Genomic DNA, 461,373 nt, shown 5'->3' on the forward strand with positions numbered 1-461,373 from the left:
ATAGTACCGAAGTTCCTGATTCCACACTGCCAAGAAAAGCCTCTAGTGAGGATTAGGTGCCCGTACCGCAAACCGACACAGGTAGGCGAGGAGAGAATCCTAAGGTGAGCGAGAGAACTCTCGTTAAGGAACTCGGCAAAATGACCCCGTAACTTCGGGAGAAGGGGTGCTTTTTAGGGTGAATAGCCCTGAAAAGCCGCAGTGAATAGGCCCAGGCGACTGTTTAGCAAAAACACAGGTCTCTGCGAAGCCGCAAGGCGAAGTATAGGGGCTGACGCCTGCCCGGTGCTGGAAGGTTAAGAGGAGAGGTTAGCGTAAGCGAAGCTTTGAATTGAAGCCCCAGTAAACGGCGGCCGTAACTATAACGGTCCTAAGGTAGCGAAATTCCTTGTCGGGTAAGTTCCGACCCGCACGAAAGGCGTAACGATCTGGGCACTGTCTCAACGAGAGACTCGGTGAAATTATAGTACCTGTGAAGATGCAGGTTACCCGCGACAGGACGGAAAGACCCCGTGGAGCTTTACTGTAGCCTGATATTGAATTTTGGTACAGCTTGTACAGGATAGGTAGGAGCCTGAGAAGCCGGAGCGCCAGCTTCGGTGGAGGCGTCGGTGGGATACTACCCTGGCTGTATTGACATTCTAACCCGCACCCCTGATCGGGGTGGGAGACAGTGTCAGGTGGGCAGTTTGACTGGGGCGGTCGCCTCCTAAAAAGTAACGGAGGCGCCCAAAGGTTCCCTCAGAATGGTTGGAAATCATTCGTAGAGTGTAAAGGCACAAGGGAGCTTGACTGCGAGACCTACAAGTCGAGCAGGGACGAAAGTCGGGCTTAGTGATCCGGTGGTTCCGCATGGAAGGGCCATCGCTCAACGGATAAAAGCTACCCCGGGGATAACAGGCTTATCTCCCCCAAGAGTCCACATCGACGGGGAGGTTTGGCACCTCGATGTCGGCTCATCGCATCCTGGGGCTGTAGTCGGTCCCAAGGGTTGGGCTGTTCGCCCATTAAAGCGGTACGCGAGCTGGGTTCAGAACGTCGTGAGACAGTTCGGTCCCTATCCGTCGTGGGCGCAGGAAATTTGAGAGGAGCTGTCCTTAGTACGAGAGGACCGGGATGGACGCACCGCTGGTGTACCAGTTGTTCTGCCAAGAGCATCGCTGGGTAGCTATGTGCGGAAGGGATAAGTGCTGAAAGCATCTAAGCATGAAGCCCCCTCGAGATGAGATTTCCCATAGCGTTAAGCTAGTAAGACCCCTGAAAGATGATCAGGTTGATAGGTTTGGGGTGGAAGCGTGGTGACACGTGGAGCTGACAAATACTAATCGGTCGAGGACTTAACCTAATTGAAATGCGGAGGCGCCTTGCCCAGGAGCGACAAGCTTAAGACGGGGCGGCGAGAAGGTTAACCTTCTTGACTGCACGGCTTAAGACTCGAGCTCCTAGGCGCCGCAGCTGGACAGAACAATGTTTATTACTCAGCTTTTTCTTCAGCATTATCTAGTTTTGAGGGAACAATTCTTCAAACCAAATAGTTTGGTGACGATAGCGAGAAGGTCACACCCGTTCCCATCCCGAACACGGAAGTTAAGCTTCTCAGCGCCGATGGTAGTTGGGGCCTTGCCCCTGTGAGAGTAGGACGTCGCCAAGCAAAAAAAGAGTATCCGATAAGGATACTCTTTTTTTTGCCGTCTAAACTAAGGAAACTCCAATAACCCGAATCAAATTTCAAAGTCGTTGGCCCATTATGGTAAAGTTGGTAGAGGGTGGTGCATGAAAATGACAATAAAATGGGAAGAAATTACTAAAGACAGTAGGATCCATTTAGAAGAGGTTTTAAAATTATACGACGAGGCCTTTCCGATCGATATTAGGGAACCTCATCATATATTTGATAAGGCTCTTGAAAGCTTCGGTCAAAATCCTCCAAATACGTTCCGGTTTTTAGTGGGATTAAAAAATGGGAGACCGGTTTCGTTTACAACAGGACATTATTTAGCCAAGGCTAATTGCGGGTTTATCGTCTATTTAGGTACAGATCATCATGAAAGAAGTAAAGGTCTCGGATCTCAAGCATTAAGAGTCATTGAAGAATATCTTAATAGGGATGCTGTGTTAGCTGGTAACGATTCAATAAAAGCATTTGTTCTGGAAACTGAAAAGCTAGAAGCAGCTGAAACAGAAGCTGAAAGGGAAGCATGCTTGAAAAGAGATCATTTTTATAAAATGAATGGATATCAGATATATAAAGATATCGACTACGTACAGCCGCCGCTTAACGGAGGAAATGAAATCATACCGTTAAAGCTCCTAATAAAGAAAAGACAGCAAAGTGAAATAACTGCAGCTGAAGTACAAAAACTAATTTATGCAATGTATGTTCAGAAATATCTTTTAGTAAATAATATCTCTATCAAGGAATTAAATGGTTGTCTAAAAGCAATGTCAATTCCAGCTGCGATAAAGACTGATTCTACAATTGGGAAATGCTGAAATGTCCTGATTTTTCTTATGGTTAAAATAGGCTTGCATGTAATATATATAAGGAGCAAATAATGAGGAAAATACTAAACTTCTGCTAATATTGTGAAAAAATGCACGTTATTAGTATTAGAAAGGATTATTACATAATGGGAAAAAAGCAACAGAAGAAGGTAATCTATGAGGTGCAGGAAAATGAAACGGTTTCCGATTGTCTGGACCGAATCCAAAAGGACGGATATACACCAATAAGAAAAACGGAGGTACCGATTTTTCAAGAAAAAACAGAAGGGATAGAGGTTTCTTATGAACCGATAGGGAGGCAAATAATATTTGAGGTAAGAAAAGTGGAATCGCCATAAATCCGAACAATGGAATATATTACGAATAAATTGTTCGGTGTTTTCTGTTGACAATTGTCGAAATTCATTGTTAAATGGGAATAGCGATAAAATAAAATATCTAGCCCTCATATAATAATAGGAATATGGCCTATGAGTCTCTACCCAATTACCGAAAATAATTGGACTATGGGGGAAAGTAAATTGCCCGGCAAACCAACGGAATAGACAAGGTCTATTTTTCAAATGTCAGCATACTAACTTTGTAGCCCGGACAGATTGCTTTCCCATAGGGAGGCTTCTGTCTGGGCTTTTTTCATAATAAATAGTAAAGGCAGAGTTTGTCTTATATTAAAGTTCATTTTGATAAATACTTAATTTAAATAGATCTGCGGGGGGATTTGATGAAGGCTCAAGTAGGAGTCATTATGGGTAGTAAATCAGATTGGGATACAATGAGTCATGCCTGTGAGATACTTGAAACATTTGACATACCTTATGAAAAGAAAGTGGTATCGGCACATCGCACGCCTGACCTGATGTTTGAATATGCAGAAGGAGCAAGAAACAGGGGGATTAAGGTGATCATTGCCGGCGCAGGCGGAGCTGCTCATTTACCAGGTATGGTGGCGGCAAAGACAACCTTGCCTGTAATTGGTGTTCCTGTTCAATCAAGGGCTTTAAATGGACTCGACTCCCTTTTATCCATTGTTCAAATGCCTGGGGGCATCCCGGTAGCAACAGTGGCAATCGGAACAGCAGGAGCAAAAAACGCAGGGCTGTTAGCGGTACAAATTCTCTCTGCATTTGATGATGGAATTGCAGAAAAGTTAAAAGAATACAGATTGGAAATGAAGGCACAAGCCATAGAAAGTAGTGATCAGCTTGTCTAATAAAGTGATATTACCGGGCCAGACAATTGGTATTATCGGCGGCGGTCAACTAGGAAGAATGATGGCACTGGCGGCAAAAGCAAAGGGCTTTCGAATCGCTGTTCTTGATCCAACTGAAGATTGCCCGTGCGGTCAAGTTGCGGATATCACCATTAATGGTGAGTACTGTGATCTTCATGCGATTAAAAGATTAGCTGATGTGAGTGATGTCATCACATATGAGTTTGAAAATATTGATGCAGAATGTTTACAGTGGCTGAATGAACACGCTTATGTTCCTCAAGGTGTAAAGCTGCTGGAAATCACACAGGACCGGACGAAAGAAAAAGCAGCCATTCAACATGCAGGTGTAGAGGTTGCTCCTTACGCAGTGATTGAAACAAAAGAAGATATCCTGAAAAGCCTTAAGGAATTAGGGCTTCCGGCTGTATTAAAAACAGCTAGAGGAGGATATGACGGAAAAGGACAGTTTGTCATTCGCAGCGAAGAGCAGGTGAGTGAGGCAGCAGAGCTTTTACAAGCTGGAACCTGCGTACTTGAAAAATGGATCCCGTTTGAAAAAGAAATCTCTGTCATTATTTGTCGAAACAGCAAGGGAGAACATGCTGTTTTTCCAGTTGGAGAAAATATCCATCGTGATAATATTCTGCATGAGACAATTGTCCCGGCAAGAATAAATGAGCAGGAAAAGGAATCAGCCGTACAAAAAGCGATTCAGCTTGCAGAAAGCTTTCAGCTTGTAGGAACCTTGGCTGTTGAAATGTTCTTAACGCGTGAAGGTATTTATGTGAATGAATTAGCACCAAGGCCTCATAATTCTGGTCATTACTCCATTGAGGCATGTGAAACTTCCCAATTTGAACAGCATGTTCTTGCTGTATGTAATTGGCCTCTCGGAACGACTGAGCTGTTAAAGCCTGCAGTAATGGTAAATATCTTAGGTGAACATCAAGCAGCTGTGATTGAAAAAATTCCTGAGGTCAAGGACTGGAAAATTCATTTATACGGTAAAAAAGAGGCAAAATATAAAAGAAAGATGGGCCATGTGACGATTCTGCGTCATTCCATCGAAGCGGCTTTAACTGAAATTGAAGAAAGTGGAATTTGGCAGAACGCTGCAGAAATAGATCGGAGGCTAAAACATGATTGATCGTTATACAAGACCAGAAATGGGAGCTATTTGGACAGAGGAAAACAAATTTAAGGCATGGTTGGAAGTTGAAATTTTAGCGGATGAAGCGTGGGCGGAACTTGGCGTTATTCCTAAGGAAGATGTAGCTAAAATTCGTGAAAATGCTTCATTTGATATTAATCGTATTTATGAAATTGAAAAGGAAACAAGACATGATGTTGTCGCTTTTACCCGTGCCGTTTCTGAAACATTAGGTGAAGAAAGAAAATGGGTTCATTATGGATTAACATCAACAGACGTTGTAGATACAGCTTGGTCTTATTTAATCAAACAGGCCAATACGATTCTTTTAAAGGATATTGAAAACTTCATTGAAATTTTAAAAAATAAAGCCCAAGAACATAAATATACAGTCATGATGGGCCGTACACATGGGGTTCATGCTGAACCAACAACGTTTGGCTTGAAAATGGCTCTTTGGTATGAAGAAATGAAACGCAACCTAGAGAGATTTAAACAAGCTGCAGCGGGCATTGAATATGGAAAAATTTCTGGAGCAGTTGGAACATATGCTAATATTGATCCGTTTGTTGAAAAGTATGTATGTGAGAAGCTTGGTACAAAGCCAGCTCCAATTTCAACTCAAACTTTACAGCGTGACCGTCATGCACATTACATGTCTACTATCGCTTTGATTGCGACTTCTATTGAAAAATTTGCAGTTGAAATCCGCGGCTTACAAAAAAGCGAAACACGTGAAGTAGAAGAAGCTTTTGCAAAAGGGCAAAAAGGGTCATCAGCAATGCCGCATAAGCGTAACCCAATCGGCTCTGAGAACATGACTGGAATGGCACGTGTTATCCGCGGCTATATGTTAACTGCTTACGAAAATGTTCCACTTTGGCATGAACGAGATATCAGTCATTCATCAGCAGAAAGAATTATTATTCCGGATGCAACGATCGCCTTAAACTACATGCTGAATCGTTTCGGAAATATCGTGAAAAACTTAACCGTATTCCCTGAAAATATGAAACGTAATATGGATCGCACACTTGGATTAATCTATTCTCAACGTGTTCTATTAGCCCTTATTGATAAAGGGTTAGCAAGGGAAGAAGCGTATGATACGGTACAGCCAAAAGCCATGGAGGCTTGGGAAACACAAGTACCATTCCGCACTTTAATAGAAGCAGATGAAAAAATTACCTCTAAGTTATCTGCAGAAGAAATTGCCGACTGCTTTGACTATAACTACCATCTTAAAAATGTAGATTTTATTTTCGACCGTTTAGGTTTATAAGAGATAAAAAACAGCGAGGCTGGCAGGGAACATACTTGAATCGGCCTCGCTTATAAAGAGGGGGCTTTCCAATGGAAAAAGGTGCACTGCTTTATGAAGGTAAGGCGAAAAGAGTCTATGCGACAAATGATGAACAAATTGTCTGGATTGAATATAAGGATTCAGCAACTGCTTTTAATGGAGAGAAAAAAGCTGAAATCAGCGGCAAAGGCCGTTTGAATAACGAAATTACAAGCATAATTTTTGAAAAATTAAAAGAAAAAGGAATAGAGTCTCATTTTATTAAACGTCTTTCTGAAACTGAGCAGCTTGTCAAAAAGGTCACAATTATCCCTCTTGAGACAGTTGTCCGTAATACAGCAGCTGGCAGCTTTTCAGCAAGATTAGGAATAGAAGAAGGAAAGCCTTTAAGAAAGCCAATTGTTGAATTTTACTACAAAGACGATGCTCTAGGTGATCCGCTTATTACAGATGACCATATTGAAGAGCTGCAGCTTGCAAGCGAGGCGGAACGGGAAGAAATAAAAGAGAAAGCCTTACAAGTAAATGCAGTGCTTACAGAATTATTTGCCGAGCTTGGTATTCGTCTTATCGACTTTAAGCTTGAATTCGGTAAAGATGCTTCTGGAAATATTGTGTTAGCGGACGAAGTATCGCCTGATACTTGCCGCCTTTGGGATGCAAAAACAAATGCAAAGCTGGATAAAGATGTTTTTCGAAGAGATCTTGGCAGTTTAACTGAAGTATATGAAATCATTTTAACGAAACTAGGAGGCGGCCAGCATGTTTAAAGTAAAAGTATATGTAACATTAAGAGAAAGTGTATTAGATCCACAGGGTACAGCGGTGATGCATTCATTACACGCAATGAATTATAAGGAAGTTACTGATGTACGTATTGGTAAATATATGGAGCTAATGGTAGAAAAATCAGATCGTCCGGTAGAGGAAGTTGTCAAGGAAGTTTGTGATCGTCTCCTTGCGAATCCAGTTATTGAAGACTATCGATTCGAAATTGAGGAGGCTGTTGCTCAGTGAAGTTTGCAGTCATCGTTTTTCCAGGATCCAATTGTGATATAGATATGTATCATGCGATTAAAGATGAATTAGGCGAAGAAGTAGAGTACGTGTGGCACACGGAAGAAAGCCTTGATGAATTTGACGGTATCCTTCTTCCTGGAGGATTCTCTTATGGTGACTATTTACGTACTGGTGCTATTGCCCGTTTCAGTAATGTCATGAAAGAAGTTAGAAAAGCGGCCGAAGCTGGAAAACCAATTTTAGGTGTTTGCAACGGATTTCAAATCCTGCTTGAAGCCGGCTTACTGCCAGGTGCTATGAAGAGAAATGAAAGCTTAAAGTTTATTTGCCGCCCGGTCAAGTTAAAGGTTGAAAACAATGAAACCATTTTTAGTAATGTGTATAACAAAGATGAAGTCATCACAATTCCGGTTGCCCATGGTGAGGGGAATTATTACTGTGATGACGAAACACTTGCAAAGTTAAAGGAAAATAATCAAATCGTGTTCACATATGAAGGAACAAATCCGAACGGAAGTCTTGAAAATATTGCTGGAATCATGAATGAAAAAGGGAATGTATTAGGCATGATGCCACACCCGGAAAGAGCGGTTGATGAATTGCTAGGTGGTGCTGATGGTCTGAAATTATTCCAATCAATCGTCAAACAATGGAGGGAATCACATGTCGTTAATGCTTGAACCAAGTCCGCAGCAAATTAAGGAAGAAGAAATCTACAAAACAATGGGCTTATCCTCTGAAGAGTTTGCGATGGCGGAAAAGATCCTCGGTCGTACTCCTAATTATACAGAAACAGGACTTTTTGCCGTAATGTGGTCAGAGCATTGCAGCTATAAAAATTCAAAGCCTGTATTAAAGAAATTCCCAGTAACTGGACCGCAAGTCCTTCAAGGACCTGGGGAAGGCGCAGGCATCGTTGATATTGGGGATGAACAGGCTGTTGTATTCAAAATTGAAAGTCATAATCATCCATCAGCTATCGAACCATATCAAGGGGCTGCAACAGGGGTAGGCGGAATCATCCGTGATGTTTTTTCTATGGGTGCAAGACCAATTGCCATGTTAAATTCTCTTCGTTTCGGGGAGCTTGATTCATCTGCACGTGTTCGTTACCTTTTTAAAGAAGTCGTTGCTGGAATTGCAGGTTATGGTAACTGTATCGGTATTCCAACAGTTGGCGGTGAAATTCAATTTGAGTCTAGCTATGAAGGAAATCCGCTTGTCAATGCTATGTGTGTTGGGTTAATTGATCATAAAGATATCCAAAAGGGTCAGGCAAAAGGAATCGGCAATACAGTCATGTATGTTGGAGCTAAAACTGGACGTGATGGTATTCACGGAGCTACGTTTGCTTCAGAAGAATTAACAGATGAGTCGGAAAAAGATCGTCCAGCTGTTCAAGTTGGGGATCCATTCATGGAAAAGTTATTGCTTGAGGCATGTCTTGAAGTGGTAAAATCGGATGCGCTTGTGGGGATTCAAGATATGGGAGCTGCAGGTCTTGCCAGCTCATCATCTGAAATGGCAAGTAAAGCAGGAACGGGCATTGAAATGAATCTTGATTTAGTTCCTCAGCGTGAAACGGGAATGACTGCCTACGAAATGATGCTATCTGAATCCCAAGAACGTATGCTATTAGTCGTAAAAGCGGGCCGTGAAGCAGAAATTCAAGAAATCTTTAAAAAATATGATCTAGACTGTGTGGCAATTGGAAAAGTAACGGATGATAAAATGCTTCGTCTTCTTCACAAAGGGGAAGTAGTAGCAGAAATAGCAGCTGATGCATTGGCAGAAGATGCGCCGGTTTACCATAAGCCATCTAGCGAGCCTGCCTATTATCGTGAATATCAGGCAATGAATCTTGAGGTTCCACAAGTGGAAAACTTAGAAGAAACATTGATCAAACTTTTACAGCAGCCAACCATTGCAAGCAAAGAGTGGGTATATGACCAATATGATTACATGGTTCGTACGAATACAGTTGTTTCACCTGGCTCAGATGCTGCTGTTGTCCGTGTCCGCGGTACAAGAAAGGCGCTTGCAATGACAACAGATTGTAATTCACGTTACCTGTATTTAGATCCAGAAACAGGCGGGAAAATTGCTGTGGCGGAAGCAGCAAGAAATATTGTTTGTTCCGGTGCAGAACCGCTTGCAATTACGGATAATTTGAATTTTGGAAATCCTGAGAAACCTGAAATTTTCTGGCAAATTGAAAAATCAACAGACGGCATGAGTGAAGCATGTTCTGTTCTTAATACGCCTGTTATCGGCGGAAACGTTTCTCTTTATAATGAAACAAATGGTGAAGCCATTTACCCAACTCCTGTTGTTGGAATGGTCGGCCTTGTGAAAGATGTTGATCATATTACAACACAATCATTTAAAGAAGCTGGAGATTTAGTCTATCTTCTTGGGGAAACTAAGGATGAGTTTGGCGGAAGTGAATTGCAAAAATTATTGAACGGTAAGATTTTCGGCCAAGCGCCAACTATTGATTTAGAAGTAGAAAAGAAATATCAAAAGGCAGTTCTTGAAGCAATTCAAGCTGGTCTTGTTTCGTCTGCCCATGACCTAGCTGAAGGAGGTCTTTCAGTTGCGATAGCAGAAAGTGTTATCGGCTCTAATGGATTAGGAGCGAAAATTCATACAGAAGGTAATGTTGTTTCTGCTTTATTCAGTGAAACACAGTCACGCTTCTTGCTTACAGTGAAGAAAGAAAATCAAGCTGAATTTGAAAAAATAACAGGTGCCGTTTTAATTGGTGAAGTAACAGAAGAGCCAACACTGCAGATCGTGCATAACGGCGAAACTGTTATCAATACTCCAGTTGAAACGTTAGAATCTGCTTGGAGAGGAGCTATTCCATGCCTGCTAAGTTAATCGGAAATCCTAACTTGAAGGGGTTACCTGAATTAAAAAGGTTAGGTGAACTAAAAGGACTTAATGAGGAATGTGGGATTTTTGGAATTTGGGGTCATCCGGATGCAGCACAGATTACGTATTATGGTCTTCATGCTCTTCAACACCGAGGCCAAGAGGGTACAGGAATAGTTGTAACTGATGGAGAGATCGTAAAAGGTGTCAAAGGTGAAGGCCTTGTAACAGAAATCTTTCATTCTGACGCTATGAAGGAACTTTCATTTGGAAAAGCTGCCATTGGCCATGTTCGCTATGCAACAGCAGGCGGAAGCGGGTATGAAAATGTTCAGCCGCTTGTTTTCCATTTTCAAACAGGAAGCCTGGCGCTTGCCCACAATGGGAATTTGGTTAATGCGATACAGTTAAAAAGTCAACTTGAAGGACAAGGCAGTATTTTCCAAACAAGTTCGGATACAGAAGTACTAGCACACTTAATTAGACGCGGCGGGAACACTTCATTTAAAGATCGAGTTAAAAATGCATTAGGTATGCTTAAAGGGGCTTATGCGTTTCTTATTATGACAGAAGATCATCTAATGGTTGCACTTGATCCTAATGGAATGCGCCCATTATCATTAGGTAAAATCGGAGATGCCTATGTGGTTGCATCAGAAACATGTGCTTTTGATGTAGTAGGAGCAGAGTTTATCCGAGATATTTTACCTGGTGAATTATTAATTATTGATGATGAAGGTTTTCGCTCTGAAATGTATGCCCGCGCATCGCATCAAGCAATGTGTATGATGGAATATGTATACTTCGCCCGTCCAGATAGTAATATTAACGGAATCAATGTTCATTCAGCACGTAAAAGACTAGGGAAGAAATTGGCTGAAGAAGTAAAAATTGAGGCTGATGTCGTAACCGGTGTCCCTGATTCAAGTATTTCTGCAGCGATTGGTTTTGCTGAAGCATCTGGGATTCCTTATGAATTAGGATTAATCAAAAATCGCTATGTAGGACGTACCTTTATTCAACCATCTCAAGCATTAAGGGAACAAGGGGTAAAAATGAAGCTTTCCCCGGTTCGTGGAGTAGTAGAAGGTAAAAGAGTCATTATGGTTGATGATTCAATTGTGCGTGGAACGACTAGTAGACGAATTGTCAGAATGCTTCGTGATGCAGGTGCTACGGAAGTTCATGTAGTCATTAGTTCGCCGCCAATTAAAAATCCATGTTTCTATGGGATTGATACTTCAAGAAGAGAAGAACTTATTGCAAATGACAAATCAATTGAAGAAATCAGAAAAATTATTGAAGCTGATACATTAACGTTCTTAAGTGCAGAGGGAATGGTAGAAGCCGTAGGTGGAAATGGTGAAGGTGAAACCCGCGGCCATTGTATGGCATGCTTTACTGGCAATTATCCAACTGAAATTTATGATGATCTCGAACAACAAGAGATTAAAGAAAAACTATTAAAGAAATAATTTAAGCGATAAAAGACGGAAGTCTCAAAGGTGATGAGGTCTGGCATCATTTTACAATATTCGGTGCTTAATGTTTAGGCACTGAATATTGTATTTTCCATGTTGCCGTCTCAAGTGGGACAGTCTCTATGATAAATGGGGGATCTCAATATGGCAAAAGCATATGAACAAGCAGGTGTAAATATCGAAGCAGGGTATGAGGCCGTTGCAAGAATGAAAAAGCATGTGCAAAAGACAGTGAGACCCGGCGTCCTTGGCGGGTTAGGCGGATTTGGCGGAATGTTTGATTTATCCACATTAAATTTGAAAGAGCCAGTATTAGTATCAGGGACAGATGGTGTCGGGACAAAGCTAATGCTTGCGTTCATGATGGATCGCCATGACACAATCGGTATCGATGCTGTTGCAATGTGTGTGAACGATATTGTGGTACAAGGGGCAGAGCCAATTTATTTCCTTGATTATATTGCTTGTGGCAAAGCAGACCCGGCGAGGATTGAAGCAATTGTTAAAGGAATTGCTGATGGCTGTGAACAAGCAGGCTGTGCACTTGTTGGCGGTGAAACAGCAGAAATGCCTGGTATGTACAGTGAAGAGGAATATGACCTTGCTGGATTTGCAGTTGGGGCATGTGAAAAAAGCAAGATTATTACTGGTGAAGAAATCAAGCAAGGTGATATCCTAATTGGTTTAGCTTCGAGCGGTATTCATAGTAATGGATACTCCCTTGTCCGCAAGCTATTTATACAACAGGCAGGAATGAGCCTAACTGATCATGTAGAGGAGCTTGGCTGCACATTAGGTGAAGAGCTGCTTCGTCCGACAAGAATTTATGTAAAGCCAATCCTAGAGGCACTAAAGAAATTTAATTTAAAAGGCCTTGCCCATATTACCGGCGGCGGCTTTATTGAAAATATTCCTCGGATGCTTCCCGAAGGATGCGGTGCGGAGTTAAATGAAGAAAATTGGCAGGTTCCGACAGTGTTTAAACTGATGGAATCAATCGGTGAGTTGGACAGAAACGAAATGTACAATATTTTTAACATGGGAACTGGAATGGTAATTGCTGTTGATGAAAAAGACGCTAGTGACGTGGTGGAGTTTTTCAATCAAGCAGGTGAAAAGGCTTATCCTATTGGGGTTGTTTCAAATGAACCGGGAATTCATATTACATTGAAATAAGCTTTCATATTCAAAAATAGCCTGTTCATTCGGAAAAACGGAGGAAAGTTCATGAAAAAAATTGCTGTGTTTGCTTCTGGGAGCGGTACGAACTTTCAAGCAATTAATGATGCAATAAAAACGGGTACATTAGATGCACAAATTGCCCTGCTTGTCTGCGACCGTAAAGGTGCAATGTGTATTGAGCGGGCAGAAGCAGAAAACATTCCAACCTTTGTCTTTACTGCAAAGGACTATAATGACAAAGCCGGTTATGAAGAAAAAATTCTGTTGAAGCTGAAAGAGCAGGAGATTGAATTTATTGTCCTAGCAGGATATATGAGAATAATTGGACATACTTTATTGAATGCATTCCAAGGAAAAATCGTGAATATTCATCCTTCGCTTCTTCCTGCTTTCCAAGGGAAAGACGCAATTGGTCAGGCTTTAGCTGCAAACGTAACAAAGACCGGGGTAACCGTTCACTTTGTAGATGAAGGCATGGATACAGGACCTGTCATTGAACAACGCGAAGTTGCTATTGATCCGGGTGATACAAAGGAAATATTGGAAGAGAAAATTCATGCGGTTGAACATAAACTTTACCCTGCTGTCTTACAAAAAATATTTAAAGGTGTATGAGGGTAGGTTGCTTTATTAGAAGCAAATGATTGTTGTTCAAAACAATGAAATGTATTAAATCACCGAGGGGGGACTTTATCATGAAAAAACGCGCATTATTAAGCGTTTCAGATAAAACAGGCGTAACAGATTTTGCTAAGCAATTGGTAGAGCTTGGGTTTGAATTAATTTCAACTGGCGGTACAAAAAAAGCAATCGAGGATGCAGGAATTCCAGTTATTAGTGTCAGTGATGTAACCGGATTTCCAGAAATTTTAGACGGACGGGTAAAAACATTGAATCCGCTGATTCATGGCGGTTTGCTTGCAAAATTTGACGAACCAAGTCACATGGAGCAAATGAAAGAACATCAAATCGACCCGATTCAAATCGTATGCGTAAACCTATACCCATTCCAGCAGACAATTGAAAAGCCTAATGTGACAGTAGATGACGCCATTGAAAACATCGATATCGGCGGCCCTACAATGCTTCGTTCTGCCGCAAAAAATCATCAATATGTTGCTGTGGTTGTTGACCCATCAGATTATGAAAAAGTAATCAGTGATTTGAAGGAAGCTGGCGAGGTTACCTTTGAAACACGCCGTGCGCTTGCTGCAAAGGTATTCCGTCATACAGCAGCATATGATGCGATCATTGCTAATTATATGACCGAACTTACAGGTCTTGAAACACCGGAAAAATTAACCGTTACGTATGAATTAAAACAAGGATTACGTTATGGCGAAAATCCACACCAAAAAGCAGCATTCTATAGTAAGCCGCTTGGTTCTAAGTTTTCGATTGCTTATGCTCAGCAATTACATGGAAAAGAACTCTCTTATAATAATATTCATGATGCAGATGCAGCATTACAGATCGTAAAAGAGTTTTCTGAGCCTGCTGCGGTAGCTGTTAAGCATATGAATCCATGTGGAGTAGGTACAGGAAGCGATATCTTCACAGCTTTTGAAAAGGCATTTGAAGCAGATCCAATTTCTATCTTTGGCGGAATTATTGCCTTGAATCGTGAAGTAGACAAACAATTAGCTGAGAAGCTTCATGAGATTTTCCTTGAAATTATTATTGCCCCTTCCTTTACAGCGGAAGCACTAGCTGTTCTGACTTCAAAGAAAAATCTTCGTTTATTAACGATTGCATTTGACCAGCAGGGAACAAATGAAATGACTTTGACTTCTGTTGAGGGCGGCCTGCTTACACAGGATCAAGACAATTATTCCTTAGATAACGCAACAATCACCATTCCAACAGATCGAAAGCCTACTGATGATGAGTGGGAGGCATTAAAGCTTGGCTGGAAAGTTGTGAAACATGTAAAGTCTAATGCCATCGTTGTCACAGATAAACAGATGACACTTGGCGTTGGAGCAGGACAAATGAACCGCGTTGGATCAGCAAAAATTGCACTGGAACAGGCAGGAGAAAAAGCAAAAGGAGCTGCAATGGCATCTGATGCATTCTTCCCAATGGATGATACGGTAGAAGCGGCAGCAAAAGCAGGAATTACCGCTATTATTCAACCTGGCGGATCAATCCGTGACGAAGATTCCATCAAAAAGGCAAATGAGTACGGAATTGCGATGGTCTTTACTGCAGTGCGCCATTTTAAACATTAACTTTATTCAGCAGAAGTAGAACGCTTCTGCTGAATAAAGTTAAGCCTCCGGCGGATGTCTCGGATTTTTTAGGGGAGTTTATCGAGCAAGCTCGATAAAAATCCGGACGCAAATTCGACGGGCGAATTTGATTTTATCCTATTAACATTACGGGGAGCTGAACGGAATGAATATATTGGTTATCGGCCGGGGCGGTCGTGAGCATGCCATTTGCCGTAAAGTGTCAGAAAGTCCAAAAGTCGAAAAAGTATATGTGGCACCAGGCAACGCAGGGATGACAGATGTTGCTGAATTAATACAAATCGATGAAAGTAACCAGGAGAAGCTGGTTGAGTTCGCTAAGGCCAATGAGATCGGCCTTACGATCATAGGACCTGAAGTGCCTTTATTAGAAGGTCTTGCTGATCGTTTTGAGGAAGCTGGCTTAAAGGTCTTCGGTCCAAAACAAAAGGCGGCTGAAATCGAAGGAAGTAAGGCTTTTGCTAAGGAATTAATGCAGAAATATAATATCCCGACAGCCGAGTATGCTGTGTTTACAGATTACGAACAGGCAGTGGCCTACATTAAGGAAAAAGGCGCACCGATTGTTATCAAGGCTGACGGTCTTGCTGCCGGTAAAGGGGTAACGGTTGCGTTAACATTAGAGGATGCTTTAGCTAGCATTAAAGAAATGATGGTCGATGCAAAATTCGGAACTGCTTCAGCAACAGTTGTGGTCGAGGAATTTTTAAGCGGCGAAGAATTTTCACTTATGGCTTTAGTGAACGGTGAAAAGGTAACTCCGCTTGAAATTGCACAAGATCATAAACGTGCCTTTGATGGCGACCAGGGACCGAACACTGGAGGTATGGGGGCTTATTCTCCTGTTGAACATATCGGCCAGGATACAGTGGATATTGCCATTGAGACAGTGTTAAAACCTGCTGCAAAAGCAATGGTACAAGAAGGCCGTAGTTTTTGCGGTGTTCTGTACGCCGGCTTGATTAAAACGGAAAAAGGTCCAAAGGTCATTGAGTTTAATGCTCGTTTTGGCGATCCGGAAACACAGGTTGTTTTACCAAGAATGACCTCTGACCTTGTAGAAGTGATTGAAAAAGTAATTGCAGGTGAAGACGTAGAAATCAGCTGGGACGAGCAGGCAATGCTCGGAGTGGTCGTGGCTTCAAACGGATATCCTGAGCAATATGAAAAAGGTGCCGTGCTGCATGGCTTAGAAAAGGTAAGCAAGGAGTTATTTGTCTTTCATGCCGGTACGAAGCTAGGCGAATCTGGTGAATTTGAAACAAACGGCGGCCGTGTTCTATTAGCCGGCGCAAAAGCAAATTCACTAAAAGAGGCACAAGAGTCGGTTTATAAAGGACTGGAACACCTTCAATGTGATGGAGTATTTTACCGTAAGGATATTGGATATAAAGCTATTGCATTTATGAACAAATAAGGAAATGTCAGGTGTACAAAAAAAGGATGGCAGGCCTTTTGGCTAACCATCCTTTCTATTTTTATACGAATAAATCTGCTTCATGATGGTACTGTTTCATCAAAAGATTCTCTTGCTTCAGTATAATCCGATTCCTTCTGAAACAGGTTAGAACCCTGTCCGTTCTGAATAAGCGCTGTTATTGGACAATAGCGAACAATCCCTTCAGCCACTTTCATTGCACCGCATATTGACATCAATAAATAGGAGTTGCAGTAAGGTCTTTTAGAAAGCTTTGCTGTACACCAAGATAAAAGAGAGAGACCAATTGTAATTCTAATCAATGCATTTAGAATCCCGATATTCTTTTCTACTTTTATCATGTCATCAACCCTTTCTAAACATAAATTTTACAAATATTTTAAGCAAAACTTTAGTGCGCTAAATCGTGAAATATGTTACTATTGATATTAAACACCATGTAAGGGTTTACAATTTATTAATTAAAGGAGGGGCGTAACATGCTTGAACAACGCTACCGATGGAAAAATAAACATTTACGAGAACATGTTGCAGTCATAGATGGTAAACTAGCCCCGACCATGCTATTAAAAAATGCTCGTTATTTAAACCAAATATTTCAGAAATGGATAACGGCCAACATTTGGATCTATGATGATCGAATTGTTTATGTTGGAAACAATTTGCCGCAAAACATGAGCGGCTGTGAAGTGGTTGATTGTACAAATCTAACACTTGTTCCAGGCTATATTGAACCACATGCACATCCATTTCGTTTATATAATCCCCTATCACTGGCTGCATATGCATCCCAATTTGGAACAACAACGATGATCAATGATAATCTTTGGTTATTTTTACATCTTGATAAAAAGAAAGCGTTTTCTTTTTTGAGGGAAATGAGGCAAATTCCTTCCACTATGTATTGGTGGAGCCGTTTTGATTCTGAAACGGAAATAAAGGATGAAGAAGTTACTTTTTCCCATAGTCACGTAAAGTCTTGGCTGGAACATGATGCAGTCCTGCAGGGAGGAGAACTAACAGGCTGGCCTAAGCTGCTTGATGGCGATGATATGATGCTTCATTGGATTCAGGAAGCCAAAAGAATGAGAAAGAAAATTGAAGGGCATTTTCCAGGAGCTTCTGAAAAAACGCTGGCAAAAATGACTCTGTTAGGTGCTGATAGTGATCATGAGGCCATTAATGGAGAAGAAGTGTATAACAGGCTCATGCAGGGATATACAGTCCCATTAAGATATTCTAGCATTCGTCCTGATCTGTCGAATCTATTAGATGAAATCCATGAACTTGGCATTGATAGGTATGATAAATTTATACTAACAACAGATGGTTCTTCAGCAGAGTTTTATGAACAGGGAATCATTGACAATATGATTAAAATTGCGATCGAAAAAGGGGTTCCCGTGATTGACGCTTATAATATGGCGACAATCAATGTAGCAAGACACTATAACATCGAGTATTTACATGGGAATATCGCTACAGGCCGGATTGCTAATATTAACTTTTTAACAGATGAACACAATCCTACTCCTGTATCAGTTTTAGCAAAAGGGAAATGGGTTAAACGTGATGGAGTAATTAATAGGGATGGTTATAAGCTATCATCTGCTGATGAATTTGATATGCATCCATTACAAATTGATTGGGAACTATCGTTAGAAGATCTGCAGTTCTCCATGCCTGTCGGGATTGTAATGGAAAATGCAGTTATTACGAAGCCTTATTCACTTTCCATTGATGTATCTGGTGATCAATTAAATAGTAAGGATGAATGCTTCTTTATGTTTGTTGATCGGTACGGCAAATGGAGAATCAATACGATTATAAAAGGCTTTGCCGAAAATCTTTCCGGATTAGCAAGCAGTTTTACTCATACGGGGGATATTGTCTTAATCGGGAAGGATAAACATGATATGCTTAAAGCTTTTGAACGCATGAAGGAAATTGGCGGCGGAATTGTGATGGCTGAAGATGGTGAAATTGTAAAAGAAATTTCCCTGACATTAAGAGGGCTGGTATCTAAAAAGCCTGTCGAAGAGCTAATTGACGAGCAAAAGGATTTTGTTTCCTATATGCAAGAAAAGGGCTATCGATATGCCGATCCTTTTCAGACCTTGTTATTTTTCTCAGCTACCCATTTGCCATATATCCGGATTACTCCAGTAGGGATGTACGAAGTCAAAAAGAAAATGGTACTCTTTCCAACTATAATGCGTTAAAATATAAAAGGATAATGTGTAAAATAGAACAATGAATGAGGTGTGTTCTATATGTGGAATAAGTGGTTAGTCATTACAGCTGCTACCTTCTTCATTCTAGCTGGCTGCAGCCCGAAAGAAAAGGTTGTAAAAGAGAATGGAGAAGTGTCAGAGCAGAATCAGGAAGAGGTTAATGATGAAGGAGCACAGCAAAATAGTGAACTTCCTTTTCATTTTCCATTAACGGGAATAGGAAGCTCTGAGGAAGTTGATGGAAGAGCGGTTGCTGTTATGATCAATAATCATCCGAAATCCAGACCACAGTCAGGATTATCTAAAGCGGATATCGTTTATGAAATTCTGGCAGAGGGGAATGTGACAAGATTTCTTGCCATTTTCCAAAGTGAACACCCTGACCTCATTGGTTCTGTTAGAAGTGCACGTGAATACTATATCGAGTTAGCTAGAGGATACGATAGTCTGTATATCTCTCATGGAAACAGCTCCGGTGCTAAAGAATTGCTTGACAGCGGATATATCGATTATCTAAATGGTCTATACTATGATGGAACCTTATTTGAACGAGTGAGCTTCCGGCAAGCTCCCCATAATTCTTATATCTCATTTAAGAACATTTTAAAAGGGGCCGAGCAAAACAACTACGAGATGGATAAAGCTCCTGAATCACTGGTATTTTTAACTGAGGATGAAGTAAAAGGTTTAAATGGGGAAAAAGCTGAAAAGTTTTCAATTTCCTACTATGATAAAACCTTCAGTTCATCGTTTGAGTATGATACTAAGTTGGAGAAATATAAACGTTTTTCAAATGGAGAGCAGACCGTTGATTATGACACGGAAGATCCCGTATTAGTTGATAATGTTTTTATTGTTGAGATGAATCATAGAATTATTGACAGCAATGCAGGTTTGCGTGACATTGATCTAACTAGTGGCGGAAGAGCTTATCTATTACAAAAAGGGCAGAAGATAGAAGTGGAATGGAGAAATGTTGACGGCAGGATTTTACCATATGCAAATGGTGAGGCAGTTGGTCTTGTACCGGGAAAAACCTGGATTAATATTATTCCTGCTGATCCTGGCCTTGAGCAGCTTGTATCATTCGATTAACATGAGCGGCCAATATCCTTTTTCATTTTCTAATCATATATCAGGATAAAAGGACAGAGAATCATCATAAATAGTCATTTTTGTAGTGAATATAAAGGAGTAGTCTTAATGCAAATCGAAAAGTTAAGAGGAAAAGAACTAGATCAGTTATTTAATGCTGTTTTGTCTTTGAATGATTTAGAAGAATGTTATCGATTTTTTGATGACCTTTGCACTGTAAATGAAATTCAGTCATTGGCGCAGCGTTTGGAAGTTGCGAGAATGCTTCGAGAAGGCAAAACCTATCATACGATCGAAACGGAAACAGGTGCAAGTACAGCGACCATCTCCCGTGTCAAACGCTGTTTAAATTATGGTAACGATGCGTATGAAATGGCGTTGGAACGAATCAAAAAAGAGGATCAACCTGCTGCGGCTGAAGAATAATACACACAAAAAAACCGATGGAAAACCCATCGGTTTTTTTGTGACTGTCATGTCGTATAATAGAAGGCCTATTTTCTTTTTTCATTTAATTTCTCTAATGCTATAATGATGTAATGTAAACATGAAATGGAGGAAGTTTGCATGTATGATGTGTGTGAATGGAGGCATGTTTTTAAACTTGATCCTAATAAACCGATTTCAGATGAGCAGCTCGAAAAGATATGTGAATCCGGAACAGATGCTATCATTGTTGGCGGCACCGATGGAGTCACACTCGAAAATGTGTTAGACCTGATGGCTCGAGTCCGCCGTTACACAGTTCCTTGTGTATTGGAAATTTCTTCACTTGAAACAATTACACCTGGATTTGATCTTTATTTTATCCCGACTGTGTTAAACAGCCGTAACCCTAAATGGATAACAGGTCTCCATCAACAGGCAATTAAAGAATACGGAGAAATTATGAATTGGGATGAATTTTCCTTCTTAGGATATTGCATTTTAAATAAGGACTGTAAAGCGGCCCAGTTGACGGAGGCAGATACTGAATTATCTAAAGAGGATGCTGCCGCCTATGCCATGATGGCTGAGAGGATGTTCCATCTGCCTGTATTTTATTTAGAATATAGCGGGACTTATGGTGATCTAGAAGTGGTTAAAGAGGTAAAGAATGCATTAGAAAATACGCTTCTATTTTATGGTGGAGGCGTTTCTAACTGTGAACAGGCAAGTGAAATGGCTGCTTTTGCTGATGTTGTCGTTGTAGGAAACAGTCTGTATGAAAATATTGATGAAGCTTTGCAAACTGTTACAGCAGTTAAAGGAAAATGATTGAATAATAACAGAATGGAGCGTAAAATAAAAATAAGAACATATGTTTGGATGGCGGTGAAAATTTAAAATGAATTTTTTAACAGATAAACTGTTAAATGGCCTGAACCCGCAGCAGCAGGAAGCGGTGAAAACGACAGACGGGCCGTTATTAATTATGGCAGGAGCAGGAAGTGGAAAGACAAGAGTACTGACTCATCGAATTGCCTATTTAATGGTGGAAAAGCAAATCAACCCCTATAACATCTTAGCGATTACCTTCACAAACAAGGCAGCGCGCGAAATGAGGGAACGTATCTATAGATTGATGGGCGGAGCAGCTGATGAGGTATGGATTTCGACCTTTCACTCCATGTGTGTAAGGATTTTAAGAAGAGATATTGACCGAATCGGCTATAACCGGAATTTTTCGATTCTAGATTCCGGAGATCAGCTTTCCGTTATTAAGCAGATATTAAAGGATAAAAACCTCGACCCGAAAAAGCATGACGCGCGGGCAATTTTAGGTGCAATCAGCTCGGCAAAAAATGAATTGATTGATACTGAGGCGTTTGCAAAGAATGTTGGTGACTATATTGAACAAATTGTAAGTGATGTCTATACCGAATATCAAAAGCGTCTGCGTAAAAACCAAGCCCTAGATTTCGACGACCTCATTATGGTGACAATCAACTTATTCAAACGGGTTCCTGAGGTACTTGAATATTACCAAAGAAAATTTCAATATATTCACGTTGATGAATATCAGGATAGTGCGACACGTTGCTAATTGAAAAGATTAGCCACTAGCGTAAAGCTAGGAGAACTGATGATTTGAAGAGTCGAATGAAGGAGTAACGTCCTGAAAGGCTCTCCCTAATCCTCCGAATAGCGTCAAGATGAGTAAGTATCTTGGGGTTATAAGCTCGGTGAAGTCGGCTGAATGCTGCCGTACCAAGTAATGTTGACGAAAGCTTTCCAGAGGTGGAAGGTGCAGCAGATAAGCCGGGGGTCTATAAAACAATCATGGTGAGAATGTTGGTGCGAAAAAGCCAACTGACGAAAATCCGAATGTACGGCTCTAGAGGTATAGGTACCAGAAATGGTATTACCACGATGTGTGGTGCTAGTGAGGTGGAGTAAGATTTGTCTTTATGAAACACCTTGTCGTGTTACAGGCACGTCTAAGCTAGCAGGGCTAGAGGATTCACCTAAAAGTGTATGTACAGATAAAATCATCGGAACGTGGGAAGCTGACAACGTGGAGGTCTTACCTACCGATGAAGCGGTGATAAGAAAAGGCGAAGCTATAACTTATCTTTATGTCAGTGATAGTGGTGGCACAGTACCGTTGAAGTGATGGAAACATCATGGAGGGATAGCCACTAGTCAATTTGTTAAAGCAACTACATTTATCGTCTATCAGGTTCGAGTATGACTAAGAGAAACAAAAGCCTCCGTAATGGGTGGTGATCAGTTGACTGATAACAACCAAAAGCTAAAGAAGAAACAAAAATTGCGTAATAATGAATACTACAATATGCAAGCAGAGTTAGATACACTTTACGCTCAAAGCAAAAGTGGCTATACACTCGAAAGTTATATGATCTTATCATTGATGAAAGAAATATTAAGTTGGCCTTCCGAAATATCAAAAAGAATCACGGAAGCAAAACAAGTGGGACGAATGGTAATACCATTCTTGATATTGGGGAAAAAGATCCTGCAGCTCTTATAAAGTATATAAGATCAAGGATGGCTGATTTTAAACCGCACTCTGTTCGAAGGGTAGAAATACCTAAACAGAACGGTACCATGAGACCTTTAGGAATACCAACTATTGAAGATCGTATTATTCAACAATGCGTGAAACAAATTCTTGAACCTATCTGCGAAGCGAAGTTTTATCATCATAGTTATGGTTTTCGGCCAAATCGGGGCGCAAATCATGCCTTATCAAGGGCAGTAACTCTGGTGAATAAAAATAAACTTCATTATGTGGTGGACGTTGACATCAAAGGATACTTTGACAATGTCAATCATGGGAAGCTGCTAAAACAGATATGGTCATTAGGTATTCAGGATAAGAGGATTATAAGTGTCTTATCCAAAATGCTTAAAGCGGAAATCAAAGGTATTGGCGTACCAAATAAAGGTACACCACAGGGCGGAATTCTTCACCATTACTATCTAACATTGCTTTAAACGAGTTAGACTGGTGGGTCAGCAGTCAATGGGAAACTTTCAAGACGAAAAAGAACTACAATCGGGAACGAATGATTGGAAAAAGATTAGTATTTGATCAAAGCGCAAAATATCGGGCAATAAAGCAGACTGGACTAAAGGAAATGTTTATTGTTCGTTATGCAGATGATTTTAAAATCTTTTGCCGTAATCATAAGGATGCTTTCATTATTTTTGAAGCCGTAAAGAAATGGCTAAAAGAAAGATTAGGATTGGAAATTAGTCCTGAAAAATCTAAAGTAATTAATTTACGGAAGAAACATTCTGAGTTTCTTGGATTTAAAATGAAAGCTGTACCGAAAGAGAAAAAATTTGTAGCCAAAACGAATATGAGCGAGAAAGCTAAAAAGAAGGCTGTGTCAAAATTACGTGAACAAATTAAACATGTTGAGAACAGCCCGCAAGAGGTATCTAAGCTTAATGCAATGATTGTAGGTATTCAAAATTATTATCGATATGCGACACATATCACTGTTGATTTTAGTAAAATTGGTTTCTCTGTCAGAAAGACCTTATACAACCGAACTAAAGCCATTCTAAGTCAGAAAGGTACTAAGTCTAACACATTTAAAAAGCTATATCCAAAATTTACGGGAAAAGTGGTATTTATACACGGTATTAATGTTTTTCCAATCGATCATATAAGAACAAAACATCCAACAAATTTTAGTCAGGATATTTGTCTCTATACTGTATTGGGAAGACAGAAAGTACATGATCAGTTAAAGGATTATAATCAAGCAATTATTTATCACCTTATGAAGCATCCAATACCTGATCAAAGCATGGAATACAATGATAATCGAATTTCTCTTTATGTTGGACAGCTTGGACAATGTGGAGTAACAAAGATACCTTTAGAAATTGGAGATATGGAAGTTCATCACAAAATACCAAGAAGTCAAGGTGGAAGTGATGAGTACAAAAACCTTATATTTATAAGGCTAGATGTACACAGGTTGATTCATTCAACACAAGAAGCAACTGTTAAGAAATATCTTCAAAAACTGAACTTAGATAGTGATGCCCTAGATAAAATCAATAAGCTTCGCAAGTTGGTTGGAAACGATAAAATAGTAGCTTGATGATAACAGATTGATGGAACGCCGTATGCGGGGAAACTCGCACGTACGGTGTGAATGGGGGGAAAAGCTGGAGATGATTTCAAAGGTTTACCTATCCATATCCAATAAATCCCAATATCTGCTAGTTAAGTTACTAGCCTCTAGATTTCAGAATTTATGTGTTGTTGGTGATTCTGATCAATCGATATATCGCTGGCGGGGGGCTGATATTGCCAATATCCTTTCCTTTGAAAAGGATTATCCAAGAGCACGGGTGATTTTGCTGGAACAAAATTACCGCTCTACGAAAAATATTTTGCAGGCAGCCAATAAGGTGATTGCTAACAATATGAACCGGAAAGAAAAGAATCTGTGGACGGATAATCCAGAGGGTAATAAAATCCACTATTATCGTGCAGACAGTGAGCAGGGAGAAGCCCAATTTGTTGTTGGTAAAATGAAGGAACTGGCGCAAAAAGAAAATCGTAAATGGTCCGAAATCGCAATTCTTTATCGAACGAATGCGCAGTCACGTGTAATGGAGGAAGCATTACTCAAATCGAATATTGAGTATACAATCGTAGGTGGTACAAAGTTCTATGATCGTAAGGAAATTAAAGATATTCTTGCGTATCTTCGCTTGATTGCAAACCCGAATGATGATATCAGCCTGCAAAGAATTATCAATGTTCCAAAAAGGGGCATTGGTTCAAGTTCTTTCGATAAAATGGCTAACTTTGCCGGAAATCATGATATCTCTATTCATCAAGCACTAGATTCGGTTGAATTAATGGGTTTAAGCCCTAAAATTACAAAAGCGGCAGCGCAATTCAGAGACTTAATTAGCAATTTTACTAATATGCAGGAGTATTTATCAGTAACAGAACTCGTAGAAGAAGTACTAGAGAAAATAGGATACCGTGAAATGCTGGAGGCTGAGAAATCGATCGAGGCCCAAAGCCGATTGGAAAACATAGACGAATTCCTTTCTGTTACGAAAAATTTCGAGGAAAGTAATGATGATAAAAGCTTAGTAGGCTTTTTAACTGACCTTGCTTTAGTAGCAGATATTGATAAGCTTGATGATGATGGAGAACAGAGTGATGCTGTTGTGTTAATGACCCTTCACTCAGCTAAAGGTTTGGAATTCCCGGTTGTGTTTTTAATTGGACTTGAAGAAGGTGTGTTTCCGCACAGCCGCTCCTTAATGGAAGAAGTTGAAATGGAAGAGGAACGTCGGTTGATGTATGTTGGGGTAACTCGGGCAGAAGAGCAGTTATTTATTACAAATGCAAAAATGAGAACCTTATTTGGTCGTACCAACATGAATCCTCCATCCCGTTTTATTAAGGAAATTCCAGTGGAATTATTAGAAGGATTGGAGCCGGCTAAAAAGCAAACGACATTCTCACCAAGTACAGGAGCGGGAGGGACGAGATTTCAATCGCAGCGCAAAGCTGTCATGAGGTCTGCCGTAACGAATACAGGCGGAGATGACGTTCAATGGAAGGTTGGGGATAAGGCCCAGCATGGAAAATGGGGAACCGGTACTGTCGTTAGTGTGAAAGGCAGCGGAGATGGAATAGAGCTTGATATTGCTTTTCCAAGTCCAACGGGTATTAAACGGTTATTGGCCAAATTTGCCCCGATTAAGAAAGTATAAGACTATTTAAGTTTGGAGGAATGAACGCTTATATGGATCTTCAAACAGCTGAAATAAGGATAACTGATTTACGTAATCAGTTAAATCAATATAATTACGAATATTATGTTCTTGATAAGCCTTCTGTCCCAGATGCAGAGTACGATCAATTATTGAAGGAATTGGGGAAGCTTGAAGAAGAATTTCCTGAGCTTATTACCCCTGACTCGCCAACGCAGCGTGTCGGGGGACAAGTTCTGGAGATGTTTAATAAAGTGACGCACGACAGTCCAATGTTAAGTCTTGGGAATGCCTTTAATGAAGATGATTTGCGCGACTTTGACCGCAAGGTACGCCAGGCTGTCGGTGATCAATTTTCATATGTATGCGAGTTGAAGATTGATGGTTTAGCGGTATCCTTAAAGTATGAGAATGGTCTTTTCGTACAAGGATCAACCCGCGGTGATGGAACCGTTGGAGAAGACATTACAGCAAATTTAAAAACGATCCGCTCCATTCCGCTTCGGCTTAAAGATCCGATTACAATGGAAGTACGCGGTGAAGCTTTTATGCCGAAGCGTTCTTTTCTGAGATTGAATGAGTTAAAAGAAGAAAATGGGGAAGAACCATTTGCCAACCCAAGAAATGCTGCGGCAGGATCATTACGTCAGCTGGATCCAAAGATTGCGGCATCACGAAATTTAGATATCTTTTTATATTCGATTGCTAATTTGGAAGGTACGAGAATTACTGCTCATAGTGAGGGTCTTGATTGGCTGGATCAGCTTGGACTTAAGACCAATAAAGAACGGAGAACATGCGCGAATATTGAGGAAGTTTTACAGTATATAGAGGGCTGGGGCGAAAAACGTCCTCATCTCCCCTATGAAATCGATGGCATTGTTATAAAAGTCGACTCGCTTTCACAGCAGGAGGAGCTTGGTTCCACTGCAAAAAGCCCGCGCTGGGCAATTGCTTATAAGTTTCCGGCCGAGGAAGTCGTAACGACCTTGCTTGATATTGAACTTAATGTTGGCCGGACCGGGGTTATTACACCGACTGCGATTTTAAGTCCGGTGAAGGTTGCTGGTACGACCGTGCAAAGAGCATCGCTGCATAACGAAGATTTGATTCGTGAAAAGGATATTAAGCTTGGGGATCAGGTCGTAGTGAAAAAAGCCGGCGATATCATACCGGAAGTGGTGAATGTGCTCCCGGAAAGAAGAACAGGCGAAGAAAAGGAATTTCTCATGCCGACACATTGCCCTGAGTGTAACAGCGAGCTTGTTCGTATCGAGGGAGAAGTCGCACTCCGCTGTATCAACCCAAAATGTCCGGCCCAAATCCGTGAGGGATTAATTCACTTTGTTTCTCGAAATGCAATGAATATTGACGGCCTTGGTGAAAGAGTGATCAGTCAGTTATTTGCTGAAAAATTAATTGAGGATGTTGCTGATTTATATAAATTAACTAGGGAGCAATTGCTTGGGTTGGAGCGAATGGGAGAAAAGTCTGTCACGAATTTACTGGCAGCAGTGGAAGCTTCAAAATCCAACTCTTTGGAAAAACTTTTATTTGGCTTAGGGATCCGCCATGTTGGAGCCAAAGCAGCAAAAACGTTAGCACAGCAGTTTGAAGACATGGACAGTCTTTCAAAAGCAACTCTGGAAGAATTAACGGCTATAAATGAAATCGGAGAAAAGATGGCTGATTCTATTGTTACTTTTTTTGAACAGGAAGAGGTCCAAGAGCTCCTTCAAGAGTTAAAAGAATTGGGTATCAATATGAAATATACGGGTACAAAACCGCTGACAAGTGAGCAATCTGATTCATTCTTCTTTGGCAAGACGATTGTGTTAACCGGTAAATTAGTAGAAATGACAAGAAATGAAGCAAAAGAAAAAATCGAAGCACTTGGCGGAAACGTAGCCGGAAGTGTAAGTAAAAAGACCGATTTGGTTATTGCAGGTGAAGATGCCGGCTCGAAGCTAAAGAAAGCAGAGGACTTAGGCATCGCTGTATGGAATGAGGAGAGACTGGTTGAAGAATTATCGAAATAAGAGGTGTTGTACGTGAGGAAAGTCTTAAGTATAGCTCTCTTTTCAGTCTTATTATTATCAGGCTGTGCACCAAACTTCCAAAAGCAGGAGGAGGTTGTACAGGATCACAAGGAATCGGATGAGAAAGCGATTATTCCAAAATACAACATTTCTGATGAATATTATCGAACCATTTTACCTTTTAAACCATCAGAAGCACGTGGATTGGTCGTTAATAATTTGAATTCAAAATATGATCTTAATGAGTTTGAAATGGGATTGATGAGAGTAGCTCAGAATTCGTTTGATCCTGATAAGTATTTGTTCCAAGAAGGACAATACCTAAAGGCAAAAACGGTAGGGTTATGGTTGAATCGTAAGTTTACTCCAGCGCAATTAGAAGCAAGGAAAATGAAGGAGTCAGAAAATATTGGCTTGAACCCGCTTGATGATGAGCAGGGAAGTATTGAAGAAAGAAATGAAAAAAGCCCGATTTATTTAGCCCATATTTTAGAGCATGATTACTTAGTAAAAGGGGATAATGGCAAGGTTAGTCTTGGAGGAGTTGTCATTGGACTAGCTCTAAATTCCGTACACTACTATCAAAAGGAACAGTATGGGGCAACGTTTGAAACAAAAATTCCGCACGAAACCTTAGAAAGTGAAGGGAAGGAAATGGCGGAAGAGGTTATTAAACGATTACGAAAGATTGATGGACTTAAAGAGGTTCCGATTACAATCGCTTTGTTTCAACAAGAGAGCAGAACATCGGTAGTGCCCGGCAGCTTTTTTACTTATTCAAATGTAGGTAAAGGCAGCTCAGAATTAGGGGACTGGAAGGAAATTGATGAAAAGTACATTTTATTTCCTTCCAGTGAAGCAACGGAGCAGCACAGAGATGATGCTACATCCTTCTCTAACTTTAAACAGGATGTCGAGAAATACTTTCCAAACTTTAACGGCGTAGTGGGAAGAGCGTTTTATGCGGGTGGTCACCTACAGGATTTAAATATTGATATCCCGATTCAATTTTATGGGAAAACTGAAGGAATTGGCTTTACACAGTTCGTGACTGGGAAAGTAATGGAGCATTTTCCGGATTATATTTCCGTTCAAGTGAATATCTCCTCCGTAAATGGACCTGAAGCGTTGATTGTGAAAGACGTCGATCAAAAAGAACCATTTGTTCATATTTATCAATAAAGCGTAATAAGATAGAGAGACAAGCGTTTCTCTATCTTTTTTCATTGTCTAGCGCAAGCAGCCAGCCCCTCTTGGGTCTAGCCACGCCTGAATTGAAGGCAAAGAACGCCTTCTATTCAGGCGCGTCTTATGCTATGCCTGAGGCTGTGCAGGCGCTTGCGCTTTTCCTTTTCCAGGGAAAAAGTGAGTCAGCGTTCATCAGAGGCGATTGGCTTCCTCTAGTATGGAACTTTGTCGAAAAGTATATTTGTAAATATTTAAAAAAGTTATACATTTTCGAAAGTTCTGTTATATAATACTGTACAGAGGATGATGAATGTTTTATAACAGGGAGGGGATTTATTAATATGTCCACACAAAAGGTTGGTATTCAAATTGTCGGAAAGTTATTGCAGGGCTATGAGACGATCTTAACTCCAGAGGCATTAAGTTTTATTGAACAGTTAGAAGAGAGGTTTGGTAAACGGCGTAAGGAGCTGCTTAAGCAAAGACAAGTAAGGCAAAAAGAAATTGATCAAGGAAAACTACCGGATTTCCTGCCTGAAACTGCTCATATCCGAAGTGGAGATTGGACGATTCGGCCGCTTCCGAAGGATCTTCAAGACCGACGTGTGGAAATTACCGGACCAACGGATCGAAAAATGATTATCAATGCCCTAAATTCCGGTGCCAAAGTATTCATGGCTGATTGTGAGGATGCCACGGCACCGACCTGGAGAAATATTATTGAAGGGCAGATTAACTTACGGGATGCAGTAAGGAGAACAATTTCTTTTCATAATCCTGCGGGAAAGGAATACAAATTAAAGGAACATACCGCCGTGCTCCTTGTGCGTCCAAGAGGATTCCATTTAGAGGAAAAAAATATTTTCTTAGACGGCCAGCCTATTTCCGGAAGCTTTGTTGATTTTGGTTTATATTTCTTCCATAATGCGAAGCAGTTGATAGAGCAGGAAACTGGACCTTACTTTTATCTGCCAAAGCTTGAAAGCCACCATGAAGCAAGACTATGGAACGACGTCTTTGTTTTTGCACAGGATTATCTGAAAATCCCGCAGGGTACGATTAAGGCAACGGTGTTAATTGAAACGATCATGGCAGCCTTTGAAATGGATGAAATTCTTTATGAACTGAGGGACCACTCAGCAGGATTGAATTGCGGCAGATGGGATTATATTTTTAGCTATTTGAAAAAGCTGCGCAATCAAGATCATGTCATTTTACCTGATCGCTCCCAAGTTACGATGACTGTTCCATTTATGCGATCCTATTCCTTATTAACGATTCAAACCTGTCATCGCAGAAAGGCACCGGCAATCGGGGGAATGGCGGCGCAAATTCCGGTCAGCGGGAATCCAAAAGCGAATGATGAAGCATTTGCTAAGGTACGTGCAGATAAGGAACGAGAAGCACGTGATGGGCATGATGGAACATGGGTAGCACATCCTGGCTTAGTACCGGTAGCAATGGAAGTATTCGATAGAGAAATGCCTGAAGCAAATCAAATAAACTCCTCCAAGCAGCAATCAATTAAAGTGAATGCAAGACATCTATTAGAAGTACCAAAGGGAACGATCACCGAGGCCGGGGTTCGAATGAATATCAACGTCGGTATTCAATATATTGCTTCTTGGTTATGTGGAAGAGGTGCAGCACCACTCCATCATTTAATGGAGGATGCAGCAACCGCTGAAATCAGCAGAGCTCAGGTATGGCAGTGGATTCGTCATCCTAAAGGGGTATTAGATGACGGAAGAAAAGTAACAGTGGAGATGTATGAAAGGCTAAAAACAGAAGAGCTCGAGACTATTAAACAAGAAATGGGAGCAGAGGCCTATCAAAATGGCCGTTTCTCAGAAGCCGTACAATTATTTGACAGGTTAATACTAAAGGAAGAATTTGTTGATTTTCTAACCTTACCAGGATATGAAATATTAGAATAGTTTTTTTACACTTAGTTGTTCGTTATATAGTTAATATTTTCACTAAATCATTCTTTGGATCGTTCTATCTTGACGAATAGAATGATAGATCCGTTTATGGAAAAATTTACTCGCCGTTCTCGTAGGGGTGAAATTTGAATCTATTCTGTATGATAAAGGAGATGTTTGTATATGGTACAAAATCGAATTGAACAATTAAAAGAAAGCTGGAGAAATGAGGAAAGATGGAAAGGGATTAAAAGACCATATTCGGCTGAAGAAGTGATTAAACTTAGAGGTTCCCTTGATATTGAGCATACGCTTGCAAGAAGAGGCGCAGAGAAGCTGTGGAAAATGATCAATGAAGAGGACTATGTTGCGGCACTTGGTGCATTAACAGGGAACCAGGCTGTCCAGCAGGTTAAGGCAGGTCTTAAGGCGATTTATTTAAGCGGCTGGCAGGTTGCGGCAGATGCCAATCTCGCCGGTCAAATGTATCCAGACCAGAGCTTGTATCCGGCAAACAGTGTACCACATGTAGTAAAACGCATTAATCAGGCTCTCCAGCGTGCAGATCAAATTCATCATATCGAAGGCGATAGAACCATTGATTGGTTTGCCCCAATCATGGCCGATGCTGAAGCAGGCTTTGGCGGTCAGTTAAATTGTTTTGAACTTATGAAAAGTATGATTGAAGCTGGTGCCGCAGGGGTCCACTTTGAAGATCAGCTTTCATCGGAAAAGAAATGCGGCCATCTTGGAGGAAAAGTCCTTCTCCCAACTCAAACCGCTGTACGAAATTTAATTGCTGCCCGGCTAGCTGCAGATGTCATGGGCGTTCCAACGATCCTCGTTGCCCGTACGGATGCGAATGCAGCTGATTTAATTACAAGTGATGTAGATCCATATGATGCTCCGTTCATTACAGGGGAAAGAACGTCCGAAGGATTTTTCCGTACAAGAGCTGGATTAGAACAGGCCATCGCCCGCGGGCTAGCCTATGCACCGTATGCAGATTTAGTTTGGTGTGAGACATCAGAACCAAACCTAGAAGAAGCAAGACGTTTTGCTGCTGCGATTCATGAGAGATATCCGGGTAAACCGTTAGCTTATAATTGCTCACCTTCCTTTAACTGGGAGCAAAAGCTTGATAAGCATACCATTGCAGAGTTTCAACAGGAACTTGGAAAAATGGGTTATAAATTCCAATTCGTTACACTTGCAGGTTTCCATGCATTGAATCACAGTATGTTTGAATTGGCGCGCGGCTACCGTGATCGCGGTATGGCAGCCTATTCAGAACTGCAGCAGGCTGAATTTGGCAGCGAGCAATATGGCTATACAGCAACAAGACATCAAAGAGAAGTGGGAACAGGTTATTTCGATCAAGTATCAATGGTTGTCACAGGCGGACAGTCATCTACTACAGCACTAAAAGGATCAACGGAAGCAGAGCAATTCAACTCTAAATAAAGGAATTAATAAAGGTCCCCTCTTTTATAGGAAGAGGGGATTTTTTACTTTTTGGATGGAAAAACTGATAGTATTCACTAGTCGAGACTAGAATACATACATAATAATAAGTTTATAAGCTTAGGAGGTGCGTTATGGCAAAACCAGATATTGAAGAGTATCTTCAGCAAGGCATTCATGGTGCAAAGGAAACAAACCCGGATGAAAGAAGAAAGTATTTAGGAACTTTACGAGAAAGAATTGAAGTGGCTCTGACACAAGCGCAAGTGATGGAGGATGAGATATATAGCGATGTGGAAAAGGAGATGAAGGAACATCCGCAAACACATCTCTATTTAAATGGTCACATTGATTATAGTTTTCTTTCGAAATATATCCAAAAGGCCAATCAAAATCATATTGAGTTCACGATTGTGACGAACAAGGAGCATAATACAGATATTGGTTTAATTCTAGCCCATTCCGACGCAGTTAATAAAGAGAATATTTTCGTGACAAGAAAACTGTTTGTTCCTGAGCAGAAGGAAGAGAAAAAAGGCGTATTATCCTTTTTTAAAAAATTAATGGAGTAATGTTTTTGTAATAAAAAAAAGTGTCAGGTATTGTTTCAGATGCATACCTGACACTCTTGTTTAGCGTATTAAAGTTTGATATTATCAAATTATTGTGTGATTGTTCGAATCCTGTAGGAGGTGACTAATAATGACAAAAATTACAATCGATGAAGTAAAACATGTGGCGAATTTAGCAAGACTTGCGATAACGGAGGAAGAGGCTGAAAAGTTTGCCCAGCAATTAGGTTCAATTATTACTTTTGCTGAACAGCTGAATGAGCTTGATACTGAAAATGTAGAGCCTACTTCACACGTGTTAGATATGAAAAATGTTATGCGTGAGGATATTGCGAAGCCTGGGCTGCCGGTTGAAGAAGTATTAAAAAATGCGCCAGCACATGAATACGGACAGATTAAAGTACCAGCGATTATTGAGTAAGGAGGAGAGGCCCTGTGAGTTTGTTTGATCATAAAGTATCAGATCTTCATGAGCTGTTACATAAAAAAGAAATTACAGTGTCTGATCTTGTCGATGAATCATATAAACGGATTCAAGAAGTAGATGACAAGGTACAGGCTTTTTTAACGTTAGATGAGGAAAGAGCCCGCGAAACAGCTAAAAATTTAGATGCGAAAATAGGGACTGACGTATCCAAAGGCTTATTATTTGGTATGCCAATCGGCGTGAAGGATAATATTGTCACAAAAGAATTACGTACGACTTGCGCAAGTAAAATACTTGAAAACTTTGATCCTATTTATAATGCAACTGTAGTTGATCATTTACATAAAGCAGAAACGATTACAATTGGCAAATTAAATATGGATGAATTTGCCATGGGTTCTTCCAATGAAAACTCAGGTTTTCAAAAAACTCATAATCCATGGAATTTAGAAAAGGTTCCAGGCGGTTCCTCCGGCGGTTCAGCTGCAGCTGTGGCGGCAGGAGAGGTGCCTTTTTCATTAGGATCTGACACTGGCGGTTCTATTAGACAGCCAGCTTCTTTCTGTGGTGTAGTAGGCCTAAAACCAACATATGGCCGTGTATCCCGATTTGGTTTAGTAGCATTTGCATCATCATTAGACCAAATTGGTCCGATTACAAGAAATGTTGAAGATAATGCTTACCTGCTTCAGGCGATTTCAGGTCTGGATCCAATGGATTCTACTTCGGCAAACGTTGAAGTACCGAATTTTGTTCAAGCATTAACGGGAGATGTAAAAGGCTTAAAAATTGCCGTACCGAAGGAATACCTTGGTGAGGGCGTTGATGAGGAAGTACGTCAATCTGTATTAGACTCATTAAAGGTGTTAGAGAGTCTTGGTGCTGTTTGGGAAGAGGTTTCGCTGCCGCACTCTAAGTATGCTTTATCTACTTATTATTTACTTTCATCTTCTGAAGCATCTGCTAACCTGGCTCGCTTTGATGGTGTCCGTTATGGTTACCGCTCACCAAACTCTGAAACATTGATGGACTTGTATAAGAATACAAGAGCAGAAGGATTTGGCGATGAGGTTAAGCGTAGAATCATGCTTGGTACCTTTGCTTTAAGCTCCGGTTATTATGATGCTTATTATAAAAAGGCACAGAAAGCCCGTACGCTTATTAAAAAGGATTTTGAAGATGTGTTTGAAAAATATGATGTCATTGTTGGACCAACGACACCAACACCTGCATTTACAATTGGTGAAAAGATCTCTGATCCATTAACCATGTATATTAATGATATCTTAACGATTCCGGTAAATCTGGCAGGTGTGCCAGGGATTTCTGTTCCATGCGGCTTTAGTAACGGCTTGCCGTTAGGATTGCAGATCATTGGAAAACACTTTGATGAAAGTACAGTTTACCGCGTTGCCCATGCGTTTGAGCAGGCAACAGATTATCATAAGCAAAAGCCTGCACTGTAAGGGGGGAGAACATTGGAATTTGAAACGATAATTGGACTAGAAGTTCACGTTGAATTAAAAACAGATTCGAAGATTTTTTCAGCAAGCCCAAACCAATTCGGAGCAGAGCCTAATACGAATACATCTGTAATCGAACTTGGCTATCCCGGTGTGCTGCCTGTTTTAAATAAAAAGGTAGTCGATTATGGAATGAAGGCTTGTATGGCATTAAACTGCCAAGTAGCAACAGAAACAAAATTTGACCGTAAAAACTACTTTTATCCTGATAATCCAAAAGCCTATCAAATCTCACAATTTGATAAACCGATTGGTGAGCACGGATGGATTGAAATTGAAGTGGACGGCTATAAAAAGAAAATTGGTATTACCCGTATCCATATGGAAGAAGATGCTGGTAAATTAAATCACGGTCCTGGTTATTCACTTTGTGATTATAACCGCCAAGGAACACCGTTAATCGAAATTGTATCAGAGCCGGATATTCGTACGCCAAATGAAGCTTATGCTTACTTGGAAAAATTAAAGTCAATCATTCAATATACTGGTGTATCTGATTGTAAAATGGAAGAAGGTTCCCTTCGCTGTGATGCCAATATCTCACTTCGTCCGGTCGGTCAGAAAGAGTTTGGCACAAAAACGGAGCTAAAGAATTTGAACTCCTTTAACTTTGTCCGTAAAGGTCTTGAGTACGAAGAAAAAAGACAGGCTCAGGTATTGCGTGCCGGCGGTGTCATTGAGCAGGAGACACGCCGCTATGATGAAGCAACCAATACGACAATTTTAATGCGTGTAAAAGAAGGTTCTGACGACTATCGTTATTTCCCAGAACCTGATCTATTGGATATTTATATTGACGAAGACTGGAAGGCCCGTGTTCGTGCTGAAATTCCAGAACTGCCGGATGAACGCAAAAAGCGTTATGTGGAAGAACTGGGATTGCCTGCCTATGATGCGGCTGTATTAACAGTGACGAAAGAAATGTCTGATTTCTTTGAAGCGACTGTTCAAGCTGGTGCAGATGCAAAGCTTGCCTCTAACTGGATGATGGGCGATGTATCAGCCTACTTAAATGCGGAGCAAAAGGAATTACATGACATGGCTCTAACGCCGGAATCTCTTGCCGGAATGATTAAATTAATCCAGGATGGCACGATTTCATCTAAAATCGCGAAGACTGTTTTTAAAGAGCTAATTGAAAATGGCGGCGATGCGGCAACGGTTGTAAAAGAAAAAGGTCTTGTACAGGTTTCTGATGAGGGTGCACTTCTAAAGTGGGTAACGGAAGCCATTGATGCGAATCCAAAATCTGTTGAAGACTTTAAAAATGGTAAGGCAAAGGCGATTGGTTCTCTGGTTGGACAGGTTATGAAAGCATCAAAAGGACAAGCAAATCCACAAATGGTTAATAAGCTTTTGATGGAAGAATTGCAAAAGAGATAATGAGTAAAAGCTGATGGAATGATTCCATCAGCTTTTTTGCTTGATACTGAATCGATTACCATTTTTTTATAGATAAAATAGAATAAAGTCCGACAAATTGATAGAGAATTTCCCGGGAAAAGATAGGATATGACAAAAAAGGACGGCAGCAATGACCGTCCTTTAAGCTATTATTTATCGTGCTTAAGAAAAGCAACACTTTCATCAAATGTCTGTTCAATTTTTTCATTATGTTTATAAGTGATTAAGCTGACAACAATGGAGAAGAGTAAGTTAATGATAAATCCAGGGACAATTTCATATAACTGAAATGGAATGATGCCTGCCTTTGTTAAGTTTGCCCAAAGGATAACCGTAACAGCTCCAGATACCATGCCGGCAAGTGCGCCCCAATTTGTCATCTTTCTCCAGAATAAGCTTAAGATAATGACAGGACCAAATGAACCGCCAAATCCTGCCCAGGCATACGCTACTAGATTTAGAATAGTATTATCCTGTTCGAATGCAAGGATTGCAGCAATCACAGATACTAGAAGAACAGCCATTCTGCCTAAAAAGATATATTCACGGTCACTTCCATCTTTTCGCAATAATACTTTATACAAATCCTCTACGAGAGCACTCGAAGTAACGATTAATTGGGAAGATACGGTACTCATGATTGCAGCGAGAACGGCTGCTAATAAGAAGCCTGCTACTAGCGGGTGAAATAGGATTTGCCCTAAAGTAAGGAATACAGTTTCAGGATTACTTAAGGTATATTCTGTATGTTTTTCAAAAAAGGCGATACCAATAAGGGCGGTTGAAATAGTTCCAAGCAAGGAAAAAATCATCCAGCTCATTCCGATTCTGCGAGCACTTTTTATTTCTTTTACGGTTGTAATCGCCATAAAACGTACAATGATATGTGGCTGCCCGAAATAGCCAAGCCCCCATGCCACAGCTGAAACGATACCCAGGAGGGTGGTTCCTTTAAAAAGGTCAAGATGCGTTGGGTCTATTTCTTGGATTGTGTGAATGGTTTCTGCGGGCCCTCCAGTTTGAAATATGGCAAGAGCAGGAACGAGTAATAGAGCGATTAACATCATTAGTCCTTGTAAAAAATCAGTATAGCTTACGGCTAAAAAACCTCCAAACAATGTATAAGCAACTGTAACTCCGCCAACGATCAATAATCCTGTATGATAACTCATATCAAAGGAGCTCTCGAAGAAAACACCGCCAGAAACAATTCCTGAGGAGACATAAAAGGTAAAAAAGACAAGGATAACGAGGCCGGAAACAATCCTAAGCAGCTTTGTCGTATCTTGAAAACGATTTTCTAGATAACTTGGAATAGTAATAGAGTCATTAGCTACCTGTGTATAAGAGCGCAGCCGCGGGGCAACGAAGAACCAGTTTGCATAGGCACCAAGTGTCAGACCTATCGCAATCCAAGCATCCGCCATCCCTGTTACGTAGATTCCACCAGGCAAGCCCATTAAGAGCCATCCGCTCATATCTGCTGCCCCAGCACTTAACGCTGTTACTGCTGGTCCAAGTGAGCGTCCACCGAGCATATAGTCGGTTAAGTTTTGTGTTTTTTTGTAGGCATACCAACCAATCCACAGCATAGCCACCAAATAAAATACAATAGCGATAAGCTGATATGTTTCGTTAGACATAAAAAATTCTCCTTTAGTTAGTCATTATATTACTATCATTTATTAGCATATTCCTATAATAGGTTATATTCGTTATTTTGTACAAGTCTACATAATAGAGAATAATAAAATAATTGGTACTTTTTATAAGGTTGTTAGAATGCTCAAGATTTATTATGTCATTTTTAAGTCAAAAACCTTGATAAAGGCGACAAAATTATGGGTAAAATAGATATGATAGTTGAGAAAAGGTGATAGGTTTTGAAAGAGGTGAAAGAGAATGGAACTATTAGATTGGTTTAATAAAGGGCTGACAACAGAAGAATATACAGCTGGAATGAAAGTGAATAAGGAAGAGATGAATAAAATTTACTCCGAATATTCATTGAGCAATGAAGAAAAGGAAAAAATCCAAGTTATAAAAAATAAGGGGCTAAAGGTTATAGTCATATCAGAGGATTGGTGCGGCGATGCCATGTTGAATAACCCAATTTTATTAAACCTTGCCGATGAAGCTGGTATTGAGGTTCGATTTATTTTACGTGACCAAAATCTTGAGTTAATAGACCAGTATTTAACAAACGGAACATCAAGATCGATTCCTATTTTTATCTTTATCGACCAGAATGGAAAGGAAAAAGCAGTCTGGGGACCGAGAGCAGAAATGCTGCAGGAGCTTGTAACAAGTGAACGAAGCAAGCTGCCTGATCAGGAAAGTCCTGATTTTAAAGACAAGCAAATGGAAATGTACATGCAGTTAAGGCAACGATATCAGCAGGAGGAAGAGCTCTGGCATACCGTTGCAGGAAGTATCTTAGCAGTATTATCAAAAATTGAATAAACGGAGTGTCGGGCACCGTAAAAAGACAAAATGGCTTCATTTGTCTTTTGATGGTGCCTGACATCTTTTCTGTTATTGGATTTTTTTTGATTTGATGCGGTCTTTGGCTAAGTTTTTATCGTTAATTTTCGGCTCTTGGTGGTTGATAAAGTTGCGAATGTTTGTCCGATGAAGAAAAATGAGTAGCAACAGGAAAATGATAAAGAGGATATCATTTTCGGAACCAGCCTCCATAATGGAATAAAGAAGCAAGACGATCCCGACTGAAATAGAGCCAAAAAAGACGTATTTGGTAATCATAATAACGAGAATAAAGGTTATATAAGTTATAAAAAATAGCCAAATATTCGTGACAAGCAGTGCACCTGCAGTAGTTGCGATGGCCTTCCCACCCCTAAATCCAGCAAAGACAGGAAAACAATGGCCGATTACAGCAATTAGACCGGGGTAAAGCGGATTCATATCGATGTGAAACAGGAATGGTAATGAAGCTGCTAATGCGCCTTTTCCGACATCAACGAGTAGGACAAAGATGGCCGCCCTTTTTCCCAGTACTCTGAGTGTATTGGTTGCACCCGGATTATTACTTCCATGCTCGCGAATATCAATGTTAAAGAAAACCCGTCCTACGATTAATGCAGTCGGAAATGAGCCAATTACATAAGCCAGAATAGAAATAAATAATGTCATAGGATCATCCTTTAATATAGCTTATCTTATATATTCAAATGTAATAAAAAGAATTAAAAAATAGAAGTTATTTTTTTCAATTTCTTCATAAAATAGAAAAGAGTTTGGAAACAACAGTCTAGCAATTTGTTCTATAATGTTAATATGGAATAAGTAGGAAATAATAAAATTGGATTGGAGATGGAGAGATGTTTAAGAAAGTAGCAGCCGATGTACTTGGATTAAGTGATATTGGAAGTGTCATTAAACCGGTAGATTATGATAAAGTAGATGCTGACGATTATGTGATGCATGAAGAGAATGAAAAGATCTATTTTTTGATTAAATCAAAGACAGATGAGTATTGTTTTACCAATAGAGCTCTTATCCATCTGGACGGCACAAGTGCTGTAAGTAAAAAAAGATCCTTACGCCGCTATAGTTATGCTGAACACAGCATTTCAGCTGTGGTGCTTGAAACAGCAGGTACGGTTGATTTAGATGTTGAAATTAAATTCACAATTGGTTCTATTCCTTTCTCCATCGATGTACATAAAAAGCATATCGAAGAGTTAAAGGACCTCTATAAGGCGTTAATCTCCATAGCTGAAATATGCCGGGAGAATGCACTATCACTGCAATATGCAGAACAAAGTTTAAATCTCGCTTCCAACACTTTAGGCCGTTCTGCGGTTGACGGTGAAAATATGGTTGATAATTTCAAGCAAATAAATGACACAGCCTTTAATTGGCTGATGGAAAGCAGAAAAAAATACAAAGTAAAAGACTTTGGCTATGTGTTTGAGAAATTTATTAATAACTAATAACTTTAAAGGGGTCTGATTTTCAGACCCCTTTTGTAATGTGAAGATAATAATCAGTTGACTATTTTTTTATCTACATATCAAATATTCATCATGCAGTGAAACTTTTATCCATTTGGTTCGTAAAAATTGATAAACGGTATGCATGTATATATAATCCATTATAAAACTATCACGTTATGGTTTAGAATTTTATTTGGAGGTCTATCTATTGACGGTCGCAATCCTAACACTTATTGTACTAATTTTACTAAATGCATTTTTCGCTGCATCTGAGATGGCATTGGTTGGATTAAATGATAACAAAGTCAGACGAATGGCTGCAGATGGGGATAGAAAAGCACAAATGCTGCTCAATCTCATTTCAGAACCTAGCCGATTTCTTAGTACCATTCAAATTGGTATTACACTTGCAGGATTTTTGGCGAGTGCTTTTGCGGCTGATTTCTTCGCGGGTCCATTAGCACAGTTTTTATATGAGGTAGGAACACCGCTGGAGTTAAAGGTGCTTGATACAGCTTCCGTTGTAGTCATAACCATATTTCTTTCTTTCATTACACTAGTTTTTGGTGAGCTGGTACCAAAGCAGCTTGCACTGCAAAAGGCTGAACCCATTGCAAATTTTGCTGTAAGACCACTTACTTTTTTATTCAAAATTTGCCTTCCCTTAGTAAAACTATTAACCTTTACGACCAATACGGTTATTCGTCTGTTTGGTGTTGATCCAAATGCAAAAAACGAAGAGGCAACGGAAGAAGAAATAAGAATGATGGTGGATGTAGGCAGTGAACGCGGTACCATTCAAGAAGAAGAAAAATTAATGATTAATAATATCTTTGAATTTAACGATAAAATGGTTTCTGACATTGTTACACACCGGACTGATATGGTTGCGCTTCCCGTGGATGCAAGTTTGCAAGAAACAGTGGAAAGAGTAAATTTGGAGAAGTATACGAGATTCCCAGTTTATGAAGGTGATTTTGATAATATTATTGGAATATTTCATGTGAAGTACTTATTTCAATTTATGGACCAGGGGAATGAAAAAGCATTCGACTTAAGAAATTTAATCCGTAAACCATATTTTGTCCTAGAAACACAAAGTGTAGATACGTTATTTTCAGATATGAAGAAGAATAATGTCCATATTGCCATTGTTCTGGACGAATACGGTGGTACAGAAGGACTTGTCACCATTGAGGATGTGATTGAAGAGATTGTAGGGGAAATCTCAAGTGAAATGGATGGTCCTGAGGAGGATGAAATTAAACAATTAGCTGAGAATAAATATTCTGTTGAAGGCATTACAAACATTAGTAAGCTAGAGAAAATATTAAACGTTGACCTGTCTGTAGAAAATTTTGATACGCTGAATGGCTTTTTAATTAGTGAGATCGGATATTTTCCTGCTCTTGAAGAACGGCCGGCGATATACTATAAAAATCTTTTATTTGAGGTATCAGAGGTTTCGGAAAACCGAATCGAGAAGGTTGTCATAACGATTAACGAAGTTGAATTTAACAATAGTAATAGTGAAAGAAAAGAGGAAAAAGAACTTATCATTTAGATATTTGCAAAATCTGAGGCATTTTCCTAAATGAAAAAGCCTCAGATTTAGGGAAATGGAGCCAATCGTAAAAAGTTTGAAACCTTTTATAGGTTCCTTACGTAGTAATGGATAAGAAAAATGTTTCAACGTATTTTTCTGTCATAACCATCACGTTATAGTTTGGAGGTTTTAAAATGGGGCTGAGAAGCTGAAAATCGGAGAGCTAGCAGACATGGCGAATGTGACGAAAAGAACGATTGACCACTATACTAATCTTGGTTTATTAGAAGCAGAACGTTCCGCTTCAAATTATCGTTATTATGACAAATCTGCTATTGAACGATTACACTTTATTGAGCAATGTAAAAAGGACGGTTCGTCATTAGATGAAATTAAGAAAAGGATTTTAGAGAAGGATACAGAAGAAATCGATGTACTCGAATTGAGACTGAAAATAAAAGGCCTAGAAAAGGATGTAGCTGATGTTTTAGCTCATATGGATAAAAGTGATATAAAGAATATTGAATTCGTTAAAAAGAATATCACTCACGAAAGTTTGTCCTTAATACAGACATTACTTATATTACTTAATTAAGCATTTATTTTAGGAGGTGTAGGTCTTACTCAAGTAAGACTGCTTATTGATAACGATTAACTTAATTTTAATTGCATTATTGATTGTTTTAACAGCGTTTTTTGTGGCAACGGAATTTGCTATGGTAAAGGTACGTGTATCAAGAATTGACCAACTTATAGGTGAAGGAAAAAAAGGAGCGCTTTCTGCAAAGAAGGTAATCTCCCATTTAGATGAATATTTATCTGCTTGTCAGTTGGGCATTACCGTTACTGCATTAGGGTTAGGTTGGTTAGGTGAACCAACAGTAGAAAAGATTTTACACCCAGTATTTGCCGCAATGCATTTAAATGAATCGATTACACATATTTTATCATTTGGTATTGCCTTTGCTTTAGTTACTTTTTTACATGTTGTAATAGGAGAACTAGCACCAAAAACGGTGGCTATTCAAAAGGCTGAGGCTGTTACTCTTTTATTTGCTGCCCCGATTATTTTGTTTTATAAATTGATGTACCCTTTCATCTGGTTATTAAATGGTTCTGCACGTCTGATCGTTGGAATCTTTGGACTAAAACCGGCGTCAGAGCATGAGGCAGCCCACTCTGAAGAAGAACTTCGTATATTACTATCTGAAAGCTATAAAAGTGGAGAAATTAATAAAAGTGAACTAAAGTATGTGAATAACATCTTTGAGTTTGACGAAAGAACGGCTAGAGAAATCATGGTGCCTCGTACAGAGATTGTTAGCATCTCGTTTGAAGATACATTTAGTGATGTTTTGAATACTATCAAGCAGGAAAACTATACACGCTATCCGGTCGTAAATGGCGATAAAGATAATGTCCTTGGCTTTATCAATGCGAAAGAATTATTAACGGCTAAAATTATGAAGAAAAACAGCAATGAAGACTTTAAAGTAGAGTCATATATTAATCCAGTTATCAGAGTGATAGAAAGCATCCCTATCCATGATTTATTAGTTAAAATGCAAAAAGAAAGAAAACACATTGCCATTTTAATAGATGAGTATGGAGGAACATCTGGTTTAGTTACGGTTGAAGATATTCTTGAGGAAATTGTAGGAGAAATTAGAGATGAATTTGATGAAGATGAAGTTCCCGAAATTCGTAAAGTAAGGGAAAATCATTTTATTATAGACGGTAAACTTCTTATTGAGGATGCAAACCATTTATTAGGAACGAATTTATCTGATGAAGATATGGATACAATGGGCGGTTGGTTTTTAGCAAAAAACTTCGATGTGCAAATTGGAGCAGAAATAGAAACCGAGGGTTATTTATTTAAAGTACACGAAATTGATGGCCATCATATTCACTATTTGGAAGTGAAAAAAGTATCATAAGGTTCCGAAAGGTTCATAACATCCTTATGAAGTAATAATAATACGAAATGGAGAATCTGATTTCAGGTTCTTCATTTTTGTTTTCCTTTTTCTTTAAAAATACACGAACATACATATCAAACAAATGATTGATTAAATAGATAAAATTATCTTTTGCCTTTTGCTTAACCATTTTGGTCAGTACAGGCGAAGTTGGTAAAATTTGATAAGTTGATGTCTTTTAGTTATTATGGTAAATGGAAAACTTGTATTAAGTACTTATATTAGGATGATGGGTATGAAAAGAGCAAGAATTATTTATAATCCAACTTCTGGGCGTGAGGCATTTCGCAAGCATCTTCCTGATGTATTGGAAACGCTTGAAAAGGCTGGATACGAGACATCAACCCATGCAACAACCGGCCCCGGGGATGGTATAAATGCAGCACGGATTGCCGTTGAACGCCGCTATGATCTTGTAGTGGCAGCGGGTGGAGATGGAACTATTAATGAAGTTGTAAACGGGCTGGCTGAGCAGGAATACCGCCCGAAGCTGGGGATCATTCCAGTGGGAACGACCAATGATTTTGCAAGGGCGTTACATATCCCCCGGGATATTGTGGCGGCCGCTGAGATTATTGCAAGGGGTGAGACAATCCCCGTTGATATTGGTCGAATGAATGATAAATATTTCATCAATATAGGAGGCGGCGGCCGTTTAACGGAGCTTACTTATGATGTTCCTAGTAAATTGAAAACGATGCTAGGCCAGCTTGCATATTATTTAAAGGGCATGGAAATGCTGCCATCCATTAAGGCGACACAGGTCAGCATTGAATATGATGGAAAAATATTTGAAGGAGAGGTCATGCTATTTCTCGTCGGATTAACGAATTCTGTCGGCGGCTTTGAAAAGCTGGCTCCTAATTCATCGATAAATGATGGATTGTTCTCCTTGCTCATTTTGACAAAGACAAATTTGGCAGATTTTATTAGGATCGCGACTCTTGCCCTTCGCGGTGAGCATATCAATGACCCAAAGGTTATTTATACGCAGGCAAACAGAATTAAGGTTTTATCAGAAGAAACGGTGCAATTAAATCTCGATGGTGAATACGGAGGTCTGCTTCCGGCAGAGTTCGTCAATCTCTATCGTCACTTAGAAGTTTTTGTTCCTCTTGATCAAATCAGAGAGGAAGACCGCCCAACTTAACTAGGTGCAGTGATAAACGCCGAATATGGCGGAATAAAAGGAAACTCGTTCTTGTTAAGAGCGGGTTTCTTCTAATGCCTCAGTCTGTATTTTTATCAAAATTATTGAGTGTAATAAAAAGAACTAGTGAGAAATTCTCCCTAGTCCTATATAGTATAGTTTACTTTTACATAAGAGTAGTAAAAGCCAGTTTTATCAATGATTATTTTACGGATTTAGCAGCTTCCACCAATGCTGAAACATAACCGTGTGTATCTACTAATGTTGCACCACTTACAACGTCAAGCATTTTTTCGCCTTCGTTCGCCTTCAGTGTTTCTTCTAATTCAGCAACGGTTTTTCCTATAACATAATCTTCAATCGCACCATAGTTTTCTTCAACCGTTTTAGTAGATCCAGCTGCCTCTGCCATATGTGAGCTGTAATATTTAGAACTGTCTAGTTTGGAAGCAAGTGGTTTGTTAGCATCTTTAAACCCCTCAGCAAACGCGCCATCAGCATTAGGTACTGGAGTGACACCATCTGCTGTTTTATCCATGAATTGGAATTCGTCTAATGAAGCTCCAACAATCTTATCGCCTTCCATTGCAACTACTGCTACAGCAAATGATTTATCTCCGTGTGCAGCATAATTCACTCTTCCCATTTTAATGTCGCCAGTGGACGTAGTAGCAGTTTCAGTTTTAGTAGTGTCTGTGTCTTTAGCGGTATCTCCTGAAGCTGCGTCATTTGAACATCCTGCAAATAATCCAACAAGACCTAAAGCTAAAGCAAGTGATAAGAATTTTTTCATGTGTGACCTCTCCTTTTGTTGTAAGAATATGTTTGTAAATACTTACACATAAAATTATATAATTTTAATAGTTTTAATCAATCAATTTCCAAATGATGTCATTAATTTCTCGAAAATGAGCAATCACAAGATAGACAAAAAGTTGGTAAAACCCTTACCAGCTAAGGTTTCGGAAGGGTTCGAAACTCAGTAAAAAAATAAAGCGCTATCATAGTTTGTGATGAAACTCACATGTGATATAGTTGTAATATAATAATTTGATGACTATTCATAGGCAGCCTATATAGTTAAGGAAGATGATATGATAATGAAGAAAAAATTTGCCTTTATAATATTGGTTGTTTTCGTTCTATGTTTATTAGGCTGGAGTTACACATTCCAAGGGGCAAAAGGTGAGAAAGAAGCAAAAACGAATAAGGGACCAATTTAATCGGGCCAAGATATCAGCATGTACATAACGACAGATATTCATTACTTATCTAAGAAGCGAACTGATAATGGGAAAGCCTTTGAGGACTAGGTGATGGCAAACAACTAAATGATATTGAGGAAATCACCAATGCCTTTTCATATGAGGTTGAAAAAAGGAAGCCTGATGTTCTTATTGTCAGTGGAGATCTCACGAATAATGGAAGAAAAAGAAAGTCATATCGATTTGGCAAAAAAGTAAAGAGAATAGAAGAGAGTGGGACTTCTGTCTATGTGATTCCTGGAAACCATGATATATCAAATCCTTGGGCTCGAAGCTTTAAAGGAGATAATCAATATACTACAGATATCATCGATGAAAATGAATTTCGAAACATCTATGCCGATTTTGGTTATGATGAGGCTATTTCAAATGATGATGAGAAGACACTAGGCTATTTGGCAGTTCCATCTGAAGATGTTTGGTTATTGATGTTGGATACAAGTCAATACAAAAATAATTATATGATTGGATTTCCCCAGACAGATGGTAAATTGAGCCCGGATACGCTGGAATGGATTAAGGCATTCAGCGATTTGGCAGAGGCAAAAGAGGCTAAAATCATTCCGGTGATGCACCATAATATAATTAATCATAGTGAAATGATTCGAAAGGGCTTCACATTAAATAATAATGAGGAGGCGCTGAGTTTATTTCAAGAAAGACATTTAAATCTTGTCTTAAGCGGTCATATTCATACGCAGGATATTAGCTCGTACAATAACGGCAGCGATACATTGTATGATATTGTTACAGGGTCACTTGCAGTTAATCCGCATCAATACGGTGTTTTGACCTACTCTGCCAAAGATCAGGCGATGGACTACCATACAGCAAAAGTGGATGTGGAAAAATGGGCAAAGGTGAACGGAATCAAGGTTAAACATTTGAATCATTTTGAAACAAACTCCTCGGAAACGGACATTACTTCCATGTCTGCGGTTATGGAAATATTAAATGTCAGATACTTTGCCGGAACCGAAAATAAAAAATCACAAGATGTTATGAAAAGCGCAGGTTATCAATTATGGTCCGAAGCACCTGATAGTTTTCAAAAGCAATATATTATGAGTATGTCCAGTGATAACGATATAGATGACAATCAGTTGCATATTAAATATGGTAAGTAATAAACATTAGGGGCTGTCCGAAAGTGTCAGGCACCACAAGAAGACAAAATAAGCTAATTTGTCTTTTTGTGTGCCTGACACCTTTTAATATGAAATTTCCTTATTCATAATGATTTATGATACAATTTTGCTAGTCAAAATCGTGCAAAGGAAGAAAAAAATGATAAAAACAATTCCAGTTAAAAAAAATGATTACATAGATGTAGTCTTTGAGGATTTAACCCATGATGGGGCAGGGGTTGCGAAGGTAGACGGCTATCCGTTGTTCGTCCCTAACGGACTGCCAGGTGAAAAGGCAAAAATTAAGGTAATAAAGGTGAATAAAGGTTACGGCTTTGGACGATTAATGGAACTTTATGACAAAAGTCCGGATCGAATAGAGATTCCCAAAAGTGAGCTGCATAAATATGGCGGCTGCCAGCTTGAGCATATCAGCTATGAGGGACAATTGAAGTACAAGGAAAATCAGGTCCGGCAGGTGCTCACACGAATCGGGAAGCTTGACGATGTTAAGGTTCATCCGATATTAGGAATGGACCATCCGTGGCATTATCGAAACAAAGCACAGGTACCTGTAGGCGAAAAAGAGGGCAAGCTGATTGCCGGCTTTTTTAAGCCAAGAAGTCATGAAATCGTCGACACGGATGAAAGTTTAATTCAACTGTCAGAAATAAATGAGGCCGTGCAAACTGTGAAGGAAATTTGCAATGAACTAAGGATTCCTGCTTACCATGAGGAGTCACATAAAGGCGATCTCCGCCACATCATGGCTCGCTTCGGTAAGCAAACGGGTGAGCTCATGGTTGTTATCGTTACAAGAACATCAGATATTCCACATAAAAATAAGTTAGTCGAGGAAATTGTGGCACGGCTTCCTAAGGTAAAGTCAATCGTACAGAATGTTAATTCAAAACGGACAAATGTGATTCTTGGAGAGAAAACAAAGGTGCTTTGGGGAAATGAAGTCATATATGACTATATTGGTGATGTGAAGTTCGCCATTTCTGCCTTGTCTTTTTACCAAGTAAATCCTGACCAGACAAAGGTGCTTTATAACAAAGCTCTAGAATATGCCGATTTAAGTGGAGAAGAAACGGTCATCGACGCGTATTGTGGCATCGGAACGATCTCGTTATTTTTAGCTCAAAAGGCTAAGAAGGTGTTTGGAGTAGAAGTTGTTCCTGAAGCGATTGAAGACGCAAAGCGGAATGCTGCATTAAATGGTATAACGAACGCAGAATTTGCGGCTGGAGAAGCGGAGGTCGTCATACCGAAGTGGTATGAAGAAGGAAATGTCGCCGACGTCCTTGTAGTCGACCCGCCGCGCAAAGGCTGTGACGAGGCATTGCTGCAAACTATTATTCAAATGAAACCAAAAAAAGTAGTTTATGTCTCCTGCAACCCAGCAACACTTGCACGTGATTTGAGAATTCTAGAAGACGGCGGGTATAAGACTGTTGAAGTGCAGCCGGTGGATATGTTTCCGCAGACGACACATGTGGAGTGCTGTTCACTACTTGTAAGAAAAGATTAATTATAGATGTAACAGTGAGTAAAAGAGCCTTTCCTGAGTGAGGAGGCTCTTTTAATTTTTAAAAATATGTAGATGAAAAAGCAGCACCTGATCTCTAGGCTGCGAGCGAGATAGGACAGCTTGGATATGTGTCTCTAAGTAGTCCCCTAGATTAGAATATACATTCTTACAACGGAATTGAAAATAACATGACGTGAAAATTTGGGATAAGCTTATTCTCGAAGGGGTTGCTAGCGAGTGGTTAGAGGAGATCCACAATAAATTTATCTACAAGTATTCACCATTTAAGGTGCTCTCTTCAAATCAAATAAAAGTTTGTCAAGACATCTTAGAAGCGATGCTTACTAGATCTGAAAGCAGACACTTAATTACTGGAGATCCAGGTACAGGGAAAACAATAGTCTTGACGAACATTCTATATGTGCTCGTTTATGACCAAGCAACTGGTAAAGATCGTGAAGGTTTTGATCGTGAAGATGTGGCACTTGTTATTCCGCAAAACCATTCATTAAGTTCATATAAAGACTTAATTCGAAAAGTTGATTTACAAGGCATTACGGTAATTATCACCTTCGCCATTTATTAAAAAGGCAAAGGGTAAAGGTGATAAATTTAAATATGTCTTTGTTGATGAAGCGCACCGTTTAAAGCAGTATTTTGGGAAGCAAGCTAGGGATTTAAAACATTTGATCACTGCTGATGGTCATACAACTGAGTTAGAATTGATTTCAGATTATGCATATCATTTAACGGTTGTGTATGATCAGTATCAAACTATTCGCCCAGCGGATATAGATACCGCTCGCTTTAAACAACTGACAGCGGATTATAAAACGCAAATTTTACGTAAACAGTTTCGTTTGAAGTCTGGGGACCAATATTTAGCATGGTTACGAAATTATTTACAGATTGCAAACGATGTTGCTGTCTATGAAAAAGGATTACTAAAAGGCTATGATTTTAAAGTCAGACCATTTTAATGCGAGCATTTCGCCTTGAAAATCATGTTTCCAGTGGTATGGATGCTGTCGATATAGTTATGGCTGAACTCCTTACTTAATTCATCTATACGGGACTGGTACATGTGCTTTGTAATCTTTTTTAAAGGAAAATTAGTTATTGCCCTTTTTTATGGTTGAATATTAAGAAGTTTAAATACAATAAAGATATTAAAGAACGCCTCCATTAAAAGGCGATATTTTTGAATAACACCTTTAAAGGAAGTAAGTTTTGATGGAACCATGATGAATACTTTAACCTTTTATACCAATTTTATTAGTCCTTTTGCAGATATCTCTGCATTATATGACCCGATTTCTAATTGAATGTGTATCGCTTATTTTTGTTTAAACACTAGAAACAACTGAACCATCATACCCTGGTAGAATACCAAGTCGTGATGGCTGCATAGTCTTTTAAGGCTGCCTACTTTATAGGGTTGTCCATTTTACCTATTTGCGAGAACATACATATTGATTTTTAGCTGCACCGAGACCAACTATAAAGAGCAGAACCGATACACCAACCAATATCAAAAGTGGAATCGTCCAGCTATTGGTTATATCATGTAGATAGCCGAAGAACATTGGACCAATAGCAGCAAGTAAATATCCGACTGATTGAGCCATGCCGGACAATTCTGCTGCTTGCCCGGCATTCTTTGTGCGTAAGCTGAAAAACATCATCGCTAGACTAAAGGAAAATCCTCCCCCTATTCCTAGCATAACAATCCATAAAACAATAAAATTCAAACTTCCATAAATTAACCCAACGTTTCCAATTAAAAGAGAAATAGATGTAATGGTCACTAATAGACGTTGATTGGACATACGTCCCGCGATGATAGGAACGATAAAAGTAAATGGAAGTACGACTAACTGCATAATAGAAAGTAACCAGCCTGATTGATCCGAACTTACTCCTTGTTGCTTTAAGATTTCAGGTAGCCATGCTACAAGCACATAAAACACTGTAGATTGCAGCCCCATAAACAAAGTTACTTGCCAAGCAAGTTTGGAACGCCATAAATTCACATTATTGTAAGCTGTTTGATGATTAGCGGTAGATGTTTTCATATCACGACGTTTCAGTTTAGGTAACCAGAATAAAATGGATACGAAACTCAGAATCCCCCAAATTCCTAATGCACCCTGCCATCCATATCCTAATCCAATGGCAATGGGAACACTGATACCAGCAGCTATTGCACCAAAAAGGTTCATAGAAATGGCATAAACACCTGTCATCAAGCCAATTCGTTCGGGAAATTCTCGTTTAATAAGGCTTGGCAACAATACATTACAAACAGCAATTGCCAATCCAAGGACAGCCGTACCAATATATAAATTAGCAATTCCTGACAGGGAGCGAATAATAATTCCAATGGTTAGAAAGATGATAGCAATCAGAAGTATTAATTCAACTCCAAACTTTCGTCCTAATTTAGGAGCAAAAGGAGAAAAAAATGCAAAAGCGAGTAAGGGTAGTGTAGTGATCATACCAGCTAATGTATTCGATATCTGCATATTATCCCGAATGAGATCTACTAGAGGTCCTACAGAGATTAAAGGAGCACGTAAATTAACGGCAATAAAAATAATGCCCAGAGTAATTATCCAAGAAGCTGATTGCTTGCGAATCTTTGAATGGGATTCTATTTTCTGTTTTTTATCCAATTGGTTTAATGAATTCATAATGCTACCTCTCTTTGTTATCCATAGTAAAATACAAGGTTTAATGTAATGGGTGGTTTTATTGAATAAAAGATACAAGGAGAATATATATTAATCTTCTATAATATGGATTCTCTAGCTTGAATCCTTCCTTCTAAAAAAGGCTTTTTATTTCACGGAAGGAGGTCAGAAACATGTTGATATGGTCCACATGCATAATCAGAATATAAATAATCTTTAAGAGTTTGATCTACTAGTTAGACCATTTCAAGCAGTTTCTTCTTTTGAGTCCTTCGCTCTTTCCACCTTTGTTCTCGATGTAAAATGGTCCTTTTCAACAAGGAACGAGACAAACAAGCTTCCAACAATTGCCCAAAGTGGCGCACTGATATTAAAGAAGTTCACACCTGACATGCTAATAATGAAGGCAAAAAAAGCACCCATTTGAAATTTACTATTTAAAAAAGCCGTCTTGAGCGAATTGATTAATACTCCAAGCATAGCAAGTCCGGCATTCACACTAATGATCACAGTCAACATGGCCACAATAAAGGGAACAACGATTAGAGCAAATAGTCCAAATAGTGAGAAGAACACTCCATTCGCAACCGATGCTGCATACCGGCTTTCTTTTTTGCCTACTTCTTTTGCTGCACAGATAGCTGTCATCGGTCCTGCGATATAAATTGCATGTCCACCGAATAATGAAGCCATCAGGCCAACAATAGAACCGTAAATCGCCATCCCGGTATTTGGAGGTTTATATCCTTGATTCATTAATACGCCAGTTGCTCGAGCATTTTCCGAACAAAGGATGAGTAAGGCAAGCGGAATCCCAATCGACACAATGGCATCAAAGATTAAATGCGGCACCATTAATTGTGGGAGAATGACTGTATCATGAATATTCTCAACCTTAAATTCACTCGTAAAGAAAGCCAATAAAACAGTTACGACTAATGCAGATAAAACAGGTGGAACTTTTTTCGAGAATCGTGATGAAAGCAAAAATACTAAAATAGCTGAAGCTGCTAGTAATGGTGAAATGGTAACAGATGTGATAATTTCTGTTGTAAAACGGATCATTACTCCAACAATCATCCCCATCACAATCGGAACCAGTATCAACTTCATGAGTTTGTAGATTAAGCCTGACAAACCAAGAAGAATGACAGATATGGACTACTAAATATGCGCCTATCGCTTCATTAATTGAAAAATGTATTAAGGCACCCGTCACTAATATAGCACCCGTCACTAATATAGCACCCGCAATGATGCAGGCACCTGAAATGGGCTGGCGATACTTTAATGCCAAAAAGATCCCAAGTAATCCGCCAAAGAAATCAACTGCGAATAGCCAACTGATCGTTTCAGCATAAGTTAACCCCCCGTTTGTACCGCCATTAATAATAATTAATGCAGGGCCAGTACCCCCCAATATAGCTGCTACTAAACCTGCACTGATCGTGTTTACTTTTATATTCTGTTTCAAATCTTAAAAATTTGTCCAAAAATTATTTTCTTTCATGACAATTTATCTTCCACATTTTATTTACTACTTATAAATATGAATCTATCTATTTTTATGAATATTCAGAATAGAAAACATACTACTATCGTACTTAAAGAACCAATTATTGCACTTCCACATGTCGATAGAACCAATTTTTACTTTTATTATGATAATTTTAAAAAATGCTTTTGTACCCATCCAATAAATTATTCTGAACTAATCCAATTATTAAACAATCTAAGCTTAGCCTTGGCTAATAATATTGTCTTGTTCTAGAATCCAAAATAAAAAAGCTGTCAGAAAAGACCCCCTCTTTCTCAAAGCCTGAAAAAACTATGGTAGAAATAAAGCAAAATTATTGAGAAAAAAATAATATTGTGCACAATCCTTGGACTTTTGGTATAAGCCAAGGTTAGAAAAGGAGGGGGAAGCAATGAAAAAGGGGCTGTCCAGAAGATCACTCAATCTGACTTTCTGGACAGCCCCTTAGCGATATTAAGAATACAAAGATTGATTTTTTTCAGTGCTTTCTGAGTGCTCCTGTAGAGCATTTTTTTCATTTTCAAAGGGGTCGTACATTTTTTCTCGAATAAACAGAGCAGGAAGGACCCCACTAAGTGCATAAGATATGCCCAGCAAAGCGAAGCCAAATCCAATTGAATAGCTTTCCGCTATAATTCCGATTAAGATGGGTGCTATGGCTGCCCCGAATCGTCCTATATTATATGAACTGCCCACAGCTGTACCCCGAATTTGGGTTGGAAAGCTTTCGTTCATGTATGTGGCAATGACCGCGTATGGAACACCGTAAAGGAATCCTAATATTGTAAGCAATACAATAATATTACCCGGTGAATTATAATAATTAATAACTGGCAAGGCAATAGCGGTTGATAAACCTCCAAAAACAAACATAGCACGACGGCCATATTTATCAGCCAACCAACCCGTAATAACCTTACCTAAGATCATTGCTGAGTACGCTCCAACAAGATATCCTGTCATCTTCGTATAGTTAAAACCTAATTCACTTACTAGATAAGTAGGCAGCCAGACACCAACACCAAAATAACCGAACTGCAAAAAGATTGAGGTTATTGTCCATAAAAGGAAAGTATTTCTCGTTTTTGGATCTTTGAACAAGGTGGCCCATTCATTTTTCTTGACTGTTTTTGCCTTAGGTTCTTTTTCTTTCCATCCTTTAGGTTCTGGAATCTTATATGCTATAAAGATTGCAAGAAAGATAGGGAGAATATTTACTAAGTAAAGTGATCGCCAGCCGAAACTCGGCAAAAACAACCCGGCCAATAAGGTTATGATTAAAAATCCTACTGAATAGGCTGCTTGGAGGGAGCCAAGGATTGTCGTTCGTTTTTTGGTTGGTACATACTCAGCCATAAGCATGGTAATGACTGTATATTCCGCTCCAATCCCTATAGCCGAAATGGTCCGAATTACTAGAAACTGTTCGTATGTTTGTACAAAGGCTAGTAAAGTCGTACCAACAGAGAAAACGACCATCATCACAGCTGCGATACGGACCCGGCCATATCGATCTGATAACCACCCGCCAGAAATGCCGCCAATGGCCATGCCCACTAAAGACCAAGTTCCTAGTAAACCTGCTGCCGCTTTGCTAATATGAAATTCCTCCATGAGACTTGGAATTGATAAGGAAAGAATTTGCATATCCATCCCATCAAAAATGAGGCTCACAAAACATGTGACGAATACGATAAGCCAATTCCGATTTGAATTACTCTTTTCCACTAAATCACCCGCTTTTTTATTTGCTTATTTAACTTAATTGTCTTTTATAAGTAGTAATTATTTATATACTTACAGAAAATTGTGATAAAGTAAAAAGTTTAGAATATAAAACGCTTTCAGAATGAATGTGATTTCTTTGTTTTTTTCGGTGCTTACTTTCAAGTATCTTTACTATCTATTCAATTTCATTTTTACTCACCTTGATAAAGCGTAAGATGGAATAAAAAAAGCAGAACAAAAAGACACATGAAGAGTAAAAAAGGAAGAAGTGGAAATAAATCCACTTCGAGCCCTTCTTATTTTAAATTGGGGTTACAAGTAAAGTAGGGATAACCAATGAATCATATACTGCCTTTTTTTCCTTGAACTTCGCCTGTCCACCTTCGAAAACAACGGTATCAATATATCTCCCCACATTATATACTTCAGAATATCCATCGAGTCGAGTTTGGAAAATGGCATAATTGGTATGAACCGTATAGGCGTCTTCTTCCTGATTAATAATCCGGATATTGCTTACAAGGTGGCGGTATACGTGTTTTTCAAAAATGTTGGCCTGACGGTGCGCCGTGACTCGGTCCTTGAGCATCCCTTTGCTATCACAATAGATAATCGAGGCTGGCATATTTCGTTCATAATTCTCCCGTGAAATAATTTGATAGAGACAATCTTCTGTAAAAAACTCCGGCCATTCTTCTAGACGGTTATCGTCAATGCATTGCACATAGGCATGAATGAGTTCTTCAATTTCATCCTTCACTGCACTTAACTCTTTCAATTGTAATTCTTTCATCCCATTTCATCCTTTCCTATTTTAATAACCCATGAATTGTCTATAATTCTTCCAAAAACCGCGGATGGAGCTTTCTGTTGCTCGGAATGACTGGCTTTCCACCCCTGTTCCTCCCATTTCGATAAAAGAAAGTTCTTGATCTGCACCTACAATTCCTTTTTGCACTAACTCTCCAACTCCGCCATCCTCTAAGGATACAAAGCCTGCAGGTCCTACCAAATTGGATTGCTTTAAGCGAATTTTTGTCATTTCCTCACTATCGTCAGCAAAACCAAGGTATGTCCAAACTAATTCACAGGAATCTGTTCCTTTCGGGAGAAGTTGACGAATAGCCAAAGCATTATGAATTTGCTGCACCACCATGTTTGGAAACAATGATTGAATCGCTAAAGTAATCCCGTCAGTAAATTCATTACGACCTACTAGGAGGGAAGGATCCTCCAGTTGATACTTGGAAGAATAAGAACGCAAATCAGAGTTTTTGTAAACGTCCGTGTCTTCATTAAGACTTCCATATGTATAACTTACATGATGGCGGCCAGTTGGATCCAAATCAATCCCACCCTTCTGTGACAAACGATTTACACCGAAGGTAGAGAAAAAGAGATGCAACAGGCTGGCATGATAAGAATCCTTCACATTTTCAAAATAAAGCTTCCAATTATTTTTCATGTCCTGGCGTTGATAACCAAGAACTTTTACAGGACGGCTAAAGATTCGAGACAAATAGCCGCACATTTTTTCTCCTAAATAATCTTGTACTGGTTCGATTTGGTGATCAAAAGAACCGAAGATTATACCCAAATGGGTATCTACTTTAACTTTTTGCAAAGAATGTTTGCCTGTATCAAATCCTTCCGGCATTCCGCCCTGCCCATTCACTCCATTTTTGAAAGGGACACCTTTTAAATCGCCTTTCATATCATAGACCCATGCATGATAAACACAAGTCAATGTTTTGGCATTCCCGCATGTATCCATACAAACCGTAGCGCCTCGATGTGCACAGCGATTGACGAAAGCATGAATGGAACCGTCACTATTTCGGGTTACAACAACGGGTGTATTTCCGATAAAAGTCGTTTTATAATCACCCTTATTTGGAATTTCTACCTCTAAGCCTAAATAGTTCCATGTTGATCCTCTAAAAATGTTGTCCATTTCTTTTTTGTAAATTCCGGGATCATTATAAACCTGATAAGGTACTCTGCTTTCGCCTTCCTCAGGCCAGATTAAAGCATCTTTTTTTGGTTCGTTTGCAGTTGTCATAAGTATCAAGTTCCTTTCATTGTTTATTTATAGTAACTATCGGATTTCTTGGATTGTACATTACAAAGCAGTTGAATAGTTTTCAATAAACCGGATGGATCTGCTATTCCTTTACCGGCAATATCCGGTGCGCTTCCATGACCAATGGATGAAAAAAGGATCGGTGTACCAATTGTAAGGGCAGAGATTTGCTTAAACGCTTTCATTTTCATGGGAATATGGGCTTGATCATGATACATGGCCAGATAAATATCGTAATGCCCCATTTCAGCAAACAGAATATCACTGCCAAAAGGCCCCTTAACATCCATTCCAGCCTCTTTAGCCTGGGTAATAGCAGGAATAATTTCAAATTGTTCCTCTTGTCCATATAACCCGCCTTCACTAGCGTGAGGATTTAGACCCGCTACAGCTATTTTTGGATCATGAATCCCCAACATTCTTCCTGCATAATGGGAAGCCTGAATCGCCTTGAAGACAAGTGGATGCTTGATCAGTTCTAATACTCTTTGCAATGGAACATGGAGGGTAACATTCACAACTCGAAAATGGTCACTGACCAACATCAAAAACGTTTCCTCTTCCTTTGTGTTGGTTAGTTGGGCAATTAAACTTGGATAACCGTCAAAGAAAATTCCTGCTTTTTCAACAGCTGATTTGGTATGTGGTCCGCCTATTACAGCATCTACATCACCCTTTAATGCTAAATCGACAGCTAGTTTTGTATAATCCACCATGGCCTTCCCTGTCATGGAGTTCCCTTCTCCGAATTGAAATCGGTTCATATCAATCGTATCCAAATGGAAAAGATCAATTACTCCTGGGGTAAATTTGGCATTGCTTATCTTCGTGATTGGGTTTAATTGAAATGGGAGTTTAAGCCTTTCTACATAAAAGGAAAGAATATTGAGATCCCCAATCAATACAGGTTTACAAGATCTATATACCGATTCGTCTTGTAAAGCCTTCAAGCAAATTTCCGGCCCAATCCCGGAAGCATCTCCAATAGTAATGGCTAGAACTGGTTTTAAATCCATTTGACACCTCCTTGCGACAAATTGTGAATAATCATAATTTATTGAATTATTCATATTCGCATTATAAAATTAATTCATACATTAAAAACACAGGTTTTTTCGCTATCCGAAAAACAGTGAATTTTTTTTGAGATTTTTTTTGTGGAGGAAAGAAAAATGGGACAACCTGAATTGCTAGCTTCCGTTCAGAATGCAATAAGAATTATGAGAGAGTTTTCCTTTAACGAACCCATGCTAGGGATTACGGATTTAAGTAATCGGTTAGGATTATCAAAGAGTGCGGTATACCGGATTTTACAAACTTTATGTGCAGAGGGCGTCCTTCAACAAAACCCGAAAACGCGTAAATACTATCTGGGTATCACAGCTTTTGAGATTGGGTGTGTCGTATATCACGATATTGAAGTGTGTAATGTGGCATTTCCTTTACTGAACAAACTGATGACCTCCGTTCGCGGTGTGATCCAGCTAGTGATGTATGACCGCGGTAGTGTTGTTTACTTGCTTAAACTACCTGAGGACCGTGAAACACAAATTTTTAACCGAATGGGCAAGCGTGTTCCTGCTTATACTACGGCTTCTGGTAAAGTCTTATTAGCCTTTCAGTATGAAAAAGAGCGGAATAGGGTTTGTTCCGGGAAACTCCAATCTTTCACATCCAATACCATCACCGATCAGAAAGGGCTTGAAAAAGAATTAGAAATGATCAAAGAAAAGGGTTATGCCTTATCTAAAGAAGAATACAGGCTGGGTATGTACTCTGTAGCAGTGCCTATATTTGATGAAGTGACCAAACAAATTATTGCAGCAATTAGTATCACGGGACCAGAAAAATGGTTCTCCTTTTCTGAAATACAGGATAATGTAAAAAAGATGAAATTTTATAGTCGCTTAATCTCCGAACAGCTTAGCCCTAGAGAAGGAGGAATATATTCAGTTCAATGGGATTTAAAAGAATATTGATAAACGTAGTTCTGGTTATAAGCGCCGATTAGAAACATTAGAATCAGCACCGTCTCTCATCCCAAGTATGATTGAGCATGCATTGAAAGAAGGTATATCAGCTGACTATGTTTTAATGGATACTTGATTTATCCAACAACCTCTCATCCAATCGATTGTAGAAATCGGGTTGGATGTGATTGGTATGGTCAAGAATACCAATCAACGATATTTGGTTGATAACCAAAGATTGTCATTAAAAGAGCTCTATTCATTTGCGAAACCGCTTCAAGGTAAACATGGAATTTTTGTTTGAAAGAAGATAGGAGGGTTAAGTGCCTCTTGGTATATACAATTTGGAGGTGCTCCATAAACATGGCTATCAACTGATCAACTGATCAACTGATCAAAGGATATTGAAGTTGTTATAAATCGAGCTAGTACAAGTGGCTAATATGTAAGGGAAGATGATTTCCATATGCACTTTTGATTGTAGGAGTGTTTATTTGTTGGTCGTAATGATCCTTCCAGAATAGATTGGAGGGAATATATACTTTTAGGTTATGCGGGTTACTGACTATGAAAATACCCCACCCCTGTAGGTTAAAAAATATCGAAATACTGATATTCTTTACAGGGGAAGTGGTATTTATCAAAAGGGTATACACTATAGTGCAAAGCTGGGAACCCGGAAGATGCTGCTGTTTAATACCTGAATGTCTTCATCTTGTCATTTGCTTAAAAGCATATGCAGTTTCGCCCGCATATATCGTGACAAGCACCATTGGCCGTAACCAATCGAAACTCCACCGAAACCGTTACTTGCAAGGAGCCGTTCCCGCTCCTTCTCCAGCAATCCGGTCCAAACAGCAGAAAGACCTTGACTAATGATTGCTAGTGCTGATTTTCTTTGTCGCATTGGCTCAGCTCACCTGACCTCTTATTTTTCGTGACTTAAGGGCAATTCCCACGGTTATTCTGTTCGTAGTTCTTCCATGTCGAACACTACCTAAACGACAGCTTTTTGGCAGAGGGTGGCATCTCTGACCCTTTGGGCTTTCTTTTTTATTGTGACTTTAATACAACCTTTTCAGAAAAAGTATGCAACATTTTATTATTATAAATTTACTTTAGAGGAAGTTTTAACCTAGAATGGTTGAATTGTTTAAATGAGGAATTTGCGAATATATCCATAAAATGGCTATAATAAAATAACATAAAGTCAGTGGCTTATATAAGCTACCAAGTAAGAAACCCTTCAAACTGGTTGGTGTGAAGAGCATCTTTTTTGTTTGAGATAATTAGCTATGGTTGCATTTAGGTTGAGGATAAATCTGATTCGGCCGCAATTGTTAAAAAAATAATAACTCATATTATTCATATGTATGCATAGATATTAGCCGTTATTGTGGGCCACTTATTAAAGTAACTGGCAGGTTTGTTGAAGAAGGGATTCTTGCCTTGGCTATGGATAACAGATGTTATTAAACTATGCAGGACCCGAAGGAACAAAAACGGAGGCGCGTAGATGGGAGGCGTGAGTCTAGACAAGCTGGCGAGAAGGTTTGCTCTTTAGTCTTCTTGACGGATTGGCTTATAACCGCGCCGGAGCTGGACATCTCATAAAATATAGAAAAATAAGCACAGGGACAGCTCTACTTCGTCAAAGAGGAAAGAATCCGTCCCTTTGATTAAAAACTTATTTTCTTTTGAGAAGCCAGTCTTGAAAATCGGTGGCAACTATTCTTTCACCTGTGATTCCCTCTGCAGCAGTTGAGGCTAAAAAAACAATCGGCTCGGCCATAACCCTTGGTTCTAATAGCTGGAATTTTGATTCAATCTCTTTTCGAACTTCGTCCGGAATCATCCCGGTAGTAGTGGCACCACCCGGTAAAAGCATATTCACCATAATTCCATATTCCTTTAAATCTTCGGCCATTATATATGAGAGTGATTCAGTTGCTGCCCTCGATGGTCCATAAGGTACAAAACCCTTTCTTTTCATAGTCTCATGATTCATAGAAATATTAATGATTCGCCCATGACCTTGTTCCATCATTAAAGGTGCAAACCCTCGAGCTACTAAAAAATATCCTGTGAGATTGGTATCAATTAAATCTCGAAACCCCTCTGGTGTTACTTTGAAAAATGGCTGAGGCTCGACTAAAAAACGCGGGTTTACTGTCCTCATCCCAATTCCCGCATTATTGACGAGAACATCCAGCTTCCCCCATTCTCTTTTCACCCATTCGACCGCCTGATTGACGGATTGTTCTGATCGAACATCCAAAGGAATTCCAACAGCAGGATAACCCTCGCGCTTTAACTTCTCTACTACTTGATCCAATTTAGTTCCAACTCTAGAAGCTAACGCCACCGTGGCTCCAGCGCGAAGCAAAGCCTCCGCCATGGAAAATCCTAGGCCGCTTGAAGCACCTGTTACGAGGGCAGGATATTTCTTAACTCTTTTGTATTCATATTCATTTTTCCTTCGAAATGTTATGATACCACTGACTAATACAGTATTCTATCTAATCATCACTTTTATACTTTGCCAAAAAAGTAAGCTAGAGGGTTTTCGGGCGCAGTAAAAAAGAGGCAGAATAGGGGAAAATCCATTTTAAAGCGAGGCGGATCAATTTGTATTTAACCTCACTAGAAATAGTTCGGCTATTAGCGAAAGTAACTTAAACTTCCAAAGGGAACTGCATGTTAAAAAGATTTAGACATTAACTTCCACAATAAGCCGTTCCGTTTTAAGCTCAAAATGGTAAATAGGTTATCATCACATGCTCATCAAGAGAACATTTTTGAATGAGTATGATTTCATCCTTTTAAAACAATTTCTATTCTTGGGGTCCTGATGTCAAAACGCGTTTACTATACCCTAAGAAATTTTTGTAAAAAATTTTTTCTACCTAAGCTGTAAAAATCAGGGCTTTTTATCATTAACCACCGTTTTTGCTAAATATCCAGTTGGATATTTATGTTAATACGGTGGAGGTATTTTCCAATAAATACACTTAAAGTAACGGATAAAAAATAGTTTAAAAGGTGAGAAACCAAAAAATGTTTAAGTGATTGTGATGAGCTAAGGATTATAAACACCTTATAGATGACAGAATAACAAACAAAAAAGAGGGTGTTTGTTATCTTTATTCTATTTTTTCTAACAGTGATAATTGTCGTAATAGTAGCTTTTTGTGTGAAAAGGAGAAAGACCAGGCATGAATTGTTTGCGAGTATATTATTTGCTTTAATGATGAATTTTGTTACGGATTTATATCTTGATATTAAATACCATCTTTATTGGTATTTTGATAAAAAGGAGGTTGATTGGGCGTATTTATTTGTTGCCATGGGGCAGGTAGGTGTATTATACATTATTGTTAATTACTTTCCCAATAACGCTGCTACAATTAGAAAATTAATATATGCCATGGTCTGGACAGGAATCCTTGTTTTGCTTGAGTTATATACTGTAAAAATTGAGGTATTACATTATGGTAAATGGAATCCTTGGTATTCTGCAGCAGTGTATTTTGTGTCATTACAGTTTCTTTATTTTGTATTAAAATACATTCAGGATAGTAGAGAAGTTAGTGAAAAAACGAAATGATTTAGCAAAATTCCTATGAGAAACAGAGTAAGAAAAGCTATGTATAAAATTATATCTCAAGCAAAATGTGGGACGACGTTCAAAGAACACATTGTAATTTTAGTTTGTTCAAAAAAATGTGAAGAAATACACTTAAAGTAACTGGCAGGTTAGTGAATAAAGAAATGGTAAAAGGATGTAAAAAGAGGCAAAGTAAAGGTAATAAAGTTTAATATGTTAAAGTGAAAGTAGGAGATGGTGATATGTCAGAAGATGAATTTTTCTCAAATAATGCATCTAATGTTTATGAAATATATTCAAAAATACTCGATTTATTGAAAGAAATTGGACCTTTTGAAATTGAGTTTAAAAAGACTTCTATACATCTTTTGAATAAATCTTCCTTCGGAGGAGTTCATCCAAAAAAGAAATGGTTAGATTTTAATTTAGTAACAAACCATCAAATTGAACACGCGAAGATTACTAAAATTGAACAAGTTTCAAAAAACAGATTTCACAATAACTTTAGATTTCATAGTGAAGACGAACTAAATCAAGAGTTTTTAGTTCTTTTAAAAGAATCATATCAATTAATGAGTTAGTTAGAGAAAGGATATTTATTACCAATGAACAGCATTTTCTTGGGAATTATATCTGGTATAATATTTGGTTTATTCTCTGTACTATTAATGCTCCCGATGAAATTTGAAGATAAACGTATTGCTATTATTGGTTCATTTATTAATCGTTTTACGATTGGTTTCTTAATATCAGTAACTGTTCTTCCTATGTATGGTTGGACAGGAGACCTTGAAATTAAAATGTTTCCTTTCTTCTGACAGACTTATTAATTTCGAAAACAATCCATTCAATCATCTTTTCGTATAGAAAAACTTATTAAGAAACATGCACTAGAAAAAATATAAATCATATATAGGTAATATCCCGTTTGAATGCTTGAGGAGGATATTATGAAACCTATGTTACCTAGTGAAAAATATTTCGGTAATTTAGAACTAGTTTATGCATTTTATGGGGCTATGCCTACTGGTGTTACTGTTTCAGAAACCGGTCGTATTTTCATTTGCTTTCCGAAATGGGGAGACGATGTTAAATTTACGGTGGGGGAAATTGTTGAGGATAAATTGCAGCCTTATCCTAATTTACAAACCAATTTGGTTAATCCCGAGAATATCACAATGACTTTCATCAGTGTCCAAAGTGTAGTTGCTGATGGAAGGGGAACGCTTTGGATATTAGATACAGCGGCACCCAATTTTTCTGAACCTATTAAAGGGGGGGCAAAATTAGTCGCTGTTGATTTAGAAACCAATACAATAAGAAAAGTATATACCTTTACAGAAGATGTTGTCCTGCCTACAACTTATCTGAATGATGTCCGTTTTGATTTTCGTGTAGGAAAAGCAGGTTATGCCTATATAACGGATTCTTCTTCAAGAGGACCAGGAGCTATTATCGTCGTAGATTTATCAAATGGAAACGCGTTTAGACGGTTAAATGGGGTAAATTCAACTTCACCCGATCCCTATTTTTTACCGAAAGTAGAAGGTCAAATTTTAATGAATCGAAACAAAGACGGTTCAACTTCTCCATTTAGATTGGCGTCTGATAGTCTTGCGATTTCTCCCGATGGAAAGATATTATTTTTTGCTCCACTAACCAGTCGTCATTTGTTCTCGATCTCAACAGAAGCCCTAAGAGACAGATGGATACCGGACATGGATTTACCTTATCATGTGAAGTATTGGGGAGAAAAAGGTGCGTCTGATGGAATGATCACCGATGCAAAGGGAACTGTTTATGCTGGAGATTATGAAAACAACAGTATCCGTAAGATATTGCCAAATGGAGCAATGGAAACCATTGCACATGATCCAAGAATACTATGGCCTGATACTTTTTCAATTGGCCCTGATGGATACTTATATGTCATTGTAAACCAATTACATCGGCAGGCCAGATTTCATTATGGAAGAGATTTACGAGAAAAACCTTATAGTTTACTTCGTATGAAAATTGGCGAATTACCTGCTCCAGCCTTTTAATAATGATGGTCTACTTCCTTCACAGCAGTAGGCCTTTTAGATGTTATTCAGCTCTTCTTGCCTTATTATGGATAGATTGCGGCTCCCCTGAAAGATCATAAGCCCAGGTTTCATTCTCTTTCTTAAATGAGTTTTTTATTCTTTACAAATAGCATGAATGACACAGGGCGTCTCCGCATTGGCGGGGGCGCGCTTTTTCCACGTGGACATGGATATGAAAAGACGGAATGAGCATAATTAACCTGGAAAGATAGGGAGTTTTTACAGAACTTATTAAGGATTTCAGGTGAGAAAATATATGTTTGGGAAAAAGAAAAGCAAACCAATCCGTCATGAAAATAAGGACGGCAACCAGCTTTTTCAAAAAAATAATGATTTATCTATAGCTGCTGTCAAGGGCCTGATTTCAAATATGGATGATGGAGAATTGATAGAACACAGGATTAATAAAGACCGGAATATAACTCTTATTTTCATCCGAACATTAATTGACCTGGAAAGGTTAAATGAGTCCATCATTCAGCCGTTAAAAAATTGTTCTGAAGATATGATACATACCTGCATTGCCTCAGTAAAAGCGGCTGCTCTGACCAGCCTTGATGAAGCACAGCAGCTGATGATGTTGGAATATGTGCTCCTTGATGACGGCAAGGGACGCTGGTGGGCTGTTCCATTTAAAAATCCATTAGGGAGAAGCATTGAACAATCGGAAACAGAAACCATTTTATACGGTCCTAAGGACAGCTTCACCGAACAGATTGACCAAAATATCACTTTGCTACGAAGAAGGCTTCCGGTGACTGAACTTAAAACGGAGAAGTTTTCTGCTGGTTACCTGACTAAAGCGAAGGTTGTATTACTGTATGTAGAGGGAATCGCCAATCCAGATATTGTAGATATAGCCCGCAAAAAAATTTCCAAAATAAATTTTGATATGGTGATTGAACAGTCGAATCTGGCAGCGTTTATGGAGGATCACATCCATTCGGTCTTTCCGCAGTTTCAGCAGACAGATCGTCCGGATCAATGTGCCTATTCTCTTGGACTTGGAAAAATCGTCATTCTTGTGGCAAATACACCGTTTGCGTTAGTTGCTCCTATCACCTTTTTTCATTTCTTTCAATCATCAGAGGACTATATCCACAAATGAATGGTTGCCAGTTTCTTGCGATGCCTTCGGTATGTAAGCTACTTGACGTCTATTACATTAATCCCTCTGTATGTTGCGTTAACCACCCATCACTATCATGTCATACCGCTGCAGATTCTGTTTGTTTTATTAGAATCCAGGAGTAAATTGCCATTTAGCCCCTTCTGGGAAGCGCTATTAATGCTTCTGATTCTGGAAATTATTAAAGAAGCCAGTTTGAGGATGCCAACAAAAACAAGCACAACTCTGGGTACAATCGGTGGTATTGTTATTGGCCAGGCATCAGTGGAAGCAGGGTTTGTAAGCAAGGTGTTAATTGTTTTAGTGGGTGTAGCCGCAATTGCTTCTTTTTTAGTTCCGAATTATCTGTTAAGTAAGACTAACACACTCATTCAATTTGTATTTTTAATTTTAGCATCGTTACTGGGAATTCCGGGAATTGTGCTTGGAATGATCTATATGCTCGCACACCTTAATGGACTTACAAGCTTGAAACAGCCATATTTTGCTCCGGTTGCGCCCCTCTATTGGAGAGATTGGATGGATTTCTTCATTCGGGCTCCTATTCCATGGATGAAAAAGCGTCCAGCACATGTACATCCTCTCTTTAGATGGAGATATAACCGAGGAGATGATCACTAGATGGGGGATTTTATATTATTTGATAAGACTGCTCAGCTTGGAAAGGGATATATTATTGCATTCGCTAGCCGTTCACAAATGCTCTATTATATATTATTTTTGCCAAAGTTTTTAGAGATGCCGTATTTATTATTAGGGATACTGGCAGTAGGAATCCTATCTCAGATTAACCTATTTATTTTATCAAAGTGCCTGTCTTCTAAATATACGCAGCATGGGTATCATGGATTCGCTGATCTTTTAGGCCGGAGGACGCTTCGTATAATAGTCTTTGCAGGGATTGCGATCATTTTTATAAAGATGAGTATGATTATTCTGGGGTATGCTGAAATCGTCCATCAATTTATTTTTCCTGCTATGCAGCCGCCGTGGATGATCCTGTTTATTATGCTGATAAGCACCTATATTGCCAGTCAGGGGATGGAAAAAACACTGCGATTTGGCATTATTGCTTTCCTATGTACCTTTTGGATCATCCTGCTTTATATTCCGTATTTCTTTCCTCCTGTAGCTGAGCTGCATGATCTATATCCTTTGATCTCAACAGATTGGTCACATAAACCCTGGAAAGGCATATTAATGGTCTGGTCCTCTTTATCAGGACCGGAGTACTTAATTCTGGTGCTGCCTTGGATAAATTCCAAGCAAAAGACGCTGAGATATTTATCCATTGCAAATGCGATTTCTATTTTAGAGTATTTGTTGCTTTTCTTGGCATGCCTGTTCTTTTTCGGAACCACTTACCTGGGAAAAATAGGTTTTCCGGTAGTTAATATGATCAGATACCTTCAGTCTCCTGTTTTTGAGAGAGTGGAAATTATCATGATTTCCCTGCAAATGTTTAACTATGTTTTCTTTATATCCGTTTTGCTGCTTTGTTTTTATGGAGCCATACGCATTTTTGCAGGAACTCAGTATAAAGAAACTACACGTAAAGGTTTTTACGCTGTGTGCTTGCTTGTCCTGGCAGGTGTGTTTTTAATTCAGCTGTTCTATTGGAGAGAAGGAAAAGAACTAAACCGCTGGGCAAACGTGCAATTATGGTCTGGTGCCTTTACTTATTTATTAATTCCATCTCTCCTCCTGGCTGCCACTAAAATAAAGGGGAGGCGTTCCAGTCTATGAGGGCACTCACTTCATTTATGCTTATATTAAGCAGTATAGGTCTTTTAACTGGCTGTTCTCCTTTTGCAAATGACAATACAGTTGAAGAAATTGCGCCTGTGACATTTTTGTCCGTTGAAGCGGGAGAAGAAAAAGGTAAATTAAAAGTCTCTACATTGGTTCCTCCTATCATGAAGGAAGATAAACAATTTTTTTCCACCGATGTCACATTGTTAGATCAGGGAAGAAGGAGATTTAATTTGAAATATTACCGGGAAATTAAGCTCGGGCAGCTCCGTATGCTGTTTATTGATGAAAAGGTTGCCAGAAATGGAATTGTATCATTGATTGACACGCTATTAACCGATCCAGATGTATCTCCGCGGCTTTATCTCGTTGTATTGAAAGGTGATTTCGAAGCATTTATCAAGAATCGTATGCAGCAACAAAAAGATCTGGATTACTATCTATACAGGATGTTTAAGCATTACGAAAAGGGGCAACAGGGAGAAATTACAGTTACAAATATTCATGAGTTTATGGAAAAAGTGTATTCTCCTTATTCAGATCCGTTCATTCCGATATTCAAGGTGGATAAAGACCATTTTAGCTATGAGGGCACTGGATTTTTTGGGAATGGAAAGTTAAAAGGTGGTTCTGATAAGAATCAAGACCAATTTTTTCAGCTTCTTAACAACTATCATTTTCTTAATAACATGATCATTACACCATTGGACGTCTCTCTGGGGGAAGTTCGTTCACGTGCTACGACACATGTAAATCTACATGAACATACCGTTTCATTTAAGATTCATTATAGTGGCAGAATCGATGAATACCGAGGCAATAAAGACCTGGACAGGCAGGCCAGCATTTACGAATTAGTCGACGAGCTCGAGGGCTATATGGAAGAGGGCACCGTTTCACTGCTGAAAAAATTTCAGGAATTGAAAGTGGATCCCCTTGAAATAGGCGGACAGACGATGAGACCCGCTTCAAAGCCCATGTCAGAAGAAGACTGGATAAAGTTCTGGCAGAGTGCAAAAATAAAAGTTGACTGTTATTTTGAACTTGAACCTTTATCCATTTAATATAGAGTACAAGTAGCTGCGATACATTTCGCAGCCTGTTTTTTTATACCTTGACAATCATTCTGCTGTCGGTGAAGGTAGTAATAAGCTATTGCGGATACCTACGGTATTATAAATTCCTCACAAGTAAAAGCTTGGGTCAAAAAATTGTATGAAGCAGGAAGTACTGAGGCCTTTAAACGATTGGCATCACCGGGTTCAGGGGCTAAGGGGGGGTAGCAAATCCTTTAAAGGGGAAACGTATTGACTTTAGGACAAAATATAGTAAATAATTCCGCTATATATAATCATCTTATGTTATACATATCAACTTACAATAAAAGGGGTGGCGTTTATGAAGTTATTGTTTTTGTACCACTCAGTAGTAAAAAATATCTCGAGGGGAGGAATCATTATGAGGAATGAATGTAAATGGTGTGACGAAGAAAAAGATTTCCTGGTTTATATGAAGTATGAATACAAAGAAGGAATGTATTGTCAAGATTGTAGAGAAAAAATCGCTAATGGTGATTTGGACGAATATTACGAGAGTTTAGAAAATGACGATTATTTTCTAGATCAAGATATACCTGAGCAACCACTGAACAATTAACTATCTGGTGGCGCCTAAAGGTCAGTTCAATAAAGAAAAAAGGTGTCTCTTTTGAGGAAGAATATGCTTCTGTGTCGTAAGTAAACAACTTTTTTCACACCTTTTTTTACTATATTTGTATTGAACAACATAAACATTCTATAGAAGAAAATTATTTCTATAGGAGGTTTCTATGGATCAAAAGGATCAAAGTCGTCAATTAGACCAAATAAAGCAAATGCAACAAATGTTTAAAGCGAACATGAAACCTCAACCTTATCCCATGTACCCTAACTATGGGAAAATCACACGTTACCAAGAAATTCCGATAAGTTTACCTGAACAGCGCCAGCTGCGCCATCCCGGAGTGGAAAAATTAATGGTACCCCTTCCAATTATTGAAAATCCGAACTATAAAGGGAGTGGAAAGTTATCAGGAAAAGTAGCACTTATTACAGGGGGTGACAGTGGTATTGGTGCAGCAGTAGCAATTGCGTTTGCTAAAGAAGGCGCAGATGTTGCTATTTCATACTTAGATGAACATGAGGATGCAAATAGAACAAAAACGAGGATTGAACAACTCGGACAACGTTGTTTTCTAATGCCTGGTGACTTGCGGGACAAACAACAGTGTGTCTCCATTGTAGAACAAACAGTAAATACGTTTGGACGTCTCGATATTCTTTGTAACCACGTTGGTATCCAATTCCAACAACTAAGTCTGCTTGACATTACAGATGAGCAATTCGATGACACCTTCAAAGTTAATATATACTCTCATTTTTACACAACAAGAGCAGCGCTTCCTCATTTAAAACCGGGCAGCTCAATCATTGGCACATCTTCAGTGGTGACGTATGTAGGTGAGCAGCAAATGATTGATTATACGGCAACAAAAGGCGCAATAGTTGGTTGGACACGTGCCTTGGCTAAAAATGTCGTGAAACAAGGGATCCGTGTCAATGCCGTCGCCCCCGGCCGAATTTGGACCCCGCTTATTTCAGCAAGTTTCTCGTCAGACCAAGTCGCTGTATATGGAGCATTTAATCCAATGGAACGAGTTGCCCATCCATTTGAACTCGCACCAACCTTTGTCTATCTTGGTTCTGATGATTCTCGTTTTGTTACTGGTCAAGTTCTTCATGTTGATGGGGGAGAATCCACACATTCCTAATGGAAGGGGGTTACCATTTTGAGATATGAATTTAATCCAGAAGTAAAGTTATTGCTAGTAAACCAATCAAATGAAAAAGTAAAGATGGTCTATATGGAGGATTCCTGGCCAATGTCTAAAATTGCACTTAGACCACCATACTATTGCTACCCAAGTTACGAGCTGAATTATCCAATAATCTAAATAATAACACTTGACACTTGCATTTTTTAGAGGTGATATTAAAAAATGCAAGTGTCAACAAGTGTATAAAAATATTTTTTTTGTATTTTGAACTATTATCAGAACTCAAAAAGGTACAAGCGGCATCAAGGGAAGAGGCAGGTTGTATAAAGTATGACTTGCACCAATCTGAAGACCAAACTTTTGTTTTATATGAAGTGTGGAAGGATGAGGAAGCGCTGGAACACCATATTCAGTCTGCTCATTATCAGGAATACAGGAACAATATTGCAGACCTTGTATCAACTAGAGAAGTGTATAAGCTAAAAATAATGGAATAAGTTCAAAGATGGAGTGGCGGAACCGTCGGAAAAACCTGTTATATGCAGGTTTTTTAGTTGTCTCTTTTAAGATGGGAGCTTTTCGCCGTATCTCCTTCGAAACAAATCTTTTGATTTGGACAGACCAGATGGCTAATATATTAATATCGCGAATTACCGATTTGGCGTGATGCTTTCAGATCATCTATCCAGCTTCCATTGGGATAGTGATAATCGATATAGAAAGAGGCAAATGACATTGAAGCAGGAATTGGAACGCTTAAATGATGAACAAGCCGTTGAAATTTTTAAGGCATTGTCGAACCAGACGAGGGTGAGCATTCTTCAAATGTTAAAAGATCCCGACAGTCATTTTTCACCGCAAGCCCATATTATTGCTGATGAAGGATTTGAAGGCGGGGTTTGCGTAGGGGATATCCGAAGCAAGGTCGGGATTTCGCAATCCACTACTTCACAGTATTTATCGATTCTGTTGCAAAGCGGACTGGTTGAAATGAAGCGAATCGGACAATGGACGTATTATCGCCGTAATGAGGAGACGATTAAAAAGTTCGAAAAATACATTGGTACAAAAATTTAAGGAGAATTGAAGTGAGTTTATTACAGCATCGAGCATTTAACAGGTTGTACCAACAGGATAAAATGACGCTTGGTTTCGCGATTCCGACGGCAAGGATGTCCAAATATCCGATTATGGAAAATCAGCTGTCGCTTGCCCGCAAAATTGAAGACCATGGTTTCGCGGCATTGTGGCTTCGGGACGTTACGATTCAGAATTTGAATATTGATGATAATGGTCAAATGTATGATGTATGGATTTATTTGACCTATCTTGCGGCCCATACCAAGGATATTGCACTTGGGACGGCGAGTGTGGTCCTCCCGCTGCGCCATCCTGTCCGAGTGGCAAAGGAAGCATCATCTATTGACCGGTTGTTTCCCGAACGCCTGATCATGGGAGTGGCTTCAGGAGACCGGGATAAAGATTTTACAGCTTTGGGAATATCCATGCTCGAAAGTGGAGGGCTGTTTAAAAAGAATTATGCATTCCTTGAACGGCTGTTAAAGGAGGACAATCCGACAATCAACAGCGATTTAGGCATCATCGATGGAACGGATATGAGAATGATCCCCAAACCTTTTTCTTCGATTCCGACCATGGTGACAGGATTCAGCAATCAATCGATTGAATGGATCGCCCAGAATGGGGACGGCTGGGATCCAGTACCCGAGGATTATCCCACAACAAACTCAATTGATTAACGAGTATCGCGAGTTGTCGGAAATTCACGCCCCAGGAGTGTTTAAACCTTTCACTCAGACTTTATTTATCGATTTATCGGAAAATCTCGATTCGTTTCCTGTTCCGATTCAGATTAGTTTTTAAAAAAATTAGATAAGGGAAGAAGATGAACTTATGTCTAAACATGCAAATAAACTAAACGAAATTCCATTCTCGGTGCTTGATCTTTCACCGATAACAGCCGGAAGTACTCCTGCTGACTCTTTCCGCCATACATTGGAACTCGCACAGCTTGCTGAAAAACTTGGTTACAACCGTTTTTGGCTCGCAGAACATCATAATATGCCGTTTATCGCCAGTTCCGCCACTTCTGTGGTGATGTCCCATGTGGCAGCCGGTACATCAAAAATCAGGATTGGTTCAGGAGGAATCATGCTGCCGAATCACGCACCGCTCGTCATCGCTGAGCAGTTTGGCACTCTTGAATCATTATATCCTGGGCGAATTGACCTTGGTCTGGGGCGGGCACCCGGTACAGATCAGGGGACCGCTCGTGCATTGAGACGCGACTTGGGAAGTACCGGAAATGACTTTCCTGAGCAATTAGCGGAACTCCGCGGTTATTTTGATCCATCCCTGGCACAAGGGAACCCTATAAAAGCGATTCCAGGTGAAGGTTTGAATATTCCAGTCTGGCTGCTGGGTTCAAGCGGCTTCAGTGCGCAGCTGGCCGGAGAACTGGGTTTGCCATTCGCGTTTGCCGCCCATTTCTCGCCACTTAACACTCTGGGTGCTCTACAGATCTATCGCAAGGCGTTTAAGCCTTCGAATGTTCTCGATAAGCCGTATGCGATGGTGGCATTGAATATCATTACAGCAGAAACGGATAAAGAGGCAAAGCGCCTTTTTACAACAATACAGCAGCAATTTTTGAATCTGATGAGTGGCAACCTTACACCGCTTCAACCACCGGTAGATGACATATCCAAAGTGGCCAGCAGCTACCAATTAAAGGCTCTCGAGCAGCAATTAGGCTCATCGATTGTTGGCAGCCAGCAGACGGTAAAGGACAAGCTGCATACATTTTTGGAGGAGAGCCAGGCAGATGAAATCATGGCCATTGCCCAAGTTTACGACCACAAAGCTCGCCTGCATTCATACGAGCTTCTGGCAGAAATTACAAAAAGCGAAAGGTAAAAAGGAGGACATCAGCAAGGAAACCTTTTTGATTTTTCTAGGGCATTGAATATGGATGAAACCGTGAAATCAGGTTATGAGGTTGTTTACAGGATTCCTTAATTAAAAAGATAAAAGTTGTTATTTCTATGTGCCGCAAGCAGGATTTGACATCACGAATTCTTCCAAAGGGCATCACCATCATTAAACACGTGACAGAGCGATACTAACTGTTTTTATACCCTCATATATCTAGCAGAAACATATACTAAACACGGTGGATTACTTGTATTAATTGTATAATGAGAATAATACCAACGATGTTTTATAATTTTAAATTAATACTTCAAAATGAATTTTCAATACAAAAAATGTTTTAAGAAGGAAGGGTTTTTACTATGTCATTAAATGGTAAACGAGTAGTTGTTTTAGGGGGTACTTCTGGTATTGGTTTAGCAACTGCCAAAGCGTTTCTCGATCAATCTGCTCAAGTGATCATTGCCAGCCGTTCTGTTTCCAAATTAAATGAAGCAAAACAAGTTCTTGGTGGCAATGTGGAAGGAATTGAAATCGATTTTCGAAGCGAAGAAAAAGTGGCAGAATTTTTCAGTGTGGTTGGAAAATTTGACCACCTTGTGGTAACCGCAGGAGAAGGAGCAATGGGGCACTTTAGTGAATTGCCTGTTGCAAGTGCTAAAGAGGCATTTGATAGTAAGTTCTGGGGGCAATATATTACCGTCCGTTCAGCACTTCCGTATTTAAACAAGGAGAGCTCAATCACCTTAACCTCTGGTGTATATGGCGTTCGTCCTCCTCAAGGCGCTACTACGTTAGCGGCAATCAATTCAGCCATTGAAGGATTGGTTCGAGGACTTTCCGTAGACTTAGCCCCTATTAGGGTAAACGTGGTTTCACCTGGAATTGTAGACACTCCAATTTATGCTGGAATGCCAGATGATCAAAGGCAAGCACTGTTCAACGGCATTGCACAACAGCTCCCTGTTGGACGTATTGCAAAGCCGGAAGACATAGCTGAAACCTATGTATACCTTGCTAAAAATGGTTTTACTACTGGTACGGCTGTTCTTATTGATGGTGGAGCCCGCCTAGTATAATGGCCTAAATGGATGTTGAACGGAAGCTTATCATCCTGCCAAGCAGCTGTTCTAACTAAAGCAGAAATAAGGTAAGAATTAAGTAATATACTGGTGGCAATACTGCAAAAGAGTAATGCCACCTTTTTTGTTAATAGGTATAAAAAAACAAAAGGAAGTGTTGATTTTTAATGAGTCTACATGACAAAAATAAATTAACAAAAATAAAAAATTCCCTTGAAAGTCGTGTAGTAACATTGCCTGATGGAACTTCTCTGCCAAGAATAGGACAAGGAACCTGGTATATGGGAGAAAATCCTCAAATGAGAGAAAGGGAAATCAAAGCTTTACAACTCGGAATTGAATTAGGCATGAAACTAATAGATACAGCGGAAATGTATGGTGATGGCGATTCTGAACGGTTAGTAGGTGAAGCTATTAAAGGACGAAGAGATGAAGTCTTTTTAGTATCAAAGGTTTATCCTCATCATGCAGGATTAGATATGATTGCCAAGGCGTGTGAAAACAGTCTAAAAAGGCTGGGAACCGATCATCTTGATTTGTACCTTTTACACTGGCGAGGACGTGTGCCATTAGCAGAAACCATTGAAGGAATGGAAAAGTTACGCAAGGAAGGAAAAATAGTAAGGTGGGGAGTCTCCAATTTTGATTCCGATGATATGAAAGAGTTATGGAACACCACTAACGGAAAAAATTGTATGATTAATCAAGTATTATATCATCTTGGTTCAAGGGGTATAGAGTATGATCTCTTACCATGGCAGCGAGAACATCACATGCCTATTATGGCGTATAGCCCGCTAGCTCAAGGAGGTACTTTAAGAAGACAACTGTTAACGGATCCAACCATTTTAGAGATTGCAGAAAAGTACGCTGTACAACCCTTACAAATCGCTCTCGCTTGGACAATCCGGTCTAACAATTGTCTAGCTATTCCAAAAGCTGTACAAGAAGAGCATGTACTAGAAAATGCGGAAGCTGCTATTATTGAATTAACAAAAGAGGATTTAAATAGACTTGATGAAGTATTTCTGCAACCGACTAGAAAAATGCCTTTGGACATTTTATAGAAATTTTGAGGATAGACAGGAGAGAAGGGATTGAATTTGTATGTCAACAGAGGTATCGGGAAAATATACTCCATGCAGCGCAGAGGAGGCTCCCGGCCTAGGATTCTGAAGTAAGTAAATACACTGACTAGGCCGATGGGTAATAACAAATAACAGAAAAAGACCTTCTCCCGATACTTCTTTTGTGTTAACAAGAATACGACTACCACAGGGTGGTCGCTGCTCTCCTAGCAACTACTGGATTACATTTTAGGTAACACATTCGCCCTATTGTCAGTTAGGAAGTCCTGCTGACTTAACTAAGACGAGTTTTTAATTAATCATTCCGGGATACTCCCACAGACCAAGCTGCCCTTTTGCAGGAATAGACTCCTTTAATGTGCGCATCCCTTCCACTTCCCAGGCGTAACCGCCTACCCGATAATCACCTAACAAAAATTCAATACCGGAAACAACTCGCCCATCTTCCAGTACCGCCCAAGTTTCATTGTTTTCAACCACTCTTATGCAATTTTTCAGTTCACAGACGCCAATGATCACACCTGTCGGGAGGTCTTCTCCTGAATATCCGTGTTTTTGGAGCAGCTCCTGGACCCTCGGGTAGCTGCAGGCGGCCTTGTCCGGTTTTTTGCTCGTATGAATCGCTAATGGACCTCGATAGTTGGTTCTCCATGTCCTCGTTTCATATTTGGACTCGCCAAGGACAAACAAACTAGCCCAGGGCTGAATCATTGATAGAATTTTCATTTAGCACGTCCCCAATCAGAAAAATGTATGACTAGGGTTCCCTTAACGAAGGAAAGTATATACTTGCTTCGTTACATCATTTAAATTTGTAACGGTCAAACTGTAACTTCTTCGAAAAGTATCTATAATTTTAGGAAGATAGGATAAAAGAGGCTTTTACATAAAAACAGAGCAAAGAAAAAGGGTATGGGATCTTCATATTTGAAAAAATCGGGGGACGAATGTTTCGATTAAGCAATCATTACCAAACAGATGAATTTATGATCATCAACATTGTTTATGACTACAGCTCAAAAGTTAAAACGTATACTTTTTTAGCGGAAAAGTTTCTGTAAAATGTCCCTTATTAAGGCTTAGGCTTCCGGGACTCTAGCATCATCATTAGCGGCTATAGAGTAGGGAATCCACGATTTAGAACCCACATACCCTGCTTCATAAAGCCGATGAAGCAGGGTATTCCCGCAAATGCATCGTTTAACCTACTCATAACCCGTTGAAGTAGGGAATCGACGATTTAGTACCACTTACCCGGCTTCATAGACAAATACACAATTCTTTTATCGCTAAATCAAGTGATGGTTTATTTGTAGGATTCAAATATGTACGGAGTACTATTAGATGTTATTCAGCTACTTCTAGCCTTTTCCGTTCAACCAAGATGAAGCTTTTGTCCTAGTCATAATTAAATTTGCAGTTGACTTTCTGAACTGTAAATATTATAGTTACAGTATAGTTGCTTGCATAATATATTTGGTATTGTTTTTTTGCAAAGTACTAATCGTTTTTTTTGGTGAAACTGTAATTTTTTATTTTACATTTCAGTCTGGTCAAACCAAACGGTTTAATCACATAGACTACATGCTGGGCTGATCGGTAAAGCAATTACTAAAAATATAATCAAGGGAGTGGAAAAAATGGTGAGGCTTTATGTAACATCAAGTTGTTCTTCCTGCCGTAAAGCAAAAGCTTGGCTTGAGGAACATCAAATTGATTATATTGAAAGAAATATCTTAACAGAACCCATTACACTCGACGAGATTAAATCCATTCTTCGCATGACAGAAAATGGCACGGATGAGATTATCTCAACTAATTCAAATGCATATCAGGAATTAGACGTAAATATTGAATCGCTTCCGCTGAAAGAATTATATAAATTGATTATGGATAATCCCAAGATGCTGAAAAGGCCAATTATCCAGGATGAAAAAAGATTACAGGTTGGATTTAATGCAGAAGAAATTACAAGTTTTCTTCCGCGTAAACTACGTAAATTCACCTATATGCAATCGTATAATGTAGCCAATTAACAGAGAATTTTGAAGTACTTTGCTTGACAATGAAATCTGTAATGCTTATTATTACAGTACTTCTTGCTTTATTGAAAGAAATTCCTTAACGGCTTAGGAGGCTGCTTATGAATAGTGATTTTACTCTAGCCATTCATAGTTTAACTTATCTTGCTCTGCAGCCGGATCGGATGTCTACAAGCGATGCTATATCGGAAAGTGCTGGAGTACATCCAGTACGGATTCGCAAAGTCCTTAGTTTGTTAAAAAAACATGGATTCATAAAATCCAAAGAAGGAACAGGCGGAGGATTTATTTTTGTCCTTGATTTAAGTGAAGTAAATCTGTGGGATATATATAAAATCACATCTGAAGGCGCATTGCAGCCTAAATGTCCTAATTCAAACGAAAATTGTATTGTGGGCGCAAATATGAAAAAGGTACTCTTTAACATTTTCTTTGGTGCAGAAGAACATCTCGGGGAATATTTAAAGCACTATACCATTAAAGACGTTGTCGACCTTATCAATCACGCGGAATAACCAGTCTGACGGAGGGCCGAGCCTTCTCTTTATTATAAATGTAATAAAATAAATTACAGTTACTTCGCGGTTTAGCCAAAAAATTTAGAGAGGTGAATAAAGAATGATTGCAAATAAAGACTCAATTTTAAAAGCAGGGGATTGGGTAAAGGGAAAGTCAATCGATGGGGAGCTGCTAATAGGTTATATAGAATCTCTTGCTATCCAGGGTGGGGCTCTGAAAGTAACGGTCGTTACATCTGATAATGAGATGACTGTTGGGAAAACTATTCTAATGCAGAGCAAAGATGTGAAGAAATTGCCGGAATCGAAAGTATCAAACAAAGAGCAGATTCGTTTTCTGATTGACTTGGCGCTTTCTACAGGAGATGAGGAATGGTTTATTGAATTGTCTTCTCAGATAAACTCCATGAGGCAGCTTGTTGATTCCATTAGATAACGTAAAAGAAGAAATGTCGAATCGGTAGGATCTGTGCCTGGTGTGATAGATAATATTGTCGAAAGGTTTTCCTTTCGGAAAAACAAAAAGACCCCAGTTTACTTCATGTTGTAAGATAGAGATACCTGACAGGGAACCTCAGCTTACATTCCAACAAGAGGAGATGAAGTAAATGGGGTATTACTTTAATAATATACAAGGAAAGAAAGGTAGTCAATTCAGTTCACAATTAAGAGGAGTCAATTTGGAGAAGGTATTAATTGTTTCGATAGATGCTGCAAAGTACTTTCAAAAGGCGTTGATATGTAATTACTTTGGGGATGTTCTAGAGAAGCCTTTTTTCTTTGGACTAGATCAGCTAGGGATTGATTTAATCTGTTCTAAGATAGAAAGATCTCAAAAGGAGATTGAGGCAGAAAGAATCTTTGTTGGTATTGAAGCTACTGGACATTATTATGAGGATATTGTTCGTGAGTTAGGAAAAAGAGGTTATAAAGTAACCATCATTAATGCGGCAACAACTTATGAGGAAAGATTCAGTGCACTAAACTGGAGTAAAACGGATGATTTAGATCTATATGCCATTGCCCATGAACTTATCCAAAACAAAGGAATGGAAAATAGGCTGCCAGAAGGTCATTATCGTAAACTTATGACATTGACCCGTGCACGAAGAAGCGAGGTACGAAAACGTGCTTTATTAAGAGTACACATCAGAACACTCATGGATCATATTTGGAGGGACTTTCAAGGTTACATAGAAGTGGAAAACAACAAGCCGAAGAAAAAGCTGATATTTAGTGATTTCTGGGGACAATCATCCTTATTCTTCCTTGAGTTCTATCCTCATCCTTCGGATGTACTAGAACTAGGAATCGAAAAGCTAACCTCAATAATAAAGGAGAAGAAACTAAGAATACGTACATCTACTATTCAAACTCTTTATCAAGTGGCGCAAACCTCAATTGTAAAAGAGAAAGAGGAAGTATCCGTGGAACTCTTATTATTAAGTATGGCGATTCAGGATATAAAAAGGTTGTCTGAGAATATAAAAACGCTAGAAAAGGAAATAGAAACAGCGCTACTTCAAACAGATGGACGACTGCTTCTAACTGTGCCTGGAATTGGTGTTATTACAGCGGCCGAATTTTATAGTGAGCTAGGAGATATATCAAATTATGAAAATGCTGGACAGTTAATCAAGAAAGCCGGTACAAATCCGATTATTATCCAATCTGGAGGAACTAGTGGATTCTATGGCAAGATATCTAAACAAGGGAATAAGAACTTACGTTTTATGGTGTACACAGTTGGCAAATGTCTAGCCCAGCATAATAAGGACTTGCTTCCATATTACTTAAAGTTAAAAGAACGTGGGAAGCACGCTAGAAAGGCCTATATAGCTCTTGGGAACAAGTTCATCCGAATTGCCTTTTCAATGTTAACACATAAAAAACCTTTTGATTCAAAGCAGAATGGCTACAGTATATTTGAAGAAATCAAGAAAAAGCTAAATTTTACTAAAATAAATACTTACTTGAATATCGCTTTAGCTGCCTAATGTAAATAAAAAATAATGAATCTCTCTTCTGGGACCAAGGGAAAATCGGTATGGTGCCGGAGGCAGTAAGACCTCGAGTGACAGCATGATTTACCTTGTCCTGTAAATGCGAATTGTACGTTAATATTTCCGGTTTGAACTAACCAGGTTGCATCAATGCAGAATTGAAGCAAGGTAGTATTCTCTATTCAGGTCCGAGAAGAGATGATTCATTTATAGTGTTTTCTGTCAGTTGCTTATGGTAATTTTTGTAAAATGATCGTAAGTTGTGTTACCTATGCACAAAAATCTAAAATTCTTACTTGACATAGTACGCTGTCACTTCCCGAAGTTCCTTGCAAGGTTCGGGGAGCGACAGGCACTTTTTTCACCTATCCAGCCAATCACCCATAACTGAGTGAGGGGTGATTCAAGTGTTGGACCGTAATCAAATGGACAAAGCTGCTTATCATCAACAGTTTTTTCGGCCATCTTGCTTGCCGGTAAAGCAGGTGATCAGATGATAAAGGTTCAAAATACAGTATATCGTTGTCCGATCACTTTGACCAATAAGGCAAAGGATAAAATGCGAGAGCTCGTGATGTGTGAGAGGCCGGGGGTTAGTCACCCCTCCAGCTCTATTATTTAATTCATTAAACGCCGGAAAAAATTAAAAGACATTCTATATGAATGCCCTTTATATTAACAGTCGATATTTGATTTTTTACCAATATCCTTAACAACATCCTCGAGCGTCACGTTACCCAATACTCTCTCCATTGCTAACTGTGCAGCTGAAAATATCGGCTCAATTGTGTTTTGGATGTGCCTTCCCACCGGACAGTCGGGGTTAGGATTTTCATGCATTCCAAACAACTCATTATCTTGTACAACATTAACAGCCTTGTATACGTCAAGGAGTGTAATTTCCGACATTTTCTTGGCAAGCTTGGCTCCTGCGATTCCTGGATGCACTTCGACCAATCCTGCTTTCTTTAACATCCCCATAAGTTTCCTGATTACAGCGGGGTTCGTGTTGACGCTTGAAGCCAGAAAATCGGAAGAGCTAATCCCTTCCTTATTAAACTCAATCAACGACAATATATGAATTCCTACAGAAAATCGACTGCTGATGGACATAAAGCATCCCTTCCGTTTGTAATTAATTCGATTACAGGTTTATTATACCTTAAAATCATGAAGAATAACAAAGGACAAACCGTTTTTTTGTTGACTTGACATATAGTTGTAATTATAATGATTACAGGTAATTAAATAAGTTACAACCTTAAGTGAATCTAGGAGGGACTTTTTTATGAAATTGTTAGTTACAGGCGCCACTGGAAAACTTGGAACAAAAATCGTTGATACCTTATTAAACACTGTCCCAGCTGAGCAAGTGGCTGTCAGTGTCCGTAACCCTGAAAAAGCTGCAGGATTAGAAGCCCGCGGAGTAGACGTCCGGCAGGGTGATTTTGACAGCCCGGAAACATTGGATACAGCATTTGCCGGCATCGACCGCTTGTTAATCATTTCTGCTGATGGGGACAATGAAACAAGAATCCGCCAGCATACAAACGCGGTCGCTGCTGCGGAGCGCGCCGGTGTTAAATTTATTGCTTATACAAGTATTGCTAATGCTCCAGAAAGCACTAATCTAATGGCTCAGCCTCATGTTGCTACTGAAGCAGCCATCAAGAAAACAGGTATCCCTTATTCATTTCTTCGCAATAACTGGTACCTCGAGAATGAAATTCCAACCATCCAGGCTGCCATGGCAGGGGCACCATGGGTTACATCAGCAGGTAATGGCAGGGTAGGCTGGGCAACGCAGCAGGATTATGCAGAAGCTGCTGCTGCAGTCCTTTCCGGTAATGGCCACGAAAACACAATCTACGAACTGTCAGGGAAGTTATTGACCCAGGAAGAACTTGTATCCGAACTGGGCAATGTCCTGGGTAAAGATGTCAATGTGCAGCAGGTGGATGACACTGCCTATGCTGCTATCATGAAAGATGCAGGTCTCCCTGATTTCATCATCCCGCTCCTAGTCGGCATTCAGGAAAGCATTCGGAACGGCTCTCTGGAAGTTGAAAGCAATGATTTCGAAAAGGTTCTGGGACGTCCAGCTACACCGGTCAAAGAGGCATTAACTGAAATTGTTAATGAAATTTCCCAGACAAAATAAACAAACAAAATTCAACCGGCCTTTCTTAAATAGAAATGGCCGGTTTTTATGTTAATGTATGTTTTAAAAGTGGGAAGGCTTCTTCTTTAGATACCCTTATGATGACACCAGGCAAATGTTTTCTAAAATATTTGGCCACACTTTGATGTATATCGTTACGGTACCATTTGGACAAACCCTGTTCTTCAAATAGTTCCGGCATACCAAGCCTCTCTGAACGTTTTCCAAAAGAACCATCGCCAGTCGAAAGTGTATCAATCCAGATTGCATCTGTAATTCCACTTAGTCTTTCGGGAAAATCAGGCGTAAACGGCAAAACGGGCGAAATAGCTGCCTGGGTAAAAATACCCGCATCATGGAGTTGTTTAAGAGCTTTTAACCGCAGTTTTATGCCTGGTGCAAGGGGGGCGAATAAACGCTTGATTTCTTCTCTATCTGTTTCGACAGTCATCGATACAAGAAGCCCGCATTTATCTTTTAACTTAACTAGCAGATCGATATCTCTTGTAATTAACGGCCCGCGTGTTTGGATTTGCACAAAATCCGGGGGATGTTGAACCATTTCCTCCAGAATAGACCTGGTTATAGCTGTTTTCCGTTCAATTGGCTGATAGGGGTCGGTTGCAGAAGACATAAAGATGTTACTGGGCTTGCCTTTCTTTCGAAGTTTCAACAGTTCTTCCCGATAATTTTCTGCGGCATTCTTTTTAATGTCCAACCACTCTCCCCAGGGAACATCCCTGAATTTTTGAATAGGCATTTCCCTGACATAACAGTATCGGCACGAAAAACTGCATCCGCTATATGGATTTAAGGAATGGGTAAAACCTACATCTAAATACCCGGTAGCTTCAGTTAGGATTTTCTTGGCACTAATTTCTCTTTGCTGAATTTGCATATGGTTAACTCCTTTAATATAGTGTAACTTATTTCTGCAAAAACGAGGAGAAATCAGTACTTTTCCGGTAATAAAAGAAAAAACCCAGTCTTAAACTCACTGGGCTGTCTGTTTTTATGGTTTTAATACAACTTTAATGCAATCTTCTGTTTTTGTGTCGAAAACCTCATATCCATGTTTAGCCTGATCGAGGGGGAGAACGTGTGTAATAACATCGCTAGGATCTACTTTTCCGGAATTGAACAGGTCATATAGGAAAGGCATATACGGAATAACTGGTGCCTAGTGTAGTAAATAGATAAAAGACCATAAAAAAGACCACCATTTTCATTGTAAAATAGAAGTACCTATCGCAGAACTTCCAATTACAAACCCCTCACCACAAGGAGATGAAAATGATGGCTTATCAATCATTGAACCACATTCAAGGAAAAAACGGAAGTCGATGGGCACAATTTGTTAGAGAAACAGGATCAGAGAATATGTTGATGGTGGCGATTGACGCTGCGAAGTATACACATAAAGCAATGATTTGTACTTTTTATGGGGATGTTTTAGTAAATCCTTTTGAGTTTGATTCTTCATTGACTGGTTTTGAAAAAGTAAAGGAACAAATCTTAGTCACAAAAGAACTCTATGGAATAAAGGCTGTTGTAGTTGGTGTTGAAACAACGGGGCATTACTAAGAGGATTTAGTTAGATGAAGCCATTCAGTAGGATACCATGTCAGAATTCTAAATGCAGCTACGACTACCCAGGAACGACAAGCTCTTTTAAATTGGTCAAAGACAGATAACTTGGACTTGATGGCGATTGTTCAATCCATGATTCATGGGAGGGGCACTTCTATTGAGTTATCTACTGGATCTGTACACAACCATCAGAAATTAACTCGTGCCCGTCGCGAATTGGTTGATGAAAGAACAGCTACACAAAACCTCATAAGAGTACATTTGGACCATATCTTTCGAGAGTTTCAGGGGAAAAGTGTATGGGTAAATGGCAAGCGTAAACACGTACAACCATTTTCTAAATTATTTGGGAAGGCTCCTCGTTATTTAATGAGGCATCATCTCCATCCCAGTGATGTTCTTTCTCTTGGAGAACAAGGTCTACGTAGCTTTCCATTCGTGAAAACCTTAAAATTCGAGATACAAGCATTGAAATATTATTAGACTTTGCCCAAAACTCAATTTCCCAGCCAAAGGAGTTCGTAGAGGCGAATCAATTTCTTTTTAATCAAGGTTTGGATTGTTTGGACTTATTGGATGACCAAATTAAGTTACTAGAAAGAAAAATAGAGGATTTATTCGTTCAAACTGAGGGCGCTGTTATCCTTAGTGTTCAAGGAATAGGTGTAGTCACAGGTGCTGAATTATACGCTGAAATGGGGGATATTTCTGATTTCGATCATGCAGGTCAATTAATTAAAATGGCAGGGACAAATCCAATTGTAAAGCAATCCGGAGTATTAAGGTGTTTCTAAACAAGGAAGAAAAAGCTTTAGAAATATTACTTACCAGGTTGGAAAATCCTTAGCTGTAAATAACCCTGAAATGAAAGAGAAATATCAGGCCCTAAAAGATCGAGGGAAGCACCCTCGGCAAGCGTATATTGCACTTGGAGATTCGTCTAGCCTTTTCGATGATACGGCATCAGACACTATTCCGCACAAACCAACCAAACTATGTCCTATTTGATGAAATAAGTAAAAAGCCGCATAGGCCAAATGTAAAACAGTTCTTTGAAAAATTCGTAAGGCCAGTGATTCCCCAACAGTCTGCTTAGGAAGAGTGCACAAAGTTAGTTAACAGTCAGACCTAGGGTCTGAAGATAATGTTTCTCTACAATTCGCCTAATAATCTAGATAATTTTTGAAATACTGTTAGTTAGTATGTCTCACAAGTGAAGTTACTTTTAACAAAAATGGGGCCCCTCTAGGACGTTAGATCACATTGAACTTCGTGCCTGAGGCTCCAGACCTCGCGGGTCAGCGTTATGGATCTTGTCCTACAAGTACGAATAATACGTGAAAAGCTAAGTTTATACTTTAGGCTGTATCCTCTGTAGGATGAAAACGCAAGATCCTTTCACGTTCTAGAGGGGTCCTAAAAAATACTGTGATAGTTGAACCTTCAAAAAAAATCGAAATATGGGGTTTTACTTAAGGTCGGTCTTTATTTATGAATATTTATCCCTTGACCTATTTAGCATTATACACTGTCCCATTTTTAAATCGATATTTCTCTGGAACAAGTCTCCAAGCGGAAAAGCATTGTATCGTCCTCCATAAACGCCTGTTATTTGGATGGTAACGCCTTTTCTAACCGCCTGGCTGGCAATTACGATCGCCTCCATCGCTCCGCCCTGAAGCTTCAGTCCGCTTGCAAGAAATTCCATTTCGGTCCACTTTCCATCCATACCGACAGCATCGATGACTATATCTGCTCCGCCCTTTGTAATTTCCTTTAGGTACTGACCGGTGTTTTCATGCTGTTCAAAGTTCACAATCTCAACCTTGTTGTGTCTCTTGGCATGCTGCAGCCGGTAGTCAATGTAATCTGCAGCAATAACCCTTTTTGCTCCTTTGTACCAGGCAAATTTTTTGGGCAAGCAGTCCAACCGGGCCGCAACCAAGCACTATGACTGTATCTCCCTCTTTGACGCCGGCATGGTCTACCGACCAATAGGCGGTTGAAGCTGCATCGGCAAGTAAACAAAGCTTTTCATCTTCAACTTCGCAAGCTTCAGGAATTTTAAAAGGCGTAAAGTTTCCGTAAGGGACACGCATTTGCTCAGCTTGCCTGCCAGCATAGCCGCCAGTAAGTTCAGAGTGTATGTCATTGTGAACCAATTACATCGGCAGGCCAGATTTCATTATGGAAGAGATTTACGAGAAAAACCTTATAGTTTACTTCATATGAAAATTGGCGAATTACCTGCTCCGACCTTTTCATAATAAAAATAGTCAATTAATTTTCTTTATATAGTGGAAAACAAACACGAGTAAGCAAAAAGTATTAACTGTATTTACTTCTGCAAAAACAACTCAAAATGGTTTAATAGGAACAGTTTAATTGGTGAGTGTTAAACTGTTCTAGAAATTTTTTATAATGTCGGTAAATTCAATGCTGTATTGATATTATTTAAATCCAAACTGATCTGTTCGTTTGTATCCCAAGCATGGTACCATCCTTTTTCTACCATATATGCGGATATTTGTTCATGCATATCAAGAGCTTCCACTAAATGGCGAGTGAGCATTTCTTTAATTTCCGGTGTTCCTGCCTCCGTAGCTGCCATGGCATAATTTCTAACTCCACTTTTAGCTGAAATGAGTAGGTCCATTGCAACGACTTGATCCGATAGTCCGTCCATGCCAGTTAAAGTTTCAATGATTGGATTCATGTTCATTCATCTCCTAATTTACTGCTTAGCGTTGGAAAGGATAGAAGCATATTCTTGTAATTGTCTCGTAGATACATCAATGTCTTGCTGCATAATATCTTTTAATAGCTGATCTGTAACTAACGCTTTCATCGTTTTGGACTTAGTCAAACATGTGGTCTTAAATGCAGCCATCTCATGGACCTCAAGAACTTCATGTAAGGCGTAGTTCATTTTTCATACCTCCTTCCTTAAGGTTTCAACACGACTTTTATACATTCATCCATTTTTGTGTCAAAAATCTCATAGCCACGCTTTGCTTCACTAAGTGGAAGTACATGACTCACGACATCTCCAGGATCAATTTTTCCTGTCGAAACTAATTCAAACATATATGGCATATAGTGGATGACAGGTGCTTGCCCAGAGCGGATATTGATATTTCGCTGCATAATATCTCCAAGAGGGAAACCATTATATCTGCCGCCGTAAACGCCAGTAACTTGAATTGTCCCGCCTTTACGCACTGCTTGTGAAGCCATGATAAACGCACTTAATGCTCCGCCTTGAAGCTTCATTCCGCTCGCAAGGAACTCCATATCAGTCATTTTACCGTCCATACCAACTGCATCAATGACAACATCAGCGCCGCCCTTCGTCATTTCTTTCAAATGCATTCCCACATTTTCAAACTTTTCGAAATTTACAATTTCAACTTTGTTGGTACGTTTAGCGTGTTGCAAACGATAGTCTACATAATCTACGGCAATGACACGCTTAGCTCCTTTTAGCCAACAGAATTTTTGAGCAAAAAGACCAACCGGACCACAGCCAAGAACAATAACGGTATCTCCATCCTTTACGCCTGCATTGTCAACACTCCAAAAACCAGTAGTCATCGCATCGGCAATAACTGCTAACTTTTCATCTGGTTCTTCACAAGTCTCTGGAATTTTAAAATGAGTAAAGTTGGCAAACGGCACTCTTAAATATTCAGCTTGCCCACCTGGATAGCCCCCCGTCGTACCAGAATATCCGAAATAGGCACCCATATCACCATTATCATTAGAATTATCACATTGGCTTTCCAAATGGTTTTTACAAAAAAAGCATTCACCGCATGCTATATTAAAGGGAATAATTACTCGATCCCCCTTTTTTAGTTTAGTCACACCTGGACCTACTTCTTCGACGATTCCCATCGGTTCATGGCCAATAACATAGTTTTCTTGCAGGTTAGGAATCATGCCATGAATTAAATGTAAATCAGAACCACATATAGCTGTACTCGTTACTTTAATAATCATGTCATCTGGTTTTTCAATCTTTGGATCTGGAACTTCTTTGACTACAACATTTTTAATACCTTGATACGTTACCGCCTTCATTGGTTACAGCCTCCAGTGTTAGTGTTCATCAGGTGTCCGGTCAAACATACCTTTTCTATTGGTCTCAACAGGAAATAGATTCATTTTGCCAATCATCAAAGTATTGTTGGCAGAGAGTTGGTCTAATTGATATTGTTCACTTAATTCGTATGGATGGAACCATTTTTTACTAATCATTAATTCTGTAATTTCTTGGTGCATGGCAATCCCTTGCATTAACTGGTTTCGTAAGAGGGTTCTAACATCAGGTGATGCGGACTCCGTTAATGCAACCGCAATATTGCGCACACCTTCTTTGGCACGAAGAAGTAAATCCATCGCAAATGTGGTATCTGCTAGCTCTGGTACGTGTAGCGAGTTTATAGGGTCTAAATAGTCATTGTTCAATGAATTTGCCTTCCTTTCAATTTATTATTGGTGTTGGCCGGTTTTGAGGAACAGGCGCTTCAAAAGGTGCGCGTTGATAAATTGCCTGTAATTCTCCAAGCGCTTGCATGGATTGTTCAACATCTTTTTGCATTAATGCTCTTAAATCATGATCAAATACCAGTCCTTGCATTAGTTTTGATTTCGCTAAGCAAAGGGTTTTAAAATTAATAACTTCGTGTAGATCCAATGACTCATGATCGGCTAATTTTTGAATATCCATTTCTAATTACCCTCCTTTTTACTACAATGGTATTATTCCAAGTATAGGAGGAAACATTCTAAAATATTTTAAGGTAAGGTATTTTGAATGTTTGGAATATTTGTGAGGTGGAGAAAATTCATTCAGCACAAAAACACTATTTCAGCAATATGTACTTGCTTGGATAATTGATAAGAACACGAGTTAAAACCCCTTCAGTCTCAAGGGGTTTTGTGTACTTCTTAAAATCGCAGTTATGGTGAAGTTTCACTAAGATAATTCTCGTCGATCAACGGAACTTGGAGGTTCCTCAAACCATCCATTGGCAATCAGGATATTTGCGTAGTCTTCCGCAAGCTTGACATCCCTTGCGATGGCAGACGAATATTTGAGCCCGAGGTCGCGCCTCATGGAGCCGGATAAGGCGGTTCCATAATAAGCCATGGCAGCTTGAATTAAAAATGCACAATGGAACATCATCAATTTATCCGAAAATGGCGCAATCTGAGAATCTGTAACATGGGTGTCCCATGTGATGGCAGAACTGATGAAGTCTTCATGAAGGATGGTAGTAAAAATTTCAATATGTTCAGCTGCCACTTGTACCACTTCCTCCATGAATCGGCGAATCTCTTTTAATTTGGCGGTTTGGCTGAAACCGAGAGCCAAGTCTTTAGTCAATATGGTTTTCTGCAAATTAAAATAAAGACTGGAGATTTCTATTGTATTCAATGGGCGTTGGTGCCCAAACCAGCCGGCTAAAAAGTTTTGTTTTTCCGCAAATTCGATTTTTTCCGGAAGCGCTATAGTGGGGGAACGTTCCATGAAACCTTTCGATTGCAGCACGCCCAACGTAGTTTCGTACAATTCATAAGATTCGTTGTATGTTTCGAAATAGAATTGACGAACGTCCCGCCTGCGGGAAGCGGTGATTCCAAGTGAATAAGCGGTCAATCCGTGTATCGACATTTGGTGCAGATAGAACAGCCAGAGTTCATCTGAAAACAATCGTGGTGCGTTTAAATGGACATCTTCCTCTGTAAATCCTTTGGGAATCGGAAAATGTTCCTGATTGAAAATGGCGGCGATTTTTTGAACAATGTTCTCTGCTATATTCAAAGCATTGCAAAAAGCAGCGTTAATTTCTGGATCTTGAATAGTTTGCAATGCATATTTGTTTACGCATAGAGCCATCGTGTTATTCATATAGGGAGTCCATAAATTCGATACATCGAGTGCAACTATTTTTTTCTCCATTGCAATCCTCCACAATTTTTTAAATCTAATTCATGCTAATAACCAACGCAGTTTTACAGAAATGTACTTTAAATGTTAGGCTTCTATTTTTTATTGGTTTTTATGTATTTTAGTCACAAAGTTTCCATCCAACCAAAGTCAGTCGGCATGGTGTTTCTCCGCTGGCACATCAATTTCATCCGGATGCAACATCTTAGGTAATAGAACTAAATCAAGGAAATAAATTTGTAAGAAGGTAATTCAACTTTTTTCAAATGAAAAAAAGATAGTGAAGAAATGTACTTAAGCCATTTTACTTTGGTAAGCACTACAGAAAACTATCTCTCACTGGGTTCCAATTCCAAAGATCGATAGTGAAAAGCCTGAAGATCAAGAGCTGATTAAAGTCCTAACAAATGGCCGCCAAGAAATTGAGCAGCTTGACGAATATTTGAACACGCGCAAAACACGTGTGACAAGTTTGAAATCAGGACCGGTTAATGAGAGTGGGATCGTGAATTTTTACGATTGATTATAGAAAAAGACTATCAGGCACTAAAACAATGGGGCCCTGATTTTATCGAGGAAAATGGCGGCAATGGCGGTCAGGAAATTCATAACTGGCTTGTGCTGCTAGGAATTCTCAATGGATTTGAGCCAGAGGTTGCTTGTTATGAGCCTATTCCAGAATGGGTAACAGGAATGGGTGTTGTGAAGTTTCATAGAGTATAAGATATTTTTCAAATAAACGAGGAGGATGTTGTATGTCAATTTGGACAGGTTTAGCGGATATAGCATTTAAAAACTATTTTGTGGATGCAAATGGAATCAAAACGAGAGTATTAGAAGCAGGAACTGGGGAGCCGCTTATTTTGCTTCATGGAACTGGCGGTCATATTGAGGCTTATGCTCGAAATATCAGAGGCTTGAGTGAAACATTTCCGTGTGATCTGCATTGATATGGTCGGTCATGGTTACACAGATAAGCCTGATCGCCCTTATGGAATTGATTTCTATAGCGACCATTTATTATGGGTTATTCAAGCTTTAAATCTGAAGGAAGTCTATCTTTCTGGAGAATCTTTAGGAGGCTGGGTCGCAGCCTGGTTTGCAGCCCATCATCCTGGAATTGCCAAAGCACTCGTTTTGAATACCCCTGGGAACGTCAACAACAATCCTGAAGTGATGGCGAATCTAAAACGGTTAAGGCTGTTCTTGAAGCAAACTATGAAAATGTGAAAACAAGACTTGAATGGTTAATGTATGATAAAAGCCAAGTTACTGACGAGCTAATTGAAACAAGGTACAACATCTATACACAGTCATCTTACCAAAAAGCGGTTCATCAGATTGTTTATCTTCAGGACATTGAAGTTAGAAAACAATACAGTTGGGACCCCTCTTGGTGCGGAAAGATTAATGTTCCAACATTATTAGCATGGACAGATCATGACCCAACCTCTACAGTCGAGGAAGCAAAACCCATTCAAGAGATGATTCCAGGCAGTGAATTAACCGTCATTAACGAAGCCGGGCACTGGCCGCAATGGGAAAAAGTTAAAGAATTTAACAGAGTCATTATTGTCTTTTTTAGTAAAATTCCCGTGAAATAAGTTTTGATATTTTCACCCAACTTTGTTTGATAGTACAAGTGTAGAACCCTGTACTATCAAAGTTCTTTTTACCATTTAGAAGAAAGAGGTTTTTGAACATCTTTGTTCAAATTGAGGGTTAAATAAAAACCAAAGCAAAAAGAGATGACCACCAAATGGTAGTCACCTCTTTTTGTTTAAAAAAATCTCTTTTTATTTCGCTAAGCCTAAAATTAACTCTTTATAGATATCGAAGAATGCAAAGTAGTAATCTTTGTAGACATATTCATCTATTTTGTGTGCCATTTTTGTTTCGCCTGGACCAAACATCATGAATGGAAAGTCTTCATCTTTACCTCGTAATAAGTTTGATGCATCCGTCACCCCTGGCGAGCCTTTAACAGAAATTTCTAAACCTAAGTGTTTTTTACCAAGTTCTTTAGCAAGATCAACCATTTCAGACTGTCCTAAAGTGAAAACACTTGGTAATGACATTGTCACTTCAACATTAATATCAGAGCCTTCTTTATTATAATTGTTAGCTGTTGTGTTGAATAAGTCAATCACTTCATCGTTATCAAATTCTGGAATAGTACGCACGTTTATTTCAGCTACTGCTTTTGCTGGAACTGAGTTTATTTGGTTCCCTGCATTAAAAATAGTTGTACTCATAACCAATTTATCTAGAACTTCATTTTTACGATCATCGCCATTCAATTTTTTGTCTAGTTCTAATAGATATTCCATCAATGGATTAATCGCGTTATAACCTTGGTCAGGCATAGAACTGTGTGCTGCTTCACCAATAGACGTTACACGCAAGTTGAGTGATCCTTTGTGAGAGTAAATAATTGTGTCATGAGAAGGTTCGGCTACCCATAGATAATTTACATCATCCATATAGCCTTCTTCGTATAATTTTTTAGAACCTGCACCGCCGACTTCTTCACCAGTAGTTGCCATAAAACGGACAGTACCATTTTTCAGTTCATTATTTTCTTTGAGTTCAATCATCACTAAAGCAAGGTTTACTAAACCTGCTTTCATGTCATTTGTTCCACGTCCGTATAATTTTCCGTCTCTTTCTGTCAATGTGAACGGATCTGAAGTCCACTCGTTTTCATCACCAGGAGAAACGACATCCATATGACCAGAAACGCCAATGACTGGGCCACCGCTTCCAATTTCAGCTACTAAGTTAACACGAGTGTCTGTAACTGGAACAATTTTAGATTCAATGCCGTATTCAGCAAATAAATCTTTCAAGTAATTTGCCACTTCAATTTCGTTTTCATTTATAGACCTAATCGCTATAATGTCAGATAAAATCTTTACCTTTTCTTCTTCTGTAAAATGTTTCATTCTAAAGCCCTCCAAAACTTTTGCTGTCTATCCAATACAACTTTATTTTACCCAAAAGTCCATTAATAAGAAGGTAATGGAGCATCAAAAGCAGGTTCAGCATTAACCACTAAGCAGGATTAGGTTTCAAAAGTTTTGAACTAGGATTTATCGAATATTTTCTTTCAACTGGAAATGTAGGAAATAGGGAGGGGGATTTTTATAAGAATATTGCAAAATTAATATTGATATAGATAGAAGCTCATTTCTAACTTCAGTTTGGTTTTATTAATAATTTTAGATGGCTTATAAAAAGGGGTACCCAAGTTCAGTGGGTACCCCTTAATCTTTATTTAAAACACTTTCGTTGTCCAATCCTCACAATTCCAAATATCGGTCGCAATTTCACGATAGAAATCAGGTTCGTGGGATACCATCAAGATACTTCCGCGATATGCCTTTAAAGCACGCTTCAATTCTTCTTTTGCGTCAACATCCAAGTGATTGGTAGGTTCGTCTAGTATTAATAAATTCGTTTCTGTGTTAATAATTTTACACAATCGAACTTTAGCTTTTTCGCCACCAGAAAGGACTTCGATTTTACTTTCAATATGTTTCGTCGTTAATCCACATTTTGCAAGAGCAGCACGGACTTCAGCCTGATTCATACTTGGGAACTCGCTCCAAATCTCTTCAATACAAGTATTGTAGTTGGACTGTTTAACTTCCTGCTCGAAGTAACCGATGTATTGATACTCACCACGTTCCACTTTACCCGAAATTGGATTAATCAACCCAAGAATACTTTTTAATAGAGTAGACTTACCAATACCGTTTGCACCGACGAATGCAATTTTTTGTCCACGTTCCATTTTCAAGTTCAGAGGTCGAGAAAGTGGTTCATTGTAACCAATAACAAGATCTTCAGTTTCGAAAATCCAACGACTAGATGCACGAGCTTCTTTGAAATTAAACTCTGGTTTCGGTTTCTCTTTCCCCAATTCAATAATTTCCATTTTGTCGAGCTTCTTTTGACGAGACATCGCCATATTACGAGTCGCAACACTTGCCTTGTTACGAGCAACGAAATCTTTCAACTCAGCAATTTCTTGTTGTTGGCGCTTGTAAGCAGACTCTAGCTGTTGCTTCTTCATTTCATATATTTTTAAGAAGTTATCATAGTCACCAGCATAGCGATTCAACTCTTGGTTTTCCATGTGATAGATCAAGTTTACAACATTGTTCAAGAATGGAATATCATGTGAAATCAAGATAAATGCATTCTCATATTCCTGTAAATAGCGCTTCAACCATTCGATATGCTGTTCATCCAAATAGTTCGTAGGCTCGTCTAGTAATAGGATTTCAGGCTTTTCTAGCAAAAGCTTAGCTAGCAGAACTTTCGTACGTTGCCCACCGCTAAGATCATCTACATCTCGATCGAGTCCAACATCGTCTAATCCTAGACCACGAGCAACTTCTTCAACTTTTGAATTAATTTGATAGAAATCATTACTATCTAAAGTTTCTTGTAGCTCTCCAACTTCAGCAAGCATAGCATCGATATCAGCACCTTCATCACCCATTTTTGCATAAAGCTCATTAATCTCTGCTTCAGCATCAAATAGATATTGAAAAGCCGTACTCAAAGCTTCACGCATCGTAGTACCTTTTTGAAGTACAGCATGCTGATCTAAATAGCCAACACGAACCTTTCTTGACCACTCAACTTTCCCCTCGTCGGGTTGCAACTTCCCAGTAACAATATTCATGAAGGTTGACTTACCCTCACCATTTGCTCCAATTAGTCCAACGTGCTCTCCTTTTAAAAGTCGAAAAGACACATTATTAAAAATCGCACGATCACCGAAACCGTGACTTAAACTTTGTACGTTTAATACGCTCATTTTTTTAACTCCTTATCTAATGTCACATGAGGTTATCTTACTAGATTATGGCTGTTTTTTCTATCTTGAAGTTATTTTTGTGAAAAATGTAATTTGATTTTTGGGCAGATATTAAGCTGCCGTTTCTTAATTAAATGAGGTTATGGAATAATATTTACTTGAGGTTATCGCAATAGGTCAGAGTCTATTATACAACCGAACTAGGAGGTAAGATATGAAGTTTTCCTATGTGGGAATAGTTCTACAAAAAATGAAAGAATTGGTAGAGTTCTAAACTAATATTTTTTAAAAGCAAGTAGTTAGTTTTGCGAAAAGGTCTTAGTGTTTCCAGATCATAACAAATCACTAACAATGACAAAGGCTAAATCACTTGAGATTTTTGATATGGACTTATTTTTAAAACTAGTTGAAAAAATGACGGTGTTTAAAGACAAAAAAGTAGTTGTAACTCTACTTGATTGCACAGAAGTTGAGTGCCAAATTGAATAAAGGCTTGGAATTCTAATCTCCAAGCCTATTAATATCTAATAGATACACTACAATCCTTTTAAGCTTACCATGGTAGATTATCATCAAAATCAATAACCTCGGGCGGTTGTACAAATTAATCTGTTATAAATGAATTTTCTACTGGTGCTGGTCCACCATCACCACAACTTGGACAAATAACGTACCATTTTCTTCGACTTTCGACTTTAGATGGTAGTTGTTCATATGTTTAATGAGTTTATGATGATTAGAGCTATTATTGGAACGGCAGCCAATAGTCAATAATTGGCATGCCGTCCAATTGAATTAATTTTAATGAAAAGCTTAACAACATCTACTAACTTTTCCACCTTTAGCATTATAGCGCTCGTCTTGAGCTTGGCAGAAAAATTCTTTTCTAGACTTAATCGGTCCACCTGGATGATGTTTTTTCATATGTTCAACATAGGTTTCGTAACAAGGTACACCTACTAACAGGCTAAAAAACTGTTTACGGTAACTGAGTACTTTCTTGAGCCATTCCATTCAGCTATGCCTCCTTATGAATACTTTCTCTAGAAATATAAGGACTTTCATGTAGATCCATTTTTTGTTTTTTCAATATTTTAATCCATATCCGGATGGCTGAAATTAATACTGTAATAACGACTGCCATAAAGATTGCACAGAGTGTTGCATCAATATAATCATTAAACATTATTTGACGCATTTCACCCATATCCTTTGCAGGTGCTAAAACTTCCCCGTTATTATACGCGTCTCGGAATTTCATGGCGTGGGATAAAAATCCGATTGCTGGATTGGAATGGAAAAGCTTCTGCCAGCCTGCTGTTAATGTGACAATAAGCAGCCAAGCTGTTGGAATAAGTGTAATCCACGAATATTTGATTTTTCCCATTTTAAATAGAATCGTGGTACCGAAAATTAATGCAATGCCAGCAAGCATTTGGTTCGAGATACCAAATAGCGGCCATAACGTGTTGATTCCGCCTAATGGGTCCACAACCCCTTGATATAAGAAATATCCCCAAGCACAAACACTTAGTGCAGTTGCAATAATATTCGGTAACCATGCTTCTGTATTTGCAAACGGTTTGTATGCTGTTCCGATAATTTCTTGAATCATGAAGCGGCAAACCCGTGTCCCGGCGTCAATTGTGGTTAAGATGAATAAGGCTTCAAAAAGAATTGCAAAATGATACCAGAATGCCATTAGTGCTTTTCCGCCAATCACTTGAGAAAAAATCGTTGCCATCCCAATAGCAAAGGTCGGAGCGCCGCCTGTACGAGATAGAATGGTTTCTTCCTCAATATCACTACTTATTTCTGTTAGCATATCTGGTGTTATGGTGTAACCCCATTGGGAAATTGTATTTGCAGCGCTCGTAACATCAGTTCCAATGACAGCTGCGGGGCTATTGATGGCAAAATAAACGCCAGGTGTTAATACACAAGCAGCAATCAGGGCCATAATTGCAACGAATGATTCTGTTAACATGGCACCGTAACCAATTGGCCGTGCATGGGTTTCACGTTCAATCATTTTAGGTGTAGTTCCTGATGAAATCAATGCGTGGAAACCGGAAACAGCACCACAAGCAATGGTAATAAATAAAAATGGAAACAAATTTCCTGAGAAAACCGGGCCTGTACCGTTGACAAATTCCGTAACGGCAGGCATTTCAAGGCTTGGCATCGTAATGAAAATTCCAATTGCCAAACCTGCAATCGTCCCAATTTTTAAAAATGTACTTAAGTAATCGCGAGGAGCAAGTAATAACCAAACCGGTAATACAGCTGCAACGAAACCGTAAATAATCATTAAGATGGCAATAGTTTCACCACTTAAATTAAAGATTGCCGACAGTCCTGGATGTTGGCCGATATATCTTCCAAAAATCAGTGAAAATAGTAATAAAATAATACCTAAAATAGTAGCTTCACCGATACGACCAGGACGGATAAACCGCATATAGATTCCCATTAAAATTGCAATTGGAATGGTAGATGCAACAGTAAATAATCCCCATGGACTACCTATTAAAGCTTTAACCACAACAAGACCTAGAACGGCAAGCAAGATGACCATGATTCCTAAAATACCAATCATGGCAATCACCCCGGTTACTTTCCCCATTTCATCCTTAATCATTTCACCAAGGGATTTCCCATTGCGTCGCATAGAAGCAAAAAGAATGATAAAGTCCTGAACCGCTCCTGCAAGAACGACTCCAACAACAATCCATAATGTTCCGGGCAAATATCCCATTTGTGCAGCAAGAATCGGCCCTACAAGAGGCCCTGCACCTGCAATGGCTGCAAAGTGATGACCGAACAAAACTATTTTATTTGTTGGCACATAGTCTTTTCCATCATTATTAATTTCACTTGGCGTTTTACGATTATCTTCTAGTTCAAAGACACGTTTGGCCATGAATTTGCTATAAAACCGATATCCAATCGCATAAACGCAAATCGCAGCAGTTATCAACCAAATGGAATTGATAGATTCACCCTTGTTTAAAGCTAAGATCCCAAAGCTCACAGCCCCCATTGCTGAAATTAATCCCCAAATGACAAATGATTTAAACGGCTTCAATACATCCACCTACCTTATAAATGGATTAAATATTAAATATTTTCTGATAATATTTAATATTTCCCAAATTATACCACCATCAAAAATATATTTGCAATATGCTGTTCATATTAATTCATAATATTTACAGAGCGGATGGTACAGACGTATTGCAATCAAGAGCATTGTTGAAAACAGAGAGTGTACCGGTGAATTCTTTTCTAGACAGTATCCCGAAATGTTAAAATTATAAGCCGAACATTTAATAGGAATTAAAACTAAGAAACAATGAACATTTAAACGTATTAAGTAGAAAATACTTCAAGCAAGTTTTTTTCTCGCCACCAAATGGACAATTGATTTTAATTATATGGAGGACGGTATACTTTAATAAAATAAACACCACTACATCTCATTTTGTTATTTTTGTATTTTTACTACCGCCAGCACTCTACCCATGTTGAGTGCGTTGCGCAACTCATGTTAAAGTTGTAATTAAAAATAAACATTATAAATTTAAGGAATTAACTCCATATCCATAATGAATTAGCCGAGAGAAGTTCTCGGCTAATTCATTATGGATATGGAAGGAACAAACTAAATGACCATTTGAGCGATACGCATTGATTTTTGATTGATTAGGAAGTTATAAATAATGTTCGAAAAGTAAAGGGGGTCATCCCTACATTTTTTTTAAAACATTCAATAAAATGAGATGGTGTAGAAAAACCGCAACTAAAAGCAATATTTTCAATTGATTCTGTAGTATCTATCAAACTTTGCTTGGCAAATTTTAAACGTAAACTAATGATATATTGATGTGGACTTACAGTTAATTATCTATATGACATTATTACATCCAGAGAACACATTTTATTGTCCTATCGAACCATAAAATCCAATAAAGGGTCGAAGACTCCAGGAACATACGGAAAGACCATCAATGATATTGAAAAACTGTCAGAGTTGGAATTAGTAACAGAGATTCAAAACAAACTAAAAAACTATCGCCCGCAGAAAGTCAGACGAAAACTTATTGAGAAAGATAACGGGAAATTGAGACCCCTTGGGATTCCCTGTATTCTTGACCGAATTATACAACAAAGTTTTAAACAAGTACTCGAACCCATAGTAGAAGCTCAACTCTATAACCATAGTTATGGATTTAGACCTCTTCGGTCTACTCATCATGCAATGGCAGGAGTTCAATCCCTTATTAATAAGGCATCACTTCATTATGTCGTCGATATTGATATTAAAGGATTCTTCGATAATATTAACCATACATTGCTTATCAAACAACTATGGAATTTGGGTATTCAAGACAAAAAAGTCTTAGCGTGTATATCCAAAATGTTAAAAGCTGAAATAGATGGTGAGGGACTGTTGTCTCCGTTACTTTCAAATGTCGTACTCAATGACTTAGACCAGTGGGTAGCCAATCAGTGGGAATTCTTCCCTTTGAACAAACCCTTTAAATCTAGGGTAGGCGAACTTCTAGCTAAGAAACGCACCAATCTAAAAGAGGATTACTTGGTACGTTATGCAGATGACTTCAAAATTCTCTGCCGAGACTGGAGAACTGCTCAGAAGTGGTATCATGACGTAAGGCAATATTTAAAAGAACATCTGAAATTAGAAATCTCACTGGAAAAATCACGGATTATCAATTTACGAAAACATCAATCAGAATTCCTAGGATTTACAATTCGTGCGAATAAAAAAAGAAACAAGAGAGTAGCGCATACGGGAATAAAAACTAACAAAAAGCAAAAAATCAAGGCTGAGGCCAAAAAGCATATTCTAAAGCTGAATGCCTCACCGTCGTCACAAAACGCACTACTTTTTAATAGTTTTGTTTTAGGAATCCACAACTATTTCAATCGAGCAACGCATGTCAATATTGAGTTCTCACGTTTAGCCTACGATCTGCGAACCTTTATGTACAATCGTCTTAAATCTGTCGGGAAATATGAACATCCCTCTAACCCACCACCAACTTACAAAAAATTTTACAGTTTGGGTTTCAAAACCTTTAAAATAGCCAATGTATATCCGAAACATCTTGGTGGAAATGATAAATTTAACAATTTGCGTATTCTCCACAAAGAGGTACATAAATTAATCCATCAAACAGATAAACAGACGATTGATAAACTCATAAATAAACTCGGCATTACTATGCCAATGGTTAAAAAGATTAATATATACCGTGAACAATGCGGACTGGAATTAATCTAATAACTCCTAATTATACGAGGAACATGGAACTTATAATCTAGTAGATATCGTTAGATGGAGCGCGGAATGCAGGGAAACTTGCACGTTCCGTGTGGAGCAAGGGAAAAGCCGGAGATTACATCAAACGCTTACCTATTGCTGACACTTTAGTGGAACAACTTTATTATCTGTTTTAATTTAAGAAGTAAAGCTGAACTTAATTTTTAAAGAACTTTAAAGGAAGGTACTGCAATTTAGTAGTGCCTCTTTTACGTTTTAAAAATTAAATTTAAATGACCATTATTATTTCTATTCAAATGGGTTATCCAAGCTGAACATCAATGAATATATTGTTAAGATCTACAGGTAGGTCTATCCATAATGGTAAAGAAAATTGAAGGGTATCATACCCCCATTTTTGTTATCATTAACAAAAAGTAGGGGTGATGGAAACTTTATCTTTGTTCAATTATTAAGAATAGGGACCGTAACAATCACTCTAGTTCCTTCATCTGGTTTGCTACGAACCTCAATTATTCCTTTATGTGCTTCTACAATCCATTTACATAAAGATAATCCTAATCCTGTCCCTCCTTGACTTCTTGATCGGGAATCATCCACCCGATAAAATCGCTGAAAGATAAAAGGCAAGTGTTCCGCAGGAATCCCGATCCCCTGATCAGTCACTTCAATATGGATAAATTTATCTTCAGTGTATACCTTAATTTCCACTGCTCGACCTTCTGGGGTATATTTAATCGCGTTTTCCATGAGATTAATGAATAACCTTCTCAAAAGATCTTCATCCCCGTATAGAATAAATGGTTGCGGTATCTGAAAAGACAACTCAATCTGTTTCTTTGCGATCATGGACGATAAATGTTTGTTAACAGATTGGAATAAGAGGGTTCCATCTATTAGATTTCGCTGTATCTGATTTTCATTTGAAGTATTTCTTGATAAAAATAGGAATTTTTCCACCATCTCAGATAAGTAGATAACCTCTTCTAGAACGGTAAGAAGGACACGTTTATATTCCTCTTCAGAGCGGGATCTAATCAAAGCCACATCCAGTTCTCCGCGAATAATTGTTAAGGAAGTGCGAAGTTCATGGGAAACGTCCGAAGTGAACTGTTGGATTTGAGTAAAAGAGTCCTCTAGTCTGTCAATCATGCCATTAAGCGTTTTAGATAACTTCTGCAATTCATCTTCTGGCCCTTCAATAGGCAGCCGTTCGTGTAAATTGGTTGCCGTAATGGTATTAGTCGTTCTGATGATTTGATGAATCGGCTTCAAAGTTTTTTGCGAAATCAACAATCCCATCACGATTGATATTCCTAGGAATGCAAAATTACCAATGATAATAATGTTCTGCAACTGATCAATGGCAAAATGCCGTATCCTGTCGTTTGTAGCCACTGTAATTCTGTATGTCAATTCATTTTGTGATAGTAGTTGCATGGACATCGCACGAAGCGGTATTCCATTTAGCTCGGGATCCCAGCTGAAGGTATTCTCGTCTATCTTCTTTAAACTGTCTGAATCGTTGATATGTTGACCGTACAAATTGCTAGATTCTGCAATGATTTGCCCTCGTTCATTTTCAATTTGCCAATAGATCTCTTCTTGGTTTACCTTTTCAAAACCTGACAATCGGTTGATGTGTTGTTCGATTTTAGAATACGAATCCCCTTCCTCCAAATAATAGGCAATCATACCAAGTTCTCGGCTAAGCATCGAATCGACTTCTTTGGTAAGCATATCAGAAAATGTCGTATATAAAAATCCACTAAATAGGAATAAAATGAACATCAGCATCATCGAATGCCAAATCGCAATTCTCCACCCGATACTTTTTAAAAACTTCATGATGGTTATTCTTCTCCTTTGATCATATAACCTACACTATAAATCGTTTGAATTAGTTTTAAATCAAAGTTCTTATCGATTTTATTCCTTAAGTGATTAATATAAACATCAACCACATTCGTTCCTATATTATAAGCATCCATCCAAACACGTTCTAGAATCAAAGTTCGGGACAAAATCCTACCAGCATTTCTCATCATAAATTCCAAAATGGCATATTCCTTATTGGAAAGGGAAATACAGATTCCCCCTCGGGTCACATCTCTCGTGGAAGGATTCAATGTAAGGTCAGCTAATTGTAAAAGAGGTGATACCTTCTCTTGATTACGTCTTAGCAGACTACGTATCCTGGCTAAAAATTCTGAAAACGCAAAAGGCTTTGTCATATAATCATCCGCTCCTAAATCAAGTCCCTTTACCTTATCTTCTATAGAATCTTTGGCACTGAGGATGAGAATAGGAACAGTTATTCCATTTAACCTTAACTCCTTAATTAATCGAATCCCATTTTTCATTGGAATCATAAGGTCGACAATGAGCAGATCATAATCTTCCATATAAACCAGTTCAGAAGCCATTTCACCATCATTCGCCACATCTACAATATAATTGTTTTCTTTTAGCCCTTGTGATATAAAACGAGCTACTTTTATCTCATCTTCGACCAATAGCAATCGCATTTGATTTCCTCCAAGAATTCCCTTACATCAAAATATGATAATGATTATCATTATCGATAAATATATCCTAGAATAATAGGTTTGGTCAATACAGTAATCGTTTCCATATAAGATAAAAAACAGTCTCTCTAAATAAGCAGCATTGTTATTTCTTCGTGAATTTTATTATATAAATTGAAAAATAATCTATTAATAGAAGGATTAAGATCAATTAAATAGATAATCACTATCAAATTGATGATTTGACTTGAATATGATGATTTATACCTAGATTAATGAAGTTAAAAACAAAGTCATATGGTGGGCATACTGTAAAGGTCGGGTAAAAAATTAAATTTTTTTAATTATTATTTAAAGTTTTTTTAATTACTTTTTTGTAGTATAACAACAACGCAAATAAATGATAATGATTATCATTATTATTTATTCTATCTATACTAAATGGGAGGAATGTAAGATGAATCAGGAAGTAGTTATTATAAATAAAGTATATTCATAGATAAAAATATTCTTGTTAAACAAGAAAATAATGAGAGTCATTACTCTTTCAAGAATGACATCATCTTTAATACACATTAGTTCATTTACGGAGGTAAACCCATGAAAAAGTTAATATTATTATTTTTTGTATCATTAGTAATTTTATTATTATCGACTGCATGCACCAATCAGGGCGATAAGGGTTCTGAACAACAGGAAAAACATGAACAACATGAAGAAGTTGGAGAAGATGTAACGATTGGTCAGGTAAATAAAAATGGAATGGAGATTAATGCTGTTTACATGCCTCATTCAGTTAAAGTAGAACCTGTAGAACATGGAGGGAAAGAAGGTAATATTCACTTAGAAGCAGATATTCATGCAACGGAGGATAATACTTTTGGCTTTCATAAAGGTGAATGGATTCCATATCTAACCATTAAGTATGGAATACGCAATATAGATACAAATAAGGTGGTAGAAGAAGGGCAACTTTATCAAATGGTGGCTGGTGATCCCCATTATGCCTCAAATGTTTATATTCCTGAATCAGGTAATTACGAATTAACATATGAGATTAGCGCACCTGATTTAGCTCGTCACGCTGAAGATGTTAAAGGTTTCTATGAACCTATGAAATTTAACTGGAAATTCAAGTTTGAGGAATCTAAAGAATAGTCAAATCATTAACATTAAAGTACAAATCCAAACTTAACACGAAAAAGTAAATTTAGTAAGAGGTGACAATATGAAAAAATTAGTCCTAAAATCTTTAGTAGTACTCATGAGGGTATTATTTGGACTAGGTTGGTTGTTAGCAGGATTTACAAAAATTACAGGTAAAACTGGGGAAGTATCATGGTTTGACCAACCCAAGGTGTTCCTTACTGAATATTTGACAAAAGCATTGGATAAGCCTAATGTACCAGAATTTTATAAGAATTTTATTGATGGAATAGCTTTAAGTCATGTACCGTTTTTAAATTACACAATACCCATTACACAAATCATTATGGGTCTATGCTTAATAATTGGCTTTATGACATTACCTGCTATTTTTATCTGCTTATTTATGCAAATTAATTTCATCCTTTCCGGTAATATGAATTTGATTAGCTTAACTCTTTATACGTCTGCATTTGGATTGTTATTCTTTAGGAAAGATGCTTTGATTTTAAGTTTAGACCGATATTTAAAAATTGAAGATTTCTTCAAAGAAAAGAAATTTAAAGATGTAAGATGGAATGGAACAGAGGAAACCTTGCTTCAAAAATAAGAAAATTATGTTTTTGGATCACAACAATATGAAAAACAGGTTTAACTTTACTTTTGCTTAATCAAATGGGGTAGCGCCAGAGTTTTGACAAATTACAAGTTAAAGTCAGAAATCTTCTATAAAATAGGGTTTACTTTATTGATAATACATTGATTGATGTTTTTCAATGGTTTTAAATGTTTCATATACATGTAAAAAAAGTAAAATCCTTAGCTTCTTTGTTAAAATTTCAGTATTTATTAATTTAAATTGCTTAGTGTTGTAAATCCGCATTTTTCTATATCTACCCAAAAAACAATTTAATAGATATGTTGAAGGTAATCTATTAGTAATACTCCACGAGGCAAGCCCGTGGGGTTTTTTGAAACAAATTCTATAACCAGGTGAATAGAAATTTTTAAACTTCAATTAGGCTTATTTTTATGTCAGTTCTTTCAAGAAGGAAGAACTTATAAAATCAATAATCTTTAGTAAGGTGATGAAAAATGGCTATTATCTTATTTGATGGTGAATGTCATGTTTGCGATAAAAGTGTTGAATTTATCATTAAAAGAGACCCAGACGGTTATTTTCATTTTGCATCACTACAAAGCGAGGTAGGGCAAAATATTTTATATTATTACAGAGTAGAAAGGAACATCGATAGTTTAGTATTGATTGATCATAATCAATATTATCAGAAGTCGACTGCTGCCCTAAAAATTTGTAGGAATTTAAAGGGATTATCAAAATTTTTTTATATCTTACTAATAATACCCTTACCAATCAGAGATTTTTTCTACAAAATTATCGCTAAGAACCGTTACAAATGGTTCGGTAAAAAAGATATTTGCATGCTTCCGTTACCAAATGTTAAAAAAAGATTTTTAGACTAACAACGACTTTTATTCTATATGGATTTTTATGAAACTAAATAAACTTACTAATTTAAACTTACAACCATTCTTGATGTTTTATATTACTTACTCGTTTCTGTTATTTGGACTGGATATAGGGTTGGAAAGAAGATACTGGAATCCGCATTGCCAAAGTGAATGGAGAAAAACTAGGCATAGGTGCGATGCTGATGCGTACTCTTTTAGCCGGAATTATTTATGTTGTAACTCTTTGTATTCACTCATGTTAAATATGTTACAGAGTAGTGGAAATATGGGCGGCATGATGTAATAAGATACGGTCAAAATCGTCTTGTTTTTCTTTTTGTATTAAATTGTGATTAATCAGTCTCAGGGGATCGCGATTCAATACAGCCTATTATACCTTCTTTTTCCAAACAGAACTGTACAATAGATTACTTGTTTAACTTGACGGGGCAAGGCTAAAAATATTTGTCCATAAAAAAACCTATATATAGGGTTAAATTAGGTGATACCTTATACTAGCTGATAATCGAATTCTTATCCTTTAAAGACCAGGGAGAAATTAAACGGGGGACGTCCCTAATCTTATTTTTGCATTAGCTTAATTAAAAATAGGATAGGGACGTATTTTCTTTCTAAAATGAATAGTGTTCTTAATAAGTGCCGCGAATCTAATCTATTACCTTTTCATTGTAAAACTTATTGAGTTTTTCTTGTTCTTCCTTCGAAAAGGATGAAGCATCTAATGCTTGCAAATTGCTGTCGATTTACTGCACATTTTTGAAACCTGGAATTACAGAGGATACTTCCTTTTGATCTAAAATCCATCGCAGTGCAGCACTAGCCATTGATGGTCTTCCTTCTGCTATCCATTTTAGTTGATCTGCCAGTTCAACTCCATTTTTAAATGCTAGGCCTGCAAATGTTTCTCCTACATTATAAGCTTCCCCATTTTCATTGAAACGGCGATGGTCGTTTTCTTCAAAAATGTGTTCTGGGAAATCCCCATACCACAGTTACTTATACTATTAATAATGCAAATGAGTTAGTAGTAATTATAAAGCTGCTTCTGATAAAAAAACGATTGTAAATTTAACCAACCATTCTTATTTTAATTTAAGTGGAGATTATAAAAAAACATTTTAAAAAGTGATCAGTTTTTAGAACTTGACTCAGACCTTAACCCGACTGGATGGGTATTATCTGTGCAAGGAACCGTTTTTGATTTTCGCTTTGGTCAGAAAATATCAGAGGGAATTGAATCAGGTCATCCACAAACGAAACTAGTAGGTTTGGGATATGACCATCCATTTCTTCTTAATCTAAATCATGATAAGGAAATTGTAGTGTTGGATAGAGAGAGTGGACGGAAATTAGAAGTGGAAACAGACGAACCAAGTGTGGTTGTTTATACAGGAAATATGTTAACAAATGATTTTTCAAATAAGAGGGAAACAGTCTGAAAAATATATAGGACTTTGTCTTTAGACACAAAAACCTCCTAGTATGATGAACAATCCACTGTTTTCTTTCTTCATATATTATAGAGCCAAACAATATCTATCGTTCAAGAACCAAATACAGTTTTAAAATGATGGAGTAATAAGTATTGTTCAAAAGAAGAGCGGTAAAAATAGTTAAGTAGAAGCAGGAATCAAATTTGGTTTCTTCTTTATTTAATTATTGCAAAGACTCCATTCTCTATATGATTATCATAGAAATTTATCTTGAATTAACAGGCAGTATGACTCCCATTTAAATTCCGTAAGAACATTACAGTCTAGCAGTTACATCAGTTTGATAAAAAGTGCTTAAGCATGGTATAAGTGTAAAGGAAGCAGAGACATTTTGCTTTTTAATTTTGGGATAAGGGGTTGCCTAGTATCCCATAATGAAAGGATTTGAGTTTGAATTGATAGATAATTTTTGGCGTGATTTACCACGACCTTTTTTTATACTAGCACCAATGGAAGAGGTGACGGATGTTGTTTTCCGCCACGTAGTGAGTGAAGCAGCAAGACCGGATGTGTTTTTTACAGAGTTTACAAACAGTGAGAGTTATTGTCACCCAGAGGGGATCAAGAGTGTGCGTGGGCGTTTGACTTTTACAGAGGATGAACAGCCAATTGTAGCCCATATATGGGGGGATAAGCCTGAAAACTTTCGGCAGATGAGTATTGGTATGGCGAAACTAGGATTTCGGGGTGTTGACATCAATATGGGCTGCCCTGTACCTAATGTGGCACAACATGGAAAGGGAAGCGGCCTTATCCGTCGTCCAGAGGTTGCAGCAGATTTAATACAAGCAGCAAAATCAGGTGGATTGCCGGTAAGTGTAAAGACAAGGCTTGGCTACACGGAAGTAGACGAATGGCAAGATTGGCTAACACATATATTGAAACAAGACATTGTTAATCTTTCCATTCATCTGCGTACAAGGAAGGAAATGAGCCAAGTGGATGCTCATTGGGAGCTGATTCCGGAGATTAAGAAACTTCGTGACGGGATCGCACCTGATACACTTTTGACGATCAATGGAGATATTCCTGACCGTCAAACTGGCTTGAAGCTCGCCCGTCAATACGGTGTTGATGGGGTTATGATTGGGCGTGGTATTTTTAAAAATCCATTTGCCTTTGAAAAAGAGCCGAAAGATCATAATAGTGAAGAATTGCTTGATCTCTTAAGATTGCATCTGGATCTCCATGATAAATATTCAGGTTTAGGGCTACGTTCGTTCAAGGCACTTCATCGCTTTTTTAAGATATATGTCAAAGGATTTCGAGGGGCAAGTGAATTAAGAAATCAATTGATGAGCACAGAGTCAACAGATGAAGTGCGTGCCTTGCTCGATAATTTTGGAAAGAATGTTGATGGAGCGGAACAGTAGAATGAGGTAACCCTCAAAAAGTTAGAAATTATATTTAAGCAGTAAATCAACGGGCGAGAATGTTGCAGTATTGAACCGGCCTCGATTTTTACTAATATATTGATATTCTTGAAGCACTCAAAACTGAGTGCCTTTTTTTACATTTTAAAAATTAAATTAGTTAAAAGGACTTCAATCCCAACATTATTTCCAATTATTTCGTTATACTTTTTGATTTCGTTATTATATGAACATTTAAATAGATATTAAATTCAGTTAGCTTTTTGCTATTTCTGTCAAATTGCCATATTCTGAATATATATAGTCAGCAGCCTACAGTTACCGAAATCCCTTTCTTAATAGATAAAATTAGAAAGGATGATAACATGTCAGATATAAAAGATGAAATCATTTTAAGAGGGCTTAAAGAAAATAATTTAAAAAATGTAGATTTAAACATCCCGAAAGAAAAAATGATCGTATTCACGGGTCTTTCAGGCTCAGGAAAGAGCTCAGTTGTTTTTGATACATTAGCAACAGAAAGCAGAAGACAAATGACTTTGAACTATCCACTTTATGTGAGAAATCAAATGCCAAGGTATGAAAGACCCCACGCCGATCTTGTGCAAAATGTAAGCCCGGTTGTAGTAGTAGAACAAAGAGCGATAGGTGGCAATTCTCGCTCAACAGTTGGTACCTATATGGATATACATCCATTGATAAGACTTTTGTTCTCAAGAATAGGAAAGCCATCAATAGGTTCTGCAAATGATTTTTCGAGTCAGAGTTCCTTTGGCAGATGTCCGGAATGCGGTGGATTTGGGGAAGTGATTGCACCAGACCTAAATAAGCTGATTGATTTCGATAAGTCACTTCGGGATTATGCTATAAGATTCAAGCCATTATCACCTTCAGGTTGGCAAGGGAGATGGATGATGACCGGAGGTTTATTCGATCCAGATAAACCGATAAAGGACTACTCCGAAGAAAACCGCCAACTGCTCTTATATGGTCCCCCGAAAGGTGAAAAGGTCTATGCACCGTTTCATACAAAAAATGGACCTCAAGATCATGAGTGGGATGGGTTATTGCCTAGATTTACGCGCCTCTATATCAATAGAGATCTTTCAAAGCTAAAAGAAGTTTCCCAGGATGATGTCTTAGCAGTATCAACTCAAGTTCTTTGCCCAACCTGCCAAGGTTCTGGATTAAACCCAAAGGTATTAGACTGTAGAATAAATGGTTTAAATATCGCAGAATACGATCAACTAGAGCTTACAGAATTACTAGTAAACCTAACGAAGATAAAAGATCCTATGGGAGAATCTATCGCACTACAAGCCATTCCGCATATAAAACAACTAATTGAAATGGGATTAGGCTATTTGAGCCTAGCAAGAAAAATGGGTACCCTGTCTGGCGGAGAAGCTCAAAGGGTAAAAATTGCTCGTCATTTAGGGAGTAGTCTAAACAATCTCACATACATATTTGACGAACCAAGTGCAGGACTCCATCTAGAAGAAGTGGATATGTTGATACAAATGTTAAAAAGTATAAAAGCCCAGCATAATACCGTAATCGTAATCGAACACAATCTATCAGTAATAAAAGCAGCAGATGAAATAATAGAGATGGGCCCTGGAGCAGGTGTAAATGGAGGAGAAGTTGTCTATCAGGGAAAATTAGAAGGACTAAAAAACTCCCCTACCGCACTAGCCCTAGACCACAAGCTGGAAATTAATAAAAATCCAAGGGAACTAAAAAGTTATTTTACGATAAAAAGAGCAAGTAATAATAACCTAAAAGATATAAGTGTAAATATTCCTAAAAATGTTTTAGTCTCTATTTGTGGAGTATCTGGTTCAGGTAAAAGCTCCTTAATGTTGGAAGCATTCACGAAAAAGTATCCAGAAACCATAATGGTAGAACAGGGGAGTATAGGAATCTCTAATCGTTCGACCCTAGCTACATATATGGGAATAATGGATGATATTCGCTCAATATTTTCAAAAGAAACAGGGCATCCAGCAGGTTTGTTCAGCTTTAACTCCCTAGGGGCATGTCCTGTATGTAAAGGAAAAGGAGTCATAACGCCAGATGTAGCATTTGCAGACCCAGTGAATATTAGCTGTGAGGCCTGCGGAGGTACGAGATATTCGGATAAAGCATTGTCCTATCGATACCAAGATAAAAATATAGTGGAAATTTTAGATTTAACGATAGACGAGGCATCACATTATTTTAAAATGCCAAAGATCATAAAACGTGTGAATATGCTAAAAGACGTAGGGTTAGGATATTTAACCTTAGGGCAGACGACAAGTTCTCTAAGCGGAGGAGAAATCCAACGTCTAAAGCTTGCAAGCCACTTACAGAAAGAGGGACAAATCTACCTATTAGACGAGCCATCCTTAGGACTGCACACAAAAGATAATGGAATACTGTTAGACGTGTTTCAAAATCTTGTAAACAGAGGTAATTCTGTCATCATAATCGAACACAATCTTCACTTTATTGCGGCAAGTGACTGGGTAATAGAATTAGGTCCAGGAGGAGGAAAACAAGGCGGTCAGATTATATTTGAAGGCACACCAGAAGAGATGTTAACTGCAGTGACATTGACAGCGAAATGGTTAAAAGCATAAAACTAATTAATTCTTTTAATCTAATCAAAGCACTGCACTCCATTTTACATGAAATTTAATTTTGAATTGGACAAACTCACCTGGAGTTAACTTTAACTCTAGGTGAAATATTTTTAGCAAAAAGTAAGGAAGAAGGATGGTTCGTTTAGTTTCAATACCATTAAACAAGCTATTCCTTATTGTGAACATACAGTCTATCTAAGTGACCATTTTTGATACATATAATAAATGCTCTAATCTAAGAACAAAACATGAATGTACGTTTTCATCCATTATACTACATTCAGTTTTTTTGACGTACCTGTGTTTGTAATGGGACAGCAGGAGCTGATAGAGGGACTAATGTAGTTCCAATTGTGGTATATGCAATGGGAGGAAGTCGCTGAGCTTTACCTGCTCCACAACCAATTTGCAAAACTCCAGCATTGGTCACAATACCAATTTTCAAAAAACCGATATCAAAAGTTTGTTGCAGATGTTTATCCATTTTAATCACCTCTTATTAATATATGGGGCAGCGTCAGAAAAGTGCGGATTTATAATGGGGAATTAATTTTTGAGATATATCCATTAAGTATAGCAGGAACTCTTTTTAGGCCGGCCTCAAGGCCCTAAGGATAATTATGAAAAGATTCAAATGGAAATACGTGATCTAAAAAGGTGATAGAAAAATTTATTTCAATACTTTTGCAAAATAGGACAGCCTTTTTTTTATTATTGTGATATAAGCTTATGCATGTCCGATATTTTCACGTAGTATATCTATTGTAAGAGGACTCTTATAGATTAAAAATCTAAAAGGGGGGAAAAAGGTGCCGATTACTATGAATCAAAGTGTTGTTAGTACTTTAGGAAAACTTCTTGTGGTTGTTCTACTATTCCTTGCTCTGCTTGTTGCTGAATTATTCGGCTTAACTGATGCCGCAACTGCTATTAATAACGCAATCGTGGCTACAGTTCAGGATCCCTAGGATCTAATGTTTGAATAGCAAGAACCCTGGAGATTATTTTCAAAAAATCTTCCAGGGTTTTTATTATAGAAGGTTTAGTTCAATTTAATATTTTCTCAAATTAGGATAATAACATATTACGCATTTTTGTTGATCGACATATTATATAAGGAATTTCTTAACATATTTCGATTGATATTAAAAAGGTGGTTTAATTATGAGTGAAAACATGAATGAAAACAAGAATGAAAACAATGGGCAGAATCCCAGTAACAGTGAAGACATGGGTCCCTTCAGAAATCTTGCCCAAAGTTTAATTAATAATGAAAGTTCCGTTGACTTGGGTTCTATTATGAAAATGGCTACAGGTCTTTTAAACAACGATGCCCTGATGAATTCTGTTGTTGAACTCAATAAAAAAACAGAAAACCTTCCCCTCTCTGAAAAAAAAGAAAATCCAGAGCAGATTTCTTTATCGAAAAAATTGGAGAAACTAGATAATGATCTTTTAGAGCTTAAACAAAGTAATTCTGAAATTGTTTCTATAGCTAAACAACTGGAGAAACTAACAAATGCAATTTCAGAATTAACAACGGAAATGCAAAAATTTAGAGAACAAAATGAATATCTGATTAAATATTTCAAAAGAAGATATTGACAATAATTTCTTCTACCAAACTGTCCGTTAGTGATATAACTTTTATTTGGTTTAGATAATCATGATACGATTGATTCAATTAATTAAACTAACAAGAGATCCCCAGTCTGTTTCAGATGACTAGATAAGTTTATCTATGTCATTAGAGATTAACTTGGGGATCTTTTACTTTTGGGTATAAAAAGGTCTTTCATCATGTTTAATAATAAATGTCCTAAAGATAATCGTTTCTTTTCCGACTACATCAAAAAGGGAAGTGGAATTGTTGAAGTATTAACAATTGGGGGCAGAGTATTAATATATGATAAAATTTTAGTGGATGTGTATTTACTGAATATTACAATTTTATGATATATTTGCCGGGTTTGTGATTAACGGAATAACGCTTTATTTGGGAATGAAAAGTAGCATTTCATTTGATCGACACGATATAAGCAAGACAGAATCAATATTCCAGAAGAAATGAAAATTTAACTGAAGGAAGGTATGGGTGTTGGACCTGCAAGGCACATCAGGAATGTCAATTTGGGCATTGTCCGTGAAATGGTATTGGCTTGGGTGCTAACATTACCTTGCTGTGGGATGGTCGGGTACTTGATCGCAAAGCTGTTCATATCGATTTTTTAGAACAGAAAATGGACGATATTGAATCACAAAAAACATCCGTTTCACAAAAGCCGACGGATGTTTTTTTCTTGTACATGGGCGGTTGGATCAGGAATTTGGAGCATCAATACAAATGATTCAAAGAGTCTATATATTAATAGACTTCTTTTCTAACACTTGCTGCCTGAAGGACAAGTACTCCGAGAAACTGCATGATTGTTTTTACAATCACTTGGCCTAGAATCGCCATCCAAATCACGTTCCATGGCAATATATTTGCTCCCATTGGAGACAACCCGATAACGACAAAAATTGCTGAATCCAATAATCCACCAATCATACCACTGTACAGTACGCGTAAATTCATCGGTAAATGTAATCTTGTATAAATCTCTGTATCAGTGGTTTCTGAAACAGCAAAGCTTAACGCACTTGCAAAAACAATCCACAACGTATCTCCAAGTATATAACTGGTAATCGCGGACAGCGTTAAGGCAAGAAGAATAAAAAGATATGTTTTCGTTTTTCCATACTTATTTTGAACAAGATCTCGAAAAATAAATGTTGCCCCAATCAGAAAGGAACCCATCGGAATGAGAAAAATACCAACTTCAAGAGGGGCGAATTTGGCAGTCACTACATTCGCTAATACAATTGCAGCTAAATAAAATACTAATCTCATTTTTTTCACCCCTTAACGATTATCAATTTTTTCAGGATATAAATCATGGTTCATCAATCGATACTCTGCCATTTTTTCATATTTTGTACCAGGCCGGCCGTAGTTTGTATAAGGGTCAATGGATATTCCACCCCTTGGCGTAAACTTGCCCCACACCTCAATATATCTCGGGTCCATTAATTTGATTAAATCGTTCATAATAATATTCATACAATCTTCATGAAAATCCCCATGATTGCGAAAACTAAATAAATAAAGTTTTAAAGACTTGCTCTCCACCATCTTTTGGTCGGGAATATAGCTGATATAAATCGTTGCAAAATCAGGCTGGCCTGTTATTGGACAAAGACTCGTAAACTCAGGGCAATTAAACTTTACAAAATAATCCCGATTCGGATGCTTATTATCAAATACCTCTAAAATCTCAGGAGCATAGTCAAACAAATAGTTTGTTCCCTGATTTCCTAGCAAAGTAATATTTTCTAATTCATGCTTTTTACGGCCATGCATAAAAAAACCTCCCTATATGTCCCGAATGGAACAGGGAGGTAAGCAGAATGAATTCACATAAAAAAACCATATCAATTTATGGATATGGTTTACACCATAGTTTTTTATAGAGGGTTTCTGCTATGAACCTCTCCCGTTCAAACGGGTTTCTTCATTTAATTGATAAAGTTACTATATAGGAAAGACAAAGTGAGTGTCAATAAATATTTATCTTTTTAAAGAAGAAAGAGATAGTGTAAAGCTTGAAGGGGATTTCTACACTTGCTAAAAAGCCTGTTTCTCGTGACGAAACAGGCTTTTTTTAATATCTGAATTAATATAAACGAAACTTTCTCCAGCTTTGCGAAACAACATAGCATTTAAGGTAATTTTAAGCTTTGTACTATAGATTTTGAGTATAGATAAGCTAACAGCTTCCTTAATGATAAAAAACAGGCATAAATATGATTTTTCTAACTCTCCAAAAGAAAGGATTGCATCAGAAATGAAAAAGTTTTTATCTAAACCTTACAGATGGGCTGCTATTTACTCCATTATACTGACAGTTACCATTACCTATACACTGCTAGATACCTTTGTCCTGCCTAAATCATTAGCAGATGCTTCAATTGTTTCATCTTCAAAAGCAGCTCCAGCGGATTCTTCAGGTTCATCCTCCACAGAAACTTCAATAAATTCGAAGTCACAGTCTGAGGCTGCTGTTACAGACAATTCTTATGAGGATGAAAATATAAAAATTACCATTGAAAAAGATCGCAAGTATGATTCAAACATCTATATTGCGGATATTCAGGTTTCTGATCCATCATACCTGAAAACAGCTCTCGCAAATAATACTTACGGTCGAAATATAACAGCAACAACTTCTGTCATGGCATTGGAGAACAACGCTATTTTTGCCATAAACGGAGATTATTACGGATTTAGAGATGGCGGGTATGTGCTGCGTAACGGTGTAGCATACAGAGAGACAGCCAGGAGCGGTGATAATGATGCATTAGTTATAGACAAAGATGGTAACTTATCCGTTGTTCCAGAAGGGGAGGTAAGTTTGGATTCACTAAGTGATCAGGGTGCGTGGCAGGTATTATCCTTTGGCCCGGGTCTTGTCGTAGATGGTGAAGTGGTTGTAAACAGCTCCAGTGAGGTATCAAAAGCCATGTCAAGCAATCCTAGAACGGCCATCGGCCAGATTTCTGAGCTTCATTATATTGTTGTTGTATCCGATGGGCGTACTAGCGAGAGTGCGGGACTTTCCCTTCTACAGCTTGCACAGGAGCTTAAGGATAGAGGATGTACTGTCGCATATAATCTGGACGGCGGTGGATCCTCAACCATGTACTTTAACGGTGAAGTGATCAATCATCCTACCGGCGGAAGAAATATGGGAGAAAGAAAGGTGAGCGACATTGTCTATATTGGCTATTAATACGAGAAATAATGAAAAACAGCTTAGAAAAACAATATGGGCCTACTTGATATTGTCAGCAGCCATGACCTGGATGTTTTTATATCCGCTGCTTGGAGGTGTGCTGTTTTATTTTATCGTTCGTAAGCTTTTTTCTCACATCACTTATTTTGTCGGCTGTCGGGTATTTTTAAATACCCATAACTCAGGAATTGCTACACTGACCCTTGCCAGCCTGCTCAAGGGTGTATTTGAAATCGCCGGTACAAATTCCACGCATTTAGTATTTTACAATGTGGCTGGATGGGCATTCATAGCAGTTGGTTTGATCATTATGATCATTATGGCAACACATCAGAAGGACCTTTCAAATGATTTTGCTTGAGAATATTCATTTAAAATAAAAAAAGAAGGGGAATCTATGACAATTTTAATTCCGGAGTATGAACCGAATAAAAGATTAATAAACTTGATCTATGATTTGAAAGATACATGTGACTATGAGATTGTCGTTGTTAATGATGGAAGTGGACAAGAATATCAATACATTTTTGATACTGTTTCTAATCTTGGGTGTACGGTTTTAACCCATGAGAAAAATAGAGGGAAGGGAGCGGCTTTAAAAACGGGTTTCCAATATATACAGGAAACGAAGGAAAATATAGGAGTTGTTACTGCTGATTGTGATGGTCAGCATTTACCTAAAGATATTATTAAAATTGCTGAGGCCATCAAAGACCACAAAAAAGCACTGGTGCTTGGTACCAGACGATTTACAGGAAAAGTTCCCTCTCGCAGCCGTTTTGGAAACAATGTAACAAGGAATGTCTTTTCATTTGTCAGTGGTGCTAAAGTGTATGATACACAAACAGGACTTCGTGGATTTTCAATGGAGATGCTTCCCTGGCTTTGTGAGATTCCTGGTGAGAGATTTGAATATGAAATGAATATGCTGTTAGAGGCAGTTCCAGCGGGCTACAGCTTTTATGAGATTGATATAGACACAGTGTATTTAGAACAAAACAAGTCATCACATTTTCATTTTTTGAAAGATTCGATCCTTGTATACCTGCCTATCATTAAATTCAGTCTGTCTTCTCTTATGTCTGCTGTACTTGATTTCATGCTTCTAGTGATGTGATCATCCAGCTCTTTACCTCAAATTTATTCCTCGCAGTAGTAGTGGCAAGGTTCTGTAGTGCGGCATTTAATTATACCGTAAATAGACATTATGTATTTTCGAAGTTTAAAGATAAATCGATGATAAATTCCTTGTCCAGATTTATGCTCCTCGCCATCGTTGTAATGTTTGCGAACTACGGCGTAATAGATTTTTATTACAGTATCATTGGGCTTTCCTTGGTTTTGGCTAAGATGTTTACTGAAACAACCATTTTCCTGTTTAGTTATTGGTTTCAAAGAAAGTTTGTTTTTGTAAAGTAAAGGATTGTAATACCTTGTGTTAATTGTTGTTTATTCATATAAGATACAAGTGTTGAGTGTTATACACAAACAGATGTAAACTACCAATAAAATGTAAGGCGCAATATATGGAACTGGAGGAAATGGGATGAAATATTTTGTAGTTGATGCTTTTGCAGAAAAAGTTTTTGAAGGAAATCCAGCAGGAATATGTATCATGAATGATTGGATTTCAGATGAACTCATGCAGAATATAGCGATTGAAAATAACCTATCGGAAACAGCATTTGCAGTAAAAGAAGCAGCTCATTATCGACTGAGATGGTTTACGCCTGGAGGAGAGATTAACCTTTGTGGGCATGCCACGTTAGCAACGGCATTTATCATTCTAAATTATTATGAAAAGCAATTGGATAGTGTTAAGTTCAATACAATGAGTGGAGAGTTAACCGTAAATAAACAAGATGATTTATATGAACTCGATTTCCCAGCTGTTTCTTCAGAAGAAATTTCTGTTACTGATCAAATGATCAGCGCTTTGGGAGTTGTACCAAAAGAAACATACTTAAATAGAGATCTTATTATCGTATTAGAGTCCGAGGAAGAAGTCAGAAACATTAGCCCCGACTTTGCCAAATTAAAAACATTGCCAGAAGGTTTGGGTGTTTGTGTTACGGCCCAAGGCAGAGAATATGATTTTGTTTCCCGAGGTTTTTTCCCGAAGCTAAAAGTAAATGAAGATCCCGTAACAGGTTCCTTACACTGTAGCTTAATTCCATTTTGGGCCAATAGACTAGGAAAAAAGGAAATGGTGGCTAGGCAATTATCAAATAGAGGTGGAACGCTCTATTGTAAGTATGAAGATATAAGAGTAAAGATAGGTGGAAGGGCCGTTTTATATTCAGTGGCTGAATTAAATATTGGGGTATAATAGGAAAAGCTTTATATTTTTTAGCTTTCTTATACACGATACGAATGCTGTCCCCCAAAAAAACATATTTCCGATTCAAGGGATTGGCCCTATAGCCAAAATAAATTAGCCGAGAGAAATTCTCGGCTTTTATCATTATATTTACAATAGGTTTCTCTATTAATCACCATCTTTAATAATATCCATTAAATACAACTTGGTGCTTGGTGGAAGGGGCAGGGGACATTGTAAACTTGACCATTAATAGCTTCTTACCATATTTCTTCTCCTAATTCCAAATATTCCAAGTAAGTAAGGGTGCTATGTTCTTTTTAAGAAAGTATTAATTTTTATAAGAAACAATTGAAAGGATGGATTCGCTAAGGGTCTTCCGAATCTTCCTTTCATTTGTTTCTTATATATATTAGAATATTCATTTACCTATTCGTTTTGTGTTAAAAAAACTTTATTCAAATGATGATTAACTCAGAAAAACTAATTTAATAAATAATACAAGGTAGTATTATTGTTGAAAAGTAATACAGAATGGATTATGGTAAATAAGATTCTACTTAATTATCATTAACTCAAACTTTGCACTAAAGTAATTAAGCGGAACACTAGAGCCTGTAAGTTTGTAATAGTGAATCTATAATAATAAATAACGAAAAGATAGAGGTGGGGAACAGAATAATGAGTAATCAAATTAAAGTAGGAATTGTAGGATATGGTAACCTCGGTAGAGGAACGATTGAAGCAATCAAGCAATGTTCAGATATGGAGCTTGTGGCTATTTTTACAAGAAGAGCACCTGAAAGTCTTTCAATAAATGAACCAAACGTAGAGGTTTTACATATTTCGAGTGCAGAGGAATATAAGGAAAAAATTGATGTGATGATTTTATGTGGAGGTTCAGCAACAGATCTTCCAGATCAAGGCCCTTATTTTGCTAGAATGTTTAACACAATTGATAGTTATGATACACATGCAAAGATTCCTGAATATTTTAGTGTGATTGATCAAGCGGCTAAAGAAAGTGGAAAGACTAGTATTATTTCTGTTGGCTGGGATCCAGGTTTATTCTCTCTAAATCGTTTAATGGCAGAAGCTATTTTACCGAATGGTAAGAATTTCACTTTCTGGGGAAAAGGACTTAGCCAAGGACATTCAGACGCCATTCGAAGAGTAGAAGGTGTAGTTGGTGGTGTTCAGTATACAGTGCCGATTGATGAAGCAATAGAGAAAGTAAAAAGTGGAGTAGCTCCTGAATTATCTACAGGTGAAAAACACCGACGTGTTTGTTATGTAGTAGCAGAAGAAGGCTATGATCACAAGAAAATCGAACAGAATATTAAAACAATGCCCAACTACTTTGCTGACTATGATACAGAAGTTAACTTCATTACGGAAGAAGAATTAAAAGAAAACCACTCAAAATTGCCGCATGGTGGATTTGTCATTCGAAGCGGAGAAACAGGCAAAGACAATAAACAAATTATCGAATTCTCGCTTAACTTAGAGAGCAATCCGGAATTTACAGCTAGTGTACTAGTGGCATATGCAAGAGCAGCTTATCGTTTGAATAAAGAAGGACAAGCTGGTGCAAAAACTGTTTTTGATGTTGCACCCGCATACTTGTCTCCAAGACCCGCGGAAGAGTTGAGAAGAGATCTATTGTAATAGAGTCACGGTGCCTGTCCCTGTGTTTTGCATTGCATTTCCTGACATTGATCCAAATGGATATTGCATCGAATATTATTATACAGATGAAGATGTGAAATGCATGGTAAGATTAAAAGATGTTGATTAATCTTTTTTAATTCAGCAAATAAAAGAACCCAAATCGATTGAATTGGGTTCTTTTGTGTATATAATAATTTGTGATACGTATGGATCAAACAACATTAGGCTTTACCCTATAGTTTATTTTACAGCCTCTTTTAATTCTTTTCCTGCTTTAAAAGCTGGAACTTTAGATGCAGCAATCTGTATTTCCTCGCCTGTTTGCGGATTACGCCCTGTTCTAGCTGAACGCTCGCGTACTTCAAACGTTCCAAATCCAATTATTTGAATTTTCTCCTCTTGAGCAAGTGTGTTAGAAATTGTTTCAACTAACGCATCAACTGCTTTTGCTGCGTCCTTCTGTGATAGTTCGGCTTGTGTTGCCACAGCTTTTACTAATTCTGTTTTATTCATTTATTACACCTCTACTTTATAATTTGTATGTAAGAACTACAAATATAGCATATAGTAGCCTCGCAATCTACTTCAATAAACGAACACCAAGGTTTTTACTCGACTGAGCTGTATTTTTTCTGAGTGATTTGGGACATAATCATAAAATCGATGAAACAGACAAGTAAGCTAAGAGTTTAGTTTAAATTGATCATAATCAACAAAGTCCGAAAACTTTATGTCACTTTCTCTATACATGATTCCTCTCCCTTAAATTAACTACTTTAACTGAATGATTCCCAAAATATTATTCTTTTATACAATTAACCAGCTCTGCATCTTGTCTTTAATCTAAAACCTCCTACTAACGGCCTCTCAATATATACTCGTGATTCGTTCGGTCCGGAATGGATGCTTACGGAGAAACCAGTAATAAGGAAACTTTTCTAATTCTATGGGCCACTAAAACTGTCCCCGTTTCCCGCTTGTTTAATGGAATGTCAGAATATTTAACTTTTTCAAAAATAACATGTTAAATTATCTCACATAAACATAGAAATGGAAGATTATTTAACTTATAGTTTACTTCATATTAGATAAACTTACATCTAATGCTGAAGGGTGTAAAAATGGATGCATCTGTTGAGTGGACCAGATAAAAAAGGCAGTTGTTTTATTTGCTAATTTTTTAAATAAGGAGATGTGAAAGTTATGAAACTAATCAATGCTAAATTATATGGTCAAGATGGAAAATGGGATATTGAAATTAGAGAAGATACAATCGTTGGCATCACCCCTACCTCCAATATGGATTCAACATGAGGGATTTTATGTAATGTGCATATATTATTAACTTGAAAGCGTTTAATTTTAATTCATATCAAAATTAGATTGATTTTATGCAAAATACATATTAGAAAGATTAATCCTTTTGTATTATGATTGATTTAACAAAATTAATAACGAATTGAGAATGATTTAAAAATCATCTATTCTGTTATTGATGCTAATGATCATACTTTTATGCAAAGGGTGAAACGAACATGAAACAATTGAAACCTCCTTTAAAACAAGGTCTTTACAATCCAGCCTTCGAACGGGACGCTTGCGGGATTGGCGTTATAGCAAATGTAAAAGGGAAAAAAGAGCACAATATCGTTAAACAAGGTCTTACAATGCTTTCTCGCATGGAACACCGAGGTGGTCAAGGAAGCGATCCTAATACAGGTGATGGAGCAGGGATCATGACTCAAATTCCCCATCTTTTCTTCACTAAAATTAATTCAAAATTGAGCGGATATGAAGAAGGAAATTACGGGGTTGGAATGGTCTTTCTTCCTGAAGATAGTAACCAACGAAAACAATGTGAAGATGCATTTCATGACATTATTACCCAAGAAGGTCTGGACTTTCTTGGCTGGAGAACAGTACCAACAAATGATTCCTCTATTGGAGTAACGGCAAAAGCGAGCCAGCCATCCATACGCCAAGTATTTATCGGAAAGTCAAGTGAAATAAAGAATGAGCTCGAATTTGATAGAAAACTATATGTAATTAGAAAACGAGTAGAAAAAGAAGTTCGAGAAAAACAACTTGCTCAAGATTCTACTTTTTACGTGGCAAGTCTTTCTTCCAGAACAATTATATACAAAGGTATGTTAACGCCTGAACAAATAGATCAATACTATCTTGATTTACAAGATAAAGAATTTACATCTGCGTTTGCTTTAGTTCATTCACGTTATAGTACAAATACATTTCCTAGCTGGGAAAGAGCACATCCAAATCGTTATTTAATTCATAATGGAGAAATTAATACCTTAAAAGGTAACGTAAATTGGATGAAAGCGCGCGAAAATATGATTGAATATTCGGTCTTTGGTAAAGATGGCAGCGAAGTCATCCCAATTATCGATGAAAATGGAAGTGACTCTTCATCCTTTGATAATTGCCTGGAATTTTTGCATCTATCTGGTCGTTCTTTAGTACATGCTGCAATGATGATGGTTCCAGAGCCTTGGGAAAAAGATGAAACTATGGATGATGACTTAAAAGCTTTTTATGAGTACCACAGCCATTTAATGGAGCCTTGGGATGGTCCAGCGGCCTTGGCCTTTACAGACGGAAAGCAAATTGGCGCGATGCTGGATCGGAATGGTCTGCGTCCTGCACGGTATTATGTGACAACAGATGACCAAATCATCCTTGCTTCTGAAGCAGGAGTACTGGATGTGGAAGAAGGGAAAATTCTTGAAAAAGGAAGATTAAGTCCTGGTGAAATTATTCTCATTGACTTAGAAAAAGGGCGTATTCTGAAAAATAATGAAGTAAAGCAGAAGGTTTCCCAAGAACAGCCTTATCGACAATGGTTAAATAATAGAAGCGTTCATATCAATGAATTACCAGATGCCGAAGACGGAGAAATGACTGCCAATGACAATATTATGCAGCTGCATCAAGCATTCGGATTTTCACAAGAAGAATTGAAGGACCAGCTTCTTCCAACAGCAAAAGAAGGGAAAGATCCGATCGGCTCGATGGGGAATGATGCACCACTTGCCGTACTTTCTAATCATTCCCAATTGTTATACAATTATTTCCAGCAAGTGTTTGCACAGGTAACCAATCCGCCAATTGACGCGATTCGTGAAAAATATGTCACTTCAACAGCAACATTACTGGGGGCAGAAGGGGATCTTTTACATCCTGGTGAAGATAGTTGTCAGCGAATTCGTCTGGAGTCACCTATCCTTACAAATCAAGATTTGAATAAACTTAAGTCATTGAATCAATCGCCATTTCAATCAAGAACATTCACGATGGTATTTAGCGCATTGAACGGAGAATCAGGTCTTGAACCAGCCTTGTCTCATTTGTTTCAAGCAGTAGATGAAGCAGTAAAAGAGGGTGTGTCACTGGTTATTTTATCAGACAGCGGGTTGACAAAAGAGGTGGCGGCTATCCCATCATTGCTTGCTGTTAGCGGACTTCACCAGCATTTAGTTCGTCAAGGTACTCGGACAAAGGTAAGCATCATTGTAGAGACCGGTGAGGCTAGGGACGTCCATCAATTATGTATGTTAATTGGTTATGGTGCAGATGCCATCAATCCATACCTTGCTTATGCGACAATCGAAGATATGTTCCATAACGGTCAATTAGAACCATTAGACCTTTCAATGGCACTTAATCATTATATTCAAGCTGTAACAATAGGAATGGTGAAGGTTCTCTCAAAAATGGGTATTTCTACAATACAAAGCTATCGTGGAGCACAAATTTTTGAGGCAGTGGGCATTCATCAAGATGTTATAAATAAATATTTTACAGGGACATCTGTCCAGTTAGGCGGCATCAAGCTTGAAACGATTGCGAAGGAAACCCTTATTCGCCATGAAAAAGCTTTTGATAATGTTGAAGATGAAAATCAGTCTCTGTTTGTAGGCGGGGATTTCAAATGGCGTAAGGGTGGAGAAGAGCATGCGTTTAGCCCTGATATTATTCGCTCACTAAAAAATGCGTGCCGTACGAATGATTATGAGCAATACAAAGCATATACAGAAAAAGCAAATGAATCGAAACTGATCTTTGTAAGGGATTTATTTACCTTTAAGGAAACCACTCCGATCCCGATTGAAGAAGTGGAGCCGATTGAATCGATTGTTAAGCGATTTAAAACCGGGGCTATGTCCTATGGTTCTTTAAGTCAAGAAGCTCACGAAACATTAGCCATTGCGATGAACCGTCTCGGCGGTAAAAGTAATAGCGGTGAAGGCGGCGAACATCCTGACCGTTATCAGCCGGATGAAAATGGCGATCTGCGCCGTAGTGCCATCAAGCAGGTTGCATCCGCTCGTTTTGGGGTAAACAGCCATTATTTAATGAATGCAGACGAAATTCAAATTAAAATGGCGCAAGGAGCAAAGCCTGGAGAAGGTGGACACTTGCCTGGAAAGAAAGTATATCCATGGATCGCTGAAGTGCGGGGGGCAACACCAGGAATTGGTTTAATTTCACCACCGCCGCATCATGATATTTACTCCATCGAGGATCTTGCACAGCTGATTCATGATTTAAAAAATGCCAATCCACTTGCGAGAATCAGCGTGAAGCTTGTGTCAAAGGCAGGGGTTGGAACGATTGCTGCCGGAGTGGCCAAAGGGCTTGCGGATGTCATTTTAATCAGTGGAGCCGACGGTGGAACGGGTGCTGCACCAAGAACAAGTATCAAGCGTGCTGGAATGCCGTGGGAGCTTGGACTTGCTGAAACTCATCAAACATTAATTTTAAATGGTCTTCGTGATCGGGTTGTATTAGAAGCAGATGGAAAATTAATGACTGGCCGTGATGTGGTCATGGCAGCATTGCTTGGAGCAGAAGAATTTGGTTTTGCAACAGCACCATTAGTTGTCTTAGGCTGTGTCCTTGTCCGTCAATGTCAAAATGACACTTGCCCGGTAGGGATTGCAACACAAAATCCAGAATTACGTAAGAAATTTCTTGGTAAACCGGAGCATGTTGAGAATTTTATGCGATTTATTGCACAAGATGTCCGGGAGATTATGGCGAGTTTAGGAATTCGTACGATAAATGAATTAGTAGGCCGCACAGATTTATTAAGCCAAAGTGAACAGGCAAAATCTCATTGGAAAGCGAAAGATTTGGATGTATCAGCAATCTTTTATCAGCCTGATGGTTCGGTGAATAATGGAATGGTGAATAAGCAAAAGCAAAATCATGGTCTGGAGAAATCACTGGATTATCGTGAGCTGTTATCCGTTAGTCAGCCTGCAATAGAAAAAATGGAGAAAGTAGAAGCAAGCTTCCAGATTCAAAATATTAATCGAACAGTGGGTACTTTGCTGGGAAGTGAAATAACAAAACGATATGGTGCAAACGGACTGCCAGAGGATACGATTCAGTTGAGTTTTACAGGATCGGCAGGACAAAGCTTCGGTGCTTTTATTCCAAAAGGATTGACACTTTCTCTTGAAGGTGAGGCAAATGATTATGTAGGTAAAGGACTTTCCGGAGGAAAAATTATTGTAAAACCATCTGAAAAATCAGCTATTATTCCGCAGGATAATACCATAATCGGAAATGTCGCTTTTTATGGCGGAACATCTGGAGAAGCTTATATAAGTGGTCTTGCCGGTGATCGTTTCTGTGTAAGAAACAGCGGGGTTCATGCAGTAGTAGAAGGTGTTGGGAACCATGGCTGTGAATATATGACGGGCGGACGTGTTGTGATACTCGGTTCAGTTGGTAACAACTTTGCTGCAGGTATGACAGGTGGAGTCGCATATGTTTACGCGGATTCTTTGGATGAATTCCAACAGCAGTGCAATCAAGAACTAGTCGTTTTAGAAGCTTTGGAGGAAGAACAAGATCGTAATGAGGTATTCAAGCTTGTACAGAACCATTATAACTATACAGGCAGTTTAAAGGCATACGATATTCTTAACCATTGGAATCAAACACTTTCAAAGTGGGTAAAGGTGATTCCGAAAGAATATAAGGGAATGGTTCAATCCAATCCTAGTGAAGTTTTAATGAAATAAGAATGAGAAGAACTAATATCTGAGTCCCTTGTTAGTGACGACTGAGAGTTTAGTTGAGTTTTAACGAGTTAAAAATTTTATTTTTCCTCATGTTCAAAACAAGACTAAGAAACTCGAAGTCGTCCTACTTATGGAGGAGAGGATAGGAATGCAATTTACAAAAATGCAGGGCTCAGGGAGCTCGTATATATTATTTAATCTTTTAGAAGAATCGATGGAAAATGTAGATTTCTCGGAACTATCGAAATGGGTTTCAAATGTGAATGTTGGAATTGGTTCGGATGGTATGATCCTGGTTGGTCCTTCGAACCGAGCAGATTTTAGAATGAGAGCTTTTGATAAAGACGGGATAGAAGCTAACCATTGTCTAATCGGTTTACAATGTGTGGCTGCTTATCTATATGACACCATGTATGCTGAATCACCAAGCTTCACCATTGAGACATTAGGCGGGGATGTAAGTATTAAAGTAGAAGTTGGGGAAAAGCGAAAGGTAAAAAATGTGATAGTATGGGCAGAACGTAATCGTGTCTGGACAAAAGGTGAAGTCAGATATGTTTGCTATGGTGAATTAGAGGAAATGAATTTTCCAAGAACTTAGAAATTCGTTATGAAAATTGGTAGTTCAATATTGTTTTAGATAAAAAGGAGAGATTGTATTATGGCGAAGTATACAAAAGATGATATTAAACGTATGTGTGAGGAGCAAAACGTTAAATATATCCGCCTTCAATTTACGGATATTTTAGGAGTCATTAAAAATGTTGAAATTCCGGTCAGCCAACTTGAGAAAGCACTAGATAATAAAATGATGTTTGACGGTTCTTCCATCGAAGGTTTTGTTCGTATTGAGGAATCGGATATGTACTTATATCCAGATCTCGATACGTTCGTTGTATTCCCTTGGACAGCAGAAAAAGGGAAAGTGGCTCGTTTTATTTGTGATATCTATAACCCAGATGGAACTCCATTTGCAGGGGACCCGCGTAACAATCTTAAGAGAATATTAAAGGAAATGGAAGAACTAGGGTTCACTGACTTTAACCTAGGGCCCGAGCCAGAATTCTTCTTGTTCAAACTTGATGCAAAAGGTGAACCAACATTAGAACTAAATGACAACGGCGGCTACTTTGACTTAGCTCCTACAGACCTTGGGGAAAATTGCCGTCGCGATATCGTACTTGAGCTTGAAGAAATGGGCTTTGAGATCGAAGCTTCTCACCATGAAGTAGCTCCAGGGCAGCACGAAATTGACTTTAAATATGCAGATGCGATCACCGCTTGTGACAACATCCAAACGTTTAAGTTAGTAGTAAAAACAATCGCCCGTAAACATGGTTTACATGCGACATTTATGCCAAAACCATTATTCGGTGTAAACGGCTCTGGTATGCATTGTAATTTATCTCTATTTAAAAATGGGGAAAATGCATTCTTTGATCCAAAGGCAGATTTACAATTAAGTGAAACAGCTCTTCAATTTATTGCTGGTATTGTAAAGCACGCTGAGTCGTTCACTGCAATTACAAACCCAACAGTAAACTCTTATAAGCGTTTAGTTCCTGGATACGAAGCACCTTGTTATGTTGCATGGTCAACAAGCAACCGTTCGCCATTGATTCGTATTCCGGCTTCTCGCGGCTTAAGCACACGTGTAGAAGTACGTAGTGTAGATCCAGCTGCAAACCCGTATTTAGCATTAGCTGTTCTATTAAAAGCAGGTCTAGATGGAGTGAAGAACAAAACAAATCCTCCAGCATCAGTTGATCGCAATATTTATGCAATGAATAAAGAAGAGCGTCTTGCAGAAGGTGTTACCGATCTTCCTGCAACATTAGCTCAAGCGATTGAAGTATTAAAACAAAATGAAGTAATCGTATCTGCACTAGGAGAGCATATCTTCGAACACTTCGTAGAAGCAAAAGAAATCGAATGGGATATGTTCCGTACACAAGTCCATCCTTGGGAACGCCAACACTACATGAGTGTATACTAAGGGGACAGGCACCGCGACCCACCAATTTACTCCGATTGCTAAGAGCAAGTCTCTTATCAAAAAGGATAGAAGAAAATAAAAAAGGAAAGTTCTAAAGATATATGACTCTCTATTAGAGCTTTCCTTTTATTAATGTATTTTGTTTCACCGAGCCTCTCAGACTCTTCAACAAATGATTGAAGGGTTTTTTTGTTGAGTTGCAGAGTGACTCTAAACTTTTGTTAAAAAAAGCTTAAGAAATCTTAAGGATTTTTGTTCATTTTTCTTTAGGTTTGGATTTTACAGTATAAATAAAAATTCAAACCAATGGAGTGATGAAAGGTGAAACATCTGTCGTTTCTATTCCAATATATAACTAATCCAAAAACAGTCGGTGCAGTACTCCAAAGCTCAACGTTTCTAGGGGATAAAATGGTCGAAGGAATCAATTTTCAGAAGGCCAAGTACATTATTGAATATGGGCCAGGCACCGGTGTATTCACTGAACATTTACTTGAAAAGCGTAATCGTAAGACGATTATTTTATTAGTAGAAAACAATAAAGAGTTTTATAACCTGTTGAAGGAAAAGTTAAAAGAGGAAAAGAATGTATATATCGTTCATGGTTCTGCTGAAAACATTGAACAGTATATATTTGACTGCGGTATTCCTTATGCCGACTACGTGATTTCAGGGCTTCCTTTTGCAAGTTTGCCAAAACAGGTTTCTAACAATATTTTATTAAATACGACGAGGATTTTAAAAAAGGATGGGGAATTCATTACATTTCAATACACTAAATTCAAAAAGGCATTTATCGAAAAGTTTTTCAAAAAGATAGATGTGAAAAGAGAGATTAGGAATTTCCCGCCTGCTTTTGTGTTTAGCTGTGCGATGTCTGAGAAAAAGATGGGGGAGTATGATGGGGTCCAAGATTCTTATTGTTGATGATGATAAAGAGATCCGAAGTCTTATTTCGGTTTATTTAGAAAATAAAGGAATGGAAACTCAAAAGGTTGAGGATGCAATTGAAGCCTAAAATGGTTAGAAGCCAAGGAATTTGACTTAGTTATTTTGGACATTATGTTGCCGAAGATGGATGGAATTGAGGCATGTATGAAAATTAGGGAAGAACGCAATATGCCAATTATTATGCTCTCAGCAAAGTCGGAAGATATGGATAAAATCCAAGGCCTTGCTGCTGGTGCGGATGATTATTTGTCAAAACCGTTCAACCCACTGGAGTTAATCGCCAGGGTAAAATCCCAGTTGAGATGATATAAAAAGTACAATACCACAGACAGCAATAAGAGCGTAATTAAAATCGGTGATTTAAGAGTAAATACTGATACACGTCAGGTTTGGGTAAGGGAGAAGGACGTAAGACTAACGCCAAAGGAATTTGATATATTGGAAATTCTTGCCCGTAATAAAGGAATTGTCTTAAGTGTTGGCAAAATTTACGAAGCAGTTTGGAAAGAAGACTTCTTTAAATCAGATAATACAGTGATGGTACACATCACAAAAATAAGAGACAAAATAGAAGATGATCCGAAACATCCCATTTACATTAAAACGGTTTGGGGAGTAGGGTATAAAATATGGCGGGGATTACGTTTAGAAATAAGATGATTGTCAAGCTTCTTTGTGCGGTTGCAATCAGTTTAATCGTTTCTATTTCTTTAATACTGTTTTCGATTCAATTCATTTTGAACCCCTATATTACGAAACTCCCAACAGGGTTCAGCGAATCTAAATATAATTTCATGACATTCTTAACGTTTTCAGTAGCAATCATAACTTTTATTGCCATTTTTTTATTAATGGTAAGAAATAAATTATTGTATTTGAAGCTTATTTCTGAGAGCGTTAATAAGATCGCTAATGGAGAACTTGGTTTAACGATTGGTATAAAGGGGAAAGACGAACTGACCCAGCTTGCACAAAGTTGAATTCGTATTTTGCGAGGAAGCACCCAGATTTAAAGGAATTATTAGAAACATACAGCTATAAGTTTTTAGTGCTTGGGATTATCTGTCCTATAGCACCAACAGATGGTATTTGTTTTTTATCAGCAGCTGTTGGGTTAAAATTTTCAACTTATATTTTAACGATTATCATCTCTAACATACCTAATATCTTGGTATATAGCGTTATTGGAATCAGTTTTAACGATTCATTGGCAAGCATCTTGTTGGTGATCATGTCATTTGTGGCAGCTGTATTGATTACCGTTAGAATTTGGAGCAATCTTAAACAAAAAGCAGAGGGAGGAACGTAGGGAAAGGTTCGTTGTACTACTGTATCTTAACTTTTCTCGTTATGTAATGACACAACACTGGACCTGTACGGAAAAGTTACTTCGCAGTATTAGGACCTGTCCCTCTGTTCCTTTTCTTATATTACTGAGAACATCCAAGTGACTCCGAATTTATCCATAACAGAACCGTGAAGCTTGGAGAAGAAGGTTGGTTGAAGATCCATTTTTACATTTCCGCCTTCTTTAAGCATGTTCCATGCTTTAATAGCTTGATCTTCAGAGTTCAATTCGACACTAATACATACTTTTGGGCTTTCTTTTAAGTCACGACTTCCATCAGAACCCATAATAAACCCATTTTCCGTTAATTTTAAATGTGCATGTAAAACAAGATCCTTATCTTTTTCAGCTACAGGGAATTCAGGATTTGGAGGCATATCGCCATATTTTTGCATAGCAAGTAATTCTCCATCAAAAGCCTTCAGATATAATTGAAAAGCCTCTTCACATTCTCTGCTAAACATTAAATAAGGTTTAATCATTATTCTATCTTCTCCTTCGTAAAATTAATGATTGACTTCATAATGTAATTCGACAAATTGGTTAAAAGTCCTAGTACCTTTTAATGAAAGGTTTAGTTCATAGTCACCTGCTTTAAATAAGGGAATTCCTTCTCCTATAATTTGGGGGGCAACTGTCAAAATGATTTCATCCACTAGTTTTTCTTTAAAAAACGAAAATAATAACTCTCCGCCGCCTACTATCCAGATCTTTTTTCCTGCCTCATTTTTTAAGTTATTTGTAAATCTATTAATGTCTTCATTAATAAATGTAACAAATGGCGTATCCTGTATTGCTGACCTAGAAAAGACATAACATTGTTTATTTTCGTATGGAAAATTACCATTCTCATGTTTCATAATCCAGTCATATGTTCTCTTTCCCATTAAAATAGTATCTACCGTATCAAAAAATTCTGAGTAACCATTGTCTCCTTCACCTTCAACGTTAAATAACCAATCTAAGGAATCATCTTTTGTTGCAATATATCCGTCTAAACTTTGAGCGATAAACAGTACAATTTTCCTTTTGGTTTTCATCCTGCACCTCTTTCAATTATTAAGAGCCCTATGGCAGTTAAACCCTTCAATAAAATGGAAAAGAAGGGTCTTGTTTAAGGTCGCCTTTTTGCTCTGAAAAATAGTGTTTGATTTAATTATCATTATACACTGTCCCCTTGTTTCATAAATTGTACCTGTATAGAGTATAATATTACCGAGTGTATCAGGTAACTCGCGTAGGCAATTATAAATTGAAAAATTATAGTTGCAGGTAGTATATATAAAGGGAGATATTATTAATGAAAATAGTAATTAGTGAAAAGGCATTACATTGGTTTAAAGAGGAAGTAGGATTAGAAAGTGGAAATAAAGTTCGATTTTTCACGAAAATTTATGGTACAAGTCCAGTTCAAGAGGGATATTCACTTGCCTTTACAATAGATAATGACCCGGGAAATGTTGCTGTCGAAACAGTTTCAGATGGCATTACTTTTTTTATAGAAGAGTCAGACTTATGGTTTTTTGATGGACATGATTTATATGTTGAATATAATGAGGCTATTGATGAAGTGGAGTATAAATATATAAAACCTTAATATCAAGAAATTTAGCAAATCTACATAAACTTTTACATAAAGAGACCAATGCGAAAAAGTCGACTTTCTCTGGACGTGCGTGTCATCCAAACTTAAATTCTTTATAACACCTTTGTTTAGGATTATAATATATCTTAAAAGTCTGATAAAAAGGATATAAACTTAGCAATGAAAATTTTGAGGGATTTTTATTATTAAGTTTATCATTCTTTTTATCTTTTTTATTGAGGTGATTAAATGAAGGAGAAAGTGTCTCCCTTTTTAGTATTACTTGCAGCAATCCTTTGGGGGACGACGGGTACAACTCAGGCGCTTGCACCAGAAACAGCACACCCGATTGCTATCGGAGCTACACGCTTAGCAGTAGGAGGACTATTTTTAGTCATAATTGTTCTGATAAAAGGAAAATTCAACTTTAAAAATTGGCCAATCAAGACAACAATCTTTGCTTCTTTAAGTATGGCGTTGTATCAGCCACTATTTTTCTCAGCTGTTTCTATTACAGGGGTTTCTATTGGAACAGTGGTGGCGATTGGGAGTGCGCCAATTTTATCAGGTCTCATAGAATGGCTATATTTAAAAATTCGTCCATCTAAAGTGTGGTGGTATTCTACTTTCCTATCAATCTTGGGTTGTCTAATGCTCTTTGGTAATAAAGAATCAGTATATGTAGATCCTATTGGAATCCTCATGTCTCTAGGAGCGGGGTTATCCTTTGCAAGTTATACTATTATTAGTAGAAAGTTAGTAGTAAGCCATTCGTCATTATCAGTAGTAGCAGTTGTTTTTACTCTTAGTGCCATCTTTTTATCCCCGTTTTTATTTGTTTTTGATATGTCTTGGGTAACAAGTCTTCGAGGTGTGGGTGTAAGTCTTCAACTTGGAATTATGGCAACTGGGGTTGCATATTTACTTTTTTCTAAAGGACTCACCCATGTCTCTTCATCAACTGCAGTGACACTATCATTAGCAGAACCATTAACAGCAGCGCTATTAGGGGTTTTCATAGTAGGAGAACACTTAAACACTACATCCTGGTTAGGAATTTTCCTTTTAATGCTAGGAATCGGAATTTTAATATGTTCCTCTAGGAATTCTAGCAGCTATAAGGAGTTAAATAGAAAAACAGCAATTGAATGAAACGATTATATATGGAAATCATGATGAATAAAAACAATAAAAGGGAGACTAATATGACTAATAGAAATGAAAAAGAGTTGTCACTTGAACAACGTGAAGAATTACTTGGAGCATTGAAAGATCGTTTTGAGAAAAATATGCACCGCCATAAAGGCCTTGAATGGGCTAAAGTCCAAGCAAAGCTGGAAGATAATCCTGACAAAATGTGGTCGCTCAATGAAATGGAAATAACCGGCGGTGAACCGGATGTTGTGGATCATGATGATCAGAAGGACGAATACATTTTTTATGATTGTTCTGCAGAGAGTCCTAATGGTCGCAGAAGTGTTTGCTACGACCGTGAAGCACTGGAGTCAAGGAAAAAAAATAAACCAGAAAATAATGTGATGGATATGGCAGCTGCCATGGGCATTGAACTATTATCGGAAGAACAATATCGTGCGTTGCAAGAACTTGAAAACTTCGATAAGAAAACGTCGAGCTGGGTGCGAACACCCTCTGATATTAGAAAACTCGGCGGTGCCATTTTTTGCGATTTTCGCTACGGGCACGTCTTCGTGTACCACAACGGGGCGGATTCTTACTATGCTGCCAGAGGGTTCCGTGGTTCATTAAGGGTCTAAGGTGCCCCTTGACCAAGAATTTGACAGGATCATAGAAAGTGATTTTTATCTTGCAAATAAATTAACCATCGACTTTGAAAAACTAGAATTCAGAAACCCTGCAATATTGATTTGCTAATGGGACGAGGTTGAAATAAAACCTCGTCCTTTCATATTTCGGTGGCAATCGCTGGTGGAAAGTAATTATACCCCATGAATTGTTATAATATGAATGGAAAGCCAAGATTAGATATCCTAGATTTATAGGGATGCAGGACAGGGACTACGGCCACTAATTAATTCCACCTGAATATTAAGTAAGCGAAGCTCAGTAGATATCATCTTATAAACCGCTGGGACAAGGTGCCCTTGGCGGATGAATTTGATGGGATTCATAGTCAAAATTGAAATATGCAAAAAGGAAGAATGTGAAGGGGTGCGATTCATGGGAAAATATATTGCTTTTCTGCGCGGAATAAATGTTGGTGGAAAAAACAAAATATCCATGCCCGAATTAAGGGAGTTATTTGAACAAAATGGATTTGATGATGTTGTAACATATATAAATAGTGGAAATATAATCTTTTCTAGTGATAATAACGATGAAAAAATGCTTAAAGAAGAATGTGAAGTATTAATTGCAAATAAGTTTCAACTTAATATTCCTGTCGCAATTATTTCCGTAAATGACCTTTTTGATGCGCATAGTAATGCACCATTTTGGTGGGGGCAAGACAAGGATTCAAAGCATAATGCGATTTTTATTATCCCCCCGACTACTGCGGAGGAAGTAATTGCGGAGGTAGGAGCAATAAAACCAGAGTACGAAAAAGTTGATCATTATGGAAGAGTTATTTTTTGGTCAGCACCTATCAAAACTTTTTCAAGAACACGATGGTCAAAGATTGTTGGCTCGCGTTTGTATGATAGCATAACGATTAGAAATGCAAATACTGTTAGAAAGCTATTGCAGCTTGTTGAATAGTAAAGGATATGCTCTTTCATTTTTAAAGAAACGGTCAACCAATAAGGACGCAGGCACAGGCGCCGTGACCTATCTGCTAATTCCAACTGAATTACATTTTAGTAAGGCTCTGTTGAGGCCAACTTATAAACCACTAGGATAAGGTGCCTGCCCTCTTGTCTCTCACTCAAATTTGTTATAAAGAAATAAGAATGTGTTTAATATGTTTATTTCAGGAGAATACACCTCATTTACCTTTTTTAATAACATGAAGGTTTTCTTCATTATTTTGTCTAAAATAAGAGAGAGAAAATAAATTGGAAAAGGTGATGAAATGAGTCAATTATCCGAGCTTTTATCAACTAATTACGATAAAAATATCGAAGAATTAAAAGAATTACTCCGTATTCAAAGCATTAGTTCCTTATCTGAGCATAAAGAGGACGTACAAAAAGCAGCTTCATGGATTTCCAATAAATTAAAAACTATTGGAATGGAGCATGTTGAAATCATTCAGACAAAAGGTCACCCTATTATTTATGGTGACTTGATTCATAAGGAGGGTGCTCCGACGGTTTTAGTATATGGCCACTATGATGTACAACCGGTTGATCCTGTTGATTTATGGGAAACACCTCCTTTTGAACCGACGATCCGTGATGAAAAGATTTTTGCTAGGGGGGCAACAGATGACAAGGGACAAATGTTCCTCCACATCAAAGCGGTGGAAACTTTATTGGAATCAGACGGATCATTACCTGTAAACATTAAGTTTTGCATCGAAGGGGAAGAAGAAATCGGAAGCCCTAATCTTCCACACTTTTTATCCGAAAATAAAGAAAAACTATCCTGTGATGTGGTTTTGATTTCTGATACAGATATGTGGGAAAAAGGAGTACCAGCCATTACTTGTTCGTTAAGAGGTCTATGTGCACTGGAAATTACTCTTAAAACGGCTAATTCTGATTTGCATTCAGGCATGTTCGGAGGGGGAGTCCAGAATGCAAACCACCTATTGGTACAGCTGCTTTCAACTCTTCATGATGCAAACGGAAAAGTAAATGTTGACCATTTTTATGATAATGTAATCGAACTGACAGACTATGAAAAAGAACAGATGGCAGAATTAGGCTTTGATGAGGAAAAACTAAAGCAATCTTTAGGACTAACGAATTTGACTGGGGGAGAAAAAGATTATCCTTATCGTGAGAGAATTAGTTCTCGACCAACATTAGAAATAAACGGCTTATGGGGCGGGTTTCAGGGTGAAGGAACAAAGACTGTCATCCCGAATGAGGCACATGTCAAAATAACCTGCCGTTTAGTCAATAATCAACATCCCGAAAAAATTCAGCAATTGGTTAAAAAGCATCTGGAGGAGAATGCACCAATTGGATGTACAGTTGAAGTTTCTCTTGGTGATACCGGCAATCCATTTTTAACGCCTATCGACAGCCCGATGATGCAAACAGCTGCTGAAGCATATAAAAAGGTATATGGGAAATCACCTGTTTACAAAAGAGAAGGCGGCTCCATTCCGATTGTTTCGGATTTCAACAAAATATTAAATGCTCCCGTAGTCTTAATGGGATTCGGTTTGCCAGGTGAAAATCTTCATGCTCCAAATGAACATTTTCACTTAGAGAACTTTGATAAAGGGATCTTAACAATATGCTCCTTTTTAGAGTTAATTGAAAAATAAGGAACGCTGGAACAACCGAGTCCCAGCAAAATTATTCAAGGGGGCAGGCAACCATGACCCAGTAAAATTGATACCTACTGGGTCGCGGTGCCTGTCCCTTTAACCTAGATTTATATTTTAAAGGGGTGTAGCGGTTAATTGCTTTAATACTGGTTTTCCGTCTTCTACAACAAAGGATGCGCGGGTGCTGATTGGAGCACCTGGTCTTGTTACATAAGGAATGACCTGATAATCTGTTTGCCATGTACTTTGTGTCAGTTTACAGCGTACATATCCACGATAATTATTGAAAAATTTAATATGCGGATTCTCTTTTAGGTATTGTGCTGTATTGTTATTCACATCAGATCCGTCACCATTGGAAGTAATAGAAGTTCCCACAAACTCTACCGCAACATTTTTTGAATTAGCGTCATGGAAGTCTACTTTGACCTCATTTGCCCAGCTGGTATGTACGTCTCCAGTAAGAACAACCGTATTCTTAATGTCCTTTTCCGCTAAAAAGTCAACAATTCGTTGACGTGCCGCAGGATATCCATCCCAAGCATCCATACTTACATATTCTTCGTTAGGATCAAAATCACCATCACGGTGAGCGAAAAATACTTGTTGAGCTAATACTTTCCATTTTACTTGGGATGAAGCTAGTCCATCTAGAAGCCAGCGTTCCTGCTGCTCACCTAAAAGGGTACGGGTTGGATCCTCGGATTCAGGAGTTGGGACTTTCCATCCATCCCCATTTGCTTGATCATCCCTGTATTGACGAGTGTCAAGAACATTAAATTCTACTAAATTACCAAAAGCTAAGCGGCGGTACAATTGCATATCGCTTCCATTTGGTAAAGTAGTACGACGAAGTGGCATATGCTCATAGTAGGCTTGATAAGCAACGGCTCTCCGCTGCATGAAATCTTTTTTCGACTGCTTTTGCGGATCTTGAGGAATATCATTGGCGTAGTTATTATCCACTTCATGATCATCGAATGTAACAATCCAAGGGAAATTAGCGTGTGCTGCTTGCAGGTCACTATCTAATTTATATAGAGCATAACGGTTACGATAATCGTCAAGTGTATAGATTTCCGGAGCCGAATAATCCGTTGGTCGAACCTTTGAACTGTGGCTTCCTTCATAAATATAATCACCAAGATGAATAACCAAATCGAGATCATCCTTTGCCAAGTGTTGATAGGCTGTGAAATGGCCTGTTGGCCAGTTTTGGCAGGAAACAAAAGCAAAATTTAGATGATCGACCGTACTGTTATAGGCAGGGGCTGTCTTCGTTCTTCCTGTTGGGCTGATGTGATCATGTGCTTTAAAACGATAATAATACCATGTAGATGGATCCAATCCTTCAACTTCCACATGGACAGAGTGACCAAGCTGTGGTTTGGAAAGCTCATTTCCTCTTTTTACAACATTTTTAAAAGTAGCATCAAGAGAAACCTCCCATTGTACTGGCACTGGATGGTTATCCATACCGCCGCCGTTCAATGGATCTGGAGCAAGTCTAGTCCATAAAACAACTCCATCCGGAAGCGGGTCTCCTGAAGCGATCCCCAAAGTAAATGGATATTGTAGTTTGTTAGAATTGCCAGCATTATCATTTGGGGCTGCAGATGCATAGTTAAATGGTATTGAACTTGCAATAGTAGCACCAAGGGCAATCCCAACCCCTTTACCTGTGTTTTTCAAAAAATTTCTACGTTTGTTATCAAATTCTTTCATTTTTCATCCTCCTCGTACTCAAACAGTGTAGAATTAAAATATTTAGAGAATTTATTTATAACGTAAAAGAATAGTAAATCATAGGAAAATGATAGATTTGGAGGAATCATTCTCTTGAATTTTAGGTATAAAAGTAATGGGTAAAATACAAAGATTTGTCGAAAATTAGTACCAAGGACTATCTAGAAGTATTATTTTTTAGACGTTGCCAGGTTAATGCTAAAATCCCCTTGGAAACAAGGGGATTGACGTCCATCGTTTTATTGTTTATGCAAGATTTCAAAAAACGTTGGTAATTCAACTTAATCTTGTTCTTTTGCTTTTTCCTTTAAATAGTCATCAAATGAATGAATCATAAATTGTATCCAGTTATCATAAATTTTAGCTTTTTGGTTCATAATTCTTTCATATACGCTTTGATCGGGTAGTAAGGAGAATAATTCTAGATCGGGACAGCCTTTTAAATCATCCGTATTTACTTCAATAATCCACAAGTTTCCATTTTGGTCCAGGGCAAAGTCGAGTCCAACTTCAGTGAAAAAATGGAATTTGTCTAGCATCTTACAAATTTCCAAAGAGACATTCTTTAAAATATCTTTTGTAAAATGATGGTTTTGATTTGGAAATAGCAAAGCAATTAACTCATCTGTAGGTTTAACTGAACCGTTACTAATTCCAATATTGGAAACTAAAGACCCTTCTCCTCCAATTCTTATTAAATCGCCAGCATAAATCCATGAACCATCCATCTCCCTATATAAATGCGATCTAATGTCAAATGGACGCCCGTTATAACGGATTGCTGGAATTCCTCTTTGAATGATTGTAATTTTATCATGGTAAAATTGATCAATTTGCTTATAAGTCTCTTCGAAGTTTTTAAAAGTAAGTGCTTCTTTTCCTTGTATAGTCCATTCAAAGAAGCTCCCGTTCTTATGAACAGTACTTATATCCTTTCCTCCCCAGGTTGCAATGGATTTAATATAAACAAGGGGATAATCGGTAAGCATTGATGCTAAAGAATCCTTCGTAAATAATCTGGTTTCTGGAATTTCAATATTTTTTAGGGAATGTAATGTTAATAATTTATACATTTCCCATTTATTAATAAACTCCCTGTCTGGGTCTAGTATTGGTGTCATCTTATTCATTCTCCCATGGTTCCATTAATGGATTTTCTACAATCTTAGTAATTTTGTTTTGATCATCAACATAAGCCACCACTGTTTTTAAGTTTGCTAATTCTTCTTCTTCGAATATTCCAGTACTTAAGATGATGACAATGTCCCCCTTGGTAAATAAATGGGCGGGTGGGCCGTTTAAGCAAATGATACCTGAATGTGACTTTCCAGGAATCGCGTAGGTTTTCCAGCGGGCTGCATTGCGAAGATTGGTAATTTGCACCATTTCGTAGGGTAAAAGGTTGGTTACCTTCATTAATTCTTTATCAATAGTAATGCTGCCAGGATAATTTAAATCTGCTTCAGTAACCGTGGCTCTATGAATTTTTCCCTTACACATATATCGTTTCATTCTGCTCCTCCGGGTAAGTGGAATATATTTATACAAATGTTATATGTAGTGCTGAATAAAAGGTGTATGTACGGTCTATACTCTCTTTTTAAGATTTACAGGGACAGGCGCCGTGACTCAGCCATAAGGCTGGGTCACGATGCCTGTCCCCTTGTGTCAAAATATTTTCACAAATATTTTGACAATTTTGTAAATGCATCTGTTAAAATTATATTGACAATATTTGTGGGAGGGAGCGGGCAGAATGAGGGTTACAATTGAAAAAACAGAAAAGGATGGTAAAATTTCGCTGCAGGAAAGCGGCGGGTTCGCTATTGTTACAATTAATCGTCCAGAGCTGAAGAATGCATTAACAAATAGAATGTGGAATGATTTGAAAGAGGTTGGTAAGCGCATCACACAAAATCCAAAGAATAAAGTTGTGATTCTACGTGGAAAGAATAAACTGTTTACCTCTGGCTCAGATTTAAAACAATTTAATCATTTATCGATTGAGGAAGCGAATGATGCCTTTCGCATCATGGAAGAGGCGATTTCAACTTTTGAAAGACTGCCGTTACCAACGATTGGAGTGATCAATGGTCCTGCTATGGGTGCCGGTTTTCAGCTTGCTTTAGCCTGTGATATTCGCATTGGAACCCCAAATACAAGGATGGGTATGCCTGTTGGAAGATTGGGTATTACGTTAAATCAGTCTTTTGCCAGAAGAATTGCTGATCTCATTGGAAAAAGCAGAACAATGGATCTGGTTTATACAGGCAGACTTTTAAAACCGTATGAATGCTATGATCTAGGGCTTATTAATTATTTATTAGATGACGATACGGATGTAAATCATTATGCTATCGAATTAGGAAAAAAGGTAATGGAGCAATCACCAGCATCTCTTCTGGCCGTCAAAAAAGCACTGTCCTTTAGTAATCCAACAATTTCCATTCCGTGGGAAACAGGTCTTGATAATTGTGTTGATGCTTTTGATTTTCCAGAAGGAGTAAGTGCGTTCGTTGAAAAAAGAAAACCTAACTTTAAAAGGAGATAAATTATTCCTTTAAAATAAAAAGGGCGCCCAGATATTATAGCAGAAAATTGGATGCCCTTTCTTTATTTTATCCTACGAGTTTGATGGCTGCTAGTTCAATATGAATATCAGTCATTTCGATTTCAAAATAAGCTAGAAGTGCTTCATTCACTTTTTGTTGTATTTCTTCCAACGGTTCAACAATATTCTTCTCAAGAGACCAGTTCAGTTCAATTTCAATCTTAACACTTTGAAAGGTATTAAAATCACTGTCAAGGATTTTGGCGTTTCTAACATATTTCAATTGCTTACAAATGTATAGGATCATGTCACGATACACATTTTCATGCACGATAATAGTTCCTTTTGTAAAACGAGGCTGAATGACCGTTACTTCGCCAATATATTTTGCTTGTTTCGAGAAAAGGTATAAGCCTTTTTGGATGATTTTTTTTAATTTATTCGATTCTACTTGTGTATATGGAATAGGAATAACATGTTTTCCTTGCGTGTTACGCATATGGCGGGCCATATTAATTTCCTTGCTTGTTCGGATTTCTGAGATATCTACATATTTATGAATTTTTCCCAGCTCTAATTTTTTCGCGATTAAGTCAACCATTTTGACGGAGGTTCCTACAATTAATATTTTAGCAACGCAAGTCATTTGGATTGCATCAATCACTTCCTTGCGATGCTCCTCATAGAAAAAAGTTGCCCGCTTAACTGCCTTTATATAATTATTTTCATACTTTGCCGAGGTTCCTGCCATTTTGCTTCCGTTTATTATGAATATTCCGTCATCTATAATGGCAGGGATATTATGTTCATGGCAATATTGTAAAACACTCGTACTTTTTCCAGTACCACTTTTCCCTACTAAAGCATAAACGATCAAATAATGACCCCCTTTTTACAAGTGATTTTTTTACCTGAACGACGAAGATACTTTAATGTCTTAATTATAAGATAAAATTGATTTCTACTGTTACAAAAAAACCATATACATATAAATAAAAGCAAACAGGAGTAGGAATCATTGGAAAAACAAAATAGCGGATTTAGATGGGTTGTTTTTGCTTCTGTCTTGGTTACTTATTTATGCATTGCGAACCAGCGAACTGCTCCGGGATTGATTACAGACCAAGTGATGAGGGACTTTCAAGTTTCAGCATCAACGATTGGGCTGCTGACAAGTATTCAATTTTTTGTGTACACTGGTTTGCAAATTCCGATGGGGATGCTGGCTGATCGTTATGGGCCCAATTTTTTTCTCATTATCGGTTCTATCCTAACGGGTATTGGTACCATCATTTATAGTATTAGTACGCATGAACTTGTCCTGTTCCTTGCTAGAATCCTTACGGGTATAGGGGATGCGACCATCTGGGTCAATATGGTGTTAATTTTAGGCCAATGGTTTAGTGCAAAGGAATTTGTTCGGTTAATTAGTTTGGCAGGTATGACTGGGAGTATTGGCTTCCTGTTAGCGACCGTTCCTTTTTCCGTTTTGATTGACATACTTGGATGGAGGGGAGCATTTTTTGCAGCGGGAATCCTATTATGTTTATGTGGCATTAACTTATACTTTGTACTTGTAAAAAAGCCAAAGCAGCTTTTACTAAACGAGCCGATTGCTGCAAAAGATGAGGCAAAACGTGAGAAAACGTTCAACCTGCTTAAGCGAATATTTTCAAATCGGCAGGCATGGGCTTTATTTTTTTGTCACTTTGGGATTGTCGGTGCATATGTAGGATTTATCGGTTCGTGGGCTGTACCCTATGGGATGAATGTGTATGGAATGACACGTTCAGATGCCAGCCTCATCATAATGATGGGGCTTATCGGGGCACTTATGGGTGCTCCTGTAACGAGCTGGATATCGAGTCGATTAGAAACCATTAAGCGGCCATATGTTGTGGTTCATATCACCATTTTATTTAGTTGGTCTTCCTTTCTTATTTTTAAAGGGGGGCCGCCATTGTTCTTGCTCATTATGCTCTTCTTTATTATTGGCTTTGGCTATGGGGCAAGTGCCTTAACCTTTGCCGTCGTTCGTCAGTCTTTCCCTATAAAAGAGTCAGGTATTGTTTCTGGGTTTGCCAATACAGGTGGATTTTTAAGTGCCGTATTACTGCCAAGCATTTTTGGTAATGTCTTAGATCACTTCCAGGCTGTTTCAGGAAATATTGGTGATGGTTATTACTATGGTTTCATCACTCCAGTAATCTTTTCCATGATTGGCTTAGCGGGAGTGATTTCTATTAAAGAAAAGCGAACTGGTACGCAGAGACAGGCACCTCGTCCTGAAGAACACCGGCCAGTTTAATTTAAAGACATAAAAAAATTGGTTCGCAGGGACAGCACCTAGACTCAGACTTCGTTCACAGTGTTAACTCATGGTGGTCACTGGATCAATGAACCTGTCCCTGCATCCCTTTTAATTGAGTGGCCTTTGCTTCAAATAATGTTCTGCCACTAGTCTCCAATCTTCTAAAAATAGCGGCCATAGGTTAGGACGGCGCCTTACAGCTAATGGATGGTAGGCTGCGGTTGTTTGGTAACCTTGGAAATTGTGAAATTTGCCTCGTAACGATTTAACGTCTGTTTCAGGATCTTGAAAGAATGATTGGACAGCTATGTTTCCAAGGCAAACAATATATTGAGGCTGTTTTGACTCCAGCTGCTGCTTGAGGTGATTCATACAGATATGTCTGGTTTGTTCTTTATCATAGGCCCGTGTTGGTCTTCGCTTTAATACATAGGTTACATATAAATCATCGGCTTTTAATCCAACTTGATCGGCAGCTTTCTGTAACGTTTGCCTTGTCCCGCAGACAAAGGGCTTGTTTTCCCGATCCTCACGGGCACCAGGGTTATCTAGTAAGACGAGAATGGGTGCTTCTGGATTTCCTTCTCCCCACACCATTCGTGAACCATGCTTAATAAGTCCACATTCACTGCAATTGATTAGTTTTTCCGGTGTTGGTTCTTCTGGCCACAATGAAAAACAAAAATCAGCCAAATTATTTATCCTCCTATATTTTCTAGTTTTTTTAGTATATCCAACTGGAAGCAGAGGAACCGTCCCTGTGCTTCCACGCCTGGAAACTAAACGGCCATTTAATAGTTTAATTGTTTTTCTTTTTTTTAGACTTTTTCCTTTTCTTTTTTTTCGTATTATTGCTGTCATACCTGGTAATGAATTGGCTGATGAGATTTGGTAATTGATCTTTCTGCTCTACCAGAAAATGATAGAGAGCTTCACGTTCTTCCAAGGTTACTTGCCACTCTTCGGGTATCGATTGAATGACTTCCAGGATTAATTCATTTGGAACAGATACTATTTTATCTATAAACGTTGTATACTCTTCAGGATTAAGAATAGAGAAGGCCCATTGGTAGGTGTCTCTGTACGACAACTTTTTATTTCGTTTCTTAATCAACGTTTGTGGTGACCATGTGTATCCGCCCGGAAAGCACTTTCCATGATCAATCATATGGAGATAATAATTTCCTTCGCTAAGTCGTTCCATTAGTACATTCCTCAAGGTCCGATCATAATTAAACACCCAGTGATCAAATACCACCATAGCGGCAATCATATCGGGATTCTTGATTTCCATCTTGGAGGGTAGATTATTATTCAATTCTTTAAGGATAAAACTGTTTTCGATAAATGGACACGCAGATTGTAATCCTGGATTAAATTGATATCTTGTGGAATGTAATTCAGGGGTATTAGCTATGAATTCATCGGGAATATACACACTTTCGAACGGGACAACAGGAAGGGAAAGTAATGTTCCTAATTTACTTACAACATACTCATTGATGACTTCTTTAGCTCTTCTAGTTTCAGTACCATTCCATTTCACTACATATTTTTTGCCATCACTAAAAAGAATCACATGGGCCGTTCCGCCTGACAATGTTTGTAAGAACTTAACTGGGTATTTTGCTTGTCCTACATTTTCCGTTTCTATTTCTTCCATCCCGCACCTCTCTTTAACATTAGTTTTTTCATAAATAGTTTAGGTCTAGCATTGCAGCTCAATTCTTTACTCCTTTCTTTATTATTCCTATTAAGAACTACAAAATAGAGTTCCTTATATACAGTAAATACAAATTGAACAGATCTGAAACGGACAAATACATAATTTTACCGGATTTATTTACTTTTCGTTATAAGACATATATTTAATATGTAAAAAAATAATAATTTGATTTTATTCGCACCTCTAATTGTGAGTCCTATCTAACAATTGGAGGTACTTTTATTATGACTTTTGAAAACGCTCTGCAGCTAGTTTCCAGTCTTCTAAAAATAATCGCCATAAATTAGGGAGCCGCCTGACAGTTAATGGGTGGTATGCTACCGTTTTTGGATACCCATGGACTTTTGCAAAAACGATTAGTAATTATGCGAAAAATTATCACTTTTGCGAGATGATATATATACTTGGGTCTTTGTTTATAAAGGACATCTATTGGCATGAAACTTGCAATATGAATAAGTGAGAGGAGGAAAGTTTAGTTAAATATTTCAATTACAAAACAAGATGATTGTTTTACGTGAGTTAGTATCCAAGTATTGGATATATATATATAAACGAAAAAGGAGAGACACAAATGAACATCTACGTGATTATGAAGCGTACCTTTGATACAGAAGAAAGGATTCAAGTTGAAAACGGTACCATTAAGAGTGATGGTGTTGAGTACATCATTAATCCTTATGACGAATATGCCATCGAAGAAGCAATCTCTCTTAAGGAGAAACACAGTGGTGAAGTGACTGTCCTTACCTTTGGGGAAGAGGAAGCAGAGAAGGAGCTTCGTACCGCACTTGCAATGGGAGCGGACAAAGCCGTATTAATTGATAGCGATGAGTTAGAGGAAATCGATCAGTTTTCTGCCGCTACTATCCTAGCAACCTATTTAAAAGATAAAGGAGCAGATATTATTCTTGCAGGAAATGTGGCTGTTGATGGCGGTTCTGGCCAAGTAGGACCGCGTGTAGCTGAAATGCTGGGAATACCGCAGGTTACAGCGATTACAAATCTTACGATTGATGATGGAATGGCGTTAATCGTCCATGATGTAGAAGGGGACGAAGAAACAATCGAAGTATCACTTCCTGTTCTTGTTACCACTCAGCAAGGTTTAAATGAACCCCGTTATCCTTCTTTGCCTGGGATTATGAAAGCAAAGAAGAAACCATTTGAGATACTCGAGTTAGATGATTTAGATTTGGAGGAAGAAGAGGTAAAGGCGAAAATTGAAAAAATTGATATCTTCCTGCCGCCTAAGAAACAACAAGGAAAAGTTTTAGAGGGTGAATTAAATACTCAAGTTCAACAACTCGTTTCATTATTAAAAACGGAAGCAAAAGTTATTTAATAAGGAGGGTTATTATGGGAAGAAAAGTATTAGTTCTAGGTGAAATTCGTGACGGTGTTTTAAGAAATGTTTCCTTTGAAGCCATTGCTGCAGCAAAAATCATTGCAGACGGTGGAGAGGTGGTTGCAACATTATTCGGAGAGACAATCGGTGATGAAAGCGCAGCTATGCTCCATTATGGAGCAGACCGTGTGGTGAAAGCCGAACATCCGGATTTAAAATCGTATACGACTGACGCCTATCAACAAGCATTACTACAAGTTCTGGAGGCAGAAGAGCCGGATGGTTTTGTAATGGGGCATACAGCACAAGGAAAAGATTTATCACCTAGAATTGCGGCCAAAATAAATACAGGCCTTGTTTCTGATGTGGTCAATATTGAAAATGATGGCGGAAATGTCATTTTCACAAGTCCCATTTATTCAGGGAAAGCATTTGAAAAAGTCAAAATCAATGAAGGGATCATATTCGCAACAATCCGTCCTAATAACATTACTCCGCTAGAAAAAGATGAATCACGTTCCGGTGATGTCAATGAAATGAGTGTGGAGATTAAAGACCTTCGCACCATCATAAAAGATATTGTTCGGAAGTCTACTGGCGGAATTGATCTATCCGAAGCGAAAATTATCGTTTCTGGCGGGCGTGGTGTGAAGGCAGCGGAGAACTTTCAACTTTTGGAGGAACTTGCCGGTGTATTAGGTGCTGCAGTAGGTGCTTCACGAGGTGCTTGTGATGCAGGTTATTGCGATTATTCTTTACAAATCGGACAAACTGGTAAGGTTGTCACTCCAGATCTTTATATTGCCGTTGGGATTTCAGGGGCCATTCAACATTTAGCAGGGATGTCGAATTCAAAAGTCATTGTGGCAATTAATAAGGATCCAGAAGCACCTATTTTTGATGTGGCGAATTATGGAATTGTTGGTGATTTATTCGAAGTGGTTCCATTGTTTATCGAAGAAATGAAAAGTGTAGTCGTTAGCTGAGTTAGTTATTGAATCAATAGATTCTTAATTATATATGAAAAATGAGGAGGAGTTTTTAATGATGAATTTTCAATTAACTGAAGAACAACAAAGCGTACAAAAAATGGTGAGAAAGTTTGTGGACAAAGAAATAATCCCGTACATTCAAGAATGGGATCGTAATGGAGAATTTCAACCTTCTATTATGAAAAGATTAGCGGAATTGCAACTTATGGGTGTTTGTATCCCAGAGGAATACGGAGGTATCGGTATGGATTATAATACACTTGCTATTGTTTGTGCTGAGTTAGAGCGTGGAGATACTGCGTATCGAACAGCGGTTTCCGTTCATACAGGTTTAAACAGTATGACGCTATTACAATGGGGCAATGAAGAGCAAAAACAAAAGTACTTAGTACCACAGGCTAAGGGTGAAAAGATTGGTGCGTTTGGTTTAACTGAGCCAGATGCGGGAAGTGATGTAGCTGCAATGAAATCAACAGCACGAAGAGACGGGGATGCATATATTCTTAACGGTTCAAAAACATGGATTTCTTTATGTGATTACGCGGATAACTTTCTGATTTTTGCAAAAACTGATCACGATGCGGCGCATAAAGGGATTACTGCTTTCATCGTAGAACGTACATTTCCTGGAATTTCAACAAGGGGATTCAAAGGAAAATTAGGAATACGTGCAGGCAATACCGGTGAAGTCTTTTTTAATGATGTAAGGGTACCTGTAGAAAATAGACTCGGTGAAGAAGGCGAAGGATTTAAAATTGCCATGGCTGCTTTAGATAATGGTCGTTTTACTGTTGCAGCAGGGGCTGTTGGTTTAATTGAAGCCAGCCTTGAAGCGAGTGTGAAATATTGTCATGAGAGAAAAACATTTGGAAAAGAAATCGGTAGACACCAGCTTGTTCAGCAAATGATTGCTAAAATGAGCGCAGATCTTGAGATTTCCCAATTGCTAGTTTATAAGGCTGGTTGGTTAAAAAATCAAGGAAAACGGAATACAAGAGAAACATCATTAGCGAAATGGATTGCGTGTAATGCGGCATTTGAGGCAGCTAATAATGCGGTCCAAGTCCACGGTGCATACGGTTACTCTGATGAATATCCAGTTGAACGTTTCCTTCGAAATTCTAAAGCACCGGTGATTTATGAAGGAACAAGAGAAATTCATACGGTCATGCAAGGTGAATATGCGCTAGGATATCGTGAAGATAAACCACTTCGAAAAATGTTACCAGCATGGCCATTTGAGGAAGTTTCGCTACAAAAGTAAGGAAAACAAGATCATTCTAAAAAGATCATACCTTAGTGTATGATCTTTGTTTGTCATTTTTTAAATTACTCTATTAAAGTGTGCTATTGATTTTTGGCTCATATTTGAGAGAAATGTTATTTTTTGAAAGATAGAACATTAAACTTTATAGGCATGAGAAAATATATTTTTTCAGGTCCCTACGTGTTATTTTGCAAGGATGAGCCGAAGTCAACAACCTGTTTAACAAAACCTAATCATTTAATAGAATACTAATATTTATTTGTTTATAAATTTGGAAACGGTTTCTTTCGTTTTTTAATATTTTAGTATATACTAAAAATTAAGAAAATTATGTCGGGATAGGAGGATTCTTGATGAGCCTAACCAACTCAGAATTGCTTACCGGGCAATCAGCCAGTTTACAGCGGATATTTACAGAAGATGATCTGCACCAATATAATGAATTAACAAAAGATTTTAATCCAATCTATCAACATTATGACATTGGTTTAGATAATAGGGATTCACGTGCTATTATTCCTGGGCTATTGGTGGAGGGATTAATCTCTCAAGTGATTACCGATAAACTTCCGAGATGTGCTTGTGTATTGCTGCAAAAAGAAATGATTTATTATCATCCTGTTTATATTGGAGATGAAATAACCGCTGAATTAACAATTGTTGATATTAATCATGATAGAGATTGGGTGACGCAAAAGGTGATATGTTTCAATCAAAATGGAACCGAGGTTATTAAGGGACAAGTTGTTATTTATGTTACCGGGAAGGTGATATAAATGGTAACATCAATTCATCAAGTTGAAGATTGGGGATATCTAGAAGTTGATGAAAGAGGAGTATTAATGGACGTTAGTCCAGATTTTTGTGAGCATTTTTCAATCAATAAAGAAGATTGTCTTGGTGGTTCAATCCATGATATCATTCATGGAATGTATGGCCGAAAGCGTAAAAAGGTCTTCTTCGGTGTGATCACCAAGATTAATTGTATTATTCGAGTAACGAAAAAAGGAAATCGGGATATTTATCGAGTAATTGTACGTGATGGTGATATCGAGCATTATGAAATGGTATCGTTCATGCATGCGATTGATTTACAAAAAATGAACAAAAAAAAGCCTCACCAAAATAAATACAGCTTTGATGAAATAATTGGCAATAGTGAGGCTATGAATAATGCGAAAGAGTTAGCTACTCGAATTGCGACTAGTAATTCAACCGTGCTTCTGACAGGGGAAAGTGGGACAGGTAAGGAATTATTCGCTCAAGCAATTCATGGAATGAGCCCTAGGAAAAACAACCCTTTTATTGCCGTTAATTGTGCTGCTATTCCTGGGGAATTATTTGAATCTGAGCTATTTGGTTATGAACCAGGAGCGTTTAGTGGAGCAAAAAAGGAAGGTAAGCCTGGGAAAGTTGAATTAGCCATGAATGGGACCCTTTTTCTTGATGAAATTTCTGAACTCCCTTATGAAGCACAGGGCAAGCTACTTAGAGTCCTGCAGGAAAAAGAGGTTGAACGGGTTGGAGGAACAGTTAGTAAACACATCGATGTCCGTATTATTGCGGCAACCAATCGTGACTTAGGACAACTAGTGGAGGAAGGGAAATTTAGACAGGATTTATTTTATCGACTATTTGTTTTTGATTTATTAATCCCCTCCCTTCGTGAAAGGATAGACGACATTCTGCCTTTAGCCTTTTATTTTATCGATTATTTTAATGTGAAGTTTGATCATGAAGTGAAACACATCGATGCCAGGCTTCAAGATTGGATGTTGAACTACGATTGGCCTGGAAATGTGCGTGAGTTAAAAGCGGTCATTGAACGGGGAATGAATATTGTAGATGGAGATACCTTATCGATGAATGATATCTATTTTTCAACTCAGGTTTCTACGAATTCACCAAATAGAAAAACCGTACCACTGCAAAGTTTAGAGGATGAAGTGAGAAATGCAGAGATAAACGCCATTCAAAGAGCTTTACAAGAATCGAATGGGGATAGAACTTTAGCTGCCCAAAAACTAAAAATTCATATTGCAAGCTTGTATCGGAAAATAGCCAAGTACAACTTGAAATAACGGTAACACACTACTTAGTAGTGTGTTTTTTTATGTTTATAATTGGAAGTTTACAAATGGACTCTTGCCAACAAGGGTCCTATTTGTCCCCATTTTGCGTAAATGATTCTTGGCTTTGCGAAAATTATTATAATTGCGAGATTTATCGGATTTATTGCTTGTGTTATCAAGGATATAAGTTGGCACAGAACTTGCAATATTAATAAGTGAAAGGAGGGATAACATTTCTGGAATATGAATCATTTGAATGCATGAAGGATTGGTAGTTTACAAATGCACTCTTACCAATAAGGATTCCATTAGTTCTATTTTTGCGTAAATGATTCTTAATATTGCGAAAATTATTATAATTGCGAGGTTATTGGATAATGTTGCTTGTTTTATCAAGGATATAAGTTGGCATGGAACTTGCAACATTAAAAAGTGAAAGGAGGGATAACATATCTGGAATATTTAATTTCATTCAAGAGAAGTCTTCCACTTCAAAAGTTAGGAGATGAATGTCAGGGTTTTGTCAATTCAGTGGGGGTGAAAACCCAGGCTGAATAAAGTTAAAGCCTTCGGTGTAGATATTCGACTTTCGGGAAGAAAGAATACCTAAGTGAGCTCAGTTATTATCTGGGCGCAAATAGGCCATGGCGCATTTAACTTGTAGAATCATTTGAATACATGAAGGCTATGTTAAAGAATTTTCATGAAAACACAACATTGAAAATGGGGGAATGAAAAATGGAATTAACGGAAGTATTGTATGAAAAAACAAATGGAATAGCAAAGATTACGATTAACCGTCCACAGGCTTACAATGCCTTTACAGGACGTACGATTCAAGAATTAATTTGGTCTTTCCGTGATGCTTGGGATGATAACCAAGTAGGTGTTGTCATTTTAACAGGTGCTGGTGAGAAGGCATTTTGCACAGGTGGAGATCAAAAACAAAAAGGTGATGAGGGAGGCTACGATTATAACGGTGGATTAGGAGGCGGTATTGGTCTTGAAATTGAGACATTACACCAAACGATCCGCAATATTCCCAAACCTGTTATTGCCGCAGTCAATGGATATGCGATCGGAGGCGGCCATGTTTTACATGTGATATGTGATTTGACGATTGCTTCAGAGAACGCCAAGTTTGGACAAGCTGGGCCAAAAGTTGGTAGCTATGATGCTGGTTTCGGTTCTACTTATTTGGCTAGAGTTGTTGGGGAAAAGAAAGCAAGAGAAATTTGGTATTTATGTGAGCAGTATACCGCTCAAGAAGCCAAGGAAATGGGCCTTGTCAACAAGATTGTTCCAGCTGACCAGCTTCAAGCGGCAGCAGAAGAGTGGGCTACGAAGATTCTTGCTAAAAGTCCAACAGCAATCAAAATGCTTAAATACTCATTTAATGCTGATAGCGCCCACATCCAAGGGATTTCTCAACTTGCAATGGGCAGTCTAGCGATGTTTTATAACACCGACGAATCTGCAGAGGGAATGAATGCCTTTTTAGATAAAAGACCGGTAGACTTTAGCAAGTTTAGAAAATAAACAGGAGATGAAGCCCGTGAAGTTAGAAACGATTTTGAGTTCGGAATATGTGGATAAATATCAGTCCATTTGGCCAAATAAAACCATTGTTGATTATCTAAATGATGCCATTGCAAAATTTCCGGATAAGGTTGCAATTATTGATAAAAAGAGTCGCTATACGTATCGTGAACTAGGGAAAATGGTCGACCGTGTTGCCTTAGGGATGTTGGAACTGGGCTTAGGAAAAGGGGATGTCATCTCGATTCAGCTGCCTAACTGGAATGAATTTATAATTCTTCACTATGCGGCAACGAGAATAGGTGCCATTACCAATCCGCTGATTCCAATTTATCGAGATCGTGAAATTGGTTATATGGTGGGAATGGCTGAGTCGAAAATGATCGTCGTTCCCGGTGAATTTCGCGGATATGATTATCCAGCCATGATTGATAGGCTGTCCCATCAATGGCCGTCACTTGAACATGTCTATGTAATTGGCGAAAATGTACCGACTCATATGAAGCCACTGGCATCATTGTTCGATAAACCATGGGAAGAAATTTGTGATCCGGCCGTATTAAATGAAATCACTCATGATCCAAATGATGTAACTGAAATTATTTTTACCTCTGGAACAACGGGAAATCCAAAAGGGGTCATGCATACGCATAATACAATTTGCGTCTCAACCAATTACTGGGTTGATCATTTGCAATTAACTTCTGACGATGTGATGTTCATGGCATCGACCTTTGCTCACCAAACTGGATTTGGGTATGGTGTCCGCCTGCCGACTACGATCGGAGGAACAGGTGTTTATCAAGATATTTGGAATCCGTTAGAATTTATTGAGTTAATTGAGGAAGAAGGAATTACTTTTACAGCCGGGGCAACTCCATACCTGCAGGATATGATGCAATTGGAGGGACTTGAAAGTCGTAACATTGATTCATTAAGAGTATTTGCCGCTATGGGGGCACCAATTCCAATGGCGTTGGTAAAAGAAGCTTCCCAAAAAGTGAAATTTGCGATTTTGTCTGGTTGGGGTTCAACGGAATGTGGTCTCGTTACTTTAACAAAGCTTAACGATCCTGAAGAAAAGCTGACAGGTACTGACGGTGTAGCACTTGATAGCATGGAAGTAAAGGTGATTGATTCGAACGGAGACGTTTGTCCGCCGAATCAGGAAGGAGACCTTCTAACCAGAGGACCGGCTATATTTGTTGGCTATTTGAAAAATCTCAAGGGGACCGTGTCTGAGTATAAGGATGGATGGTTTGACACGGGAGATCGCGCGTATATGGATGAAGACGGTTACATTAGAATTTCGGGGCGAAGTAAAGATATTATCATTCGCGGCGGTGAAAATATCCCTGTCGTTTATATTGAAAATGTATTGTATGAACATGAGGATATATCGGATGCGCAGCTTATCGCAATACCTGATCCAAGACTGCAAGAGAAGGCATGTGCCGTTATTGGCATGAAACCTGGGAGGAAGCCTCTTAGTTTTCAAGTACTACAGGAATACCTTAAACAAAAAGGGGTTGCTAAGCAATATTGGCCAGAGTATCTGGAAATTGTTGAGGAATTCCCAAGAACTCCAAGTGGAAAAATTCAAAAGTTCCACTTGAGAAAAATGATTCTCCAGCGTGTAAGTGAACAGAAAATAAATTGATAGATTCATATTGTATTAACATTTAATCATTTTAACTAATAAGAAACGGGAGTGAAATAAATATGACAAAAAAAGTAGCCTTCATTACTGGAGCAGGACGTGGAATTGGAAGAGAGATTGCTAGAACTTTAGCTTCTCGGGGAATGGATATTATTGTAACCGATGTCAATATCGATAATGCAAATGAAACGGTTTCCATTGTGGAAAAAGAGGGTGGAAAGGCAGTTGCGGTTTATTGCGATGTTACAAAACTTGAAAGTGTTCAAGAAGCGGTGGGAGCTTCCCTTGCCCATTTTGAAAAAATTGATGTATTAGTGAACAACGCTGGATGGGATAAGGTTGAGCCATTTTTGAAAAGTGAGCCAAGCACATGGAAGCTGATTGTGGATATTAATTTAATGGGGCAAATTCATACTTGTAAAGAAATTTTACCTGTCATGATCAAAAATGGTTTCGGTAAGGTGATCAATATTGCCTCTGATTCTGGAAGAGTGGGTTCAAGCGGAGAGGCCGTTTACTCGGCAGCTAAAGGAGGCGTCATTGCTTTCACTAAAACGATGGCACGTGAGATGGCAAGACATAAGATCAATGTGAATTGTATTTCACCAGGACCAAGTAACACCCCTCTTTTCGAAGAAATTGGATCTTATAATGAAGGGATTGCCACAGCCCTTGAAAAAGCTATTCCATTTAGACGTTTAGCACAACCTAGCGATATTGCTAATGGGGTTGCATTCTTGGCGTCTGAGGAAGCGGACTATGTAACAGGCCAAACGCTTTCCGTTAATGGCGGATTAGCAATGGTATAATTTTGAAAATTGACATTTTTATAATAGATGAATAGTTGGGGAAATAATTATTTGTCCCTCTTCTCACAAGCTGCATCAGGTGGCTAACTTCAATGAATCAAAAAGGGCCGCCGTGCAGCTTATACATAAGGGGACTTAAGGATACAAGACTATTATTCTTATAAAACGCTCTATAGCGATAAGGAGGAATTGTTCATGAACTATGAAAATCTAATTGTTGAAAAGGGAAATAAAATTGGTTTTATAAAAATTAATCGTCCAGAAGTAAGAAATGCCTTGAATAATGAGACAGTTACAGAAATTTTAGCTGCTTTTGAAGAGTTAGAGAATGATCAGGAAATCAGTGTGATTGTATTTACCGGAGTGGGGGAAAAGGCATTTGCAGCCGGAGCGGATATCAACCAACTGACAACAAGGAAAGCGATGGAGGCCTTTAAAACGGGAAGTATGAGTGATGTGTACCGCAGGATTGAAAACAGTAAAAAAGCAACGATTGCAGCCATTAATGGGTTTGCCCTTGGCGGTGGTAGTGAACTAGCCATGAGCTGTGATATTCGAATGGCATCCGATAATGCAAAATTTGGATTACCAGAATTAAATTTATCTGTGATCCCTGGAGCAGGTGGAACACAACGTTTAACTAGAATCATAGGCAAGGGCCGTGCAATGAATATGATTTTAACAGGAGAATTTATTTCTGCGAGCGAGGCAAAAGCGATTGGTTTAGTAACTGATGTGGTTCCGTTAGAGGGCTTGATGGATGCTGTTCTCGAAAAGGCTGAAAAAATCGTAGCAAAAGGACCTCTTGCCATTCAAATGGCCAAGCTTGTGGTGAATCGAGGCTTTGAGGTCGATATGGACACTGGATTGCTTATTGAATCTTTAGCACAAGCCTTCCTATATACAACTGAAGATAAGGTAGAAGGAACGAAAGCTTTCCTTGAAAAAAGACAGCCATCGTTTTCAGGAAAATAATTGGAGAAATGGATTTCTGTTGAAAGGTGAAGAGCTGCTCAATCAAGTTGAATGGAAAACTTATTAAGTTAGTGCTCTAGCATTTTAACTTTTTTTATGAGGAAGGTTGTATCCACTTCATTACAGGAGGAGAAGACAGGTGGAACTAAATTTGAAAGGGGAAAATGTCTTCATTACAGGCGCAGCAAAAGGCATTGGTCGAGGAATTGCCTTTGCTTGTGCCAGTGAGGGAGCAAATATTGGTTTACATTATCTTAGCTCTCGAGAAGAAGCGCTTCTTACAGCTAAGGAAATCACTTGTACTTACGGTGTGAATGTGCATCTAGTCAAAGGTAATATCGCAAAAATAGACGATGTGAAAAAGATGAAAGAAGAGCTAGACAAGAATCTAGGTGGTCTTGATTGTATTGTAAACAATGCGGGTTTCTCTAGAATGAAAACATTCTTTCAATATGAACTAGATGAATGGAAACAAGAAGTTGATACTTGTTTTTACGGAGTTTTGAATTTGGTGCATACGTTTATGCCTGACATGTTAGAAAAAAAGCAAGGGAAGTTTATTAATATCGTCGGTGATTCAGCACGAACAGGAGATAAAAATTTAATCGTTTCTGCAGCTGCTAGAAATGGAGCTATTAGCTTCATAAAATCAATAGCACAGGATGTAGGAAAAAGCAATGTTCAATGCAATACTGTTGCGCTTGGATTGATCGATAGTGGTTCATTGAGCTTCAATGAAGCTGTATTAGAAAAAATTGTAAAGCAATATCCGTTAAAAAGGATTGGAAAAGTGGATGATGTGACGGGAATGATCTTGTTTTTGTTATCGAATCATGCTGATTGGATTACCGGTCAAGTGATCTCGGTAAACGGCGGGCACAGTATGCTTGGATAACAGAGAGGGCTAACAGCACCTGTTTGTTTATAAAGTCTGCAGATACTGATCATTAATCATAAGCTGTTTTCGTGAACATTGTTTTTAAAATCGTAAAGTTAATTTTGTGCTTTTGAAATCAGTGTGCAAGCTCTTTTCTTATCTAGCTCGTTCTAGTCTTTTCTCTAAAGCTACGAAAATTTAAGAAAAGAGCTTAATTAATTAAAGGGGATGCTAATCATGAAAATAAAAGTGATAAAAGAAGAGCTCCTGTATGAAGATATTCAAATAGGGGATAAGGATTCTTTTACTAAAACGATTTCTGAGTATGATATTGTTCAATTTGCCAGGCTGACGGGTGACTTTAATCCAGTACACCTTGATCAAGAGTATGCGAAGCAGACACCTTTTAAAGAAAGAATTGCTCATGGAATTTTGTCAGGCAGCATTATTTCTACTGTACTTGGAATGAGGCTGCCTGGACCGAATACTATCTATTTGTCACAAAACTTTAAGTTTCTAGCACCTGTAAAAATTGGAGATACGATACAGGCAAATGTTGAGGTAATTGAAAAAAGAGATGATAAGAAGATCATTAAGTTAAAAACGCAAGTGATGAATCAACATATGGAGTTAGTAGTAGATGGGGAAGCAGTCGTCATGAAAAAATAGCCGGGCTGGAAAACAACTTGTTTCTGTTTTCAGATGAAGCACCAGAATGACAGACCGTGTATGATTCTCTCCTCCTCCACTAAATGATTGAGCCTTCGATAAAGAAAAATTGTTCCTTTCATTTCTAATGCTACCCTTGAATAGGAGAAGGACAAAGTTTCATGTATAACCTTTACTTATTTCGCAATAATTATTCGCAATATTGCGGAAATTATCGGTTTTGCGAAAAAAATCAAACTCCACCCCATACTAGTAAAGGGTAAAGGTTGGCACGAAACTTGCAAGTATATAAATAAGAGATGAAAGATTTCTTTCAATCTCATATTTTTTACCATTACTTTAAATCCAATATGGATAAAAAAATAAAATGAAAAAGGAGAGAGACAAATGAACATTTACGTGATCATGAAGCGTACCTTTGATACAGAAGAAAGAATTGCCATTGAAAATGGTAACATCAAGAGCGATGGTGTGGAATTTATTATTAATCCTTATGATGAATACGCCATTGAGGAGGGAATTGCTCTTAAAGAGAAACACGGCGGTGAAGTAACTGTCGTAACCTTTGGGGATGAGGACGCAGAAAAAGAACTTCGCACTGCTCTAGCCATGGGTGCTGATAAAGCGGTATTGATTGATAGTGATGAAGTAGATGATGCCGATCAATTTACAACGGCTACGATTCTAGCAACTTATTTAAAAAATCAAAACCCAGATATCATTCTTGCAGGTAACGTTGCGGTTGATGGGGGATCTGGTCAAGTAGGGCCGCGTGTAGCTGAGTTACTAAACATCCCTCAAGTGACAGCGATTACAAGTCTAACAATTGAAGATGGGAAAGCGACCATGATTCATGATTTGGAAGGGGATGAAGAAACGCTTGAAGTATCTCTTCCGGTGCTAGTAACGACTCAACAAGGGTTGAATGAACCTCGCTATCCATCGTTACCAGGAATTATGAAAGCAAAGAAAAAACCGTTAATCACCCTCGAGTTAGATGATTTAGATTTAGAAGAAGATGATGTAGAAGCAAAAACGGTAAAAGTAGACGTCTTCCTGCCGCCGAAAAAACAACAAGGAAAAGTTTTAGCAGGCGAATTAAATAACCAAGTTCAAGAGTTGGTTTCATTATTAAAATCTGATGCGAAAGTGATATAAGGAGGAGATTCTTTATGGTAAGAAAAGTACTCGTTTTAGGTGATATTCGTGACGGTGTTGTAAGAAATGTTTCATTTGAAGCGGTTGCCGCAGCGAAACTGATTGCAGATGGTGGAGAAGTTACAGCTGTCTTATTTGGAGAATCTATTGGTGATGAAGCTTTAAGTCCGATTCACTACGGAGCAGACCGTGTGGTGAAGGTAGAACATCAAGATTTAAAAGGTTATACGACAGATAGTTACCAACAAGCCTTACTCCAAGTATTGGACGCAGAAAAGCCTGATGCGTTGATTATGGGCCATACTGCACAAGGAAAAGATTTTTCTCCAAGAATTGCGACAAAGTTAAAGGCGGGACTTGTATCTGATGTGGTGAATATTGAAATCGATGGTGGAGAGCCAGTTTTCACAACACCTATATATTCCGGAAAAGCGTTTGAAAAAACCAGAATTAAGGATGGCATGATCATTGCAACAATTCGTCCAAATAACATTACGCCATTTGAAAAAGACGAATCTCGTACTGGTGAAGTAGGTCAAGTGAATGTGGAAATTAAAGACCTGCGCACAACGATCAAAGATATTGTCAAAAAAGCAACAGGTGGAATAGATCTCTCTGAAGCAAAAATCATTGTTTCAGGCGGCCGTGGGATGAAAGATGGGGAGAACTTTCAACTTTTAGAAGACCTTGCCAACACATTAGGTGCTGCGGTAGGGGCTTCACGCGGTGCTTGTGATGCAGGTTATTGTGATTATTCTTTACAAATTGGACAAACCGGTAAAGTCGTTACTCCGGACCTGTATATTGCCGTTGGTATTTCTGGAGCGATCCAACATCTAGCAGGGATGTCGAATTCAAAAGTGATTGTAGCGATTAATAAAGATCCTGAAGCACCTATTTTTGATGTAGCAGATTATGGAATTGTTGGGGATTTATTTGAGGTGGTACCAATGTTGACAGAGGAATTTAAAAAAGTATTGGTTGGTGCAGGAGTCTAAGGGTCTAGGATGAATGGTTATGGGAGGATGACAGTTCCTCCCGTTATGTAAAAAGTTCAACATCGAAGGGGGATGAAAAGGTTGTTCTCATTACTGAATTTACTTGCATTTCTAGCCGTGGTTGGATATGCATTGTATTTATTTGTCAATCTTCTATACACTCGCTATTTGTTTATAAAACTTGGTAAAAAAGCAGAATTTGAACCAAATCTGAAAGAGAGAATAAATTTGATCTTGATCAATGGTTTCGGTCAAAAGAAATTATTTAAAGATAAGAAAAGTGGTGTGATGCACTTAGTCTTATTTTATACCTTTTTTATCATTCAAATAGGACTTATAGAACTCATCATTAAGGGATTTATTAGAGGTTATGAGTTTCCTTTCGGTGAAGCGCATAAATATTTCAGTCTTATACAGGAATGGGCAACGTTCCTCATGATGTTGGCTGTGGTATATGGATTTTATCGCCGTTATGGTGAAAAGTTAAAACGGTTGCAATGGAAGCGTGATGGCAAAGCGGCCTTTGTATATATCGCCTTATTCACGCTAACTTCATCAATCCTACTTACATTAGGATTCGAAGCGATTATGCTGAATCATGAACCGAATCTTGCGTATGCCCCGTTCTCTGGTAGTATTGCATGGTTGTTTGGCGGTATCGGGACAACAGTTGGAACGATTTTGTTCAATGTATTCTGGTGGGTTCATATGGCAGTTGTTTTCACCTTTATGGTATTTGTGCCGCAGTCCAAGCAATTTCATGAACTCTTTGCCATGATTAATATCTTTTTTAAGAAAAGCGGTCCTGTTGGGAAATTACGAAAGATTGATTTCGAGGATGAAGAAGCAGAATCTTTTGGAGTTGGGAAAATTGAGGATTTTACCCAACATCAGTTAATTGATTTATACGCATGTGCTGAATGTGGACGTTGTACAAACATGTGTCCTGCTTCAGGAACGGGTAAAGAGTTATCTCCGATGAATCTTATTGTGAAGATGAGGGATCATTTAACGGAAAAAGGAGCAGCAGTTACTGCTAGACAGCCATGGCTTCCTGCTTTTGCCTTTAAAAATACAAAGGGAAATCAAATGGCCCTAGCAGGTCAAGGCATTCAAGAATCTGCAGCAGCTATTGAACAAGTTAGCTTAATTGGAGATGTCATTACAGAAGAGGAAATTTGGGCATGTACAACATGCCGGAACTGTGAAGATCAATGTCCAGTCATGAATGAGCATGTGGATAAAATAATCGATTTACGTCGTTATCTTGTCTTGACAGAAGGAAAAATGAATCCGGATGCTCAGCGTGCCATCACAAATATTGAGCGTCAGGGAAATCCATGGGGGCTTAATCGAAAAGAGCGTGAAAATTGGCGTGAGGGTAGAGAGGATATTAATGTTGCCACTGTTAAAGAAAAGCAAAAGGCCGGAGAAGAATTTGAGTATTTATTCTTTGTTGGTTCCATGGGTTCTTATGATAACCGCAGCCAAAAGATCGCTCAGTCCTTTGCCAGAGTGATGAATTTAGCAGGCATTTCCTTTGCGATTCTAGGTAATAATGAGAAAAATTCAGGAGATACACCGCGCAGAATCGGTAATGAGTTTTTATTCCAAGACTTAGCAAATGCCAATATTGCAAACTTTCAAAAGTATAATGTAAACAAAATTGTCACGATTGATCCACATGCTTATAACTCGTTTAAAAATGAATATCCAGAATTTGGTCTTGAGGCTGAAGTCTATCACCATACAGAATTGCTGTATCAATGGATAAAAGAAAGCCGAATTAAATTTACAAAAGAATTAAATGAAGTCATTACGTATCATGATTCTTGTTATTTAGGTCGATACAACACCATTTATGATCCGCCACGTGAAATTTTAAAAGCAATTCCAGGGGTAACATTGGTTGAAGCAGAACGTAAACGTGAAAACGGCATGTGCTGTGGAGCCGGCGGCGGTATGATGTGGACAGAGGAGACTGTGGGTACAAGAATTAATGTAGCAAGAACTGAACAGCTTCTTGAGACAAAACCAACGATGATTGGTACGGGTTGTCCATATTGTTTAACGATGCTTAGTGATGGTGTGAAGGCCAAAGAATTGGAAGAAACCGTAGGAAACTTTGATGTCGTAGAAATTGTAGAAAAAGCACTATAACGAAAAAATAGATTCATAATCTTTTACTAGTAAACTTTCAATTTTGATAAAAATTCTTAATTTTCGCATAAGTGATTCTTAATTTTGCGAAAAAATTTTCAATTCCGCGAGAAACATTGATTTAATGCTCTACTATCAAGGGTAAAAGTTGGCACAAAACTTGCTTTATATAAAGTTATAAATAATTTATAGGGGGAAATAATATGTTAAATTTTTCATTCACAGAAGAGCAAGAATTTTTTCGTAAGATGTTAAAGGATTTCGCAAAAGAGGAACTGCTGCCAAACTATACGAAGTGGGACAGAGAAGGGATTACACCTAGACATTTGTGGAAGAAACTTGGCGAACTCGGTGTCAATGGACTTCGGATTCCGGTTGAATATGGAGGCAGCGGTGCTGATTGTGTAACCACCGGGATTGCAGCAGAGGAAATTGGTCGAGGTGATTTCAATCTTACGTATGCAGTCATGTTGAATGCTTTAATTGGTGAGATTATCAACAAACATGCACCTGAGGCATTGAAACAAGAATGGCTTCCGAAAATTGCTAGTGGAGACAGAATCGTCGGGATTGCGATCACAGAGCCTACTGCTGGAACAGATGCTGGTGGAATTAAAACAACAGCCGTCCGTCAAGGAAAAGGTTATGTCTTAAACGGTGAAAAATCCGGAATTAGTGTGGCAACTGTTGCCGATGCCTTTCTTATTTTTGCTAAAACAGATCCTGAACTGGGTAACCGTGGGATTAGCTGTTTTATCGTTCCTTCTGATCTTCCAGGTGTGGAATGTAAAGGTTATGAGGATATGGGGAACATTCCAGTAGGACGCGGTTCAGTTTATTTATCCGATGTAATGGTACCAGAGGAGAATTTGATTGGCCTTGAGAACAAAGGATTTTCCCAGGTTATGAATGGGTTTGATCTTAGCCGTCTATTAATCGGTCTTCAATGTGTAGGAGCTGCTTCGCAAAGTATAGACGAGACAATTGAACACGTCAAAATAAGAACTTCCTTTGGTAAACCTCTAGCAACCTATCAAGGAGTAGCTTTCCCAATTGTCACCCACTATACACAGTTAGAGTTTGTAAAATGGCAGGCGTATCGTGGCCTTTGGCTTCGTGATCAAGGATTACCGCACTCAAAGGAATCTGCATCTGTCAAATGGTTGGGTCCAAAATATGGTGTAGAAGCGATTCATGAATGTCTATTGTTTAACGGTCACTACGCTTATACAAAGGAAATGCCTCACGAACAACGTTTACGTGATGTCATTGGTCTGGAAATTGGGGATGGAACAGCACAAGCAAATATGATGGTTATTGCGAAGGATATCATCGGTAAAGAATATAAATCTACGAATCATCAATTAGTAACGTCCAAAAATTGAAGCCGAGCATGATAATAATTCGAATAATTCAGTGATTTATAAATTCATTAAAGGGTTGAACAAATACATGAATCGATTTATAGGAGTGTAAAGATCCTTAAATCGATTCATTTATATAGGAGGAGCAAATGAAACCAGTATATGTAGTTGAAACAGTACGTACGGCTATAGGGAAAATGGGAGGAGCGCTAAAGGATGTACCATCTGACTTTCTTGCCGCAAAGGTGATTGAAGAAGTTGTTAGTAGAGCTAACATAGATAAAAGTGCTGTAGGAGAAGTCATTCTTGGCCAGACAAAACAAACGTCAGATCAGCCAAATATTGGTCGGCTTGCTGCGCTGCGTGCAGGACTTCCTGTGGATGTTCCAGGGTACACGGTTCATAGACAGTGCGGTTCGTCCCTTCAAGCGATCAATAATGGAGCACTGCAAATCGCATGCGGGCTGAATGAGGTCATCGTTGCAGGCGGAGTGGAATCGATGAGTTTAGCGCCATTTTATATTCGTAATGCTCGTTATGGAGTAGGTACAGGAAATAATGCTCTTGTTGATTCGAATACGGAAAGCCAATTACGTTCTCAACCCTTTGAAAAGTATGGGAATTTAACCATGGGCTTAACGGCAGAAAATTTAGCTGAACAATATGGTATATCTCGAGAAGAGCAGGATGAGTTTGCTATGAGAAGTCAACAACTTGCACATGATGCGATTTCTTCAGGCAAGTTTGAAAAAGAAATCGTTCCTTATGAGGTTCGGGAGCGTAAGAGCGTGAAAACCTTTGCGGTGGATGAACATCCACGTTTAACAAGTTTAGAAAAGCTGGCTAACTTAAAACCAGTATTTAAAGAAAATGGATCTGTTACACCTGGAAACAGCAGTGGTCGAAATGATGGAGCATCAGCCGTTATGTTGATGTCTGAAGATTCAGTGAATAAGTATGGAGTACAGCCAAAAGCAAAGATCCTTTCACAAGCTGTTTCAGGTGTGTCCCCTGAAATTATGGGAATTGGACCGGTTACTTCCACAAAACTAGCCTTACAAAGAGCAGGTTTAACATTGGAAGAGATTGGATTAATTGAGTTAAATGAAGCTTTTGCTGCTCAATCGATTGCTGTTATCAGAGAGCTGGATCTTAATTTAGATAAGGTAAACGTAAACGGTGGCGCGATTGCATTAGGTCATCCATTAGGGGCAACAGGATCTGTTCTTACGACAAAACTACTTCATGAAATGGAACGAAGAGGCGTGAAGTATGGATTGGTGACATTGTGTATTGGCGGCGGACAGGGAATTACAACCATTTTTGAAAATTGTTTAGTATAAATAGGAGGAAACGAAATGGAAGTCAAAAAGATTGCGGTCATTGGCAGTGGAACGATGGGGCGTGGAATTGCTTATAGTGCTGCGTTATCAGGTTTTGAAGTAACCCTTCAGGATATATCAGCAGAAGCCCTTGAAAAAGCAAAGAATGATAACGGAATACTTGCTAATAAAAGTGTTGAAAAAGGATATATCACAAGTGAAGAACGTGACAATGTTCAACAAAATATCACCTATACAACAGAGCTGCAAAAAGCAGTGGAACATGCGGATTTAGTGATTGAAGCGATCTTAGAAATTATGGAATTAAAGATTGATACCTTTAAAAAGGTTGAAGAATTTGCTCCTGAACATGCGATTTTGGCTACAAACACGTCCACAATGAGTCCGACTGAAATCGGAGCGCAAATGAAAAGACCAGATCAATTTGTGGCGATGCACTTTTTCAATCCTGTTCACCGCATGAAATTAATTGAAATTATCCGCGGTATGGATACCTCAGATAAAACGGTGGAGATTATCCGTCAGGTATCTGAAAAAATGGGAAAAGAAACGGTTGAGGTCAATGAATTTCCAGGCTTTGTAACAAGCCGGATGAATTTGATCATCGGAAATGAAGCAATGAATATGTTAATGGAAGGTGTGGCATCGGCTGAGGATATTGATAAAGCGATTAAACTTGGCCTAAATCATCCAATGGGTCCATTTGAAATGGCAGATCTCGTTGGTTTAGACAGTCGTCTTCGCAATATGGAGTCTCTCTATCACGCACTAGGCGAAAAATATCGTCCATCTCCGTTACTAGTGAAATATGTAAAAGCAGGAAGACTAGGTAGGAAATCGGGACAAGGTATTTATACTTATAAATAATTAGTTCGTGAAATTGCAAAAAAATCTACAGAAAAATAATAAAAGGAAGGAATGTGAGTCAAATGGAACAAGTATTAACAAAGGATATTCAACAATTAAAACAGGGAATTCGCGACTTTATTGAAAATGAGGTGGAACCTCATGCTAGGTTAATAGAAGAAACGGATGAAATTCCTCAAAGCATTTTAGATAAATCTAAGGAAATGGGCTTGTTTGCCCTAAGTATTCCAGAAGAGTACGGTGGCCTCGGGATTGGAATGCTTGGAAAATGTGCTGTACTAGAGGAGGTTGGCAGAACCATTAATGGTTATACAACCGTCATTGGTGGTCATACCGGGATTGGAAGCGTTGGAATTGTAGAATTGGCAAATGAAGAACAAAAGCAAAAATACCTACCGAAAATGGCAAGCGGTGAATACATTGGTGCCTTTGCTTTAACAGAGCCAAGTGCCGGTTCTCATGCGTTCAATTTAAAAACAACAGCAGTAAAAAAAGGAGATCGTTATATTCTTAATGGCTCTAAGTGCTATATTACCAATGCTGGACTTGCAGATGTGTTCACAGTGATGGCGGTTACAGATCAGTCAAAAGGGCCAAAAGGAATAACGTCTTTCATCGTTGAAAAGAATTTTCCAGGATTTAAGTTAGGAAATAAAGAAAAGAAAATGGGTCTTCATGGATCACACACATATGAGATTTTCTTCGAGGATTGCGAAGTACCGGTTGAAAATGTGTTAGGTGAAGTAGGACAAGGGTATGTCAATGCGTTAAAAATATTAGCAAACGGACGTGCAGCAATGGCGGCAAGAAATCTTGGATCCGCTGATAAATTATTAGATATGTCACTTGAATATGCTCATATGCGTATTCAGTTCGGAAAACCAATTTTTGAACAACAAATCATTCAGCACTACTTAGCTGAAATGGCGACGGAAATTGAAGCGCTTCGTGCCTTCACCTATCACGTGGCCAATCTGGTTGATCAAGGTAAGAATGTGGTTAAGGAAGCAGCCATGGTTAAATTACTTGGTTCAGAAACGTACGGTCGTGTCGCAGATAAAGCTGTTCAAATTCATGGTGGAATGGGTTATATTTCTGAGTATCCGATTGAACGTTATTACCGTGATGCTCGAATTACGAGAATTTATGAAGGAACATCTGAAATTCAAAAGAATATTATCGCTGCTCAATTGCATCGGAAATATCAATAAAGGAAGCTCACCAGACTCGTGTGACTACTTCTCAGTAGAGACCCCTATTGAGGAAAGTCTCACCTTTTAGTCTATTAAATGAAAAAGGAGAGATTCTTTTGCGACTTAAAGATAAAATTGCCTTCATAACCGGTGCCGGAGGACCAATGGGGGAAGCAATTGCCCTACGTTTTGCCCAAGAAGGTGCCAAATTAGTCATCACCGATATATCTGAGAATCGATTAAATCAAACGAGAGAAAAATTACTTGAATATACAGTAGCTGACAACATTGTAGCCATAAGAGCAAGCGTACTAGATTATGAGGAAGTAAAAGAAGTAGTGGAAGAAGCCAATCAAAGATTCTCTAAAATTGATATTCTAGTTAATGTTGTCGGTGGCATCCGTGATACAAAGATGATTAGGCCTATTTTTGAAATAGATGGCGACCGTTGGGACAATACGATGGCACTCAATTTAAAGGGAACGTTCAATTGTACGAAGTTAGTTGCTCCAATCATGCTTCAACATGGTTATGGAAAAATCGTCAATATTTCTACCATTCATTTTGACGGTGAAAAAGGGTATGCAGATTATGGCGCTGCTAAGGCTGGAGTGGCTTCCTTTACTAAAACGGCTGCAAAGGAACTAAGTCCGGCGATTAATGTGAATTGTATTGCGCCGGGATTAATTCAAACATCAATCGTAGACAGAATGGACAGTGAAACCCTTGAAGAATACCGTAAGAAGACATTGTTGGGGAGATTAGGAAATCCAATTGATGTAGCCAATACAGCTCTATTTTTAGCAAGTGATGAATCAGCCTATATCACAGGTCATATCATCCCTGTTTCTGGTGGAATATGGCCCCATCTTTAAAAAAAGGCTGTGTTAAAATTTGGTGTTAAATATCGTATGTTAGCGGGGTGATTTCCTTACTTTTCTTTTCAAGGTAAATCGACCCGCTAACTCATTAACAAAGCCAAAAGAAAAGGAGGGATTTGCTTATGTTTGATTTTGCAATTATTGGAGGGGGAATTGTAGGCCTTTCAACAGGAATGGCTATTTATCAGCGGTTTCCAAATGCAAAGGTAGTTGTAATCGAAAAGGAGTCGGCTGTTGCTGAACATCAAACAGGCCATAACAGCGGGGTTATTCATTCAGGAATCTATTATAAACCAGGCAGCTTTAAAGCACGCTTTGCCCGGCAAGGAAGTCAATCGATGACAGAGTTTTGTCAAACATACGGCATTGAACATGATATTTGTGGGAAAGTCATTGTGGCAACAAAAAAAGAAGAAATCCCTCTTCTTGAGAATTTATATAAACGAGGACTAGAAAACGGATTAAATATTAATAGAATTGGTCGAGATGAATTAAATGAAATAGAACCTCATGTAAATGGTCTTGGTGCTATTCGTGTACCAATGGCAGGAATCGTTAATTACCGTCAAGTAAGTGAGAAATTTGCTGAAATTATTAAAGAAAATGGCGGCGAGATTAGATTAAACACAAAAGTAGAGAAAATACATGAGGAATCAAATCAAGTGACGATTGAAACGAACCGGGGAACGATAAAAACAAGTTTGGTTATTAACTGTGCTGGGTTGCACAGTGATCGCATGGCAGCTGCAGCAGGCTATAAAACGGACATGAAAATCGTTCCATTTCGCGGTGAATATTTTAAATTAAAACCTGAAAAACGCTACCTTGTCAAACATCTGATCTATCCTGTACCAAATCCTAAATTTCCTTTCTTAGGAGTTCATTTTACCCGAATGGTCAGTGGTGAGGTGGACGCAGGTCCGAATGCAGTCATGGCCTTTAAACGCGAAGGGTATAAAAAGACAGATATTAGTATGAAGGATTTAATGGAATCTGTAAGCTTTCCTGGGTTATGGAAAATGGCCGGTAAATTTGCGAAGGAAGGCTTAGATGAATATGTTCGTTCATTTAGCAAAAAGCAGTTTACAAAAAGTCTTCAAGAATTAATTCCTGAAATTCAAGAAGATGATTTAATTCCAGCACCTGCGGGTGTAAGAGCACAGGCATTGAAATATGATGGGAATATGGTAGACGATTTTCATATTATTATGGGGAAACGCTCCATTCATGTATGTAATGCACCGTCACCTGCAGCAACAGCGTCGATTGAAATTGGTAAAGAAGTGGTCAGACGGATTCCAGTTCAGACTAATTTAACAAATAGGATTAGCACTGTCATCTAAATTGGAAGGGGCAGTTTCATATGTTTAATGAAAAAACGCTGTTTATTGCTGGGCACGCACGTCTACCCCAAGGAATGGCAGCCAAAAGTGTATTTGAAACCTTGACGATTACAGCAGAAATCGATAGAAAATACGGGGTCATTATCGAGGCCTCTTGTACATTAGCTACTGAACATGGACGTCAATTTATTGGGCAGCTATTGAAGGGGTTAAGTATAAATGATGGAGTGGATGAAGCGATTGCTGCCATCAACAAGTATTATCATGGTAAGGGAACGAATGCATTGGTAGCTGCATTAAAAGATCTTGCTCTCCATTATCAGCAAATGATATCGAGTGAAGGTAAGTGATTTTTTTCACCCAGAAGAATCCTATAACAGTATCCATAAAGTCATTATTCCTTGTCTGTGTGGAGTTAGGATCTCTCCATACAGATAAGAATTCTCGAACTATTATATTCTAGGTTTTAAGAGTAAGGAGAGGATACTATGATTGCAAAGTATTGCAGAGAATCAAGAGTTATTCGAACTAACCGTGTATTTCAAAATGATGTAAATAGTCATAATACGTTATTCGGCGGGCGAATCATGAGTGATATTGATCAAATTGCTTCAATATCGGCGTTACGACATTGCCGCACAGATTGTGTAACAGTCTCAACTGATTCTGTAGATTTTTTATCTCCGATTAAAACGACTGACGCAGTCTGTTATGAAGCGTATGTAACTTGGACTAATTCATCATCAATGGAAATATTCGTAAAGGTAATTGCTGAAAATTTAAAAAGTGGTGAACGTAAAATAGCAGTAACAGCATTTTTAACTTTTATCGCATTAGATGAAAATAAACGTCCAGTAAGGGTTCCTGAAGTTATTCCTAAAACAGAGGAAGAAAGAATGTTAAATGGAACGGCGCCAGAAAGAGCTAGAATTCGAAAAGATAGGAAGGAAAAAAGCAAGGCCTTGTCCAAATTTTATACTATAGCTGCTCCTGTAGTTGATCCTATATTGAGTTAAAATTTGGAGGTTACAAGTTGGATAATAAAAATTATAGATGGAGCAACAAACAAATAAGGAATCATGTAAAGGTATTAGATGGGGTGATACATCCTAATATGGTTCTGAAAAATGCAACCTATCTAAATACCTATCTACATCAATGGTTAGTTGCAAATATTTGGATATATGATGATCGTATTGTGTATGTAGGAGAGTATCTTCCTGAAAACTCATGTGGTTATGAAGAGATAGACTGTCAAGGACAATATTTAGTACCAGGATATATTGAACCGCATGCTCATCCTGATCAGTTATATAACCCTCTTACATTAGCAAAACATGCGGGCCAATTCGGCACAACGACGCTAATTAGTGATAATTTAGGTATTTTCCTTGAGCTTACTACTCAAGTAGCATTTGAATTATTAAATAAATTCAGAGAACTTCCTTCAACCATGTACTGGTGGTGCCGTTTTGATGCACAAACCGAATTCCCGAATAATGATGAAATTTTTAACACAGAGGATGTGACTTCTTGGCTCCAACATGAATCTGTATTGCAAGGCGGAGAGTTAACAGGGTGGCCGAAATTATTAAATGGAGATGACCAAATGCTATCCTGGTTACAGGAGACAAAAAGGTTACATAAAAAAGTTGAAGGCCATTTGCCCGGAGCTTCCGAAAGGACATTGGCAAAATTAATGTTAATGGGCACTGATTGTGATCATGAAGCTATGACAGGTCAGGAAGCACTTACGCGTTTAATGCAAGGCTATACTGTTTCTCTTAGACATTCATCTATTCGACCTGATTTAGACATTCTTATAAAAGAATTAATAGAGTTAGGTGTTCAAAAATTTGATCGATTTTTCTTTACCACTGACGGTTCACATCCTCATTTTTATGAAAATGGAATGACGGATGAACTGATCAAAATAGCTATTAATCATGGAATACCATTAACTGATGCATATAATATGGCAAGTTTTAATATTGCACGTTACTATAATATGGAACATTTACATGGATCCATTGCTACAGGGAGAATAGCTAATATTAATTTTTTAGAGAGTAAAAATAACCCAACACCTATCAGTGTATTAGCAAAAGGTAAATGGATTAAGCAAGATAGAAAGGATAAATTTGTTTCACCTTCAATCGAATGGAATAAGTATCAAATATCTCCCCTTCATTTAAATTGGAGCTTAGAAGAAGATGATTGGAGCTTTTCAACCTCAAATGGCATTCATTTAATTAATAATGTAATTACGAAACCGTATGAAAGTAGTATTGATTTAAGTAAAGAAGAATTATCTTTTGAAGATGATGAATGTTTCCTTATGATGGTTGGGCGAGACGGGTCCTGGAGAATAAATACATTGGTGAAAGGGTTTGCCCAACAGTTAGGAGGGTTTGCAAGCTCTTATTCTGGGACAGGTGACATCATAATTATAGGAAAAAGAAAAACAGATATGCTTACTGCTTTTGACCGAATGAGAAAAATCGGCGGCGGCATGGTCTTGGTAGAAGAAAATCATATCCTGCACGAAATTTCTTTACCTTTAACGGGTATCATGTCTGATCTGGATATGGGCTTTTTAATTAAAAAAGAGAAAAAAATGATAGAGTTATTTAAAGAAAGAGGCTATAAATATAACGACATTGCCTTTACTTTATTATTCTTCTCTGCGACTCATTTACCATTTATTAGATTGACTCCAAGTGGTTTATATGATGTGAAAAATAGAAAGGTTTTGGCTTCTCCAACTAAAAGGGTTCCCGCTTTTCATTAAGTGCGTAACTCCCCTTCGAGTTTAGATATCCTATAGAAATTTTTTATATTACTTGAGTAAGTATTGTTCAATAAAGCTGCCGATTAAGGTGTTAATCTACTAAGATTAACACTTTTTTTATTACCAATATTTAATGATTAAACCTTAATGCGAAAGGGTTTCCATTGAGTTAGATAGTGAGCAGCATAATAGAGTTATTTGAAATGTTTTTGTCCAAAATGTGAAAAAAATTCTTGACCAATAGAAAAAATTTTTGATATAGTTTAAAACAGACCGGTTGGTATGTTTGAGGTGTACCACGGAATTGTAAAGGCTAGATAACCAATAAAGAAGAGAACCACTAACAATGATTTCACAGATATTACAAAGAATATAAATGAAAAGGAGATATACATGAATACGCAAATTCAAGTAAAAAGTCCAAAGATAATGGCAGCTATCTTAATGCTGGGTGCCTTTATTGGTTTATTTGGAGAAACAGCATTAAATATGGCACTAACAAATGTCATGGATCAATTTTCTATTACAGCTGCTACTGCACAATGGCTGACAACGGGATATTTATTAACATTAGCTATATTAGTACCAATTTCAGCACTATTAATGAAATGGTTTAGTACTCGCCAATTAGTTATTGGGGGGCTCGTTATTTCGCTTGCAGGAGCGGTTCTAGCAGCATTTTCTCCCAATTTTGTAATCTTAGAAACTGGCCGTATTGTACAAGCGATGGGAACAGGTATTATCATGCCGGTCATGGTAAGTGTTCTTTTAGTTATTTTTCCAATTCATAAACGCGGCGTTGTCATGGGGATTATGGGTCTTGTTATTACATTAGGACCTGCTTTAGGACCAACACTTTCGGGGGTCGTTATTAGCACGTTAGGCTGGCATTATATTTTCTGGATTAGTGCAGCTTTTTATGTATTATTGACACTTGCTGCTATATTAAAAATTGAAAATGTTGGTGAAATTACTAAGCCTAAAATCGATGTTTTATCGATTGTTTTATCAACTGTAGGATTTGGCGGATTAATTTATGGGTTAGCTTCTATGGCTGGAGCGCCTTTTACAGCTCCTATCGTATGGGCACCTTTACTTGTAGGAGTTATCGCACTTGTATTATTTGGAATTCGTCAAAATACAATGGATAAGCCTATGGTTAATTTAAGTGTATTCAAACAGCCAATGTTCACATTAGGAACAGCAATGATGTTCTTAAGTATTTTAGTTATTTTATCAACTGGAATTTTATTGCCGATGTATTTAAAGGGATCATTATTATTTAGTGCTGCGGTCGCAGGCTTATTACTGCTTCCTGGTAATGCAGTGAATGTTATCATGTCACCGATCGTTGGAACGCTGTTTGATAAAATTGGGCCGCGAAAATTAACAATCGTTGGATCTATCATTGTATTAATTGGTAATATTATTTTTGCTATCTCTATTTCAGTAACAACACCAGCTTGGCAAATCATCGTAGCCTTTATGGTTTTATTCTTTGGGTTAACAATGGTAACAATCCCATCACAAACGAATGGACTTAATGCCTTGCCGCGTGAGTTATATGCAGATGGCTCAGCCGCTATGAATACATTGAATCAAGTAGCTGGAGCAGCAGGAACAGCGATCGCCATTACGTTACTGACAGTTGGTCAATCTAGTTTTGCAGCAGGTGTTCCAGATGCAGCACAGGGAGAAATATTAGCTGCAGGCGTAAAATATACCTTCTACTTTGTTACAGGAATTTCAGTAGTCGCGTTAATCTTGTCGCTATTTATGAGAAAGCCTAACGCTGTCGTAGAAAAATCTACAGCTGCAGTAAAAGCAGCAGAACCTGTACGCGAATAGCAGAATATAGATACATTTTGAAAAACCATTCGTAAAAGTATCATTTACGAATGGTTTTTTGATAAAAAGTTTTCATCCGAACAAGGAAAATAGTTCATTATCCGGTTGTAATAATCGTTTTGATATATTATTTATCAAATCTCCTCTGCTAATAACACCAACAACTCTACCAGCACCGTTAACTACAGGCAGTTTTTTGAAATGATGCTTGGATAGCAAACGAATAGCCATTTCAAACTCTTCATCAGGTGATACGTAGAGGATATTTCTTTTAGTCATAATCTCTTTTACCGGTGTATTCAGCTTTTCCTGTAAAACATCCTCCATGTCTCCATCCTCAATGATATAAACAAGGCCGGCAATACCCAGAGGCTTTGGCGCTAAGTAGCGTAATACGTCTCCATCTGATACCATGCCTACTAAATGATCGTTATCATCAACAACCGGCACGCCGCCAATTCGATTTGAGTTAAGTATATGTAATAATTCTCTGACAGTATCGGAAGGCTTTACAGTAAAAATTTTTCTAATCATGAAATCTCTTACTTCCATTATAAATCCCACTTATCTGAAAATGCATACATTTTTGAATATATCCGCATCTTAACATAAATTCTACTTTTCTCGTAAGGATTATTTTAATGTTTACTTTTCATTTCTGCCACTATGCCCTAATCAATTGGGGCAATGAACCTGTCCCTTCGACCCGCTCATAATAATTCACTTTTTACAGATAATAACCAAGGAGACAAGATTTTCATTGTGTAATATTCTGAGCCTTACCCTATAACCTCTTCAGGAGTTATACCAAAATGAAAAATTTATTTTTCAAGAAAAGAAAAGCTTTTGTATCAGAAATGAGTAAGGAATTTACCGGAAATGAAAGTGACCAACACTTGGAGTTTTTCACTGGGGATATAGAACAAGAGATCAATTATTTAAAACGGCTTTATTCATTCCCTGCCAATATTGATTTCATGCTGAGAGAATTCACGTTCAATAAGATGGAACGAAAGGCTGTCTTGTTTTATATTCCATCATTGACTGATACAAAGCTGATAGATGATGCAATCATAAAACCGTTGATTTTGAATGATAGGAAAATAACAGATGTAACAGCAGCCGTAAGTGTAAGTGCTATTAGAGCAGAGCCTGAGATAGAGAAAGCGGTTAACGAATTGAATACTGGTGACTCTCTTTTATTGGTTGAGGGACAACGGCATGCTTATATTATTAAAACGGCATCCGCAGCCGGCAGGAGTATAGAAAAACCACAAAACGAAACGACTTTATTTGGTCCAAAGGAATCCTTTATTGAAAAAGCAGATGTCAACATCTCTCTTATTCGAAAAAAGATTCGCAGTAAAGACTTTACAGTAGAAAAGATGACAATTGGAGAGCGTTCAAGAAATGAAGTTTTTATTGTCTATAACAAAGAGTTAGCAAGTGAAAGGGTTATAAGTGAAGTCAAAAGCCGGATTGGTACAATAACAAAAGATGCCGTTCAGAATATTAGCTTATTAGTTCAGCACATTGAAGAGAGAAAAAGAAGTTTAGTTCCGACGGTTTTACAAACAGAACGACCGGACCGTGCGGCCTCTTTTATAGAGGATGGGTATGTCATTGTCGTCATGAATAATTCTCCCTTTGCCTTAGTCACACCAGCAACATTTTGGTCCTTCTACCATTCTGGAGATGATCATTATTTACGGTTTATAAATGGGAACTTTACTAGACTTCTGCGTATGTTGGCGATGTTTATCACTTTATTCACTCCGTCAGCCTACATTGCTATTACGAATTATCATATGGAGATGCTTCCAACCGATTTACTTTTAGCAATTGCGGGTGCAAGGGAAATGGTGCCGTTTCCCGCTATATTGGAATTGCTGCTACTAGAGCTCTCTTTTGAACTGATTCGGGAAGCCGGGGTTCGGGTTCCCGTCCCAATCGGTCCGACAATCGGGATTGTTGGGGCGTTAATTTTAGGTCAGGCAGGAGTGGAAGCGAATGTGGTTAGTCCTATTGTGGTGATTGTTGTGGCCTTATCTGGATTGTCCTCTTATGCGATTGGTGATGTAAATTTAAACTACACAATAAGAATTACACGGTTCGCCTTTCTCATAGCAGCTGGTTTAATGGGCATATTCGGAATGGTGCTCTGTTTTATGGCTGCTTTAATTTATTTAACATCATTAAAAAGTTTTGGAGTGCCTTACCTGGCACCGCTGACACCAAAATACAGGTCATCAGGGGACACAGTATTCCGAAAACTATTAACATATGAACGATTAAGACCAGGATTCACAAAAACAAAGGATTTAACGAAAGATACCGTTCGGAAAAAGTGAAGTTAGGTGATTTTTTTGGGTAAAAATGAAAAGGACCAATTGGGGTTTAGGGAGTTTTTTTCAATAATCTTTATTACAATAGGGTTAAAGGGTACGGACATGAGTACGGTTTTACTGTTTAAAGAGGGTTTGAATGCGGCATGGATGATTGTTATCGGCTCTTTTTTACTCATTATTCCTTCCCTGCTCCTATTAAATAGTGTATTGAAAAAGTACCAATGCAAAAATATATTGGAAGTTATCCAGCTTACGCTTGGGAAACCATTCGCTTTTGCTATTGCTCTCATCATGCTGGGCTTCACCCTACTAAATACTGCAACAGAAGCTAGAAGCTATATGACTCAATTGATTACGATTAACTTTCCGAATACACCATTATTTATATTGTCTCTTTGCTTTTTAATGCTTTGTATGTGGGGAGCGAAAAAAGGGTGGGAATCGGTGGGAGCCATTGCTTGGATGACTTTTCCTTATCTTATGATTACAGTAGGTTTCCTTCTTTTTCTAATGTTTAAAGATGCTGTTATTAATAGAATGTTTCCCCTGTTCGGTACCGGTAAGTGGGAAATTGCCAAAGCAAGTTTTAACTTTACTTCATTGTTTGGAGATACGCTTGTGTATGCTATGATGTATCCATTTGTGAAAAATCATCAAACATATATAAGAAGTTTATACAGTTCTTTGTTATTTACCGTTTTTTTGATGGTTTTGTTTTATTTATCATATATTTGGATTTTTGACTATAGGAGTATTGGGAAAATTACCTTTCCTTTTAATGAGGTTATTCGATTTGTATCGTTAGGAAGAAGTATCACCAATATAGAGACCTTTTTTATTACGATTTGGCTTGTGGCGGTTTTCGTTAAGTTTACAATTTATATTTATTTAGTAGGTAAAATATTCGGTTTTCTGTTTCAAATTGAAGAATTTGAACAAACAATATTGCCGATAACCATTCTAATGCTCGTCATCGGTATGATACCGGAAAACAATGAGATAAATATTTTTCAGATTCGTACGAGTTCATTAGCCTACTTTAAATATCTTATATTATTTCTACCTCCAATACTATGGGCCGCAGCAAAAATAAAGGAGGCAAGAGCAAAATGAAAAGGAAAGAAAGTTCATTTCTTATCATATTCTTGCTGATTTTCCTGCTTACAGGCTGTTGGGATAAAAAGGAGGTGGAGGAGCGTTCATATGTAATAGCAATTGGGCTTGATCTCCCAACAGGGCTTGATATAGAAAAGGAACAAGCGATTGATGTTACGTTACAATTTTCCAATCCAAAACTAAACGTTAAAGGAGTATCTCCGTCAGGCGGAGAAGAGATGAAGAACGCTATATCCTTGACTGCACCAGACTTTGTTACGGCCAGAAACATGGCCAATTCATTTGTTACGAGAGAAATCTCATTTTCCCATAATAAAGTATTAATTGTTTCGGAAGAGCTTGCTAAAACAGAAATCTTTTATCGACTCCTGACAACAGCCTTTAAAGATAGGGAGATACGGAGGGAAACGAGAATTATTGTCACAGAAGGGAAAGCTTCTGAATTCATTGCAAAAAATAAGCCTGAGATGATGATAAGACCTCATCGGTATTATCAATTTTTGATTGACCGGGCAACGGAAACGGGATTAGTTCCAGAATCAACGATTAACCGTTTTTTTGCCATTACAGACGGCGATGCCGACCTTTTTCTCGCCATGTACGGGTCCTACAATAAGAATAAGAACGCTGGTTTTCAAGATGAAGATCAATACATAGCAGGTCAAGTGCCAAAGAAAGGAGGTAACCCTGTACAACTTATCGGTTCGGCTGTATTTAAGGAAGGAAAAATGATTGGTAAATTATCAGGTGAAGAAACGAGAATCACCAGATTACTCGATAATACTGCAAACATAAGGGATTTGTTCTCCAGCTTTCGAGACCCATTGGATAAAAGGTATAAAATAGCAGTTAGAATTAGGAAAACGAATAAAAATAAAATAGAAGTAAAACTGCGAGAGGGTCCTCCAAAAATAAATGTAACTTATCCGCTTGATATAAAAATCTTATCAGTTCCTAGTATGGTTAATTATGCGGAGAATATAGAAAATCAAAAAAAGTTAAAAATGGCACTAGAAGAAAAACTAAAAAAGAATGCGGAAAAACTGATTGAAAAAACGCAAAAGGAGTTTAAGACAGAGCCTTTTTACTGGTCTTTGTATGTTCGTCCTTTATTTAGTTCTGTTAAGGAATATGAAGAATGGGACTGGAACAATAAAAGATATCCTTTTGCCGATATTCATGTAACGGTAGATCTATCCATTACCGGATTCGGAAAGCAATTTCGTGAATCCGATATAGAAAAGGTGATTGATTAAAGATGAACATATTATTCTGGGCTGTCGTATTGTTCGGTTCATGTTATAGTTTTTGGTACGCTTATTACTTAATGAAAGATAAGAACAAATTAGGAGCATTTGGCATGGCTTTAGTTGGCTGCATGATCAGCGGACTGTCCTTCATGGTTAGTCTTAAATAAAAAGTATGGGGGCTGCGGTTCATTTGCTTCCAATAGGCTCAAAGAGAATAAAAAACAAACCCATCTGCAAACGATGATTGCCAATGGGTTTGTTAACATTTGAAACGTTTTTAATAATATTAGATAGCTTTCTTAGTACTCATAGTAAATGGCTTGCCTTCTTTACGTTTTTTAGCATATTCAGCTGTTGCTGTAAACAGTACGTCAGAAGATGAGTTAAGAGCTGTTTCGCAAGAGTCTTGTAACACACCGATGATGAAACCAACTCCAACGACCTGCATCGCAATATCATTTGAAATTCCGAATAAGCTGCATGCCAGAGGAATAAGTAAAAGTGACCCGCCGGCTACACCTGAAGCACCAGCAGCAGAAATAGCTGATAGGATAACGAGAATAACAGCAGTTGCAAAGTCGACTTCGATACCTAGTGTGTGAACAGCAGCCAATGTTAAAACGGCAATTGTTATAGCGGCTCCAGCCATATTAACTGTAGCGCCTAATGGAATAGATACGGAATACGTATCCTCATCCAAATCAAGTTCCTCACATATACGCATATTTACTGGGATGTTTGCAGCTGAGCTGCGAGTAAAGAATGCGGTAATTCCGCTTTCTCTTACACATTTCAAGACTAATGGATATGGATTTTTACGAGTATAGAAGTATACGATAATAGGATTAACAATAAGTGCAACAAAGAACATACATCCGAGCAGTACTAAAAGTAATTGTCCATAGTCAGCTAATGCTGAAAGTCCATTTGTTGAAATCGCATCATAAACTAGACCCATGATGCCTAATGGCGCCAGATTAATAACCCATTTTACTAATGTAGAAATTGCATCTGAGAAATTATCCAACATGTCTTTTGTCGAATCAGTTGCTTGTCTTAATGCCATACCAAGAAGAATAGCCCATGCTAAAATACCGATGTAGTTGGCATTGATAATCGCATCTACCGGATTCGCAACAACGTTAAATAATAATGTCTGAAGTACTTCCAAAATTCCCCCGGGAGGTGCAACGTCCTCAGCCCCAGTTGTAAGGGTTAAGCTTACTGGGAAAATGAAGCTGGCAACAACACCGACAAGTCCCGCTAGAGTTGTACCTATAGCATATAGGACAATAATCGATTTCATATTCGTTTGTGTGCCGCTTTTATGCCGGGAAAGGGCATTCATAACGATGAACAAGACTAAGATTGGGGCAACCGCTTTTAAGGCACCAACGAATAAAGTACCAAAAATGGACACCCATTTCGTGGCATCAGGAATTGCTAGGGCTAAAATAAGGCCAATAACCAATCCCACAAGGATTCGTTTTACTAAGCTCACCTGATTCCACTTGAGTAGCAGATTTTTCATTTATTTTTCCTCCGAATCATTTATATAAGTCTACCATTGGTGCACAACTGTTTAGCTGTGGCGGATTCTTATGCATCATTTAGTTTAACATGAATATTGTTAATTGTGAAACAAATTATTATTGCAAAATATTGGTTTTTTATTCTTTTATAAATAATAACCAGGATCCCAGGGACATTAAAAGAAGCAGTTGAACTATGCAAGGAATGCATGAAATTAAATCTAGAAGACAACCAGGTTCTCCAACTGCTACTAATATATTGGCAACTGATTGGCGTGTATGCAATTCTATATTTTAGGATGGAAATTTTGACAATAAACATAGTTTGATAAAAATTAGTAAGGGTCGCTTGAATGGTTACCCTTTACTTGTACAATAGATAAATAGTCAGAATTTAATTTACTAAATTAAAAGTAAAGGAAGATTTTTATGAAGTTTGTATTAGCGCCCGATTCGTTTAAAGAAAGTATGACGGCGAAAAATGCTGCCCTTGCTATGGAAAAAGGCATAAAAAACGTTTTTCCTGATGCGGAATGTGTCATTGTTCCCCTAGCTGATGGGGGAGAGGGTACAGTAGAATCTCTCGTAAGCTTTTCTAACGGAGAAATTATCAAGACAGAAGTAATTGGACCACTAGGTGATAAGGTGATGGCGGAATATGGGCTTCTAGGTAACGGGCAAACAGCTGTCATAGAAATGGCCAGTGCCAGCGGCTTAGAATTATTAAAGCCTGAAGAACGAAAACCATTGATAACGACAACCTATGGTACAGGCCAATTAATCAAACATGCGCTAAATAATGGAGTTAAGCGTTTCTTAATTGGGATTGGCGGAAGTGCAACAAATGATGGAGGGGCAGGAATGCTCCAATCGTTAGGTGTTTCTTTAAAAGACGAAAGTGGTGAGGAATTACCGTTTGGCGGCGGAGCGTTAAATCGTCTCCATACGATTGATTTGAGCAGACTGGATGAAAGAATAGAATCGATTCAAATTGATGTAGCATGTGATGTCAGCAATCCTTTAATCGGAGAAAATGGAGCATCCGCTATTTTCGGTCCACAAAAAGGAGCAACTCCTGATGTTGTGAAAGTTTTAGACGAAAACCTGGCTCATTTTGCTAAGATCATTAAGGAACAATTAGGACAGGATATTGCCTACATAGCTGGTGCCGGGGCTGCCGGTGGACTTGGTGCAGGGTTAATGGCTTTCTTAGATGCCCGTCTGAAAAAAGGAATAGACCTTGTCATTGAATATACCCATCTTGAAGACTACATCAAAGGTGCCGATTACGTTTTCACCGGAGAGGGCAGCATTGATGGTCAAACCTTGTTTGGAAAAACACCGTACGGAGTCGCTTTAGTAGCTAAGAAACATTCTGTTCCCGTTATCGCTTTTGCCGGTAGAGTTGGCGATGGAGTGGAGGCCTTGTATGATAACGGGATTACAGCCATTATCGGAATTTTAAAAGGTGTAATGTCATTAGAGGATGCCCTTAGCTCGGGGGAAACTAATTTATCCTTTGCTGCTGAGAATATTTGCCGGGTATTGAAGTAGCATCACAGTGAAGCCCCGAAACTTGCCGAAGGACCGGAGGGACAGGCACCGCGACCCACTTCAGGTGGGACGTGGTGCTGTCCCTCCGGTCCTTTTGTCTTCCGTAACTGAGTGGATTTCTGAATATTATGTTATCTAGAGAATAGAATTATAAAGAAACATCAGAAGGGAGTGAGGCATCATGCATGTATCAAATGTAATTCGTTGGCTTGGTATGTTGGCTGTAATCGGTGGAGTATTTAGGTTATCAATGACTCCGTTAGAATTAGTGTGGGGTGTTGATAGCACCATTGCACTTATTATTGGTGGAGTAACAGGATCCGTATTTATTATCATTGGAACAGCTGGAATCTATCTATATCAAGCCGGGAAAGCAGGTATACTTGGTTTTATTGGGTTTTTAATTACAACAGTAGGAAATATACTTGTTTGTACTATGGTCATGATTTCCCTTTTTGTTAACACTGCCCTAAAGGACCCGCAAATCCTAGAGCAGGAACTACCAGGTCCTGTTGTACCAATCCGGCTCATTATGATTATCACTTTGAACTTGGGTTACATTCTATTTGGAATTGCAACACTGCGTGCTAAGATGCTGCCAAGATGGGGCGGGGCATTGATGATTCTTTTAGTTCTTATGACGTTCATTCCGTACACAGATTATTTATTTGCTGTAGTTTGGGGTCTATTCCATATTGGTCTCGGATGGGCTGTGTGGTCCAGATCAAAGGGTAGCGAAAATAAAGTTAAATTAACTCAATAGCAATATTTTTTTGTTTATACAATTTAATTATGGGTAGCCAATCTTCATGATTTGCTACCCAAAAAAAGTCGGAGGGACAGGCAGAGCGACCCACTACAGGTGGGGCACGGTGCCTGTCCCTCCGACCCGTTCAAATTATTGATAAGTTTTATCCATTGTAAAGCCTCGTCCTTTAACCTCATTTACCTGATTAATTACCATGAAAGCCTGCGGATCGATTGAAAGGACAAGATTATTAAGCTTAGGGAGCTCCCGGTTTGAAACAATTGTAAGGACAACTAATCTATTATCATGACGATAGCCCGTTTCGGCATGAATCAATGTGGAACCTCTGTCCAAATGCTGAAGAATCATCCGATTAATTTCCTCATATTTGTGGCTGATAATTTTGACCTGTGTACGTGATTTTCCAAACATCAGTACTTTATCCAATATAACTGTATAGATCATGACCAGTAAAAGACCGTATAGGACTTGTTCTTTATTGGCAAAAAGCATTTGCGAAAGCAGGATGAGAAAATCGAATACATACAAGGACATAGAAACAGAAATCCCAAATTTCTTATTCAACACGAGCGGTGGAATATCCATACCACCAGTGGAAGCTCCAGCTTTTATAACGATTCCAATGCTCACTCCAATGATGATGCCTGTATAAATGCTTGCCAGCAGTTTGTCATTAGTAATATCCTGCAGCATCGTGATTTTTTCGAATACACCAAGAATAAATGGAAAATAGAAGGTGCTGATTAAGGTGGTAAATGCAAATGCTTTACCAAGTATGATTGCCCCTAGAATAAACATAGCAATATTAAAAACGGAAACAAAAATAGAAACGGGAATCCCAAACTGATGATAGAAAATGAGGGCTAATCCTGTTGTACCTCCAGTTATTAAACCATTTGGCAGAATAAAGGCGGTAACGGCCAATGCATAAAGCGTATTGCCAAAGAGGATTAATCCAATACTTATTAACCATGATGAATTTGTTTTGACCATATAACTGTCTCCCCGGATACTCAAAAAGTTCGGTCATAGATTTAATACAAATAGTTTATGAATAAACGATTATATTATGAAAGAAATATTTAGAATCGATAAGTATTTCTTTATATTTTTGCATAATGAACTTTTGTAAAAAAAGCCAATACCTAAATATTATTATTGACTAATTTAGATGTTGCTGATAAAATTTCTAATTATTGTACAATAATAAAGATTAATAAATTTAAGCAGCTATGATTGCTATGGGTAGTACTATGGCATGAGCGGCTTCTGGAGAGATCGCAATAATATGCGGCGCCGAAGGGTTCACAATCTCAGGCAAAAGGACAGAAGAGTAATGAATAGAGTTTTATTTGTTATTCTGACGTTTTAAGAGATTGGGAAGATCCCAATCTCTTTTTTGCTTTCCTTTTGTTCATGTCTGCAGATGAACAAAACCGATTCCGTTAATTAAGAATATTATTTGGAGGAATGTAACATGGAAAAGCAAGAATTAAAAAGGGATCTGAAAAATCGACATGTACAGCTTATTGCGATTGGCGGTACGATTGGTACGGGTTTATTTTTAGGTTCCGGCAGAGCAATACAATTAGCAGGTCCATCTATTATTTTAGCTTATTTAATCGTGGGAATTGCCTTATTCTTTGTCATGCGGGCATTAGGGGAACTGCTTTTATCAAATTCAGGGTATCAATCATTTACGGACTTTGCGACTGATTATATTGGACCGTGGGCAGGTTATGTAACCGGTTGGACCTATTGGTTTTGTTGGATAATGACAGCTATGGCAGATATCATTGCCGTAGGGGTATATGTACAATATTGGTTTGATATCCCACAATGGATCCCGGCTCTAGTCTGTTTAATCCTTTTATTAGGACTGAATTTATTAACTGTTAAGCTTTTTGGAGAATTAGAGTTTTGGTTTGCTATCATTAAGGTTATCACGATTCTTGCGTTAATTATTATCGGAGTCATTTTGCTGTTCATTGGGTTCCAAACAGAAACGGGAACGGCTTCGGTTAGCAATCTATGGGAGTATGGCGGTTTATTTCCAAATGGAATATCAGGCTTCTTACTATCTTTTCAAATGGTTGTGTTTGCCTTTGTTGGTGTTGAATTAGTAGGGGTTTCTGCAGCTGAAACGTCAGACCCGAGAAAAAATATTCCATCTGCTATTAATAAAATTCCTATGAGAATTCTGTTTTTCTATGTTGGCGCATTAATTATTATATTAAGTATAAACCCATGGGAGCAGTTGAATGCGTCAAGCAGTCCATTTGTACAGGTTTTTAGTTTAGTAGGTATTCCAGTTGCAGCCGGAATCATTAACTTTGTTGTCCTAACATCGGCAGCGTCAGCATGTAACAGCGGCTTATTCTCAACAAGTAGAATTCTTTACAATTTAAGCAGCCATAACCAAGGCCCGGCAAAATTTTCTTCATTAAATAAAAATCATGTACCAAGTAACGCCTTATTTACATCAGCGCTTGTCCTTTCCGGTGGTGCCCTATTGAGTAAGCTTATTCCGGGACAGGCATTTGGCATTGTAACAACTATTAGTGCCATTTGTTTTATCTGGGTGTGGAGCATCATATTAATTTCTCATATTAAATATATGAAAAAACGCCCGGATTTGCGAGAAAAGTCAACCTTTAAAGCACCATTAACACCAGTTATGAACTATGTAGTGCTTGCACTATTTGCATTTATATTAATCATCATGTTACTCGCTGAAGCGACAAGACTAGCATTACTGCTAACACCAGTATGGTTTATATTTTTATTTATTGTTTACGCGTTAAGAAAGAGAAAGATTAGCAATCTAGCAAATAAGAGGGACTTAGAAAAAAGCTCAATGGCAAAATAAAAAGCAGGAACCGTTTTAAGGGTTTCAAATAAACGAAGGATGAAAAGAAGCTCAAAGTACTAGAAGAGCTTCTTTTTTATGTCTCTGTTATAACTGAAGGTTGATTTCCCTGTGATTGAAAAATAAACGGAAAAATTCCGTTTAAATTGGGAAATACCCATATTTCCCTAACAATAAAGGAAGTTTTTCCGTTTATATTATCCAAATCTTTGGACTTTGTCTTATTTAGAGCAGTTAATCGGAAATTCTCCGCTTATATCTGCTTCTTAAGTTCCACTATATATATTAGTCGGAAATTCTCCGCCTATGAATTTATATACCTACACGAAAATCAACATTCAGTTATAACAGAGCCTTTTTTATAAATAAATACTTAAGGAGTATTTGTTTTCCATTCTGGCATGAAAGATGTTATGTTTGGATTAAAGAAGCTATGCTTGTTATTTTAATAGACCTGACCGGAATATTATAGTATTTGTTTCATATGCGTCAGCATACATATTAAGAAAACATATTATATAGAAGGAATGTGTTATATGAATGCGGAGCTACTAATAAATCCAGATGCGTGCTATCGTCTGGCTGAGCAGAAGGCTGCTCATTATTTTGAAACACTATCGGCCCAGGTTATGCAGCAGACCTATGTACCAATCCTGACAAAAGATATACAAGCCTGGAAGCAGAATCATCTTCATCATTACCCAATATTGTCTTTCTTTACACGCGGAAAGGAAAAAAAAGCTGCACAAGGGTATCAACATTATATTCAATGGTTGAATTACACAGGTAAGCTTGATCATTACTTGGAACGCAGTATTTCTTATATCTATCTAAGGGATTTAGGAAAAGATCTACATTCGCCTGATACTAAGAAAAGGGTTCGGGATGTGGTGGAAAGTTTGAGAGACCAGCTGATTGAATCTACGAACAGGGAGGATTCTTCGGATACATACAGCATGGCGGGACTTTATCGGAGGGCCCAAAAGGAAGGCGTAGAATCGGCCATGATCTGGCTGGTTAGTAAGCTAAAAACTGTATCTGAAAACATACCAAATGGCCTAAATGCAGAACAAGCTCAGCGAAAACTGATCAAGATTATTGCCGGAGTGATCATGCTTGAAATGGAAGAGATGGCGGATGGAAGCCGGGTATCTGCTCAAGAACGCACCCAGAGGCTTGATCGTGCCATACGACTCGGCTATTGCTATGGTCTTACCTATCCTTTTATTGATGACCTGCTCGATGCCAAAATTCTGTCTCCAGAGGAGAAAAGGCGATATTCGGAATTGATTAGGACCACACTGACAACAGGAACCGTACCGCATTTAAGTGATTGGGACGGAGAAAATGCGGAAAGTATTCGATTTATTCATGCGGAGCTGCGGGAAGCCTTTGAATATATTAAAGCGACACAGAGAGAAGAAACGAAAACACATTTTTTTGAGCAGGCGTATGTATTCTATCAATCGCAGGAAGAGGACCGTAACAAGGATTTAACCAATCCTAGCTACACGAATAAAGAACTATATTTACCGATCATATTAAAAGCATCTTCATCACGATTGATTATCCGTTCTATCATTAGTGCTCCGGAGGATGAAGCCTTTGACAGCCGTACCTTTTATTATGGGATTTACAACCAGCTTGCCGATGATTTTACGGATATGTTTGCTGATATGAAGGACGGTGCAGTCACCCCATATACGTATTATCTGAACTATCATGACAAGCGCCCTGATTTGATAAACCCCTTCGAATTATATTGGACGGTCATTTTTCATTTGATACATAAAGTCTATCATTCTGATTCCAAGACATGTGAAGTGATATTAGACCGGGCAATTAACGGTCTGAAACGTTTTAAAGAACGAATGGGAACTGAAAAATATCATGAAATCATGTCATTATTTACTTCGGGAATTCCAAAATTTAATCGTATGATTCAAAAAATGGTGCAAAAAGCGGATGATGTGGATTTCTTTGATAAACTGCTTCGGGATCATATGATTTCTCTTCTTAAAAAGGAAAGAGAGGAACAGGAAGAATTTTTGGACACGGTTAAAACCGTTCGCAATCAAATTAATAGTTTTCTGCCGATAGTGAATGACGAGCAGTCGGCCCTTTTGGAAGAGAAAATTATCGATGCGGCCAATTATAGTCTTTCGGGTGATGGGAAACGGCTGAGGCCGATCATCACATGGATGATGGGGGTTAAGGAGTATGGGTTAAATCAATTGGATATCGTACCGCTTCTAAAATCATTGGAATATATGCATACGGCTTCCCTGATCTTTGATGATCTTCCCTCCCAGGACAATGCATCGACTCGGAGGGGGCGGCCGACTCTGCATCAGGTATATAATATGGCGATAGCGGAATTAACCAGTCTCTTTCTAACACAAAAGGCGGTTGAGGAGCAGGCCTCACTTGACCAGTTTGATGCAAGAACAGTGCTGAAAATGATTCAATATTCAGCGCAAAAGATTGAGGATATGTGTAAGGGGCAGGCGATGGATTTAGATTCCATTGGGAAGTCCTTGACATTGGAGCAACTGACGATGATGTCTTTTTATAAAACCGGAATCGCATTTGAGGCCTCCCTTATCATGCCCGCGCTGCTAGCTCAGGTAAAGGAGTTAGAAATAGCAGCCTTAAAAAAGTTTGCTTATCATTCCGGAATTGCCTTTCAGATCAAGGATGATCTGCTCGATGTTGAAGGCGATGAGACCGTATTAGGAAAACCGGTTGGAAAGGATGCAGAAAATCTCCGCTCTACATTTGTAACAATCCTCGGCATTGAAGAAGCGAGAAAATCAATGTGGGAGCATTATTGTCTTGCTTCAGAGGCATTGCAGGATGTGTCGTGTAAAACAAGCTTTCTGAAGCATTTGTTAAGTTACATGGTGAACCGAGATCATTAAAATTAATTTGCTTCATTTGAACAATTAGTATTTATTTTTACTATTGTAATAGAATAATCTTTCCAAATATAAACAATGCTATAAGCCAGATTGACAGATATCTAACATTATTCTAAAATACTTTATATAATCATTTAATTGAATACAGCCTCACTTTTTACAGGTGAGGTAGAGGTGCGGGAGTTAACAGTCTGTAGCGGAGTTTGAGGAAACGCTGAAGCTATGGAGAAGGAACGATCGCCGAAGCTTGTAATATCCTCACTATTACTTGCTGGGTCTGCAGTTAAGAGCTGCAGGACTGTCTCAATAAACTTCCCGGTTTATTGAGGGGCGCTATCTCATTAAGGGAAAGAAGAGGAAATTTAGGCTTGTTGCGTGCAAAGACAAGGACCTGGGTTTATCTCAGGTCTTTTTTTGTTGAAAAAAATGCCTGAATAAACAAAATCCTGTAAGGAATAGCAGGGAAAGAGGAATAATAGATAGAACTACCATTAAAACAAAAAGTAAGGAGAGGAATTTTATGAGGAAAAAATTAGCTTTATTTTTAACGCTTACGCTAGCTGCCATTCTGTTTGTTACTGGCTGCGGTAACGGAAGTACTTCTGAAGATTCAAAGGAAGAAGCAGCCGCAGGCGATGAAGGGACATTCAAAGTCGGTCTTGAAGCAGGGTATGCACCGTTCAACTGGACACAAATGGATGATTCCAACGGAGCTGTAAAATTGGATGGAAATGCAGAATATGCCGGTGGATATGACGTAGAAATTGCAAAAAAAATTGCTGATGGTCTTGGAAAAGAATTGGTGATTGTCAAAACAGAATGGGACGGGCTTGTGCCAGCATTGACTTCAGGAAAAATTGATGCGATTATCGCGGGGATGTCTCCAACTGCAGAGCGTAAAGCCACAATTGATTTCACTGATAACTACTATAAATCAGATCTAGTTATGGTTGTCAAAAAAGGCGGCAAGTATGAAAATGCAAAAACCCTTAAAGATTTTAAAGGCGCGAAGGTTACAGCACAATTAAATACATTCCACTACTCAGTCATTGACCAAATTGACGGTGTTCAAAAGCAGCCGGCAATGGATAACTTCCCGGCAATGAGGGTTGCCCTAGAATCAGGGGTTATTGATGGATACGTTTCTGAACGTCCTGAAGCTGTGAGTGCTTCATCTGCAAATGATAAATTTGCTATGGTAGAATTTACGGATGGATTTAAGACATCTGATGATGATACGGCTATTGCAGTAGGAATTGCAAAAGACAGTGATTTAACTAAAAAAATTAATGAAATCTTAGCTGGAATATCTGAAGAAGAACGCCAGCAAATTATGGATGATGCGATAAAGAACCAGCCAGCAGCTAAATAATCATGATATGGAACCGAGTGCAGCATAACCGCATTCGGTTTCGTAATTATAGGAGGATAGGAGAAATATGAGCTTTGAGTGGATAGTCAAAATAATTTCAGAAAACTGGCCAATGTTCATTCGCGGAGCGGGTGTGACGCTGTTAATCTCTATTATCGGTACGATAGTAGGTTCTTTGATTGGTTTATTAATCGGAATGATACGGACGATACCAATCCCTGAACGGGGACCAAAAAAAATACTCTTAAAAGTGGTTAATGCAATTCTTTCTATTTATATTGAATTTTTCCGTGGTACACCAATGATCGTACAGGCAATGGTTATTTTCTATGGTTCAGCATTAGCATTCGGATTTGATATGGACCGGTTATATGCAGCTATTTTTATTGTATCGATTAATACTGGGGCCTACATGTCAGAAATCGTCCGCGGCGGGATTGTATCAATTGATAAAGGACAATTTGAAGCAGCGCAGGCAATCGGAATGAATCATTTTCAAACGATGTTTAATGTTGTATTGCCACAGGTGATTCGAAATATCTTACCGGCAACAGGGAATGAATTTGTTATCAACATTAAAGATACCTCGGTGTTGAACGTGATATCTGTTTCGGAATTATTCTTCCAGACAAAATCCATTGCAGGTAATAACTTTAGATATTTTGAGTCGTTCTTTGTTGCATGTATTCTATACTTTATTATGACCTTTGGAGTGACAAGAATCTTGCGCTGGGTTGAAAGAAAGCTGGATGGTCCGGACAACTATATTATGTTGGCGAATCAAATGCAGGTTGAGACACCGGAAGACATTCTACGCCGGGAAAAAAATAATGATGGAAACAGAGTATAGTCGAAGGAGGACGAGAAGACGTGGAAAAAGTAATCGATATTCAGCATTTAAGCAAATCCTTCGGAACACATGAAGTATTAAAGGACATTAATTTTTCCGTAAATAAAGGAGAAGTAGTCTGTATTATCGGCTCCTCTGGATCAGGTAAATCAACTCTTCTTCGTTGTGTAAATCTCCTGGAGAAACCCAGCGGCGGTCAGATTATATATAATGGAGAAAATATTCTTGATGATAAGCATGATGTATATGAATATCGCAAAAATCTCGGGATGGTATTCCAACAATTTAATTTGTTTAATAATCATAATGTCTTAAGTAATTGTACGGTTGGGCAAATAAAAGTCTTGAAGCGTTCAAAGCCAGAGGCTGAACAAGTCGCCATGAAATATTTGAAGGTAGTTGGGATGGATAATTTCATTAATGCCAAGCCAAAGCAGTTATCAGGCGGCCAAAAACAACGTGTGGCCATCGCAAGAGCACTTTCGATGGAACCGGATGTTATGCTGTTCGATGAACCGACATCTGCGCTTGACCCTGAGATGGTAGGAGAAGTCCTAAAGATAATGAAAGAGCTGGCTGAAACGGGTCTTACGATGTTAATCGTTACACATGAGATGGAATTTGCCAGAGAAGTGTCTGACCGGGTTGTATTTATGGATAAGGGTGTTATTGCCGAGGAAGGAAGTCCTGAGCAAATATTCCATAATCCATCTGAGGAACGGACAAGAGAGTTCTTGAAGCGGACATTAAATAAATAAGCAAAAAAGACCAAAGAACTTCCAATCGTTCTTTGGTCTTTTTTTAGTGAAAAAACATATCCTCTTCACATGCAAAAGTGTTTTGCCAGTTCAACGGGATGAGGACTTGTCATGGCCTCTGACATGATGCAAAATCCCTTTGCACCTGTTGCGATAATGTCATTCACATGATGTCTTTTGATCCCTCCAATGGCAAATACAGGGATACCCACCGAATCACATACATCCTTCAGAAAGGAGAGTCCCCTTGGAGGAACTCCCTTTTTACTATCTGTTGAAAAAATATGACCAGCAATTAAATGGGTAGCCCCTAATGATACAGCCTCTTTTGCTTCCTCAACTGAATGAACAGAAGCGCCAATCCCGCTAAAGGGCAGTAAGTCGGACTGATATTTTCTCAAAAGATCCATTGATAATTGAATATTGGCAAGTCCCATTTTCGCTGCGACAGAAATATTCTGATTGATGAGTAGCGGGACATTGTGGTGATTACAAATGTCATTCACTTGAATGGCTAGAGATTCATATTCATCAAGTGCCAAGTCTTTTTCTCTAAGCATGATGGCATGCGGCTTTCCTTTAGCTAATTGATTGATTTGGGCTAAAAAGTCATGTTTACATAGTTTCCTATTTGTCACATAAATCAGCATCACAGATTTCCGCCTAAACTCTAATATAGTCTGTATAGACTGGCTGCAGGCCTTTTTGTACAAGCATGTCGTGAACTTCTTTGACACTTCTTTCATCGGAAATTTCAAACTGCTGGTCGCCTTTTTGTTCCTCTTCATGACCACCCACGCCCACATTCACACCCGCTGACATTTTCGTTGCCACCATGCCGGCAACATTGTCACGGAATCCGGCCCTTTCGCGGGTGGAAATGGTAATTCCCGCAAATGGCATGAACAAACGGTAAGCCAGCATTACTTGTAAAAGCTGTTTATCGTGCACATCTTTTGAATTATTATCCGCGTTGTTAATATATGGACGTATCCGCGGCACAGAGAAGCCAATCTCAGCATGCGGATACTTTTGTTGAATTAATTTTGCATGCAAACCAGCTGCAAAGGCGTCCTTACGAAAATCATCTAATCCAAGCAGCGCACCGAAGGAAACACCGCGCATGCCGCCTAATAAAGCCCGCTCTTGGGCATAAAAACGGTATGGGAAAATTCGTTTTGATCCCCATAAATGAACTTGTTCATATTTATCGGGATTATAGGTTTCTTGATAAACGGACACAAAATCAGCACCGCATTCATGGAGATAGGCGTATTCATCTACGTTTAACGGATAGATTTCAATCCCGACTGTCTTGAAATATTTTGCTGCCAGCTTAATCGTATTACCGATATATTCAACATCTGATTTATAGCGGGATTCACCTGTAAGAAGTAAAATCTCTTCTAAACCAGTAGCGGCAATTGCTTTTAATTCATCTTCTGCCTCATTCGGGTTAAGGACGGCACGCTGAATTTTATTGGTTGCTTTGAACCCGCAATAGACACACTCATTTTCACAATAATTCGCAATATATAATGGGGTAAAAAGGGTAACGTTATTTCCGAAGTGCTTCTTTGTTTCCGCCATCCCTTTTCGAGCCATCTCTTCTAAATACGGTAAGGCGGCAGGGGAAAGAATCACTCCATAGTCTTCCAATGATAAATGATCTTTGGCTAGAACTCTCTCAACATCTCGTCCTGTATAAAGACTATAATCATATTGTTCTACCGTTTTTAATACCTTGTCCATTAAATCAGATTGGATGATTTCCATCCCTTCTTGAAACTGCATATGGTCGACTTTTTTTCTACTCATCTCGCATTAATCCTCCAAAAATCCTGTTAATGGGCTGGATGCTTCTGCTTTAAAATCGAGTACCCTTCCTAAACCGGCTAAATAGGCTTCACGACCTGCTTTTATTGCTTGCTTAAAAGCACTTGCCATCATGGACACATTGTTTGCTGTTGCAACCGCTGTATTACACATAACGGCAGCGGCCCCCATTTCCATGGCCTCGCATGCTTGAGACGGACGGCCGATACCGGCATCTACAATAATAGGTAAGTCGATTTCATCTACTAGGATTTGGATGAATTCTTTCGTACATAGGCCTTTATTGCTTCCAATCGGAGAACCTAAAGGCATGACGGCAGCAGCACCGGCATTAACTAAGGCTCTTGCAGTATATAGATCCGGGTACATATAAGGCATGACAATAAATCCTTCCTTAGCCAGCATTTCAGTTGCTCTAACTGTTTCTTGGTTATCAGGAAGTAAGTATTTTGAATCGGAAATAACCTCTAATTTAATAAAATCCCCACAGCCCAGCTCTCTTGAAAGACGGGCGATTCTTACTGCTTCCTCTGCTGTTCTAGCACCGGAAGTATTCGGAAGCAGCGTAATATTTTTGGGAATATAGTCAACAATATTTTCCTCACCGCCAGTATTCGCTCTTCTTAGGGCTAACGTGACAATTTCAGCCTCTCCAAATTCAATAACAGCTTTCATTATATCGAGTGAAAACTTACCTGACCCCAAAATAAAACGAGATTGAAACTCGTGTCCGCCAATTGTTAATGTATCTTTTGTTAATGTCTCTTTCATACAGTAAATCCTCCTTAGACTTCTTCGTGTCCTAATAATAATCGTAGAATCATATTTGCTTGATGGCCGGCACAAATTTGTACTCTTGGTGCCATTAAACCACTGCCGACCCTTGCTTCATTTTCTAAATCGCCACAAACATATAATTGTTTCATTGGTCTTCTTGTTTGGATTAAATTAGAGCTATCATAGCCTGCCATTCCTGATCCGGAAACAATTTTGCAATTGGGGAGCTGCTCCAATGCCGTATTTACGAGCATTGCTTTGGCATCTGGTTTGTCAAACGCCTCACAAATAACATCATAGTCTTCAAAGAGTTCCTTCACATTTTCCTCTGAAATTTTAGCGATTCTTGTCTCTACTGTAATAAATGGATTAATCTCTTCTAATTGCTCTTTGAGAGCGGCTGTCTTTGGCATTCCCAGATGTCTCACGTAATAGCTTTGCCGGTTAAGATTACTAGGCTCAACAATATCAAAATCAACTAGAAACAGATGACCAACCCCAATTCTCGCCAGCATTGTCGCAATATTAGACCCAAGTCCGCCTAAACCTGCGATGGCAACCTTTCCTTTTTTGACTCTTTGATAGACATATGGCGTATGCCTAGCCATCATCATGCTTTCTAATTCTTCTTCATCAGGCATGACGCCCTTTCGAATAATAGAAAGAATATCATTTTCAGCTAAGGGCGAATCCTGATTAATTTGAAATCCGTTTAATATGACAATATCATCAGTATTTCCGATACTTTTTCTTACTTGAAATGCTGTCTGATAAGCTGTTTCCTGTTCTTTTCCATTGATGATGATTTTCATGTTGATCAGCCCCCTCCAACAAATCTAACAATTTCTAAAGTATCTTCTTCTTTAAGAATGACATTCTTATATTCTGCCTTAGGAACAATATTTCCATTGCATTCAACGGCAATCTTTGTTAAATCAAAGTTTCTTAATGTTAAATAATCATATAAAGTTTGATCCTTTTCTAATGTTTCTATAGCCCCATTTACCTTCATTTTTTCCACTTCCTTTCCAATTTTCACAAAAAAAGCACAAAACGAGTTAACACCCTTTCGGTGGTGTTCCCCATTTTGTGCTTTGCTTTATTTGATTAGTTGACTAAATTATATAAAAGTTTTGCAATTTAGTCAATTAGAGATTTTGCTAATTGTTTGTGATTAATCATAGATTTTTGGCTATTCTATATAAGCAAGGCTCAGTAAGAGTACAATCTAACTGAATATCTTTCGTATATCTGTAGAAAAATATCTCCTAATAATGGAATGTTTCCTTTAAAGGAGAGAAAAAAATGAAAATTAACCTTGATTTAATTAGAAAGACAGAGCGATACCATTATGATGATCCTACATGCGGTGTGTTAATTGATATCTTCCGGAATGGGAGTCATTGGCATGCTGTAGCAATTGCTGAAAACGCGGAGTGGTATTGTCACAATGGCTTCGGAGAGACAAAAGAGCAGGCAGCGGAAGAGGCCATTATTGGTGTGTTGGATCTCGTGAAAAATAGGGATTTATAGAACAATACAATATTTATTGAACCCAATCGTTTAGATTGGGTACTTTTTGATGTCCAATAAAGTGTATTTAGACATATTTACACTGTAAAAACCTTATTTATGTCGAATTTGAATCGACCACAATGATTTCCCCATCCAGAACCGGTCGTAAAGGTTCAATGGATATACGGAAATGGGGAAGCTTTTTTCAGTGTACTAGAAGTGTTTATAGTATTATATTTTAGAATTAAATCCTCTACAGCTTTACCTAATAGGCGTGACATAGAAATACGAGTAACAGCAGAAAGTCCTTTTAACTTTTCTAGTAATTCTAAGGATGATCTTGTTGAAGGGATGGGATATGTCGTTACTTCCTATGAAACGCTCTCTTAAATCTTACGAAAAATAAGTCCATTAATAACAAATATATTTATTTATAAAAGTAATTTAAGTTAATTAATTTATAACAAATATCAAATTGCGTAGAAAATCTATTCAACATAAAAAAATGTTCCCTTTGTTTATGTTAGATTAAGTATCTATATTATTAGATTTAGTTAATATAGATATATTAATTGATGTTTAAATATGTATAGTTTAATTTATATTGTTAATCGATATCTAATAATTATAGCTTAATGGTAATTGTTTATTTCTTTTATTATTATTTGAGATAAAGAGTAAATATATTAGAAGGATAAAAAGTAATATTTAAACATAGAAAGGAGATTTTGCCGTGGAAGTGGGTAGGTCGGAGATAAATGAATGGTATACACAAAAACAAGTGGCTGAACAGTTAGGTGTTTCAAAGGCAACCGTCTACCATTATGCCAAACAGGGAAAAATCCGGAAAATTGCAGATCCTCACCGGCTGCACAGAGAAGCTCGATACTATAAAGAGGAAGTGGATCGTTTAGCCAGTGAGAGGGAGCAATATCCAACAGGTATGCGACCTTCAGAAGTGGCCAAACAGTTGGGTTTATCAGTGAACTGCACTCCACATGACTCGTATGCGTATACTTATCGATCATCTTAAATTGTTACATTTGTTTAAGAGCCTGATTAATCACACATTCCACCCACTGACTTATAGTAATATCCTCTTGTTCCGCTAGTTGTTTAACAGAATCTAACATTTTAATTGGCAGTTTTAAATTCGTTTTTCGGTAAGTGCTTCGAACAATAAATAGCCCTTCAGTATTCTCAATCGTTTCCACTTTTATAAAAGGAATAAGCTGCTCCAAATTAAAAGGAATAGATTGTTGAAGAGATATTACCCCAGCCTTCATCAAAATATACACACCCTGCTACTGTTCCCGAATCCCTATGTTTTCAATTACCCAAGATTCATACAAAAAATCAATAAACGGATATAAAATATCCTCCCCTTTTGGAATCTGGATATGAACGTAACCTTTATAATCTAATGCATCTTTATGGATTTCAATGTCATGACTAGAATCATAATATTCATTTTCCGAACACGCTCAAATTCCAAGGGATGAAACTATTCCTTTGCTTCCAAGAAAATCTCCTCTGAAAGGAGATTTCTATTTTAACCTCGAAAAAAAGTGAAAAAACAGGTGGAAAAGAGGCGAAAAAACGGTCATTTTTGTATCAATAATTTTCCAAAATGGGGGTTCTGTCGGAAATCTTTATTTTAACTCGGACGGAAGAATGCGGGTTTGAGGCGGGGGTTTTCGGAAGAGTTTATTTTGGTTGTACAGTAAGATTAATAGGGGATGTAATAGCGAGTAAGTGCCATGTCTAGATGGAAAGGCTATAAATATTATGAAAGTATATTAAATGTAGGGGTACCGGCGTCATTTTTGCTTCTCTAAATGCATTTTCGAATAAGTTGTTTGGTAAGTTAAAAACCTTCCATATCTGGAATCCTTCTACTAGTGCGGTTTTAAACGAATGTATGTTATAGTTATTCTCGTAGTGATGAACGAATAAACATGAAATGGTGAGTAGTCGCGGCTCATGTGTACATGAGTTGAGGAAAGTCCAGGCTCGCCCGGTGCTGAGATGCCCGGAGTGTTCGTGCCATCTGTAAAGGTGGGCAGAGATTAATCTCTGACGGCGGAGAAATCAGCTAAGTCCTTACGGATATGCTGAGATTATCCTGAAAGTGCCACAGTAACGGAGTTCTTCTGGAAACGGAAGAAATGGAACGGGGTAAACCCCACGAGCGAGCAACCCAAACTTAGGTAGGGGCACCATCCCGCGGGAAGTGAACCAAAGGATGGATCGGTCAAATCGATCGATAGTTATATGACTACACCTGTCTGTGCAAGATTGGCATCGCTTGAGCACACAGGAACAGAACCTGGCTTACAGCCATTTCATGGGCCGAATCATCTACATCGTTTTGCTCATAACATAGGTATGTTTTTTATATACATACCGTGCTAGACGGGGAGTTAGCGGTGCCCTGTACCCGCAATCCGCTACAGCGGGGTTGAATGCCTATATGAGGTTTGAACATGTAAGGTCTGCCTTACAAAAGTGAGCGTTGACAATTGGGTCCTGCGCAATGGGAACCCTATGAATCTGGTCAGGTCCGGAAGGAAGCAGCCATAAGTAGTCTTTTCCATGTGCCGTTGGGTAGCCTAGTTCGAGTTACCTTTTGTAAGTAACGCTTGGTTGTTCCTGTCGAGAATAGGATGCACGGTTTACATATAAAAGGTCGGTACTTCTAATTGTTTTCATTAAACAATTAGAAGTACCGACCTTTTTACTTATTTTTAATATATTCGGCTTATGTAAAATAGAAACGAATAAGATATACATTGATCCAGAAAGCAACGAAATGGTGATTGTGTTGCTTTCAGTGCTACACGAAAAGTACATACATCAAGTGCTAATATGCTTTAACGCCAGCGCAATGTAATTAATAATCGACAACAGTCCAAATCGACTACTTTTGATGTGAATTCTAACCGTAAGGCATCAGGATTGTAACGAATATCTACATCTGACGTAACCCCTATAAAAACCTCCTCAATATCTGAAGTTTCAGCAGCATACAATTGCATCAAATTCTTTTTACTCAGATAGTTTATTAAGAACCATGCTGGCTTCTGCTATGAATTTTTTAGTTTCATTGGCTGATTGATACAAAAAGGTTAGCAAGAACAGGTGGATTTTACGAATTGGCCAATATGTGGTAGGGCAATAAGAGGGCTGATAGTAACTAGGGTGATATAAGTAATACATGAACAGGATGCCCTAATTTTCATAAGTTCTCCTTCAATTTTAGTAGCACCCGGTAATTGGTTTTCTACACAATCCCTTTTGATTTTACATGAGAGGGGATTTTTCATTATATAACCCCCTCTAAAAAGGTAATATTTACTCATACTCTATAACTCTAACTTCTGTTATGATTCGAATTGTTTAGATTGTTAAAAGAATCATTAAGTGAATTGATCATCTACTAATCTAATTATTTGGAGGAAAATTTATGCTAAATACATTAAAAAAATTCTCAGTAACAGTTGCAGCAACTACTTTAATTGCGATAGCTGTTGTTCCAGCTGCTTTCGCTCAAGAACCGCAATTTCAAGCGGCTCACACATTTACTGATGTTAATGATCGATATGAAGAGTCGGTAAGCTTTTTCTATGAAGCTGAAATTATTAAAGGAAAAAGTCCTTCATTATTTGGCATATACGAAAATTTAACTCGTGGAGATGCAGCGGTTATTCTAGCTAATACATTGGGACTAGATACCGAAAATGCACCAGATGCAGGATTTAAAGATTTAAACGATCGATATAAAGGAGCCGTTAACGCACTAGCAGAACTAGGTATTGTCTCAGGCTATTCACCAGATAAATTTGAGCCTTATAAGCCGTTATCACGTGGTGCAATGGCAAAGCTGCTTGTCTTAACGTTTGATTTACAGGATTATGCTGAAGAAACTCCGTTTACAGATGCTTCTGGTGTATTTGAACCATATATTGAAGCGTTATACGGTTCTGAAATAACATCAGGAAAAACAGCTACAACCTATGGCACTTATCAAGAAATAGTCCGTGGAGATTTTGCTAACCTTCTTTATAAAACACTCTTATTTGATCCGTTTGCTCCAGAATCTGTTGAAATGGTAGATTCTAATTCTTTAAGTGTTAGTTTTGTAAATGCAATACCGGAAGAATTTACGGCTGAGGAAACAGCAGAGATTATAACACCTTTTGTAGAATTATCAAATGGTGAATTTTTAGAGCTTACTCCTTCAAATGGAGTTCTTTCAAGTGATCGTAAAATGCTTACATTTGATCACGGTGATCTAACTGGTAAATCAGGTACCATGTATATTTATGATTTTGTATTACCATTTAGCTACTAAGATTTAGAGTTAAAATGGGTCCCTTTCAATAGAGAGGGGCTTTTTTATTTTAAAAAAAATAACCCACTACCATTAACAGGGGGGGCAATATAGAGACCCTAATTATAAAGGTGGCATAAAACGTTTCATTAGATAGGCAAAACAAAATTTTATAAAAAATAGAAACTTGTAATGAAGGAAGTATTAAGTTTGTTAGAAAACCAAATAAAGAAGAAGCAAAGACCCAAATTAGAAACCATTATGGGTATACATAAGGATACAAATGTTATGTATGATACTCAACAATGGGTGCTATCATGAAGTAGTATTGCGCTCTTTTTGATATTTAAGGGCAAGATAATTGAAGAGGAGGTTGTATAAAACCCCACATTTTTATACAACAGGCACCCTTGAGAGGTGCCGCAATCGTTAATATCATTTGGTGGAACATACAGGTTATCATATAGGTCAAATTGTCGATCGTTCAAAAAGAATTTCAAATAAATCTTAATTTCTATCAAACCGGATTGAAAAGAAACTATAATTCTTTCACTATAGTGCCTTTAATGAGATAAAGATCATAGAAGATTTCCTAAAGAAAAGTACTCATAATTAAGTTTCAAAAGGAAAGTATGTATAAAGATTTGTTTTTTGTACATACTTTTTGGTCCTTGAACACCTTGTACATGTACTTAGGGAGTGTTCTTTTACAACATCTTAATTATTCGTATAATCCCAATTTTACGATATATATTATATGTTTTATATTAATATTCTTATGTTAACAAAATTATATTATTGGAAAAAATTATGAGTTAATTAGGTTAAAGAGTTTATATTCATACATTAAAGGTTTATTATTACATTTGCGTTCTGTAGAAAAATAAATAGAGGTTATATTAAAGAAAAAATTCCGTGATATGGTCTTCGCGTCAGTGAAATTGCCCAATTAAGAATTAATGATATCTATAGTAAAACGATGCGTATTCAGTTAATCAGGCAAAACGAAATTTGAAGCGGGAGATTCCGTTAAGTGTGGTAAGGGACTTTGACTTAATGGATGATTGAGACCCAACCACGTCACCCATGTTTTCATGCGAAAAGTGTGGGGGAGAAATGTATCCAGAGTATTATAAAGGTGTACATTTCATAGAGTACAAAATATCGGATATTCGCTAAACAAAAAGGACCGGGCGTTTTTTGCCTGGTTTTTCTTATTTACAATTATTAAGCTTAAAAAACCAAATATGAGCGGATGAGAGAGTGCGATGCGACAAGCCACCGAAGGTACAAGTTTCAAAAAAATCTTGGAACTAATCTCTCAGGTAGATGAACGACAATTTGATGTAACTCTGGAGAGCACGTTTATAAAATGACACCAAAGGGGAAGACTCTCTTAAAATGGAGTGGAACTCCCAGTTTTAACGAAGATCATGAATGCGTATGATCAGTCAATCAAGTTTGTGAATGGTGTTCTTTCGAAGGTAAAGCAAAATATTCCGGATGAAGATTGCTTGATGAGTCACAAAAAGTTAAGGAGAGAAAAAAATGACAGCTAAAATCATCAACGGAAAAGAAATTGCCGCAAAAAAAAGAATAGAAATCGGCGAAGAAGTTAAACAGCTTAAAGCCAAGGTTGTAACTCCTGGATTGGCAGTGATTCTTGTCGGAAATAACCACGCCTCCCGGACTTACGTTAACATTAAACAAAAAGCATGTGAAGAACTTGAAATGTACTCCTTATTAATTGAAATGCCTGAAGAAACAAGAGAGGAAGAATTGCTGGCAAAGATTGAAGAATTGAATGGGGACCCAAAAATCCACGGCATTTTGGTTCAGCTTCCGCTTCCAAAACACATTGATGAAAAAAAGGTTATTGAAACAATAATTCCTGCTAAGGATGTTGACGGCTTTCATCCAATCAATATCGGCAGAATGATGACGGGCCAAAATGCCTTCCTCCCTTGCGCACCATATGGGATTATCGTATTACTAGAGGAGTCCGGAATTTCTGTTTCCGGTAAAAATGCTGTGGTGGTTGGAAGAAGCAATATTGTTGGAAAACCGATGGGACAATTATTGCTAAACCAGAATGCCACCGTTACCTATTGTCACTCTAAAACGAAGGATTTAAAACTACATACGACGCAGGCGGATATTTTGATTGTTGATGTCAGAATAGCAAACTTTATCAAAGCAGAACACATAAAAGAAGGTGCTGTCGTCATTGATGTCGGGATTAACCGCAATGAGGCCGGCAAGCTTTGCGGAGATGTTGCCTTTGATGAGGTGAGTGAAAAGGCGGGATATATTACCCCTGTTCCAAAAGGGGTCGGCCCCATGACAATAACCATGCTGATGTATAATACATTAAAATCTGCCAAAGAAAGCCTAAGATAATGTAAATGCGAAAGCTGCTGTCCTTTTCCATCATGATATTAAGTCCTGCCCGCACCTCGTGCCCTTTTGCAGCTAAAAAAACAAAAGCAGTCACGTAAGGTTCTACATGACTACTTTTATTTAAAAAAAAGAACAAACAGACTATTTTTATTTATACATCCTGGAATCGTTAGATTTTTCACTGTTCAAATGGTCGACGAGTTAGCTTGCCAACTCCCCTAAATGGACAAGCTCTGCCCATTTTAGGTCTTTTTAACAAGATGATTCTTACTTACATTTTTTGAACCCAATCGTTTAGATTGGGTTCTTTTTGCAGTGCAAAAAAGTTATTGTTTCGACGTATTTACACTGTAATAACCTTGTTTATGTCGAATATTGCAGAATAGGGGAGTTTCCCTGACCTTATGGGGAGATTCCCCGATGTAGAAATTTTTCTCCGTCTCTTACAATAAAGGCAAGGAATTGTTGGGAATAAGGAGGATTTAACATGCAGACAAATATTCAGGCTAATGTAAAGGCGAAGGCAAAAAAAGAAAACGCAAAATCAATTAATAATGCTTTTGCATCGCATTTTGCTAAGTCTATGTTTCTAGCCGTTTGCGGGCTGGCAATCTTAACGTTTATCGGAACAAGAATGTTTACACATATTGATTTAAATCTATATGGCTATATGGTCGGAACACTCGTGTTTTTAGGCGGATTTTTCTATCGATTTATTGCCTGGGGGGAAAGACCACCTAGTAAGATCATCATCAAAAAAGGTTTAAAACTATTATTTAGAAAATCAACACCACAAACATCTGTAGAGCATCTGGCAACATATAGATTTATCTGGAATAGGGGAATTTACCGATGGACGCAGCACGTGTTAATCGGTTGGGGCTGTGTTCTTGCTATTTGTGTAACCTTTCCTCTTGTATTCGGTTGGATGTATTTCACGATGGAGGACAATGGACTCTATAACATTATCTTATTTGGTATGCAGATTCTGACAGTAAAAGCAGATGGCATCATTGCCAATTTATCTTATAACGCATTAAATATTTCCGCTGTAATGGTTATCGCAGGTGTATGTATGGCTCTTTACCGCCGTTTGAAAAATATGCAGGCAAGAGCAGAGCAAAAGTTTCTTTATGATTTTCTTCCATTGTACATGCTGTTATTAGTTAGTATCACAGGATTAGCACTTACCTTTATGAATATCTTTTTACATGGTGAAGGACAGCCTGTTATGTCCCTAATTCACCAATGGTCAGTCATTATTACATTAATTTATCTGCCATTTGGAAAATTGGCGCACATTCCGTTCCGTCCAATGAGTGTTTTGGCTCGAAACTACCGTGAACACTACGGAGAGCAATCCATGAAGAAATGTAAGGTTTGCGGCGACGAATTTGTTTCTGTAGAGCAGTCAAAAGACGTTGTTGATGTTCTAGGAGTGAATGATATCGAATTTAAAACAAAGGAAGGCTACCATCTTGCAGAGCTATGTCTTCCATGTCGAAGAAAGTACCGGATTGCCCAATTCTCCGGTTTCCCTACCCATGAGGTAAAAGTTAAGGAGGCAAACCAGAATGCAAAGGGATAAATTTTTTAGAGAAATAGAGAATGTTAGACATCCAAATGAAACCTTGATCAAAACACATTGCTCTTATTGCGGTATGCAATGCGGAATGAACTTAAGGGTGAATACAAAAACAAACAAAATTATCGGGGTTGAACCTCGTTACGATTGGCCTGTTACTCATGGAAAGATGTGTCCGAAAGGGGTTACAGCCTACCAGCAAACAAACCATAATGATCGCATTTTAAAACCACTTATTCGTGATGATGCATCGCTGAAAGGAACGAAAGAGGGCTTCCGTGAAGCAAGCTGGGAAGAAGCATATGATTTAATCGCGAAAAAGTTTACAGAGCTGCAAAACAAATATGGAAAAGATACTTTGTCTGTTTTTAGCGGCGTATCGATGACAAATGAAAAATGCTATTTAACCGGAAAGTTTGCCCGTGTTGCTCTTGGTACACGTTATATCGATTATAATGGCCGTTTCTGTATGTCAAGCGCAGCCGGCGGTTTCCTTCGTTCATTCGGTGTTGATAGAGGTTCAACATTGCCTTGGACGGATATTCATGAAACAGACTGCTTATTTATCGCTGGAAGCAACACAGCTGAATGCCATCCAACATCCATGTTCCGCGTATGGCACGTACAGGAAAGAGGGGGCTACCTCATTGTGGCAGACCCGCGTGAAACACCAATTGCAAGAAGAGCTGATGTTCATCTTGATTTACGTCCAGGAACAGACCTTGCACTGGCAAATGGAATCTTAAATCTATTAATCCAAAACGGCTATGCCGATGAAGAGTTCATTGCAAACCATACAAATGGATTTGAAGAAACAAAGGAGATTGTAAAAGAATTCACTCCAGAATATACAAGTGAGCTTACAGGAGTGGCTCCAGAAAAAATCATTCGTGCAGTAGAAATTTACGGAAAAGCTCCAAATGCCGTTGTCATGTTTGCCCGCGGTATTGAACAACAGCATAAGGGTGTAGATAATGTTTCTGCCTATACCAATATGGCGCTAGTAACGGGTAAAATCGGACGTCCAAAAGCAGGTGTTGCGACATTTACCGGTCAAGGTAATGGTCAGGGCGGACGTGAGCATGGTCAAAAGTCTGATTTATTACCAGGATATCGAAAAATTACAAACCCTAAACATATTGAAGAAGTATGTAAAGTGTGGGGCATTACACCAGAGGAAATGCCGCAGCCAGGTGTATCGGCGTATGAAATGTTTGAATTGATGGAGCAGAAAACGATCCGCGGCTTGTATCTGTTATGTTCCAATCCGGCAGTATCTGCTCCTAATCTAAACTTTGTCAGAAAAGCACTGAAAGGTTTGGACTTCATGGTATGTGCCGACTTCTATTTATCTGAATCTGCAGAGTTTGCGGATGTAGTCTTACCTTCTGTTACTTGGTCAGAAGATGAAGGAACGGTGACAAACCTTGAAGGACGGATTATTAAAATAAATAAAGCACAGGAACCGGTTGGAGAATCAAAACCAGACTGGCAAATGCAAGTCGAGCTTGCCGAACGTCTTGGCAGAGGGAAATATTTCTCCCATCTAAAAACAGCAAGAGATGTTGCCGATGAATTCAGACTGGCAAGTAAAGGCGGTTATGCTGATTACTACGGTGCTACATGGGACAAGATTGACAAACAGGATGGCGTATTTTGGCCTTGTAAGGATGAAAAGGATCCTGGAACACCGCATATGTTCCTTGATAAAAAATTCTATCATCCAGATGGAAAAGCTAAAATTTGCGCACTTCCTTACCGTCCGCCGGCTGAGGAGCCTGATGCAGAATATCCGCTCCGCTTAACAACCGGCCGTGTCGTCTATCATTATTTATCAGGGAACCAGACAAGAAGAATTCAATTCTTGCGCGATATGTGTCCAGAGCCGTATGTAGAAGTACATCCTGAAACAGCAGCGAAGTATAACATGGAACATGAAGAAAGAGTTCGCCTATATACAAGAAGAGGCGAGGCAATTTATAAAGTGAAAATTACTGAAGCAATTAGAAAAGACACAGTATTTGTTCCATATCATTTTGGTCACGAACAATCTATTAATCTATTAACCATAGCAGCGCTTGACCCGATGTCACGGATGCCGGAATTCAAGGCATGTGCTGCACAAATGGAAAAAGTTGAAACAAAGAAGGTGCTTTAAGTGCAGAAGAGGCTGTATATCGAATTAGAAAACTGTATTGGCTGCCGTTCTTGCCTAGCAGCATGTACACAGTGCGGCGGACATGAGCAGCGTAATCGAAACTATGTATATGATGTAAATCCGCTTAAGGATCGCCAAACAATGCCGCTTATGTGCCTTCATTGTGTTAACCCGGCTTGTGCAAGAAGCTGTCCGGCTCAGGCCATTCAAATTCATGAAACAGGTGCGGTTTTATCTGCATTAGTGGAAAAATGCATTGGCTGCCAAAACTGTACGATTGCCTGCCCATACGGCATTCCAAAATTTGATACTGAGCAAAACTTAATGTATAAATGCGACTTATGTATTGACCGGACAAAGGATAATATCCCGCCAATGTGTGCGAGTGTCTGTCCAACGAATACTCTTCAGTGGTTGACCGATGAAGAAATTGATCAAAAGAAAAAGCAATTCGGCTTGGATAACGGAAAATGGGTGACAAGCCTGCCATATCTTGAAGGTGAAACGAATGTAAAAGTAAATCTTCCTGGTATTTTACAGGGGACAACAAAGCTGTTCTAGGAGGTATTTGAATGCCATCGGATAAAAATAATAAAATCCCTTTCGAAGAGGATAACTATACACACAATATTGTACGGAATAACGAAAGAAAACTTGATCGACGCGGATTTATGAAAACTCTAGTAGGGGCTGCAGGGGCGTTTGCCGTCTCTTCCCTGCCATGGGGAGCTGTAGCGGCTAAGGAATTAATCGGGCTTGGAGATAAGGAATATCCTCATAAAAAAATTACAGATGTGAGTAAGATTCCTGTCGGTGAAGCAGTTGAGTTCACCTTCCCTGGTGAACATGATACTGCACTATTGATCAGACTGGGAGAAAACAAATATGTTGCCTATCAAAATGCCTGCACACATCTTCGCTGTCCCGTTTTCTGGGTGAAGGAGCAGGGAGAAATGGTTTGTCCGTGCCATCATGGATTTTTCGATGTCGAGACAGGTGCTCCAACTGGGGGACCGCCGCGGAGGCCTCTTCCTGAAATTCAGGTAAAGGTTGAAAAAGGAGCAGTTTATGCAGTAAGGGTGAAACGTTATGAAGCTTAAGTATGTTAGTGTCGGCATACTATGTGCCATATTGATGCTGAATATTATTTTTACTCAATTCATGGTTCATCAATATTTTTATGAAAATTATACAAATACGTTAATCTTTGGCGGATTAAATATTATCTTGTTCCCAATCGCAATCTTCGTATACAAAAAAACAAAAAATGTAAAGGCGTGAATCAAATGAACAGCGAAACATACCTTGACTTTTGTTTTATAAGAGAGGAAACTGGCAATTTTGCTGCAGAAATTCATCGAGTGCTTTTAGAACTTTTTAAAGATATTCGCTTGAATTGGTATTTAGATGAAAAAACAGAAGATGGAATTGAAATAGTTGTGGCTGAAATTAAAGGTATGAGCAGATGGCAATCCGAAGAGGAAACGATCAATTATATCGAAGAAAATGCAGGAGAATCATTTTGGAAATATTTACAGGGCTATCAGATGAATGTATACCCAGTGAAGAGAGGGTGCGGCAGCTGTGGAACACATTAATATGGAAAACCTACAATCCTTTGTCTCTGAGAAGGTAATGGTTACCATCCTTGATCAAGATGGAGAAGAGCAGGCGCCTTTTGTCCCTAAGGAAATACAAAAGCTGGAGGTATGCCCTGACCATACCCACTTACGTATTTATTTTGACAGCCGTCATTTCTTTGCTGTTCCTTTAACAGCCTGTGTAACACTGACTGAAAATGAGTGGACTGCATATGATCAACAATCACAATTACATTATGTAATAAAGAAAAGAGTGTGAAGACAATGATTAAAAAAATCCAGCTTCCATTACAAACGATGAATCTTATCGTTGGATTTATGATTTGGGTTTTATTATCTTCCTTAATGCCATTTATTAAAGAAGATATTGCAATTCCCGAAAGCAAGCTTGCCCTTGTTACAGCAATACCGGTCGTTCTTGGTTCTATTCTCAGAGTTCCGCTAGGCTTCTATGCGAACCAGATTGGCGCGAGAATCATGTTCCTAAGCAGCTTTGTCTTGCTGATATTTCCAGTCTACTTTATCAGTACTGCGGACTCATTGACAGATCTTCTGATTGGCGGCTTGTTTCTTGGTGTCGGAGGTGCTGTTTTCTCAGTCGGAGTTACGTCTCTGCCTAAATATTATCCGAAGGAACGCCTTGGTTTAGTTAACGGGATTTACGGCGCAGGAAACATTGGTACGGCAATCTCAACATTTGCTGCACCAATGGTGGCCGAAAAATTCGGCTGGTCCATAACTGTTCAGTTTTATCTTGTACTACTTGTTATTTTTATCGTAGCAAACTTCTTCATAGGTGACAGAAAAGAGCCGAAGGTAAAAACTTCATTAGTTGAACAAATTAAAGGGATTTACAAAAATGAAAAGCTTTGGCTTTTAAGCTTATTTTACTTTATTACGTTTGGATCTTTTGTTGCATTTACCGTTTACTTGCCAAACTTCCTTGTTTCAAACTTTGGCTTGGAAAAAGTTGATGCTGGAATTAGAACAGCAATATTTATTGCTGTGGCTACTTTTATGCGGCCAATCGGCGGCTGGCTTGCAGACCGCTTCCATTCTTTGATTTTACTTATGTTCACATTTGGGGTTTATACTATTTCAGCGATCATTCTTTCATTGGCCCCATCGATTGAATGGTATACTGTTGGTTGTTTGACCATCGCTTTTTGTGCCGGAATGGGAAATGGTGTTATATTTAAATTAATGCCAATGTATTTCCAAAAGCAAGCAGGTATTGCAAACGGTATTGTATCTATGATGGGTGGATTAGGGGGCTTTTTCCCGCCAATTCTATTATCGTTGTTGTTCAATCTAACAGGTCACTATGCTATCGGTTTTATGGCATTATCGGAGGTTGCTCTTGCCAGCTTGATTCTGGTAGTTTGGATGTATTATCAGGAAAAAATGGCGACAGCGAAAAAGGATATGAACAGAACTTCTAAAGGAAAGATGATACAGGTACACAGCAGTAGCAAAATGACAAGAGCTTAATGTTTATGTACAGAAGGTACCTATTTGAAAGGAGGGGATGAAATGAAAGCGCCGCTGGAAAGGGAAAATATCAGTTCCTACATTATTCAAGCGCAGGAACTAGAGTTAAAACGAATTGCCCTGGAACTTCATGAAGGTGTCGGCCAAACCTTATACAGCCTTTATACGGGTATGCAGTTAATTGAAGGAAATGTAGACCCATCGATGAAGAGCTTTATGGAAGAGATGACACAATTGATGGAAAAGACGATCCAGGAAGTAAGGCTTTTGGCTGTAGAATTGCATCCTCCTACTCTCACAACACTTGGGTTACTTTCGGCTATGAAAAGCTATTTGAAACTATATACTTCAACCTATGGCATTGAAGTGGAGTTTAATACCTCAGGAGATGAAGTGCAGCTTTTGGAAAAAGAAAGAATGACTCTTTTTCGAGTCTGTCAGGAAGCGTTGGCCAATATTGCGATACACGCCGATACGATTCGGGCAGACATCACTTTTGCATGGGAACCGAAAGGCTTATTCATTTTAATCAGGGACTTTGGCAAGGGGTTTGACGTTGAAGCTGCCATGGACCATTCACCAGGTCTTGCCTCGATGGTTGAAAGAATGGGTTTAATCGGCGGAAGTTGTACGATATCTTCCAAGCATCAGGAAGGGACTTCTATAGAGTTTTCCCTATCGTTAAAGTAGAATAATAATCAAGGGGTTTGCAATGTGCAATCCCCTTATTGTGTTTTATTTTCAGATTAAATTGTGATCGATCTCAATATAGGGGGGATTGGCTTGATTAAAATATTATTATGTGATGATCATGCTGTTGTAAGAATGGGTTTGAAAATGCTATTAAATAATCATGAAGATATGGAAGTCGTTGGGGAAGCCTCAGAAGGAAATGAAGGAATCCAGCAGGCTCTTGAACTTAAGCCGGATGTGGTGATAATGGATTTGAGTATGCCTCATGGAAAAGACGGATTATCTGCAACATCAGAATTGAAAAAACTGATGCCTGAAGTGGAGATATTAATTCTGACGATGCATGATGATGAGGAATATCTATTCCGTGCCATTCAGGCTGGTGCAGCAGGCTGTATTCTAAAAAGTGCCCCTCAAGAGGAGCTGTTGGGAGCGATTCGCTCCGTTTCGAGCGGAAATGCGTATCTTCATCCTTCCGCGACGAAACGGTTAATGGAGGAGTATTTGGGAAGCGTCAAGCAGGGAACTGCAGATACGTTTCAACTCCTTTCAGACCGTGAGAAAGAGGTTCTTACCTTAATTGCAAAAGGTTTTTCGAATAAAGAAATTGCAGAACAGCTGTTTATCAGTGTAAAAACAGTTGAAACTCACAAAGGAAACCTAATGGAAAAGCTCCAAATGAAAACAAGACCAGAACTTGTAGCATTTGCTTTAAAAAAGGGGTTATTAGGATATGGACTATAAAGGCTGCGATCGAAATGGTACATGCCGGCATATTGAAACGTGCTGTGAGCAGTTATTAGCAGAATTGAGCTGTGATTTTGTTGGATTGGCCATTCAAAATAGCAACGGACCTGACGTTAGATGGCATTATGCTGCTGGAAACAGCAATGATAAATACATGAGAATTACCGTCCGCTATGGAAAAGGAATAGCCGGCAAAGTCATTTCTACAGGACGGCCGATGACAGTTGAGGATTTTCCTAAAAATATTACAGGAAAAGCACTCGAATACCCAATCATGCTGGCGGAAAATCTTCTATCCGCTTATGCCGTTCCGCTTCAGGTAAATGGCACTCCAAAAGGAGTTTTATTAGTAGGGAATCGGACAAACCGGACTTTTTCGGAAGTTGAACATCGAGTGGTTTTACTGGCTGCAAAGGGGTTGGAGGAAAAGTTAAACAGCAACAGGAGGAAGTGAAATGGAAAGGAACGATCCTAAAAATAAAGAAAACAAAATTAATCCTAGTTCTAGTGAAGCAACCATTCTTGTAAATGACTGCGGTTTTGTATCTTTTGCCAATCTGCAGGCATGTATCCATTTTGGCTATCGAGAGAATGAATTGATTGGAAAAGAGCTTCGTATACTTATGCCAGAAGTTGACCTTCAGAATGCACAGGAGGGAATGGTTGTTCATCAGCACGGCATACATAGAGATGGCCATACCATTTCTCTTTTCTATCGTTTTAATCGCTTTATTCTTAGTGGAGAGCAGTATTATTTAATGGCTTTTCATGTAGTGAAAGATCAGTCTAGACTTAATAAGCACCAATCTTATCCCCTGCATGAATTAGTTGATTTAAATTATGCTCTCGATGAATCGACCATTGTTGCCTTCACTGATGAAAAAGGGAAGATCACTTACGTGAATGAGAAATTTTGCGAGGTATCTAAATACTCTTCTAGTGAACTAATTGGCAGGGACCATCGAATCATCAACTCAGGGTACCATTCGAAGGAGTTTATGAAGGAGCTTTGGCGTACCATTACAAGCGGTTATGTATGGCGCGGAGAAATCAAAAACAGGGCAAAGGATAGTACGTATTATTGGGTGGATACGACGATTGTTCCTTTCCTGGATGTAACAGGAAAACCGTATAAATATCTTGCTATTCGGAAGGAAATTACTGAGTATAAGCGTGTTGTTGAGGAATTAAAAAAATCCATACATGAGTTGATGGACCTTAAGTTTGCGTTAGATGCTTCTTCCATCGTTGCGATAACGGATCAAAGAGGAAAGATTACGTATGTTAATAAACAGTTTTGCCGGATATCGAAGTATTCAAAGGAAGAACTAATCGGCCAGGACCATCGAATCATCAATTCCGGCTACCATACAAAGGAGTTTTTTACTGAATTGTGGGAAACAATTGCAAAGGGAAAGGTATGGAAAGGAGAAATTAGAAATCAAGCAAAGGATGGCAGCTATTATTGGGTGGATACGACGATTGTTCCGTTTCTTGATGGGGATGGAAGGCCTTATCAGTATTTAGCGATACGTCATGAAATTACGCAGCGAAAAAATGCAGAAGAAGAACTACAAAATATGATGACGAAAATCATTGATGTCCAAGAGGATGAGCGGAAGCGGATATCCCGCGAACTTCATGATGGAGTTGGACAAAATTTATACAGCCATTTGATAACGATTAACCGGCTTCAAAATGAAATAAGTCACCCGCTGTTAGACCAGATGCTGGAGGAAGCGACAGCCATTATTGAAGAGCTTCGCGATCTTTCTTGGGAATTACGCCCATCTGTGTTAGATGATCTTGGGTTAATTCCTGCGATTCGTTCTTATCTTGTTCGTTATTCTGAATATAGTCAGATAAATGTCCACTTTGACTGCTATCTGCAAAGTCGATTAAGTACGAACAAAGAAATTACCATCTACCGTATTATCCAGGAAGCATTAACGAATGTTCGGAAATATGCTGATACAGATGAGGCCTTTGTCACGATTCGAGAAATGGATAATGAGATTCGGGTGGTTATCGAGGATTACGGAAAGGGATTTGCTATTGACCAGGTTTCTCGTGGTGTAGGATTATTCAGTATGGAGGAAAGGGCCAGAGCAGTCGGCGGATTGATTTCCGTTCATTCGATTGAAGAGAAGGGAACAAGGATTGTTTTAGAGGTTCCGATGTAGGATGAAAGCCTCCTCTACTATAAATAATAGAGCTGTCAGCGGGACTGACAGCTCTTCTTAATAAAGGATTTATTTTACAATTATATTAAATCATAGTAAATTGATTGAAAATTTAGGTAGGATTCTTTAGTATTAATATTGGATATAGGGATATTCGCTCTATTCTATCAGAATCACCTTTTTATAACAGGAAGTTTGTGTTCTAACATTAATAGGCAATGAGTCTCTAGATATGATGCTAGAATTTAAGCCGAAATAAGACGTAGTTGAAGGAACTATGCTTATTTTGGCTTTTTATTTTCTGCTAGAAAACAGGAGGTAGGATCGAAATGGCGATAGAGCAAATAAAAAGTTTTAAAAGCGAACTATCAATGAGCAGTTTAGATATGCAGCTGCAATCCGAAAAAGATGCAGTAGCAAGTCAATTGGCTGCTGGAATTGCACATGAAATCCGAAATCCAATTACGGCAATTAAAGGTTTTTTGCAATTGATCATGGCTGACTATGAAGGGGAGACTATGTATTTTGAAGTAGTAGAGGCAGAGATTGCTAGGGTAGAAGCCATTCTGAAAGAGTTGATGGTACTTGGAAAACCTACGAAAATAAAATATGAAAAGCTCTCTTTGCATGTATTGCTGGATCAAGTACTCACGTTAATGGAGTCACACGCACTATTAAATAATATTCAAATTGTAAAAAGGTATAACCTAAGTGAGGCAACAGTATTGGGTGATGAGGGCCAGTTGAAACAAGTGTTTATTAATTATATAAAAAATGCCATTGAAGCCATGCCGGATGGAGGGACTATCTTTGTAGAAGGATTGGCTCTTTCAGAAGGCAATATTCAAATTCAAATCATAGATCAAGGATGTGGGATTCCGTCTGACATGCTCGGGAGGATAAATGAACCATTTTTTACAACCAAAGAATATGGAACAGGTCTTGGGATGAATGTCAGCAGCCAAATCATTGAAGAGCATCAAGGACAAGTAAATATAATTAGTAGCAATGATGGAACTTGTATAGAAGTTATTTTATCGGCAGATTTTAATTAATTTTTGTATAATAGGAATAGTGCTAGTATGACTATGGATAATGACTTACAGTTATGCTCAATAGCAGAGATGTAGAGATTGCTTACTATTAATGACCCATACTAGAGATATGGTATATGGAACAAATGATTCATAATAGTCGTTTAAGCCGTGGCCTAACTTCGTTTATAAAGAGGTTAGGCCTTTTTATCTGAAAGGAGAATCATATGATAAAAACATCCCAGGAGAATATGCAGTATCTTAGCAGTAAGTTTAGTAAGCTGTTAAAGCGAAGGTTCGGAAAAGGACCGGAAACCTGTTATGTCATGCAGAAAGGGAAACGATTTTATGTTTATATGAGAAATTTCATTACCCCTGCAGAGGAAGTATTGATCAGCAACAACGAATTAAATCTTGCAACTAATTTCCGTTCGACTGTTATCAATACAGTTGTAAAAGACTTTATTCCGGAAGTTGAAAAGATGTTGGGGAGTTTGTATGAATATTTCCGATCGGATTGGGATTATGACAGAAATACGGGAATCCTTTTATTTGAGATCAATGATATGGTGGAACAAAAAATAGAGGTAAGCTTTGAAAAACCACTTTTAAAGCTGCTGGATGAAATAGGTTCAAACACTCATAAAAAAGCGTCCTGTTTAAAAATAGTCAGCTACTCACAAAATATTTGTACCATTGAGTCAAAGGAGGTCCTCTTGCAGCTGGAGCGTTTGGTTTATCAAAAAGGGGACTTCGATTTATTGCTTCATCAGGCTAGAGAAATAAAGGAAGAGTATTTAAACTGTAAACATTTATTTGAGGAGATTTTTAACCGTTCAATTGAAGATATTTTTATTATCTGGGATTATGAAAAAGATCGAAATGATATTGTGTTTATTTTTAATAAAGAATATAGGGTGAATTAAGTCACTATTTGATGGAAGGATATGTATGTGGTAGAAGAGGAGTGGACGACACTCCAGGAGTTGTATACAAGGATTTAACTGCGGAATAAAGAGTTTGAACTTTCTAAAAATGTTTATTGACCAAGACTAACATAAATTGTATTATTGTTTTATAAGTGGAATAATATAACACATATGGAATAAAGAAGGCTAGCGATATTTAAAAGGATGTAAAGAGTTGATAAAGTATAAATGGAGTTATGTTTATACAATGAACTCCTAATATGATAAACGAGGTTTTGGTATGGAAAATAAAAAAGATCGCTCCGAGGTACCAGCTTTAGAGACGACAATAAGGATATTAGAATTTCTTAGTCGTTATAATCATCGTACAAGTAGTCTTGCTGATATTTGTAAAGGTCTAAATATTAATAAAAGTACTTGTCATCGGATCCTTAAGGTTCTTGAAAACCATCATTATGTTTTTTACAACGAAGATAAAAAACAATACAGTCTTGGCTCTTACCTTGTTGTGCTTGGTGCAAGGGCTTCCGAATTCGTTGACTATCTTGAAATTTGTAAACAGCACTTAAAGGAGTTATGTGAAGAAACGCAACAAACGGTTGTTTTGTTAGAACCAATCGCCAATGACAGGCTAATGTATGTAGCAAAAGAAGAACCGTCATTACCCGTTCGCGTAACTGTCAGTGTTGGTCAACGTTTTCCATTAACTAGTGCTTCCTTCGGTAAATGTTATTTAGCATTTATGGATGAAAGAGTAACGGATGAAATTATCCAGAAAAATGGATTTAAATCCTTTACTAGCAAAACCATCACTAACATAGAAGAGTTTAAACAAGAACTCCATCATGTTAGAATGAAAGGCTACGCGGAAAGTTTTGAGGAGCATACCTCTGGTGTATGCGGGGTCGCCGCTCCCATTTTTAATATGCATGGTGAAGTAAAATTAGTTATCAGCTGTGTATTTCTATCTAACCAACCAGACGCAGATGCATCTTTCTATGGGAAGAAAGTATTGGATGTCTCCAGAAAACTAACAACAATGATGGGTGGCAGACCGCCCATTGGAATACTAAGCAATCATTAAGAGAAGCAATCATTCTAGAAGCGATTGATTGATTTCATCTAGGATGTGAAAGTAGACGTCTTTTAAGTATGGGTAACATAAACCCGTACTTAAAAGACGTCTTTTTTGATCTTTTTATTCTTTTCATTAATGTTCACGCTAATTTAATAAGGAAAGCATTCTGTTCAGGCACAGAACACTTTCCAATTGAGAGAGATTGTATAATCAACTAATGAAGCAATTACTTTATTCAATTATTAGGCTTTTGGTTTCTATTTTCCCATAGAGTCAAATAATTGTGTAGATGATAAGGAATTGAATGGTAAAGTTACATTGTGTTTAAGCCCTTCGTTATAAGCCGCTTTTAAGTCTTTAAGTAAAACAGCTAAGGCAGTGTCTGCTGTCCATTCAGAAACATCGCTCCAATTTCTAACTACCCAGCTATCACCTGTACTAACTTTTAATAAGTTTAATAACTCTTCTTGTGGTAAGTTATAGTTGTTTGCTAATTTCAGTCCTTCAGCTAAAGCATTCATGTTAATACCTAGAATCATATTATTAACTAATTTTGCTACTTGGCTGTTGCCTGGTTCTTCGCCATAGTAGAATGTATTGGATCCAATCGCATCAAAGTAGGCCTTAAAAGATTTCACTATTGTCCCTGAACCTGATGTCATAATCGATAGTGTTCCAGCTTGAGCACCTGAAGCACCACCGCTTACCGCAGCGCTAATTAATCTCAAATCACTTTCTTCTTCGACTTTTTTACCTAATTCATTCATAGTATCCGGGTCAAGTGTACTCATAACAATAATGGTTTTATCTTTAGGTTGGGCAGATAATAGACCGCCCTCACCAAAAATAACTTCAACATTTTGAGCATAGTCACGAACCATTGAGATAATCGCTTCGTCCGCTTGTTCCGCCACTTCTTTTAACGTTTCTACCATTGTGATTCCAGCAGCACTTGCTTTTTCATAAACACCTTTAAAAGCATCATAACCAATTACATCAAAACCAGCTTTCTTTAAATTTACTGCCATTGGGAGGCCCATTGTTCCTAATCCTACAAATCCAATTTTTTTACTCATGATTAATTCCTCCTATTTTGTTATATATTTGTCTTCAAAGTAATTAAATTTTTCCTATCAATGAAACGCGAGGACCGTCCCCATGTTTCTCTTATTCTTCTTATTTTTACAAGTAAGTTTTTGATAAATCGTGATGTATTGATCTAATTTTTGACTGCAATAAATAGTCTCATGGCTATTTAAACCAGTTTCTTCAGCAATCTGTATCAATTCTTTTTTCAGTTGAGTGATCTTGTATTCTAATTCTTCCATCATTATAACTGACATAAAAATCCCCCAAAGCAAAAATAATAAATGCCCTTCTTAGGCTTCATAACGCTAGGGGCTTATATTTATTTAGTTTTCCCTTTTTAGCGTAATTTCTCATAAAACTAACATCATAAGCAAAAACTTGACTTTGGCAAATGTAATGCCAATGATAATCCCATTTCTCCAAAACCAACTGATTTGCTATATCAAAAACTTACCTTTGAAAATTTAAAATGTTAAGAATATTTTACAATTAATTTTATTATGTGTAAAATGAATAATAATTATAATTATGATAACAAAAATCTATATAGGAGCTTTTTACGATGGATATTAGACATTTAACTTATTTTATTGAAGTGGCAAAGCAAAAAAGTTTTACTAGAGCATCTGAAGTCCTTTGTTTATCTCAACCTACACTTAGCAAAATGGTAAAAAATCTAGAAGAAGCAATGGACGTGGAACTTCTTGATCGTTCATCAAAGAAAGTTGTCTTAACTGTTGCAGGAGAAATTGTATTTGAGGAAGGACAAAAGATTTTGAATTCATTTCAAGATTTATCTTCTCTTGTAAACGACATGATGAATCTGAAAAAAGGAAAATTGAAAATCGGGGTTCCACCGCTTATCGCCGTTTTATATTACCCGAAAATCATAAGAGAATTTAAAGAATTATATCCTGGAATTACCGTACAACTAATTGAGAAAAGTGCGGCCGAAGTGAGACAAGATGTTAAAGATGGAGCACTTGATTTTGGTGTAGATCTATTACCAGTTGAGGGAGAATTTGATGTGGTTCCTAGTATCGATGAGGAGATGATGTTGTTTGTTCATCATTCTCATCCTCTCGCTGCTAAAGAGGAGGTTTCCTTAATAGAGATAAAGGGTGAATCCTTTGTTTATTTTCAAGAAAGCTCTAAACTCCGGCAACTAGTGGATCAGGAGTGTAGCAGATTAGGATTTCTACCTACAATTTCATATGAAAGTTATAATTGGGAACTTATTAGCGAGATGGTAGCGGAAAATCTAGGTATCACCATTTTTCCTAAGTCCGTTGTAAAAAAAGTAGATTTAAGTAGGGTTAAAGCCATTCCTATCGTTAATCCGACAATCAGCTGGAAGTTAGGGATTATTTTAAATAAAGAGAAGTATGTTTCATATGCTGCAAAAGAAATGATTAAATATATTACTTCCCAATTTAGATGAGAGATATAAAAAATTTATTATTATTAACTCTTAAATACCGCATGCCCAAGTTATTTTACTATATTTATAGTTAGTTATAGTTGAATTTGCCTCAAAGAGACGGCCGTCTCTTTGAGGCTTTATTTTTGTCCTCATCTGCCAGGGAAGGATTTACATTTCCACATTGTCGCATAATTTCCTCGCAAAGCACTGACAAAAATGTTTCTTGAAAAAGCAAAAAATACTGGCATTAAAAACGGCAGTGGACAAGATATTAGCGGTTTCTACTAAATGAACGCAACGTATTATAGATAAAATGCATAATCTTTATAATTTATATATATTTTACTTATAAGAAAAAATAAGTTAAATTAGTCTTACAAATTAAATATTTCAGAATATTTTAAGATATCCCAATTTATTAACTTTTAAATAATAAACAACATGTTCCTCTAACTATTGCAGCACTTATTGCCCTATTAATAACTATTCTAGAGGTGATAGGTTTATTTCATCTAGGATGTGAAAGTAGACGTCTCTTATGTATACGTCATCATGAACTCATATTAAATGAGACTTCTTCCCTTTCTTAGCTCATAGAAGCTATTGAAGAGTGTTATATAAAAGCTGAAGAGGATAGTTAAATAAACGCAAATAATAATTTTAATATTCAGATGATTAAAAAAATATTGATTTCTAGAAAAAAATAATATAATATTGTTACACAGGCGGTATGATATACCGTCATAGGAACAATATAACATGAAACCCTGTAGGTAAGAGTGAATTAAAAGGAGGGGATGCTTAAAAATAAGTGATTCTAAAGATTGAAATAAATAATAAAATAGAAAACTGCAATACTATCCTAAAAAATGAGATATCATCTCGAAATATAGTTTGGCTTGGTATTTTATATTATGTAAGCGAATACCCGGGAAAATGAAATCGCATTCAAATATAAGGAGGAAAACAATTATGAAATCGTCAGAAAATAAAACTGCAATTCTATCAAAGGAATCAGATTATCTAAAAGAAATATACCAAGTATGGAGCAATCGTATGACAGCCAATCCAAACATGACGATTGAGGATTTAAGAAGCCTTTTTGACGAATGGGAAAAACCTACGTTTGAACCTGAGGATGTAACTTATAAGACAGATCAAGTAGGCGGTGTCGATTGTCTTTGGGCATACCCTGTTGGTTGTGACAAAACGAAAGTGTTGATCTACACCCACGGAGGAGGGTTTGCTGTAGGATCAGCAGCAAGTCATCGTAAGCTGGCTGGGCATATGGCCAAAGCACTTGGTGTTTCTGCTGTAGTATTGGATTACCGTCGTGCCCCTGAGAATCCTTTCCCAGCACAATTAGAAGATGCAGCTGCTGTTTACCAGGCATTACTTGCATCTGGTATTAAGGCTAAGGATATCGGTACAATTGGTGACTCTGCAGGAGGAAACCTTGCTGTTGCATCCGTTCTGAAATTCCGCGAATTGGGTCTTGAACTTCCAGGATACGTTATTGCCTTCTCGCCATGGCTTGATATGGAATTAACAGGAAGTACGCTTGAAAGTAATGCAGACACCGACGTGTTTATAACTGTTCCATTACTTCAAGGAATGATCGGGATGTTCATCGGGGATGACAGCACGAAGGTTCGAGATCCATTAGCTAACCCGCTGCACGCTGATTTCAATGGCTTCCCGCCGCTTTACATCAACGCTGGTGGGGCTGAAGTCCTGCTTGACGATGCACGTCGCCTGCATGCTCGTGCGGTTGATGCCGGTGTACAAGCTACACTTTCAGTTGTAGATGGAATGCAGCATGTTTTCCCATTCTTAGCAGGACGCGCACCTGAAGCAAATGAGGAAATCCAAAGAATTGCAGCTTGGTATAGAGCGCTATAAAGTAAATTTTCCATCAGTTAGCCTTTAACTGTTTGGCCCTGCATTAATCTGAATTTTATGGGCAGTTATCCTCCTACCTAACTTCTTTGTATCCTCATAATATTGAGGTGGAAGTCTTACTGCCCGTTAAGACTGTGATTAAAATAAGGAAAAACCATTCCCAGAGTATGATTTACTTAGATAACAGAAATCAGAATAAGAAATAGGAGGAGAAATACATGATCCAATCTAATATGAATAAAAACAATTTTAAGGAAGTTGACTTCGATGCAGTTGTTGTAGGCGCAGGGTTCGGTGGTCTTTACTCTGTACATAAACTCCGCAATGAACTAGGCCTAAATGTACGTGCCTATGATAATGGCTCTGATGTCGGTGGTACTTGGTACTGGAACCGCTATCCTGGAGCACTTTCCGATACAGAGAGCTTTCTCTACCCTCTTTCTTTTGATAAGGAGCTGCTAGAGGAAGGAGATTGGAAGCACAATTACTTGACGCAGCCGGAAATCCTTAGCTATTTGAACAAGGTTGCAGACCGTTTCGACTTGCGTCGCAGCTACCAGTTCAACACAAAGGTTACATCCACCTATTTTAATGAAGAGCATAATTATTGGGAGGTAACCACTGACAAGGGTGAAACGGTTACTGCGAAGTTTCTTGTTACAGGGCTTGGCCTTCTTTCAGCAACAAATGTACCAAACTTTAAGGGAATAGAAACCTTTAAGGGTGAACAATATCACACGGCTAGATGGCCTCAAGACGTTGATCTGAAGGGTAAGCGAGTGGGCATCATTGGTACTGGTTCAACCGGTGTTCAGGTAATTATTGACATTGCTCCTAAGGTCGAGCATCTAACGGTTTTCCAACGTACCCCGCAATACAGTGTACCGATTGGATTAAAGGTACAATCCGATGCTGAGAAAGCGGAAATAAAGGCAAATTACGAAGAAATTTGGAAACAGGCAAAATCTTCAGCTGTGGCCTTCGGCTTTGAGGAAAGCACAGTGCCAGCAGTTTCCGTTTCGAAAGAGGAACAGGAGCGCGTATTTGAGGAGGCATGGAATATAGGGGGCGGCTTCCGCTTCATGTTCGGCACCTTCAGTGATATTGCTACAAATCCTGAGGCTAATGAGGCTGCGGCCAATTTCATCCGCAAGAAAATCCAAGAGATTGTTAAGGATCCTGAAACGGCACGCAAGTTAACTCCGACTGGTTTATATGCCAAACGTCCACTTTGTGATAATGGCTACTACGATACCTACAATAGAGACAATGTCTCACTTGTCTCTGTAAAGGAAACTCCAATCGTGGAAGTTACACCAAAAGGTGTGCGCACGACGGATAGTGAGTACGAATTGGATGTGTTGATCTTTGCTACTGGATTCGATGCGGTAGATGGGAATTATACGAAGATCGATATGCGCGGACGCGATGGTATTACAATGAAAGAAAAGTGGGCAGATGGACCAACTGGGTATCTCGGCATGATGAATACACATTTTCCAAATCATTTTATGATCCTTGGTCCAAACGGTCCTTTTACAAACTTACCGCCTAGCATTGAAACGCAGGTTGAATGGATATCAGATACCGTGAAGTACATGGTTGAAAACGATATTTCCACGATTGAACCAAAACAAGAGGCTGAGGATGAGTGGATTACAACATGCCAAACAATCTCGGATCAAACGCTATTTTCGAAGGGAGAATCGTGGATATTCGGAGCAAACATCCCAGGTAAGAAGAATACGGTCATGTTCTATCTAGGAGGACTAGGGAACTACAGAAAGGCATTGGAAGAATTAGGGTTTAAGGGCTTTATTTTCGACCGCGTCGCGTCTGTGGCAAATGTGAAATAAATTAGAACTAGTAACGGAGCTGGGATTATTTCCTTCCCAGCTCTAAAGCACTTCACTATTACTCAGCTAACCCCATTTTAACTATCAAACAATAAACGAGTGGAATAGGAGGATATTATGTATTTAAGTCAGCAAACGTTTCATTCAGCTTTACATACAAATGTGATTTTTGGAGTAAACAGTGTCGAAGAAAGCTTAGCAGCAAAAATGAAAGAATTCAATAAAACAAAAGTATTTATCGCCACTGATCCAGGGCTTGTTCAAGCAGGAATTCCAGGTAAAATCCAATCTCTTTTAAAGGAAAATGGGATTGATTCAATTGTATTTTCAGAAATTGAGCCAAATCCTCATGCCGTAACGGTTATGAAGGGGGCAGAAGTTTATAAATCCGAATCTTGTGACATGATTCTCGCAGTTGGCGGAGGAAGTGCAATGGACTTCTCAAAAGCCGTTGGCGTAATGGCGAGTCATCCAGGCCATATTCTTGATTATCGCCGCGGCGAAAAACCAGTTGTTAACGAAATACCCATGTTATTTGCTATTCCTACAACAGTCGGTACTGGCTCTGAAGTAACGTCTGTTGCAGTGGTCACTGATCATGAGGTAGGCAGGAAATATGTTGTTGCTTCACCGGTATTGGCTCCTAAGTTAGCATTTGTTGATCCAGTGTTAACAACTTCACTACCACGCCATGTAGTAGCTGCGACAGGAATGGATGCTTTAGTTCATGCAGTAGAAGCCTTTACCTCTGTACGTTCAAATCCAATAGCTGAAGGCTTAGCACTGCAAGCTATTAAGATGCTAAAAGATCATTTGCCACCAAGCTATGCACATCCTAATAACCTTGAAGCAAGATCACAGGTGCATCTTGCAAGCACAATTGCTGGTATGGCTTTTAATCTTGGTGGCCTTGGTCTGGTTCATTCTTGCTCCCATCCGATGTCGGCTATTTACCATGTTCCGCATGGTCTGGCGAATGCCATTTTGTTACCTCATGTAATGAAACACAACCTTATTTCAAATTACAAGAAATATGCAGACATTGCGAGAATCTTTGATCCAACTTTAGCGTTTGAAAATGATAAAGTAGCAGCGGAAAGACTAGTAGACTTATTATCTGAATTTAATCAATCACTGAATATACCAAAAGATTTTAGTTATTTAGGAATAGAATTTACACAGGAAATGGTCGATCGCTTAGCCCATGATGCAATGGAGGATAAGGGGACCGTTCCAAATAATCCACGAAAAGTATTTAAGGAAGATGTTATTCAAATTTTTCATAAGGTTTTACCATTATCTCAAGAAGGGGGATCGGCAGAATAATGTACATTAATGGAAAATGGTTAGAAACGGAGAACGTCTTAGAGGTTATTAATCCTGCAAATGGTCAAGTGGTTGATAAAGTATTTTTAGTAGGTAAAGAAGAAACAAAACAAGCAATAGAATCAGCAAAAAATGCGTTCCCATCATGGTCTGGATTGACTGGTGAACAGCGAGGGGCTTATTTGCATAAAGTAGTTGAGTTATTGGAGGAAAAGAAGGGACACTTCGCCCAGACCATTACAAAGGAGATGGGTAAATCAATCCATAATGCCCGCTATGAAATTGGGAACACGATTGCCTTTTTTAAATGGTATGCAGAAGAAGCTCGCCGTGTCTATGGGGATATCGTTCCTGCATCCTCACCAAATAAAAAAATCTCTGTAATCAAGCAGCCAATTGGAGTGGTTGGAGCCATTACGCCATGGAATTTTCCGTTATCAATGGCTGCTAGAAAACTAGGGCCTGCATTAGCTGTAGGTTGTACGGTTATCTTACGTCCATCCCGTGAGGCTCCTTTATCATCGCTGGAGCTTTTCAAGGTGTTTCATGAAGCGGGGATCCCTGAAGGTGTTGTGAACCTTGTCATTGGGAATTCTTCTGATATTGTTGGAGAACTAATGGCTAGTGACATGGTTCGCAAAATTTCATTTACAGGATCAACAGAGGTTGGAAAAAAGCTTATTCGTCAATCAGCTGACACAGTGAAACGTGTATCCATGGAGCTTGGCGGACACGCTCCATTTATCGTCTTTGAAGATGCAGACATTGACCTTGCCATCGAAGGTACCATTGCCAGTAAGTTTTCATCAACTGGTCAACAATGTGTATGTGCCAATCGTATTTACGTTCATGATTCGATTTATGACACATTTGCCCAACGTTTTGCAGATAAAGTGGCATCCATGGCGGTTGGCGATGGATTAAATGAAGAGATTAAAGTAGGTCCAATGGTTAACAAAGAGGCTGTTGAGAAATCACACGATCATGTGACAGATGCGGCAGAGAAAGGTGCTAGAATTCTTTGCGGTGGTAAAGTACCAACTGGAAATGAATATGAAAATGGCCATTTTTATTTACCAACGGTATTAGCTGATGTGACCGAAGAGATGAAAATTACCTATGAAGAAACGTTTGGTCCGGTAGCTCCATTAATCCGTTTTAGTACGGAAGCTGAGGTTGTTGAAAAAGCCAATCATGCGGAGTACGGTCTAGCTTCTTATTTCTATACGAATGATCTTTCAAGGGCACACCGCGTTTCAGAAAAGCTTGAATATGGAATGGTAGGAATCAATGATCCCGCTCCATTTGCAGTTCAAGCGCCATTTGGAGGAGTGAAACAAAGCGGGTTAGGAAGAGAAGGCGGCCGCTATGGTTTGGAAGACTATCTTGAAACAAAATTAGTTTCCGTTGCCATACGAAGTGAAAATCAGTAAAAAGAGGTTCAACATGCAAAATCTTTACAGGCATTATAGTAATCATGCTGTGATCAATGAAACAGCAATCATTGCTGTAGAAAAATAATGAGGTTGTCTGTAGGAAGTTGGATAGGTGTTAGTTGGTTAGGAAAGGTTAGACCCTGTCCAACGAATAACTATCCAACTATCCAACTATCCAACTAAAATCAGGAGGTGTCAAAGATGGAATTGGATGAAAGCGTTAGGAAAAAACAGATGAGGAAGGTTGCCATAGCAAGTGTGGTAGGAACATCGATTGAGTGGTATGATTTTTTCATTTATGGAACCATGGCTGCACTCGTTTTTCCCCAATTGTTCTTTCCAGAATCTAGTTCTTTTATGGGAGTCTTGCAATCTTTTATCACACTATTTGTAGGTTTCCTGGCTCGTCCTATTGGAGCCATAATCTTTAGCAGTTACGGTGACAAAGTGGGGAGAAAGGCTGCTTTGGTTACTTCCTTATTGTTAATGGGGATTAGTACTACCCTTATGGGATTATTACCAACTTATCATAGCATTGGTACTGTCGCACCGATTTTACTTGTTCTATTAAGATTTATTCAAGGGATTGGTGTCGGTGGAGAATGGGGTGGTTCGGTCACTCTTTCAGTTGAATGGAGTTCGAAAAAATCAAAAGGTTTAATGGGAAGTATGACGCAATTGGGTGTTCCAATTGGGATGATATTCTCTACTATAGTTGTTTCTCTATGTATGTACCTAACAGGAGATTCCTTTGAAGCTTGGGGATGGAGACTTCCATTTCTTTTAAGTATTGCTCTAGTGTTTATTGGTTTATATATCCGATTAGGGATTGAAGAGTCTCCAGAATTCGAGAAGTTGAAAGAAGAGAAGAACACAGCAAAGCAGCCAGTCTTGGAAACAATTAAAGGATATCCAAAAGAGATTCTATTAGCTGCTCTTACACGACTTGCAGATAATGTTCCTTTTTATATTTGTACAACATTTACTGTTTATTACGCGACAACCCACCTGAACATGGATAAACAATTAATCACGAATGCTGTATTACTTGTTGCGATTACCTTCTTATTTATTGTACCTTATGCTGCCCATTTGTCTGATAAATTTGGAAGAAAGAAAATTATGTTCTCTGGAATGATCATGACACTTTTAGGAGCTTTGCCTTATTTTTATTTAATAAATACAAAAGAGTTAGTGCTTATTGCAATCGCTATTGTACTTTTAAGTATCGGTCCGGCTGTTATCTATGGTCCACAAGCAACTCTACTTGCTGAAATCTTTCCAGTACATTTAAGATTTAGTGGATCATCCCTAGCCTATCAATTTGCTGCGATCATTGCAGGTGGACTAGCACCTACAATATCCTTAACATTACTTGAGTCGTTTAATAGTGCCAATGCCATTACTGTGTATATCATTGTTTGTTGTGCCATCTCGATTACGGCTTTATTCCTCCTTAAACCAAAAGATAAACAAACAATTGTTGAGGAGCCAGCTCGAGTTAGCAATGAGTAAGTAGAAAAAAATAACATCAAGTGAATAAAATGGTATTTTCGCAAAATATTCTAATAATTATATTGACTGTTTTATCTGATGAATGATATTATATGTTCCATATAAGATATAATATTCCGTTTATGGAACAAAATGTTTAGTATGTATTACTACAAGAAAATAAATTGAGATCCCTTTCTTCTATTTAATAAAACATGTATGGAGGGTAAAAGATGAAGAATGCTGTGATTGTTGACTCTGTTAGAACAGCCATTGGTAGAATTGGTGGAAGTTTAAAGGAAATAGAGGTCGATTTCCTTGCTGCGAAGGTAATCGATGAAATTATATTACGTACAGGAATCGAAAAAGGTGACGTTGATGAAGTAATCCTTGGTCAAACAAAACAGAGTGCCGACTCGGCTAACCTTGCTAGATTAGCATTATTACGTGCTGGACTTCCAGTTGAGGTGCCTGGTTATACGGTACATAGACAATGTGGTTCAGGAATACAATCTATCAATAATGCAGCTTTACAAATAATGACTGGTCAATCTGAAGTCATTATTGCTGGTGGTGCGGAATCTATGAGCACAGCCCCTTACTATATTCGCAACGCACGATATGGCTATGGGGCGGGAAATGGGGAGATTATTGATCCCAATACAGAAAGTCAGCCACGTTCGCAGCCAATTGAAATTTATGGAAATCTCACAATGGGATATACAGCAGAAAACTTAGCGGGAAAATATCATATCTCAAGGGAGGAACAAGATGAATTTGCTTTACGAAGTCAAATTCTAGCTAGTGAGGCAATTAAATCTGGTCGCTTTAGTAAAGAAATCGTTCCTTACGAGGTCAGACATAAAAAAGAAGTGAAGGTATTTGAGGTTGATGAACACCCAAGATTAACAAGTTTAGAAAAGTTAAGGAATTTAAAACCTGTTTTTAAAGAAAATGGGACAGTAACTGCCGGTAATAGTAGTGGTCGAAATGATGCGGCATCAGTTGTTTTAGTCATGTCGGAAGAAGCCGCGCTTAAACGTGGTTTAAAACCGAAAGCAAGAATTATTGCCCAAGCAGTTTCTGGGGTTTCACCTGAGATCATGGGAATTGGTCCAGTAGAGGCAACAAAGAAAGCTCTATCCATTGCTAAACTATCCTTAGATGAGATTGGATTAATTGAATTAAATGAAGCCTTTTCAGCTCAAGCCCTTGCTGTAATAAAAGAGTTGAACATGGATTTAGATAGAGTGAATGTTAATGGTGGAGCTATCGCACTAGGTCATCCACTAGGGGCTACAGGTTCTATTCTAATGACCAAATTGTTACACGAAATGGAACGAAGAGAGGTTAAATATGGATTAGTCACCCTCTGTATTGGAGGAGGACAAGGAATTACAACAATTGTTGAAAATTTACAAGTGTAATCTTAATAAGTAGATAAATAGAAAAGTGAAATTTTTTTGCCTAAGATGTTCCGTATACGAAATTATAATATTATACACGGAACAATCTTTAGCTATGGATTGTAGGAGGGGTTTTAGATGGCTGGTCCATTAGACGGAATTAAAGTATTAGAGCTTTCGAGAACACTTGCAGGTCCCTTTTGCAGTATGCAGCTTGCAGATATGGGAGCAGAGGTTTTAAAGGTTGAACAGCCGGGACTTGGAGATGAAACACGAAGTTATATTCCTCCCGAAATACATGGGGAATCCACTTATTTTATGAGTTTGAATAAAAATAAAAAAGCCATTACATTGAACCTTAAAACAGAAGAAGGACAACGTATTGTAAAAAAACTTGTAGCAGAATCAGATGTATTAATTGAAAATTTCCGAAACGGTACAATGGAGAAGTTTGGCTTAGGATATGATGTTCTCAAAGAAATCAATCCCCGACTTGTCTACTGTGCAGTCAGCGGATTTGGAAGAACCGGCCCTATGAAGGATGAGCCAGCCTATGATCTAATCATGCAAGGGTTTGGCGGATTAATGAGCGTTACTGGTGAACCAGGGCAAGCACCTGTGAAAGTTGGTTTCTCCATTGTCGATTTAGCGACTGGACTCTACGCATCACTTGGGGTTGTTTTAGCTTTATTAGCCAGAGAAAAGACAGGGACAGGACAATATGTAGAATCCTCCCTATTAGATACAGTAGTATCCTTATCCAATTATTTAGGACAGGGTGTACTAGCAACTGGTAAAGCACCAGGACGCTACGGATCTGCACATCCTACTCTTGTTCCATACCAGGCTTTTGAAACAAAAGATGGTTACGTCATTATTGGAGTTCCGAATGATGGGTTATGGAGAAAAATGTGTGATGCACTAGAACTAATAGAACTTAAGGATCATCCAAAGTATGCAGTGAATGTGAATCGAGTAGCTAATCGTGAAGAACTGGTAGGAATCCTTACAGAGTATACAAAGCAACGGGAATCATCTGAAATCATAGACAGGTTAAAGCAGGCAGGTGTCCCAAGCGGTCCTATTAATGATATTGCTCAAACGTTGGCGCATCCGCAAGTTCATGCCAGAGAAATGATACAAGAGGTAGAGCACCCTACAATTGGTACATTGAAAATGTTAGGTGTTCCAATTAAGTTATCAGATACACCTGGATCGGTAAGGAAGGCACCTCCTCTGTTAGGTGAAAATACGGAAGAGATACTAGAGTTACTTGGCTATAGCAATGAAGAGATTGCAAATTTGAAAGATAAGGGAGTTATTTAATATGGTTAATCGTATTGCTGTTATTGGCGGAGGCACTATGGGTCGTGGGATTGCCTACAGTGCAGCATTAGCGGGATTTACAGTAACCTTACAGGATATCTCGGAAGAAGCAGCTTTCCGTGCAAGAGATTATATTGAGGGTCTATTAACTAAAAGTGTGGAGAAAGGTTATATTCAATCTGAACAGAGAGAACTCGCTCTGAACAATCTTTCTTATAAAACAGAATTAAAAGATGCAGTTAATAATGCTGATTTAGTTATTGAAGCTGCGCTAGAAATCATGGAGATTAAAATTGATATTTTCAAAAAATTAGATGAATGGGCACCAGCTCATGCGATTCTAGCAACAAATACTTCAACAATGAGTCCAACTGAAATTGCGGCTTCAACAAAGCGGCCGGAGCAATGTGTAGCGATGCACTTCTTTAATCCAGTTCATCGAATGAAGCTAATTGAAATTATTAAAGGATTAGATACATCTGAGGCCACTGTAGAAATAGTGAAGAGAGTAGCAGAAAAAATGGGGAAAGACACGGTAGAGGTAAACGAGTTCCCAGGCTTTGTCACAAGCCGTATGAATTGTTTAATTGGAAATGAAGCGATGAATATGCTAATGGAAGGCGTAGCATCTGCTGAAGATATCGATAAGGCACTTAAATTAGGATTAAATCATCCGATGGGTCCATTGGAATTGGCCGATTTAGTTGGTTTGGATAGTCGTTTAAGGAATATGGAATATTTGTATCAAAACTTAGGAGAAAAATATCGTCCATCACCAATGCTGGTAAAGTATGTTAAGGCCGGCAGATTAGGAAGAAAATCAGGTCGAGGATTTTACGATTATAGTGAAAAATAGAAAGGAACGTGACGAAAATGAATTTCGAATTATCAGAGGACATTAAATTTTTAAAACAAAGTATTAGAGATTTTATCGATAGTGAAGTTGATCCACTAGCAATGGAAATTGAAGAAAAAGATGAAATTCCTGAAAAAATCATGAAAATGTCCAAGGAAATGGGCTTATTTGGATTAAGTATTCCTGAAGAGTACGGCGGCACAGGAGTTGGCATGGTTGGTAAGTGTGCCATTTATGAAGAATTAGGTAGAACTCATAATGGATATACGACCGTCATCGGTGCCCATACGGGAATTGGTTCCGTTGGGATTGTCGAAATGGGAAATGAAGAGCAAAAGAGAAAATACCTTCCAAAAATGGCGAGCGGAGAAATGATTGGTGCTTTTGCTCTGACAGAACCAAGTGCTGGTTCACATGCTACGAATCTAAAAACAACTGCAGTGAAAAAGGGAGATAAATATATATTAAATGGTAGTAAACATTATATCACTAATGCTCCGATTGCAGATGTCTTTACTGTTATGGCTGTAACAGATCCATCTAAAGGTGCGAAAGGGATTACCTCTTTCATCGTAGAAAAGGATTTCCCAGGCTTTACATTAGGAAAAAATGAAAAGAAAATGGGACTTCGCGGGTCACATTCTGCAGAAATTTTCTTTGAGGATTGTGAAGTACCAGCAGAGAATGTACTTGGTGAAGAAGGCCAAGGTTATGTCAATGCATTAAAGATACTAGCAAACGGACGCGCAGGATTAGCCGCACGTAACCTAGGGTCATGTGAGAAGCTATTGGAAATGTCTGTTCAACATGCAAACTCACGTGTACAGTTTGGTAAACCAATCTTTGAACAACAAATCATTCAGCATTATTTAGCTGATATGGCACTTGAGATCGAAGCATTAAGAAGTATGACGTATCGAGTAGCTTGGATGGTAGATCAAGGTATGAAGGTCATTAAGGAAGCAGCAATGGTTAAATTACTAGGTTCAGAAGTTTATAACCGTGTAGCTGATAAAGCGGTTCAAATTCATGGTGGAATTGGATATATCGCAGAATTCCCAGTTGAAAGATTTTATAGAGATGCCCGCATCACTAAAATCTATGAAGGAACCTCTGAAATTCAAAAGAATATTATTGCGGCACAATTGAAACATCAATATCTCTAATTCTATAAAAAATAATGAAAGAATAGGAGGAAAATGGGAATGAATATTTTAGTTCTAGTAAAACAGACTTTTGATACGGAAGAAAAGCTTGTCATTGAGAACGGAGCGATTAATGAAGATGGTGTTGAATTTATCCTTAACCCTTATGATGAGTATGCAGTAGAAGAAGCAATCAAAATTAAAGAAGAATCAGGTGCTGAGGTTACCGTTTTAACATTAGGACCAGATCGTTCTGAAAATGTTCTGCGAACAGCTTTAGCAATGGGAGCTGACAAGGGTGTAATTGTGGAATTAGATGAGGAAGTTGACGAGTATACGTTAAGTAAATATATTGTTGCTGCGGTTAAAGATCAATCATTTGATTTAATTCTAGGCGGAAATATGGCAGTTGATTCCGGATCAGGTCAAGTAGCTATACGGGTTGCTGAGGAAATGGGTATCCCTCATGTATCAACAATAACTGGACTAACACTCGATGGGAACAAGGCTACAGTTGAAAGGGATGTGGAAGGAGATGTGGAGATAATTGAAGTGAATCTTCCATTCTTGGCTACTACTCAACAAGGGTTAAACGAGCCTCGTTATCCTTCTTTACCGGGAATCATGAAAGCGAAGAAAAAGCCTCTTGAGCGCTTATCAGTAGAGGATTTAGAGCTAACAGATATTGATGTAACCGTTCGAACTTCTGTTCAAGATCAATATTTACCTCCTAAAAAGCAGGCAGGCAAGGTTTTGGAGGGAGAAATCGATCAGCAGGTTAAGGAGCTCTTCCGGCTACTTCGCAATGAAGCAAAAGTAATTTAATAAATTGATTAAGGAGGAACAGCCATGAGTAAAAAAGTACTTGTTTTTGCAGAAACGAAAGATGGAAAGTTACGTAATATTTCTTTTGAAGCTATCACTGTAGGTCAAGGGTTATCCGAAGGCGGAGAAGTGATCGTTTCACTCTTTGGGCCAGAGGCTTCTCAATATGTTCAAGAAGTAAGTGAATACGGAGCAAATAAAGTATATCTTCTTGAAGATGAGTCATTATCTACGTTTACGACCGATGCGTATACTCAAGCTTTATGTCAATTGATTGAAGAAGTTCAAGCAGATGTCATTTTGATGGGACATACAGCGATTGGTAAAGATGTAGCGCCAAGAGCGGCTGCAAGATTAGGATTAGGTCTAGCTTCGGATTGCACAGGGGCAGAATTGGAAAATGGCAACATTATCTTCACTCGCCCAATTTATGCAGGTAAAGCATTTCAAAAGAAGGTATTTAATAAAGGAAAGGTATTTGCAACCCTTCGTCCAAATAACTTTGACATTCAAAAAAATCCTAATGAATCGGAAGTCGTTTCATTCCAGCCTGTTATCAAAGATATTCGAACAATCGTTAAAGAGATTGTTCGAAAGACAGCGGGCGGAGTCGACTTAAGTGAAGCAAAGGTGATTATCTCTGGTGGACGTGGTGTAAAGAACAAAGACGGCTTTAAGCCACTTCAGGAATTAGCTGAAGTTTTAGGAGGAGCGGTTGGAGCCTCCCGTGGAGCATGTGATGCAGACTACTGTGATTATTCTTTACAGATTGGACAAACAGGAAAAGTTGTCACACCTGATTTATATATTGCTTGCGGGATTTCTGGTGCGATTCAACATTTAGCAGGAATGTCGAATTCTAAAGTAATTGTGGCCATTAATAAGGACCCGGAAGCTCCGATTTTCCAAGTAGCCGATTATGGGATTGTAGGAGATCTTTTTGAAGTCGTACCTCTTTTAACAGAGGAATTTAAAAAGGCACTAGTAACGGCCTAAAAAAGAGTAATAGTTTCGATAGGTAAGGATCACTTTATTAAAGTCCCCTTCATGAAAGAAGCGGAGGGGACCTTTTTCTTCTATTGTATACCTTCGCTACTTTATCTCTATTACATTACCTTTCCCAACCGTTAAACTAAAATTGAACTAGCAATGGAGGATGAACAAAATGTTACAACTGCTGAATTTACTTGCGTTCCTTGCTGTGATTGGATATGCAGTATATTTGTTTGTCAATCTTGTATACACTCGATACTTATTTATAAAGCTTGGTAAAAAGTCTGAATTTGAACCAAACTTAAAAGAACGAATCAGTACAGTAGCAAGCAATGCCTTAGGCCACAAAAAATTATTCAAAGATAAGAAAAGCGGTCTGATGCACCTTGTATTATTTTATACCTTTTTTATCATCCAAATTGGACTCATAGAACTTATTATAAAAGGTTTTATTAAAGGCTATGAATTTCCTTTCGGGGAAGCACATAAATATTTTAGTCTTCTGCAGGAATGGGCAACATTCCTTATGCTATTGGCAGTCCTATACGGATTTTATCGCCGTTACGGGGAAAAGCTGAAGCGCTTGCAATGGAGGCGTGATGGAAAAGCAGCCTTTGTTTATTTCGCTTTAAGCACACTAACCTTATCGATTCTATTTACTTTAGGGTTCGAGGCGATTATGGTTGGCCATGAACCAAACCTTATTTACGCTCCATTCTCTGGAATCATTGCCCTGTTGTTTTCTGGAATCGGAACTACTGCAGGAACGATCTTGTTTTACGTATTTTGGTGGATACACATGCTAACTGTATTTTCATTTCTAGTATTTGTTCCACAGTCAAAGCAATTTCATGAGTTGTTTGCCATGGTCAATATTTTCTTTAAAAAACAAGGACCTGTTGGTAAATTAAGAAAAATAGATTTTGAAGATGAAAGTGCTGAAGAGTTTGGTGTAGGGAAAATTGAGGATTTTACTCAAGCTCAGTTAATTGATTTGTATGCTTGTGCTGAATGCGGACGATGTACCAATATGTGTCCTGCATCAGTAACTGGAAAAACATTATCTCCAATGGAACTAATCGTTAAAATGAGGAATCATTTAACGGAAAAAGGAGCGACGGTTACTTCCCGAACTCCGTGGATGCCAAGTTTTGTTTTTGGCTCCTCTGCACTATCACCATCGTTAGATTCTACAGAACATGAAACAGCTGCAGCTGTAGAATTTCCTAGTTTAATTGGTGATGTCATTACCGAGGAAGAACTATGGGCCTGTACGACCTGCCGAAATTGTGAGGATCAATGTCCTGTAGGTAACGAACATGTTGATAAGATTATTGATTTAAGAAGATTTTTAGTTATGACAGAAGGGAACATCCCTCAAGAAGCTACACGATACTTTCAAAATATTGAAAGACAAAGTAACCCATGGGGAATTAACCGTAAGGAACGTATTAAGTGGCGTGAGGATCGTGAAGATATCACTGTTAAGACAGTAAAAGAAGCAGAGGAATTTGAATATTTATTATGGGTAGGATCTATGGGTTCTTTTGATAAACGAAGTCAAAAGATTGTCCAATCTTTCTCTAAAATTATGAATATCGCAGGAATTGATTTCGCTATTCTTGGAAATGATGAGCGCAATTCCGGAGATACTGCACGCAGAATGGGGAATGAGTTCTTATTCCAACAATTATGTGAAGAGAACATTGCTAACTTCCAAAAATATGGTGTAAAGAAAATTGTTACAATTGATCCACATGCTTACAATACTTTTAAACATGAATATCCTGAATTTGGATTGGAAGCTGAAGTTTATCATCATACTGAATTGATTTGGAAATGGATTCAAGAAGGACGAATTAAGCCGACGAAGGAAGTTTCCGAAGCCATTGCCTATCATGATTCGTGTTATATTGGACGTTATAACGACATCTATGATATTCCGCGCCAAATTCTTAAGTCTATTCCAGGTGTGAAGGTTTTAGAAATGGAACGTAATAAATCGGACTCAATGTGCTGTGGTGCCGGCGGCGGCAGAATGTGGATAGAGGAAACTCAAGGAAAACGCATCAATGTGGAACGTACAGAACAAGCATTACGTCTTAGCCCAACTACAATTGGTAGTAATTGTCCTTATTGCTTAACTATGTTAAGTGATGGAACAAAGGCTAAGGAAGTAGAAGATCAAGTGAAGACAATGGATATTGTAGAAATTGTTGAAAAATCACTGGCAGTATAATAGAAAAGAAACTACAACATGGCTAGCGTTCCAATACGTTGGAGCACTTTTTCTGGACAAGTGTCCAAATACTCCATTAATTGTGATTTATATAGATATTTACTAGAGAAGCGGATGCCATCATCATGGTAAAGGAAAATGAACAAAAATTACAATTACGAAATTGACTCAACTAAAAAAATTTTCCTTATTAAATAAGGATGGTGAATGAAAAATGAGTAAACGAAAAAAGCGTTCCTTTACGGAGCTTGTTAATGAAAATAAGCTTCAAATATTACGTAATCAAGCTGCAATTGAAAAAATCGAAGAGAGATTAGAAAAAAAACATTTAAGTAAAGCACAATAGTATAAAGTTTTATTGTTTTCTTTTCTTACAGTAGGTCTATTTACAATAGCTATGTACTTTGTAGCTAGTTGATCCTTGAACATGCTATGAAAAAGGGGGAATTCTCTTTAACTCTTTGTTTATTAAAACAAATATCTATCGAATTAAGGAGAGGGATTGTATGTCAGCGTTACGTGAAGAAGCATTAAAGATGCATAAGGAAAATCAAGGAAAGCTTACTGTTCAATCAAAAGTTCCTTTACGAGATGCGAAAGATTTAAGTCTCGCTTATTCTCCAGGTGTTGCAGAACCATGCATAGAAATTTCTGAAGATGAAGGTAAAGTATATGACTACACGATAAAAGGAAATCTTGTTGCCGTTGTTTCAAATGGAACAGCCGTACTTGGCCTTGGAAATATTGGACCGAAAGCTGCTATGCCTGTTATGGAAGGGAAAGCCTTATTATTCAAATCCTTTGCAGATGTGGATGCATTCCCACTATGCTTAGATACAACAGATTCAGACAAGATTGTAGAAACTGTTAGATTATTGGAACCGACTTTTGGCGGAGTAAATTTAGAAGATATTGCAGCACCACAATGCTTTGAAATTGAAGAACGTTTACGGAAAATTTGCAATATTCCAATTTTCCATGATGATCAGCATGGGACAGCTATTGTAACAGCGGCTGGGTTACTCAATGCTTTGAAACTAGCAAACAAAAATATCGAAGAGATTTGTGTTGTCGCAAACGGTGCTGGTTCTGCCGGTGTAGCGATTGTCAAATTACTACTCAGCATGGGTGTGAAAGATGTTATTTTATGTGATACAAAAGGCATTATTTATGAAGGACGTCCGAACGGCATGAATCCTTTTAAAGAGGAAATGGCTCGTATCACCAATAAAGAACAAAAACAAGGATTATTAGCAGATGCACTTGTGGGAGCGGATGTATTTGTCGGCGTATCAGCTCCAGATGTTCTTACGAAAGAAATGATTCGTTCTATGAATGCAGATTCAATCATTTTTGCTATGGCAAATCCGATACCTGAAATCATGCCGAAGGAAGCAATAGAAGCGGGAGCACTCGTCGTAGGGACAGGCCGTTCTGATTTTCCAAATCAGGTTAATAACGTACTAGCATTCCCTGGTATTTTCCGTGGTGCACTGGACGCTCAAGCGAAAGAAATCAACGAAGAAATGAAACTGGCAGCCGTTCAGGCGATTGCCGGATTAATTGCAGATGAAGAGCTTCACTCCGATTATGTAATTCCAGACCCATTTGATCGCAGAGTAGCAGCACATGTAGCGGCAGCTGTTGCTGCAGCTGCAATGGAAACAGGTGTTGCGCAAAAGCTTATTAATCCGGAAAAAATTAAAGAGCGCTTATTAGCGTTAGCCGAAGAAAAAAGACCTACTTTAGTATAGATAAATCAAGTAATTATAGCTTTCCATCAATAACTTAAAATGTGATTTGTTCGGAAAGATGTTATCAAAAAAGGAGATGTAAAAGTGTATGGATTATCAAAATGTCTTAGTAGAATTAGAGGACCGTATCGGGATTATTAAGCTTAATCGCCCAGAAGTACGAAATGCTCTGGATTTTCAAACGTTAGCTGAAATTAGTCATGCACTGGAAACATTAGAAAATAATGATGGTATTGGTGTCATTGTTATTACAGGAGCGGGAGAGAAGTCCTTTGCTGCTGGAGCGGACATAGGGCAATTAAGAGAAAAACAACCAAAAGATGCTCTCGTACCGGGAATGTCTGGTCTATACCAAAAAGTTGAAAATTGCCAAAAGGCTACCATTGCAGCGATTAATGGATATGCATTAGGTGGCGGCTGCGAGCTTGCCATGGCATGTGATATTCGGATTGCGGCTGACCATGCGAAATTTGGACTCCCAGAACTTAATTTATCGATTATTCCAGGTGCGGGCGGTACACAGCGATTGGCACGAATTATTGGTAAGGGAAGAGCCCTTGATATGATATTAACGGGTGAAATATTAACCGCTCAAAAAGCGGAAGAGGTAGGGTTAGTATCGAAGGCTGTTCCGATGGAGGAATTATGGCCAACAGTAAAGGAAAAAGCGGACAAGATTTTAGCGAAGGGTCCATTGGCTGTAAGATTAGCTAAAGTTGTTATTAATCGCGGCTTTAACTCGGATATGGAAACAGCACTTATGATTGAAAAACTGGCACAGGCTGTGCTGTTTGGATCCGACGATAAAAATGAGGGAACACAAGCCTTTCTCGAAAAAAGACAGGCTGTCTTCACGGGGATGTAATAAGAATTATTGAAAAATGAGGCTGCTCTTCACATGAGCAGCCTCATTTTTAGTTTGTTGAGAAGGTTATATTTAACATGTAGTAAGTCGAGAAGCCCCCACTTCAAGCAGACCGTAAGGTTAGCTAAGTGGTGGGTAGTTCACTTTAGAAGTTCAGCTACACGTAAACCGGCATATGTAAGTAAAGATGGTACGATCACGGCGATATTTTTCCTCTAAGATACACCTCTTCATAAATCTTGGACTTTGAAGTATTCCAGCTTATTTTTACTGGATAATTTCGAATTCAATGTTATGGCTAATCATTTCAGCCGTTTCTAAGACGAGGGGGAGGTATTCATTGATTACTTTATTAATATCTACTCTTCCGGAATGTGTTGGGCAATTCACTGCAGCAACAATTTCTCCTCGTATATCTCTAACTGGCGCTGCAATAGAGATTAGTCCAAGTTCCAATTGGTCCTGGCATAACGCCCAGCCGTTTTCACGGATTATTTTTAGCTCCTCACGAATTTGTGCTTCGCTAGTATTTGTTTTTTCTGTAATAGCCTTCAGTTCTGCTTGTTCAAAATAATAGTCTAATTTGTGTTCAGGAAGGTAAGCGAGAAGTAGTCTTCCGGGGGAAGTAGTGTGAGCTGGCAGACGGGTTCCTACTTCTAAGGAATATTTCATAATTCTATTCACAGATACACGCGCGACATATACAACATGTGTATGATCCAAAATGGAGAGAGAGCTGGATTCATTAATTTGATTAGATAATTTTTTAAGATATGGTTGGGCAATTTCCCAGATGTTATGTGAAGAAAGATAGGAATACCCTAAAGAGAGAATTTTCGTTGTAAGAGAAAATTTACCATCTTTTGAATTGGCATATCCGAGATGTTCTAATGTTAGAAGCACTCTTCTAGTTACCGGACGAGATAATCCACTTAGTACAGCAGCCTCGCTAATAGTTAAACTTGGGTTATTTTGGAAACATTTAATAACCGTTAATCCTCGATCAAGTGTCTTAAGAAAATCACCAGATGTTTCAAAGTTATTTTTAGATTCTTCATTAGAATTTTCCGAATTTTGATTTAACATATTAAAAGGACCTCCTATTATAGTAACGCAAGTGTACGTATAATGACATTTTGTGCGAATATGGTATAATTAATATTTAGTTTTGTCAATGAAGACTTTTATTTTAGAATAGTTGAGATTAAGAACTCATTGACATGGAACGCATTCGTGACACAGTGAGGTGCTGTAGTGCCGGTGGTAGACGTATGTGGATGGAAGAAGATACGGGAAGCCGTATCAATTATAAATGTGACAATCTTGTGAATTTTTAAAAAAACTGGTAAAATTAAGGTTATACAAAATGTACTAAAAATAGCCCGAGTGCCATGTGACGAGCAAGGCGCTGAAGCTAGCCACCAACGCGAAAAACTTTGTTATTTTGCACCTTAAAAAAAGGGGGGAGTCATTTTATGTTTACAATGATATCCGGTAACGTAAAGCTTCCATACAAACGTCTTGGCAGAGGTGAACCGCTATTGCTCATTCACGGTCTTGGTGAAATGAAAGAAAGCTGGTCGCGCCAACAAATATTGGCTGACCAATATGACCTGATCATTCCGGATCTGCGCGGTCATGGACAGAATGATACACTACACGGTATATCCATCGAAAACTTCGCTAAAGATATGATTGCCTTGCTCGATGAACTAGAAATTGAGAGCGTTCACATATGTGGATTTTCTATGGGAGGGACGGTTGCTCAAGAAATTTATCGGCAAGCTCCTGAACGATGTCGTTCGTTAATATTAGTCAGTACCTTTCACTTTGTACCGAAACAAATTGGTGAGTGGTTTGTGGCCTATCGTAAATCATGCGCAAAAGATTTGACACCTGAAGAACAGCGAAATCTTGCCGCGCGCAGAAGTCTCTATTCATGGAGTGAGGAAAATATAAAAAAATTCACTGAGTTTTATAATCCTCATCCGGTAGGTTACTACAAATCAATGGAAGCATGTCTCAACATCGATAACAGGGAGTTATTATCTGTCATTTCCGTGCCCACTCTTGTCATTGGCTGCCAGTACGATGATGTTCTTCCGATTAGGTTCCAAATTTCAATGCATAAAAATATACCAAATTCCGAACTCGTAATCTTCAAAAACTGCGGCCATATCGCTAAACTAGAAGCGACGGATCAATTCAATCATATCCTGCGTGGTTTTCTAAAAAAGTATAAGCAGGCAGGTTGACTCGAAGTTTAAAGGAGTGGGAAGGATCAGTACTTCCCACTCTTTGTATGTTTATTTCGTTTTCTGAAGGGAACGTGAACGTTCTGACAACCAGCTGTCAATCACAGTCGCAAACTGACTTGTTAATGTTAGGGAAACGTGGCCTGCATCTACAAGTTCGGATGTTTTGTCTTCGCTTGAGACTGCGTCCAAAAGTGGCAGACTCTGCTCTTTCGGTACGAGGTGATCTTTTTTTGATGAAATGACTAATAGGTTTGATTTAATCTTAGCAAGATCAACCTTTTCCCCTCGAACCGTCATTTCCCCTTTAATAAGTTTATTATCTTTTATTAAGTCATTGGTAAACTGTCGAAATGCTTCGCCGGTAACGGGAACATGTTCATTTGTCCACTTATTCATCCGCTGCCATTTCTCAACAAATTTATCGTCATGAGCGCGGTTGAGAAGAGTAACGTATGGGCTGTTATTAATGGGGGATGACACGGCCTGAAACATTCCTCCAACGTAGTAGGACGGGATTAGACTATAAACATCAATGAACCGGTCCATACTAAAAACTCCATTTCTCAACCCTTCTACCCACTCAACAGGTACCGCTGACACGCTAAAATCAACAGGAACAGCAGCAACGATCAGGTTTTTCACTGCTTCATCTGCAATCGCTGTGTACATAGCTGTCATCGTTCCACCTAAACAATAGCCAATGATAGAAATTTCATCCGCATTGGAATGTCGGAGAACTCTTTTTACCCCTTTTTGAAGGTAATCAGCAATGTAATCATCGATAGTAATTCCCTTATCCTCGTATCCAGGTATTCCCCAGTCAAGGAGATATACATCATAACCGGCTTTTACCAGCGCTTCAATAATACTTGCGCCGGGGGCTAAATCAAAAATAAACGGTTTGTTAAATAACGAATAAACCAGTAAGACGGGCACTTCATGCTTCTTCTCTTCAGCCGGATAGTGCCACAACGTTGTTTTATTTTTTTGCCAAACCACTTTGCGCGGCGTTTGTCCAACTTTTGGCTCTGGTTCGTTTAAAATGTTGCAGAAGCGGTTCCATCGTTTCTGCTCTTTTTTATAATCAAATGAAGAAAAAAGATCTATTAATGGATTAGTTGACACGTTCGTTCCTCCATGTTAATTATTTCGTTGCACCTGTCACAGGCTTTCTATTGTTTTTCGTTGTTGTTTGTCTTTCTGCAAGCAGATTTTTTAACTCAGCCAACTCTTCCTTTGTTTCTTCCTGCTGTGTTTTTAGCTGTTTTGTCATTTTTATTACTTCATGTAATACTTCAACGACACTTTCCATTTCTTTATTTGTTCTTGCCACAGAATCTGATAAATTCCAAATTTGTTCTTCCAGTGAATCCAGCTTTTCTTGCGTTTGAATGGACAATTTTGCCACATTTGCAAGATCATTTTTGGTTGGCATATTTAATTGATTTGCCAACATTTCTTGGCTTTTACGTAACCATTCAACATATCCAGCATTTGAATCAGAACTCATCTTGGCGTATTTGATAAAGTCATTGTTATTTGTACAAAGATGAATCATGTCATTCATCCGTTGTTCCCATTGAATACTAACTTTTTTAAACGTTTCATATGGATCAAAAGTTCTTTGATTTGACATTATGTGTTCATCCTTTCTATTTTTTGTCGGTAATATTGTCAGCACTTGAACTTTCAATATAGGACTGGATCGGGAAAAATACGCTTTTCAATTGATTTGTTATCAATTGAACAATGTTTCTTTGACTCTCATAAATAACCTTGGCCGTCTCTTTGAGGCTTGCTACAAACTGATTTCGTCTGTTTCTTCTTAGTTCAACAAACCTCTCGACGGACTCCATATACTGTTCCAACGATTCACAGTTCGTGAAAACTGACATCTTGTCGCTTTTTTGTGAGTTATTAAAAACACGGTTCATTTCCTCATACGATTGAACCGGGAAAAAGTAATGCATCCAAGTAGTCGCTGTTAAAAACTCTTCGTGCACCATTCTTTCCAATTCGCGTTGTTCTTTTGAGAAATGATTAACGAGTTCTTTAACATTGTCTTGGCTGCGTTTGACGTTATCGATGAAATGACGTGAGGATTGAAGAAACATTTCTTCACGATCAGTGGTGCGTTCATTCCAGTTGTCAAGTTCCTGTTGCACCTGCTGCCATGTTAGATATAAACTTGAGTCTTTATTTCCTGTGTCTTGATTCATCCTCTTCCTCCTGTAATAATCTGAACAAACATTATTAAACGAGTTGTTTTACTTCTTCTAACACTTCTTCTAGAAGCTCCAAATTTTTCCTCCGCTTTTCGATCAACTACGATTCGATTAGTTTAGTTGTTGCCGTTTCCTTAAACGTTTTGAGCAATCGCTCAGTACGTAATGTGACTCTGTTAATTTTCCAAAGAGTCCAAACATATTCTCTTCTAGTTGCTCTGTTTTGTTCTCGAGTTTAATTATTTTTATTGCTAGATTTGCCACAGCTTGTTTTTTCGAATTGTTTATCCATTCCATCCAGTCTTCTGCGACGGCTCTTGCTGTAACACTTGTTGGAGGTGAATGTCCAGCATTTTTGCGATTAAATAAACCATATGTACACAAATACACGCTGAAATCATTTGTTTGTTTTGTTGTTTTTCCTGTGTTTAAGCATTTCTGCCGGGTCGATGTTGAAGCGGCCGGCGGGCGTTCTTGCTAAAATATCCTCGCCGGCAACATCCAGGAAACCTTTCGCCATTTACTATGAATGGACCGTTTGAAGCTCTTTTTCTGCACGGAGCTCGCGTTTTAGTAATTTACCAACAGCTGATTTTGGTAACTCTTCGCGAAATTCTAAAAGTTTTGGCATTTTATAAGCGGCAAGGTGTTGTTTTGCGTATAACAGGATGTCTTCTGCCGTTGTCGTTTCGCCATCTTTTAGCTTCACAAACGCTTTTACCGTCTCACCGCGGTATGAATCCGGAACACCAACGACGACTACTTCCTGTATAGCATGATGTTGGTACAATACCTCCTCAATTTCACGAGGGTAAATATTGTAGCCACTTGCAATGATCACATCCTTCTTGCGGTCAACAATATAGAAATAGCCATCTTCATCCATTCGGGCCATGTCTCCGGTAAATAACCAGCCGTCTTTTAACACCTCGTTTGTATCTTCCTGGCGATTCCAATAGCCCTTCATCACCTGTGGCCCTTTTACGATTAACTCACCGACTTCTCCTACCGGAACCTCCGCGTAACCATCTTCCTTTTCCTGAACGACTTTTACTTCAAGTCCAGACACCGGGATTCCGATACTGCCAGCTCTTCGTTCTTGAAACGGTGGATTATAATGGGTCGTTGGCGACGTCTCTGAAAGTCCATATCCCTCACAAAAAATACTGCCTGTCCGCTTTTCGAATAAATTCAGTTGTTCCACTGGCATCGATGAACCGCCGCTATAATAATACGGCACTTTATCAAAGCCGTACTTTTCAAGTTCCGGATGGCTGTTAAGGGCGATATACATGGTCGGAACCCCAGAAAAGTGAAACGGCTTTTCACGTTTAACCGTTTCCAGTACTTCCTTAACATCAAAGCGTGGCAAAATGATAATGTTGCATCCCGCCTTCAACCCTAAAAAGACGTTAAACGTTAATCCAAAAATATGAAACATTGGTAAGACACCCATAATTTTTGGATTATCCGGTTTGTCGACCGCCTTAAACATGAAATCATGAAGTTGTTCCGTATTCGCAATTAAATTTCGATGCGTCAGCATAACGCCTTTTGAAACACCAGTGGTCCCGCCTGTGTATTGAAAAATCGCAACGTCTTCATCGGGATTGATGTTGACATGGGGAGGAGGTGGCGCTTCACGGTCTATACATTCATCAAAATGAAAATCACCATCGGCAAGCTCAATTTTTTCCCCGTCTAAACTAACTACGATGATATGCTTCAGATTTGTTTGCGATTGTACCTGTTTTACTCGTTCATAGAGTTTATCGTGAACGACCATGTACTCGGCACCGGAATCATTTAATATATGTTCAATTTCTCTTTCCACATACATCGGATTAACCTGAACACCGATTCCCCCAAGACGTAATGTACTAAATAGGGAAAAGAGATAGTGCGGCGAATTTGGTAACATCACTGCCAAGCGATCGCCTTTTTTAAACTGCAGACTATGTATGGAGGCTGCAAATTTCTCAGAAATGGTATAGACATCTTTGTAACTCCACGTTTTATCATAAAATGTTATCGCCGTTTTAAAGGCATGATCATTGACTGACTGTTCAAGCAACTCTGTCAAAGATATGTTTTCAACCGTGGGAAATTCAGTAATTATGTTGTGGTAAAATTTTAACCATGGCTTTTCTCCGTAAATCAATGTGGTCCCCCCTAAAAATGTTACAGCTAACAGCTGCTTTTTTGTCCCTTCCTTGTTGTAAATATTCGCATCATTTCATTTTTTCACTAGCATTGCATTAATTGAAATTCAATAATCAAGAGATTTTGATTATTGATGAACTAATTAATATATAGCGGCATTTTGTTGGTATATGTACCATTTGATCGAGATTTCTTCTTTGTTGCCTTCGAACGACAATAAGTTCGCTTTTCTTGTGTGTACATTATCGTACAGAAAATCGTTATTCGTACAAATGGTATAATCATATTATAAGAGGGGGAATTATTTTGTCAACTGATAAATCAGAAAATTATGAGTTTTTTGATTGCCGGATGAAAAAAATGAAGTCTTATGATTTAAAAGGAATGCAGTTTGATAATCAAAGAGAATGGGGAGTAGGTAGAAGGCTAAACTTTCCGTCAACTAGTTGTAGAGGAGTGTAGGAAATTAGAGTTTGAACCTATCGTTTCATATGTAAGCTACAATATAAGCTACAATTGGGAACTTATTAGCGAGATGGTAGCGGAAAATTTAGGTATTTGCATTTTCCCTAAATCCGTTGTGAAAATAGTAGACCCGAGCAGGGTTAGAGTCATTCCTATCGTTGATCCACCAATGAGCTGGAAGTTAGGGATCATTTTCAATAAAGAGAAGTATGTTTCATATACTGCAAGAGAAATGATTAAATATATTTCTATCTTATTAGGATGAGAGAGATAAAATTAGTTTTTTAGTTGAAATTGCCTAAAAGAGACGGCTAACTCTTTGGGGCTTTATTTTATTTACCTTCCGCATATCAGTGATTTCTATAATAAGTGAACGCAAGTATTATAGATAAAATGCATTATAACTATAATTTATATGTATTTTACTTATGGATAGGCGTGGGTTAAATTAACATTACTGTATTTTAAATATTTCAGAACATTCAAAGATATCTGTACTTTGTTTGGGTGAAGGGTCGGATAACAAACAACAAGTATTTGTAACTATTACAGTACTTGTTGCCCTAGGAGTATAACCACAGATTGAGCTGCATGAATAAAATCGCCATGAACTCATATTAAACGAGATGTCTTTCTCTTTAATTAGAATTTTCCGATGATTCAGCAAAAAAAAATATTGATTTCTAGCAAAAATATAATATAATTACGTTACACTGGTGGTATATTGTACCGTAAGTGGAATATAGGAGTAAGAAACCCCGTAGATTAGAACGAATTAAAGGAGGGAATGCTTTTAAAAAATAATTCTAAAAATTCAATTAAATAGTAGTCGCGAAAACACCTATGAAATCGATAGAGAAGAAACTGGAAGTCTACCTAAAAAGGTGAGATAACATTTCGAAATATAGGGCTTAGTATTTTTATATTATTTAAGCAAATTACCTAAGATAACTTAGAAAATGAAATCGTATTCAAATGTAAGGAGGAAAACAACTATGAAATCAATGGAAGAGCAAAATGTAATTGTATCAAAGGAAGCAGACTACCTGCGTGCACTATACCAGGAATGTTGGTATAGTGCACTGCAAAAATAAGGAAAAATCTTTTCCAGGTCATGATCGCTTTATCAAGATAACAGAATACAAAATTAAGAATGCAGGAGGAGAAATATTATGATTCAATCTAATAGGAATAATAGTGTGGAAAAGGAAGTAGACTTCGATGCAGTTGTTGTTGGAGCAGGGTTCGGGGGTCTTTACTCTGTACATAAACTCCGCAATGAACTTGGTTTAAATGTACATGCCTATGATAATGGCTCTGACGTTGGCGGCACTTGGTATTGGAATCGCTATCCGGGAGCACTTTCTGATACAGAAAGCTTTCTATACCGTCTCTCTTTTGACAAGGAACTGCTTGAGGAAGATGATTGGAAGGACAATTACCTAACGCAGCCAGAAATTCTTTCCTATTTGAATAGGGTTGCTGATAAATTCGATTTACGTCGCAGCTATCAGTTCGATACAAAGGTTACAGTCACTCACTTCAATGAAGAAAATAACTATTGGGAGGTTACCACTGACAAGGGTGAAACGGTTACTGCGAAGTTTCTTGTTACCGGCCTTGGCCTTCTTTCAGCAACGAATGTACCAAACTTTAAGGGGAGAGAGACGTTCAAGGGTGAACAATACCATACAGCTAGATGGCCAAGAGAAGGCGTTGATCTGAAGGGGAAACGAGTAGGCGTAATTGGTACAGGTTCAACCGGAGTTCAGGTTATTATTTCCATTGCTCCTGAGGTAGATCATCTGACTGTTTTCCAACGGACTCCGCAATACAGTGTACCGATTGGATTAAAGGAACAATCCGATGCTGAGAAAGCGGAAATAAAGGCAAATTACGAAGAAATCTGGAAACAAGCGAAATCTTCAGCTGTGGCCTTCGGCTTTGAGGAAAGCAGGGTATCAGCGGTTGAGGTTTCGAAAGAGGAACAAGAGCGCGTGTTTGAAGAGGCATGGAATACAGGAGGCGGATTCCGCTTCATGTTCGGTACCTTCAATGATATTGCGACAAATCTTGAGGCTAATGAGGCTGCGGCCAATTTCATCCGTAAGAAAGTCCAAGAGATCGTTAAGAATCCTGAAACGGCACGCAAGTTAACTCCGACTGGTTTATATGCCAAACGTCCGCTTTGTGACAATGGCTACTACAATACTTACAACCGAGATAACGACTCGCTTGTCTCTGTAAAGGAAAACCCGATCGTGGAAATTACACCAACAGGAGTACGCACTACGGATGGCGAGTACGAATTGGATGTGCTGATCTATGCGACTGGATTCGATGCGGTAGATGGAAACTATACGAAGATCGACATACGCGGACGCGATGGCATCACAATGAGCGAAAAATGGGCAGATGGACCAACTGGGTATCTCGGCATGATGAATACCAATTTTCCAAATCTCTTCATGATCCTTGGTCCAAATGGTCCTTTTACAAACCTGCCGCCTAGCATTGAAACGCAGGTTGAATGGATATCAGATACCGTGAAGTACATGGTTGAAAACGACATTTCCACGATTGAGCCAAAACAGGAGGCTGAGGATGAGTGGATTACGACATGTCAAACAATTTCAGACCAAACGCTGTTTTCAAAGGGTGAATCGTGGATTTTCGGGGCGAACATCCCAGGCAAGAAGAACACGGTCATGTTCTATCTGGGCGGACTGGGGAACTACAGAAAGACCTTAGAAGAGTCGGGGTATAAGGGCTTTATTTTCGACGGCGTCTTGGCTAACGTGGAATAAATGAATGCTACTAGCAAACTATTAGAAGAGGTGACATAAATTGATAACTATTAATGAAAGAATTAGTTCAAAAATTGAAATTGAGTATCCTGATTACGCAAAATTGCCTGAGCAAGTGAAGCAAAAGTACGAAAGCTTACCTACGATAGTCAATTTTTTCCGGATGCTGGGGTATAGTCCTGGTGCTTACGTGGAAGTCATAGACCTAACCAACGCCATTTTCAAGAAGCTTACACTATCCGATTACCACAAAGAGCTTCTTGTTGTGCAAGTGGCTGCACATGAAGGCAGTGACTATGAATGGGAACAACATGTTTCCATCGCCCAAACAGCAGGCGTGTGCGAAGATCAATTCATCGCCATCGCTGAACAACGCATTGATGATCGTGAAGTATTTTCGGAACGTGAACGGGTTCTATTGCGATTTGGGAAGTTTATACTCGAACAAGGCAAAGCGCCGGGCGTTGTATTCAAACACACGCTTGAATACTTCTCCGTTGAAGAATTGTCGGATGCCATGATTGTTATCGGTTTTTACAAAATGTTATCAATCTATATCCAAACCTTTAACCTTCCAATTGATGCGCAAGAGGATGGAAACTGGGTCAAGAAGTAAGAGAAAAAAGAGCGAATAATTTATCGTAACTTAAAGGGCATAAATTGAGCTGTTTAACAAATGTTCTAGCAGGAGTTACAGGTTCCGCTTCAGTTGTAATGGATACTTCGTCTTGTATATTCTGAATATTCAAAAATATAGCGCATTTGCACGCCTTTGCGGATAATGTTTCATTCATTTGAAGTACAAGCTCCATTTGGAGGAGTGAAACATAGCGGGTTAGGAAGAGAAAGCAATAAATATAGTTTAGAAGACTGCCTTCCAGACAAATGAATTGTAAATATATATATCTAATTTAGACGAAAGGGTGAAAGTATTATGTTGAAAGAAGATGTTCGTAAACAAATAGCAACACCACTTGGAGGACCTGCTTTTCCGAAAGGACCTTTTAGATTTAATAATCGCGAATACCTAAATATTACCTATCGCACCGACCTTGAGGCCTTAAAAAGGATCGTTCCTGAACCGTTACAAGTGGAAGAACCATTGGTAAAGTTTGAAGTCATGTATATGCCAGATGCGACTGGACTTGGTCGTTATACAGAAGCAGGCCAAGTAATCCCTGTTACATATAACGGTATCAAGGGAGAATATTCACATTGTATGTATGTAGATAATCACCCTGCCATTGCTGTCGGTCGTGAAGCGAGTGCCTATCCGAAAAAACTCGGAGCTCCAAGCTTATTTATTGATTCAGACACGCTTGTGGGAACAGTTGATTATGGAAGCTTGCGCATAGCCAATGCAACGATGGGCTATAAGCATCAGCCTCTTGATTTTGATAAAGCTCGAGAAGAAATTACGAAACCGACGTTTCTGCTTAAAATTATGCCGGATTTTGATGGGAAGCTTAGAATATGTGAACTTCTTCAGACTCAAATTACTGATTTGATCATCAAAGAAGCATGGACAGGCCCGGCTCGTTTACAATTGTTTGAACATGCCTTAGCTCCATTGGCTGATCTTCCTGTACTTGAGGTGCTACATGCTTCCCATATCATAACGGATCTTACGGTATCATCTGCGACTCGTGTCTACAATTATCTTGCTGAGGAAGAATCACACTCACCTTCAAAAATGGAGGAAATCGAAGTCAGTCTGCAAAAATAATGATTACAAAGGGGGGCAGAGTCTGTGGAAATGACAAAAAATTCAGATGAATTCAAAGGTAAAGTTGCATTGATTACCGGTGGTGCAAGAGGGATTGGGCAAGCCACTGCGTTGGCATTTGCTCGCCGCGGGGCAAATATTGTCATCTGCGACGTTGCTGAACATGGAAATGAGACTCTTGCTGCTGTTGAAAGGCTAGGGAGCAAGGGGATTTATGTCCATACCAATGTTGCTGATTCCCAGTCTGTTGAAAATGCTGTAAAGACCGCGATTTCAGCCTTTGGCCGCCTTGACTTTGCTCATAACAATGCCGGGATACGTGCCGTTGCTAATATTGCGGATCTTGCTGAATCGGATTGGAAAAGAGTCATAGATGTCAATCTGACAGGGGTTTTCTTAGGAATGAAATATCAAATTCCAGAGATTTTAAAAACACAGGGCGCGATTGTAAATACAGCTTCGATCTTTGGAATGAAGGGAGTGCCGGAACGTTCTGCTTATGCTGCAAGCAAAGCAGGTGTTATAAGTCTGACAATGACTGCAGCCAGTGAGTATGCCGAACAAGGGATTCGGATCAATGCGGTTGCTCCAGGTTTCATTGCGACAGAGGCAGCGCAAAATACGTTAGGAAATGGTGCACAACCATTGATTGACAGAACTCCCAGAAAGAAACCAGGAAATCCAACCGATATTGCGGAAGCTGTTGTTTGGCTTTGTAGCCCTTATAGCCTAAACGTTAATGGAATCGTGTTACCAGTTGATGGCGGCTATATGGCAAATTGATTATTCTATAGGCTTGACATGGAGCAACCGAAGATTTGATTCATTACGAAGGCAGCTTGACGCTTCGCAAGGTTAACAAGCTCCTTGTTAAGCCAAATTTACAAATTCATGTGATATTGGAGACTTTGAAATGGATCAATCAATCGGTTTTGTTGGTTTAGGTGAAATGGGAGTACCTATGGCTTTAAATTTACAAAAGTCAGGCTTTCAAGTATTTGCTTATGATATTAATCAGAGTATTTATGAAAAGTTACGACAAAAAGGAATTATCTGTTGTGATTCTATTAAAGAAGTGGCCGAAAATTCAGATGAAGCTGTCATATCTATGGTTCGAACGGCACATCAAACAGAAAATGTAATTTTCGGGGAAGAAGGCATTGCCTCAGCCGATAAACAAGGACTGACCATCATCATTATGAGCACTCTAGAGACTACAACTGTGAAAGAATTAGATGAAAAAGTAGAAAAAATGGGATTACATTTGGTAGATGCCCCTGTAAGTGGAGGTCAGTTTGGTGCAGAAGCTGCTACATTATCGATTATGACCGCCGGTGCAGAAGATATAGTGCAAAAGTGTAATCGTTACTTCCAAGCAATGGGCAAAAATATTTTTTATTTTGGTATGGAATGTGGAGCAGGCCAATCAGCAAAACTTGCCAATAATTTAATCGTAGGTATTAATCTTACAGGTACGATAGAAGGACTTAGATTTGGACAAAAATATAGTCTGCCCAAAGATGAACTTTTGAAGCTAATAAGCGTAAGCACGGGCAATAGTTGGGTTGTCAATCACTGGGATGAAGTCAGTAAATGGAAACCAGATGGCACACTTGGTGTATTGTACAAGGACTTAATGGCTGTCATTATGGAATGTTCAAAAGACCAGTTTTCTTTACCTCTGGGTGCATTAACTTCAAGTTTGTTAATCGATTCAATGAAGGCATTGCAGAAGGAATTAGATGAAGAATTAAACAGGATTTCTGTAAATAAATAATAGGTAAATTTAAAAGTTAGAATACTAGAAAATAGAAAATGAATAAAGTAAAACTGACAATAAAAGATTGCTAGATATCTGAAATCTAGAATCGCTCGAATTAATATTAGGGGTGTGAAAATGGGGATTAGTAATCATAAAATTGAAAATCAACAGAGAGATCATAAAGAACAAAGTGAAGTAAAACTTAGTCTTTCAGAAAGAGTAGCAGAAAATTATAGTAAATATTTTCCTGATTCCATGATTTTTGTTCTTGCTATTACTATTATTTCTATGATTTTAGCAGTTGTATTAACGGATAGTGGACCGATTGAAGTAGTGAATTATTGGTTTGATGGATTTCCTATGATGTTTACTTTTGCCTTCCAGTTAATTCTTACTTATGCGGCAGCCCTCGTTATAGTAGAAACTCCTTGGATAGGCAAGCAAATAACCAACCTGGCTAAAAAGGTGAAGAAACCAACAACAGCGTATGTATCAACAGCTTTAGTTAGTGGTTTTTCCTCTTTGTTAGGCTGGTATATTGGACCTGTTGTTGCCGGTACCTTTGCACGTGCTATCGGCAAAACAAATGATAAGGTAGATTATCGACTGTTAACAGCGATTACCTATTCTTCCTGGATTGTTTGGGCGGGCGGAATCTCAGCTACCATCCCATTGTTTGTGGCTACGGAAGGTTCAATGACAGATATACTTGGAGGAGTTGTCCCACTTGAAGCAACCGTTTTCTCTCCAATGAATATCATCTTAATGATTTCAACTGTATTCATTATTACGGCTATCTTCTACTTCATAGGAAAAAACAAAAGGGAAATTGTCTCTTATAAATCACTATTAATTGAAGAAGAAAAAGCAAAAGAAGAAACAGCTGTTGCCATAGAGGGGAATTTTGCAAATGAAACTTTTGCCGACCGTATTAATAACTGGCGTCCAATCCTATGGGTAATAGGTCTTTTAGGTGTAGCGTATATGTTTTATCATTTAGCTATAAATGGATTAAATGGTTTAAATTTAAATTCAATCGCATTTTTAATCATGTTTATGGGCTTTATGGTAACTAGGAATGTAAACCACTATGCTAAAAGTTTCTCAAAACATATGAGTGCTAGTACTTCCATTGCTATTCAATTTCCACTATATGGGGGAATTGCATCTATTTTGTTAGGGACAGGTTTAGCAGAAGTATTTTCACAAGCTGTAGTAAATAGTTCAACAGCAGCCACTTTCCCAGCATTAACATTTTTAATGGAAGGATTTATTCACTTATTTATTCCTTCAGCTGGATCGTTATTTGTCGCAACCGGATCAGCATTTATACTTGCTGCACAGGAATTAGGAGTGGACATTCCACGTACAATAATGGCTGTAAACTACGGTGAAACATGGACTACACTTATTCAACCATTCTGGGCTCTATTATTTATGCCAATTATGGGGGCAGGATTGAAACTGACGGTAAAAGATTTCCTTGGATATTGCCTGCCGATATTAATTATTATTGGGATTTACTGGATTATTGGGGTCACTTATTTACCGATTTAGGCTAAATAAGCAGTGGTTGGTGGTCTCGAGGGATTATGAGATTATGCGTCATTTTATTAGTTACTGAAATCTAACCTTTATAATAATCTGAAAATTATGATTAATCATCGAGTATTGGAGATATGGGAGTCGATGTGATAAAGGTGAAGCAGCCTAAGCAAAGGGATGAGTCAAGGCGCTTCACTTTTCCCAAGTAGAATGATGAAAGTTGTATTATCCTAGTTCAAACCGAAATGAGCGAAGTATTACGGTCAATCTAAAAAGTGAAGATGGAAAAGAAATTATTTACTCTCTAGCGAAAGACGCTGATATTTTAGTAGGGAATTTCTGAACAGGAACACTAGATAAGCTGGGTTATGGTTATGAAACAATGAAAAAATAAATCTCCGTTTGGTGTATCGTTCTATATCAGGGTTTGGCAGAACCAGGTCCCGAAAGGATTTTAGGGATACATAGGTATTTAGGGGAATTTAAATTATATTGGGGGAGCATCTATGGATTTAATCGTTATTCTTTTGTCTTTAGGGTTATTAATATTTGTAGCGTATAGAGGATTTTCTGTCATTTTGTTTGCGCCAATTTGTGCATTACTCGCTGTATCCTTAACAGAACCAAGTCATGTTCTGCCGTTCTTTTCTAATGTATTTATGGCGAAAATGGTTGATTTCATTAAAAACTATTTTCCTGTCTTCCTACTAGGGGCCATCTTTGGAAAAGTGATTGAAATGTCAGGAATAGCTGATCAAATAGCTAGGCTCGTTATACGTATGGTTGGAGCAAAACGTGCTATTCTAGCCGTTGTAATTATGTGTGCTATTCTTACTTATAGTGGAGTCAGTGTGTTTGTGGTTGTGTTTGCCGTTTATCCATTTGCTAAACAGTTGTTCCAAAAAACTAATATTCCTAAGCGTTTAATTCCTGCCACCATTGCACTTGGAGCCTTTAGTTTTACGATGGATGCTTTGCCAGGTACACCACAAATTCAAAACGTGATTCCTACTACTTTCTTTAAAACAGATATCTATGCTGCGCCTACTTTGGGTATTATCGGTGCCATTTTCATGTTGATAGTTGGGATGTTGTACATTGAAAGATGTCGTCGTAAAGCAGCGGCTGCTGGAGAAGGTTATTTTGGCAAAATGGGAGCAGAATCTGAAATGGCAGCAAGTCTCGCAGCTGAAGTGGCGGAGTTTGAAACAAATAAGGAGAAGTCGTTTGACTCCGTTCATGCAAAAGATTGGCTTGCTTTTATGCCCCTTATATTGGTCGGGGTCATGAATAAATTTTTTACTGTCGCCATTCCTAAATGGTATGAAAATGGCTTTGACTTTTCAAAAATTGGATTAGAAGCTTTTGGATCAGTTAATATGGCTTCAGTAGTTGGGATTTGGTCAGTTGAAATGGCACTCGTCATCGGAATTGCAACGACAATGGCCCTTAATTTCAAAGCAGTTAAAACTAATTTCCAAGAAAACTTAAAAGTTGGAATAGGCGGAGCTTTACTAGCTACGATGAATACGGCATCAGAATATGGTTTTGGAGCAGTCATTGCAGCTTTACCAGGTTTTGCGGTTGTTCAGCATGGAATCTCTGGTATGTTCACCAATCCGCTAGTGAATAGTGCTGTGACGACATCCACCTTAGCGGGTGTTACAGGTTCTGCATCTGGAGGGATGAGTATCGCTTTAGGTGTTATGACTGAAAAGTATTTGGCTGCTGCCGCTCAATTCAATATTCCGCCAGAAGTTTTGCACCGCGTTATTTCTATGGCATCTGGCGGTATGGATACGCTTCCGCATAACGGAGGCATCATCACCCTGCTTGCTGTAACTGGACTTACACATAGGCAAGCATATAAGGATATTTTTGCCATTACTATTGTTAAAACACTTGCGGTCGCATTCGTCATCCTCGTTTATACGTTAACTGGCCTTGTATGATTTATAGGTATTTATAAAAATGATACTGTTACCTCTATTTGCATAGGGGGAAGGGAATATAAGCCAGTTGTCAGGAATGTTTCTATTTAACTTCATTCAGCAGAAGTCCTCCACTTCTACAGGTGGGGGATGAATGTAGATTGAATTTTGTTGACTAATATAATGAGGGGACACAAGCCTTTCTTGATAAAAGGCAGGCTGTCTTTAAATGAATGTAAGAGGACAATTGCGAACAATAACAAAAAGAAGGCTTTCAATCGAAAAAAGGCATTGAAAAACTTTCGTTGAATAGAATCAGATCTTCTTTTTGTTATGATTATTTGGCAGTAAGAGGAAACTGTTTTGTCCGTATTAGATATACAAATAGTTTTATTCTTACAGAATAATGGTCCAGCGGCTAAATTTAAGAATCATATGGAAATAACTCCCAATAAAATATTTATTAAAAGGGGATTGAAGCATATTTACTACTATGCTAATATAATAAACAACATAATATTACCTTTAAGATCAGTCCAGAGAGGCTGAAAAGGGCGACGAACAGCTATTTATGGCTGTCTTTTACTTACTTTTGTTTACTCATGCCCTTTTGTCCTCTGCGACTAAAGGGTATTTATTTTGTTCTTTTTTAAATAAACCTCTTTTAAGCGAAGTCCTGTGAGGCTTCAAAGGAGAATGGGAAATTTGAATAACCATTCTTTCGAGGTTCAACAAGTAGAAAACGGAAGGGTGGAATCAAAATGGATTATCGTAAAAAAACAGTCGTCGCATCTACAGCAGGTTTAACGTTAGAAGGCATGGATATCATGTTTATCTCCTTTGCGATGTCGATGATTATTTCAGAGTTTGGCATTGACTTTGCAACTGGAGGACTTATATCTTCCATAACAAATCTTGGAATGCTTGTTGGCGGAATTGTATTTGGAATTTTGGCAGACAAGTTTGGCAGGGTGAAAATTTTTACTTATACAATCTTATTGTTCGCACTAGGCACTGCTCTAACGGGAATAGCAACAAATATTGAACAGGTTTATTTGTTTCGATTTATTGCTGGACTTGGCGCAGGTGGTGAGTACGGAATCGGAATGGCTCTTGTAGCCGAGGCTTGGCCGAAGAATAAACAAGGAAGAGCTTCTTCTTATGTAAGTGTCGGTGCTCAATATGGTGTTATTCTTGCTGCATTACTAAGTGCGATGATTCTGCCAATGTTAGGCTGGAGAGCGCTGTTCTTTGTTGGGATACTTCCTGTTATTTTTGCTTTCATTGTAAGAAAGAACCTAAAAGAATCGCCAAAATGGCTAGATGCACAGAAAGACAATACAGTTAAGAAAGTAGAAAAGGGTAAATTAGTTCAGTTATTTTCTACACCAAAAACAACAATGACAACGATTGCTCTTGTTATCATGGCCACTGTTCAAATTGCAGGCTATAATGGATTAATGATTTGGCTGCCTTCAATGCTGCAGCAATCACAAGGCTTGTCCGTATCAAGCTCAGCGCTGTGGACAATTAGTACAGCGGTTGGGATGATCATTGGGATGTTAACCTTTGGACGATTCATGGACCGATTTGGAGCAAAGCGAGCTTACGGTACCTTTTTACTTGCCTCTGCTGCTGCTGTATTCTTCTATTCGTATGCAACAGGAAGCGCAGGCTTATTAATTGGCGGTGCAATTGTCGGATTCTTTTCAAATGGAATGTTTGCTGGATATGGTGCACTAATCAGCAGCTTTTATCCGGTTCAAGTAAGAAGTACAGCTACTAACACAATCTTTAACTTTGGTCGTGCAGTAGGAGGTTTATCACCAATTCTTGTTGGATATATCCTGCAAAGTTCTAATATGACAGTTGTAATGATTTACTTAGCGGCCCTATATTGCATTTCCTTTATCGTTATGCTTACACTTCAGAAAACAAAGTCAAGCCGTCGTACATTAAAGGTTATGCAGCCATCTGAAAAATTCTAATTACAAATATAGATAAAAAACAAACCATCAATTAAGGTGCTGAAAAGTACCTAATTGATGGTTTGTTTTTTTGTAAATGTTTGATGAATTCAGCTTTCGTCTCGGTATGATGGAGAAAAAGAATTTAACGAATGATTTTTTGGTTCTGCCAGCCAGAAGGTAGGGAAATGTTTGTTTGAATTTATTTAAAAAAGAGAAGAAAAATAAAGGTAGCTTGAATTGCTACCTTTTAGTTTGATTAAGATCTTAACTAATCTAATGACTTTCAATATATGTTTCAAGAGCTGGATGAAACTCTTTTTGATAATGCTGATCCGGACATGATTTAATGACAATTGCTTTTAAAGTATTGGAATGTTGAGTTTCTAATACTTTATTGCATTTTGGGCAATGTTCAACAAAAAGGTTTTTAAAAAAACGCATAAGCAGATTCACCAACCTTATTCCGTTAATTCCTATAATTATAGTATGAATTATACAGTATCTTTGTAATTTTACAATAGATAATGAAAAATTTTACTTATATTTATATTATGGAAGGCGATTAGTAAGAGTGAATAATCAAACATAAAGTGAATATCGAATTTCGGTGCTCATTTTATTTTTTGAAAAGGAGTACCGGACATTTTTAATCGAAGAACCACTCAAAAACGATATAAAATACAGTTGACAATATACCTATATGGGTATAATATAAAGCGTGTTGATTGGTTCTTTAATTGATGGAGGTTAGAATGGCATTATTAATTTTTAGTACAGTGATTGTCCTATTTATTTTATATAGAAGATATTTTCCTGTTCATGGCGTCCAGTGTAATCATTTTAGCGATCTTGATTTAGATAAAATAAATGTAATAGATGTAAGGGATTTTAATGAATCTTGCAAGAATCCAATCGAGGGAGCAATAAATATCCCGATTGCCTATCTTAAAAGAAATTATCATGAAATTCCAAATCGTGATTTACATTTAATAGCATTAAGCTTAGTAGAAAAAAATATGGGAATACGTTTATTAAGACAAAATGGTTTTCGGGTAACTGGATATTCAATAATTGAACAGAAAAAATTTTTTTAAAGGAAAACTCATTAAACTAAGCGTTAAGGAGGTAGAAAAATGGATTATAATGATCAAATGAAAAATAGGGTAAAACGTATTGACGGGCAGTTAAAAGGAATTTTAAGAATGATGGAAGAAAATAAGGAATGCAAGGAAGTCATTACTCAGTTATCTGCAGCCAGAACTGCCATTGACCGTACAATTGGAGTTGTCGTAAGTTCTAATTTAGTGGAGTGTGTTCAAAAAAGTCATGAGCTAAGTGACAAAAGTACAGAAGAGTTAGTAAAAGAAGCCGTTAATCTGTTAGTAAAAAGTCGGTAAAAAAGATTTGACACTTTTCTTTATTTTTATTATTATACCCATATGGGTAATAGTATAAATAATAAGGAACAGGAGGAATGAAAGGATGAATGTAACTAAAATATTAGATGCAAAAGGTTTAGCCTGTCCGATGCCAATTGTTAAAACAAAAAAAGCTATAAATGAACTTGAATCTGGTCAGATTCTAGAAATCCATACAACAGATAAAGGTTCAAAAAATCACCTATCCGCTTGGGCTAAATCAGGTGGACATGAATTACTAGAATACGAAGAGGAAAACAATATTTTAAAATTTTGGATTAAATAAGGCTAATTTTTTTAACTTTAATTATACCCATACCGGTATTAGTAAAAATAACATCTCGGAGGTAACCTTATGACAGATAAGAAAAAGACAACCATTATCTTATTTAGTGGAGATTATGATAAAACAATGGCAGCTTATATCATTGCAAATGGGGCGGCTGCATATGACCATGAAGTAACAATTTTTCACACATTTTGGGGATTAAACGCCCTTCGTAAAGATGAAAAGACTCAGGTGAAAAAAGGGTTTATGGAAAAAATGTTTGGAAAAATAATGCCAAGAGGTGCAGATAAAATGGGACTTTCGAAAATGAACTTTGCCGGCTTTGGTCCTAAAATGATTAAGGATGTTATGAAAAAACACAACGCGATGCCTCTACCGCAACTAATCGAAATGGCACAAGAGCAGGATGTAAAATTAGTTGCTTGTACGATGACGATGGATTTATTAGGTCTACAAAAAGAAGAACTGCTAGATAACATTGAATATGCAGGGGTAGCTGCGTATTTGGCAGATGCCCAAGAAGGAAATGTAAATCTATTTATTTAGAAGAAACGGGGAATTATCCCCTGATAATAGGAGGGACTAGTCTTGGAATATGTGAATTATATTGTTATTGCTCTATTTCTATTCTTGATTATTCAACGCATGATGCCAACAAAAGGTGTTAGACATATATCTACAGCACAATTGAAAAGTGAATTAAAGGATAAAAATAAGCAATTTGTTGATGTCCGAACACCCGGAGAGTTTAAGGGCAGCCATATTAAAGAATTTAGAAATATCCCTCTACAACAACTTGCGCAAAAATGTGAGAAAGAACTATCCAAGGATAAAGAAGTTGTTGTGATATGTCAAAGTGGTATGAGAAGTCAAAAGGCTAGTAAGTTCCTAACAAAATCAGGATTTACAAAAGTAACAAATGTCAAAGGCGGCATGAGTGCCTGGAACTAATAGAAATTGAATGAGGTCTTTTACAATGAGAGAAATGACTGCAAAAGAAGTAGAAACATTATTGAATGAAGGAAAGACATTAAATATTATAGATGTACGTGAAGTTGACGAAGTAGCAGCCGGAAAAATACCAGGTGCAGTTCATATTCCATTAGGATTAATGGAGTTTCGTATACATGAATTTGATAAAGCAAAAGAGTATATCATGGTTTGCCGTTCAGGAGCTAGAAGCAGCCGTGCAACTCAATTTCTTGAAAGCTATGGATTTAACGTAATTAACATGGCTGGAGGAATGCTTTCTTGGGAAGGAAAAGTTAAATAAATTTTTTTCGTAAAAACAATACCCCAATACGTATAAAAACAGGAGGCTTTAAAATGGAGTACTTAAAAGCAAACGTGATTTTAGATGCAAAAGGATTAGCATGCCCGATGCCAATTGTAAAAACAAAAAAGGCGATGAGTAATTTAGAGGCAGGGCAAGTATTAGAAGTTCAAGCGACAGATAAAGGATCTAAATCCGATATAAAAGCTTGGGCGGAAAGCTCAGGACATCAGTATTTAGGGACGATTGAAGAAGGGAAAGTGTTAAAACATTATCTTCGTAAATCTTCTGATGATGAGGTACCGGAGAAAAAATATCCACACATCATTAATAATGAAGAGTTAGAAAGAAAACTAGAGGCTAATGAAAACATAGTGGTCCTAGATGTAAGAGAAGCGGCAGAATATGCATTTAACCATATTCCAAATGCTATTAATATTCCTTTAGGTGAATTAGAAGAACAATTAAATGAATTAAATAAAGAAAATGAAATCTTTGTGGTTTGTCGTACAGGGAGCCGTAGTGATCTTGCTGCGCGAAAGTTATCAGAAAAAGGGTTTGCCAATGTGATCAATGTTGTTCCTGGAATGAGTGAATGGTCTGGTAATACAACGGGTATTCATGATTAATAGTATATTTTTTTTGAATTCATAAATACTATAGGGGGTAATGTAGATGACTCTAAAAGTAATGACTGCCAAACAACTGGCTAAAAAAGTATTAAATAAAGAAGAATTGTTTATTCTTGATGTCCGCAATGAAAGTGATTTTCGTGATTGGAAAGTTGAAGGAGAAAATTTCCAATATTTAAATGTTCCATATTTCGAGTTAATTGATGGTATTGAACCAATTGCTGATCAAATTCCAAAAAATCAAGATGTCCTTGTGATTTGTGCTAAAGGTGGGTCTTCTGTATTTGTTGGAGAACAATTAGTTGATGCGAAATTTGATAATATTTACACTTTAGAAGACGGAATGCAAGCTTGGAGCAGGTACCTAGAAAAGGTAAAGGTATATGAAGATAACAACCTTAAAGTATTCCAATTTATCCGCGTAGGAAAAGGGTGCCTATCGTACATGGTTGTATCTGGTCAGGAAGCTCTCATTGTTGATCCCACACGTTTTGTAGATGATTACGTAAAAGCTGCGGAAAATGAAGGAGCAAAAATTACTCACATTGTCGATTCTCATTTACACGCTGATCATATCTCAGGTGGTAACATGCTAGCGGAAATGACAGGTGCAAAATATTACATTATGAAGAGTGAAGGTGCAGTATTTAATTTTGAGGCATTAGAAAATTATCAAAAGATTGAGTTCGAGCAAGTACAACTGGAAGTCTTAGCTGTAAAAACTCCTGGACATACACCTGGCAGCGTATCATTTTTTGTGAACGAAAAACTTTTATTCTCAGGTGATACTATTTTTATTAGTGGATTAGGTCGTCCTGACCTCGGAAATAAAGTACGTGAATGGGCAAATGATTTGTTTAATACCGTTCATAACAAGGTATCACAAATTGCAGATGATGTGATTGTACTCCCTGGTCATTATGCTGACTTGGATACTGAGATAAACTCAGAGGGATATATAGGCGATACGCTTGGGAGGATTAGGCAACGCAATAAAAATATGTTTACTGCTGCCAAAGATGAATTTCTTGATCGTGTTGAAAGGTCAGCAAGTTCAGTTAAACCGCCTAATTTTGAAGAAATAGTTGCGATTAATCGTGGAGTTGAAAAAGTGGATTCTGATAAAATGCAAGAGTTGGAAATTGGACCTAACCGTTGCGCTGTACATCACATTGAATAATAGGAGGCAACTAAAAAATGAATGTAGCTAAAGTATTAGATGCAAAAGGCTTGGCTTGTCCAATGCCCATTGTGAAAACAAAAAAAGCCATAAATGAACTTGAATCAGGTCAAGTATTAGAAATCCATACAACAGATAAAGGCGCAAAGAATGACCTTACAGCCTGGGCAAAGTCAGGAGGACACGATCTTTTAAAATACGAAGAAGACAATGATGTATTAAAATTTTGGATTCAAAAAGGATGATAATAAAGGGAACTGAAAAGGTTCCCTTTTCTGAATAAAAGGAGGAAGAAATGGATATTAGCTTGATAATCACGATCTTCCTAATTGGATTTATAGGTTCATTTATTTCAGGGATGTTAGGAATTGGTGGAGCTATTATTAACTTCCCAATGCTATTATATATTCCAGCCGCTCTTGGGGTAGGACATTTTACGGCACATGAAGTTTCAGGAATTACAGCTGTACAGGTTTTCTTTGCTACAATTGGCGGTGTTTTTGCTTACCGCAAAGGCGGGTTTATAAACAAAACTCTGATTGTTTACATGGGGATTAGTATTCTGTTTGGAAGTTTTATTGGAGGGATCGGCTCCAATCATATGACGGAAAGCGGAGTAAATATCGTTTATGGAATTTTAGCTTTGCTTGCCGTAATTATGATGTTGGTACCTAAAAAAGGTATTGATGATATTTCCTTAGATAAGGTGAAATTTAACAAGTGGCTTGCGGCACTTCTAGCATTTATTGTCGGGATTGGGGCAGGTATTGTAGGTGCTGGAGGAGCATTTCTGCTTGTCCCCATTATGCTTGTCGTATTAAGGATACCTACAAGAATGACTATTGCCTCTTCCTTGGCTATTACACTTATTTCATCTATTGGTACTATCACCGCTAAAATCTCAAATGGGCAAGTAGAAATTCTTCCATCTCTTATGATGGTTGCGGCCAGTTTAATTGCCTCCCCACTAGGAGCAAATGCTGGAAAAAGAATGAATACAAAAGTTCTACAAATCATTATGGGAATATTAATCTTGGCTACGGCAATAAAGACATGGATGGATATATTATAAATTTCATAATGATAGTGGATACTATATTGAAAGGCTGGTTGAACGATGAATCTTTGGAATACTCGGTTTAAGATGGAAAACTATGTGTATGGAAAGGAGCCAAATGTTTTCTTAGCAGAAATGCAGCGGAAACTCCAAATAAAAGGCCGTGCTTTAGCAATCGCAGAAGGCGAAGGACGTAATGCAGTTTTCTTGGCTGAACAAGGAATGGACGTGACAGCATGGGACTATGCAGAATCAGGGTTAGAAAAAACTAAAAAGCTTGGAAAGGAACGAGGTGTAAAGGTTCATACTGAGCTTGTAGACTTAAGTGAAGCTTCCTGGAAAAAAGAGCAATGGGATGAAATCATATGTATATTTGGGCATTTCCCAAAGGAATTACGAACAAAAACACTCCTAGGAGTAAGGGATGCAGTGAAACCGGGTGGTTATTTTTTAACAGAAGTTTATTCGTATAAACAAATCCCCTACAATAGTGGAGGACCACGCGAATTAAATTTTTTGTATAAACCTGAGGAATTTTTACAAACCTTTACTGATTGGCGTTTTGTTCACTTTTTTATGGGAGAGGTTGTTCGTCACGAGGGAGAACTACATAATGGTTTATCCCATGTTATTCAATTTATAGGACAAAAACCGATCGATTAGATTTATGATAATAATTTAGTTTCTTAATCGTCTTTTGCTCATTTGTTAATAGGATCTTTCTCTAATGGATATTTAGAATAAGATTAGTAAACGATAACAATGATAGGAGGGATCGATCATGTTTGATGAAATGTCTGATGATGAAAAGGAAAAACTTGAAGAAGTTCTGAAAAATTCAATTGAAACGGAAGAAGATTTAATGCGTACTTATCTGATAGGTGCTGAGCGGGTCCAAGATGATGATGAGCTAAAAGAACGTCTCGAAAATTTCGCGCAGGGAAATGCGAAACGGACAAAGCAGCTGATCGATGAGCTGAATGAAATGAAGGAAGAATAGAAGTGTTAAATAAAAAAGAGCCGATTCCCGAACGGCTCTTTTTTATTAATTTATCGCACAATAAACCAGCCGTTCACAAGCTGTTCTTTATTATACAACAAGGGCTGATTGGTTTTAGCATCGATAACTTCTCCGCCGGCAGCTTCAACAATTGCCTGGCCTGCTGCTGTATCCCATTCCATTGTTGGAGCAAAGCGCGGGTAGACATTTGCCTTTCCTTCTGCCACTAGACAAAATTTCAAGGAGCTTCCTGCGGAAATCATGTCAACCTCTCCATGCTCCTTTTTAAGGCTCCCGACAAATGTCTCAGTTTCAGGAGATAAATGAGAGCGGCTTGCAACAACTATATATGGACCCTCATGACCAACTTTAATTTTTGGGGAAACGGCTAATAGGTCTTCCTCTGAGGTTAGCTGATGAGTGCTGTACTGGTTAATTTTAAAAGCTCCAAGCTGGTTTGAAAAATACATTTCATCCTTAACTGGAACGTAGATTACACCCAGGATAGGCTTTTGATTATGAACAAGTGCAATATTTACAGTGAACTCCCCGTTACGGTTTACGAATTCCTTCGTTCCATCTAAAGGATCGACAATCCAAAGCGTGTTCCATTTTTTTCGTTCCTCAAAAGGAAGGTGCTGGCCTTCTTCGCTTAATATAGGAATCGAGGGATAGCTCTGACTCAAATGTTTAACAATAATCTCATGTGACTTTCGATCGGCTAATGTAAGCGGTGATGCATCCTCTTTAGTTTCCACTTGAAAGTCTGTGTCATACACCTCTAAAATCTTTTTCCCTGCCTCATAGGCAGCTTTTGTTATATCCAGTATTTGAATCGTTTCTAGCATGCAAATCATCCTTAGTATTTATTAGTTGCTTTCTTAAAAATAAAAATGAAATAATATATGTAGAAAAATTTAGAAATATTGAGTAAAGAGAATTAATGTAATTCTACATAAAAGGTACTAATCCTGCAAATGAATGATTCCGTAAATTGGAGGTAATCGAAATGGATTTACAGTTAGCTGGTAAAAAAGCGATTATTACAGGGGGAAGCCGCGGCATTGGGAAAGCGGTTGCGCGTCAATTAGCCTTAGAAGGGGTTGATTGTGTCATCTGCTCCAGAAATGAAACAGTGTTAAAAGCGGCAGCCAAGGAAATTAGCGAGGAAACAGGACGGAATATTTACCCTGTCACAGCTGATTTGGGAAATCCTGATTCCATTCAACATTTAGTAGAAACTGCCGTAGATTTATTGGGAGGAATTGATATTCTGATAAACAATGGAGCCCGTGTAAGCGGAAAGGAACCTGAAGGTTTTAATGAAGTTAGTGATGAATTAATTTTAAAGGATTTCGAGGAAAAATTTCTCGGCTATTTCCGCTGTACAAGAGCTGTCGCTCCATATATGAAGGAAAATAATTGGGGTCGAATTATTAATGTGAGCGGCTTGGCTGCCAGAATGGGCGGAAGCGTTAGTGCAGGGGCACGAAATGTTTCAGTTGTTCATTTAACGAAGACCTCATCACTAGAGTTAGGAAAATACGGGATTAATGTGAATGCTGTCTATCCAGGGTTTACAGAAACGGAAACCATCAATGAACGAATTCCAAATGAAGAGGATAGAGCGAAGCTTGCCAGCATGAATTCAATTGGCCGCTTGGTGAATGCCCAAGACGTGGCAAATGCCATAACATTCCTGGCATCGCCATTATCAGTCTCCATTAGCGGCGAAGTACTCCCTCTGACAGGCGGTGCAGGTAACTCTGTATTTTATTAAAAATCAAGGGGACGGTTCTCTTGAATCCAAAGGGAAGCCGGAGAACCGTCTCTCTGCTTTAATTGAGCTTTTGAGCTGGTAATGTTTTTTTATGCCGCCAAAAGAGAGACTGCCCAATTTGGCTAAGTTTTTTTTTAAGACTAGAATCTTCACTAGGTTTCTCATTTTCTACCTTTTTTGAATGATAGGCTTTAGTACATAGTTCTAGCTGGCTGTTGATTTCTTGTTCATCTTCTTTTCTTTGTACATAATGATACACGCCCAATGAATCCTGTTCGCGGGCCTTTGTATTGTCTGATAGAATAATTTCGAGTGATTGATAAATTCTCGCTTTTAAATGGTCTTTAAATATCGGGAACAGGATTTCTACTCGATTCACCATGTTTCTTGTCATCATATCGGCAGATGATAAATAGATATTTTGCTCGCCATGATGGTGAAAATAGTAGATACGTGTGTGTTCTAAAAATCTACCAACGATACTCCGAACAGTAATGTTTTCACTGACATTTTTAATACCAGGTCTTAGGCAGCAAATTCCCCTAACAATCAGCTCAATTTTCACACCAACTCTTGATGCTTCGTACATCTTCATAATAAGTTTCTTATCTGTCAGTGAGTTCATTTTTGCAATAATATGGCCGTCACCATATTGTTTATGGAATGAAATTTCCTTATCAATCAGTTCAAGAAATTCTTCCCTGATGTCATGCGGTGATACAATTAAGTGATGGTAGGACGGTTTTTCCATGTGGCCGCTTAAGTAATTAAAAAAGTTTGTTGCATCAAGTCCAATTTGTTCATTCGATGTAATTAAGCCCATATCGGTATAGGTTCTTGCTGTAGCATCATTATAGTTACCAGTACCTAAGTGGACGAAACGTTCAATTTTATTTTTCTTTCGGCGGACGACCAACGTTATTTTGCTGTGAGTTTTCAAGTGTGTCATCCCATAAATGACATGACAGCCTGCTTTTTCTAACTCTTTAGCCCACTGAACATTGTTTTTTTCATCAAATCTTGCTTTTAATTCCACCAGTACTGTTACTTGTTTCCCATTTTCAGCAGCGCGTTCGAGACTTTTAATAATTGGAGAATTTCCACTTACCCGGTAAAGCGTTTGCTTAATTGCCAGTACATCCGGATCATCAGCTGCTTGTGAGATAAAGTCGACGATCGGCTCAAATGATTCATATGGGTGATGAAACAGCAAATCCTCGCTAAGTGCTGCTTCAAAGATGTCTTTCTTTCCAATCATGTCTTTCGGGACTTGGGGAATGAACGTTTCATAGACTAAGTGTTCATGGCTGGCTTGGATCGTATTACAAAATGAAAATAAGAAGGTTAAATCAAGCGGTGCTTGAACAAAATAAACATCCTTTTGATGAATTTCCAATTCTTCTATTAAATAATTAAGCACTTGTTGATCATGGAGCTGACTTTGTACTTCTAATCTCACGCATGCTCCCCATTTGCGTTTTTTCAGTTCCTCTTCAATTTCACGTAAAAGATCATCGGCCCCTTCTTCATGGATGGTTAAATCGGCATTACGAGTAATACGGAAAGGAGTAACTGATTTGACCTCAAAGCCCAAAAATAATTTATCAATAAATTTAGCAATAACCTGCTCAAGCAGAACAAATCGTCTTGTATTATTTTTAGTAGGCAGCTCTATATATCGCTCGATAACAGATGGAACCTGTACAATGGCCATTTTATTTTCATTTTGGTTTTTACTAAGGTCCCGGAGGACAATAGCTAAATTAAGCGACTTATTTAACAGCATGGGAAAAGGCCGGTAAGCATCTATTGCCATCGGTGTGAGGACCGGAAAGATATGCTCATCAAATTGGTTTTCTAAAAATGAAAGGTCGCCCCCGGAGATTTCTTCAATTGGGATTATTTTTACACGTTCTTTTTCTAAAAGAGGGGTTAATACTTGTAAATAGGTATGATCGTGTTGTTCAATCAGTTTATGGGTAACAGTAGAAATAGCAGATAACTGTTCAGCGGGTGTCAGTCCTGCTTTGTTCTCAGGACGGTTAAATCCGGCTTTTACTTGATCTAGTAAGCCAGCCACACGAACCATGAAGAATTCATCTAAATTTGAACTAAAAATAGCCATGAATTTGAATTTTTCAAGCAGAGGATTGCGGTCATCCATCGCTTCTTCCAATACCCTTTGGTTAAAATCAAGCCAGCTTAGTTCTCGATTATTATAGTAAGAAGGGTCACCTAATTGTATTAAGGGGTCTTCAACCTGTTTTTCGGTTGGTGTGTTCATATTCATCCATCTCCTAATTCGTTAGATGAGTTCAAAAAAAAGCAGGCAATGTTCTGCTAAATGGAAAGCACCATTTTGCAGAAGTGTAAAAGAATACAGATAATCTTCATGTTTGCTGGAATTGCATACACATTGGTTGCTGCAGTAAGCAATTGAGATATTCTTTTCTTTTATATCCTTGTCGAATTTTGAACTATTTGTTTAAGTAATATTAAAAATATCAAAATAAGGTAAAGATTATGTATGGGAATTGTAAATTTTCTGTTAACATTTGTCGAAAGACGTTTGAAAAAAGTCGAAAAATATTGTATGGAGTGAGGCTTCTTAATGAGTGAAACCTGTTTTAAAGAATTTAACATAAGTGAAGAAATCATAAGGGCACTTACGGCAATGAACTATGTAAATCCGACAGAAGTTCAGCGTAAAGTGATTCCGATAGCATTAGATAAAAAGGATTTGGTTGTAACATCACAAACAGGCAGCGGTAAGACTGCTGCGTTTGGCATACCTATATGCGAAATGGCCGAATGGGAGGAGAACAAGCCGCAATGTCTAATCCTTACCCCTACCCGTGAACTTGCCGCGCAGGTAAAACAGGATATCACGAATATTGGCAGGTTTAAACGGATAAAAGCAGCAGCCATCTATGGCAAGCAATCCTTTGCAAAACAAAGGCTAGAGCTGAAGCAAAAAACGCATGTTGTAGTTGGAACTCCCGGTCGGGTATTGGATCATATTGAAAAAGGAACATTGATAGTGGAAAAGCTGAAATTTCTTATTATCGATGAAGCAGATGAGATGCTGAATATGGGGTTCATCGACCAGGTGGAGAGTATCATTCAGAAGCTCCCTATAGAGCGAGTGACGTCAGTTTTCTCGGCAACGATGCCGGAGGATATTAAACATCTCTGTCAGACGTATATGAAGGGGCCGGTTGAAATCGCAATTGAAGCAACTGGTATCACGACAGAAAGGATTGACCACAGCCTTGTTTATGTAAAAGAAGAGGAGAAATTTTCGCTTTTAAAGGATTTAACAACTGTTGAAAATCCGGATAGCTGTATTATTTTCTGCCGTACTCAGGACCGTGTGGATGATGTAATGGAGTGCCTGGATCGTACCGATTATCCATGTGATAAGCTTCATGGCGGAATGTATCAGGAGGATCGTTTCGCAGTGATGGATGATTTTAAACGAGGAGTATTTCAATATTTGGTTGCAACAGATGTGGCTGCAAGAGGGATCGATGTTGATAATATTAGTCTGGTAATTAATTACGATATTCCATTAGAAAAAGAAAGCTATGTTCATCGTACAGGGCGGACAGGCAGAGCTGGCAGGGAGGGCAAGGCTGTTACCTTTGTTACTACTAATGAACAGAAGTATTTAGATGAAATTGAACAATATATTGGGTTTAAGATCCCTGTCATAACGGCGCCGACAGAAGAGGAAGTAGAAAGCAAGAAGGCTGCATTTACGGCAAAAATAAAAGCAACTCCGATTATAAAGGAAGATAAAGCGGCAAAATTAAATCAGAACATTATGAAGCTGTATTTTAATGGAGGGAAGAAAAAGAAGCTGAGAGCAGTCGATTTTGTTGGGACGATTGCCAAATTAGACGGCATAACAGCTGATGATATTGGAATAATTACAATCGAAGAAAATGCCTCCTTTGTTGAAATCTTAAATGGAAAAGGTCCAGCTGTCCTAGAGGCCATGAAGAAAACCACCGTCAAAGGAAAGCAATTGAAGGTACACCAGGCAAGAAAATAAGCAGAGGGGCGTTCCCTCTGCTTTGTTCATATTCCTTATTTACTTGTATAAATAAGGATGACGTCTCTCAGGAATTCAGCAGCACCTTGCTGAACTTTGTCATAGTAGGCTTTGAATCGTTCATCGTCTACATACATTTGGGCAAGGCCGCGATGGGCTTCTTTACTGTATTCGTGCCAATGGAAGCAAAGCCATTGTTTGTGGAGGTCGGCTGTTTTTTGAGCGAGCTCACCAGCTGGGTCACCGGTTGCCATAGCCTGTTCTAGCGTTTCCAGCACCTGCTCTGCTAACTGGGTTACTTTTTCATAATCTTCCTGTGACATGTTCATGAATTTTTTATTTGATTTGTTTACAGTATCTTCGCCATATTTTTGACGGATTTCTTCACCATATTTCTTCTCATTTTCCTCGACCATTTTTTTCTTAAAGCCTTCAAACTTTTCTTTATTAGACATGGTTATTCTCCCCTCTTTCGCTGCAATCGTTTTATTGACATTGTCGATTAACAAATCTAATTGGTTTCTTTTTTCAAGGAGCTTTTGCAAATGTTCCCTAAGTGCGTTCATGCCATCGAAGGACGGATCGTGTAAAATTTCCTTTATGTTGTTTAATTCTAAACCTAATTCTCGAAAGAAAAGAATTTGCTGCAGCATGTCAACTTCTGCCTGACCATAAATTCGATAGCCAGATGAATTGATTCTTGCCGGCTTAAGAATCTCAATGTCATCGTAGTATCGAAGTGTTCTGGTACTGATTCCTGCGAGTTTTGCGAGTTTTTGCACGGTGTATTCCATCTACTAAAACCTCCCTGTAACTAAACGATACACCTTTACGCAACGTCAATGTCAACGGGGTTTTAACTAAATTTTTTGTTTGGAAAAATAGGCTTTTCAGAGGGGGTATGGAACAAAAGGATTGCTTCTTAACAGAAAAAGGAAAGGACTGCTTCTGTTTCCTTTCCCATTTTTCTTATATTCATTTAGTTCCTAAATTTCACGGAGTGCACTTTCTACATCTTTAAAACCTCGGATATCCTCTCTTTCTGGTTCATCAGATTCAATTGTCCATTCATTTTTTATTGGAGTTAATTCTCCATGATTGTTCTTTTTAAATGGAGTGTGAATATGATAAGTTTTGCCTTCTTTTCTAGCTGTATAGCCGATAAAATATTGATCATCCTGTCCTTCTTCTTCAAAAATACCGATATCCTCTATGTCGAATTTATCGATGTAGGGCTGGAAGGACTGTTGTAAATCATTGATAATTTGCTCTCTCGTTAAATATTCCATTCTTTTCACTCCCTTCCTATTCATACCTATCTTTAATATGACCTTCATTATCTTTCTTAATCGTTTCTTGCCATTTTATTTTCTATTCATCGCGGATCAAATTTCCAAATATTATAATGGTTTTTAATTCAATAACAATAACGAATAATCAGGTGATTATGTTATTATATTACTATCCTTATCTATAGAAATTTTTGTCGAAGTTTACATTAAATATTAAGAAAAAATTATTAAATATTAGTTTAAATTCGGAGGCTATATGAAATTCAGGACAAAGCTCTTTGGGAGTATCGGCTTAATCATTTTGCTTATATCGATTAGCGTAATCTATCTAATGAACATGCTTGAACAATCAATGGTCAACATGCATGTAGTTGTGAATGACTTGTATGCGAGAATTGACATTGCCAATGAGATTAAGAGTGACACGAATCAATCAAACCAATTTGGTATCGAAATATTGGAAGACCAATTATCTGTCAATCCAACCGCTATAGATAATTGGGAAAGCTCCAATTTACGAATCGGACAAAACATTGAGTTATTGAAGGAATTGGATAAGCAAGAAATATCAAAAGAATTAATTGAAAAATATCGAGCGCTTCATGATTCGAGTCTTGATACCATTCAGCAAGTAATTACGATGCAAAAAACAAATCAGAGTGTTGAAACTTCCGAGGAGCTTTTGAATGATATAAAGCTCAATCAGGAAAGAATGAAGCAAATAACGAGTCTTCTCGTTGGCTTGCAGGAGCAAGAAATGAAAAATGAACTTTTGCGATCACGAGAAACCTATAATAAAGCTGTCACAATTATCTATATTTATTTAGCCATTACTTTGTGCTCTGGTGCTGCGCTTATTATTATCATTATTGGCAGTATGACAAAGAACCTTAAGCGCCTCGCTTCGGTTATGGAAAGTGTAAATGATTCTAATGTTGACAATCTGCCGAGGATCAAGGTCTCGACAAAGGATGAAATTGCGTCTATTGCCAATGCTTATAATAAAATGGTGGCAGATTTGGAAAGTCACAGCCAGCATGAAAGAAAGCTGTTAGCAGAAGCTGAGGCACATAGCTGGCATCAAAGTAAAATTGCCGAAATTGTTAAGATTTATCCAGAAGCGAAGGACATCCGAATGCTGGCTGAATTATTAATGTCAAAGCTTGTACCAATGGTGGGAGCTAATTTCGGTGTATTTTATTATAAGAAACATGATGGTGAAAAAACATATTTACAGAGAATGGCTGGCTACGCCATTACAAATGACCAAAAGGAATATGAAGTCTTTCAAATGGGAGAAGGGCTTATCGGGCAATGTGCACTGGAAAAGCAGCCAATTCTCTTAAATAAGGTTCCAAAGGAATATATCAAAATACGTTCTGGAATAGGAGAGATCTTACCGAGAAATAGTATGATTTTGCCTGTATTATTTGAGAATGAAGTACTCGCTGTTATTGAAATAGCGACGTTTGACACGTTTGAGTTTAGTCAAATCAAGCTGCTTGAGGATGTAGCAGCTACTCTTGGAATTACAGTCAACAGTATCTCTAATCATATGAAAGCAGAACGGCTGCTTCAAGAATCGCAAAGTTTAACAGAAGAATTGCAAGTACAATCTGAAGAACTGCAGCTGCAGCAGGAGGAGCTGCGGACAACGAATGAAAAGCTTGAGGAACAGTATGCAGCTTCAGAACAAAAGAAACAAGAGCTGGAGATTGTTAAAGAAGCTCTTGAAGAAAAGGCTATGCAGTTAGAAGTGAATTCAAAGTACAAATCTGAATTTCTCGCTAATATGTCCCATGAGCTAAGAACACCGCTTAACAGTTTACTTATTTTAGCGCAAATTCTTGCTGATAACGGGGAAGGAAATCTAACCGAGAAACAAAGAGAATATTTAAGTACGATCTATTCCTCCGGTAATGATTTACTTCTATTGATCAATGATATTTTAGACTTAGCAAAGGTAGAGTCCGGAAAGTTAGAAATCATTCAAGATAAGGTCGACCTAAAACAGATTGAAGAGCAATTGATGAAGCAGTTTTCTCCACTTGCAAAGCAGAAGGAGTTAGATTTCCAGATTAGGCTGGAGCCGGATGTTCCTTTATATTTTTATAGTGATAAGCATCGTTTAATACAAATTGTTAATAATTTGCTTTCAAATGCGTTTAAATTCACTGAACGGGGCTGTGTTTCACTTGTTATTCACAGCTTGGTTAGGGATAACAGCGGGCAGGAAACCCAACGCAATAATCCGGCAGAAAAATTATTAGCTTTCTCTGTCATCGACACAGGGATTGGAATATCAAAGGAAAAACATGATTCCATATTTGAAGCTTTCAACCAGGCTGATGGAACAACAAGCCGAAAGTATGGAGGTACGGGTTTAGGGTTATCCATTTGCCGAAAACTAGCTTCTATGCTGGGCGGATATATTGAGTTATCAAGTGTAGAAGGTAAAGGAAGTACCTTTACACTTTACCTGCCAATTCAAAGAGAAGGTAAAGAAAAAGATCTGTTGCCTTCTGTTAAAGAAGCATCCGTTGCTCTGGAGAATAGCTACGATTCAATAAATAGTTTGGAACAAATGACAGAAGAGAATAGCATACAAGAGGACGCGGAGCATTCTGCACTAAGACATAAAAAGGTTTTAATTATTGATGATGATATTCGTAATGTTTATGCCTTAACCATTGCGCTTGAGAGGGCTGAAATGGAAATTATTGAGGCAGAAAATGGTTATGAAGGGATTGAAATGCTGCTGGCAAATCCTGATACAGATATCATTCTAATGGATATTATGATGCCTGAGATGGATGGTTTTGAGGCGATTCAAAGAATCCGGCAAATGCAGAGGTATAAAACACTGCCGATTATTGCACTAACAGCAAAAGCGATGAAAAAAAGCAGGGAAGAATGCCTGGCTGCAGGTGCTAATGATTATATTAGTAAGCCTCTAAACATTGATCAATTATTCTCACTCATGAATGTATGGTTATATAAAAAGAGAGGATAAGGTATCGCGATGAATGAAATGATTGTGGAACAAAGGAAATATGAAGAGATTGAAAAAATAGAGATTGATTTATTACTTGAAGCCATTTATCGGTATTATGAGTATGATTTTAGAAATTATGCGGATTCCTTTATTCAAAGGAGAATAGCTAATCGAGTTCATAAGGAGAAAATGACAAGTATTTCAGCACTGCAGGAAAAGGTCCTTCGTGATCCAGCTGCTATGAAAAAGCTATTCTCTGACTTTTCTATAAATGTGACTGAGATGTTTCGCGATCCTTCATTTTTTAAATCATTTCGAACAAATATTATTCCCATCCTTAGGGAGTATACAAAAATTCGGATTTGGCATGTCGGCTGCTCAACGGGTGAAGAAGTGTATTCCATGGCCATTCTATTACAGGAAGAAGGTCTATATGAAAAAGCTATGATCTATGCTACCGATATAAATGCCAGAATACTAGAACGTGCGAAAAAAGGGACGTTTTCTTTAGCCCATATGCAGCAGTACACGAAAAACTATATTGAAGCTGGAGGAACAAGAGCGTTCTCAGAGTATTACAAAGTAGTTGGAGAACAGGTTGTATTCGATCCGCTCCTGCAAAAGAATATTGTCTTTGCTGAACATAACTTAGTGACAGATTCATCTTTTCATGAGTTTGATATTATTATTTGCCGTAATGTCTTAATCTACTTTAATAAGACATTACAAGATGAAGTTCACAAGCTTTTATATGAGAGTCTAAGCTTATCTGGTTTTCTTGGTCTAGGTAAGAGAGAGGGGATAAGATTTACTACCTATGGAAAATGTTACGAAGAATTTGACACTACAGAAAAGATATATAGAAAAATCCGATAATACTATTTCCCAAAAAGTGAATATTTTAATGGTGGATGATCATCCGGAAAATTTATTAGCTCTGGAGGCTGTGCTTTCGTCCCCTGATTATCATTTAGTCAGTGCTACTTCTGGGCAAAAGGCATTGAAGCACCTGATTAGTCAGGAATTTGCAGTTATTTTATTGGACGTTCAAATGCCTGGTTTAAATGGTTTTGAAACAGCTAAATTGATTAGGGCAAGAAAGAAAACAAAGCATACACCGATTATTTTTTTGACGGCGATCAGTCAGGAAAGTGAAAATGTCCAGCTGGGGTATGAAGTTGGAGCCATCGATTATATATTTAAGCCATTCCATCCTGAAACATTAAGAAAGAAAATAGATAAATTCGTTGAAATCTATCAAAAACATAAAGAAAAGATCTACCAAAGTGAAAGACAGCACATACTTGAGCTTGAAAAAAAGGTCGAGGAACGTACATTAGAGCTTTTATCTACAAATGAAAAGCTGCAGCAGGAAATTGCAGAAAGGAAAAAAATTACTGATCATTTGTATGTGTCACAGGAAAGGTTTCGGAAAATATTTGAATCGAGCCCTAACCTTATGGCGATTGTCTCGTTAGAATCAGGAACCTATATCGATGTTAATACAAGCTGGTTAGAGTTTACGGGCTACCGTTACAATGAATTGTACAATCAAAAAATGAATCTTCATGACTTTATTGAGGAAGCAAATGGTAAGAGGATTCATTTAGAAAACCCGATTCGTAATATGAAAATTCTGTACAAAACAAAAAGTGGGGAAATGCGGGCCGGATTGTTGTCATCAGAATTAATTGATATCGATCCTGAACCTTGTATTTTGTTTGTTTTGACCGATATTACGGAAAGAGATCTTTTAGAAAAAGGTTTAACCCGATTAGATCGGTTAAATTTAATCGGCGAAATGGCGGCTGGAATTGCCCATGAAATTCGCAATCCTATGACGACTGTTTATGGGTTTTTACAAATAGCCAAAAATAGCGAAGTTTCAAAAGACATCATTGAACTTATGCTGGATGAATTAGATCGGGCTAACTCCATTATTACCGAATTTTTAAATTTGGCTAAAAACAAAGTCAGCTATAAAAAAAGGCATCAAATAAATTCGATTATTGAAGCATTATTTCCGTTGATACAGGCAGAAGCCCTCCGAGCAAATAAACAGGTTATTTTGGATTTACAACCATGTTCTGAGATTTTAATAGATGAAAAGGAAATTCGTCAATTAATCTTAAATATTGCATTAAATGGGTTGGATGCTATGACGCAAGGCGGAAAGCTTACGATTACAACATTTGCAAAAGAACATACCGTCGTCTTAAACATAAAAGATCAGGGGACAGGAATCAGCCCTGAAGTGTTGGAAAAGATAGGTACCCCGTTTTTTACGACGAAGGACAGCGGCACAGGGCTTGGACTGGCGATTTGCTATAGTATTGCCAAACGTCATCAGGCAGAAATTGATATAGAAACTGGACAAAAAGGGACTGCATTTTCTATTACTTTCTTGGCTGATCATTAAGGAGATTGTGGGTTAAAGACTGTACAACATGAAGAAAGGAGGCCTAGAATGACTGCAACTCGTAAACGACTTTTCTTTGCATTCCTTACTCTAGTTGTTGTCCTATTGGCTGGTTTTTTCGTATATAAACAAGTGTTTAAGGAAAGTCCAAAGGTCATCGTTGTAATAAAAGAGGAAGACACCGAATTTTGGGAAATTATCAAAGCCGGAGTGGAAAAAGGGTTTGAAGATTTTGGAATAGATGGAAAGATACTTGCGCCGAAAAATGGAACGCCGGAGGAACAAATGGAAATATTGGATCAGGCTTTAAAAGAGAATCCTGATTTATTAATTGTCGCTCCTTTGGGTTCAGATATCATTCCAAAATTAGAAAAGTATAATGATAAAAATATACCAGTATTACTAATGGATTCAAATGCACCATGGGAACATAAAACCGCCTATATAGGAACGGATAATCTCATATTAGGGGTAAAGGCGGGAATCCTCATGGCTTCAGAGCTGCAGCCCGGTGAAAAGGTTGCCCTTATTGGCAGACGTCGGTCCTTTGCTGAAGCAGATCGATTGATAGGTGCGAAAAAAAGTTTAGAAGCAGCGGGGATTCAAGTTGCAGTAGAATATGGAGATTTAAAGGTTGGTAATAAGGACGTTCAAGAAGTCAAAAGAATAATGGACGATATCATTAAGGAATATCCTGATCTTAAAGGGGTTATCACAACATCGGATTCTCTAGCTCTGCCGGCATTAAAGAGCATCCAGGAACACGGCCTTGAAATACCTGTAACCGGAACAGATGGAATAAGTGAAATGCTTAAATATATTAGAGATGAAAAGCTTTCCATTTCAGTATCACAAAACCCATATGATATGGGGTATTTAAGTGTTGAAACAGCAGATAAAGTGCTAAAAGGCAAAAAGGTAAAAAAGAATATAGACAGTGGAGTAGATATTATTACAAAAAGTAATGCTGAACAGCGGCTGGAATTTTACGCTCATATATTGGAATGATTCAATTTGTTTTTTTAAGTCCCCCGTTTGTGAGGGGGCTTTTTTTATTAACTTGGGGAGTAGTCGTTTATTTTTTTAAAAGGTAAACTAAAAAATAAAAAGAAAAGTAGGGAAGAGTATGTCGGAGCTAACAAATAAATTTCCAATCATCAAAGACATGCAAAAAGGGCAGGAGGTTATGTGGTTTAATCTTAAGATCAATCATTCCATTCCATCTGATCTGACTGCAGCTGATATTGAGGATGCACGTAAGAGGGTTGAGCGATTTGCTCCTTATCTTGAAAAAGTATTTCCCGAAACAGCTGAACATCATGGCATTATTGAATCGCCATTGAAAGAAATTCCAAAGATGAAAGCTGCCTTGGAGACCTTTTATGAAAAAGAGCTGGAAGGAAAACTGCTTCTAAAATGTGATAGTCATTTGCCAATTTCAGGATCTATTAAAGCAAGGGGCGGTATTTATGAGGTATTGTACTTTGCGGAAAAAATTGCCCTTGAGAGTGGAGGCTTATCCATTGAAGATGACTATTCAATCCTTGCAGACAAAAAATACAAGCAGCTTTTTGCAAATTACTCCATTGCCGTTGGATCGACAGGAAACCTTGGTTTAAGCATCGGAATTATGAGTGCTAAGCTTGGCTTCAATGTAACGGTACATATGTCTGCTGATGCAAGACAATGGAAAAAGGATTTGCTGCGCGAAAAAGGAGTAACCGTTATTGAGTATGAAGCAGATTACGAAAGGGCTGTGGAGGAAGGAAGAAAACAAGCAAGCGTTGATCCGAACTGCCACTTTATCGATGATGAAAACTCTAAAACCCTCTTTTTGGGTTATGCTGTTGCCGCTAAACGTGTTGAAGCTCAGTTAATAAGACAAAATATTACGGTTGATGCCGAGCACCCGCTATTTGTTTATCTTCCCTGTGGCGTAGGCGGTGGTCCGGGGGGTGTAGCGTTCGGACTCAAACAAATTTATGGCAGCCATGTCCATTGCTTTTTTGCTGAACCTGTTCAGGCACCGTGTATGCTGTTAGGGGTGATGACGGGGCAGCATCATAAAATATCCGTTCAGGATATTGGACTAACTGGACGTACAGCAGCGGATGGATTAGCGGTCGGCCGAGCATCAGGCTTTGTTGGCCAGATGATCGGCCATCAACTTGATGGACTTTTCACTGTAGAGGATTCGAAATTATTCCAATTTCTCTCTTTAATAGCAAAGGAGGAACAAATCGAAATTGAACCTTCTGCAGCAGCGGGATTCCCTGGGTATTTTTATACCCAGAAAAATCAGGACTATTATAACCGCATTGGCCAGCAGGCGATGAACAATTCAACACATATTATATGGGCGACTGGCGGGAGTATGGTTCCAAAGGATGAAATGGAAGGATACATTAAAAAAGGGAATTCACTCAAGAATACTGAATCATAATCCGGCCAGCCAAACCTGCCCACTCATTAGACATCTCTCTCGCATACGTTAACTAAGGTAAGATAATTAATAGGGAAAGGGAGAGGTATGTTGATGATGGATCCAAGAAGTTATGGCGGACATCACGGAGGGCAACACGGTGGTTATCACGGACATGGACATCACCATGGAGGACACCAACATGGTGGATATGGGACAGGGGCACCGTTTATTGGCGGCTTGATAGGCGGTCTGACACTTGGTGCACTGGCGTCATCTGGTTTTGGGGGATATCCTTATCCGGCATACCCGTATCCAGCCCCCTATCCAATACAAAATAATCCTTATGCCGGATATCCGTACTATTAAGGTTTAAAATAGAACACAAGAGAATCCCCTTGTTCAGGTAAGGGGGATTCTTTATTAAAGAGCTTTGTTTCTTTGTATCACAATGGCTGCTGCTTTTCTCGATGAACATCTTATGATAAGAACAAATCCAACTATAAGCAGGCTTCCAAGAAAGGATATAACACCTACCCAAGAAAAGTGATCCCAGAAAAAGCCGCCGAATGATCCGACAATAGAGGACCCTAAATAATAAAATAGTAAATAAAGTGATGAGGCTTGTACTTTATTTTCTTTCGCACGCTCAGTTACCAAGGCGCTGACAATTGAATGGCTTGCAAAAAAGCCAAATGTAAAAATAGAGATTCCAATAATCTTAACTAGTAAAGCAGGAAATAGTGTAATAACCGCTCCGCCAATCGTAATCATAAATGATATTTTTAGGATAAAAATCGTACCATATTGCTTTGCCTTTTTACCCATATATATGGAGCTAAAGGTGCCGAAGAGATAAACGACAAAAATAAGACCAATAATGGTTTGACTCAGATGATAGGGTGGCTGCATGAGTGAAAATCCAATGTAATTGTACATCGTTACGAAGCTTCCCATTAATAAAAAGCCAAGGATAAATAGGAAATTGATGTTTTTATTCAAAAAATGCATTTTATAAGATGGACCTATTGATTTCCATTCGATTTTCCTTCTGGTCGGAGTTTTTGTTACTGGAAAGGTATACCAAAAGAAAAGACTTAATAATAATGAAATAATCCCAATTGCAGCAAATGCGATTCTCCATGAAAAAAGATCTGTTAATAAACCGGTGAATAGTCTCCCAGTCATTCCTCCGATACTCGAACCGGAAATATAAAAACCCATGATTATGACACTGTCTTTTGGGCTGAACTCTTTTCCAATAAAGGCCATGGCAATGGACGGAACGCCTGCAACAAAAATACCCAGCAGTGCTCTAAAGAGTAATAGCATTATAAAGCTGGAGCTCAAAGACGTGACGATTCCAAGGATAGAGGTACAGACCATAGAAAAGACCATGATCCTTTTCATACCGATTTTATCCGAGAGTGTTGCTGCTGCCAGCATGGAAAAGGCTAGTATACCGGTTGTGAAGGATAACGATAAACTAGCAGCAGGTGCTGAAACATCAAAATCCTTTGAAAAAAGCGGCAATGTTGGCTGAACCGTGTATATGGAGGCAAAAGTAACGAGACCCGCAATGAGAAAGGCAAGCTTTGCCCGTTTGAACTCTTTTGATCCTGCTTGTATATAATTCATTGCAATCCCTCATTTCCTTTTATGATGTATGATTTCTTACTATACTCTGTGATCTTTTATGTGTCTAATTTATAATAGTCATAAGTGTAATGCATTCTTGTTATGATAAAAGGAGATCGGGAAAATGGAATGGCATCAGCTGGAGAATTTTATTGCAGTAGCAAAGTATAAGCATTTTACAAAAGCTGCACAGCATCAATCGATTTCACAGCCAGCGCTAAGCCGGTCAATTATTAAGTTAGAGCAGGAATTAGGGGTTCCATTATTTTTTCGCGATGGAAAAATAGTCAGGCTGACCAGATACGGCGACCTATTTTTAAAAAAGGCGCAACAGGCACAAGTAGCGATTCAGGAGGGAATGGAGGAGTTACAAGAAAAGATTGCTATCGATACCGGTGAAATTTCCGTTGCTTTTCTTCATACGCTTGGACCTCATTTGATTCCAAATTTAATTGCAAGCTACAAAAAAATATATCCCAATATTACCTTTCAGCTTTATCAGGGGGCTAATGATTATGTACTAGACCAGGTTGAAAAAGGGATTGCTGATATGTGCTTATCCGTACCTCGAATGCAAAACCAACGCAATGAATCGACGGTATTACGTAAAGAAATGCTGTACGTAGTCGTGCCGAAGGATCATCAGCTTGCCGGTCAAACGGCTGTTGCCTTTAGGAGTTTGCAGGAAGAAGAATTTATTTGCTTTAAAAAGGGCTTTGGACTCCGCTATATATTTGATGAGATGTGCTCCTATTTAAATATAAATCCAATCATAACCTTCGAAGGAGAAGAAGCGGCAACAGTAGCGGGATTTGTCATGAAAGGATTGGGAATCGCTGTTTTACCAAAAATCAGTGATATTATGTTCGAAAATCTCTGCTTCCTGGAAATTACGGACTATTTCTGCCAAAGAAGCATTGCATTGTCGACTTTATCCGAGCTGACCTTATCTCCTGCGGCTAAAAGGTTTAAAGCATTTGTCATTGAAAACTTTTCAACCATCGATATGGAAAAGTAATTATTGTCAGGTTGTTTCTTGCTATTCATTTGCGGTAGAATGAGAGCGTAGTAAATATAGTGATATAATTTTAGAATACGATTCTAGCAGCATTAGTTATAAAGAGCCGTTTTTTTGCCTTATTTGGTAAAGGAATCGGCTTTTCATTCGTTATCAACGGGTTAGTTAATTAATAGGGAGAATGTAATATGAATGGAGTTATATCAAATCGATTTCAGTTTTGGATCTTGGTTGTCACGGTTGCTGTTTCAGGATTTTCACAGGGGATGCTGACGCCATTAATAGCGATTATTTTTGAACAAGACGGAATCCCATCTTCTGTAAATGGAATTCATGCCACATCGATTTATATTGGGATGCTTGCTGCCGCACCCTTTATGGAAAAGCCGATCCGGAAATTTGGTTATAAGCCCGTCATACTTACCGGCGGATTCATCGTTATGTCGGCACTTGTTCTATTTCCGATATGGAAATCGATTTGGTTTTGGTTTGTGCTGCGTTTGTTAGTCGGAATCGGTGACAATATGCTTCACTTTGGCAGTCAGACTTGGATTACCTCTTTTTCACCAAGCCATAAAAGAGGGAGGAATATCTCTCTTTATGGTTTATTCTTTGGATTAGGCTTTGCTGGGGGACCGATGATGGCCCGCTTTTTAGAGATAAATGAGGCATTGCCATTTATGATATCAGCTGAACTGAGCCTATTGGTGTGGCTGCCCATACTTTTACTTAAGAACGAATTTCCCGAAAAAAGTGAAGAGAAGAGCTCTTTCTTTGGTTCATTCAGCCGTTTTGGCAAGGCATGGAAATATGGATGGATCGCTTTTCTTTTTCCATTTTGCTACGGTTTTTTAGAGGCCTCACTAAATGGCAGCTTTCCGGTTTATGCATTAAGAATTGGAATCGATGCCCATGACGTTGCGTTTATTTTACCTGCTTTTGCAATTGGCAGCATTGTTTTTCAATTACCTTTAGGGATGCTGAGTGACCATTATGGAAGAAGAAATATTCTTATGATTGCTTTAATCATTGGTTTAACTTCGTTTACAGCAGCAGGATTTTTAAACGAATCAGTGATCGGCTTAGCTGCCTGCTTCTTTATAGCCGGAATGCTGGTCGGTTCTACTTTTTCACTTGGTGTATCGTATATGGTCGATTTAGTTCCTAAACACCTGCTGACTGCCGGTAATATTATGTGCAGCATCCTTTTCAGTATTGGGAGCATCAGCGGTCCCTTTATCGGCGGGCTAATGATGCAATATGTAAAAGGGATTAATCTCTTTTACACAATAAGCATGATGCTGGGGATTGTTTTGCTGGCACTTATTAGCTTTAAACCCAGGAAGGAAGCTGCTGACTTGAATAAAACCGCATAATGGGTGTCGGGCACCGTAAAAAGACAGATTCCTAGAATCTGTCTTTTTACGGTGCCTGACACCTTTTACGTATACTCTTGTCCCCCTGCTAATATGATGAAAAGTAGGTATATTTCTTTATTTTCGATGAGGGGGAAAAGAGATGAGAGTTGGGAAAGGGAAGATAGCTTTACTGTGTTTGCTAGGCCTTATCATGATCTTCGCCAGTGCCTGTAATTCTGGAAAAAAGGAAACCTCCAATGAGGCAAAGGAGGATCCTATCAAAATCGGGGTTTTAGCATCGCAGACGGGTGCATTAGAATCTTATGGGAAACAGACAGTACGAGGTTTTGAGCTTGGGTTAGATTATGCAACAGATGGGACAAGAGAAGTCGACGGCCGAAAAATAGAGTTTATTGTGGAAGATACAGAAACGAAGCCTGAAGTGGCTGTGCAAAAAGCAACAAAGCTATTGGAAGAGGATGGGGTCGACTTCTTAGTTGGTTCGTCGAGCTCAGGGGATACATTAGCTGTATTACCGCTTGCAGAGGAATATGAAAAAATTATGGTGGTCGAGCCTGCGGTAGCTGATAGTATTACAGGTTCAGAGTTTAATCCATATATTTTCCGTACTGCCCGTAACTCCTCGCAGGATGCAGTTGCTGGGGCTGCAGCGATAGCAGATAAAGGAGTGAAAATTGCTACACTTGCACCTGATAACTCATTCGGCCGTGATGGCGTGGCTGCTTTTACAGAAAGTGCTAAAAAGCTTGGCGCAGAGATTGTCCATGAGGAATATGCTGATCCGTCGGCAACTGATTTTACATCTAACGTCCAAAAGGTAGTGGATTCAAAGCCTGATTATTTATTTGTCATTTGGGCTGGAGCCAATACTCCTTGGACGCAGATAGCCGATATGAAGGTGCAGGAAAAAGGCATCAAAATTTCGACCGGTGCACCTGACATCGCTGCACTAGGTACCATGGAGCCATTAGTTGGAATGGAGGGCTTCACCGTTTACTATCATGAGCTTCCAAAAAATGAAATCAATGATTGGCTTGTTAAAGAGCATAAGAAACGATTTGACGGCGAGGTTCCGGATCTCTTCACACCTGGAGGAATGAGTGCAGCGATCGCAATTGTTGAAGCACTTAAGAAAACAGAGGGCAATACAGATTCAGACACCCTTATTGAAACAATGGAAGGAATGAGCTTTGATACGCCAAAAGGGGAAATGACCTTCCGTAAAGAGGATCACCAAGCCCTGCAAACCCTTTATGCGATTAAGCTGGAGAAAAAGGAAGGGGTTCCATATCCAGTTCCTGTCTTAATCCGTGAGCTGGCTCCGGAAGAGACAGCACCGCCAATTAGAAATAAATAGAGCCGGATTAGCTTTAATTGAGGCCGTGCTATCATCATAGGCCGGCCTCGATGATTCTATATAGGGGTGGTGCTAATCATGAAAAATATTATTGAAACCCGTGAATTAACGATATCGTTCGGAGGGCATACAGCGGTGGATTCAGTCAGTCTTTCCGTTCCGGAGAATCATTTTAAATCGATTATCGGTCCAAATGGAGCAGGGAAAACGACCTTTTTTAACTTATTAAGCGGACAATTGCTGCCAACGAATGGGGAGATTTTTTTTAAGGGTGAAAATATAACCAATCTTTCTCCTATAAAAAGAACGAGAAAAGGGATTGGCCGCTCCTTTCAGATTACAAATGTATTTCCTAACCTCACGGTGCTTGAAAATGTGAGACTGGCTGTTCAATCTCAGGCAGGAATTCGCTATCAGATGCTGAAGCATGTTCGAAAATATAAAGAGCTGGAGGCAAAGGCAGAAGAATGGCTTGAGACGGTTTTATTAGATTCGAAGAAAAATATCTTGGCAAAAAATCTGGCTCACGGGGAAAAGCGGAAGCTGGAAATTGCGATGCTCTTGGCGTTAAATACAGAGGTGCTGTTATTGGATGAACCAACTGCCGGTATGTCGTTAGAGGAGGTTCCGGCTATTTTAGATGTGATTAAAAGGATAAAGGAAAAGGGGGACCGCACGATTCTTCTTATTGAGCACAAGATGGATATGATTCTGCATTTGTCAGATTCGGTAATGGTGTTATATAACGGAACCCTGTTAGCAGATGGTACTCCTGAAGAAATCATGAAAAACGAAACGGTCCAGTCCGCTTACTTAGGAGGGTCATTAGGATGAGCGTGCATCTTCGTCTACATGAGATTGAAACTTTTATAGGTCAATACCATATCCTCCAGGGAATTTCCTTTGAAGTGAAGAAGGGGGAAGTCACCGTTTTATTAGGAAGGAATGGAGCCGGGAAAACGACGACATTGCGAACGATAATGGGCTTAAATCCAGCTGCAAAAGGGATCGTCGAATTTAACGGGGAGGAAATTCAGAGATACCCAACGTATACGATTGCCCAAAAAGGGATTGGCTATGTACCGGAGGATCAAGGGATTTTTGCCCAGCTGACGGTAGAGGAAAATATGAAGGTAGCGATAAAAAAGGATAATAGAGAAACACAGGAAAGACTCGACTATATTCTAAATCTATTTCCTGATTTAAAAAAGTTCTGGAAACGGCCTGGAGGTTTATTAAGCGGCGGGCAAAAGCAAATGTTATCAATTGCACGCGCCTATATCAATGATAACCAGCTTCTATTGATCGATGAACCAAGCAAGGGTCTTGCCCCGATTATGGTCGAGAAGGTAATGGAATCGATCATGCAAATGAAAGAAAAAACAACGATCGTGCTAGTAGAGCAAAATTTTATGATGGCCAGTACGATTGGGGATTACTTCTATATTATTGACGACGGCAAAACGGTACACAATGGCACGATGAATGTGTTACGGGAAGATGAAGAGATGCGTCGCAAGTATTTGGGTATTGCTTAAGAGAGGAGGGGCAGGGATGGATGTATTTTTTAATTTAACGCTGAACGGTTTAGCAACAGGGATGCTGATCTTTCTCCTTGCTGCAGGTTTGACTTTAATATTTGGCTTGATGGATGTTCTTAATTTTGCCCATGGCGGATTATTTGCCTGGGGAGCCTATAGCGGAATTTGGATTTACTCTGCAACAGGCAGTTTTTTAATTGGAATCATAGGAGCTGTAGCAACAGGTTTTTTACTTGGATGGATTACGGAGAAATGGATTATCAAACCGGTATACGGGAATCACGTACAGCAAATTTTGATTACTTTAGGACTTATGCTTGTTTTGTCGGAGTTGTTAAAAGTGTTCTGGGGTCCCAATCAACTTTCGGCTTCTCCTCCTGATTTATTGAAGGGAAGCTGGGAAGCAGCAGGAATAGTCATTATTAAGTATCGTGTGTTTATAATTGCCGTCGGGCTGCTGATGTTCTTTTTTGTACAGTACATCCTAAAAAGGACAAAGATCGGTTTGGTTGTCCGTGCAGGTGTAATGAACAAGGAAATGGTTCAATCTTTAGGGATCAACATTCAAAAGGTGTTTATGTTTGTCTTTATGGCAGGCTCGGGGATGGCTGCTCTTGGCGGTGTGTTATTAGGTCCTTATTCTGGTGTTATTCATGCGGAGATGGGGATGGAATTTGCGATCTTAGCGTTTATTGTCGTAGTAATTGGTGGTATGGGCAGTTTCCCTGGCTCCATTTTAGCTGCGATATTAGTTGGTCTATCCGGCTCCTTTATGGCTTACTATGTACCCGATTTAAGTCTGGCAGTCAATATGCTGTTAATGGCTATTGTCCTCATATTTAGACCGCAGGGACTATTCGGGTTAAAGGGGTGAGAACATGTTGAGATTAAATAAGACGCGAAGCTACCTCTATTTGCTTACGGCCCTTTTTCTCCTTATTTTTCCGTTTGTTTACGAGTCACGAACACTGCTGATTTTGCTTACGCAGGTGTTTATTTTTGCGATGTTCGCGATGAGTTATGATTTGCTGCTTGGTTATACAGGAATTGTTTCATTCGGGCATGCGATGTTTTTTGGGATCGGAGCTTACACAATTGGTATCTTTATGAAAAACTATGAACCTTCCATTTTCTATCTGCTGATGGCCCTTCTCGTTACAGTTCTGTTGACCGGGATAATCAGCTTTTTCATCGGCTTGCTCACACTACGCTTGAAAAGTCATTTCTATGCCATGCTGACGCTTGCTTTTTCCGGTTTATTTCTTGTCCTTGCTGAAAAATGGAGAACCTTGACCTACGGGAATGATGGCTTCACTTTTAGAGTACCGGATGTGTTAAAAGATCGAACGGATTTTTATCTGATTAGTCTTGTTTTGATGATTTTTGTCTTTCTTGTCTTAAGAAGGTTTATTCATTCACCGCTTGGACGTGTCATACAGGCAATAAGAGAAAATGAACAAAGAACAGAGTCGCTTGGCTATAGTGTTCTTCATTATAAAATTATTGCTAGTGTAATCTCAGGTGTCATTGCAGGTGTTGCAGGAATGTTATATTCTATCTCACTTAGATTTGTTAATACAAGCGTTTTTGCCATAGATATTACGTTAGATGCTCTATTAATGACCATTATCGGCGGTGTCGGTACGCTTGTCGGGGCGGTAATCGGCTCCGGAATTATTGAAATGGCCCATCATTGGTTAACGGAAATGGCTAAAATCCATTGGATTTTTGAAAGATGGATAATTTTCTTTGGCATCATCTATATCCTTGCTGTCATGTTTTTCCCGCAAGGAATTGTGGGGACATTAAAGAATCTGAAGTTTAAAAAAAGAAGTCAATAGTAGAATAATGCAGTTAGAGGTGAGCAGAATGCAAATTGGTATTGTCAGTACAGGGATTTATCTGCCCGAGAGTGTGATTACAGGGGAAAATATTGCAAAAGTGGCAGGAATTCCAACAGAGATCGTGGAAAACAAGATGGGAATAAAGAAAAAAACAATTCCGGGACCGAATGACCACACTTGTGCGATGGGCGTGCTCGCGGCAAAGAAAGCGATCAGTAAGGCGGGAATTGATCCGCTTGAAATTGACGTAGTCATTTATATTGGGGAAGAGCATAAGGAATACCCTCTGTGGACGGCTGGGATTAAGCTCCAGGAGGAAATTGGGGCATATAACGCCTGGGCCTTTGATGCCGCGCTAAGATGCGGGACGACGATTATGGCGCTAAAGATTGCAAAGGATATGATGATCTCTGATCCATCGATTCATACTGTCCTGCTTGCCGGCGGGTATCGTAATGGAGACTTTATCGACTATAGTAACAAGAGAACTCAATTTATGTTCAATCTAGGTGCCGGCGGAGGTGCGATTCTTTTAAAAAAAGGGCATGAAAAAAACGTTATTCTAGAATCAAAGCTGATAACCGATGGTTCCTTTTCGGAGGATGTAGTGGTGGTTGCCGGCGGTACTAAGCAGCCGCTTACTGAGCAAAATCTCTCACTTCATAAGCTTGATGTACAGGATCTAGAAGGGATGAAAGCGAGATTAGAGCAAAAATCGATGCATAATTTTTTAAAGGTGATCCGCACGTCCCTTACGAACAGCGGATATTCGGAGCGGGATATCCGTTATCTTGGCCTGCTGCATATGAAAAGGTCTGCCCATGAATATGTCCTAAAAGAATTAGGCTTATCAAAAGATCAATCCATTTATCTGGAGGATTATGGTCATATCGGGCAAATCGATCAGATTCTATCATTAGAGCTGGCTGAGCGGGAAGGAAAGCTTAAAGACGGCGATATTGTCGTGCTGGTTAGTGCCGGAATTGGCTATGCTTGGGGAGCAACAACAATACGATGGGGAAAGGAAGAGGGCAAATGACCTTAACCAATGTGAAATACAAACAAGTGACGCTGCCAAATGGAGAGACCATTGCTTACCAGGAAAGAGAAGGCGGAGAGAAAAAGGTATTGCTGATTCATGGAAATATGACTTCTTCAAAACATTGGGATCTGGTACTAGAACAGATGGACCCGAAGTTTAAGATATACGCTGTTGATATGAGGGGGTTTGGACAATCCACCTATCATAAACGGATTCAATCCATTAAAGATTTTTCAGATGATATCAAGGGACTTGTGGATGCGATTGGATTAACGGATTTCGCCGTTATTGGCTGGTCAACAGGGGGCGGCGTAGGTATGCAGTTTGTGGCAGATTACGCAGAGTACTGCTCAAGGCTGGTACTTCTGGCCTCGACTTCAACGAGAGGTGTACCTTTTTATGGGACAAGGACGGATGGACTGCCGGATTTCGAAAATCGCTACACAACGTTTGAACAGATAAAGGCTGATAAGGATAAAATCATCCCCACCCAGAATGCTTATGACACAAAGGATCATGCTTTCTTAAAAGCGGTCTGGAACGCAGTCATCTACACGAAAAAACAACCGAACGAAGATAAATATGAGGCATATGTCAATGATATGCTGACGCAAAGAAATCTTGCAGAAGTGTACCACGCCTTAAATACCTTCAATATTAGTGATAAGCATAATGGAGTAATAGAAGGAAATGGCTTGGCGAAGAATATTCAACTTCCGGTATTGGTTCTTCGTGGTAATCGTGATTATGTTATCCCTGAACAAATGGCACAGGAAATTGTTGAGGACATTGGCAGTAATGCCAGATTTGCCGAATTAAAGGATTGTGGTCATTCTCCATTAATAGATGATTTGGACCAGCTGCTTCAAGTCATAACGGAATTTTTAGAAGAGTAGTAGCTTTGATACGGTGAAAGGATGGTGAGATGGGATTGGATTGGGAGTTTGATTGGATTACTAATAGAGCAAGGTTATCACCGCATACAGTAGCAATTGTTCATGCAGAGCAGGGAATAAACTGGACCTTTTCTGAAGTGAATCACCGTGCGCAAGCGGCGGCCAGTTGGTTAAAAAAGCAGGGCATTGTGAAAGGGGACCGGGTAGCATTACTGTCTCCCAATCATGTCGCTTATTTTGACTTGCTTTTTGCTTGTATAAAGCTAGGTGCAATCTTTGTTCCGATCAATTGGCGCTTATCTTCTCATGAAATTGATTATATCCTTCAGGATTGTACGCCGAAGTTAATTGGTTTTCATTCCAGTTTTGTGGAAAAAGTGGCTGAGCTGGATTATGTACAGCTGGAGCCGATTACTTTTGAGATTGATCATGAAGGATATTTCGCTAAAGAGATTTCGTTAGAAGGGGAAGTAGAAATCTCGGAACTGGATCCTCTTGCCATTCTTTATACAGGAGGAACAACAGGAAAGCCAAAAGGGGTCGTGTTATCACATCAATCGATCATTTGGAATGGATTGAACACGGTTTTGAGCTGGAATCTATCAAAGGAAGATACGACGTTAACGTATATGCCGCTATTTCATACCGGGGGCTTAAATGCACTATCTATTCCTCTGCTCATGGTTGGCGGAAAAGTGGTGATTGCCAGTGATTACGACCCTGTTGAGGCCATCCGGTATTTAAATCATTATCACTGTACGATTGTCTTATTAGTTCCAACGATGTATCACATGATGGTGAATACAGATGAATTTAAGAAGAGCCTTTTTCCGACTGTGAAAATTTTTCTGTCCGGCGGGGCGCCCTGTTCATTAGAAATTTATAAAGCTTTTCGAAGCAGAGGGTTAACTTTTAAAGAGGGGTATGGCTTAACGGAAGCGGGTCCCAATAATTTTTATATTGACCCGGACAAGGTGGATGAGAAACTAGGCTCAGTCGGAAAACCGATGCTGTTTAATATAGTAAAAATTATAAATGAGGACGGAGAACAGGCTGGGACTGATGAGGTAGGAGAATTATTAATCAAAGGCAAGCATGTTTTCTTAAACTATTGGAACAACCAAGAGGCAACTGATGAAGCCCTGTCCTCCAACTGGCTTCAAACCGGTGATTTAGCCAAAAAAGACGGTGACGGCTACTACTATATCGTGGGCCGGAAAAAAGACATGATCATAACAGGCGGGGAAAATGTCTATCCGCTTGAAGTGGAGCATTGGATTACCGAACTCCCGCAGGTAGCAGAAGCAGCTGTTGTAGGATTACCCGACCAAAAATGGGGAGAAATCGTAGCAGCCTTTATTGTCCTGAAGGAAAATGAACAGCTAACCAAAGAAGATATAAAACACCATTGCGCAACTAAACTAGGAAAATACAAAGTCCCTAAACAAATCATCTTCCTCAACCAACTCCCAAAAACACACGTAGGAAAAATCGATAAAAAGGCGTTAAAGAAGCATGGGGACGGTTCTACTGCTACCAAAAATTAAAAAAACATACTAGAATATTAAAACATTAAAACTTCTGTTCAGCGCATTAAAGCGGTGGGGGACAGTCCCCCGCCGCTTTAATGCGCTGAACTATTTAAACGGATCGGTTATATTCCTTTTTGCTCACAGTAGTCATCGATAAGCTCTTCAATTTGATCAAATTCAGGGTATTTTCCGGAAAAGGAAAAGGTTAATTCTTCGATAAACTGCCCTTTATGATAGATATGAATGGCTCCATTTTGCTCGATTACGCTATATTCTGGTTCAAACCGATATCCATTCCTTTCAACCGCGCCCATGCAATACAACTCCTTTAACGTAAATTAAACTGCCAAACATAGTATTACACAAAAGGACTGGAAAAATTTTAAAATTTTCTTTGCTTTTCTATTGAAAATATCTTTACATTCTGTTTATTCAAACTTAAAATATAGACAAATAAATGTCAAAAAATAGTCAATAATTTGTCACAATTTAAATAAATTTATTACAAAGGAGTGTCTGTATGAACGGTTTACTATTAACTTCTTTACTATTACTCTTATCATATTATCTCGTGACTCTTTTCAGTAACTCACCTGTCATCGCATTCGTTCTATTTATGTTAACCATTGTCGCAATGGTAGGTGCCATTTACCAAGAACTTGGAAAGCATAGAAGAATTCGTCATTTAACAATTATTAAATAAAATTCATAGAATAACTTCAAAAGACCTAATCCGAGTGATTAGGTCTTTTTTAAGTGTTTATCTTTTTTAATAGGCAGTTTCACCGCTGTCAAGGCTTACCTGCCAATGAATACCGAACTTGTCAGTAACTTGACCGTAACATTTGCTCCAAAATGTTTCTTGAAGCTCCATATTGACAGTACCGCCTTCTTTTAATTTATCAAAGGAAGACTTAATTTTATTCTCATCCTTACTGACTAGTGAAAGGGTAATATTGTTTCCTTCACTCACTTCCATACCTGGGAAGGCATCTGAAAACATCACATTACTGCCATCAATTGTAAGTCTGGTATGCATCACTAAATTTTTCGCTTCCTCCGGCAATGGATAATTTGGGTCTTGAGGACTTTCACCAAAGGTCATGATTTTTGGTTTTTCTTCTCCAAAAGCCTCTGCGTAAAATTCAACTGCTTCACGACAGTTCCCATTAAAAGTTAAATAAACATCTACTGACATTTGAATCACTCCTATTTCAGATTTAATCATTTCATATCAATTAAGTGGACAAACTATCTATAGCCAATTTTAGAATTAAGCATACCATCTTTGAAAAACAAATGATTTATAGAAAATCAGCAAGCAAAATCATGAATGGCAAACAAGGGATACTCGTAAGTGAAGCGAAATAATAATAGTATACATCTTACAATATAGGAGAGTTATGCAATGGATCTACAATTACAAGGAAAAAACGTTCTTATCACAGGAGGTTCGAAAGGGATCGGAAAATCAATTGCGGCCGCCTTTCTGTCTGAAGGGGCTAATGTTTCCATTGTTGGCCGCAGCAGAGAATTTTTAGAAAAAGCAAATGAAGAATTGGGCGGTAATGTTTCACTCTTTCAAGCTGATCTGACCAAAAGTGAAGAACGGGAAAAACTCATCCAAACGTTTATGGAGGAAAAAGGAACGATTGATATCCTCATTAACAATGCCGGCGGCAGTAATGGAGGAAAAGCGGCGGAAACAGATTTGGACTTATTTTATGAAGCCATGGAGTTGAATTACTTCTCGGCTGTACATTTAAGCAAAATAGTGATTCCGCATATGAAAAAGTCAAAAAGCGGTTCGATTATTAATATTACCTCTATATTTGGCAGAGAGAGCGGTGGAAAGGTAACGTATAATAACACAAAAGCTGCATTGATCAGCTTTACTAAAGCATTGGCAGATGAAGTGATTTCTGATGGAATACGCGTCAACAGTATTGCCCCTGGAAGTATTCTTCATGATACAGGAAATTGGAAAAGAAGGCTTGAAGCGGATCCTGTAGGGATACAGAAATTTGTCCAAGATGAAATCCCTGCCGGACGTTTTGGTACTCCTGAGGAAATAGCGAATGTATCTGTTTTTCTTGCTTCAGATAAGGCCTCATGGATTGTCGGTGCAAGCATCAATGTCGACGGCGGTCAGTCCCGGATGAATTTTTAATATCGAAAATGGTTACAAAAATCGAAAGTAGGTCAATTTTTATATGACCATAAAGAAAACTCGCCAAATACATTCAGCGAGTTTTTCTTATTTATCTATAGTTAAAAAACTTTTATTTTTTTAATACAGCTTGTAATTCATTGGACTTTTCCCACTCGATAGGTAATCCTACGTAATTTTCAGCAATCATTGTTAAGCCGGCTTCATATGAAGTATAGTAATCAAGGTCTGCCAGCTGAATACCACGTTCAAAAGAGTCAAGGTTTGGATTCGCATGAAGAAGCTTTGTCATGAAGGAAGAGAAGCGTTCTGCTTTCCACACACGACGAAGGCATATTTCTGAATATCTATCTAGTATATCGGTGCTGCCAGTTTGATAGAATTCGGTAATTCCACGAGCCATTACTTTAACATCAGTAGCGGCTAAATTAAGTCCTTTCGCTCCCGTAGGGGGAACAGTATGAGCGGCATCACCTGCGATAAATAGGCGGCCATGCTGCATGGTTTCACAAATGAAACTACGCATTTGGATAATTCCTTTTGAGTTAATCGGTCCATCTGGTATCTGCCATCCATCATGGGTCTTTGTTCTTTCGTTTAATTCTGTCCAAATTCGATCATCTGACCAATTAGTGATATCATCGTTTGCATCCACTTGTAAATAATGACGTTGTAAAATTGGAGTACGTGTACTTAATAAAGCAAACCCTTTATCATGGTTGGCATAAATGAGTTCATCTGCTGCTGGTGCAGAATCAGATAGTATGCCTAACCAGCCATCCTTATAGATATGGAGATGTTCTTTCCTAATATTATCAGGAATCGCTTTACGGCTTGGTCCATGAAAACCGTCGCAGCCGGCAATAAAATCACAAACCAATTCTTCGTCCATGCCATTTTTACGGTATCTTATTTTTGGCTGATCTGTATCGATGTCATGTAATGTGACATCCTCTACGTCAAAGATAATATCTTTGCCATTTTTGTAACGAGCGTTCACTAAGTCGATAATGACTTCATGCTGCGGATACACGACGACTTGCTTTCCTCCAGAGTATTTTTTTAGATCAATACGGCGTCTTTGGCCATTGAACTGAAAGTAGTTGCCATCATGAAAATAACCTTCACGATCCATCCGATCGCCTACACCAATTTCTCTTAAAATATCAATTGTCGTTTGTTCCAGAATTCCTGCCTTTACTGTTCCCTCAATATTGTCTCTTGATTTACGTTCTAAGATAACAGAATCAATCCCTTGTTGATGAAGATATTGTGCAAGAATAAGCCCAGCTGGTCCAGCTCCAATAATCCCTACTTGTGTTCGCATAATTTTATCCCCTTTGTAAACGTTTTTATTTTGTTTATAAGGAAATGATATATTAAAAATATTCGGAATAATACAAAGTGTTTCTTATATACGAAACAAATATTTTTTTGTTTATTCTTAATATTATAAATAATCTAAAATAAATAAAAAAGTTTCGTATATAAGAAAATAACTATTTTATTCCAAAAATTATCTATTTATTATTAACACTATCAAAATGATAAAAAATAAATATAAAGGAGAAATTAAAATGCGTACTATTGTTGCACAAGACGTTGTTTCTGTAAGTAAATTTAACCGCTTTCATTTACTTGTTTTTATCTGGTGTTTTTATGCTATAGGTTTTGATGGTTATGATATTGCGATGTATGGTGTCGGATTACCTTGGATGATGGAAGAGTGGAATTTATCCGCACTGCAGGCAGGTGCGGTTGGAAGTTATTCATTATTTGGGATGATGATAGGTGCCCTCGTCTTAGCTCCGGTTGCTGATAAATTTGGCCGAAAAAACGTCATTGTGATTTGTATGTTTTTGTTCAGCGCATTTACGTTAGCTGCAGGGCTTTCTCCTAATATTACGTGGTTTACGGTTATGCGTTTTCTAGCTGCGATTGGTATGGGTGGTTTGATGCCGAATTGTATTTCGCTCATGACAGAGTATTCCCCCAAAAAAAATCGTGCCCTTCTTGTGGGAGCAATTTATATCGGATATGCGCTAGGCGGTATTTTGGCTTCGTTGATTGGCATGTATTTGATTCCGCTTACAGGCTGGCGTACATTGTACTATATTGGCGCGATTCCACTACTGACGATTCCGTTTTTCATTAAGCAGTTTCCTGAATCGCTTTCCTATTATTTAGCAAGAAAACAGGTTAGAAAAATAGTTGAAATTCTTAATAAAGTGAAGCCAGATGGAAATTTCACAGAAACAGATGATTATCAGCTTCATTCAGCAGAAACAGCAGGGAAGGGCTTCCCGGTTAAAAAATTGTTCACCAACAATCGAGCTTTTAGTACAATTGCTATTTGGCTAGCGATATTCTGCACAATGATGATGGCCTACGGCTTAAATACATGGCTGCCAAAAATGATGCAAGATTCAGGATTTAGTCTCACTTCGAGTTTGTCCTTTAACATTATGCTTTGCGTTGGCCAAATTGCAGGTACGTTGCTAGGTGGATATTTGGCTGGAAAAGTGGGGCACCGGAAAGTTCTAGTTTCGTTATATTTAATAGGTGTTGTGACATTCATTGCATTGAGCGTAACAACGAATGTTGCTCTTGTATACTTTTTAATTTTCTTAGGAGGAGCAAGTACAGTGGGTGTGATGAACTTAGGGAATCCGTACATTACTGAATATTATCCGCGTGAAATCCGCGCAACTGGAATGGGTTATGCGCAAGCGATCGGACGGATCGGTTCTATCCTTGCTCCGACTTTAATCGCCATGATTCTTGTCACGGGGGTCGATCCAAAATTGGCTTTTGCTACATTTGCCGTACCAAGTATTTTGGCAGCTATTGGCTTTGCGTTAGTTCAAGAGAAGTATGGGTCTTTTGACAAAGTAGTCGGGGAAGATGATGCTGAAAAGGGATCAATGAAAGTAGGTAATGCATAGGATACTTAGTTATCGGATATTATGCGAATTAAAAGCGGCTAACTCCTTCTAAATTCAAGCTTTAGAAGGAGTTAGCCGCTTTATTTGTTCAGGGAGAGTTAAATCAATAAGGAAATTGGGATAAATATTACCATTATAATGTTATAAAAAATAACGCATTCAATGCGTTATTAATTTGAAATATGAATATGACTTAAGGAAAAACAAAAAACTATGTCATATTTTCTTACACGAATATGGATATATAACAAATCTTATCATATGATGAATCCATATTATTCATAGATAACGTCTGTAAATCGATTGGAGGATTCTACGTGGTAAAACAAAAGCTTGTACTGATTGGGAATGGGATGGCTGGAATTAGGTGTCTAGAAGAAATTCTAAAGATAGAAAAGAATGCGTTTGAAATAACGGTTTTTGGAAGTGAAAATCACCCAAACTATGATCGCATTCAATTATCAAAAGTATTGCAGGGAGATACAGCAATAGAAGATATTACGTTAAATGATTGGAATTGGTACGAACAAAATAATATTCTTCTCCATTCTGGAGAAACGGTAACCCGAATCGATACGGAAAAACAAATCGTAATTTCTGACAAAAATCGTGAGGTTGCTTACGATAAATTAATTCTTGCAACAGGATCGGTTCCTTTTATACTTCCTCTTCCAGGTGCTGATAAAGAAGGGGTTACTGCTTTCCGGAATATAGAAGACTGCGAAAAAATGATTGAATACTCAAAAAAGTATAAAAAAGCGGCTGTCATTGGTGGTGGATTATTAGGTCTTGAGGCTGCAAGAGGCCTATTGAATCTAGGAATGGAAGTGGATGTTATCCATCTTGCTGATTATTTAATGGAAAGACAATTAGATGAAGCTGCTGCAAACCTGCTCCGAAAGGAACTGGAAAAGCAGGGGATGAACTTTTTGTTAAGAAAACAAACGCAGGAGATCATCGGTGAAAACAGAGTCGAGGGACTGCGTTTTAGCGATGGGGAAGAAATCAAAGCAGATCTTGTGGTCATGGCGGTTGGAATTAAACCAAATACAAGTATCGCTATAGAAAGCGGAATTCCGGTCAATCGAGGAATCCTTGTTAATGATTATATGGAGACAGAGATTTCGAATGTGTTTGCGGTCGGTGAATGTGCAGAGCACCGCGGCATGGTGTATGGGCTAGTTGCACCGCTTTATGAACAAGGGAAAGCATTGGCTGGGAAAATCTGCAGCATTGATGTGAAGCCTTATGAAGGAACAGTACTTTCTACTAAATTAAAGGTTTCTGGTGTTGATGTTTTCTCAGCCGGAATCATTAATGAAGATGAACAAACAAAGGTCATTAAGGAATTTAATGATTGGAAAGGTACTTATAAGAAGATTCTTATTCAGGATGATAAAATTTCAGGCTCCGTTTTATTTGGTGATACAAAAGAAGGCACGAAGCTGTTGAGTTTGATTAATAAAGGCGCAAATGTATCTGAGTATCTTGAAAAGGATGAAAGTAATGATGCAGGAGTAAGTTTTGTTGCTTCCCTGCCAAATGATGAAATCATCTGCGGCTGTAATGGTGTAACAAAAGGGGATATTGTAAACGCAATTGAAACGCAAGGTCTGACAAATATCGACGAAGTAAAAGGCTGTACGAATGCTTCAAGATCATGTGGAGGATGTAAACCGTTAGTAGCTGATATTCTTGAGCTTACATTAGGTGATGAATTTAGTAAAGCTAATCAAAAAGAAGCGATTTGCAGTTGTACTACTTTATCACGAGATGAGGTTGTTACAGCTATACGTAATATGAATCTTAAAACAACAAGGGAAGTTATGAATGTACTTGAATGGAATACAATCGATGGCTGCTCCAAATGTAAGCCGGCATTGAACTATTATTTAGGCATGATTTATCCGCTTGAATATGAGGATGAAAAAGAATCGCGCTTTGTAAACGAACGTCTGCATGCCAATATTCAAAAGGATGGTACTTTCTCAGTTGTACCAAGAATGTATGGCGGTGTGACAAACCCAGAGCAGTTACGGAAAATTGCCGATGTGGCTGAAAAGTATGATGTGAAGTTATTGAAAGTGACTGGCGGACAGCGGATTGATATGTTCGGTATTGAAAAAGAAGACCTTCCAAAGGTATGGGCTGAACTGGATATGCCGTCAGGGTATGCATATGGTAAAACTCTTCGTACTGTAAAAACATGCGTGGGTGCAGAGTTTTGCCGATTCGGAACTCAAGATTCTATCGGGCTGGGTATCGCTTTAGAAAAGAAATTTGAACGAATCAGTACTCCTCATAAATTTAAAATGGCTGTTTCGGCTTGTCCGAGAAATTGTGCTGAATCAGGTATTAAGGATCTTGGTGTTGTCGGTGTGGACGGCGGATACCAAATTTATGTTGGAGGGAACGGTGGAACTGATTTAAGAGCGGCCGATCTATTATGCAAAGTAAAAACAAGTGAAGAAGTAATTGAGATTACCGGAGCTTATTTCCAGTATTATCGTGAAACAGGAATCTATTTAGAAAGAACCTCTAAATGGGTTGAGAGAATGGGACTCGATCATATTCGATCTGTGATGGAAGATGATCGAAAACGACTTGAACTAAATATACGTTTAGATGAAGCGTTGACTGTAGCGCAAGAACCGTGGAAAGAAATTGTTGAAAGTGAAAGGCTTCAAAAAGAATTATTTGAAAAAGTGAAAATTCCGGTAACGGTCGAATAAAAGGGAACCGGGGGTTGACTCCTGTTTCCATGATATTCGATGAACTATGGGGAGAAGATGATTGCCTGTAAAGACGGGACATAATGATCTGGAGGAATAAGTGATGGAAAAAACAAAAACAATTCAGCGAATTAAAGTAGCCGCAGTGGATGAAATCCCACAAAAGTTAGGAAAAACAGTCCATATAGGTCCACATGAGATAGCGTTATTTCATTTAGAGACAGGGGAATTTCGTGCGATCGAAAATCGCTGTCCTCATAAAGGTGGGGTTCTTGTAGAAGGAATGGTAAGTGGTGATCATGTATTTTGTCCAATGCATGATTGGAAAATTAACGTAAATGATGGCCAGGTTCAAAAACCGGATAACGGCTGTGTTAAAACCTTTAAGGTAGAAGTTGAAAACAATGAAGTTTTTATCGTTCTGTAAATAATTCTTGAAAGAAGGAAAATGATGTCATACGTAAATCCAGATCAAGTTGTACAAAACATGGTTCAAGCAGGTGCAGCAAAAGCAAAGCTATCTGTTAAAGATATGTTAATTAGAGGTGGCTTAGCCGGGGCGCTTCTCGGCTTTGGTACCACCTTGGCATTTACTGCTGAAACACAATCGCAAATGGGCTTTGTTGGTGCACTTTTATTTCCAGCATGCTTTGTGATTGTCATTCTTTTAGGATTAGAGCTGGTTACAGGAAATTTTGCGCTGCTTCCATTAGCTGTGATGGAAAAGAAAGCTACATGGCAGCAAATGTTGTCAAATTGGTTTTGGGTCATTATCGGACATTTAATTGGCGGTGCAGTCTATGCAGTTTTATATGTGATTGCGGCAACTCATTTTGGTCATGTAGATAATCATGCGGTAGCAAAGAAAATTATCAATGTAGCAGAAGCAAAAACACTAGCCTATTCTTCGTTGGGATTAGAAGGGTTACTTGTCGTTATTGTAAAAGCTATTCTATGTAATTGGATGGTAGCTCTAGGGGCTGTTCTTGCGATGACATCAAAAGCAACAATTGGAAAAATAGCTGCGATGTGGCTTCCAATATTAATGTTTTTTGCCCAAGGCTTTGAGCATGCGGTCGTAAATATGTTTGTCATTCCTGCTGGAATTATGCTTGGGGCAAATGTTACGGTTTCTGATTGGTTAGTATGGAATCAGCTTCCGGTTCTTTTTGGGAATCTAATTGGCGGGTTTTTATTTACTGGACTAGCATTGTACCTAACACATAGAAAAGCAGTAGCAAAGAAGGCTTTAGAACAATTAGAAATTACACAGCAAGCATCCAATCTGTAATATGGAAAGAAGAGAGGGGTCATCGAATGGGCAAGGTATATTTAGTCGGAGCAGGTCCTGGAGACCCTGACTTAATAACGATAAAAGGCTTAAAGTGCATTCAAGAGGCTGATATTATCTTATATGATCGGCTGGTCAATAAAGGCTTACTGGAACACGCAAAAAAAGAGGCAACGTTAATTTATTGCGGGAAGCTTCCAAAATGTCACACATTAAAACAGGAAAATATTAATCTTTTGCTAGTTAAGCTTGCGAAACAAGGGAAAGTGGTGGCCCGTTTGAAGGGTGGAGATCCGTTTGTATTTGGCAGAGGTGCTGAAGAAGCAGAGGTTCTCGCTCAAAATGGCATTCCGTTCGAAATTGTTCCAGGAATTACATCGGGAATTGCCGCTCCTGCATACGCAGGAATACCGGTAACGCACCGGAAAATGGGAAGCTCGTTTGCTGTGGTGACAGGACATGGTGAGAAAGGGAAACCAACTAATATTAACTGGAGCAGCTTAGCAGGAATCGATACATTGTTGGTTTATATGGGAATTGGGCATCTGGCTGATATTTGTGATGCTTTGATTCTCCATGGAAAAGAAGCTGATACACCTGTTGCTTTAGTGAATAGGGGAACTACTGCTAATCAAAAAACCGTTACAGGAACCCTTTCTACGATTGTAGAATTAGCGAGTGTAGAGAAAATTGATAACCCCAGCATAATCGTAATTGGTGAGGTTGTCAGATTACGTGAACAAATTGCCTGGTTCAAAGAATTGAGGGCACATGAAAGTGAAATGGTATTTGCGGATAAAATTATATGAAAAAGTAAAGGACTTCCCTATGGTACAGGGAGGTCCTTGATGTTTTAGGAATAATCAATGCTCTTTTGGTTCATCTGTACCTTCTAAATCTTCTTTATTAAACCAAAGTGGATCCATGTCATCGACGTCCCCGTTGTAATTGATAAGAATTTCTTCTCCTGCCTTAATATCCTTGTATGCAAAAAAATCAAACGTGTGGTTGGGGAAGTTAATATCATATGTGGCATTTGGCTCATAGGAATGGTTAAATAACATCCCATATCCCAATAATATGCACGAGTGGTTTTTCCCATATTCAAATGCATAATCAGCAAGAAGTGTTTTCTCTATATGAATATGTTCATCATTTGGGTAGGGAAGAACGGGTGCAGCATGGAAAAGTGTCCCCTTTGCAATATCCTGTGTGGCAAATACCCCTCTATTTAGTTCCCCATCACTCAGTTTCGAAGTTTTTACTTCAATCATATTTCATCACCTGTTCATATTTTATAGTTAGACTTAAGTGTGAACGATAAAAAGATTGAAAGCAACAATATTATGTAGTTTATTTTTTGCAATCCGTTAGATATCATACTATTAGCATAGATGAATAAAAAAGATGTAAGTTGGTTTTTAAAGCCAAGCTTACATCTTTTTCAAACTTATTAAACTTAAATGATTGGCATTCCGTGACGACTTAATGCTGCTGCTTCTAGAATAGACATCCCTTGTTCTTCCGCAAAGGCTGTAAGCTTGTCCGATACAATTGGAGCGAAGTTTGCTGGTGGTTGAGCATTGTTCATCGCACGTCTGCGTGCTGAGTTTCTGCGTGCAAAAGGTCCCCAAATTGCAAAAGTAATACCAAGGCCTTGTATATTCACGAAGAAAGTATTACCATCTGGTGAGAAAGTGGGCCCTGCAAACTCAGAATGTATGTTGTCGGCAAATGTATAGACGTTTCCTTCTGGAGTTAGGCCAATGATGCGATTGTTGCCGCCGCCGTCTTCAGCAACCCAAAGATCTCCCCAAGGAGTAATGGTAATATTATCTGGTGCTTCTAAATCATTTTTATCAGTAGATTCATAGAAAAGCTCTAATGTATTCGTAGCTGGTGTGTAGCGGTAAACACGTCCAAGACGTTTTGTACCTGCACTTGTATCATCAAACCATAAAGTACCTTCTGAGAAATAAGCACCTTCTAAGCGGCTAAACTGGATACAGCCTTTCGCTTGCGCATCACTTTGTGCGATCTCAGGGTTTAATTTTTTCCAAACAACACCAAACTTCTGACCAGTAGCCATTTGACTAGCTTTAGGCAATTCTTCAATTGCAGCAGCTTCTAAGATACCGCCTTTCTGAAGAGAACCAAGAGTCTGGCTGCGGTCATTTGGTGTAAAACGATAAAAGAAGCTTGGGCTAGCATCTTCTGTTAAATACCAAATACCAGTTGAAGGGTCAACATGTCCAGCTTCGTGAGAGAAATATCCCATATCACGGATAGGTGTTCTAGACATTTCGTTTTCAGGATCAAGTGGATTTACTTCAAACACAAATCCATGTCCCATATTACGAGTTTCTTCCATTGTTAACCAAGTGCCCCATGTAGTAGCTCCGCCCGCACAGTTACGGATAGTACCTGAACTTGATACGTAGTGATCAATAAGTTCTCTATTTGGTCCTACAATTAAAGTTGTTGTACCACCGGCAGCACCAGTGTTCCAAGGATTTTTTCCGTTAACAGGGAAATCTGAATTTGTACTATTTTCATGGTTTCGTACTAGAATCGTCGTATTTTTCTCACCTCTAAAGGCAGCCATTCCATCATGCGCAGCTGGAACTTTATCACCATTAGACATAAGGTCACCTTTTTTAGAAAGCATTTTATAGTGAAAACCCTTTGGAAGATCTAAAATGCCGTTTGGATCCTTTACTAGAGGACCATAACCGCCAAATCCGCTTGTTGGATTACCTGTTGCCTCAGCAGCAAAACTTTTTGATGCATTTGCTAGTGAAAAAAGTCCAGTTGATCCAATTGTTAAAGCTAATGTGCCCATACCACCAGCCTTTAAGAAATTACGTCTGTTTATTCCATTATTTCCACCGTTCATAGTATTACCTCCACTTTCCTTTATTGAGACAAGCTCTATTAATAAAACTAGCAAATAATTCTATAAACACTGTTAATATAGTGTAATATTCTGTTTTACAATATAAGATAAAACGAAAGTGCCATTAGATGTAAAAAAATAGAGTGATCTATTGTTTGTTTTTAAGGCAAAAGCACTAGAAAATATCAGGAATTATCATTTTTAAAATAAAAAGGAGGATAAACCTATGAATTTCTTCATATAAAATTGTTGATTTTTTTCTGAAGTGTTAAGAGTTTGTAATATTTTTGTGCAAAAGTTAACATAAAGTAAATGATTCACTGAAATTAAAAATGATATTTCTAATAATTAGGAGTTGATTTCTAAATATTTAGATGATAGTATAGAAATCGCACTTCTTAATCCAGTTTTCTTGAGGGGAAAGAAAAGATACTTGATATTTTCTATCTATTTTTGATAATAGTGTAAATTAAAAAAGAAGTTGACTTCTGTGATTAAAAATGTTATAGTAATAAACGTCGTCAAAACAACAGCTATTAAGAAATAATTAAATATTGGCCCCTTGGTCAAGCGGTTAAGACACCGCCCTTTCACGGCGGTAACACGGGTTCGAATCCCGTAGGGGTCATCTTAGAAAGCGGAAGCGCCTTGCCTAGCGGCGTATGGACTGGAGCATCCGGACCGAGATAAAGGAAACACCAAGAGCACGCTAGTGCGATTGGATGTTAACTTATCGTAGGGTGGAATGTGAAGTCCACTAGGCGCTGGAGCTAGACTGCTATCTAATTGAAAAAATGTGGAGGATTAGCTCAGCTGGGAGAGCATCTGCCTTACAAGCAGAGGGTCGGCGGTTCGAGCCCGTCATCCTCCACCATGATCTTTTCACGTAGTGAAAATAATCTTCATATTTGCCGGCCTAGCTCAATTGGTAGAGCAACTGACTTGTAATCAGTAGGTTGGGGGTTCAAGTCCTCTGGCCGGCATCTTATTGTTTGAGCCATTAGCTCAGTCGGTAGAGCGTCGCACCGTCTCGAAGAGACTGCGACTGCAACAAAAGCCAAAGGCTTTTGGCGCACAAGACCACAAGCTATGTCATAAACATAAATTATATTCGAGCCATTAGCTCAGTCGGTAGAGCATCTGACTTTTAATCAGAGGGTCGAAGGTTCGAGTCCTTCATGGCTCACCAAAGTTTTTTGCGCTTGCAAAATAACTTTCAATATGCGGGTGTGGCGGAATTGGCAGACGCACTAGACTTAGGATCTAGCGCCGCAAGGCGTGGGGGTTCGACTCCCTTCACCCGCATTTATATTGCGGAAGTAGTTCAGTGGTAGAACACCACCTTGCCAAGGTGGGGGTCGCGGGTTCGAATCCCGTCTTCCGCTCCAGAATATACTTGCCGGGGTGGCGGAACTGGCAGACGCACAGGACTTAAAATCCTGCGGTAGGTGACTACCGTACCGGTTCGATTCCGGTCCTCGGCACCAAGGTTTTTTACGATAGTAAAATAACCATATTATTTTGCTCCAGCAAAATAACTAACGATTTATGCGCCCGTAGCTCAATTGGATAGAGCGTCTGACTACGGATCAGAAGGTTATGGGTTCGACTCCTTTCGGGCGCGCTTGTGAATCGGGAAGTAGCTCAGCTTGGTAGAGCACTTGGTTTGGGACCAAGGGGTCGCAGGTTCGAATCCTGTCTTCCCGACCATTCAATTTCAAAATGAAAATGGAGCCTTAGCTCAGCAAGGAGAGCTTTTTCTTATGCTGGCAGAGCAGGAAATCCGGGGTTCGATCCCACTAGGATCCACCATCTTTTTTAGATAATAATATGGCGGCGTAGCTCAGCTGGCTAGAGCGTACGGTTCATACCCGTAAGGTCGGGGGTTCGATCCCCTCTGCCGCTACCATTGAATTATACTCATAGCTGGCTTTTTTCGAAGAACAGTCTCAAGTGTTTATTATGGAGGAATACCCAAGTCCGGCTGAAGGGATCGGTCTTGAAAACCGACAGGCGGGTTAAACCGCGCGGGGGTTCGAATCCCTCTTCCTCCGCCATTTTAAAAAATGGTACAAATCAATATTTTTATTATCGCGGGATGGAGCAACGAAGCGTTACTTCATTGAATAAACTGCGAGTTGTACCGATCGAGCTGCTGCTTGAATAAGCTTCTTGAGGTCGGGACAGTTCTTGCTCACATAGAGTATGAACCAAATTTTATATTTATTATTATCGCGGGGTGGAGCAGTTCGGTAGCTCGTCGGGCTCATAACCCGAAGGTCGCAGGTTCAAATCCTGTCCCCGCAATCTGGTCCGGTAGTTCAGCTGGTTAGAATGCCTGCCTGTCACGCAGGAGGTCGCGGGTTCGAGTCCCGTCCGGACCGCCATTAACATTTTTTCAATATTTTCATATAAATATGGAGGGGTAGCGAAGTGGCTAAACGCGGCGGACTGTAAATCCGCTCCCTTGGGTTCGGCGGTTCGAATCCGTCCCCCTCCACCAAAGTTTTTTCACGGTAGTGAAAATAATCATTCATATAGGGGTATAGTTTAAAGGTAGAACGAAGGTCTCCAAAACCTTTGGTGTGGGTTCGATTCCTACTACCCCTGCCAATTATGGCGGCTGTGGCGAAGTGGTTAACGCATCGGATTGTGGTTCCGACATTCGTGGGTTCGATTCCCATCAGCCGCCCCATAAACAATTTTATTATTGGGCTATAGCCAAGCGGTAAGGCAACGGACTTTGACTCCGTCATTCGTTGGTTCGAATCCAGCTAGCCCAGTTTTTGGCGGCATAGCCAAGTGGTAAGGCAGAGGTCTGCAAAACCTTCACCACCGGTTCGAATCCGGTTGCCGCCTTCATACAATTTTGCCGGTGTGGCGGAATTGGCAGAAGCGCACGACTCAAAATCGTGTTCCTTCTGGAGTGTCGGTTCGACCCCGACCACCGGTATATAGGATTTAAACTTAGACTAGTGTCTAATCAAAATCTACTTTTTCACTTCGCGGGTGTAGTTTAGTGGTAAAACCACAGCCTTCCAAGCTGTTGTCGAGGGTTCGATTCCCTTCACCCGCTCCATACATAATGGGCCTATAGCTCAGCTGGTTAGAGCGCACGCCTGATAAGCGTGAGGTCGATGGTTCGAGTCCATTTAGGCCCACTTTTAATTGAAATGCGGAACCATTTTTAGATTATGCCTTTTTAAGGCTTTTTTTTATGGAGATTTTTCATATGCTGAACAGACCCCATCTAATGGTTTAGTTCGTGCAAAAGGCGCGAGGATTGAAAAAAAGACAAACACAATGACTGTGTTTGCCTTTTTAAATGCAATGCGGAAAAAGATAATCCATTCAAAATACTCCACGCTTATGTTAAAGTTGGCATTCTTAATGATGACTTTAATTTAGACTCCATCTTTTCGATATAGAATGAAGCTTTAATAGCCAATGTAATTAATACTGATAACAGGCTGAGAAGAATATTCAAATTATATCCCTCCACATTGAAATTAGTGTTTTATTAAACACTAGTCTTAGTATTCGCTCGAATGAGCCTTTTATTCTGTGCGGCTTATTATGCGATTACGATCTTCTGTCTGCGGAGGCTCTTCATACCATCCATGTTTAAACATAATTTCTAATCCTTCTTGACCATAAAAATAGACATCTTTGGTTAGTAATGTTGTTTTTAAAGCTATATCATTTCTTAATGTGAAAAATGCTCCAAAACTCTCTCCAACAATGCTAAATCCATTGAGAAAGTCGATGCAAAACATCATAAGTTTGTCTGAAAATGGTGCAATGGTTGAAGTTGTTACTGTACTTCCAGAAGTTGCGGAAACCTGAATATCATTTTCCAAAAGGAATTCTTGAAATGTTTTTATATGCTTTTTGGCAAGTTCTTTTCCTTTTTCAAAATATTGTCTAACCTCTTTGTTTTTTGCACTTTGAGCAAATCCAGTAATGAGTTGCATTCCGATATTATTCACTTCAATTCCGTGATGGAGAAAACCTACTTCAATAGCATTCAATGACCTTTTCTCACTAAAAAGTTTAAATCCTTTCATGTACCTTTTGCTCTCAATAAACTCAGTTGTTTTGGGAATTGTGATATTTGGAGGAAGAGTAAGAATCCCTTTTTTTAATAAGTAACGGGTGGCCAATTTATAACACTTATGGGTAATGGTGGTCAAACCCTCATAAAGCGTCATCATATCTACTCGGTACGCCATATTCATATTAATTGTGTACATTCCCATACTCACTTCTTTTAAAATACGAAGAAGCATTATGTCAAATCCATTGTCAAATAAGGTGGGAGCATCTAAATTAACATCTTCTTTTGTAAATCCTTTAGGAATGGCTGCTCCTTCACTCTCGAAAATCCTTATCATCAATTCCACATAATAATCAAGTTCCTGCCACATCATCCCCATAATATTTTTGGCTTCTTGGTCATCAGACTTTTCTATGAAATATTCAAGAATTCTTAAAATCATCGTCTTTTCTTGATATGTAATCCAAAGGGTACCAAGTTCTGATGCACTTATAAGGTTATGAAAATTCATAATTTCCACCTCGCATTTAATAATAAAATTTTCTCCTAATTTGCAGGCAGTATTCACTAAACAAATATGTATAAATTGGGGAAATAGAGAGCAATCATGATGAGTTCAATGAAGAATTGCCAGCATTTGATTGGCATAACAGCAATGATATAAGGTATGGTAAAATTATTCTATAATAATACATGTACATGAAGGGGGAATTATGATGAGCTGGGAACGTAAGGCGCTTGAAAGAGTACTTGAATTATTGGTGGAAAAAGACAAGGATTTTAAAGAACTTACTGATCATTTATATGATTTAGGAATTGTGATTAATAAAAACAGTTCGGCATACGAAATTTTAAGGGACATTATGGCTTGGGAGTCAATGCCTATAAATTTGTCGTCAGTTCAAGCGCAAAATAAATCAAAAGAGATTTTTGTAAAAGATGCCCTTAAATACATAGAGGAAAAATTCAATAAATAATTGATAATGATTTTATGGGATAAACAATGTAACAGGATGCTGAAAAAACGATATAGTGTAATAACTGTCCTTAAGTAAAGTACAACAAAGATAAAAACGAAGCCGTAATCAATGCATGTTCGAGGAGTGTATGCGCCGAGTAAACCTATACTGGTGTTATACAAGGAGGAAAACATGCTAGGTATATTAGCGGGACTTTTAGTAGCGTGGTTACTAAGCTTGATTGGCGTTCATTCACTCATTATCACTGGTTTGTCTGAATTGTTCAACTTGAATCTAACAATAGCAGGATATTATGTATTGTTCGGATTATTAGGTTTCATTTTAGAATTAATATCACCGAAAAGAAGAATGAGGTATAAAAGGAAACCACGAAGAAAATAAATAAAAGCTTGCAGCTGACCGGAACCAGCTGCAAGCTTTTTGTTTTTACCCTATATTCCGACCAATGTTATTCTCCTAAAGCTGCATCAACAGAGTAATTCTCTAAATCAATCTCTAAATCCAATCCAAGAGCAAGCTTAGCTAATTGAGAGCCTAAAAAAGGACCAACGGTAAGTCCTGATGAACCTAATCCATTCGCGACAAAGATTCCCTCCCAGCCTGGCAGCGGTCCAATCACAGGCAAAAATCCCGGCGTAAAGGGACGAAAACCAACTCTTGCTTCTAATAAAGCTGCGTCGGATAACCCTGGAGCTGTTTCCAACGCTTTCGTAAAAATTTCAGCCAGCCCGCCTGCTGTTACCCTTGTATCGAAAACTTCTGTATCTTCATGAGTTGAGCCAACGACAATTCGATGATCATCGAAAGCTAATACATATAGGGTTCCCGGAGGCATGACAACCGGCCAATCGCCGGTATTTTCTTTCACTTCTAAATGGGCTATTTGAGCTTTTTGAAAACGGACCTTAAAATCAACGCCTAAAGGACTAAGCAATTGAGGAGCCCAAGCACCTGTACATACAATAACAATATCCGCGTAGATGGTTTCTATAGGGGTCTGAACTCCTGTTACTCGAGTTTCATCAAAAATCAGCATTGCTTCATCATAGATCAATGTAGCACCGTTTTTTTGAGCAGCCCGTAAAAGAGAATCCCTAAGTTCCCGCCCGTCAACGCGTGCACCGCCGCTGACATGGACAGATGCATACTCATCATCAAGTAGAGGAAACAATTGCTTTGTTTCCTGTGGACTTAGATGGGTAATGTCACCAATTTCAGGAGCTTCCTGTCTTCTGACCAGAGCCCTTTCTGCCATTTTTTCAAGCTTTTTTTCATCCTTATGTAAGCTAACTGCACCCACCTGAGAATATCCAGTGTTTATTTCTCCATCCTCTTTCAGTTCATTAATTAAGCCCGGATAATAGCGGGCCCCCGCTTTTGCCAGCTCATACCACGCTTTATTGCGGCGCTGGCTTAACCACGGGCAGACAATGCCAGCTGCAGCATCTGTCGCCTGCCCTTTATCTTTTCGATCGACAATGGTAACTTGAGCTCCGCTTTTAGCTAATTGATAGGCAGCTGTAGCTCCAAGAATGCCTGCACCCACCACAACGATTTTTTGCATCAGGTATCCCCCCGTGTCCGTTTATTCCTTTACTTAAATCAGTTTCTACGAATATTCAATGTTAGAAAATATAACATGATTCGTTTTTTACAGTCGATTTTATGTAAAAATAGTAACCATCAATCATTTTATCTTACTTATTGGAGGTAATAAATGAATAAGCAAAGGTTAGTTGTAATAGGGAATGGGATGGCAGGTATTCGCTGTCTCGAGGAAATCTTAGAAATTAATCCTAATCTATTTACGATAACTGTTTTTGGCAGCGAACCACATGTTAATTACAATCGCATTTTATTATCGAATGTACTGCAAGGTAGTACATCATTTGAAAATATTATGCTCAATGACCGTGAATGGTATAAGAAAAATATGATTGAATTGTTCACCGGCGAAACAGTTGTGAAGATTGATACGGTGAGAAAAATCATTCAAACAGATCAAAAAAGGGAAGCGGGCTTTGACAAGCTCATTATTGCAACGGGCTCAACTCCGTTTGTTCTTCCGATTCCTGGTAGAGACAAAGCTGGGGTCATAACATTCCGAACCATTGAGGATTGTCAAAAAATGATGGAAGCGTCCAAACAATATAGTAAAGCTGCCGTGATCGGCGGCGGTTTATTAGGTTTAGAGGCAGCCAGAGGGTTGTTGAATATTGGGATGGAGGTAGATGTGGTACATCTGGACGATTGTTTAATGAATCGGCAGCTTGATTATACAGCCTCTAAAATGCTTGAAAAGGAATTAAAGAGTCAGGGTATGAATTTTTTGTTAGGAAAAGAAACAGAAGAGATTATCGGAAACCACCGTGTGGAAGGTTTGCGTTTTAAGGATGGAACGGAAATAAAAACAGAGTTGGTGGTAATGGCGGCGGGTGTTAAACCGAATGTAAAGCTTGCAAAGGAAAGTGGGATTGAAACCAATCGTGCCATCCTCGTAAATGACTTTTTACAAACGAATATCCAGGATATTTACGCAGTAGGGGAATGTGTGGAACATCGGGGAAAAGTCTATGGGCTTGTTAAGCCGCTGTTTGAACAAGGGAAAGTATTGGCAAAACATATATGCGGGCAAGAAGTCCAAGGGTATCGTGGTTCTGTTCTTTCTACCCAATTGAAAGTATCCGGAGTCGATGTATTCTCAGCTGGTCAGTTCACAGGCGATGAAACAACAAAGGCTATTTCTATCCAAGATGGGTTAAATGGAGTTTATAAGAGATTTGTTTTTCAAGGAAATAAACTGGTAGGAGCTGTTTTATATGGTGATACAAATGGCGGTGCTAAATTATTAAAACAAATCGTGGAAAAGAAAGACATAGAGGATCACGAAAAAAATAGGCTGTTCCAGTTAACCGCAGTCGATGAGAACCCTGTGGCTGCAATGGCCCAAAGCGAAATTGTCTGTAACTGTAATGCGGTAACGAAAGGAGCCATTCTAGAAGCCGTACAGCAAAATAGCTTAACCACCGTTGAACAAGTGAAAAAGTGTACAAAAGCTTCCGGTTCATGCGGCGGCTGCAGGCCTGTAGTAGCACAACTGCTAAATTATATTCAAAGTGATTCATTCGATGAAATGATAGAGAAGGAAACCTTATGTTCCTGCACAACCATGACTGAAGATGAAGTCATACAGGAAATGCAGGTGAGACATCTCACATCTATTCAGGAAGCGATGAATGAGCTGAATTGGAAACAACCCCATGGATGTCGTAAATGTCAAGGAGCACTATATTATTATTTTGGCATGATTGAACCGGCGTTAACTGATGTTCCAGCTTTTTGTAATAAAATCGATCCAATTGAAACCTATAATGGTCTTTGCCAATGTGATAGACAATCATCTTTAGATTTGGGTGTTCAATTAGAAAAAAGGTGGGATTTTTTAAATACACCACAACGTATTAAAATGAGCATCTCTTCATGTATACACAATGGTGAAGAGGTAATGACAAACGATATTGGATTGATCATGATGAACAGAGGGTGGGAAATTTATATTGGTGGCAGCGGTGGACGTAATACGAAAGCGGGAGATTTATTTTATGTTGCAGGAACCAATGAGACAGTAATCGATATGGTTCTTTCTATAATTCAATATTATCGAGAGACCGCTAATTATTTGGAATATACCCGACAATGGGTGAATCGTATCGGTTTAATCCATATAAGAGAAGTCATTTTTGATCCGGAGCTTCGTTATCAGCTTATTAAGAGACTGGATCTTGATGTTTTAACTAATAAAGAGAAAGCAGAAAAGAAATATATCAAATCCTTATAATGATTCATTAATTTTTCATAAAAAAGGAGGCAATTAAAGATGGAATTAAAGGGTTTCAAGCAATCGGGACATTTCCCAAGCTTATTGTCAGCGTTTCTCTATTTTGATGTCAGTTTTATGATTTGGGTGCTCTGTGGGGCGGTATCCCTTTATATTACCCAAGATTTCGGATTAACGGACTCGCAAAAAGCTACAATGGTAGCTCTCCCTTTGCTGGGTGGAGCGATCTTACGAATACCAATGGGTATTTTGTCTGACCGAATTGGCTGCAAAAAAACCGGTATCATTGGAATGATCATCACGATTCTGCCATTACTATGGGGCTGGCTTGGCGGTTCGAGCTTAAGCGAACTTCATGCTATCGGTCTTTTGCTTGGAGTAGCAGGGGCAAGCTTTGGGGTGGCACTCCCATTAGCAGGACGTTGGTATCCGCCGCAGTATCAAGGGATGGCAATGGGAATTGCCGGTGCCGGAAACAGTGGAACGGCGATTGCTACGTTCTTTGGTCCAAAAATTGCCGAGATGTATGGATGGCACAGTGTGTTTGGTATAGCCATTATCCCGCTCCTTCTCATCCTCATTTCTTTCTCGCTCATGGCAAAAGACAGCCCAAATCAGCCAGAACCAAAGAAGCTTTCTGAGTATTTATCAGTTTTTCGTTATTCCGATACATGGTGGTTCTGCCTGTTCTATGCCATTACATTTGGAGGGTTTAGCGGTCTCGCCAGCTATTTAGGTATCTTTTTCTATGATATATACGGAGATAAAGCGATGGCCGGAGGATTATCTATGATTCAAATCGGCTATTTGGTGACAGTTACCGTTATTGCCGGAAGTTTATTCAGACCGATTGGAGGTTATATTGCAGATCGTATCGGAGGGATGAAATTTCTTCAATATCTATTTGCTTGCATATCCATTTGCTCCTTCCTAGTGACACTGATGCCAAGTTCCTTCCTAGTCATGCTGATGATTACGAGTGTGATGATGGCTTGCCTTGGTATGGGAAACGGTTCTGTGTTCCAAATCGTGCCGCAGCGTTTTAAAGATGAGATTGGAGTAATAACTGGCATTGTAGGAGCGGCCGGCGGCTTTGGAGGTTTCCTTCTGCCAAACTATATTTTAGGACCGTTGAAGCAGGCAACCGGGAGTCATGTTGCAGGATTTATCACCCTTGCTTGTATTGGACTTGTTGTAACCCTTGTATTTTATTCTGTTTCACGCAGCTGGAAGAAGTCTTGGGCTACAGTGGAATCTGGAGTGAAATTCTAATTCTTTATACAAAGGAATGAAATAGTTATGACTGAAATGTTTTTAAAATATTTTCGCGAAAAACAACAGCAGGTACAGTCTGAAAAAGTATATGATACACAATGCCCGTATTGCAGTGTTCAATGTAAAATGCGCTTAATTGAACAAACGATTGTCACAAGGAAAAAATATGTGACGGTCGGAAAGGAGAATCCTACTTCACATGGTCGTATATGTATTAAAGGGATGAACGCGCACCAGCATGCCTTACACAAGGAACGGATTCTATATCCCCTATTAAAAGTAGATGGTGAATTTACGCGCATCTCCTGGGAAGAGGCTTACCAGCATATCAAGGAGAATTTCACGAAAATCCAGGTCGAAGATGGAAATGACGCCCTGGGTGTTTATGGGAGTGCCTCCATTACAAACGAAGAGGCCTATTTATTAGGGAAATTTGCACGTGTAGCATTGAAAACAAAACATATTGATTATAACGGACGTTTATGTATGTCAGCAGCAGCTTCCGCGGCCAGCCAAACCTTTGGAATGGATAGAGGATTAACCAATAGTTTGCAGGAAATCCCCTTTGTCGAGTGCATTATTTTAGCAGGGACTAACATTGCAGAATGCCAGCCTACTCTTATGCCTTATTTTGAAAAAGCAAAGGACAACGGAGCATTCATCATAGCCGTTGATCCAAGGGAAACAGCGACAACGAAAATGGCTGATTTGCATTTAAAGATCAGGCCTGGTAAAGATGCGGCATTGGCAAATGGATTATTAAAGGTCATTGTGGAAAAAAATTATCAGGATGAGTCATTTATCAAAGAAAAAGCAACAGGGTTTGAGGAAGTCAGGGAATACGTTTCTTCCCTTAGCTTGCATGAGATTGCTGAGCTAACCGGAGTACCGGCGGAGCAGATTGAAAGAGCAGCTGATGCATTTGGGAAAGCAGAAACCGGCATGATTTTCACGGCAAGAGGTGTTGAGCAGCAAACAGATGGTTCGCTTGCAGTCCGCAATTTCCTGAATATTTTGATTGTAACAGGAAAAATCGGCAAACCATATTGTGGATATGGGGCCATCACCGGACAGGGAAATGGCCAAGGTGCAAGGGAGCATGGCCAAAAAGCAGATCAACTGCCGGGATATCGCTCGATTGTAAATGAGGAACATCGAGCCCATATTGCCAAGGTTTGGGGAATTGATAAGGCTGAGCTGCCAAGAAAAGGGGTATCAGCCTTTGAAATGATTGAGAAAATGGATAAAGGAGAAATCACAGGTTTGTTCTTGATGTGTTCCAATCCAATTGTATCTAACCCAAATGCAGATTTTGTGAAAGGAGCTTTAAAAAAACTAAAGTTTCTTGTTGCTGTAGATTTATTTGTTTCAGAAACTGCTAGATTAGCAGATTTAATTCTGCCGGCAACCTCCTATTTAGAGGATGAAGGGACCACGACAAACCTAGAGGGACGGGTGCTTTTACGTGAAGCTGGCTTCCCAAGTATAGGAGAAGCAAAGCATGACTGGAAAATTATTTGTGACATTGCTCAAGTACTTGGAAAAGGAGAATATTTTTCTTTTTCATCTGCTGAAGAGATCTTTAATGAACTACGAGAGGCTAGCCGCGGCGGTATTGCAGATTATTATGGAATCACGTATGAACGTTTAAGAAAGGAAGGCGGGATATTATGGCCTTGTCCTAGTATCGATCATAAGGGGACAGAAAGGTTATTTGAACAATCCTTTGCCCACGAAGACGGAAAGGCTTTAATGGCGGTTGTTTCTAATGTACCTGAAGTGCCAAAGGAAGAGCCAAACGAGAATTATCCTCTATATTTAACAACAGGAAGGGTGATGTCACATTATTTGACAGGAGTACAGACAAGAAAAAGCCCCTCATTGGCGGCAAGGAATTTTGAATCCTTTATAGAACTCCATCCAGATACGGCAAAGAAATACGGTATTAAAAACCAGTCGCTTGTAAAGGTTGAATCAAAACGGGGAAGTATTGTTGTAAGAAGTATCTTATCGGAGGCGATACGTCAAGATACTGTCTTTGTTCCTTTTCATTGGGGTGATTCCCAAAATGTGAACAGGCTTGTTTCACCAAAATTAGATCCGTTGTGCAAGATGCCCGGATTTAAAGTGAGTACAGTAAACGTTAGTCCTTTTGTCGAGAAAATGTAAAAGAAAAGGGTGCCTGCACCCTTTTCTTTTATGGAGATTTGCTCAACTATATGTCTGAGTCCACTGCTGCTGACTGCTCCGTTATCTGTTTTTCAAGCTCTAATCGAAAGAACTCTTTTTTCTCCATACTCCAGCCAAGCTGGTAACTCATTAATTCAATTACGGGTGTTTTCCATTTCTGTACCCATTCGCTGTGAAAAAGTAACGCTCCTGTCCGGCGCAGAAAAAAGTCAACAGGTGTATAGGCATACTCTTTTGTGATGCTGTAAATGACTTGAGCATAAATGTCAGGCGGAAGTCCAAAGGTTTCGGCTTCGGTCTTATCTCTCTCCATGATCCCATAAACATCATCAATATTTGAGCCGTACTTTTTATTAAGTAAATAGGCAGAATTCTGATTTAGTCCAAGCTTCAGTCCTCGCTGGATTTTTCCTTCTATAAAAGAAGAGAATTGCTGTGATCCGCCGACAGAGCCGCCTGAAATAGGCAGTTGTTTTGTTTGACAGGGAAGAAACATGATACCAGCTTCTTTATGAAATGATTCGGTAAGGGTATCGACAATCTTTTCCGCCATTTTACGATAGCCGGTTAGCTTTCCTCCTGCAATGGATATTAATCCTGATGGTGAAGTCCAAATTTCATCCTTTCGAGAAATTTCAGATGGACCTTTGGACGCTTCATGAATTAAGGGTCTTATCCCTGCCCAGCTGGATTCAATATCACCTACTTTTATATTCAAATCTGGAAAAATATAACCAATGGTATTTAGGAGATAATCCCGGTCGCTGACTGTCATTCTTGGATTTGTTAAATCTCCATTGTATGGTGTATCCGTCGTTCCAACATACGTCTTTCCATCCCTTGGAATAATTAAGACCATTCGGCCATCGGGTGTGTCAAAATAGACAGACTGTTGTAACGGAAAAACGCTCTGGTCAAAAACAAGGTGAATCCCTTTCGTTAAGTACAAATGCTTATTCGTTAAAGAACGATCTTGTTCTCTCAATCTATCGACCCATGGACCAGCTGCATTGACAATCTTTTTTGCGTGAATTTCAAACTCCTGCTCATCCAATTGATTTTGGATATAGACACCTGCCAGCTTTCCATTCTGATAGATAAAGTCAGTCACTTTTGTATAATTCATGACTAGTGCTCCTTGGTTTGCGGCCTCTTTCAGCACTTCGATGGTCAATCTGGCATCGTCGGACCGGTATTCAACAAACAGACCACCGCCTAATAAGCCATCCTTTTTGAGCTTTGGCTCCAGTGCCAGTATTTCTTCCTTACGAAGCATGCGGCATCGTTCTGTTTTTTTCACCCTCGCTAAAAAGTCATAGAGGCGTAACCCTAATGATGTGGTAAACATCCCTAATCCAGTCTTCTTGTAGACCGGTATCAGCATCCTCAGCGGTGTCGTAACATGTGGTCCATTTTCATAAACAATTGCTCGTTCTCTGCCAACCTCGGCTACGAGTGGCAGCTCAAAATTTTTTAAATAACGAAGGCCGCCGTGGATTAATTTGGTGGAACGGCTGGAGGTTCCGGCAGCAAAGTCCTGCATTTCAACGAGCGCGGTCTTCATTCCCCTGCTTGCAGCATCTAAGGCAATTCCAGCCCCAGTGATCCCTCCGCCAATAATCAATACATCAAATTCTTCCTTCTCCATTTTCTTTAACACGGAGCTTCTATCTAAACTAGAAAATGCTTCACACATCATTCATCCCTCCGTTTTGGAAAATATAATACAAGAATATTAGGGAATCAGTATGCTATAATAGAAAAAGCCTAATTTCCTTGTAAAATTAGGCTCTTTTACATCATACACCATAAAAGTTCATCACTTATGTTAAATCTTATTATAGATGACGCTAGTCTTATGTAGGGGTGACAAGGATATGAAATTTATCTTGCAGCTTTTTTTTATTTGGCTGATTTACGCAGTATCTGATTATATTGTAAGTTTCCTAGATTTGCCTATCCCAGCCAGTGTGTTTGGCATGATTTTATTATTTTTATTATTAGTAAGCGGAATAGTAAAAGTACAGTATATCGAGAAGGCGACAACCTTTTTAAATAAGCATCTGGCCTTTTTTTTCATTCCTTTTGCGGTTGGGTTAATGAATTACGGTGGGCTGATTCAAACGAGCGGGATCCAACTGCTGATTATGATTTTCGTCAGCTCTGTTATCGGTTTACTCGTGACATCAGGATTGACACAGTTTCTAGCAAGAAGGGCGGTGTCTAAGCATGAACATAAGCATGAGCAGTCTAACTTTCATTAGTATTATCTTGACAATCATAGTATATCTTGGTGCCAGATGGTTATCCATCCGTGTGTTATCACCCTTTACGACGCCGGTATTAACTGCAACGATCGTGATCATTCTCGCACTTCATTTGATGGGAATTTCCTATGAACAATACACGCCTGCAAAGGAGTGGATGACCTTTCTATTGGGACCAGCAACCGTTGCACTTGCCGTGCCCATGTATCATAATCGCGATGTAATCATGGAAAAATTATTCCCGGCTTTATTTGGCTTAATCATCGGGACGATCTCAACAATCATATCAGCCGTTTGGTTATCGAAAGCGCTTGGTTTATCGGATACGATTCAAGCAACATCTACTGTAAAAGCCGTAACAACTCCTGTAGCTATTGAAGCGGTGTTGCTTGTCGGAGGAGACCCTTCGCTTGCAGCGGCCTTTGTGATCATTGCAGGGTTATTTGGAGCAATATTAGCACCATTGATTTTAACGATAACAAAGATTTCGGACCCTTTTTCACGAGGGCTTGGAATCGGAACAGTATCGCATGTTATTGGAACGAGTCAAGCTGTTAAGGAAGGACCGATTCAAGGAGCAGTTTCGAGTATGGCGATGGGGTGTGCCGCTATACTTACATCGATTATTCTGCCGTGGCTGTATCCGATTATACAGCTATAAGTAAGCAGGGACATGAATATGATATGATATAATTTAATTTGGAGGAGTGATTGATAATGGTTAAAAAAATGAATGTAGAAAGTTTTAATCTTGATCATACAAAAGTAAGGGCACCTTATGTTCGCCTTGCAGGTGTAAAGACCGGACAAAATGGTGATGTCATCCATAAGTATGACGTCCGCTTTAAGCAGCCAAACAAGGAGCATATGGAAATGCCTGCTCTTCATTCACTAGAGCATTTAATGGCGGAAAATATTCGAAATCATACAGATTTAGTTGTGGATGTAAGTCCAATGGGCTGTCAGACAGGCTTTTATTTAACGATGATTAATCATGATAATCATGATGAAATCTTAGATATTCTGGAAAAGACTTTACAGGATGTTCTAGAAGCGGATGAAGTGCCGGCATGCAATGAGGTTCAATGCGGCTGGGCTGCCAGTCACAGTTTAGAAGGAGCAAAGGAACTTGCTCGTGACATGCTTGCAAAGAGAAATGAATGGCAGGATGTTTTTGGAGAAGAATAATACATGGCTATAATGAAAAGCTGCTTTCTGTTGAAAGTAGTTTTTCTTTGTGCTTCAGGAAGTTATATCCCATGTAAAAGTTATGTTGATCAATAGAATATATGGATATTTTATGTTGCAATATCTAAACTACTGATATGTGATTTTTTCTTGTGTCTTTTCAGTTCATGATTGAGGACCCATAATAAAAAGGGGGAACAAAAATGGATCAATCGATCAATTCTGGCCGGCCGCCCTACGGACTTATTGCCGTTCTGCTGGTTGGTGCTTTTATTACATTTTTAAATAATACTTTATTAAATATTGCATTGCCTTCTATTATGAAGGATTTAAATGTTGAGACGTCAACCGTTCAGTGGTTAACGACTGGTTTTATGCTGGTGAGCGGGGTTATGATACCAACAACCGCCTTTTTAATTCGTAAGTACTCTGTTAGGCGATTATTTCTAACAGCAATGGGATTATTTACTGCAGGAACAGTTATTGCAGGGATCGCTCATCTTTTTTTCATTCTATTGTTAGGGAGAATGGTCCAGGCTGCAGGAGCAGCCATCATGATGCCGTTATTAATGAATGTTATGTTAGTAAGCTTCCCGATTCACAAGCGGGGAACAGCGATGGGGGTTTTTGGTTTAATCCTAATGTTTGCCCCGGCGATCGGGCCTACCTTATCGGGATGGATTGTAGAACATTATGATTGGCGAATGCTGTTCCACTTTATTACGCCGATCGCCGCTGTTATTCTTCTGATTGGCTTTTTCAAACTGAAGGATAAGAAGGAGAACGTCGATATCAGACTTGATTCTTTATCAGTGCTGCTATCAAGTATCGGTTTTGGCGGATTACTGTATGGATTTAGTTCAGCCGGAAATCAAGGATGGGATAACCCGCAGGTATATGTAACAATTGGTATCGGTGTTATTTCATTAATATTATTTATTTTACGGCAGGCAAAACTTGAAGATCCGATGCTTAACTTTAGTGTATATAAGTATCCAATGTTTGCTTTATCATCTGTCATTACGATGATTATGAACATGGCTATGTTTTCCGGCTTTTTACTTCTGCCAATCTACGTTCAAACGATCCGCGGCATCTCCCCAATGGACGCTGGCTTAATGCTGTTGCCGGGAGCACTGCTTAACGCAACTATGTCTCCCATAACAGGGCGGTTATTTGATATAATCGGCGGCAGAATCTTAGCTATTACCGGCTTAGCCATTACGGCAATTTCAACGTATTTATTTAGTCAATTAACATTTGAAACAACCTATATGTCTTTAGTCATTATTCATGCTGTTAGGATGCTTGGATTGTCACTCGTGATGATGCCTGTTTCAACAAATGGGCTGAATCAGCTGCCAAGACGGTTCTATCCACATGGTACCGCGATGAATAATACGTTAAACCAAGTATCAGGAGCGATTGGAACAGCGCTGTTGGTTACGCTCATGTCAAACCGTACAGAAAATGTCATGTCCAGGCTAATGACCGATGCCATTCATCAAGGCGGGGGTCAGCCGACAGCCGAAGTACAGCAGCAGATGCTCCTGAAAGCCACACTAGATGGAATTAATTTTACCTTCTTTATTAGCACCATTATCATTGCCATTGCTCTTATTTTAGCTTTCTTCATCAAACGGGAAACACAAGCCGAGGACCCACTAGAAGAAAAACCCAGACAGATTAATCCTGTAACGAAATTAGCAGGGAATTAAGATAGAGCAATATAAGTAAACTCGATAGAGGAAGACTGGACAAGTTTTCTTCTATCGAGTTTTTTATTTTATAGGCTTGTTATAGCACAATGTTGTTTTTTAGTTAGCAGAGTTGATTGCAGTGGAGGGCACGTAGACTCCTGCGGGAGAAGCGAGACAGCCGAGACCCCGGAGACACGGAGTGTCGAGGAGGCTCGGTGGTCGCCCGCGGAAAGCGAAGTGCCCGGAACGGAAATCAACAACCATTGTTAAAAAGAGCCATTTTATAGTATAAAGAGACAAATCATCGTCTGGAATGTGATATAAATCAATCTAAAAATTTCTTTAATATGATATGGTTTATTTGAATTGTAATTTAATACATTAAGAAGTGAGGGTGTGAACGGTGACAATAAGACAACAAAAAGTACTCAATAATGGGCCAAGAATCCAGAAAGAAAAAGAAACGGTCAAGAAAATGATTGAGGTCTATTGTCGGAAAAATCATCATCATCGCCATGAACTATGTGAAGAGTGTCAGGACTTACAAGAATATGCAATGAAGAGATTATCATTTTGCCAATTTGGGGAAGATAAAAGTTTTTGCTCATATTGTCCAGTGCACTGCTATAAACCAGATTATCGCAAAAAAATTAAGGATGTCATGATTTTTTCTGGCCCGTGGATGCTGCTTTATCATCCGGTACTTGCGGTTAGACATATTTGGCAGGAAAAAGTTACACACTGGCATTGATGATAAACTCAGCTCAGCTGTGAAGAAATATGATTGAAAAAGTAACTTTCCATGAAGTTACTTTTTTTGTTTTGTGATTGTTTATAGATTTAAGAATATATGGTTCCCTCATTCAATAAAATGGTAAGGATACTAGAGGAGGGGAAAAGGTATGGCAGTTCATGTGGTAAAAAATGGTGAAAGTTTATGGACCATTTCCAACTACTACAGTGTTCCAATCTCCACCATTGTCCGTACGAATGGACTAACTGCCACTGGCTTGATCGTACCTGGACTTGCACTTTATATCCCGGAAAGCGGCCGATTACCGATTCGAATTTATCAGGTAAAACCTAAAGATACATTATGGAACATCGCTCAGCGCTACAATACGTCTGTTTCCTCTTTAATAAATGAAAATCCTGATTTGCAAACGCCTTATCTTTTGTCTATTGGACAAAGGTTACGAATACCTTCACCGATTAAGATGAGGTTAGCAACGTTAGGCTTTATCCAGCCATATTCGCTTGAAGCTTCCATTCAAAGCTTAGAGGCTGTAGCTGACCAATTAACTTACTTAGCAATCGCTGCTTATTCTTTAACAAATGAAGGATATGCCTTTATGAAATTAAACGATGGCGGTTTGGTGGAAAGAAGCAGACAGCTTAACGTGATTCCGTTATTAATGATTCGAAATATTATTAATGGTTTTAAATCGGAATTAATTGGAACGGTGCTTGGAAATGAAGTATATCGAAATAATCTAATTTTGAGTCTTGTCAATTTGGCAAAACAAAGAGGCTATGGTGGAGTTAGCATTGATTTTGAATTTATTCCTCCGGAACGAAGAGAAGACTTTACCTTATTTTTACGGGATTTAAAGGCTCAATTAGGAGAGCTGATTTTACATGTCAATGTACATGCAAAAAGTGAAGACCTACCCCTGAACCCGATTGTGGGCGGCTATGATTATAGAGCAATTGGTAATGCCTCTGATTTTGTAGCTGTTATGACGATTGACTATGGTTATCCGACAGGACCGCCTGCCCCCATTGCACCGATAGGCTGGGTAGAACAAGTAATCAATTATGCAGTCACCCATATCAATCCAAGAAAACTGCAAATATCACTTGCTTTGTATGGGTATGATAAGGTAGTCCCGAGTAATGAGACGACTGCGCTGTCAGTTCAAGATGCACAAAATCTTGCCCTTACTGCTAGAGCACCTATTCAATACGATGCAATTGCCAAGGCACCATGGTATCGTTATTGGAAGGGACTCGAAGAGCATGTTGTTTGGTTTGAAGATATTAGAAGCTATATAGAGAAATACAATTTAATGGACTTATATCAATTATATGGGACAACATTTTGGCAAATAAGCCTGCCTTCTCCACAAAATTGGGAGTATATGAGAAATCATATTGATGTAATTAAATTATAAAAAAGAAAGGCAGCCAATGAAGATTTGCTGCCTTTTTGAATTTCAACTACCCCTTTATCCCCTGAAGCCATTCTTGATAGCATTCATCACACAATAGTTCCTCTCTTTCTGAATTTGACACATGAAATGTGACATGATGGACTCCGTTTTCCTCTGTTTGGTTTGCACAATAGAAGCATTGTTGTGACATGTGAATTCCTCCTAAAATTGTATAACTTAGTTTGAAACGAGCGAGTCCATTTTATGCTGTCGAATGGACTCAACTACAATCCGCATATACGAAAAATATAGGGAGAAACTATCTTTGATATTGAACTGAGGTGGGGATTTATTATGGATGAACAAATGTCTTACGGTGATGACTATAAATTTATTCCTGCAACATCAGTAGGCAGTGGAATTGGGATTGAGGTATTACCGGATTTATTTTGCCATACGATTCAAATAGTAAATATTTGTTTAGTCGGCCGGCCGGATTCAAAGGATTTTGTGTTAGTAGATGCCGGGATGCCGCATTCAGCTGATGAGATTATTTCTGTTACTGAAGAACGTTTTGGTGTAAATAATCAGCCAAAAGCAATTATATTAACGCATGGTCATTTTGACCATGTTGGGGCCATTATTGAGTTAGTAAAACATTGGCAGATTCCTGTTTACGCACATGAACTAGAAATGCCTTATTTGACAGGGAAAGAGAGATATCCAGAACCAGATCCTACTGTTGAAGGGGGAATGGTTGCCAAAATATCCCCTTTGTTTCCGAATGAACCAATAAACTTAGGAGATCACGTAGAAGCACTCCCAACAGATGGGAGTGTGCCACATATGCCTTCGTTTCAGTGGGTCCACACACCTGGCCATACTCCAGGGCATATTTCTCTTTTTCGAGAGGAAGATCGAGCATTAATTGCAGGAGATGCGTTTATAACGGTAAAACAGGAATATCTCTATAAAGTGCTGACACAGGAACAAGAAATTAGCGGCCCGCCGAGATATTTAACAACTGACTGGGATACGGCCCGTGCATCTGTTGAAAAGTTGGAGAAACTACACCCGTCAGTTGCAATAACAGGTCATGGACTGCCGATGTCGGGAACACAATTAACAGACAGTTTACAAAAACTTGTGGAAGAATTTAATACGATTGCTTTACCGGAATATGGAAAATATGTACCGAAAAATATACATTAGAGATACAAGATATACTTTGAAGGAAAGATGTCATGTATAGATTGAGGTGACAAGATGGGAAAACTGTTTGCGATTGGTGAAGTATTAATCGATTTTATTCCAATGCAAAAGGGGACAGCTTTAAAAAACGTTCGTTCTTTTGAGCGGGCTCCTGGCGGGGCACCGGCAAACGTTGCGGCAGCTGTTTCCAAATACGGACAAAAGTCCTCCATGATTTCTAAATTAGGGAAGGATGCTTTTGGGGATTTTTTAGTGGAGACACTGATGGAGGCAGGGGTTGAAACAGATAAACTATTTCGTACAGATGAAGCGAATACAGCTTTAGCTTTTGTATCGCTGAAGGAAAATGGGGAACGTGATTTTTCCTTCTATCGAAACCCTTCCGCGGATTTACTGTTGAACGAGGAAGAAATTGATCCGTCTTGGTTCGAAGAAGATGATTTCCTTCATTTTTGTTCAGTTGATCTTGTTGAGAGTCCAATGAAACAAGCACATAAGAAAACAATAAAAGCTGTAACAGAGGCAGGCGGACTTGTTAGTTTTGACCCCAATGTCCGGCTGCCATTATGGAAGAGTAAAGAGGACTGCAGAAAAGCCATTCTTGAGTTTCTTCCCCTTGCAGATGTAGTCAAGGTTTCTGATGAAGAACTAGAATTTATAACAGGCATTAGAAATCAGGAAAAAGCACTTCAATCCTTGTTTGTGGGAAAGGTGAAAGCAGTTGTATTCACAAAGGGTGCACACGGAGCAGAGTTAATACTGCGGTCAGAGATATATAAATCAAATGGATATTCAGTTGAAGTAAAAGACACGACAGGTGCAGGTGATGCTTTTATTGGCGGATTTTTATATAAAGTGATGGAATTAAATACTAGTTCCTCAAACTTAGAATCTACCTTACATTTGCATCACAAAGAGATATTAAGTTTTGCCAACGCAAGTGGAGCTTTAACCACGACTGGATTTGGGGCGATTTCTGCCCTGCCATCAAAGGAACAGATTGAAAGTTTGTTAAAGGGTTAATGCATTGTAAATACAGTGTTACCTGCTATGGATAAATCCAAAATAAGGGCTGTCCCACTGAGACAGCTTCTTATTTTTTGTGAACTACTTATCCACCATAAGCGTAGACAACTCTTACATGAGCAACGATTGTATAATCGCCGGTTTGAATCGGCGGTACTTCATTTTTTGTAACAGAAGCTGCTGCGGCTGAAAAGGCGGGGAATGGTCTTAATGACTGATCGCGCTGCTCTGTTATTTTTATCGGCATTAGACTAAGTGTTGCTCCAATGGTACTGCTTATTTCTGTAGCCTTTTTCTGTGCGTTTTCCACGGCCTTTTTTAATGCCTCCTGATAAAAGACATCTGGGTTTGCCACAAAAAACTGTATCATGCCGCTGCGATTTGCCCCATTTTTCATGGCCATATCATAAACGTTTCCTATAGTTGTAAGATCCTTCACTGTGACTTCAAAGTGGTGTTCTACCTCATAACCCTTTAAGATTGATTTCCCCTCGATAAAATCATAGCGTGGGTTGACGGAATAAACGGTTGTTCTGATTTCACTGTCATCAATCCCTATTTGTTTTAATGCGAGGATAACTGAGTTTGAAATGGCAGTGTTTTCTTCTTGGGCAATTTGTACATTTGGATTTTCCGTTATGACTCCTAATGTTATCGTAGCCTGATCGGGGCTAACCCTTATTTTACCTTCACCTTCAATTGTTAATGTAAAAGGATAGTAGCTCCTATATGGTGAATAATGTTGATAAGGCTGAAAGCCTTTGGAAAATTGCATGTTATCACCTCAAACAAACAATTTAAAATCATACTATGATATGTATTGAAATAGTTAATATGACAATAAAAGACATTAAGGTCATAATGATAAATAGAAAGCTTTTAATTATAATGAATGTATAGCTATAATTAGGGAAAGTCTTAATCATTTTCCAGTGAACCGAGGTGTAAGATGGATTTACATCAATTATATATATTTACGAAAGTGGTGGAGCATAGAAGCTTTTCCAAGGCAGCTGAACATGTTTACTTAAGTCAGTCAACTGTGAGTTCCCATATTCATTCGTTGGAAAAAATGTTTAATGTCACATTGTTTGATCGTGTTGGACGGGAAAGTGTTCTGACTCCTCATGGGGAAAGGTTGTATGAATGGGCCTTAAAACTTTTAGAGTTAAAGGACCAGGCTTTACTTGATTTAAGTCAGGATATGACAGAATTGAAGGGAAATATCCGTATTGCAGCCAGCTCTGTTCCAGGACAGTTTATGATTCCTAAAATGGTAAAGCAATTTAGAAAGGATCATCCGCATATTCTTTTTCATATTAACCAATCATCTTCAAAAAATGCTGTCGAAAAAGTATTAAATGGATCTGTTGATTTCGGTATTATCGGGGAAAAATATGAAAATGACAAGCTTCACTACATTCCGCTTATAAAAGAGAGGCTAGTATTGATTTCATCCGACCAAATGGAATTTTCCAGCCCTGTAAATATCCATGAGCTATTAAAATATCCTTTTATCATGCGTCATTCTGATTCAGGAACGAACGCACTGCTCGAGCGGTTTTTAAAGGAGAATGGGATTACACATGACCAGTTGAATATTATTGCCTATACGGATAGCAGTCAAAGTTTAATACAGTTTGTTAAAGAAGGAATTGGGATTTCAATTATTTCCGAGATTGCTGCTAGAGAAAGTAGCGGAAGCAAAGGGATTCGTATGTATGACATAGAGGATTTTAAACATATAAGATATTTCTATCTTGTCTACAATATTAATCGAACTCAATCTGTAGCATCAAATAAATTTATAGAAGAAGCCAAAAATTTGATTTAAAAAAGAGCGAAATTTGTTCGCTCTTTTTCGTTTCATACTTATACTTATTCAATTTCCGTTGACATTTCAATGACTATGAAGTGTGATGTTTCAACAGCGTGAATCGTAATATCCTCTTCAACGATTTCGAGGCCATCTCTCGCTGTTAAAGAATTTCCGTTAATGTTTGAAGTTCCTTCTATTTGAACTAAGTAGGCTTGCCTTCCTTTCTTAACGGGAAAATTAATTTCATTATCCTGTGAAAGCTCTAGGGAATAAAAGTTGACATCTTGATTGATTCTGATAGGAGCGTCGCCATCTTTATTTGATACCATATGAAGCCACTTATTATGGCGGTCATCCCAATTAAAACGGTAATCACCATAATTTGGTGTATAACCGCGCTCATCAGGAATAATCCAAATTTGCAGCATTCTTAAAGTATTCTTTCCGTAATTATATTCACTGTGCAGTACCCCAGTCCCTGCACTCATATATTGAACTTCACCTCTAGTAATCGACCTTTGGTTTCCCATACTATCAGCATGTGTCAATTCTCCATCAACGACGTATGAAATAATCTCCATATCACGGTGTGGGTGTGTACCAAAGCCGGTTTGAGAGGCAATCAGATCATCATTGATGACACGCAGCACGCCGAAATTAATATTTGCCGGATTATAGTACTCTGCGAATGAGAAATGAAAAATACTTTGAAGCCAGCCAAGGTTGCTTCTGCCCATTTTGGTGTGATCTATTTTTCGTAACATAATAATCTCCTTTGATAGTTATTTTTTCATACTAATTTTATGATTAGCAGAAATGACTCTGCCCATGTTGTATTTTTTATAAAAATACTTTTAAATAAAAAATCTTTAATTCAAGATAAATTATAATCGTTTATTAGGAGTCTTGTCAACTAAATTCATTTGATAGAATATATCACATTATATTAATATGATAACATCTAAATAGAACCTTCAGCAGATTCAAAAATGTATAAAGATTTGGGGGATTACCATGAAGATTGCTGCTTCAGAGAGATTAAAAAAATTAACGACGGGAATTTTTACAGAACTGGCTAATAAAAAACGGGATGCAATTAATAAAGGAATAGATATTATCGATTTAAGTGTTGGAAGTCCTGATATGACTCCTTCAGCCTATGTAGTGGATGCACTTGTCGAGCACAGTAAAGATCTAACGAAATACGGATATACCTTAAAGGGAATAGATGAGTTTAATGAAGCAGTAGCACACTTTTACAAAAAACGGTATGAGGTGGAGCTCAATCCACATGATGAAGTGCTGCAGCTAATGGGTTCACAGGATGGGCTTTCCCATTTGGCAACAGCGATCGTTAATCCAGGTGAATATGTCCTTGTTCCGGACCCTGGTTATCCAATTTATGAAGCTAGTGTGACATTGGCCGGCGGCAACGTTTATCCGATGCCATTATTGGAGGAAAATGGATACCTGCCAAAGCTTGATGAGATTCCATTAGAGATCTTACAGAAGACGAAGATGATGATTATCAGCTATCCGGGAAATCCAGTTACCGCATTAGCGAATGTTTCATTCTTCGAAGAGGTCGTAACGTTTGCAAGGAAAAATAATATCCTTGTTGTTCATGACTTTGCCTATTCAGAACTCATTTTCGATTCTCATCCGCAAATAAGCTTTATGTCTGTTCCTGGCGCAAAAGAGGTCGGCATTGAATTTAATTCGCTGTCTAAAACCTTCAATATGGCTGGCTGCCGTATTGGATATGTTGTGGGAAATCCGGAGACTCTTAGTATTTTGGCAGCCTTAAAGTCCCATATAGATTATGGAATCTTTTATCCAATCCAAATGGCGGCGGTCACCGCTTTGACATCAGACTATTCTGTACTTGATGAGCAGGTTATAGAGTATGAAACACGCAGGGATGTCTTAATATCAGGCCTAGCACAAGCTGGATGGCAAGTAGCTAAATCCCCTGCAACCATGTTTGTATGGGCGAAGATCCCTTCCGGATGGACTTCCCGTGAGTTTGCTTTTACATTAATTGAAGAGGCAGGAGTTGCTGTCGTTCCCGGTGATGCTTTTGGTAAATTAGGCGAGGGGTATGTTAGAATGGCTCTTGTTCAATCATCGGAAAAGCTTGCTGAAGCGGCGAAACGGATTGAACAATTTCTTCGTAAAAACAATCAAAAACCGAAATAGAAAAACAATACGATAATGTATAAAAGCCAGCCTTTTTAAAAAGCTGGTCTTTTTGTACTTTGTTTTTAATATAAACACAATCCTTGTAATGGAATAGAAAACAAATTGAAAAGAATGATTGTTACAATGGTAAGAAACGATTTTTTTTAAATAACTAATGACAATATGGGGAAGAGGAATGATTATGGAAACTCATGTGAAAAATTCGTTAGAAGAATGGAAGAAGGAAATAGACAATCGACTACAGGAAATAGATGATGAATACGAGAAGACGAAAAATGAACTTCAACTGTATTCATATAAATTCAGTATTACAAAGCAGGTCGTTCAATCAACCGTAAATGAAGATATTATTCGCAGCATCCGTGAAATGTATCAAAAGCCTTTTGAACAGAGATATAATCAATTAAAGGAGGCCATTAAGGATTTAGAGGAAAGAAAAAAAGTGTTTCAGATGTTTATTGATAAAATTGATAAAGTATTATAGGTGTAAGGCACCACAAAAGGACAAATGGAAACCATTTGTCTTTTTGTGGTGCCTTACGCTGTTTTTTACCATAAAGCAGGTTTCACAACCATAAACCAAAGCATGATCATGAGGAGGAGAATGTACATCCATAGGGAACGGGTCAGCTGTTTTACCAGTTCCTCTTTATTAGCGTCAGTCTCACGGAACCTCTGCAGTTTCGGTGTAAAGGCCCGCGCTAGAAAAAATAGTGACGAAAACATAATGACAAGCGTCATAATAATCCATGGCGTATTCCACGGCCATGGTCCTATCCAAATTAGAAGGATACCTGAAATGATAAGGACGTGGCCTGCATGCTTAGTCAGTCTGACTACCATGTGAAATGTATGTAAATAGGCAGCCAATTCTGCATCCTTTGTCTGGCGCAGCTTTGTTAAAACCGGTATAAGGATAAAAAATGGTCCAATCGAGACAATCGTACTGCTCACGTGCAGATAGATGATTGTACGGTATAATGCTTCCACTTTACACGTTAATCATTAACCGGTCTGAACTCATGCACCCATACCCGCATTTGCGGAAGCCATGGCATTCCCGGATGGAAGGATAAAATTGACTCTTTGTATTCTTCTACGGTTTGATAGCCTTCCTGGCGCGCATGTTCGTCTGTTAATTCACCAAGTGCCTGTGAATAAACCTTTTCAACAACAAACTTTTTACCCTTTAACTCCATGATTTCTCCTACATCAGCATATCTTCCATTTCTTCGAGTTGCGGTTTTCTTTCCTTCAAGAACCTTCTGTACATCTTCCTCCACTGTTACTAGTCGATCAATCGAACATGTTTTTGGTGGTAGAGCATTGTTTTCTTCATGATTCATTTCATTAATCTTCCTTTCATTATATAGTTTTTTATAATTTACCATATTTCTTGTCAGACTACTAATTATCCGGTGTCAGACACGTAAAAAATAAATGGTAAACATTTGTCCTTTTGCGGTGTCTGACAATACAGAAAATGATACACTTTAAAGGAATGGAACCTAGACTGAGGTGTGAATGATGAAAACTGTTTTGGTCATTGGCGGGGGAATAACCGGCCTGTCAGCTATGTATGAATTACAAAAGTGGAAAAAGGAAAATCAATCAGATGTACGTCTTGTTCTGGTCGAGGCGTCGGACTATCTAGGGGGAAAGATTCGAACAATAAAAACTGATGATTTTATTATGGAATCTGGCGCCGATTCGATTGTCGCTCGAAAGGCAAGTACCATGTCCTTTATTAATGACCTCGGCTTGGAGGATGAAGTAGTTTATAACGAAACCGGTCGCTCTTATATTTTTACAGATGGAGAACTTAAACCTATTCCTGACGAATCTGTATTTGGCATTCCGGCAAGTATTGAGTCATTAGCCAAAACCACGCTTGTTTCTGCTGAAGGAAAGGTTGAGGCATTAAAGGACTTTTATACAAAAAATGATACATTTACAAAAAATGATTCAGTCGGAGCCTTACTTGAGTTTTGTTTTGGCAGAGAATTAGTTGAAAAGCAAATTGCACCAGTTCTGTCAGGTGTATATTCCGGCAAACTCAGCGATTTAACGATTGCCTCAACCCTGCCATATTTATTGGATTATAAAGAGGAATACGGCAGCATTATTAAAGGGTTTGCAGCCAATAAGGATAAATTTCAAAGCGGTGAAAGAAAATTCCTCTCGTTTAAAAATGGCTTAAGTTCACTTATTGATGCCTATGAACAGACACTTGAGGATGTTGAAATAATTAAAAATACAAAAGCGGTAAGGATTGAACAAACAGGTAATCGCTATCAGGTATCTTTTTCTAATAGCGATTTAATAGAAGTAGACCAGGTGATGCTGGGGATTCCGCATAATGAAGCGGAAAATTTATTACCAGATCAGGAACTGAAACAGGAGTTCAATCAATTAAGAAATAGTTCGATGATCAGTGTTTATATTGGCTTTGATATACCGGATCAGGTACTTCCATTAGAAGGAACTGGTTTCATTACGGCAGATAGTGATCAAATATCATGTAACGCCTGTACATGGACCAGCCGAAAATGGAAGCATACCTCAAAGGTTGGGAACCTGCTTGTTAGAGTTTTTTATAAGAGCAGCAATCCTAAGTTTCCTCAATTGCAGAGAATGTCCGAGGGAGAGCTGTTGCAATTTGCTCTGTCGGATATACAAAAAAGTCTTGGAATAAAGGCTGAGCCAGTTGTAAGTGTCGTTACCGATTGGTCAGGTACAATGCCGAATTATTCAATCGCACATCCGAAAACCGTTCTGGCGATAGAAAGCAAATTATCTCTAAACTATCCCGGTGTTTTCATTGCCGGCTGTTCTTACTACGGTGTCGGGATTCCAGACTGTATTGAAAACGGACAAAAAACAGCAGAAAAAATCAAATCTGGTCTTACAGAAAAACAGGACAACTATTAAGTTGTCCTGTTTTTCTTTGTAAAAATCTATTAAAAGGATGATTTTTATTCATAAAGAGCTGAAAGGTCACGTTAAGGACACAATTCTAAAAATATCAAACATTTGATTACTAAAAAAATATTGACGAAAATTAAAATGACCGTTATGATAAGAATGTAGAAAGTATTACGAACGGCATTCGATAATGCCGAACAAAACTAAGGGGGCAGTCGTGACAGAACGTTTAATTCAATCAGTAGAAAGAGCTGCAGATATCCTTGAGTTGTTTATGATTTCGAAACCAGAATTAAGTGTGAAGGAAATCAGTGAACAACTAGGCTTGTCTAAAAGCACTGTTCACGGGCTGATCAAAACCTTAGAGCACAGAGGATACCTTCAGCAGAATGCAGAAGATTTAAAGTATAGGCTAGGTTTAAAGCTTTTTGAACTAGGAACCTTCATCGGAAATCAACTGGACATTGTCAAAATTGCACAGCCAATCATAAAAGAGACAGTTGATAAATTGAAAGAAACGGTTCACCTTGTTATCAGACAGCAGGATGAATTAATTTATGTTGAAAAGGTTGAAGGACCTCATACGTTAAGAATCTCTTCATATGTGGGTAAAACAGCTCCGATTCATTGTACAGGGGTTGGAAAGGCGATTCTTGCTTATCAAGATGAAAAAGAAGTGGATCGAATTTTATCTTCAGGTAAATTAGAATCATTTACGGAATTTACTGTAACCGATGTCAATGAAATTAAAAAGCAGCTGGATTTCACAAGAGAGCATGGTTATTCCATGGACGATGAAGAAATTGAGTTAGGTCTCAAATGTATTGCTGCGCCTATCTTTGATCACAACGGAAATGCAATCGCTTCAATCAGCTGTGCCTCACCGAAGATGAGACTTACAGAGGACAGGGTTCCAATGGTCATAGAGGGAATCAAAAGTGCGGCAAATGAGGTTTCAAGATGTTTAGGCTACAAAAATGTTTCTCATACAAAATGATGAGAACAGATTATATATATAACTTTTATATACAGGAGGAGAATTATTTTGGCAAAGTTAAAAGCAGCTATTATCGGTTCAGGTAATATTGGTACAGACCTTATGGTTAAATTAGGAAGATCAGAATTCTTAGAATTAACAGCAGTAATTGGTATTGACCCGCAATCAGACGGTTTACGCCGTGCAAGAGAAGCAGGTTATGCAGGTGTTGACACAGGAATCGACGGTTTCTTTGCAGACCCTACTTTAGAAGCAGATATCATGTTTGATGCTACTTCAGCTAAAGCTCACCTTTACAACGACAAGTTATGTCAAGAGCGCGGAATCAAAATGATCGACTTGACACCAGCTGCAGTAGGACCATACGTATCTCCAGCAGTAAATATTAATGAACACTTAGATAAAAGCAATATCAATATGATCACTTGCGGTGGACAAGCTACTATTCCAATGGTACATGCAATCAACCGTGTTGCTAACGTTGTATACGGTGAAATCGTTGCGACAATTTCAAGTAAATCTGCAGGCCCTGGTACTCGTGCGAATATCGATGAATTTACTGAAACAACTTCAAAAGCAATCGAAGTAGTTGGCGGTGCTGACAAAGGGAAAGCGATTATCATCCTAAACCCAGCTGAACCTCCAATCATGATGCGTAATACTGTATATGCACTTGTTGAAGAAGGAAAAATGGACGAACAAGCCATTCGCGACTCGATTGCAGAAATGGAAAAGGTAGTTCAATCATACGTTCCTGGTTATCATTTACGTGCGGAACCAATTTTTGAAGGCAATAAAGTAACTGTTCTTATTGAAGTAAAAGGTGCTGGAGACTACTTACCAGAGTATTCAGGTAACCTAGATATCATGACATCTGCTGCTGTTCGTGTGGCTGAAGAGTTTGCGAAAAACACATTAAAGGAAACAGTTTGAGCTGAAGAAAGGGGAAAAAATAATCATGACAACTGAAAGAGATATTCTAATAACTGAAGTAGCTTTACGTGACGGAAGCCACGCTGTTAGACATCAATATACAGTAGATCAAGTAGTAGCTGTAACTAAAGGATTAGCTGATGCAGGTGTACCTTATATCGAAGTAACACACGGTGATGGTTTAGCAGGCTCATCTTTACAATACGGTCTATCAAAAGTAAGTGATATGGAATTAATCGAAGCAGCAGCAGATGTTGCTGGCGATTCAAAAGTGGCTGTTCTTTTATTACCAGGAATCGGTACTCTTACTGAATTAAAAGAAGCTGCAAGCCTAGGTGCAAAAATGGTTCGTGTTGCTACACACGTAACAGAAGCAGACGTTGCTCCACAACATATCGCAATGGGAAAAGAATTAGGAATGGAAGCAGTTGGATTCCTTATGATGGCACATATGGCTCCTATTGAGAAATTAGTTGAGCAGGCTAAATTAATGGAAAGCTATGGAGCAGATATTGTCTATATGACTGACTCTGCAGGTTATTTACTTCCAGAACAAGTAACGGAGCGTATTAGTGCATTAAGACAATCACTTCAATGTGAAATTGGTTTCCACGGCCACAATAACTTATCTATGGCAATGGCTAACTCTGTTGCAGCTATTAAAGCTGGAGCAACTCGTATCGATGGTAGTGTTCGCTGCTTTGGTGCAGGTGCTGGTAATACACAAACTGAAGCTCTTGTAGCTGTTTGTGAGCGTATGGGAATTAAAACTGGTATTGATTTATATAAAATTGAAGATGTAGCAGAAGACATTGTTGCACCTCTTCTTCCTGTAACACCAACGATTACAAGAGAAGCAATCACACTTGGCTATGCAGGTGTATACTCAACATTTGCTTACCATGCAAAACGTGCAGGTCAACAATTTGGCATTGATGCTCGTGACATCTTAATCGAATTAGCAAAACGCCAAGTTGTCGGCGGACAAGAAGATATGATCATTGACGTTGCTGCAGAAATGGCTAGAGCAAAAGCAGCAGTATCTAAATAATCTACACTTATGACGGAAAAGGAGATTCTTAGTAGAGTCTCCTTTTTTCTATGAGAATTTTTTTGTTTTCAATTCTAAGATAAGATATACTTTTTCTATGAGAATAATGCTTCCTACCACTACCAAATGAAAGGAGATCATGCTCATAAAAAAAATTGTCAGTTTTGCCTTTATTTTAGCAGGACTTTTATCTCTCGGATTAGGAATCATTGGAATTATTTTACCGTTAATACCAACAACGCCGTTATTCCTCTTAGCGGCTTTTTGCTTTGTAAAAGGGTCTAAGAAATTTGATCGCTGGTTTAAAGGAACCAACTGGTATAAGAAATATTTAGAGGATTTTGTCAGGGACAAATCCATGACACGAAAGCAAAAATGGAGTATTTTACTGTTTGCTGATGTGATGATTGCCATTGTTTTTTTCCTTACTGACAAAATTATTGTGAGAATCATCCTGCTCCTTGTTGTCGCTTATAAATATTATTATTTTATTTACAAAATAAAAACAGTTAAGTAGTCAGGATATTATTATTAAAGAGTGAATAGGGCTGCCAAGATTAAACTTGGTGGTCTTTTTGTGTTAAGAGATGGAATAAGTATGAAAAGTTATGACAAATTTTTAGACGATTAGTACGATTCGTACGAAAAAAATATACGGATTTGTATGAAAAACGACACAATTAACTGTATATTCAGAAAATACTTAAAACTATAATAAGAATATAAACACCAATTAACTTACTAACCAAAACGAAGGAGTGTTGGAAATGGGTATTATGCGAATTGGAAGAGCTGAATTAAGAGTGTTAGATCTTGAGGAATCTGTAAATTACTATACAAATATTATTGGCTTAGAAGAAGTAGGAAGAAGTGCAGGAAGAGTTTATATGAAGGCTTGGGATGAATTTGATCATCATAGTCTGATACTGCAAGAGGCAGATTCGCCAGGTCTTGATCACTTTGCTTTTAAAGTTCGGAATGAATCAGATCTTGAGTATTATGAAAGAAAAATCGAACAATTCGGCTGTACGTTAAAGCGGGTTTCAAAGGGCACTAGACTTGCAGAGGGGGAAGCCATTCGCTTTACACTTCCAACTGGGCATCAGATGGAGCTATACCACGAAATTGAGCATTTAGGAAAGAAGACAGGTACCTTAAACCCGCATCCTTGGCCGGATGGAACGAAGGGGATTGCACCACATCGATTTGATCATGTTCTTTTAATTGGCGAAGATGTGAAAACAGTTACAAGGTTCTTTACAGAGACACTTGAAATGTTTCAGAGCGAAAGAATCATGACATTAGATGGGGAGGACATGGTAGGCAGCTTTATGCATGCCCAAAATGGAAAAGCACATGATATTGCTTTTATTAAAGGACCAGACAATAAATTACACCATGCAGCCTTCAAGGTTGAATCTTGGTATGATGTATTGCATGCCGCAGACCGACTTGCCAGATATGATGTGCCTATTGAAGTAACACCTACACGCCATGCTATGACAAGAGCAGAAACAGTCTATTTCTTTGACCCATCTGGAAACCGAAACGAAGCATATTCAGGCGGATATACTACATATCCTGACTCACCTACAATTACATGGACAGAAGATAAAATTGCACATGGAATTTTCTATCATAGAAGAGAAATGATCGATTCATTCGTTAATGCGCTTACTTAATAGAAAAGAGGTTAAGATATGCCAATCATTGAAGTAAAGTTATTTGGTGAACTTTCACCAGATCATAAAGAACAACTGATTAAAGAAACATCTAATACAGTTTCATCTGTTTTAAATCTGCCATTAAGTACCGTGCGAGTGCTGCTTCACGAGCTGCCAACTGAAAATTGGGGCATTGAAGGGGAATCAGTAAAAAAGAGACTAGAAAAGACAGCAAAATAACGAAATCTTTTCTTCATTAAACTTTGTAAGCGGTGTCAGATTAAATTGATAGTATGGATGGGAACTCTCACTACAAAATAAAAGGAGGAACAAGCAATATGGCCACTTATAATGTTTTGTTAAAAGGAAAAATGGATAGAGAAACATTGCTTGCTAATGCCGAGGCAATCGGTAAAATGGCTGAGGCTGAAGCAATGGAAGCCGACAAAAATGGACATCTTTCTGATAAAGTATCCCAAGCTATGAAAGAAGCAGAGTTTCATAAATTGATGAAACCAAAGAAATACGGCGGTCATTCAGTCGATTTAACAACATATACGGAAATGATTCGTACGGTAGCCCGCCATAGTATGGCAGCAGCCTGGCTTGCTTATTTCTATTCTGCTCATGAAGTTTGGCCTGCCTATCTTCCTCCAAAAGGAAGAGATGAGGTTCTTGGAGGAGACACGCTGCTTGCTGATGTTGTTGCTCCAGTCGGTAAAGTTGAAAAAGATGGAGAGGGCTTCCGTCTATATGGACAGTGGAATTTCTGCAGTGGCGTTCTTTCAAGTGATTGGGTCGGTCTCGGAGCAATGGCCGAACTAAATGAAGGAGAAGGACCTGAATATTGTTTATTTGTTCTGCCAACGTCTGATGTTGAAATCGTCCGAAACTGGGACACGATTGGCATGCGTGGTACAGGCAGTAACGGCGTTCTTGTTGAAGGTACTTATGTTCCGCCGCACATGATAGTACCTGCTAAAAATCTATTAGCAACCGGAATTCCTGTTGGCGGGGATTATGACAAGAATGATCCTGTCTATCGAATGCCGTTCATGCCGCTTTTCTTACTGGGATTCCCAGCAGTTTCAATCGGTGGTATTGAAAGACTCATTTCCATATTCCAGGAGCGTACCGAAAAGCGTGTTCGTGTCTTTAAAGGCGGATCTAATGAAAGTAAATCCGGCGGCAGCCAGCGGCTTCTTGCCGAACTAAAAATAGAATTAGCCGCATGCTTGGGGCTTTTAGACCGTTATGTCAAGATTCTTGAAAAATGGCAGGAAGAAGGCAGAAATGTTGTCTCAGATGAGGAGCGGGAAGAAGTATTTGCAATTAGAGGACATATTGCAGCTAAAACAAGAGACATGGCTGTCAAGATTTTGACCACACTTGGCGGAACCGCAATTTATAAAGGAGATCCTGCTGAATTATTTACAAGGGATATTTTAGCAGTTAGTTCTCATCCTAACAGCTTATGGGAAGATTCAATGGCTGCTTACGGCAGAACATTATTTGGATTACCTGGTGATCCTGTCTGGTAATCTTGTAATAAATTTAAATTTAACTTTTTAGTTTCGTAGAAAAAACTGGGTCAGAATTGAAGATCAGTTAATGATCTTCAATTCTTGAACCATAAGAATCTTCGTACCTGGAACGTGGAATCAACCTGCTTCTAAAAATAAAGAAGGGAGGAGAGGGCATTTGGAAATTGAGTATGTAGGGCATTCCGATGATGTTTCTTTCCTGCACCCTGAACCTTGTGTTATGGCATTAGGTTTCTTTGATGGCGTGCATCTTGGCCATAGGAAGGTAATCGCTGAAGCAAGAGAAATTGCCAGAGAGAAAAATCTTAAGCTAGCAGTCATGACTTTTTTTCCACACCCGAAAGAAGTGTTTAGCTGTGAAAACACAAAGGTAAATTACTTAATGCCAATCGATGTAAAGGCTGAAACTTTTTCTGACCTTGGTGTCGACAAGTTATATGTGATTGATTTTACGAAAAGTTTTGCTGCGCTATCTCCAAAGGATTTTGTTCACAAATATTTGGTTGAACTTGGAGCACTACACGTTGTAGCAGGTTTTGACTTTACATATGGCCACAAAGGGATGGGAAATATGCAGACCCTTCATAGTGATAGCAATTACTCACTTCAAGTGACAACTGTTTCAAAGCTGGAAGAGGACGGCAGAAAAGTTAGCTCAACCTTAATTAGAGAGCTGCTTGCAGCAGGACAGGTCTTGAAGGTGGCCGATTATTTAGGAGATTTCTATGAAACAAGGGGTGAGCTTCTTCCTTTATCAATTGTGATAAAACAAGGTTCATTCCATGCTGAGGTCATAACCGCGCCCTACTTTACACTGCCCAAAACGGGATTATATGAAATGGAAGCACAAATGGGAGAACGTATCTATCATGGTACAGCTTATGTACGTCCTAATAGTGCAGAAACTTCTATCTTCGATATCCGGCTAGTATGGCCGCTTAAAAAAAGTAAGGATTTAATGATAAAACTCAAATGGCTTAATCGTGTAACAGATCCGAAACGAATGATAGCAGACCTCAGACTAGCAGCACATGCCTCAACTATATTCTGATTTTTCAAAAATAAAAAAGGAATTTTTACATTTTTATAGAATAATAATTATTACCTATCGTTGATATTAATGTAGGTGATAATGGTAGAAATTCCCTTTGTTTATTATATAACAATACTTTAGCAAAAAGATTTGTTAAATAAGAAAGGGAGAGGAATAATGTTAAACATTAAAGTAATCGATCAAAATAGTCATGTTATCACTTGTGACGAGAATGAAAGTCTATTGGATGCTTCAAACAGACAAGGTGTCAAAATTCCATATGGATGCAAGGGTGGGGGCTGTGGAATGTGCAAAATTAAAATAGAAGAAGGAGAATATTTTAGAAAGAAAATGTCTAAGGCAGCATTGCCTGAAAGTGAAAGAGAGTTAAACTACACACTGGCATGTAAAACATATCCAAGAAGTAATATTTCGATGTTGACCGATATATCAAAGGTTGCAAATTCCCTATAGGTGGTGAATACATGGTAGCTAGTGGACTTCATCTAGAGCAGTTGTATAACGTTCCTGGTAAACGCATCAAAAATGTTTCACTAGATCGCATGTTAACAATTCCTGCATCTGCACTTGGCACACTCCGCCAGGAACTGACAGAAACCATTGGTTTAGAACGGGCGAAAGGGTTCTTGCTAAGATATGGGTGGCATTGTGGAATAAGTGATGCAGAAAAAATTAAGAAAATGAATTGGGACAATCAAAAAGAGCTCTTGCGTGCTGGCCCGAAACTACATATTCTTCACGGGTATTTAGAAGAAACCCAGGAAGTCGCCGTTGAGGTGGATTTTTCAGCACAAACAATCGATCATGAAGCCATTTGGAAAAGTTCATATGAGGCTGAAGAATATCTCAAAATGTTTGGAAAAAGTGACAAGCCTGTTTGTCATACACTTGTTGGTTATGCAAGCGGTTATTTAACAACCATTCTTGGAAAAAAGGTTATTGCTAAAGAAGTTGAATGTATGGCAATGGGTCATAAACACTGCCGCGCTGTTTGTCATACCATTGAGGAATGGGATGGGGAAGTAGATGAAGAGCTTAAATATTATGAGTCTAATAGTATCATAGATGAATTGGACAACACATTCAAAAAATTAAAAACTGAACGGGATAACCTTAGTAAGTTTTATGAGGCTCATCATATTTTAACGAAAGAAGTACTTCGGGAAAGTAATTTAAGCTCAATTGCAAAAGCGCTTTATAAGATTAGTGAGTTACCGGTTTTTATTGTAAATGAGGAAATGAATTCGCTTGCAACAGCAGGTGCCGCAGGGGAAGATATTGCCTGTTTTACAGACAACTTGAAAAATATACAGAACTCTTTAAATGGCTTAGGGGAAATTAACAAATCAACTAATTTAGAGTTGTCCGATGACATGTACATACTCATAACCCCTATCTACTTGAATAAGAAAATAGTGGGTTATTGTTCTTTTCTTTATCGTGATCATGTGCCGCAAGAGGTTGATCAATTATTTTTGGAACAGGGATCCATTGCGTGTTCACTTTATTTAATGAATGAACGAACACGTATTATGACAGAGCAGCAAATTCAAGGAAACCTATTAGATGATCTGTTAGCCAACAGAATCTCTGAAGATGAATTAAGGAAAAAAGCTTTCTACATTGAATTTCAATTAGAAGGCCCTTACTTCATGATTGGGCTTTCCAAACCCAAAGAAAGCTTGGAGGGTACGGATGAATATAGTGCTTTGCATGAGTTAACGAGTGATATTTCTCTATTTCTTAAGGATAGAAAAATCAATGCATTGCTTGGGGAAAAATGGGGGCACATCGTCATTTTACTGTCGGAAGGCTTGCAGTTAAATAGTTCAAAAAACAAAAATGGCTTTTGTCAATCTCTTATTGATTATTGTTCCAGGAAATATCCCGAGTATCAATTAAAAGCAGGCATTAGCTCTAGTATTGAACGAATTGAAGAAGCAGCTCAGCTATTCGATGAATGCCAATCCGCATTAAAGGTTGCAAACGATAGAAGAAAATTTGTATTTTTTGACTCTCTAGGAATTGAAGGAGTCATGTACCACATGAAAAATGTTAAGCCGATTGAAAAATTTATCAAAAAAAAATTAGGGAATTTAATAAAAGAAGATAAATTTAAAGATATGGAATTAACGAGAACGTTATACTGCTACCTTAGTAATGGAAGTAATCTTTATAAAACAGCCCGAATGATGAGCCTTTCCATCAGCGGGTTACGATACCGATTACGGAAAATAAACGAAATTCTAGAAACGGACATCAACAATCCAAAGGTCGGGTACCAAATCTATTTAGCTCTTCAATTTTTTATCTATTGGGGAGAGATTGATTTGGAAGCCACTGAAGATTTGAATATAGATGAATATTAAAGAAGACTATTTTGGAGGTAATTGTTATGCAAAGTCCATTTGAATACACTGTTCACTTACCATCAAATTTGGAAACAGGCAAAAGGTATCCTGTTATTTTCGGATTACATGGAATCGGATATAACGAAGAGGACATGCTCACATTAGTTAGAGGTCTAAAGGAAGAATTTATTCTAATTGGAATACGTGGGAATCTTACATATGAAGAAGGGTATGCTTATTATTATTTAAAAAGCTATGGTAATCCCGAGCGTGAATTATTCGATTCCAGCATAGAGAATTTGAAAGATTTTATTGAAAATTCATGTAAACATTATCCAATTGATGAAGAACGGAAGTATGTGATAGGTTTTAGCCAAGGAGCAATCCTTAGTATGAGTCTTGCCTTAATTCTTGGGGACTCAATTAAGGGAATTGTTGCTATGAATGGTTATATTCCTGAATTTGTGAAGGAAGAATTCCCTCTTAAATCCATTCAGCAGACTGCTTTTCTCGTCATGCAGGGTGAAAAGGATGAGATATTTCCACCCCATATTGGATTAGAAAATTATCAGTATTTACAGCAGCATGCAGGTTCTGTCAAATATACCATCTATCCTTCTGGACATGTAGTGACTGAAGAAATGAAAAATGATTTAGTTTCTTGGATTGCAATGGATGCAGTCCAAGAGAAAATTGGGAAATAATTCACTTTTCCATATAACAATGAAAAATGCGTTCCGATAAAAGGGACGCTTTTTTCTTTTTATGGAAGAATTTAATCTATAGATGTAAAATAACCCTATAATAGAATTTATATCGAAATATTAGGAGTGACGAAGGAAGTGTATTTAACACTAAAAGAGGCTGCAGAGTATTTGTCCTTATCTGAGACTGTTATTGAAAAGCTCGTCCAGCAAAGGCGTATTCGTACCATTCATGACGGCCAGCAGTATTTAATCAGCAAAGATCAATTTACTACTCATTTTAAACAGCTTGAAAGGTATAAAGAACTGGTTGAGGAATATTTGAACGAGCCGATTCCAGAAGACCGCGATATAAAAGATGAGGACTAATGAAAAAAAGGCTTAGACAGTGCATGATGTCTAAGCCTTTTTCGTCCGTAAATGACTGACTTTAATCCTTCTCTCCCATGGCCTGCTATTCCAACGTTTAAGTGCAAGGATGCCTCTTATCCATTCATCCATTCCTTGGGCAATCCAAACACCGAGTAACCCTAATCCAAAATGAATACCCAATATATAGCTAAACACAACGGCAATTCCCCACATGAAAATGATGCCTGCGATAAGCGGAAAACGGGCATCACCAGTTGATTTTAATGTATTCATCAGCACGATGTTCATCGCTCTTCCCGGTTCAATAAAAACGATTGCCCATAGTACAGGTATTCCAACTGATAAGATATTCACATCCTCTGTAAATATTCTTAAAACTGGTGAACCAATAAAAGCGATGATCAGTGATATCGTAAGGGAGGCCGCTGCAGCTATTTTAAGGGTACGAATTCCGCGCTGAAAAGCACGTTCATACTGCTTGCCGCCAATATAACGGGCAACTAAAAGCTGGGTACCCATGGCAATTGCCATCGTGAACATAAAACAAAGCATGGATATGTTAAGGATATAAACACGGGCTGCCAGGGATGCAGCACCAAGAGATACAACTATACCTGTAATAATCAATTGCGAAAATTGATAGGATAAACCTTCTCCAGCAGATGGAAGGCCAATCGATAGAAGTCCTCGAAAATCTTCCATGTTAATTCTTATGATGTCCTGAACCCTCATTGAGAATGAAAGCTTTTTATAAACCATAAAAAGCAGCACAATCACAGAGATGGCCCGTGCGGCCACAATCGCTCATGAAACACCGGTTACACCTGTGATCGGCAGGCCGAAAAGTCCTGATAGGGCTAAAATATTTCCACCAATACTTATCAGATTCATGAATGCTGTGACAAACATAGATTCTTTTGTAAAACCATAGCTCCTGAGAACAGCGCTGAGTGCAAGTGAGAGGGATTCAAAAAACAGGGAAAGCCCGCAAATTTTTATAAATATAAGTCCATACTCAAATATCTTTCCTTGAACATCAAATAACTTTAAAAACTGTTCTCCAAAAATGAAGACAATAAGAGCAACAATGACTCCAAACCAGAAATTCATACCAAAGGCAGAGCGGGCCATCTGTCTTGCCTGCTGCAGTTGTCCTGCACCGAGCTTTTGCCCAACTAAAATCGTTGCACCGATGGATGTTACGTTGAAAACTAAAATAAAAATATTTAACAGCTGGTTAGCTACACCAACGCCTGCAGCGGCGGAGTCTGAATAATGACCAAGCATGAAGGTTGCAATAATCCCCATACTCATATGTAGGGCTATTTCAATAAAGAGAGGCCACGTTATTTGAAAGAGAGTTTGTTCTTTATAGCTGTCATAGTTGTCGGTTTGTTCATTCAACTTATTTTAGCGCCCCTTTACCTTTTTATCTGACAATACCAATCTATTTTAATCCTATTTTTTTAAAAGTAAAGAGGAATACTTTCATTGAACCAAAACAAAAAGGTCTGTAAGCGTTGTTAAAAACTGGGGGTTTTATAAAAGAAAGGCTGTGTTATAGTACAATGTTGGCTTTGGTTAGCAGGTTGATTGAAGTGGAAGGCACGAAGACTTCTGCGGAAGAAGCGAGAAAGAAGAGACCCCGCCGACACGCAGTGTCGAGGAGGCTCGGCGGTGGCCCTATGGTGCGCGAAGTGCCTGGAACGGAAATCAACAACCATATTTACCAGAGCCAAAAGAAAAAACTTAGATTTATGATTATCTAAGCTTTTAGAGTAAATTAATCACTGCTCTTGCTGTGAATATATAGAGAGCCTTGTTAGGCAGTGGTTTTTTCTACCTAACTATAAACATATGGGCATACAATTAATTGGCAAGCATGAATGAGCATGTCATTTGCCTCTTTCATTTTTCCAGTATCCAGATCTTCTAATGCCGCTGCCATATGGATAAAGGCTTTATATTGAAGATTGACTCCGTTAAGACAGTCTTCATGGATTTTTTTTAGTTCAGGCGATGTTAATTCAATGAGTTCCAGCTTTGTTAAAAACTCGTAATAAATTGGAATAATGTCATAAATCAACGTATTATAGAGTTCCTGATCCGTTGTATAATTGTCCCTTGTAACGTGCTCAAAGGCAGCTATAGCCTTTTCCTCTAAATGGGAAATGAACGCAAGCTTATCTTGCAAATAAAAGTGGATTTCCTTTTGAACAGGGTCCCGATAACAACTGGGCAAAATCGAGGTTAAAAATAAACCCGGAGTCCATATCAATCTTTTCAATCAAGTTTCACCCCCATGAGTTCAATGTATGAAAACTGGATTTTAAATATACATGGATTCAAAGATAGATGATATGTCTAATATATGATAAGAAGTGTGAAGTGGGGATGAATTTTTCATAATAAAAGACCTGATCCTAAGAATAAGCAGTACAGTTTTTGTGGAGAAATCTATAAAAAATCATATTAATGACAGGATAAATCGCATAGTGATATAAGAGCCTATAATCCTTGTTATATTAATGAATATCGAACTTTAGCGTTATAAAAATCATAGCAAAAAACACACCAAATAACATAGTGACAATAACTATTGACATCTTGTAAATTGGAGCGTTAAAAGTAATGTTTTTTACTAGGTTAATTATGTCGTATGAAAAATTGTAATATTATGTATATATTTAATAGGACGCATGTTCCGTTATTTGCAAACAATAATTGTGATTTCACATTTTTACCGGACGTATATTCCGTTATTTATCTGAAAGGTTGTTATTTTTTCGCATTTATTAGTAAATAACATACTCAGTGTCCGAAGACTCTCCAAAACAGCGTTATTTATGATAATAACGTACTCAATGTCCACAAAAAAGTAAAAAATTAAACGCATAGAGTTTTACTGTTATTGAACTGCACCCCGATTGTTAGACACAACTAACAATCGGGGGTGCAGTTCATATCCATGCGTTTTTGTTTGCTTTTTTTGCTGTGATTTCGAATGTCTTTTTACATTTTCTTCATATTATCGCCACTGCATATCCTAAGAATCAGGCCTTTTTCATTTTATAATTTAAATGAACTCTTCAAAGAAACAATCATATTAAAGACTGGTTTTTCCGCTGTAGAGTGCTTTGGATCTACATTGAAATAGCCATGACGGAAAAATTGGAATTTGTCCTGCGGCTTGACGTCCTTCATATTTGGCTCGATAAAGCCTTGAATAATTTGCAATGAATTCTTGTTTACATGGTCAAGGAAAGTTGTTTCTTCTCCCGACTCTGCTGCTTCGTTTAATTCATCGTCTAAAATTAATGGCTCATACAAACGGAATTCAGCAGGAATCGCTTGAGTGGCCTCAACCCAATGGAGGGTTCCTTTTACCTTTCGGCCGGTAAAGCCTGTTCCGCTCTTTGTTTCAGGATCATACGTACAACGTAGTTCAATCACATTTCCATTTTCATCCTTAATCACTTCTTCACATTTAATGAAGTAGGCGTGCTTTAAACGCACTTCGTTGCCAGGGAAGAGACGGAAATATTTTTTAGGCGGGTTCTCCATGAAGTCATCCTGTTCAATATAGATTTCACGGGAGAATGGGATTTGTCTGATTCCCATTTCTGGATTTTCCGGATTGATTTCCGCGTCAAGCATTTCAACCTGTCCCTCTGGATAGTTGGTAATGACAACTTTTAATGGACGTAAGATGCCCATTGTACGAGGTGCCTTCAGCTTAAGGTCTTCTCTAACAAAATGTTCCAGCATGGCTGAATCAGCCGTTCCGGCATTTTTAGAAACTCCGGTTTCTTTTACAAATTCACGAATCGCCTCAGGTGTGTAGCCTTTTCTTCGGAGCCCTGAGATTGTCGGCATACGCGGGTCGTCCCAGCCATCCACATACCCTTCGTCGACCAGTTGTTTCAGCTTACGTTTACTCATAACGGTGTTCGTAATATTCAAGCGTCCAAATTCGATTTGCTGCGGCTTGCTTTCCATTTCACATTCGGCTACAACCCAATTATAAAGCGGACGATGGTCCTCAAATTCAGTTGTACAAATAGAATGGGTTACACCTTCAATGGCATCCTCAAGCGGATGGGCAAAATCGTACATCGGATAGATGCACCATTTATCACCTGTGTTATGGTGTGTTGCATGGGCAACGCGATAAAGGACAGGATCACGCAAATTTAAATTTGGCGATGACATATCGATTTTAGCTCTTAGTACCTTCGTACCATTTTCAAATTCGCCATTCTTCATCCGTTCGAACAGATCCAGATTTTCTTCGATTGAACGATCACGATATGGGCTCACTTTTCCCGGTTCGGTTAAGGTACCTCGGTATTCACGGATTTGCTCCGCTGTTAAATCATCAACATAGGCCTTGCCTTTTTTGATTAATAATACAGCACGCTCATACATTTCATCAAAATAGTTTGAAGCGTATAAAAGTCCGTCCCATTCAAATCCAAGCCATGCTACATCTTCTTTGATGGAATCAACATATTCCTGGTCTTCCTTCGCTGGATTTGTGTCATCGAAGCGCAAATTGGTCTTGCCGTTAAATTCATCTGCCAGCCCAAAATTAATAACAATTGATTTAGCATGACCAATATGTAGATAGCCATTTGGCTCAGGAGGAAAACGAGTAATGATTTCTTTATGTTTTCCTGACTCAATATCTTCCTTTATAATACTCTTAATAAAATTAGACGAATTATTTTCCAACCTAAATCAGCCTTTCCTAGGTTTATATTTACACTATTATAGCAAATAAAAAAGCAACCCTTAAATGAAATTGCGATATATTTCTTATTATAACCATATTTTTTCGACAACAACCTTTATCGCAGTAGCGCGTTGGGGGACAGTCCCCCAACGCTTTAAAGCGCCGGGGGACTGTCCCCCGGCACGGTACTGTGTTAAAATGATACAAAAATTTAAGTATAATGACATTATGTTTGCTCGTATATGTTTGGTAGAATACAAGGATAGGGTAATTATGCGTTTATGTGTTAGACAGAGTAATATTTACATATAGATAATGAGTGAATTTTACTTGGGGGGCGAGAAGTTGTGACAACAGAAAAACATTTAATTGAAAAAAAGTATTATGAAACATTTCTGAATGGTGATCCGAAGGTGGCTCCAATCCAAGTTCTCGGAGAAGCATATATGGAAGAGCAGAAAAAGGATATTCCTGATTTATCAGCGATTCGGTTTGCTCAAGGGGAAGTGTATTTTCATTATAAGGATTTTGAAGCGGCGATTTTTAAATGGGAAAATATCCAAAATGAATGGGAACCATGGGCGAAGAAAAACATGGCGGATGCCTATTTTGAACTTGGATTATTACCGACTGCAGAAGAAATTTATAAATCAATTGCAACAGAGGATATGACATTGCAGACAGAAATAGCCTTGCATTTATTTTCATTATATATAAGGCAGAAGAATTCTGAGTCCGCCAGCCAGGTAATCAAGGAAACGGTATCGCAAAATCCTGATTATGAAAATGTTACGGCACTGGCACGTTCCTTTTTTGAAGAGCACCAAGACTGGTCAAGCGCTATTGAGCTTGCATGGGATGAAGCGATAAGGCTTGAGTCAGTTGAATGGTATGATGCCATGATTGGGTATGCCGGCAAAGGAGTAACGCAAATAAAGGAACCTGTATTCTTTGAAGAGGGTCTGTTTATTTTAGCAAGGGTGGATAGCGAGCGCTTTGAAAAGCTTTCCTCAGCCCTTTGGAATAACTTTAAGAAAAGTGAAGCCCATCTTTCCTGGGTGATGGTCATGGACCGGGTCATCACAAGAATTGCTTCGGAAAATGTCGGTTCTTGGAATACTCTTTCAGGCTTATATGAGGAGTCTTATTTGAGCTTAATCAATGGGACACATTTGATCAGTGAAGTTGGAGCAGCGATTCCAAGTCTATTAACGAACTGGATGAAAATATGCGTTTCAAGTCATGCATTAGCTGCAGCAGCTGCGGTTATTTCCTGGAATGAAATGTTTCCAAGAACATTAGATTCTTCAACCGTCTATGAGGCCGAAAATAGATTATTAGAATTGGAAAAACAAACGAACGGTTATGATGAAGCGGTAAGACTGTCAAATGAGGTCCTACATTGGGCGAATAAGCATGATTTACATGTCACCAAATCATTGACATGGATTATGAATGCTATAAAGAATCAGGATTCTTATAAGCTTTTAGTGGTTGGAACGGATGAAAGTGGAAAATCCACTTGTATCAATTCAATGGTTGGAAATCCTATCCTTCCTGAAGACAACAAAGCGTTAGTTCTGCTAGATTATGATGAGCAGCCGGGGATTAGGGAGATTGCAGATTCAGAAATTATTGAGGTTGAACGAATTGAGGAACAGCCTTCGTTCCGTTATCAGCGTTCCTATCATGCGAAGCTGGATAGTTCATTCTTACAGAAGCATCGCATCTCGTTTATGGATACGCCAAGCATCAATGATAGCAATGAAGTACTGTCCTGTTTGCATGCAGCAGACGGTGTATTGTTTGTATTGAATGCAAATAATCCTTTCACGGAGAAAGAACAGCAGGTACTTCAGCAAATTAAAGAGAAGATGCCGAATATGGATATTCATTTTCTCCTGAATAAAATGGATGCAGTCTATGATGACCAGGACCAGACAATCGTTGAAACGAAGACAAAAGTAAAGAGTAACATGCCAAATGCCGGCGTATTTGCGTTTTCTCCGCATTATGAAGAGAACAGCCAAGGAAGTGATTTTGGGAAATTCTTTGCTGCTCATTATAAACAGAAGAATCTCATAGCCGGACGGACAACGAACCTGCTTTATTTTATTAGAAGATTGATCGTGTATTTATTAAATAAACGGATTGAAAAAGAAAACTCTCTTGTCGACTCGATTAAATGGAATGAGGAAATGGTTTCCAAATTAAATGGAGCGATCCATCAAATTGGGGATAAAGAAGTGGAAAAGGTGCGGAGTATTTCAAGAGGCTATCAATCGATAAAGAGTAAAATGAAAGCCGAATTGCTCGAAAAGATTCCACAGATTCTTAGAGGCTGCTCTGAGTATATTCAAGAAAACAGCGATTTTGGAAAGCTGCATCTTGAATTAAATGATGAGATGAATCATCAGGTAGAAAGTTATTTAACTGAAACGGCCCTGCCTGAATACTACCAGCTTATTCAAAACTGGATTCAGGAAAGTACAGCTGAATTTAATGAAGTACAATTTACAATCAATGAGATGTGTGACAGCTTTAATGCCTTGTATGATGAAGATAAACTGCAGCTTGACTGTGACTTCAAGGTCCTTGATGACTGGCGCCGTGATGCAGACCGGTTAACGACAGCAATTCATTGGGAAAAGATGAATATATTGCTGCGCTTTACGCCATCCCAATTTTTATTAAAGAGTGCAGGGAAATTGCTTGGAAATATTACGCAAAATAAAACGATGATTTATAACAAATATAAACAATATGTGGAAACAGAAGATTATCATGAGGCAGCTGCACTTATTGTAAATAGATTTCTGCAGCCTTTCGAATTATTTGAAAAGTCGATTGAACGTGATATCAGGATTTTCTTTAGAAACCCATTGGCTATCTTGAATCAAACGGTTGAGGAATCGCGTAGGGAGATTAGTTCCAATAAGGATGCTTTAAGTAAAATGAGGGAAAATCCTGAATGGTATCAGGACCCGCTTACATTCTTTGAATTAAAGCTTCGTCAGAACGAGTGGCTGGATCAAAAGGAAAGTAAAATACCTGTTTAAGGGAAAGGGAGGGTTTAAGCTTTCGGGATCTAATGAGGCCGGACAGCTTAAACCCTCCTCTAAATTAAATGAATACAGCATGTATTAGCATCCCAGAGTAAGGACGATTCGCGACCAGTTAAAAGGAGTGTTGTAGATGGGAACAGTTATGCTGAACAAAGTAAAAGATACGAGAAGAATGCTGCGGCAACATATGATTGAGACGGTCTTGAATGAGTTTGATGAACAGTGCATGAAGCTTACTCGTGAACAACGCAAAGAGAAATATAAAAAAATGATGGAAAATCCGTTTCGTTTTTTCCGCGGAAGTGCCTATTTATTTTACTATGACATGTCCAATGTTCCGTTTTCGTTTCATACACCGGAGGACAAGCCGGCATGGATTCAAGGCGATTTACATATGGAGAATTTTGGCGCCTTTCAGAATGAGCATGGAGACATTATTTACGATGTAAATGATTTTGATGAGGGGTACATTGGCTCCTATTTATACGATGTTTTGCGAATGTCGACTAGTATTGCTTTATTCTGTGAAGCACAATCCTTAAATGAAGAGGAACAGAAAGAAAGAATCGTACATTACCTAGAGGCCTACTATAAGCAATTAAAACGGTTTATAAAGAAAAAAGATGACCCAATCACATTAACCTTTACAAAAGAGAATACAAATGGACCTGTGAATAAAGTGTTAAAAAAACTGCTCAAAAGACAAACGAATCATTTATTAAGGGATATCACTTTTATAAATGAAGAAAACAAGCGCGTCTTTGCTTGGTCCGATGAGATTAAGCCTGTCAGTGAAGAAGAACGTAAAACACTTATGTCTTTATGGGAGGCGTATATTCATTCAATAGACTCTGAAGATAAACGGGAACGTTCCCATTATTCGATTAAGGATATTGCCCGAAAGTCTGGCTCAGGCACCGCCTCCATCGGGCTTGAGCGATACTATATTCTAGTCGAGGGCGGGAAAGAGGCACTTGGACAGGATGATTTAGTATTAGAGGTAAAAGAAGTCCGCACGCCGATTCCTGCTTATTTCCTGCCGTACCAAGAATTATTCTGGCAAAAATATCAGCACCAGGGGCACCGTGTCATTACTACCCAAAAAGCGATGCATCATTTGGAGGACCCTTACTTAGGTTATTTAACGATAGATGATCGTCATTTCTATGTTCGGGAACGGTCGCCGTATAAAAAGAAAGTAAAAGCAAAAGTCATGCAAACGACTGCGGATATTGATTCAACGTTAGACATAATGGGAAGAATTACGGCAAAAATTCATGCCCGCGCAGATGTAGACTTTCTCGATGACCTTTTTGCGCACCATAGTGAGGAAGCGATTTTATCAGCGATAGGAGATCAATTTGAAACATTTTGTTCTCAGATTGTCTTTTCTTCCATCACATATAAGGAACAGGTGAAAAGAGATTACGAGTTATTCTGTGAATGGGTAAATAAAGAATTTAATCAAGCTGCAGAACCAATCATTCAATCATAACAGAGGAAATGATTGGAAATGCATCAACATTTGGAAAAAGAGTCTCAAAACATGAGATTCTTTTTGCGTTACACGAATAAACATTAAATAATGAACTTTGATGATCAATCAGGACGATGACTGTCATAAGGGGGATTTCCATGGATATTGGCTATATAAATGGCAGGTATATTGGATTGAATGAATTGGCCGTTCCGATTGAAGAAAGAGGACATCAATTTGGGGATGGTATTTATGAGGTGATTCGTGTATACAATGGAAAGACTTTCATGTTAAATGAGCACTTGGAAAGGCTAATAAAAAGCGGCAATGCGATTAAACTACAAATAGAACATAGCATTGATGATTTTCGTAAATTAATTCATGATGCAATTGCTAAGTCCGGAGAAAAAGACTGCTGTGTCTATTTACAAATAACTCGCGGGATTTCAGCAAGGAATCATTTGTTTCCGAATGTACCTGTGTCCATTTCGCTGACTGTAAAACAAATCGTTCCCTTGCAAAAATCCATCCGTGTAAACGGAGCAGCAGCCATTTTACATGAGGATGAACGATGGTCCAATTGTTATATAAAATCATTAAATTTATTACCAAATGTTCTGGCAAGACAAACAGCCTATGAACAGGGGTGCTTTGAAGCCATTTTGGTTAGAAACGGCATGATAACAGAAGGAACAAGCTCAAACGTTTTTATGGTGAAACAAGGAAAGCTCTATACCGCCCCACTATCAAGACATATTCTCGCAGGCATCACAAGGATGGCTGTAAAGAAAATATGCAAGCAGGTGAGTGTTGATTTCATCAAGCAATCTTTTTCAAAAGAAGAGCTCCTCCAAGCAGATGAAGTTTTTATTACCAATACGACTTCAGAAATTGTCCCCATTGTTACTGTAGAAGGGCAGACAATTGGAGCCGGACGTCCGGGAGAGGTTACAACGAAGTTATACCATAAACTGCAGCAGTTTGTAGCAGACTGTAAGGAGTAATTATGAATATTATTGATCTGCATTGCGATGCCCTAATGAAGCTTAGAGATGCAAAAGGAACGTTATCTTTTGCCGATGGAGCTGATTTAAATACAAATAAGGAAAAATTAAAGAAGGGAAATGTCAAAGTACAGTGTTTTGCTATTTTTATCGAGCCTGACATTCCTTCAGATCAGCAGTTTCAGGCTGCACTTGAACAGATTGACTATTTTTACCGTGAAGTGCTGGCGAAGAATCCGGAAATGAAACAGATTACGAAATGGTCTGATTTTGACCATTTAGAGGATGGAGAAATCGGGGCCATGCTGACATTGGAAGGAGTGGAATCCATTGGCAATGACATGGCGAAGCTTCATATTCTGTATCAGCTTGGTGTCCGTTCAATCGGTTTAACTTGGAATCATGCAAATCTTGCAGCTGATGGTGCTCTAGAGCCGCGCGCAGGCGGACTGACTGCATTTGGAAAAGAGATTGTCAGGTGGAATAATGAGCATCGCGTATTAACGGATGTCTCCCACCTAAGTGAAAGGTCCTTTTGGGATGTAATCAAGCTGGCCCAATTTCCAATTGCGAGTCATTCCAATTCCCGCAAGCTCTGTAATCATCCCCGCAATTTGACAGATGAACAGGCGCGAGCGATGTTTAAAAGCGGAGGCATGATCCATGTTGTTTATTATCCGGAATTTATTAAAGAAGACGGAGCGCCGGCAACGATTGATGAGCTGATTGCTCATATTGATCATTTTTGCTCATTAGGAGGTAAAAAACAGATAGGTTTAGGATCTGATTTTGATGGAATATCGACATTCGTTCAGAATTTAGAAGATGCATCAAAACATCCAAATTTAATTAATAAGCTTCTGCTTTATTTTAAAGAAGAGGAAGTCAAAGGGTTTGCCTATCAAAACTTTCTTAATAACCGGCCGCAGGATTTGTAATAATATGCAGAATATTAACATGGTTTTTATAAGCTATTTTCTTTAAATTAGGAAAAAAATGTCGAATGTCTTTAAAGGAAAAACAAATGTCTTTATAGAGAGGAAAAAACTATTGCAATTTTTTAAAAAAGGGGGGATAATAAGGAAATAATTTGACTGAAAATTAGGATATAGGAGATGACGAAATGAAAGTAGTAAAATTTGGTGGAAGCTCTTTAGCATCAGGGACTCAGGTTGAAAAAGTATTTAATATCGTTTTGTCTGATCCTGAAAGAAAAATTGTTGTCGTATCAGCACCTGGAAAAAGGTATAGTGATGATATTAAAGTGACAGATCAATTAATCTCATTAGGTGAAGCATGTTTAGCAGGGAATGCGGTTGAAGAAGAATTAAAGGCTGTTTTAAATAGATATTCTCTAATCGCAGAGGAATTAAAAGTCCCTTTGGCAGTTATTGATGATATCGAGCAAAATTTACGCTCGATTATGAATCAAGATAAAAGTAAGCCTGAGTTGTTTATAGAAGCGATGAAAGCAAGCGGAGAAGACAATAATGCAAAACTTGTAGCAGCGTATTTTCAATCAAAAGGTGTAGAAGCACATTATGTCAGCCCGAAGGAAGCTGGACTTTACGTAACAAACGAACCGGGTAATGCCCAAGTACTTCCGGAATCCTATGATAATTTGTATCGTTTACGTGAGCGGACAGGAATCTTGATTGTGCCGGGATTCTTTGGCTACAGCAAAGAGGGCGATGTGTTAACATTCTCGCGCAGCGGCTCTGATATTACAGGTTCAATCTTAGCAAATGGTGTGAAAGCAGATCTGTATGAAAACTTTACAGACGTAGATGCCGTTTACACTGTTAATCCTACAATTGTACAAAATCCAAAGGAAATTCGTGAACTAACTTATCGTGAAATGCGTGAACTTTCTTACGCAGGATTCTCAGTATTCCATGATGAAGCATTGATTCCTGCATTCCGCGCAGGTATTCCAGTGCAGGTGAAAAATACAAATAATCCTTCTGCACCTGGGACAAAAATTGTGAATAAACGTTCAAATACCAATGGTCCTGTGATTGGAATTGCAAGTGATGATGGTTTTTGTTCAATTTATATTGGAAAGTATTTAATGAACAGAGAAATTGGTTTCGGCCGCAAACTTCTCCAGATTCTTGAGGAATTCCATTTAAGCTATGAACATGTTCCGTCTGGAATTGATGATATAACAGTCATTCTTCGAGAGGATCAAATGGATGAAGCGACAGAAAAAGAAGTTATTAAGCGAATCCAGATCGAGCTTCATGCAGATGAAGTGGAGATTGAACATCATCTTGCATTAATTATGGTTGTTGGAGAAGGAATGCGTCATAATGTCGGCACAACTTCCAGAGCTTCTAAAGCACTTGCCGATGCAGGAATCAACATCGATATGATTAATCAGGGTTCATCAGAAGTAAGCATGATGTTCGGTGTAAAGGCTCATGACGAGAAAAGAGCCGTTCAAGCTCTATACAACGAATTTTTTGCATCAGTATTAGCATAACTATTGAACTTCGAAATTGAAATTGATATAATTTATAAAAAATTATTAATATTATATATCTCTTATCCAGAGTGGCGGAGGGACAGACCCTGAGAAGCCCGGCAACCTTCAAGGTTACTTGAAAAGGTGCTAATTTCTGCAGATTTATTTTTCTGAAAGATAAGAGGAGGATCATATAGATAAAGGCCTCTTCTTATGTTAGAAGAGGCTATTTTCATTTTCGTAAATTTAGTAGATAAGAAGCTTACACTGATAACACAATGATTATTAAGTTCATAATGTTTAGAAGTTTTGTATAAAGAGTGAGAGACGCAGAAGGGAAGGATGCATGATGTCTTCAATTAACATTGCATTATTAGGATTTGGAACTGTGGGGAAAGGCGTATTTGAAACGATTGAAACACACCAGGAGCGAATTCAATATTATTTAGGAAAACCAGTTAAGATAGTTGCGGTGCTGGTGAAAAATATTACAAAACATCACCTTTCTGATTCAGAGGTTTTATTAACTGATAACTTTGAAGATGTAATGCAAATCCCTAACTTAGATATAGTAATTGACGCTATATGCGGGAAGGAACCAGGTTTTACATATATAAAACGTTCGATAGAAAAGGGTTGTCATGTTGTAACGGCTAATAAAGAAATGTTTGCTTTTCATGGACAGGAGCTGCTGTCACTTGCAGCTAAACAACATGTTTCAGTTGGTTTTGAAGCAACAGTTGCTGGTGGGATTCCGATTATTCAAACACTAAGGTCATTGCTGAAGGTGAACCGTATTACCAAAGTAGAGGGAATCATTAATGGCACGTCAAATTATATTCTTACTAATATGAGAGAGCAAGACCTGCCGTTTGAGCAGGTTCTCGCAGATGCACAAAATAAGGGATATGCAGAAGCAAATCCGACCAATGATATTGAAGGGTTTGACGCGCTTTATAAAGCACTTGTCCTAAGTCAGGTTGTGTTTGGGGAACATCCTGAAGAAGAAAATATCATTAGAAAGGGAATAAGCCAGATTACACAGGAACAAATCGAAAACGCAGCTAATCTTGGCTTGAAATTTAAGCATGTTGTGAAGCTGGAAAAGCAAGAAAACCACATTCAATGCAAAGTACAGCCGGTCTTGCTTTCCAATGCACATCCATTCTACAGCATCGAAGGTGTCCAAAATGCGGTTTCCATTAATGCTGATATTGTAGGGAATATTACATTGACAGGACCTGGTGCGGGAAAGCTGCCGACGGCAAGTGCTGTTATTGAAGATCTTCTTCATTTATTTGAAAAACACGATTCAGTCCGCCTGCATGATGAGCGACAACTAGAGGATCAAGGTGAAGAAGTGGGGCAAAGGCTTATATTCAATCAACGATTGGATCATCTCTGTATAGTGGATTCTCTTGAAGAAGTTGAACAGCTTCAGGAAGGAGTATTCTATATAAAGGGTAGAGAGGCAGATTTAACTCGATTTGAACAAGAAAATGATGGAGTGGCTATTTATCCGATTGAAGGCAATTTTCAGCTCCTCAATAAACAGCAGTACGCTAATATTGGTTAATATTTTATTTTTAAATAAAAAGGCCGATGAGATGTATAAAACATCCCACCGGCCTTTAGTATTGTAAATATTTTCACAAATAACTGTTAGTCGTTGTATTACACGCCTTTGTAAGCTTTGCGATAGATTTCAGCAAGCTCAGATACAAGCGGAAGCTTAGGGTTAGCTGTTGTACATTGGTCTTCAAAAGCACGATCTGATAATAGATCTAACTTGATTTCAAATTCCTTCTTATCAATTCCTTGTGATTCGATGCTCATAGGAACATTCATGCTCTTAGCAAGGTTAATTATTGCTTGTACTAAGCTTTCAACGCCTTCTTCAGTTGTACGGGCAGGAAGACCGAGAATTCTTGCGATTTCAGCATAGCGCTCGTCAGCAACAAAGTGCTCATATTTAGGGAATGCAGCTAATTTTGTTGGTTTTGTTGCATTGTAACGAATAACATGCGGCATAAGAATAGCATTAGCACGTCCGTGTGGAACATGGAATTCGGCTCCAAGCTTATGTGCTAAACTGTGGTTAATGCCAAGGAATGCGTTTGTGAATGCCATACCTGCGATAGCAGAAGCATTATGCATTTTTTCACGTGCTTCTTCGTCACTTGGATTTGCATATGCTTTTGGCAGATATTCAAATACTAACTGAATCGCTTTTATAGCAAGACCATCAGTGTAATCATTGGACATAACAGACACATATGCTTCAATTGCATGGGTTAAAACGTCCATACCTGTATCTGCTGTTACACCTTTTGGTAGTGTCATAACAAACTGTGGATCAATAATCGCTACATCTGGTGTTAATTCATAGTCTGCTAATGGATATTTCATGTTGTTTGTTTTATCTGTAATAACAGCAAATGATGTCATTTCTGAACCAGTACCGGAAGTTGTTGGAATCGCAACCATCTTAGCTTTCTTGCCAAGAGATGGATACTTTACAATCCGTTTTCTGATATCTAAGAACTTTTGCTTTAAGCCAAAGAAGTCAACATCTGGGTGTTCATAGAACAGCCACATACCTTTAGCAGCGTCCATTGCAGATCCTCCGCCCAATGCAATGATTACATCCGGCTCGAAGTTTCTCATCATTTCTGTACCCTTCATAACTGTATCAAGAGAAGGATCCGGCTCAACATCAGAGAAGATTCGATAGTGAACATGATTTGGATGCTGTTCTAAATAATGAATGACTTTATCTACATATCCAAACTTAACCATGGATGGGTCTGTTACGATGGCAACCTTTTGTATACCCTCCATAACGGCCAAGTACTGGATTGAGTTTTTATAGAAATAGATTTTTGGAGGAACCTTAAACCATTGCATATTCTTATTTCTCCTTGCCATGCGCTTGATGTTAATTAAATGTGTAGTCGTTACGTTAGCAGAAATAGAGTTGCCTCCAAAAGATCCGCATCCAAGTGTTAATGATGGAACTAATGCGTTATAAAGGTCACCGATTGCCCCTTGAGAAGATGGCTGGTTTACAACAAGACGACCGGCTTTCATTCTTCTGCCAAATTCATCGATCACTTCTTGATTTGTAGAATGAATAACTGCAGTATGGCCAAGTCCGCCAAATGCAAGCATTTCTTCAGCTCGTTTGATTCCTTCTTCAGTAGAATTCACTTTATAGCATGCTAATACCGGGCTTAATTTTTCACGAGAAAGCGGATGATCAGCACCAATACCTGTTAATTCTGCAATCAGGATTTTCGTGCCTTCTGGAACTTTTACACCTGCCATTTTCGCAATGTCAACGGCAGATTGTCCAACAATAAATGGATTTACTGCACAAGTGTTTTCATTAATTACTAATTTCTCAATCTTTGCTTTATCCTCGGCATTTAGGAAGTGGCAGTTAAGAGAAATGAACTCTTGTTTAACAGTGTCATAGATTTCTTTATCAACAATAATGGCTTGTTCAGACGCACAGATCATTCCATTATCAAATGTCTTGGAAAGAACGACGTCATTGACAGCGCGTTTTACTTTTGCTGTCTTCTCAATATAAGCAGGAACGTTTCCAGGTCCTACGCCAAGTGCCGGCTTTCCAGAGCTGTAAGCAGATTTAACCATTCCGCTTCCGCCTGTTGCAAGAATTAAAGAAACACCAGGATGATGCATTAGCTGTGTAGTTGCTCCTAATGATGGGTTTTCAATCCATTGAATACAGTTTTCTGGTGCACCAGCTTTAACAGCCGCATCTCTTAAAATCCTTGCAGCTTCACTAGAGCATTTTTGGGCAGATGGGTGGAACGCAAAAATAATTGGGTTACGGGCCTTGATTGAGATTAATGATTTAAACATGGTTGTAGAAGTTGGGTTTGTAACTGGTGTCATTGCGCAAATAACGCCAACTGGCTCAGCGATTTCAACAACGCCGACAAGTTCATCCTCATTGATCACTCCTACAGTTTTGTAATGCTTGATTGTATTCCATATGTACTCTGTACCAAAAATATTTTTAATAATTTTATCTTCATAAACACCACGTTTTGTTTCTTCAACTGCTAGCTTAGCTAATGGCATGTGCTGGTCAATACCTGCAAGTGCCATTTCATGAACGATGTTGTCAATCTGTTCTTGGTTGAAATTCTTAAACTGTTTTAAAGCTTCTTGGGCGTTTGATACTAGAGTGTCAATCATTTTAGTTACAGCCATTTCTTTGGTTAACTCTTTTTCTTTAATAGTCATGTCAAAACCCCCCGATTAATAGATGCTTTTATGAAGATTGGTAATGTTTGGTACAGTTTTCATTATAAATGAAAGGGCTTACATTGTGGTTGTCGAATTAATGGATTAATTAGTTGAAATGTAACTTATGTCACTGGATCAATAATTAATAGGAAATTGATGAACCTCTCATGACTAAAGACATGAGTTTCAGGGTTTATGCTAACGCACATTGACCACTTGTGGCGTGGAACACACAGCCGCTATCCCATTGGTGAAAGCCTTTGGGATTACTTTTCGTAGAATATTTGCTGCTCCGTTGACATCCGCATTTATGAGGAGCAGATTTTTTGTTCGATACATCCCTCTACTTATTCGTTTTCCGCTGAAGAGGTGTTTCGTAGTATTCCCCGATTGATAGGTTGGAATATCATCCTTATCTAGAAAACTAGCCTTTGATGTATAACTTTCCTCTGTTAAGATCACTGCCAAACCCTCAGAGTTTACTTTGTACGTAATAAGTTCGATTAACAGAGAATGAGGAATTTGAATAAAGTTTTGATTATTTTTCTTTCCAAGATGGACTTCTTGTTTCCAATGCTCATTTTTACCAATCACAATGGTATCAATTTTGTTTTCTTTTGCTATTTTAACGATATTAAAACTTACCTTATGCAAGAAATCTTTTACTTTTCTATATCTATACTTATCTAATTCTATCAATCTTTTTGACTGGAAGGACCCCTCATGATTCTTTTTACCGTTACGGAGTATAGCGTAATAGTGACTCCGCTTCTTGTTATACCACTGATTAATAGATTTTATGATTCCTCCCTTAAATAAAATCGGAGTCATACCCGTATTAGATATCACTGTGGCGATATTATCAAGACCTAAATCAATCCCCATACATCGTTCTTTTTTGGCTAATACTTCTGCTATTTCTCCTTTAAAAATGACCAATTCTACTGTAAAAGAATCATATTTCGGTATGATTCTTACCTGTTGCAAACGGCCATTCAAATGGGCAAGTTTTCCGATGTTCAACTGGAATTTTGTTTTAGGAAACTTTAAATACTTCCCCTCTTTTATTTTACAAATTTGGTTAGAAAGTATGGTTTCTTTCCGACCACCCTTTGGTAAATAACCGGGAATAGAGGGTCTCCCACTATACTTTTCCGGATGAATTTTATAATTTTTTAGGCTTACAAAAAAACTTTTCCAGTTTTGAACAACATTTTGGAGGACTTGCTGGTTTATTTGACCTAGCAAAGAATAATAATCTTTTTGTTTCATCGTTTTAAACAAACAATCAAGAAAGTTATAGCCAAGAAATGAATTCTCTTTTGTCGGTAAACCAAATAGATTTTGCTTTATTTCTTTTCGTTTTTCTTTAGGTTTAAGTGCCTCTTTTTGTAATTTTTTAAGGTAAGCATTTGATTGGATGTCATTCATTTATTGAAGGTTGTTTCGGATCGTATCCATTACTTCTTTTTGTAAGGGTTGCAACTCCTTAACTTGGTTCAAAGCAGTATAGACTTGTCGAATATAGAAGTTAGTTATGTTATAGAGGTTATTGCTATTTAAACAGATTTCATCGAAATATCGATATAATTTATGTCCTTTTTTAATATCTATTTGATAGGTTCGATACTCTTTTTTCACTTCATTTTCAAAGCCCATACGTTCACCCCCTATAAGAATATTTTACCACACAGAACATATGTTTGTAAAATGATATCCATTCAACGTTTTAAAAAAGGAAAAAGCCAATTCATCCCACGACTGAAGTTACGGGTTTTCTTGGCTTTTTTACATAAAAAAAGAGACTGATTGAATTACATCTTCAATCAGTCTCCTACATTCAAATAAGTTCAGCTCGCTTTAACAGATGGTTTTACAGCTTTCATTTGTCTACGGACAGCAGATAATAGGATAAATCCGCAAATAAGCAGTAATACACTTGTGGTTATAAAAACAGACGAAAAACCATAATAGCCTGAAATAATCCCGCCTATGGATGGGCCGATAATATTACCTAAAAATTGAAGACTTGTATTATAACCAAGTACCTCTCCTTGCATGGCGATCGGTGCTTCCCGGCGAATGTAGGCAACTCTTAAAGGAATGAGTCCGCCCATCGCTGCTCCAAGTACAAAACGGATAAGCAGGAGCTGCCAATATTCTGTTATAAAGGCACCCGGCATATAAACAAGACCTGTAACAAATAAGAGGATCACCAGCAGTTTAATATGTCCAAAGCGGTCGCCGATGCTGCCCCATTTTCGTGCCATCATTAAATTTCCCAGCCCTGTTAAGGAAAAGGCCAGTCCTGAGAAAAAGGCTAAATTAGACACACCGTGTAATTCAGACACAAATAAGGATAGAATCGGTTGAATGCTGAAATTAGCGACCTGAATGAGCGTGGATAAAAGCAGGACGGTGATCATAACAGGATTATGAATAATATGGCTTAAAACCTCTTTACTTGAGTAACTTTTCTTTTCGTCAGCTTTTGCTTTTAGTTTAAATTCCTTTGTTGTTAAGACAAGAATGACAGAAATAATGATGCTGAAGGAAGTTGCTTGAAATGTAGTGGCAAAGCCGACTGAATCCGCGAGCATTCCTCCGAGCAGCGGGCCCATCAAACTTCCGGTTATATTACCAGTTTGTAAGGTCCCGAGAACCTTTCCTGCCGTTTCCTTAGGTGTTTGCGTCGAAATATATGCCTGTGACATCGGAATAAACCCGGTAAAGATACCAGTAAAAAATCTAAGAATAAATAACTGCCAAACGGAAGAAACGAATCCCATTAAAAAAAGAGAGGATGCCAGTCCAAGACCTGAGAAAATAAGGATTTTCTTTCTACCGTAATGATCTCCAATTTTTCCCCATAATGGTGCAAAAATAAATGCCGTTACAAACGTAACAGCAAAGGTCCATCCTGCCCAATGCTGTACATATGTTGAAGAGTAATCCCCAAAGGTTTCAATTAATAATGAAATAAAGGGGAGTACCATCGTCATACTGGCACCGACAAAAAAGTTTGCAAACCACATAATCCTTAGATTACGACGAGCTTGCTTTCGTTCTAGCATTTTATAAACACTTCTTTCCTCGAATTATTTCGTGAATCTAAATATATATTCTCTATCATAGTTCATTTACTAAAAAAAATGAAGGAATTAACATTCTAGTAGGATAAAATATTTCAATAATATTCAGAAAACGTGTATGATCGAACTAAATATCATCCAAATAGCTTTAAAATTGTAAAATGGAAAGGTAATTAATTACAGGAGGCTAAGTATGGCAAGTGTTTTTTCTTTTTTAAAGACTTATCGAATTCCAGCGGTTTTTGCTTTATTTTTAATGCTGATTGAGCTGGCAGTAGAGCTTTTACAGCCATATCTAATGGCGGAAGTAATAGATGAAGGAATTTTGAAGGGGGAACTTTCCACCATCTTAGTTTGGGGAGGCATCATGACAGGTATTTCACTTCTGTCTTTTATAGCGGGAGTGACAAATTCTTTCTATGCCGCACATGTCAGCCAAAGCTTTGGCTATGATATCAGAAGAAAATTATATGAAAAAATACAGCGATTTTCCTTTTCAAATTTGAATCAATATCCGACAGCTTCTCTTATCACCCGCTTAACAAACGATGTTACACAGCTTCAAAATACTATTTTTATGGGGTTGCGGATCATGTTGAGGGCGCCGTTACTCATTATTGGTGCAATGATCATGGCGTTTGTTGTTAATGCAAAGTTGGCTCTTATTCTCATCCTAACAATTCCATTAGTATTTCTTTTTCTTGTGTTTGCCTTAAAGAAGGGAAGAAAACAGTTTGGCGTGGTTCAGAAAAAGCTTGATGAAGTAAATCGTGTGATGCGTGAAAATTTAACGGCGATGAGATTGATTAAGGCATTTTTACGTCATTCACATGAAGCGAATCGTTTTAACCAAAAAAGTTCGCAGCTAATGGAGAAAACATCTGATGCATTAAGATTCATGGAAGTGATTATGCCAGTACTGTTGTTTGTTATGAACATAAGTATTCTTGGGTTGATATGGTTTGGACGTGCTGAAATTAATCAGGGCGGTGTCAAGATAGGGGAAGTTGTCGCTATCATCAATTACGCACTTAGAATTACCACATCCTTATCGGTATTATCCTTTATCATATCTGCTTTTTCACGTTTTAGGGCATCTGCTGACAGAGTTTCGGAGGTTCTAAGAGAGCGGGTTGACCAACAGGGTAGTGAAAACTGGGAAATAGAGCATGATTTTCTAAATGGAAAAGTGGAGTTTCGTCATGTTTCTTTTCGATACCCTGAAACAAATGTATCAGTCATTGAGGATTTATCCTTTTTGATTGAGCCCAAGCAAACGGTTGCTGTCCTAGGGGCGACAGGATCGGGAAAAACATCATTATTTCAACTGATTCCCCGGCTATATGATGCAGATGAAGGAGAGGTTTTGATTGATGATCGAAATGTGACTAAGTATAATATGCGGCAGCTTCGCATGCAAATCGGCTATGTTCCACAGGAATCATTGTTATTTACAGGATCTGTAAAAGAAAATATTCTGTGGGGAAAAAACGATGCAAGCATGGAAGAAGTGATTGCTGCTGCAAAAAATGCCCAAATACATGAAACGATTTGTAAACTTCCTGATTTATATGAGACAAGGATTGGGCAAAGAGGAGTGAATCTCTCCGGTGGTCAGAAGCAGCGCCTTTCCATTGCAAGAGCCTTGATCAGAAGGCCGAAAATCTTATTGCTTGATGACAGTACAAGCGCGTTAGACCTGCAAACGGAAAGGAAGCTGTTGGAAGCAGTTAAGTCATATGATTGTACGACATTGATCGTGACGCAAAAAATCAGCACAGCGCTTAATGCCGATTTCGTTTTACTTCTTGATGATGGAAAACTGCTTGCAAAGGGTAATCATGAGACACTATTAGCATCATCTTCACTTTATCAGCGAATCTATCAATCACAATTGGAGGAAGGGAGGCTGAAGGATAAGGATGTTCAAGGAGCTCAGTAAACCCTTTCAATATAAAAAGATCCAGTTGAACGAAGACGTCAGTACGAAAGCAAAACAAAAGGTTTCTATCAATGATTGGAAAGGGACATTAGTGAAGTTATGGAATTATTTGATGGTTCATAAAAGGATATTAATGTTCGTCATTTTTATGGTCATACTAAGCTCGATTCTTGGGCTGCTTGGCCCTTTCCTTTTAGGCAGAGCCATTGACGATTACATTGTCTCAAAAAATATGACAGGACTAATTCTCGTTTTAGCCTCATTGCTCTTCATTTACGCACTTCACTCTATTTCACTGTGGCTGCAGAATTATTGGATGATTGGGATTGCGCAAAAAACGGTATGGACGATGAGGACGGAGCTTTTTCAACACCTTCATCAGCTTCCGATTTCCTTTTTCGATAAAAAGAAGCATGGAGAATTAATGAGCAGGGTCACAAATGATATTGAAAATGTTAGTTCCACATTAAACAGTTCATTTATCCAAATCCTCTCGAGTATCCTGACCTTAACAGGCACCATTCTCGTTATGCTTTTCTTAAGTCCCTTGTTAACAATGGTTACCTTGATTATTGTCCCGTTAATGTTCATGGGAATGAGGTGGATCACCAATCGAACAGGAAAGCTTTTTAGAGAGCAGCAGCGAAACCTTGGGGATTTGAATGGATTTATTGAGGAAACCATTTCCGGACAAAAGATTGTGAAAGCATTTTCGCAGGAACAGAAAGTTCTTGAGGATTTTGATGATAAAAGTGAAAGATTAAAGGCAGCGGGATTTTGGTCACAATCCTATTCAGGGTTCATTCCGAAGCTAATGAATGTCTTGAATAATCTGAGCTTTGCCATTGTGGCAGCGTTCGGGGGAGTATTAGCGCTAAAAGGAGCAGTTACCATTGGCACGATTGTGATTTTTACAGAATATGCAAGACAATTTACAAGACCGCTGAATGATTTAGCTAATCAGTTTAATACCTTATTATCTGCTGTTGCCGGGGCTGAGCGTGTGTTTGAGATTCTTGATTTGGACGAAGAGACCATTGATGAAGCAGCGGCCGTTACACTTTCCAATGTGTGCGGTGAAATTGAATTCCGAAATGTATCCTTTTCTTATGAAGAGGATAGTCAAACGATCAGGGATGTTAGTTTTTCCGCTTCACAAGGGGAAATGATTGCCCTTGTCGGCCCAACCGGAGCGGGAAAATCAACCATTATTAATCTGATCTCCAGATTTTACGATGCAGAGAGCGGCAGCATCTGGATTGATGGTCAGGAAATAAAAAAGGTGACAAGAGAAAGCTTAAGAAAAGCAATGGCGTTTGTCCTTCAGGATTCCTACCTTTTCGAAGGGACCATTCGTGAAAATATTCGTTTTGGCCGGTTAGATGCATCTGATGAAGCGGTAATAGAAGCAGCCAAAACGGCCAATGCCCATTCCTTTATCATGAAGCTGCCTAACCAGTATGACACAATCCTAAAGCAGGATGGAGGAGGAATTAGTCAGGGGCAAAAACAGCTTTTGTCCATTGCTAGAGCCGTATTAGCCGATCCGGTTATTTTGATTTTGGATGAAGCGACAAGCAGTATTGATACAATAACAGAGTTGCAAATCCAAGAAGCGCTTGGCCGTCTGATGAAAGGAAGGACGAGTTTTGTTGTTGCCCATCGACTGAATACAATCAGAAGGGCAGATCAAATTCTTGTATTGTCAGAAGGAAGAATTATAGAAAGAGGTAAACATGAAGAGTTGTTAGCTAGAAAGGGTTTTTATTATGAACTAAGTGGTCAACAATAGAAATACTTAGAAGGGGTGCACCGCTGTGGTTCCCCCTTTTTGTCTTTTGACTGACTGGTCATTTTGTACTATACTAATCTAGAAGACATTTCATAAGGGATGGCGACAATGGTAAAAACGATTGATCAAATCATCGAAGTATTAAAAAGACTTGGTGTTGACGCTGAAAAAGTGTATAAGAAACCGAAGGAGACTTATCAACCCTGATGATACCTACAGAAGAATTAAAGAAAAAAATACATGAAACTGAAATTCTGCAATCAAACCTGCTTGAATGGAAAGAACATTTATTTGTTTATAAATTTGCACTAGAGGAAATTAATACAAAACTAAAGATATTAAATGAAGAATATCAGTATATTCATAATCATAATCCGATTGAACATATGAAATCTCGAATTAAAAGCCCTGCTAGTATAGCGAAGAAGCTTCAACGAAAAGGTTTGGAGATTACCGTTGGAAATGCCATTGAACAAATTCACGATATAGCTGGGGTTCGTATCACTTGTTCTTTTATTTCCGATATTTATACCATGTTTGACGCTATTTGCAGACAGGATGATATTGAAGTTATTCGCGTCAAGGATTATATTAAAAAGCCAAAAGCAAACGGTTATAAGAGTTTGCACTTAATTGTAAAGATACCTGTCTTCTTATCTAACGATGTGAAAAAAGTAAAAGTAGAAATACAGATTCGGACGATTGCTATGGACTTTTGGGCAAGTCTGGAACATAAAATCTACTATAAATTTGAAAAAGAAATTCCTGAAGAACTGCAATTAGAATTAAAAAAAGCAGCAGATGCAGCGCATTTTTTAGATGAAAAAATGAAGAAAATCCGCGATGATGTGGATCTCTTTAAGTTAGAGGAAATGAAAATTTAATAGAATCATAGAAAAGAAAAACGAGTGAAGGTATACTTCGCTCGTTTTTCTTTTTCTATGATTCTATCTGTTATATAACAAACTCTGTGTTTTTCGCATAAATCTATTGTTATTAACAATTGAATTCAATATAATTAGAATACACTGAATATTTTGAATGGATTTTATGGAGGAGGTTACTTTCTTTTTAATAAGTAGTTAGATTCCGCTGCAACTTAGAATAACAGCATTGTCCACACATATAATTGAATAAAAATATGAGAGGCTGGTGGAATTATGACTGAGTTTTTAACCATGGTAAGTAATTTTGTTTGGGGTCCTCCGACACTTATCCTAATTGTTGGAACCGGGTTGTTTCTTACATTTCGTATTGGTTTTTACCAGTTTAGCAGTTTGCCGTACGCGTTAAAACTTGCTTTTTCAAAAAATCAAGACCATTCCTCTGAAGGGGATATTTCCCACTTCCAATCCTTAATGACCGCTTTGGCTGCTACAATCGGAACGGGTAATATAGCCGGGGTTGCGACGGCTGTTGTATTGGGAGGGCCTGGAGCTGTATTTTGGATGTGGGTGACAGCACTTGTAGGGATGGCTACAAAGTATTCTGAAGCCATTTTAGCAGTAAAATATCGTGTTGTCGGTAAAAATGGCCAAATGGCTGGCGGACCGATGTATTTTATTGAGAAAGGGTTAGGCTGGAAATGGCTTGCTGTTCTATTTGCCTTGTTTGGGTCTATTGCTGCCTTTGGAATCGGAAGCTCTGTTCAGTCAAATTCAGTTGCTGCTGCTGTTGAATCAAGTTTTGGCGTAAATCCTTGGATTACTGGAATTATTTTAACGATTTTTACTGCACTTGTTATATTAGGGGGAATTCAAAGTATTGGTAGAGTAACGTCATACTTCGTACCAATTATGGCTGTTTTTTATGTAGCAGGCGGTCTTGTGATCATTTTAATGAATATTGATATTCTGCCTTCCGCTTTAGGACTCATTTTTACAGATGCATTTACAGGGCAGGCAGTTGCAGGTGGAGCGATTGGGGCTGTCATTCGCTGGGGGGTAGCACGCGGTGTATTCTCTAATGAAGCGGGTATGGGTTCAGCACCTATTGCAGCGGCTGCTGCAAAGACTGATCATCCAGGTCGTCAGGCACTTATCTCAATGACAGGGACTTTTATAGATACAATTGTTGTTTGCTCCATTACAGGAATAACATTAGTCATGGGCGGCTTATATATTGGAAACAGTGACTTAACAGGGGCTGCCTTAACAACTGAAACCTTTAATGCACTGCTACCTGGCGGTGGTTGGATTGTTACAGTCGGGATTATATTATTTGCCTATTCCACCGTTCTAGGATGGGCTTATTATGGTGAGAAATGTTTTGAGTATCTATTTGGTGATAAATCCATTACAGCCTACCGAGTGGTTTATACATTAACCGTATTAATTGGTGCGGGAATGAATCTAGGTTTGGTATGGACAATCGCAGACATCTTTAATGCACTAATGGCAATTCCAAACTTAATCGGACTTATTGCATTATCAGGAGTTGTCGTAGCTTCAACGAAGGAATTTAAAAAGCTTCGAGCGGAGGAAAAATTAGCAGAACAAAAAGGTACGGATGTCACAGCATAAACATTTCATAACAAAAGCCTGTATTAATAGTAATCAACTATCAATACAGGCTTTTTCATTTATTTTGCTTATCCTATTTCGGATTGAATCACAGTGTGTTTCTCTGCATTTGGTACGTTTCTTTCTGCTGTTTCGTCAACAACTTGATTTGGATTGAATTCATTTTCCATTTTTGAGACAACAACTGTTGCAACACCGTTACCAATTAGGTTCGTAATCGCCCGTGCTTCAGACATGAAGCGGTCAACACCTAACAGTAGAGCTATACCTTCTACAGGAATCATTGGGAATGCAGCTAATGTGGCGGCAAGTGTGATAAAGCCTGAACCGGTAACACCAGCAGCTCCTTTTGATGTTAACATCAGAATCCCTAAGAGAGTGATTTCCTGCCAAATGGAGAGGTCAACTCCGTATGCCTGGGCAATAAAGATAGCAGCCATCGATAAATAAATGGCAGTACCGTCTAAGTTAAACGAGTACCCTGTTGGAACCACTAAACCAACAACAGATTTTGAACAGCCGAACTTTTCTAAGCGTTCCATCATCTTTGGCAGGGCTGATTCAGAGGAGGATGTTCCTAATACAAGCAGGATTTCCTCTTTGATATAAGCAATAAATTTTATAATATTAAACTTATAGATTTTAGCAACTGCACCTAAGATGAAGACAACAAAAAGGAACATGGTAATGTAAACAGATCCCATCAGTTTTCCAAGTGATACAAGAGAACCGATACCAAAATTACCAATTGTGTAAGCCATCGCACCAAATGCAGCGATCGGAGAAAACTTCATGATGATATTAACAATACCGAAGAATATTTCTGAAACTTTTTCAAAGAAAGATACAACAGATGCTGCCTTTTCTCCCATTGCAGCCATTGAAATTCCAAATAAAATCGCAAAGAACAGAATCGGCAGCAATTCGCCGCCTGCAAGTGCAGCGACAGCGTTTTCAGGAATGATCCCCATAATGAATGAGATAAATCCGTGTTCAGATTCTGCAGCTTGTGTTGTATATTGAGAAATATCACCGCCCTCAACAGCACCGATGTTAAAGCCTTTTCCAGGTTGTAGGAGATTCACAACGATAAGACCGATGGCAAGAGCGAAGGTACTGATGATTTCAAAATATAGCAGGGCTTTTCCGCCAATTCTTCCTACCTTCTTTAAATCCCCCATACTTCCAATTCCGATGACAACAGTAAAGAAGATAATTGGTGCAATAACCATTTTAATTAACTTTATGAAAATGTCGGCAAGCACTTTAAGCTTGGCTCCGAATTCAGGGAAAATAAAGCCAACAGCAATTCCTAATAATATCCCAATGACTACACGAACAGTTAAATTGTTCAACAGCTTTTTCAACTACTTATCCCCCTTTTATTTCGTACTCCCAATTTGTTTCGTATCCCCTATTTGTGAACGTTTTGTAACTGTTTTCTATATTATCAGACTATTGGAATAAACTATTGTTATGGTAATATTGTTCTTTTTGTTCTTTTTGGTCATTATATGTTATACAACAATAAAAACATTTAAATATCAATGATTTTTTAAAACGATTTATTATAAAAAATGAATGAAAGCGGTTTACAAAAAGACTGTTTTATAACAAAACAAACGGCCCGCTGTTGGACCGTTATCGTAACAAAATTTAACTACTTGTTTTCCTAATTCTATTAATCAGGTTATCGGGCATTTGCTTTTCTAGTTCTTCGTATAAAGGCTTGAATTTTTCAATCCAACGCCTTTTTGCTTCAATTGGAAGTTCATAAATCGATACGTCAGCTTGCTTTTTCATTTCTTCCAGCTGAATTTCGTTCATTTTCTTCGATTCATCCATATTCCATAAAGTGGTTTCTAACATAGCTTCCGTTATTTGCTGTTGAATATCAGAAGGGATTCGGCTCCAAAACTCATTGTTGATGATGACACTGTAACCTAGGAAACCATGGTTGCTCAGGGTTAAATATGGTTGAAATTTATAGAGTCCTTTCGAATAGATATTTGATAGGGTATTTTCTTGGCCGTCAAACTGATGTTTTTCAAGCGAACTGTATACATCCGTGAAAGAGGCCGTTACCGGTGTAGCACCAAGTAATTGAAACTGTTTTTTTAGTACATCACCAGACATCACGCGGAAGGTTTGGTTCTTAAAATCAGCAGGTTCAAGTAAGGGATGGACGCTGCTTGTCATTTGCTTAAAGCCGTTGCTCCAAAATGCTAATCCTTTCAGTTTGCTGCTGTCAAGATATTGAAGAAGCTCTTTACCGGTTTCGCCTGTAAACACAGCTTTGGCATGGTCATAGTCGTGAAAAAGGAAGGGCAGGTCTAAAACCTTCCATTCCGGCACCAGCTCTGTCATGTTTGTGTAGCTTGGAGCAATCATCTGGATCTTCCCGCGCTTTAATGCATCAAGCTCGTTATGATCAGAATAAAGAATTCCGTTCGGATAGACTTCTACCTTTACACGACCGTCTGTTTTTTCATAGACGAGCTCAGCGAACTTTTGTGCCGCAAGCCCTTTAGGGGTATTTTCGGCCACTACATGACTGAAGATAATTGTAATCTGATCCTTTAGACCTTGCTGCTCTTCATCAACAGTCATTTTCTCTTGCGGGAAAATAGTTTCGGAATCAATTAGAATAAAGACAACTAAACCAATGATCGTTAAGAGACTGGCTATCATAAAGTGCTTCATTGTACATTCCTCTTTTTATCTATTGTAAGATGAATTCCAATAATAGGGACAGCTAGTAACATAATGATAGCATTTTTCTTTCTGTATGGATGCTGTTGCATGATATTATTATATTAAGATGTTATTTGTGATTAATTGAAAGGGATAACCCTATGAAGATTCGTTCATCCATTCAGTGGAAAATGACTAGTCTTATTATTTATATTGTTTGGTTCTCGTTAGTTCTCTTAGGTGTCATCCTGATAGGACAGTTTCTACGGGAACAGGAATATGAGGTAAAGGAACGTGCATTGCTGACAGCTAGAACCGTTGCCGAACTGCCAAATATGAATGAACATTTGGGAGAACAGCCAGATGCAAACTCTAATCTTTCTAAAATAGTCGAAAGACTTAGAATGATTAATAATGCAGATTATATTGTCATTCTTAATATGGACCGTATCCGTCTGACCCATCCGAATGCCGAGCAGGTTGGAACACCTTCTACCAGTGCTGATGAAGGTCCTTCCTTTACTGAGCATAGCTATACAACCAAAGCGAAAGGTGAGATTGGCACAGTCATCAGGGCTTTTGTTCCAATTATGAACAGCTCTCACCAGCAAATTGGTGTTGTTATTGCTGGGTATAAGCTGCCAGGAATTCTGGCAATGGTTTCTTCACTAAAGCTCCAGTTATTCTTAACTGCAGGTATTACATTTGCTTTTAGTGCCTGGGGAGCATGGATTTTAGCAAGACATATTAAAAGACAAATGTTTAAGCTCGAACCAGAGGAAATCGCTCGAATTCTCGTCGAAAGAACCGAAACCTTTAACGCGATGCAGGAAGGAATCATTGCGATTGATAATGATGAAGTTATCACGATATTTAACGACCGTGCAAAAAAAATGCTCGGGGTGGAAGGAGAGGTAATCGGAAGAAAGGTTACCTCTGTCCTGCCGGATTCCTATCTGCCGGAGATCCTAGAGATTAATAAGCCGATCTATAATAAGGATTTGCATATACGTAATCTTGTAATCGTAAGTAATCGAATCCCGATTAAAGTGGATGGTAACACGGTCGGAGCCATCGCTGTCTTTCAAGACCGCACCGAGGTGAAAAAATTAGCTGAAGAATTAACAGGTGTGAAGGCATTTGTTGGTGCCCTAAGAGCTCAAAATCATGAACATATGAATAAGCTCCATACAATTGCCGGTTTAATTCAGTTGGGGAAAAATGGTAAGGCGCTGGAGTATGTATTTGAAGCAACCGAAGAGCAGGGAGAACTAACCCGATTTTTGAGTCGTAATATCGGGGATGATAGTCTGGTAGGTTTATTAATTGGAAAAGTCAGCCGGGGGAAAGAGCTTGGGATTCATATTGAAATTGATCGTCACAGTATCTTAAAAAGGTTTCCTAAGCTGATTGACCATCATGATTTTGTATTGATTCTCGGAAACTTAATTGAAAATGCTTTTGATTCTTTTAAAAATAGGCCGGAAAACGAGAAAGAAATTTATGTCAGTATCCAGCAAACAGAAAAGGTATTAAATGTTATGGTAGAGGATAATGGCTGCGGCATTCCGAACGATAGGCTGCCAAAAATTTTTAATGAGGGGTATACTTCAAAATCCTCTGCGACAGGAAGAGGAATCGGTCTTTATCTAGTAAAACAAATCGTTGAAAAGGGGCACGGCACGATACATGTCGAATCAACGGTGGATCAGGGAACGACTTTTTCAATTACATTTGAAATGGGTGAGGGAGAATGATTAAAGTCGTCTTAATAGAGGATGACCTCATGGTACAGGAAGTGAACCGCCAGTTTGTCAATCAAGTAGATGGCTTTGAGGTGATTGGCACCGCTAATAATGGGATACAGGGATTAGAAATGATCAGGCAATTAAAGCCTGATCTGGCTTTGGTCGATGTGTATATGCCCGATCAGGACGGTCTTGAAACACTATTCAAAGTTAGATCGGAAGCCCATAAGGTTGATATTATTGCTATTACAGCTGCAAGTGATATTGAAACAGTTCGTTCATTTATTCAAAATGGGGCATTTGATTATATTGTTAAACCATTTAAATTTGAACGGATTAAAAAATCACTTGAAAATTATCGGGCATTTTGTCTGCAATTATCTGAAAAGGGAAATATATCACAAAAGGAATTAGATGAGATTTTCTTCAAGAAGGAGGAACACGAGTCAGGGGAAAAAGAGGATTATGGCATCCTTCCAAAAGGACTAAATCAACTGACATTGGATAAGATTATGGAGTATTTATCCCATTGTAAAGAGTCTCTTTCAGCAGAAAGTGTTGCTGAAGGAGTAGGGCTGGCAAGGGTTACTGTCAGAAGATACTTAGATTTTCTGGAAAAGTGCGGAAAGGTAGAACTGGATATATATTATGGCGGGGTTGGCCGTCCGATTAATAAGTACCTATTAAAATAGGCTGAAAAATGTAGAAGTCTAAAAAATTTACAATCTCGTAAAAAACTATACAAATATTTAGAATCTCTTAAAGTATTCCTACTAGTCGCTTAACAATTATTTATTACTATTTTTAATAGAGTAAAGGTAATAAATAATTGAAAAGAGGGTACTAACGTGACTGAAATTAATCGCCGTAAATTTTTAACATATGTAGGAACAGGGGCTGCAGCATTAACGGTAGCTTCAGCTGGTCTAGGTGGACTAGCTCCAAAAGTTGAAGCAAAAGGCAGAGATGCAGCAAATAATTTATTTGGCTTCAATAAGAAAGTATCTGGCTTAAATTTCAAGCCAATTGCACCATCTAATGCAGATGATATTACCCTTCCAAAAGGATATAAATATGAAGTAGTTGCCGCATACGGAGATACAATTAACAAGGCTGGAGATACATTTGGTTTTAATAATGATTTCACTCAATATTTCCCAATTGACGGATCAAATAACCACGGATTACTTTGGGTAAACCATGAGTATTCTAGTGATCTCTTTGTTCAAGGTGCACCAAAGGGTCTAAACGGAGCTTATACAGCTGATCAAATTAATCAAATGCTTTACGTACAAGGCGGATCTATCATCGAAGTAAAAGGAGATAAAAAAGGCGGCTGGAAGCTGGTTTCAGATTCTACTATTGCACGCCGTGTTTCTGGTTTAACTCCGTTTGATGTAACAGGTCCTGCTAAAGGTTCAGCGGCAATGGCTGGAGCAACAACTGTTCAAGGAACGTTTGCAAACTGTTCCGGTGGTAAAACATTATGGAACACAGTACTTTCTGCTGAAGAAAACTATGAAGATACTTGTGAAGCAGCTGGTTTAAATGAAAACCACTATGGCTGGATTGTGGAAATTGATCCATTTGATCCAAACTTCAAAGTACGTAAGCATACAGCATTAGGACGTTTCCATCATGAAAATGCTGCAATGGGTATAGCAAACGATGGACGAGTTGTTGTATACATGGGTGACGACGTTAAAGATGCTTGTGTTTATAAGTTTATTAGTAAAGACAAATATGTAGAATCAGCTGGCAGAGCTAATTCTAAGCTTTTAGAAGAAGGTACGCTTTATGTTGCTAACATGAAAAAAGGCGTATGGGAACCTATGACAATTGAATATGTACGTGAAAAAATTAAAGGTAAAGCAGACCTTGAAGCAAAATACCAAACTCAAGCAGATGTTCTAGTATATGCGGATGAAGCTTCTAAATTAATCGGCGGAACACCAACAGACCGTCCAGAAGACGTTGAGATTTCTCCATTTGATAAAACAGTTTTCATTGCACATACAAACAATGACAAGCATGGTAACTTCCATGGACACATTACAAGATTTATTGAAGATAACAATGATCTTGGATCATTAACATTTGATTTTGAAATTTTTGCTGCAGGTGGTAAGCAAAGCGGCTTTAGTGCACCGGATAACTTAACATTTGACAGCAATGCCAATCTTTGGACAGTTACAGATATTTCTTCAAGCAGTTTAAATAAAGGCATCCATAAGCACTTCAAAAATAATGGATTATTTGTCATTCCAACTGTTGCATATAAGAATGTAAAAGAAGATGAAGTAGGGGAAGCATTCCAATTTGCTTCAGCTCCAATCGAAGCTGAAATGACAGGACCATGCTTTACACCAGATGAAACAACATTATTCTTAGCCGTACAGCATCCGGGCGAAAATACCGAAGATGTTAAAAATCCAACAAGTATGTGGCCGCACCGTGCAAATGACACAATGCCAAGACCTGCAGTAATCGCTATTACCGGATTTTAATCAAACGGTGCCTGACACCATAAATGGGTAAATGTCTTTATGGTGCCTGACACCAAATGAATGAGGAGGAATCATATGCTTTCCAATATTGGTATTCCTGGTTTGATTCTCGTGTTGATTCTAGCTCTGATTATTTTTGGGCCATCTAAGCTCCCTGAGTTAGGACGGGCTGTCGGGTCGACGTTAAAGGAATTTAAAAAGTCTGCAAAGGATTTAGTGGCAGATGATGAAGACTCAAAGGAAAATGAAAAGGAAATTAAGAGAATTAAATAACTTTTATATTATCGATATTTTAAATATTAAATAAAGATATTAGAATCAAAAGCGCCTAATGTTTAGGCGCTTTTTTGCTTTGTGCTTTTTGAATAAAAAAGAGTCTTTCGAGAAAACTACGAAGAATGAAATCATTAATATTGTAATACTTTTGACGGAAAATCAATTAGATTGAATTTTTTTTTACAAATAATATATTTTTATTAAATTTTTTTCAATAAATGTATTGAACCGCTTTCATTATAGTAGTAAAATGAGTTCGTCAGGAGGAGGATTCAGGTGAATATTGGAATGATTGGATTAGGCAAGATGGGCTTCAATCTTGCATTGAACTTAAAGAATAACGGCCATACTGTCGAAAGTTTTGACCTTTCCGAGGATGCAAGAAAAAGAGCTGCAGAGGAAGGAATCGATACAGCTGACAGTATTGATGAACTGCTTAACAAATTGGAAGCGCCTCACGTTGTCTGGGTAATGGTTCCAGCAGGAAAGCCAACAGATACTGTGGTGTCCGAGCTTATCGAAAAAATGAAAGCGGATGACATTATTATTGAAGGTGGAAATTCTAACTACCATGATTCAATGAAGCGCGCGCAAAAATCAGCTGAAAAAGGAATCCATTTTCTTGATGTGGGAACATCCGGCGGAACATCCGGTGCAAACCAGGGTGCCTGTCTAATGATCGGCGGAAACAAAGAAGCCTTTGAAAAAGTGGAACAGGCCTTTAAAGATGTTTCTGTTGAAAACGGTTACCTATATGCTGGCGAATCAGGCAGCGGCCATTTTCTTAAAATGGTACATAACGGGATTGAGTATGGCATGATGCAGGCGATTGGTGAAGGGTTTCAAATCGTTGAAAAGAGTCAGTTTCATTTTGATTTAGCAGCTGTTGCAAAAGTGTGGAATAACGGTTCAGTTATCCGCAGCTGGCTAATGGAACTATCTGAAAGCGCATTTAGTAAGGATGCTAAATTAGAGGGAATCAAAGGTGTAGTCGATGCTTCTGGTGAAGCAAAATGGACGCTCGAGACGGCCTTGGATTTAGAAGTTCCGGCTCCAGTAATAGCGCTTTCGCTTATGATGCGTAACCGCTCGAAGGAGGAAGACAGTTTTTCGGCAAAGGTCGTAGCTGCATTAAGAAATGAATTTGGCGGTCACAGTGTTGTAAGAAATGATTGATAAGCATAATTGGCTCAAATAAACGGAAAGTTATTAGTAGATGATCTGTATTACTTACTAATACTGCAAATTTTTAAAAAAAGGAGAGAATGATTAGATGGAACATCTTACAGTTGCACAAGCACTTTTGATTGCGATATGGGTAGCACTTGTAGAATCTCGTATCTTAGGTTATGCAACATTAACATTACGTTTCAGCCCGCTGATGACCGGTTTGATGGTTGGGGTAATTACGGGTCAGGTAGCAGAAGCAATGGTCATTACAGCTGCTATTCAATTAATTTATATGGGTGCGGTTGCACCGGGTGGAGCGCTTCCAAGTGAACCGGCAATTGCGGCTGCGATTGCTGTACCGGTTGCCTTATTGGGAGATTTATCACCGCAGGAAGCGGTAGCGATTGCCGTTCCAGTAGGACTATTAGGAAGTTATTTATATCAATTCCGTTTCTTCTTAAACACTTTTGTCACCCGGTTGATGGATAAATATGCCGCAGAAGCCAATGACAAAGGACTAGTTTTGTCTATTATCGTAATACCGGCTATTATCAGTTTCTGTTTATTCATTCCATTAGTATTTATTGCTTTATACTTTGGTGCACCGGTAATTGCAGACTTTGTAAACGCTATCTCCGGCGGACGTGTACTTCATGTACTTGAAATTGTCGGCGGTGGACTTGCTGCACTAGGTATCGCGGTTATTATGCACGTTATCGGTAAGAAGAGCCTGCTTATTTTCTTCTTCCTTGCATACTTTGCGAGTGTTTCTTTTGCAACACTAAAAATCAACACAGTAACTTACGCAATTTTTGGATGTATTTTAGCCGGTATGTACGTGCTATTTACAAGTAAGAATGCCAAACAATAATTATTCTAAAAGGGAGGATCTAGAGATATGAGTACAGAGCAAAATTCAGTGGATGTTACTAATTCACCTAATTACCCAGATCCAATTACCAATAAAGATTTGATGAAATCATGGGTTAGATGGTGGTGGGCAAACGAAGTTCCACATACGTATGACCGGATGGTTGCACCATCATTCCTGTTTGGATTAATGCCGACATTAAGAAAATTATATAAAAATGAAGAAGATTTAAAAGAAGCCTACCAAAGACATTTGCTGTTCTTTAACACTCAGGCTATCTGGGGCGGCGGTACGCTGACAGGAATTGCTACTTCATTAGAAGAATCTCGTGCCAAAGCGATTGCGGAAGGCAGAGAGGAAGAAGCTCCAAGTGTTGATATGATTAACAACACGAAGGTTGGTTTGATGGGTGCCTTAGCTGGTATCGGAGACGCAATTGACTCTGGAACCGTTCAATACATTTTTATCGCGATTGCCTTGCCTTGGGCGACTCAAGGAAGTGCTTGGGGTGCGTTATTCCCATTCATCTGTTTTGGTATTGCAACGTTTATTTACGGATACTTTTTTACAAAAATGGGTTACGGTTTAGGACGTAATGCGGCGAAAGAACTTTTAGCAGGACAAAAAGTTAAGACAGCTATCGATGCATTATCAGTACTAGGTTTGTTCATGATGGGGATACTGGCCGGATCGTATGTAAAAGTGTATACGTCCCTGAAATTTACCATTTCTGAAAAAGAGTTTGTTATTCAAGATATTCTAAACTCAATTTTACCAGGCTTGTTACCATTACTAACAGTATTAGCTGTATACCTTTACTTTGATAAAAAAGGCTTTAATATTACAAAGGGTATGATTTATTTAACGGTAACACTAGTTATTCTTTCAGCAATTGGTATCCTGTAATTTTAAAAATCTTGCGCAGCTATATCATAACAAAATGAACATAATATCTTTATGACTTATCTGTCCGGGGCGGCTTGCATAAGCGCCGGACAGGGTCTACATAAGGAAGGAGATTCAGCATGGCAAATAGAGCAGTACTTGTAATTACACATGGTGAATTTGGAATTGAACTAGTAAAAAGTGCAGAAATGATTATGGGTCCTCAGGAGGATGTTGATGCGTTAGCATTAAGACCTGGAGATTCTGTTGATGATCTTCGCAGTCAGGCATATGAGGTTGTTGACCGAAATGCTGAAAAAGGTTTGGAGACCATTGTGCTCGTTGATTTATTGGGTGGAAGTCCTTCCAATGTATCACTTACATTACTGGCCAAACATGATTTGAAAATTTTGACTGGTGTAAGCATGCCGATGTTAATTGAAACATTATCTCAATATAAATTTGAAGAGGACACCGATAAATTAATTGAAGCAGCAAAGCAAACTGCTGGCGAGGGTGTCAAATTGTTAGACAGAGCTTTTATTGGTAGGAAATAATCAATTACTCATTTAAACGATGAAAGGAAGATTTTGATGGGAAAAATTAATATTGTAAGAATTGATGACAGACTTATTCATGGGCAAGTTATGACTAAATGGTCTAAGGGGTTAGGAACAAATGCTATTTACGTAATCGACAATGAAACTGCATCTGATGATTTCATGAAGGATATTTATATTAACACAAATTCCTCTTCTGGCTTAAAAATCGATGTGCTTAGCACAGATGAAGTAGTAGAAAAATGGCAGCAAGATCAATTTGGAAATGATAATGTTATTCTTTTATTCAAGAATATTACAGCTGTAAAAAGCGTTCTAGATAAAGATGTTCTGCCAGTTGAAAAACTAAATGTAGGCGGAATTTCTAAAAAGCCTGATGCAACATTCGTTATTCCTTCTGTTGGCTTAAACCAAGCAGATGCTGAAAAATTAAAAGAAATTGAAGCAAAGGGAATTGAAGTTTATTTCCAAACAGTTCCAGACAGCAAAAAAGTTTCTCTTGATGATGCCATCAAAGCGATTAAATAAGGAAAGCGGAAGCGCAAAATTAAACATTTGACCCTTTGAAATGGTATTACAATCACTATCAATTAGTTGCAAAACTATAGGTGTTTGTAACACCATTTCGCTTTTTATCAGCACAAAATACATGATCTTTTACAGAAAGGTTGATTCTAATGACACATAAAATTGCGATTGTAAATTCAAGCAGCTTTGGAAGAAAATTTCCTGATCAAATGGAAAGATTAGAAAAAATCGGAGAAATAAAACGTTTTACATTTGCTATTGACACACCAGGAAAAGAATTAGCTGATAAATTAATGGGCTATGACATTATTATCTCAAGTGTAACACCATTCTTTACAAGAGAATTTTTTGAACATAAGGATAAAACGATTCTTATTTCAAGACATGGAATTGGCTACAACAATATTGATATGGAAGCTGCAACAGAAAAAGGCACGGTTGTTACCATTGTATCAGCACAGGTAGAAAGAGATGCTGTAGCAGAAAATGCTATTGCTAACCTGATGGCTGTTGTCAGACAAACAAGTTCTGCCTACCAAGCGGCAAAAGAAGGCAGATGGGCTGAACGTGCTCAGTTTATGGGGCATCAATTAACTGGTAAAACCGCCGGGGTTATTGGCTTAGGAAATATCGGAAGCCGAGTTGGTGAAATATTAAAACATGGTTTTAATATGAGACTTTTGGCATATGATCCGCATCAATCAAAAGAGGATCTTGAAAGTAAGGGTGCAGAAGCTGTAGAGTTGGACGAATTGCTGAAGGAATCTGATTTTATTTCTTTAAATGCGTTTATTGATCCTCAAAGCTTCCATATGATTTCTGACAGAGAATTTGGCTTAATGAAAAAAGGCGTGTATATTACGAACGCTGCCCGCGGTGAATTGATGGACCAGGATGCCATCCTTCGAGCATTAGATAATGGGACAATTGCTGGTCTTGCCGTCGATGTTGTTGAAGGTGAACCGATTGATCAAACACACCCATTCTTTAAATATAATAATGTTATCGTTACACCGCATACTTCTGCTTACACCTATGAGTGTCTAAGAGGTATGGGAGAAAAAGTTGTTTCTGATGTAGAGAAAATGGTGAATAATGAGCAGCCTGATAATGTAGTAAATGCAGAACTATTTAATAAATAGGTTTTTATTGCTTTAAAGGGGGAGGGGATAACCGTTGCGTTTTCCATCATTAGTTATTTTTGATATGGATGGTTTAATGTTTGATACAGAAAAACTAGCCTCTGAGGCATGGCTTTTGTCTGCTGAACATTATGGCTTTCAAATGGATCGTACGATCATCGAGCAATTTGTCGGGATGACAAATGAAGATATTTTAAATCGGATGTCAGAAATATACGGGAAAGAGGCACCGGTTCATGAATGGCGCAGCTATATGCGCCATTCTAAGTCTGTTTTATTAGAAGAACATATGTATCTTCCGAGTTTTAAAAAGAAAGGTCTTGAATCTCTTTTAGCCTTTCTTAAATCAAAACAGGTGAATACCGCTGTTGCTTCTTCAAGTGAAATGGCAGTGATCAATAAATATTTAACCGTCACCAATACAAGTGATTATATCGATTTTCGTGTATCAGGGGACGAAGTTGTGAATGGCAAGCCAAATCCGGAAGTATTTTTAAAAGCGTGCGAGAAAGCGGATGTGTTACCGGCCAATGCGCTTGTGCTTGAGGATTCTCCGGCTGGATTAAGGGCTGCTAAGAGTGCTGGGATTCCATCTTTCTTTATTCCGGATACGGTACGGGAAACAGTGGAGCTAAGAGGATTGGTAACGGACGTCATGACTGACTTAGAAGAAGTAGAAAAGTATTTGCGCTCGTTATCTCATTAATTCAGGAATTATTTTTATTAAACCGAACCAAATAGGAGTGGTTACATGGTGAAAGTATTAGTTACTCCAAGGTCTTTTGGAAAACACAGTGATGAAGCAAAGGAACTGTTGGAAGCAAAAGGAATTGAAGTTGTTATTAATCCGTACGGACGAATTTTAACGGAAGAAGAAATGAAAAAAGAAATTGTAGATGTTGATGGAATTATTGTTGGTGTGGACCCATTGAACGCGGACATTCTTTCACATGCGAAAAATTTAAAGGCTATCTCTAAATATGGGGTAGGAACAGATAATATCGATTTGAACTATTGTAAAGAACATAGTATAGAGGTATCAATTACAAGGAATGCCAATTCAGACTCTGTTGCAGATTTTGCGTTTACGTTAATGCTGTCAGTTGCCAGAAGAGTGGTGGAAGTTGACCGTGCGTGCCGCCAGCTTGACTGGGGCAAAAAGACGAGCATGGAAATGTTTCGTAAAACACTTGGAGTGGTTGGAACCGGTGCAATCGGTAAAGGTGTGATCAAACGGGCAAAAGGATTTGAAATGGATATTCTTGCTTATGATCTTTATAAAGATGAAGCGTTTGCCAAGGAATATGGCGTTAAGTATGTTGAGTTAGATGAATTGATTCAAAAAAGCGACTTTATCAGTCTTCATCTTCCTGCTACTGAAGAAACTCACGATATGATTGGTCCTAGAGAATTTGGCATGATGAAGGATACGGCAGTGCTTGTCAATACAGCCCGCGGCGAACTGGTGGACGAAGATGCACTTTTTGATGCATTAAAAAATAAAAAAATCTGGGGTGCAGGTCTGGACGTTTTCAAAAAAGAGCCGCCTGAAAATATGGGACTGCTTGAATTAGATAATATCATCATTGGTGCTCATTCTGGTGCCTCAACCTTTGAAGCTGTTAACAATATGAGCAGGATGGCTGCGGAGAATATTTTAAAAAATTTATTATCATAATGATGCAATATACATAAAAAATTTTGTCAGAGGTGAATGATAATGGATAAAATAGACATTATAGCAAAATTACGAGACGAAGCAATCGTTGCTGTTATTCGTGCAGAAAATAAGGAACAAGGTTTAAAGGTGAGTGATGCCATTCGCCAAGGCGGTATTAAATTTCTTGAGTTAACCATGACGGTTCCAGGAGCATTAGACATTATTAAAGAACTATCTGAACGCTACAAAGGTGAAGACGTGGTAATCGGTGCAGGGACAGTTTTAGATCCAGAAACCGCCCGTCTTGCTATTTTAGCAGGAGCAGCCTATGTGGTCAGTCCTAATTTTTCACCAGAAATGATACAATTATGTAATCGTTATAGAGTACCCGTTATGCCTGGTGTGATGACAGCAACGGAGGTTGTGAAAGCGATGGAGCTTGGTGTAGATGTGATCAAGGTCTTCCCTGGAGGAGCATTTGGTCCAAGCATCATTAAAGATTTCAAAGGACCGCTTCCACATGGAAACTTTATGCCAAGCGGCGGTGTTTCATTAGAGAATGCTGCTCAATGGATTAAAAATGGTGCTTTTGCAATCGGTACAGGCAGTAGTTTAACAGCAGGTGCCAAAACAGGAGATTATGAATCTGTGACGAAGACAGCTGCTGAATTTGTTGCAATCGTTCGGAAAGCAAAAGGAAATAAATAAGGATTCTAATGATTTGAGGAAGGTCAATGGATACAAAAAAACTACTTGGTGATGAAGCTGCTAAATATGTAGAAGATAATATGATCGTAGGGCTTGGGTCCGGTACAACGGTAAACCATTTGGTTCGTGCCTTAGGAGAGCGGATCAAAGAAGGCTTGCAAATCAAGGCTGTTTCTTCTTCAGAAAAGACATGTAAACTTGCTAAAGAAGTGGGAATACCGCTAATCGATATTAATATGGTTGAGCAGATCGATTTAACAATAGACGGCGCAAATGAAATCGAAAGAAATACCCTTTTTGCGATAAAAGGCGGAGGCGGGTCATTATTATATGAAAAAATAATGACTCTTCATTCGAAAGAAGTTATCTGGATTGTTGATGAAGAAAAGATTGTTCATCAGCTTGGTAAGTTTCGTCTCCCTGTAGAAGTAATCCCATATGGCTGTCACAAACTGTTTAGAATGTTTTTTGAAAAACAATACAAACCGGTGTTGCGTAAAAATAAAGATGGTTTGTTTGTTACCGATAGCGGACATTGGATTATTGATTTACATTTAGAGAAAATTGATCATCCGAAAAAACTGGCAGATTGGTTAAAAAGTCTAACCGGGGTTGTTGAGCATGGATTATTCCTTCAGTGTGTAGATAGGGTACTTGTAGGAAACAATGATCAAATAAAGGTATTTGAAAAGTAATATAGGTAGGTGCCCTAATTGTGAATGAAACAAATCAGTATGTGGTTTATCCAGATAAAGTTCGAAGTATTATATCAATTGCAGTCTATTTAGCATTTGTCTTTTTAGAAGCATATATACTTTTTACTAGTGATTTAAATTTCATGTGGAATATTCTCTTAGTTATTTTGATGGCTTTTCTATTGTGGCAGGTATATCAAAGCTATAAGACAATGTTAAAGGACCAACCGCTACTGGAGATTTCCGACAAAGGAATAAGGGACTATACCTCTAGTGTTGATCTTGGTCTCATTCCTTGGAAAGTGGTTGAAAAAATAGAAACCTATCCAGGTCAGTCAAGTTTACAAATTGGTATAGTCGTTTCTAAGCCTTATTCATTTCAAAATAGCAGCAGTAAAAATGCTAAAAAGATTGCTGATCGAAATCGCCAGCGAACGGGTTACGCCCTGTCAATTGACGGATTTTCCTTTCGTAACAAGAAGTTAAAGGAAATTTTTCATAAGTTTAAAGAATATGGACAAAAAAATAATCCAGCCATTATTTTTAATGAATACGAAGACCCTCTTATAAAATTGGCGAAGAAAAACAAAAAGAAGAAATAATTTTTTAGAAATGATTAAAAAAGAAGAAATTATCTTTTTGTTATGGTAATATGTACTGCGGCAGCCATTTTTACCAGAAGTTCTTTTCCTAAGAATGTATGGAATAGCCATACGGTACAGGGGAGAAAATAGGTATGACCATTATCCTTCATACTTCGAGGATAAATATGCAATAGCATCATACTGCATTAAAAATATGGTTCATATGGTGAAATGATTTTAACCTATAATAAGAAAAGGGGTTTTTAACCATGGCAGAAAAAACTTTTACCATTATTGATGAAGCAGGAATCCATGCACGTCCTGCAACTATCCTAGTAAATACAGCGAATAAATTTAGTTCAGATGTTAGTCTGGCATATAACGGAAAAAGTGTTAACCTAAAATCAATCATGGGTGTTATGTCACTAGGCGTTGCAAAAGGGGCAGAGGTAACTGTAACTGCTACAGGTGCTGATGAAGAAGATGTGATTAATGCACTAACTGAAACAATGAAAGAAAATAAATTAATTGGCTAATAAGGTCAAAGATAAAGCAGTATAATAGGTCGGCCTATTATACTGCTTTTTTATTTATAGGATAAGAATCATTTATATATAGGACTATTATCGTGTGCTTTTAACTTGAAAGTAGTAATAGTATAATGAAGCAAACAGTTTCTTAAAAAGGAGAATAGAATGTCTGAAAATCAACAACTAATAAGCAGGCTAAAAGATTCAATCCAACAGGTGTGGAAAAAAGCCGGTTTTTCACAGCCAACCTCGATTCAGTCCTATGCCATTCCGCACATCCTGGAGAAAAAGGATGTGATTGCCCAGTCACCGACCGGTACGGGAAAGACATTAGCGTATTTGCTGCCGGTATTGAATATGATTGATGCGGAGAACAAAGCGGTGCAGGCAGTCATTCTTGCATCATCCCAAGAACTTGTCATGCAAATCTTAGATGAAATCCAAAAGTGGGCAGAAGGCAGTGGAATTAGATGTGCATCTTTTATCGGTGGAGCAAATGTAAAGCGGCAGCTGGAAAAATTAAAAAAACATCCTCACATTGCTGTTGGTACTCCAGGCCGGGTGCATGAGCTAATTAAACAAAAAAAGCTAAAAATGCATGAAGTGAAAATGGTTGTCCTTGATGAAGGTGACCAGCTGTTGGTACCTGAGCATACCGATACTGTCCAACAGATTGTGAAATCAACCTTAAGTGATCGACAAGTGGTTCTTTTTTCAGCAACCTTGCCGGATTCGATTGTCAGTATCGCAAAAGAACTTACAAATCATGCAGAAATCATTTCTGTGAAAAAGGATGAAACCATTAATGCTGAAAAAGTAAATCATATTTATTTTTTCAGTGAACAACGGGATAAAATTAAATTGCTCGAGAAAATTTCCCGTTTAAAAGCGCTAAAAGCGCTTGTGTTTGTCAAAGATATTGGGAATTTAACCGTTATCGCTGAAAAGCTGCAATTTAAGAAAATAAACGTCAGTATTCTTCATAGCGATTTAAATAAAATGGAACGTCAAAAGGCATTACGGAATTTTCGCGACGGAAAAACATCGATGCTAATCTCGACAGATGTGGCAGCAAGGGGACTCGATATTGAAGGCATTACACATGTCGTTCATTACGATTTCCCAAAGGATCTTAATCAATATGTTCACCGCTCAGGGAGAACAGGAAGATTTGGTGCAGCCGGGACGGTTATTTCTCTTGTGACAGAAAGGGAAGAGCGTGACTTGAAAAAGTTTGCAAAGGAAATAGGTGTCCGTGCTGAACTCAAAAGATTCCATGGTGAAGGTATCGTTGAAGGTAAATCCACTCCGATAAAACGTAAGGATGCTCATCCCCGCATAAAGTCATAAAAACAAGTCATACTACCACTGTAAGCTGATTCTAAAAGGAGTGGTAGGTAATGGGAAGAACGAAACGCGGAAATGCAAATGCACAGCGTAATAAAAATAAAAAAGAAGCGAATCGTACAAGTGAAGAATTAGTTGAATTTCAAACTGGAACGAAAGAGCGTGGAGCAAGACCGACATTAGATTAACAATAAAAAAACAAGGCATCCTTGGGGGATACCTTGTTTTTTTATTGTTAATTGTTATTCAATCCGTCGCAGCGGTTTATTCGTTGGTCCTTCAATGACCTCTCCATCATAAGAATAGCGGGAGCCATGGCATGGGCAATCCCATGTCCTGTCCCCATGGTTCCATTCACATTCACAACCGAGATGCGTGCAGGTGGTGTCAACAATATGCAATTTACCCTCATGATCTCGATAGGCACCAGCCCGCTCACCATTAAACATAACGGGAGCACCTTCATCATTTTTTAAATCATTTGGATCTGTTGGCAAATACTGAAGCTTTCCTTTTAACAGATGTCCTGCTACATCTGTATTAATGCTGATAAACTTTTTTATTGTAGGATCTGACTTCTTAGGACGGGTTGGTGAGAAGAGATCCCGATAAGGATTTTCCTTTTCGAGAATCGTGTCCGCCAAAAGCATGGCGGCCGTCGTGCCGTTCGTCATTCCCCATTTGCGATAACCAGTTGCAATGAGAATATTCGGCTTTTGAACGGTTATTGACCCAATATAAGGAATTTTATCAAGTGTAATTAAATCCTGGGTACTCCAGCGATATGAATACTCTTCAATTCCAAATGTCTTATTAGCAAATTCCTCTAAAGCTAGATAATGTGATAAAGTATCCGGACCCTGGCCTGTTTGATGATTATCACCGCCTACCAAAATAAGCGGCTCACCGTTAACAGGTGTATACCGTATAGAGCGAACTGGATTTTTATCAACACTTACATACATTCCGCCCGGGTATGGCTTTTTCGCTTTAATGCCAATCACATAGGAGCGTTCAGGATACATTCTCGTAAAATAAAGACCCTCTTTATCAAAAAATGGAAAGTGCGTGGCGATGATCACATATTTACAGGATACCCGGTTACCGTCTCTTGTGATAACTTTTGGAATATCATTTTCTTCTTCAATATCTGTTGCAGTTGTTTGTTCAAAAAGGAGACCGCCTTTTTCCGTAAAATCAATTGCAAGCTGTTTTAAGTATTTCAACGGATGAAACTGGGCCTGACCTTTCATGGAAAGAGCGTTTTTTATTTGAATGTCAAACGGTATTGAGGTATGAAGATTACCGGTGATGCCCAATTTTTTATAGGCTTCTGCCTCTTTTTGTACTTTATTGGCATATTCATCCGTTATGGCATAGATAAAGGCATCCTCTTCACTAAAATCACAATCGATGTTTTTCTCCTGAATGGTTTTCTTAACAAAGTTCAAGGCATCATCTGCTGACTGATAGTAAAGTTTTGCCATTTCTTCACCGAAATGTGCAATCAATTCATCGTAAATCAGCCCATGCTGGGCAGTTATTTTGGCAGTCGTATGACCTGTCGTGCCGTTTAAAATGTTCCCTGCTTCGAGTATCGCAACGTTTAAGCCCTCTTTCTTTAACAGGTATCCTGCAGTAATACCTGTAATACCTCCGCCAACAATGGCTACATCAACTGAGATATCCTTAGTTAGTTTTTCAGCAGTCGGCAGGGAAACTTCCCGCCAATATGGCTCTGGAAACTGCGGCATTGAATGGGATGAAGCTGTCATTGGAAATTCCTCCTGTTATTACATATATAGTTAATTTTTCCAACCAACAGCAGTTGTATGCACACTACCACACTCAAATTTACATTACCGCCGTGAAGAGGGGCATCTTCATCGCATTACCGCATTGGGGGCCTGTCCCCCAATGCGGCAGTGCGTTAATGTGCTGATAAATGTGGTTTTTTTGGATAAAATTTCACGGGTTTGACATGATAAGGGGTGATGGAGGTTTGGTTTATATTGGGATTAAGTCTTTAAATGAGGAGAGAAAATGGTTACTTTTGCATTTTTGGCTGTATTTTTTTTGTTAGGCAGTGTGATTGTTTTGATTGATATCATTTTATTAGACCAATCATTTATGGAAGTTTTAAGGAATATGTTTTATTTTCAGCTTATCCAAGACAGAGTGATTCTCTACTCAACCTGTATAGTCGGTTTTATATGGGCAGTTGTCGTGGATATTCGAATCAGAAGAAAAAAGGGAAACCACAAGGAACGACTTTCTCAAAAAAGAATGAAATGATTAATTACTGGTGTTCCTTCTATATAGAGGATGTGTTTCTACATGGAAAAGGAAAATTTATCACTAGCTCAATTATTAGCATTGATATACATTTTTTTACTAGGCAGTGCCATTATCATGGGAGCTGGTACAGAATTAAGGCAAAATTCTTGGATTGCCATCGCAATCGCTACTGTACTGGGGACGGGCATCATGTATGGCTTTTACACTTTGAACAGGCTGCTTCCGAATCGTAATCTATTTGAAATCATGGAGTATGGTTTTACAAGGCCAATTGCTATTTTTATCTCCGTTTTCTATATCATTTATTTTCTATATATTTCTTCGCGATTGAACCGTGATTTTTCAGAATTGATCTCAACCGCGATTCTCCCCCTTACTCCGATTGAATTGATTTCTCTAACCGTTATGCTCGTCATTATCTATATTTTATATCTAGGGATTGAAGTGCTGGCAAGGGTATCTGAAATTTTTTTCCCGTATTTGATAGGATTTATATTTTTACTTATCATCCTTTTATTTGCCAGTGGCAGAATTAATTTTGAAAACGCACAGCCAATTCTTGGGGATGGATTCATGCCGGTTATTAAGGGAATATTTCCTGGATTGATTACCTTTCCTTTCGGTGAATTGATTGTTTTTACTGTGATCCTGTCAAGTGTAACCCTTTTCAAAAAGGCTAAAAAAGTGGTCCTACTAGGAGTCATTTTTGCCGGCTTTTCCCTTGCCTTCGCAACGATTATTATGCTGATGGCCTTAGGCGCAGATACAATGGAGTTTTCGGCTTTTCCATTGCTGTCAGCGGCAAGGAAAATCTCCATTGCCAATTTTATTGAACGTACAGATGCACTTGTCGTCTTTATTATGTTGTTAGGTATTTTGGTCAAAAGTTCCATTTTCTTTTATGCGAGTTTAAAAGGAATTGAATATATCTTTCGTATCCCATACCGATATTTTACTTTTCCAATTGGGATGCTTGTATCCTGTTATTCAATTTGGGTGTCAGCCAATTTCGCTGAACATGTGGAGGAGGGCTTAGTATTTGTTACACGTTATCTTCATCCGCCCATGCAGTTTGGCATTCCCGCCATGCTGTTAGGGGTCTGTCTTTTGAAAAGAAAAAAGCGGCAAAAGACAAATGAAAATTCAACTACAGGCTAATTAAAAATCAGACTATCGAAACGGGGTGAGATGTTGACTTCAGAAAAACCATTTGTCCGGGTTAGACGGAAGCTAAAAGAGGCAAAGAATCACGCTACCAGCCAAGATAAAAAATCATTGCTGGTAGAAGATGAATGTAATCCTGTCCATGAACTAAAAGAGTATATTCTCAGCTCTTTTGGACAAACAGCTGACTTAATTATGGAGAATGTGAAAATAGCTGAAAACGAGGGAATGTTATTTTATCTAGACAGTGCGATTGACAAGAGCCAATTACAACAAACCTTATTGAACAAACATACGTATCAGCCAAATTCTCACTTTGATTTAAAGACTGAAGAGGGGATTAGAAATTATTGTGAGCAAATGTTTGGCGGCGCAGGTTATAAACTTGTTCAAACAGCAGACGAAGTGATTAAAGAAATGTTAAATGGCAGTTTCACCATTGCTTTCAAAAGCTTTCCTCTATTTATTTGTATTGGAATGCCCAATTCAAACCTGCGGCAAGTGACTGAGCCAACTTCACAGACCGTTATTAGAGGGCCTAAAGATAGTTTTGTCGAAGCTTCATCCATTAATCTAACCCTTATACGAAGAAGAATTAGAAATGCGAATCTTCGTTTTGAGGAATTTCATATTGGTAACGAAACAAAAACCCAGGTTTATATTGGCTATATGAATAAAATTGCCAATGAAAAAATTGTAGAGGAAGTACGAAAAAGACTTACCAACATAAATGTTTCGGCGATTTTTGAATCAGGAAATATTGAGGAACTAATTGTCGATAAAACATTAACGGTATTTCCATTAGCCTTTAATACGGAGCGCCCGGATACAGTAGCTGGGCAAATACTGGAAGGGAAAATTTGTATTATTGTCGACGGTACCCCGTTTGCCTTACTTGTACCGGCAGTTTTTACCGACTTTTTTATTTCCTCAGAGGATTATTATCATCATTATTCGATATCGAGTTTTCTTCGATTGATCAGATATATTTCCTTTATGATCGTCCTGATCGTTCCTTCTGCATATGTCGGAATATTAACCTACCATGCAGAATTAGTGCCCACCCAGCTGTTGATTAAAATAATGGCTCAGCGTGAGGGGGTACCGTTTCCGGCGGTTGTTGAAGTGTTAATTATGGAATTTACCTTTGAAATATTAAGGGAGGCAGGAATTAGAATGCCGAGAGCTGTCGGGCAGACGGTTTCTATTGTCGGAGCGCTTGTGATTGGGCAGGCAGCCGCAGAAGCAGGGCTTATTTCCAACCTTATGGTCATCATTGTGGCCATTACGGCAACTGCTAATTTCGTAGCTCCTGTCTATAGTCTATCGGCAGCGACAAGAATCTTAAGGCTAATCTTAATTCCAATAGCCGGTTTTTTAGGGCTTTATGGGGTTTTGCTTGGCTTAGTCGTGATGGTTGCCCATTTAGCTTCTTTAAGATCATTTGGTGTGCCATATTTGGCACCGATTGCACCTCTTAGCATAAAGGACCAAAGGGATGTATTTATTCGCTTTCCATATTGGGGAATGAGAAGAAGGCCGAGTTATTTACGGACAGCTGAACCTATTAAGCAACAGAAGACAGGCTCCAATACCCCTCCTGATATGCAAAGGAGGAATGATGGATGAAAAAGAAAGGTTTATGTTTTGTATTATTGTTTCATTTGCTGTTTTTAGCTGGCTGCTGGGATCAAAGAGAGCTTTCACTGGTATCAATGGCAATAGGAATGGCGGTTGATGTAGGAGAAAATAGCCTATATAAAATAACCATAGAGGCAATTAATCCGGCCGAACTCAATGAACAAACAGCGAGCGGGAATGCACCTTCTGTTGTTTTCACCTTAGAAGGAAATACAATGGCGGAGATCGCGCATAAAATGAATATTGGCTTTTCGAAAGCCTTGATTTATTCCCATATGAAGACGGTTATCATCAGTAAAGCAATTGCAGAAAAAGGAATGCTGGAATTTATCGATTTTCTTGAACGAAATAGGGAAATAAGGGATGACTTTAATTTTATTATGGTGGATGAAGGCAAAGCTGCAGATGTATTAAAGGTTCTATATACCATTCAGAAATCCTCCTCATTAAAACTTACAAGACAGTTGAAAACTGGAGCACAGCTTTGGGGATCTGACCCTGATATCCGCTTAACTGACTTTATTAATGCTTTTACATCATCGGGACGCCAGCCAATCATGGCTGCTGTTCATATCAGCGGGGATCCTAAAAAAGGCGCAAGTATGGATAATCTGAAAAAATCTGAGCTAGATTCAGTCGTTGAAATCCATTCACTGGCCATGTTTCGAAATGAGAAATTAGTCGGCACCCTTCCGGTCGAAGAAACGAGAGATTACTTATGGACACAAAATAAGATCAAAACGACTATTGTTAGTGTACCATGTGGAAATGATAACTATTTGGCGCTAAGATTGATTCATTCGCGGACAAAAATAAAAGCGGATATTCAAAATGGAAAGCCGCATATTCAACTTTCGATAAGAGCAGAAGGCTATTTGAATGGAAACTTTTGCGGTCCATACCCGTTAAATGAATCAAGTACTTATTTAGAATTTGAAAAGAGAGCCGAAGACTATTTGAAAGAACGCATAAGCCATTTGATTAATATAGTTCAAAAGGACTATGGAGTGGATATTTTCGGTTTTGGTGAAGACTTAGAAAGGCAAAATCCGAAAAAATATAAAGAGTTTCAAAAAAATTGGGATGAAGCCTTTCAACAGGCACAAATAGATGTAGAAACAGATGTAAAAATAAGAAGGGCAGGCTTATCTTCAAAAGGACCTTTATTAAGAGAAAAATAATTTTATGTTAAGACATTCAAATGGTAGAGGGTATCAATAAGGAACTCTCTTTTTGATATTTTTGATAAAGAAAGAACCTTCTTAAAAATAGTGATAGAATTAAAGGATATGATACGAAAGAGTTTATTTTATTATGGGAAGGCAGTCGAAAATAGTGAATTTGAAACGAAAATTTTACACCAGACAAAGAAGCAAAATCGAAACATCAAAAGCAAAATTACACCTATCTATTAAACTTCTGCATTTACCTTCATCGATTTAGATGAACTGGAAGGTTATTACCAGGGAAATGGGAATTATCTATACTCACGTGTAAGCAATCCAAATACAGACGAGCTTGGTGAAGCCGTTGGAAGTGGCACCGGTCGGGGTTGCTTCATCTTCCGGTCTTTCCGCTATTTTAGCAGGCCTTTTAGCTGTTGTAAAAAGCGGCGACCATATTGTTGCTGCTGCTGCGTGATCACTCGTTGGTAAAGCATGTTTATTATCATTTTGAGCATGGGGAAAATGGCTTCGGTGCCATCGTTACAATAGAACTTCAGGAAACAGTTGATATCAATAAGTTTTTCCGCAAGCTTTCATGGGTAAAAATCGCGCCAACACTAGCAGGGGTTCAGACCATTGTTACACATCCTTTAACCACCTCACACCGGGCATTGCCGAGGGAGGCGCAGAAAGGGCTGGGAATAACAATGGGTCTCGTTCGTATTTCTGTAGGGATTGAAGCGGCAGAAGATATAATTGAAGTATTTTCACAAGCATTGGAAAATGCTTAATCCAAAACTAAGGAGAAATCCTTAGTTTTTTTATGTTCACAAAGAGTCTGAACTCGTCTACGGCTCAAGACCTATTTGAAAATACATTTTAGGTTCGTTATAGGAAATTCGTGAAAAAGGTAAGATGTAATCAAGAAAGGAGGCAACAAAAAATGAAAAAATTTGGGTTGCTTTTAGCTGGAGGTATCGCTGCAATTGTTTTACTGCACAATCTTGGACCGATGGTAGGGTTGGTGATTAGTCTTGCGATTCTCTACTTTGTCGTCAAACAATTCTTAAAGACTGATTCCATCTTAATGAAAATCGGTTGGGGTATCCTTGGTTTCGTTGCTTTAATGGCATCAGCCTCAAATGTCCCAGCAATTCTAGGAATTGCAGCTGTATACGTACTATATGTTGTTTATAAAAATTGGAATAAACCAAAGAACATCATCGAAAAAAGTGATGACCCGTTTGTCAATTTCGAAAAGCAATGGTCACAACTAAATAAATACTAAAAACACTTATAACAAAAGGAGAGATAAAAATGGCAAATTTATTTACCCGTTTAAAAAATACGATAATGGCAGATTTACATGAGGCGATTGATCATAAGGAACAAAAAAATCCAATTGCTCTTTTGAATCATTATTTACGTCAATGTGAACTGGAAACGGAAAAAGTCCGCAAGCTTTTGGAAAGACAGTATCGTTTGAAGGATGAATTTAACCATGAATACCAGCATGCTGCTGAGATGGCGTCAAAACGCAGATCTCAAGCAGAGGTTGCTTCCCAAGCAGGTGAAATAGAGCTTTATCAGTATGCTGCCAATGAACAGCAGCATTTCGAGGAGCGTGCCTCGCGTATTAACGATCTGATGACTCAAGCAAACGTACAGCTTTCAGACCTGGAGCAAAAATATGAACTCATGAAGCACAAGCTTAAGGATATGAACATCCGCCGCTTGGAATTAATGGGCAGAGAAAATGTCACACGTGCCCAGCATAAAATGAATCAGGTTCTTGATAACCAAGCATACACCAATAGCTCTTACTCTCGTTTTCAGGAGATTGAAACATATCTAGACCGTTTAGAGCAAAATGTAAATCGTTCTTACTATCAAAACACAATCGATGAAAGAATTGCCCAGCTTGAAAAACAAAATCAAACATTGAAGCAGGATAAAGAAGAAACAAGTTCAATTTCATAAGAGAAACTGTTATTCTAAAAAGGCGTAGGTATCTGCGCCTTTTTAGAAACATCAGGACAAAAGATAGATGTCTAGCTCAAGAAGCCATCGGCTCGAGTCATAAGATAATCCGTCAAGGAGGTTAAAGAACAACCTCCATGCCGGCTCGTCTTATGCAGTCGCCGAAAAGCGGGCGGCTTCCCCTTTTCGATATTCCTATCATAACAAGAAGGGAGGAATACAGTTGCTGAAAAAATTAAAAAGTGACTATCTTAGCTGGATTGTTTTAATTGGTGCCTTTTTTGTTTTATTAGATGTATTTTTCTTTAACCGCGGCTTAATATTCTCCCTTATTGTTGCGATAGGAATGGTGTACTTAGGGAGAAAGCGAATGCCGAAAAAAACTGGAAAACTTTTGTTTTGGGCAGGACTTTTTCTATTGTTTGTCAATGTAATTAGCATGATTGCGGTTAAGTTCTTCTTGATGGCGCTGCTTTGCTTCTTAATTTTTCAATATGCAAACAGAAAGCAGAAGCAGCATACCATTATCCCGATTATGAACGAACACCATGATAACGACGGTCTTCGCGGTGAGACGATCATGAAAGAACAGCCTCTTTTTCAAAACCGCTTATTTGGTCATCAACGAACACCAGATCATGTGTATGAATGGAATGATGTGAATATACAATGTGGTGTTGGAGATAGTCTGATCGATTTAAGTAATACGGTATTGCCAAAAGGTGAGTCTATCATTTTTATCCGTAACATTATGGGAAAAGTAACGGTCCTCATCCCATATGATGTAGAGGTGAGTATTCATCATTCTGTCTTTTTTGGCTCGGCAAGAATTTTAGATTTTTACGAAACATCTTTAGTCAATCGATTAATAAATGTCGAGACGTCAAATTATGAACAAACAGATCAGAAGGTGAAGATTTTCACTTCAATGTTGATTGGTGATATTGAGGTGAAACGCGTATGAGCATTATTTTACGTCATGTTCTCATCGGTACGTGTCTGTCTCTGTTCATCTTCATCTTTGTGACAGGTGAAACGTTTACTGTTTTTCCGCTTTTAAACTGGAGTGATTTATGGGAACGAGATGTCTTGGATATCCCCTTTATATTATTTGTTCCAAGTGTCAGTATTGTGATTGGTATCACGTTTGGTGCTTTTTCAGGTCTTTATTGGCGAAAACAGCTCCAGGCGATTGACGAACAGCTCCATCAGATTGAGGAAGGAAGACCACTTGAAAAGGATCGTGCTCCATCATCAACTGAATTGGAATCCATCACAAAACGGATGGGGAAAATTCAAAGACAAATCGCCGAGCAGGCAAAGGTTTCACAGAGGTTAGCAACCGAGGCTGCTGAAGAACAGGAAAGCCGGATTCAGGAAATCATATCTCAGGAACGTAACCGCCTTGCCCGTGAATTGCACGATTCAGTCAGTCAGCAGCTGTTTGGCGCTTCGATGCTGATGTCCGCCATCAATGAAGGAAAGACAAGAGCAGACGACCGCGAAACAAAGCAGCTGAAAATAGTAGAAGAAATGATTCATCAATCACAGCTTGAAATGCGGGCATTGCTTCTTCATTTACGGCCTGTGGCATTAAAAGGAAAATCACTGCAGGAAGGAATAGAGGAATTACTCATCGAATTAACTCAGAAGGTGAGTATGAACATAAAATGGAAAATAGAAGATTTTTCTGTTGAAAAAGGCGTTGAGGATCACTTATTTCGTATTTTGCAGGAATCTGTTTCGAACACGCTTCGCCATGCAAAAGCTAGCCACCTCGAGGTACTGCTGATTAGAAGAGATGGTTTTATTATTTTAAGAGTGTCAGATGATGGCATTGGGTTTGATATAGATGAAAACAAGGCCGGTTCCTACGGTCTGCACAATATGCATGACCGGGCCGTTGAAATCGGAGGCAATTTAAAAATTGTCTCGTTAAAAAATAAAGGAACCCGGCTTGAAGTCAAAATTCCTGTAATTGAAGGTGAGGATAATGATTAGAGTATTATTTGTTGATGATCATGAAATGGTGAGAATTGGAGTTTCCTCTTATTTGGCTGCCCAGCCGGATATGGAAGTAGTTGGGGAAGCTGATAATGGAAAAATAGCGATTGAGTTAGCCCTTTCTCTTAAACCGGATATTATTTTAATGGACTTAGTTATGAAGGAAATGGATGGAATTGAAGCGACAAGGCAAATTATTGCCAAATGGCCGGAAGCGAAAATCATTATTGTCACAAGCTTTATCGATGATGAAAAGGTGTATCCTGCCCTTGAAGCAGGTGCCACAAGCTATATGCTGAAGACGTCAAAGGCCAGTGAGATTGCCGATGCCGTACGTTCTACATACAGTGGTCAATCGATTTTAGAACCAGAAGTGACCGGGAAAATGATGATGAAAATGCGCCAGAAAAACCACTATGAACTACATGAGGATTTAACAAGCAGGGAAATGGAAATTCTTCTCCACATGGCCGAAGGTAAAAGCAATCAAGAAATCGCAGATGAGCTATTTATCGCTTTAAAAACGGTCAAAACTCATGTAAGTAATATACTCAGTAAGCTACAGGTACAAGACCGAACTCAAGCTGTCATTTATGCGTTTAAACATTCACTTGTCAAATAAAGGGCTGCCGATAGGCAGTCCTTTTTTACTGAAAATCCATCGATAATTTCTATAGATTATGTCTTATTTTTGAATACGATTTGTCATATTTGTGAACATGTGAACAAATGTGATGAAGTGTGACGAACCTCACAAATTTTTTAGGGGGAAAACCAGTAATATATAAACATAAAGACGAGATTGTGATTAATTGAACAAATAACATGGGGGGTTGTAACAATGAATAACAAGAAGCTAGTGATGATTGGTAACGGTATGGCAGGAATTAGAACATTAGAGGAGCTTTTAAAACTAGCTCCAAATATGTATGATATAACAGTTTTCGGGAAAGAGCCTCATCCAAATTATAACCGGATTCAATTATCCACTGTTCTTCAGGGTGGTACAACCATTAAAGATATTATTATGAATGATTGGAACTGGTATAGTGATAACGGAATTACGCTTTACACCGGTGAAGAGATTGTAAAAATAGATACAGTAAATAAACAAGTAGTGTCTAATCAGGGACGGGTAACAGATTATGATGAATTAATCATTGCTACCGGCTCAAGCTCATTTATTTTGCCGATTCCTGGCTCTGATAAACAGGGGGTTACCGGATTCCGCGATATCAAGGATTGCGAAACGATGATTGAAGCTGCTAAAACACACAAGAAAGCGGTTGTCATCGGCGGTGGATTATTGGGTCTTGAGGCAGCACGCGGTTTGTTAAATCTAGGCATGGAAGTGGATGTTGTCCATCTAATGCCATATTTAATGGAAAGACAGCTTGATCCTGCTGCCTCAAAAATGCTTGAAAAAGAGCTTGGGGTACAAGGCATGAACTTTCTAATGGAAAAAGCTACAGCTGAAATTCTTGGCGATGAAAGAGTAACAGGACTTAGCTTTAAGGACGGTACAACAGTATCAGCTGACCTTGTTGTAATGGCAGTAGGAATTAAACCAAACGTTGGACTTGCAAAAGAAAGCGGACTTCAGGTTAACCGTGGGATTGTTGTTAATGATTTTATGGAAACAAGTATTGCAAATGTGTATGCAGTCGGTGAATGTGCCGAGCATCGTGAAATTGTCTATGGTTTAGTTGCGCCGTTATATGAACAAGGAAAGGTATTGGCTGGTTTTCTTGCTGGAAAAATGCCAGAACCATATCAAGGCTCAATTGTCGGCACGCAATTAAAAGTATCTGGTGTAGATTTATTTTCTGCCGGTGAAATTATGGACGATGACTCAACGAAGGCCATTAAAGTTCACAATGAATTTGATGGTGTCTACAAAAAGGTATTAATTCGTGATAATCATATCGCAGGTGTCGTTCTTTACGGTGATACAAAAGACAGCACTCGATTATTCCGCATGCTGAATAAAAAAGAAGATATCAGCGGCTTGACAAGTGTCTCCATTCTTTCCTCAGGCTGTGACGGGCATGCTTCCAATGATGTTGCTGCTATGGCTGATGATGACCTTGTCTGCGGCTGTAACGGAGTCTCAAAGGGAACGATTGTCAATGCAATTAAGGAAAACGGTCTAACAACCGTAGAAGAAGTAGGCGGCTGTACTAATGCAGGTCGTTCCTGTGGACGCTGTAAATCACTTATTTCCGATATTTTAGCACTTACGCTTGGCGATGAATATGATAAATCTGCAAAAAAAGCAGGCATCTGCGGTTGCACACACTTAAGCAGGGACGAGGTTGTAGCTCAAATTAAAGAAAAAGGCCTAACAAGTGTAAAAGAAGTGATGAACGTTTTAGGGTGGAGAAATGAAGAAGGCTGCTCAAAATGCCGTCCAGCGATTAATTATTACCTTGGAATGATTAATGTGGAGAATCATCAGGATGATCGTGACTCACGTCTTGTAAATGAAAAAATGCATGCCAATATTCAAAAGGATGGTACGTATACTGTCGTTCCAAGAATGTATGGCGGTGTAACAAACGCAAAGGATTTGAAAACGATCGCTGAAGTAGCAGAAAAGTATGATGTGCCGCTCGTTAAACTAACAGGCGGTCAGCGAATTGGTTTATTCGGCGTGAAGAAAGAAGATCTTCCAAGCATGTGGGAAGACCTTGGAATGCCATCAGGGTATGCATATGGTAAAACACTTCGAACTGTAAAAACTTGCGTTGGAGCCAAATTCTGCCGCTACGGTACACAGGATTCAATGGGACTTGGTATTGAGCTTGAGAAGAAATTCGAACGCCTTGACACACCGCATAAGGTAAAAATGGGTGTATCCGGATGTCCACGTAACTGTGCCGAGGCAGGAATTAAGGATATCGGCTTTGTCGGTGTAGACGGAGGCTGGGAAATTTATGTCGGCGGTAATGGTGGTACGGACCTTCGTGCCGGTGATTTATTAGGCAAGGTTGAAACAGAAGCGGAAGTAATGGAGCTTACAGGTGCTTATCTGCAATACTATCGTGAAACATCAGAGTACCTGGAGCGTACATCTAAATGGCTTGAGCGTGTTGGACTTGAGCATATCAAAGAAGTATTGGCGGATGAAGAAACACGAAAAGCATTAAATGAGCGTATGGATAAGACACTTGAGCGATATATTGAACCATGGCAGGAAGCGATTCAAAGTAAGGAAATTAGAGACAAGTATTATACAAAAGAGGAAATTGAAGTTCCGGTAAGATAATAAGAAAATGAGAAATTGACAAAATATAAGAGATAAGGTGGACAAAAGACGATGACAACTAAAGTTGAAATAGCAAACTTTTCCATTCTTCCGGAAAGAACAGGCAAGGTATTTGCAATTGAAGGAAAGGAAATTGTTCTTTTTCAGTTAACAAATGGTGATGTACATGCCGTTGAGAACCGCAGTCCACATCCTAAAGGCGGGACACTTGTAGATGGACTTGTCAGTGGAGAATATGTATTTTGTCCAGTATATGACTGGAAAATCTCGCTTATAGATGGTAAAGTGCAGGAACCTGACACAGGACAGGTAAAAGTTTATCCTGTAGAAGTATCTGATGACAAAGTCTATATAATTGTGTAATGTAAAAAGAGTAAAAAAAGCAGAGGGTGTCATAAATGACACCCTCCTTTGTATCATTGTATTTTGGAAGGATGACCGTATGTGAACAAAGGAAAAGTGTTTTTAGTTGGCGCAGGACCGGGAGATATTGGGTTAATTACCGTAAAGGGGCTGGAAGCAATCAAGCAGGCAGAAGTCATTCTATATGACCGCCTGGCAAATCCAAAGTTACTGGATTTTGCACCATTTGGCTGTGAACTGATTTATTGCGGTAAACTGCCTGATCGTCATACATTGAGGCAGGAAGGGATTAACAGCCTATTAGTTGATAAAGCATTGCAAGGGAAAAGGGTTGTCCGCTTAAAAGGAGGGGATCCCGGTGTTTTTGGACGCGTAGGCGAGGAAGCTGAAGTGTTAGCCAGTGAAGGAATTGAGTTTGAAATGGTACCGGGAATTTCCTCAGGAATGGCGGCTCCGCTTTATGCCGGTATTCCGGTAACGCATAGACAATTTGGGGAAACCTTTGCGGTTGTGACAGCTCACGATCAGTCTAAAGATGGAAAGCCTGTTCTTGATTGGAAAGCACTTGCGAGCGGAATAGATACGATTGCCTTTTATATGGGGGTAAAAAACCTGCCTTATATTTGCCAATGCATGATAGAAAATGGCAAAGCACCGGAAACACCTGTTATTCTTATTCAATGGGGTACCTTTTCGAGGCAAAAGACATTAGAAGGAACACTATCTACAATCGCAGCATTAGCAGCAGAGCAGCAGTTTAGTAACCCTGCGATTACGCTTGTTGGGGACATCATTTCATTACGTGAAAAAATTAACTGGTTTGAGAAAAAACCGTTATTTGGACGGCAGGTATTATTGGCCAGAACAGGCTACCAATCAAGCGGTTTGGCACAGGCTTTGACAGAGCAAGGGGCGGATGTGATTGAATTTCCTAAATGGAAAAATGCAGAAGTACCTGTAAATAATAATATTTTAAATAATCTTTCACACTACGAAGAGATTTTGTTCACTTCTGTTGAAAGTGTAGTTGAGTTTATTCAATTGTTAATGAAGGAAAAAATCGATATTCGAAGTTTAACCGCAGATTTATATGGATTATCAAACAAAACGGTCACTGCATTGCAGGAACGAGGCTTGCTGGCAGACATAACCGATCATCTTTTTCAACATGAAACCCTACTGGTTGTAGGAGACAGCCGGATTGCCCATAAATACAGGAACTGTGACCTGTTAATTACAAGCGAAAAAGTAGTGGATGAAACCTATTTACCAATTTTAAAAAGAATTCTTACTGATGCAAAGCCAGATAGTATTGTCTTTCCGAGTGCACAATCCATCAAAATGTATTTTGAAGAGGAATCCGTTGTGAAGCTATTCCCGCCTGAATTTCTGCAGGAAGTTAAGGTCATTTGTATGGGGGACCGGTCGGAAATGGCAGCGCAATTTTATGGAGTTGTGCCGGATGCAAAAGCAGAAACACCTACCAGGGAAGCTTTAATCGATACGATTATAAAGTGTTCTATCCAGGGCTAATGATTGAAGGTGACCATGTTGGATTATTATCCGATATATCTTAATTTAATGGATAAAAAAGCAGTTGTGATTGGTGGAGGAAAAGTAGCAGAGCGCAAGATTAAAGGTCTAATCGAGGCAAAAGCAGAAATAACCGTTGTCAGTCCTGCGCTGACCGAGAAACTCCATCATTACCATCTGCAGGGAACTATCACTTGGAAAAAGAAGATCTTTTCTGCTGATGATATTTCAGATGCTTTTTTAATTATTACAGCTGTAAATGATGCAAAAGTCAGTCTTGCCGTAAAAAAAGCTGCTAACCCTAACCAGTTGCTGAGTCTTGCAGATCACCCGGAGGAATCAAACTTTATTCTTCCATCAGTATACAAACAAGGGAAGCTGAATATCTCCATCTCTACTTCCGGTGCCAGCCCAATTCTTGCTAAAAAGATTAAGCAGAATCTCTCCAATCTATATGGCCCGGAATATAAGGATTATGTGGATTTTTTGTATAATTGCCGTAAATGGATCCTTCAGGAAATTCAAGATCCAGAGATGAAGAAATCATTATTATCTGCCATTACTGAACAGGACTTTTTAACCAGTACAGCTAGGGAAAAGGACTTCAAAGAAGTGCTGGAAAGTAGGACCAACCAATAACACGGTGCCTGACACCCTAAAACGACAATAGTCTTTTTAAGGTGTCAGGCACTGTGTTTTTTAGTAATTAAATTTGCAAATATATTTCACAATTTTCACACAAGTAACTGATACATTAATACTGGTTAACATTTCTTAAGGAGATGGAGCTAGTGACGAGATGGAGCCTCTTGTTTTCTGGAATGCTTTTGCTGGTATCTTTGGCTATACCTGTGAATACACTGGCAGCTGGAAGCCTCCAGAAACAAATTGATGCAATACCAAGTGGTGGAACGCTTGTACTTGATGCAGGTGTATATAAGGAATCATTAATTTTAACAAAACCAATGACAATAGAAGGGTCAGCTGGTACTATTATTTCAAGCTGCACGGAGGAGGACCCAGTTATCACGATTAATGGTGAAAAGGTTACAATAAAAAATTTGCAGGTAGAAAGTTGCAGCGAAGCAGAGGGAGCAGCAGCTATTGTTGTAAAAGGGAAGGAGCATACTTTAGAAAATCTCAGCATTACAGCTGTTCAATTTGGGATTAAATTAGATGAAGCAATGGCTACGACAATCTCTCAAGTTGAAATTAATGGACAAGGGAATAAAAATGGAATTGACCTATGGAAAGCCTCGGACAACCTCTATTGATCATGTATACGATGGAATCTATCTAGAAAACAGCCATGGTAAAGAGCAGGGAAAAGTACCCTTTTATCTATTATTGCAGGGATACTTTCACCTTCCAGCGGGTCAGTTTTCTTAAATAGTATCAGCCTGCAACAGAACCGTAAGTCTTTTGTTGAACTAATCGGCTATATGCCGGATGATTTTCACGCCGATCCTTCGATGACGGTTAAAGAATGTCTCTTGTTTTATGCGTCGTTACGAAAAATCGCTAGGAAAAGAGTAGAGGGAGTACTTGCGCTAATCGGTTTAGAAGAGCAGCACAACTATCGGATTACAAGATTGTCAAAAGGGATGCGTCAGTGCTTGCTCTTTAGGCAGGCCTGGCTGGCAAAGCCGGCGTTATTACTCTTGGATGAACCGACAAACGGACTTGATCCCTACTGGGTAAATGTTTTTGTGCAGCAAATGAAAAAAATTAAAAACAGCGGTACAATCGTTATTTTCTCCACACATATGATGGATGTAGCAGCTGAGACAGCTGACCGTATTCTATTTATGAGGGCTGGTACGGTGATAGAGCAGCTGACGGAGCTTACCTCTAAAGAAGAGGTGGTCATGAAGCTGCTCAAGCTTCAGCGTGTATAATATAATAAATAAAGTGTAGACCCGTGAAGAGGACATATTTCTCTAAGCGGGTCTTTTTTTCAAATTATTTTAATTTCTCCACGGGTTCTGATTAATATCCTGAGAACTTGTCTCATATGCTGTAAAGAATATCAAATTTGAACTTAGCAGTCTGCACCATAAAAAAGGTGTAGAATATTCCATAATTTGGAGTCAGAATAAAGGAGAGTCATATGAATTCATTTTTTAAGGGAACTCTTTTACTTATTGCTGCAGCCTGTATCGGAGAAATTGTAGAATTTATTATTAATATGGTGTTAGCAAGGGAACTTGGGGAAAAGGGACTCGGTATGTATATGGCTATCCTGCCCACCGTGTTTTTAATTGTTCTTCTTGCCAGCTTTGAAATGCCTATCTCGATTTCAAAGTTTATTGCGGAACGGGATAAAAGAATCCATCACAGTATGTTAAGTCATGTTCTTAAATGGACAATCATCATGACTGCCATCTTAATGGTAGTAGTATCTATCGTTCTCCCGTTTATTCCTGCATTTGACCAGTATCACCCCATTTTCAGATGGCTGGTCTTAATCCTGATTCCGATTATTTCTTTTACTTCGATTGCCAGGGGTTATTTTATGGGGAAATCGGAAATGGGGAAGATTGCACTTGCAAATTTTCTGCGGAAATTAGTTCAGTTGCTCCTGCTGGTATATTTATTCCATTTATTCGATTTTGAAATCAGTGCTGCAGTGCTCATTGCCTTTTGTACTCTTGTTGGCAGTGATTTGGTTGTCTTTCTCTATTTGTTCCATGTTTTTATGATTCAATACCACTACATGAAAAAGCAGCCGTCCAAACGGTTACATAGTAAAGTAGTCATGAAAAATTTAATGGAAGTATCTGTTCCGACAACCGCCTTACGCGTTTTTCATGCTTTTACTTCAGCGCTTGAGCCTTTCTTAATCACAGGGGCACTCTTTTATGCAGGTGTAGGCAAGGATTTAGCTACAGAGCAGTTTGGGATGGTGGCTGGGATTGCGATGGTCATAGGGTCATTTCCTACCTTTATTTCCCACTCATTAATGATCATGCTGATTCCGACGATATCAAAGGCTAACGCAGAAAGAAATTCCGCCTATCTGCAAAGGCTGCTTAGGCAGGTCATGCTATGGACCTTTGCCTACGGAATACCGGCTGTCCTTGTATGCTATTTTCTCGCGGAACCACTAACGACTACTTTTTTTCACTCTCCAGGGGCTGCCCGCTATTTGCAGTTGTTATGGCCATGCTTTCTTTTTCGCTTTTTTATTATGCCGCTTCAGGCTTATTTAATCGGCCTTGGGTTAATGAAGGAAGCTTTTCTACATGCGGTATGGGCTACGATAACAGCGTTTGTTCTTATCTATTTTCTGGGCTCAAAAGCGAGCTTCCAAATGGATGGTGTTATTATCGGTATCAATGCTGAGGCCATCCTGTTAATGATGATGCATTATGTTGCCGTCTGTAAAAAAATTGGTGTTTCCGTTTTTATGCTTCCGCTTAATCAAATAAAATCCTCCTGAAAAATTTATTTTTTCTGCAGGGAGGAACAAGCGTATTTTCGTCTAATTAGTGAGAATAGATATTCTAATTAGGAGGCGAAATGGTTAATCCGATGCTTACACAACCTGTTTCCGATTATGTTAGGGAGATTGAATTTGAAGAAATCGTTCGCGACTACGGATTAAGAGTTTTTAGATATCTTTACTCAATAGTTGGACAGAGGGAGTTAGCAGAGGATCTTTATCAAGAAGTTTTGCTTTCCGCCTATCTAGGCTTTTCATCTTTGCAGGACAAAGCAAAGGCAAAGAGCTGGTTATGTAAAATTGCCATGAATAAATGCCGTGATTATTGGCGGAAAGAAATGTCGGCTAAAACGTTTTGGGAGGAAAAGGTCTATATATATTGTAAATATTCATTTCATCAGCCCCCAGTACCAGAGGAAAGACTGCTTCGTAAATATACGAAAGAAGTGCTGGTGAAGGCAGTTCGTGAATTGCCGGAACGGTATCGAGAGCCGCTTTTTTTGTTTTATTTCGGCGGACAGTCATTGGCTGAAATAAGTGATTTTACAAAGCTGCCTTTATCGACTGTGAAGACAAGAATGAAACGGGCAAAAGACCAGCTGCGCAGTAAAGTTGACCAATTAATATAAGCATCCCTGTCTATTTTTCTTTGATAGGGGTGCTTTTTTTTCTGTATATTTTGTAAACCAGAAAAGTTTGGTATGATTGGATAAGAAGATACGAACAACAAAGGAGTTTAATATGGAAAACACTAAATATTGCCGGGAATCGTTAGCTGTAAAAACAAGTCTTGTTTCACCTCCTGATACAAACATACATGGAACCATGTTTGGCGGTAAACTGATGGCCTACATTGATGATATCGCTGCCATTGCTGCCATGCGGCATGCGCGCATGCCTGCTGTGACCGCATCAAGTGATTCCGTTGATTTTCTTCATCCGATAAATGAAGGAAATTCTGTCTGCTTAGAAGCATTTGTTACTTATACAGGTCGGACATCAATGGAAGTCTTTGTAAAGGTAGTCTCTGAAAATATTGTCAGCGGCGAGCGCCATGTATGTGCGGTTTCCTTTTTAACGTTTGTCGCTCTGGATGGAAACGGAAAGCCAGCAGAAATTCCACAAGTAATCCCGCAAACGGAAGAAGAAAAGCACTTACATGAAACAGCGAAGGAAAGACTGGAAATTCGTAAGAAGCGAAGAAAAGACAGTGAAGCACGAGCAAAGCTGTTTGGAACATCCTTTCCCTGGACAAGGGCTTGAGCTGAACATAGGAAAAGACCAATAAACTGGAGTGAGTCACAGCCTCCAGTATTGGTCTTTTTTTTAATTCTCTTTTCCTTCTGATGTTCGAGAAATGGCAGCTTGGTTTTCTTTTAATAAATCCCGTATTTCCGCTAATAATTCTTCTGTTTTGTCAATGACAGTAGCAACTTCTGCTGCCTCTTCCTTTTTCTTAAAGCGGCTCAATAAGCGGATGAAAAGGAATATGGACATAGCAATAATGAAGAAATCAACAACCGTTTGTAAAAATGTACCATATTTAATCGTAGCATCTAAGAAGGTATATTCCTGTTTGGTAAGATCTATCCCGCCGAGCAAAATACCAACTAGCGGCATGATTAAGTCGTTGACAAGTGAGGTGACAATTTTTCCAAAGGCACCGCCGATGATGACCCCGACGGCCAAATCTAACACATTTCCTTTTAAGGCAAATTTCTTAAATTCTGACCACATTTCATTGTTTCCCCTTTTTTAATAAGCAATTTTTAGCATGAATCGAAAAAGCCTGTGATATGTATGAGAGTTTCAACAGATATCACAGGCTTCAAAAAACATTTCTTTTATTTTTTGCTGTTGTATATAGAATCTGAAATATTCCGGTTAGTATTTAATCGTAAATGAATGGAAGTTTTCGGTTACTTCACTTTCTGTAATTTTCATGTCACTGATTTTCGAAAAGGGGTTGCCAATACGAAGTTCCTCAACAAAAGGATCAAGCTGGTCCTTACTCCCCACAGCTACAATTTCAACTGAATTGTCTGCTAAGTTTTTTGCCCAACCTGTTACTCCATATTGGACAGCTTTCATTTGTGAAAAGTAACGATAGCCTACGCCCTGTACTTTCCCAGATACAATAATATGCAACTGGATCATTCTTACCCCTCCGGTTAAACTTTTACGCTCTTACTTTATATCCTCCCATAAATCGACATGTGATGCAATATACAATCTGTTTTTTTACAATCGTGCTATAAGAAATCATGCATTATCTAAATTAAAAAGCCCAGTTGCCGTTTCTAAACACAGGTTCCCCTTTACCGTCAGCTGTAATGCCATCAATGTCCATTTGTTCTGAACCAATCATAAAATCGACATGTGTGATACTGTGGTTTAACCCATTTTCCGCAAGTTCTTCCTGTGACATGGTTTTCCCGCCTTCAATACAAAAAGCATAGGCACTGCCGATTGCAAGGTGGTTAGACGCATTTTCATCAAATAAGGTATTGAAGAAGAGGATATTTGATTCTGAAATAGGTGAGTGATAAGGAACGAGCGCCACTTCTCCTAAGTAATGTGACCCTTCATCAGTAGCGACAAGCTGCTTTAAAATATCCTCGCCTTGTTTGGCTTTCACATCAATAATTTTCCCATTCTCAAAGGTTAGCGTAAATTCATCAATAATGTTTCCGCCGTAGCTTAATGGTTTTGTACTTGATACTGTTCCATTTACACCAGTTTTGACCGGTACAGTGAACACTTCTTCTGTCGGCATATTCGCCATAAATTCAAAGCCTTTTTCATTAATGCTTCCGGCACCGCACCAAATATGTTTTTCAGGAAGCTCGATAGTCAAGTCTGTTCCAGGTGCTGTATAGTGAAGCTTTTTATATTTTTTAGCATTTAGATAGTCTACTTTTGTATGTAATGTTTCATCATGATGCTTCCAAGCAGCAATAGGGTCTTCAGCATCAACCCGTACAGTTGCGAAAATCGCATCCCAAAGCTTCTCCACTCTTGTTTCCGCTGGATCATTCGGAAAAACCATATCAGCCCAGCCTTGAGATGGTGCAGCGATAACCGTCCAGCTTATTTTATCAGATTGAACATATTTGCGGTACTGCTGAAGCGCTGTTCCGGCCGCTTTTTGGTAATTTGCAATTCTTTGCGGATTTACGCCTTTCAATAGGGCAGGACTTGAAGAAAGAATGGACATGAAGGCTGCTCCGCTTTCAGCAAGGGCTGTCTGCTCTTTTGCACGCCACTCTGGATACTCTAAGAATGCCTCATCAGGCGCCATGTCATATTTTAATCTTGAAATGACATCATCGCTCCAATTGACAATGACTTCCTTTGCCCCAGTTTCATATGCTTTTTTAACAACTAACCGTACAAACTCTCTCGAATCTAAAGTAGCATTGACAACAAGTGTCTGTCCTTTTTGAATATTGACACCGACTTTAACTACAAGCTCTGCATACTTTTCTAATTTTTGTTGGAATTCACTCATCTGATCCAGCTCCTTTATTAAAAATACGGATTACCTTCATTGTAGCCTTTCTACTTCGGAAAATAAAATCAGAAGGCTAACTGAAACAAAAAAGAAGCAATCTGTGGTGTGTGCCCGACTATTTTCATGTTACTGAATCCATTAGGAACGTATGTTATACTTTATTTTATGGAAATTGAAAGGATGTTTTAAACATGGCAAAAAGTGTTGTAATTGCTGAAAAACCTTCTGTTGCACGTGATATTGCACGTGTACTGAATTGTAATAAAAAAGCAAATGGATATCTTGAAGGAGATAAATATATCGTTACATGGGCGCTGGGACACCTAGTCACACTTGCTGATCCAGAAAGTTATGATGTGAAATATAAAACATGGAAATTAGAAGACCTACCCATGCTCCCTGAGCATTTAAAATTGACGGTCATTAAGCAGACAGGAAAACAGTTTCAGGCTGTAAAAAGTCAGCTGATCAGAAAGGATGTCAATGAAATTATTATAGCAACAGACGCAGGGAGAGAGGGCGAATTAGTTGCACGGTGGATTATTGATAAAGTAAAAGTCAATAAACCGCTAAAACGGTTATGGATCTCATCTGTGACAGATAAAGCGATTAAAGACGGCTTTGCTCATTTAAAGCCGGGGAAAGCTTATGACCATTTATACGCTTCAGCTGTCGCACGTTCTGAGGCAGATTGGTATATCGGACTAAATGCAACCCGTGCATTAACGACTCGTTTTAATGCCCAGTTAAACTGCGGACGCGTCCAAACACCTACCCTTGCCATTATCGCAGCACGCGAGGAAGAAATTAAAAACTTCAAAGCTCAGAATTACTATGGCATCGAAGCCCAAACGACAGACAAATTAAAGCTGACTTGGCAGGATGCGAAGGGCAATAGCCGCAGCTTTGATAAAGAGAAAATCGAATCCATTGTCAAAAAGCTGGGGAAACAAAATGCCGTTGTAACGGATATTGAAAAAAAGGCTAAGAAGTCTTTTTCTCCCGGTCTATATGATTTAACAGAGCTGCAGCGGGATGCGAATAAGATTTTTGGCTACTCTGCAAAGGAAACGTTAAACATTATGCAAAAGCTGTACGAGCAGCATAAGGTATTAACCTATCCTCGTACAGATTCACGTTATATCTCTTCAGACATTGTAGGAACGCTTCCGGAGCGTTTGAAGGCATGTGGAGTGGGAGAATATCGTTCGTTAGCTAATAAGGTCTTAAAAAAGCCAATAAAAAGCTCTAAAGCATTTGTTGATGACAGTAAAGTATCGGATCACCATGCAATTATCCCGACAGAGGGCTATGTTAACTTTTCGGCCTTCAGTGATAAAGAGCGTAAAATATATGACCTGGTGGTAAAACGATTCCTAGCCGTATTATTTCCAGCCTTTGAGTACGAGCAATTAACCCTTCGTGCCAAAATTGGTGATGAGAACTTCGTTGCGAGAGGAAAAACGATTCTGTCAGCTGGATGGAAAGAAGTCTACGAAAATCGCTTTGAGGATGAGGATACAGGAGACGATCTGAAAGAACAGATTTTACCCCGTATCGAAAAGGGGGATCGATTAACCATTCAATTAATCGCCCAAACGACTGGGCAAACGAAGCCGCCGGCACGTTTTAATGAAGCGACATTGCTTTCGGCAATGGAAAACCCAGTGAAGTATATGGAAACAGGAAATAAACGATTAGCCGAGACGTTAAAAGCAACTGGTGGACTCGGTACAGTGGCTACCCGTGCTGATATTATTGAAAAGCTATTCAATACATTTTTAATTGAAAAGCGGGGCAAGGATATCCATATTACCTCTAAAGGGCGGCAATTATTGGATTTAGTACCTGAAGAGCTAAAATCTCCTGAATTAACAGCTGAATGGGAACAAAAGCTTGAACAAATTGCTCAAGGAAAGCTGAAAAAAGAAGTATTTATTGGGCAAATGAAAAACTACACAAAAGAAATTGTTGCCGAAATTAAAGCTAGTAATAAAAAATACAAGCACGACAACATATCAACGAAAAATTGTCCGGATTGTGGAAAACCAATGCTTGAAGTGAACGGCAAAAAAGGTAAAATTCTTGTTTGTCAGGACCGTGAATGCGGGCACCGTAAAAACGTCTCACGGGTTACAAACGCACGTTGTCCGCAATGTCATAAAAAATTAGAGCTTCGCGGTGAAGGGGCAGGGCAAATCTTTGTATGTAAATGTGGTTATCGGGAAAAATTATCAGCCTTTCAAGAACGCCGCAAAAAGGAATCAGCCGGTAAAGTGGATAAACGTACGGTACAAAAGTACCTGAAAAACCAGCAAAAAAATGAAGAACCTTTGAATAATGCTCTTGCAGAGGCATTAAAGGGATTGAAATTTGATTGATGCATAAAAAAAGGACGGTCTTCACTGCAGTATCAGCGGTAGAAGACCGTTCCTTTTTTATTATATCATTTGCTTTTCTTATTCCATTTCCTCAGATTCTACCCGGTTTTTAAAGGCTTCCTGAGTAACAATGAGCTCTTCATCCTCCTGAGCTTCTGTTGTGTGTCTCTCAACCAACGTGTTTTTAGGGAAATTACCAGGATGGTTTTTATTCTTGTGTTCAAAACTCTTGCCACGGCCCATTCTCGCACACTCCTTTCTGATTCTTGGATAGTTTTTGTTGGTGAAACAATATTTATTCCGTTGAAAAAGTAGCGAATTAGAAAAAAACACTTTTTTAAAACGTGAAACATTTCACAAAATATCCATAGATTTTTAAGTTAAAGCATCATATAATAAACTTGTTCAAACATTCACATGACAAATGTTTGGGCCCCTCCCCTAATTAATAGTTGAATAGGTAACAACCCTAAGATGATGCTCTTACCCCAGGAGCATTATTTTTTTTGTAATTATAGTAAGTCTATGCAAGATTTAATTTTACAAACGAAGTCGCTTCTTACATTTTTTGTCCCTTTCTTAAAAAGTATCTAAATAAAGTTGAAAGATTGTCGAAATAAATAATAACGAGATTTGAATAAGATAGGTGATATTGATGGATTTAGCTACAATAATTGGGATTTTAATAGGGGTTATTGCGATCGGGGTTGGAATGGTATTAAAGGGGGTAGCCTTATCTGCATTAGCCAATCCAGCGGCTTTCCTGATTATTATTGCTGGAACAGTTGCATCTGTTACTGTGGCATTTCCAATGTCAGAACTAAAAAGAGTGCCCAAGTTATTTGGAATACTCTTTACCGAGAAAAAAACAGCGAATTATACTGAGTTAATTAAAACGTTTTCCGATTTGGCCCAGCTGGCAAGAAAGGAAGGCTTGCTTGCCTTGGAAGTAAAGATAAACGAAGTGGAGGATCCATTCTTAAGAAATGGTTTGTCGTTGGCAGTTGATGGACAATCAGCAGATTATATCCGCGATGTGTTGACAGAGGAAATAGAAGCAATGGAAGAAAGGCATGAATCCGGGGCATTAATATTTTCGCAGGCCGGTACATATGCCCCGACACTTGGGGTTTTAGGGGCTGTTATCGGTTTGATCGCCGCACTTGGAAATATGAATGATACAGAAGCATTAGGTCATGCCATTGCAGCAGCTTTTATCGCCACCATGCTCGGGATTTTTACCGGCTATGTGTTGTGGCACCCATTTTCCAATAAACTAAGACGAAAGTCAAAAATTGAGTCACAGCAAAAATATATGATGATTGAGGGAATTTTATCGATTCTGGAAGGAGAGGCACCAAGGATCATTGAACAAAAACTGGCCTCTTATCTTCCAGCAAGTGAAAGAAGAAAATTTCTCGAAGGCAGCGTGACAAATAATGAGCAGGCGTAAAAAGAAGAAAAAAAGCGAAGAGCATATGAACGAATCATGGCTTCTGCCGTATTCCGATTTGTTGACCTTGCTTGTAGCCCTATTTATTGTTCTTTTTGCAGGCAGCTCTGTAGATATGCAAAAATTCTACTCCCTATCGAGCGCATTTAACAATGAATTAATGACAGGCGGGACTGGTTTTTTTCAATATCCGGGCCCCGTCCCAGGGGGGAGCAGCAGTTCATCTGACGAGCGGGATAAAGAACAAAAACAAGAGGGAGAACAAGAACAAACGAAGGAAGAAACGCTCCCAGAACAAACAGCAGATCAAAAGGCTGAGCATAAGCGGCTGGAAGAAATTCAAAACCGCGTTAATTCCTATGTTGAAGAAAATGGGCTGAAGGACCAATTAGATACTTCATTAACCGTTGAAGGGCTATCTGTCAGGATTCGGGACAATGTTCTATTTGACTCTGGAGCGGCAGACGTTCGGACAGAAAATAGAAATATAGCCTATGAAATTTCAAAGCTGTTGGAGATGGACGTACCAAGGAGTATTATTGTAAGCGGGCATACAGATAATGTTCCGATCAAAAATGCGCGTTTCGATTCAAACTGGGAGCTAAGCGTCATGAGAGCAGTTAATTTTATGAAAATCATGCTTGAAAATCAAAATTTGAATCCAGCGTTATTTAGTGCAAAAGGGTATGGTGAGTTTCAACCGATTGCTGCAAATGATACAACAGAAGGCAGAGCACAAAATAGACGTGTTGAAATATTAATTCTGCCGCGAACCGATGAAACCATTCAATAATCTAAAAAGAGGGATTTACCCTCTTTTTTATTTTTGGCCTTCTACTTCCTATTGAAGCCTCGTAAACTTGATGAAATCTAAGTAAAGAGAGAAGTCTTCCTTCGTGATCCCTTGTTTGACCGCTTCTGTAAAGAGTTCAATCCATTCTTCATCTAAGTGTTTCACATTCATTTCAGGGTTTTGATTTTCCTCAAGCAAGTCTTCCACCGTTGTACCTAACGAGTTTGCTAGTTTGGAAAGAATATGGAGGGAGGGGTTTTTTTGAATTCCTCTTTCAATATAGCTTAAGTAAGATTTTGAAATTCCTGCTTTCATTGACAGTTCATTAATAGAATATCCTCTTAACTTTCGTAACTGCTTAATTCTATTCTGCATCATATGTATTTTTCTCCTAATCAATAAATGGAAGAGTGTTACATATACATTATAGAGAACGAAAAGTTCAATAAAAAATACATATCGGTGAGGAAATGGAAGGAAAATGGAGCTAATGAGAAAGAAAACTTTGTTTTCATGAAATTTTAGAATTTTTGAAAATCATCCATAGGGACTATAATGTAGCCGTTTATTCAATAAAAAGAACTAATGTACATCATAAAACACTGATAAAAAAGTAGTATGAAAAATAAAACAAAATAGTATGTTACACATGATGAAATTACACCAGCAGGGTGTCAGGGTAAATAATTGATTTTTTGCAAAATTAACACTAAAATTTAAGTGAATGACAAAAAGCGACAGTTTTTATTACTGTAATAGGTTAAAATATAAAAGTCATACAGTCAATTACCAAAAATCGGTTATAAAAGTGAAGATTGCAATAGGTCTAACATATTAAGAACATCACTATGCTATTAACAAGTGTTTGGGAGGATATCAACGTGAGCGAGGGGAAGGAACAGAGCATAGAATACGATATCGAGTGGATTGAACTAATAACTGAAGCCAAAAATTTGGGCATTGAAATGGAAGAAATCAGAAATTTTTTTGCACAATCAAATACATAGATATATTGACACACCGTAATATAAATATCAGTTATTTCATAGGATAACGGTCACAAAAAGAGTGTTTCTCATAGAGAAATACTCTTTTGTATTTATTTTAAGGTCCATCGATATCGTTACCCTTTACAAACTCAGTTTATTTTTTTTGATTTTCTCGCCATTTACTGAATTCCAGAAATTCACGAAACTGTTCTTTGGATACACCTGATTCCATCGCTTCCTGTACAAGCTTCATCCATTCTGAATCTAATTCATCCTTATTAGGTTGCTCGAGGATAAGGTTGTCTACAGGCACCCCAAGTACAGCTGAAATTTTTTCTAAAAATTGGATAGAAGGGTTTGTTTGAAGATTTCTTTCAAGAGAACTTAAGTAGGACTTTGCTACTCCTGCTTTGAGCGCGAGTTCCGATAATGATATTTTCTTTTCTTGTCGAAGTTTTTTTACGCGATCACCAATCATTCAATTCACTCACTTTTTTTAATTGTTCAGCCGCACAGCTTTCACCCTTACGAGTAGCTTCTCGTGAAGAAAAGGGAAGCAAGCGCTTGCACTTATCGTAGTATATATTAATATAATAACAAAAATAGGCAAAAGGTTCCATATACAGAACGAGCTGTTCAATTTCTTTATTTATTTTTTCACTATTCATTCACATTTTGCCACATTTTAATGAGAATTAGTAGCCTAAATTTAGAAGTTTTTTTATTTGGATAGAATAATGTATTGAGTTATTTTTAATTTAGCATGCTTTAATCCTGCTAAATTATTTTGTAAGAATCGTTTAGATTTTGCAAGACACCTTGAAAATTCATACAATGAATGTAGAATAATGAGTAGTTTACCGAATGGAAGAGAGGCTTTTACAGATGATTATTTTAAAATCAGAAAGAGAAATTGAAAAGATGAAAAAGGCCGGCGAAGTCCTTGCTTCTGTACATAGGCAGTTAGCTAAAATGATTAAGCCAGGAGTGACTACGTGGGAAATCGAAGAATTTGTTGATAAATATTTAAAGAAACAAGGAGCAGTTCCTGAGCAAAAAGGATATAGAGGATATCAATATGCTACATGTGCCAGCATAAATGATGAAATTTGTCATGGGTTTCCTAGAAAGGAGCCTTTAAAAACAGGGGATATTGTGACAATCGATATGGTTGTAAACTACAATGGTGCTTTGGCGGACTCTGCCTGGTCATATGCTGTCGGACAAATATCCGAGGAGGATGAAAGACTGTTAGATGTAACGAAAAAAGCACTTTACATTGGAATAGAGCAGGCACAAGTTGGTAATCGTATCGGTGATATAGGTCATGCGATTCAAACCTATGTAGAAGGTGAAGGACTTTCTGTCGTTCGTGATTTTATCGGACATGGAATTGGTAATGCCATTCATGAAAAACCGGATGTTCCGCATTATGGTTTGCCGGGAAAGGGACCTCGGATTAAAGAAGGGATGGTATTTACGATTGAACCAATGGTGAATGTAGGGACATACAGAATGAAGATGGATAATAACGGATGGACATCAAGAACGGAAGACGGAAAGAATTCTGCTCAATATGAGCATACGATTGCCATTACAAAAAATGGCCCAATCATTTTAACGGATCAAGAAGAAGCCTGATTAAAACGACTCATCCATGAGGATAAAGCCTCACGGATGAGTCCTATATGTTATTGTTTTCTTAAGCTGCCAAGTTCTTCAACAATCGCTTGCATTTCATTGGGACTAAAGGAATTTTTCTTCATCACTAATTCATAGATTTCCTTTAGCTCCTCATACATATTCTCGTCAAAATGAGATGGTTTAATGGCACCAAAATTTAATACATTTAGTTTTTCTTTTATTTTCTCAATCATATACTCTACATTTTCAACTGACTTTTCAGCTAAGTTCATGGATTTCATCCTCTCATTTAATCTTGCCGTACAGAATATATTATGCAGACAGTTGTCTAAGACAATGAAAGCAAACGACAAGGATAATCTTTCTTTTCATCTTTCCATGTTCATTAAAAAAAGTCAATAATATTAAAAAGGTGGTAAAAAATATGATACGCGTTTTATTTGTTTGCCTAGGGAATATCTGCAGATCGCCGATGGCAGAAGCATTGTTCCGTGATCTTGTGAAAAAAGAAGGGCTGGAGGATATCATCGAAATTGACTCTGCCGGAACTGGTGATTGGCATATTGGGAACCCTCCGCATCAAGGCACAAGAGAGATTCTTAAAAAGTATCAAATTTCAGATGAAGGATTAAAAGCGAGAAAAATAACAAGTGTTGATTTGAACTTTGACTATATTATTGGCATGGATTCAGAGAATATAAAGAATATAAAAAAGGTTGGCAACGTGCCATCACATGTCAAAGTCAAACGTCTCCTTGATTTCACAGAAGGCAAACAAGGGATGGACGTTCCGGATCCTTATTACACCGGTAATTTCGATGAAGTGTATGAACTTGTCAAAGAAGGTACGGAGAATCTTTTAAGGGAGATAAAAAATGACTTACAGAAAAAAGGAGCAATTAAATGAGCAGCTCAAAGTTTTGGAAAGGCGTCATCATTGGTGCTGTAGCCGGCGGAGTTATAAGTTTATTTGACCGCACAACGAGAAGTTCTGTAATGGAGAGCTGTCAAAAAGCGGCAGGGAAAGTGACTCATTATGTGAAACATCCTCAGGAAGCAGTTGAATATGTAAAGGAATCAACCGGTAAAATACGTTCAACAATTGAGGGGGTCGGGGAAGAAGTTTCTTTTATTGCGGAAAAAATTGAAGAGCTGAGAGAAATCACTCCACAGGTCGTAGACGTTGTAATGGATACGAAAGAAGCATTTGTTGACAGCGAAGGGGAAAGATAGGCAGATATCTTCCCCTTTTTAATTATTAAAAAAATTTCGGGAGGATTTTGATTCAAAATAAATATTTTTCATGAAAGATTAGCAGTCTAAGAAAGGAATATGGTTCATTACGATAAAATGGGAAGGTGGGCTTAAGAAAAATAATGACATTAGTAAAGCATTTATGGAAAAACTTTATGGAAGATGATGTTTTTGGTATTGCTGCTCAATTATCGTATTTTTTTCTGCTTTCCTTATTTCCGCTCCTTATTTTTTTAATGACCTTATTTCCCTACTTACCCATTACCGAAGAAGACTTGCTTATTTTGTTTCGTGATTTTGCTCCCAGTGGGACAATGGAATTAATAGAATCAAATCTTGAACAAGTATCACAAAAAAATGGCGCCCTGCTGTCATTTGGAGTGATTGGAACAATATGGTCCGCTTCCAATGGAATTAATGCAATTGTTAAAGCATTAAACAAGGCCTATGAGGTGGAGGAAGGGCGCTCCTTTCTCAGGACGAGATTCATGTCGATTGTCTTAACATTTGCTATGATTTTAGTTATCGTCGTGGCACTGATTTTGCCTGTGTTCGGGAAACATATTGGGACGGTTCTTTTCGCTCAATTAGAGCTATCAGCACAGTTTATTTCAGTCTGGAACGCTTTACGCTGGCTAGTTAGTTCAATTATTATTTTTGTCATATTTATCGGCCTTTATTGGTTGGCGCCAAGTAAGAAATTTGCCTGCCGAAGTGCTATTCCTGGAGCCGCGTTTGCTACAATCGGTTGGATTCTGACTTCGTTTGCCTTTTCGTATTATGTGAGTAATTTTGGCAATTACTCAGCTACCTATGGCAGTATTGGAGCTATCATTGTATTAATGGTCTGGTTTTATATTTCGGGAGTTATTATTATCATCGGAGGAGAGGTAAATGCCTTTTTCAGCAATCGAATAAAGGAGGATTGTTAAGCTTCCTCTAATTACCTCCATTAATTCCTTCACTGCGGTTAAAAATAGAAAGGGGATTAGGAACCCATTACTATTTATAGGAGGAATTCAGATGACAAAGCATACGAAAAAAGATGGCGGCACAAAGCAGCAAAAAAATAAAGGCGGTTCAAGTAAAAAAACGTCCGGGTCTGCAAATGGCTCAAATGGATATCACTAAAAGCAAAAAAGGTCTGGATTCCTCCAGACCTTTTTTAGGACTGTTCTTAAGAGCGAAGTAATCGTAAGCCGTTTAATATAACTAATATCGTACTTCCTTCGTGGCCGATGACACCTAATGGCAGATCAACTGCCTGTAGAAAATTCGAGCAAATAAGTAAGATAATCACACTGATTGAAAAAATAACATTCTGTTTGACAATTTTGTTCATCCTTTGCGAAAGGCGGATCGCTTCTGAAATTCGCGGTAAATCATTTTTCATGAGAACGACGTCGGCGGTTTCAAGAGCCACATCGGTTCCGCCGCCCATCGCAATGCCTACATTGGCTGTAGCAAGGGCAGGGGCATCATTGATCCCATCACCAACCATGGCAACATTGCCGTATTTCTCTTTTAACTTTTTAACATACTCCACTTTATTTTCCGGCAGACATTCAGCAATATATTCATCCACATGGCATTCTGAAGAAATAGCCTGCGCTGTACTTGAACTGTCACCAGTTAACATGATTGTATAAATTCCTTGAGCTTTTAATTGATCGATTGCTTTTTTCGTTTCTTCGCGAACAATATCCTTTAAGGCAATTAACGCTGCAAGCTGATTTCCTTTTTGAACATAGACAACCGTTTTTCCTTCTGCTTGAAGTTTGTTAACCGTAAGGTCAGCTATTTGATCAGCTTCAGCCTGTTCAACAAATCCTGCTTTACCAATTTTCCATTCTTCCTTGTTGATGACCGCCTTCACTCCCCAACCTGGAACATCTTCAATTCCGTCAGGGTCTATAAGTCTTGCTGATAATTTTTTCTTCGCATAATTGACAATGGCACTTGCGAGAGGATGATTGGAATGACTTTCAATTGAAGCGGCAATAAGTAATACTTCATTCTCATCCAATCCATTATTGACAATTACATTGGTTACCTCCGGCTTGCCTTTTGTCAATGTCCCTGTTTTGTCAAAGGCAATGGCCTTGATATGATTTAAATTTTCTAAATGAACTCCGCCTTTAAAAAGGATTCCATGTTTGGCGCCATTTGAGATCGCTGATAAGGTTGCAGGCATAATGGAAGACACAAGCGCGCACGGTGAAGCGACGACAAGCAATACCATTGCCCGGTAAAAAGTTTCGTTCCAGCTCCACCCGAGTAAAAAATGTGGAAGAAACATCATGACAGCTACGGTTGCAAGAACAATTTTTACGTAATTCCCTTCAAAGCGTTCAATAAATTGCTGCGATGGGGACTTTTCGCTTTGTGCTGATTGTACTAAATCAATGATTTTTTGGAATAATGTTTCATTTGCCTGTTTGGTAATTTCCACTGTAATCGAACCATTTAAATTAACTGTGCCAGCAAAAATATGATCCTGATATTGTTTTGCAACCGGAATGGATTCTCCAGTAATGGCGGCTTCATCTATCGTTGTAAATCCCTTCAATATTGTGCCGTCGGAAGGGACTCTTTCCCCAGGCTTAATGAGTATCTGATCGCCTATTTTTAATTCGGCTACACTGACCCGTTCTTCCAGCCCATTTGTTACCCGCAATGCTTCTTCAGGCTGCAGCTTCATTAATGAAGAAATTTCTTTATTGCTTTTATTCATTGTGTAAGTTTCTAAAGCACCGCTTAAGGCGAAGATAAAGATTAAGATGCAGCCTTCCGTCCAATAGCCAATAATGGCAGACCCAATTGCGGCAAAAATCATCAGCATTTCGACATTGAGCTCTTTATTCTCAATGGTCGCTTCAATCCCTTCTTTTGCCTTTGCAAACCCCCCAATGATAAATGCGGCGATATATATAATCACGGATAATGCTTCATGGCCGTTTTTGTTAAGAATCCAGCCGATTAAAATAAATATTCCACATACTATAGCAGCAATTAACTCCCAATTGACTTTAGCCTTTTCCAAAAGACTCTCGTGTGAAATTGTCTCACTGCTTTCTAAGACTTGGACCTTTGTCTCCATTTTAATTCCCCCTTTTTTCTTTTCTACTATTTTCATACTAAAAAATTCTTAATTGAGAAAAAGAATCAGAATCAATACCCTTAAAAAACACGAAAGCTGCCACCAGGCCGGTGACAGCAAAAAGAAGAACTTTTTTTATATTATTTCAACTTTACCATACAAAGGCTGTTTTAGAAAAGAAAGATGCCTTATAATAAAAAATGGAAATTTTTATCTATTATATGGTCCTGTGTGGGTTTTAGTTACATATTTTTTCAATCATGATTGGTTTTGTGAAATGTACTTGGATATGATACAGGATAGAAGTTCACTCTCAAAGGAAAGGAATGAAATGTAAGATGGTAGATAAAGCTTTTATGCTTTTAACCTTCATTGGTGTACCATTGTCGGTTATCGGCTCGCTGATGCACTGGCCCAGCATTTTATTATTTGTCATTTACTGTTTAACCATTGTTGCGCTGGCAAGTTTTATGGGACGGGCAACCGAAAGCTTGGCAGTAGTTGCCGGACCGCGTATCGGCGGTCTATTAAACGCAACGTTCGGAAATGCAGTAGAGTTAATTATTTCGATATTTTCATTAAAGGCAGGTCTCGTCGGCGTGGTCCTTGCTTCGTTAACAGGTTCTGTTCTAGGAAACCTTTTGCTCGTTGCCGGCCTGTCATTTTTTGTCGGAGGCGTCAAGTTTAAACGGCAGAGGTTCAATGTTTATGATGCAAGACATAATTCAGGACTGTTAATGTTTGCTGTCATTGTTGCTTTTGTGATTCCTGAAGTATTTTCAATGACGATGAATGAAGGGGAAACGATTGCATTAAGTGTGGGAATATCCCTTATTCTAATCGTTCTATATCTGGCTGCGCTTTTCTTCAAACTTGTCACACACCGGGGTGTTTATCAGCCTAAGGAAGACAGAGGAGAGAATCATCATGAAGAGGAGCCTGAATGGGGGAAAGGGAAAGCCATTGCTATTCTTGCCCTTGCAACGGTAGCTGTTGCCTACGTTTCTGAGAATCTGGTCCATACATTTGAGGCTGTAGCAGAATCGTTCGGCTGGACAGAGTTATTTATCGGGGTAATTATTGTGGCAATTGTCGGAAATGCAGCTGAACACGCTTCTGCAATTCTAATGGCTTTGAAAAATAAAATGGATATTGCTGTGGAAATAGCAATTGGTTCAACATTACAGGTATCGATGTTTGTTGCTCCTGTTCTGGTGTTAATCTCGCTTTTGTTTCCCGTCAATATGCCGCTCATCTTTACATTACCTGAACTCATATCAATGGCATCAGCCGTATTATTAATGGTTGTTATTTCAAATGACGGTGAATCAAACTGGTTTGAGGGAGCTACTTTGCTGGCAGCCTATTTTATTATGGGAATAGGTTTTTATCTCTTATAAAGAAGACTTCCATCAGTGAGGGTTTTTCTTCATCCCCCACTGATGGTTAGTCACGCAGAGCCTGATTGGCTTTTCTAAGGGCTGAAGCCCTAAGAAAAGACCTTATCGCACTTATCACACAGAGCCTGACTGACTTTTCTAAGAGCTGAAGCTCTAAGAAAAGATCTTGTCGGACCTTTACGGGCAGTTGATCTCCCACCTATCCTCTTTTGTATCCTCATGAATCTTGAGGTGGGAGTCTTACTGCCCGTTAAGAGTGGGATAAAAAGTTTTCAAGTAAAATATTCTTCTTCACATGGATAATCTCTATAAACTCCGAAAACAATATACTTGATGGAATTCAGCCTGTTATATTGAAAGGAGTTCTTTATCGTGAAGAAAAAACTGATTTATGCGATTATCGGATTTGTTGTCATGCTTTCTTTCCTGCCTTTTGCTAAAGCAGAAAAGCAGCAGGAAAAAGCAGAGCAGCCTCCAAAACAGACGATTTCGGTGCCGAGTTCGGTTATGAATATCGCAAAAGATAATACATATCCAAACCCTACTGTTGATATGCCGAGATTAGAACCTAGTGACTTGACGAAAGAACTTATTGATTCATCTAAAGTAAAAATTGAAAATCCCGATCTTATACGTATGTTGAACGAAACAACGGTGAACAGTACGCCCTTTGCCATTGGCTATCGCGCGATTGTATACCTTGGGCAATGGCCGCTAAATTATGAATCAGTAGAAACGGCTCCAAATTGGGAATATCAAAAAATTAATACAAATTATTATGATAATCGCGGAGGAAAAACTCCTTACCAGATTCATTATGTACAGGAAGCACAGAAAATGATCCGAGGCGGATTAACGGCAAAGGTAGCAAATACAGAAGAAGTAAAAAATATGATGATGATCAAGGCGATGCAAAAGTCTGGTTTGCCCTTATCCTTTGAAACCGTTATTGGCGGCGGGACAAAAAAAGATCAAATATACAATGTGCCACCGAAAATGCTCGGATATTTACATGCATTTGCACCTGCTGTAAACGAGAAAGGGAAAATAACGTATGGTGAAGTGTATTTAATGCTAAAAGGTGGTAAAAAGATGATTGTGATTAAAAATGTAACCTCACAGGGGATCAGTGCTTGGATTCCAATTCAAGACCATGTCTCATTCGGATTTATCGCGAGCGAACATCCACGATAAGGTGTCAGGCACCACAAAAAGACAAAAGACTGTTATTTGTCTATATGTGGTGCCTGATACCATTTTTTTAAATTAAAGATTTTCTGTTTTGAAAGGTAAGATTCTTATAATAGCTGTTTTTTACTAATACATTTGGGCCGAGACAGCGGACCTCCGGGCAATGACAGTTTAGAGAAGAGGCTAATTTTGTTTGTAACCATTCGTCAAACACATCAACAAGTCTATCGTTCTGAATATTCCCAAGAGGCGGAGTATCGCCAAAATCCGTCACAATGACATCCCCAGTAAAGATATTAATATTTAAACGGGAACGGCCGTCAGGGTCGTTTCGGACTGTAACCTTTTTTTCTGAAGCCAATCTTCTTAGCAGCTCTAAATCTTCTTCATTACTCATGCATGCATAAAAAGGAAGGGTTCCAAACAGCATCCATGTGTCACGGTCTCGAATATCTAAAAGATGATGGATACTAGAGCGAATTTCAGCCAAACTAAGAGTTTCCAAGGCGGATGCAAAATCTGATGGATACATTGGATGAATTTCATGTCTTTGACATTTCATTTCATGGACAACCTGTTGGTGAATATGTTCTAAGTGCGGCAGCGTTCTCTTATTTAACATCGTTTCAGCCGAAACCATTACACCGTTCTCCGCTAGAATCCTGCTGTTTTGAATCATTCGGTGAAACAACTGTTTCCGTTGTTCTATCGTCGGTTTGCGCTCCATTCTGGCAAATCCGCCCTCGATGAAATCTTCCTCCGTACCCCAATTATGTGAAATATGAAGCACATCTAAATAAGGAATAATGGGAGCATAACGCTCTATATCAAGGGTTAGATTAGAATTGATTTGTGTTCGTACACTGCGGTCAGAGGCGTATTTTAACAGTGGTACAACATACTGTTCTACTGATTTGCTTGATAGAATCGGCTCTCCCCCTGTAATGCTAAGCGAACGGAGATGAGGAATTTCATCAAGTCGTCTCAGCAGCAGTTCGAGTGGAAGACCTGCATCATCCTTCGCTTTTAGTGTATATCCAACAGCACAATGCTCGCAGCGCATATTACATAAATTTGTAGTAGTGAATTCGATATTTGAGAGAGTCAGTTTTCCATGCTCTGTTATATCCATATAGGCTTCCCAAGGATCGTAATCGGATGTTAGTTTTTGTTTTTCAGAGAGCATTATTTTCTCCTTCCCTAAGTTTCCATATTTTATATCTGGTATATTTTTCAACATAGTCATTATTCATTTTTATTAAAACGGTGTCAATACAGATTCATATGAAAGAAAAGAGATTTCATGAATTAATTATCATTATGTGTAATCGATTTTCGAAAGGATATAATAATAGCAGTTTTTAAATGACATAATTTCTCCCTAGTATTGCTTAAAGCAGGAATATTCGATAGGATGGATACGATAGTGAAAGGAGCGAGTTTTTTGGGTAGTCCGATACAAGATAAAAATATGCAGGTTTCCTATTTAAAACAACGTCTAAACATGTTTATGGATGTTTTGGATGCTATTGATCCAGAGGAGACTGATATCGAGGATATTGATCGTTTAATTGCAATGATTGATGACCTGGAATCTAAATGCCGCGAATTTAAAAATCGTGATTGATAAAGAGTCAACTAATTGACTCTTTTTTCTTTTTAAATCCTGTTTATACGAGTATAATTGAAGGTGTCAAAATTATCGAAAAATAGGGTTGTTTTTTATGGGGAGGAGAAATAATTCATGAATATTGAAAAATTTCAGGAGAGTATGTACAAGCTGATTGTTGAAACATCAACCCAGCTTCCAAAAGATGTCCGCCGTGCAATTAAGGCAGCAAAGGATAAGGAAAATGCGGGAACAAGATCAGCGATGGCTCTTGGAACCATTACAAATAATATTGTAATGGCTGACGATAATATATCTCCGATTTGTCAAGATACAGGTCTGCCGACATTTAAAATTAAAACTCCGGTTGGAGCTAACCAAATTGAAATGAAAAAAGCTATCTACAATGCGATTGCAGAAGCAACAAAAAACGGGAAGCTGCGTCCAAATTCAGTTGATTCTCTCACTGGGCAAAACAGCGGCGACAACTTGGGCGGCGGTACACCGGTGATCAAGTTTGATCAATGGGAAAAGGATTATATTGATATTCGCTTGATTTTAAAAGGCGGCGGCTGTGAAAATAAAAATATTCAATACAGCCTTCCTTCTGAGTTGGAAGGTTTAGGCCGTGCAGGACGTGACCTTGATGGTATCCGTAAATGTATTCTTCATTCTATCTATCAGGCACAAGGACAGGGCTGCAGCGCCGGATTTATCGGAGTCGGCATCGGTGGAGACCGTTCCAGCGGCTATGATTTAGCAAAAGAACAGCTTTTCCGCTCAAATGATGATGTGAATCCAATTGAAGAGCTGCGCCAACTAGAAGAATATATCATGAAAAATGCCAACAACCTTGGAATCGGAACAATGGGATTTGGCGGCGAAACGACTCTTTTAGGCTGTAAAATTGGTGTGATGAACCGTATTCCAGCAAGCTTCTTTGTTTCTGTTGCTTATAACTGCTGGGCATTCCGCCGCTTAGGTGTTGCCGTAAACCCTGAAACAGGCGAAATTAATGAATGGATGTACCAGGAAGGTGAAAAAATCGATTTTGCTTCTGAAGCCGAAAAAGAAACAGCAGCAGCTTCAGAAACTTCCGTCAATGTTGTTGAATTACAAGCACCTATTACGGAAGAACAAATCCGTCAATTAAAAGTAGGTGACGTAGTTCGCATCAATGGAAGAATGTACACAGGCCGCGATGCGATTCACAAATATTTATCTGATAATGATTCCCCGGTTGATTTAAATGGACAAATTATTTATCATTGCGGTCCGGTTATGTTAAAGGATGAGGATGGAAATTGGCATGTAAAAGCAGCTGGTCCGACTACAAGTATTCGTGAGGAGCCATACCAAGGTGATATCATGAAACGCTTTGGTATTCGTGCTGTTATCGGTAAAGGCGGAATGGGTCCAAAAACATTGGCTGCGCTGCAAGAGCATGGCGGAGTTTATTTGAACGCTATCGGTGGTGCCGCACAATACTATGCAGACTGTATTAAATCTGTAGACGGCGTTGATTTAACACAATTCGGTATTCCTGAAGCTATGTGGCATCTGCAAGTGGAAGGCTTTACTGCTGTCGTAACAATGGATTCCCATGGAAACAGTCTTCACAAGGATGTTGACCAGTCTTCACTTGAAAAATTAGCTCAATTTAAAGAGCCTGTATTCAAATAAGATTATTTTCTTTTAAAAGGATGAACGCATTTGTTCATCCTTTTTTGCTATTTTTGGAAACACAAAAAACCGCATGATTCTGCCACACTCAGAAACAATAAAAACAACAAGAATAATCCGATAAGGAGAAGTGTACATGAAGAAGTTAATGAAACTGCTAATCATTGTATGTGTAGTAATGTTTGTTTCTGTTTCGAGTGTATCGGCAGAAAGCTATCCAAATCGGCCAATCCACTGGGGCTTTAAAAAGGCTTCAGATGGTATACCGGCAGAAGCGGGGCAAGAATGGGATCAATTGCTTGAAAAGCACGGAGCCTATTATAAAGGCGATCCAAATAAAAAGGATATTTATTTAACCTTTGATAATGGGTATGAAAACGGCTATACAGCTAAAATACTAGATGTTCTCAAAAAAGAAAAAGTACCTGCTGCTTTTTTTGTTACTGGGCATTATTTAGAAACAGAGCCAAAACTGGTCAAAAGAATGGTAAAGGAAGGGCACATTGTTGGAAACCATTCATGGCATCATCCTGATTTAACGCAGGTAAGCGATGAACGATTAAAGGAAGAGCTTGAAGAAGTAAAAGAGAAAACAGAGGAGCTCACTGGCGTAAAAACGATGGATTATATCCGACCGCCGCGTGGGATTTTCAGTGAAAGGACAATGGCTTTAGCGAATGACCAAGGCTATAAGCATATTTTTTGGTCATTGGCTTTTATAGACTGGAAAATAGACCAACAAAAAGGTGCTCAATATTCCTATGCTAATATTATGAAACAGATCCATCCAGGCGCCATTCTTCTTCTGCATACCGTTTCAAAGGATAACGCAGATGCACTAGAAAGTGTCATAAAAGATTTAAAAAAGCAAGGCTATACATTTAAAAGCCTAGATGAACTAACAAAGAAAAACACCGAGGAAAAGAAAAAGAAAAAGAAAACAAAGAAACCTCAAAAACAAAAGAAGAACTAATTTAACACATTAAAGCGCTGGGGGACAGTCCCCCAGCGCTTTAATGTGTTAAAGAACGAGAAGAATGGGGCATGGATTATTCAATTATGTCCAAGGGGTGGAATGAATAATTGAATAAAACATGAACCTTAGTTCAAGTATTGCACTGATTGCTAGCAGTGTCAATAAAAATGAACTTTGGTTCAGCTTTTGTTCTATGTTACTATAAACACAGAGGTGATTGTATGTCTGAGCATGAAGACCGGCAGCTCGTTGGTACATTTCCTATTATGCCAAAGCAGGAAAGGGCCCAGCAAAAAAGGAATACATTACTTGAAAGTGGTCGTGAATTATTTATTAAAAATGGATATGAGCCGACAACTGCAAAAGAGATTGCTACACATGCAGGGGTGGCCATTGGCACCTTTTACCGTTATTTTTCTGATAAACGTCAGTTGTTATTGGCCTTACTATATAATCAGTTAGATAAAATGCTTCCCCCGGAACCTAGTTGGGACAACACCAATCCAGAACAATTCCTTGCCGGCATTCTTGAAAATCATTACCAACAACTTGAACAAATAGGACTTCATAAGGTATTGACTGAATTATTAATACGGGACCCAGAATTAGCAGAAGTATTAATTCAATCTAGAAAAAAGTGGCATGCTCGGATCCTATCTGGTTTACAGCTTGCGAAAGAGAAGGGGGTAACCTGGACAGATTTAGACATGGAGATGGTTGCCTGGTCCATTTTGGTTATACTGGAGAATATACCGACAAAAGAAAAAGAGAGCGGGCTGAAGACGGATTATGCTGAATTGGCAAAATTAATATGCCGAATGATTTTTCCACCAAAGGAGATGACATCTTAATACGTCAACAGTACATACATATTTCATGGAAACTGAGAATAATGGAGTGAATAGAATCAATGCAGAAAGAACAAGATGTCAAAATAGAGTTAAAACAAACCTTTCCTTTAACGATTAAACGACTCGGAATTAATGGAGAAGGAGTCGGTTATTTTAAAAGAAAAGTGGTCTTTGTTCCAGGTGCCCTTCCTGGTGAAGAAGTTGTAGTAGAAGCAACAAAAGTCAATCCAAAATTTACGGAGGCAAGAATCAAAAAAATCCGCAAACCATCTGAATTTCGTGTGCAGCCACAATGTCCTGTTTATGAAGAATGCGGCGGCTGTCAGCTTCAGCATCTTCAATACGATCAGCAGCTTAAAGAAAAACGTGATATCGTGATACAGTCATTAGAGCGGCATACAAAGCTGCCGATTGAACAGTTAGATATACGAGAGACAATCGGGATGGAAAATCCTTGGAACTATCGGAATAAAAGTCAGTTCCAAGTTGGTCAAAAAGATGGAAAGATCCTTGCCGGCTTGTATGGGATGAACTCCCATAGTCTTATTAATATAGAACAGTGTGCCGTCCAGCATCCTAAAACGAATAAGGCAATTGGAACAGTCAAGAAAATTCTTCAAAGGCTGCAAATTCCCATTTACAATGAAAAGTCGGGTAAAGGGATTGTAAGGACGATTGTTGCTAGAGTGGGAATTCAAACGGGTGAACTGCAAATCGTCTTGATTACAGCAAAATCAGAGCTTCCACAGAAAGAGCTCTTAATTGAAGAAATCAAGAAGAGACTCCCGAATGTGAAATCGATCATGCAAAATATTAATGGTCAAAAGACTTCCCTCATTTTTGGAGAAAAGACTGTGAATCTTGAGGGGAAGGATTTTATTCAAGAGACATTGGGTGAACTTAATTTTGAACTATCGGCTAGAACGTTTTTTCAGCTCAATCCGGAACAAACGGTTCTTCTATACAATGAGGTGAAAAAGGCGGCCGGGCTCAGCGGTAGTGAAAAAGTAGTCGATGCATACTGTGGTGTTGGAACAATTGGTCTCTGGGTTGCGGATCAAGCAGCGGAAATACGCGGCATGGATGTGATACCTGAATCGATTGAAGATGCCAAGAAAAACGCTGCTCGTCATGGAATCAAGCATGCAAAGTATGTAACGGGAAAGGCCGAGGTTATTTTGCCGCAATGGGCGAAGGAAGGATGGAAACCGGATGTCATGATTGTTGACCCGCCAAGAACAGGTCTTGATCAGCAGCTATTACATACTATGTTGAAAATCAAGCCGAAGAAGCTGATCTACGTTTCCTGTAATCCATCAACTTTAGCTAAGGACATTCATGTACTAGCAGCAAAATATAAAGTAGAATATATCCAGCCTGTTGATATGTTCCCTCAAACGGCACACGTAGAATGTGTCACAAAGCTGGTTTTGAAATAAACAGATTAGTGAAAGAATAAAAGGGGATGTCAATGCACATCCTCTTTAATAGACCTATAACAAAAAAACAATTGAATTTTAATATTTTCTTGTTATAATTCATGTATATTATTCCTTGTTAAGGAGAACGTTATGGGAGAGACATGTAGATTTGTTGTTAATGCGGTTGGAAAAGGCGGGGAAACCTACTATACTCATTTTAGTAGTAAACAAGATTTGGATAAGTGGGTATCAGATAACCGGGAAAAATTATCAATGGACGAGTTAAAGATAGTGGATAAGCATAAGCGTAAAAATCCAATATTAAGATTGTTTAACCTATAAAATCATAACATTTAAAAACTGAAACGCCATTCTTTCTAGAATGGCGTTATTATTTTATGCTCAGCATGAGAGAATTCTAACATTAAATTATTTCTATAAATCGGATGAAAACGCTTCATAAATGTTTAAGAAATGTTCACAGGGAAAGGGACAAAAATAAGCTAAAATAAAGATAGTTATTGTGAAATATCATACAAAAAGTTATATTAATCACATTTTTGGTTTAACTTTTGCATTGGCAGTCATCTTAGGTGAGATGATGAAGTTTACTCTGACAGGAGAGGTGGCATTATATGGCTGAACTATCTATTAGTGCATTACTGATTCGTTTTACTCTGGGAGGATTGGCTGTAGTAGTATCTACACTAGTAGCGAGAAAGCTGGGTGAAAAAGCCGGAGGCATATTTGCCGCATTCCCGGCTGTTTATTTAGCAGCACTGCTGACTGCAAGTCTGGATTTTAGCGGTACTGAACTCATTTCCTATTCGATTCTTTTATCGAAGGGCGCTATAGTTGGAATGGCCGTAAATATACTTATTGCTATTATTGCAGGATATCTATTGCCAAGGAAAGGCTGGAAGAGGGGATTATCCCAAGCTGTCGCCTGCTGGTTTATCATATCAATCGTTGTAGTAGTATTTACTTCTTACTAATAGAATGAAGAGCGGACGATAAAGCAAATATTGTAGAAGAAAAGGTGTGTATTTATGAATAGTAAAGATTTGCTCATTCGATTCTTATTGGGCGGAGCGGCCGTTATGTTAAGCTATTTAGTCACCGTTGTCTCCCCTTGGAAAATTCTTGCTGGAATGTTTGCCGCTTTTCCAGCTGTTATGATAACCGCTGTTTTAATGATGGGCATTGTGTCGGGTTCAAAAAATGCAGCCAAAGTTGCAAATGGTTCTGTATACGGTATGATCGGGGGCGTTGTTTGTGTAGCTACTGTATGGGTTACACTTACATTAACCAATAACTGGCTGTTTAGTATTTTTCTTGGATTGGTATTATGGCTTGTCAGTTCCATTGCCGTTTCCATGTTCAGAGAACGTCTAAAAGGCTTTGACATAAAACATCCAAAAAATATGATTGGACATCTGAGGGAAGCACAAATTCGCCAAAATAAATAAAAGAAATCTAAAAGGGGTGCCTGCTTCCAGGCACCCTTTTATTAATGAATTTGTAATAACAACTCATTACTGTAGTTGATTGAAAACTTATGAAACGCTTCTGTCGCTGGACATAAATACCGATTTTTCATACAGGCCATGTAAACCATTTGGCTTGCTAATGGATGATTAATGGATAGTACTTTAACATTATAGTTATCAAGGACAAGCGTGCGCGGCATAATAGCTATACCAAAATTTACAGACACAAGACCTGCTATTACATCTGGTTCATCCATCTCACAGGCGATTTGAGGGATAACTCCTACACTTTCAAATAATCTGTCAATAATGTGGCGAATATCACTGCAAAGATTAAAAGAGACAAATGGATATGGTGCTGTATCTATTAAATCAATACGATCATAACGCGCAAGAGGATGATCATAGGATGCTACGGCAACCATTTCTTGCTCAAATAATGGTATGAACTCCATTTCCGTTTCGTCTTCATCTAATAACGAAAAAGCAATATCCACTTTTCCTGATTTTAAATCTTGAAAAATCTTTTTATTTGAACCTTGGCTTAACGTAAATCTGACATTTTTATATTTTTCTTTTTGGGAAAAGGCTTGAATCATCTTTGGAACAAAATGAGGTCCTAAATGATACATAAAGGCTATATCAATTACTCCCCTTGATGGACAAGTAATATCATGTAATTTCTTTTCCCCCTTTTCCAGCTCATCCAAGGAACGCTCTACATATTGCAGAAAAAAGCGACCGTACTTAGTTAAACGAATATTTCTTCCATGTTTTTCAAATAAATAGGTTCCCAACTCCTTTTCTAATTCTGAGATTGCATGGCTTAAGCTTGGCTGCGTAATTGATAACTGCTCAGCAGCCTTGGTAAAATGTTCATATCCTGCAAGTACCCGAAAATAATGAAGCTGTTTCAAATTCATTCATACCAAGTCCTTTCATTGATAGAAAAAAGTATGACGAGTAACTGTTTGAATGATGAAAAAGGAATAGAAAAACAAGATTTAAAAGTAGTTACTGGCTATTAATTGCAGATATGATTTATGTAAAAAACTATACTATACAACTAAATATTACCATTTATGTCATAATAATAGAGTGTCTAAAAACAAAAAGTTTTGTTATATCTGTGAAATAGGTAACAATTAAAACTAATTTCTATAAAAATAGTAATAATATTGTGATCTTTCCATATATAAAGGTTCTAGATGGTGAGCTGCTACAAAGGTTTGTTTGAAAAAATTTCCTATATATGTTAAAATTATCACAAGAAAACAGATGAATACATAGAGGGAGTAACTGCCTGTCATCCTCAGGATTCAAAGTCGTCAAAACGGATTTCATATCCCGGCTTTGAAAACTTTTTAGTTAAGTGAGACTCTATAGCTGGGAGAATTCCTGGCTATAGAGTCTTTTTTATAGGATAAATAGGTTGAATTCTTTGAAAATAGTAAAAGGAATTGAACATTGTAACTCGAGTATCAGGAGAAAGGGAGATATTAATGAGTAATTATTATCGGGAAAAACCGGATGATGTTATGAAAGCCTTAGGAGTTACAACTAGCGGCTTACGCTCAGCTGAAGTAGATAAAAAAAGAGAGCGATATGGTTTTAATGAACTGCAGGAAGGAAAACGAAAAAGTACACTTCAAGTATTTTTAGAACAATTTAAAGATTTTCTAGTTATCATCCTGCTTGTAGCAGCAATTACTTCAGCCTTTCTAGGAGAAGTGGAAAGTACAATTGTTATTATGGTCGTTGTCGTTTTAAATGCCATCCTGGGTACGGTTCAGCAAGTAAAAGCAGAACAGTCCCTTAACAGTTTAAAGTCACTTTCCTCTCCAACTGCCAAAGTGTTAAGAGATGGGCAGAAGGTTGAAATTCCTTCAAGGGAAGTAATCGTAGGAGATATTCTTACTCTGGATGCTGGTGATTTTGTACCGGCAGATGGAAGGATCATTGAGAATTATAGTCTGCAGGTAAACGAAAGCTCACTTACAGGTGAATCTCTAGCAGTTGTAAAAGAAATGGATCCGATTCAAAAAGAGGATGTTCCCATCGGTGATAAAAAGAATATGGTGTTCTCGGGAAGTTTTGTCACAAATGGACGCGGGGTAGTAGTAGTCACTGATATTGGAATGAAAACTGAAATTGGAAAAATAGCCAATTTATTAGAGTCAGCTCAAGAGAAAAGAACACCATTACAGGTAACATTGGATCACTTTGGTAAAAGATTAGCGGTCATCATTATCATCATTGCCCTCATAATATTTGGACTCGACATATTTAGAGGCCGGGGAATTGGCGATTCTTTCATGTTTGCCGTGTCTCTTGCCGTTGCGGCCATTCCTGAGGCCTTAAGCTCCATTGTAACAATTGTGCTTGCATTCGGAACGCAAAAGATGGCAAAGGAAAATGCAATTATAAGAAAGCTTCATGCAGTTGAAAGTTTGGGCAGTATTTCTGTTATTTGCTCGGATAAAACAGGAACGTTAACGCAAAACAAAATGACCGTCCAGCAGCTGTATGTTGATCTAAAGGTCATCCCCCATAACCAGTTAAATAAGGAAAATCAATTAGAAAAAAAGCTTCTCTTAATGGCTTTATTGTGTAATGATTCAGTCACAATGGACAAAAAAGAAATTGGCGACCCTACCGAAGTTGCTTTAACGAATTTAGGTGAAGAATATGGTCTTGATGAGCTGGTGATCAGAGACCATCATAAAAGGATAGGAGAAATCCCATTTGATTCCGACCGTAAATTAATGAGTACGGTGAATAAGATCGATGGTAAATTTATGATGATCACGAAAGGGGCCCTAGATGTTCTGCTTTCCCGTATGAAGCAAATCGAAACATCTGAAGGGATCCTTGATTTTTCTGAAAAACATCGAAAAGAAATTGGGGAAATGAATGAAAGCTTTTCCATTCAAGGCTTACGTGTTCTCGGCTTTGCCTACAAAGAATTGGCTGAAGGCCAGACCGTTAGTTTTGAAGATGAAAAAGATTTAATTTTTGTCGGCTTAACAGCCATGATGGACCCGCCAAGACTAGAATCAAAGACTGCTGTTGAAAATTGTATATCTGCCGGTATTAAACCGGTTATGATTACAGGGGATCATAAAATTACAGCTTCAGCAATAGCTAAACAAATAGGAATCTTAAAGGACGAATCAGAAGCGATTGAAGGTGTTGAAATTGAAAAGCTGTCAGATGAGGAGCTAAAGGAAAAAGTAGGTGATATTTCCGTTTATGCCCGTGTTTCACCAGAGCATAAAATCCGGATTGTGAATGCCTGGCAGGAAAAGGGCAATATTGTGGCCATGACAGGTGACGGGGTAAATGACGGCCCTGCCTTAAAGCAGGCTGATATCGGGATTGCCATGGGCATTACCGGTACCGAGGTTGCAAAAGATGCATCGGCAATGATCTTAACGGATGATAACTTCTCAACCATCGTAAAAGCAGTCTCAAACGGCAGAAGTATTTACGCCAATATTAATAATTCAATTCGGTTTTTACTTGCTGGTAATACTGCTGGTATTTTATCTGTCCTATATGCATCGCTGCTGGCTTTACCGGTACCTTTTGCGCCTGTCCATCTTTTATTTATTAACTTATTGACAGACAGTCTGCCCGCTATTGCGCTCGGACTTGAGCCGCATAATAAAAATATTATGAAAGAAAAGCCAAGGAATATTCATGAACCGTTATTAAATAAGAAATTTGCTGCCTTAATTGGGATTGGCGGTATGCTCATTGCTATTTCAACGATAACAGCCTTCCATATTGGATTGAAAACAGGTGATGAAGTAGTCGCAAGTACAATGGCTTTTGCCACATTATGTTTAGCAAGATTATTTCATGGATTTAATGTACGAGCAAAGCAATCTGTTTTTCAAATCGGACTGTTCACGAATAAATATCTCTGGTTCTCCGTTATAGGAGGTATCTTTTTATTACAGATTGTCCTCATGCTGCCGCCTCTGATGGGGATATTTGAAACGGCTCCGTTAACAGGAACCCAGTTTGGCTGGATTTATGGACTTGCCTTAATGCCGTTGATTGTCAGTCAGATTTATAAATCACTTTTTATTAAATCATAATAGACCATTCAGTTTTTCACAGAAAAGGGCTGGAGGAAGCTTACATTTGCTTTCGTTCAGCCCTTTCTTTTCTTTTTTTAGGAATGATTTATAAGGAGAATAGGGAATTCTAGAAAAAACAGTCATTCACTTGGAGGTTGGTCCTCATTGATAACGGAAATACTGGTACTTATTATATTAATCCTTTTAAATGCATTTTTTGCAGCATCTGAAATTGCTTTAATTTCATTAAATGATAATAAAGTGAAACTGATGGCTGATTCAGGTGATAAAAAATCGATTATGCTGCACAAATTAATTGCTGAACCGAGCCGTTTTTTGGCAACCATTCAAATAGGTATTACATTAGCAGGCTTTATGGCCAGTGCTTTTGCAGCAGATAGCTTTGCAGGCAGATTAGCCCTCGTTCTATATGACTTAGGTGTACCATTAGCAAGAGATTTGCTTGAGACCATTTCTCTAGTTGTTATTACATTGTTATTATCCTATTTTACGTTAGTATTTGGCGAGCTTGTACCGAAGCAGCTGGCAATGACAAAAGCGGAGCCCATCTCGCTGTTTGCTGTTACCCCGCTGACCCTTTTGTCGAAGCTGACAGCACCTTTTGTAAAATTATTAACATTATCGATGAATGTAACGGTAAAGATGTTTGGCGTCGATCCCAATGCAGAAGATGATCATGTTACGGAGGAAGAAATACGGATGATGGTGGATGTCGGAGAAGAAAAAGGGACGATCCAGTTTACGGAAAAAGAAATGATCAACAATATTTTTGATTTCGATAATAAGACGGTATCAGATATTATGACACATCGGACAAATATTAGTGCTATTCCAATTGATGCAGACTTGAAGGATACAGTCCATGTGGTTAATTTAGAGAAGTACACAAGATATCCGGTGTATTCAGAGGATATCGACCATATTGTCGGTATTTTCAATTCTAAAGACTTACTTGAGTTTTTAGAGGAAACACATACAGAGCTAAAAGATTTCAACTTAAAAGAAATGATGCGTGATCCCTATTTTGTGTTAGAATCAACTAAAATAGATCATCTATTTAACGATATGCAGAAAAATAATGTTCAGATGGCCATTGTGATTGATGAATATGGCGGAACGGATGGAATTGTTACGATTGAGGATTTAATCGAAGAGATCGTCGGGAATATCTTTGATGAATATGATGAGCCCGATGAAGGGGAGCCAGTTATTACAAAGCTTGATGAATATACATACTTAATGGATGGAACGGTCAGCTTGGATGATGTTGAGGATATTCTTAAGAAGGATTTACCAATAGAAGAATACGAAACATTAAGCGGCTTTGTGATCAGCCTGCTTGGGTATATTCCAATTGGCGAGGAAAAACCAACTGTGGAATACGAGGATGTAATATTTACTTCCCTTGAAACAAATGATCGGCGAATCATGAAAGTAAAAGTTAAAGTAAAAGAACCTGTTAAGACTGAAGAGGTGTAATGGTGACTGAAACGGTTGTAAAAATTAAAGCGCAATACAGCAATAAGATGAAAAAAGGGAATCCGATTGTTTTAAAGGATGCCATCGTAAACATTGATAACTTAGAAACCGAGGGAATGATTATCAAACTTGTTGATGAACAAGACCAATTTATCGGAAAAGGGTACTATGGAAAACAGAATAAAGGCTTTGGCTGGATTCTGACAAGAAAAGAAAATGAGGAGATAAATAATGATTTCTTTCGTCATAAAATCATGAAAGCAGTCCAATACAGACAAGCTTTTTTTCAAGACAAGGAAACAACGGCCTTTCGCGTGTTTAATGGCGAAGGTGATGGAATTGGCGGACTGACCATTGATTATTATGACGGCTATTATGTGCTCAGCTGGTACAGCCTCGGGATTTATCAGTTTAAAGATGCCATAATTGACGCGTTAACGAATCTTGTCCAATATAAAGGTATCTATCAGAAGAAACGTTTTGCGGAAGATGGAAAATACGTGGAAGAGGACGACTTTGTTACAGGTGAACAGGGTCAGTTCCCCCTTATTGTAAAAGAAAATGGTGCCAGCTTTGCTGTTTATTTAAATGATGGCGCCATGGTTGGAGTGTTTTTAGATCAACGGGAAGTAAGGAAAAGAATACGGGATCGTTATGCGAAAGGAAAGAATGTCTTAAATACCTTCTCGTATACGGGTGCTTTTTCCGTTTTTGCTGCCCTAGGCGGTGCATTAAAGACTACAAGCGTAGACCTGGCCAATCGAAGCAGAAGTAAAACCATTGAACAGTTCAGTGTCAATGGAATTGATTATGAGGCCCAAGATATCATTGTAGAAGATGTATTTCAATATTTTAAATATGCCGTAAAAAAACAGCTGACCTTTGATTTAGTCATATTAGATCCACCGAGCTTTGCAAGATCGAAAAAGGTAACCTTTAGTGCTGCAAAGGATTATACTAAGTTGTTGAAGCAGGCGATTGCCATAACAGAACCAGACGGGGTTATTGTGGCTTCTACCAATAGCGCAGCCTTTGACATGAAAAAATTTAAAGGTTTTATCGAAAAGGCATTTCGAGACAGCGGTGAAAAATATAAAATTCTTGAAGAATATTCCCTTCCAGCTGACTTTAAAACCATCAATGAATATAAAGAAGGAAACTACTTAAAAGTTGTATTTGTGAAAAAAATAAACTAAGGTATCAGGCACTACAAATGGACAAATGCTTACTAAATCTTTTTGTGGTGCCTGATACTTTATATTTTACTTAAAATATAATCTTTAAATTTTGTTACTGGCGGTGACATATATTTGTGTGAGCAGAAGCTTAAATAGATGTTTCGTTCATATTGAGGACTGACTATTTTAAGTTTTTTGACAGGGAAACGATCAAGTCCATAAATATTAGGAACAATGGCAATCCCTAAATTGGCTGCAACGAAGCCGCACACGGTTCCATCATCTGCTAATTCATAGGCAATATTCGGTTTCATATCAATGCTCGTAAACAATGAATCAAGGATTGGGCGTAAGTCGCTTTTTTGTTCATAGTAAATAAAAGGATATTGCGCTGCCTCCGTTAAATCTATTTCTTCTTTATCTGCTAAAGGATGATTTAAAGGAGTAATCAGCAATAGCTCTTGTTTCAGAATCGGGATAGACGTGATTCCTTCTCCTTCTATGTTAGAAGTAAAGGCGATATCAATTTTATTGTCTTTAAAATCCTCTTTAATTTCCTTCGTTGTTCCTTGATTTAAGATAAAATTAACCTGACTGTTTTCCTTGACTTGTAAAAAATCATGAATCAATGTAGGAATAAAATACTGTGAAAGGGAGTGCAAAAAGGAAAGGTTAATCGTACCTTTTCTAGGATCAATTAATAACTGTAATTCCTTTTTGGTATTTTCTAAATTCGAGAGAATGGGACGAACCTGTTCATAAAGAAAATAACCATATTGATTTATTTTAACGTTACGGCCTTGTTTATTGAACAAGCACACGCCCAATTCTTTTTCTAATTCTTTAATAGAATGAGTTAAGCTTGGCTGGGTGATTGCTAATAGCTGGGCTGCCTTTGTATAATGCTCGGTTTCAGCTAAAACACAAAAGTACTGGAGTTGATTAAAATTCACAGTAACCACCACTTTCAAAAATGATAAATGACTAAAGCATTAGAAAACAAGATTGTTCTACTAGAAATTTATCTTATTTATATTGGGATTGTCTATAAGTTTGTTCAATTATTCACAAATAGTTCGAACGTTAACGATACAATTGTTAAAATACCGACATAATCAATGCCAGCCTGAATGGATTGAATAATAGAAATTTAATCCTCCTACGATTGAGGGGGATTTTTTCGTTCTTTATTCAGTTGTAAAAAGTTAAGTGGAAACATTGAGTGGGTCGAGGTTCGCTCGACCCTTTTCTTATTAATGAATATCCTGTGATATCATGGTTAAATCAGTGGCAGAAACGGCTACTTCTTTAAAGGCAGAGCCTAATTCATTGGTTCTGTTGACAAAGGATTGAAGTTCCTGCTCGATTTTTTGATTTTGGATTTTAGTTTCATCTAAGGTAACTAATATTTGTTGGAAGTAATGCTCTGTTTCCTGCATCGTATTATTTTCATCATTGACGGCTGTCTTGATCATTTCCAGTGATTGCTTTAGTTTTTCAATTTGCGTATTTGTATTTAAAGTCAGGGAGGATACATTTGTAACAGATTTCTTTGTTTCTTCTGATAGTTTTCTTACTTCATCTGCAACGATAGAAAAGCCTCGTCCGTGTTCCCCGGCTCTTGCTGCTTCGATGGCTGCATTTAATGAAAGTAAATTGGTTTGATCCGCAATGCCTGTGACAATTTCAACAATTTCCTGTGTTTGTTTTGAAATATCTAAGAGAACCTGGACATCGCTTGAGATATTGTTCACAGAGGACTGAATATTAGATAAATTAACCGTTTGTTTATGTAATTGTTCCTTTCCTTTAAGAGCCCTCTCCTCTGCTAAGGTAGATAATTCCGAGCCCTTGTTGGCGATGGAAACAATTTCATTTGATTGCGAGCATAAATGTTGGAATGAGGCATCTGTTTCTTGAGATATCGCTGCCAGATTCAGCGATGCATTTGCAACGGATTCCCGAATATTTCTCTTTTCCTCTTCTGTTTCGATATTGATTCGATTAACCTCAAGCTCGTATGCTTCCAATACTAATTGTTGTTCAAAATTTAATATTTTTGTGACTGCAATAATGGCGCTATGACAGTTATCTTTGTTAGGAAGCTGTTCAACAAGAATGGATATGATGGAAAGAAGCAGGTTTTGAAAAGCTGCCATATACCATTTTGTTGGCAGACCTATTTTGACATGGATAAAGGCGATTCTTTTTCGTTTTTCAATAAATTCTTCATCAATGACACCAGAAAACATTTCAAGAAGATGCTGCTTCATTGTCGATTTTAATCGATCGATTGAACTATGATCGTGAATAATATTAACTAAAGACTGCTCCTGTTCAAGGGACCAATAATATTGGTTTACGATCATGTCCAGTTTTTCATTTATAAATGGCTGCAAAGCATGGATAACATCCAGGTCATCTGTTGTCAATCCAATCATTTCTAATTGCTTTTTAACCTCGGCACCATCTGGAATTGCTATTCTGCCGATTCCTTTTGCTAGATTCCATGTCTGTTTTTCTTGCTTTTTTTTGGTAAAAAACATCGATCTCCCTCCACCTAGCAATTTTATATGAATAAATCATACCATATATTAGGCGGTTTTTCCTTTGTTTATTAGGTAAAAATACTCAATTTTAGCAGTAAAATTAACGTAAAAGTCTTATTTGAAAATAGAAAAGAAAGGGAGGACGACGATTAGTAAACAGAGACAAATAGTAGCAAATGCACCATATCTTTGCTTCTCCTTCCACAAAGTGATGGCAAAGCCGAAGGTGTAGAGTGTTATGATAATTAAAACAACAGTAATCAGGAGATTCAAAGTTAATCCTCCTTCTTATTCAGCACTTTTTTTTGAGCTCCAAGGTCAATAATTTTTATATCTGGCTTCACGGTTAATTCCGCTTTCGGATATGATTTTTTCCAATTATACTGTTGAAATTCCTGATAGGTTTTAAAATATTTTCTTGCATACACAGATAAAGGGTATGGGGATCCTTTTAATTCGGTTTGCGTTTTTTTTATAAGTTCTTCAAATATAGATTTCGTATTTTTTGCTATATGTTCCTTTAAGACTTGTTGCTTCTTTGGCTCTTGTGCATAGTTGACCAAGGATGGATTTGACATAATTACTACGTTCAGCGGGACTGTTATATCAATTTTTGATTTGTCCCCTCTTACATTCATCTTGATTTTATTGTTTTTTGTTTTCATAATTCTTGCTGCCATCTGCTTAGTGTTATCAGAAAAAGGATCCGGCATATCGACTATGATATCTTTTATATCTGTTGTATCGTCAAGAATATTGACGATACGTGTTTCCAGTCCATTCAACTTATCAATCATTACACCGTTTTTGAAGACAGCTGATCCGGTAAATTGGGTATTATCAAGATCCCCGGATACATTCAATTGTCCTGCTGTGTACTGATCTTCCTCTTTAAATTTGGGATTTTTTTCTCTTTCTGTAGTTGTATACATGGCTATAAAGAGGTCGGTTCCTCTATCCATCGCCGAATAATAACGAAAAAGTGTCGAGTCAGGAATAAGTCCATTATCAATTCCGTGTTTAATCATGAATTGAAAATACTTATGTGGTCTTGTTTCCATCCGCGGTTTATTTTTTTTGAAATATTCGAATGCCTTTTCTTTACATACCGCTAAATAAGTATCCGTACGAATTTCCTTATCTTTTAGTGTATCGAATATGACGGGGACAAAATCTTGATCTTTCGCAAAATCCTCCGAGACGATGATCACTTTTAATAATTCATAGCTGATATCACGGGAGATGACCGAATTGGCTGTCGCTTTTGCAGCAATAAAATCATTGGCATCAAACGAGATGATTTCCCGAGGTTTCTCCGTTGACCCGCCGCCTCCTTGTAAACTTCCGACTTCAGGATTGGCAATTAACATGGTTACTTTAATTTTTCCATCATATTTTGAACGGTCTAATCCCAGTCCGATGACATAGGCGTTTTCTTCCAATTCTTCCCGGTCCCAACAGCCTGTCATTGAACAAATGATGACCATAAAAACGAATAGTTTACATACCTTTATTATTTTTTGCATGTTTGAACTCTCCTTTTAACAGTGCGACCGCCCATAAAAGTACGGAAATAATAGCAAATGTCGGACCGGCTATTAACCGGATTTTTGCTTTAAATTCAAGGCCCACGTCAAGAGGTGTTTCCGGGATCATTCCAATCATCAAATAAATGGCTCCAAGGGCTGGAAACAAATATTCAAACTCTTTTATGTGAAATAAACCCCCGAATATTTTTGCATTTATATATAATAAACCAGCAAAACGAATAAAAGCAGCCATCAGCCACACCGGAAGAAATAAGGTTTCCACATTTGCAAGGAAATTGCCAATTGAAAAATAGCGAATTGCTGTATGGAATGGATAACCAAGACCTCCTAAGGACCGATCAAACAGGCAGATAAAGACAAAAATGGCTGCGCTAATATGAATGATGTTTAAAATAAAAGCAAACCATGTACCTTTCGCAAAATCCTTAGTAGAGGACATGTTTGATAGTAAAACGGCTAAGATAACCAATTCCGCAAAAAGAGTTGTCGAATGAATACTATTTTTCAAAATGTCCTGTATTCCCGATCCCCAAAGAGGAAAGATAGCCTGTATACTGTTATCCTTGGTACTTAATAACAAGGCAAATCCAAAGGAAGCAATCACATACCAAATCAAGAGGTAGGCAACTGATCCAATGTGCTGGATGCCTTTTTTCGCCCCATAGACACAAACAAATACGAAAATAGCATATATGACTACTACCGGTGTCGTATTAAAATAGTACGCACGAATGATGTCAGTGTACATTCTTGAATCAAATGAAAAGGCAAGTGAACTGACGATAGATAGATATAAAAGAACAAAAAATCCGATATATTTACCAAGTAGCTGTCGCGTTACACCAACCAGGTCTTTACCTTGAAAGATAGAGAGCGTTTTTAATAATAGGAACACGGGAATAAGAAAGATTCCACCTGATATAAGCGGGATCATCCATGCTGCACTTTGCACGTCATTGTATAATGTAGCGGGAGTATTTTCAGTTGTTTTTGCACCGATCATTAGAATAGCGATGGATGTATATTCACGAAATCCTAGTTTTCCAGGCGGTTGTTTCATCAGGATCTATCCCTTTCCTTTTTTGACCATGTCCTTTGGTTTCAAATACCCAGGACGGAGCCTTTCCTTCATTGGGACATGGCGAATAATCAAGTCCTCTGAGGAGAAAAATCTTGGTGTCATTGGTGCAAAGTATGGTGTGCCAAATGATTTCAGTGATGCTAAATAAAACAGTCCGATAATAAATAAAGCTGAGGCCCCATAGATACCGATAAATCCGGCTGAAAAAATAAACAGAAAACGGGTGATCCGGATGGCAAAATTCATGCTTGTATCACTGATAATAAAAGAGCTTAAACCACTCAAGGCGATGACAATAATGACAATCGGACTAATAATATTTGCTTGAACGGCTGCCTGTCCCAAAATTAACGCACCGACAATCCCAATCGTTGGTCCAATAGGGGATGGCACGCGTAAGCCAGCTTCACGAATCAGTTCAAAAGCCAATTCCATCATCAAAATTTCAAATAGGGAGGGAAAAGGGACGCGTTCCCTTGTTCCGGCTATTGCCATTAATAAATCAGGCGGGAGCATTCCAATGTGAAAGTTTGTAATGGCGATATAAAAGGAAGATGTGAACATGGCGATAAACATTGCAACGAACCGTAAGATTCTGGTGAAATTTCCGTATGGAGTTCGTAAATAATGATCCTCCGGTGAATGGATCAATGCCCAAAACGTCGCCGGAAGAATAAGACTGCTTGGTGAATTCTCCATTAACAGGATCACATGGCCTTCTTCAATGAAAGAAGCAGCCCGGTCAGGCCGTTCGGAATAGAGGATCGTTGGATATAATGACCGCGGCCGTTCTTCTATATATTGCTCAAGTGTACTTAAATCCATGATTGATTCGACATCAAGGGAATGCAATTTATCTTTCACAGTTTGGAGCAATTCTTCATTGACAAGATCCTTTTGGTAAACAAGGTACACGTTATTTTTCGAACGTTTAGAAATAAGCATAGTCTCTACGATTAGGTTTTCATTTTTTAACTTTTTTCGGATCAAGGCGATGTTTGTGATGACTTTTTCGTTAAAAGACTCTTTAGGCCCTTTGACAATGACTTCAGTATCTGGCTTGCCGATGGCCCTTCCTTGAATGTTTGCCGTTTCAAATAAATAACATTGTTCATCACCATCAACAATAAGCGCTGTATTCCCTCCATTAATCGATTCGAGAGTTTTCTCGATATTGGTCTCTGTATTAATAACTACTCCAGTGCAAAGATCAGGAATCCGTTTGTCCGGGATATCAATGCTAATTAATTTTTCTGTAATACCTTCCTGGATTTCACGTTTATCTACTATAGAACTGATAAAAATAATAAAGGCACGGCGATTGGTAGAACGTATTATAAACTCCCGTACTTTCACATCAATATTATTAGGGACACTATAAAGGGTTTTGAAAGTGGCTAAATTTTCCTCGTAATGAACGCTGATCTCTTGTTTCTTTAACTCAATCTCCTGGGCGTTCGACTTTTCCTTGAATTTTCGATTATTAACCGTACTGAATAACCTATTTAGTATATTCTTTCTCATCCTGAATCCCTCGAAACTTTTTTAGTAGTATTCCACAAAAAGACAAGTATATGTAAGAAAATGGTTTAGTGCATTAAAGCGGCGGGGGCCTGTCCCCCGCCGCTTTAATGCACTAAACCTTATGACCATTTTTGTCTATGAAACTATTATTTTATGGTTTTCGCCTTATAATAGTAAGTAGGTCGATTAGGAAAGGATAAGACGTTTTGAAGAGGAAATGGTTGGGTAGTTCATTTATTACATTTGTTCTTGTGTTGATGGCTGTTGTTTTATATCTCCAATATTTGATGCAGCCGGATAGGAATCCGGAAATGAATCTGAATGCTCCGATGCCGGATGGTCTTCATCCGGTAGTTGAGGAAAAGACGAATCAATTGCAACAACAAGCAGCGGAAAAAGGAATATCTATTGTTATAACCGATGGTTTTCGAAGTGCAGAAGATCAGGATAAATTATATGAAAAAGGCCGTTCAACAGAAGGAACGATCGTCACATATGCCAAAGGAGGAGAGTCTTATCATAATTTTGGACTTGCTGTCGATTTTGCGATAAAGATTCCGTCAGGAGATGTGATTTGGGATATGTCGTATGATGGGAATGGGAACAGCATCCCGGATTGGACAGAAGTTGTATCGCTTGCCAAAGGCCTTGGCTTTGAATGGGGCGGGGATTGGGCCCGGTTTAAAGATTATCCTCACCTTCAGATGGACTTTGGCTTATCAATAGCTGCCCTGCAAAGAGGGGAAAGACCTGAAGAACAACCGTCGACCGACAGCTAATAATAACTCCGACAGTAAAATCTGTCGGAGCTTTTAGTATTTAAAATGGTCTCAAAAAACAATGATTGTAAATAAACATTTCGGGTAACCTAACCTGTAAAAGCGGGGTGGTTAGATTGAAAGATAAAAGATTTAACATTGCTCATAAAGAAGCAATCATTGGCGTTATTTTAGTCATAATTAATTTCCTTTGGTGGTATGGCTTTGCCTATGGTTTAGGGTCAGGAGACCCGAAAAAATATCAATATATTTTTGGGATGCCTGCATGGTTTTTTTATAGCTGCGTAGTTGGAACAATTGCTATGTCAATCCTTGTTTACTTGTGTATTAAATTCATTTTTAAAGAGGTTTCGTTTGAAGAGGAAGAGGGGAGTGGAAAATGAATACAGCTGTTATTGTGCCATTACTTCTTTTTCTAATTCTTTATTTTTTAATTGGTGTTTGGGCTAATCGATTTGTTCAAAAGTCAAATAATTTTCTCCAGGAATATTTTCTTGGCAGCAGAGAGCTTGGCGGCTTTGTGCTAGCGATGACGCTTATCGCTACATATGGAAGTGCAAGCAGCTTTATAGGAGGACCGGGTGTTGCGTATACAACCGGTTTAGGCTGGGTGCTGCTATCAATGGCACAGCTGCCTACCGGTTATTTTGTCTTAATGGCATTGGGGAAGAAGTTTGCTATTATCGCGAGAAAAAATAATTACATAACGATCATTGATTTTCTAAAAGACCGATATAAAAGTAATATCATTGTTCTTATCTCTGCCTTAAGCATCATTATCTTTCTTTTCTCATCGATGATTGCACAATGGGTCGGAGGCGGAAGGTTAATTGAATCGTTAACCGGGTTATCTTATCATACCTCATTATTGATTTTTGCTGTCACTGTGTTGGTGTATGTCTTAATTGGAGGATTTAGAGCAGTTGTTTTGACTGATACAGCACAAGGCATTGTCATGTTAGTTGGAACCATTGTCCTGCTGGTTGCAACAATAACTGCCGGCGGCGGGTTATCGGCAATTATGTCTAAACTCACGGCAGAAAATCCTAACCTTGTCTCACCATATGGAGCAGACAGGCAATTATCCTCGCTATATGTGTCTACCTTTTGGATACTGGTTGGCGTGGGGGTTATCGGCCTGCCGCAGATGGCAGTTCGGGCGATGTCCTATAAAGATTCAAAGTCCATGCACCGGGCAATCATTATTGGTACCATCGTGATTGGGACCATTATGTTTGGCATGCACTTAATTGGTGTATTAGCTCGTGCAATCCTGCCGGGAATTGAAATTGGTGATACGGTAATGCCAATGCTTACATTGAAGGTGCTGTCACCGGTTTTGGCAGGGTTGGTCCTATCAGCGCCGATGGCTGCCATTATGTCCACTATCTCTTCCTTATTAATTCTTGTCAGTTCAACTGTTGTGAAGGATATTTACTTGAATTTTATTCAACCGGATGCGACTGAAAGGCAAATTAAGCAGACTAGCTTTTGGGTGACAACGTTAATTGGTGCAGCCGTGATTCTATTTGCTTTGAATCCGCCAGATTTATTAGTATGGTTGAATCTTTTTTCATTCGGCGGACTTGAATCCGTTTTTATCTGGCCGATTATTTTAGGCCTCTATTGGAGAAAAGGGAATAAATATGGTGCAGTTTCATCAATGATTATTGGGATGAGTTCCTATATTCTATTTGATCGTTTATATCCCAATGCACTTGGGATGCATACGGTTATATTACCAATTGTCCTTTCGTTAATTACTTTTATCCTCGTCAGTCTGGCAGTCCCTTCTGTCGAGGCAAGTGGGAAATCGTGGGCAGAATAATCTTAGTAAATCATGTTGGAAAATTTCGTTATTCCATAGCGTTATCAAATTAAAAAAAGCCGGGTGCGATTATCTGCACTCCGGCTTTATACTTATACATAAAGTTATCAACAGAAAAAAACTATATATACTGACATTTCCACAGGTTTATCCACATTATCCACAAAAAAACGCTGTGAAATCAAGGGGTTTTATTAACAATAAAATTTCAAATCAAGGGCTGTTAAAATCATATTTTTAAGAGTTATCAACATTGTTAACAACTTTGTGGATAACTTTATACACAGAGACTATTTATTTTTTCGTTTTGCAGCCCGTTGATTAGCTGCTTCAGCTCTCGCTTGTGCCTCTAAATCATTCTGATCAGCTAGTTCTTGTGAAAATTCTTCATCAACGCCATCTGACTTAAAGTTGTTTTTATAATTATTTTCTTTAGCCATTTTCAACCAACTCCTTCCTGTCAATTAAAATAGCTGGAACATTGAATGAGCCATGTCTAACCGTTATTTCCTTGATTTCTTTGATTAGCAGCATTTGCTAAAGCCTGTTCTTCCCTGCTAAGCTGATTATTCAATTCTTTGGCATACTCTTCACTCATACGATCATATTTCATATTTTTAGGAACTTGAGGAAGTGAACTTTTATTTCTATCACGTGTTTTATGTCCTTGAGCACGACCCATATACAAAACTCCTTTCAAATAATAAAGTATGAAGCATTGCTCCATACTTTATTATGTTCTTAAGCCCAGCTGACTATGAAAGGTAAGTTGTTACAAGCCATATCTTGGGTTATTTTCTTCCTTTACGGTCCATGAAACCGCCGGCACGGTCTGCCATCTTAAAATCACGCTGATAAGACACAGCCTGCATACTTGTTAAGGTACTTTTTTCTTTGTCCGTTTTTTTAGGCATTAGAATCCTTCCTTTCATGAAAGTATCTTCCACATTTTTCCCTTAATAAAAAGGATTCATACTTCATGTCAAATAGTAAAAAAAGTAAAATTATTCATCCCCATTTCATGCTGCTGTTTATTCAAATTTCACTGCGGGATATGCTACATTTATATGAGAGGTGAAATTGATGCCGATTATTACAAAAATTACAACCCAGCGAAAAAATAAAGAACGCTATAATATTTTTCTCGATGAAGGAAAAGGAGAACAATATGCTTTTAGTGTAGATGAAGCAGTATTAGTGAAGTATCAGTTGAAAAAAGGAATGGAATTGGATGACTTTTTCATTACTGAAATTCATTATGAAGATGATATTCGTAGAGCGTATAACCTCGCTCTGCATTATTTAACGCGAAGAATCAGGTCAGAGGCCGAGGTTCGCTTATATTTAGGAGAAAAGGAAATTGATGAGCCAATTATACAAGAGGTCGTGATAAAGCTGTATGAATACCAGTTCCTTAATGATGAACAGTATGCTGTTGCTTACGTGAGAACGCAAATGAATACAACAGATAAAGGGACTGTTTTAATCAGAAGCGAGTTAAAAGAAAAAGGGATTAGTGAAAAGAATATAAATCTAGCCCTCAAGGAATATCCGTATGATTCCCAATTGGAAAAGGCAAAAATTCTATGTGAAAAAACAGCCCAGAAAAATCAAAAGGATTCTGAAAGGGTTCTTAAGGCAAAGCTTGAACAAAAATTGATCCGAAAAGGTTTTAGCTTTGACATCATAGCCGAGGCAATCGATAGTACAAATTTGAAAAGAAACGATGATGGTATGGAGGCATTGCGCTATCAAGCTGAAAAATTACAGCGTAAATATGCTAATGAATCGGGATATGCTTACGAGCAAAAAATGAAAAGTGCACTATACCGCAAAGGTTTTTCCCTTGAACAAATTGAAAAATATCTTCATCAACAAGATTGGAATGAATAGGAAACACGCTTTTCTTTCCTAATAAATACTTTTTCATTATACTAAAAATAGATTATGTAGGCCGTAAAGAAAAAAGGGGATGGTTTCATGCAATCACAAGAAAAAAGATACAGCCAATTATCGAAATATGAACTGCAACAGGAAATTGCCAAATTACATGAAAAGGCAAGAAAAGCAGAACAAATGGGCATGGTCAATGAGTTTGCTGTATTGGAACGCAAGGCAATAATGGCTAAAGCGTATTTATTAGATCCAAATGATTTTATTCCTGGGGAGATTTATCATATTGAAGGAGATCCTGGTGCTTATTTTAAAATAAACTATTTAAACGGCGTATTTGCATGGGGGCATCGTCTGAGAAATGGACAGGATGAAGAAGCATTACCCATTTCTATGCTGGTTAAGCTTCAGTAAGGAGGGGGCAGACTCCTTACCGAAGCTATGATGGTTGGAATTCGTTTTACTTTACTTGTCTAGCTCAAGAAGCCATTGGCTTTTTGTCATTAAAACAAATTAGATGTATCAATCTCTCTGTTAGAAGAAGCTCGCATTCTTTCTTGCGGATGTGTATTAATAGTTCCGTCTGCTCTTCTTGAAGCGTATTCCGCTTTAGCACGAGGTTCTCCCTCAAATTTATTATTACTTTGATTGGGGAAACCGTTTTGTTTATTTCGCATGTAAAAACCTCCTAAATGCGGGATAAGAAAAGGTGGTCATGGAGAGTAATACTTCATGATCACTTATAATTAGTATGTACTAGCTTGCTGGCTGCTATAACCCATCTAACCGCTTAATTAATGGTAAAACCGTAACGGGATAAAAATTAGTCCAGAATGCACAAAAAAGCGATGTCTTTGATGACATCGCTTTAACTTGGAATGATATCCAATTTTTTTCGGAGCTTTTCTTCGCTGAAAATCCAGCCGGTATATGAAGTAAGGACGTTTAAATTAAGATCGAGATGGACAACTGCTACGAACGGATAATAATCCTTGCTGCGATAGCGTAAGTCAATAAAGCGAACTTCATAGTGGTCATCATATTCATCCACTTCCCAACGATATACTGGTGAGAAGGACAGAAAAGCCGCTAAATTTTCATCTTTCTTTGCTGCCTCTAAAACAGGAGTTTCAGGAACCTCAACACGATTGAACTGGTCTAATATTTGTACTTGTCTATTTACTGACCGTCCGACAAAGAATTGATGTTTATTCATCACCGCAATTTTCCAATGGTGAAATCTCATCGTTGGAGCTATGATAATCTCAGTCGCATCTGGAATCCTTTGTAAAACCTTCCTATAAACATTTTGTCTTACGATGAAGCGGATAATGTAATAGACAATCAAAACTGCATATATCACAGCAAAGGTATATCCAGGATCAGTACCTAATCCCCATAAAATTAAACCTAGAACATGGATGGTAAAAATAAACGGGTCAAAGGTGTTGATGACTCCAAGTGCCACCCATTTTGCTGAGAAAGGCCGCAATGCTTGTGTCCCATATGCGTTAAAAATATCGACAAAAACATGGAGGAAAACAGCTAGAAATGTCCAGAGCCATAAGTGTAATAAATCAGCGGTCGGGAAAAAAGGATAGACGACTGCGATTATACCTAACGGCCATAAAAGTACAGCAGGTATGGAATGTGTGATTCCACGATGATTACGGATATAGACCGCATTGTTTCGCAGCTTTAATACGGTATCAATATCAGGTGCTTGTGAGCCGACAATAACCGAAATTAAGACACCTGTTGCTGTTGCTGAACTCTCAGCCACAACAGGATCAAGTGTTGCCAGACCGCCTAGGGCTAACCCCATAACTACATGTGTACCTGTATCCAAGGAAGAAACCTCCTTAATTCGGTATTTACAGTGGGGATATAACATATGTCTAAACAGCTGTCTCCCGCGCAAGCTGCTGCAATCCAAATTAGGGAAAAACAGCTTACCATATATTAAGTGTATCAGAATATCATTTGTTTGACAGAGGAAAATATGTATTTTTTGCGATAATAATTTTAATATTACGTGTATTCCAATAAAATAAATTTACACAAAATTAATCTGCATTAATAATATTACCCAATTTAATCTGTTTTACAGCCTGGAGGAACAAAAGTGACAAAAAATAAATTAAAGAATTTGGAAACGATTGATAAACAAGCGTTTTGTCAAGATTTGATTAACTGGTTTGTGGAGGAGATGCGAAACCTGCCATGGAGAGAAGATCAGGATCCATATAAGATTTGGGTCTCAGAAATTATGCTTCAGCAGACAAGAGTTGATACAGTGATTCCTTACTTTAACCGTTTTATGGAGCAGTTTCCTACGATTGAAGTATTGGCAGAGGCAGAAGAAGAGAAGGTATTAAAAGCCTGGGAAGGTCTCGGCTATTATTCAAGAGCCCGAAACTTACATTCTGCGGTTAAGGAGGTTCAAGAAAAGTATGAAGGGAGAGTTCCTGACAATCTAAAGGAAATATCCTCCTTAAAAGGGGTTGGTCCTTATACAGCCGGCGCCATTTTAAGTCAAGCCTACGGAATTCCAGAACCCGCTGTAGATGGCAATGTGATGCGTGTTTTATCCCGTATCTTATTGATAGAAGATGATATAGCAAAGGCTTCATCACGGAAAGTGTTTGAAAAGGCTGTTAGAGAGTTAATCTCCCATGAGAATCCATCCTATTTTAATCAAGCATTAATGGAACTTGGAGCCATTGTATGTACTCCAACGTCTCCATCCTGCCTGCTATGTCCTGTTCGCGAGCATTGTGCGGCTTTTCATGAAGGTGTTCAACATGAATTACCGATAAAGACAAAAAATAAGAAGCAGCGTGAAGTACACTTAGCTGCAGCTGTATTAAAGGATGAAAGTGGCCGGACCCTTATTCATAAAAGGGCAGAAAAGGGATTGCTTGCGAATTTATGGGAGTTTCCCAATATTGAAATTCATCTGCCGTTTAAAACGGAAAAAGTGCAGTTAAAGGAAATATTGAAAACAGAATATGGGGCGGAAGTTGAGTTGGGGGAAATGGTTGGAACGATAGACCACGTATTTTCTCATTTAACTTGGACTATACATGTCTATGAAGGAACACTGACCGAATTAAAAGAAGAAAAAACTGATTTAAAAATCGTATCCTCTGAACAAATAGATATTTATCCTTTTCCTGTCTCTCATCAAAAAATGATCAACCAGTTCTATAAATAAAGTGAAAAATAAGGTGTCGGGCACCACGAAAGGCCAGTTGTCCTTTTGTGGTGCGCTGACATCAATTAATCAAAGGTTACACTTGTTCCATGTGTGTAATCTGCTTCATTTCGTTTAAAGTTGTTTCGGTTATGCATTTCTTCGATAATTTCCCGGTAAATTGATTGGCCTTCCGCGTTTAAATAAGGCAAGATTTGTTGAAATGATTGATGGAAAAAGGCAATCTCGCTATCTTTCCAATCTGATTTTGCCATCATAGAAAGTTCGGTCATATCCCTGCCAACATACATGCCATTCCTTCCTTTCCTTACCAAATGTATTTTGATTCTATCTTATTCTCCTTAACCTCATTGCCATCTATACATGAAAAAGCTAAAATAAAGGGAATTATTACATAAGATCATATAGAAAAAGGGGCAAAATGATGACACAAAAAGTAGCACTTGTAACAGGCAGCAGTCGAGGAATTGGAAAAGCGACAGCCATTAGGCTAGCAAAGGAAGGGTATGATCTTGTAATCAATTATGCCCGCAGTAAATCGGGTGCTCTTGAAACAGCCGCAGAAATTGAGGCTTTAGGGAGAAAAGCACTGGTTGTCAAAGCAAATGTCGGGGATGTTGACAAAATCAAGCAGCTTTTTGAAACGATTAAAAATGAATATGGACGTCTTGATGTTTTTGTTAATAATGCAGCTTCCGGCGTGCAGAGGCCATTAATGGAGCTTGAGGAGTCGCATTGGGACTGGACGATGAATATCAATAGTAAAGCCTTATTATTTTGTGCTCAGGAAGCCGCTAAGCTAATGGATCAAGGCGGGAAAATAGTCAGTATCAGCTCACTTGGCTCAATTCGTTACTTAAAAAACTACACCGTGGTAGGCGTTTCGAAAGCAGCTCTTGAAGCACTGACTCGGTACTTGGCCGTTGAACTGGCAGAGAAAAATATCATTGTAAATGCTGTTTCCGGTGGGGCCGTTGATACAGAAGCCCTTAAACATTTTCCAAATCGAGAGGAGCTTCTTAATGAGGCCAAGGAAAAGACACCCGCCGGGAGAATGGTTGAAATTGATGACATGGTAAATGCCATTATGTTTTTATTATCTGACCAATCCAGTATGATTCGCGGACAAACGATTATTGTGGATGGCGGTATTTCTTTATTAGTATAGGCTTCTGCTCAAATTGATAAATCTTAAAAATAAAAATAATTTTTTTGAGGATAGTTTTCTCCATGCTTGGTTACATTAATGAGCGTGGAGGTGATTACAATGGCAAACAGACCAAACCAATCTCAAGCTGGAACTAACATCCAGCAAGTGAGACAACAAAATGCACAGTCCGCAGCTGGCCAAGGCCAATTCGGCACTGAATTTGCATCTGAAACAAATGTTCAAGAAGTAAGACAACAAAATGCACAGTCCGCAGCTGGCCAAGGCCAATTCGGCACTGAATTTGCATCTGAAACAAACGTTCAAGAAGTAAGACAACAAAATGCTCAATCTCAAGCAAACAGAGCAAAAAATGCTGGCCAATTTGGCGGACAAAACAGCTAATACTTAAATGAAAGAAAAGACACTCTTGTATCGGAAAGAGTGTCTTTTCTTGTTCAAATAATTAATAGACGTCATATAACCGCTTGTTGGAAATATTGTATATAATAATATATATGGTATTTTCATTTGTTTAGATTTTTTCTTATCATTTTATGATTTCGTTAGAGATGGAGTGCTTTTCGTTTCGACAAAAATTCTTTACATTCAGCACAACTAGTCAAAGGAAAGAAGCAAAAGAGAACGAATACATAAGGAAGAAGAAATCCCACGGAAATATATATATAAAAGTGGGAAATTAGATAGGCGGGTGGTAAGTGTGAAAGAATTCAACCGTTTAGTTACAGAGCAAATGAAAACAATGGACCGGCTTTTATTTTTACAAAGTGAGCTGGAAAGATGCCAAGAAATTGAAGAGCAATTAAAAGAGATTCAGCAAGGAACAAAGCTTGAATGTGTTCAAAGTGAAATAAAAAAGATGAATGAAGAATTGAAGGAAATTCAGCAAATTTTTGAAAGACAGACAGAGGAAGTTATTCGTTCCTATCAAGAAATAAATGTAACTGCGGGATAGAAGTAACAAAAATGATGTTAAAAGGCGTATAAGTATTAAAAAATAAACAGTCATTGATGAATTTCAATGACTGTTTTGTTTTAAATTCTTTTGTAAACCGTTATAATAGTAGAAAATAGGAATTGTTCTTTGTTACCTGTATATTTTAATTAAAAAGTATAACTAACTGTACTTGTTTAAAAAGTTATATACGTAAAAAACAATTGAAAGGTTGCAAAGCGTCCGGTAACGAAAGTAGGGGAAATAATGGGCGTACCCATCGAAGGTGAACCAGTACAAATTCATAGTTTTAAGCATAATGGTCACATCCATCGCGTATGGGACGAAACAACTGTGCTGAAGGGATCGCAAAACTTGGTTATTGGCGGAAACGATCGAACAATTGTAACGGAATCTGATGGAAGAACCTGGGTAACAAGGGAACCCGCCATTACATACTTTCATTCACAGCATTGGTTTAATATCATTGGAATGCTACGGGAAGACGGAATTTACTATTATTGTAATTTAAGCTCGCCATTTATCTATGATGGGGAGGCCATTAAATACATTGATTATGACTTAGATATTAAAGTATTTCCTGATATGACCTTTCATTTACTTGATGAAGATGAGTATGAGCGGCACCGAAAAGAAATGAATTACCCGGATGTAATCGATCAAATTTTAAAAGCCAATGTTGAGACATTGATTCAGTGGATTCGTCAGCGAAAGGGACCGTTTGCTGCAGATTTTATTGATACATGGTATGAGCGATATTTAACGTACAGAAGTTAATCCGAAGGGTGAGGAGAAAAACAGGACAAGTTAAACAGAAAAGGTATCTCCATCAAAGACTGTCTTAGTAAAATCATATAGAAATAGTAAGAAAATCACCTGTTGATTTATATCAGCAGGTTTTTATGTGAAAGGCTTGTTCATTTATCTTTTAAAACTGTAGTTGTCACATCGCATTAGAAGTATAACATCAGAGAATAAATAAGGTGGGAGGAAAATTGGGAAGTATACGACGCTATTTGCATTTTGTAAAACCTTACGGCTTCCAAATCATTTGGACGATCATTATTGGGATTATCAAATTTGCCATTCCATTAATGATTCCGTTACTTATTAAGTATGTATTAGATGATATTGTGGCAAACGATTCGATGTCAAAAGCGGACAAAATTGATCACTTGTTGATCATCATGGTTATTATGATTGTTATTTTTGTTATTCTGCGTCCGCCAATTGAATATTATAGACAGTATTTTGCTCAATGGACGTCAAGTAAAATCCTTTATGATATCCGTGATCGTCTTTTTACACATATACAAAAACTCAGTTTTAAATATTATTCTAATACAAGAACGGGTGAAGTGATTTCAAGGGTGATCAATGATGTAGAGCAAACGAAAACCTTTGTTGTAACCGGTTTAATGAATTTATGGCTGGATTTAGCCACAATTATCATTGCCATAGCCATTATGTTTACGATGGATGTTACATTAACGCTTGTTTCCATTATTTTATTTCCATTTTACGCTTTTTCGGTTAAATATTTCTTTGGAAATCTGCGGGCTTTAACAAGGAAGCGTTCCCAAGCATTGGCAGAGGTTCAAAGCTATTTGCATGAACGTGTTCAAGGGATGCCTGTTATCAAAAGCTTTGCCATCGAAGATTTTGAGCAAACAAAGTTTGATGAACAGAATAGTAACTTTTTAGAGAAGGCAATCGACCATACAAAATGGAATGCCAAAGCCTTTGCAGTTGTCAATACGATTACTGATGTTGCTCCGCTGCTTGTTATCGGGGTTTCAGGTTACCAGGTCATAAATGGTAGCCTGACGGTCGGGTCTATGGTTGCATTCATTGCCTATATTGACAAGCTGTATAACCCATTACGCCGTCTTGTTAATTCCTCAACTACCTTGACGCAGTCGTTTGCTTCGATGGACCGGGTTTTTGAATTTATGGATGAAAAATACGATATTGAAGACCAGCCTGATTCAATTGAATGTAAAGATGTTAAAGGACATATTGTATTTGATCATGTTGATTTTTCATATAGTGATAATCAACTAGATGAAGCGGTTCTAAAGGATATTGTTTTAGATGTTCAGAAGGGTGAAACCATTGCCTTTGTCGGAATGAGCGGCGGCGGTAAGTCGTCATTAGTCAGCTTAATTCCCCGTTTCTATGATGTAACGGGGGGAAGAATTCTCCTCGATGGCATCGATATTCGTTCATTTAAAGTCCGGACGTTACGGGATAAAATCGGGATGGTGCACCAGGACAATATTCTTTTTAGTGAATCGGTTAAAGAAAATATTCTGTTAGGTAATCCACTTGCAACGGATGATGAAGTAATCGAAGCAGCAAAAGCAGCCAATGCTCATGAATTTATCATGAATCTTCCGGATGGCTACGATACAAAGGTTGGCGAACGAGGTGTGAAATTATCCGGAGGACAAAAGCAGAGAGTGGCAATTGCACGGGTATTTTTGAAAAATCCACCTATTCTTGTGCTGGATGAAGCAACCTCTGCACTTGATTTAGAAAGTGAGCATCAGATCCAAGAGACACTGGATAAATTGGCAAAAGACCGTACGACCTTTGTTGTCGCACATCGCTTGTCAACCATTACTCATGCGGACCGTATTGTTCTGATTGAGCATGGAAAAATTGTAGAGATCGGCAGCCATGAAGAGCTGATGGCATTACAAGGCCATTATTATAAACTATTTCAAGTGCAGCAGCTTGAGCAATAATTCGATAACAAAAAGCAGCGGATTTTTAATCTGCTGCTTTTTGTTTTATTAAGTAATTAGATTTGTTCTTCTGATATCGTAACCGCGTTTTCTTCTTTGTGATAGGATTGAAAGCTTGTGATTAACACATCAAGATGTTCTATAAACTCATCATAGTCAACAATCGCTGAAATGACCTGCATCAGATGGTAGTTCGAATCTTCAACGTCTGTTGTGGCTTGTAACTGGTAGTTTAAAAAGATGTTGAATAGTTCTTTTCGGTTTATCCGATTATTTCCTTCATCAAAGATCACATGCGGGCGCACCTTGCTGATGAATTTTAGCATGACATGCTCATGGTGGTGAATCAGACAATCTAATTGCTGCTGAATCATATTTTGTAAATCATCCGGCAGGCTCGATATTTCATTTTCAAAGCGATGAAGCCTTTTTAATGTATCCAATGCCCGTTTAAGCGTACTGATCATTTGCCGGTAAATAACGAGCTTTCTTGTTTTTAGCAGGTTATTATGCTTGAAATTACGTTCTTCTTTATACATTAAATAAAGCTGTTCGATTTTTATTATAGATTCTTTCAGTTTCTCAATGTCATTCTTCAGTAGCTTATGCTCCGATGCACCTCTAATATTAAGCCGAATCCATTTCGTTATTTCAGTTGTCGAGTTAGATATTTGGAGATATAGTTTTGTTTCATATTTAGGAGGTAAAAATATCAGGTTGACCACAAAAGCCGACAAGACACCGAGCATAATGGTTAAGAAGCGGATGATGGCAAATTCGATAAAAGTATCTCCGGGTGTTTCCATAATGGCAACGAGAGTAACTAGTGAAAGTCCAATGGCGTTTTCCAATTTAAGCTTTAATGTAATGGTTATGACGATGATAGCAGCTAGCCCGATGATTACGATATGATTGCCAAAAAGTAATACGAAAATCACTGCCATTAATGCTCCAATTGTATTTCCCTGTATTTGTTCAAGAATGGATAAATAGGAGCGGTAAATGGTCGGCTGAACAGCAAAGATTGCTGCAATGCCGGCAAAAACAGGTGATGGAAGGCCTATCAATCGGGAGAAAAGTAATGCTAAGATAATTGCGATTCCCGTTTTTAATATGCGGGCGCCTAACTTCATATGTTACAAATTCCTTTCTGATGGTGATAAATTCATACTTACCTATTAAATCATGTTACTGCATTTGAAACAATCGATAAATGTGAAGTTTTTCATGAATTTTACTTAACATTATATTGCACCAAATCGATTGTGACTTGCACCATTGTATGGATTTCTGATATAAAAAAACAACTTAAAAACCGTTCGCAAAAAAACGAACGGTTTTACTTGTACAGGATGTGCTGACGTCTACGTTCGCCATAGGACGTGGCGTTTTTAGTAGACGTTCTGCTTTAAGAAATCATTCAGTAGATACAGATGGATCTGCTTGTTCCTTAACTGGGACGATTTGAAGGAAATGAGCTTCCGGATTTTCAAGCAGTGGTTTCAGTAAATTGGCTTCATCTTGCTGGCCTTGGTTGGCAAGCAATTGCTTATATTGACCAAGAAGTTCTTTGATATCGCTTATGCCTTTTTCTGAAAGAGGGGTTACGGAAACTTTAGCACCTTTCGCAATTCTTCGTATAATGGCCTCTTTTGTTAAGCCCATCTCCGGCTGGTTTCTCACATAAACGACACCACCGGTCATTCCTGCACAAATCCATGGTCCTGGGTCTCCAAGGACAAGTCCTCTACCATTGGTCATATACTCAAATGCAAAGCCTTTGATGTTTGCATTAACACCGATATTTCCTGTTTCTTGCTCCTTTATCGGCTGTTTTAATTGACCGCCAATGATCATATCTGCGCCTGAAAGCCGGATACCCGCTCGTGCATCAGCATTGCCTTGTGCGACTAAGAGTCCTTTCTGCGCTCCATAACCAAACCCTTTTCCCACAGATCCGTTTAAGAACTGGCTATTTTTGCCCTTTGATTTAAAAATAAGAATTTTTCCTCCAAAGGATGCTTTACCGATCCCGTCCTGGGCGCCGCCGTTTACTTCAATGTGGATGCCTGAACTGTTATAAGCGCCGAGCCCATTGCCTGGAATCGACCCATTTGAATATTTTAAGTGAATAGAAGGCAGCTTTTTATAGGAACCGTCTAATCGATCGCGTACACGATGGCAGGAAACACGGCTTCCTAAGATACGCTGTTCGGATGTAACACTCTGGTACTCACGAGATTGCTTTAATTTTGCATCGGTTCCATCTAGATACTCAGCGCCTACGGCAATTTGAAGCTGGCTTTCTTTTGCTGCTTCGGCACAAACTGCGTCCTGCGGATGAATCTGACTAATTTCAAGCGGCTTTAATAAATAAGTAAGGTCAAGCTTATCTTTTCCGGCTGTTTGTTCTAATAGATCTGATCGTCCTACTGCGTCCTGCAGATGTCTTATTCCAATGGAAGCAGCTAATTCCTTTAATTCATTACCAAAAGCAGTAAAAAGGTTTGTAATGCTTTGAACAGCGGCCTCGAATTGACGCGGAACGAATCTTCTTAAACCATGTTCCTTTGCTTGTGCCTCTGAATCAATTTGCGTGGCGATACCAACATGGCAGGTATCCAAATGACAGCCGCGGCAAGTCGTACAGCCTATTGCGACCATTGATAAGGTTCCAAAGCCAATGCGGTTGGCTCCAAGCAGCATGATTTTTAAAACATCTGCTGCACTTTTGATTCCGCCATCGCCCCAAATCTCAACCCGATCACGTAGCCCTGCTTCTAAGAGAGCGTTATGAGCAGCTTTAACACCGATTTCAACGGGGAGACCAACGTGCTGAAGGGCATGAATTCTGGCTGCACCAGTGCCGCCATCAAAGCCGCTTAAGGTGATAATATCGGCACCGGCTTTGGCAATTCCCACTGCAATAGTGCCGATGTTTGGTACAACAGGAACCTTTACAGCTACCCTTGCTTGATCATTTGCGGTTTTTAATTCAGAGATCATTTGTGCCAAATCCTCGATTGAATAGATATCATGATTGTTAGAAGGTGAGATTAAATCCGAACCAATCGTAGCGTTTCTTGCTTCGGCAATTTTCTCCGTAACTTTTGAACCCGGCAGGTGTCCGCCTTCACCAGGCTTTGCACCTTGACCAATTTTAATTTCAAGCAGGTTAGATGAGTTCAGCAGTTCTGCATTCACACCAAATCTCCCTGAAGCTACCTGCTGTCCGCGGGTGTTCGGATATTTACCAAGCATATCTTTAATTTCTCCGCCTTCACCGTTCAGGCTGACCATATTTAAGCGATTGGCTCCTTCAGCATAGGCTCTGAAGGCAATTTCATTTTGCGAGCCAAATGACATGGATGAAATAACAAATGGCAGATTATGCTGGCCGACAGAAATGTCTACATCCTTTGCTGAAAGAGGAGTATCTGAAGCTTTGAAACAGGTTAAATGGCGGATGGTAATTGAATTTTGTTTTTCCTGCTCTGATATTTTGTCACGATAGTTGTTATAGTCACCTGTGGCAGCAACATCTCCGATTGACTTCCAAATCCGCGGGAAAAGATGAAAGGTCTTGCCGATTCTTGCCTTATCATTATGATAATCAGCAGCTCTCTCAGCGGCATCTGCTTTAATCGCCTGAAAATCATAAGATAATTCTTTGGATCCAAAGAAATTCACGATATTAAGGCAGTTTGCTATATCCTCATGAAGACCAATGCTCGAGAATAAACGTCCGTATCCGCGAAGTTCATGAATGCCAATCGTTGAAATTACTTTTTCCAGACCTTTCGTCAGGGCGGAATATAAATGAATGGCTGGTTGAATATGCTCGTCTGTAACGGTCATGAACATAAAATATGGACTAATTAAATCGGCCCCTAATCCGAAAAGAGTGATAATGTCATGCAAGGATCTAACCGCAGCAGAACGTAATACAAGTGAACAATCTCTGCGTACTTCTTCTTTCACAAGGGCTTGATCAATGGCTGAAGTGACTAAATGAGGGTCAAGCCAATAATATCCATTTTGATGTGCAGTATCATCATCTATAATAATGAGCGCTTTCCCTTGTTTTACCGCAGTTACCGCTTCATGACACAATCGTTTTAATGCTGAATCAATGGTTTCGTCTTTTTGAAATACGGCATGGATCGTTTCCGCTAAATTCCTTTCCTGAAAGTAACGAATGATTTGCTCGTAGCTTGGCTGCTGCAATGCACCAGCCGCTTCAGCACCGATTTTCCCCTCAATAGCAATAGGAGTTTGCAGCTCTAAAATAGGTAGCACTTCTTCCTGTTTAAATAAAGAGGGGCGTTTGCCAATAATCACACGGGTTGAGAAATGTTCTGTTTCGCGGTCTCGATCGATTGCCGGGTTGGTAACGACAGCGACACTTTCTTTAAGAAAATCGGCAATATTTTTCCGATCTGGATTCAAAGCAGCAAGGGGAGCATCATGTCCAAGTGAACGAATAGGTTCTGCTCCTTTTTCTGCCATCTGCTCTATCAGCTGAATATGATCTTTTTCCCATCCAAATGCTTTATATTGGCCATTATGAATTTTATTTAAATAATTAAAAAGCTGGAATGACTGTTTGATTTCCGGCGTTTTTAAGCGTTTTCTTGCTCCCTCCACTTGAAGCCTTTTTGAAAAACGTTCATATACTTCCTGTTGTAATTGCTCCAGCTCGAATAATTGCAGATTTTCATGCTTCCACTTGAAGCCTACTTTTTCTCCCGGTGCAAGTGGTTTAGGGTCTGCTACATATTCGGTTGATGGGATGATGCCTGGTTCAGATGAAAAAAGATAGGAACTGTCTATTTCGAGCATCCAGAGCGGACGAAGTCCTAGAGCATCTACGCTAAAAACTGCTTCATCACCGAAACGTGATACAATCCCTGCTGGACCTTGCGCAAAATGTCCCCATGCTTCACGAATATACGTGTACAAATCCTGCAAGTGGGGACGATAGGCTTTTATTTCATTAATGATAGGTGGGAATAATAAATCAAGTGCTTCAAATAATGAATAACCATCCCGGCAAATAAAAGTTTCAATGGTCCGGCTTAAATCCTGTGAATCACTGCCGTCCTTTACAAGCGGGACACCGATCATTTTTGCTTCATCTCTTAATTTAGCAATTGTATTAATTTCACCGTTGTGTCCAAGGACACTAAAGGGCTGGACACGAAACGTGGTTGATAATGTATTTGTTGAATAGCGGTTGTGACCAAGGGTTATGGTCGAAGCTACAAGCGGGTTGGCCAAGTCATCATAGTACTTTGGAAGAATATCACCGGCACCCATGACTTTATAAACAGCATGATACTGACTAAATGAAGCTACATGTATACAATCATCTTTTTCGAATTCTATCGTTAATTCGAAAAGTTTCTTTGTTAGTTCTTGACCACTAAGGCTGGAAGTACAAGCAAATTGGAGGAATATTGGATTTTCTTGGATTGCGATTGGTCCAAGTGCTGTGGAATTTGTTACAGTAACTGAGTGAAATAATAAAGTAAATTGAGAGTCAGTGAGTGTTTTTAAGAGGAAAGACTTTTTTGCTTCGGCATCTTTGGTTCTAGTAATAAAAATATGTCCGACAACGAATTGATCCTTTTCAGCTTCATCAGGGTTTACTCCTGCAGCCTTAAGTTTTTCCCGCCAAAGTTTTCGAGGGATATCAATATGAATACCAACTCCATCACCTTCCCCATTGATAAAGCCTGCTCGGTGATTCATCGTCACCAGCGCATCTATACAACGAAGAATATTATCTTTTGTTGGTGTCTTTGTTTTTTCCAGACAGGCCACAATACCGCATGCATCATGCTCCTGCCTGTTAAAATTCTGAAAAGTGTGTTGGCTGTAAAATCGTTCCATCATAATTCGGCTTAAATGAATGATTATTCTTAAGCCTTTTCACCTCCTGAATAATTGATGATCACCTTTCCGATGAAAGCCAGACTGTCAATTAGCTTTATAAAGATACTCATTTGA

Annotated in this window: 423 protein-coding genes, 21 tRNA genes, 2 rRNA genes, 2 other RNA genes, 18 pseudogenes and 4 riboswitches (1 of these 470 cut by a window edge); of the genes and pseudogenes, 353 read left to right on the forward strand and 113 right to left on the reverse strand. The window is 38.5% G+C overall.

The genetic code is table 11. The features are described from left to right. From R4Z09_RS02610 to purD, 16 genes are all read left to right on the forward strand, one after another. Positions 1-1,345, forward strand: a 23S ribosomal RNA gene (locus tag R4Z09_RS02610) (it extends 1,587 nt beyond the left edge of the window). Between the two features lie 190 nt (positions 1,346-1,535). After that, positions 1,536-1,651 (forward strand): 5S ribosomal RNA (gene rrf, locus R4Z09_RS02615). A gap of 128 nt (positions 1,652-1,779) precedes the next feature. Then, complete coding sequence (locus tag R4Z09_RS02620) at positions 1,780-2,493, forward strand: GNAT family N-acetyltransferase (protein ID WP_338450846.1); 714 nt, start codon at positions 1,780-1,782, stop codon at positions 2,491-2,493. A gap of 137 nt (positions 2,494-2,630) precedes the next feature. Beyond that, positions 2,631-2,843: an NETI motif-containing protein gene (locus R4Z09_RS02625; RefSeq protein WP_338450847.1), complete on the forward strand. Its 213-nt coding sequence runs from the start codon at positions 2,631-2,633 to the stop codon at positions 2,841-2,843. Between the two features lie 87 nt (positions 2,844-2,930). Continuing rightward, positions 2,931-3,032: riboswitch (purine riboswitch) on the forward strand. A 194-nt stretch (positions 3,033-3,226) separates the two neighbouring features. After that, positions 3,227-3,715 carry a 5-(carboxyamino)imidazole ribonucleotide mutase gene (gene purE, locus R4Z09_RS02630; RefSeq protein ID WP_338450848.1) on the forward strand — a complete coding sequence of 163 codons (489 nt, stop codon included), beginning with the start codon at positions 3,227-3,229 and terminating at the stop codon, positions 3,713-3,715. After that, on the forward strand, positions 3,702-4,865 hold the full coding sequence (gene purK, locus R4Z09_RS02635; protein ID WP_338453186.1) for a 5-(carboxyamino)imidazole ribonucleotide synthase: 1,164 nt from the start codon (positions 3,702-3,704) through the stop codon (positions 4,863-4,865). The genes purE and purK overlap by 14 nt, the downstream gene beginning before the upstream one ends. Beyond that, positions 4,858-6,150, forward strand: coding sequence for an adenylosuccinate lyase (gene purB / locus R4Z09_RS02640; protein ID WP_338450849.1), 1,293 nt, complete (start codon positions 4,858-4,860; stop codon positions 6,148-6,150). Before purK ends, purB begins: the two co-directional genes overlap by 8 nt. Before the next feature lie 71 nt (positions 6,151-6,221). Beyond that, entirely contained in the window at positions 6,222-6,941 is a 720-nt protein-coding gene (purC, locus tag R4Z09_RS02645; protein WP_338450850.1) for a phosphoribosylaminoimidazolesuccinocarboxamide synthase, read from the forward strand. Further along, the gene (gene purS, locus R4Z09_RS02650) at positions 6,934-7,188 is read left to right on the forward strand and encodes a phosphoribosylformylglycinamidine synthase subunit PurS (RefSeq protein WP_338450851.1); all 255 of its coding nucleotides are present in this window, start codon (positions 6,934-6,936) and stop codon (positions 7,186-7,188) included. Before purC ends, purS begins: the two co-directional genes overlap by 8 nt. After that, positions 7,185-7,871: a phosphoribosylformylglycinamidine synthase subunit PurQ gene (purQ, locus tag R4Z09_RS02655; RefSeq protein ID WP_338450852.1), complete on the forward strand. Its 687-nt coding sequence runs from the start codon at positions 7,185-7,187 to the stop codon at positions 7,869-7,871. Before purS ends, purQ begins: the two co-directional genes overlap by 4 nt. Further along, on the forward strand, positions 7,855-10,074 hold the full coding sequence (gene purL, locus R4Z09_RS02660) for a phosphoribosylformylglycinamidine synthase subunit PurL (RefSeq protein ID WP_338450853.1): 2,220 nt from the start codon (positions 7,855-7,857) through the stop codon (positions 10,072-10,074). The genes purQ and purL overlap by 17 nt, the downstream gene beginning before the upstream one ends. Beyond that, a complete protein-coding gene (purF, locus tag R4Z09_RS02665; RefSeq protein WP_338450854.1) occupies positions 10,059-11,543 on the forward strand; it encodes an amidophosphoribosyltransferase in 1,485 nt (494 codons plus the stop codon). Before purL ends, purF begins: the two co-directional genes overlap by 16 nt. A gap of 150 nt (positions 11,544-11,693) precedes the next feature. Next, complete coding sequence (purM, locus tag R4Z09_RS02670; protein ID WP_338450855.1) at positions 11,694-12,725, forward strand: phosphoribosylformylglycinamidine cyclo-ligase; 1,032 nt, start codon at positions 11,694-11,696, stop codon at positions 12,723-12,725. 51 nt (positions 12,726-12,776) lie between these two features. Beyond that, on the forward strand, positions 12,777-13,346 hold the full coding sequence (gene purN, locus R4Z09_RS02675; protein WP_338450856.1) for a phosphoribosylglycinamide formyltransferase: 570 nt from the start codon (positions 12,777-12,779) through the stop codon (positions 13,344-13,346). Between the two features lie 80 nt (positions 13,347-13,426). Next, positions 13,427-14,962 carry a bifunctional phosphoribosylaminoimidazolecarboxamide formyltransferase/IMP cyclohydrolase gene (gene purH / locus R4Z09_RS02680; protein ID WP_338450857.1) on the forward strand — a complete coding sequence of 512 codons (1,536 nt, stop codon included), beginning with the start codon at positions 13,427-13,429 and terminating at the stop codon, positions 14,960-14,962. A 166-nt stretch (positions 14,963-15,128) separates the two neighbouring features. Next, on the forward strand, positions 15,129-16,400 hold the full coding sequence (gene purD / locus R4Z09_RS02685) for a phosphoribosylamine--glycine ligase (RefSeq protein ID WP_338450858.1): 1,272 nt from the start codon (positions 15,129-15,131) through the stop codon (positions 16,398-16,400). Positions 16,401-16,480: 80 nt separating this feature from the next. Here the strand turns inward: purD and R4Z09_RS02690 are convergent, their stop codons facing one another. Next, on the reverse strand, positions 16,481-16,762 hold the full coding sequence (locus R4Z09_RS02690) for a DUF2892 domain-containing protein (protein ID WP_338450859.1): 282 nt from the start codon (positions 16,760-16,762) through the stop codon (positions 16,481-16,483). A 138-nt stretch (positions 16,763-16,900) separates the two neighbouring features. Between R4Z09_RS02690 and R4Z09_RS02695 the strand changes: the two genes are divergently transcribed. The 15 genes and pseudogenes from R4Z09_RS02695 to gatB all read left to right on the forward strand — a co-directional run bounded on the left by R4Z09_RS02695 (position 16,901) and on the right by gatB (position 36,478). Further along, on the forward strand, positions 16,901-18,643 hold the full coding sequence (locus R4Z09_RS02695; protein WP_338450860.1) for an adenine deaminase C-terminal domain-containing protein: 1,743 nt from the start codon (positions 16,901-16,903) through the stop codon (positions 18,641-18,643). Between the two features lie 51 nt (positions 18,644-18,694). Next, a complete protein-coding gene (locus R4Z09_RS02700) occupies positions 18,695-19,750 on the forward strand; it encodes a DUF3048 domain-containing protein (RefSeq protein ID WP_338450861.1) in 1,056 nt (351 codons plus the stop codon). Positions 19,751-19,858: 108 nt separating this feature from the next. Continuing rightward, positions 19,859-20,176: a YerC/YecD family TrpR-related protein gene (locus tag R4Z09_RS02705; protein WP_338450862.1), complete on the forward strand. Its 318-nt coding sequence runs from the start codon at positions 19,859-19,861 to the stop codon at positions 20,174-20,176. A gap of 141 nt (positions 20,177-20,317) precedes the next feature. After that, a complete protein-coding gene (locus R4Z09_RS02710) occupies positions 20,318-21,007 on the forward strand; it encodes a heptaprenylglyceryl phosphate synthase (protein ID WP_338450863.1) in 690 nt (229 codons plus the stop codon). Positions 21,008-21,077: 70 nt separating this feature from the next. Continuing rightward, positions 21,078-21,761 (forward strand): annotated as a pseudogene (locus tag R4Z09_RS02715) (UvrD-helicase domain-containing protein); the annotation flags it as partial. Positions 21,762-22,448: 687 nt separating this feature from the next. Further along, positions 22,449-24,315: pseudogene (ltrA, locus tag R4Z09_RS30970) on the forward strand (group II intron reverse transcriptase/maturase). Between the two features lie 100 nt (positions 24,316-24,415). Then, positions 24,416-25,957: pseudogene (locus R4Z09_RS02735) on the forward strand (3'-5' exonuclease); the annotation flags it as partial. Positions 25,958-25,989: 32 nt separating this feature from the next. Beyond that, positions 25,990-27,996, forward strand: coding sequence for an NAD-dependent DNA ligase LigA (gene ligA, locus R4Z09_RS02740; protein WP_338453188.1), 2,007 nt, complete (start codon positions 25,990-25,992; stop codon positions 27,994-27,996). Between the two features lie 12 nt (positions 27,997-28,008). Further along, positions 28,009-29,178, forward strand: a complete 1,170-nt coding sequence (locus R4Z09_RS02745; protein WP_338450865.1) for a CamS family sex pheromone protein — start codon at positions 28,009-28,011, stop codon at positions 29,176-29,178. Between the two features lie 347 nt (positions 29,179-29,525). Continuing rightward, the gene (gene aceB, locus R4Z09_RS02750; RefSeq protein ID WP_338450866.1) at positions 29,526-31,121 is read left to right on the forward strand and encodes a malate synthase A; all 1,596 of its coding nucleotides are present in this window, start codon (positions 29,526-29,528) and stop codon (positions 31,119-31,121) included. Positions 31,122-31,292: 171 nt separating this feature from the next. Next, positions 31,293-32,573, forward strand: coding sequence for an isocitrate lyase (gene aceA, locus R4Z09_RS02755; RefSeq protein WP_338450867.1), 1,281 nt, complete (start codon positions 31,293-31,295; stop codon positions 32,571-32,573). Between the two features lie 134 nt (positions 32,574-32,707). Further along, positions 32,708-33,145 carry a YueI family protein gene (locus R4Z09_RS02760; RefSeq protein WP_338450868.1) on the forward strand — a complete coding sequence of 146 codons (438 nt, stop codon included), beginning with the start codon at positions 32,708-32,710 and terminating at the stop codon, positions 33,143-33,145. A gap of 130 nt (positions 33,146-33,275) precedes the next feature. Further along, entirely contained in the window at positions 33,276-33,566 is a 291-nt protein-coding gene (gatC, locus tag R4Z09_RS02765; protein WP_338450869.1) for an Asp-tRNA(Asn)/Glu-tRNA(Gln) amidotransferase subunit GatC, read from the forward strand. A 14-nt stretch (positions 33,567-33,580) separates the two neighbouring features. After that, positions 33,581-35,038 (forward strand): Asp-tRNA(Asn)/Glu-tRNA(Gln) amidotransferase subunit GatA, encoded by a 1,458-nt coding sequence (gatA, locus tag R4Z09_RS02770; RefSeq protein ID WP_338450870.1) that lies wholly within the window; start codon positions 33,581-33,583, stop codon positions 35,036-35,038. 12 nt (positions 35,039-35,050) lie between these two features. Beyond that, on the forward strand, positions 35,051-36,478 hold the full coding sequence (gene gatB / locus R4Z09_RS02775; RefSeq protein WP_338450871.1) for an Asp-tRNA(Asn)/Glu-tRNA(Gln) amidotransferase subunit GatB: 1,428 nt from the start codon (positions 35,051-35,053) through the stop codon (positions 36,476-36,478). A gap of 170 nt (positions 36,479-36,648) precedes the next feature. Here gatB and putP read toward each other — a convergent pair whose 3' ends face one another. Continuing rightward, positions 36,649-38,142, reverse strand: a complete 1,494-nt coding sequence (gene putP, locus R4Z09_RS02780; RefSeq protein WP_338450872.1) for a sodium/proline symporter PutP — start codon at positions 38,140-38,142, stop codon at positions 36,649-36,651. Positions 38,143-38,401: 259 nt separating this feature from the next. Between putP and R4Z09_RS02785 the strand changes: the two genes are divergently transcribed. Beyond that, positions 38,402-38,962 carry a thioredoxin family protein gene (locus R4Z09_RS02785; RefSeq protein ID WP_338450873.1) on the forward strand — a complete coding sequence of 187 codons (561 nt, stop codon included), beginning with the start codon at positions 38,402-38,404 and terminating at the stop codon, positions 38,960-38,962. Positions 38,963-39,034: 72 nt separating this feature from the next. Here R4Z09_RS02785 and plsY read toward each other — a convergent pair whose 3' ends face one another. Further along, positions 39,035-39,652: a glycerol-3-phosphate 1-O-acyltransferase PlsY gene (gene plsY, locus R4Z09_RS02790; protein ID WP_338450874.1), complete on the reverse strand. Its 618-nt coding sequence runs from the start codon at positions 39,650-39,652 to the stop codon at positions 39,035-39,037. A 188-nt stretch (positions 39,653-39,840) separates the two neighbouring features. Here plsY and R4Z09_RS02795 point away from each other — a divergent pair, with 188 nt between their 5' ends. From R4Z09_RS02795 to R4Z09_RS02815, 5 genes are all read left to right on the forward strand, one after another. Beyond that, complete coding sequence (locus tag R4Z09_RS02795) at positions 39,841-40,455, forward strand: PH domain-containing protein (RefSeq protein ID WP_338450875.1); 615 nt, start codon at positions 39,841-39,843, stop codon at positions 40,453-40,455. Positions 40,456-40,666: 211 nt separating this feature from the next. Continuing rightward, a complete protein-coding gene (locus R4Z09_RS02800) occupies positions 40,667-42,022 on the forward strand; it encodes a hemolysin family protein (protein WP_338450876.1) in 1,356 nt (451 codons plus the stop codon). A 214-nt stretch (positions 42,023-42,236) separates the two neighbouring features. Next, the gene (locus R4Z09_RS02805; RefSeq protein ID WP_338450877.1) at positions 42,237-42,599 is read left to right on the forward strand and encodes a MerR family transcriptional regulator; all 363 of its coding nucleotides are present in this window, start codon (positions 42,237-42,239) and stop codon (positions 42,597-42,599) included. 46 nt (positions 42,600-42,645) lie between these two features. After that, positions 42,646-43,944 (forward strand): hemolysin family protein, encoded by a 1,299-nt coding sequence (locus tag R4Z09_RS02810; protein WP_338450878.1) that lies wholly within the window; start codon positions 42,646-42,648, stop codon positions 43,942-43,944. Positions 43,945-44,221: 277 nt separating this feature from the next. Further along, complete coding sequence (locus tag R4Z09_RS02815) at positions 44,222-45,136, forward strand: diacylglycerol kinase (protein WP_338450879.1); 915 nt, start codon at positions 44,222-44,224, stop codon at positions 45,134-45,136. A gap of 202 nt (positions 45,137-45,338) precedes the next feature. On the opposite strand, the gene R4Z09_RS02820 is transcribed toward R4Z09_RS02815, so the two are convergent. Beyond that, positions 45,339-45,929: a hypothetical protein gene (locus R4Z09_RS02820; RefSeq protein ID WP_338450880.1), complete on the reverse strand. Its 591-nt coding sequence runs from the start codon at positions 45,927-45,929 to the stop codon at positions 45,339-45,341. Positions 45,930-46,236: 307 nt separating this feature from the next. Here R4Z09_RS02820 and R4Z09_RS02825 point away from each other — a divergent pair, with 307 nt between their 5' ends. The 4 genes and pseudogenes from R4Z09_RS02825 to R4Z09_RS02840 form a co-directional block, all read left to right on the forward strand. Then, the gene (locus R4Z09_RS02825; RefSeq protein WP_338450881.1) at positions 46,237-46,359 is read left to right on the forward strand and encodes a hypothetical protein; all 123 of its coding nucleotides are present in this window, start codon (positions 46,237-46,239) and stop codon (positions 46,357-46,359) included. A gap of 113 nt (positions 46,360-46,472) precedes the next feature. Further along, positions 46,473-47,528: a metallophosphoesterase gene (locus R4Z09_RS02830; protein WP_338453189.1), complete on the forward strand. Its 1,056-nt coding sequence runs from the start codon at positions 46,473-46,475 to the stop codon at positions 47,526-47,528. A gap of 160 nt (positions 47,529-47,688) precedes the next feature. Then, positions 47,689-49,062: a 23S rRNA (uracil(1939)-C(5))-methyltransferase RlmD gene (rlmD, locus tag R4Z09_RS02835; protein ID WP_338450882.1), complete on the forward strand. Its 1,374-nt coding sequence runs from the start codon at positions 47,689-47,691 to the stop codon at positions 49,060-49,062. A gap of 158 nt (positions 49,063-49,220) precedes the next feature. Next, positions 49,221-50,030, forward strand: a pseudogene (locus R4Z09_RS02840) (DNA/RNA helicase domain-containing protein); the annotation flags it as partial. Positions 50,031-50,513: 483 nt separating this feature from the next. On the opposite strand, the gene R4Z09_RS02845 reads toward R4Z09_RS02840, so the two are convergent. The 7 genes and pseudogenes from R4Z09_RS02845 to R4Z09_RS02875 form a co-directional block, all read right to left on the reverse strand. Beyond that, a complete protein-coding gene (locus R4Z09_RS02845) occupies positions 50,514-51,755 on the reverse strand; it encodes an MFS transporter (RefSeq protein ID WP_338450883.1) in 1,242 nt (413 codons plus the stop codon). A 246-nt stretch (positions 51,756-52,001) separates the two neighbouring features. Beyond that, positions 52,002-52,868, reverse strand: a complete 867-nt coding sequence (locus tag R4Z09_RS02850; RefSeq protein ID WP_338450884.1) for a benzoate/H(+) symporter BenE family transporter — start codon at positions 52,866-52,868, stop codon at positions 52,002-52,004. A gap of 100 nt (positions 52,869-52,968) precedes the next feature. Continuing rightward, positions 52,969-53,229 (reverse strand): annotated as a pseudogene (locus R4Z09_RS02855) (benzoate/H(+) symporter BenE family transporter); the annotation flags it as partial. 516 nt (positions 53,230-53,745) lie between these two features. After that, a complete protein-coding gene (locus tag R4Z09_RS02860; RefSeq protein ID WP_338450885.1) occupies positions 53,746-55,020 on the reverse strand; it encodes an MFS transporter in 1,275 nt (424 codons plus the stop codon). Positions 55,021-55,321: 301 nt separating this feature from the next. Continuing rightward, a complete protein-coding gene (locus tag R4Z09_RS02865; protein ID WP_338450886.1) occupies positions 55,322-55,813 on the reverse strand; it encodes an aromatic-ring-hydroxylating dioxygenase subunit beta in 492 nt (163 codons plus the stop codon). A 21-nt stretch (positions 55,814-55,834) separates the two neighbouring features. Then, on the reverse strand, positions 55,835-57,082 hold the full coding sequence (locus R4Z09_RS02870; protein WP_338450887.1) for an aromatic ring-hydroxylating dioxygenase subunit alpha: 1,248 nt from the start codon (positions 57,080-57,082) through the stop codon (positions 55,835-55,837). Between the two features lie 23 nt (positions 57,083-57,105). After that, entirely contained in the window at positions 57,106-58,119 is a 1,014-nt protein-coding gene (locus tag R4Z09_RS02875) for a PdxA family dehydrogenase (protein WP_338450888.1), read from the reverse strand. Positions 58,120-58,275: 156 nt separating this feature from the next. Here R4Z09_RS02875 and R4Z09_RS02880 point away from each other — a divergent pair. Then, positions 58,276-59,007: pseudogene (locus R4Z09_RS02880) on the forward strand (IclR family transcriptional regulator); the annotation flags it as partial. A 46-nt stretch (positions 59,008-59,053) separates the two neighbouring features. Then, a pseudogene (locus R4Z09_RS30975) lies at positions 59,054-59,368 on the forward strand (IS4 family transposase); the annotation flags it as partial. Positions 59,369-59,791: 423 nt separating this feature from the next. Here the strand turns inward: R4Z09_RS30975 and R4Z09_RS02885 are convergent. Together R4Z09_RS02885 and R4Z09_RS02890 are read right to left on the reverse strand one after the other, a co-directional pair. Then, complete coding sequence (locus R4Z09_RS02885) at positions 59,792-59,980, reverse strand: hypothetical protein (protein WP_338450890.1); 189 nt, start codon at positions 59,978-59,980, stop codon at positions 59,792-59,794. A gap of 780 nt (positions 59,981-60,760) precedes the next feature. After that, positions 60,761-61,471 (reverse strand): SDR family oxidoreductase, encoded by a 711-nt coding sequence (locus R4Z09_RS02890; RefSeq protein WP_338450891.1) that lies wholly within the window; start codon positions 61,469-61,471, stop codon positions 60,761-60,763. 795 nt (positions 61,472-62,266) lie between these two features. Here R4Z09_RS02890 and R4Z09_RS02895 point away from each other — a divergent pair. The 16 genes and pseudogenes from R4Z09_RS02895 to R4Z09_RS02970 all read left to right on the forward strand — a co-directional run bounded on the left by R4Z09_RS02895 (position 62,267) and on the right by R4Z09_RS02970 (position 75,564). After that, complete coding sequence (locus tag R4Z09_RS02895; protein WP_338450892.1) at positions 62,267-62,680, forward strand: CBO0543 family protein; 414 nt, start codon at positions 62,267-62,269, stop codon at positions 62,678-62,680. A 242-nt stretch (positions 62,681-62,922) separates the two neighbouring features. Then, positions 62,923-63,261, forward strand: coding sequence for a DUF5655 domain-containing protein (locus tag R4Z09_RS02900; protein WP_338450893.1), 339 nt, complete (start codon positions 62,923-62,925; stop codon positions 63,259-63,261). Between the two features lie 24 nt (positions 63,262-63,285). Then, positions 63,286-63,498: a hypothetical protein gene (locus tag R4Z09_RS02905; RefSeq protein WP_338450894.1), complete on the forward strand. Its 213-nt coding sequence runs from the start codon at positions 63,286-63,288 to the stop codon at positions 63,496-63,498. 132 nt (positions 63,499-63,630) lie between these two features. Further along, positions 63,631-64,725: an L-dopachrome tautomerase-related protein gene (locus R4Z09_RS02910; RefSeq protein ID WP_338450895.1), complete on the forward strand. Its 1,095-nt coding sequence runs from the start codon at positions 63,631-63,633 to the stop codon at positions 64,723-64,725. 298 nt (positions 64,726-65,023) lie between these two features. Further along, positions 65,024-66,517 (forward strand): annotated as a pseudogene (locus R4Z09_RS02915) (spore germination protein). Continuing rightward, positions 66,518-67,642 carry a GerAB/ArcD/ProY family transporter gene (locus R4Z09_RS02920; protein ID WP_338450896.1) on the forward strand — a complete coding sequence of 375 codons (1,125 nt, stop codon included), beginning with the start codon at positions 66,518-66,520 and terminating at the stop codon, positions 67,640-67,642. Next, positions 67,639-68,712, forward strand: coding sequence for a Ger(x)C family spore germination C-terminal domain-containing protein (locus R4Z09_RS02925; protein ID WP_338450897.1), 1,074 nt, complete (start codon positions 67,639-67,641; stop codon positions 68,710-68,712). The genes R4Z09_RS02920 and R4Z09_RS02925 overlap by 4 nt, the downstream gene beginning before the upstream one ends. 394 nt (positions 68,713-69,106) lie before the next feature. After that, on the forward strand, positions 69,107-69,304 hold the full coding sequence (locus R4Z09_RS02930) for a hypothetical protein (protein ID WP_338450898.1): 198 nt from the start codon (positions 69,107-69,109) through the stop codon (positions 69,302-69,304). A 172-nt stretch (positions 69,305-69,476) separates the two neighbouring features. Continuing rightward, a complete protein-coding gene (locus tag R4Z09_RS02935; protein WP_338450899.1) occupies positions 69,477-70,457 on the forward strand; it encodes an SDR family oxidoreductase in 981 nt (326 codons plus the stop codon). 18 nt (positions 70,458-70,475) lie between these two features. Beyond that, positions 70,476-70,640 carry a hypothetical protein gene (locus tag R4Z09_RS02940; protein ID WP_338450900.1) on the forward strand — a complete coding sequence of 55 codons (165 nt, stop codon included), beginning with the start codon at positions 70,476-70,478 and terminating at the stop codon, positions 70,638-70,640. 80 nt (positions 70,641-70,720) lie between these two features. Beyond that, positions 70,721-70,960: a putative quinol monooxygenase gene (locus tag R4Z09_RS02945; RefSeq protein WP_338450901.1), complete on the forward strand. Its 240-nt coding sequence runs from the start codon at positions 70,721-70,723 to the stop codon at positions 70,958-70,960. 232 nt (positions 70,961-71,192) lie between these two features. Continuing rightward, positions 71,193-71,540, forward strand: a complete 348-nt coding sequence (locus R4Z09_RS02950; protein WP_338450902.1) for a metalloregulator ArsR/SmtB family transcription factor — start codon at positions 71,193-71,195, stop codon at positions 71,538-71,540. Positions 71,541-71,551: 11 nt separating this feature from the next. Continuing rightward, positions 71,552-72,223 (forward strand): LLM class flavin-dependent oxidoreductase, encoded by a 672-nt coding sequence (locus R4Z09_RS02955; RefSeq protein ID WP_338450903.1) that lies wholly within the window; start codon positions 71,552-71,554, stop codon positions 72,221-72,223. A gap of 154 nt (positions 72,224-72,377) precedes the next feature. Beyond that, a complete protein-coding gene (locus tag R4Z09_RS02960; protein WP_338450904.1) occupies positions 72,378-73,400 on the forward strand; it encodes an LLM class flavin-dependent oxidoreductase in 1,023 nt (340 codons plus the stop codon). A 377-nt stretch (positions 73,401-73,777) separates the two neighbouring features. Next, positions 73,778-74,494 carry an SDR family oxidoreductase gene (locus R4Z09_RS02965; protein ID WP_338450905.1) on the forward strand — a complete coding sequence of 239 codons (717 nt, stop codon included), beginning with the start codon at positions 73,778-73,780 and terminating at the stop codon, positions 74,492-74,494. A 170-nt stretch (positions 74,495-74,664) separates the two neighbouring features. After that, on the forward strand, positions 74,665-75,564 hold the full coding sequence (locus tag R4Z09_RS02970) for an aldo/keto reductase (RefSeq protein ID WP_338450906.1): 900 nt from the start codon (positions 74,665-74,667) through the stop codon (positions 75,562-75,564). 312 nt (positions 75,565-75,876) lie between these two features. On the opposite strand, the gene R4Z09_RS02975 is transcribed toward R4Z09_RS02970, so the two are convergent. Then, positions 75,877-76,311 (reverse strand): ASCH domain-containing protein, encoded by a 435-nt coding sequence (locus R4Z09_RS02975; RefSeq protein ID WP_338450907.1) that lies wholly within the window; start codon positions 76,309-76,311, stop codon positions 75,877-75,879. Between the two features lie 914 nt (positions 76,312-77,225). Between R4Z09_RS02975 and spxA the strand changes: the two genes are divergently transcribed. The 4 genes from spxA to R4Z09_RS02995 all read left to right on the forward strand — a co-directional run bounded on the left by spxA (position 77,226) and on the right by R4Z09_RS02995 (position 80,142). Then, positions 77,226-77,621 (forward strand): transcriptional regulator SpxA, encoded by a 396-nt coding sequence (spxA, locus tag R4Z09_RS02980; protein ID WP_338450908.1) that lies wholly within the window; start codon positions 77,226-77,228, stop codon positions 77,619-77,621. Between the two features lie 107 nt (positions 77,622-77,728). After that, positions 77,729-78,142 carry an Rrf2 family transcriptional regulator gene (locus R4Z09_RS02985; protein ID WP_338450909.1) on the forward strand — a complete coding sequence of 138 codons (414 nt, stop codon included), beginning with the start codon at positions 77,729-77,731 and terminating at the stop codon, positions 78,140-78,142. Positions 78,143-78,245: 103 nt separating this feature from the next. Continuing rightward, positions 78,246-78,581 (forward strand): IDEAL domain-containing protein, encoded by a 336-nt coding sequence (locus tag R4Z09_RS02990; RefSeq protein ID WP_338450910.1) that lies wholly within the window; start codon positions 78,246-78,248, stop codon positions 78,579-78,581. A 172-nt stretch (positions 78,582-78,753) separates the two neighbouring features. Next, entirely contained in the window at positions 78,754-80,142 is a 1,389-nt protein-coding gene (locus R4Z09_RS02995; protein ID WP_338450911.1) for an IS110 family transposase, read from the forward strand. 681 nt (positions 80,143-80,823) lie between these two features. Here the strand turns inward: R4Z09_RS02995 and R4Z09_RS03000 are convergent. Then, complete coding sequence (locus tag R4Z09_RS03000; RefSeq protein ID WP_338450912.1) at positions 80,824-81,261, reverse strand: Rrf2 family transcriptional regulator; 438 nt, start codon at positions 81,259-81,261, stop codon at positions 80,824-80,826. A gap of 175 nt (positions 81,262-81,436) precedes the next feature. Between R4Z09_RS03000 and R4Z09_RS03005 the strand changes: the two genes are divergently transcribed. Next, the gene (locus tag R4Z09_RS03005) at positions 81,437-82,309 is read left to right on the forward strand and encodes an SDR family oxidoreductase (protein ID WP_338450913.1); all 873 of its coding nucleotides are present in this window, start codon (positions 81,437-81,439) and stop codon (positions 82,307-82,309) included. 46 nt (positions 82,310-82,355) lie between these two features. On the opposite strand, the gene R4Z09_RS03010 is transcribed toward R4Z09_RS03005, so the two are convergent. Continuing rightward, positions 82,356-83,207 carry an SPL family radical SAM protein gene (locus tag R4Z09_RS03010; protein WP_338450914.1) on the reverse strand — a complete coding sequence of 284 codons (852 nt, stop codon included), beginning with the start codon at positions 83,205-83,207 and terminating at the stop codon, positions 82,356-82,358. Positions 83,208-83,321: 114 nt separating this feature from the next. Then, positions 83,322-83,489, reverse strand: a pseudogene (locus R4Z09_RS03015) (glutathione-dependent formaldehyde dehydrogenase); the annotation flags it as partial. Between the two features lie 113 nt (positions 83,490-83,602). Between R4Z09_RS03015 and R4Z09_RS03020 the strand changes: the two are divergent. The 3 genes from R4Z09_RS03020 (at position 83,603) to R4Z09_RS03030 (ending at position 84,693) form a co-directional block, all read left to right on the forward strand. Next, on the forward strand, positions 83,603-83,893 hold the full coding sequence (locus R4Z09_RS03020) for a hypothetical protein (RefSeq protein WP_338450915.1): 291 nt from the start codon (positions 83,603-83,605) through the stop codon (positions 83,891-83,893). Between the two features lie 45 nt (positions 83,894-83,938). Continuing rightward, a complete protein-coding gene (locus R4Z09_RS03025) occupies positions 83,939-84,382 on the forward strand; it encodes an IS110 family transposase (RefSeq protein WP_338453190.1) in 444 nt (147 codons plus the stop codon). An 80-nt stretch (positions 84,383-84,462) separates the two neighbouring features. Further along, on the forward strand, positions 84,463-84,693 hold the full coding sequence (locus R4Z09_RS03030; protein WP_338450916.1) for a transposase: 231 nt from the start codon (positions 84,463-84,465) through the stop codon (positions 84,691-84,693). A gap of 719 nt (positions 84,694-85,412) precedes the next feature. On the opposite strand, the pseudogene R4Z09_RS03035 reads toward R4Z09_RS03030, so the two are convergent. Beyond that, positions 85,413-86,043, reverse strand: a pseudogene (locus R4Z09_RS03035) (zinc-binding dehydrogenase); the annotation flags it as partial. Here R4Z09_RS03035 and R4Z09_RS03040 point away from each other — a divergent pair. Then, positions 86,041-86,166 (forward strand): annotated as a pseudogene (locus tag R4Z09_RS03040) (gluconolaconase); the annotation flags it as partial. The pseudogenes R4Z09_RS03035 and R4Z09_RS03040 overlap by 3 nt on opposite strands. A 149-nt stretch (positions 86,167-86,315) precedes the next feature. Here R4Z09_RS03040 and R4Z09_RS03045 read toward each other — a convergent pair. The 6 genes from R4Z09_RS03045 to R4Z09_RS03070 all read right to left on the reverse strand — a co-directional run bounded on the left by R4Z09_RS03045 (position 86,316) and on the right by R4Z09_RS03070 (position 89,867). Then, on the reverse strand, positions 86,316-86,615 hold the full coding sequence (locus R4Z09_RS03045; RefSeq protein WP_338450917.1) for a spore coat protein: 300 nt from the start codon (positions 86,613-86,615) through the stop codon (positions 86,316-86,318). Positions 86,616-86,633: 18 nt separating this feature from the next. Continuing rightward, entirely contained in the window at positions 86,634-86,828 is a 195-nt protein-coding gene (locus R4Z09_RS03050; protein ID WP_007083743.1) for a hypothetical protein, read from the reverse strand. 17 nt (positions 86,829-86,845) lie between these two features. Continuing rightward, positions 86,846-87,982 carry a zinc-dependent alcohol dehydrogenase gene (locus R4Z09_RS03055; RefSeq protein ID WP_338450918.1) on the reverse strand — a complete coding sequence of 379 codons (1,137 nt, stop codon included), beginning with the start codon at positions 87,980-87,982 and terminating at the stop codon, positions 86,846-86,848. An 18-nt stretch (positions 87,983-88,000) separates the two neighbouring features. Then, complete coding sequence (locus R4Z09_RS03060; RefSeq protein ID WP_101648872.1) at positions 88,001-88,369, reverse strand: spore coat protein; 369 nt, start codon at positions 88,367-88,369, stop codon at positions 88,001-88,003. Positions 88,370-88,385: 16 nt separating this feature from the next. Continuing rightward, positions 88,386-88,631 (reverse strand): hypothetical protein, encoded by a 246-nt coding sequence (locus R4Z09_RS03065; RefSeq protein WP_024030851.1) that lies wholly within the window; start codon positions 88,629-88,631, stop codon positions 88,386-88,388. A 249-nt stretch (positions 88,632-88,880) separates the two neighbouring features. Beyond that, positions 88,881-89,867 (reverse strand): DUF3231 family protein, encoded by a 987-nt coding sequence (locus R4Z09_RS03070; protein WP_338450919.1) that lies wholly within the window; start codon positions 89,865-89,867, stop codon positions 88,881-88,883. 495 nt (positions 89,868-90,362) lie between these two features. On the opposite strand from R4Z09_RS03070, the pseudogene R4Z09_RS03075 reads away from it, so the two are divergent. From R4Z09_RS03075 to R4Z09_RS03090, 4 genes and pseudogenes are all read left to right on the forward strand, one after another. Continuing rightward, positions 90,363-90,578, forward strand: a pseudogene (locus R4Z09_RS03075) (hypothetical protein); the annotation flags it as partial. 32 nt (positions 90,579-90,610) lie between these two features. Then, a complete protein-coding gene (locus R4Z09_RS03080) occupies positions 90,611-90,805 on the forward strand; it encodes a hypothetical protein (protein ID WP_338450920.1) in 195 nt (64 codons plus the stop codon). Next, positions 90,777-91,085, forward strand: a complete 309-nt coding sequence (locus R4Z09_RS03085; protein WP_338450921.1) for an alpha/beta fold hydrolase — start codon at positions 90,777-90,779, stop codon at positions 91,083-91,085. Before R4Z09_RS03080 ends, R4Z09_RS03085 begins: the two co-directional genes overlap by 29 nt. Continuing rightward, positions 91,082-91,459: an alpha/beta hydrolase gene (locus R4Z09_RS03090; protein ID WP_338450922.1), complete on the forward strand. Its 378-nt coding sequence runs from the start codon at positions 91,082-91,084 to the stop codon at positions 91,457-91,459. The genes R4Z09_RS03085 and R4Z09_RS03090 overlap by 4 nt, the downstream gene beginning before the upstream one ends. Before the next feature lie 192 nt (positions 91,460-91,651). On the opposite strand, the gene R4Z09_RS03095 is transcribed toward R4Z09_RS03090, so the two are convergent. The 5 genes from R4Z09_RS03095 to R4Z09_RS30980 form a co-directional block, all read right to left on the reverse strand. Further along, a complete protein-coding gene (locus tag R4Z09_RS03095) occupies positions 91,652-92,800 on the reverse strand; it encodes an ArgE/DapE family deacylase (RefSeq protein WP_338450923.1) in 1,149 nt (382 codons plus the stop codon). Between the two features lie 332 nt (positions 92,801-93,132). Beyond that, positions 93,133-94,686 (reverse strand): ABC-F family ATP-binding cassette domain-containing protein, encoded by a 1,554-nt coding sequence (locus tag R4Z09_RS03100; protein WP_338450924.1) that lies wholly within the window; start codon positions 94,684-94,686, stop codon positions 93,133-93,135. Positions 94,687-95,499: 813 nt separating this feature from the next. Then, the gene (locus R4Z09_RS03105) at positions 95,500-95,700 is read right to left on the reverse strand and encodes a YbdD/YjiX family protein (protein ID WP_338450925.1); all 201 of its coding nucleotides are present in this window, start codon (positions 95,698-95,700) and stop codon (positions 95,500-95,502) included. Positions 95,701-95,704: 4 nt separating this feature from the next. Then, complete coding sequence (locus R4Z09_RS03110) at positions 95,705-97,774, reverse strand: carbon starvation CstA family protein (RefSeq protein WP_338450926.1); 2,070 nt, start codon at positions 97,772-97,774, stop codon at positions 95,705-95,707. Between the two features lie 617 nt (positions 97,775-98,391). Next, positions 98,392-98,529 carry a helix-turn-helix domain-containing protein gene (locus R4Z09_RS30980; RefSeq protein ID WP_422392242.1) on the reverse strand — a complete coding sequence of 46 codons (138 nt, stop codon included), beginning with the start codon at positions 98,527-98,529 and terminating at the stop codon, positions 98,392-98,394. Positions 98,530-98,629: 100 nt separating this feature from the next. Here R4Z09_RS30980 and R4Z09_RS03115 point away from each other — a divergent pair, with 100 nt between their 5' ends. Then, positions 98,630-99,994, forward strand: a complete 1,365-nt coding sequence (locus tag R4Z09_RS03115; RefSeq protein WP_338450927.1) for a reverse transcriptase domain-containing protein — start codon at positions 98,630-98,632, stop codon at positions 99,992-99,994. A 444-nt stretch (positions 99,995-100,438) separates the two neighbouring features. On the opposite strand, the gene R4Z09_RS03120 is transcribed toward R4Z09_RS03115, so the two are convergent. Together R4Z09_RS03120 and R4Z09_RS03125 are read right to left on the reverse strand one after the other, a co-directional pair. After that, positions 100,439-101,842: a heavy metal sensor histidine kinase gene (locus R4Z09_RS03120; protein WP_338450928.1), complete on the reverse strand. Its 1,404-nt coding sequence runs from the start codon at positions 101,840-101,842 to the stop codon at positions 100,439-100,441. A 5-nt stretch (positions 101,843-101,847) separates the two neighbouring features. Next, complete coding sequence (locus R4Z09_RS03125) at positions 101,848-102,522, reverse strand: response regulator transcription factor (RefSeq protein WP_338450929.1); 675 nt, start codon at positions 102,520-102,522, stop codon at positions 101,848-101,850. A 600-nt stretch (positions 102,523-103,122) separates the two neighbouring features. Between R4Z09_RS03125 and R4Z09_RS03130 the strand changes: the two genes are divergently transcribed. The 7 genes from R4Z09_RS03130 to R4Z09_RS03160 all read left to right on the forward strand — a co-directional run bounded on the left by R4Z09_RS03130 (position 103,123) and on the right by R4Z09_RS03160 (position 110,652). Beyond that, on the forward strand, positions 103,123-103,680 hold the full coding sequence (locus R4Z09_RS03130) for an iron transporter (protein ID WP_338450930.1): 558 nt from the start codon (positions 103,123-103,125) through the stop codon (positions 103,678-103,680). A gap of 70 nt (positions 103,681-103,750) precedes the next feature. Next, the gene (locus R4Z09_RS03135) at positions 103,751-104,278 is read left to right on the forward strand and encodes a hypothetical protein (RefSeq protein WP_338450931.1); all 528 of its coding nucleotides are present in this window, start codon (positions 103,751-103,753) and stop codon (positions 104,276-104,278) included. 485 nt (positions 104,279-104,763) lie between these two features. Then, positions 104,764-105,153 carry a thiol-disulfide oxidoreductase DCC family protein gene (locus R4Z09_RS03140; RefSeq protein ID WP_338450932.1) on the forward strand — a complete coding sequence of 130 codons (390 nt, stop codon included), beginning with the start codon at positions 104,764-104,766 and terminating at the stop codon, positions 105,151-105,153. A gap of 1,068 nt (positions 105,154-106,221) precedes the next feature. Further along, the gene (locus R4Z09_RS30985; RefSeq protein WP_422392282.1) at positions 106,222-106,284 is read left to right on the forward strand and encodes a hypothetical protein; all 63 of its coding nucleotides are present in this window, start codon (positions 106,222-106,224) and stop codon (positions 106,282-106,284) included. Beyond that, positions 106,278-106,601, forward strand: coding sequence for a hypothetical protein (locus R4Z09_RS03150; protein ID WP_338453191.1), 324 nt, complete (start codon positions 106,278-106,280; stop codon positions 106,599-106,601). Before R4Z09_RS30985 ends, R4Z09_RS03150 begins: the two co-directional genes overlap by 7 nt. A 449-nt stretch (positions 106,602-107,050) precedes the next feature. Continuing rightward, entirely contained in the window at positions 107,051-108,028 is a 978-nt protein-coding gene (locus R4Z09_RS03155; protein WP_338450933.1) for a tRNA-dihydrouridine synthase, read from the forward strand. A gap of 365 nt (positions 108,029-108,393) precedes the next feature. Then, positions 108,394-110,652, forward strand: a complete 2,259-nt coding sequence (locus R4Z09_RS03160; protein WP_338450934.1) for an ATP-binding cassette domain-containing protein — start codon at positions 108,394-108,396, stop codon at positions 110,650-110,652. Positions 110,653-110,935: 283 nt separating this feature from the next. On the opposite strand, the gene R4Z09_RS03165 is transcribed toward R4Z09_RS03160, so the two are convergent. Then, the gene (locus R4Z09_RS03165) at positions 110,936-111,139 is read right to left on the reverse strand and encodes a hypothetical protein (RefSeq protein WP_338450935.1); all 204 of its coding nucleotides are present in this window, start codon (positions 111,137-111,139) and stop codon (positions 110,936-110,938) included. A gap of 325 nt (positions 111,140-111,464) precedes the next feature. On the opposite strand from R4Z09_RS03165, the gene R4Z09_RS03170 reads away from it, so the two are divergent. From R4Z09_RS03170 to R4Z09_RS03180, 3 genes are all read left to right on the forward strand, one after another. Beyond that, a complete protein-coding gene (locus R4Z09_RS03170; protein WP_338450936.1) occupies positions 111,465-111,623 on the forward strand; it encodes a hypothetical protein in 159 nt (52 codons plus the stop codon). 196 nt (positions 111,624-111,819) lie between these two features. Then, complete coding sequence (locus tag R4Z09_RS03175; RefSeq protein WP_338450937.1) at positions 111,820-112,260, forward strand: hypothetical protein; 441 nt, start codon at positions 111,820-111,822, stop codon at positions 112,258-112,260. Between the two features lie 554 nt (positions 112,261-112,814). Then, positions 112,815-113,003 (forward strand): hypothetical protein, encoded by a 189-nt coding sequence (locus R4Z09_RS03180; RefSeq protein WP_338450938.1) that lies wholly within the window; start codon positions 112,815-112,817, stop codon positions 113,001-113,003. Between the two features lie 17 nt (positions 113,004-113,020). Here the strand turns inward: R4Z09_RS03180 and R4Z09_RS03185 are convergent, their stop codons facing one another. Further along, a complete protein-coding gene (locus R4Z09_RS03185) occupies positions 113,021-113,548 on the reverse strand; it encodes a VUT family protein (protein ID WP_338450939.1) in 528 nt (175 codons plus the stop codon). 12 nt (positions 113,549-113,560) lie between these two features. Next, on the reverse strand, positions 113,561-114,058 hold the full coding sequence (gene queF / locus R4Z09_RS03190; RefSeq protein WP_338450940.1) for a preQ(1) synthase: 498 nt from the start codon (positions 114,056-114,058) through the stop codon (positions 113,561-113,563). Positions 114,059-114,542: 484 nt separating this feature from the next. On the opposite strand from queF, the gene R4Z09_RS03195 reads away from it, so the two are divergent. The 6 genes from R4Z09_RS03195 to R4Z09_RS03220 all read left to right on the forward strand — a co-directional run bounded on the left by R4Z09_RS03195 (position 114,543) and on the right by R4Z09_RS03220 (position 119,478). Continuing rightward, positions 114,543-115,487: a phosphodiester glycosidase family protein gene (locus R4Z09_RS03195; RefSeq protein ID WP_338450941.1), complete on the forward strand. Its 945-nt coding sequence runs from the start codon at positions 114,543-114,545 to the stop codon at positions 115,485-115,487. Further along, positions 115,468-115,851, forward strand: coding sequence for a hypothetical protein (locus tag R4Z09_RS03200; RefSeq protein ID WP_338450942.1), 384 nt, complete (start codon positions 115,468-115,470; stop codon positions 115,849-115,851). Before R4Z09_RS03195 ends, R4Z09_RS03200 begins: the two co-directional genes overlap by 20 nt. A 36-nt stretch (positions 115,852-115,887) precedes the next feature. Next, positions 115,888-116,607 (forward strand): glycosyltransferase family 2 protein, encoded by a 720-nt coding sequence (locus R4Z09_RS03205; protein WP_338450943.1) that lies wholly within the window; start codon positions 115,888-115,890, stop codon positions 116,605-116,607. A 41-nt stretch (positions 116,608-116,648) separates the two neighbouring features. Then, positions 116,649-116,909 carry a GtrA family protein gene (locus tag R4Z09_RS03210; protein WP_338450944.1) on the forward strand — a complete coding sequence of 87 codons (261 nt, stop codon included), beginning with the start codon at positions 116,649-116,651 and terminating at the stop codon, positions 116,907-116,909. Between the two features lie 127 nt (positions 116,910-117,036). Then, positions 117,037-117,819 carry a PhzF family phenazine biosynthesis protein gene (locus R4Z09_RS03215; RefSeq protein ID WP_338450945.1) on the forward strand — a complete coding sequence of 261 codons (783 nt, stop codon included), beginning with the start codon at positions 117,037-117,039 and terminating at the stop codon, positions 117,817-117,819. A gap of 672 nt (positions 117,820-118,491) precedes the next feature. Next, complete coding sequence (locus R4Z09_RS03220) at positions 118,492-119,478, forward strand: diaminopimelate dehydrogenase (protein ID WP_338450946.1); 987 nt, start codon at positions 118,492-118,494, stop codon at positions 119,476-119,478. A 243-nt stretch (positions 119,479-119,721) separates the two neighbouring features. Here R4Z09_RS03220 and R4Z09_RS03225 read toward each other — a convergent pair whose 3' ends face one another. After that, a complete protein-coding gene (locus tag R4Z09_RS03225; protein WP_338450947.1) occupies positions 119,722-119,994 on the reverse strand; it encodes an HU family DNA-binding protein in 273 nt (90 codons plus the stop codon). Positions 119,995-121,016: 1,022 nt separating this feature from the next. Between R4Z09_RS03225 and gltB the strand changes: the two genes are divergently transcribed. The 7 genes and pseudogenes from gltB (at position 121,017) to R4Z09_RS03260 (ending at position 129,790) form a co-directional block, all read left to right on the forward strand. Next, on the forward strand, positions 121,017-125,534 hold the full coding sequence (gene gltB / locus R4Z09_RS03230; protein WP_338450948.1) for a glutamate synthase large subunit: 4,518 nt from the start codon (positions 121,017-121,019) through the stop codon (positions 125,532-125,534). 148 nt (positions 125,535-125,682) lie between these two features. Then, the gene (locus tag R4Z09_RS03235) at positions 125,683-126,135 is read left to right on the forward strand and encodes a hypothetical protein (RefSeq protein ID WP_338450949.1); all 453 of its coding nucleotides are present in this window, start codon (positions 125,683-125,685) and stop codon (positions 126,133-126,135) included. A 60-nt stretch (positions 126,136-126,195) separates the two neighbouring features. Further along, positions 126,196-127,530, forward strand: coding sequence for a type I glutamate--ammonia ligase (gene glnA, locus R4Z09_RS03240; protein WP_338450950.1), 1,335 nt, complete (start codon positions 126,196-126,198; stop codon positions 127,528-127,530). A gap of 321 nt (positions 127,531-127,851) precedes the next feature. Beyond that, on the forward strand, positions 127,852-128,457 hold the full coding sequence (locus R4Z09_RS03245; protein WP_338450951.1) for a class I SAM-dependent methyltransferase: 606 nt from the start codon (positions 127,852-127,854) through the stop codon (positions 128,455-128,457). After that, a pseudogene (locus tag R4Z09_RS03250) lies at positions 128,432-129,141 on the forward strand (response regulator transcription factor). Before R4Z09_RS03245 ends, R4Z09_RS03250 begins: the two are co-directional and overlap by 26 nt. Before the next feature lie 149 nt (positions 129,142-129,290). Beyond that, positions 129,291-129,458: pseudogene (locus tag R4Z09_RS30990) on the forward strand (HAMP domain-containing protein); the annotation flags it as partial. After that, positions 129,458-129,790 carry a VTT domain-containing protein gene (locus R4Z09_RS03260; RefSeq protein ID WP_338450953.1) on the forward strand — a complete coding sequence of 111 codons (333 nt, stop codon included), beginning with the start codon at positions 129,458-129,460 and terminating at the stop codon, positions 129,788-129,790. The pseudogene R4Z09_RS30990 and the gene R4Z09_RS03260, both read left to right, overlap by 1 nt. Before the next feature lie 116 nt (positions 129,791-129,906). Here R4Z09_RS03260 and R4Z09_RS03265 read toward each other — a convergent pair whose 3' ends face one another. Both R4Z09_RS03265 and R4Z09_RS03270 read right to left on the reverse strand, forming a co-directional pair. After that, positions 129,907-130,311, reverse strand: coding sequence for a VOC family protein (locus R4Z09_RS03265; protein WP_338450954.1), 405 nt, complete (start codon positions 130,309-130,311; stop codon positions 129,907-129,909). 24 nt (positions 130,312-130,335) lie between these two features. Further along, complete coding sequence (locus R4Z09_RS03270) at positions 130,336-130,869, reverse strand: dihydrofolate reductase family protein (protein WP_338450955.1); 534 nt, start codon at positions 130,867-130,869, stop codon at positions 130,336-130,338. A 260-nt stretch (positions 130,870-131,129) separates the two neighbouring features. On the opposite strand from R4Z09_RS03270, the gene R4Z09_RS03275 reads away from it, so the two are divergent. The 5 genes from R4Z09_RS03275 (at position 131,130) to R4Z09_RS03295 (ending at position 135,834) form a co-directional block, all read left to right on the forward strand. Beyond that, positions 131,130-131,426, forward strand: coding sequence for a HesB/YadR/YfhF family protein (locus R4Z09_RS03275; protein WP_338450956.1), 297 nt, complete (start codon positions 131,130-131,132; stop codon positions 131,424-131,426). Positions 131,427-131,663: 237 nt separating this feature from the next. After that, positions 131,664-132,566, forward strand: a complete 903-nt coding sequence (locus tag R4Z09_RS03280) for an EamA family transporter (protein ID WP_338450957.1) — start codon at positions 131,664-131,666, stop codon at positions 132,564-132,566. A gap of 53 nt (positions 132,567-132,619) precedes the next feature. Continuing rightward, positions 132,620-133,189 carry a DUF4256 domain-containing protein gene (locus tag R4Z09_RS03285; protein WP_338450958.1) on the forward strand — a complete coding sequence of 190 codons (570 nt, stop codon included), beginning with the start codon at positions 132,620-132,622 and terminating at the stop codon, positions 133,187-133,189. Between the two features lie 424 nt (positions 133,190-133,613). Beyond that, positions 133,614-134,153, forward strand: a complete 540-nt coding sequence (locus tag R4Z09_RS03290; RefSeq protein ID WP_338450959.1) for a DUF1697 domain-containing protein — start codon at positions 133,614-133,616, stop codon at positions 134,151-134,153. A 313-nt stretch (positions 134,154-134,466) separates the two neighbouring features. Then, positions 134,467-135,834 (forward strand): dipeptidase, encoded by a 1,368-nt coding sequence (locus R4Z09_RS03295; RefSeq protein ID WP_338450960.1) that lies wholly within the window; start codon positions 134,467-134,469, stop codon positions 135,832-135,834. 117 nt (positions 135,835-135,951) lie between these two features. On the opposite strand, the gene R4Z09_RS03300 is transcribed toward R4Z09_RS03295, so the two are convergent. From R4Z09_RS03300 to panD, 3 genes are all read right to left on the reverse strand, one after another. Then, positions 135,952-137,562 (reverse strand): alkaline phosphatase D family protein, encoded by a 1,611-nt coding sequence (locus R4Z09_RS03300; RefSeq protein WP_338450961.1) that lies wholly within the window; start codon positions 137,560-137,562, stop codon positions 135,952-135,954. Between the two features lie 302 nt (positions 137,563-137,864). Further along, positions 137,865-138,713: a YheC/YheD family protein gene (locus R4Z09_RS03305; protein ID WP_338450962.1), complete on the reverse strand. Its 849-nt coding sequence runs from the start codon at positions 138,711-138,713 to the stop codon at positions 137,865-137,867. After that, complete coding sequence (panD, locus tag R4Z09_RS03310) at positions 138,706-139,095, reverse strand: aspartate 1-decarboxylase (RefSeq protein ID WP_338450963.1); 390 nt, start codon at positions 139,093-139,095, stop codon at positions 138,706-138,708. The genes R4Z09_RS03305 and panD overlap by 8 nt, the downstream gene beginning before the upstream one ends. A 244-nt stretch (positions 139,096-139,339) precedes the next feature. Here panD and R4Z09_RS03315 point away from each other — a divergent pair, with 244 nt between their 5' ends. Then, on the forward strand, positions 139,340-140,134 hold the full coding sequence (locus R4Z09_RS03315; RefSeq protein WP_338450964.1) for an enoyl-CoA hydratase/isomerase family protein: 795 nt from the start codon (positions 139,340-139,342) through the stop codon (positions 140,132-140,134). A gap of 67 nt (positions 140,135-140,201) precedes the next feature. Here R4Z09_RS03315 and R4Z09_RS03320 read toward each other — a convergent pair whose 3' ends face one another. Continuing rightward, complete coding sequence (locus R4Z09_RS03320) at positions 140,202-141,011, reverse strand: hypothetical protein (protein ID WP_338450965.1); 810 nt, start codon at positions 141,009-141,011, stop codon at positions 140,202-140,204. Between the two features lie 141 nt (positions 141,012-141,152). On the opposite strand from R4Z09_RS03320, the gene R4Z09_RS03325 reads away from it, so the two are divergent. Next, positions 141,153-142,442, forward strand: a complete 1,290-nt coding sequence (locus tag R4Z09_RS03325) for an MFS transporter (protein ID WP_338450966.1) — start codon at positions 141,153-141,155, stop codon at positions 142,440-142,442. Positions 142,443-142,553: 111 nt separating this feature from the next. On the opposite strand, the gene R4Z09_RS03330 is transcribed toward R4Z09_RS03325, so the two are convergent. Both R4Z09_RS03330 and R4Z09_RS03335 read right to left on the reverse strand, forming a co-directional pair. Beyond that, a complete protein-coding gene (locus R4Z09_RS03330) occupies positions 142,554-143,138 on the reverse strand; it encodes a uracil-DNA glycosylase (RefSeq protein ID WP_338450967.1) in 585 nt (194 codons plus the stop codon). A gap of 106 nt (positions 143,139-143,244) precedes the next feature. Beyond that, on the reverse strand, positions 143,245-144,108 hold the full coding sequence (locus tag R4Z09_RS03335; RefSeq protein WP_338450968.1) for a HipA family kinase: 864 nt from the start codon (positions 144,106-144,108) through the stop codon (positions 143,245-143,247). Between the two features lie 637 nt (positions 144,109-144,745). Here R4Z09_RS03335 and R4Z09_RS03340 point away from each other — a divergent pair. From R4Z09_RS03340 to R4Z09_RS03455, 24 genes are all read left to right on the forward strand, one after another. Continuing rightward, positions 144,746-145,516, forward strand: coding sequence for an electron transfer flavoprotein subunit beta/FixA family protein (locus tag R4Z09_RS03340; protein ID WP_338450969.1), 771 nt, complete (start codon positions 144,746-144,748; stop codon positions 145,514-145,516). Between the two features lie 14 nt (positions 145,517-145,530). Next, positions 145,531-146,505 carry an electron transfer flavoprotein subunit alpha/FixB family protein gene (locus R4Z09_RS03345; RefSeq protein ID WP_338450970.1) on the forward strand — a complete coding sequence of 325 codons (975 nt, stop codon included), beginning with the start codon at positions 145,531-145,533 and terminating at the stop codon, positions 146,503-146,505. 61 nt (positions 146,506-146,566) lie between these two features. Continuing rightward, positions 146,567-147,775, forward strand: coding sequence for an acyl-CoA dehydrogenase family protein (locus tag R4Z09_RS03350; protein WP_338453192.1), 1,209 nt, complete (start codon positions 146,567-146,569; stop codon positions 147,773-147,775). A gap of 356 nt (positions 147,776-148,131) precedes the next feature. Next, positions 148,132-148,554, forward strand: coding sequence for a MaoC/PaaZ C-terminal domain-containing protein (locus tag R4Z09_RS03355; RefSeq protein ID WP_338450971.1), 423 nt, complete (start codon positions 148,132-148,134; stop codon positions 148,552-148,554). Further along, a complete protein-coding gene (locus tag R4Z09_RS03360; protein ID WP_338450972.1) occupies positions 148,555-149,859 on the forward strand; it encodes a sigma-54 interaction domain-containing protein in 1,305 nt (434 codons plus the stop codon). A 729-nt stretch (positions 149,860-150,588) separates the two neighbouring features. Further along, complete coding sequence (gene menB / locus R4Z09_RS03365; protein WP_338450973.1) at positions 150,589-151,389, forward strand: 1,4-dihydroxy-2-naphthoyl-CoA synthase; 801 nt, start codon at positions 150,589-150,591, stop codon at positions 151,387-151,389. A gap of 16 nt (positions 151,390-151,405) precedes the next feature. Next, positions 151,406-153,049, forward strand: coding sequence for an AMP-binding protein (locus R4Z09_RS03370; protein ID WP_338450974.1), 1,644 nt, complete (start codon positions 151,406-151,408; stop codon positions 153,047-153,049). Between the two features lie 62 nt (positions 153,050-153,111). After that, the gene (locus R4Z09_RS03375) at positions 153,112-153,858 is read left to right on the forward strand and encodes a 3-oxoacyl-ACP reductase family protein (RefSeq protein WP_338450975.1); all 747 of its coding nucleotides are present in this window, start codon (positions 153,112-153,114) and stop codon (positions 153,856-153,858) included. 195 nt (positions 153,859-154,053) lie between these two features. Beyond that, the gene (locus tag R4Z09_RS03380) at positions 154,054-154,833 is read left to right on the forward strand and encodes an enoyl-CoA hydratase/isomerase family protein (protein WP_338450976.1); all 780 of its coding nucleotides are present in this window, start codon (positions 154,054-154,056) and stop codon (positions 154,831-154,833) included. 139 nt (positions 154,834-154,972) lie between these two features. Then, a complete protein-coding gene (locus R4Z09_RS03385) occupies positions 154,973-155,728 on the forward strand; it encodes an SDR family NAD(P)-dependent oxidoreductase (RefSeq protein WP_338450977.1) in 756 nt (251 codons plus the stop codon). A gap of 219 nt (positions 155,729-155,947) precedes the next feature. Beyond that, entirely contained in the window at positions 155,948-156,379 is a 432-nt protein-coding gene (locus R4Z09_RS03390) for a MaoC family dehydratase (RefSeq protein WP_338450978.1), read from the forward strand. Positions 156,380-156,766: 387 nt separating this feature from the next. Beyond that, on the forward strand, positions 156,767-157,537 hold the full coding sequence (locus R4Z09_RS03395; RefSeq protein WP_338450979.1) for an electron transfer flavoprotein subunit beta/FixA family protein: 771 nt from the start codon (positions 156,767-156,769) through the stop codon (positions 157,535-157,537). A 14-nt stretch (positions 157,538-157,551) separates the two neighbouring features. Further along, positions 157,552-158,535 (forward strand): electron transfer flavoprotein subunit alpha/FixB family protein, encoded by a 984-nt coding sequence (locus R4Z09_RS03400; protein WP_338450980.1) that lies wholly within the window; start codon positions 157,552-157,554, stop codon positions 158,533-158,535. An 81-nt stretch (positions 158,536-158,616) separates the two neighbouring features. Beyond that, positions 158,617-160,695 (forward strand): (Fe-S)-binding protein, encoded by a 2,079-nt coding sequence (locus R4Z09_RS03405; protein ID WP_422392243.1) that lies wholly within the window; start codon positions 158,617-158,619, stop codon positions 160,693-160,695. A gap of 203 nt (positions 160,696-160,898) precedes the next feature. Next, positions 160,899-162,080 carry an acyl-CoA dehydrogenase family protein gene (locus R4Z09_RS03410; protein ID WP_338450982.1) on the forward strand — a complete coding sequence of 394 codons (1,182 nt, stop codon included), beginning with the start codon at positions 160,899-160,901 and terminating at the stop codon, positions 162,078-162,080. A gap of 128 nt (positions 162,081-162,208) precedes the next feature. Then, positions 162,209-163,402, forward strand: coding sequence for a thiolase family protein (locus tag R4Z09_RS03415; protein WP_338450983.1), 1,194 nt, complete (start codon positions 162,209-162,211; stop codon positions 163,400-163,402). Between the two features lie 15 nt (positions 163,403-163,417). Further along, positions 163,418-164,269: a 3-hydroxyacyl-CoA dehydrogenase family protein gene (locus R4Z09_RS03420; protein ID WP_338450984.1), complete on the forward strand. Its 852-nt coding sequence runs from the start codon at positions 163,418-163,420 to the stop codon at positions 164,267-164,269. Between the two features lie 62 nt (positions 164,270-164,331). Beyond that, positions 164,332-165,480, forward strand: coding sequence for an acyl-CoA dehydrogenase family protein (locus tag R4Z09_RS03425; protein ID WP_338450985.1), 1,149 nt, complete (start codon positions 164,332-164,334; stop codon positions 165,478-165,480). A gap of 98 nt (positions 165,481-165,578) precedes the next feature. Continuing rightward, positions 165,579-166,337, forward strand: a complete 759-nt coding sequence (locus tag R4Z09_RS03430) for an SDR family NAD(P)-dependent oxidoreductase (RefSeq protein ID WP_338450986.1) — start codon at positions 165,579-165,581, stop codon at positions 166,335-166,337. A 128-nt stretch (positions 166,338-166,465) separates the two neighbouring features. After that, a complete protein-coding gene (gene lhgO, locus R4Z09_RS03435; protein ID WP_338450987.1) occupies positions 166,466-167,686 on the forward strand; it encodes an L-2-hydroxyglutarate oxidase in 1,221 nt (406 codons plus the stop codon). Between the two features lie 20 nt (positions 167,687-167,706). Beyond that, a complete protein-coding gene (locus tag R4Z09_RS03440; protein WP_338450988.1) occupies positions 167,707-168,036 on the forward strand; it encodes a DUF3870 domain-containing protein in 330 nt (109 codons plus the stop codon). A gap of 138 nt (positions 168,037-168,174) precedes the next feature. After that, the gene (locus tag R4Z09_RS03445; RefSeq protein WP_338450989.1) at positions 168,175-168,702 is read left to right on the forward strand and encodes an acyl-CoA thioesterase; all 528 of its coding nucleotides are present in this window, start codon (positions 168,175-168,177) and stop codon (positions 168,700-168,702) included. Between the two features lie 17 nt (positions 168,703-168,719). Then, positions 168,720-170,477 carry an adenine deaminase C-terminal domain-containing protein gene (locus R4Z09_RS03450; protein WP_338450990.1) on the forward strand — a complete coding sequence of 586 codons (1,758 nt, stop codon included), beginning with the start codon at positions 168,720-168,722 and terminating at the stop codon, positions 170,475-170,477. A 393-nt stretch (positions 170,478-170,870) separates the two neighbouring features. Next, positions 170,871-172,325: a DHA2 family efflux MFS transporter permease subunit gene (locus tag R4Z09_RS03455; protein WP_338450991.1), complete on the forward strand. Its 1,455-nt coding sequence runs from the start codon at positions 170,871-170,873 to the stop codon at positions 172,323-172,325. A gap of 72 nt (positions 172,326-172,397) precedes the next feature. Here R4Z09_RS03455 and R4Z09_RS03460 read toward each other — a convergent pair whose 3' ends face one another. Further along, entirely contained in the window at positions 172,398-172,877 is a 480-nt protein-coding gene (locus R4Z09_RS03460) for a CBS domain-containing protein (protein WP_338450992.1), read from the reverse strand. Positions 172,878-173,137: 260 nt separating this feature from the next. Between R4Z09_RS03460 and R4Z09_RS03465 the strand changes: the two genes are divergently transcribed. The 4 genes from R4Z09_RS03465 to R4Z09_RS03480 are packed head-to-tail and all read left to right on the forward strand — an operon-like array spanning position 173,138 to position 177,206. Then, complete coding sequence (locus R4Z09_RS03465; protein WP_338450993.1) at positions 173,138-174,676, forward strand: spore germination protein; 1,539 nt, start codon at positions 173,138-173,140, stop codon at positions 174,674-174,676. Between the two features lie 6 nt (positions 174,677-174,682). Continuing rightward, positions 174,683-175,786, forward strand: coding sequence for an endospore germination permease (locus R4Z09_RS03470; protein WP_338450994.1), 1,104 nt, complete (start codon positions 174,683-174,685; stop codon positions 175,784-175,786). Further along, a complete protein-coding gene (locus R4Z09_RS03475) occupies positions 175,783-177,045 on the forward strand; it encodes a Ger(x)C family spore germination protein (RefSeq protein ID WP_338450995.1) in 1,263 nt (420 codons plus the stop codon). Before R4Z09_RS03470 ends, R4Z09_RS03475 begins: the two co-directional genes overlap by 4 nt. 2 nt (positions 177,046-177,047) lie before the next feature. Beyond that, a complete protein-coding gene (locus tag R4Z09_RS03480) occupies positions 177,048-177,206 on the forward strand; it encodes a hypothetical protein (protein ID WP_338450996.1) in 159 nt (52 codons plus the stop codon). 119 nt (positions 177,207-177,325) lie between these two features. Here R4Z09_RS03480 and sstT read toward each other — a convergent pair whose 3' ends face one another. Beyond that, positions 177,326-178,570: a serine/threonine transporter SstT gene (gene sstT, locus R4Z09_RS03485; RefSeq protein ID WP_338450997.1), complete on the reverse strand. Its 1,245-nt coding sequence runs from the start codon at positions 178,568-178,570 to the stop codon at positions 177,326-177,328. Between the two features lie 430 nt (positions 178,571-179,000). On the opposite strand from sstT, the gene R4Z09_RS03490 reads away from it, so the two are divergent. Then, positions 179,001-180,125 carry a glycerate kinase gene (locus R4Z09_RS03490; RefSeq protein WP_338450998.1) on the forward strand — a complete coding sequence of 375 codons (1,125 nt, stop codon included), beginning with the start codon at positions 179,001-179,003 and terminating at the stop codon, positions 180,123-180,125. A gap of 181 nt (positions 180,126-180,306) precedes the next feature. After that, positions 180,307-180,888, forward strand: a complete 582-nt coding sequence (locus R4Z09_RS03495; protein WP_338450999.1) for a hypothetical protein — start codon at positions 180,307-180,309, stop codon at positions 180,886-180,888. Between the two features lie 135 nt (positions 180,889-181,023). On the opposite strand, the gene R4Z09_RS03500 is transcribed toward R4Z09_RS03495, so the two are convergent. Continuing rightward, positions 181,024-181,887: a YitT family protein gene (locus R4Z09_RS03500; RefSeq protein ID WP_338451000.1), complete on the reverse strand. Its 864-nt coding sequence runs from the start codon at positions 181,885-181,887 to the stop codon at positions 181,024-181,026. Positions 181,888-182,153: 266 nt separating this feature from the next. Next, positions 182,154-182,233: riboswitch (glycine riboswitch) on the forward strand. Between the two features lie 138 nt (positions 182,234-182,371). Here R4Z09_RS03500 and R4Z09_RS03505 point away from each other — a divergent pair. The 5 genes from R4Z09_RS03505 to R4Z09_RS03525 all read left to right on the forward strand — a co-directional run bounded on the left by R4Z09_RS03505 (position 182,372) and on the right by R4Z09_RS03525 (position 189,664). Beyond that, the gene (locus tag R4Z09_RS03505; RefSeq protein ID WP_338451001.1) at positions 182,372-183,763 is read left to right on the forward strand and encodes an amino acid permease; all 1,392 of its coding nucleotides are present in this window, start codon (positions 182,372-182,374) and stop codon (positions 183,761-183,763) included. Between the two features lie 527 nt (positions 183,764-184,290). Beyond that, positions 184,291-186,684: a polyprenyl synthetase family protein gene (locus R4Z09_RS03510; RefSeq protein ID WP_338451002.1), complete on the forward strand. Its 2,394-nt coding sequence runs from the start codon at positions 184,291-184,293 to the stop codon at positions 186,682-186,684. Between the two features lie 161 nt (positions 186,685-186,845). Beyond that, positions 186,846-187,028, forward strand: a riboswitch (Lysine riboswitch). A 176-nt stretch (positions 187,029-187,204) separates the two neighbouring features. Further along, the gene (locus R4Z09_RS03515; RefSeq protein WP_338451003.1) at positions 187,205-188,056 is read left to right on the forward strand and encodes a transporter substrate-binding domain-containing protein; all 852 of its coding nucleotides are present in this window, start codon (positions 187,205-187,207) and stop codon (positions 188,054-188,056) included. A gap of 67 nt (positions 188,057-188,123) precedes the next feature. Next, on the forward strand, positions 188,124-188,906 hold the full coding sequence (locus R4Z09_RS03520; protein WP_338451004.1) for an amino acid ABC transporter permease: 783 nt from the start codon (positions 188,124-188,126) through the stop codon (positions 188,904-188,906). 20 nt (positions 188,907-188,926) lie between these two features. Then, positions 188,927-189,664 (forward strand): amino acid ABC transporter ATP-binding protein, encoded by a 738-nt coding sequence (locus R4Z09_RS03525; RefSeq protein WP_338451005.1) that lies wholly within the window; start codon positions 188,927-188,929, stop codon positions 189,662-189,664. Between the two features lie 65 nt (positions 189,665-189,729). Here the strand turns inward: R4Z09_RS03525 and R4Z09_RS03530 are convergent, their stop codons facing one another. The 5 genes from R4Z09_RS03530 to thiS are packed head-to-tail and all read right to left on the reverse strand — an operon-like array spanning position 189,730 to position 193,289. Then, the gene (locus R4Z09_RS03530; RefSeq protein WP_338453193.1) at positions 189,730-190,314 is read right to left on the reverse strand and encodes a thiamine phosphate synthase; all 585 of its coding nucleotides are present in this window, start codon (positions 190,312-190,314) and stop codon (positions 189,730-189,732) included. Positions 190,315-190,327: 13 nt separating this feature from the next. Further along, positions 190,328-191,482 carry a 2-iminoacetate synthase ThiH gene (thiH, locus tag R4Z09_RS03535; protein WP_338451006.1) on the reverse strand — a complete coding sequence of 385 codons (1,155 nt, stop codon included), beginning with the start codon at positions 191,480-191,482 and terminating at the stop codon, positions 190,328-190,330. Positions 191,483-191,488: 6 nt separating this feature from the next. Then, entirely contained in the window at positions 191,489-192,271 is a 783-nt protein-coding gene (locus tag R4Z09_RS03540) for a thiazole synthase (protein WP_338451007.1), read from the reverse strand. A 14-nt stretch (positions 192,272-192,285) separates the two neighbouring features. Beyond that, positions 192,286-193,089, reverse strand: coding sequence for a sulfur carrier protein ThiS adenylyltransferase ThiF (gene thiF / locus R4Z09_RS03545; RefSeq protein WP_338451008.1), 804 nt, complete (start codon positions 193,087-193,089; stop codon positions 192,286-192,288). A gap of 5 nt (positions 193,090-193,094) precedes the next feature. Beyond that, on the reverse strand, positions 193,095-193,289 hold the full coding sequence (gene thiS, locus R4Z09_RS03550; RefSeq protein WP_338451009.1) for a sulfur carrier protein ThiS: 195 nt from the start codon (positions 193,287-193,289) through the stop codon (positions 193,095-193,097). 293 nt (positions 193,290-193,582) lie between these two features. Between thiS and R4Z09_RS03555 the strand changes: the two genes are divergently transcribed. Further along, complete coding sequence (locus tag R4Z09_RS03555) at positions 193,583-193,810, forward strand: hypothetical protein (RefSeq protein ID WP_338451010.1); 228 nt, start codon at positions 193,583-193,585, stop codon at positions 193,808-193,810. Between the two features lie 155 nt (positions 193,811-193,965). Here the strand turns inward: R4Z09_RS03555 and R4Z09_RS30995 are convergent, their stop codons facing one another. Continuing rightward, on the reverse strand, positions 193,966-194,145 hold the full coding sequence (locus R4Z09_RS30995) for a ribbon-helix-helix domain-containing protein (protein WP_422392283.1): 180 nt from the start codon (positions 194,143-194,145) through the stop codon (positions 193,966-193,968). 380 nt (positions 194,146-194,525) lie between these two features. Between R4Z09_RS30995 and R4Z09_RS03560 the strand changes: the two genes are divergently transcribed. Then, complete coding sequence (locus tag R4Z09_RS03560; protein WP_338451011.1) at positions 194,526-194,825, forward strand: helix-turn-helix domain-containing protein; 300 nt, start codon at positions 194,526-194,528, stop codon at positions 194,823-194,825. 4 nt (positions 194,826-194,829) lie between these two features. Here R4Z09_RS03560 and R4Z09_RS03565 read toward each other — a convergent pair whose 3' ends face one another. After that, entirely contained in the window at positions 194,830-195,081 is a 252-nt protein-coding gene (locus R4Z09_RS03565) for a hypothetical protein (protein WP_338451012.1), read from the reverse strand. A gap of 673 nt (positions 195,082-195,754) precedes the next feature. Here R4Z09_RS03565 and rnpB point away from each other — a divergent pair. Together rnpB and ffs are read left to right on the forward strand one after the other, a co-directional pair. Then, an RNA gene (gene rnpB / locus R4Z09_RS03570) (RNase P RNA component class B) lies at positions 195,755-196,134 on the forward strand. A 64-nt stretch (positions 196,135-196,198) separates the two neighbouring features. Continuing rightward, positions 196,199-196,466, forward strand: an RNA gene (gene ffs / locus R4Z09_RS03575) — signal recognition particle sRNA large type. Between the two features lie 199 nt (positions 196,467-196,665). On the opposite strand, the gene R4Z09_RS03580 is transcribed toward ffs, so the two are convergent. Next, positions 196,666-196,833 carry a hypothetical protein gene (locus tag R4Z09_RS03580; protein WP_338451013.1) on the reverse strand — a complete coding sequence of 56 codons (168 nt, stop codon included), beginning with the start codon at positions 196,831-196,833 and terminating at the stop codon, positions 196,666-196,668. A 425-nt stretch (positions 196,834-197,258) separates the two neighbouring features. Here R4Z09_RS03580 and R4Z09_RS03585 point away from each other — a divergent pair, with 425 nt between their 5' ends. The 17 genes from R4Z09_RS03585 (at position 197,259) to R4Z09_RS03665 (ending at position 214,030) form a co-directional block, all read left to right on the forward strand. Further along, positions 197,259-198,146 (forward strand): S-layer homology domain-containing protein, encoded by an 888-nt coding sequence (locus R4Z09_RS03585; protein ID WP_338451014.1) that lies wholly within the window; start codon positions 197,259-197,261, stop codon positions 198,144-198,146. A 1,527-nt stretch (positions 198,147-199,673) separates the two neighbouring features. Beyond that, complete coding sequence (gene folD, locus R4Z09_RS03590) at positions 199,674-200,525, forward strand: bifunctional methylenetetrahydrofolate dehydrogenase/methenyltetrahydrofolate cyclohydrolase FolD (RefSeq protein ID WP_338451015.1); 852 nt, start codon at positions 199,674-199,676, stop codon at positions 200,523-200,525. Between the two features lie 487 nt (positions 200,526-201,012). Then, positions 201,013-202,113 carry a hypothetical protein gene (locus tag R4Z09_RS03595; RefSeq protein WP_338451016.1) on the forward strand — a complete coding sequence of 367 codons (1,101 nt, stop codon included), beginning with the start codon at positions 201,013-201,015 and terminating at the stop codon, positions 202,111-202,113. Beyond that, on the forward strand, positions 202,100-204,268 hold the full coding sequence (locus R4Z09_RS03600) for a molybdopterin oxidoreductase family protein (protein WP_338451017.1): 2,169 nt from the start codon (positions 202,100-202,102) through the stop codon (positions 204,266-204,268). Before R4Z09_RS03595 ends, R4Z09_RS03600 begins: the two co-directional genes overlap by 14 nt. Further along, positions 204,269-204,829, forward strand: coding sequence for a 4Fe-4S dicluster domain-containing protein (locus R4Z09_RS03605; RefSeq protein WP_338451018.1), 561 nt, complete (start codon positions 204,269-204,271; stop codon positions 204,827-204,829). 11 nt (positions 204,830-204,840) lie between these two features. Beyond that, on the forward strand, positions 204,841-205,368 hold the full coding sequence (locus R4Z09_RS03610) for a Rieske (2Fe-2S) protein (protein ID WP_338451019.1): 528 nt from the start codon (positions 204,841-204,843) through the stop codon (positions 205,366-205,368). Further along, complete coding sequence (locus R4Z09_RS03615; RefSeq protein ID WP_338451020.1) at positions 205,358-205,549, forward strand: hypothetical protein; 192 nt, start codon at positions 205,358-205,360, stop codon at positions 205,547-205,549. Before R4Z09_RS03610 ends, R4Z09_RS03615 begins: the two co-directional genes overlap by 11 nt. Positions 205,550-205,554: 5 nt before the next feature. After that, positions 205,555-205,866, forward strand: coding sequence for a hypothetical protein (locus R4Z09_RS03620; RefSeq protein ID WP_338451021.1), 312 nt, complete (start codon positions 205,555-205,557; stop codon positions 205,864-205,866). Then, positions 205,853-206,128 (forward strand): hypothetical protein, encoded by a 276-nt coding sequence (locus R4Z09_RS03625; protein ID WP_338451022.1) that lies wholly within the window; start codon positions 205,853-205,855, stop codon positions 206,126-206,128. The genes R4Z09_RS03620 and R4Z09_RS03625 overlap by 14 nt, the downstream gene beginning before the upstream one ends. Positions 206,129-206,133: 5 nt before the next feature. Next, positions 206,134-207,360, forward strand: a complete 1,227-nt coding sequence (locus R4Z09_RS03630; RefSeq protein WP_338451023.1) for a nitrate/nitrite transporter — start codon at positions 206,134-206,136, stop codon at positions 207,358-207,360. A 42-nt stretch (positions 207,361-207,402) separates the two neighbouring features. Next, the gene (locus R4Z09_RS03635; RefSeq protein ID WP_338451024.1) at positions 207,403-208,050 is read left to right on the forward strand and encodes a sensor histidine kinase; all 648 of its coding nucleotides are present in this window, start codon (positions 207,403-207,405) and stop codon (positions 208,048-208,050) included. A 93-nt stretch (positions 208,051-208,143) separates the two neighbouring features. Further along, entirely contained in the window at positions 208,144-208,797 is a 654-nt protein-coding gene (locus tag R4Z09_RS03640; protein ID WP_338451025.1) for a response regulator transcription factor, read from the forward strand. After that, on the forward strand, positions 208,787-209,254 hold the full coding sequence (locus tag R4Z09_RS03645) for a GAF domain-containing protein (protein ID WP_338451026.1): 468 nt from the start codon (positions 208,787-208,789) through the stop codon (positions 209,252-209,254). The genes R4Z09_RS03640 and R4Z09_RS03645 overlap by 11 nt, the downstream gene beginning before the upstream one ends. Position 209,255: 1 nt before the next feature. Further along, entirely contained in the window at positions 209,256-210,983 is a 1,728-nt protein-coding gene (locus tag R4Z09_RS03650; RefSeq protein ID WP_338451027.1) for a PAS domain S-box protein, read from the forward strand. 329 nt (positions 210,984-211,312) lie between these two features. After that, positions 211,313-212,038, forward strand: a complete 726-nt coding sequence (locus tag R4Z09_RS03655) for an ATP-binding protein (RefSeq protein WP_338451028.1) — start codon at positions 211,313-211,315, stop codon at positions 212,036-212,038. A 206-nt stretch (positions 212,039-212,244) separates the two neighbouring features. Continuing rightward, complete coding sequence (locus R4Z09_RS03660; RefSeq protein ID WP_338451029.1) at positions 212,245-212,943, forward strand: Na-translocating system protein MpsC family protein; 699 nt, start codon at positions 212,245-212,247, stop codon at positions 212,941-212,943. A 283-nt stretch (positions 212,944-213,226) separates the two neighbouring features. Next, positions 213,227-214,030: an IclR family transcriptional regulator gene (locus tag R4Z09_RS03665; protein ID WP_338451030.1), complete on the forward strand. Its 804-nt coding sequence runs from the start codon at positions 213,227-213,229 to the stop codon at positions 214,028-214,030. 251 nt (positions 214,031-214,281) lie between these two features. Here R4Z09_RS03665 and R4Z09_RS03670 read toward each other — a convergent pair whose 3' ends face one another. Further along, complete coding sequence (locus R4Z09_RS03670; protein WP_338451031.1) at positions 214,282-215,100, reverse strand: NAD(P)-dependent oxidoreductase; 819 nt, start codon at positions 215,098-215,100, stop codon at positions 214,282-214,284. 57 nt (positions 215,101-215,157) lie between these two features. Then, on the reverse strand, positions 215,158-215,367 hold the full coding sequence (locus R4Z09_RS03675) for an aspartyl-phosphate phosphatase Spo0E family protein (protein ID WP_338451032.1): 210 nt from the start codon (positions 215,365-215,367) through the stop codon (positions 215,158-215,160). A 308-nt stretch (positions 215,368-215,675) separates the two neighbouring features. Here R4Z09_RS03675 and R4Z09_RS03680 point away from each other — a divergent pair, with 308 nt between their 5' ends. The 16 genes from R4Z09_RS03680 (at position 215,676) to R4Z09_RS03755 (ending at position 235,959) form a co-directional block, all read left to right on the forward strand. Next, positions 215,676-216,554 (forward strand): LysR family transcriptional regulator, encoded by an 879-nt coding sequence (locus R4Z09_RS03680; protein ID WP_338451033.1) that lies wholly within the window; start codon positions 215,676-215,678, stop codon positions 216,552-216,554. Positions 216,555-217,508: 954 nt separating this feature from the next. Next, positions 217,509-218,438 carry an alpha/beta hydrolase gene (locus R4Z09_RS03685; RefSeq protein WP_338451034.1) on the forward strand — a complete coding sequence of 310 codons (930 nt, stop codon included), beginning with the start codon at positions 217,509-217,511 and terminating at the stop codon, positions 218,436-218,438. A gap of 218 nt (positions 218,439-218,656) precedes the next feature. Next, positions 218,657-220,294, forward strand: coding sequence for an NAD(P)/FAD-dependent oxidoreductase (locus R4Z09_RS03690; RefSeq protein ID WP_338451035.1), 1,638 nt, complete (start codon positions 218,657-218,659; stop codon positions 220,292-220,294). 117 nt (positions 220,295-220,411) lie between these two features. After that, positions 220,412-221,620, forward strand: coding sequence for an iron-containing alcohol dehydrogenase family protein (locus tag R4Z09_RS03695; protein ID WP_338451036.1), 1,209 nt, complete (start codon positions 220,412-220,414; stop codon positions 221,618-221,620). Next, entirely contained in the window at positions 221,620-223,053 is a 1,434-nt protein-coding gene (locus tag R4Z09_RS03700) for an NAD-dependent succinate-semialdehyde dehydrogenase (RefSeq protein ID WP_338451037.1), read from the forward strand. The genes R4Z09_RS03695 and R4Z09_RS03700 overlap by 1 nt, the downstream gene beginning before the upstream one ends. Positions 223,054-223,257: 204 nt before the next feature. Further along, positions 223,258-224,571: an MFS transporter gene (locus tag R4Z09_RS03705; protein ID WP_338451038.1), complete on the forward strand. Its 1,314-nt coding sequence runs from the start codon at positions 223,258-223,260 to the stop codon at positions 224,569-224,571. A 212-nt stretch (positions 224,572-224,783) separates the two neighbouring features. Next, complete coding sequence (locus R4Z09_RS03710; RefSeq protein ID WP_338451039.1) at positions 224,784-225,977, forward strand: thiolase family protein; 1,194 nt, start codon at positions 224,784-224,786, stop codon at positions 225,975-225,977. 117 nt (positions 225,978-226,094) lie between these two features. Beyond that, a complete protein-coding gene (locus R4Z09_RS03715) occupies positions 226,095-227,282 on the forward strand; it encodes a CaiB/BaiF CoA-transferase family protein (RefSeq protein ID WP_338451040.1) in 1,188 nt (395 codons plus the stop codon). 1 nt (position 227,283) lies between these two features. Continuing rightward, a complete protein-coding gene (locus tag R4Z09_RS03720; RefSeq protein ID WP_338451041.1) occupies positions 227,284-228,138 on the forward strand; it encodes a 3-hydroxyacyl-CoA dehydrogenase in 855 nt (284 codons plus the stop codon). A 17-nt stretch (positions 228,139-228,155) separates the two neighbouring features. Next, a complete protein-coding gene (locus R4Z09_RS03725) occupies positions 228,156-229,304 on the forward strand; it encodes an acyl-CoA dehydrogenase family protein (RefSeq protein WP_338451042.1) in 1,149 nt (382 codons plus the stop codon). A gap of 39 nt (positions 229,305-229,343) precedes the next feature. After that, on the forward strand, positions 229,344-230,108 hold the full coding sequence (locus R4Z09_RS03730) for an electron transfer flavoprotein subunit beta/FixA family protein (RefSeq protein ID WP_338451043.1): 765 nt from the start codon (positions 229,344-229,346) through the stop codon (positions 230,106-230,108). Between the two features lie 24 nt (positions 230,109-230,132). Then, the gene (locus R4Z09_RS03735) at positions 230,133-231,104 is read left to right on the forward strand and encodes an electron transfer flavoprotein subunit alpha/FixB family protein (protein ID WP_338451044.1); all 972 of its coding nucleotides are present in this window, start codon (positions 230,133-230,135) and stop codon (positions 231,102-231,104) included. Between the two features lie 169 nt (positions 231,105-231,273). Further along, a complete protein-coding gene (locus tag R4Z09_RS03740; protein WP_338451045.1) occupies positions 231,274-233,340 on the forward strand; it encodes a (Fe-S)-binding protein in 2,067 nt (688 codons plus the stop codon). 214 nt (positions 233,341-233,554) lie between these two features. Next, positions 233,555-233,686 carry an FbpB family small basic protein gene (locus R4Z09_RS03745; protein ID WP_338451046.1) on the forward strand — a complete coding sequence of 44 codons (132 nt, stop codon included), beginning with the start codon at positions 233,555-233,557 and terminating at the stop codon, positions 233,684-233,686. A gap of 160 nt (positions 233,687-233,846) precedes the next feature. Then, on the forward strand, positions 233,847-235,094 hold the full coding sequence (locus tag R4Z09_RS03750) for an NAD(P)-dependent malic enzyme (protein ID WP_338451047.1): 1,248 nt from the start codon (positions 233,847-233,849) through the stop codon (positions 235,092-235,094). Between the two features lie 88 nt (positions 235,095-235,182). Next, on the forward strand, positions 235,183-235,959 hold the full coding sequence (locus R4Z09_RS03755; RefSeq protein ID WP_338451048.1) for an enoyl-CoA hydratase/isomerase family protein: 777 nt from the start codon (positions 235,183-235,185) through the stop codon (positions 235,957-235,959). 267 nt (positions 235,960-236,226) lie between these two features. Here R4Z09_RS03755 and R4Z09_RS03760 read toward each other — a convergent pair whose 3' ends face one another. After that, positions 236,227-237,045, reverse strand: a complete 819-nt coding sequence (locus tag R4Z09_RS03760) for an IclR family transcriptional regulator domain-containing protein (RefSeq protein ID WP_338451049.1) — start codon at positions 237,043-237,045, stop codon at positions 236,227-236,229. 389 nt (positions 237,046-237,434) lie between these two features. On the opposite strand from R4Z09_RS03760, the gene R4Z09_RS03765 reads away from it, so the two are divergent. Continuing rightward, positions 237,435-238,214: an alpha/beta hydrolase gene (locus R4Z09_RS03765; RefSeq protein WP_338451050.1), complete on the forward strand. Its 780-nt coding sequence runs from the start codon at positions 237,435-237,437 to the stop codon at positions 238,212-238,214. A 51-nt stretch (positions 238,215-238,265) separates the two neighbouring features. Here R4Z09_RS03765 and R4Z09_RS03770 read toward each other — a convergent pair whose 3' ends face one another. The 4 genes from R4Z09_RS03770 to R4Z09_RS03785 all read right to left on the reverse strand — a co-directional run bounded on the left by R4Z09_RS03770 (position 238,266) and on the right by R4Z09_RS03785 (position 242,603). Then, the gene (locus tag R4Z09_RS03770) at positions 238,266-239,342 is read right to left on the reverse strand and encodes an alpha/beta fold hydrolase (protein WP_338451051.1); all 1,077 of its coding nucleotides are present in this window, start codon (positions 239,340-239,342) and stop codon (positions 238,266-238,268) included. Positions 239,343-239,361: 19 nt separating this feature from the next. Continuing rightward, the gene (locus R4Z09_RS03775) at positions 239,362-239,853 is read right to left on the reverse strand and encodes a polyhydroxyalkanoate biosynthesis repressor PhaR (RefSeq protein WP_338451052.1); all 492 of its coding nucleotides are present in this window, start codon (positions 239,851-239,853) and stop codon (positions 239,362-239,364) included. Between the two features lie 16 nt (positions 239,854-239,869). Further along, the gene (locus R4Z09_RS03780) at positions 239,870-240,436 is read right to left on the reverse strand and encodes a hypothetical protein (RefSeq protein WP_338451053.1); all 567 of its coding nucleotides are present in this window, start codon (positions 240,434-240,436) and stop codon (positions 239,870-239,872) included. Between the two features lie 529 nt (positions 240,437-240,965). Continuing rightward, on the reverse strand, positions 240,966-242,603 hold the full coding sequence (locus R4Z09_RS03785; protein WP_338451054.1) for a long-chain fatty acid--CoA ligase: 1,638 nt from the start codon (positions 242,601-242,603) through the stop codon (positions 240,966-240,968). Between the two features lie 308 nt (positions 242,604-242,911). Here R4Z09_RS03785 and R4Z09_RS03790 point away from each other — a divergent pair, with 308 nt between their 5' ends. The 23 genes from R4Z09_RS03790 to R4Z09_RS03890 all read left to right on the forward strand — a co-directional run bounded on the left by R4Z09_RS03790 (position 242,912) and on the right by R4Z09_RS03890 (position 261,660). Beyond that, positions 242,912-243,067, forward strand: coding sequence for a hypothetical protein (locus R4Z09_RS03790; protein WP_338451055.1), 156 nt, complete (start codon positions 242,912-242,914; stop codon positions 243,065-243,067). 19 nt (positions 243,068-243,086) lie between these two features. Further along, on the forward strand, positions 243,087-243,335 hold the full coding sequence (locus R4Z09_RS31000; protein WP_422392284.1) for a LysR substrate-binding domain-containing protein: 249 nt from the start codon (positions 243,087-243,089) through the stop codon (positions 243,333-243,335). Between the two features lie 907 nt (positions 243,336-244,242). Beyond that, complete coding sequence (locus tag R4Z09_RS03795; protein WP_338451056.1) at positions 244,243-245,877, forward strand: NAD(P)/FAD-dependent oxidoreductase; 1,635 nt, start codon at positions 244,243-244,245, stop codon at positions 245,875-245,877. Between the two features lie 40 nt (positions 245,878-245,917). Continuing rightward, on the forward strand, positions 245,918-246,493 hold the full coding sequence (locus R4Z09_RS03800; protein WP_338451057.1) for a hypothetical protein: 576 nt from the start codon (positions 245,918-245,920) through the stop codon (positions 246,491-246,493). Positions 246,494-246,811: 318 nt separating this feature from the next. Next, positions 246,812-247,603 (forward strand): acetoacetate decarboxylase, encoded by a 792-nt coding sequence (locus tag R4Z09_RS03805; RefSeq protein WP_338451058.1) that lies wholly within the window; start codon positions 246,812-246,814, stop codon positions 247,601-247,603. Positions 247,604-247,633: 30 nt separating this feature from the next. Further along, entirely contained in the window at positions 247,634-248,386 is a 753-nt protein-coding gene (locus tag R4Z09_RS03810; protein ID WP_338453194.1) for an SDR family NAD(P)-dependent oxidoreductase, read from the forward strand. A 130-nt stretch (positions 248,387-248,516) separates the two neighbouring features. Then, entirely contained in the window at positions 248,517-249,380 is an 864-nt protein-coding gene (locus R4Z09_RS03815; RefSeq protein WP_338451059.1) for an NAD(P)-dependent oxidoreductase, read from the forward strand. Between the two features lie 120 nt (positions 249,381-249,500). Beyond that, entirely contained in the window at positions 249,501-250,922 is a 1,422-nt protein-coding gene (locus tag R4Z09_RS03820) for a TIGR00366 family protein (RefSeq protein ID WP_338451060.1), read from the forward strand. 208 nt (positions 250,923-251,130) lie between these two features. Continuing rightward, on the forward strand, positions 251,131-251,253 hold the full coding sequence (locus R4Z09_RS31005) for a CoA transferase (protein WP_422392244.1): 123 nt from the start codon (positions 251,131-251,133) through the stop codon (positions 251,251-251,253). 163 nt (positions 251,254-251,416) lie between these two features. Beyond that, positions 251,417-252,862 carry a GntP family permease gene (locus R4Z09_RS03825; protein WP_338451061.1) on the forward strand — a complete coding sequence of 482 codons (1,446 nt, stop codon included), beginning with the start codon at positions 251,417-251,419 and terminating at the stop codon, positions 252,860-252,862. A gap of 740 nt (positions 252,863-253,602) precedes the next feature. Further along, a complete protein-coding gene (locus R4Z09_RS03830; protein WP_338451062.1) occupies positions 253,603-254,829 on the forward strand; it encodes an MFS transporter in 1,227 nt (408 codons plus the stop codon). Between the two features lie 734 nt (positions 254,830-255,563). Then, positions 255,564-255,905, forward strand: coding sequence for a hypothetical protein (locus R4Z09_RS03835; RefSeq protein WP_338451063.1), 342 nt, complete (start codon positions 255,564-255,566; stop codon positions 255,903-255,905). 39 nt (positions 255,906-255,944) lie between these two features. Beyond that, positions 255,945-256,208, forward strand: a complete 264-nt coding sequence (locus tag R4Z09_RS03840; RefSeq protein ID WP_338451064.1) for a metal-sensitive transcriptional regulator — start codon at positions 255,945-255,947, stop codon at positions 256,206-256,208. Positions 256,209-256,293: 85 nt separating this feature from the next. Beyond that, positions 256,294-256,515 carry a sulfurtransferase TusA family protein gene (locus R4Z09_RS03845; protein WP_338451065.1) on the forward strand — a complete coding sequence of 74 codons (222 nt, stop codon included), beginning with the start codon at positions 256,294-256,296 and terminating at the stop codon, positions 256,513-256,515. Positions 256,516-256,584: 69 nt separating this feature from the next. Continuing rightward, positions 256,585-257,064 carry a DsrE/DsrF/DrsH-like family protein gene (locus R4Z09_RS03850; protein ID WP_338451066.1) on the forward strand — a complete coding sequence of 160 codons (480 nt, stop codon included), beginning with the start codon at positions 256,585-256,587 and terminating at the stop codon, positions 257,062-257,064. A 42-nt stretch (positions 257,065-257,106) separates the two neighbouring features. Beyond that, complete coding sequence (locus tag R4Z09_RS03855; RefSeq protein WP_338451067.1) at positions 257,107-257,469, forward strand: rhodanese-like domain-containing protein; 363 nt, start codon at positions 257,107-257,109, stop codon at positions 257,467-257,469. 25 nt (positions 257,470-257,494) lie between these two features. Beyond that, positions 257,495-257,791, forward strand: a complete 297-nt coding sequence (locus tag R4Z09_RS03860) for a rhodanese-like domain-containing protein (RefSeq protein WP_338451068.1) — start codon at positions 257,495-257,497, stop codon at positions 257,789-257,791. Between the two features lie 53 nt (positions 257,792-257,844). Further along, entirely contained in the window at positions 257,845-258,420 is a 576-nt protein-coding gene (locus tag R4Z09_RS03865) for a sulfurtransferase TusA family protein (RefSeq protein WP_338451069.1), read from the forward strand. 46 nt (positions 258,421-258,466) lie between these two features. Next, on the forward strand, positions 258,467-259,603 hold the full coding sequence (locus R4Z09_RS03870; RefSeq protein ID WP_338451070.1) for an MBL fold metallo-hydrolase: 1,137 nt from the start codon (positions 258,467-258,469) through the stop codon (positions 259,601-259,603). Positions 259,604-259,620: 17 nt separating this feature from the next. After that, positions 259,621-259,848: a sulfurtransferase TusA family protein gene (locus R4Z09_RS03875; RefSeq protein ID WP_338451071.1), complete on the forward strand. Its 228-nt coding sequence runs from the start codon at positions 259,621-259,623 to the stop codon at positions 259,846-259,848. Between the two features lie 50 nt (positions 259,849-259,898). Further along, on the forward strand, positions 259,899-260,675 hold the full coding sequence (locus R4Z09_RS03880) for a sulfite exporter TauE/SafE family protein (protein ID WP_338451072.1): 777 nt from the start codon (positions 259,899-259,901) through the stop codon (positions 260,673-260,675). 45 nt (positions 260,676-260,720) lie between these two features. Then, positions 260,721-261,323: a class I SAM-dependent methyltransferase gene (locus R4Z09_RS03885; RefSeq protein ID WP_338451073.1), complete on the forward strand. Its 603-nt coding sequence runs from the start codon at positions 260,721-260,723 to the stop codon at positions 261,321-261,323. A 118-nt stretch (positions 261,324-261,441) separates the two neighbouring features. Then, positions 261,442-261,660, forward strand: a complete 219-nt coding sequence (locus R4Z09_RS03890) for a hypothetical protein (RefSeq protein ID WP_338451074.1) — start codon at positions 261,442-261,444, stop codon at positions 261,658-261,660. 50 nt (positions 261,661-261,710) lie between these two features. On the opposite strand, the gene cysQ is transcribed toward R4Z09_RS03890, so the two are convergent. Further along, on the reverse strand, positions 261,711-262,508 hold the full coding sequence (gene cysQ / locus R4Z09_RS03895) for a 3'(2'),5'-bisphosphate nucleotidase CysQ (protein WP_338451075.1): 798 nt from the start codon (positions 262,506-262,508) through the stop codon (positions 261,711-261,713). A 161-nt stretch (positions 262,509-262,669) separates the two neighbouring features. Here cysQ and R4Z09_RS03900 point away from each other — a divergent pair, with 161 nt between their 5' ends. Beyond that, positions 262,670-263,440, forward strand: a complete 771-nt coding sequence (locus R4Z09_RS03900; protein WP_338451076.1) for an SDR family NAD(P)-dependent oxidoreductase — start codon at positions 262,670-262,672, stop codon at positions 263,438-263,440. Between the two features lie 58 nt (positions 263,441-263,498). Here R4Z09_RS03900 and R4Z09_RS03905 read toward each other — a convergent pair whose 3' ends face one another. Continuing rightward, the gene (locus R4Z09_RS03905; protein ID WP_338451077.1) at positions 263,499-265,724 is read right to left on the reverse strand and encodes an RNA degradosome polyphosphate kinase; all 2,226 of its coding nucleotides are present in this window, start codon (positions 265,722-265,724) and stop codon (positions 263,499-263,501) included. 327 nt (positions 265,725-266,051) lie between these two features. Here R4Z09_RS03905 and R4Z09_RS03910 point away from each other — a divergent pair, with 327 nt between their 5' ends. Next, positions 266,052-267,497, forward strand: coding sequence for a DEAD/DEAH box helicase (locus tag R4Z09_RS03910; RefSeq protein ID WP_338451078.1), 1,446 nt, complete (start codon positions 266,052-266,054; stop codon positions 267,495-267,497). A 35-nt stretch (positions 267,498-267,532) separates the two neighbouring features. Here R4Z09_RS03910 and R4Z09_RS03915 read toward each other — a convergent pair whose 3' ends face one another. Next, the gene (locus R4Z09_RS03915; RefSeq protein WP_338451079.1) at positions 267,533-268,291 is read right to left on the reverse strand and encodes a MerR family transcriptional regulator; all 759 of its coding nucleotides are present in this window, start codon (positions 268,289-268,291) and stop codon (positions 267,533-267,535) included. 192 nt (positions 268,292-268,483) lie between these two features. Continuing rightward, positions 268,484-268,786: a DUF5634 family protein gene (locus R4Z09_RS03920; RefSeq protein WP_338451080.1), complete on the reverse strand. Its 303-nt coding sequence runs from the start codon at positions 268,784-268,786 to the stop codon at positions 268,484-268,486. A 259-nt stretch (positions 268,787-269,045) separates the two neighbouring features. Here R4Z09_RS03920 and R4Z09_RS03925 point away from each other — a divergent pair, with 259 nt between their 5' ends. The 6 genes from R4Z09_RS03925 to R4Z09_RS03950 all read left to right on the forward strand — a co-directional run bounded on the left by R4Z09_RS03925 (position 269,046) and on the right by R4Z09_RS03950 (position 276,994). Beyond that, positions 269,046-271,802, forward strand: a complete 2,757-nt coding sequence (locus R4Z09_RS03925; protein WP_338451081.1) for a response regulator — start codon at positions 269,046-269,048, stop codon at positions 271,800-271,802. Positions 271,803-271,811: 9 nt separating this feature from the next. Next, positions 271,812-272,660, forward strand: a complete 849-nt coding sequence (locus tag R4Z09_RS03930) for a protein-glutamate O-methyltransferase CheR (RefSeq protein ID WP_338451082.1) — start codon at positions 271,812-271,814, stop codon at positions 272,658-272,660. Between the two features lie 28 nt (positions 272,661-272,688). Beyond that, positions 272,689-274,203 carry a response regulator gene (locus R4Z09_RS03935; protein WP_338451083.1) on the forward strand — a complete coding sequence of 505 codons (1,515 nt, stop codon included), beginning with the start codon at positions 272,689-272,691 and terminating at the stop codon, positions 274,201-274,203. Positions 274,204-274,251: 48 nt separating this feature from the next. Continuing rightward, positions 274,252-275,211, forward strand: coding sequence for a sugar ABC transporter substrate-binding protein (locus R4Z09_RS03940; RefSeq protein ID WP_338451084.1), 960 nt, complete (start codon positions 274,252-274,254; stop codon positions 275,209-275,211). A 118-nt stretch (positions 275,212-275,329) separates the two neighbouring features. Beyond that, positions 275,330-276,646, forward strand: a complete 1,317-nt coding sequence (locus R4Z09_RS03945) for a D-serine ammonia-lyase (protein WP_338451085.1) — start codon at positions 275,330-275,332, stop codon at positions 276,644-276,646. Between the two features lie 93 nt (positions 276,647-276,739). Then, on the forward strand, positions 276,740-276,994 hold the full coding sequence (locus R4Z09_RS03950; RefSeq protein WP_338451086.1) for a hypothetical protein: 255 nt from the start codon (positions 276,740-276,742) through the stop codon (positions 276,992-276,994). A 54-nt stretch (positions 276,995-277,048) separates the two neighbouring features. Here R4Z09_RS03950 and R4Z09_RS03955 read toward each other — a convergent pair whose 3' ends face one another. Next, positions 277,049-278,263: an MFS transporter gene (locus tag R4Z09_RS03955; protein WP_338451087.1), complete on the reverse strand. Its 1,215-nt coding sequence runs from the start codon at positions 278,261-278,263 to the stop codon at positions 277,049-277,051. Positions 278,264-278,387: 124 nt separating this feature from the next. On the opposite strand from R4Z09_RS03955, the gene R4Z09_RS03960 reads away from it, so the two are divergent. The 10 genes from R4Z09_RS03960 (at position 278,388) to R4Z09_RS04005 (ending at position 288,887) form a co-directional block, all read left to right on the forward strand. Then, positions 278,388-279,281, forward strand: a complete 894-nt coding sequence (locus R4Z09_RS03960) for a LysR family transcriptional regulator (protein WP_338451088.1) — start codon at positions 278,388-278,390, stop codon at positions 279,279-279,281. A gap of 188 nt (positions 279,282-279,469) precedes the next feature. Further along, a complete protein-coding gene (locus R4Z09_RS03965) occupies positions 279,470-280,657 on the forward strand; it encodes an MFS transporter (RefSeq protein WP_338451089.1) in 1,188 nt (395 codons plus the stop codon). A gap of 142 nt (positions 280,658-280,799) precedes the next feature. Continuing rightward, positions 280,800-282,017, forward strand: a complete 1,218-nt coding sequence (locus R4Z09_RS03970; protein WP_338451090.1) for a substrate-binding domain-containing protein — start codon at positions 280,800-280,802, stop codon at positions 282,015-282,017. 78 nt (positions 282,018-282,095) lie between these two features. After that, a complete protein-coding gene (locus R4Z09_RS03975; RefSeq protein ID WP_338451091.1) occupies positions 282,096-282,851 on the forward strand; it encodes an ABC transporter ATP-binding protein in 756 nt (251 codons plus the stop codon). Further along, on the forward strand, positions 282,848-283,555 hold the full coding sequence (locus R4Z09_RS03980) for an ABC transporter ATP-binding protein (RefSeq protein ID WP_338451092.1): 708 nt from the start codon (positions 282,848-282,850) through the stop codon (positions 283,553-283,555). Before R4Z09_RS03975 ends, R4Z09_RS03980 begins: the two co-directional genes overlap by 4 nt. 16 nt (positions 283,556-283,571) lie before the next feature. Further along, positions 283,572-284,432 (forward strand): branched-chain amino acid ABC transporter permease, encoded by an 861-nt coding sequence (locus R4Z09_RS03985; RefSeq protein ID WP_338451093.1) that lies wholly within the window; start codon positions 283,572-283,574, stop codon positions 284,430-284,432. 4 nt (positions 284,433-284,436) lie between these two features. Then, positions 284,437-285,399: a branched-chain amino acid ABC transporter permease gene (locus R4Z09_RS03990; protein ID WP_338451094.1), complete on the forward strand. Its 963-nt coding sequence runs from the start codon at positions 284,437-284,439 to the stop codon at positions 285,397-285,399. Positions 285,400-285,427: 28 nt separating this feature from the next. Further along, positions 285,428-286,441, forward strand: a complete 1,014-nt coding sequence (locus tag R4Z09_RS03995; protein ID WP_338451095.1) for a 3-oxoacyl-ACP synthase — start codon at positions 285,428-285,430, stop codon at positions 286,439-286,441. After that, positions 286,417-287,340: an alpha/beta hydrolase gene (locus R4Z09_RS04000; RefSeq protein ID WP_338451096.1), complete on the forward strand. Its 924-nt coding sequence runs from the start codon at positions 286,417-286,419 to the stop codon at positions 287,338-287,340. The genes R4Z09_RS03995 and R4Z09_RS04000 overlap by 25 nt, the downstream gene beginning before the upstream one ends. A gap of 29 nt (positions 287,341-287,369) precedes the next feature. Continuing rightward, complete coding sequence (locus tag R4Z09_RS04005; RefSeq protein WP_338451097.1) at positions 287,370-288,887, forward strand: long-chain fatty acid--CoA ligase; 1,518 nt, start codon at positions 287,370-287,372, stop codon at positions 288,885-288,887. Between the two features lie 107 nt (positions 288,888-288,994). On the opposite strand, the gene R4Z09_RS04010 is transcribed toward R4Z09_RS04005, so the two are convergent. Then, positions 288,995-289,186, reverse strand: a complete 192-nt coding sequence (locus R4Z09_RS04010; RefSeq protein ID WP_338451098.1) for a YbxH family protein — start codon at positions 289,184-289,186, stop codon at positions 288,995-288,997. Between the two features lie 206 nt (positions 289,187-289,392). On the opposite strand from R4Z09_RS04010, the gene R4Z09_RS04015 reads away from it, so the two are divergent. Beyond that, positions 289,393-289,575 (forward strand): hypothetical protein, encoded by a 183-nt coding sequence (locus tag R4Z09_RS04015; protein WP_338451099.1) that lies wholly within the window; start codon positions 289,393-289,395, stop codon positions 289,573-289,575. Between the two features lie 66 nt (positions 289,576-289,641). On the opposite strand, the gene R4Z09_RS04020 is transcribed toward R4Z09_RS04015, so the two are convergent. Continuing rightward, positions 289,642-290,070, reverse strand: coding sequence for a glyoxalase/bleomycin resistance/extradiol dioxygenase family protein (locus R4Z09_RS04020; protein ID WP_338451100.1), 429 nt, complete (start codon positions 290,068-290,070; stop codon positions 289,642-289,644). A 210-nt stretch (positions 290,071-290,280) separates the two neighbouring features. Between R4Z09_RS04020 and R4Z09_RS04025 the strand changes: the two genes are divergently transcribed. Then, positions 290,281-291,042, forward strand: coding sequence for a glucose 1-dehydrogenase (locus tag R4Z09_RS04025; RefSeq protein WP_338451101.1), 762 nt, complete (start codon positions 290,281-290,283; stop codon positions 291,040-291,042). Positions 291,043-291,154: 112 nt separating this feature from the next. On the opposite strand, the gene R4Z09_RS04030 is transcribed toward R4Z09_RS04025, so the two are convergent. After that, positions 291,155-292,369, reverse strand: a complete 1,215-nt coding sequence (locus R4Z09_RS04030) for a 4-hydroxybenzoate 3-monooxygenase (RefSeq protein ID WP_338451102.1) — start codon at positions 292,367-292,369, stop codon at positions 291,155-291,157. Positions 292,370-292,619: 250 nt separating this feature from the next. Here R4Z09_RS04030 and R4Z09_RS04035 point away from each other — a divergent pair, with 250 nt between their 5' ends. The 5 genes from R4Z09_RS04035 (at position 292,620) to cobA (R4Z09_RS04055) (ending at position 298,819) form a co-directional block, all read left to right on the forward strand. Beyond that, positions 292,620-293,987, forward strand: coding sequence for an MFS transporter (locus R4Z09_RS04035; RefSeq protein WP_338451103.1), 1,368 nt, complete (start codon positions 292,620-292,622; stop codon positions 293,985-293,987). A gap of 317 nt (positions 293,988-294,304) precedes the next feature. Further along, positions 294,305-296,719 (forward strand): nitrite reductase large subunit NirB, encoded by a 2,415-nt coding sequence (gene nirB, locus R4Z09_RS04040; RefSeq protein WP_338451104.1) that lies wholly within the window; start codon positions 294,305-294,307, stop codon positions 296,717-296,719. A gap of 103 nt (positions 296,720-296,822) precedes the next feature. Continuing rightward, the gene (gene nirD, locus R4Z09_RS04045; RefSeq protein WP_338451105.1) at positions 296,823-297,146 is read left to right on the forward strand and encodes a nitrite reductase small subunit NirD; all 324 of its coding nucleotides are present in this window, start codon (positions 296,823-296,825) and stop codon (positions 297,144-297,146) included. A gap of 24 nt (positions 297,147-297,170) precedes the next feature. Next, entirely contained in the window at positions 297,171-298,010 is an 840-nt protein-coding gene (locus tag R4Z09_RS04050; protein ID WP_338451106.1) for a formate/nitrite transporter family protein, read from the forward strand. A 26-nt stretch (positions 298,011-298,036) separates the two neighbouring features. Then, entirely contained in the window at positions 298,037-298,819 is a 783-nt protein-coding gene (cobA, locus tag R4Z09_RS04055; protein WP_338451107.1) for a uroporphyrinogen-III C-methyltransferase, read from the forward strand. Between the two features lie 54 nt (positions 298,820-298,873). Here the strand turns inward: cobA (R4Z09_RS04055) and R4Z09_RS04060 are convergent, their stop codons facing one another. Together R4Z09_RS04060 and R4Z09_RS04065 are read right to left on the reverse strand one after the other, a co-directional pair. Beyond that, the gene (locus R4Z09_RS04060; RefSeq protein WP_338451108.1) at positions 298,874-299,284 is read right to left on the reverse strand and encodes an SET domain-containing protein; all 411 of its coding nucleotides are present in this window, start codon (positions 299,282-299,284) and stop codon (positions 298,874-298,876) included. A gap of 185 nt (positions 299,285-299,469) precedes the next feature. Beyond that, on the reverse strand, positions 299,470-300,906 hold the full coding sequence (locus R4Z09_RS04065) for an alkaline phosphatase PhoX (RefSeq protein WP_338451109.1): 1,437 nt from the start codon (positions 300,904-300,906) through the stop codon (positions 299,470-299,472). A 556-nt stretch (positions 300,907-301,462) separates the two neighbouring features. Between R4Z09_RS04065 and R4Z09_RS04070 the strand changes: the two genes are divergently transcribed. From R4Z09_RS04070 to R4Z09_RS04170, 21 genes are all read left to right on the forward strand, one after another. After that, positions 301,463-301,534, forward strand: a tRNA-Glu gene (locus R4Z09_RS04070). Positions 301,535-301,704: 170 nt separating this feature from the next. Continuing rightward, positions 301,705-301,780 (forward strand) — tRNA-Val (locus R4Z09_RS04075). 36 nt (positions 301,781-301,816) lie between these two features. Continuing rightward, positions 301,817-301,889 (forward strand) — tRNA-Thr (locus R4Z09_RS04080). 130 nt (positions 301,890-302,019) lie between these two features. After that, positions 302,020-302,095 (forward strand) — tRNA-Lys (locus R4Z09_RS04085). Positions 302,096-302,129: 34 nt separating this feature from the next. Beyond that, positions 302,130-302,211: transfer RNA gene (locus tag R4Z09_RS04090), tRNA-Leu, on the forward strand. Between the two features lie 8 nt (positions 302,212-302,219). Then, positions 302,220-302,294: transfer RNA gene (locus tag R4Z09_RS04095), tRNA-Gly, on the forward strand. A 10-nt stretch (positions 302,295-302,304) separates the two neighbouring features. After that, positions 302,305-302,393: transfer RNA gene (locus R4Z09_RS04100), tRNA-Leu, on the forward strand. A 63-nt stretch (positions 302,394-302,456) separates the two neighbouring features. Next, positions 302,457-302,530: transfer RNA gene (locus R4Z09_RS04105), tRNA-Arg, on the forward strand. Positions 302,531-302,539: 9 nt separating this feature from the next. After that, a tRNA-Pro gene (locus R4Z09_RS04110) sits at positions 302,540-302,616 on the forward strand. 122 nt (positions 302,617-302,738) lie between these two features. Then, positions 302,739-302,815, forward strand: a tRNA-Met gene (locus R4Z09_RS04115). Positions 302,816-302,870: 55 nt separating this feature from the next. Continuing rightward, positions 302,871-302,963, forward strand: a tRNA-Ser gene (locus R4Z09_RS04120). Between the two features lie 176 nt (positions 302,964-303,139). After that, positions 303,140-303,213, forward strand: a tRNA-Met gene (locus R4Z09_RS04125). Between the two features lie 3 nt (positions 303,214-303,216). Beyond that, positions 303,217-303,293 (forward strand) — tRNA-Asp (locus tag R4Z09_RS04130). Positions 303,294-303,325: 32 nt separating this feature from the next. Next, a tRNA-Tyr gene (locus tag R4Z09_RS04135) sits at positions 303,326-303,409 on the forward strand. Positions 303,410-303,445: 36 nt separating this feature from the next. Next, positions 303,446-303,519 (forward strand) — tRNA-Trp (locus R4Z09_RS04140). A 6-nt stretch (positions 303,520-303,525) separates the two neighbouring features. Continuing rightward, positions 303,526-303,601, forward strand: a tRNA-His gene (locus R4Z09_RS04145). Between the two features lie 16 nt (positions 303,602-303,617). Then, positions 303,618-303,689, forward strand: a tRNA-Gln gene (locus R4Z09_RS04150). A gap of 5 nt (positions 303,690-303,694) precedes the next feature. Continuing rightward, positions 303,695-303,765, forward strand: a tRNA-Cys gene (locus R4Z09_RS04155). Between the two features lie 12 nt (positions 303,766-303,777). After that, positions 303,778-303,859, forward strand: a tRNA-Leu gene (locus R4Z09_RS04160). A 52-nt stretch (positions 303,860-303,911) separates the two neighbouring features. Beyond that, positions 303,912-303,985: transfer RNA gene (locus R4Z09_RS04165), tRNA-Gly, on the forward strand. An 8-nt stretch (positions 303,986-303,993) separates the two neighbouring features. Next, positions 303,994-304,067 (forward strand) — tRNA-Ile (locus R4Z09_RS04170). Between the two features lie 396 nt (positions 304,068-304,463). On the opposite strand, the gene R4Z09_RS04175 is transcribed toward R4Z09_RS04170, so the two are convergent. Next, complete coding sequence (locus R4Z09_RS04175) at positions 304,464-305,474, reverse strand: DUF3231 family protein (protein ID WP_338451110.1); 1,011 nt, start codon at positions 305,472-305,474, stop codon at positions 304,464-304,466. Positions 305,475-305,679: 205 nt separating this feature from the next. On the opposite strand from R4Z09_RS04175, the gene R4Z09_RS04180 reads away from it, so the two are divergent. Both R4Z09_RS04180 and R4Z09_RS04185 read left to right on the forward strand, forming a co-directional pair. After that, positions 305,680-305,940, forward strand: coding sequence for a hypothetical protein (locus tag R4Z09_RS04180; RefSeq protein WP_338451111.1), 261 nt, complete (start codon positions 305,680-305,682; stop codon positions 305,938-305,940). A 174-nt stretch (positions 305,941-306,114) separates the two neighbouring features. Further along, on the forward strand, positions 306,115-306,324 hold the full coding sequence (locus R4Z09_RS04185; RefSeq protein ID WP_338451112.1) for a hypothetical protein: 210 nt from the start codon (positions 306,115-306,117) through the stop codon (positions 306,322-306,324). A 67-nt stretch (positions 306,325-306,391) separates the two neighbouring features. Here the strand turns inward: R4Z09_RS04185 and R4Z09_RS04190 are convergent, their stop codons facing one another. Further along, positions 306,392-307,507, reverse strand: a complete 1,116-nt coding sequence (locus tag R4Z09_RS04190) for an FAD-binding oxidoreductase (protein WP_338451113.1) — start codon at positions 307,505-307,507, stop codon at positions 306,392-306,394. Between the two features lie 153 nt (positions 307,508-307,660). Between R4Z09_RS04190 and nirB (R4Z09_RS04195) the strand changes: the two genes are divergently transcribed. From nirB (R4Z09_RS04195) to nasC, 3 genes are read left to right on the forward strand one after another with little or no spacing between them, the layout of a single operon-like run. Beyond that, entirely contained in the window at positions 307,661-309,781 is a 2,121-nt protein-coding gene (gene nirB, locus R4Z09_RS04195; RefSeq protein WP_338451114.1) for a nitrite reductase large subunit NirB, read from the forward strand. Between the two features lie 39 nt (positions 309,782-309,820). Continuing rightward, complete coding sequence (locus R4Z09_RS04200; protein ID WP_338451115.1) at positions 309,821-311,053, forward strand: MFS transporter; 1,233 nt, start codon at positions 309,821-309,823, stop codon at positions 311,051-311,053. A 27-nt stretch (positions 311,054-311,080) separates the two neighbouring features. After that, a complete protein-coding gene (nasC, locus tag R4Z09_RS04205) occupies positions 311,081-313,225 on the forward strand; it encodes an assimilatory nitrate reductase catalytic subunit NasC (protein WP_338451116.1) in 2,145 nt (714 codons plus the stop codon). A 46-nt stretch (positions 313,226-313,271) separates the two neighbouring features. Here the strand turns inward: nasC and R4Z09_RS04210 are convergent, their stop codons facing one another. Further along, positions 313,272-314,945, reverse strand: coding sequence for a glycerol-3-phosphate dehydrogenase/oxidase (locus R4Z09_RS04210; RefSeq protein ID WP_338451117.1), 1,674 nt, complete (start codon positions 314,943-314,945; stop codon positions 313,272-313,274). A gap of 178 nt (positions 314,946-315,123) precedes the next feature. On the opposite strand from R4Z09_RS04210, the gene R4Z09_RS04215 reads away from it, so the two are divergent. The 6 genes from R4Z09_RS04215 to R4Z09_RS04240 all read left to right on the forward strand — a co-directional run bounded on the left by R4Z09_RS04215 (position 315,124) and on the right by R4Z09_RS04240 (position 320,575). Then, entirely contained in the window at positions 315,124-315,510 is a 387-nt protein-coding gene (locus tag R4Z09_RS04215) for a CidA/LrgA family protein (protein WP_338451118.1), read from the forward strand. Beyond that, on the forward strand, positions 315,476-316,174 hold the full coding sequence (locus R4Z09_RS04220) for an LrgB family protein (RefSeq protein ID WP_338451119.1): 699 nt from the start codon (positions 315,476-315,478) through the stop codon (positions 316,172-316,174). The genes R4Z09_RS04215 and R4Z09_RS04220 overlap by 35 nt, the downstream gene beginning before the upstream one ends. 56 nt (positions 316,175-316,230) lie before the next feature. Then, positions 316,231-316,701 (forward strand): S-ribosylhomocysteine lyase, encoded by a 471-nt coding sequence (locus R4Z09_RS04225; protein ID WP_338451120.1) that lies wholly within the window; start codon positions 316,231-316,233, stop codon positions 316,699-316,701. Between the two features lie 203 nt (positions 316,702-316,904). After that, positions 316,905-318,419: a DHA2 family efflux MFS transporter permease subunit gene (locus R4Z09_RS04230; protein WP_338451121.1), complete on the forward strand. Its 1,515-nt coding sequence runs from the start codon at positions 316,905-316,907 to the stop codon at positions 318,417-318,419. Positions 318,420-318,804: 385 nt separating this feature from the next. Further along, a complete protein-coding gene (locus R4Z09_RS04235) occupies positions 318,805-319,152 on the forward strand; it encodes a nitrous oxide-stimulated promoter family protein (protein ID WP_338451122.1) in 348 nt (115 codons plus the stop codon). 151 nt (positions 319,153-319,303) lie between these two features. Further along, entirely contained in the window at positions 319,304-320,575 is a 1,272-nt protein-coding gene (locus R4Z09_RS04240) for a LysM peptidoglycan-binding domain-containing protein (protein ID WP_338451123.1), read from the forward strand. Between the two features lie 46 nt (positions 320,576-320,621). Here the strand turns inward: R4Z09_RS04240 and R4Z09_RS04245 are convergent, their stop codons facing one another. Further along, complete coding sequence (locus R4Z09_RS04245) at positions 320,622-320,765, reverse strand: hypothetical protein (protein ID WP_338451124.1); 144 nt, start codon at positions 320,763-320,765, stop codon at positions 320,622-320,624. A gap of 143 nt (positions 320,766-320,908) precedes the next feature. Here R4Z09_RS04245 and R4Z09_RS04250 point away from each other — a divergent pair, with 143 nt between their 5' ends. Further along, a complete protein-coding gene (locus tag R4Z09_RS04250) occupies positions 320,909-321,766 on the forward strand; it encodes an MBL fold metallo-hydrolase (RefSeq protein WP_338451125.1) in 858 nt (285 codons plus the stop codon). 54 nt (positions 321,767-321,820) lie between these two features. After that, positions 321,821-322,789, forward strand: coding sequence for a carbohydrate kinase (locus R4Z09_RS04255; protein WP_338451126.1), 969 nt, complete (start codon positions 321,821-321,823; stop codon positions 322,787-322,789). An 88-nt stretch (positions 322,790-322,877) separates the two neighbouring features. Here the strand turns inward: R4Z09_RS04255 and R4Z09_RS04260 are convergent, their stop codons facing one another. Beyond that, positions 322,878-323,567 (reverse strand): SIMPL domain-containing protein, encoded by a 690-nt coding sequence (locus R4Z09_RS04260; RefSeq protein WP_338451127.1) that lies wholly within the window; start codon positions 323,565-323,567, stop codon positions 322,878-322,880. A 174-nt stretch (positions 323,568-323,741) separates the two neighbouring features. Here R4Z09_RS04260 and R4Z09_RS04265 point away from each other — a divergent pair, with 174 nt between their 5' ends. Further along, the gene (locus tag R4Z09_RS04265) at positions 323,742-324,626 is read left to right on the forward strand and encodes a selenium metabolism-associated LysR family transcriptional regulator (RefSeq protein WP_338451128.1); all 885 of its coding nucleotides are present in this window, start codon (positions 323,742-323,744) and stop codon (positions 324,624-324,626) included. A gap of 44 nt (positions 324,627-324,670) precedes the next feature. On the opposite strand, the gene R4Z09_RS04270 is transcribed toward R4Z09_RS04265, so the two are convergent. Further along, positions 324,671-325,375, reverse strand: a complete 705-nt coding sequence (locus R4Z09_RS04270; protein WP_338451129.1) for a pirin family protein — start codon at positions 325,373-325,375, stop codon at positions 324,671-324,673. Positions 325,376-325,625: 250 nt separating this feature from the next. Between R4Z09_RS04270 and R4Z09_RS04275 the strand changes: the two genes are divergently transcribed. Further along, positions 325,626-326,810, forward strand: a complete 1,185-nt coding sequence (locus R4Z09_RS04275) for an aminotransferase class I/II-fold pyridoxal phosphate-dependent enzyme (RefSeq protein ID WP_338451130.1) — start codon at positions 325,626-325,628, stop codon at positions 326,808-326,810. A 184-nt stretch (positions 326,811-326,994) separates the two neighbouring features. Next, on the forward strand, positions 326,995-327,297 hold the full coding sequence (locus R4Z09_RS04280) for a hypothetical protein (protein ID WP_338453195.1): 303 nt from the start codon (positions 326,995-326,997) through the stop codon (positions 327,295-327,297). 65 nt (positions 327,298-327,362) lie between these two features. Here R4Z09_RS04280 and R4Z09_RS04285 read toward each other — a convergent pair whose 3' ends face one another. Both R4Z09_RS04285 and R4Z09_RS04290 read right to left on the reverse strand, forming a co-directional pair. Then, complete coding sequence (locus R4Z09_RS04285) at positions 327,363-327,803, reverse strand: DUF2269 family protein (RefSeq protein ID WP_338451131.1); 441 nt, start codon at positions 327,801-327,803, stop codon at positions 327,363-327,365. An 8-nt stretch (positions 327,804-327,811) separates the two neighbouring features. Then, positions 327,812-328,159 (reverse strand): ASCH domain-containing protein, encoded by a 348-nt coding sequence (locus R4Z09_RS04290; protein ID WP_338451132.1) that lies wholly within the window; start codon positions 328,157-328,159, stop codon positions 327,812-327,814. A gap of 181 nt (positions 328,160-328,340) precedes the next feature. Here R4Z09_RS04290 and hemG point away from each other — a divergent pair, with 181 nt between their 5' ends. The 13 genes from hemG (at position 328,341) to R4Z09_RS04355 (ending at position 340,405) form a co-directional block, all read left to right on the forward strand. Beyond that, positions 328,341-329,744, forward strand: coding sequence for a protoporphyrinogen oxidase (gene hemG / locus R4Z09_RS04295; protein WP_338453196.1), 1,404 nt, complete (start codon positions 328,341-328,343; stop codon positions 329,742-329,744). A 211-nt stretch (positions 329,745-329,955) separates the two neighbouring features. Next, positions 329,956-330,735 (forward strand): IclR family transcriptional regulator, encoded by a 780-nt coding sequence (locus R4Z09_RS04300; RefSeq protein ID WP_338451133.1) that lies wholly within the window; start codon positions 329,956-329,958, stop codon positions 330,733-330,735. Positions 330,736-330,783: 48 nt separating this feature from the next. Then, positions 330,784-331,668 carry an acetaldehyde dehydrogenase (acetylating) gene (locus R4Z09_RS04305; RefSeq protein WP_338451134.1) on the forward strand — a complete coding sequence of 295 codons (885 nt, stop codon included), beginning with the start codon at positions 330,784-330,786 and terminating at the stop codon, positions 331,666-331,668. Positions 331,669-331,693: 25 nt separating this feature from the next. Continuing rightward, a complete protein-coding gene (gene dmpG, locus R4Z09_RS04310; protein ID WP_338451135.1) occupies positions 331,694-332,719 on the forward strand; it encodes a 4-hydroxy-2-oxovalerate aldolase in 1,026 nt (341 codons plus the stop codon). 139 nt (positions 332,720-332,858) lie between these two features. Beyond that, the gene (locus tag R4Z09_RS04315) at positions 332,859-333,236 is read left to right on the forward strand and encodes a YbaN family protein (RefSeq protein WP_338451136.1); all 378 of its coding nucleotides are present in this window, start codon (positions 332,859-332,861) and stop codon (positions 333,234-333,236) included. Positions 333,237-333,486: 250 nt separating this feature from the next. Beyond that, positions 333,487-334,401 (forward strand): catechol 2,3-dioxygenase, encoded by a 915-nt coding sequence (locus R4Z09_RS04320; RefSeq protein WP_338451137.1) that lies wholly within the window; start codon positions 333,487-333,489, stop codon positions 334,399-334,401. An 18-nt stretch (positions 334,402-334,419) separates the two neighbouring features. Beyond that, complete coding sequence (locus tag R4Z09_RS04325) at positions 334,420-334,623, forward strand: 4-oxalocrotonate tautomerase family protein (RefSeq protein ID WP_338451138.1); 204 nt, start codon at positions 334,420-334,422, stop codon at positions 334,621-334,623. Positions 334,624-334,721: 98 nt separating this feature from the next. Continuing rightward, entirely contained in the window at positions 334,722-335,924 is a 1,203-nt protein-coding gene (locus tag R4Z09_RS04330; RefSeq protein ID WP_338451139.1) for an acyl-CoA dehydrogenase family protein, read from the forward strand. Positions 335,925-336,084: 160 nt separating this feature from the next. Beyond that, positions 336,085-336,978, forward strand: a complete 894-nt coding sequence (locus tag R4Z09_RS04335; RefSeq protein WP_338451140.1) for an adenylyltransferase/cytidyltransferase family protein — start codon at positions 336,085-336,087, stop codon at positions 336,976-336,978. 159 nt (positions 336,979-337,137) lie between these two features. Further along, entirely contained in the window at positions 337,138-337,434 is a 297-nt protein-coding gene (locus R4Z09_RS04340) for a 2Fe-2S iron-sulfur cluster-binding protein (RefSeq protein WP_338451141.1), read from the forward strand. A gap of 11 nt (positions 337,435-337,445) precedes the next feature. Beyond that, complete coding sequence (locus R4Z09_RS04345; RefSeq protein ID WP_338451142.1) at positions 337,446-339,350, forward strand: XylR N-terminal domain-containing protein; 1,905 nt, start codon at positions 337,446-337,448, stop codon at positions 339,348-339,350. Between the two features lie 26 nt (positions 339,351-339,376). Continuing rightward, positions 339,377-340,036 carry an alpha/beta hydrolase gene (locus tag R4Z09_RS04350; RefSeq protein WP_338451143.1) on the forward strand — a complete coding sequence of 220 codons (660 nt, stop codon included), beginning with the start codon at positions 339,377-339,379 and terminating at the stop codon, positions 340,034-340,036. Between the two features lie 138 nt (positions 340,037-340,174). Next, complete coding sequence (locus R4Z09_RS04355; protein ID WP_338451144.1) at positions 340,175-340,405, forward strand: excisionase family DNA-binding protein; 231 nt, start codon at positions 340,175-340,177, stop codon at positions 340,403-340,405. Between the two features lie 30 nt (positions 340,406-340,435). Here the strand turns inward: R4Z09_RS04355 and R4Z09_RS04360 are convergent. The 3 genes and pseudogenes from R4Z09_RS04360 to R4Z09_RS04370 form a co-directional block, all read right to left on the reverse strand. Next, positions 340,436-341,812, reverse strand: a pseudogene (locus R4Z09_RS04360) (MATE family efflux transporter). Between the two features lie 439 nt (positions 341,813-342,251). Beyond that, complete coding sequence (locus R4Z09_RS04365; protein ID WP_338451145.1) at positions 342,252-342,695, reverse strand: hypothetical protein; 444 nt, start codon at positions 342,693-342,695, stop codon at positions 342,252-342,254. Positions 342,696-343,477: 782 nt separating this feature from the next. Next, positions 343,478-345,142 carry a glutamine--tRNA ligase/YqeY domain fusion protein gene (locus tag R4Z09_RS04370; protein WP_338451146.1) on the reverse strand — a complete coding sequence of 555 codons (1,665 nt, stop codon included), beginning with the start codon at positions 345,140-345,142 and terminating at the stop codon, positions 343,478-343,480. Positions 345,143-345,490: 348 nt separating this feature from the next. Here R4Z09_RS04370 and R4Z09_RS04375 point away from each other — a divergent pair, with 348 nt between their 5' ends. From R4Z09_RS04375 to R4Z09_RS04400, 6 genes are all read left to right on the forward strand, one after another. Then, positions 345,491-348,202: a dynamin family protein gene (locus R4Z09_RS04375; RefSeq protein ID WP_338451147.1), complete on the forward strand. Its 2,712-nt coding sequence runs from the start codon at positions 345,491-345,493 to the stop codon at positions 348,200-348,202. A 136-nt stretch (positions 348,203-348,338) separates the two neighbouring features. After that, positions 348,339-349,703 carry a DUF2252 domain-containing protein gene (locus R4Z09_RS04380; RefSeq protein ID WP_338451148.1) on the forward strand — a complete coding sequence of 455 codons (1,365 nt, stop codon included), beginning with the start codon at positions 348,339-348,341 and terminating at the stop codon, positions 349,701-349,703. 140 nt (positions 349,704-349,843) lie between these two features. Next, positions 349,844-350,689 carry a D-amino-acid transaminase gene (dat, locus tag R4Z09_RS04385; RefSeq protein WP_338451149.1) on the forward strand — a complete coding sequence of 282 codons (846 nt, stop codon included), beginning with the start codon at positions 349,844-349,846 and terminating at the stop codon, positions 350,687-350,689. Between the two features lie 2 nt (positions 350,690-350,691). Next, the gene (locus R4Z09_RS04390; RefSeq protein WP_338451150.1) at positions 350,692-351,627 is read left to right on the forward strand and encodes a dipeptidase; all 936 of its coding nucleotides are present in this window, start codon (positions 350,692-350,694) and stop codon (positions 351,625-351,627) included. A gap of 185 nt (positions 351,628-351,812) precedes the next feature. Beyond that, positions 351,813-353,174: an aspartate kinase gene (locus R4Z09_RS04395; protein ID WP_338451151.1), complete on the forward strand. Its 1,362-nt coding sequence runs from the start codon at positions 351,813-351,815 to the stop codon at positions 353,172-353,174. A gap of 59 nt (positions 353,175-353,233) precedes the next feature. Continuing rightward, positions 353,234-353,340: riboswitch (SAM riboswitch) on the forward strand. A gap of 162 nt (positions 353,341-353,502) precedes the next feature. After that, a complete protein-coding gene (locus R4Z09_RS04400; protein WP_338451152.1) occupies positions 353,503-354,732 on the forward strand; it encodes a homoserine dehydrogenase in 1,230 nt (409 codons plus the stop codon). A 98-nt stretch (positions 354,733-354,830) separates the two neighbouring features. Here the strand turns inward: R4Z09_RS04400 and adhE are convergent, their stop codons facing one another. The 3 genes and pseudogenes from adhE to R4Z09_RS04420 form a co-directional block, all read right to left on the reverse strand. Continuing rightward, positions 354,831-357,434 carry a bifunctional acetaldehyde-CoA/alcohol dehydrogenase gene (gene adhE, locus R4Z09_RS04405; protein ID WP_338451153.1) on the reverse strand — a complete coding sequence of 868 codons (2,604 nt, stop codon included), beginning with the start codon at positions 357,432-357,434 and terminating at the stop codon, positions 354,831-354,833. 201 nt (positions 357,435-357,635) lie between these two features. Next, positions 357,636-359,096, reverse strand: a pseudogene (locus R4Z09_RS04410) (RNA-guided endonuclease InsQ/TnpB family protein). Positions 359,097-359,287: 191 nt separating this feature from the next. Then, positions 359,288-360,511 carry an MFS transporter gene (locus R4Z09_RS04420; protein ID WP_338451156.1) on the reverse strand — a complete coding sequence of 408 codons (1,224 nt, stop codon included), beginning with the start codon at positions 360,509-360,511 and terminating at the stop codon, positions 359,288-359,290. Positions 360,512-360,722: 211 nt separating this feature from the next. Between R4Z09_RS04420 and R4Z09_RS04425 the strand changes: the two genes are divergently transcribed. The 4 genes from R4Z09_RS04425 (at position 360,723) to R4Z09_RS04440 (ending at position 366,785) form a co-directional block, all read left to right on the forward strand. After that, the gene (locus tag R4Z09_RS04425; protein ID WP_338451157.1) at positions 360,723-362,471 is read left to right on the forward strand and encodes an ABC transporter ATP-binding protein; all 1,749 of its coding nucleotides are present in this window, start codon (positions 360,723-360,725) and stop codon (positions 362,469-362,471) included. Further along, entirely contained in the window at positions 362,452-364,263 is a 1,812-nt protein-coding gene (locus tag R4Z09_RS04430) for an ABC transporter ATP-binding protein (protein WP_338451158.1), read from the forward strand. Before R4Z09_RS04425 ends, R4Z09_RS04430 begins: the two co-directional genes overlap by 20 nt. A 206-nt stretch (positions 364,264-364,469) precedes the next feature. Further along, complete coding sequence (locus tag R4Z09_RS04435; protein WP_338451159.1) at positions 364,470-365,147, forward strand: GTP pyrophosphokinase family protein; 678 nt, start codon at positions 364,470-364,472, stop codon at positions 365,145-365,147. Between the two features lie 276 nt (positions 365,148-365,423). Next, complete coding sequence (locus R4Z09_RS04440; protein WP_338451160.1) at positions 365,424-366,785, forward strand: sodium:alanine symporter family protein; 1,362 nt, start codon at positions 365,424-365,426, stop codon at positions 366,783-366,785. Between the two features lie 68 nt (positions 366,786-366,853). Here the strand turns inward: R4Z09_RS04440 and R4Z09_RS04445 are convergent, their stop codons facing one another. Next, positions 366,854-368,152, reverse strand: a complete 1,299-nt coding sequence (locus R4Z09_RS04445) for a dicarboxylate/amino acid:cation symporter (RefSeq protein ID WP_338451161.1) — start codon at positions 368,150-368,152, stop codon at positions 366,854-366,856. A gap of 289 nt (positions 368,153-368,441) precedes the next feature. Continuing rightward, entirely contained in the window at positions 368,442-369,488 is a 1,047-nt protein-coding gene (locus tag R4Z09_RS04450) for a DctP family TRAP transporter solute-binding subunit (RefSeq protein WP_422392245.1), read from the reverse strand. A gap of 152 nt (positions 369,489-369,640) precedes the next feature. Between R4Z09_RS04450 and R4Z09_RS04455 the strand changes: the two genes are divergently transcribed. The 18 genes from R4Z09_RS04455 (at position 369,641) to R4Z09_RS04540 (ending at position 384,878) form a co-directional block, all read left to right on the forward strand. Next, a complete protein-coding gene (locus tag R4Z09_RS04455) occupies positions 369,641-371,236 on the forward strand; it encodes a sensor histidine kinase (RefSeq protein ID WP_338451162.1) in 1,596 nt (531 codons plus the stop codon). Continuing rightward, positions 371,233-371,919 carry a response regulator transcription factor gene (locus R4Z09_RS04460; protein WP_338451163.1) on the forward strand — a complete coding sequence of 229 codons (687 nt, stop codon included), beginning with the start codon at positions 371,233-371,235 and terminating at the stop codon, positions 371,917-371,919. Before R4Z09_RS04455 ends, R4Z09_RS04460 begins: the two co-directional genes overlap by 4 nt. Positions 371,920-372,075: 156 nt before the next feature. Further along, positions 372,076-373,734: a PhoX family protein gene (locus R4Z09_RS04465; RefSeq protein WP_338451164.1), complete on the forward strand. Its 1,659-nt coding sequence runs from the start codon at positions 372,076-372,078 to the stop codon at positions 373,732-373,734. 75 nt (positions 373,735-373,809) lie between these two features. After that, positions 373,810-374,007, forward strand: a complete 198-nt coding sequence (locus R4Z09_RS04470) for a twin-arginine translocase TatA/TatE family subunit (protein WP_338451165.1) — start codon at positions 373,810-373,812, stop codon at positions 374,005-374,007. 279 nt (positions 374,008-374,286) lie between these two features. Beyond that, a complete protein-coding gene (gnd, locus tag R4Z09_RS04475) occupies positions 374,287-375,186 on the forward strand; it encodes a phosphogluconate dehydrogenase (NAD(+)-dependent, decarboxylating) (protein WP_338451166.1) in 900 nt (299 codons plus the stop codon). A 97-nt stretch (positions 375,187-375,283) separates the two neighbouring features. After that, positions 375,284-376,051 carry a PTS sugar transporter subunit IIC gene (locus R4Z09_RS04480; RefSeq protein WP_338451167.1) on the forward strand — a complete coding sequence of 256 codons (768 nt, stop codon included), beginning with the start codon at positions 375,284-375,286 and terminating at the stop codon, positions 376,049-376,051. Between the two features lie 27 nt (positions 376,052-376,078). Further along, positions 376,079-376,957, forward strand: coding sequence for a PTS system mannose/fructose/sorbose family transporter subunit IID (locus tag R4Z09_RS04485; RefSeq protein WP_338451168.1), 879 nt, complete (start codon positions 376,079-376,081; stop codon positions 376,955-376,957). 119 nt (positions 376,958-377,076) lie between these two features. Next, on the forward strand, positions 377,077-377,493 hold the full coding sequence (locus R4Z09_RS04490) for a PTS sugar transporter subunit IIA (RefSeq protein ID WP_338451169.1): 417 nt from the start codon (positions 377,077-377,079) through the stop codon (positions 377,491-377,493). Positions 377,494-377,529: 36 nt separating this feature from the next. After that, positions 377,530-378,024 carry a PTS sugar transporter subunit IIB gene (locus R4Z09_RS04495; RefSeq protein WP_338451170.1) on the forward strand — a complete coding sequence of 165 codons (495 nt, stop codon included), beginning with the start codon at positions 377,530-377,532 and terminating at the stop codon, positions 378,022-378,024. A 149-nt stretch (positions 378,025-378,173) separates the two neighbouring features. After that, positions 378,174-379,166 carry a D-isomer specific 2-hydroxyacid dehydrogenase family protein gene (locus R4Z09_RS04500; RefSeq protein ID WP_338451171.1) on the forward strand — a complete coding sequence of 331 codons (993 nt, stop codon included), beginning with the start codon at positions 378,174-378,176 and terminating at the stop codon, positions 379,164-379,166. A 34-nt stretch (positions 379,167-379,200) separates the two neighbouring features. Next, entirely contained in the window at positions 379,201-379,872 is a 672-nt protein-coding gene (locus tag R4Z09_RS04505; protein WP_338451172.1) for an HAD family phosphatase, read from the forward strand. 45 nt (positions 379,873-379,917) lie between these two features. After that, positions 379,918-380,844 (forward strand): phosphoglycerate dehydrogenase, encoded by a 927-nt coding sequence (locus R4Z09_RS04510; RefSeq protein ID WP_338451173.1) that lies wholly within the window; start codon positions 379,918-379,920, stop codon positions 380,842-380,844. 42 nt (positions 380,845-380,886) lie between these two features. Beyond that, complete coding sequence (locus R4Z09_RS04515) at positions 380,887-381,534, forward strand: bifunctional 2-keto-4-hydroxyglutarate aldolase/2-keto-3-deoxy-6-phosphogluconate aldolase (protein WP_338451174.1); 648 nt, start codon at positions 380,887-380,889, stop codon at positions 381,532-381,534. A 26-nt stretch (positions 381,535-381,560) separates the two neighbouring features. Continuing rightward, on the forward strand, positions 381,561-382,229 hold the full coding sequence (gene rpiA / locus R4Z09_RS04520; RefSeq protein WP_338451175.1) for a ribose-5-phosphate isomerase RpiA: 669 nt from the start codon (positions 381,561-381,563) through the stop codon (positions 382,227-382,229). Positions 382,230-382,249: 20 nt separating this feature from the next. Continuing rightward, positions 382,250-382,831, forward strand: coding sequence for an STM3941 family protein (locus R4Z09_RS04525; RefSeq protein ID WP_338451176.1), 582 nt, complete (start codon positions 382,250-382,252; stop codon positions 382,829-382,831). 251 nt (positions 382,832-383,082) lie between these two features. Further along, positions 383,083-383,349, forward strand: a complete 267-nt coding sequence (locus tag R4Z09_RS04530; RefSeq protein WP_338451177.1) for a phosphocarrier protein HPr — start codon at positions 383,083-383,085, stop codon at positions 383,347-383,349. Between the two features lie 159 nt (positions 383,350-383,508). After that, complete coding sequence (locus R4Z09_RS04535) at positions 383,509-384,693, forward strand: DEAD/DEAH box helicase (RefSeq protein WP_338451178.1); 1,185 nt, start codon at positions 383,509-383,511, stop codon at positions 384,691-384,693. A gap of 50 nt (positions 384,694-384,743) precedes the next feature. After that, a complete protein-coding gene (locus R4Z09_RS04540) occupies positions 384,744-384,878 on the forward strand; it encodes a hypothetical protein (protein ID WP_263406651.1) in 135 nt (44 codons plus the stop codon). Between the two features lie 54 nt (positions 384,879-384,932). Here the strand turns inward: R4Z09_RS04540 and R4Z09_RS04545 are convergent, their stop codons facing one another. Further along, a complete protein-coding gene (locus R4Z09_RS04545; RefSeq protein ID WP_338451179.1) occupies positions 384,933-386,465 on the reverse strand; it encodes an FAD-dependent oxidoreductase in 1,533 nt (510 codons plus the stop codon). Positions 386,466-386,733: 268 nt separating this feature from the next. Here R4Z09_RS04545 and R4Z09_RS04550 point away from each other — a divergent pair, with 268 nt between their 5' ends. The 19 genes and pseudogenes from R4Z09_RS04550 (at position 386,734) to R4Z09_RS04640 (ending at position 404,815) form a co-directional block, all read left to right on the forward strand. After that, positions 386,734-386,985: a hypothetical protein gene (locus tag R4Z09_RS04550; protein ID WP_338451180.1), complete on the forward strand. Its 252-nt coding sequence runs from the start codon at positions 386,734-386,736 to the stop codon at positions 386,983-386,985. A gap of 42 nt (positions 386,986-387,027) precedes the next feature. Then, the gene (locus R4Z09_RS04555) at positions 387,028-388,146 is read left to right on the forward strand and encodes a GerAB/ArcD/ProY family transporter (protein ID WP_338451181.1); all 1,119 of its coding nucleotides are present in this window, start codon (positions 387,028-387,030) and stop codon (positions 388,144-388,146) included. Positions 388,147-388,176: 30 nt separating this feature from the next. After that, entirely contained in the window at positions 388,177-389,781 is a 1,605-nt protein-coding gene (locus R4Z09_RS04560) for a spore germination protein (protein ID WP_422392246.1), read from the forward strand. Continuing rightward, positions 389,778-390,974 carry a Ger(x)C family spore germination protein gene (locus R4Z09_RS04565; protein WP_338451183.1) on the forward strand — a complete coding sequence of 399 codons (1,197 nt, stop codon included), beginning with the start codon at positions 389,778-389,780 and terminating at the stop codon, positions 390,972-390,974. The genes R4Z09_RS04560 and R4Z09_RS04565 overlap by 4 nt, the downstream gene beginning before the upstream one ends. A gap of 108 nt (positions 390,975-391,082) precedes the next feature. Next, positions 391,083-391,750 (forward strand): annotated as a pseudogene (locus tag R4Z09_RS04570) (PLP-dependent transferase). A 152-nt stretch (positions 391,751-391,902) separates the two neighbouring features. After that, on the forward strand, positions 391,903-392,247 hold the full coding sequence (locus tag R4Z09_RS04575) for a flagellar basal body rod protein (protein WP_338451184.1): 345 nt from the start codon (positions 391,903-391,905) through the stop codon (positions 392,245-392,247). Between the two features lie 29 nt (positions 392,248-392,276). Continuing rightward, positions 392,277-392,939: a PspA/IM30 family protein gene (locus R4Z09_RS04580; protein ID WP_338451185.1), complete on the forward strand. Its 663-nt coding sequence runs from the start codon at positions 392,277-392,279 to the stop codon at positions 392,937-392,939. Between the two features lie 223 nt (positions 392,940-393,162). Continuing rightward, positions 393,163-393,903 (forward strand): cell wall-active antibiotics response protein LiaF, encoded by a 741-nt coding sequence (liaF, locus tag R4Z09_RS04585; protein WP_338451186.1) that lies wholly within the window; start codon positions 393,163-393,165, stop codon positions 393,901-393,903. Further along, the gene (locus R4Z09_RS04590; RefSeq protein WP_338451187.1) at positions 393,900-394,940 is read left to right on the forward strand and encodes a sensor histidine kinase; all 1,041 of its coding nucleotides are present in this window, start codon (positions 393,900-393,902) and stop codon (positions 394,938-394,940) included. Before liaF ends, R4Z09_RS04590 begins: the two co-directional genes overlap by 4 nt. Next, positions 394,933-395,565 (forward strand): response regulator transcription factor, encoded by a 633-nt coding sequence (locus R4Z09_RS04595; RefSeq protein WP_338451188.1) that lies wholly within the window; start codon positions 394,933-394,935, stop codon positions 395,563-395,565. The genes R4Z09_RS04590 and R4Z09_RS04595 overlap by 8 nt, the downstream gene beginning before the upstream one ends. 219 nt (positions 395,566-395,784) lie before the next feature. Beyond that, entirely contained in the window at positions 395,785-398,211 is a 2,427-nt protein-coding gene (gene nirB, locus R4Z09_RS04600) for a nitrite reductase large subunit NirB (RefSeq protein ID WP_338451189.1), read from the forward strand. Between the two features lie 51 nt (positions 398,212-398,262). After that, positions 398,263-398,574 carry a nitrite reductase small subunit NirD gene (nirD, locus tag R4Z09_RS04605; protein WP_338451190.1) on the forward strand — a complete coding sequence of 104 codons (312 nt, stop codon included), beginning with the start codon at positions 398,263-398,265 and terminating at the stop codon, positions 398,572-398,574. A gap of 81 nt (positions 398,575-398,655) precedes the next feature. Further along, on the forward strand, positions 398,656-400,107 hold the full coding sequence (cobA, locus tag R4Z09_RS04610) for a uroporphyrinogen-III C-methyltransferase (RefSeq protein ID WP_338451191.1): 1,452 nt from the start codon (positions 398,656-398,658) through the stop codon (positions 400,105-400,107). A 15-nt stretch (positions 400,108-400,122) separates the two neighbouring features. After that, a complete protein-coding gene (locus tag R4Z09_RS04615; protein WP_338451192.1) occupies positions 400,123-400,746 on the forward strand; it encodes an NAD(P)-binding protein in 624 nt (207 codons plus the stop codon). Positions 400,747-400,898: 152 nt separating this feature from the next. Beyond that, positions 400,899-401,381 (forward strand): hypothetical protein, encoded by a 483-nt coding sequence (locus tag R4Z09_RS04620; protein WP_338451193.1) that lies wholly within the window; start codon positions 400,899-400,901, stop codon positions 401,379-401,381. A 57-nt stretch (positions 401,382-401,438) separates the two neighbouring features. Next, positions 401,439-402,005 (forward strand): annotated as a pseudogene (locus R4Z09_RS04625) (ATP-binding cassette domain-containing protein); the annotation flags it as partial. Positions 402,006-402,217: 212 nt separating this feature from the next. Next, positions 402,218-403,549, forward strand: coding sequence for an oligosaccharide flippase family protein (locus R4Z09_RS04630; RefSeq protein ID WP_338451194.1), 1,332 nt, complete (start codon positions 402,218-402,220; stop codon positions 403,547-403,549). A gap of 80 nt (positions 403,550-403,629) precedes the next feature. Continuing rightward, positions 403,630-404,181 carry an RNA polymerase sigma factor gene (locus R4Z09_RS04635; protein WP_338451195.1) on the forward strand — a complete coding sequence of 184 codons (552 nt, stop codon included), beginning with the start codon at positions 403,630-403,632 and terminating at the stop codon, positions 404,179-404,181. 112 nt (positions 404,182-404,293) lie between these two features. Then, a complete protein-coding gene (locus tag R4Z09_RS04640; RefSeq protein WP_338451196.1) occupies positions 404,294-404,815 on the forward strand; it encodes an acyl-CoA thioesterase in 522 nt (173 codons plus the stop codon). Positions 404,816-404,878: 63 nt separating this feature from the next. Here the strand turns inward: R4Z09_RS04640 and mscL are convergent, their stop codons facing one another. The 3 genes from mscL to R4Z09_RS04655 all read right to left on the reverse strand — a co-directional run bounded on the left by mscL (position 404,879) and on the right by R4Z09_RS04655 (position 407,063). Further along, complete coding sequence (gene mscL, locus R4Z09_RS04645; RefSeq protein WP_338451197.1) at positions 404,879-405,289, reverse strand: large conductance mechanosensitive channel protein MscL; 411 nt, start codon at positions 405,287-405,289, stop codon at positions 404,879-404,881. 147 nt (positions 405,290-405,436) lie between these two features. After that, positions 405,437-405,709 (reverse strand): acylphosphatase, encoded by a 273-nt coding sequence (locus tag R4Z09_RS04650; protein WP_338451198.1) that lies wholly within the window; start codon positions 405,707-405,709, stop codon positions 405,437-405,439. 121 nt (positions 405,710-405,830) lie between these two features. After that, positions 405,831-407,063, reverse strand: coding sequence for an aminopeptidase (locus tag R4Z09_RS04655; RefSeq protein ID WP_338451199.1), 1,233 nt, complete (start codon positions 407,061-407,063; stop codon positions 405,831-405,833). A 194-nt stretch (positions 407,064-407,257) separates the two neighbouring features. On the opposite strand from R4Z09_RS04655, the gene R4Z09_RS04660 reads away from it, so the two are divergent. After that, entirely contained in the window at positions 407,258-409,447 is a 2,190-nt protein-coding gene (locus R4Z09_RS04660; RefSeq protein ID WP_338451200.1) for a DNA topoisomerase III, read from the forward strand. Positions 409,448-409,525: 78 nt separating this feature from the next. On the opposite strand, the gene R4Z09_RS04665 is transcribed toward R4Z09_RS04660, so the two are convergent. Continuing rightward, positions 409,526-409,690: a hypothetical protein gene (locus tag R4Z09_RS04665; RefSeq protein ID WP_338451201.1), complete on the reverse strand. Its 165-nt coding sequence runs from the start codon at positions 409,688-409,690 to the stop codon at positions 409,526-409,528. Between the two features lie 412 nt (positions 409,691-410,102). On the opposite strand from R4Z09_RS04665, the gene motA reads away from it, so the two are divergent. Continuing rightward, the gene (gene motA / locus R4Z09_RS04670) at positions 410,103-410,900 is read left to right on the forward strand and encodes a flagellar motor stator protein MotA (RefSeq protein WP_338451202.1); all 798 of its coding nucleotides are present in this window, start codon (positions 410,103-410,105) and stop codon (positions 410,898-410,900) included. Then, positions 410,887-411,693, forward strand: a complete 807-nt coding sequence (gene motB / locus R4Z09_RS04675) for a flagellar motor protein MotB (RefSeq protein ID WP_338451203.1) — start codon at positions 410,887-410,889, stop codon at positions 411,691-411,693. The genes motA and motB overlap by 14 nt, the downstream gene beginning before the upstream one ends. A gap of 48 nt (positions 411,694-411,741) precedes the next feature. On the opposite strand, the gene R4Z09_RS04680 is transcribed toward motB, so the two are convergent. After that, the gene (locus R4Z09_RS04680; protein ID WP_338451204.1) at positions 411,742-412,071 is read right to left on the reverse strand and encodes a helix-turn-helix domain-containing protein; all 330 of its coding nucleotides are present in this window, start codon (positions 412,069-412,071) and stop codon (positions 411,742-411,744) included. Between the two features lie 503 nt (positions 412,072-412,574). Between R4Z09_RS04680 and R4Z09_RS04685 the strand changes: the two genes are divergently transcribed. Beyond that, on the forward strand, positions 412,575-412,700 hold the full coding sequence (locus R4Z09_RS04685; RefSeq protein WP_338451205.1) for an anti-repressor SinI family protein: 126 nt from the start codon (positions 412,575-412,577) through the stop codon (positions 412,698-412,700). A 136-nt stretch (positions 412,701-412,836) separates the two neighbouring features. Here R4Z09_RS04685 and R4Z09_RS04690 read toward each other — a convergent pair whose 3' ends face one another. Beyond that, positions 412,837-413,160 carry a helix-turn-helix domain-containing protein gene (locus R4Z09_RS04690; RefSeq protein ID WP_338451206.1) on the reverse strand — a complete coding sequence of 108 codons (324 nt, stop codon included), beginning with the start codon at positions 413,158-413,160 and terminating at the stop codon, positions 412,837-412,839. Continuing rightward, a complete protein-coding gene (locus tag R4Z09_RS04695; protein WP_338451207.1) occupies positions 413,150-413,350 on the reverse strand; it encodes a hypothetical protein in 201 nt (66 codons plus the stop codon). Before R4Z09_RS04695 ends, R4Z09_RS04690 begins: the two co-directional genes overlap by 11 nt. A 217-nt stretch (positions 413,351-413,567) precedes the next feature. On the opposite strand from R4Z09_RS04695, the gene map reads away from it, so the two are divergent. Further along, positions 413,568-414,323 (forward strand): type I methionyl aminopeptidase, encoded by a 756-nt coding sequence (map, locus tag R4Z09_RS04700; RefSeq protein WP_338451208.1) that lies wholly within the window; start codon positions 413,568-413,570, stop codon positions 414,321-414,323. 50 nt (positions 414,324-414,373) lie between these two features. On the opposite strand, the gene R4Z09_RS04705 is transcribed toward map, so the two are convergent. Further along, positions 414,374-414,598 carry a DUF1128 domain-containing protein gene (locus R4Z09_RS04705; protein ID WP_150438272.1) on the reverse strand — a complete coding sequence of 75 codons (225 nt, stop codon included), beginning with the start codon at positions 414,596-414,598 and terminating at the stop codon, positions 414,374-414,376. A gap of 152 nt (positions 414,599-414,750) precedes the next feature. On the opposite strand from R4Z09_RS04705, the gene R4Z09_RS04710 reads away from it, so the two are divergent. From R4Z09_RS04710 to R4Z09_RS04720, 3 genes are all read left to right on the forward strand, one after another. Beyond that, entirely contained in the window at positions 414,751-415,233 is a 483-nt protein-coding gene (locus R4Z09_RS04710) for a low molecular weight protein-tyrosine-phosphatase (protein WP_338451209.1), read from the forward strand. Next, positions 415,230-415,559, forward strand: a complete 330-nt coding sequence (locus tag R4Z09_RS04715) for a YtxH domain-containing protein (protein WP_338451210.1) — start codon at positions 415,230-415,232, stop codon at positions 415,557-415,559. Before R4Z09_RS04710 ends, R4Z09_RS04715 begins: the two co-directional genes overlap by 4 nt. A gap of 143 nt (positions 415,560-415,702) precedes the next feature. Next, on the forward strand, positions 415,703-416,512 hold the full coding sequence (locus R4Z09_RS04720) for a YihY/virulence factor BrkB family protein (RefSeq protein ID WP_338451211.1): 810 nt from the start codon (positions 415,703-415,705) through the stop codon (positions 416,510-416,512). A 245-nt stretch (positions 416,513-416,757) separates the two neighbouring features. Here R4Z09_RS04720 and R4Z09_RS04725 read toward each other — a convergent pair whose 3' ends face one another. Then, positions 416,758-418,680 (reverse strand): heavy metal translocating P-type ATPase, encoded by a 1,923-nt coding sequence (locus R4Z09_RS04725; protein WP_338451212.1) that lies wholly within the window; start codon positions 418,678-418,680, stop codon positions 416,758-416,760. A 338-nt stretch (positions 418,681-419,018) separates the two neighbouring features. Here R4Z09_RS04725 and cax point away from each other — a divergent pair, with 338 nt between their 5' ends. Beyond that, a complete protein-coding gene (gene cax, locus R4Z09_RS04730) occupies positions 419,019-420,080 on the forward strand; it encodes a calcium/proton exchanger (protein WP_338451213.1) in 1,062 nt (353 codons plus the stop codon). Positions 420,081-420,494: 414 nt separating this feature from the next. Next, positions 420,495-421,274 carry a YfkD family protein gene (locus tag R4Z09_RS04735; protein WP_338453198.1) on the forward strand — a complete coding sequence of 260 codons (780 nt, stop codon included), beginning with the start codon at positions 420,495-420,497 and terminating at the stop codon, positions 421,272-421,274. Between the two features lie 67 nt (positions 421,275-421,341). Here the strand turns inward: R4Z09_RS04735 and yfkAB are convergent, their stop codons facing one another. After that, a complete protein-coding gene (gene yfkAB / locus R4Z09_RS04740) occupies positions 421,342-422,457 on the reverse strand; it encodes a radical SAM/CxCxxxxC motif protein YfkAB (protein ID WP_338451214.1) in 1,116 nt (371 codons plus the stop codon). Positions 422,458-422,715: 258 nt separating this feature from the next. Between yfkAB and R4Z09_RS04745 the strand changes: the two genes are divergently transcribed. The 8 genes from R4Z09_RS04745 to R4Z09_RS04780 all read left to right on the forward strand — a co-directional run bounded on the left by R4Z09_RS04745 (position 422,716) and on the right by R4Z09_RS04780 (position 429,280). Then, positions 422,716-422,898, forward strand: a complete 183-nt coding sequence (locus tag R4Z09_RS04745; protein WP_338451215.1) for an SE1561 family protein — start codon at positions 422,716-422,718, stop codon at positions 422,896-422,898. A gap of 117 nt (positions 422,899-423,015) precedes the next feature. Further along, positions 423,016-424,563, forward strand: coding sequence for a fumarate hydratase (locus R4Z09_RS04750; protein WP_338451216.1), 1,548 nt, complete (start codon positions 423,016-423,018; stop codon positions 424,561-424,563). A gap of 178 nt (positions 424,564-424,741) precedes the next feature. Continuing rightward, positions 424,742-425,536 (forward strand): delta-lactam-biosynthetic de-N-acetylase, encoded by a 795-nt coding sequence (pdaA, locus tag R4Z09_RS04755; RefSeq protein ID WP_338453199.1) that lies wholly within the window; start codon positions 424,742-424,744, stop codon positions 425,534-425,536. 224 nt (positions 425,537-425,760) lie between these two features. After that, positions 425,761-426,390, forward strand: coding sequence for a TetR/AcrR family transcriptional regulator (locus R4Z09_RS04760; protein ID WP_338451217.1), 630 nt, complete (start codon positions 425,761-425,763; stop codon positions 426,388-426,390). 59 nt (positions 426,391-426,449) lie between these two features. Then, complete coding sequence (gene rlmD, locus R4Z09_RS04765; protein ID WP_338451218.1) at positions 426,450-427,829, forward strand: 23S rRNA (uracil(1939)-C(5))-methyltransferase RlmD; 1,380 nt, start codon at positions 426,450-426,452, stop codon at positions 427,827-427,829. Positions 427,830-427,961: 132 nt separating this feature from the next. Next, on the forward strand, positions 427,962-428,153 hold the full coding sequence (locus R4Z09_RS04770; protein WP_338451219.1) for a hypothetical protein: 192 nt from the start codon (positions 427,962-427,964) through the stop codon (positions 428,151-428,153). Between the two features lie 293 nt (positions 428,154-428,446). Beyond that, positions 428,447-428,806, forward strand: coding sequence for a DUF3147 family protein (locus R4Z09_RS04775; protein WP_338451220.1), 360 nt, complete (start codon positions 428,447-428,449; stop codon positions 428,804-428,806). Between the two features lie 54 nt (positions 428,807-428,860). Continuing rightward, a complete protein-coding gene (locus tag R4Z09_RS04780; RefSeq protein WP_338451221.1) occupies positions 428,861-429,280 on the forward strand; it encodes a DUF3147 family protein in 420 nt (139 codons plus the stop codon). Positions 429,281-429,321: 41 nt separating this feature from the next. Here R4Z09_RS04780 and R4Z09_RS04785 read toward each other — a convergent pair whose 3' ends face one another. Further along, the gene (locus tag R4Z09_RS04785) at positions 429,322-430,224 is read right to left on the reverse strand and encodes a LysR family transcriptional regulator (RefSeq protein WP_338451222.1); all 903 of its coding nucleotides are present in this window, start codon (positions 430,222-430,224) and stop codon (positions 429,322-429,324) included. A 579-nt stretch (positions 430,225-430,803) separates the two neighbouring features. On the opposite strand from R4Z09_RS04785, the gene R4Z09_RS04790 reads away from it, so the two are divergent. From R4Z09_RS04790 to R4Z09_RS04800, 3 genes are all read left to right on the forward strand, one after another. Continuing rightward, complete coding sequence (locus tag R4Z09_RS04790; RefSeq protein ID WP_338451223.1) at positions 430,804-433,407, forward strand: cation-translocating P-type ATPase; 2,604 nt, start codon at positions 430,804-430,806, stop codon at positions 433,405-433,407. Positions 433,408-433,554: 147 nt separating this feature from the next. Then, positions 433,555-434,889, forward strand: coding sequence for a hemolysin family protein (locus tag R4Z09_RS04795; protein WP_338451224.1), 1,335 nt, complete (start codon positions 433,555-433,557; stop codon positions 434,887-434,889). Continuing rightward, positions 434,889-436,085, forward strand: coding sequence for a class I SAM-dependent rRNA methyltransferase (locus tag R4Z09_RS04800; protein ID WP_338451225.1), 1,197 nt, complete (start codon positions 434,889-434,891; stop codon positions 436,083-436,085). Before R4Z09_RS04795 ends, R4Z09_RS04800 begins: the two co-directional genes overlap by 1 nt. A 59-nt stretch (positions 436,086-436,144) precedes the next feature. Here R4Z09_RS04800 and R4Z09_RS04805 read toward each other — a convergent pair whose 3' ends face one another. From R4Z09_RS04805 to R4Z09_RS04830, 6 genes are all read right to left on the reverse strand, one after another. Then, complete coding sequence (locus tag R4Z09_RS04805; protein WP_338451226.1) at positions 436,145-437,020, reverse strand: LysR family transcriptional regulator; 876 nt, start codon at positions 437,018-437,020, stop codon at positions 436,145-436,147. A 300-nt stretch (positions 437,021-437,320) separates the two neighbouring features. Next, the gene (locus R4Z09_RS04810) at positions 437,321-438,613 is read right to left on the reverse strand and encodes a globin-coupled sensor protein (protein ID WP_338451227.1); all 1,293 of its coding nucleotides are present in this window, start codon (positions 438,611-438,613) and stop codon (positions 437,321-437,323) included. Between the two features lie 117 nt (positions 438,614-438,730). Next, positions 438,731-438,889, reverse strand: a complete 159-nt coding sequence (locus R4Z09_RS04815) for a hypothetical protein (protein WP_338451228.1) — start codon at positions 438,887-438,889, stop codon at positions 438,731-438,733. Positions 438,890-438,891: 2 nt separating this feature from the next. Then, entirely contained in the window at positions 438,892-440,142 is a 1,251-nt protein-coding gene (locus R4Z09_RS04820; RefSeq protein WP_338451229.1) for a Ger(x)C family spore germination protein, read from the reverse strand. Then, positions 440,117-441,226: an endospore germination permease gene (locus R4Z09_RS04825; protein WP_338451230.1), complete on the reverse strand. Its 1,110-nt coding sequence runs from the start codon at positions 441,224-441,226 to the stop codon at positions 440,117-440,119. The genes R4Z09_RS04820 and R4Z09_RS04825 overlap by 26 nt, the downstream gene beginning before the upstream one ends. Before the next feature lie 6 nt (positions 441,227-441,232). After that, complete coding sequence (locus R4Z09_RS04830) at positions 441,233-442,771, reverse strand: spore germination protein (protein WP_338451231.1); 1,539 nt, start codon at positions 442,769-442,771, stop codon at positions 441,233-441,235. Positions 442,772-443,058: 287 nt separating this feature from the next. Between R4Z09_RS04830 and R4Z09_RS04835 the strand changes: the two genes are divergently transcribed. The 3 genes from R4Z09_RS04835 (at position 443,059) to panF (ending at position 445,378) form a co-directional block, all read left to right on the forward strand. Further along, complete coding sequence (locus tag R4Z09_RS04835; protein ID WP_338453200.1) at positions 443,059-443,550, forward strand: M15 family metallopeptidase; 492 nt, start codon at positions 443,059-443,061, stop codon at positions 443,548-443,550. Between the two features lie 116 nt (positions 443,551-443,666). After that, positions 443,667-443,933 (forward strand): YhdT family protein, encoded by a 267-nt coding sequence (locus tag R4Z09_RS04840; protein WP_338451232.1) that lies wholly within the window; start codon positions 443,667-443,669, stop codon positions 443,931-443,933. Then, positions 443,930-445,378 (forward strand): sodium/pantothenate symporter, encoded by a 1,449-nt coding sequence (gene panF / locus R4Z09_RS04845; protein WP_338451233.1) that lies wholly within the window; start codon positions 443,930-443,932, stop codon positions 445,376-445,378. Before R4Z09_RS04840 ends, panF begins: the two co-directional genes overlap by 4 nt. A gap of 290 nt (positions 445,379-445,668) precedes the next feature. On the opposite strand, the gene R4Z09_RS04850 is transcribed toward panF, so the two are convergent. From R4Z09_RS04850 to R4Z09_RS04860, 3 genes are all read right to left on the reverse strand, one after another. Then, positions 445,669-445,818 (reverse strand): YfhD family protein, encoded by a 150-nt coding sequence (locus R4Z09_RS04850; protein ID WP_338451234.1) that lies wholly within the window; start codon positions 445,816-445,818, stop codon positions 445,669-445,671. A gap of 56 nt (positions 445,819-445,874) precedes the next feature. After that, positions 445,875-446,060: a YfhD family protein gene (locus tag R4Z09_RS04855; protein ID WP_338451235.1), complete on the reverse strand. Its 186-nt coding sequence runs from the start codon at positions 446,058-446,060 to the stop codon at positions 445,875-445,877. A 109-nt stretch (positions 446,061-446,169) separates the two neighbouring features. After that, a complete protein-coding gene (locus tag R4Z09_RS04860; protein ID WP_422392247.1) occupies positions 446,170-446,292 on the reverse strand; it encodes a YfhE family protein in 123 nt (40 codons plus the stop codon). A gap of 169 nt (positions 446,293-446,461) precedes the next feature. Here R4Z09_RS04860 and recX point away from each other — a divergent pair, with 169 nt between their 5' ends. Continuing rightward, positions 446,462-447,271: a recombination regulator RecX gene (recX, locus tag R4Z09_RS04865; protein ID WP_338451236.1), complete on the forward strand. Its 810-nt coding sequence runs from the start codon at positions 446,462-446,464 to the stop codon at positions 447,269-447,271. Positions 447,272-447,358: 87 nt separating this feature from the next. Continuing rightward, positions 447,359-447,685, forward strand: a complete 327-nt coding sequence (locus R4Z09_RS04870; protein ID WP_338451237.1) for a YfhH family protein — start codon at positions 447,359-447,361, stop codon at positions 447,683-447,685. An 89-nt stretch (positions 447,686-447,774) separates the two neighbouring features. Here the strand turns inward: R4Z09_RS04870 and R4Z09_RS04875 are convergent, their stop codons facing one another. Both R4Z09_RS04875 and R4Z09_RS04880 read right to left on the reverse strand, forming a co-directional pair. Beyond that, the gene (locus tag R4Z09_RS04875; RefSeq protein ID WP_338451238.1) at positions 447,775-447,948 is read right to left on the reverse strand and encodes a small, acid-soluble spore protein K; all 174 of its coding nucleotides are present in this window, start codon (positions 447,946-447,948) and stop codon (positions 447,775-447,777) included. 191 nt (positions 447,949-448,139) lie between these two features. Continuing rightward, the gene (locus R4Z09_RS04880) at positions 448,140-449,120 is read right to left on the reverse strand and encodes a metal-dependent hydrolase (protein WP_338451239.1); all 981 of its coding nucleotides are present in this window, start codon (positions 449,118-449,120) and stop codon (positions 448,140-448,142) included. Between the two features lie 360 nt (positions 449,121-449,480). Between R4Z09_RS04880 and mutY the strand changes: the two genes are divergently transcribed. Beyond that, positions 449,481-450,488 carry an A/G-specific adenine glycosylase gene (mutY, locus tag R4Z09_RS04885; RefSeq protein ID WP_422392285.1) on the forward strand — a complete coding sequence of 336 codons (1,008 nt, stop codon included), beginning with the start codon at positions 449,481-449,483 and terminating at the stop codon, positions 450,486-450,488. Positions 450,489-450,553: 65 nt separating this feature from the next. On the opposite strand, the gene R4Z09_RS04890 is transcribed toward mutY, so the two are convergent. Next, positions 450,554-450,778 carry a hypothetical protein gene (locus R4Z09_RS04890; RefSeq protein WP_338451241.1) on the reverse strand — a complete coding sequence of 75 codons (225 nt, stop codon included), beginning with the start codon at positions 450,776-450,778 and terminating at the stop codon, positions 450,554-450,556. 134 nt (positions 450,779-450,912) lie between these two features. Here R4Z09_RS04890 and fabL point away from each other — a divergent pair, with 134 nt between their 5' ends. The 5 genes from fabL to R4Z09_RS04915 all read left to right on the forward strand — a co-directional run bounded on the left by fabL (position 450,913) and on the right by R4Z09_RS04915 (position 455,361). Further along, a complete protein-coding gene (gene fabL, locus R4Z09_RS04895) occupies positions 450,913-451,656 on the forward strand; it encodes an enoyl-[acyl-carrier-protein] reductase FabL (protein WP_338451242.1) in 744 nt (247 codons plus the stop codon). Positions 451,657-451,755: 99 nt separating this feature from the next. Further along, positions 451,756-452,040 (forward strand): gamma-type small acid-soluble spore protein, encoded by a 285-nt coding sequence (locus R4Z09_RS04900; RefSeq protein ID WP_338451243.1) that lies wholly within the window; start codon positions 451,756-451,758, stop codon positions 452,038-452,040. Between the two features lie 316 nt (positions 452,041-452,356). Then, a complete protein-coding gene (locus R4Z09_RS04905; RefSeq protein WP_338451244.1) occupies positions 452,357-452,611 on the forward strand; it encodes a YgaB family protein in 255 nt (84 codons plus the stop codon). A gap of 246 nt (positions 452,612-452,857) precedes the next feature. Continuing rightward, positions 452,858-453,388, forward strand: coding sequence for a nucleoside tri-diphosphate phosphatase (locus R4Z09_RS04910; RefSeq protein ID WP_338451245.1), 531 nt, complete (start codon positions 452,858-452,860; stop codon positions 453,386-453,388). 218 nt (positions 453,389-453,606) lie between these two features. Further along, the gene (locus R4Z09_RS04915; protein ID WP_338451246.1) at positions 453,607-455,361 is read left to right on the forward strand and encodes an ABC transporter ATP-binding protein; all 1,755 of its coding nucleotides are present in this window, start codon (positions 453,607-453,609) and stop codon (positions 455,359-455,361) included. A gap of 56 nt (positions 455,362-455,417) precedes the next feature. Here the strand turns inward: R4Z09_RS04915 and R4Z09_RS04920 are convergent, their stop codons facing one another. Continuing rightward, on the reverse strand, positions 455,418-456,494 hold the full coding sequence (locus R4Z09_RS04920; RefSeq protein ID WP_338451247.1) for an FUSC family protein: 1,077 nt from the start codon (positions 456,492-456,494) through the stop codon (positions 455,418-455,420). Positions 456,495-456,777: 283 nt separating this feature from the next. Next, positions 456,778-461,256: a glutamate synthase-related protein gene (locus R4Z09_RS04925; RefSeq protein ID WP_338453202.1), complete on the reverse strand. Its 4,479-nt coding sequence runs from the start codon at positions 461,254-461,256 to the stop codon at positions 456,778-456,780. Positions 461,257-461,373: the final 117 nt, after the last annotated feature.

Source organism: Niallia oryzisoli (assembly GCF_036670025.1).
GTDB lineage: Bacteria > Bacillota > Bacilli > Bacillales > Cytobacillaceae > Bacillus_BD > Bacillus_BD oryzisoli.

Coding starts and splice junctions, on each gene's coding strand:
- R4Z09_RS04635 (WP_338451195.1), top strand. CDS start 403,630: ATGGTTAATCCGATGCTTACACAACCTGTTTCCGATTATGTTAGGGAG.
- cax (WP_338451213.1), top strand. CDS start 419,019: ATGGTAGATAAAGCTTTTATGCTTTTAACCTTCATTGGTGTACCATTG.
- R4Z09_RS04270 (WP_338451129.1), bottom strand. CDS start 325,375: ATGTTACGAAAAATAGATCACACCAAAATGGGCAGAAGCAACCTTGGC.
- nasC (WP_338451116.1), top strand. CDS start 311,081: ATGACTGAAATGTTTTTAAAATATTTTCGCGAAAAACAACAGCAGGTA.
- R4Z09_RS03830 (WP_338451062.1), top strand. CDS start 253,603: ATGGATTATCGTAAAAAAACAGTCGTCGCATCTACAGCAGGTTTAACG.
- R4Z09_RS03530 (WP_338453193.1), bottom strand. CDS start 190,314: ATGCTGATTTATGTGACAAATAGGAAACTATGTAAACATGACTTTTTA.
- R4Z09_RS03055 (WP_338450918.1), bottom strand. CDS start 87,982: ATGAAGGCGGTAACGTATCAAGGTATTAAAAATGTTGTAGTCAAAGAA.
- R4Z09_RS04545 (WP_338451179.1), bottom strand. CDS start 386,465: ATGACAGCTTCATCCCATTCAATGCCGCAGTTTCCAGAGCCATATTGG.
- R4Z09_RS03345 (WP_338450970.1), top strand. CDS start 145,531: ATGGGAAGAAAAGTATTAGTTCTAGGTGAAATTCGTGACGGTGTTTTA.
- R4Z09_RS04705 (WP_150438272.1), bottom strand. CDS start 414,598: ATGAACTTAGCTGAAAAGTCAGTTGAAAATGTAGAGTATATGATTGAG.
- R4Z09_RS03810 (WP_338453194.1), top strand. CDS start 247,634: ATGACAAAAAATTCAGATGAATTCAAAGGTAAAGTTGCATTGATTACC.
- R4Z09_RS04010 (WP_338451098.1), bottom strand. CDS start 289,186: ATGGGCGCGGTTGAAAGGAATGGATATCGGTTTGAACCAGAATATAGC.
- yfkAB (WP_338451214.1), bottom strand. CDS start 422,457: ATGCTCTCTGAAAAACAAAAACTAACATCCGATTACGATCCTTGGGAA.
- R4Z09_RS03205 (WP_338450943.1), top strand. CDS start 115,888: ATGACAATTTTAATTCCGGAGTATGAACCGAATAAAAGATTAATAAAC.
- R4Z09_RS04655 (WP_338451199.1), bottom strand. CDS start 407,063: ATGAGTGAATTCCAACAAAAATTAGAAAAGTATGCAGAGCTTGTAGTT.
- R4Z09_RS04715 (WP_338451210.1), top strand. CDS start 415,230: ATGAGCAGCTCAAAGTTTTGGAAAGGCGTCATCATTGGTGCTGTAGCC.
- R4Z09_RS02850 (WP_338450884.1), bottom strand. CDS start 52,868: ATGAAGTTGATACTGGTTCCGATTGTGATGGGGATGATTGTTGGAGTA.
- R4Z09_RS02875 (WP_338450888.1), bottom strand. CDS start 58,119: ATGGATTTAAAACCAGTTCTAGCCATTACTATTGGAGATGCTTCCGGG.
- R4Z09_RS03360 (WP_338450972.1), top strand. CDS start 148,555: ATGGTAACATCAATTCATCAAGTTGAAGATTGGGGATATCTAGAAGTT.
- R4Z09_RS03495 (WP_338450999.1), top strand. CDS start 180,307: ATGCATGTATCAAATGTAATTCGTTGGCTTGGTATGTTGGCTGTAATC.
- R4Z09_RS03955 (WP_338451087.1), bottom strand. CDS start 278,263: ATGAATTATATACAAGCAGGATCAAAAGAGTTCAAACGGGCAAAGCTT.
- menB (WP_338450973.1), top strand. CDS start 150,589: ATGGAATTAACGGAAGTATTGTATGAAAAAACAAATGGAATAGCAAAG.
- R4Z09_RS04020 (WP_338451100.1), bottom strand. CDS start 290,070: ATGTCAGTAGATGTTTATTTAACTTTTAATGGGAACTGTCGTGAAGCA.
- R4Z09_RS03930 (WP_338451082.1), top strand. CDS start 271,812: ATGAATGAAATGATTGTGGAACAAAGGAAATATGAAGAGATTGAAAAA.
- R4Z09_RS03500 (WP_338451000.1), bottom strand. CDS start 181,887: ATGGTCAAAACAAATTCATCATGGTTAATAAGTATTGGATTAATCCTC.
- R4Z09_RS04775 (WP_338451220.1), top strand. CDS start 428,447: ATGGCTGAACTATCTATTAGTGCATTACTGATTCGTTTTACTCTGGGA.
- R4Z09_RS04925 (WP_338453202.1), bottom strand. CDS start 461,256: ATGGAACGATTTTACAGCCAACACACTTTTCAGAATTTTAACAGGCAG.
- R4Z09_RS03440 (WP_338450988.1), top strand. CDS start 167,707: ATGTTTAATGAAAAAACGCTGTTTATTGCTGGGCACGCACGTCTACCC.
- R4Z09_RS03755 (WP_338451048.1), top strand. CDS start 235,183: ATGGATTATCAAAATGTCTTAGTAGAATTAGAGGACCGTATCGGGATT.
- R4Z09_RS03520 (WP_338451004.1), top strand. CDS start 188,124: ATGAGCTTTGAGTGGATAGTCAAAATAATTTCAGAAAACTGGCCAATG.
- R4Z09_RS03945 (WP_338451085.1), top strand. CDS start 275,330: ATGTCGGAGCTAACAAATAAATTTCCAATCATCAAAGACATGCAAAAA.
- R4Z09_RS03725 (WP_338451042.1), top strand. CDS start 228,156: ATGAATTTCGAATTATCAGAGGACATTAAATTTTTAAAACAAAGTATT.
- R4Z09_RS02695 (WP_338450860.1), top strand. CDS start 16,901: ATGCTTGAACAACGCTACCGATGGAAAAATAAACATTTACGAGAACAT.
- R4Z09_RS02870 (WP_338450887.1), bottom strand. CDS start 57,082: ATGACAACTGCAAACGAACCAAAAAAAGATGCTTTAATCTGGCCTGAG.
- R4Z09_RS03095 (WP_338450923.1), bottom strand. CDS start 92,800: ATGAAACATTTTACAGAAGAAGAAAAGGTAAAGATTTTATCTGACATT.
- R4Z09_RS03660 (WP_338451029.1), top strand. CDS start 212,245: ATGATAAAAACATCCCAGGAGAATATGCAGTATCTTAGCAGTAAGTTT.
- cobA (WP_338451107.1), top strand. CDS start 298,037: ATGGGCAAGGTATATTTAGTCGGAGCAGGTCCTGGAGACCCTGACTTA.
- R4Z09_RS04555 (WP_338451181.1), top strand. CDS start 387,028: ATGGAAAAGGAAAATTTATCACTAGCTCAATTATTAGCATTGATATAC.
- ligA (WP_338453188.1), top strand. CDS start 25,990: ATGGATCTTCAAACAGCTGAAATAAGGATAACTGATTTACGTAATCAG.
- cysQ (WP_338451075.1), bottom strand. CDS start 262,508: ATGCTAGAAACGATTCAAATACTGGATATAACAAAAGCTGCCTATGAG.
- R4Z09_RS04835 (WP_338453200.1), top strand. CDS start 443,059: ATGCAGCCGGATAGGAATCCGGAAATGAATCTGAATGCTCCGATGCCG.
- R4Z09_RS02950 (WP_338450902.1), top strand. CDS start 71,193: ATGACATTGAAGCAGGAATTGGAACGCTTAAATGATGAACAAGCCGTT.
- R4Z09_RS03760 (WP_338451049.1), bottom strand. CDS start 237,045: ATGTTAAATCAAAATTCGGAAAATTCTAATGAAGAATCTAAAAATAAC.
- thiH (WP_338451006.1), bottom strand. CDS start 191,482: ATGAGTAGAAAAAAAGTCGACCATATGCAGTTTCAAGAAGGGATGGAA.
- R4Z09_RS04250 (WP_338451125.1), top strand. CDS start 320,909: ATGGATGAACAAATGTCTTACGGTGATGACTATAAATTTATTCCTGCA.
- dat (WP_338451149.1), top strand. CDS start 349,844: ATGGATATTGGCTATATAAATGGCAGGTATATTGGATTGAATGAATTG.
- R4Z09_RS02805 (WP_338450877.1), top strand. CDS start 42,237: ATGGCGAATGTGACGAAAAGAACGATTGACCACTATACTAATCTTGGT.
- R4Z09_RS04030 (WP_338451102.1), bottom strand. CDS start 292,369: ATGCGAACACAAGTAGGGATTATTGGAGCTGGACCAGCTGGGCTTATT.
- R4Z09_RS03305 (WP_338450962.1), bottom strand. CDS start 138,713: ATGAATAAGATGACACCAATACTAGACCCAGACAGGGAGTTTATTAAT.
- R4Z09_RS03670 (WP_338451031.1), bottom strand. CDS start 215,100: ATGAGTAAAAAAATTGGATTTGTAGGATTAGGAACAATGGGCCTCCCA.
- R4Z09_RS03070 (WP_338450919.1), bottom strand. CDS start 89,867: ATGGAGAAAAAAATAGTTGCACTCGATGTATCGAATTTATGGACTCCC.
- R4Z09_RS02910 (WP_338450895.1), top strand. CDS start 63,631: ATGAAACCTATGTTACCTAGTGAAAAATATTTCGGTAATTTAGAACTA.
- R4Z09_RS03775 (WP_338451052.1), bottom strand. CDS start 239,853: ATGTCAAATCAAAGAACTTTTGATCCATATGAAACGTTTAAAAAAGTT.
- R4Z09_RS04500 (WP_338451171.1), top strand. CDS start 378,174: ATGACACATAAAATTGCGATTGTAAATTCAAGCAGCTTTGGAAGAAAA.
- R4Z09_RS03875 (WP_338451071.1), top strand. CDS start 259,621: ATGAATGTAGCTAAAGTATTAGATGCAAAAGGCTTGGCTTGTCCAATG.
- R4Z09_RS03880 (WP_338451072.1), top strand. CDS start 259,899: ATGGATATTAGCTTGATAATCACGATCTTCCTAATTGGATTTATAGGT.
- R4Z09_RS03220 (WP_338450946.1), top strand. CDS start 118,492: ATGAGTAATCAAATTAAAGTAGGAATTGTAGGATATGGTAACCTCGGT.
- motA (WP_338451202.1), top strand. CDS start 410,103: ATGGATTTAGCTACAATAATTGGGATTTTAATAGGGGTTATTGCGATC.
- R4Z09_RS03645 (WP_338451026.1), top strand. CDS start 208,787: ATGGACTATAAAGGCTGCGATCGAAATGGTACATGCCGGCATATTGAA.
- thiS (WP_338451009.1), bottom strand. CDS start 193,289: ATGAAGGTAAATGGGGCTATAGAAACATTAGAAAAGGATCAAACTTTA.
- R4Z09_RS03445 (WP_338450989.1), top strand. CDS start 168,175: ATGATTGCAAAGTATTGCAGAGAATCAAGAGTTATTCGAACTAACCGT.
- R4Z09_RS03780 (WP_338451053.1), bottom strand. CDS start 240,436: ATGAATCAAGACACAGGAAATAAAGACTCAAGTTTATATCTAACATGG.
- R4Z09_RS04390 (WP_338451150.1), top strand. CDS start 350,692: ATGAATATTATTGATCTGCATTGCGATGCCCTAATGAAGCTTAGAGAT.
- R4Z09_RS02620 (WP_338450846.1), top strand. CDS start 1,780: ATGACAATAAAATGGGAAGAAATTACTAAAGACAGTAGGATCCATTTA.
- R4Z09_RS03665 (WP_338451030.1), top strand. CDS start 213,227: ATGGAAAATAAAAAAGATCGCTCCGAGGTACCAGCTTTAGAGACGACA.
- R4Z09_RS04325 (WP_338451138.1), top strand. CDS start 334,420: ATGCCAATCATTGAAGTAAAGTTATTTGGTGAACTTTCACCAGATCAT.
- R4Z09_RS04345 (WP_338451142.1), top strand. CDS start 337,446: ATGGTAGCTAGTGGACTTCATCTAGAGCAGTTGTATAACGTTCCTGGT.
- R4Z09_RS03140 (WP_338450932.1), top strand. CDS start 104,764: ATGGCTATTATCTTATTTGATGGTGAATGTCATGTTTGCGATAAAAGT.
- R4Z09_RS03300 (WP_338450961.1), bottom strand. CDS start 137,562: ATGAAAGAATTTGATAACAAACGTAGAAATTTTTTGAAAAACACAGGT.
- R4Z09_RS04485 (WP_338451168.1), top strand. CDS start 376,079: ATGAGTACAGAGCAAAATTCAGTGGATGTTACTAATTCACCTAATTAC.
- R4Z09_RS04215 (WP_338451118.1), top strand. CDS start 315,124: ATGAAATTTATCTTGCAGCTTTTTTTTATTTGGCTGATTTACGCAGTA.
- R4Z09_RS04440 (WP_338451160.1), top strand. CDS start 365,424: ATGACTGAGTTTTTAACCATGGTAAGTAATTTTGTTTGGGGTCCTCCG.
- R4Z09_RS03885 (WP_338451073.1), top strand. CDS start 260,721: ATGAATCTTTGGAATACTCGGTTTAAGATGGAAAACTATGTGTATGGA.
- R4Z09_RS02785 (WP_338450873.1), top strand. CDS start 38,402: ATGGAACTATTAGATTGGTTTAATAAAGGGCTGACAACAGAAGAATAT.
- R4Z09_RS03925 (WP_338451081.1), top strand. CDS start 269,046: ATGAAATTCAGGACAAAGCTCTTTGGGAGTATCGGCTTAATCATTTTG.
- R4Z09_RS03100 (WP_338450924.1), bottom strand. CDS start 94,686: ATGAGCGTATTAAACGTACAAAGTTTAAGTCACGGTTTCGGTGATCGT.
- R4Z09_RS03130 (WP_338450930.1), top strand. CDS start 103,123: ATGAAAAAGTTAATATTATTATTTTTTGTATCATTAGTAATTTTATTA.
- rlmD (WP_338450882.1), top strand. CDS start 47,689: ATGATAAAAACAATTCCAGTTAAAAAAAATGATTACATAGATGTAGTC.
- R4Z09_RS03410 (WP_338450982.1), top strand. CDS start 160,899: ATGTTAAATTTTTCATTCACAGAAGAGCAAGAATTTTTTCGTAAGATG.
- R4Z09_RS02885 (WP_338450890.1), bottom strand. CDS start 59,980: ATGCGACAAAGAAAATCAGCACTAGCAATCATTAGTCAAGGTCTTTCT.
- R4Z09_RS02960 (WP_338450904.1), top strand. CDS start 72,378: ATGTCTAAACATGCAAATAAACTAAACGAAATTCCATTCTCGGTGCTT.
- R4Z09_RS04900 (WP_338451243.1), top strand. CDS start 451,756: ATGGCAAACAGACCAAACCAATCTCAAGCTGGAACTAACATCCAGCAA.
- purD (WP_338450858.1), top strand. CDS start 15,129: ATGAATATATTGGTTATCGGCCGGGGCGGTCGTGAGCATGCCATTTGC.
- R4Z09_RS04820 (WP_338451229.1), bottom strand. CDS start 440,142: ATGCAAAAAATAATAAAGGTATGTAAACTATTCGTTTTTATGGTCATC.
- R4Z09_RS02815 (WP_338450879.1), top strand. CDS start 44,222: ATGAAAAGAGCAAGAATTATTTATAATCCAACTTCTGGGCGTGAGGCA.
- lhgO (WP_338450987.1), top strand. CDS start 166,466: ATGTTTGATTTTGCAATTATTGGAGGGGGAATTGTAGGCCTTTCAACA.
- R4Z09_RS04580 (WP_338451185.1), top strand. CDS start 392,277: ATGGCAAATTTATTTACCCGTTTAAAAAATACGATAATGGCAGATTTA.
- R4Z09_RS04255 (WP_338451126.1), top strand. CDS start 321,821: ATGGGAAAACTGTTTGCGATTGGTGAAGTATTAATCGATTTTATTCCA.
- R4Z09_RS02995 (WP_338450911.1), top strand. CDS start 78,754: ATGGGGTATTACTTTAATAATATACAAGGAAAGAAAGGTAGTCAATTC.
- R4Z09_RS03275 (WP_338450956.1), top strand. CDS start 131,130: ATGAAAATAGTAATTAGTGAAAAGGCATTACATTGGTTTAAAGAGGAA.
- R4Z09_RS03165 (WP_338450935.1), bottom strand. CDS start 111,139: ATGGATAAACATCTGCAACAAACTTTTGATATCGGTTTTTTGAAAATT.
- R4Z09_RS03910 (WP_338451078.1), top strand. CDS start 266,052: ATGAGTGAAACCTGTTTTAAAGAATTTAACATAAGTGAAGAAATCATA.
- R4Z09_RS03860 (WP_338451068.1), top strand. CDS start 257,495: ATGAGAGAAATGACTGCAAAAGAAGTAGAAACATTATTGAATGAAGGA.
- R4Z09_RS04665 (WP_338451201.1), bottom strand. CDS start 409,690: ATGGGCCGTGGCAAGAGTTTTGAACACAAGAATAAAAACCATCCTGGT.
- R4Z09_RS04435 (WP_338451159.1), top strand. CDS start 364,470: ATGATACCTACAGAAGAATTAAAGAAAAAAATACATGAAACTGAAATT.
- R4Z09_RS02935 (WP_338450899.1), top strand. CDS start 69,477: ATGGATCAAAAGGATCAAAGTCGTCAATTAGACCAAATAAAGCAAATG.
- R4Z09_RS04870 (WP_338451237.1), top strand. CDS start 447,359: ATGCAATCACAAGAAAAAAGATACAGCCAATTATCGAAATATGAACTG.
- pdaA (WP_338453199.1), top strand. CDS start 424,742: ATGTTTGTTTCTGTTTCGAGTGTATCGGCAGAAAGCTATCCAAATCGG.
- R4Z09_RS03020 (WP_338450915.1), top strand. CDS start 83,603: ATGATGGCTTATCAATCATTGAACCACATTCAAGGAAAAAACGGAAGT.
- R4Z09_RS03630 (WP_338451023.1), top strand. CDS start 206,134: ATGATTAAAAAAATCCAGCTTCCATTACAAACGATGAATCTTATCGTT.
- spxA (WP_338450908.1), top strand. CDS start 77,226: ATGGTGAGGCTTTATGTAACATCAAGTTGTTCTTCCTGCCGTAAAGCA.
- R4Z09_RS02905 (WP_338450894.1), top strand. CDS start 63,286: ATGAACAGCATTTTCTTGGGAATTATATCTGGTATAATATTTGGTTTA.
- mutY (WP_422392285.1), top strand. CDS start 449,481: ATGCGAAACCTGCCATGGAGAGAAGATCAGGATCCATATAAGATTTGG.
- R4Z09_RS03585 (WP_338451014.1), top strand. CDS start 197,259: ATGCTAAATACATTAAAAAAATTCTCAGTAACAGTTGCAGCAACTACT.
- R4Z09_RS03935 (WP_338451083.1), top strand. CDS start 272,689: ATGGTGGATGATCATCCGGAAAATTTATTAGCTCTGGAGGCTGTGCTT.
- purE (WP_338450848.1), top strand. CDS start 3,227: ATGAAGGCTCAAGTAGGAGTCATTATGGGTAGTAAATCAGATTGGGAT.
- thiF (WP_338451008.1), bottom strand. CDS start 193,089: ATGAAAATCATCATCAATGGAAAAGAACAGGAAACAGCTTATCAGACA.
- purC (WP_338450850.1), top strand. CDS start 6,222: ATGGAAAAAGGTGCACTGCTTTATGAAGGTAAGGCGAAAAGAGTCTAT.
- R4Z09_RS03900 (WP_338451076.1), top strand. CDS start 262,670: ATGGATTTACAGTTAGCTGGTAAAAAAGCGATTATTACAGGGGGAAGC.
- R4Z09_RS03195 (WP_338450941.1), top strand. CDS start 114,543: ATGAAAAAGTTTTTATCTAAACCTTACAGATGGGCTGCTATTTACTCC.
- hemG (WP_338453196.1), top strand. CDS start 328,341: ATGAAAACTGTTTTGGTCATTGGCGGGGGAATAACCGGCCTGTCAGCT.
- R4Z09_RS03730 (WP_338451043.1), top strand. CDS start 229,344: ATGAATATTTTAGTTCTAGTAAAACAGACTTTTGATACGGAAGAAAAG.
- glnA (WP_338450950.1), top strand. CDS start 126,196: ATGGCGAAGTATACAAAAGATGATATTAAACGTATGTGTGAGGAGCAA.
- R4Z09_RS03175 (WP_338450937.1), top strand. CDS start 111,820: ATGAGTGAAAACATGAATGAAAACAAGAATGAAAACAATGGGCAGAAT.
- R4Z09_RS04420 (WP_338451156.1), bottom strand. CDS start 360,511: ATGCTAGAACGAAAGCAAGCTCGTCGTAATCTAAGGATTATGTGGTTT.
- R4Z09_RS03290 (WP_338450959.1), top strand. CDS start 133,614: ATGGGAAAATATATTGCTTTTCTGCGCGGAATAAATGTTGGTGGAAAA.
- R4Z09_RS03425 (WP_338450985.1), top strand. CDS start 164,332: ATGGAACAAGTATTAACAAAGGATATTCAACAATTAAAACAGGGAATT.
- R4Z09_RS03700 (WP_338451037.1), top strand. CDS start 221,620: ATGTACATTAATGGAAAATGGTTAGAAACGGAGAACGTCTTAGAGGTT.
- R4Z09_RS02825 (WP_338450881.1), top strand. CDS start 46,237: ATGAAGAAAAAATTTGCCTTTATAATATTGGTTGTTTTCGTTCTATGT.
- R4Z09_RS04245 (WP_338451124.1), bottom strand. CDS start 320,765: ATGTCACAACAATGCTTCTATTGTGCAAACCAAACAGAGGAAAACGGA.
- R4Z09_RS04280 (WP_338453195.1), top strand. CDS start 326,995: ATGGAAACTCATGTGAAAAATTCGTTAGAAGAATGGAAGAAGGAAATA.
- R4Z09_RS04910 (WP_338451245.1), top strand. CDS start 452,858: ATGGGCGTACCCATCGAAGGTGAACCAGTACAAATTCATAGTTTTAAG.
- R4Z09_RS02890 (WP_338450891.1), bottom strand. CDS start 61,471: ATGGCGGAGGCTTTGCTTCGCGCTGGAGCCACGGTGGCGTTAGCTTCT.
- R4Z09_RS04430 (WP_338451158.1), top strand. CDS start 362,452: ATGTTCAAGGAGCTCAGTAAACCCTTTCAATATAAAAAGATCCAGTTG.
- R4Z09_RS04750 (WP_338451216.1), top strand. CDS start 423,016: ATGAATATTGAAAAATTTCAGGAGAGTATGTACAAGCTGATTGTTGAA.
- R4Z09_RS03475 (WP_338450995.1), top strand. CDS start 175,783: ATGAAAAGGAAAGAAAGTTCATTTCTTATCATATTCTTGCTGATTTTC.
- R4Z09_RS04790 (WP_338451223.1), top strand. CDS start 430,804: ATGAGTAATTATTATCGGGAAAAACCGGATGATGTTATGAAAGCCTTA.
- R4Z09_RS03285 (WP_338450958.1), top strand. CDS start 132,620: ATGACTAATAGAAATGAAAAAGAGTTGTCACTTGAACAACGTGAAGAA.
- R4Z09_RS03120 (WP_338450928.1), bottom strand. CDS start 101,842: ATGAAGTTTTTAAAAAGTATCGGGTGGAGAATTGCGATTTGGCATTCG.
- aceB (WP_338450866.1), top strand. CDS start 29,526: ATGTCCACACAAAAGGTTGGTATTCAAATTGTCGGAAAGTTATTGCAG.
- R4Z09_RS03705 (WP_338451038.1), top strand. CDS start 223,258: ATGGAATTGGATGAAAGCGTTAGGAAAAAACAGATGAGGAAGGTTGCC.
- R4Z09_RS04875 (WP_338451238.1), bottom strand. CDS start 447,948: ATGCGAAATAAACAAAACGGTTTCCCCAATCAAAGTAATAATAAATTT.
- R4Z09_RS03105 (WP_338450925.1), bottom strand. CDS start 95,700: ATGGAATGGCTCAAGAAAGTACTCAGTTACCGTAAACAGTTTTTTAGC.
- R4Z09_RS04220 (WP_338451119.1), top strand. CDS start 315,476: ATGAACATAAGCATGAGCAGTCTAACTTTCATTAGTATTATCTTGACA.
- R4Z09_RS03635 (WP_338451024.1), top strand. CDS start 207,403: ATGAAAGCGCCGCTGGAAAGGGAAAATATCAGTTCCTACATTATTCAA.
- R4Z09_RS03555 (WP_338451010.1), top strand. CDS start 193,583: ATGAAAATTAACCTTGATTTAATTAGAAAGACAGAGCGATACCATTAT.
- R4Z09_RS04175 (WP_338451110.1), bottom strand. CDS start 305,474: ATGAATTTTCATAACCTTATAAGTGCATCAGAACTTGGTACCCTTTGG.
- R4Z09_RS04240 (WP_338451123.1), top strand. CDS start 319,304: ATGGCAGTTCATGTGGTAAAAAATGGTGAAAGTTTATGGACCATTTCC.
- sstT (WP_338450997.1), bottom strand. CDS start 178,570: ATGAAAAATCTGCTACTCAAGTGGAATCAGGTGAGCTTAGTAAAACGA.
- R4Z09_RS03460 (WP_338450992.1), bottom strand. CDS start 172,877: ATGGAAGTAAGAGATTTCATGATTAGAAAAATTTTTACTGTAAAGCCT.
- R4Z09_RS04470 (WP_338451165.1), top strand. CDS start 373,810: ATGCTTTCCAATATTGGTATTCCTGGTTTGATTCTCGTGTTGATTCTA.
- R4Z09_RS03490 (WP_338450998.1), top strand. CDS start 179,001: ATGAAGTTTGTATTAGCGCCCGATTCGTTTAAAGAAAGTATGACGGCG.
- R4Z09_RS04695 (WP_338451207.1), bottom strand. CDS start 413,350: ATGAATAGTGAAAAAATAAATAAAGAAATTGAACAGCTCGTTCTGTAT.
- dmpG (WP_338451135.1), top strand. CDS start 331,694: ATGACAACTGAAAGAGATATTCTAATAACTGAAGTAGCTTTACGTGAC.
- R4Z09_RS03740 (WP_338451045.1), top strand. CDS start 231,274: ATGTTACAACTGCTGAATTTACTTGCGTTCCTTGCTGTGATTGGATAT.
- R4Z09_RS03350 (WP_338453192.1), top strand. CDS start 146,567: ATGAATTTTCAATTAACTGAAGAACAACAAAGCGTACAAAAAATGGTG.
- R4Z09_RS03265 (WP_338450954.1), bottom strand. CDS start 130,311: ATGATTAAACCTTATTTAATGTTTAGCAGAGAATGTGAAGAGGCTTTT.
- R4Z09_RS04480 (WP_338451167.1), top strand. CDS start 375,284: ATGGAACATCTTACAGTTGCACAAGCACTTTTGATTGCGATATGGGTA.
- R4Z09_RS03375 (WP_338450975.1), top strand. CDS start 153,112: ATGACAAAAAAAGTAGCCTTCATTACTGGAGCAGGACGTGGAATTGGA.
- R4Z09_RS03515 (WP_338451003.1), top strand. CDS start 187,205: ATGAGGAAAAAATTAGCTTTATTTTTAACGCTTACGCTAGCTGCCATT.
- R4Z09_RS04535 (WP_338451178.1), top strand. CDS start 383,509: ATGTCTGAAAATCAACAACTAATAAGCAGGCTAAAAGATTCAATCCAA.
- adhE (WP_338451153.1), bottom strand. CDS start 357,434: ATGACTATTAAAGAAAAAGAGTTAACCAAAGAAATGGCTGTAACTAAA.
- R4Z09_RS03315 (WP_338450964.1), top strand. CDS start 139,340: ATGAGGGTTACAATTGAAAAAACAGAAAAGGATGGTAAAATTTCGCTG.
- R4Z09_RS02760 (WP_338450868.1), top strand. CDS start 32,708: ATGGCAAAACCAGATATTGAAGAGTATCTTCAGCAAGGCATTCATGGT.
- R4Z09_RS04720 (WP_338451211.1), top strand. CDS start 415,703: ATGACATTAGTAAAGCATTTATGGAAAAACTTTATGGAAGATGATGTT.
- nirD (WP_338451105.1), top strand. CDS start 296,823: ATGGAAAAAACAAAAACAATTCAGCGAATTAAAGTAGCCGCAGTGGAT.
- panF (WP_338451233.1), top strand. CDS start 443,930: ATGAATACAGCTGTTATTGTGCCATTACTTCTTTTTCTAATTCTTTAT.
- putP (WP_338450872.1), bottom strand. CDS start 38,142: ATGTCTAACGAAACATATCAGCTTATCGCTATTGTATTTTATTTGGTG.
- R4Z09_RS03000 (WP_338450912.1), bottom strand. CDS start 81,261: ATGTCCATCAGCAGTCGATTTTCTGTAGGAATTCATATATTGTCGTTG.
- R4Z09_RS03505 (WP_338451001.1), top strand. CDS start 182,372: ATGGAAAAGCAAGAATTAAAAAGGGATCTGAAAAATCGACATGTACAG.
- R4Z09_RS02845 (WP_338450883.1), bottom strand. CDS start 51,755: ATGAATTCATTAAACCAATTGGATAAAAAACAGAAAATAGAATCCCAT.
- R4Z09_RS04860 (WP_422392247.1), bottom strand. CDS start 446,292: ATGCCTAAAAAAACGGACAAAGAAAAAAGTACCTTAACAAGTATGCAG.
- R4Z09_RS03125 (WP_338450929.1), bottom strand. CDS start 102,522: ATGCGATTGCTATTGGTCGAAGATGAGATAAAAGTAGCTCGTTTTATA.
- R4Z09_RS03970 (WP_338451090.1), top strand. CDS start 280,800: ATGAGAGTTGGGAAAGGGAAGATAGCTTTACTGTGTTTGCTAGGCCTT.
- aceA (WP_338450867.1), top strand. CDS start 31,293: ATGGTACAAAATCGAATTGAACAATTAAAAGAAAGCTGGAGAAATGAG.
- R4Z09_RS04265 (WP_338451128.1), top strand. CDS start 323,742: ATGGATTTACATCAATTATATATATTTACGAAAGTGGTGGAGCATAGA.
- R4Z09_RS03135 (WP_338450931.1), top strand. CDS start 103,751: ATGAAAAAATTAGTCCTAAAATCTTTAGTAGTACTCATGAGGGTATTA.
- R4Z09_RS04630 (WP_338451194.1), top strand. CDS start 402,218: ATGAATTCATTTTTTAAGGGAACTCTTTTACTTATTGCTGCAGCCTGT.
- R4Z09_RS04565 (WP_338451183.1), top strand. CDS start 389,778: ATGAAAAAGAAAGGTTTATGTTTTGTATTATTGTTTCATTTGCTGTTT.
- R4Z09_RS04395 (WP_338451151.1), top strand. CDS start 351,813: ATGAAAGTAGTAAAATTTGGTGGAAGCTCTTTAGCATCAGGGACTCAG.
- R4Z09_RS02865 (WP_338450886.1), bottom strand. CDS start 55,813: ATGAAAGAATTACAATTGAAAGAGTTAAGTGCAGTGAAGGATGAAATT.
- R4Z09_RS04225 (WP_338451120.1), top strand. CDS start 316,231: ATGGTTAAAAAAATGAATGTAGAAAGTTTTAATCTTGATCATACAAAA.
- R4Z09_RS03395 (WP_338450979.1), top strand. CDS start 156,767: ATGAACATTTACGTGATCATGAAGCGTACCTTTGATACAGAAGAAAGA.
- R4Z09_RS03835 (WP_338451063.1), top strand. CDS start 255,564: ATGGCATTATTAATTTTTAGTACAGTGATTGTCCTATTTATTTTATAT.
- R4Z09_RS03600 (WP_338451017.1), top strand. CDS start 202,100: ATGCAAAGGGATAAATTTTTTAGAGAAATAGAGAATGTTAGACATCCA.
- R4Z09_RS04650 (WP_338451198.1), bottom strand. CDS start 405,709: ATGATCCAGTTGCATATTATTGTATCTGGGAAAGTACAGGGCGTAGGC.
- R4Z09_RS02975 (WP_338450907.1), bottom strand. CDS start 76,311: ATGAAAATTCTATCAATGATTCAGCCCTGGGCTAGTTTGTTTGTCCTT.
- R4Z09_RS04780 (WP_338451221.1), top strand. CDS start 428,861: ATGAATAGTAAAGATTTGCTCATTCGATTCTTATTGGGCGGAGCGGCC.
- R4Z09_RS03720 (WP_338451041.1), top strand. CDS start 227,284: ATGGTTAATCGTATTGCTGTTATTGGCGGAGGCACTATGGGTCGTGGG.
- R4Z09_RS02710 (WP_338450863.1), top strand. CDS start 20,318: ATGTATGATGTGTGTGAATGGAGGCATGTTTTTAAACTTGATCCTAAT.
- R4Z09_RS03920 (WP_338451080.1), bottom strand. CDS start 268,786: ATGGAATATTTAACGAGAGAGCAAATTATCAATGATTTACAACAGTCC.
- purN (WP_338450856.1), top strand. CDS start 12,777: ATGAAAAAAATTGCTGTGTTTGCTTCTGGGAGCGGTACGAACTTTCAA.
- nirD (WP_338451190.1), top strand. CDS start 398,263: ATGACAACTAAAGTTGAAATAGCAAACTTTTCCATTCTTCCGGAAAGA.
- R4Z09_RS04920 (WP_338451247.1), bottom strand. CDS start 456,494: ATGAAGTTAGGCGCCCGCATATTAAAAACGGGAATCGCAATTATCTTA.
- R4Z09_RS03715 (WP_338451040.1), top strand. CDS start 226,095: ATGGCTGGTCCATTAGACGGAATTAAAGTATTAGAGCTTTCGAGAACA.
- purH (WP_338450857.1), top strand. CDS start 13,427: ATGAAAAAACGCGCATTATTAAGCGTTTCAGATAAAACAGGCGTAACA.
- R4Z09_RS03840 (WP_338451064.1), top strand. CDS start 255,945: ATGGATTATAATGATCAAATGAAAAATAGGGTAAAACGTATTGACGGG.
- R4Z09_RS03655 (WP_338451028.1), top strand. CDS start 211,313: ATGGCGATAGAGCAAATAAAAAGTTTTAAAAGCGAACTATCAATGAGC.
- R4Z09_RS04400 (WP_338451152.1), top strand. CDS start 353,503: ATGATGTCTTCAATTAACATTGCATTATTAGGATTTGGAACTGTGGGG.
- R4Z09_RS03010 (WP_338450914.1), bottom strand. CDS start 83,207: ATGCAAATTCAGCAAAGAGAAATTAGTGCCAAGAAAATCCTAACTGAA.
- R4Z09_RS04495 (WP_338451170.1), top strand. CDS start 377,530: ATGGGAAAAATTAATATTGTAAGAATTGATGACAGACTTATTCATGGG.
- R4Z09_RS02705 (WP_338450862.1), top strand. CDS start 19,859: ATGCAAATCGAAAAGTTAAGAGGAAAAGAACTAGATCAGTTATTTAAT.
- gatC (WP_338450869.1), top strand. CDS start 33,276: ATGACAAAAATTACAATCGATGAAGTAAAACATGTGGCGAATTTAGCA.
- R4Z09_RS03185 (WP_338450939.1), bottom strand. CDS start 113,548: ATGAGATTAGTATTTTATTTAGCTGCAATTGTATTAGCGAATGTAGTG.
- R4Z09_RS04315 (WP_338451136.1), top strand. CDS start 332,859: ATGCTCATAAAAAAAATTGTCAGTTTTGCCTTTATTTTAGCAGGACTT.
- R4Z09_RS03465 (WP_338450993.1), top strand. CDS start 173,138: ATGAAAAATTTATTTTTCAAGAAAAGAAAAGCTTTTGTATCAGAAATG.
- R4Z09_RS03965 (WP_338451089.1), top strand. CDS start 279,470: ATGAATGGAGTTATATCAAATCGATTTCAGTTTTGGATCTTGGTTGTC.
- R4Z09_RS03765 (WP_338451050.1), top strand. CDS start 237,435: ATGTTTACAATGATATCCGGTAACGTAAAGCTTCCATACAAACGTCTT.
- R4Z09_RS03340 (WP_338450969.1), top strand. CDS start 144,746: ATGAACATCTACGTGATTATGAAGCGTACCTTTGATACAGAAGAAAGG.
- R4Z09_RS04760 (WP_338451217.1), top strand. CDS start 425,761: ATGTCTGAGCATGAAGACCGGCAGCTCGTTGGTACATTTCCTATTATG.
- R4Z09_RS03990 (WP_338451094.1), top strand. CDS start 284,437: ATGTTGAGATTAAATAAGACGCGAAGCTACCTCTATTTGCTTACGGCC.
- R4Z09_RS03805 (WP_338451058.1), top strand. CDS start 246,812: ATGTTGAAAGAAGATGTTCGTAAACAAATAGCAACACCACTTGGAGGA.
- R4Z09_RS03215 (WP_338450945.1), top strand. CDS start 117,037: ATGAAATATTTTGTAGTTGATGCTTTTGCAGAAAAAGTTTTTGAAGGA.
- R4Z09_RS04735 (WP_338453198.1), top strand. CDS start 420,495: ATGCTTTCTTTCCTGCCTTTTGCTAAAGCAGAAAAGCAGCAGGAAAAA.
- R4Z09_RS02925 (WP_338450897.1), top strand. CDS start 67,639: ATGAGGGCACTCACTTCATTTATGCTTATATTAAGCAGTATAGGTCTT.
- purB (WP_338450849.1), top strand. CDS start 4,858: ATGATTGATCGTTATACAAGACCAGAAATGGGAGCTATTTGGACAGAG.
- R4Z09_RS04065 (WP_338451109.1), bottom strand. CDS start 300,906: ATGAACGGTGGAAATAATGGAATAAACAGACGTAATTTCTTAAAGGCT.
- R4Z09_RS03995 (WP_338451095.1), top strand. CDS start 285,428: ATGCAAATTGGTATTGTCAGTACAGGGATTTATCTGCCCGAGAGTGTG.
- R4Z09_RS03960 (WP_338451088.1), top strand. CDS start 278,388: ATGGAATGGCATCAGCTGGAGAATTTTATTGCAGTAGCAAAGTATAAG.
- R4Z09_RS03735 (WP_338451044.1), top strand. CDS start 230,133: ATGAGTAAAAAAGTACTTGTTTTTGCAGAAACGAAAGATGGAAAGTTA.
- R4Z09_RS04890 (WP_338451241.1), bottom strand. CDS start 450,778: ATGTATGTTGGCAGGGATATGACCGAACTTTCTATGATGGCAAAATCA.
- R4Z09_RS03675 (WP_338451032.1), bottom strand. CDS start 215,367: ATGTCAGTTATAATGATGGAAGAATTAGAATACAAGATCACTCAACTG.
- R4Z09_RS03820 (WP_338451060.1), top strand. CDS start 249,501: ATGGGGATTAGTAATCATAAAATTGAAAATCAACAGAGAGATCATAAA.
- R4Z09_RS02795 (WP_338450875.1), top strand. CDS start 39,841: ATGTTTAAGAAAGTAGCAGCCGATGTACTTGGATTAAGTGATATTGGA.
- R4Z09_RS03710 (WP_338451039.1), top strand. CDS start 224,784: ATGAAGAATGCTGTGATTGTTGACTCTGTTAGAACAGCCATTGGTAGA.
- R4Z09_RS04540 (WP_263406651.1), top strand. CDS start 384,744: ATGGGAAGAACGAAACGCGGAAATGCAAATGCACAGCGTAATAAAAAT.
- R4Z09_RS04640 (WP_338451196.1), top strand. CDS start 404,294: ATGGAAAACACTAAATATTGCCGGGAATCGTTAGCTGTAAAAACAAGT.
- R4Z09_RS03815 (WP_338451059.1), top strand. CDS start 248,517: ATGGATCAATCAATCGGTTTTGTTGGTTTAGGTGAAATGGGAGTACCT.
- R4Z09_RS04060 (WP_338451108.1), bottom strand. CDS start 299,284: ATGATTGAAGTAAAAACTTCGAAACTGAGTGATGGGGAACTAAATAGA.
- R4Z09_RS02700 (WP_338450861.1), top strand. CDS start 18,695: ATGTGGAATAAGTGGTTAGTCATTACAGCTGCTACCTTCTTCATTCTA.
- R4Z09_RS03080 (WP_338450920.1), top strand. CDS start 90,611: ATGTCAATTTGGACAGGTTTAGCGGATATAGCATTTAAAAACTATTTT.
- R4Z09_RS03685 (WP_338451034.1), top strand. CDS start 217,509: ATGAAATCGTCAGAAAATAAAACTGCAATTCTATCAAAGGAATCAGAT.
- R4Z09_RS04290 (WP_338451132.1), bottom strand. CDS start 328,159: ATGAATCATGAAGAAAACAATGCTCTACCACCAAAAACATGTTCGATT.
- R4Z09_RS03845 (WP_338451065.1), top strand. CDS start 256,294: ATGAATGTAACTAAAATATTAGATGCAAAAGGTTTAGCCTGTCCGATG.
- R4Z09_RS04690 (WP_338451206.1), bottom strand. CDS start 413,160: ATGATTGGTGATCGCGTAAAAAAACTTCGACAAGAAAAGAAAATATCA.
- R4Z09_RS04515 (WP_338451174.1), top strand. CDS start 380,887: ATGGATAAAATAGACATTATAGCAAAATTACGAGACGAAGCAATCGTT.
- R4Z09_RS03750 (WP_338451047.1), top strand. CDS start 233,847: ATGTCAGCGTTACGTGAAGAAGCATTAAAGATGCATAAGGAAAATCAA.
- R4Z09_RS03905 (WP_338451077.1), bottom strand. CDS start 265,724: ATGAACACACCAACCGAAAAACAGGTTGAAGACCCCTTAATACAATTA.
- R4Z09_RS04710 (WP_338451209.1), top strand. CDS start 414,751: ATGATACGCGTTTTATTTGTTTGCCTAGGGAATATCTGCAGATCGCCG.
- R4Z09_RS03680 (WP_338451033.1), top strand. CDS start 215,676: ATGGATATTAGACATTTAACTTATTTTATTGAAGTGGCAAAGCAAAAA.
- R4Z09_RS04850 (WP_338451234.1), bottom strand. CDS start 445,818: ATGGCTAAAGAAAATAATTATAAAAACAACTTTAAGTCAGATGGCGTT.
- R4Z09_RS02990 (WP_338450910.1), top strand. CDS start 78,246: ATGATTGCAAATAAAGACTCAATTTTAAAAGCAGGGGATTGGGTAAAG.
- R4Z09_RS03595 (WP_338451016.1), top strand. CDS start 201,013: ATGCAGACAAATATTCAGGCTAATGTAAAGGCGAAGGCAAAAAAAGAA.
- R4Z09_RS04460 (WP_338451163.1), top strand. CDS start 371,233: ATGATTAAAGTCGTCTTAATAGAGGATGACCTCATGGTACAGGAAGTG.
- R4Z09_RS03225 (WP_338450947.1), bottom strand. CDS start 119,994: ATGAATAAAACAGAATTAGTAAAAGCTGTGGCAACACAAGCCGAACTA.
- R4Z09_RS03610 (WP_338451019.1), top strand. CDS start 204,841: ATGCCATCGGATAAAAATAATAAAATCCCTTTCGAAGAGGATAACTAT.
- R4Z09_RS04035 (WP_338451103.1), top strand. CDS start 292,620: ATGCGTACTATTGTTGCACAAGACGTTGTTTCTGTAAGTAAATTTAAC.
- R4Z09_RS04200 (WP_338451115.1), top strand. CDS start 309,821: ATGGAATTAAAGGGTTTCAAGCAATCGGGACATTTCCCAAGCTTATTG.
- R4Z09_RS04575 (WP_338451184.1), top strand. CDS start 391,903: ATGAAAAAATTTGGGTTGCTTTTAGCTGGAGGTATCGCTGCAATTGTT.
- R4Z09_RS02690 (WP_338450859.1), bottom strand. CDS start 16,762: ATGATAAAAGTAGAAAAGAATATCGGGATTCTAAATGCATTGATTAGA.
- R4Z09_RS03420 (WP_338450984.1), top strand. CDS start 163,418: ATGGAAGTCAAAAAGATTGCGGTCATTGGCAGTGGAACGATGGGGCGT.
- R4Z09_RS03865 (WP_338451069.1), top strand. CDS start 257,845: ATGGAGTACTTAAAAGCAAACGTGATTTTAGATGCAAAAGGATTAGCA.
- queF (WP_338450940.1), bottom strand. CDS start 114,058: ATGCATGGCCGTAAAAAGCATGAATTAGAAAATATTACTTTGCTAGGA.
- R4Z09_RS03480 (WP_338450996.1), top strand. CDS start 177,048: ATGAACATATTATTCTGGGCTGTCGTATTGTTCGGTTCATGTTATAGT.
- R4Z09_RS03235 (WP_338450949.1), top strand. CDS start 125,683: ATGCAATTTACAAAAATGCAGGGCTCAGGGAGCTCGTATATATTATTT.
- R4Z09_RS03620 (WP_338451021.1), top strand. CDS start 205,555: ATGAACAGCGAAACATACCTTGACTTTTGTTTTATAAGAGAGGAAACT.
- purS (WP_338450851.1), top strand. CDS start 6,934: ATGTTTAAAGTAAAAGTATATGTAACATTAAGAGAAAGTGTATTAGAT.
- R4Z09_RS04000 (WP_338451096.1), top strand. CDS start 286,417: ATGGGGAAAGGAAGAGGGCAAATGACCTTAACCAATGTGAAATACAAA.
- R4Z09_RS04380 (WP_338451148.1), top strand. CDS start 348,339: ATGGGAACAGTTATGCTGAACAAAGTAAAAGATACGAGAAGAATGCTG.
- R4Z09_RS04490 (WP_338451169.1), top strand. CDS start 377,077: ATGGCAAATAGAGCAGTACTTGTAATTACACATGGTGAATTTGGAATT.
- R4Z09_RS04560 (WP_422392246.1), top strand. CDS start 388,177: ATGTTGACTTCAGAAAAACCATTTGTCCGGGTTAGACGGAAGCTAAAA.
- R4Z09_RS03940 (WP_338451084.1), top strand. CDS start 274,252: ATGACTGCAACTCGTAAACGACTTTTCTTTGCATTCCTTACTCTAGTT.
- R4Z09_RS03050 (WP_007083743.1), bottom strand. CDS start 86,828: ATGAACTACGCCTTACATGAAGTTCTTGAGGTCCATGAGATGGCTGCA.
- R4Z09_RS03915 (WP_338451079.1), bottom strand. CDS start 268,291: ATGGAATACACCGTGCAAAAACTCGCAAAACTCGCAGGAATCAGTACC.
- purM (WP_338450855.1), top strand. CDS start 11,694: ATGGCAAAAGCATATGAACAAGCAGGTGTAAATATCGAAGCAGGGTAT.
- folD (WP_338451015.1), top strand. CDS start 199,674: ATGACAGCTAAAATCATCAACGGAAAAGAAATTGCCGCAAAAAAAAGA.
- panD (WP_338450963.1), bottom strand. CDS start 139,095: ATGAAACGATATATGTGTAAGGGAAAAATTCATAGAGCCACGGTTACT.
- map (WP_338451208.1), top strand. CDS start 413,568: ATGATTATTTTAAAATCAGAAAGAGAAATTGAAAAGATGAAAAAGGCC.
- R4Z09_RS04590 (WP_338451187.1), top strand. CDS start 393,900: ATGAGCATTATTTTACGTCATGTTCTCATCGGTACGTGTCTGTCTCTG.
- R4Z09_RS04210 (WP_338451117.1), bottom strand. CDS start 314,945: ATGATGTGTGAAGCATTTTCTAGTTTAGATAGAAGCTCCGTGTTAAAG.
- R4Z09_RS03380 (WP_338450976.1), top strand. CDS start 154,054: ATGAACTATGAAAATCTAATTGTTGAAAAGGGAAATAAAATTGGTTTT.
- R4Z09_RS04180 (WP_338451111.1), top strand. CDS start 305,680: ATGAGCTGGGAACGTAAGGCGCTTGAAAGAGTACTTGAATTATTGGTG.
- nirB (WP_338451189.1), top strand. CDS start 395,785: ATGAATAACAAGAAGCTAGTGATGATTGGTAACGGTATGGCAGGAATT.
- R4Z09_RS03650 (WP_338451027.1), top strand. CDS start 209,256: ATGGAAAGGAACGATCCTAAAAATAAAGAAAACAAAATTAATCCTAGT.
- R4Z09_RS04050 (WP_338451106.1), top strand. CDS start 297,171: ATGTCATACGTAAATCCAGATCAAGTTGTACAAAACATGGTTCAAGCA.
- R4Z09_RS04800 (WP_338451225.1), top strand. CDS start 434,889: ATGGTGACTGAAACGGTTGTAAAAATTAAAGCGCAATACAGCAATAAG.
- R4Z09_RS04830 (WP_338451231.1), bottom strand. CDS start 442,771: ATGAGAAAGAATATACTAAATAGGTTATTCAGTACGGTTAATAATCGA.
- R4Z09_RS03295 (WP_338450960.1), top strand. CDS start 134,467: ATGAGTCAATTATCCGAGCTTTTATCAACTAATTACGATAAAAATATC.
- R4Z09_RS03745 (WP_338451046.1), top strand. CDS start 233,555: ATGAGTAAACGAAAAAAGCGTTCCTTTACGGAGCTTGTTAATGAAAAT.
- nirB (WP_338451114.1), top strand. CDS start 307,661: ATGAATAAGCAAAGGTTAGTTGTAATAGGGAATGGGATGGCAGGTATT.
- R4Z09_RS03045 (WP_338450917.1), bottom strand. CDS start 86,615: ATGAATCCAATCATTGAAACTTTAACTGGCATGGACGGACTATCGGAT.
- motB (WP_338451203.1), top strand. CDS start 410,887: ATGAGCAGGCGTAAAAAGAAGAAAAAAAGCGAAGAGCATATGAACGAA.
- R4Z09_RS04530 (WP_338451177.1), top strand. CDS start 383,083: ATGGCAGAAAAAACTTTTACCATTATTGATGAAGCAGGAATCCATGCA.
- R4Z09_RS03540 (WP_338451007.1), bottom strand. CDS start 192,271: ATGAAAGAGACATTAACAAAAGATACATTAACAATTGGCGGACACGAG.
- R4Z09_RS04825 (WP_338451230.1), bottom strand. CDS start 441,226: ATGAAACAACCGCCTGGAAAACTAGGATTTCGTGAATATACATCCATC.
- rlmD (WP_338451218.1), top strand. CDS start 426,450: ATGCAGAAAGAACAAGATGTCAAAATAGAGTTAAAACAAACCTTTCCT.
- mscL (WP_338451197.1), bottom strand. CDS start 405,289: ATGTGGTCAGAATTTAAGAAATTTGCCTTAAAAGGAAATGTGTTAGAT.
- R4Z09_RS03455 (WP_338450991.1), top strand. CDS start 170,871: ATGAATACGCAAATTCAAGTAAAAAGTCCAAAGATAATGGCAGCTATC.
- R4Z09_RS04015 (WP_338451099.1), top strand. CDS start 289,393: ATGAACGGTTTACTATTAACTTCTTTACTATTACTCTTATCATATTAT.
- R4Z09_RS04510 (WP_338451173.1), top strand. CDS start 379,918: ATGGTGAAAGTATTAGTTACTCCAAGGTCTTTTGGAAAACACAGTGAT.
- R4Z09_RS04330 (WP_338451139.1), top strand. CDS start 334,722: ATGGCCACTTATAATGTTTTGTTAAAAGGAAAAATGGATAGAGAAACA.
- R4Z09_RS03335 (WP_338450968.1), bottom strand. CDS start 144,108: ATGGAAGAAATAGAAACGGAAAATGTAGGACAAGCAAAATACCCAGTT.
- R4Z09_RS03890 (WP_338451074.1), top strand. CDS start 261,442: ATGTTTGATGAAATGTCTGATGATGAAAAGGAAAAACTTGAAGAAGTT.
- R4Z09_RS03415 (WP_338450983.1), top strand. CDS start 162,209: ATGAAACCAGTATATGTAGTTGAAACAGTACGTACGGCTATAGGGAAA.
- R4Z09_RS04770 (WP_338451219.1), top strand. CDS start 427,962: ATGGGAGAGACATGTAGATTTGTTGTTAATGCGGTTGGAAAAGGCGGG.
- rpiA (WP_338451175.1), top strand. CDS start 381,561: ATGGATACAAAAAAACTACTTGGTGATGAAGCTGCTAAATATGTAGAA.
- R4Z09_RS04260 (WP_338451127.1), bottom strand. CDS start 323,567: ATGCAATTTTCCAAAGGCTTTCAGCCTTATCAACATTATTCACCATAT.
- R4Z09_RS03390 (WP_338450978.1), top strand. CDS start 155,948: ATGAAAATAAAAGTGATAAAAGAAGAGCTCCTGTATGAAGATATTCAA.
- gltB (WP_338450948.1), top strand. CDS start 121,017: ATGAAACAATTGAAACCTCCTTTAAAACAAGGTCTTTACAATCCAGCC.
- R4Z09_RS03065 (WP_024030851.1), bottom strand. CDS start 88,631: ATGGATATTCAAAAATTAGCCGATCATGAGTCATTGGATCTACACGAA.
- R4Z09_RS04615 (WP_338451192.1), top strand. CDS start 400,123: ATGTTGGATTATTATCCGATATATCTTAATTTAATGGATAAAAAAGCA.
- R4Z09_RS02930 (WP_338450898.1), top strand. CDS start 69,107: ATGAGGAATGAATGTAAATGGTGTGACGAAGAAAAAGATTTCCTGGTT.
- fabL (WP_338451242.1), top strand. CDS start 450,913: ATGACACAAAAAGTAGCACTTGTAACAGGCAGCAGTCGAGGAATTGGA.
- R4Z09_RS02920 (WP_338450896.1), top strand. CDS start 66,518: ATGGGGGATTTTATATTATTTGATAAGACTGCTCAGCTTGGAAAGGGA.
- R4Z09_RS03270 (WP_338450955.1), bottom strand. CDS start 130,869: ATGAAAACCAAAAGGAAAATTGTACTGTTTATCGCTCAAAGTTTAGAC.
- R4Z09_RS04425 (WP_338451157.1), top strand. CDS start 360,723: ATGGCAAGTGTTTTTTCTTTTTTAAAGACTTATCGAATTCCAGCGGTT.
- recX (WP_338451236.1), top strand. CDS start 446,462: ATGCCGATTATTACAAAAATTACAACCCAGCGAAAAAATAAAGAACGC.
- R4Z09_RS03850 (WP_338451066.1), top strand. CDS start 256,585: ATGACAGATAAGAAAAAGACAACCATTATCTTATTTAGTGGAGATTAT.
- R4Z09_RS03510 (WP_338451002.1), top strand. CDS start 184,291: ATGTGTTATATGAATGCGGAGCTACTAATAAATCCAGATGCGTGCTAT.
- R4Z09_RS03795 (WP_338451056.1), top strand. CDS start 244,243: ATGATTCAATCTAATAGGAATAATAGTGTGGAAAAGGAAGTAGACTTC.
- R4Z09_RS03985 (WP_338451093.1), top strand. CDS start 283,572: ATGGATGTATTTTTTAATTTAACGCTGAACGGTTTAGCAACAGGGATG.
- R4Z09_RS04785 (WP_338451222.1), bottom strand. CDS start 430,224: ATGAATTTGAAACAGCTTCATTATTTTCGGGTACTTGCAGGATATGAA.
- R4Z09_RS02965 (WP_338450905.1), top strand. CDS start 73,778: ATGTCATTAAATGGTAAACGAGTAGTTGTTTTAGGGGGTACTTCTGGT.
- R4Z09_RS03695 (WP_338451036.1), top strand. CDS start 220,412: ATGTATTTAAGTCAGCAAACGTTTCATTCAGCTTTACATACAAATGTG.
- purF (WP_338450854.1), top strand. CDS start 10,059: ATGCCTGCTAAGTTAATCGGAAATCCTAACTTGAAGGGGTTACCTGAA.
- R4Z09_RS04450 (WP_422392245.1), bottom strand. CDS start 369,488: ATGAAGCACTTTATGATAGCCAGTCTCTTAACGATCATTGGTTTAGTT.
- R4Z09_RS04550 (WP_338451180.1), top strand. CDS start 386,734: ATGGTTACTTTTGCATTTTTGGCTGTATTTTTTTTGTTAGGCAGTGTG.
- purL (WP_338450853.1), top strand. CDS start 7,855: ATGTCGTTAATGCTTGAACCAAGTCCGCAGCAAATTAAGGAAGAAGAA.
- R4Z09_RS04320 (WP_338451137.1), top strand. CDS start 333,487: ATGGGTATTATGCGAATTGGAAGAGCTGAATTAAGAGTGTTAGATCTT.
- R4Z09_RS04810 (WP_338451227.1), bottom strand. CDS start 438,613: ATGTTTTTTACCAAAAAAAAGCAAGAAAAACAGACATGGAATCTAGCA.
- R4Z09_RS03355 (WP_338450971.1), top strand. CDS start 148,132: ATGAGCCTAACCAACTCAGAATTGCTTACCGGGCAATCAGCCAGTTTA.
- R4Z09_RS04455 (WP_338451162.1), top strand. CDS start 369,641: ATGAAGATTCGTTCATCCATTCAGTGGAAAATGACTAGTCTTATTATT.
- R4Z09_RS02900 (WP_338450893.1), top strand. CDS start 62,923: ATGTCAGAAGATGAATTTTTCTCAAATAATGCATCTAATGTTTATGAA.
- R4Z09_RS04680 (WP_338451204.1), bottom strand. CDS start 412,071: ATGATGCAGAATAGAATTAAGCAGTTACGAAAGTTAAGAGGATATTCT.
- R4Z09_RS03615 (WP_338451020.1), top strand. CDS start 205,358: ATGAAGCTTAAGTATGTTAGTGTCGGCATACTATGTGCCATATTGATG.
- R4Z09_RS03950 (WP_338451086.1), top strand. CDS start 276,740: ATGATGGATCCAAGAAGTTATGGCGGACATCACGGAGGGCAACACGGT.
- R4Z09_RS03400 (WP_338450980.1), top strand. CDS start 157,552: ATGGTAAGAAAAGTACTCGTTTTAGGTGATATTCGTGACGGTGTTGTA.
- R4Z09_RS03690 (WP_338451035.1), top strand. CDS start 218,657: ATGATCCAATCTAATATGAATAAAAACAATTTTAAGGAAGTTGACTTC.
- R4Z09_RS04855 (WP_338451235.1), bottom strand. CDS start 446,060: ATGGGTCGTGCTCAAGGACATAAAACACGTGATAGAAATAAAAGTTCA.
- R4Z09_RS04340 (WP_338451141.1), top strand. CDS start 337,138: ATGTTAAACATTAAAGTAATCGATCAAAATAGTCATGTTATCACTTGT.
- R4Z09_RS04190 (WP_338451113.1), bottom strand. CDS start 307,507: ATGCAAAAAATCGTTGTGGTGGGTGCAGGCATTCTTGGAGCTACAGCT.
- R4Z09_RS03280 (WP_338450957.1), top strand. CDS start 131,664: ATGAAGGAGAAAGTGTCTCCCTTTTTAGTATTACTTGCAGCAATCCTT.
- R4Z09_RS03005 (WP_338450913.1), top strand. CDS start 81,437: ATGAAATTGTTAGTTACAGGCGCCACTGGAAAACTTGGAACAAAAATC.
- R4Z09_RS04725 (WP_338451212.1), bottom strand. CDS start 418,680: ATGGAGACAAAGGTCCAAGTCTTAGAAAGCAGTGAGACAATTTCACAC.
- R4Z09_RS02970 (WP_338450906.1), top strand. CDS start 74,665: ATGAGTCTACATGACAAAAATAAATTAACAAAAATAAAAAATTCCCTT.
- R4Z09_RS03870 (WP_338451070.1), top strand. CDS start 258,467: ATGACTCTAAAAGTAATGACTGCCAAACAACTGGCTAAAAAAGTATTA.
- R4Z09_RS04025 (WP_338451101.1), top strand. CDS start 290,281: ATGGATCTACAATTACAAGGAAAAAACGTTCTTATCACAGGAGGTTCG.
- R4Z09_RS03160 (WP_338450934.1), top strand. CDS start 108,394: ATGTCAGATATAAAAGATGAAATCATTTTAAGAGGGCTTAAAGAAAAT.
- R4Z09_RS04660 (WP_338451200.1), top strand. CDS start 407,258: ATGGCAAAAAGTGTTGTAATTGCTGAAAAACCTTCTGTTGCACGTGAT.
- plsY (WP_338450874.1), bottom strand. CDS start 39,652: ATGACATTATTTATTTCTATTCTGGCTTATGTAATTGGCTCATTTCCG.
- R4Z09_RS04350 (WP_338451143.1), top strand. CDS start 339,377: ATGCAAAGTCCATTTGAATACACTGTTCACTTACCATCAAATTTGGAA.
- R4Z09_RS03975 (WP_338451091.1), top strand. CDS start 282,096: ATGAAAAATATTATTGAAACCCGTGAATTAACGATATCGTTCGGAGGG.
- R4Z09_RS03980 (WP_338451092.1), top strand. CDS start 282,848: ATGAGCGTGCATCTTCGTCTACATGAGATTGAAACTTTTATAGGTCAA.
- R4Z09_RS02985 (WP_338450909.1), top strand. CDS start 77,729: ATGAATAGTGATTTTACTCTAGCCATTCATAGTTTAACTTATCTTGCT.
- R4Z09_RS04230 (WP_338451121.1), top strand. CDS start 316,905: ATGGATCAATCGATCAATTCTGGCCGGCCGCCCTACGGACTTATTGCC.
- R4Z09_RS04275 (WP_338451130.1), top strand. CDS start 325,626: ATGAAGATTGCTGCTTCAGAGAGATTAAAAAAATTAACGACGGGAATT.
- R4Z09_RS02820 (WP_338450880.1), bottom strand. CDS start 45,929: ATGAAAAAATTCTTATCACTTGCTTTAGCTTTAGGTCTTGTTGGATTA.
- R4Z09_RS03825 (WP_338451061.1), top strand. CDS start 251,417: ATGGATTTAATCGTTATTCTTTTGTCTTTAGGGTTATTAATATTTGTA.
- R4Z09_RS04595 (WP_338451188.1), top strand. CDS start 394,933: ATGATTAGAGTATTATTTGTTGATGATCATGAAATGGTGAGAATTGGA.
- R4Z09_RS02625 (WP_338450847.1), top strand. CDS start 2,631: ATGGGAAAAAAGCAACAGAAGAAGGTAATCTATGAGGTGCAGGAAAAT.
- R4Z09_RS04005 (WP_338451097.1), top strand. CDS start 287,370: ATGGGATTGGATTGGGAGTTTGATTGGATTACTAATAGAGCAAGGTTA.
- R4Z09_RS04185 (WP_338451112.1), top strand. CDS start 306,115: ATGCTAGGTATATTAGCGGGACTTTTAGTAGCGTGGTTACTAAGCTTG.